Source organism: Bradyrhizobium sp. SZCCHNS2022, from assembly GCF_032377575.1.
Lineage (GTDB): Bacteria > Pseudomonadota > Alphaproteobacteria > Rhizobiales > Xanthobacteraceae > Bradyrhizobium > Bradyrhizobium aeschynomenes.
Genome location: NZ_JAUHHZ010000001.1, coordinates 227,468 through 683,824 on the forward strand (window position 1 = coordinate 227,468; position 456,357 = coordinate 683,824).

The window sequence follows — 456,357 nt, forward strand, 5'->3', positions numbered from 1 at the left end:
TCCTGGCGTCATCTTCGCCAACGTGTCGGCGGTCGGCGCCTCGGCGCTCGCGAACGAACTCATGCTGCTCGGGCCACGATATGCGGCGGGCGTTGTCGTGACGCAGGCCGTTCCCGCGGCGGCGGGCTATTCGAGCCTGGTGCTGGAGTACAAGGGGGCGCTGGCGAGGTATTTTCCCGGCGAGCCCGCGGACTACACCTCGCTCGAAGGATACATCGGGGCGAGCATCCTGGTTCAAGCCCTGAAAGCTGTCGGTCCGCAGGTCGACACCGAGCGGTTGATCGACACGCTCGAGTCGATGCGCAACATCGATCTCGGACTGGGAGCGCCGCTGAATTTTAGCCCTGCCGAACACCAGGCCTCCCACAAGATCTGGGGAACCGCACTCGACGAGTCCGGCTCCTATCAGGCGATCGAGCTGGAATGACGGCTCGTCCGGGAGTCCGTTACCGGGCGCAGCGCTCCGGTTGATGGAGCCGATGCGGCCGCGAGCGCGCGCTGCACGTCGTCGGCTCCGTCGTTACCAGCGCAGTGTCCGCCGCGGCGGGTAGGAGCGAAAGGCGGAGGCAATCCAGAGTTCTTGCTCAGCCCTGGATTGCCTCGCGTCGCTCGCAACGGCGCGAAGCTTGCGGTCCGCTGTCATCCGCGGCGCAGGCGATCCGACGCGATCTCGCATGAAGCTTCTGCGTCGTGCTCGACCGACGTTTTCAGGCACGAGGAGTCCTGGGACTGCTCGTCGGGCAAATCAGTTGTGCGACTTGTCCAATGGTCGGTCGCTCATGACCCTGGCAGCGGTCCAGAATGACATGCGCCGCAAAATTCATTTTCTGCGTGACATCAATGTGATTGCACGGGCCGCCCCGCCCGGCCCGCAGATTCTTCTTTCTCTTTTCCAGAATTCATGTCACTCCTCCACCCATCCCGCCTCAACGAGAGGGGCGTGCGCGCGGTCGTCACGAGACGCGAGGCGGGGAGGCGGTGGACGCGTCGGGTTGCAGCGTGGCTTTGGCTCGCGCGGACGAACAATCGCGATGCGGACGTCAAGCCGTGTGGTCCTGACCTCCCGATGCCGAGGTCAAGTCGACGGGTGATGCGAGAGCGTCGGCGTTGATGATGGGGGCAAGACAGCCGGTCCCCAGGGAGAGCACGGAGTAAGCGTTAAAACCATCGCGCAGGGGAGGCTGGGCTCATCCGGCTGCACCCGTGGTTCCTGCCCCGTGCTTTTTGTTCGCACGGGGGCCATGGGCGTCAGCCGACGCCCAGCCTTCCCTGCGCCCTCGATTATTGCGAGGGACGAATGTCAGTCATCGCTCGGACGCAATCGGCGCCGCGAGGACGATGAATCGTGTCCTGTGTTGTTTGAAGACGTGAAGAAGGCGCCTGCTCACGCTGCTGACGTTGCGCGGCTGCGGGGCCGTGATGCCGCCGCGTCCACTGCTGTCATCCCCGCGAAGGCGGGGATCCAGGACTCACCGCCTGTCGTGATCAACCGAGAGGTCACGGCGTACTGGATGCCCGCTTTCGCGGGCATGACGACGTGGGTTGTGGCGTGAGTCGTGAGGCGAACTCGGAGCGTGATGGTGGGAACGGCGCGGGCTACAGCGCGGCATGATCCGCAGGCGAGGCGGGCGCGCCTTTGCCCACCCTACAGCCGAGGCGAACGGCCTACTGCGTCACGCGCGACAGCGAGAATTCGCCGTTGCGGATGCGCTCGGGAAAACCCTCGACGAAGGTCGCGACCGCGTCCTCGCCATAGGTCGTCACGAGCTCGGCGAGCGCGGCGAACAGGCTGGCCTGGGCCAGGCAGTCGCCATCGACGCCGTCATGGCGCGCTTCCGCCCAGGCTTCGTTGAGATAGCTGAGCGCGGCCTGCTTCTGCTCATGGTCAGGCAGGACGTCGGGGAGGGCGCTGAATGTAACGGGGAAGCTCATTGAATTCAGTCTGGCGGGGCGCCGCGGCGCAAGGAAATCCGAACGCGGGCGCGCCGGACGAGTGAGGTTTACCACGCAGGGCGCGGACGCCTAGGCCAGTTCTTTAGGAAAGGTTAACAAGGTTAACGCAATCGGGGATAACTCGCCGCCTCAATTGGCGTAGCGCGCCGTGAGGTCGCGCGAGATCTTGGAGCCCTCGTCGATGTAGCGGCGGATCGCCACCATCGCGGCCGGCGTGCAGGTGCGGTAGGTCTGCTGGAAGCCGTTATAGCCGCGGTTGAAGCCGGCGATCATGCGGGCGCGGCGCTCGCCCGAGGGCGTCTCGGCATCGATCAGCGCCTGCATCTGGTTGCGCCATTTGGCGCCCTCGTTGCTGCCGCAGATGCCGCGGAGGTAATGCAGTGTGCCGAGGATCTCGGCGAGACGCTGCAGGTCGCCATCGAACGGCGCAGCCGCGTCCTGCGCCCGCGCGGGGGCGGCGGCACAGGCCAGCACGAGCATGAGGACGGCCAGGAGGCGAGTGGGGGTGATATGCACGGACGTCATATGCCTTTGCTGAGCGGCGGGCGCAAGGCGGCTACACCAGGGCCCGCGCGGCGGCGATGATGTCCGGCAGGCCGTCGGTCAGAGTGAGGCCGTCGAGCGCTTCGGGAACGCGCCACTGGGCGTCGTCGAGCTCCTCGTTCAGGCGGGCCTCGCCCGCCTGCCAGCGCGCGGCGAAGGGGAGGATCACGTAGTGGCCGCCGCCGCCTTTGCCGCCGCTGCTGGCCGGCAGCACCTCGCGCCAGCCGGCAAGGCCGAGGACGGCGATCGACAACCCGGTCTCCTCCATGACTTCGCGCGCGACCGCGGCGTGCAGGTCCTCGCCGAACTCGACCCGTCCGCCGGGCAGAGTGTAGACGCCCTTGGCCGGCGCGCGGGCGCGGCGCACCAGCAGGATCTTGCCGTCGCGAAAGATGGCGGCGCTGACGGCAAGTTGGGGATGACGGGGCGGAGTTTCGGTCGTCATGCGGGTGGCTCCAGCAGGGGTCTGCACTCTACCGTGAAGACCGCCGCGCTGGCAGTACGTCGCAACTCAATAGCTCGCCATGATGGCGTCGACGGCATCGACCTCATCGACTTCCGACACCGGTTCCGGATCGAACTCGATGTCGCCGTTGATGATGCCGCCGGCCTGCGAGACCAGCGGCTTGACCCAGCCGGCGGCCTGCTCGGCGAGCTTGGCCTTGGTGGCGTCCTGCTTGGCCTCGCGCATCGCGGTGCCGACCGCCAGCAGGATGTCGGTCATGGTCTTGGTCAGATGATCGAAGCGGTCGCGAATCGCCGGCTCGGCCTGCTCATAGGCCTCGATGACGAGATCGCGGGCCTTGAAATTGGTGTGCGTGAAATGTTCTGGATAGGTCAGCGGCGACCATGCCAGGAAGTCCTCGGCGCATTCCGGAATGTCGGGAATCATTTCGAGCAGCATGACTGCCTCGTTGAAATGATTCAGATAGTCGGTGGCGAGTCCGGTGCGCGGGTTGATGTTGGCGGCGCGCAGGATCGCGGCGCGCGCCGGATCAATAGCGCTGCCAGCCGGTCGTTGGGTCGTGCGATCGGAAGGCACGGAATGGGTCGCCGCTGCGGTCATCCGCTGCAGTGTTGGCAACCCAAGTTAAAAGGTGCTGAACACACGACGATTTGAGTGAGATTATGTGTGGACGCTTCGTGATCACTTCACCACCTGCGGCTCTCAGGCAGATCTTCGGCTATGAGGAGCAGCCGAACTTTCCGCCGCGCCACAATATTGCACCGACGCAGCCGATCCCCGTAATTTTTCTGGATCGGGAGATCAGGCATTTTCGCTTGATGCGCTGGGGCTTCATGCCCGCATGGGTGAAGGATCCCCGCAATTTTACGCTGCTGATCAATGCACGTTCGGAGACCGTACGCGAGAAGCCTGCGTTCAAGAATGCGATCCGGCGTCGCCGCGTGCTTGTGCCCGCTGATGGGTATTACGAATGGCAGGTGATCGACGGCCGCAAGCGGCCGTTCTTCATCCACCGCAGCGATCGTGCGCCGCTCGGTTTCGCAGCCCTCGCGGAGACCTGGATGGGACCGAACGGCGAGGAGGTCGATACGGTCGCGCTTCTCACGGCGGCTGCGAGCGGCGATCTCGCGACGCTGCATCACCGCGTTCCGGTGACGATCAGGCCGGATGATTTCTCGCTCTGGCTCGACTGCCGCAGCGATGATGCCGACGAGGTGATGCACCTGCTGGTGGGGCCCGAAGAGGGCGAGTTCGCCTGGTACGAGGTGTCGACGCGCGTCAATACGGTGGCCAATGACGATGAGCAATTGCTGCTGCCGATGACCGAGGAGATGCGTGCCGCGGAGGACGCGCAGCGCAAGCCGGCCAAGAAAGTTGCATCCCGCAAAGCTTCGACTTCGGTCGATGACGGGCAGGGGAGCTTGTTTTGAGGCGGTATGTCTCAACAGAGAAGATCGTCATCCCCGCGAAAGCGGGGATCCAGTACGCCGCGGCCTCTCGGGCTGAAACGACTGCCGGTGGAATACTGGGTCCCCGCATTCGCGAAGGACGACAGCAGGGACCATCAGGGCCAGACGGGGACGTCGCTTATTTGAAAATCCGCAGCGCCGCGTGCTGCAGCAGCATGATCGTCTTGGCGTCCTGGATGCGCTTGTCGCCGATCATCGCGAGCGCCTCGTCGATTCCGAGTTCCAGCACCTCGATCTCCTCGCCCTCATGCGCGAGCCCGCCGCCGGCGCTGACCCGCATCCCGGGCTCGTAGGCGGCGACGAAGAAGTGGATCTTCTCGGTGACGACGCCCGGGCTCATGAACGCCTCGAATACGAACGTCACGTCGTGCAGGCGGAAGCCGGTCTCCTCCTCGGCCTCCAGGCGGATGCGGTCCTCGGGCGAGGCATCGTCGAGCAGGCCGGCGGCGGCCTCGATGAGGAGGTCGTCATAGCCGTTGAGGAAGGCGGGATAGCGGAACTGCTTGACCAGGATGACGCTGCGCTGCGCGAGATTGTAGGGCAGGATCGCCGCGGCGTTGCCGCGCTCGAACACGTCGCGGCTCTGCATCTGCCAGGTGCCGTCGTCGCGCCGCCACTCGAATTTGGTCGTGGTCAGCGTGCCGTAATGATCGGAGAGCACGCGCCTCTCGTGCACGCGGATGCGATCGGAGATGCTCATGCTGGACCTCTATGTCATGCCGGGCGTCGGCGGGCGGCCGTCGAGCCATTTGGAAAACACGACGCTGTCCTGCACGGCGTAGTCGAGCGCCTGATAGAACGCCTGAACCTTGGTGTTGTCGCCGCGCACCATCAGCATCAGCTTGGCGATGCCGCGTGCGCGCAGCCAGTCCTCGGCGGCGGCCATGATGGCGCGGCCGAGGTCCTGGCCGCGATGATCGGGATCGACGCTGACGTAGTAGACCCAGCCGCGATGGCCGTCATGGCCGACCATCGCGGACGCCGCGATGGCGCCGGCGGCCCGTCCGACGAGCACGGTGGAATCATCGCCGCGGCGGGCGAGCGCGATGTCGGCGGCGGGATCGTTCCACGGCCGCGTCAGGCCGCAGCGCTGCCACAGCGCGATGATCGCGGGCACGTCGGCATCGGCGATGTCGGAGATCGCGAGAGCAGGGGCGGTATTCATGAGCGCGCCGAAATCCTAGAGCACCTTGCCAGGGTTCATGATCCCCAGCGGATCGAACTGCGCCTTGATCGCGCGCATCAGCGCAATCGCGGTCGGATCCTTGACGTCGGGCAGCTCGTCGCGCTTGAGCACGCCGATGCCGTGCTCGGCCGAGATCGAGCCGCCCATGCGCAGCACGATCTCGAACACGACCGCATTCACCTCGTGCCAGCGCGCCAGGTAGTCGGCCGTGTCGGCGCCGACCGGCTGGCTGACATTGTAGTGGATGTTGCCGTCGCCGAGATGCCCGAATGGCACCGGCCGCGCGCCGGGGACTTTCCTGACGACAGCTTCATTGGCCTCGGCGATGAACGCCGGCACCGCGGCAACCGGCACCGAGATGTCGTGCTTGATCGAGCCGCCCTCCGGCTTCTGCGCCCAGGAGATGTCCTCGCGCAGCTTCCAGAACGCCATGCGCTGGGAGAGATTCTCGGCGATCGCGGCGTCGTCGACGATGCCGATCTCGAGGCCCTGCTCCAGGATGCCCTCGAGCGTAGCGCGCGCATCGTCGCGCGAGGACGACAGCTCCATCAGCACGAACCACGGATGCTGGCCCGAGAGCGGCGCGCGGTTGCCTGCGACATGACGGATCGAGAAGTCGAGCGCGATATGGGCGATCAGCTCGAAGCTGGTCAGGCTGCCCGCCGCCTCGCGCTGCGCAATGGCCAGAAGCTGGAGCGCATCCTCCGGCGACTTCAGCCCGACGAACGCCGTCTCGATCGCGCGCGGCTTCGGAAACAGCTTCAGGCTCGCCGCGGTGATGATGCCGAGCGTGCCCTCGGCGCCGATGAAGAGATTGCGCAGATCGTAGCCGGTGTTGTCCTTCTTCAATTTGGACAGCGCATTGAGCACCCGCCCGTCGGCCAGCACCACCTCGACACCCAGCGCCATCTCGCGCGCGACGCCATAGGCCAGCGCGGCGGTGCCTCCGGCATTGGTCGAGAGATTGCCGCCAATGGTGCAGCTGCCCTCGGCGCCCAGCGACAGCGGAAACAGCCGGTCGACCTCGGCGGCCTTCTGCTGCGCCACCTGCAGCACGACGCCGGCCTCGGCGATCATCGTATTGGAGGCGGTGTCGACCTCGCGGATCTTGTCCATGCGCTTCAGCGATACCACGACCTCGCCATTGTGCGGCGTCTGGCCGCCGACGAGGCCTGTATTGCCGCCCTGCGGCACCAGCGCGATGCGATGCGCGCTGGCGAGCTTGCAGATCGCCGCGACCTCCGCGGTCGCGCCGGGACGCAGCACCAGCGGCGAGCGACCGTGGAACAGGTTGCGCTCCTCCGTGACATAGGGCGCGACATCGGCCTCGGCGGTCAGCGCCTGGCGCTCGCCGACGATGGCGGCGAATTGCGCGATCAGATCGGGTGGCAGCGGCGGAGAGGGAGGCTGGCTGATGTTCATGGTCGGTCGCTTCCAATGTTATCTCGGCGCGGCGGCGCGGCGCAGCCGGTCGTTGATGGCCTCGCCCAGTCCGTCGTTCGGGATCGGCATCACGGCGATGCTGCACGCACCCCTGGCATCGAGGCTGCGAAGATAGCCGAAAAGATGCATCGCTGCCTCTGCGGGATCGCCCGATGGCGACAGGTTGAGAACAGCGGCGGCCTGAGCGGCACCCGGCAGGGGCAGGGGACCGAAGGCGAGCAGCGCCTCGCCGGGCGCGACCTCCCTGGCATCGAGGCGAACGGCGGCGCGCGGCGCATAATGCGAGGCCAGCATGCCCGGCGCCAGTGGCTGCTCGGACGTGTCGGCCTCTGCCGGTGCCGGCCGCGTCAGGGGCCGGTCGAGCACGGTCTCGATCGCCTCGCTGGGGACGCCACCGGGCCGCAGCAGCGTCGGCTGCTCGAAGCAGCCGACGATCGTCGATTCGACGCCGACATCGACCGGTCCGCCGTCCAGGATCAGGTCGATGCGCCCCGTGAGATCGGCCGCCACATGGGCTGCGGTGGTCGGCGAGACGTGGCCGGAGATGTTGGCCGAGGGCGCCACCACGGCGCCGCCGAACGCGGCGAGCAGCGCCCGCGCGATCGGATGCGAGGGGATGCGAATCGCGACGGTGTCGAGGCCGGCAGTGGCGAGATCCGCGACGGTGCAGCCGGGCGCCTGCGGCACCACCAGGGTCAACGGTCCCGGCCAGAACGCTTCGGCCAGGCGCTCCGCCGTGGCATCGAACCGACCGATCCGCCGTGCGGCCGCGATGTCGGCGACATGGGCGATCAGCGGATTGAAGGCCGGCCGGCCCTTGGCCTGGTAGAGGCGGGCGATCGCGGCGGCATTCGCGGCATCGGCGCCGAGCCCGTACACGGTCTCGGTCGGGAACGCGACCAGGCCGCCACGCGCGAACGTCGCCGCGGCTTGCGTGATTCCTGCCGCGTCGGCGGGCAGGATCCTGGTCTCGATCGCGTTGGTGTCTGGCACGGGCATCACTGGTACGGGACGGCGGCGGCTTCCGCGCTCGCCTATAGCCGGCAGGGACGCTCGAATGAAGCGCGCAAATCAATCACCGGGCTGCGTTCACGCCATGGCCACCCGGCAAAGCCTCATGACCTCAAGCAGTTAACCCATCCTCCGACGACGCGCGATTTCATTGCGATTTCCTGCGTGCTGCGCCTTGCGGAGACGGAGACCCAACGCTATAAGCCGGCTTCCCAAGTCGGAGCGTGGCTCAGCCCGGTAGAGCACTGCGTTCGGGACGCAGGGGTCGCAGGTTCGAATCCTGCCGCTCCGACCATCAAAATGTGCACTTTACGATGACCCGACATCGTAACCCCCCGAAGAATAGCCACACTCGGACAAACGGCAGCTATAGAGCGGCCCACTCCCGGGAATCTGTGTAATGTAGGGAGGATCGACCGGGGGGGCTTATGGACGTCGATAAGTTCTTTAAGGCAGCTGTTGACCTTTATTCGGCATGGCCCGGGCTGTTTCAGTATAGCATCCCGTTTCTGGTCACTGGCTATCTGGGGTTTCTTTGGTCTGGCTACGGCGTGGGCAAGTGGGCGCAGCAGGGCGAAGCCACAGCCCTCAGGGCACAGAACGAATCTCTCCGGACGATCAACGAAGTCGTAAAAGAGAAGATGGGCGTTCTTGAAGAACGCCCGAAGCTTGCAAGCGAACAGGCCGAGACGGCGAAAAAGGAAGCGGAAGAACTTAAGGCTCAGGCAGAGAAGTTAGACCGTCAGCTCAAAGCAGACGTGATTGACGCAAGCGAGGCCTATAGCAAGGCTTACGTCGAGTTACATGATCTGATCTCCAGCTTAAACGTGAAGGCATCCTCAGTGTCCCAAGCAAACACTGCGATATCGACGACACTCGGAGCACCTTGGGATCGTGGGTACAAATACAATCTGGATCTCAACAAACGGTTTCTGGAACTTGACGCTAACAGAGCCGCGAATTCCTAAGCTGCGGCTTTCTCATTCGGGACTTCGTCATCGGACGTTTGTGCGCATCTTTTTTCCTTTCGACGTGATGTTCTCGACCGCCTCTGACTGATGGTCAGCGTGATGGTGCCCGTAGGTGCGCTCCAGCACCTCCGTCGTCATGCCGAGATAGCCTGAGGCGACCCAGATATCCGTGCCTCGCTGCATCAGCCAGGTGGCCGCGGTGTGCCGCAGCGTGTGAGGCGTAACCGGCCCGGCCGTCAGGTCGATCTTCGACAACGTCACGACGGTCCGGAACGCCTTCTTGACCGACGCGACCGGCTTGCCATTCCACTCGACGAAGTGCTGCTTCGCGATACCAAGCCGATCCCAGCGCCTGAGGTGAGCAAGCATGCAGAAGGCCGCCAGCTCGGGCTTCTCGCGCCACATGTGGGGGAAGCCTGTGACGGCGCTGACCTTGCGAAGGATCGGCGTGTCTGGAAACCTGCAGAACACGTTGAGAACGATGCAGCTCGGTTGCTGGAAGGAGCTGGAGGTCCACCACATCGTATGGCTCGACGGCGAGCTGCTCGCCAATCGGATGGCAGGCGAGGTCTGCGAGTTACTCGACAAGTCGACGCGCCGTCTCGCCGGCAGCTGGTCCGATGTGACGGCGGAGTTTGCCATCCAGGCGATAGACCTCGCCTCCCACAAACTGACCATCCCCACCTTCTCCCATCGGGGAATGCTTGAGAAGATCAGGGCGATCAGAAGGGCTGAGACCGATGCTGCTATCCGGGCTTCCGGACTGGAGTGCTGATATTCATCAGCCCACAGTTCCATTCCGCTTTCTGGAAGGTCAACTTCAGGTCCGCCTTGTTGGGGATTAACTGCGATTTAAACGGTTGGCGAGGCGTCAGCGATCTCCGGATCGACCAGAGGTGGGTATCGCACTTACTACGTTCAGCACAGCGTGGTGATCCTGCTCTGGCGCGCGGACCAGAACTAGAATGCGAAACGGCCGGCCGCGCGAAGAACATCCCATACGGCTTCGGCGGATTGTCTGCTCACTTCGGTGGATTGTCTGATGGAGGCGCCCGCTTCCACCACCCGCCAAGCAGTTCGATCGGCGAGAAGCGCGATTAAGACGGCGTGGTTGAGCTTGTGGCCACCGCGCGAGGAGCGGAACGCGCCCAGCAACGGCAGGCCAATGAGCGCCAAATCACCAATTGCATCGACCAGTTTGCGGCGGGCAGGTTCATCTGCGAACCGCAGGCCTTCTGGGTTGAGTACTCTGTCCTCATCGAAGACGACCGTATTCGCAAAAGAGGCGCCAAGGGCAAAACCAGCACTCCAGAGCCGTGCGGTGTCCGACATAAAGCCAAAGACGCGGGCGCGGGATATCTCCCGGCGAAATACTTTGGCGTTCAGATCGAGGGCATGGTACTGCGGACCAATTAACGGATGGTCGAAGTCGATTCCAATCTCCAACATGAAGCCGTGCGGATATGGACGGAGTTCTGCGACTGAGTCGCCCATCGCGACTTGAACCGGCTTCAAGACCTGAATGTAGCGCCGCTCCGCGGACTGACTGACCACGCCGGCTTGGTCGATGGCGGCGACGAATGGCGCCACGCTCCCGTCCATGATTGGCACTTCCGGCCCGTCTAACTCGATCGTGGCATTATCGATGTCCATCCCCCTCAGTGCGGCAAGCACGTGCTCGACCCCGGAGACAAGCGCCCCGTGCCGGTCGCCAAGGACAGTTGCAAATTCGGTAGCAATCACGGCCTCTGCCGTTGCAGCCAGTTCGCGATCGCCTCCATCAAGACCAGTGCGAACAAAAACATAGCCTGCATCCACCGGAGCAGGTCCGAGGGTAAGTGTGATCGGGGCACCGGAATGAAAACCGATACCAGTCACCGTAGCTTGTGATTGCAAGGTCGTCTGCCGATGACTTGCAATTCTGCGGTTGACCCGGGTGGTGCCCCGCCCGACCAGGTTTTCGCCACTCTCACGCAATCGATCAAGCGTGAACTCGGCAAAATCCTTCGCTGTCACAAGTGAGCGGAAATCGACCGTCGCTCCGTCGAATTGCGCGCCCTTGATGTATGCGCCGTCGAAGCGAGCACCGGTCAAGTTGGCGCCCGTGAAGTCATACCCCCGCAAGTCCGCATCGGTGAAATCGACGTTCACCCAATCGCCATATCGCAGCTCTTTTTGAGGATTTAATCCCGCCATTTCAACAAGGTGGTTGAATCGAGAACTACGCGCCTTGCTGAGAACGCGGAGCCGCTCGGAAACTGTACTGCCAACGCGTTTCGCGGTTTCCGGACCGGGAGTTTCAGCCGTCATGATTCCTTCACCACCGCAAGTGTTTGTTCGCCCAGAACCCCCTCTACTCCGTCTAGAGCTTGAATCTTGAGCAGTTGTTGCATCACCTTCAGGCTATTGAAGTCGGTTCCTTCGACCAGCTGTGACGGCATTTGAATGATATCGCAGTCAATCACCCGGGCGGTCATCCTGGCGCAGATCTGGTTGCCGACTTGAAATCCGGAAAAGATGCAATCAGCGGCATCATCCGACGGCCGCCGCCGCCCTCGCAGGAACGGGTCATTTGAGTTCATTGAACGAATGATCCACCACGGCGCAATGCCATCAGCAGCTCCGCTGAAATTCCCGCCTTCCGGGGCGCACTTGACCTCGCGAGCAGTCACGATGGCATCTGAGCCATCGTGCTCGATGATCAGGTCGGCTCTCTTCAATCCGATCATAACGACTTCGCTGAATCCCTCGATCAGCATCGGCCATCCGTCCTCCGCGAACCATATATCTAGATTTGCGTGTAGCTCGCCAGCCGCGGAACCGTTTGGACCAAGTCGAAAATCCGCAAAGCGCCGATCCAGGTGAGTTCTCGTCTCGCTGGCCTTGAGCGCGATGCTGGCGGGGCGGCCTTTGTGTCTCTTGAATCGATCAATGAAGGCATCGGCGGTATCTTTTCGGGAGGCGCCCGCCCCGTCCTTGTCGAACCATTCCGCCCAGTCGGTATCGAAGCCAAATGCCTTGGCGATCCGCTCCTGGTTGGCCTTGTCCATCTTGTCATTCGCCAAGTTGGAAACGAGCGTGTTGCGGCTTACGCCGATCGTCTTGGCGATTGCATTCAGACTGGTCAACCCATCACAATGCGCCTCCGATGCCCACCCCTGCAAGAGCGACATCTTTCGGGCCAGTTCGAAGATTTCCTGCGTTCCCATTGCACAAGACCAATGTCATCGATGGTCGCCGCAATTGATTATATCCGAAAGCACCATCGTCGCATCAACAGCCGGACAACAGATCTTCGACAGCGACAGGGCACCCGAACAACGACCGCTAGGCGGTCTCTGACGCCGATTGATGGGGCTTGTACCGGTAGAATGTTGATTACACACTAGTTTTTTTGCTTAGATTGCTGGGTCATCGTTCTCTGAGGATCAGATCGATGACACGGAAAATTCTCTTCGCTTTCATGTTGAAAACCCTCCTGGCGCTCGTGACGCACGTTTGTGCCGGGTTGATCGAAGCCGTCCTCGGGAACACGGCACCGGACGTCCCAGGCGCTGTCTGCGGCGTTGCCGCCGTGATCCTCGCATGCATGCTGATCGAAGGTGTCGCGTTCTGGGGCGGCAAGCCTCCCCCTCAATGACGCACGTAATCGGCCGACGCCCAGGCGCCCGTGCTGGTGTGCAATGATTGTCCGGCTGATCGGACGGCCGACGCTATCGCTGGATCAGGCCGTCGCGGAGGCATTCGGCAGCGGAGCTGCCGGTCGATCGCCGGCGCATGACCGGCGTGGGATCGTTCAGCGCTGTTGCCCGAGTTCGGACGTGATCCAGTCGGCAAAGGCGCGCACGGCCGTGCGTTGGTGATCGTTGCGCGGAAACACCAGGCGGTGGCCGACATAGCGGATGTCGATGGAGCGCCCTGCGAGCGGCGCGATCAGCCGTCCCGACGCCAGCTCGCGCTCGGCCAGCAATGTGGATTCGAGCGCGACGCCGAGGCCCTCGGCCGCCGTCGCGAGCGCAAGGAAGCTGCGGTCGAAGCGCATGCCGTGGAGTGCGGGGGATTCGAGGCCGTTGGCGGCGAACCATTGATGCCACTGGATCTGCTTGACGTCGGAGCGGATCAGCGTGTGGTCAAGAAGATCCGCCGGGCGCTTGATCGTCGCCGCCAGCGCGGGCGTGCACAGCGGCGTGACCGTCTCCTCGGCCAGCGGAACGATCTCGACGCCCTCCGCATGAGGCTGGCCATAGACGATGTCGATGTCGAAATCGTCGTTCTTGAACCGCGCGTAGTCGGTGTTGGCCGACAGTCGCACCTCCAGTTTCGGATGTGCGGCGAGAAACTGAGCGAGCCTTGGCGTCAGCCATTGCGCGGCAAAGCTCGGCGCCGAATGGACGCGCACCAGCTGGGGACCGCGCGCCGCGACCTCCTCCAATCCTCTGCGCAGCTGGTCGAACGCCGCGCCGGCATGGCGCATCAGGTTCTCGCCGGCCGGCGTGAGATGAACGGCGCGCGCGGTGCGCTCGAACAGCACGGTGCGCAAGGTGGCTTCCAACTTGCGGATGGCGTGGCTGACGGCAGATGGCGTCAGGTGAAGCTCATTTGCTGCGTCGCGAAAGGATCCCGTGCGAGCGGCCGCCTCGAACGCCTTGATTGATGAGATCGGGATCTTGGACAGCATCGCATAAGTGAACCAGATTCACCAATCCATGACAACTGCGCGTTTGTCGCCACCGCAGGCCGCGGCCATGGTGACGCCCACGACAACGAGAATTTCGGGAGGACCAGCATGCTGCTCAGCGGCAAGACAGCGATCATTTCGGGCGCAGCGTCGAAGCGCGGCATCGGGCTTGCGACCGCCCGCCGGTTCGCAGCCGAGGGCGCGAAGGTCGCCATCCTCGACATCGACGCCGCAGCCGCCGCCGAGGCTGCAGCCTCGCTCGGCGACGGTCACATCGGGCTCGGCTGCAACGTCGCCGACAAGGCCTCATGCAACGACGCGGTGGCGCAGGTGATCCGTCAGTTCGGCGTCATCGACATCCTGATCAACAATGCCGGCATCACCCAGCCCGTGAAGTTCCTGGAGATCTCGCCCGCGGATTGGGATCGCATCCAGGACGTCAATCTGAAGGGCGTGCTGTTCCTGTCGCAGGCGGTGATCCCGCACATGCGCGCGCGCAAGCACGGCTCGATCGCCTGCATGTCCTCGGTCTCTGCGCAGCGCGGCGGCGGCATCTTCGGTGGCCCGCATTATTCGGCTGCCAAGGCCGGCGTGCTCGGCCTCGCCAAGGCGATGGCACGCGAGTTCGGCATCGACGGCATCCGCGTCAATTGCGTGACGCCGGGCCTGATCGGCACCGATATCACCGCTGGCAAGCTGACCGACGAGATGAAGGCCAAGATCCTCGAGGGCATTCCGCTCAACCGCCTCGGCACCGCCGAGGACGTTGCCGGCATCTACACGTTTCTCGCGTCCGATCTGTCCGCCTATGTCACGGGCGCGGTGATCGACGTGAACGGCGGCATGCTGATCCACTAACAAGGTCTCAAGAGATGGACACCGTAGCGACTCGGCTCGCCAACGCGCCGACATTGGCGCAACGCGCCTATAACATCCGCCGTCATGCGCTCCGCATGGGCGAGGTGCAGGGCCAGGGCTACATCGCCCAGGCGCTCGACATCTCCGACGTGCTGGCGGCGGCCTATTTCCACGCCATGCGCTACCGGCCCGAGGATCCGGCTTGGGAGGAGCGCGACCGATTCCTGCTGTCGAACGGCCACTACGCGATCGCGCTGTACGCCGCGCTGATCGAGGCCGGAATCGTTCCCGAGGCCGAGCTGGAAACCTATGGCAGCGACGACAGCCGGCTGCCGATGTCGGGCATGGCGTCCTACACGCCGGGCATGGAGATGTCCGGCGGCTCGCTCGGCCTTGGCCTGAGCATCGCCGTCGGCATGGGGCTCGGCCTGAAGCGCAAGAAGTCCAGCTCGCGCGTCTACACGCTGTTCTCCGACGGCGAGCTGGACGAAGGCTCGGTGTGGGAGGCGATCTCGTCGGCCAGCCACTACAAGCTCGACAACCTCATCGGCATCGTCGACGTCAACAATCAGCAGGCGGATGGCCCCTCGACCCAGGTGATGGGCTTCGAGCCGTTGGTGGACCGGCTGCAAGCCTTCGGCTGGTTCGTGCAGCGCGTCGACGGCAACGACCTCGACGCCGTGGTCGCCGCCTTCGATACCGCCAAGACTCATCCGGAGCCGAGGCCGCGCATGATCGTGGCCGACACGCTGATGGGCAAGGGGGTGCCCTTCCTGGAGCAGCGCGAGAAGAACCACTTCATTCGCGTCGAGCCGCATGAGTGGCAGCTCGCGATTGCCGCACTCGACGCCGGGAGGCCGTGATGAAATCGACGAGACCCGCACCCGATCTGAGCAAGCCGCGCCTGACGACCTCGGCGATGATCGCCTCGATCGCCTCCGAGGGGCAGCGCACCAAGCCGGCGCCGTTCGGCCATGCGCTGGTGGAACTGGCGCGCAGTCGGCCCGAGGTGGTCGGCATGACCGCCGATCTCGGCAAATACACCGACCTGCACATCTTCGCGAAGGAGTTTCCCGACCGCACCTACCAGATGGGCATGGCCGAGCAGCTGCTGTTCGGCGCCGCGTCCGGCATGGCGGCCGAAGGCTTCATGCCGTTCACCACGACCTATGCCGTGTTCGCCTCGCGCCGCGCCTACGACTTCATCCACCAGACCATCGCCGAGGAAGATCGCAACGTGAAGATCGCCTGCGCGCTGCCTGGACTGACGTCAGGCTACGGCCCGAGCCATCAGGCGGCCGAGGATCTGGCGCTGATGCGGGCGATGCCGAACATGACGGTGATCGATCCGTGCGATGCGTATGAGATCGAGCAGGTCGTGCCGGCGATGGCCGCCCATCAGGGCCCTGTCTACATGCGGCTGCTGCGCGGCCAGGTGCCGCTGGTGCTCGACGAGTACGACTACAAATTCGAGCTCGGCAAGGCCAAGCTGCTGCGCGACGGCCGCGACGTGCTGATCATCTCCTCCGGGCTCATGACGATGCGCGCGCTGGAGGCGGCCAAGGCGCTGTCCGATGATCGCGTCGACGTCGCCGTGCTGCACGTGCCGACGATCAAGCCGCTCGATGCCGAGACCATCGCGGGCGAAGCCGGCCGCCCCGGCCGTCTGGTCGTGGTCGCCGAGAACCATACGGTGATCGGCGGATTGGGGGAGGCCGTCGCCGGGGTGCTGATGCGCGCAGGCGTGCACGTGCCGTTCCGGCAGATCGGCCTGCCCGACGAATTCCTCGACGCCGGCGCGCTGCCGACGCTGCACGATCGCTACGGCATCTCGCTGTCGGAAGTCGTCAGGCGGGTGAAGGGCTGGCTCAAATAGCAGGCGGCCACGGGCGTTGAGACAGCGGCGTGCGGATGCGCCGGACCAGAACAACAATTTCATACCGGAGGGACTGGAATGCGCAAGGGAACGACGCGTCGGCGATTCATGGCAGGAGCGATGGTGGGGGCTGTGGTGCTGCCTTTCACCGCGCGCTTCGCAAGGGCAGCCGAGTTCACGATGAAGCTCGCGACCGGACAGGATCCGTCGCATCCGGTCAACAAGCGTGCGCAGCAGGCGGCCGATCGCATCAAGGAGGCGAGCGGCGGCCGGCTGGAGATCAATCTTTATCCGGCCAATCAGCTCGGTTCCGACACAGATCTGATCTCCCAGGTGCGGGTCGGCGCGGTCGATGCGATCAACATCGCGAGCTCGGTGCTGGCCACCCGCGTGCCGCTCGCCGGCATCGTCAACACCGGCTTCGCCTTCACGTCCTACGACCAAGTCTGGAAGGCGATGGATGGCAGCCTCGGTGATCACATCCGCAAGGACATCGAGAAGACCGGCGCGATCGCTCTGTCGAAGCCCTGGGACAACGGCTTCCGCCAGGTCACCTCGTCGACCCGCGAGATCAGGACGCCGGACGATCTCAAGAGCTTCAAGATCCGCGTGCCGGCGGCGCCGATCCTGACCAGCCTGTTCCAGGCGCTCGGCGCCGGACCGACCCCGATCAATTTCAACGAGGTCTACACGTCGCTGCAGACCAAGGTGGTCGAGGGCCAGGAAAACCCGCTGCCGATCATCGCCACCGCCAAGCTCTACGAGGTTCAGAAGTACTGCTCGCTGACCAGCCACGTCTGGGACGCCTATTGGATCCTCGGCAACCGTGCCGCCTTCGGCAAGCTGCCGTCCGACCTGCAGACGCTGGTCACGCAGGAGTTCAGCAGGGCGGCGGATGACGAGCGCGCCGACATTGCCGCGCTCAGCCAGAGTCTGCGCGCCGATCTCGCCGCCAAGGGCTTCACCTTCGTCGATGTCGACAAGGAGGCGTTCCGCGCTGCGCTCGGCAAAAGCAGCTTCTACAAGGATTGGCGCGGCAAGTTCGGCGAGGAGGCCTGGAAGATCCTGCAGTCGAATGTGGGAGAGCTCGGATGAACAGCGTCGACGCGTCTCTGGCAGCATCCACGAAGCACGGCATCGTTGACGGTCTCGAACGGGCCCTCACGAAGCTGATCGAGATTCCAGCGATTGTCGCCCTGGTCGCGGAAGTCGGAATCCTCTTCACCGGTGTGACGGCACGTTTCGCCTTCAACCGGCCGCTGACCTGGGCCGATGAGCTCGCGTCGATCACCTTCCTCTGGCTCGCGATGCTGGGCGCGGTGCTCGCGCTCAGCCGCGGCGAGCACATGCGGATGACCGCGCTGGTCGACCGCGTCGCACCGCGCACGCGCGCGGTGCTGGAGAGCGCTGCGCTGATGGCGCCCGTTCTGTTCCTGGCGATCCTGCTGCATCCGGCCATCGACTATGCGAGTGGTCAGGCCTTTGCGGAGACGCCGGCGCTCGGCCTCCCTGACAGCATGCGGGCCGGCGCGGTGCCCGTCGGCATCGGCCTCATGCTCGTCACCGCCTTGTTGCGCATGGCGCGCCATGGCTCGCGTGACATCGCGATCACACTGGTGATCCTGGCGGCCACCGCGCTCGTGCTGTGGGCCTCAGCCCCGGCGCTCAAGGCGCTCGGCAACTGGAATCTCATCGTCTTCTTTGCGATCCTGCTCGGCGCGGCCGTGCTCGCCGGGGTGCCGATCGCCTTCTGCTTCGGCCTCGCCACCGTGGCCTATCTGCTCACGGTCACCACGGCCCCGCTCGAAGTCGTCACTAGCCGCATCGACGAGGGCGTCTCATCCCTCGTTCTGCTCGCGATTCCCTTGTTCATTCTGCTCGGCCATCTCATCGTGATGACCGGCATGGCGGCTGCGATGGTCGGTTTCCTGGCGTCGCTGGTTGGCCATGTCAGGGGTGGCCTGTCCTACGTGCTGCTCGGCGCCATCCTGCTGGTCTCCGGCATCTCGGGCGCCAAGACGGCCGACATGGCGGCGGTCGCGCCGGTGCTGTTTCCGGACATGAAGCGCCGCGGCATTCACGACGGCGAGCTGGTGTCGCTGCTCGCCGCCTCCGGTGCGATGGCGGAAACCATTCCCCCCTCGATCGTGCTGATCATCATCGGCTCCGTCGCCGGCGTCTCGATTTCGGCCTTGTTCACCGGCGGCATCCTGCCGGGCCTGGTGCTGGCCGCCGCGCTGGCCGTGGTCGCCAAGCGTCGCATGGTCGAGCCAGAAGGCGTGATCCGGCCGCGGCCGACCTGGCCCAGCATTCGTTCGGCGCTGATCACGGCGCTGCCCGCGCTGATGCTGCCGGTGCTGATCCGCACCGCGGTCACCGAGGGCGTCGCGACCGCGACCGAGGTCTCGACCATCGGTATCGCCTACACGATCCTGGTGGGACTGCTCGTCTATCGCCGTTTCGACTGGCGCAAGCTCTATCCGGCGCTGGTGCATACGGCGGCGTTGTCGGGCTCGATCCTCTTCATCATCGGCGCCGCCACCGCGATGGCCTGGGCGTTGACGCAGTCCAACTTCTCGCATGCGCTCGCGGCGATGATGGTTTCGGTGCCCGGCGGCAAATACGGCTTCCTGCTGATCTCGATCGGCGTGTTCATCCTGCTCGGCAGCATCCTCGAAGGTCTGCCCGCGATGGTGCTGTTCGGCCCGCTGTTGTTCCCGGCGGCCAAGCTGCTCGGCGTTCACGAGGTGCACTACGCGATGGTCATCATCCTCGCCATGGGCATCGGCCTGTTCGCGCCGCCGTTCGGCCTCGGCTACTACGCCGCATGCTCGATCGGGCAGATTGATCCGAATGCCGGGCTGGCGCGGATCTGGCCCTATCTCGGCGCGCTCGTGGTCGGCCTTCTGCTCGTCGCCTTCGTCCCGTGGCTGTCGATCGGATTCCTCTGAGGCATCGGAAAGCAAGTGAACAGCCGTCGCGGCGGCGCCTTCAGGTACGAAATCCTGCCGTTTCGACCATTTCCTGCGTGACAACCCACGCATTTCCGATGTCACCTTGCGCTGCTGCGCGGCCTCAGTGCGGCGCGAAGAGACGAGGTGCTGCCGGAATGAATGCGAGATCTTCACGCAACTCGCCGCGCGCGGGACGCAGCGGGACGGCATGGCGTCATGACAATATCGGCAGGATGCTCAACAACGCGGTGCGCCGGTTCGAATCCCGCGTGCTCGAGCTGATGGTGGCGAGCGGCCACGGCGAGACGCGGATCGCCCATGTCAGCCTCACGCGCAATCTCGACGTCGAGGGCACGCGGCTGACCGAGCTCGCCCGCCGCGCCTCGGTGAGCAAGCAGGCGATGGGCGAACTGGTCGATCAATGCGTCGAGCTCGGGCTGGTTGCGCGCGAGGCCGATCCGCACGACGGGCGAGCGCGCATCGTTCGCTTCACGCCGGCCGGCCTGCAATGGCTCGAGGCCTTCGGCGATGCAGTCGATATGGCCGAGGCCGAGATGCGCAAGGAGCTTGGCAAGGCCGCCATGGACGTGGTCCTGCAGGCGCTCTCGGCCTATGGCGCCCGCTTCGACACGCTGGGCGAGGAGAGATAGTCAGGTTGCTTGACTATCTGGCTGGAGGCCGTAGCATGCCCCCGTCGCGAGGGGAGAAGCGCCGTGATCGAACGTCTGACCGCCTCCGTCCTGATCGTGGGCGGCGGGCCTTGTGGGCTGATGCTGGCCAACGAGCTCGGTCGGCGCGGCGTGTCCGCGGTCCTGATCGACGAGAAGCCGGGCACGGCTTTCAATCCCCAGGCCAACGCCACCCAGGCGCGCACGATGGAGCACTACCGGCGGCTCGGTTTTGCCGACGAGATCCGGCGTGCCGGCCTGCCGGCTGACTATCCGACCGACATCGCCTATTTCACCCGCTATGCCGCTCACGAGCTGGCGCGCTTTCAATTGCCGTCGGCAGCGCGCGCGGTCGAGCTGGTGAAGGGGATGTCCGGCTCGTGGAGCGCGGCCGAGCTGCCGCATCGGGTGTCGCAGAAATTCGTCGAGGCGATCCTGCGCCGGCACGCGGAGCAGCTCTCCGGCATTCAGCTGCATTACGGTCACCGGTTGATCGGCTACACCGCCGATGATGATGGCGTCGCGGCCGACGTCGAACGCCTCAGCGATGGCGCGTGCTTCAAGATCGGCGCGGCCTTTCTGGTGGGCGCCGACGGTCCGCGCTCCCTGGTGCGCCAGTCGCTCGGCATCTCCTATGGCGGGACGACCGGCGTGCAGCGCGATTTCATGGGCGGCCGCATGCTTGCGGTCTACCTCCGCTCGACGGAGTTCTACCAGCGCATGCCGCATGCGCAGGCGTGGATGTATGTCTGCTTCAACCGCGACCGTCGCGCCTTCATGGCTGCGGTGAATGGGCGCGACGAGTTCGCCTTCCACACCCAGCTGCGGCCCGGCGAGGATGAGAGCGCCATCACTGCCGATGATGCGAAGGCGGCGTTCCAGCGCGCATGTGGCGCGCACGTTCCCTGCGAGGTGCTGTCGCATCTGACCTGGACGGCGGGGCATGCGCTCGTCGCCGAGCGCATGCAGAGCGGCCGCGTCTTCCTCGGTGGCGACGCGGCGCATCTGTTCACGCCGACCGGCGGGCTCGGCTACAACACCGCGATCGAAGACGCCGTCAATCTCGGCTGGAAGCTCGCGAGCGTGGTCAAAGGAATGAGCCCGGTGGCGCTGCTCGACAGCTATGCGGCCGAACGCCGCCCGGTGGCGCTGCGCAACACCGACCATGCACGGCGCTTCGCGGATTCGCTTGGGCTGTTCGCGGCTGTGCCGGAGATCGAGGACGCAACCGAAGCAGGCGCCGAGGCGCGGCGCGTTGCAGGCGCCTATCTCGGTCAGCATGCGCGGGCCGAGTTCAACATTCCCGGTGTCACCTTCGGTGGCCGCTATGACGGCTCGCCGATCATCGTCTCCGACGGCACCCATCCGCCGCCGGATGCCGCCAATGTCTACGTGCCGAGTGCGTGTCCTGGCGGTCGCGCGCCGCATGCCTGGCTGGAGCAGGGCGTCTCGCTGTATGACCGCTTCGGCTTCGAATGGACGCTGCTGAGATTTGACGGCAGCGGCGTCGATGAGGACGAGTTGCGCGGCGCGGTGAAGCCAGTGCGCGCCGATGTGAAGGTGATGACCTTGCCTCGCGCGTTGCGCGATCTCTATGAGGCCGACATCGCGCTGATCCGTCCGGATCAGGTCGTGGCCTGGCGCGGCAGCGCATCGCAGGCCGGGACACTGCCACGGGTGATGGCGCGGGCTGCGGGGCACGGCGCCGGCAACTGAGCTCATCGCACGCGCATCGGACATTCGGGCGAGTCGTCAACTTTGCCGACATTGCCGGCCTATGATCCGGCTGATAGCGTCGCGTCGTCCAGGGATGAGCGAAACGAAGGTACGATGACGGAAACGGAGAAGGCCGAGCAGGTCGTGGCGGCGCTGAAATCGGCGGAAGCGAGCGCGCCGGAGGCCGCGTTGCAGACGCTGAACGGTCTGATGGGGCTGGTGCGCAGCCCGAGCGCCGAGCAGCCGCTCGAGGTGGAGGAGGCGCGCGCGGCGGCCTTCATGTCGATCTGCGAGGTCGGCAAGGCGCTGCACCGCAAGCAGCCGACCGAGGCGCTGTGGCCGGCGGCGGTATCGGCCACGGAGCGCTGGCTGACGCTCGTGAAATGAGTTTGGCGTGACGAGAGCTTCGACGCTCACCTGGCGCGCGATGACGCCCGGCGACCTCGCCGCGGTGGATGCCATCGCGCTCCGCCTGCACCCGTCCTATCCCGAGGATCGCGAGGTTTTCGCCGAGCGCATGCGCCTCCATCCGGGCGGATGCGGCGTGCTCGCTGCGCAAGGCGACGAGATCGCCGGCTATGTGGTCAGCCACCCCTGGCATCTCGGGGAGCCGCCGGCGCTGAACGTCGTTCTCGGCCAGCTGCCTTCGCCGGCCACGACCTACTACATCCATGATCTCGCTTTGCTGCCGCAGGCGCGCGGCACCGGCGCGGCCGGTCGCATCGTCGCCCAGCTGAGGTTGCACGCGCGTGAGCTCGGCCTGCCGTCGTTGACGCTGGTCGCCGTCAACGGCTCGGTTCCGTTCTGGGAGAAGCAGGGCTTTGCGATCGCACCCGGCGATGGCGATGTGAGCAGCTATGGCGGCGACGCCAGGCTGATGATCTGCAGCGTCGGCTGACCGGCGCATGAAAACGGCCCGGTGATCGACCGGGCCGTCTCAATCTGCATCAGCGCTCATCAGCCTCGTATCAATTTCGGCCTCGTATCATTCCGGCATCGACACTGGACGCCGCAATATGTCGCGCCGCCGGCTGAAGCGGTTGGCGTGCAGCATCCAGCCGCTGACGGGCTTGCCGTCGCGGTGACGTCCACCGCTTTCCGCCCCCAGCCACGCCGCGATGGCGCCGAGCAGCAGCGCGGTCGCCACCGAGAAGGCAAGGATCGTCGTGCTCGCACGCGAGCGGGACAACGCGCTCTTGGCATTTGCGATCGTCGTATCGACGCGGCGTTCGGCGTCGGGTCCTGCAAGCCCGGTCGTTACGCCGACCAGCTGCACCAGGTAGTTGCGGTCGTCGGTGCTGACGCCGCTGTGGCTCGATGCCGTCAGCAGGATACGGCCGGCCTCGCTGCGTGCCGGCGCCAGCTCGGGGCTCGGCGCCCGCTTGGCTGCGCGGAAGAGGTGATCCAGCTCATAGCTCAGCACTGACGGCTCGTTGGCGATCTGTGGTGCGCTGACGGGATTTGGCCTGCTCGCCGCGGACGCGACCATGGCGGCCAGCACCGTGCCGAGCACGACGGCAAGCGCCCATGCGGCGATGCCGTGCAGGCCATCGCGCTTCTCGGTCTCGTCGCTCTCCGCCAGACCGTAGGCCGCACGAACGCGCCCGGCGACATAGCCGCCGCAGCCGAAGCTGACGAGAGCCTGCAACACGAGATAGAGCCCCGACAGCAGCCACAGCGCCACGGACGCGTCCCGCCAGGTCGGCGCCGTGGAGCTGACGCCGAGCCCGACCGTCATCGCGAAGCTGATCAGGATCGATGACACCGCCGCGGCGGTGAGGGCTCCTGCAATGACCGGCGTCCATTGCAGGGTCCAGCCGTCTGCGGCCACGCGCCCGATGGGTGACGTGGCGACCGGCGCAGTTTCCATGCTCATGTCGTCCTCTCAGCGCAGGCCGAAGAACGACAGGATGGCCATGATGACCACGATCAGGCCTACCAGATAAATCAGTCCGTCCATGGTTGTCCTCCTCAATGCGAGATCCGTTGCCGTATAAGCGACGGCGAGGCTCAACGTTCCGCTCGCCGGACGGCAGCGGAGGAGGAGACGGCGTACGGCATCTGGTTGCCGCCCGATGACGTGGAAATCGAATCCGACCGAACTCATTCTGCGACGCAGCAGAGGACGCCGGGTCGGCCTTTGCCGGCTGATGCGGCGGCGCAACGGCCGCCGCGATCCATGTCAGTCAACCCAGGCGCTCATCGAGGCCCGGTTGGGCAATCGACCTGCGCTCAATAGCGCGGAGCATAGCGTTGACGTGCATAGGCGTAGGCCGGGTTGATGCCGCAGCCGGCGTCGGTGCCGGAGGCTGCGGCCTGACACTGCCGATATGTGGAGAATTGGCAATTGCCGGGATAGCCCCACATCCTGCCCTGCAGGCAGAAGCGATCCTGTGCCGCGGACGCCGGCGAGATCGCCGCGAGCCCTGCGAGAACGGCTGAGGCGGAAAGCGAAGCAAACAGAAGGCGGCGCATGCATTATCCTTGTGTTGAAGGTGACGTTGCAACGCGGGGCTGCACGGGCCCGTTCCTCACGGGCCACATTAACTGTTGGTGTCGCCGTCGCAGCGTCGCGTTCATGGCTCCCGCCGGATTGTGTGCTCGGACCGCTCGACGCCCGGCGCGCGCCCGCCAAGAGCGAGCTGACAACCGTCGGCCAACGCGAAGCCGGAACATTCCGCGACGGCTTCGGTTCATCACCCGACAACGGCGGATGCTTTCCATGTTTCGACGATCCAGGAAGTCGGATGACGCTCGTCCGGGGGCGGTCAGTGTTTTCGGCAGCAGCCGCGGGCCGGGCACGGGCGGCATGCTGGCGCTGCTCGGGCTGGCGTTTCTGATCCAATATGTCGATCAGCGTCCGGAGCCGGCATCCCGAGGGCGGACGAACGAGCTGTCCGACGACGGTCGCGGCAGGCTCGCCGCGTCACCCTCCGAGATCCCGCCGCGGGGCTGGAAGGATGTGCTGTATCGCGTCTATCAGAACGTCACCGATCACAGGATCGTGGCGCTCGCCGCAGGCATGACGTTCTATACGCTGCTGGCGATCTTTCCGGCGCTCGCTGCGCTGGTCGCGGTCTACGGCCTGTTCTCGGATCCCGCGAAGATCACCGGACATCTGGAGCAATTGCAGGGCATGTTGCCCGGCGGCGCCATTGAGATCGCGCGCGATCAGCTGACCCGCGTGTCGGCCAAAGGCAGCCAGGCGCTGGGTGTCACCTTTCTCGTCAGTCTTGCGATCTCGCTCTGGAGTGCGAATGCGGCGATGAAGTCGCTGTTCGATACGCTCAACGTCGTCTATCGCGAGGAGGACACGCGCGGCTTCATCAAGCTGAACGCCATCTCGCTGCTGTTCACCGGCGGCGCGATCCTGTTTGCGCTGCTCGCCATCGGAGCCGTCGTGGTGCTCCCGGTGCTGCTGAAATATCTCGGCATGTCCGAGGCCGCCGATCTGGTGCTGCAGATCGGCCGCTGGCCTGCGATCTTCATCTGCGTCTCGCTCGGGCTCGCGCTGATCTACCGCTATGGACCGGATCGCGAGGAGCCGAGATGGCGCTGGATCAGCTGGGGCAGTGCGCTCGCGGCGGCGCTCTGGCTCGCGGGCTCGGCGCTGTTCTCATGGTACGCGGCCAATTTCGGCAGCTTCAACGCCACGTACGGCTCGCTCGGCGCCGCCATCGGCTTCATGACCTGGATCTGGATCTCGGCGATCGTGGTTCTGATCGGCGCCGAGCTCGACGCCGAGCTCGAGCACCAGACCATGCGCGACACGACGACGGGACGCGAGCGGCCGCTCGGGACCCGCGGCGCCACCATGGCCGATACGGTCGGCCAGGCCCGCTGAGCCGCGAAGATGCTGCGATGGCGGAGAAGTTGCTGCCCGGCGACCGGCTGGACGAGGCCGGCGGAGCGATTCGGCGTTTCGCGCCCCCCGATCCGGGAGGCGTTGCTGCAGCTCGGCCGAAAAGCTTCGTGCGCTCGCTGGCACGGCTGTTCGAGATGTTCCACGAGCAGCTCGCCGCGACGCGGCTGCACGATCACGTGCTGGCGCAGGGCGAGCGCTTCTCCGACATGGTGCTGGGGCAGTCGTCAGGTCGACAGCGACGGTGCGGCTTGCGCGGCCGCGTGCTCGATCGCCGCGGCTGCATCGAGCACGAGGTCCTCGCGGAAACGCGGCCCGACGATCTGCACGCCGATCGGAATGCCCTCATGCACCCCGGTCGGCACGCTGATCGAGGGCAGCCCGAGAAACGCGGTCGCGAACAGGAAGATGTGCGAACGATACAGACGATCGACGCTGGCGTCGCTCTCGAGGTCGACGCCGTAAGGCAGCGCCGTCTCCATCGCCACCGGGCACAGCACCAGCGGATGCTCCTGCATGAAGATCTGCCAGCGCCGCAGATAGGTGGCGCGTACCGATGACAGCCTGATCAGGCCGGCGACGTCGAGCTCGGGCGTGCGGTTCGTCATCAGCGCGAAGGCGCGCCGCGCCAGCGCGTCGCCATGCTGCTCGACCTGGGCGGCGAGCGTCACGCGCGACTCGCCCTGCGCGAAATCGTTCCAGGCGCCGGCGGCGGCCGCGACATCGGGCGGATCGCGCCAGGTCACCTCGTAGCCCGCCTGATGCAGAATCGCCGCGGCCTTGCGCACGGCGGCCTCGACCTCCGGTGCGATGCCGACGCCGGCCGGATCGAGGCACACCGCGACGCCGGGATGATCGAGGCGCGGCCCCTCCAGCGGCATCGCGACATGCCAGGGATCGCGCGGGTCGGGCGCAGACATCGCCGCCAGCGCCAGCCTCGCGTCCTCGACGTTGCGCGTGATCGCGCCCTGCACCGAGATCAGCTGCAACGACAATTGCCGCTCGCCCGGCGCGGTGCCGTTGAAGGCCGGCACGCGGCCGAACGAGGGACGCAGACCGACGGTGCCGGTGCAATAAGCAGGATAGCGGATCGAGCCGCCGCCATCATTGCCATGCGCGATCGCGCACATGCCGGTGGCCGCGGCCACCGCGGCGCCGCCGCTCGATCCGCCCGGCGTGCGATCAGGCCGCCACGGATTGAGCGTGCGCCCATGCAGGTCGTTGTCGGTGAACCAGCGCATCGAGAACGCCGGCGTGTTGGTGCGGCCGATGATGACGGCGCCGGCGCGGCGCAGATTGGCGACCACCGGCGCGTCGTGCTTGGCGATGTTGTCCTTGAACGCGACGACGCCGTTGGTGGTCGGCAACCCCTTCTGGTCGACATTGACCTTGGTCGTCACCGGCACGCCATGCAGCGGCCCGAGCGCCGAGCCTGCGGCCACCATGCGGTCGGCGAGATCGGCGGCTGCGAGCGCGTCTTCCGCCTGCACCGACACCACGGCGTTGAGATCCGGATTGACCGCCGCGATCCGATCGAGGCTGGCCATCACCGCGTCACGGCTCGAGATCTGTTTGTTGCGGATGGCGGTGGCGAGTTGCGTGGCCGACCAGCGCCACAGCGGCGTATCCATGAAGCAAGCCTCTATGATCGGGAGGGTGATGGCGATGGGGCGATGCCTCGTGCGGGCCGCTTTGGCCGTTGCGCGGGTCCGGCGTCCATCGCCGTCCCTTGCGTGGCCGCAGTCAACATCGCCGGCCGCGTGCCGGCAATGCGGAGGATGTTTTCGCGGCGGGGCACGGGTCGTGGCACATGATTCATGATCATTAGGACCAGGAATTTCATGTCAAGGGCGCGAAGGGGACTGGCATCGGGCTTCCACCCGGAGCGGCGGCAGGTCCCGCGCAGCGGAACCGTCCGAGAACTTCCTTGAACCGTTTGTTGCTCGCGGCGTTGACGGTCCGCTCGTTGTCCGAGCGGGTTCCGGGGAACCCGGGGTGGATTTGTCGTGTTCCTTTATTGGCTGTCGCAACGACCCGCCGGGCGAAGGGTCGCCGCTGCGCCGCCGGCGATCACCGATCGCCGTTCGTCTCATTGATGATGTCGGAGCGTTCAAAATGACGGAGGAGTTTGTCGACGGCAGCCGGAAAGACGAGCCTCCGCCACGGACGCGGATCTCCACCGGGAGCGAAGGTCTCGACGACATCCTCGGCGGCGGCTTGGACGCCAATCGCCTGTATCTCTACGAGGGGCGGCCTGGGACCGGAAAGACGACGGTCGCGCTGCAGTTCCTGCTCAAGGGCAGGCGTCTCGGCGAGCGGGTGCTCTACATCACGCTATCGGAGACCCAGCGCGAATTGGAGGTGGTCGCCGAGCGGCACGGCTGGTCGCTCGCCGGCGTCGACGTGTTCGAGCTGGTGCCGCCGGAGACGACGCTCGATCCGGAGCGGGAGCTCACGGTGTTCCATCCGGCTGAGGTCGAGCTCAGCGAGACCACCGGCCTGATGTTCAAGGAGGTCGAGCGCGTCGATCCCGCCCGGGTCGTCATCGACAGCCTCTCCGAGCTGCGGCTCTTGGCGCAGAGTCCGCTGCGCTACCGTCGTCAGGTGCTCGCGCTGAAGCACTTCTTCGCCAAGCGCAACTGCACGGTCATCCTGCTCGACGATCTGTCGTCGTCGCAGGATGATCTGCAGCTGCACTCGGTCGCGCATGGCGTCGTGATGCTGGAGCAGCTGGCGATCGAATATGGCGCCGAGCGCCGCCGGCTGCGCGTGATCAAGATGCGCGGCATTGCGTTTCGCGGCGGCTTTCATGATTTCACGATTGCCGAAGGAGGTCTGAGGATCTTTCCCCGGCTCGTCGCCGCGGAGCATCATCGCTCGTTCCTCGGCGAAGTCGTGTCCAGCGGCAACGCCGAGCTGGACCAGCTGCTGGGCGGAGGGCTCGAGCGCGGCACCAACGCGCTGCTCATCGGCTCCGCTGGCGTCGGCAAATCGTCGGTTGCGCTGACCTACGCGATCGCGGCGGCCGATCGCGGCGAGCACGCGGTGTTCTTCGCGTTCGACGAGGGCCGGGGCACCGTGGAGGCGCGGGCGCAAACGCTCGGCCTGCCGCTGGAAAGACACATGGCGTCCGGGCTGATCAGGTTCCAGCAGATTGATCCCGCCGAGCTCTCGCCCGGTGAGTTCGGCGCCAACGTCCGGCGCAGCGTCGAGCACGACCATGCCCGCGTCATCGTCATCGACAGTCTCAACGGCTACCTCCATGCGATGCCGGACGAGCGTTTTCTCATCCTGCAGATGCATGAACTTCTGAGCTATCTCGGCCAGCAGGGCGTGCTGACCATCCTGGTGCTCGCGCAACATGGTCTGGTGGGACCGATGGAAACACCGCTGGACATCAGCTATCTCAGCGATGCCGTGCTGATGCTGCGCTACTTCGAGGCGGCAGGGACCGTCCGCCGCGCGCTGTCGGTCGTCAAGAAGCGGAGCGGACACCACGAGCATACGATCCGCGAGTTTCGCCTGGGTGGAAGCGGCATCACGCTCGGGCCCCCGCTCACGGCGTTCAGCGGCGTGTTCTCGGGCAATCCGCGTTTCACCGGCGACGTCATCCCTGACATGGACGTCCGCGATGAGCGCTGATCGGGATCAGCACGTGCTCGTCTTCGCACCGATCGGACGGGACGGTCCGGCCTCCGCGGAGCTGCTTCGCAATGCCCGGATCGACGCCCGCGTCTGTACCTCGCTGGCCGAGCTGGTGAGCGAGCTGAACACCGGCGTGGGCGCCGTCGTCGTTTCCGAGGAGGGCTTCTTTGCCAAGGACACCGGCCCGCTGATGCAATGGGTCGAGCGGCAGCCTGCCTGGTCCGATTTGCCCTTCATCGTCCTGACCAGCCACCGGGAGCAGCCCGCCGTCGCCGCGTGGCGGCGCAATCTCGTGCGCGCGCTGCGCAACGTGTCATTGCTGGAGCGGCCGATCCAGCCGATCACGCTGACCAGCGCGGTGCAATCGGCGATGCGGGCGCGGCGGCGCCAATACGAGATCCGCGCGCTGATCCAGGCCCGCGAGCAGGCGGCGCAGGAGCTGGAGCGGCTGGTGGTGGAGCGGACGCGCGCGCTCGCCGAGTCCAACGAGCATCTGCGCATCGAGATGGCCGAGCGCGCCCGCGTCGAGGAGACGCTGCGCCAGGCGCAGAAGATCGAGGCGATCGGCCGGCTGACCGGCGGCGTCGCGCACGACTTCAACAATCTGCTGATGGTGATCTCGGGCGGTCTCGACATGCTGGACCGCCAGGCCGATCCGGAGCGGCGTCGCCGCCTGATGGACGGCATGATCCAGGCCGCCCAGCGCGGCGCCAGCCTGACGCGACAGCTGCTCGCGTTCTCGCGCCGCCAGGAGTTGACGCCCGAGCCGGTCGACATCGCGCGCCAGATCGGCGGCATGCGCGAGCTGCTCGATCGCAGCCTGCGCGGCGACGTCCACGTGCAGTTCGAATTTCCCGAGACGCTCTGGCCCGTCGAGGTCGACCCCGGCGAGCTCGAACTGGTGGTGCTCAATCTCGCCGTCAATGCGCGCGACGCGATGCCGAGCGGCGGCACGATCATGGTGCGGGCTGAGAATCTGTCGAACTGGAGGGACGACGAGCTCGCGGGTGACTATGTCCGCCTGTCGGTGATCGACGCCGGGACCGGAATGACGGACGAGGTCCGCCTGCGCGTCTTCGAGCCCTTCTTCACCACCAAGGACGTCGGCAAGGGCTCGGGCCTCGGGCTCGCCCAGGTCTACGGCTTCGTCAAGCAGTCGCGCGGCACCGTCTCGATCGACTCCGAGCTGGGCCGGGGCACCACGATCGCCTTGTACCTGCCGCGATCCGCGCACGCCGCGTCCGGGCATCAGCAGCATCTGATCGATCTGCATCGGCCGCGCCCCCGTCATCGCGACGAGGGCCGCGTTCTTCTCGTCGAGGACGACGAGGAGGTCGCTGCGCTGGTGAGCGAGATGCTCCGTCAGCTCGGCTTCGAGGTCACCCGCGCCGCCAGCGCGGCGGCGGCGCTCGGCGCACTGGCCGACGGACGGGCGGTCGACCTCGTGTTCTCCGACGTGATGATGCCGGGCGGCATGAACGGCGTCGAGCTTGCGCGCGAGATCCAGCGCCGGCGCGGCGACATGCCCATTCTCCTGACCAGCGGCTATTCGGGAGCGGCCGTGCATGCGGCCAGGGAAGCGGGCGTGCGGATCCTGCCGAAGCCCTATCGGATCGACGAGCTGGCGGCGGCGATCGATGCGGCCAAGGCAGAAGGCATGTGGTCGCGGGCGCGCAGCTCCTGAGCGGTGGCCGGTCGTCCGACGTTCCGGCCCGCAGGCTCGACAGCCGTGGCTTAGCGTCAGCCGCGCTCGATCAGCACCGACACGGTGACTTGTCCCACCCGGCCGTCATTGGATCTGACCTCCAGGCTGACATTGGTCGTCGAAGGCTCCAGCCGGTCGCGTGCGATCGCAAGCGCGGCGTCCGCCGTCTCAAGAAGCACGGTCTCGACGTCGTCGAAATCGACGCCTTCGAGGTCGGTGCCCTCCGCAGGCACTTCACCGGGATGTTGGATGTAGAAGAGCATCTCATCCGTCCCGGTCATGGGATTGTCCTGGGCGCGAATCGTCGATCTGATGAAGATACGCGGGATCGAACTCTCCGGCAGCGACGACCTTATCAACGTCGATCAGCTTCACAAGGTTCTTACGGATATCGAGCACGCGTTGACTGCGGAATTCCTGCAGCACGCGGTTGACATGCACGGTGCTCAGGCCGAGCGCCTCGGCGAGCTCCGATTGGGTAATCGGAAACCGATAGGCGTTGTCGTCGACGAGCCCGACCTCGGCCAGGCGTTGCCGGAGCTCTGCGAGCAGATGCGCCATGCGGGCCGACGCCGAGCGAACGCCGAGATTGAGGATCCACTGCCGGAACACGGCGGCGTCGATCATGGTCTCGCGCCACAGGGCGCGCGCGACAGCCGGATGGGCGTCGATCAGTCTGGACAGATCGGCGTGGTCGATGAAGGCCAACGTCGCCGCGGAGATCGTGACGATGTCATGGTCCATGGTCTTGAGCAGCAGGCTTTGCAGATCGGGAATGTCGCCGGGAATGTGGAACGACAGGATCTGGCGCTTGCCGGTCTCGGTGACCTTGGCGCGATAGGCGAAGCCGGTGACGATCATGCAGCACGCCTGCGGACGATCACCCTCCCAGGCAATCTGGGTTTCCGGCTCGACCGCCTTCAACTCCACGGGAAGGGCCTTGATCGCCGCGATGTCGTGTTCGCTCAGCTCGGTTGCGCTCCGCAGCCTGCGGATCAGCTTGACCATATGATGCATCGGGGGCTCGCGATGGCGAAGGTCAAGACCATCGGCTTGAGGCAAGGTCTGTGGGACCGGAGAGCGAGGTGCCAAGCTTCGCTGCGCAGGCAGAGGGAGCACGATCATCTCTCGGCCACCGGCACCTTCCGAAAGTTGGGCTGGGGGTTATTGATAACGGTCGACCGTCGGATTGGTTCCCTTCCTCCTCCGATTTATCCAGTCGTGTTCCATCGCGGGCTGCGGCAGGACGTCGCCATCCTTTCGGGTTGAACCGGCGGGCACTTCCTCGCATTCTCGGCGCGATGAGCGTGATGAGGTGGCGCGCATGGAACGCTACATTCGCAACGAAAACATCCGTCATTTTCGTCAGCTGCTCGAGGCGGAGACCGACGAGCAAAAACGCAGGATCATCCGGCAGCTCCTGGCGGACGAAGAGGCCCGGCATTGTCCGCCCGATCCCAAGCCGCCGACCTCCTAGCGGATGCGCGCGCTCAACGGCCGGGTTCCATCCAGTTCAGAGTCCCGCAGGCGGTGCAGTTGAACATGCGGGCCGATTCTCCCGTCCGGGGATTCAGGATGCTCCGAATCGCGCTCGCGCGGTGACCGCAACTGCGGCAGGGCGGCAGGTCGTTATGACCGCCGCGCAAAGAGCTGTTGTTGTCGGACACGTCGGACATCACCTCCCGAAACTCACGAGATCAATCGGCGGATCACTCCGGAAATACAATTGGGGGACAATACGGAGCTGACGGCGGCGAGGCGTTTGCGTCAGAGGAGCGGCTCGGCACCATCCGCTTCCAGTCCGCGGCGAGCGCCTCGTTCCCGGGCGTCCGGCCTTGGGCCGTTGGCCTGGTCTCGCCCGGCCCCGACTCCGGCCAGCTCGCAGTAAAAAAGCTGCGCTCCGATGTCGACTGGCTGCTCATCGGCTCGTCCTCGGGGAAACAGGAGAAGCCGGCATGACGCTCCCCCGAATAGTCTCGCAGTCGGAATGGACCGAAGCGCATCGCGCCCACCTCGCCAGCGAAAAGGCCTTCATGCGGCAGCGCGACGCCCTGGCCGAAGCCCGGCGGAACCTGCCTTGGGTCAAGGTCGAGAAAGACTATGTCTTCCAGACGCCGAACGGGCCGGCGCGCCTGGGCGACCTGTTTCAGGGACGCAGCCAGCTGATCATCTACCATTTCATGATGGCGCCGGGCGATCCGCACCGCTGTCCCGGCTGCTCCTTCCTGTGCGACCATATCGACGGTGCCAACCAGCATCTGCGACAGCACGACGTCAGCCTTGTCGTGGTGTCGCGCGCGCCCCTCGCGGACATCGCGCCGTTCAAAGCGCGCATGGGCTGGGCTTTCGACTGGGTGTCGTCCGAAGGCAGCGATTTCAATGCTGACTACAAGGTCTCGTTCTCGGACGAGCAGATCGCGGCAGGCACGGCCGTGTACAATTTCGCGCCGCTGCGCGGCAGCTCGCGCGAGCTGCCCGGCCTGACCGTGTTCTACAAGGACGCCGCCGGCGACATCTTCTGCACCTTCCAGGTTCGCTCCCGCGGCGGCGATCCGCTGATCGGCGCCTATCACTATCTCGACCTTACGCCAAAGGGCCGCAACGAGACCGGACGCGGCAATCTGTCCGACTGGGTGCGCCTGCACGACGAATACGAAGGGGGGAGCCGCCAAGGCTGCCATTGCGGCCCGTAGCGCAGGCGGAATCAGCGCGGCATGGGTAGGTCAGCTCGTCCTGTTCTGATATTGCACTCTCCACTCGGGTGACGGTGCACTCAGCTTCTGCCGCTCGTTCCTGGCGCGGAGAGTTGAGGCACTATCCCCGTCGAGCACAATCACGCGTATCGCCCTGAGAAATACCTGATCAACGCAGCGATCGCGTGACGCACGATCTCGCAACGCAGCCCTGAGTTTTTCACCGCAGCGCACTTGATTTGCCGCAATGGCGGCAACTGCGTTCGATGGAACATTCGACTCAACAGAAAGGAGTTGAGTCATGTGGCTCACCAAGGACGACTTCCGCATCAAGGCGGACAATTTCGATCTTACGAACGGCTCGAACATTCTTCGCATCATTTGCGGATTGTTTCTGTTTCCTCACGTCGCGGGAAAGTTTGCTGGCGGCGCGGTGTCGGCCGCGACTGCGGGCTTCTTCGCCAAGGCAGGCTTTCATCCGCCGGAGGCCTGGGTTTTGATCGCTGCCGCCGCGGAATCCGCCGCCGGAATAGCGTTGGTCCTCGGCATCTGCACGCGCTTCGCCGCACTCGGCGCCACCGCGCTGCTGCTGTTTGCAGTCTACGCGCTGCAGGTCGTGAAAGGCTTTGGCTGGACCTGGAACACCGGCGGCTACGAGTATCCCGTGTTCTGGGCGATCACCTCGCTCGTCGTCGCCATCGAGGCGTGGAAGACGCATCTGCGGCAAGCCAAGCCGAGCGCGCGGGCCCTGCCGGCAAGCGCTGCGGCCTGATCCTAAGACCGTGATGAGGACATGAGAGCCGCCCACGGGCGGCTTTCGCGCGCCTGGCCTCACATCTCGGCCGGGCTCGGTGTCTCCACGCAGTTCGTCAGCCGGGCCGGCGTGCCCACGGCCGTGCAGCCGGCCGGCACATCGGATGTGACGACCGCTCCTGCGCCGATCTTGGCGAAGTCGCCGATCGCGACATCGCCGAGCACCGTCGCACCTGATGACAGCAGCACGCCGCGGCCGATCCGCGGGCCGCGCCCGGGCAGTGCATCGTGACGCCCGATGGTGACGTTCTGCAGGATGGTGACGCCGTCGCCGATGGTGCTGAACGCGCCGATGACGATGCCGGTGGCGTGATCGAGAAACACCGCCGTCCCGATCTGCGCCGAAGGATGGATGCTCACCTGCAGCGACGTCGACGCCTCGGCCTGGAGCAGCAAGGCGAGGTCGGGCTGCGCGTTGGTCCAGAGCCAGTGCGAGACACGAAACGCCTGCATCGCGATGTAGCCCTTGTAGTTCAGCAGCGGCGGCAGCAGCGACGTGGTTGCCGGATCGCGGGCCGCGATGGCGCGCAGATCAAGGCCGGCCGCCTCGACGAGATCGGGGGACGCGCGCTGGGCCCGGCGCGCGATGGCAGCGAGCTGCGTGCGCTCGCCCGGGGTCCTGCCAAGGCGGGTGCCGATCTGGTGCGCCACGACACTGCCGAGGTCCGGATGATCTTGGATCGCGGCCGCCGCGGCGCGGCCAAATATCGGATCGCTCACCAGGCCCAGCCGGGCCTCGTCCTGGATGGACTGCCAGAGGGCGTCCCGCGCTGAGTGCGTTTCGGTCATGGTCGACTGCTCGCTTGCCGGAGGAGGCGGGCAACATAGCCCGACCCGGGCGCCGTCGAAACCGGGATCTGCCGGCATCTCTTTCTTGCCGGCTGGCGGCCGTCGGCGCCGCGTCCTGTTAGTTGCCGGCTGACGGCCGGAAGCTTGGCAAAGGGGGCAGGCCGGGCTAGCATCGCCGCGTCGAGAGAGGCACCGCGAGGAACGGACCGAAAAAACAGAGACCGGGATCAGGGGGAGGCGTTGATCAATTGGTCGGAGGAGTTTCCTTTTCTGAAGGACCCGGATCTTCCGCCGGAGTACAAACGGATTCTGCTGGACAAAGCGCTGGAAGAACGAGCTCAGCTCGCGCTGCTACCCGAGAAGCGCGCGGAAAGACAGACCTCGGATCGGATCGAACGCCTCAAGTTCTGGCACAACACGCCATTGGTCGTGACGCTCGTCGGGACGATCACGATCATGGTCAATGGCCTCGTCGGCTACTTCCAAAGCCAGCAGACGACGGTCAATTCGATCGCGATCAAGCAACTCGAATCGACGCTGGAGGAGGCACAGAAGCGTTCGGATGCCGAGCGCGAGCGTCAATTGGCCAAGCTCAAGAACGACCTTCAGGAGGGCGCGGCTGCCGCGGACGCCACACGCAAGGCGACCAAGGAGGAGCGCGACTTCGCCTACAAGGTCATCGAGAAGGAGCTGGCGAAGAGTGACGATACGCGAGCGCGCGCGGCGGTTCTGTTGTTCCTGGTTCGCGCGGGCGTCCTCAACAGCCTGAACCGCGGCGAGCTGGAACGAATGGCGCTCGCCGATCTGGAGGGGACGAAGTCGCCCAGCGAGGCGGTGATCCCTCCGACCCTGGGGCGTCGCGACGTCGAGCTGCCGCACTACAATCTTCAGCCGCCTCCGCCCAGTCCCGGCCAGACCCAATCGGCGAGCAGGCTCCTGACCCTGGCGGTCAGCGAGATCAACAGGAACGTCGAAGAGACGACATCGGCCGACCGGATTGCCGACTATTGGCGGGCCGTGAACCTGGACCCCATGCAGATGGGGCAGGCGCCGTGGAGTGCGGCATTCATCTCGTGGCTGATCCTCAAGGTGGACAGTCCGGTGAAGATCACGCCGTCTGCGGTCAACGCCCAGATCTGGAACGATGCCCTGCGCAAGAAGCTCACATTCCTGCCGGGCGAGAAGCCGGCGCTGCCCGGCGATATCGCCGTCTTCCTCCGGGTGAGGGCGGGCTCGGAACTGAGCGATGCGCGCGCCGGAAAGTCCGTATTCGCGCCGGGGCAGAGCGGCGTGATCTATTCCGTCGACGGGAGCACGTTCACCTCGATCGAAGGCAACAGCGCGGATGCAGTCAGGCTGGTCACGCATGGCATGACCGAGCAGAACCTGCTGGGCTTCATCCGCCTGGCTGATGCCGTCCCATGATGCGGCTTCTCGCTGCTGGCCGAAGCTCAGCCGTCATTCGGCGTTCCGGGCGAGGGTGCGGCGAGCGATCACCCGATGCCATCGTCCGATGCAGGTGACGTCGATCCTGCTCGTCATCGTCCTGCCCTTGCATGGGCGGTGCTGAAATTATTCGACAGCCTTCGAACGATGCAGGTCAGGCTGGGCGTCGGGCTGGTCCTGTCGAGATACGACAACCCGCGGCTGTTCTGGCTGTTGGTCGCGCTGCAATCCCTGGCAATCGGCGTTCTGCTCGCCGTGCTCTACGCAGCCTATGTCGTGCTCCCAAACCAGATCGCGAGCTAGCGCGTGGCGAACCGTTGTGGGCGCATGATCGTCTGGCTTTTCGTCAGATGATGCATATGTGCACCGGCGCGTACGTCGCGCGGCAGCATCACTCTTGGCGGGGGACATCGTGCATGGTCGTCAATAGTGAGATTGGTGAGATATTCAAGAGGGCGGCCGCCTGGCTGCCGCCCCTATCCTATCTGATAGCTGTGACGATGCTTGCCGGATTGGTCGCCGGCTCGATGGCTCTCGATCCGGGACTTGCATTCATCTCCTGGTATTGGGCGCTCGCGATAGCCGGCTGCCTGTTGGGAATTTTCGGAGCTCTTCGCATTGCTCTCGGCCTTGGAGCCCCGCGCTGGATCGGCGCGGTCCTCGCGCTGCCCTGCCATCTCTGGCTCGTCAACGTGGTCAAGCTGATCGGTGATCAGCCGCTGTCCTCCATGGAGAGGATCGTGTTCGGCCTGGCGGCCCAATTGGCCTTCCTCGCGGCAGCGGCCGGCGCGCTCAGGCTGGTCGAATGGTTGTCGAAGCCGAGGTTCATCTTTCGCGTCGGATACTTGTTTCTGGCCGTCTTTGCGGTGCTCGCCTGCGTGGACACGGCGGTCAGCGCCGCCGGTTGGACTTTTGCAAGGACGCCGTACTGGCTGATGCCGTTTCAGGCCGTGCGCGCTGCAGCCACGCTGGTTGCGTGTGGCGCATTCATCGGCGCTGCCTTGGTGCTGTCGTTACGGCCAGGCGGAGAGCCGTGGACCGGCGTCGTACTCAGCCTGATCGTCGCACATATGCTCTACGATGCAATGAGGCTGACTTTTGTTCTCGAGGTCCACGAACGTGTCGTGTCATTGTGGGGCCCGGCGACCATGCTGGTGGCCGCTATTGCAGTGTGGCGGATCGGGACGGTCCTGCACGCGGGAGCTGTCGCGCGGGGGCCGGCCTCCGTGCATAGGACCGCGGTTTGACGCGGCCCTCGCTCTGGCCTGCGGGAGCTCGGCTCGTCCCGTCTGACGTCTCCCGCGCCGGTCAAGTTTGAGATTTCGTTTTAGACGAATTATATGCGCCGTTGTCATCCTGACGACCGCCAAGAAAAGAGGACGGGCTCAACGCCCGTCCTCAATTTGCTGGGACAGGGTGTTGTCTCTATCCGTGAGCCAGCAGCAGAAGCCAGTAGCCGACGGCCATCACTAGGTGGGCGGAGATCAACGTAATGCAGGCGTAGGTCATCATTGGGGTGCCCTTTCCTGAGCGCACCGGGCGGAAAAATGTTCCGGCGAGCAATGCAAACCGTATATGTGCATCGGTTCCACGGGCAGGTCGGGATAAATCCCTTTGTTTGACAAAGGCTTGCGGAGGTTTTTGATGGCTAGGCGGACGGAATACCCACCTCACCCTTTGGGACGGCTGGTCGCAGCTCAGCGACACAACGCTCTCCGGGATCCCATAGATCCCAAGCTTCCACACAACGTGCGCAACTACCTTGCGGACGTCAAGGGTAAGCTCACACGTATCGACGTTGCTAATATCGCGGCCTGCATTGCGGAAAGCGGAGCAACCAAAATTCGGCGTGTCACGATTTCGAAAGAGGATGTCGAGAGCGTTGAATTGAAGAAGTACGAGGGGGATGATGAAACGTTGTATTGGATACTTCGTGGATCTCTCATTTCACACGAAGATGCAGCTGAGTTGCTCAACAATCAAAGCCTGAGGGTTGGCAGCGAGAACGTCGCAGGCATAAACTCGCATCTCATAACAGGAGACGTAAGGCAGCGATATGCTGCAGCTGAGTTCGGTCCGCTAGCATGTGCGGCGCTCAGCATTAGAAAAAGCTGGACAACTTGGGTCGACGTTGTTTCGGCAGGACCCGGAGGATTTGGTCGCGATGAATTGCAGCTTCAGATATTAAGGGCGCCGAAGGTCCTAGATCCAGAAGATGCGCAGTTCAACAGCCTTGCCGTAGATATTAAACGGGATTGGAAGCGACGAAAATCTGAAACAAGCGACAATCCAACCGTCGCTATAAAGTCGATAAGTGTAACTACGAAACCTGACTCGGATGAACGGCCGATATTGGACGTAAAGTTTGTTCGATCGTTCTACCGGTTCAATTGCGCGGCGAAGGGGCCGGGCGGACTGCGCTTCAGGTGGGAGCAGTTGATTTCACAGGATGATCCCAAAAATGTTCTGACGCACCTAACATCAGGTGTCGGAGTCGTTGTCAACGTTGTATGCGCTAGAGACAATTCCATCGTAATCGGCCAGAGGCAAAACGTAAGTTTCCGTCGCGATGAATTCGACGTGGCTGTCGTCGAAGGCATTCGTCCAACGGCAAATGTGAATAGGCTTGGGCGTATCGACTTATTTGCAGTCGTCAGGCGCGCCTTAGACGAAGAACTTGGTTTGAAGTATTCGCAAGTTGCAATCGGTCGTGATTCCGAGTCCCTGATCAAGGATCTTCGCGTGGTCGGCTTCGGCGTAGATTTGCGGTACTATCAGTATAATTTTCTCTGTAACGTTGTGCTTGATACGGAATTTTCTGATGTCGCCGCGATGTGGACCCATGCAGTGGATCGAAGGGAGAATAAGAAACTGTATCACTGGCCGGCCGACCTCGAAGAGGTGATCCAGAAAATAAGAGTAAGTGATATTTGGAGCGCAGGAATGGCTTGCTTGATGCGCACGTCCGACTATTGGCATGCCGCAGATGAATAGACCGGATCGTGGAGTATTCAGGCTAGGCGATGATCCCCCTCCGGTGCGCTCCGGACCTGCGGGGCGCGCACCCTTCTTTTCCTGCCTCACAAAAGATTCTTCTTTCGCTTTTCCAGAAAGTATGCTCTATTGCACGCATCCTGCTTCGCCACGAGGGGCGTATCGCGATCGTCACGACACGTGAGGCGGGGAGGCGATGGCCGCGGGCTTGCCGTCGCGCACCTGGTGCGCGGACGAGCGGTGAGCTTGCGGACGCAAAGTCGTGTGGTCCTGGCGCCGCGACGCTGGCGCTAAGCTTTCGGGCGATCCCGAGGGCGACGGTGGCTAAGGAGCCGTACACCGGGGAGAGCACGATATAAGCGTGAAGACCATCGCGCAGGGAATGCCGGAGTTCGGCTGAACCTGTGGTGACTGCCGCCTGCTTTTTTTGCTGCAGGCGGGCCATGGGTTGCGGCCAGCGCCCGGCATTCCCTGCGCCCTCGTGCTCTGCGAGGGTCCGTCGATCTCAACAGCCCGGGCGCGTCGGCGTCGCGGATCGCGCCGATGTGCGCCAGTCCGTCATGAGTCGGTCCGCCGCCCTGTCATCCCGCCGCCGAGTGGCCGATTGCCCAGCGCCCCGATGCTCGCGCCCCGCCGGAATTTGATCTACACGGGGGCATTCACGATGGATCATCCATGATCGTCTCACGCGCACCGGCGCGAAAGACAAATCCGGAGTTGCATATGTCCGCCAGCCCTGCCGATCCTCTCAATCTCACCGCCCAGACGACCGAGATCCTGACCTCGCTCGGTGTCGCGCCGGAGCGCCTGCGCGGCGGGACGCGCGCCGCCCGCTCGCCGGTGACCGGCGAGGTGCTGGCGCATGTGCATGACGACACCAGGGCGGACGCGACGGCCGTGATCGCGCGGGCGCATGCCGCGTTCCTGCAGTGGCGGCTGCTGCCGGCGCCGAAGCGCGGCGAGCTGGTACGGCTGCTCGGCGAGGAGCTGCGCGCCAACAAGGCGGCGCTCGGCCGGCTGGTCTCGATCGAGGCCGGCAAGATCGTTTCCGAGGGGCTCGGCGAGGTCCAGGAGATGATCGACATCTGCGACTTCGCCGTCGGCCTGTCGCGCCAGCTCTATGGCCTGACCATCGCCACCGAGCGCGCCGAGCACCGCATGATGGAGACATGGCATCCCCTCGGCGTGACCGGCGTCATCTCGGCCTTCAACTTTCCCGTCGCGGTGTGGGCCTGGAACGCGGCGATCGCGCTGGTGTGCGGCAACAGCGTCGTCTGGAAGCCCTCGGAGAAGACGCCGCTGACGGCGCTGGCGACCGACGCGCTGCTGGCGCGTGCGCTGGCCCGCTTTCGCCGTGACGGCGGCGACGCGCCGGATGGTCTGACCGGCCTGCTGCTCGGCGGCCGCGCCGTCGGCGAGATGCTGGTCGACGACGTCAGGGTGCCGCTGGTGTCGGCGACCGGATCGACCGCGATGGGACGCGTGGTCGGCGCCTGTCTTGCCGGCCGCTTTGCCCGCGCCCTTCTCGAGCTCGGCGGCAACAATGCCGCGATCGTCGCGCCCTCGGCCGATCTCGATCTCACCTTGCGCGCCGTGGCCTTTGCCGCGATGGGCACCGCCGGCCAGCGCTGCACAAGCCTGCGCCGCCTGTTCGTCCATGCGGATGTGTATGAGCATCTGGTGCCGCGCCTGAAGCAGGCCTATGCCTCGGTCGCGATCGGCAATCCGCTGCAGCAGGGCACCTTGATCGGTCCGCTGATCGATCGCGGCGCCTATGACACCATGCAGGACGCCTTGAGCGCGGCGCGGGATCACGGCGGTCGCGTGTTCGGCGGCGAGCGCGTCGCGGTCGGCGGTTTTGAAGGCGCTTTTTACGTGCGGCCGGCCCTGGTCGAGATCGCCACCCAGAGCGGCCCGGTCGAGCGCGAGACCTTTGCGCCGATCCTCTACGTGATGCCCTATCGCGACCTCGATGCGGCGATCGAGCTGCACAACGCCGTGCCGCAGGGGTTGTCGTCGTCGATCTTCACCAACGATCTGCGCGAGGCCGAATTGTTCGTGTCCTCGCGCGGCTCCGATTGCGGCATCGCCAATGTCAACATCGGTCCCTCGGGCGCCGAGATCGGCGGCGCGTTCGGCGGCGAAAAGGAGACCGGCGGCGGCCGCGAGTCGGGATCGGATTCATGGAAGGCCTATATGCGCCGCGCCACCAACACGGTGAACTACGGCCGCAGCCTGCCGCTGGCGCAGGGCGTCAAGTTCGACATCGGGTGATCGGCATGAGGCCTCCTGTCGTCGGCGGAACTGATCGGCCGATTCGTGCGTTGCGCGCTGACAAGGAGGACCATCATGGCGACGACGAAGAAGGCCGCGGCGAAGACATCGGCGCGTGGACGCAAGCAGGATCGTGCCCGCGTCGCGGGCGGTCAGGACTACGAAGTCGGCTACGAAGCCAGGAAGAGCGGCCGCTCGGCGTCGGCCGTGAAGAAGGCGGTCAAGAAGGTGGGCAACAGCCGCAAGAAGGTCGAGCGCAAGCTTTCGCGTTCGTGACGTCAATTCTTCTGCGGCCGCTCCGGCGGCCGCAGCGATCCCCTGGTCCAGCCGAGCGCCCTCGGCGAATGCAGCGGATCGGGACCGTCGCAGACCGGACAGATCAGCTCGTGCCGCTCGCCCTTGCCTTCGCGCACCACGAGGGCCCGGCCGCAGGTCGGGCATGGTTTACGCAGCAGCCATGGGGCGGAATGCTTTGGCATCACGACGTCTCCCGGTCGATGCCGCAGGCTAGGACATCTTCGGGTAGAGGCGGAATCACTTATCTGAATCTTGGCAATTCTTCCGCTTCGCCTTCGCCAGAACATTCAGGGCAGGTGTCGCCGATCGCGCCCAGCACCTCCTCGATCGCTGCAACCGCTTCCGAACGGCTGACACCGCGCGGCGGATCGTCGCGCGCGATGCGGACGGCCGCTGCCTGCGCCTGCGGATCGCCGCGATCCAGCATCCAGCCGTGCGGCTCGCACGCGACGATCGCTCCGGCCTCCAGCAGCGTGGCGGTCGCCCAGCGCTCGAGGCGCTGGCTGGCGGAGCGGCATGTGACGGCGGTGGGCATCGGCTTCTCTCCAGCAGGGAGAATCCATCAGTCCGTCCGGCGTTTCCAGGCCCGGCCCGCAGGGCAGGGATTCCAGAATGGAGGGGCTGGCTGCTGGCGGAATGTTCGGCGGTCCGGCTTGAGATCGCCGCGTGCCGAGGCCATCCTTGGCGGAATTTTTGGCGAAGTTTGATGAAACGGGTGCAGACAGGGATGCAGATCAAGGCCAACGAGGATGTGCTGCTCATCATCGATGTGCAGAACGACTTTTGTCCCGGCGGCGCGCTGGCGGTGGCCGACGGCGATGCCGTGGTCCCCGTGATCAACCGGCTGAGCGGGCTGTTCGATCACGTCGTGCTGACGCAGGACTGGCATCCGGCGGGACACAGTTCGTTCGCCTCCAGCCATCCGGGCAAGGCGCCGTTCGAGAGCATCACGATGCCCTACGGGCCGCAGACCTTGTGGCCGGACCACTGCATCCAGGGCACGCCGGGCGCGGCGCTTCATCCGGGCCTTGCGACCGACAAGGCGCAGATGATCATCCGCAAGGGCTTTCGCTCCGCGATCGATTCCTATTCGGCATTCTTCGAGAACGACAAGACCACGCCGACCGGACTTGCCGGATATCTGCGCGAGCGCGGCTTGAAGCGGGTTTTTCTCGTCGGTCTCGCGACCGATTTCTGCGTGCACTATTCGGCCGTCGACGCGCGCCGGCTCGGTTTCGCGGCGGTGGTCGTCGACAATGCCTGCCGCGGCATCGATCTCGGCGGCTCGATGGCGGCCGCCAAGGCTGAAGGTGCCGAGGCGGGGGTGATCAGGATCGCCGAGCTGGCGTGAGGCGGCGCGGCTACGCGGCCGCGCCGATGTTCGGCTCGGCGATGGCGCCGGCGACGCGGACTCGGACGCGCAGCGCGTTGCCGGGGAGGTAGGCGATCGGCATGTCCTCGACGTCGACCGTCTTGAGCGTATCGGCTGCGGCGCCGGCCTGCACGGCCCGCGCCTCGGCGATGCCGCGGGCGGCCGCGATGGCCTCGTCGCGGGTCATGTCGCGGAACACCTGGTCGGCCTCGCCGGAGACCTGGGCGATGGCGGCGCCGACCGCGTTGGCGCAGTCGCCATGGTCGACGCGGACGATCTCGGAAATGCCGGCAAGCCGCTCCGGCACCAGGAAGGCGCCGCCGCCGACCGCGAGCAGCGGCACGTCGCCGGCCTCGGTCTTCATGCGGTCGATGTCGCCCTCGAGCTTGCGGTGGGCATCGGCGAGCGCGGCCTCGATCAGGGCTTTCGGCAGATGCGCGACGCGCGCGCGATCGCCGATGTCGATCAGCCCCGCTGCGACGGCGATGTCGGTTGCGGTGAGCTGCTGACCGCCGAACACCAGCGCGTCGGAGGTCAGCCGGTATCCGACGCTGACCGGCCCGACGCGGACCGGGTTCTCGTCGACGTGGCTGCCGCCGCCGAGGCCGATCGAGAGCAGGTCGGGCATGCGGAACAGGGTGCGCACGCCGCCGACCTCGACCACGGCGTTGGCCTCGCGCGGAAAGCCGTGGCGCAGCTGGCCGATGTCGCTGGTGGTGCCGCCGACGTCGACGACCATGGCGTCGTCGAGGCCCGAGAGATACGCGGCGCCGCGCATCGAATTGGTGGCGCCGGAGGCGAAGCTCATGACCGGAAACGCGGTCGCGATCTCCGCCTGCATCACGGTGCCGTCGTTCTGCGTCAGGAACAGCGGCGCATCGATGCCCGAATCCGCGATCGCCTTGCGGAAGGCGGCGACGGTCGTGACCGCGAGGTCGTGGAGCGCGGCGTTGAGCAGCGCGGCATTCTCGCGCTCCAACAGGCCGATCCGTCCGAGGTCGTGCGAGAGCGTGACGGCAACGTCGGGGCAGATCTCGGCAAAGATCTCCCGCGCGGTGTTTTCGTGGGTCGGATCGAGCGGCGAGAACGACGAGGCGACCGCGACCGAGCGCAGCCCCTTGGCCTTGATCGCGCGCGCGGCGGCCTTCAGGCCGTCGGTGTCGAGCGGCATGAAGGGACGACCGTCATAATCATGGCCGCCCTCCAGCATGAACGTCTCGCCGCTGACGAGATCGGCCAGATCCGCCGGCCAGTCGCAGAACGGCGGCAGCGAGGCGGAAGCGGGCATGCCGATCCTGATGGCGCCGATCTTGTGCAGATGTCGCCGCTGCACCACCGCATTGATGAAATGCGTGGTGCCGATCACGACCGCATCGACCGGCACGGCCGCTGCGGGATCTTCGCGCAGCGCCTTCAGCGCCGCCAGAATGCCGGAAGTGACGTCGGCGGTGGTGGCGGCCTTGACGGAGTGGACGACCTTGTCGTCGGCAATCAAGACCGCGTCGGTGTTGGTGCCACCGACGTCAATACCAATCCGCTTCATTCACTAGGCTCCAGAGGTCGCAAACAGCGACCGGAAATCGAGGTCGTAACCAAAGGCGCGGGGGCCGACGAAATCGAGGCCGCGCGGGCTGGTCAGCACCGCGGGGGCGGGCAGGGCGATCACCGTCACCCGCTGGCCGTAGCGCACGGTCTCGGTGCCAATGCCGTGGCCATTGACGCTGTCGAGCACGCAGATCAGGTCGGGCGACATCGCGATCGCCTGATCATCGCGCCAGGCCACGATCCACTCGTTCTGGAACGACAGCTTGAGCTGCGTGCCGCGATCAGCGTCGCTGCCCTCGATGACGGCAGAGCCGCGGAGGAAGCCTTCGGTGGTGCGGCGCTCGACGTCGACGATCTTGCCGGAGAACAGCCGCTGGCCGCCCTCGCAGTCGAGGATCGCCGCGATCGGATCCCCGTGGTTCTTGTTGGCGGCGTTGACGGCGCGGCCGATCGCGATCGCCTTGGTCGTGGTGAAATGGATGCCCCAGTCCTTGACCTCGCGCCCCGTGCGCGGCGCCTTGCTGGTCGAGGCGATCGAGCCCATCTCGACGCAGATCTTGCGGCTGGCGCGCTCCATCCATTTCCACGAGGGCACCTTGGTCACCACCGCCTCGATGCCGCGCGGATCGTACAAGGTGCAGGGATAAGGCTTGAGGTCGCCGATCGCCACCGAGGTCATCTGCGCCTCGGGAAAGGCGCGGCCCATGCAGTCGGCGTCGACGACGGGAATGCCGAGATGCGCGGCCGCCATCAGCGCCTGCATGCCATTGCCGCCGCCGATCTCGACCGACATCACGGCGCGGAACGTGATGCCGTTGACCTCCTCCTGCATGCGCACGGCGCGCGCGATGCTGCGGCTGTCGGCGAGCCGCTCCTGGCCGACCAGAGGTGCGCCCATGTTGGATACCACGGCGACCCAGTCGTCGTCGCCGAGATCGAGCGGCGACATCAGCTGCACGCGATGCCCCTCGGCATAGAGGCGGCGCAGATTGAGCAGGCCGAGATAGGGACTGCCGCCGCCGCCGGTGCCGAGAATCCAGGCGCCGACCGCCAGCGCCTCGATGTCGTCGAGGCTGATCGTCTTCATCTCGACCGCGCTCACGACACCAGCTCCTCGACCACGCGCGCGGCCGCTGCGATCGACAGGATCACGGGACCCGGATAATGCCGACGCACGCGGGCCTTGTTGGCGCTGGAGTAGCTCATGCAGTCGAGCACGACGAGATCGGGCTGCCTGGCCGCCATCTCGCGCGCCGCGGCGTCGACGGTGGCGTCATCAGAGCCGGGCTGCAGCGTGACGCCAACAACTTCGACGCCCTCGCGCTGCCACTTCCCGGCGATAAGCGCGGTCTGCTCCGGCAGCGGCGAGAACACGCCGAGGCGCCCCTTCGGCAGCACGGCCTCGACCATCTTGTGCAGCACGGCCGAGGGCAGTACGACGAGTCCTTCGGGCGCGAGGTTCGGGAACTTGCCGGTGCAGGCGAGCATGACGACGTCGATGCCCTCCTGGCGAAACTTTGCGAGCTGCGCGTTGGCGCGGGTCTCGACGGCCTTCTTGCTGAGACGGACATTGTCGCCGTTCGGCAGCAAGGTGAACAGCGCATCCGCGCCATCGATCGGCGGAATCAAATCGATCTCGGCGCGGCTCATGCCGTCGAGCGCGCCGCGCAGCTCGATTGTCATCCCTGGCGACAACACCGCCGCGATCTCGGCCTCCATTGCCGGGCGCGGGCTTTGGCCGATGACGACGATGCCCATGCGCCGCTGGGTGAGGTGGGCGGGAGACGGGGATGAAAGCATGACGTTCAAAATATCAATCCTCGAGAATGACGAGATCGGCCGGCCGCCAGCCGAGCGCAACGGCCTGGCCTGGCGTATGGAGGGGACCGGCTCCGGAATTCGGCTGCTGCGCCAGCACGCGCTGGCCGCCGTCGAGAACGACGCGGTAGAGCACGGCACCACCGAGAAAGTTGCTGCTCTCGACCGTCCCTTGCGCCGACAGGCTCTTGGCGTCGGCCTGATCGGCAGGGGACACTGTGATCTTCTCCGGCCGCAGCGCGACCGACAGAACGTCGCCATCGACTGGAGTGACCGAGCGAGGCAGCGGCAGCACGAGACCATTGCCGACGGTGATCCCAGGGCCGCCGTCCACGGTCACGCGCTGGCCGCGAAAAATATTGGTGTCGCCGATGAAGTCGGCGACAAAGCACGTCCGCGGCTGATCGTAGATCTCGACCGGTGTGCCGATCTGCTCGACGCGACCGGCATTCATCACCGCGATGCGATCCGACATCGCCAGCGCCTCTTCCTGGTCGTGGGTGACGAACACCAGCGTCACGCCCAGGTTCTTCTGCAACTGCTTCAGCTCGAACTGCATCTGCTGGCGCAGCTTCTTGTCGAGTGCGCCGAGCGGTTCGTCGCACAGCAGGACGCGCGGCGAGATCACGATGGCGCGCGCGAGCGCGACGCGCTGCTGCTGGCCGCCGGAGAGCTGTGCCGGCCTGCGATCCTCCATGCCCGACAATTCGACCATCGCCAGCGCCGCCTTCACCTTGGCGGCGATGGTCTCCTTATCGACCTTGCGCATGCGCAAGCCGAAGGCGACGTTCTCGGCCACCGTCCGGTGCGGAAACAGCGCGTAGTTCTGGAACACCATCGCCATGTCGCGCTTGTGCGCGGGCACATGGGTGATGTCGGCGCCGTCGAGGCGGATCTCGCCGGTGCTCGGGCTGTCGAAGCCCGCGATCATGCGCAGAGTCGTGGTCTTGCCGCAGCCGGACGGGCCGAGCAGCGAGAAGAACTCGCCCGGCCTTATGTCCATGGCGACCGCGTCGACGGCGCGAACGCCGCCGTCATAGATCTTGCTGACCGAGGCGATCTCGATGGCCGCGCTCATGCGCGGAAGATCCGGTTCACCCGGCTGTCGATCTCGTCCTTCTGCGCGTTGTACCACTTCCAGTCGACCTGGATCAGCTTGCTGACCTTCTCGGGCGTCGTCAGCAGCTTGGCATCGTACTTGGCGTCGAGCTTCACCTTCTTGTTGGCGGGCGAGTACCAGACAGTTTCGGCCAGGCGCTTCTGCACCTCGGGGCGCAGCATGTAGTTCACATACGCGTTGGCAAGCTCCTTCATTTTGCTGCCGGGCGTGATCGTGAGCACCTGCTCGAGCGACAGTACGCCCTCGCTCGGCGTGATGAAGTCGATCGGCTGGTTCTGTCCGTCATAGCGGTAGATGCCGGAGTCGTGGATGACGCCGAGTCCGACCTCACCGGACAGGAACAGCTTTTCCATCGCGCCGGTGAAGTCGACGAGCTTGATCGGCTTCAGCTTCTCGAGCGCCGCATAGGCCGCATCGAGATCGGCCTGCCCCTTGCCGTAGAGCGTGCCGCACATCATCAGGAAGGCCTGTCCCAGGCTGTTGACCGGGATCACGTAGCCGCCGCGAACGCCATTGTACTTCGCGTCCCACAGCTCCTTCCAGGACGTGATGCCGGCATAGCCCTTGTCGGTGCGCATGCCCAGGCCGATGGCGCTGGTGAAGATGCAGACGCCGACGATCTTGTCGCTGACGGCGTAGGGGTAGACGTCGGCGATGTTCGGCACCAGCTTGGGATCGACCTTCGGCTCGACGAGGCCCATCTCGACCGCCGCCCACTGCTCATTGGAGTTGGTGTGCAGCACGTCGTAGATCGGCGCCGAGCGCGAGCTCGCCTGCAGCTTGGGCAGGAACGGAAACGCGGTGTCGGTCTTAAGCTTGCACTTGAACTCGCTCTCGAAGGCGGGGCCGATCTCGGCCTTCATGACGTCGCCCCATTTGCCGCCCCAGCCGGTGATGTTCAGCACCGGCTCCTCGGCGTGCGCGACGTACGGGGCCGCGATGACGCCGGCACCAAGCGCAGCAGCCGATGTCAACAGGCGCCGGCGGCTCAGGGGGAAGCGACGCGATGATGCGGTCATGTCCAGGGTCTCCCTTAGAGTTTGACGTAGGAGCGCAGACCCACGGTGCGGTCGAGCGCGATGACGACGATGAAGGCGAGCAGGATGGAGACGACCGAGGCGGCGCCGATAGTGCCGTCGAGATCGAACTTGAGGTAGTTGAACAGCGTGACCGGCAAGGTTTCGCCGCCCGGCGCGACCAGGAACAGCGACACCGGGAATTGGTCGAACGAGACGATGAAGGCAAAGATTCCGCCCGCCATCACGCCGGGTTTGACCAGCGGCAAGGTCACCTCGAAGAAGGTCCGGGTTGGACTGGCGCCGAGGTTCTGCGCGGCCTCCTCGAGCCGCACGTCGAAATTATGCAGCACCGCGAGCGTGGTTCGAACCACGTATGGGATCGTCACCAGCGTGTGACCTGCCACGAGCCCCCACGTTGGCCGGCCCACATCGAGCAGGACATAGGACTGGAACAGCGCAAGACCGGTGAGGATCGCAGGCAGCATCAGGGGCGACAGCATGGTCGCCACGATCAGCCGAGAGCCCGGCAGGTTGCCGCGGGCGATCGCCAGCGCGGCCGATGCGCCGAGCACGGTGGCTGCGACCGTGGTCATGGCCGCGACTTCGATGCTGAACAGCAGCGCGTGCATGAAGTCGCGCGAGGCGAAGAATTTCTCGAACCAGCGCAAGGAGACGCCGACCGGCGGAAACTGGATGAAGGGCGTCGGATTCAGCGCGAACACGATCACGATCGCGATCGGTGCGAGCAGGAAGATGAGGATGGCGGCGTTGGCGGCAAGGTAGAGCCTGCGCCCCCACCGGAGCGGCGGCGTCCTGCTGTGACGGGCAGATGCGGCGGCCGCCAGTTCAACCGGCGCAGCAAGCGGCGGCTGCGATCCTCGAGCAGGGCTCGTCATCGGCGCCCTCATTGCAGCTCACGCTGGCCCGAAACGAGGCCGAGCACGTGGTTATAGGCGATGACGAGCGAGAGCGAGATCACGAGCAGCACCATGCCGAGCGCAGCCGCGAAGCCGACATTGAAGTTCGCCGAGATCTGCTGATAGATCAGGATCGGCAGCGTCATGATCTGGAAGCCGCCGAGCAGGATCGGCGTGACATAGGCGCTGATCGCAAGTGCGAAGACGAGCAGCGAGCCGGCGAGGATGCCGGGCAGGCTGAGCGGGAGGGTCACCTCGATGAACGCGCGCCATGGGCTGGCGCCGAGATTCTCCGCCGCCTGCTCCAGCCGTTCATCGATCCGGCCGATCACGCCGGTCAGGGTCAGCACCATGAACGGCACGTAGATGTGGACGAGGCCGATGACGATGCCGGTCTCGTTGTACATCAGTTGCAAGGGCGTATCGATCAAGCCAAGCGAGGTCAGGATCTGGTTGATGACGCCCTTGTCGGACAACAGCGTCATCCAGGCAAAGGTGCGCACGACAATGCCCGTCAGCATCGGCGCCAGCACGGCCATCAGGAGCAGCGCATGGCCGGTGCGGCTCTTGATCCGCGCCATCCAATGCGCCAGCGGATAGCCGATCACGAGCGCGACCAGCGTGGTCCAGAGGCCGATGCGGAGCGTGGTCCAGATCACCTCGAAATAATAGCTGTCGTGGCCCATGCGGGCGTAGTGCTTGGTTGTGAAGCCGACATTCGGCATCACCACGGGATTTCCCGTCAGCACGCTCATGACCGCCATCAGCCCGATCGGCAGGAAGAAGAACAGCGCGAACAGCAGCGCGCTCGGCAGGATCAACAGCGCAAGGCTGTTGACGCGCGGCGCGCTGGTCGTCGGCATCAGGAGGCCAGCCCGGCCAACTGCTCGATGGTCTGGCCCAGCGGATCGCCGGTCATGCGCCGCAGCTTCGAGGCCATTGCGTTAAGCTCGCGGCGGACATTGGCGCGCTCGATCTCGGTCGTGGCCTGCACCGAATACGACACGGCGATGCCGATCAGTTCGCCGCTCTCGCCGCTCGACAGCGCAAAGCCCTGCGAGCCGACGCCTTCTATCGCTTCGTCGGCAGCATCCGAGATACCCGTGCGCCGGATCTCGTTGAGGCGCGCCATCAGCTCGTTGAAGTTCTGCGGCGAGTTGGCCGGGACCTTGGGATAGTCGAGCGGCACGCGCGCGCGAATCTCCTGGTCCGACAGGCGCGCCAGCATCGCGCGGCCGTTGGAGGTGACGATCGCCGGCGTGCGCTGGCCCGGCGGGTTGACGACGCGCAACGGGTTGGAGCCGGGGACGATGCGCAGCACGACCTGCTGATAGCCGTCGAGCACCGCGATGTAGCCGGTATGACCGGTGCGCGCGCAGACGTCGCGCAGTTCGCGCTCGGCAACGGCGAGCAGGTCGTCATGGGCGCGGTGCAGACGGCCAAGTTCGAAGGTCAGCAGGCCCGGCCGATAGCGGCGGCTGTGCGGGTCCTGCTCGAGCAGGCCGCAATCGCGCAGCGAGCGGAGCAGGCGGGAGGTCGAGCTCTTCGGCTTGCCGGTGAGGACTTGCACGTCGGCAAATGAAAGGTCGGGCCGCGAGGTCGAAAAGCAGCGCAGGATGTCGATGGCGTTGGTCAGGGCGCTCATGATGATACCGTTTGTTCCATTTTTCGGAACGTAGTCCCGAATTCTAGAAGCGGCAAGGCGTCTGCCGCAAGGCGAAATTAGGTGCAGAAGGCTGCCCGGATGCGCGTCAGGGTGGTGGTCTTGGCGCCAGCGCCGGTAGCATCGTCGGCCTCAATGCGGCGTGGCCGACCGGATGCGGCTGACGGCAGCATCCACATCGGTCCAGGCGGCCTCGTCCGGCGCGAACTGCCCGCGGAGATAGGTGACGAGCTCGGCGAGCTGCGCGTCGCTCAGATGGTCCTTGAAAGCCGGCATGTAGCCGAGGTCGGAGAAGGCCGGCTTCATGATGCCGTGCAGGATCACCTGGATCAGGTTGTCGGGCGTCGCGCTGTGCAGATTGCTGTTGAGCGCCAGTGACGGCCGGCTGCCGAACAGCGGCAGGCCACCGACCTCGTGACAGACTGCGCAGGCGCCGAGATAGAGCCGCGCGGCCGGGGACGACGCTGAAGTGACCTTGGTCCGTGTTTCCAACTCCGTGGCGATCGCTTCCAACTTCGCCGGCTCGGGTGCCGTCTGCTGAAACGACGCAAGATAGGTCGCCATCGCCCGGATATCCGCATCGGGCAGGGTGGCGAGATCCTTGACGATCGGCGCCATCGGTCCAGCGGCTACGCCATGGAAGCGCGACTGTCCCGAACGGAGATACGTGTAGAGTTCATCCTCGGTCCACGGGATCGGCGCGGTGGAGAGCGACGTCAGCGCCGGCGCCTCCCAGCCATCGGCAAAGCCGCCGGCGAGATAGGCGTTGCGCTGCTCGGCGCCGAGCGCGTTGCGCGGCGAGTGGCAGGCGCTGCAATGGCCGAGGCTTTCGACCAGATAGAAGCCGCGATTCCACTGCTCTGATCTGGTCGGATCGGGCTTGAAGGTTTCAGTGCTGTGAAACAGCGCATTCCATCCGGCCACCAGCGGCCGCAGGTTGAACGGAAAGCGCAGCTGATTATCTGGCGCTTGCTGCCGCACGGGCTGCTGCGCCATCAGATAGGCGTACAACGCCTGCAAGTCGGCGTCACTGGTGCGCGCGAAATGTGTGTAGGGAAACGCCGGATAGAGCTGCCGGCCGTCGCGATGCACGCCCTCGCGCATCGCGCGCTCGAAGGCGGGGTAGGACCAGGCGCCGATGCCGGTCTCGACATCCGGCGTGATGTTGGTGCTGAAGATCGTGCCGAACGGCGTGTCCAGCGCGCGGCCGCCGGCATTGATCAAGCCGCCATCTGAGGTGTGGCAGACCGCGCAATTGCCGAGCGCCGCGAGCGCCTCGCCGCGCGCGATGGTCGCTGCGGAATAGACCGACGGATCGGGACGGGCGATCGGCGCGATGGCCCGCCACGGCAGCACGGCGGCCGTGACGCCGATCGCCGCGGCACAGGCCGCAACCGCGCTGGCAATGACGCCGCTCCGTTTGGCGAAGGGCTTCAGCCAAGTGGGCGCAGGCTTGTTCGGAGCAGGCAGCGGCTGCGGCATGGCGGGCTCGAGCTGTTCGCCGCGCAGGCCTCGGAGAATGCGCTCCGGCGTGAAGGGCGGCTCGCGGAAGCGCACGCCGGTGGCGTCATAGATCGCGTTGGCGATCGCCGCGGCGCTGGGCACGGAGGCGGACTCGCCGACGCCGAGCGGCGGCTGATCCGGCCGCGGCAGCATCAGAACGTCGATCTCAGGCACGTCGGGAAAGGTGATGATCGGGTAGGCGCCCCATTCCCGCGCTGCCACCTTGCCGCGCGCGAACGGAATCTCCTCCATCAGCGCCCGACTGGTGGATTGGATGACGTTGCCTTCGATCTGGTGCCGCACGCCGTCCGGATTGATCATCAGGCCGGAGTCCTGACCGGCGATCACGCGGGTGACGCTGACGTCGCCGGTCGTCGTATTCACCGCGACGTCGGCGATCCATGCCGACCATGCCGCGCCATAACCGGGAAACTTGCTGTGCACGTAGAGCGCGTAGGCAAAGCCGCGGCCGTGCACGACGCCATTGTCGGGCGTCTTCTCATCCCGCACCGGACGCGGCGTCCAGCCGGCGCGCTCGGCGACGGCGTTCACAAGATCACGCGCGCGCTCGTCCTTGAGATAGCGCAGCCGGTATTCGATCGGATCGACCTCCGCCTCGGCGGCGAGCTCGTCGATATAGGACTCGTGCGCGAAGGTGTTGGGCAGCGCCGAGACGCCGCGGATCCAGGAGGCGCGGACGATCGGCGGCATGTCATGCGCCGTGATGCGCATGTGATCGTAGTCGTAGGGCGGGATCGCGGTGCGGTCGCCCATCTCGAATATGGCGGGCTCCGGCGCGATGCGGCCGGTGAGCAGCAGCGCCAAGGTCGGCGCGCCGTTCGACGGGTAGCGCGTGGCGAACTCATAGGCCGCGACCGAGCCGTCGGCATCGAGGCCGCCATTGATGTCCATCAGCTGCGCGGTGCCCTTCGGCTCCCACAGATGCTCCTGCTCGCGCGTCAGCTGCACGCGTACCGGACGGCCGACCGCGCGTGACAGCAGCAGCGCGTCGGCGGTGACGTCGTCGGCACAGTTGCGGCCGTAGCAGCCGGCGGCTTCAAGCCGGATCAGCTCGATCTCAGGCTCGGGGCAGTCGATCAGCTTGGCGAGATCGCTACGCAGGATGTGCGGGTTCTGCGTGCCGGAATAGACGCGGATCTGCCCATCCTGATAATCGGCGACCGCGCAGGACGGCCCGATCGAACCGTGCATCTGATAGGGCCAGAGATACGTCCGCCGCATCGGCTTGGCGGCATGCGCCATGGCGGTATCGACGTCGCCCTTGTCGAGCAGCCGGCGCGGCTCGGACGGATTGGCGCGCAGCGCGTTCTCGACATCGTCGAGATCGCGCAAGGTCGGCACGGGCTTCCATTTGATATCGAGGCGCTCGGCGGCGAGGATTGCGTTCTCCTCGCGCTCGGCGACGACGCCGATGAAGTCGCCGATCACGACGACGTCCACCAGGCCAGGGATATCCCGCACGGAATTCTTGTCGACCCCGATCAGACTGGTGCCGATGAACGGGCCGGCATCGACGCCGGCATAAGGTGGCCGCACGACACGGCCGTGCAGCATGCCGGGGACGCGGACGTCGTGCACATAAGTCAGCTCGCCGGTTGCCTTCGCCGGCAGGTCGACGCGCGGCACCGAACGGCCGACGACCTGATAGTTGTCCACGGATTTGACGGTGACATCGTCAGCGAGCTCGAGGCGGACGATGTCATCACCGATCAGCTCGCCATAGCTGAGCACGCGATTGTTGGGACCACGGACAAGCCCGTCCTCAATGATCAGTTCGTTTTCGGCAAGTCCGAGCTGCGTCGCGGCGCGCGCCAACAGGAAGGCGCGCGCCTGCGCGGCCGCTTTGCGCAGCGGCACCGCGGTAATCTGGATCGTCTCGCTGGCGATGGTCGCGCCCTGGTTCGGCACGACGGCGGTGTCGCCCAGCACGACCACGACGCGCACGAAAGAGACGTCGAGCTCTTCTGCGACGATCTGTCCCAGGGCGGTGCGGATGCCGGTGCCGAGATCGACATGGCCGTTGAACGCAGCGACCTCGCCGGCCGCGGTGATTCTGATGAAGGTTTCGAACGGGCCGTCGGCGACGCGGCGCTCGACGGTCAGCATGCCGCGCGGATCATCGGCCGTGGGAGTGGCGCGCTCAGTCATCAGTCCTGCGCCTCGAGCGTGTGTCCGGCGGCGCGCATCGCGGCGCGGAGAATTTCGACATGGGCGCCGCAGCGGCAGAGATTGTAGCGCAGCGCCTGCTTGATGTCGTCGAGCGACGGATCGGGCTTGATGGCGAGCAGCGCCTTGGTCGTCATGATCATGCCATTGAGACAATAGCCGCATTGCGCAGCCTGCTCGACGATGAAGGCCTGTTGCACAGGATCAGGCGCTTCGCGCGAGCCGAGCCCTTCCAGTGTGGTGACGGTGCGGCCGCCACAGCCCTCGATGGGGATCACGCAGGCGCGTGCGGCGCGGCCGTCGATCAAGACGGTGCAGGCGCCGCACTCGCCGAGGCCGCAGCCGTATTTCGGGCCATTCAGAGCCAGATCGTTGCGCAGCACGTGGAGCAGGGGCGTGCCGGGGGCGGCGGCGACGTCATGCGTCAGTCCGTTCACGGTCAGCCGAATCGGTGCTGGCGTCATGCCCTTCTGTCGTCCGCTGTGATATCGTTAACGAGAACGCAATCGCGATCGCTGGGAGCCTATCGTTTGTGTACTAACATGCAAGTACCGCGTTTCGCATTGCAGCGTGTGCACGATTTGTCGTCATTGTGCAGGGCAAACTGATCGATTATCCGGCAAACCTGCTTTTCGGGCGCAGTGGCGCTTGACAGTCGGCGGACGGGCGCGACATCATTCGTATACGAACGAATTGCCGCGGCGGACGGTGATCATTGCCGCCACCGCTTCAAGATGGGCTTCTCTGCATGGTAACTGAGACGGCGAGCGACGCTGCAGGGGACAAGATCCGCTGCGATGCCTGCCCGGTGATGTGCTACATCAAGCCGGGCGCGGCCGGCGCCTGCGATCGCTACGCCAATCAGGACGGCGTGCTGGTGCGGGTCGATCCGCATGTCCTGCTGGAGCGGACGGTGTCGCATGGCGGCAAGCTGGTGCCGTTCCAGGCCAGCGGCGACTGGGACGGCAAGATCGTGCATCAGCCGGAGCTGTTTGTCACCGCGATCGGCGCAGGCACCACCTATCCCGACTACAAGCCAGCGCCCTTCATCGTTTCGTCGCAGATCGAAGGTGTCGACATGGTCACCGTCGTGACCGAGGGCATCTTCAGCTATTGCGGCGTCAAGGTGAAGATCGACACCGACCGCTATCTCGGGCCGGAAGCCGCAACCGTGCGTGTCGACGGCGAGGCTGTGGGGCACGTCACGACCAGCGAATACGGCTCGCAGATGCTGTCGCTCGGCGGCGTGCATCATCTCACCGGCGGCTCGAAGAAGGAGGGGCGCGTCACCTGCGACGCGCTGATGGATCTCAGCAACCGCAAGGCCGTCGAGCTTGTGATCGACGGCGGCGCCAGCGTGATCGTACAGGCCGGGCAACCGCCGATCGTCAACGGCGTCAAGGAAGAGCGCATGCGCGTCGGCTGCGGCTCGGCGACGATCGGCATGTTCGCCAAACAGTGGCAGGGCAAGGTCGACGAGGTCGTCGTGGTCGACGACCACATCACCGGCGTGCTGTCGGAGCACCAGGCCGGCAAGCTGTTGGATATTCCGTCGACCGGCATCAAGATGAAGGGGCGGCGCTCGACCCCGGGCCGCTATTTCCAGGTCGCGCAGCCCGGCACCGGCTGGGGTGGCACGGATATCTCCGATCCGCTTGCGATCCTCGGTCCGTTCGATCCGAAGACGGCAAAGCCCGGAACGACGCTCCTGATGGTGTCGACGACCGGTGAGCATGCGGGCTACTACGTGCTCGACGAGAGTCTGACGCCGATCCAGCGCGAGATGCCGCCGGAGCTGCAGTTCTCGGTCGAACGCATCCAGGAGAATTGCGAGCCGGCGCTGTGCACCGTGCTGTTCATGGCCGGTGCCGGTGGTTCGTTGCGCGCCGGTGTCACGGACAATCCGGTACGTCTGACCCGCTCGGTGAAGGATGCGCTGACGCGCGTCACCTCGGGTGGCGCGCCGGTCTATGTCTGGCCGGGCGGCGGCATCACCTACATGGTCGACGTGACGCAGATGCCGGCGGGCGCGTTCGGCTACGTGCCGACGCCGGCGCTGGTGGCGCCGATCGAGTTCACGATGAAGCTGTCCGACTATGAGGCGCTCGGCGGCCACATGGACTATGTGCAGCCGCTCGCCTCCCTCAAGGAGGTCGGCAAGGATATCCGTCAGTGGCCGGGGCAGGGCGCATGAGCCGGCAGCCACAGATTGCCCTGTTGCCGGACCGGCGGCTGCATCTGCAGGATGGGCCGATCGATCTGATCATCGGCGCCGATGGTGCGGAGGGCGACATCCGCGCCGCCTATCGCGCTGCTGCGGAGCGCTTCACGGGCTTGCTCGATGAACTTTGTTCGGAACTGTCTGAGCTGCGCAAGGCCGCCGATCTTTGTCGCCCTCTGAATGGCGTCGTCGCCCGTCGCATGCATGCGGCGGTGGCGCCGTTCGCGGCCAAGATGTTCATCACGCCGATGGCTGCCGTCGCGGGATCCGTGGCGGAGGAAGTCCTTGGCGCCATGCTGAGTGCGGCGAAGCTGACGCGCGCCCATGTCAACAATGGCGGCGATATCGCGCTGCATCTGCTGGATGCCGCGACGTTCAGCGTCGGGCTGATGGATCGGCCGGACAGCGCCGGAACCCTGCGCCGGATGACGCTGCGCGCGGATGATGGAATCGGTGGCGTCGCCACGTCGGGCCGGCATGGCCGCAGCTTCTCGCTCGGCATCGCCGATGCTGTGACCGTGTTGGCGAGGACCGCCGCGCCGGCCGACGCCGCTGCAACCGTGATCGGCAATTCGGTCGATCTGCCCGGACATCCCGCCGTGGTCCGCCGTCCGGCCTGCGAGCTTCAGCCGGACAGCGATCTCGGTCATCGTCTCGTCACATGCGAGGTCGGAGAGCTGGGCGATGGCGATGTTGCGAGGGCGCTGGCGGCGGGTGAGCGGTGCGCGCAGGCTTTGCTCTCGGATGGCTTGATCGAAGCCGCCGTGCTGCAGCTCCGCGGGACCATCCGCGTCGTCGGCGCGCGTCCGGTCGAGGTCGTCCGGCCGTCCTGGTTGCGGGCTGCGGCTGCGTGAGGTTTGATCTATGATGGGCTGGAACATGAGGGACTGCCGACGATGAGCGCCGTCATCAGAAAGATCGTGACCGTGGTCGAGGAAGTCCATCAGGAGATGGGCAAGACCATCTCGCCGCCGACGCGCCGCGCCGCGGCGGTCGCCGTGATCGAAAACCCGTTCGCCGGCCGCTATGTCGAGGATCTCTCGCCGCTGATCGCGATCGGCGAGGAGCTCGGCGAGATGCTGGCCAAGCGCGCGGTGGCCGCGCTCGGCATCGAGGGACCTGCGGCGCACAGCTATGGCAAGGCCGCGGCCGTCGGCAGCGATGGCGAGCTAGAGCATGCGGCCGCCATCCTGCATCCGAAGATGGGCGCGCCGGTGCGCAAGGTGCTCGGCAAGGGCGCGGCGCTGATCCCGTCGTCGAAGAAGCGCGGCGGCGTCGGCTGCACGCTCGACATCCCGCTCGGGCACAAGGACGCCGCCTTCGTGCGCAGCCATTTCGACGGCATGGAGGTGCAGATCAACGATGCGCCGCGCGCTGGCGAGATCATGGTCGCGCTCGCCGTCACCGACAGCGGTCGTCCGCTGCCGCGTGTCGGCGGGCTTGCGGTCGCCGAGATCAAGGGCGACGACGGACTGCGATAACTCAAGTCAACAGTTGGAGGCTGAAGGGATGCGACGGAGAACGATGCTTGCGGCAGGCCTGGGCCTTGCCGTCGTGGGACTGACGGGCGCGGCGCGCGCCGAGGACGTCATCAAGATCGGCGAGATCAACAGCTATTCGCTGCTGCCGGCGTTCACCGAGCCCTATCGCAAGGGCTGGCAGCTCGCGGTCGAGGAGGTCAATGCGGCTGGCGGTATCAACGGCAAGAAGCTCGTCGTCGTCTCCAAGGACGACAGCGGCAAGCCGGCCGACGCGCAGACCGCGGCCAACGAGCTGGTGTCGAGCGAGAACGTCGCGATGCTCGCCGGCACCTTCCTGTCGAACATCGGCCTTGCCGTCAGCGACTTCGCCAACCAGAAGAAGGTGTTCTTCCTGGCGGCCGAGCCGCTGACAGACGCTATCACCTGGTCGAAGGGCAACAAGTATACCTTCCGCCTGCGTCCGTCGAACTACATGCAGGCCGCGATGCTGGTCGAGGAAGCCGCCAAGCTTCCCGCGAAGCGCTGGGCCACGATCGCGCCGAACTACGAATATGGCCAGTCGGCCGTTGCCGTGTTCAAGAAGCTCTTGTCGGAGAAGCGCCCCGACATCCAGTGGGTCGACGAGCAGTGGCCGCCGCAGGGCAAGATCGACGCGGGCCCGGTCGTGCAGGCCGTCGCCGCCGCCAACCCGGAGGCGATTCTCAACGTCACCTTCGGCGCCGACCTCGTGAAGCTGGTCCGCGAGGGCAACACCCGCGGCCTGTTCAAGGACCGCAAGGTGGTCAGCTTCCTGACCGGCGAGCCGGAATATCTCGATCCGTTGAAGGAGGAGACGCCGGAAGGCTGGATCGTCACCGGCTATCCCTGGTACTCGATCAAGACGCCCGAGCATGACGCGTTCCTCAAGGCCTACCAGGCCAAGTACAACGACTATCCGCGCCTCGGCTCGATCGTCGGCTACCAGACCATCAAGTCGGCGGCCGCCATTCTCGCCAAGGCCGGCTCGACCGATGCCGACAAGCTGATCGCGGCGGCCGAGGGCCTCTCGGTGCCGTCCCCGTTCGGCGAGATCACCTTCCGCAAGAACGACCACCAGTCGACGCTCGGCGCCTTCGTCGGCAAGACCGCGCTGAAGGACGGCAAGGGCATCATGGTCGACACCGTCTATCGCAAGGGCGCGGACTATCTCCCGAGCGACGCCGAAGTCGCCAAGCTCCGTCCGAAGGACTGAGCCAAGCCTGGTCCATGCCTTCCTGCCTCCTCCGCCCGCGGAGGAGAGCGGGCGGGGTGAGGGGTTTTGACGCCTGATCTACAGGTTCAGGCCGAGAACCCTCACCCCACGCTTGCGGCTCTTCACGCAAGCTCCCACGCGGCTCACCCGATACAGACGATCTCCCTCACGCGGACCGCCCATGGCCTTCTATTTCGTCCAGTTCCTGACCGGCCTTGCCAGCGCGGCCTCGCTGTTCCTGGTGGCATCGGGACTGTCGATCATCTTCGGCGTCACCCGCATCGTGAATTTCGCCCATGGCGCGTTCTACATGCTCGGCGCCTACGTGGCCTTCTCGCTGACGGAGCGGCTGTCCGGCCCGCTCGGCTTCTGGGGCGGCATCGTCGTCGCGGCGCTTGCGGTCGCGGTCATCGGCGTGCTGGTCGAAATCGTGCTGCTGCGCCGGATCTATCATGCACCGGAGCTGTTCCAGCTGCTCGGCACATTCGGCCTGACCCTGATGGTCGAGGATCTCGTCGTGCTGATCTGGGGGCCGGACGACCTGGTCGGCCGCCGCGCGCCGGGCTTCAAGGGCGCGGTGAATTTCTTCGGCCAGAACATTCCGAGCTACGACCTGTTCCTGATCGTGCTCGGCCCCGTCGTGCTCGGTGCGCTCTGGCTGTTATTCCAGCGCACGCGCTGGGGCATCCTCGTGCGCGCGGCGACGCAGGACCGCGACATGGTCGCGGCGCTCGGCGTCAATCAGAAATGGCTGTTCACCTCGGTGTTCGCGGTCGGCGTCTTCCTCGCCGCGCTCGGCGGCGCGCTGCAGATCCCGCGCGATGCGGTCCATCACGCGATGGACCTGCGCATCATCGTCGAGGTGTTCGTCGTCGTCGTGATCGGCGGCCTCGGGAGCATCCTCGGCGCCTTCGTCGCCGCCGTGCTGGTGTCCGAGCTCAACGCGTTCGGCATCCTGATCTTCCCGACGATCTCGCTGATCCTGGTGTTCCTGGTGATGGCGGTGGTGCTTGTCGTGCGGCCCTGGGGCCTATTCGGCAAGAAGGAGGCGCCGGCGCGCCGGACGCCGGGCCTCACCGTCATTCCCTGGCGTCCGCTGAGCTCGGTCGAGCGGCTTGCGTCCCTGGTTGCGTTGGCGTTTGCCGCGATGCTGCCCTTCATCGCCGGCAACTACGCGCTGACCGTCGGCGCCGAGATCGCGATCTTCGTGATCTTCGCGGCGTCGCTGCATTTCCTGATGGCGGTCGGCGGCCTCGCCTCGTTCGGCCACGCCGCCTATTTCGGCCTGGGCGCCTACGGCGTCGCCTTCCTCGCCAAGATGGCGGGACTGCCGATGATCGCCTGCCTCCTGCTGGGGCCGCTGCTCGGCGCGCTTGGCGCTGCCGTGTTCGGCGCCTTCGCCGTGCAGCTCTCCGGCGTGTACTTCGCGATGCTGACGCTGGCCTTTGCCCAGATCGTCTGGTCGATCGCCTTCCAATGGGTGGCAGTGACTGGCGGCGACAATGGCATCCTCGGCCTGTGGCCGGAGAAATGGGCGGCCTCGCCGTCGCATTTCTACTGGCTCGCGCTCGGCGTCTCCGCATTCGTCGTCAGCGTGCTGCGCCTCATCACCTTCTCGCCGTTCGGCTACGCCCTGCGCGGCATGCGCGACTCGCCGCTACGCAGTGAATCCATCGGCATCAACGGCAAGCGGATCCAGTGGACGGCCTTCATCATCGCCGGCACCACGGCCGGTATCGGCGGCGCGCTGTTCGCGTATCTGAAGGGCAGCGTCTTCCCGGACAACATGGGCATCTCGCTGTCGGTCGATGCGCTGGTCATGGTGCTGCTCGGCGGTGTCGAGACGGTCCCTGGGGCGATCTTCGGCGCCATCGTCTACAAGGCGCTCAACATCTGGCTGGTCAGCCAGACCGATTGGTCCAAGCTCGTGCTCGGCATCTTCATCGTGCTGATCGTCGTCGTCTTCCCCAAGGGCATCGTCGGCGTGGTCGAGAGCGTCATGCACCGTCGGCGCGCGGCGACGCCCAAGCCGAGCGCGCTCGCAGCCAAGATGGAGAGCGCGCAATGAGCCTCGGCGTGTCCCTGCTCGCGGTCGAAGGGCTGTCGAAATCCTATGGCGGCATTCATGCCGTGCGCAACGTCTCGTTCACGTTGCAGGCGGGCGAGATTCTGGCACTGATCGGCCCCAACGGCGCGGGCAAGAGCACCTGCTTCGACATGCTCAACGGCCAGAACGTGCCGGACAGCGGCCGCATCACCGTCATGGGGCAGGAGACCACCGGTCGCAAGCCGCGCGAGGTCTGGCGGCTCGGCGTGGGGCGCACCTTCCAGATCACCGCGACCTATCCGACCATGACGGTGCGCGAGAACATCCAGGTTGCGTTGGTGTCGCATCATCATCGCCTGTTCGATTTCTGGAGTCCGATGATCGGAATCGAACGCGGCGAGGCCGATCGTCTGCTCGATCTTGTCGGCATGGCCGGCTATGCCGAGCGGCCCTGCGGCGAGCTTGCTTATGGCGATCTCAAGCGGCTGGAGCTGGCGATCGCGCTGGCCAATCAGCCCAAGCTGTTGCTGATGGACGAACCCACTGCCGGCATGGCCCCGCGCGAGCGCGTCGAGCTGATGCGGCTGACGGCGAAAATCGCGCGCGAGCAGTCGATCGGCGTGCTATTCACCGAACACGACATGGACGTCGTGTTCGAGCATGCCGATCGCATCCTCGTGCTCAATCGCGGCAGCCTGATCGCGCAGGGCTCGCCGGCCGAGGTGCGCGCCAACCGCGAGGTGCAGGCGATCTATCTCGGCGAAGGCCTGCTGTACGATGCCCGGCATCGCGAGGGAGCCTCGGCATGAAGCTGTCCGTTGCCAATCTGAACAGCCATTACGGCCCCGCGCACATCCTGTTCGACATCGGCCTGGAGGTCGGCGAGGGCGAGGTGGTGGCCTTGCTTGGCCGCAACGGTGCCGGCAAGTCGACGACCTTCCGCTCGATCGTCGGCCTCGTCGCCTTGCGCGAGGGGCAGATCATGTTCGAAGGCAAGGACATCTCGACCGCGCCGACGCATGAGATCGTCCGTGCCGGTCTCGGCTACGTGCCGGAAGAGCGGCGCATCTTCACCGATCTGACCGTCGAGGAGAATCTCGAAGTCGGCCGGCAGAAGCCACGGGCCGGTGCGCCGCAATGGACGCGCGAGAAGCTGTACAAGCTGTTTCCCAATCTCGGGGAGATGAAGAGCCGTCCGGGCGGCCGCATGAGCGGCGGCGAGCAGCAGATGCTGACCATCGCTCGCACCCTGATGGGCAATCCGTCGCTGGTGCTGCTCGACGAGCCCTCGGAAGGCCTGTCGCCGAAGATCGTCGAGCAGATGGTCGACGCCATCCTGACGATGAAGAAGGAAGGCGTGTCGCTGGTGGTGTCCGAGCAGAACCTGCATTTTGCAAAACTGATCTCGGATCGGGCCTACATCATTGAACGCGGCCGCATCTGCTTCGCCGGCACCATGGCGGAGCTGGATGCGCGGCCGGATATCCGCGACGCGCATCTGTCGATCTGAGGCGAGGATTAGATGGCAAAGACGGCCGCGCTGAAGCGATCGACGAAGGCGACCAAGGCTGCGCCGAAGCCGGCGGCGAAAGCTGCCGTGAAGTCCGCGGCCAAGCCGGCGAAGTCGACCTACGTGCTCGACGACCAGATCGGCTTCATCCTGCGCCAGGTGTGGCAGCGTCACACCATGATCTTCGCCCGCGACATCGGCAGCAATCTGACGCCGACGCAGTGGGCCGCGCTGTCGAAGCTGGTCGAGACCGGGCCGTGCTCGCAGAACCAGCTCGGCCGTCTGACGGCGATGGACGTCGCGACGATCAAGGGCGTGATCGACCGGTTGACCGCGCGCGGCCTGACCGAGACCAGCTCTGATCCGCAGGATGGCCGTCGGCTGCTGGTCAGCCTGACCCGGGCGGGTCAGCAGCTCGCGGAGAAAACCGCGCCGCTGGCGCTCGCGATTTCAAAGGAAACGCTGGCGCCGCTGGATGCAAAAGAGCGCGAGACGTTGCTGTCGCTGTTGAGCCGGCTGCGGTAGTCCAAGACGCAGATCTCGTAGGTTGGGCAAAGCGAAGCGTGCCCACCATTCTCACCACGTCCGCATCTACCAACGGTGGACACGCGCCGCCTGACGGCGCCGCTTTGCCCACCTTACGGTTTAAATTTCGCCGTCGTCCCGGCCTTGAGCCGGGACCCAGAGCCACAGGATATAGTTTGGGGCAGACGCGTCGTTCACATCGCGCCCACCACGACCGCCGCGGAGTATGGATCCCGGCTCAAGGCCGGGACGACACCCCTCGTGTCGAGCGAGCTGGGCACACTTCCCGCTACGCCCGCAATGACGGCGGAGCGATAGTCGACCTACTTCGCCACGATCTCCGGGATCTTCGTCGCCGGCGGCGTGTTGCGGCTGCGCTGGGTGCGGACGATGCCGTCGATGATGGTCATGCCGATGCCCGGGAGGTCGCCGAGCTGGACGCTGTCGAGCAGGGTGTTGGCGGGCGAGTGCTGCGCCTTGTCCATGATGACGAAGTCGGCGGAGCGGCCGACCTCGATCAGGCCGCAATCGAGCTCGCGCATGCGCGCGGTGTTGCCGGTGGCGAAGCAGAACGCGATCTCGGCCGGGATGTCGCCGAGCGACGACAGCAGCGACACCATGCGCAGGATGCCGAGCGGTTGCACGCCGGAGCCGGCGGGCGCGTCGGTGCCGAGGATGACGCGGTTGAGCTCGTTCATCTCTCGCGCGGTGCGCAAGGTGAACAGTGCCGAGCGCTCATTGCCGTTATGCACCAGCTCGAGGCCAGCCTTGCAGCCCTCACAGATGCAGCGGATCTGATCGTCGGGCAAAGCGGTGTGGCCGCCATTGATGTGCCCGATCACGTCGGTGCCGGCTTCGAGAACGACGTCCTTGTCGATCAGTCCGGAGCCGGGGATCGACGGACCGCCGGTGTGGATCGTGCTCTGGATGCCATATTTGCGCGCCCAGCCGACCATCTTGCGCGCGGTCGGACCGTCCTTGACGCCGCCGAGACCGACCTCGCCGAGCAGCTTGACGCCGGCCGCGGCGAGCTCCTTGAAGTCGTCCTCGACCATCTCGCATTCGATCACCGGCGCGCCGGCATGCACCTTCACGCCGCCGGGGCGGAGGGTCCAGAACGCGCGCTGCGCGAAGATCGCCATCGCCTTCAGGCCGACGACGTCGCGCGGGCGGCCGGGCATGTGCACCTCACCGGCCGAGATCATGGTGGTGACGCCACCATGCAGGTAGGAATCGATCCAGTTGCTCTGGTTCTGCCGCGGCGTCCAGTCGCCGGCGACGGGATGGACGTGGCTGTCGATCAGGCCCGGCGCGACGGTGGTGCCATGGGCATCAACGATGGTGGTCGCGCCCGAGGTGTCGACGTCCTTGTAGCGGCCGATCGCGGTGATCTTGCCGTTCTCGGCGACGATGGTGTCGGCATCCAGGATCGGCCGTTCCAGCGCGCCCGACAGCATCAGGCCGATGTTGCGGATGACCAGCTTGCTGGGGCCGGTCGCTTGCGGCGCGTCATGGGCCATCGGGATGTCCTTCTCTCTCGAAGCAATTTACGGCAGTTTGCGCCTGCACGCGGCGCAGCATCAAGCCGGTTTTGGTCATTCGTACACGAATGAATGGGGCCGGCAAGCGGCCGGCTTGCACGAAGATTCGGCGCGGATTGCACAGTTCGACCGCGCCACACCCCCGTCATTCCGGGGCAAGGCCGAGAGGCCTTGAACCCGGAATCCCGATATCGTCTTGCGGTCTTTTCCGACGATCGCGAGATTCCGGGTGCAATCGGGGTTGGGCCGGGGCCTCTATCGTAGCGTCGGGATGTAGAACGCCTGGCGGAAATAGGAGCGGAACACCTCCATGGCCGGGGTGAACTCGATGTTTCGCCGCCAGGCGAGGCCGACATCCATCGCCGGCACGGGATCGCTGAGCACGATGGTCTCGATCCGCCGGCCTTCCAGCGACCACGGCCGCAGCACCATGTCGGAGAGGATGGCGACGCCCTGGCCGTTGGCGACCATCGAACGTACCGCCTCCACCGAGGACGTCCGCAGCACGACGTTCGGTTGGAATGCGGTCTTGTTCCAGTATTTGAGCGAGGTGTGCGCGGCCTCGTCGACCGTCAGCATGATGTAGGGCTCGTCGGCAACGTCCCGCAACGACACGGATTCGCGCTGCAGCAGCCGGTGTTTCGATGGCACCCAGAGCCGCCGTCGCGAGCCGATCAGCGTCTCCATGGTGAGATCGGGATTCTGTACGTTCGACGTCAGCAGCACCGCGATGTCGTAGCGGTTCGACAGCAGCCCTTCCTCGATCGCCTCGCGCGTGAGCTCGAACAGCTGGATGTTGAGTCGCGGATAGTGCCGCTTCAGCCGCTCGAGATGGTTGGGAAGGAAATAGCCGATCACGGTGTAGGTCGCCGCGAGCGTCAGGCTGCCTTCGACGTCGCCGGCGGGCACGCGCAGCGAGGTCGCTTCCTCGACCTTGTTGAGAATGTCGTAGGCGTGAAACAGGAATTGCCGGCCGATCGGCGTCAACTCCATGCCCTGCGGCGAGCGGTTGAACAGTTCGGCGCCGACGATCTCCTCGAGCTCCTTGATCGAGGTGGTGATCGCCGATTGCGAGATCGACAGCGCCGAAGCGGCCTGGGTGATCTGGCCCTGCTCGGCGGTGGCGACGAAATAGCGGATCTGGCGCAGGCTGATGGCCACCCAATTCTCCATTCAAAGATCGGAATATGGAGCCATCTTCTATCTTAAAAAGCAAATCGAATATTCCTTGGGCACCGTGCACCGCAAACAGGCGGCATGATTCAGCCAATTTTACCAGCTATTTGACCGGATGCAGCGCGCAAAGCGTGTTCAAAGGGCAATCTAAAAAAGAGAAAATGAGTTTCCAACAATAATAATTTTCAATGGGACTGTGTGCCCCTAACGTCCTGTTCCGCCGCCCCGCCGCCCATCTCGCGCGAAAGGGCGGCGCCAGGTGAGGGGAGCTTCCGTGCCGCTGAAGACTGTCGATATCAATTGCGATCTAGGCGAAGCGTTCGGCTCCTGGCGGCTGAGCGACGCCGAGGACGCCAAGCTGATGGAGCTGATCAGCTCGGCGAACATCGCCGCCGGCTTCCACGCCGGCGACCCCAATCTGATGGACACCACGGTGCGGCTCGCCACCCAGCACGGCGTCGGCATCGGCGCGCATCCCGGCTATCGCGACCTCCAGGGCTTCGGCCGCCGCCGCATCGACGGCTCGGCCGACGAACTGATCAACGACATCGTCTACCAGGTCGGCGCCATCAGGGAATTCGCCCGCCGCCACGGCGGTACCTTGCAGCACGTCAAGCCGCATGGCGCGCTCTACATGGAGCTCGCCGCCAACGAGCAGCTGTCGCGCTCCTTCATCAAGCTGATGCGCACGGTGGCGCCGAACTCCTTCGTGTTCTGCATGGACGTTTCGGTGACCTACCGCGTCGCCGTCGAGGCGGGGCAGCCCGTCATCCGCGAGTTCTACGCCGACCGCGACTACGACCGCTCCGGCTCGATCGTGTTCACCCGCCACGGCAAGAGGCTCGATCCGCAGGGCGTTGCCGACAAGGTGCTGCGGGCATGCCAGACCGGCAAGGTCCGCACCATCGAGGGCGACGACATCGACATCGAATTCGAGTCGATCTGCTTCCATTCGGATACGCCCGGCGCCTACGAGATCGCCAGCGCGATGCGCCAGACGCTGATTGCCAACGGCATCCGCATCGCGCCGCCGTCCGACATCGTTCCCCAGAAACCGCAAAGCGAAGCCTGACCCATGAGCACTGAGATCAAGTCCCCGCTGCCCGGCGTGTTCTATCGCAAGCCCTCGCCGGAGAGCGCGCCGTTCAAGAACGACGGCGATACGGTCGCTGCCGACGATGTCATCGGCCTCGTTGAAGTGATGAAGTCGTTCCACGAGGTCAAGGCCGGCGTTGCCGGCAGTAACATTCGCTTCTCTGTCGATGACGCGGATGCGGTTATGGCTGGTCAGGTGATCGCTGAGGTCGAGGCATGACCCTGCGCTCGGTCCTGATCGCCAACCGGGGCGAGATCGCTGTGCGGATCATCCGCGCGGCGAAGGCGCTGGGCCTGCGCACCGTGCTCGCGCACAGCATCGCGGACAAGGAGTCGCTGGCGGCGCAGCTCGCCGACGAGACGGTCGAGATCGGGCCGCCGGCGGCGAAGAAATCCTATCTGAACATCGAGGCCGTGGTGAACGCGGCCAAGGCGTCCAAGGTCGACGCCGTGCATCCCGGCTACGGCTTCCTCGCCGAGAATGCCGAGTTCGCCGACGCCGTGGCCGCGGCCGGCATCGTCTTCGTCGGCCCGAGCGCTGAGGCGATCCGGCTGCTCGGCGACAAGGTGATGGCGCGTCAGGTCGCGGCGCTCGCCGGCGTGCCGACCGTGCCGGGCTCGGACGGCCGCGTCACCGATCTCGATGAGGCCATCGCGATCGCGGCGCGGATCGGCTTTCCCGTGATGATCAAGGCGGCGGCCGGCGGCGGCGGGCGCGGCATCCGCATCGTCGGCGATGCGGAGGAGTTCGCCCGGCAGTTTCCACAGGCCTCCAGTGAAGCCGCGGCGGCATTCGGTGACGGCGGGCTGTACATCGAGAAGGTGATCGAGCGCGCGCGCCATGTCGAGGTGCAGATCCTCGGTGACGGCGACAACGTCGTGCATTGCTATGAGCGCGAATGCTCGCTGCAGCGGCGGCGTCAGAAGGTCTGGGAGGAGGCGCCTGCGGTGGGGCTGCCGGACGACGTCCGCCAGCGGCTCTGCGCCAGCGCCGTCGCGCTCGGCCGCGCCGTCGGCTACAGCGGCGCCGGCACGGTCGAATATCTCTACGATGATGCGACGAACGAATTCTACTTCATCGAGGTCAACACCCGCATCCAGGTCGAGCATCCCGTCACCGAGATGATCACCGGCATCGACCTGGTGCAGGAGATGCTGAAGATTGCCGGCGGCGCCAAGCTCTCGGTGACGCAGGACGACGTGCGCATCCAGGGCCACGCGATCGAGTGCCGGATCAATGCCGAGGATCCGCACAAAGGCTTCATGCCCGCGCCCGGCACGATCGAACGGCTTGCCGTGCCCGACGGCGAGGGCATCCGCTTCGATACCTTGCTGTTCGAAGGCTATGCGGTGCCGCCGTTCTACGACTCGCTGCTCGGCAAGCTGATCGTGCGGGGCGAGACCCGCGCCGACTGCCTGGCCCGGTTGCGCGAGGCGCTCGATTGTCTCGTGATCACTGGCATCCCCACGACCATTCCGCTGCATGCCGCGCTCGCGCGCGATGCCAGCGTGGCCGACGGACGCACCCATACCCGCTTTCTCGAGCCATGGCTCGAAACCGATTTCGCGCAGCTGGCCCGCGCCAGGGAGGACGCCTGATGACCACCCGCTACTCGTTCGGGGGTGACGAGCATCTCTTCGTCGAATGCGACGAGGCGATGTCCCTCGATGCCTTCTTCAAGAGCCTGTCGATGACCAATGCGATCCGCGACGCCGGCATCAAGGGCGTCACGGAGATCTGCCCGGCCAATGCCTCGTTCCAGATCAAGTTCGATCCCGATGTGATCAAGCCGAACGACATCCTGAAGGAGGTGCAGGGCATCGAGAGCGCGGCGGCGAAGACCGAGCCGGTCATCAAGACCCGCATCATCGAGATCCCGGTGTTCTATCAGGACCCCTGGACGCACGAGACCTTGATGCGCTTCCGCGAGCGGCACCAGGACCCGACCGCGACCGACCTCGAATATGCCGCGCGCGTCAACGGCCTCGCCGATGTCGATGCCTTCATCAAGGCGCATAGCGGCTCGCCCTGGTTCGTCTCGATGGTCGGCTTCGTCGCCGGCCTGCCGTTCATGTACCAGATGGTCGAGCGGGGCAAGCAGCTCCAGGTGCCGAAATATCTGCGCCCGCGCACCGACACGCCGAAGCTGACGATCGGCCATGGCGGCTGCTTCTCCTGCATCTACTCGGTGCGTGGCGCCGGCGGCTACCAGATGTTCGGCATCACGCCGATGCCGATCTTCGATCCCGAGCAGAGCATCTCATACCTGCGCGACTTCATGGTGTTCTTCCGCCCCGGCGACATCGTCAAGTTCAAGCCGATCCAGCAGGACGAATACGATCACGCGCTGGGCGAGGTCGCGTCCGGCCGCTTCGCGCCCATCATTCGCGACGTCACCTTCGACTTCCGCGATTTCCAGAAGGACATGACCGGCTACAACGCCAAGCTTCAGGGAGCGCTGGCATGACCATCAAGGTGCTTCATCCGGGTCTGTCGACCACCGTGCAGGACCTCGGCCGCCCCGGCTATTTCCATCTCGGCATTCCCGTCGGCGGCGCGATGGATCGGCTCGCGCTGCGCGCGGCAAACATGCTCGTCGGCAATGACGAGGGCGCAGCCTGTCTGGAAGCCGTCTTCATCGGCCCGCAGCTGGAGTTCACCGCGCCTGCGCGCATCGCCGTCACCGGGGCCGAGATGCCGATCAAGCTCGACGGCGTGGAACAGCCGGGCTGGACCGCGCTGGAGGTGAAGGCGGGGCAGGTGCTCAGCTTCGACTATCTCAAGAGCGGTGCGCGCATCATCATCGCAGTCTCAGGCGGCATCGACGTGCCGCTCGCGCTCGGCAGCCGCTCGACCTATCCGATCGGTGCGCTCGGCGGCTTCAAGGGCCGGCCGATTGCGGCCGGCGATGAGCTGCCGGTCGGTGTTGCCAGCAGCGGCAAGGCAGGCGCGAGCGTGCCCGAGGCGCTGCGGCGCAAGCCCGGCCATCCGGCCGAGCTGCGCGTGCTGCCGGGTCTCTATTGGCATCGCATCCTGCCGGAGTCGCAGCAGAGCTTCTTCGCCGATCAGTGGAAGGTCGCGCCCGAGGCCGACCGCATGGGCTATCGCTTCCGCGGCGGCCAGGCGCTGAAATTCGTCGAGCGCGAGCAGCCGTTCGGGGCCGGCTCCGATCCCTCCAACATCGTCGACAGCTGCTATCCCTATGGCTCGATCCAGGTGCCCGGCGGCAAGGAGCCGATCATCCTGCATCGCGATGCCGTCTCCGGCGGCGGCTACTTCATGGTCGGCACGGTGATCTCGGCCGACATGGACCTGATCGGCCAATTGCAGCCGAACATGCCGACGCGCTTCGTCGAGATCGACATGGATGGCGCGCTCGCGGCGCGCGCCGATCGCAAAGCTCTTCTGCAGAAGATCCGGGCGGCATTGGCCTGACCGCACTTCGGTGCGGCGGGCTTGTGCCGGGTTTCAAGACTGAATGACAAAGGGGTAGTTCAATGAAGAGTTTGGTTCGTGTTCTCCTGGCGTCCTCGGCGCTGGTGCTGTCGGCCGGCGCCCATGCTGCCGACTGGTATCCCTACGACGCCTCCAAGATCGAGCCGCCGTTCGCGGCCGACGGCAAGCCGTGGGATGTCAAATATGTCCCGCTGGAGAAGGCCTCCAAGCCGTGGAAGCTGTGTGTCTCGTTCCCGCACATGAAGGACGCCTATTGGCTCGGCGTCGACTATGGCGTCGCGGAGGAGGCGAAGCGCCTGGGCGTCAAGATGAACCTGGTCGAGGCCGGCGGCTACACCGAGCTCAACAAGCAGATCTCGCAGATCGAGGACTGCGTCGCGTCGGGCACTGATGCGGTCATCATCGGCGCGATCTCGGCCGATGGCCTCAACAAGGTGATCGGGGAGATCGCCAAGAAGAAGATCCCGGTGATCGACCTCGTCAACGGCATCTCGTCGCCGGATATTTCGGCCAAGTCGCTGGTGTCGTTCTACACGATGGGCGCGGAGACCGGCAGCTATCTCGCCAAGAAGCATCCGGCCGGCACGCCCGAGGTCGTGGTCGGCTGGTTCCCGGGCCCGGCCGGCGCCGGCTGGGTCGAGGCGGCCAACAAGGGCTTCATGGACGCGGTGAAGGGCTCGGCGATCAAGGTGCTGGAGCCGAAATATGGCGACACCGGCAAGGAGGTGCAGGCCAAGCTGGTCGAGGACGCGCTGCAGGCCGCGCCGAACATCCGCTACGTCGCCGGTACGGCCGTCACCGCCGAAGCGGCGCAGGGCCTGATCCGCGAGCGCGGGCTGAAGGGCAAGGTCGACCTGCTCGCCTTCTACATGACGCCCGGCGTCTACGAAGGCATCAAGCGCGGCCTGATCATGGCGGCGCCCGCAGACTCCATGGTCATCCAGGGCCGCATCGCGGTCGACCAGGCCGTGCGCATCCTCGAAGGCAAGGACTACGTCAAGCACGTCGGTCCGAAGATCTTCGTGGTCGACTCCGCCAATATCGGCAAGGTGCCGCCGGCGAACATCCTTCCCCCGGACGGCTTCAAACCCGTCTTCAACTAAGCGGGGGGCAGGTGCGGCTCTGCCTCTGTTCCCTGACGGGGGCAGGGCCGCATCGCAAGGGGGCCGATGATGAGTAGCCTAGCTGCACCGCTGGTCGAGATGACCGGGATCACCAAGGAGTTTCCCGGCGTCAAGGCGCTCAGCGGCGTCCATCTCAAGGTCGAGCGCGGCGAGGTGCATGTGCTGTTCGGCGAGAACGGCGCCGGCAAGTCGACCTTGATCTCGATTCTCTCCGGTGTATTCCGGCCCACGACCGGCTCGATCAGCATCGCTGGGCGTGAGGTGAGCTTTCATTCGGTGCACGACGCGGCCAAGGCCGGCATCGGCACCGTGTTCCAGGAATTCTCGCTGGTGCCCACCTTGCCGGTGTTCGAGAATCTCTATCTCGGCCGCGAGCTGATGCGCGGGCCGCTGACGGATCGCCGCGCCATGCTGGCCGGCGCGCGCAAACTGTTTGCCGAGCTCGATTTCGACATCGAGGTGACGCGTCCCGCGTCCAGCCTGTCGCGCGCGCAGCAGCAGATGGTGGAGATCGCCAAGGCGTTCCTGTCGAATGCCCGCGTGCTGATCCTCGACGAGCCCACGGCCTCGCTCACCGAGCGCGAGACCGAGCGCCTGTTCGGCTTCATTGGCAAGGCGGCCGCCTCCGGCGTCGGCATCATCTATATTTCGCACCGGATCCAGGAATTCCAAGAGATCGCCGACCGCATCTCGATCCTGCGCGACGGCCGCTTGATCGCGACCGTCCCGGCGCGCGGCACCTCGGAACGCGAGCTGATCGAGCTGATGACGGGGCGCGCGGTCGATCAGGTCTATCCGAAGATCGCCCATCGTACCGATGGCGCCGTGGTCATGACGCTGGAGGGCATCCGCACCGCGGGCGTCCATGGCGCAAGCCTTGAGGTGCGTGCCGGCGAGGTGCTCGGCTGCGCCGGTCTCGTCGGCAGCGGCAAATCGCGGATCTGGCGCGCGGCGATCGGATTGCAGCCATTGCAGGCCGGCAAGGTGACCCTGAAGGGCCGCGACGTCACCGGCGCCTCGACGCGCGCGCTGCTCAAGGACGGCGTGTTCTTCCTGCCGTCGGACCGCAAGAGCGAGGGCCTGCAGATGACCGCGAGCGCCCGCGGCAACATCGAGCTCAGCCTGCTCGACCGCAACGACGTTGCGGGTCCGCTCGGCTTCGTGGGGCCGCGCCGCAGCCGCGCGCTGACGGATGCGATCGGCAACAAGGTCGGCATCGCCAAGGGGGCGATGGATCGCGCGGTGTCGAAACTGTCTGGCGGCAACCAGCAGAAGGTGCTGTTCGGCAAGGGGTTTGGCGACAACCGCGACGTCTACATCTTCGACGAGCCGACGGTCGGCGTCGACATGGGCACGCGCATGGCGCTGTACCAGCTGATCAAGGACATCGCGGAGGCCGGCAAGGCCGTGGTCGTGATCTCCTCCGACCTCCCGGAGGTGATGAACCTGTCACATCGCTTGCTGGTGTTCGCCAAGGGCCGCATCGCGGCCGAGCTCTCCGGCGACGCGATCGCGGAAGAGAACGTCTTGAAACATTTCTTTGCCGAAACGGAGAGCGCGGCGTGAGCATGCCAACGACGACAATTGCCGAGGACACGGCCGCGCCGCGCCGCGCCAATGCGGTGCTCACGGGCCTGCGCGCGCTGTTCCTGCGCGTCGGTGTGCTGCCGTTCTTCCTGGTCGCCACCCTGATCGCGTTCTCGCTGGTGTCCAAGGAATTCCTGGCGCTGCAGAACCTCACCAACGTCGCGCGGCAGTCGGTCTACCTGATCCTGGTCTCGCTCGGTCAGATGCTGGCGCTGGTCACCGGCGGCTTCGACCTCTCGGTCGGCACGGCCATCGCGCTGACATCTGTGGTCTCGGCGCTCGCGATGGTGACGCTGTCGCATATGCTACCGCCGGACATGCTGTGGCTGGTGATCGTGCTCGGCTGCTGCGCCGGGCTTGCGGCGGCGCTCGTCATCGGCAGCATCAACGGGCTTGGAATTGCCCTGTTCGGCGTCTCGCCCTTCATCATGACGCTGGGCGTGCAGTCGGTCGGCGCCGGCATCGCGCTGTTCCTGACCGGCGGCGTGCCGGTGTCCGGCGTGCCCTATGAGTTCGGCGACGTCCTCGGCTTCGGCCGCGTGTTCGACATTCCGGTCCCCGTGCTGGTCGCCGTGGTGGCGGCCAGCACGATCTGGCTGGTGATGAACCGCACTCGTCTCGGCAAGCACATCCAAGCGGTCGGCGGCAACGCCAAGGCGGCCCGGCTGTCGGGCGTCAACACCACGAAGGTGCTGTTCATCGCCTATGCGCTATGCGCGCTGCTGGCTTCCGTCGCGGGCCTGCTGCTGACCGCCCGCGTCGGCTCCGGTGAGACCAATCTCGGCGGCACCATCGCGCTGGAGTCGATCGCGGCCTGCGTCATCGCCGGCGTGTCGCTGCATGGCGGCATCGGCCGGGTCGAGAACGTCGTGCTCGGTGGCTTCTTCATCGTGCTCTTGCAGAACGGCATGAACATCGCGCAGATCGGTTCCTACATGCAGATGGTGCTGCTTGGCTCGCTGCTGGTGCTCGCCGTCATCCTCGATCAGGTCCGATACCGGCTGCTCGTGGGGGAGCGGTGATCGCAGGCCTCTGGACGTTGGCGGCGCAATCCGGCATCACCTCGTGCGCTTTTGCGACCTGGGCGGTGACCGATGAGCGACGACCTTCACACGATCAGCGCAGGCGGCATCACTGCGACGATCAAGGCGGATGGTGCCGAGCTGTGCTCGCTGAAGACGGCCAATGATCTGGAGTTGCTCTGGCAAGCAGGCGCTGCGTGGCCGCGTCATGCGCCCTGGCTGTTTCCGATCGTCGGCCGGCTCAAGAATGACCAGCTCCACCACGGCGGCCGAACCTATCCGATGACGCAGCATGGCTTTGCGCGTGACCTGCGCTTCACGTGGTTGGAGCGTGGCGCGGAGGCCTGCATACTGCAACTGACCGACGACCAGACGACGCAAGCGCGCTATCCCTTCGCCTTCCGCCTGACGTTGAGCTACCGGATCACCGCCGATGCGCTCGACATGGTGGTCGAGATCGCGAACCCCGGCGCGGAGGTGCTGCCGGCCTCGTTCGGCGCACATCCCGCCTTCAACTGGCCGTTGCTCCCGGGCGAGCCGAAAGACAGCTATCGCCTGGTCTTTGCCGAACCCGAGCCGGCACCGATCCGGCGCCTGACCGGTGGCTTGCTGTGCGAGCGGCCGGAGCGCTCGCCGATCGAAGGGCGCGTGCTGTCGTTGAACGAACGCCTTTTCGAGAACGATGCCGTGATCCTGGATCAGCCCTTGAGCCGCTCGGTTCGCCTGGTCGGGAGCAGGGGACCGGCCCTCGACATCAGCTGGGACGGTTTCCGCGAGCTCGGCATTTGGTCGAAGCCGGGCGGCGCGCCGTTCCTGTGCATCGAGCCTTGGCGCGGATTTGCGAGCCCGCTCGATTTTGATGCGGAGTTCATGGCCAAGCCTGGCATTATGCATATCGCAACGGGAGCAGCTGAGACGCTGCGTTGCCGCATCGAGATCCAATCATCCGATTAGTATGACTTATGTGGCAAGCGCCCGTTTGCGTGCACAGCGGTAACCGTGACTCGCAGTTTAAGGCCTGGAAAAGGCGACGCCGCGACCTACATCAGAGACGGCGGCGGAACTTTGGATATGATGCGTCGAACGACCGGCGGTTGTTGGGCTTTTTTCTCCTAACCGATAACGGGCGATCAACGAACATCACGGTGCGGGTCAAAGCGCTGAGCGCTTGCGGCGGTCGACGTTGCAATCCGTGTCGCCAGGGGATCTCGCAGCAGGGGCGCGCAATTGAGGTTGCGCGGGAAGACGGGAGGACGGGATGGTCTTGAGAGCGTTCATCGGCATGGTCACTTGCGCCGTGTTGCTCACGGGAACGGAATCCATCGCAGGTACATATCAGCCGGGTGACTTCCTCCGGCTCGACTTGTCGAAGGCCGTCTTGTCGCCGGAGCCACTTGGACCCGAGGCGCATTTCGAGCCCGTTCCTATCGAGGCTCGGACCGACCGGCCAACTGTCGCGTCCCGGCTGCCGGTGGATTCGGATATCACCGCGATCGTCCCGCATGCCAACGTCGCCCGCCGGCCTCAGGCCGCACGGACGGCGGAGCGGCCGCGCGGCGCGGCCCGCAACCGACTCGCGCAGCGGCGCGGCAATCCGCTGGATGCGCAGGCGATGGACACGCGGATTCAGACCTGGCCTTGCCGGCCGGGAAACGGCGGAATCTGCGGCTGGCGTTGAGCCGGATGCTGGTCCTCCAAGACGGAACCAATCTCCCGATATCTTGATTGAGGTCGGATGCCGGCCCGCTTGAACTGCCAAGCGCCGCGCAGGCAAGCTGAGCCGATCCCGCCAAGGTCTTGATGTTCCGAGGCTGCCGCCAGCATCCGCTCGGCCGCCGGTTGGCGCGTCTCCAGGAGAAGTCATGAACGTCATTGAAACGCAGGGTATCCGTCTGCCGAAGCTTGGCCTTGGCACGTTTCGCATGCAGGGTACGGTATGCCGCGAGGCCGTCGAGAGCGCGCTCGCGCTCGGTTATCGTCACATCGACACCGCCGAGATGTACGCCAACGAGGATGCGATCGGCGCCGCGCTCGCCGCGGCGTCGGTGGCGCGGGAGGAATTGCATGTCACGACAAAGGTCTGGCCGGAAAATCTCGCGCCGGACTCGATCCGCCGCGCGTTCGACACCAGCTTGAAGAAGCTCAGGCTGGACTTCGTCGATCTCTATCTCATCCATTGGCCGGCCAAGGGAATGAATCTTCCGGCCGCGCTGGACACGCTGCTGAAGCTGAAGGAGGAGGGCCGCACCCGTGCCATCGGCGTCGCCAACTTCACGGTCGCGCAGCTGAAGCAGGCCGTCGAGGACATCCAGGCGCCGATCGCCTGCAATCAGGTCGAGTATCACGTGATGCTCGACCAATCGAAGCTGATGACCTACATGGCCAGCCGGTCGATTCCCCTTGTTGCCTATTGTCCGCTGGCGCAGGGGAGGGCCGCCGCCGACGAGACGCTGGCGTCGATCGGGAAAAAGCACGGCGCGAGCGCCGCGCAGGTCGCCCTGAAGTGGCTGCTCGACCAGGACGGTGTCGCGGCCATCCCGAAGGCCGGCCGCAAGGAAAGCCAGCAGGCCAATTGGGATGCGATGAAAGTTCAGCTGGACGACGAGGACCGCAAGACGATCGCGGCTCTCCCGAAGGACAAGCGCTTCGTCAACCCGGGCTTCGCGCCGGAGTGGGATCGCTGACGATTCGTTTCTGAACTATATGCAGAAAAATGGCCCCTCTCGGGGCCATTTCCTTGTCTGCGCAGCAGATCAGTAGCGCTTGATGATGACCGTGCGATCGTGATGGCGGTGATGCGGCCGGACATAGCGAGGGCCGTAGGCGCGATGGATGCGGTATTCGGCACGCGAGCGGTCCCAGCCGTGATGGTGGTGGCCGCCACGCTTGATGATCACCGTCTCGGCGTTGGCGATCGACGGCGCCGCCAGCGCGATGACCGAGAGCGAAGCGAGCGCGAGAGCGATTTTCTTCATGTTGTCCTCCAGGATGAATTGCGCGAGGTCAACTTGAAGTGTGACAGAACGTTCCGCAGGAACTTCGGGGAAGTTGCTGAATGCGTGTTCAGATTTCGTGTTCGTCGCGCGGCGAGCTGCAGCTGCTGCAGGTGTCTCAGTCACACCTGTTGAGCGTCGGCGTCGGCTTGCCATTGGCGACGAAGCGCCCGTCACGAATGGTGTAGCTGTCATCCTCGCCGCGATTGAAGACGGAGCGGATGCTGCCATCGGCCGTCCGGGTGATTCCGTTCTCACGCGTTTGGCGCGCTTTGGGCAGCACGATCGAGAGTACCAGCGTCTGGTCCGCCTCGACGCGCGCATTCGCGACCTGGTTGACGTCGGATGGATCATGGTCGCGACGGTAGATCAGACGATCATCCGGCGTGACTTCGTAGGAGATGATGGCGCCGCGGCCCTTCACCGGTGGTGCGCTGCAATCGGCCGCCCAGGTCCCGATTAGGCCCCAGGCTCGAGCGACGTCGACGGTCTCATCGGCTGACGCGACAGAGCCGAGTGAAGATGCGCAGAGGATGATCGCCAGGAGAGGGCGGCAGATAGGGGGCATGCGGTCTCGCAGAGCTGACTGCCTCGCCATCTTAATGCACTGCGTCAACGGCGCAACGACGGACCTGCGCGCGATCGTTGGCACAAAGTCTCATTCTTTTAGAACCGGCCTTGCTGGGCCACAGGCCGAGGCGCATGCTTCCTGCAACTACAAACGAGCTTGGGGAGGCTGAACATGTCTGCGCTTTCACGCCGCAAATTCCTTTTGACGTCCGGAGCGGCCGCAATGGCCGCGATGTCGGGTCCGGCTCGTGCCGCGATGGGGCCCACCGACAAGTTCGACCTGGTGATCAAGGGCGGCGACCTCGTCGATCCTAGCCAGTCGCTGCGCGGCAAGCGGGACGTCGGGATCCGCTGGGGCGTCGTCGAAGCGGTCGAACCCGAGATCCCTGCCGAGCGAGGCCTGCGGTCGATCGATGCCGCCGGCCGGCTGGTGATGCCGGGGCTCATCGACCTCCACAGCCATGTCTACCCCTACGGTTCGGCGATCGGCATTCCGCCGGACGAACTGGTGCAATTCCAGGGCACGACCACGGTCGTCTCGGCTGGCGACGCCGGCGTGAACAACATCGCCGCGCTGCGCCGCTTCATCGCCGCCCAGTCGCGCGCACGCATCTACGCCTTCATCCATATCGCCAACAACGGCCTGTCGGCGTTCCCGGTCGCCGAGCTCTACAACATCGACAATGCGCAGGTGGACGCCTGCGCCATGGCGCTGGCCGAGAACCCGGACTTCCTGCTCGGGGTCAAGGTTCGGATGTCCGAGAACGTGATCTTCAAGCACGGGCTCGAGCCTTTGAAGCGCGCCATCAAGGCCTGTGAGCTATGCGGCTGGCCGGCGCGGATGATGGTGCATATCGGGGGCGTCGAGACCGCCGAGCTGATGTCCCAGATCCTGGACCTGTTGCGGCCCGGCGATGTCCTGACCCATGCCTATTCCGGCGCGCCGAACCTCGGGGGCGCCTTCACCAACATCGTCCAGGACGGCAAGCTCCTGCCGGCGGCGCTCGCCGCCAAGCAGCGCGGCGTGCTGTTCGATGTCGGTCATGGCGGCGGCAGCTTCGACTTCACGGTGGCCGAGGTGGCGATCCCCGGCGGCTGCGGGCCGGACGTCATCTCCTCGGACATCCATGTGTTCTCGGGCAATTCACCGGGCATGCCGTTCCTGCCCAACGTCATGGGCAAATTCCTGGCGATGGGATTCTCCCTGGAGCAGGTGGTGAGCATGGCAACCTCGGCGCCGGCCAAGATCATCAGCCGGACGCCCAAGCTCGGCACCTTGCAGGTGGGTGCGCCGGCCGATATCGCGATCATGGATCTGGTCGAAGGGCCCGTCAGCTTCCTGGACACGCGAGGCAACAAGCGCGAGGGCAAGCTTCAGCTGAAGCCGGCGCAGACCGTGATCAACGGTGTGCCATTCGGCCGGCCCTATCAGTCGCCGTTCTCGGTGCGATGAAACATCGGCGCGATCATTCGGTCGCGCTGCTTCGCTCCACATTAGCCGAACGCTTGGGCACGCCGAACTCGTCGCGGCAGACCTCCGCGAGGACGGCGATGCCCTCCCGGATCTCCTGATGCGAGGGGCTGGCAAAGCACAGCCTCACGCGGCTTCGCGCATGAGCGGCGTCGGTCGACCATTCCGGTCCCGGATTGATCGACACGCCGCGCTTGAGTGCGGCCTGCGAGAGCTTCATCGCGTCGACCTGGTCCGGCAGCTTGACCCAGAGAAAGATACCGCCCTTCGGCGGCTCGAACTCGGCGGCCGTTCCAAACTCGGCATTGAGCGCGTCGATCAGGGTGTCCAGCTTGGCGCGCAGCCCGCGCACCAGTTGCGGCACGTGGCTCGCGAAATGCGGCTTGCAGTATTCCGCCAGCACCATCTGCTCGAGGGCGCCCGAGCCGGCGTCGGTCTTGAGCGCCAGCAGCACCGACATGATCTCCCAGGGCGCGACCAGAAAGCCGACGCGCAGGGCAGGTGCGACCGATTTCGAGAATGAGCCGAGGTGGATGACGCCGCCATGGTCGGACATGCCATGGATCGCGCGCGGCCGTTTGCCCTCCCAGATCAAGTCGGCATAACAGTCGTCCTCGAACACCGGCACGCCATAGGCGCGCGACAGCCACAACAGCTCGGCGCGGCGGTTCTCCGGCATGATGGTGCCGGTCGGGTTCTGCACCGTGGGAATGGTATAGATGTATTTCGGCCGGATGCCGCGATCCTTCAAATCGGCCAGCACGGTGGCCAGCACGTCCGTTCGCATGCCGTCCCGGTCGAGCGGGATGCCGATGACCTTCACACCGAGCCGCGCCAGCCGCGTCAGCGTGCCCTGGTAATTGTCCTGCTCGACCAGCACGGTGTCGCCGCGCGTGAGCAGCGCCTGGTTGACCAGGTCGAGCCCCTGCAACGAGCCGGACAGGATCATGATGTCGTCCGCCCGCGCCGACAGGCCGGCGTCGCGCGCCAGCTTGGCGGCCAGGAAGTCCCGCAATGGCCGATAGCCCTGCGGTCCATGGGCGAGGCCGTAGGTCGCCAGGGAACGGCCTTCGCGGGCCAGCACGGCGTCAGCCGCGGCGCGCAAGTCTTCGACCGGCACGGCGTCAGCGTCATTGTTGCCGCCGACGAAGCTGTATCTTGCAAGTCCGGTCCAGCGCGCGGCCGGCGGCGGCAGGCCGGGGCCGAGGAGCGGTGCAAAATCGAATGCGGCCATGAGGCACGCCTCCCTTGTTCTCAATTTGCCGCGACTTTAAACAGATACCAGGGCGCTTGTCCCCACGGGACAGGTCCTTTTCCGGGGAAGGCCGACTTTCGAGCCGCGGTTCCGCTGCTCTGGCGCGCGCCCGCGATCCCGGCTAAAGCACCCCGGAAAAGCAGCGAGACTTGTAATGGCCGACTCGATCCAGGAAGTTCTGTACGCCTTCGCCAAGGGCGAGATGGTCGTCGTGACCGACGATGACGATCGCGAAGGGGAAGGCGATCTGATCGTGGCGGCCTCGCTGTGCACGCCCGACAAGATGGCGTTCATCATCCGTCACACTTCGGGCATCGTCTGCGCCCCGATCACGGCTGAGGACGCACGGCGGTTGCGTCTCGATCCGATGGTCGCTCACAACGACTCCAATCATACCACGGCCTTCACCGTCTCGATCGACTACAAGCCGGATGGTGGCACAGGCATCTCCGCCGAGGAGCGCGCCTCCTGCTGCCGTGCGCTCGCCAATCCGAATGCCGGCGCCGCTGATTTCGCGCGCCCCGGCCATATCTTCCCGCTGATCGCGCGTGACGGCGGTGTGCTGCTGCGCTCGGGCCATACCGAGGCGGCGGTCGATCTCTGCAAGCTCTCCGGGCTGCCGCCGGTCGGCGTCATCTCGGAGTTGATGAACGACGACGGCACCGTGATGAAGGGCGAGCAGGTCGTCCGCTTCGCCGCCGCCCACAATCTCAAGCACGTCACGATTGCCGACCTGATCTCCTACCGGCAGGCGCGCGAGAAGCTGATCGAGCGGGTGTCGACCTTCACGACCGAAAGCCCGATCGGGCCGCTGCAGGGCTACGCCTACCGTTCGCCGTTCGATCCGATCACTCATGCGGCGTTCGTCTACAACGGCATCGGCGACGGCAAGAACGTGCTGACGCGCCTGCACAAGCCCAACATCGTGAAGGATCTGATTGCGGGTCCGCAGCGTATTCAAGCGGTGCTGCAGCACTTCAAGCAGGCCGGCCGTGGCGTGCTGATCTATCTGCGTGACGGCGCGGCCGGCGTTCCGGTCGAGCCGGTCACGGAGCCGCATACCGCAGAGGCCGATCGCCACCGTCAGTGGCGCGAGGTCGGTGTCGGTGCGCAGATTCTGCGCGATCTCGGCGTGACGTCGATCCGGAACCTGACCTCGTCGGCCCATGACTACAAGGGCCTGTCGGGGTTCGGCATCGAGATCGTCGCCAATGAGCGGCTTGAAGGCTGAACTTCCAGGATTTAACCTCCAGACGGCTGCGACCCGTGCGCAGCGAGACGCGAAAGGACCATTCATGAGCGCGCGCCCTCAGGCAAAGGACAAGCCGGCCCAGTCGAGCTTCCAGTGGGACGATCCCTTCCTGCTGGACGAGCAATTGACCGAGGACGAGCGCATGGTGCGTGACACCGCGCGCGCCTATGCCCAGGACAAGCTGCTGCCGCGCGTGACCAAGGCCTATCTCGAGGAGAAGACCGACCGCGAGATCTTCAACGAGATGGGCGAGCTCGGCCTGATCGGCATCACGCTGCCGGAAGAATATGGCTGCGCCAATGCGAGCTACGTCGCCTACGGCCTCGTGGCGCGCGAGATCGAGCGCGTCGATTCCGGCTACCGCTCGATGAACTCGGTGCAGTCGTCGCTGGTGATGTATCCGATCTACGCCTATGGCGACGAGAACCAGCGCAAGAAATATCTCCCGAAGCTCGCCAGCGGCGAATGGGTCGGCTGCTTCGGCCTGACCGAGCCGGACGCCGGCTCCGATCCGGCCGGCATGAAGACGCGCGCGGAAAAGGTGGCCGACGGCTATCGGCTGACCGGCAGCAAGATGTGGATCTCGAACGCGCCGATCGCCGACGTGTTCGTGGTGTGGGCCAAGTCGGCCGCGCATGACAACCAGATCCGCGGCTTCATCCTCGAGAAGGGCATGAAGGGCCTGTCGGCGCCGAAGATCGGTGGCAAGCTGTCCTTGCGCGCCTCGATCACCGGCGAGGTCGTGATGGACGGCGTGGTGGTGCCGGAAGACGCGCTGCTGCCCAACGTGTCGGGCCTCAAGGGCCCGTTCGGCTGCCTCAACCGCGCCCGCTACGGCATCTCCTGGGGCGTGCTCGGCGCCGCCGAGGACTGCATGCAGCGCGCCCGCCAGTACACGCTGGACCGCAAGCAGTTCGGCCGTCCGCTCGCCGCCACCCAGCTGGTGCAGAAGAAGCTCGCCGACATGGAGACCGAGATCGCGCTCGGCCTGCAGGGCTCGCTTCGCGTCGGCCGGCTGATGGACGAGGGCAAGATGGCCCCCGAGATGATCTCGATCGTCAAGCGCAACAATTGCGGCAAGGCGCTCGACATCGCCCGCGTTGCCCGCGACATGCACGGCGGCAACGGCATCCAGATCGAGTATCACGTGATGCGCCACGTCTCCAACCTCGAGACGGTCAACACCTATGAGGGGACGCACGACGTCCACGCCCTGATCCTCGGCCGGGCGATCACGGGTATTCAGGCGTTCTTCTAAGGGCGCTACGCGACGCGCGTCGCCTCCGCCCGCGAGATGGGCGGTCGCCATCGCGCTCACCACTGTCATCGGCCGCGAAGGCGGACGATCCAGTAATCGCCGGCTCATCGAGACTCATGACCGTCTCGGAGTACTGGATACCCCGCTTTCGCGGGGTATGACGGCGGAGAGTGGGGTGACTGTGTGCCCCATGCAGGAAGGCACGCCATGGCCGACAATGACGACATCCCGTTCAACCGCAGCTTCCCGCTCGTCGCTGGACAAGTGGACGAGGTGCGGCCAGGCATTCGCCGCGTTCTCTGCAACAATCCGAGTCCCTTCACCTTCACCGGCACCGTCAGCTACATCGTCGGCCGCGGCAACGTCGCGATCATCGATCCCGGCCCGGATAACGAGGCGCATGCGCAGGCGCTGCTGGATGCCGTCCGCGGGGAGACGGTGACCCATATCATCGTCACGCATACGCATCGTGACCACTCGCCGAACACCGGACGTTTGAAGGCTGCGACTGGCGCCACGGTCTATGCCGAGGGTCCGCACCGCGCCTCGCGGCCGCGCTATGAGAGCGAGAAGCACAGTCCGGAATCCGGCGTCGACCGCGACTTCGCGCCGGATGTCGCGATCGCCGACGGCGACGTGATCGAAGGGCAGGGGTGGCAGCTCGAGGCGGTGGCGACGCCCGGGCATACAGCCAATCATCTCGCTTTCGCCTGGAGCGAGCGCAGCACGACCTTCGTCGGCGATCACGTGATGGGCTGGGCCACGTCGATCGTGGCGCCGCCCGATGGCTCGATGGTTGACTACATGGCCTCGCTGGAGCGGCTCGCGGGCCGGCCGGAGGATCTCTATTTCTCGGGCCATGGCCCCGAGATTCCCGAAGGCCCGCGCTACACCCGCTTCCTGCTGCGCCACCGCCAGGCCCGTGAAGCCTCGATCCTGCATCGCCTCGCCAAGGGCGAAGCGGACATCCCGACCATGGTGCGCGCGATCTATATCGGCATCGATCCCCGCCTCACCACCGCGGCCGGCTATTCCGTGCTGGCCCATCTGGAAGACCTTGTGGCTCGCGGCATCGTGGCGACCGAGGGCGATCCGGTCATTGGTGGGACTTATCGGCTGGCGTAGCGAAAGGCGAATAGGGAGTAGCGAAGAGGGGAGCGAGCACAGGCCTGAGCGACTTCATTCCGTATTCGCTACTCCCAATTCGCCATTCGCCCGTTTCACTTCTTCACCGTCTTCGCATTTCCCTTCGCCGCCACCGGCGGCGGCGTGACCTTCTTCACCGGCTTCTGCGCCTCGGCCTCACCGGCGTTGGACAGATCCTCCAGCAGTTTCGTCACGCGTGATGCGTTGCTGCCGAGATCGGAATCGAAATAGCGCGAGGCGGAGCGCACATCGATCCGGGAGTCCTCGCCGTCGGGCTTGACGCGGATCGAGATGTCCTCGCGGAAGCCCATGATCGGCGTGCGTGCGACCGCCTCGATGCGGCCCTCGCGGCGCGGCGGCTGCGGCGCGCGTTCGTCGACGATGAACCATTTGCGCCGGTTGATCAGCTTCAGCGCGACCGCATAGGCGCGGTCGGGCGGAAGCTCGATCTGCACCGGCTCGATGTCCGGGTAGATCGTCCGCTGTTGCTCCCACGAATACAGACCGGCGTAGACGGCAGTGTTGGTGCCGTCGCCGTTGCGCAACGGCGCCAGCGCCTCGAAGCGCGGCGGGTCGACGGGATCCGTGGTGATGTCGTAGATCTTCGGCAGCTTGCGGTATTGAAGCGCGAGATAAGCGGGGTAGGCCAGCACGACCGCATCGATCATGAAGGCAAGCAGGACGCGGCTCATGCCACGGCTGCCGTTGCGCCAGATCGCGACGAAGGCGGCGAGGCCGAGCAGGATCGACAGCACGGCGAGGCCGAGCGCGCCGAAGAAGGTTGCCAGCGCCGGCTTCATCTCCAGGAAGTCGAAGCGCAGGATCAGGATCGAGACGACCACGGCGACGACGGAGAACACCGCGAGATTGCGGGTCCAGGTCGCGAGGCTGGAGGTCGGCTCCGACAGATAGGGGGCGTGGAACCTGCGGGCCATCGGGTCGGGAGCTGCCGGGGTTGAGCCATCATGGTCGATGGCCGTCGCCATCTGAGAGACCATGGGGATGACGCAAATTCAAGGACTTTGCCAGCACCCTTGAGGTTCACGAGATCGACGGGACAGCCCTGGAGCGAGGCAACGATCGCAGGGGCTTTCGGTCCAGACAGAAGCGGCCCCACCATCGCCGGAGGGGCCGCTCTGATTCGAAGCTCAGCTAGGCGCGTCAGGCCGCGGCGTTGGGGAAGCGATATGCCTTGAACTGCTCGCGCAGCGCGGTCTTGAGGATCTTGCCTGTCGCGGTGTGCGGGATGCCGTCGACGAAAGCGACGTCATCGGGCATCCACCATTTGGCGATCTTGCCTTCCATGAATTTCAGGATGTCCTCGCGGGTTGCCGTCTGGCCCTGCTTGAGCTGGACGATCAGCAGCGGACGCTCGTCCCATTTCGGATGATAGACGCCGATCACGGCGGCCTCCGCCACGGCGGGGTGGCCGACTGCGAGGTTCTCGAGGTCGATCGAGGAGATCCACTCGCCGCCGGACTTGATGACGTCCTTGGAGCGGTCGGTGATGCGCATGAAGCCATGCTCGTCGACGGTGGCGACGTCGCCGGTGTCGAAGAAGCCTTCCTCGTCGAGGATGTTGCTGTCGACTTTGTAGTAGGCCTTGGACACCGCTGGGCCCGACACCTTGAGCCGGCCGAAGGTCTTGCCGTCCCACGGCAGCTCGGCGCCGGCATCGTCGGTGATCTTCATCTCGACGCCGAACGGCGGGAAGCCCTGGGTCTGCAGCACGTCGAGCTTCGCGTCACCCTCGGCAGTGAGGAACGGCGGCTTCAGGGTGGCGAGCGTGCCGATCGGGCTCATCTCGGTCATGCCCCAGGCGTGACGCACGCCAATGCCCATGTCGAGGAAGGACTGGATCATCGAGCGCGGCATCGCCGAGCCGCCGCACACCACCATCTTCAGATGCGGCAGCGTCAGCTTATGCGCCTGCATGTGCTGCAGCAGCATCAGCCACACCGTCGGCACGCCGGCGGTGTAGGTCACCTTCTCGGTGTCGAGCAGCTCGTAGACCGAGGCGCCGTCGAGCTTGGGGCCGGGCATCACCAGCTTGGTGCCCATCGAAGGCGCGGAGAACGCGATGCCCCAGCTGTTGGCATGGAACAGCGGAACCACCGGAAGCATTGTATCGCCGGCCGACGTGCCCAGCGAATCGCGGGAGTTGGCCATCAACGCGTGGAGCACGTTGGACCGATGCGAATACAGCACGCCCTTGGGATCGCCCGTGGTGCCGGACGTGTAGCACATCGCCGCCGCGGTGTTCTCGTCGAAGGTGCTCCATTTGAAGTCGCCATCGGCCTCGCCGATCCACGATTCGTAGGCAACCGCGTTCTTCAGCGTCGTCTGCGGCATATGCGCGGCATCGGTCAGCACCACGTAGCGCTCGACGCTCGGCAGCTTGTCGGCGAGCTTTTCCAACAACGGCACGAAGGTCAGATCGGTGATGACGATGCGGTCCTGGGCGTGGTTGACGATCCAGGCGATCTGCTCCGGAAACAGGCGCGGATTGACCGTGTGACAGATCGCACCGATTCCCATAATGCCGTACCAGACCTCGAGATGACGAGCGGTATTCCAGGCAATGGTGGCGACGCGGTCGCCCAGCTTGATGCCGTCGCGCGTCAGCTTCTGTGAAACCTTGAGAGCGCGGTCGTGGATTTGCCGATAGGTGGTGCGAACGATGGGGCCTTCGACCGAGCGGGTCACGACCTCCTGGGAGCCGTGGATTGTCGCCGCATGCTCGATGATCCGGTGACAAAGCAGGGGCCAGTCTTGCATCAAACCAAGCATCAGGTCGTTCCTCCGGTGGTATTCGCTTTAGGGCAGCGAGGGTCTTTTGGTCTGTTCCATGAATTTTAGCGCGCGCCGCAGCGCGCGCAAATGGGCTTGTAGGGGCAACGTCGTCGCGGCCAGGGCGATGGTTAGCGCCACGGCCACGGCGGTTGCATTGAGCTGCCTCATGGCCGCTGCGCCGGCGGCCGCACGGTCCGGGGCGGCTAACCCGTCACACCATCGCGCCCCGGCAGCGGCCCCAGCGCAAAGGGAGCATCCGCTCGCGGCTGTGCCGCTGCCACGGCCACGTCCCGAATCGGCACCGCAGCCCGCCTCCCGCGAGCAGACCAAGGACGCCGCCCGGGAGGAGGGGACCGAGGGAGGCAAGGAGGGTGCAAAGGAGGCCAAGGCACCGCCCGCGCCGCAGCCGTCCGCCTGCCGAATCGCGCTGACCGAGGAGATCGCGATGGCGCCCTCGATACCGGCGATCAAGGGGCCGGGCGCCTGCGGCGGCGACGACCTGGTGCGGCTGGAGGCGGTGGTGCTGCCGGACAAGCGGCGGGTGGCGGTGACGCCGGCGGCGGTGATGCGCTGCACGATGGCGTCTACGGTCGCCAACTGGGTCCGCAACGATGTTGCCCCGCTGGTCGTGCGCCTCGGCAGCCCGATCGCCGCGCTGGATAATTTCGATTCGTATCAATGCCGAGGCCGCAACAACGTTGCCGGAGCGCAGATGTCTGAGCATGGGCGGGCCAACGCGCTCGACGTGCGCGGCTTCAAGCTCGCGGACGGCCGCATGATCGAACTCACCGACCGCACCCAGCCGCGCGATCTGCGGGAGGCAGTGCTGCATTCGGTCTGCACGCATTTCTCGACCGTGCTGGGCCCGGACTCGGACTGGTATCATGAGGACCACATCCACCTCGATCTCGCGGAGCGCCGCAGCAATTATCGCATCTGCCAGTGGGACGTGCTCGATCCCTTGCCGAAGATCGCCCCGCTGATGCCGGCCGTCCGGCCCGACGACGCGCCGCCGCGCGAGACGGCGGAGGCCGAGCAGGAGGAGGCCAAGGAAGGTGCCAAGCAGGAAGCAAAGGGCGAGAAGGCCGCCGGTCGCGCTGGGTCGCGGGGCGCTGCGGAGCCGGACGCACGGAAGGCGGCACCGTCGGAGCCATCATCCGGCGATGCCGCGGCGGCAGAGGCCGAGGATCCCGAGCCCGCGATGCCGCCTCCCGCTCCGCAGCCTGCCCCTGCAAAGGGCGCCAAGAAGAAGCACAAGAGCAAGTCCTGATGGCGAGCGACGCGGCCGCTGCCGATTCGCCGCCTCCGCTCCGCCGCTCAACGGCCGAGGCGGTGAAACCGATGGGCTGACACCTCGATCGTGCCAAAACAAAAGAGCGCCGGTTGCCCGACGCTCTCAAAGAGGCTGCTAAACGCGTTTCTCGGCTTTTGATCCCGTGTCCGCCAGACGGCGCTTACTGCATCGCCGCGTAGGTGCCGCCGCCCTGCAGGGCCATCTGCGGCTTGTACGGCGAATCGCCCTTCTTCGGATCCAGCACGACGACGATGGTGCCGACCTTGACCCGGTTGTAGAGGTCGATGGCGTCCTCATTGGTCAGGCGGATGCAGCCCGAGGAGATCGAAGCGCCGATATATTCAGGCTGGTTGGTGCCGTGGATGCGGAACAGCGTATCCTTGCCGTTGGCATAGAGGTACATCGCCCGCGAGCCCATCGGATTGTCCGGGCCTGCCGCGACGAAGGTCGGCACGCCAAGCCGCTCGATCTCGCTCTTGGTCGGATGCCAAGCCGGCCACTCGGTCATGGCGCCCACCTTGGCGATGCCCGACCAGGCCATGGCCTCTTCGCCGACGGTGATGCCGTAGCGGATCGCCTTGCCGCCCTCCAGCACGTAGAACAGGTAATGGCTGTCGGAATCGACGACGATGGAGCCCGGCGCTTCCTTGCGGTGGTAGTCGACGATCGCGCGCCGATAGGGCTCCGCCACCGGGGTGTTGGTATAGCGGACCTTCGCCAGAAGATCCTTGTCCTTCGGCTTGAAGGCCTGGGTATTGGTCGCCTCATAGGTCGTGGCCTGCATGCAGCCCGACAGCATCAGGCCGGCGGCCAGGAGTCCGAGTTTCACCTTCAGCGACATGTCACCAATTCCAATTGACAGCTGACGTTGCAATGGCACGGCCGCGCCACTGCAGCGCGATTCCACATGTCCCATTATCGTCAAAATCGTTCTCAATTCCAGCCGATACACGCACAAGTCACGCTGCAGCGCCGCGATTGTTGCCTTTTTGCCGCAAAGTTGCGGGCACTCATCCACAGCTGTGCTCCGCAGGGCACGGTGGCCCCGATGTCGGGCGGTCGCTGGTTCCGCCTTGAAAAGCCGATGGACCCCGTCACCAAGCTGCGTCACAAGGCGGCAGCGCCCCGCCGCTAAATCCCCCGAAAACCACGTTCTGCGATTCGGAGCTTTTCATGTTCTCGGTGTTTGTCCCGTCCGACGCAGCGCTGAAGAAGGCTGAGATCACCGATCCCTCGGCCCTACCCGACAACGCGGTCTGGGTCGACCTGGTCAATCCGAGCAATGCCGAGGACCGGGCCGTCGAGAAACTCGCGGGGATCGCGGTGCCGACGCGCGAAGACATGCAGGAGATCGAGATCTCCAGCCGCCTCTACATCGAGAACGGCGCCCGCTACATGACGGCGACGCTGATGTGTCACTCCGACACCGACATGCCCAGGACCACGGCCGTCACCTTCATCCTGGCCGGCCATCGGCTGGTGACGGTGCGTTACGACCAGCCGCGGCCGTTCGCGGTGGTCGAGGCCAAGCTCGCTCGCAATTGCGCGCCCGGGATCACTGGCGAGATGGTCCTGATGGAGCTGCTCGACGCCGTCATCGATCGTTGCGCCGACATTCTCGAAAAGGTCGGCGCTGATATCGACCAGGTCAGTCACGAAATCTTCGAGCCGAACAATGAGCGGCACGGCCACGCCAAGCAGTACTCGCAGATCCTGATCGCGATCGGCCGCAAGGGCGATCTGACCTCGAAGGTGCGCGAGAGCCTGGTGTCGATCGGTCGTCTCGTCACCTTCCTGTCGGCCGTGGTCGAAGGCGTGAAATGGTCGAAGGACATGCGCGAGCAGCTCAAGACCATGCAGCGCGACGTCGCCTCGCTGACCGACCACGCCTCCTACCTCGCCAGCAAGATCACCTTCGTGCTCGACGCGATGCTCGGCGTCGTCAATCTCGAGCAGAACAACATCATCAAGCTGTTCTCGGTCATGGCTGTGGTGCTGATGCCGCCGACCCTGATCGCATCGATCTACGGCATGAACTTCAAGATGATGCCGGAGCTCGAATGGGCTCACGGCTATCCGATGGCGCTCGGGCTGATGCTGATCTGCGCGATCGTGCCGTACTGGATCTTCAAATGGAAGAAGTGGCTCTAAGCCGGCTTCCGGCAAGAGCCGAATCCCGCGCGACAGAGGCCTGCGCGGAGATCGCGCGAGCAAAGACAAGAGAGGAGATGGGATCATGATGCGTAGCAGCTCGTCATGATCCGGCCCCGCGCGGGATCGACGATTCCTATGGGGCCGCAGGCATTTTGCGCATGCGCAGGATGGCCTTCACATCGCGCTCCGCGCCACGTCTCGGCCGCACTCGTGCCTCGTTATTAGCTGCGAGGGGCGGCGTGTTCGCTCAGTGGATGCCCTCGCCGGTATGTCGCTATGCACTTCAAGCGACACAAAATGCAGGGCGTGCGCCATGATAGGAAATACTTGTTAGGCCGGCTGCAACACGGCTGCAAAGCCGCCTCAATTGCTCAGGTAAAATTTGACGGGAACCCTGAACGTTTGATCGAAACTTCTCTGCGATAAATCAGCTCGTGAGCATGACCAACAATGAACGCTTCGGCGCGTGGCATGCAAGGCAGAGCTGAAGGGGCGCGCGCATCGCGCCCAGGGCCAAGAGGCGGCAATGGTTGAGAAACGCATAACGGCATCGAACAACGTGGTCGAGCTCGCCAGCTACCAGCGCGGCCGTGCCGACATCGTCGTGGCCCATGCGCTGTCGCCCCGCACCTGCCGCTACTGCGGTGCCGATCTCGACGATGACGAGCGCGAGGACGACTGCTCGAGCGCCCTGAATGTCGAAACCGACCGCTTGCGCTGGCGGGCCGCCCAGATCTTGCGCGGCTTGGTGTGCGAGGGCTGAACGACCGTTCTTCGTCCGATCGCTCCCGGCCGACGCCTTGTACTCATGTCTGCCGACGCCGACCCATCAACAGCGCCCCCTTCGGAGGGCGCTTTTGTTTGTGCGGGTGGGTTGGCGCAGCGATCTTTGCGAGTGGCGTTAATCGCGCATTGGCGCACCGGGCCGGGAATCGCCGGGACACGGCAAGTCGCCATGAACCAAGTCCCACTCGGCATCGCGCTGCCGTGAGTCGACGGCAATCAGACGTGCTGGCCGCCGTTGATGTGGATCTCGGCGCCGTTCACGTAGGAGCTGGTCTCGGTGCACAGCACGTAGATGATCTTGGCGACCTCGTCGGGGGTGCCGAGCCGCTGCATCGGGATCTGCTCCTGGACGATCTTCTCGGTGCCCGGCGACAGGATCGAGGTGTCGATCTCGCCGGGGGCGATCGAGTTGACGCGCACGCCGACGCGGCCGAAATCCGACGCCATCTCGCGTGTCAGCGCGGCCAGCGCGGCCTTTGACGTCGCATAGGCGGCGCCGGCGAACGGATGCACGCGCGAGCCGGCGATCGAGGTGACGTTGACGACGGAGCCCTTGGCCGCCTTCAGCTCGTTGATCAGGCCGCGCGCCATCATGATGGGTGCGAAGAAGTTGACGCGGAAGACGTGATTCCAGGTGTCGAGGTCGGTATCGACGGTGCCGAGCCGCGCGCCGCCCGATCCCTTCGGTGAGATCGCGGCGTTGTTGACCAGCGCGTGCAGCTCGCCGCCGTCGATGCGCTGCTTGATCTCGGCGATCGCGCGCAGGGTGTCCTGCGGATCGGACAGGTCGACCTGAACGTGGTCCTCGGGGCCGGCGCCCCACGGGCATTCCTCGGGGAATGGGTGCCGCGAACAGGTGAGGACGCGCCAGCCGGCGGACGAGAAGCGGATCACCGTCGCGTGGCCGATGCCGCGGCTGGCGCCGGTCAGCAGCATCGTGCGCCGCGGCTGGTTGGAGGAGGTCGGCATGAACTGGGTCTCTCACGATCCCTTGAGGGATCAACTTACCACAATGGTTGCATGAGCGGTGCGCGATTCGTGCGCACCGATGTCGAACGTGACGTTTGACGCGTGATCGATGAGTCCGGACGGACCCTGAAGGTTGCTACGGATACATCCGCACCTTGGCCCAGGGCTGGCCGGCCGCATCGCGCCGGAATTCGATGCGATCGTGCAGCCGGAACGGCCGATCGTGCCAGAACTCCATCCGGACGGGCGCAATGCGCCAGCCGCTCCATCCCGGCGGGCGCGGCACCTCGCCGATGATGTATTGCGCGGCGACCTTGGCGATCGCCTGCTCGAAGGCGAAGCGGCTCTCCAGCGGCTGCGACTGCTTGCTGGCCCAGGCGCCGAGCTGCGCCTGCTTCGGCCGCGTCGCGAAATAGGCGTCGGCCTCCTCGTTCGTCACCGGGATCACGAGGCCGCGGATGCGCACCTGCCGGCGCAGCGACTTCCAGTGAAACAGCAGCGCAGCCTTCGGATTGGCGGCAAGCTCCTGGCCCTTCTGGCTGGCCTTGTGACTGTAGAAGACGAAGCCGTCCTCGTCATAGCCCTTCATCAGCACCATGCGGACGTCCGGCAACCCGTCCGCATCGACGGTCGACAGCGCCATCGCATTCGGATCGTTCGGCTCGCTCTTGTTGGCTTCCGCAAACCACTCGGCAAACAGCGCAAACGGCTCGCTGGCCTGGGTAAAATCGGCCGATGTACCGGATGTTAAGGTTGTCTGGTGTTTGATGCTGGTGGGGTCGGTCATGTGTATGGGGAGTCCGAGTTTTGCGTTCACCCGCGGCCAAGCGCGTGCAAGTCCAGTGTGGTCCGTGCCTATATAGGGCATCGGTCCGGCTTGGCCTATCCGCGATAGGTCATGCCGGCACCGCTTTGACACTCATTCTAATCGGTCTGTCGGGCGGCGGCTGCAGCCTCTCGCGTCCCGAAACGGCGTTCGCCAAGATGGAGGATGCGGAGATCACCGGCACGATCAGCCCGCCGCCCGAGCGCGAGCCCACCGAGGCCGATCTCGCCTTCGCCCGCAACGCCGCCTCCGACGTGCTGACCAAGGGCACCAAGGATTCCAGCCAGCCCTGGCAGAATCCGCAGACCGGCGCCCGCGGCTCGGTGACGCCGATCGCCAAGTCCTACACCGCCGAAAACGGCCGCACCTGCCGGGATTTCCTGGCAAGCTACGTCAACGGCAAGACCGAGCGCTGGCTGCAGGGCTCGGCCTGCCGGATCGAGCGCGGCCGATGGGACATCCAGACGCTCAAACCCTGGCAGCAAAGCTAGCGGGATCGCGCCGGAACCCGTTGCAAAAATACAACGGACTCCCCAGATGAAATGCAAAGCGGGCGGGGAGCCCATAGGTTAGTATCTGACTTTCTGTAAGGAGACGTGACGGATGCGCGACCCCTATGAGGTCTTGGGGGTGCCGCGAAGCGCCAGCGCTGCGGCCATCAAGAGCGCCTATCGCAAGCTCGCCAAGAAGCATCATCCCGACAGCAACAAGGATGACCCGAAGGCATCGGCACGATTCGCCGAGATCAATTCGGCCAACGAGATCCTGGGCGATGAGGACAAGCGCAAGCAGTTCGATCGCGGGGAGATCGACGCCGAGGGCAAGCCGCGCTTCCAGGGCTTTCCTGGCGGCGGTGCCGGCCGCGGCGGTCCGGGCGGCGGCTTCGAGAATTACACCTTTCGCAGCGGCGGCGGGCCGGGCGGCGGTTTCGGCGGCGCCGGCTTCGAGGACATTCTGAACAGCATGTTCGGTGGCGCGGCGCGAGGCTCGCGCGGCGGTGGTAGCCCGTTCGAGTTCGATACCGGCGGCGTCGGTGTCGATCTCGACCTCAAGGTGGCGATGTCGGTGACGCTCGAGGAGTCCGTCAAGGGCGGCGAGAAGCGCGTGCGCCTGCCTTCGGGCAAGGAGCTCAACGTCAAGGTCCCGCCCGGCGTGACCGCGGGCCAGCAGATCCGCCTGAAGGGGCAGGGCGAGAGCGCGCCGGGACACCGGCCGGGCGATCTCCTGATCACCATCCAGATCGCGCCGCATCCGTTCTTCAAGGTCGAGGGCAGCGATGTCAGGCTCGATTTGCCGATCACGCTGTACGAGGCGGTGCTCGGCGCCAAGGTCCGCGCGCCGACGCTCGGCAGCGCGGTCGAGCTGTCGATCCCGAAGAACACGTCCAGCGGCCGCACCTTCCGGCTGAAGGGCAAGGGCCTGCCCAAGGGCGACGGCTCGGCGGGCGATCTGTTCGTCACCACGCGAATCGTGCTGCCGGACGGCAACGACGCCGAGCTCGAGGCGCTGATGACCAAATGGCGCGATAAGCATCCCTACAATCCGCGCAGCAATCTTTCGTAACGTAATGCCGCTCCAAACCTCTCCCGCCCTCTGCAGGGAGAGGTTTGATTGCGCAGCAATCCGGGTGAGGGGCGTGGCGCATCGGCGGCCCCGGATCGCCGTCTATCGCACGGCCGGGCTGCGCGGATGCGTCCGCGGGCCGAATGTCAAAAGTGAGAAGAGAAAAAAGTGCGGCCTCGAAAGGGGGACCAGCGCGGTACAAAACCCCGATCGAGGCCGCTTCCGTGTCGATCGGCGGATCGAACACTCCTCATTTTTTCGTGAAGTTTTGGTGCGATATTGAGACGCGCCGGTGCCCTGATTCCAGATTTTCGGTGACGGAATTGCGGCGTCGACCTTGGCGTGTCGTCGATCCGCGGCATCTGGTTGCCGTCATGCCCTGGCCCGGCCTTTCGAGCGGTCGTGCAAACGCCTCTGATCGCATCGGGAATCGCGGAGCGGCCGGCGCGGGGCGGCTTTCGGCTGCGCTCCGCCGCTAGCCGCCCACGCGTTCGGACTGGTCATAAACAAGGCGTGCAACCTGAGTGAGACGCGTCCGGTCGCTGCTGCCGCTGACGACGTAGCTGACGCCGCGCTCCGCCCATGCCAGTGCCGATGTATTGCCTTCCGCGACGTAGCGCATCTGGGCCGCCTCGATGCCGGCCTTGGTCGCGTAGACCGTGAAGCGCTCGCCGGACGCGCTCTCATACATCAGGAACGAGGCCGGGCCGGTCGGCCCCGGCAGCAGCCGGCCGCCCACCAGCTTCAGCCCGGTGGCTTCCAGCTCGGGCGCCTGCACGGTGCGGCCGCACCGCCGCGTCAGCCATTGCTGCAGATGCGCCTTCTCCTCGCCGGGAACCTCGACCGGGTGGCGCACTTCGACGACATAGAGCCGGTGCGCATCGAGCGCCTCGCCGGTCAGGTTCTGCAGCAGCGACGGCGAGGATGCCGCGCCATGCGCGACCCAGCCGGTGGCACCGCCGACCGCGAAGGCGGCAACGCTCGCCGCGATCGCGCCAATGATCCAGCGTCGCGGCCGGCGATCCAGTTGGTCGAGATCGAGGCGCGGCGGCACCGGCTCGTTGACGACGGAATCGTAACGGGCATGCAGCGCCTCGGCCATGCTGCGCCAGGACTCGACCCGTTCGGCCTCGGCCGGATGCGTGGCGAGCCACCTCTCGACATCGCCACGGCGCTCGGCCGGCAGCTCGTTGTCGACATAGGCGTGCAGCTCGTCTTCGGTGACGGGAATGGTCGGGTCGGTCATCATCTGGATCTCGTTGCAGTCGCGCGGCCGCGCCGACGCGCGACCCCGGCGGCCTTGAGCAGGCGAACGCGGCAGCGCGGTTTTTGTGCGGTCAATTGCAGGGTCATTTCACTCTCCGCAGCGTCGGTCGTTCGCCTTCGATCACGGCCCGGACATGGGCGCGGGCGCGGGCCAGGCGCGACATCACGGTGCCGATCGGCACGGCCTGGATATCGGCGACCTCGCGGTAGCTCATGCCTTCGAGCACCACGAGCAGCAGCACGGCGCGCTGCTCCTCGACCAGCGTTGCGAGCGCCCGCTCGATGTCGCGGCCCTCGGCCTCGGTGCCGCTGGCGTCGGGATTGTCGTCCAGCAGCGGCATGAAATGCGGCCGCCGCGCCAGCGAGCGCCGGCGGTTCTTGTTCAGATTGGTCAGGATCGTGTACAGCCAGCTCCTGATGTCGCCGCCGAGGAACAGCCGCTCGGAGCGCAACGCCCGAACCAGCGTGTCCTGGACCAGATCGTCCGCCGCATCCATGTCGCGGGCCAAGGCGCGGGCATAGCGGCGCAATGCCGGGATCATGGCCTCGACGCTTTGGCGGAACGCGCTCATGGGGTGCCCTGCGGCAGTTGGACATTCTGACAGGAGCGCGGGCCGCAACCGCGCCTTGCACAGACCATAACCCCGTGATGACAGGCCTATTCCGCCGGCCGGAGACACCGCCTGGAGTTTGCCACAGAGCGGGCGGAATGGGGCTGTACCGGGCCAGACCGGTGGTGTACGTCCAGTCCTTAATAATCAGTTCGATGGGAAGCCGCATGGCGCAGATTTCAGGTTTGATGCAGGGCAAGCGCGGGGTCGTCCTCGGCGTGGCCAACAACCGCTCGATCGCCTGGGGCATCGCCAAGGCCGCGCGCGCGGCTGGCGCCGAGATCGCGCTGACCTATCAGGGCGACGCGCTGAAGAAGCGGGTGGAGCCCTTGGCCGCCGAGCTCGGCGGCCTCGTGCTCGGCCATTGCGACGTGACGGATCCCGCCACCGTCGACGCCGTGTTCGACGTGCTCAAGGAGAAGTGGGGCAAGATCGATTTCGTCGTGCACGCCATCGCCTTTTCCGACAAGGATCAGCTCGACGGTCGCTACATCGAGACCACGCAGGACAATTTCTCCAAGAGCATGCTGATCAGCTGCTACTCGCTGACCGCGATCGCACAGCGCGCCGAGAAGCTGATGACCGACGGCGGTTCGATCATCACGCTGACCTATTACGGCGCCGAGAAGTGGATGCCGCACTACAACGTGATGGGCGTCGCCAAGGCCGCGCTGGAGGCGAGCGTGCGCTACCTCGCCGCCGATCTCGGCGAGAAGAACATCCGCGTCAACGCCATCTCGGCCGGCCCGATCAAGACGCTGGCGGCCTCCGGCATCGGCGATTTCCGCTATATCCTGAAGTGGAACGAGTACAACGCGCCGCTGCGCCGGACCGTCACCATCGACGAGGTCGGCGACAGCGCGCTGTATCTGCTGTCCGACCTGTCGCGCGGCGTCACCGGCGAGGTGCATCACGTCGATTCCGGCTATCACGTCGTCGGCATGAAGCGGCCGGAAGCGCCCGACATCTCGCTCAGCAACTCCGTCGGCGCCAAGGAATAGACGTAGCGCTCGCAATGCCCCGGCCCACGATCTACTACATCCGCCACGGCGAGACGGAATGGAATGCGCTCGGCCGGCTGCAGGGTACGCAGGACATCCCGCTCAACGCGCTCGGGCGCGTCCAGGCAGTCCAGGCCGGCAATCTGCTGGCCGAGCTGGTCGCCCGCAATGGCCATGACGCGGCGCGTCTGCCCTATGTCGCCAGCCCGCTCAGCCGCGCCCGCGCGACCATGGAGCTGGTGCGCGGGACCTTGAAGCTGCCGGTCGAGGACTACGCGCTCGATGCGCGGCTGCGCGAGATCGGCTACGGCAAGTGGGAAGGCGCGACCCTGCCGGAAATGCAAGCCGCCGACCCCGCATTTTATGCCAGGCGGCTGACCGAGAAGTGGACGCTGGCGCCGGAAGGCGGCGAGACCTATGCCGATGTCGAGCGCCGGGTTCGCGACTGGTATGATGGCCTCTCCGGCGATATCGTCGCGGTGGCGCATGGCGGTACGGCGCGTGCGCTGATGGTCGCACTCGGCTTCGCCACGCCGAACCGGGCCGTCGACCTGCCGATCCAGCAGGGCGCAGTGTATGTGTTCGGCGAGAATGGCTTCGAGAAGTTTAGTTGATTTGCTCCGTCATTCCGGGGCGCCCCGTGAGAGGCGAACCCGGAATCTCGAGATTCCGGGTCTGGTCCTTCGGACCATCCCGGAATGACGGTTTCCCCGATTGGTAGATCAGATCATGTCCTTCAACACCTTCGGCCACATGTTTCGCGTCACCACCTTCGGCGAGAGCCATGGCGTGGCCATCGGCTGCGTGGTCGACGGCTGTCCGCCACGCATCCCGCTGACGGCGGAGGAGATCCAGGTCGATCTCGATCGCCGCCGGCCCGGCCAGTCGCGCTTCACCACGCAGCGGCAGGAGCCCGACCAGGTGAAGATCCTGTCCGGCGTCATGGCCGATCCGGACACCGGCGCGCAGGTCACCACGGGCACGCCGATCGCGCTGCTGATCGAGAACACCGACCAGCGCTCGAAGGACTATTCCGAGATCAAGGACAAGTTCCGGCCGGGCCACGCCGACTTCACCTATGAGGCGAAATACGGCCTGCGCGACTATCGCGGCGGCGGCCGCTCGTCGGCGCGCGAGACCGCGACGCGGGTCGCGGCCGGCGCCGTGGCGCGCAAGATCCTGCGCGACGTGAAGGTGCGCGGCGCGCTGGTGCAGATGGGTCCGCACAAGATCGATCGCGCCAATTGGGATTGGGACGAGGTCGCGCGCAATCCGTTCTTCTGTCCCGACAAGGACAAGGCGGCGTTCTTCGAAAGCTATCTCGACGGCATCCGCAAGTCCGGCTCGTCGATCGGCGCGGTGCTCGAGATCGTGGCCGAGGGCGTGCCGGCGGGCCTTGGTGCGCCGCTCTACGGCAAGCTCGACGCCGACCTCGCCGCGGCGATGATGAGCATCAACGCCGTCAAGGGTGTCGAGATCGGGGCCGGCTTCGGCGCGGCCGAGCTGACCGGCGAGGAGAATGCCGACGAGATGCGCTCGGCCAATGACGGCACGCGCTTTCTCTCCAACAATGCCGGCGGCATCCTCGGCGGCATCGCCACGGGACAGCCGATCGTGCTGCGCTTCGCCGTCAAGCCGACCTCGTCGATCCTCACCCCGCGCCAGACCGTGGATCGCTCAGGCCACGAGACGGAGATCCTGACCAAGGGCCGCCACGACCCCTGCGTCGGCATCCGCGCCGTCCCGGTCGGCGAGGCGATGATGGCCTGCGTGCTCGCCGACCACCTGCTGCGCCATCGCGGCCAGGTGGGGTAGCCGTTCGACGTCGCGGCTGTTTGCTGTTGTCATGCGGCTCGCCTAATGTCGGCTATGGACAGCTCCAGGCTGCAGGACATCAGGGACTGGCTGGTCGACGGCGCGCGCTCCGCGGCGACGCCGAGCGAGATGATGGCCGAATGCGGCGTGCGACTGGTGGACCTCGGCATCCCGCTATGGCGTGTCGGCGTGTTCGTCCGCACCCTTCACCCTGACATCGCCGGCCGCAGCTTCATCTGGCGGCAGGGGGCTGAGGTCGAGATGGGCACGGTCGCTTTCGGGTTCGAGAGCAGCCCGGTCTATCGGGACAGTCCGCTCGCGCGCGTGTTCGAGCAGGGGGCAGAGTTCAGGGCCGATCCGCGAGCACCCGAGGCGGAGCGTTTTCCGATCCTGATGGACCTGCGCGCCGAAGGCGTCACTGACTATCTCAGCCTGCCTCTGACCTTCATCGATCGGGCAGTCCACGCCGCAAGCTGGACGACCAAGAGTCCTGATGGTTTCACCGAGGAGCAGCTGAGCGCGATCCGGTCGCTGGCGCCGGCTCTGGCGCGCTACACCGAGATCATCACGCTGCGGCGGACCGCCTCGATGCTGCTCGATACCTATGTGGGCAACAGCGCGGGCGAGCGCATCCTCGGCGGCCAGATCCGCCGCGGCCATACCGATACGCTGGATGCCGCGATCTGGCTGTCAGACCTGCGCGGCTTCACGCCGTTATCCGATCGGCTGCCGGCCGAGGATGTCGTGGAGATCCTCAACCACTATTTCGACTGCCAGGTGGAGCCGATCCGCGAGCAGGGCGGCGAGGTGCTCAAGTTCATGGGCGACGGCCTGCTTGCCGTGTTTCCGTTTCGCCAGCGTGGCGGCGATCCCAGCGAGGTCTGCGCCCGCGTGCTGGCAGCAGCGCGCGCGTCGCGCGCCCGTGTCGATGCTCTGGAATACGCGGCGGGTGGCTGTGAGGAACGCTTCCGCTTCGGCGTCGCGCTGCATGTCGGCCGGCTGCTCTACGGCAATATCGGCGGCGGCAACCGGCTCGACTTCACCTGCATCGGTCCTGCCGTCAATTTGGCGGCACGGCTGGAGAAGATTGCAGCAAAGCTGAAGCGGACAGTGGTTGCTTCCGAGGCCTTTGCCGGCGCCTGTCCGGAGCCGATAGCCGATCTCTGGACCGATCTCGGCGAATTCCCGATCGCCGGCCTCTCGACCGAGCAGCGCGTGTTCGGGCTGCGCGACGAAAGCAATTAGATCATGATGCGTTTCGGCGGAAACGCATCATGATCCAATCTCTTCGTTCGAGCATGATCTTTTCGGAAAACCGGATTCCACTTTTCCGGATCATGCTCTGGTTCACCGCTCACTCCTCCGGCTCGGTGGTGAACAGCAGCGGGTATCCCTTGGCGCGGCCGGCGTCGGTCGCGCGGGTCGCCTTGGTCTCGGCGACGTCCCGCGTGAACACGGCCACCACGCACACCCCGAGCTTATGGGCCGTGATCATGACCTTGTAGGCCTGGTCCTCGGTCATGCGGAATTCAGCCTTCAGGATCATCACGACGAAGTCACGCGGCGTGAAGTCGTCGTTGACCAGGATGACCTTGTAGAGCCGGGGACGCTCGACCTTGGTGCGGACCTTCGTCTTCGGCTTGGTGACGGCGTCGTTCATGTGAGCAGCACGCCTGTGTTCCTGATGCGGCGGACACGCCACAATACAGCCTCTCGTCACTCCGGGAAACCACGGGCTGCTCGCTTTTGGTCGAAGGGCGCACGTGGCGTCGGACCGGCGGGCCCGCAAGTGATCCCCCGGGACTAACCGGAATGTGAATGGATGCGCGCGTTCCCGCTTTGCTGTGTGCGCATTGCGTGTCACCATCATCTGACGCGATTGGAGGGCAGCATATGCGCTGGTGGATCTCGATCGGGATGGCGTGTATGGCGGGCGCCCTGGCCGGCGGCGACGTCGCCACCGTCGCGGCGGCGCCGGGCGCGAAGTCGGCGCAGCAGCTGAGCGAAAAGGAGGCATCCGTCGACGTCGAGCTGATCCTCGCGGTCGACGTCTCCTACTCGATGGACCTCGACGAGCTCGCGATCCAGCGCGAAGGCTATGCCCAGGCGCTCAGCTCGCGGGAGTTCTTGCAGGCGCTGAAGAACGGGCTGCATGGCCGCATCGCCGTCACCTACTTCGAATGGGCCGCATCGAGCGATCAGAAGATGATCATCCCCTGGCGGCTGATCGATGGACCGGAGACTGCCGACGCCGTCGCCGCCGAGATCATGAAGACGCCGATCCGGCGGGCCTCGCGCACCTCGATCTCGGGCGCGATCTACTTCGCGATGCCGCTGTTCGACGACAACCCGTACCGCGGCCTGCGCCGCGTCATCGACATCTCCGGCGACGGGCCGAACAACAACGGCTCGCCGGTTGCGATGGCGCGCGACGAGGCGGTCAACAAGGGCATCACGATCAACGGCCTGCCGATCATGGTCAAGGAGCCGTCCTACTCGACGATGGATATCGAGAACCTCGATCTCTACTACAGGGATTGCGTCACCGGCGGCCGCGGCTCGTTCGTCGTCACCATCAAGAGCCGCGATGAGTTCAAGGACGCCATCCGCACCAAGCTGCTGATGGAGGTCGCCGGACGCGCACCTCAGCCGCGCTTCGTGCCCGTCGCCGACGATACCGGCAAGGAGCCGCGGGTGTCCTGCATGATCGGCGAGAAGATCTGGCAGGATCGCTGGGGGCGGTGACGCCGCAGCGCCTTCCGGAGGCTCTGTTGCGCCCGGCCTGCATCTGCACACCCTACGGACGTACGTCGGATGCAAGGGTCGGTAACCCGATCCCGTGTGGAAAACCCGGGCGCGTCATTGATCCGATGAATCTGTGACATCGCTGCAACATGTGGCGGGAAAACCAGGAGTTGCGCAGCGCTGAAACTCCCTTTGCCACCGTGCCGCCGCGATTGGGCCGCGACCATGAAGCGGTTGAGGCGGAGGCGCACAGAACATGCGTATCATCGACCGGACAGAACGTCGCGAACGGCAGGACGCACGCAACTCCATCATTCAGGTCGGGACCTCGGGGCTCTCCCGTCAGCTCCTGAGAGTGACCCTCGTTTGTGCCGCGGCAGCTTCGCTCGCCGCCTGCGCACAATCCTCAGCAGTCCGGCAGGCGCGCTGGACGTCGCCGACAAAGCAGGCCGGCGCCGAATTCCGGCCGCAGGTACAGCGCGCCGAGACAGCGTCGCAATCGGTGGTTCGCGTGCGCCATGCCGAGCCGAGCCTGCCGCCGGCCCACTCAACCTCGTCAGGTCTCGCCAGCTACTACTCGGAAGGTCAGAAGACCGCCAGCGGCGAGCGCTTCAATCCCTCGGAGTTGACGGCCGCACATCGCAGCCTGCCATTCGGCACCCGCCTGCAGGTGACCAACGTCAAGACCGGCCGCTCCGTGGTGGTGCGCGTCAACGATCGCGGGCCGTTCGTCCAGGGACGGGTGGTCGACGTGTCCTACTCCGCCGCCCAGGCGCTCGGCATGATCAATACGGGTGTGGCGCCGGTGAAGGTCAGCGTGGTGAGGTAGGCCTCGCAGGTGTTGGTCTACGCGGTGAGAACAGAAAAGAGCTGAGGGTTGGCGATCACGTTGGCTGATGGATGGCTCAGCTCTGGCGATGAACCGGGGTCGCCGTCACAAGCGGCGCTGCGCTCCCTCTCCCCGTTCTTCACGGGGAGAGGGCTGGGGTGAGGGGCAGCCGCACGGGTGGTCTGAGTCTGCGCACCTAGCAGTCGCGAAGCTCGGAATTCGATCTAATATGTGCGGATACTGTTGAGCAGGATTCGGGCCTACGACGAAGACTTCCCGTGCCGCTGCCTCTCACCCCGACCATCTCCCCGTGAAGAACGGGGAGAGGGGGCGCACCGTTCGTGCCGAGTAAGCTTTGCGTGTCAACTAATAGTTAGCTTGGGCTCACCGCACCAGCTTCGCCACGAGCTCCACGTGCGGCGTATGTCTGAACTGGTCGACGGGCACCACGGTTTCCAGCTTATAGCCGCCGTCGATCAGCATGCGGATGTCGCGCGCGAACGTGGTCACGTTGCAGGACACCGCGACGATCTCCGGCACCTTGCTCGCCGCGAGCTGCCTCGCCTGGGCCTGTGCGCCCTGGCGTGGCGGGTCGAACACGACGGCGTCAATGTCGCGCAGCTCCGGCGGCATCAGCGGGCGGCGGAACAGGTCGCGCGCCTCGGCCTTGATCGGCTTGAGGCCCGGCGTGCCCGCCGCCTTCTGCAGAGCCGCAATGGAGCCGGCATCATTGTCCATCGCGGTGACGCGCCCTCGCGCCGCCAGCCGCAGCGCGAATGGGCCGACGCCGCAGAACAGGTCGGCGACATGCTTGGCCTTGCCGACGCGCTCCAGGACCAGCTGCGCCAGCGTCTCCTCGCCTTGGACCGTCGCCTGCAGGAACGAGCCGGGCGGCAGCGTCACCTGCGCCGTGCCCATCGCCACAACAGGCGCATTGCGCATCAGCACCAGCTCGCCATGGCGCGTCAGCCGCGCCAGCCGGTGTTTCTCAGCGACCAGCGACAGCGCCGCGACCCGCGGCGGCGGCAGCGGGCCGGAGCCGCGGATGTCGATGTCGAGCCCGTTGCGGGTTGCCGTGGCCTGGATGTCGAGCGGCTTGCCTGTCGGCTTTAGCGCCTCCGCGAGCGCCCACGCCGCTTCGAGCGCGCCATCGAGCGCGGGATCGAGGATCGGGCAGCGGTCGATCGGGACGATCTCGTGGCTGTTCGCCGCCGAGAAGCCAACGCGAAGAATGTCGTGCGTGCCCATTCGCGCGTGAAACGTCGCGCGCCGCCGGCCGGCCCCGTGCGCGTCGACGAGATCGGCGACATCGCAATCGACCTTGGCGGCGCGTAGCGTTTCGACGACGATGTGACGTTTCCATTGCCGATAGGGCTCCGGCGCCCAGTGCTGAATGGCGCAGCCGCCGCAGACGCCGAAATGCGTGCAGAATGGCACGATCCGCTCCGCGCTCTCCGTCTCCACCGAGAGCAGCTTGCGGCGATCCGGGTGGCCGGGAACGGCAGCCGCCTCCACGGTTTCACCAGCCAGCGTGTAGGGCACGTACAGCGCCTCGCCCGAGGACAGCGACACGCCGTCGCCGCGATGGCCGACATGGTCGATGACGAGACGCTCAACCATGGCGGCGCGCTCCCAGGAAGAATTCGGCGTTGCCGTCGCCGCCCTTGATCGATGACGGGAAGATCTCGATGTCGCTGCAGCCGAGCGAGGCGGCGAAGGCGGCGACATCCTCGCACACGGCTTGATGGACGGCCGCATCCTTGATGATGCCGCCCTTGCCGTGTTTCCCCTGCGCCTCGAATTGCGGCTTGATCAGCGCCAGCAGGCTCATCGGCGAGGCCGCCAGCGTCAGCGCCACCGGCAGCACCGCCTTGAGCGAGATGAAGCTGCAATCGATCACGACCACGTCCGGACGCTGCGGCAGCCGTTTGCCCTCGTAGCTGCGGATGTCGGTCTGCTCCATCGAGACGATCCTCGGATGGCTGCGCAGCGACGGGTGCAACTGGTCGCGGCCGACATCGACCGCGAACACGACCGCCGCGCCGTTCGCCAGCAACACCTCGGAGAAGCCGCCTGTGGAGGCGCCGACATCGAGGCACACATGGTCTTCCACCTCGACGCCATAATGCTCCAGCGCCGCGGCCAGCTTGACCCCGCCGCGCGACACCCAGGGATGCGCCGGCTCGGCCTGCAGCACGGCATCGATCGGAATGGTCTCGGACGCCTTCACCACCTGCTTGTCATTGGCAAACACCAGCCCCGCCTCGATCGCCGCCTGCGCCCGCGCACGGCTCTCGAACAGGCCGCGTTCGACCAGGAGGACATCAGCGCGTTTGCGGGCAGGGGGCATGGGCGTGGTGATCAGTGGTTATGAGTTGTGGAGGTCGCGCATCAAAATCAGTGTCGTCCCGGGCAAGCATCAGCGCGCAACGCGCGATGATGCGCCGACCCGGGACCCATAACCACAGGGCGACGTTTGGAGGAAGGTGGTCACTCCGCGCCTGCCCAACACGACGTCCTGCGGTTATGGGTCCCGGCGTTCGCCGGGACGACGTGAAGCGATATCTTGCCTCAATACGAGATCCGTAGGGTGGGCAAAGGCGCGTGCACCGCTCTCTCCGCAAGCTCGTATCGCAATCGACGCGCCGTGCCCACCATCTTGATCTCGGCCGCGGAGATACGGTGGGCACGCGTCGTCTTCGGCGCCGCTTTGCGCACCCTACGATTCGGCGCCCAGCCGCTTGGCCGCCAGCTTCACGCATTCCTCGAACGCCGACAAATCATGCCACACATCCACCGGCCGCTCGCGCGGCAGCACAAGCGGGGCGCCGTACGCGTCGAGCGCGTGGATCATCATCAGATTGTCGGGCAGGCCGAAATCCTCGACCGTCAGTCCCTCCGCATCGACCAGCCATCCATTCTGCTCGCGCACCGACGTGAACCGCCGGGCGCGGTCGGCATAGACAGCCGGATCGTTGCAATAGCCGAAGCACAGCTTGCCTGATCCGGCCATGTAGCCGAGCTCATAGACCGTGCCGGCATCGGCGCCGGGGCCGCGGAACGGCGTGAGATTGGCGATGATGGCATCGGCGTCGTCCATCATCGCCTCGTTGCCATGGAAGATCTGGCGCGAGGCGTCGGACGAGGCGAGATCGACGGTGTTATCGAGAGGATAGAAGCCGATCAGGCCGTGGCGGTCGCAGATCGCGACCTTCTGCCGGCCGATCTCCAGGGCGTCCGGCAGGAACACGTCGGGACCTGCCAGATAGATCTTCATGGCTCACCGATGATGGCACTCAAGCCCGCCTCAGGCGAGCTTGACGGCCTCGGTCGCGTAGTCCTTGCCGAGCGCCTCGAACACCTTGCGGACGATGCCCTTGGCGTCGAGGCCGGCGCGGGCGTACATCGCCGCCGGTGTGTCGTGGTCCTGGAACTCGTCCGGCAGCACCATGGTGCGCATCTTCAGGCCCCCGTCCAGCATGCCCTGGTCGGACAGATACTGCATGACGTGCGAGCCGAAGCCGCCGATCGAGCCTTCCTCGATGGTGATCAGGATGTCGTGCTCGCGGGCGAGCTTCAGCACCAGCTCCTCGTCGAGCGGCTTCATGAAGCGCGCATCGGCGATCGAGGCGGAGAGGCCGTGCGCGGCGAGCTCGTCGGCCGCCTTCTCGCACTCGGCAAGCCGGGTGCCGAACGACAGCAGCGCCACCTGCTTGCCCTGGCGGATCATGCGGCCCTTGCCGATGTCAAGGGGAACGCCGACCTCGGGCATCTCCACGCCGCGACCCTCGCCGCGCGGATAGCGCACCGAGCTCGGCCGGTCGTTGATCGCGACCTGGGTCGCCACCATGTGCACCAGCTCGGCCTCGTCGGAGGCCGCCATGATCACCATGTTCGGCAGGCAGCCGAGATAGGCGTTGTCGAACGAGCCGGCGTGAGTGGCGCCGTCGGCGCCGACCAGGCCGGCGCGATCGATCGCGAAGCGCACCGGCAGGCTCTGGATGCAGACGTCATGGACGATCTGGTCGTAGCCGCGCTGCAGGAAGGTCGAGTAGATCGCGCAGAACGGCTTATAGCCCTCGGCCGCGAGACCGGCGGCGAAGGTCACCGCGTGCTGCTCGGCGATGCCGACGTCGAAGGTGCGCTTCGGGAAGGCCTTGGCGAAGATGTCGATGCCGGTGCCGGAGGGCATGGCTGCGGTGATGCCGACGACCTTGTCGTCCTTCTCTGCTTCCTTGACGAGGCTCTGGCCGAACACGTTCTGATAGGCTGGCGCGTTCGGCTTGGCCTTGGCCTGGGTGCCGGTGGCGATGTCGAACTTGGCCACCGCGTGATATTTGTCGGCCGCGGCTTCCGCCGGCGAGTAGCCCTTGCCCTTCTGGGTCACGACGTGGACCAGGATCGGGCCGGTCTCCATGTCGCGGACGTTCTTCAGGACCGGCAACAGATGGTCGAGGTTATGACCGTCGATCGGGCCGACATAATAGAAGCCGAGCTCCTCGAACAGCGTGCCGCCGTCCATCATGAAGCCGCGGGAATATTCCTCGACGCGGCTGGCGCGGTTGGCGATCACCTTCGGCAGATGCTGACCGAGCTGCTTCGCTGCATCGCGCAGCGTGCGGTAGGTCTTGCCCGAGTACAGGCGCGACAGATAGGCCGACATCGCGCCGACCGGCGGCGCGATCGACATGTCGTTGTCGTTGAGGATCACGATCAGCCGCGAGTTCATCGCGCCGGCGTTGTTCATGGCCTCATAGGCCATGCCGGCGGACATCGCGCCGTCGCCGATCACGGCGATCACGTTGTTCTTCCCGCCCGAGAGGTCGCGGGCCACCGCCATGCCGAGGCCGGCGGAGATCGAGGTCGAGGAATGGGCGGCGCCGAACGGATCGTAGTCGCTCTCGGCGCGCTTGGTGAAGCCGGAGAGGCCGCCGCCGGTGCGCAGCGTGCGGATGCGGTCGCGGCGCCCGGTCAGGATCTTGTGCGGATAGGCCTGGTGGCCGACGTCCCAGATCAGGCGATCACGCGGGGTGTCGAACACATAATGGATGGCGGTGGTCAGCTCGACCACGCCGAGACCGGCGCCGAAATGACCTCCGGTCACGGAGACCGCATCGATGGTCTCCTGGCGCAGTTCGTCGGCGACCTGCCGGACCTGCTCGACCTTCAGCCGGCGCAGATCTTCCGGAGTCTTGATGGTGTCGAGAAGCGGCGTCTTACTAAATGTGGTCACGGTGACATTCCAATTTTGCAGGTCGGGTTCAAGGGCCGACGTCTGAGAGGTTCATCGTAACGGGCGGCGAAACCTGAAGCCTTGAAGGTCACATCCGCGCGGATCGAAGCCGCAGACCGGAGCCTAGCCGGGTTTTGGATCGATCTATGTGATGTAAGTCACTCTTGGTGGCCTTGCCGTCCTCGTTTGTCGCCCAAGATCGCCAAGTCGTTCAGCCAAGTCAGTTTTACCAGCTTTTGCAAGCGCTTAAGTTCCATCCTTTGAGGAGAATGGGCACTTCCAAAAACCCGCAGTTCCGAGAAGCTTTACACCAAAGCGCGTCTTAAAGCCAACCCGGCGCAAGATGGCAAGCCCGCAAAGGGTACCTGCACGTCAGATCTCAACCTCGGCGGCGCACCGGAGGTTCCATGGAGCTGCTCAAATCGACGGCAGCCGCGGCTCCGCAATAGACCGGAGAGACCAGCTCCGTCCAGGCTTTTTCCCGCGATGCAGAATCGGTTGCGGTCGCGATGGCGAGCGCTGCTGCGGGCTGAGCCATGCGTTCGCGTAAGGGGATCGGCCCGCACACGATCATGAAGAAGTCATAGGCATGCGGCCTTTCGTTGGCCATCACGAACTGGAAGTGAACGCGAAAGAACTGCCAGCGAAACGTGCTGTAACGATCGGGCCGGATGATCTCGCGGAAGCGCACCGGCACGATCGTGGGATTGCGTCTGGTGTCGCCGACCTCGACGCCGTGCGCGGTGATCGGATCGAACTGGAAGAAATTCATCACGTCCTTGCGCGCCTGGCAGTCGATCCAGTCGACTGAAGGCTCGATCGCCAGCCGGCGCAAATGATTGCGGAAATCGGCGGCCGCCCGATGAAAGCCGATGATGGGAAAATTGCCGCCGAGCGTCAGCAGCAGCAGTCGCGGACCGTGACGGCCGAGCGCGGGATCGAGCTTCAAGGCGCGCGCCAGGATTTCCGCGGCGAGGAACGAGCCCGAGCTGTGGCCGACGATGACGATCTCATCGGCTTCGCTGCGAGCTGCGACCTCGGTCAGGTAGCGTGCGAACCGGTCGATGCGCGCGTCCCATTCGGGACGTTGGCGGTGGGCGAACTGCCAGGTCCAGATCGTGTCGCACAGTAAATAAAGGACGTAAGTCTGGTTTTCGAATGTCCGCAGCGCAGCCCAGAGCAGGGCTGCGAACGTCACGGCGCCTGCGAGCCGGCCCAGAAGAACGGGGGCGCCGATCGCGTCGAGGCCGCTGCTGACGCCGAAGCCGATCGCAGCACAGGCGGTCGCCTCCAGCAGCAGGATGATGTGCGGCCACGTGATGAAGGTGGCAAAGCGCCAGTTGGCTTTCCAGAACCGCGCGATGGTGCCGTGCGCCACGAGCCGCAGATAGATCCAAACCGCCTGCAGCACGATCCGCCAGATCGGTGCGGCCAGATCGCTCTGAATGAAATCCTCGAAACGGAGGAAGTCGTAGTTTGTTCGGGTGGTCCAGCCGGGGCCGCTGATGTCGCCGGTGCTGGTCTCGATCGACCACGACGTGATCTCGTCATCCGTGCGGCTGTGAGGACGGCTGATCGTGGTTGCGAGCTGGTACAGTCGGCCGAACTTGCGCAGCTCGGTGCGGAACATGCGATAGTATTGCGCAAGGCCCCGCGGATCGTAGCCCTGCACGTAGATCACATGACGGGTCTGCACGCGCACGAGGGTGTTGGGCCTCCGAAAAAATCTTCGAGAAACAGCGTTAATGGATCGAGCCGGCGTGACCGCGAAAGCCGGTTGTAACGGTCAGGAGTTCTCCTGATCCGGGGCTATAGCAGCCCGGCAGGAGCGCCAAGGACCTCTTTGCCCCAATTTCGGCCGATATGCACGATTGGGAGGCGGCACACCCCGCGGTCAATCCGCGCAGGCGGGCTCGAAAATTTTTTTCGAGCCGGTGGTCCGGAGAGCAGGAGCGCCGTCTGAACCCTGAGGCGGAATGCGAGCGCCGGGCTCCAGGGGCTCCGGCAGCTTCCGCTACTGTACGTCGAGCGGCACGGTTCCGGTCGCGCGGCCGCTGGCGTCGGTGGTGATCTTCTCGACCCGGGCCTCGGCCTGCCGCAGCAGCTCCTCGCAGCGCCGCTTCAGCGCCTCGCCGCGCTCATAGATCGCCACCGATTCCTCGAGCGGCACCTTGCCGTCCTCGAGCCGCTTCACGATCGATTCCAGCTCCTCGATCGCGCGCTCGAACGACAGCTTCTTGACGTCGGTTACGGTGTTGTCCGCCATACGGGTTCCCTGCAGATCACTCAACTCCGGGGCCGTGCTTTTACACGTCGGTCGTGCCCCTGTCAGGCCCTGCCGGGGTGAACCGGTCGGAAACTGGGGATTACGCCCCGGTCAGCGCCGCGACGTGGGTCGAGACGGATTCCTTAAGGCCTTGAAGATCATAGCCGCCTTCCAAGACGGAGACGACGCGGCCGCCGGCGGTCTTCTCGGCGAGTTCCATCAGCTTGCGGGTGACCCATCCGAAGTCCTCCGCCCGGAGGTTCAGCGACGCCAGAGGGTCGCGATAATGGGCGTCGAAACCGGCCGAGATGATCACCAGCTCCGGGCTGAACTTGGTCAGCTGCGGCAGGATCAGGTTCTCGAAGGCGGAGCGAAACTCCAGGCTGCCGTCCTCGGAAGCCAACGGCGCGTTGACGATGGTGTCGTGCTCACCGCGCTCGCCACGGGCTCCCGTGCCCGGGAACAGCGGCATCTGGTGGGTCGAGCAGTACATCACGCTCTTGTCTGCCCAGAAGATGTCCTGGGTGCCGTTGCCGTGGTGGACGTCGAAATCGATGATGGCGGCACGCTCGATGCCGAAGGTGCGCTGGGCGTAGCGGGCGGCGATGGCGACGTTGTCGAAGAAGCAGAAGCCCATCGGCTTGGCGATCTCGGCGTGGTGGCCGGGCGGGCGCACCGCGACGAAGGCGTTCTTGTGCCGCCCCGACATCACGGATTCGGTGGCGGCGACCGCGCCGCCGACGCCGCGCATGACCGCTTCCCAGGTGCCGGGCGACATCGAGGTGTCGCCGTCGAGATAGATGATGCCGGATGTCGGCGCCATCTGGCGCAGCTCGGTGACGTAATGCTCGTTGTGGCACAGCAAGGCGAGCTCGATGTCGGCCTCCGGCGCCTCGTCGCGGTCGAGCAGGGCGAAGCGCTCCTCGGTCAGGGCCTCCTCGACGGCGCGCAGGCGGTCGGCCCGCTCCGGGTGGCCGGACGGCGTGGCATGATCGAGGCAGGCTTCATGAGAGAGATACAGCGTCGACATCAGGGCTCTGCCACTCGCGCGTTGCGGGAGCGCCCAATCTATGCGCTGAACACGGGCTCGAAAAGAGCCCTGACGGGGATATGGCCGGGTTTCCCGCCGCGCCGGCTGAGCGTCACTGGGCCTTGTTGACGATGCGGTCGCGCGGTGGCGGCGCCAGCGGGCTGTTGGCCTTGAGATAGGCGAACAGCGCCTCGTCGTCATAGGAGCCGACGATCGGATCGCGGCCGCTCTTGAACGCGGTGAAGCCGTCGCCGCCGAGCGCGAGATAGTTGTTGAGGGTGACGCGATAGGACGCGGCGGGATCGATGATCTTGCCGTTCAGCGTCATGGTTGCCGCATCGATGCGTGCCCCGGCCGGCTGCTTGGCGTCGAACGCATAGCTGAAGCCGCGGGAGATCTGCAGGATGCGCGGCCGCGCCGGATCCAGCCATTGCTGCTCCAGCGCGGCCTTGATCTCGGCGCCCGTCAACGTGACCGTCATCAGCTGGTTGCGGAACGGCTGGCTGGCGAACACGTCGGCAAAGGTCACCGCGCCGTCGTCGCGCCGCACCAGATCGGTGCGGATGCCGCCGGGATTCGTCAACGCAATGACTGCGCCGCCCTTGGCTGCGGCCGATGTGGCCGCGAGCTGGGCATCGGCGATGACGTTGCCGAGCACACTCTCGCCGGATGCGTTCGGCAGGCGGGACAGCACCTGCGTGATCGCGCCCGCAGGACGGTCGGCGATCGGCGCAGCGAGCTTTTCGTAAGCTTCGATCAGCGCCGTCTGCGCCGGATCCTGCGGCAGCGTGGTGTCGACGACGATGTTGGTCGCGACGGCTTGGGTCACATCGCGCGTCGTGCGGTCGAGCTTGACGTCGATGGCCGTCACCAGCGTGCCGAACTTGTCGCCCGACGTGACGAGCCGCTTGTCGATCGTGCAGACATAGGCCTGATGGGTGTGGCCGGAGATGACGATGTCGACGGCGCTGTCGAGGTCCTTGACGATGTCGACGATCGGACCGGACAAGCCCGGGCATTCGTTCATGCCGCCGGACGGCCAGCCGCCTTCGTGGATCAGCACGACGATCGCCTGCACGCCCTTGGCCTTGAGCTCCGGGATCAGCGCGTTGATGCTCTCGGCCTCGTTGCGGAAATCGAGGCCGGCCGCGCTCGCCGGCGAAATGATGCCGGACGTCGCCTTCAAGGTCAGACCGATGAAGGCGACGGGGATGTCCTCGAAGGTGCGGATCTCGTAGGCCGGAAACACCGTCTTGTCGGTGCCCGCAAGAAACGTCGACGCGGCGAGATAGTGAAACTTGGCTCCGGTGAACGGCTTCGGTCCGCGGCAGCCGTCGGTCGGATGACAGCCGCCATTCTGCATCCGCAGCAGCTCGTCCTTGCCCTCGTCGAACTCGTGATTGCCGACGGCGGAGAGAGCCAAGCCCATCTGCGACATCGACTCGATGGTCGGCTCGTCGTGGAACATCGCCGACAGGAACGGGCTGGCGCCGATGAGGTCGCCGGCGGCGACGAAGATGGTGTTCGGCTGGCCGTCCGACAGCAGCTTGACCAGGCTCGCCATCTGCGCTGCGCCGCCGGCCGGCACCACGCTGCTCTTGGTCGGATCGGCGGGATCGGCGACGCGGATGCCGGAGGCGGGCGGCTTCAGATTGCCATGAAAGTCGTTGATGGCGAGGATGCGCAGCGACACCGGCTCGTCCTCGGCGGAGGCAGGCAGAGCGGCCAGGCTGCCGGCAGCGGCGCTGGCCAGCAGGGCGGCGAAGGCGAGACGGTGGAGCAGGCTCATGACGGGTCACGTGTGATGCGGGCGGCGCGGCGCGATTGCCTCGACGCGGTCGCAATGACATAAAAAGGTTTCATAACAACAATACATCGGGAGTCCGGAATGAAAAGAATGATGCTGCTGTCCGCCGCGCTGTCGCTCGTGGCCGGCTCCGCTGCAGCGCAATCACTGCCGGATTTCATGAAGCAGATGATCGCCGCGTGGAATAAGCCGACCGAGCCGTTCAAGGTGATCGACAACATCTACTATGTCGGCACCAACGGGCTCGCCTCCTACCTGATCACGACGCCGCAGGGGCACATCCTGATCGACACCGTGATGCCGGAATCGACCGCGCAGATCGAGTCCAGCATCGGCAAGCTTGGCTTCAAGGTGGCCGACATCAAATACATCATCAACACCCACGCCCATATCGACCACACCGGCGGGCTGGCACAGATCAAGCAGGAGACCGGCGCGCAGATGGTGGCGGGCGCCAAGGACGTGCCGCTGCTGGAAGGCGGCTTCTATCCGGGCCGCGAGGATGAGAAGCATCTCAACTTTCCGCCGGTCAAGGTCGACCGCGCGGTGCGCGAGGGCGATACGGTCGTGCTCGGCGGCGTCACCCTGACCGCGCATGAGACGCCGGGCCATTCGCCGGGCTGCACCAGCTGGACGACCGACGTGAAGGACGGCGATGCAACGCGCAGCCTGATCTTCTTCTGCAGCGCCACCGTGGCGCTGAACCAGCTGGTGGGACGGCCGACCTATCCGGGGATCGTCGACGACTACAAGAAGACCTATGCCTGGGCGAAAACCGTGCATCCCGACATCATGCTCGCGCCGCATCCGGAGATGTATGGCATGGCCGACAAGCGCGCAAAGATCGCGGCGGGCGAGCCTAGTCCGTTCGTCAAGCCGGGCGAGTTCAATGCCTATCTCGACAGGCTGGAGACGCAGTTCAACGAGGGCCTCGCCAAGCAGACGGCCGCGCTGCAGTCCGGCAAGTAGCCGTCACCGGGCGGACAGCCGGTTCAGCGCGAAGCCGGAGACGTCGACGCGCGGCGGGGCGCCCATCGCCATCGCCGCGAGCGCCTCGCCGACCGCCGGCGAATGCTTGAAGCCGTGGCCGGAGCAGGCCGAGGCGTAGATGACATTGTCATCGGCCGGATCGCGGTCGATGATGAAGCGTCCGCCGGGCGCATTGGTGTAGAGGCAGACCTCGCTGCGCAGGCATGCGGGCCCGAGATCCGGCACGAACGGCCGGACATAGGTCTCGTAGGTCGCGACGATTTCATCCGGCGTGACCTCGCGCGACACGCGATCCGGATCGGTCTCGCCGGTCATCACCTCGTTGGCGATCTTCACGCCTTTGCCGGGCGAGCCGAGCCAGGGAAAGCCGTAGATGTCGGACGCGGCGCGCTCGCGGCCGCTGACGTCCCAGATGAAGACCGGCGCATCGGGGCCGAAGCGCTCCGGGTTGGACAGGATCTCGAACCAGTACAGCACCTGACGCGTCACGTTCACCCGCCGCTGCAGCGGCGCGATCAGCTCGGTGATCCACGGCCCGGTGGTGACGATCAGCGTCGTCGCCGAGGCGCTGGCGCCGTCATCCATGGTCACTGTGAGCGCGCTGCCGACGCGGCGGAACGCGGTCACGCGCCGGCCCGTGAGCAGCTCGGCGCCATGGCGCGCGGCGACGGCGAGCTCGGTGCGCACGCAGTCCTCGACCAGGAGATAGCCGCCCTCGCGATCGAGAAAGGCGCGGTCGCTCGCCGCAGTGGCGAACGCCGGATAGTCCGCGCGCAGCCGCTCCGGCGACAGCGTTTCGCCGTCGACGCCATGCAGCCGCGCCGCCGTCTCGATGTTGGCGAAGAACTGCGCGCTCGTGACACCGTGCACCTCACCGCCATGCTGGCTCGGGATGAACAGGCAGCCGCATTGTTCGAACAGGCGCGCGCCGGTCTCGCGTTCGAGCTCGCGCCAGATGTCGTGCGAGCGCTGCGCCAGCGGCGTGTAGTCGACGCCTTCGCCGATCGCCGCGCGGGTGATGCGGGTCTCGCCATGGGTCGAGCCGAACCGGTGCGGCGGCTGGAAGCGGTCGATGCCGAGCACGCGCTGTCCGGCCTTGGCCAGATGCAGCAGCGCGGCGCTGCCGACCGCGCCGCAGCCGATCACGATGACATCAAACTGCGCCATGCGGATGCGAAGACCCCAGCGTCACTTTTTCTTCTTGCGCGACAGGAATGCCTTGAAGGCGCCGATCGCCTCGTCCGAGGTCATGCGCTCGGCGAACAGATAGGCCTCCTGGTCGATGCGGCGGGTCAGCTCGTCCGGCGGGGTGCGGATCAGCTTGCGCCCGATCGCAACCGCCTCCGCCGGCAGCCGGCAGATGTCGCGCGCCACCTTGTGCGCCTCGACCTCGGTATGCCCCGGCGCCACCACCGTGTTGACGAAGCCGGCGATCTGCGCCTCCGCCGCCGTCATGGTGCGCCCCATCACCAGCATCGCGAATGCGCGCTGGTAGCCCATGGTCTGCGGCATCAGCAGGCTCGAGGCGCCCTCCGGCACCAGGCCGAGATGGATGAAGGGCGTCGAGAACGTCGCCGTGGTCGAGGCCAGCACATAGTCGCAGTGGAACAGCATCGTCGTGCCGATGCCGATCGCGACGCCGTCGACCGCGGCGATGATCGGCTTGACGTTGTGCGCCAGCGAATACAGGAACTTGGTCGCCGCCGAGGTGCGCACGGCGTCGCTGCCGGCGCTGCCGGCGCTGCCGGCGTGCAGAAAGTCTTCCAGATCATTGCCGGCCGTGAACACGCCGGAGCCGCCGGTGATGATGATGCAGCGCACCAGCGGATTGTTCTGCGCGGTGTCGATCGCATCGCTCATGCCGAGATACATCGCCTGCGTGATCGCGTTCTTCTTCTCCGGACGCCGCAGCTTGATCGTCCGCGTCTCGCCTTCGTCGGTGACGATCAGATGGTCGGTCATGGGCCCCTCATGCGTCTGTCCCGGCGGCCGCGATGCCGCCGGTGATCATCGAGTCGATGCTGTCGCCCGAGCCTACATCATCCGCCGACCGCGCCAAAGGCTGAAGCGGCGCGGGCGGCAAGGTGGCGTGTGGCTGGCAATGGCCGCACGTCGTGGTTTATGATTGGTTTGCGACCGCAACGCGGCTAAATGTGTGCGCAGGTCGAGCTGCGGTCCCCCTGGAAGGCTGATCCCATGACACGAGCGGTTTCCGTGCTGCTGTCGCTGCTGCTGTGCAGCGCCTTCACCGGCGCTGCGCGGGCCGGCGCCATCGATCGCGCGCTGCTGTCGCTGTTCTGTGCGCCCAAGGCGATTGCCGGCGCGACCTGCAAGGACGCGAAATCCTATCCCAACTTCAGGGGTGACCGCTGCGACGTCAAGCTCAGCGAGAAGCGCCAGCAGGGCCGCTTCGTGGATCCCGGCAAGCCGCTGCTGATCGTGAGCTATGGCAGCGAGTGCGAGCCGCACGCGACCGACTGGGGCGGCTCGGTGCTGTTCGAGCAGACCGGTCGCGGCTATGTCTTCCGTGGCTATCAGCCCGGCATGCAGGTGGACGAATGCATGATCGCCGGTCAGGCGGGCGGGCTCGACGTGCTGGTCTGCCTGACCGGGCATATGGGGCAGGGCTTTCTGGAGACCGCGGTGGCGCGGGTCGGCTTCAAGGGCCGCGCGCGCATCGAGATGTCCTACGACTTTCTGCTCACGGCTTCGGATTCCACCGGCGCCTACACGTCCAACGTCGTCACCTGCTCGGAGCAGTTCAAATATTTCGGACTGTCGAAGCTCGCCGCCGGCCCGCGCCCCGGCACCGTCGTCGCGCAGGCGGATTATGCCGACCGCGATACGATCACCAAGGCCTGTGCCAAGGGCTTTCCGATTCCGAAGGATGCTCAGGACTATGAGATCGCGCCGGGCGAGGCCTTCGTTCCCAACCCCTACGTCAAGAGCGGCAGCGTCCTCATCGACATCTTCCGCCGAACCGTGACGTTGCGCTGAGCGCTGCGCTCAGCGCGCCCCGTCCGTGCGCGGTGGCGCGGCGGGCGTGCGCGGCGCGCCCGTCGGCGCCTGCCGCACCACCTCGCGCCGCAGCGCCTGCTCGAGCACCGCGAGCCGCGTCGCCATGCGCGTCAGCTCGTCATGCATCGAGGTCTGGACGCCCTGCACGGCGTGCTGCACCTCGCGCAGCGCGTCGCGCTGCGTCTCCGCCTTGAGCACCCTGAACTCGGCTTCCATCGTGGTGAGGCGCTGATTCAACGCCCGGATCGCCTCGGCGATCTCCTTCTGGCCGTCCTGCAGCGCGCGCACGTGATCGACCAGCCGCAGATGATCGGTCAGCTCCTCGACCGTCTTGCCGATGTTGCTGCGGCCCCACATGCTACTTCACCGACCGCAGCAGCGTCCGGATCGTCGCCAGATGGTCTTCGGGCGAACCGAGCCGGGACGAGATGGCGCTCATCAGGTCCTTGCGCAGCTCCGACAGCTCGTCCTCGGGCACAATCCGCTCGGCCGGCTCGTCATGCGGCATCCGCCGCGGCTCGACCTCGAGAGGGCGGGGCTCGAGTTGGCGCGGCTCGACGTCGAAATAGGGCGGCCGTTCGTAGACCGGGATGTGCGGCGCCTGGCGCGATGAGGTGACGCGCGCCAGACCGGGAAACCGCGGTGGCGGCGTCCGCGCGGGGTGTTCGATCTGATCGATCAGCGCAGCCAGCGCGACGTCCATGTTGCTGTCGTCGGGTTCGTCGTCGACAAAATGGTAGGACGGCCTCCGCACTGTCGCCCCATTTGCGGGCGAGGATGACGTGAGTGACGATGCGTGGTCGCGGAGTCGCTCGATGACCCGGCGGACTCGCTCGCCGAGACCTGGCTTCTCCCTGGCCGGTGTTCGCATCAACATGTCACTCTCCAGCGGAACAGCTTAGGCGAGCAGGGAAAACCTTAGCAAGAGGCAGTTGTTGAGCTGCCAACAGGATGTCGTGCCGGTCACATGGATTCCGGCCGGTTCCTTGCGAGATCGTCTCGCCGCCTTCCCCTCTCAGTGCGACTCACCGTGCATAAGACAAGGATCGTAGACGCAGAGCCGCGCCTGTTCCTCGGCAGACGGTAAGGAACAACCATGGAAGCGGGCCGTTCCGACATTGCCTTCCCCAGGAATATCGAGGTCCCCATGTATCACCACGTCAAGAAGCTGATGTTCACCGTTCGTGTCGACGAGCCCGATCCGCGTTTCGGCAACATGCTGCTGGAGCAGTTCGGCGGCGCCAATGGCGAGCTTGCTGCCGCCATGCAGTACTCCATCCAGGGCCTCAATTGCGAGGACCCCGATCGCAAGGATCTGTTGATGGACATCGGCACCGAGGAGCTGAGCCATCTCGAGGTGGTCGGCACGCTCGCCCGCATGCATCTCAAGCCCGCCAAGTTCGACCGCGAGGCCGCCGAGGCCGATCCGCTGATCGCGATCGCCGGCGGCGGCGGCGTCAACCTGTTCAACTCGCAGGGTAATCCGTGGACCGCCGATTATCTCAAGATCACTGGCGAGCTCGATGTCGACCTGCGCAGCAACATCGCGGCCGAAGCCCGCGCCAAGATCGTCTATGAGCGGCTGATCAACTTCACCGATGATGCCGGCACCAAGGACGCGCTGCAGTTCCTGATGACGCGCGAGATCACCCACATGAAGGCGTTCGCGCTGGCGCTGGAGAGCATGAACAAGCCGGCCTTCAGCATCGGCCGCATCGCGCCGACGCCTGGCCTGGTCGACCAGTTCTTCAACGATTCCACCGGCGCCGGCGACCATGGCGAGATCGACACCCGCGGCCCCTGGAACGAGGGCGGCGACTGGGTCTTCACCGAATCGCCGGCGATCCAGGCCGGCGAGAACGGCGCGTCCAGCGCGATCGTCACCGAGAGTTCACCGCCGGTCGATGAGGCCGGCCTCGGCGAGCTCCTGATCGAGGAACTGCGCGACATTCTCCATGCCGAGAAGCAGCTCACCAAGGCGCTGCCGAAGATGGCCGAGGCCGCACGCTTCGACCAGCTGCGCGAGTTGTTCGAGCAGCACCTGGTCGAGACCGAGGCGCAGATCGAGCGCATCAACGAATGCTTCGAGCTGCTCGGCAAGACACCGCGGGCAAAGCCCTGCAAGGGCATGATGGGCCTGGTCGAGGAAGGCCAGGAGATCATCGCGCAAGGCGAGGACAAGGAGGATGCCGCCGCCGATCTCGCGCTGATCGGCGCCGCGCAGCGCGTCGAGCACTACGAGATGTCCGGCTACACGACAGCTCGCAACCTCGCCTCGCAGCTCCGCCACAGCGCAGTGGTCGCGCTGCTCTCGAAGTCGCTGGCCGAGGAGGAGAACGCCGACCAGCTCCTCAACCAGGTCGCGCGCTCCTTGATGTCGGTCGCCAAGATGCCGGCGGCGATCGAGCAGGCGTGAGGGGGCGTAATCGTAGGGCGGATGAGCGCAGCGTCATCCGCCGTCGTCCCAACCAAGACGGCGGGTTACGACATCGGCTAACTGAATAACCGCCCTACGAGTCTGAACTCTCTCTCAATCGTCATTCCGGGGCATTCGCGCGCAAACGGCGCAGCCGTTTGAAGCAGCGCGAATGAGCCCGGAATCCATAACCACAGGCCTCGGTGCGAAGCGAGCACTCGCCACATCCCGCTCGCGCCTCATTACCATCGTGAGTAGGGATTCCGGGCTCGCCCTGCGGGCGCCCCGGAATGACGATGGAGGAGCGATGGCAACAGCGAAGCCAATATGGGCCGCCATCTCACTCCGTATAGCTGCGCCACCGCTCCGCGCGCCGGACATGCACCGGCGTCAGACAGCGTCGTGCACGGTTGATCTGCGCATCGGTCGCGCCGCGGCTGCGCGCATACATTTCGGCGACCTCGGCCGTGTACTTCTCGACGTAGTAGCGGACATCCGAGCACGACATCCGCGTCTCCGCACCCGGCTCGCCCGCCGCTTGTAGTTGCGATCCCATCGTCAGGAACAGCAGCCCCGCAGCCATCACGCCCCGCAACATCGACATCCTCCCCCTGATCGCGTTGCCTGCTAACAGCGGTGAATCGTGCTGGCGGCGCAAATTAACAATCGCCTGACCGCAAAGTCTGACGGGCAGTGTTGCTTGGCGGCGTCACCGCAGTGTCACGCGCGGCTATCGCACCGCAATGGTTCCGTGCGGGAACCATGAGCCAAGCGATTATGCATCCAGTTCGCGACGGCCTCAGACGGTCACGCTCTGGCTCGACGCGCCGGTGCTGCCGCTCGTGACGTTTCCGGAGGCGCCTTGCGCATTGTAGCTTGGCGCGCCTTTGCCGCTGCTGTCCGATGCGGCCGCCGTCCTGGTGACCTCGCTCGAACCGTCGGCGTAGGTGATGGTCGTCGTGGTGACGCCGTCGAGCGTGATCGACACCTCGCTGACCACGGTCTTGCTCGAGGACGAGCCGCCGCTGCCGGAGGAGCTTGCAGACGTGCTGTCCGCCGAGTTCGCGGAGGACGTCACGGAGGTGGATTGAGCAGCCGTGGTGGTCTGGGAGGCGGCCGTGGTAACGGAGCTGATCGACATGGATGTCTCGCATCTCGGGAACGGGCTCGCGCGGATGCGCGACCCGTTTCTTCAACGCAGACGTCCTTCGGAGCTGGCGCGACGAGTTGTGTCCGGATATGTCCTGGCAGCGCTGCTGCTCTGAAGCCGAGCTGGGGCCGGGGAAAGAAGCGTGCGCCTGCGCCGGCCGTTTATCGCTCGCCGATCATGACTTGCCGAGAATCTTCTCCGCCGCGGTCACGATGCTGACCGAGGGATGCTCGGCGCAATAGGTGCCGAACTTCTTGGCGTTGGCGACGAACTCCTCGGTGTCGAACAGCGCTTCGTCCTGGTCGCCCTTATACCAGCCGTCCAGCCAGATCAGCACCATCTTGATGGTGTCGTCGCCGCTTTCGACGAACTGCTTGCAGCTCATGGTCGAGAGGTCGAGAACGACGGCCGACGCCGGAGCCGGCGACAGCATGAAGGCAGCGGCAACCAGCGGGGCAATGAGCGATTTCATGGATCGTCTCCAAACGGGTGATGAAAAACAATGAACTATGCAGGGCGTTACCAATTCCTTCGCAGACCGACGTGAATCAGACGGCCGCATGCGGAGGAGGAGTGCGGCCAGCACTGGCTGGAGCGCGTCGTGAAGTCAAGGGATGGAGGCCGGCGTGCGACGATCCGACGTGCCCGTCGGGCAAATCACGGTTATCCGAAGCCGGCATGTCAAGGTGTTCTGAAAAACATAAATTGCTTGGCCGCACCCCCAAATCAGCTTTATGGTCCGCGCATCCCGTTGCACGGTAGGGGACGGTTCGCGGTCGTCACGGACGTTGGTAGCGGGATGCGGTGGACGCGGGCGGTCGCAGTGCTTCTTGCATGGACGAACGGCTTCTCGCGGACGGTGAAGGCGCGTGGTCCTGATACTCCGACGCTAGTATCAACCCGGCGCTGATGCCTGACGGTGTCGCGCTGGACATGGTGGCCAGAAAGCCGGCGCACCAGGGAGAGCGCGCTATAGCCCGTTAAAACCATCGCGCGGGGAAGGCCGGGTCTGTCCGGCTGGACCTGTGGTGACTGCCGCCTGCTTTTTTTCTGCAGGCGGGCCACGGGCCTCAGCCGAGGCCCGGCCTTCCTCGCGCCCTCCATTGGAGAGGGCGGGACTTGAAGAGCAGAGCTCGGGCGCGGAATGCGTCGCGAGAGCGCGGATGCTCATCTGATCGCGACGGGCTGCTTGGTGGTGTGGATCGTGATTTTGCCGTTTGCGTCGTTGCGAGCGCAGCGAAGCAATCCAGGGCGGAGCGAAGACTCTGGATTGCTCCGCTGCGCTCGCAATGACGGAATGTGGGGTAGGACGCGCGCCACAAACTCTTCCGTCGTCCCGGCCTTGAGCCGGGACCCATAACCCCAGGGAGGAGTGCGGGGCACGGTGGTGGACCGATCTTACCCAGCCACGATGGCCGGTGGCTATGGGTCCCGGCTCAAGGCCGGGACGACACCGAGTGTGGGGCGGGAGCCCTCACGCCACCAGCACCGCCTCGGCGCCGAGCACCGCGTCGGCGCCGTCGGTGACGGTCTTTTCCAGCGACGGCGCCTGCACCGCGAAGGTCTCGGCGAAGAAGCGGGCGAGCGCCACGTGACGGGCGCCGTCGGTCTCGTTCTCGCTGCGCGCGGCCAGCGCCTCGTTGGCCAGCATGCAGCCGCCGAGCGCGGAGCCGAACAGGCGCAGATATGGCGTGGCGCCGGCGAGCGCGTCGTTCGGCGCGGTACCGAGCTTTTCCAGGAGCCAGCGGCTGGAGCGATCGAGCGCGCCCAGCGCGTCGCGCAGCTTCGTGCCGGTGGTGCCGAACGCCGGATCGTTCGAGGCCTCGACGCGGCGGACGATGTCGGTGAGCTCGTCGAGCAGCTTGAACACCGAGGCGCCGCCATTGGCGCCGAGCTTGCGGGTGACGAGGTCGATCGCCTGGATGCCGTTGGTGCCCTCGTAGATCGCGGTGATGCGCGCGTCCCGATAATGCTGCGCAGCGCCGGTCTCCTCGATGAAGCCCATGCCGCCATGGATCTGCACGCCGAGATAGGCGACCTCGTTGCCGATGTCGGTGGAGAACGCCTTGGCGATCGGCGTCAGCAGCGCGCCGCGCGCGGCGGCCTCGCTGCGCACCGCAGGATCCTTGGCGCGCACGGACACGTCGAGCGCCACGGCCGTTGCGTAGCAGATCGAGCGCGCCGCGGCGGTGAGAACGCGCATCTGCATCAGCATGCGCTTGACGTCGGGATGGGCGATGATCGCGTCCGATCCGGTCGCCTTGCTGCCGACGGCGCGGCCCTGCTTGCGCTCCTGCGCGTAGGCGAGCGCCTGCTGATAGGCGCGATCGGCGACGCCGACGCCTTCCAGGCCGACGCCGAGCCGGGCCTGGTTCATCATCGTGAACATGCAGCGCATGCCGGCATTCTCTTCGCCGATCAGATAGCCGATGGCGCCGCCATTATCGCCCATCGTCATGGTGCAGGTCGGCGAGGCGTGCATGCCGAGCTTGTGCTCGACGCCGGTGGCGTAGATGTCGTTGCGGGCGCCGAGCGAGCCGTCGGCGTTGACGAGGAATTTCGGAATGAGAAACAGGGAAATGCCCTTGGTGCCGGCCGGCGCATCCGGCAGCCGCGCGAGCACGAAATGCACGATGTTGTCGGTCATGTCGTGCTCACCATAGGTGATGAAGATCTTGCTGCCGCTGATGCGGTAGCTGCCGTCACCGGCGCGCTCGGCGCGGGTGCGGAGCGCACCGACGTCGGAGCCGGCCTGCGGCTCGGTGAGCTGCATCGTGCCGGTCCATTCGCCGGAGATCAGCTTGCCGAGATAGATGTCCTTCAGCTCCTCGCTGCCATGGGCGTCGAGCGCCTCGATGGCCGACAAGGTCAGCAGCGGGCACAGGCCGAAGGCGACGTTCGACGCGCTCCAGATCTCGGTGCAGGCGGCGTTGATCGCAAGCGGCAGGCCCTGGCCGCCATGCGCCTCGGGGCCGGACACTGCGTTCCAGCCGGCCTCGGTCCAGCGCTTGTAGGCATCGGGCCAGCCCGGCGCGGTGGTGACTTGTCTGTCCGCGAGCTTGACGCCGTTCCTGTCGCCGATCTTGTTGAGCGGCGCGAGCACGTCGGTGGCGAATTTGCCGGCTTCCTCGAGCACGGCGGCGGTAATGTCGGGATCGAAATCGCCGTAATGGCCGGCCTCGACCGCCGCCTTCAGCCCGGCGCCATGGTTGAGGGCGAGCAGCATGTCGTTGAGCGGGGCGCGATAGGTCATGGCGTGTCCTCGGGGGCTTGGAAAGTCTGCCGGTTTGGCCGCCGTCATCCCATGAAACCGGCCGGGTCTCAACTTTTTCGCGCCGTTTCGCGGCACGCCGCCGCGGCGGCCCCGGCCGGGTGGGATAAGGGCTTGCCAGAATTGACGAATTGGTCGCGATGGCGGATCACTCGGCCGGCCTGCAAATTTCCTGCGGCGCGGCGGTTGAAATGGACCGGCGCGCTCTGTAGACCACGGTCGCCGATCCGGAATCGCCTGGCGCCCGCGCGCCCGAGCAGTCCGGCCGATCTGATGGGGCGTAGCCAAGCGGTAAGGCAGCGGATTTTGATTCCGCCATTCGGAGGTTCGATCCCTCCCGCCCCAGCCAGGTTTCTCCCGTCTCGTTACATGAGCCGCATGCGTTCGGGCGCATTTGGAAATCCGCCATCCCCCGCATCTGCAAATTTTGGATCGTCACGAGTGGTCGTCGCGCGTGTCGCTACGCGCGGCGGCCCGTCCGCGCCGGAACCGGGAGCGTGGACCGGGCGGATAGGCCCGTGCGAGCCGGTTGTGCTCGATCCGGTGCTGCATCATGTCTCTGCGGGTTTGACGCTCATCCTGGCTGAGGACGAGATCCGAGCGCGGCATGGTCGAGCACAGCAGAACAAAGCCGGCTTCGATGTCCTCGGGATACACGGTGAGCGCGCCGGAGCGATCGACGTCGCCCGCCAGAAGGCGCGCGGCGCAGGCGATGCACCAGCCCTGCTCGCAGATGTAGGGACTCTCGATGCCGGCATCGATCATGGCGTAGAGCAGATACTCGTCGGCCGTCGCGTCGAAGCTGAAAATGCCATCCGGCCGTGTGAGCCGGACGCGAAACCGCTTGGCGCCGCCTGCATCGGTCTTGGCCGGGAGCTCCGTCATCGTTCACCACCGGCTGTCGGGCAGCGCGATGTCGCCGATGCGGCCGGTCGCGTAGCAATGCGCCGCCGCGACGATGCGTATGGCAATCGCCAGCTCGCTCTCATCGCGCGGCGCGTAGATGATCAGGCTCTGCGGCGGCACGGCGCCCGCCATGTAGCGCGCGAAGGGATGCACCGTTCCCCAGCCCTTCGCCGCGATCTTCTGCGCCCATTCCGGCCGCAGGGTCAGATGCAGCGATGCGTCGGGGCGCACGATCAGCCAGACCGGGGCGAACACGAAAGCTTCCGGCTGGCCCATCGCGTGCGCGTCGTCGAGCGCGAAGGCGTGGCCCGCGGCATTCAGGGGCGCGGGGACCTCGTCGACGCCGGCCAGGGTACGCGCGGAGGAGCCAAGCTGCGCGGCGAAACTGGAAGGCGCGCCGTCGTCGAGCTGGTGGCATGGCCAGGTCGGCGCCAATCGCGGGCCGTCGCCGCGACGCGCCGCGAGGCGGCGCAGTCCAGGGGCCATCGCCCAGACCGGGGGAATCCGGCGCAACCTTGGCCTAGCCGAAACTGTCATAGTGAACCTGCGTGATCGGAACGTCGGCACTGCGCAGCAGCGACTTGACGGCGTTCACCATGACCGGCGGTCCGGCGACGTAGAACTCGGCCGCGGCCGGCTCGGCGATCGTCGATGTGATGGCGGCGGTGACGAAGCCGGACGCATGCGGCCAGCCCGCCGGCGCGATTTCAGCGACGGGCAGATAGCGCGCCTGCGGAATCCGAGCGACCGCCGCCGCCAGCATGTCGCCAGCGGCGAGATCGGCCGGCGTGCGTGCGCCGTAGAGGACATCCACGGGCGCTTCGAAATCGAGCCGCGCCGCGGCTGCCTCGCGCAGCATCGCGAGGATCGGCGCGACACCGGTGCCGCCGGCCACGAACACCTTGGGGCCCGGCTCGCGCCGCAGGGTGCAGGCGCCGAACGGCGCCTCGATGGTCAGGCGCGCGCCGGGCGCCAGTGCCGCGAGCGCGTTGCTGCCACGGCCGCCATCGTAGCGCTTGGCGATGAACTGCAGCAGCCTGCTGCCCGGCAGATTGCTCATCGAATAGCAGCGCCGCAGGCCGACGCCGAGATGCAGGATTGCATACTGGCCTGGCCGGAAGGCGATCGGCTCGGCCGTCTCGAAGCTGAACTGGCGAATTTCCGGCGCGAGATCCTCGACGGCGAGCAGGATCGCCTGTTGCTCGATGCATCGCGGCGCGGGCGCCGACCAGTCGCCCGGGCCGCGCGCAACGATGATATCCGAGATCGCGCGGGACTGGCAGGCGAGGATCCGGTTGCGCCGCGCGTCGCGCGGATTGACGGCCGGCGCGCCGGGAAACATCAACTCGACCTCGCCGTCGACGAGCGTCAGCTTGCACGCGCCGCAACTGCCCCAGCCGCATTCGTAAGCGAGCGAAACGCCCCCACGTCGCGCCGCCTGCAGGATGGAGTCATGATCGGCGGCGTCGATCGCGACACCGTCGGGCTCGATGCGGAGTTGCCGGGTCATGAATGCCATCCTTTCCGGCTTGGCGGTCGGCGCCACACGCCGACCGCGCCTGCCAACTACAAGCCGCACTCCGCGATCAGCCGCGCCTGGGCGGTCATGGTCCGTTCGAGGATCGCCCGCGCGTTGTCGGCGCCGGGCGCGGCAGACATGGCCTCGCTAAGGCCGCGCGCGGCGCGCTCGCCGAGCGGCATCCATTTGGCGACCCAGTCCCGCAGCAGAGCCGCATGCTCAGGCACCTTGCCGGTCGCGTAGCTTACCAGGGCCTTGGTGGTCTCGACCGCATAGGCTTCGTCGTAGCTGCGGAAGTCGTCGTGCAGCAGCGCCAGCAGGTCATCGTCATTCGCGCGCGCCAGCTCGGCGATCTCGCGATTGAAGATGTGATCGAAGATCGGCCGCAGCACCAGATTGCGGGAGACGAAGGCCTCGCCCCAATCATAGGCGATCAGCTGCTTCTCGATCAGCTCGCGCAGGCCTTGCCAGTGCGGCGCCTGCGTCCAGGTCGCCCGCGCCGTGTCGCTGTCGGCGAGCTCGGGTCGGCCGGTGTCGAGCGCGAGCGCCTTGGCGAGATAGGCCTGGCGCTGCACCCGGCGCATCTCGTTGCCCATCTGGAAGTAGAAGGTGTTGGTGACGAAGGCCGATGGCGCCATCTGCGCGACATAGGCTGCGCTCATCTGCATCGCATGTCCGGGGAAACGCACCGGCAGATAGGCCTGGCCGAGGAAGTCGAGCCACGGCGCCGGCAGCTTGCGGGAGCTGTCCTGGCGTTCGAACTCGTCGATCAGATTGTCGCAATAGACCTCGCGGTCCTTCTGATCGGTGACGTAGCGCCGGTAGGTGTAGGTGAGGGGATCGCGATAGCCCTCCCAATCATCGAGGTTGAGCTTCGAGCCCTCGCGGTTCCTGAGATAGAACTGGTTGACCGGCCAGTTTTCCGACAACTCGAACGGTGCTGGCGCGCGGCGGAAATGACTGTGGAATTTGTAGGTGACGGCCTCGTATTCCGACGGCAGCCGGCGTTCGGTCCACAAGCTCCAGGTCTTCTTCTGCTTGCGCGCAGCCGGCTTCGCGGTCATTGCGGTCATGACGTGTCCTCCCGAGATTTATGCTGTGTGGATGGTCCAGACCCACGCGTCGTCCATCGATTCCAGCCGGCCGCCGAACGACACCAGACTCGGCTCGATTTCGGCGAGCCGGAACGGCCGTCCCAGCGCCGCCTGCATGCTCTTCTGCGTCAGGCGGAAATTCCGGTCGGCCTGGATGCGGACGTAGCCGCCGCGGTCCTCGATGACGATCTCGACGTCCGGATTGTCCTGCTCGCTCGCCGCGATCACGGCGTCGATGATGTCCTCGTCGACGCCGCGGATGACGGGGCCGACCAGTTTCGGTGCTGCTGTCGTGGTCATGAGCTGTGTCCTATGCATCCTGTTCGGTCTTGTGGCGCAGGCGGCGCAGCCGGCCGTCACGGGGCACGCCGACGAGAATGGCTTCACCGTCCTTCTTCACCTCATAGCGGAAGAGGCGGCAGTCGCGCGGGTTGAGGCCGCGGCCGTCGTCCATGCTGAACTCCCACTCATGGGCCGAGCAGGTGATGGTGCCGGCTTCGAAATCGACCTTGCCGTCGGCCAGCAGGATCTCCTGATGCGGGCACATGCCCTGGAAGCAGCGCAGCTCGCCGCCCGGCAGGTGCACCACGATCACCTCCTCGCCGTCGACCTCGACGCCGATGAAGTCGCCCTCCCACAGGTCGTCCAAGGTGGCGACCTGCCTCCATGTCACGCCGGCATCGTCAGACATAGGCCACCTCGATCCAATCCATCGGCTGGATGCCGGATTGCGCAACCGTCATCGACGAGGGCAGCTCGCGGCCGTTGTAGTAGACGCATTTCGCTGCGTTCTTCTCGGCGACGCGCAATCCAACGGCGTGCTGCGCGACCTTGTCGGCCACGATGCTCATGTCGTCGCCGTCGTCGACCGGGATAAGCAGGACGACGAAGTCGCCACGGAAATTGGCTTGGAGCGGGAACAGGGCCACGCTTGCCTCCCATATTGGCTGTTTGTCTTGATTGTTGGTTTGTCTGTGGTCGTGTCGATCAGCTGCGCCGCTCGCGAGCGGCGCCTCTTGCCATGCCGGCCGCGCGTGGCGGCCGGGCTCACTCTGCCGCGAGGCGCGACGCGCCATTCCAGGCGTAGGCCTGGGCGTCGTTGCCGGCGACATCGGGCGTGATGCCCATGTATTGCAGCGCGCCTTCCAGCGTCGGCGGCTGGATGTGGCCGGCCAGGAAGCGGTCGACGATCGAGAGATGGGTGTCGTAGCGCTCGGGCTGGCTCTTCCACACCCACTCGCAGACCTCACAGCAGAAGTTCAGCTTGCGGCCGTTATGCGTGGTGATGCGCGGCGCCTTGCCGATGCTCGGGCTGCAGATCGGGATGTGGCAGCAGTTGCAGACGATCGGCAAGGTCGCCGGATAGGTCTTCTCGATCTGACCGGTCCGTACGTTGTCGCCGATCACGTCCCACAGCTTGCCGAAGCGGTCGTTCCAGCCGGGATATTTCTGCTCCAGCCAATCGCGCTCGGCGGCGGACACGCCGGCGTCCGGATTCCACCACACCGTCGGCCGCCAGAACCAGACGCCCATGTGATAGGCGTGATGGACCCAGTCGAGCTCCGGCAGGAAGTGCTCCTCCCAGTACCACGGCACGTTCATGCCGAGGTCCTTGAACTGGTCCATGAACTGCCGGCAGATCCAGTCCTGCATGAACTCCTTGAACGACATCGTCCGGCTTTCCAGCGGCGTGTAGTAGTCCATGGAGATGCCGGTCAGCAGCGCGAACAGCTTCCAGGATCGCCAGAACATCTGGTCGACCATCTTCTGCGCCTCGGCCTTCCTGCCGTTGTTGATCATGATCTTCAAGGTCGGCTCGCCCTGCTGCGAATGCCGCGCCTCGTCGGTCTGGATCGAGGAGATCAGCGCGCCGAACTCGATGTCGCCGACATGCAGCGCGTCTGAGGCCATGCCGAGGAACTGCAGGTTGGTGAAGCCGGTCTCGAAGGTGAAGGTCAGCTGGATCGCCGTCGACACCGCGTCATTGGCGGTGAACATGTCGTCGAACAGGCTGCGCGCCGCGATCACGCCCCATTCGTTGGTGTGCATCGCCTTGTGCGCCCAGTCGAACTGCGGGTCCTTTCCGAGCAGGCAATAGGGGAAGTAGATCTGTGCCTGGCCGTGGCGGCACTCGTCGAGCGTCCCGAACGCCGCCATGTTGCGCCAGGCGGCGGCGCGGCCGAACCGCGCCATGCGCGCCTCGCCGATCGAGGCGAAATATTCCGGAACCGGGATCGCGCCGTAATGCGCCTTGATCGCCGACTTCCAGCCGGCGTCGAGATTGTCGTACAGATTGGAGCGCGCGATCGTCGAGCGGATCGAGTAGATGCCGTCGTCCTTGCCGGCCTGGTTGTGAACGTATTCGCGATAGGTCAGCTTGTAGGGCTCGTCCCAGCCCCACCATTGCTCGCCATGGATACCGAAGCTCTTCGAGAGCTCCTCCGGGAAGACCTCGTCCTCGCTGACATAAGAAAAGGCCCAGTTCATGTCGCGGGCCGTGTCGTAGTAATCCCGCCGCTGCAGCTTCGGCATCGTTGCTCCTCCCGAGCTTGATGGTCGCGTTCGTTCTTCGTCGTTGCGGCCGCTGCGTCGCCCTTGAACGGGCGAACTTGGTGCGGCTCCTGTCGGGCGTACGATCTCTTTCTTGGGACTGATCGGTCGTCGCTCGATGTTATGTGACCGAGTGTAGAATGCGTTCTTTGGTTTTTCTTTAGGTTGGTCTGGGCATGCAGATCGACAGCGCACAAGCTGTGAATGCAAGAGCAGGCGAACCGCAGCCGTGCTGCGATTCATTCACGAGATGTTGCGATGCGAGATGAGGGATTGGTGGTGTCGATGCTCGACGCAGTCGCATCGATCAGACGCGTCGACCTGTTCGAGCGAGCAGCGCGGGACGCGCCATAAGCCGACTGTGGAGGAGGCGAGGAGGCCAGCGCTGCGTTCGGACGATCAGCGGCTGCGGCCGACCACGCGCAGCTTCAGTCCATCGAGCGCGTCGGTGATCGCGATCTGGCACGCCAGACGGCTCTCCGGTCGCACGTCCGTGGCCCCGAACTCGAGGACGTCCGCCTCCATCTCGCCGGCCGGGCCGACACGATCGATCCAGGCCGCATCGACGTGGCAATGGCAGGTGGCGCAGATGCAGGAGCCGCCGCATTCGCCGATGATGCCATCGACACTGTTGCGCTTCGCCGCCTGCATGGCGCTTTCGTCGCGCCCGGCATCCACCGTCCGCACGGTGCCGTCGGGCTCTATGAAGGTGATCCTGGGCATGAGTGGTTGCGGGTCCTAATTGAACTGCCGGCCGCCATCGACGATCAAGGTCTGTCCGGTGATGAAGGCCGCGGCGGGCGAGGCGAAGAACAGTGCGCCGCCGACCATGTCGTCGACATCGGCTGCGCGTTTCAGCGCGCCGCGCGAGACGCCGTATTCGGCGGCATTCTCCATCAGGCCGAGGCTGGCCTCGGTGAGCGTGAAGCCGGGTGCGATGACGTTGACGGTGATTTTGTCGTCGCCGAGCTCGCGCGCCAGCGCGCGGGTCATCGCGATCACAGCGCCTTTCGACGACACGTAGTGCAGCCACATCGGCGAGCCGCTCATCACCGTCGCCGACGACACGTTGACGATCGCGCCGCCGCCGGCGCGCCGCATCAAGGGTGCGGCCACCTTGCTCATCATCCACGCGCCCTTGACGTTGACGCGCATGACGCGGTCCCACTCGGCGTCGGGGATCGCCTCGAAGCCGCGGCGCTCCAGCCCGGCATAGATCGCGGCATTGTTGACGAGAACGTCGACCCCGCCCATGCGCGCGGCGGCGAAGTGCGCCAGCGCGGCGGTCGACGGTTCGCTCGCGACGTCGACCTCGGCGGCATGTGCTTTGCCGCCGCGGTCGCGGATCAGCCGCGCGGTCTCCTCGACCCCGCCGAGACGAATGTCGGCCGTGACGACCTCGGCGCCTGCGGCGGCGAAGGCCAGGGCGAAGCCGCGGCCGAGCCCGCCGGCGGCGCCAGTGACGATGACGCGCTTGCCATCCAGCCGGATCGTGCTCATGCGGACACCTCGATGTGCAGCAGATCGGTCATGTCAGCGGATGCCATGCCCTCGGCGATCAGCGCCTGGGCCATGGCGGTGCCGGCGTCGGTCAGCATCGACGGCAGCACGAAACTCTCGAGCATCGCAAGCGTCTGTTTCGGCGGCGTGTCGAACCAGCCGCCGATCGTCGTGACGCCGTGGCCGGTGAAGCGCCACAGCTTGTCGGCATCTTTCATCAGCGCATCCTCTTGCGAGATCGCCTGTTTGCGGGTGTCATGACCGTCGATGATCGCCAGGATGGTCTCGACTTGAAGGCCGGGGATCGCCAGCCGCCCGAACGCTTCCGCCGCAATCTTGACGCCTTCGATTTCGTGAGCGCGTTGCAGCTCAGGAAATTTCGGATTGGGTCCAACGGCGGCGGCGAGTTGCTCCGGCGGGAACTTCTTCCAGCCAACGTCGTGCATCAGGATCGCGGGCAGCACCACGGACGCGTCAGCCTCGGGATGGATCCGCAGCAGCGCCTGGCCGAGCCGATAGGAAATCAGGGTGTGCCCGTCGTTCGAGCGCACGTCCAGCCAGGGCCGCGCTTCCAGCCAGATCGGCAGATCCTGGTCGCGCAGAAAATGCGTCATCGCAGCTCCGCGTCATAGGTGAGATAGATGGTCTTGTATTCGAGATAGTCCTCGACCCCGTAGCGGCCCTTCTCGCGGCCGATGCCGCTTTGCTTGACGCCGCCGAACGGCGCGCGCTGGCTGGAGCGCTGGATGTCATTGACCCAGACCGAGCCGGCGTCGAGGCGTTCGGCCAATGTGAGGCCGGTCGCGAGGTTGCGCGAGAACACGAAGGCGGCGAGGCCATAGACCGTGGCATTCGCCAGCCGCAGCGCCTCCTTGCGATCGTCGAAGGGAGCGACACCGAGCACGGGCCCGAAGGTTTCCTCGGTCATCACGAGAGAGGTCGGATCGGCATCCGCGATGACCGTCGGCGGCAGGAACCAGCCCTTGTCGTAGAGGCCGCCCGTCAGCCTTGCGCCGCCGGTCAGCAGCCTTGCCCCGCGCGAGCGCGCATCAGCAATCTGCCGCTCGCTGTTGCGATAGATCTTCTCGTTGACGAGGGGGCCGAGCGCGCAGGTCGAGGTCAGGCCGTTGCCGACGTCGAGCTGCAGAACCTTGTCGGTGAGTGCATCGAGGAATCTCGCATAGGCGGCCCGCTCGACATAGACGCGATTGACGCGGTAGCAGAACTGCCCGGAATTGGCGAAGGCGTGACGCGCGATCGCCGCTGCCGCCGCACCGATATCGGCGTCGGCGCAGACGATGGCCGGACATTGGCCACCGAGTTCGAGCGTGACGCGCTTCATCGTGCCTGCGGCCGCTGCGGCAATCGCTTTGCCGGCCCGCGTGCCGCCGGTGAAGGCGATCTTGCGCGGCGTCGGGTGCTCGATCATCTGCATCCCGATGTCGGGGCCGCGGCCGGTCACGACGTTGAAGCAGCCGTCGGGATACCCCGCCATCTTGAACAGCTCGGCGAGCCGCAAGGTCGACAGCGGCGTATCCTCGGCGGGCTTGGCGACCACCGTGCAGCCGGCCATCAGCGCCGCGCCGAGCTTGAAGCAGAGCAGGGTCACCGGATAGTTGAACGGTGTGATCGCGATCACCACGCCGACCGGCTCGCGGGTGACGATGATCTTCTCGCCGGCAACGCCCGTCAGCGGCATCTCGGCGTGCAGGCGCAGGCCTTCCTCGGCATAGACCTCGAGCAATTCCGCCGAGCGCTGGATTTCGGTGATGGCGCCCGCCAGCGGACGGCCGAGCTCGCGGGTCACGAGACGGCCGAGCGGCTCGGCGTTCTCGCGCATCAGCCGCGCGGCGGCCTTCTGCAGCCGCGCGCGCTCCGCGACCGGCGTGGCCTTCCAGGCCTGGAACGCCGTCTCGGCGGAGCGGATCGCGGCGTCCACGTCGGCGCGGCCGGCATCCGGAACGCTGTCGATGGTCTCGCCAGTGGCCGGATCGAGCACGTCGAAGGTTGCGCCGCCCTGGGCTGCTACCCCGCGGCCGTCGATGAACATGTCCATCTCAGCGGCCCCGGGGTCAGATCAGGTCGAGCATCAGCGCGACCCGGGTCTTGGTCAGCGCCTCCTCGGCCATCTGTCGTCCGACGTCGGTTTCGAGCAGAGCGAGTTGCGTCGTCAGGCGGGCGGCATATTGATGCGGCGTCATCTTGAACCAGTCGCAGGCGACCGCGACGCCGGTGGTGGTGAAGCGCCACAGCTTGTCGGCGTCGCGCACGATCCGGTCGTTGAGCGAGCGCGGGTAGGGACGCGTGTCGTGTCCGTCGATGATCTCGGCGACCGCGACGATGACCGGCTCCGGCCAGTCGGCCTGCTCCAGCACCTCGCGCGACATGCGGACGCCTTCGCTCTCATGCAGGAAGCGTACGTCGGACTGCATCATGTTGGGGCCGAAACCCTTCTCGATGATGTCGGTCATGTCGATCGAGTACCAGCCGATGTCGTGCAGGATGATCGCAAGCGAGACGATGTCCTCGTCCGCGTCCGGATAGTGCGCCAGCAGCTTGCGCGCAAAAGCGTATGATAACGGAATGTGCACGTCGTTCTTGCGAGCGCGCATGTACGGCTCGCTGATGCGCCACACCTGATCATAGCGGCTGCCGATTTCGGGCCTGTCGAGCATTGCAATGCCAATCTTGCGGGGAAGGCCGGCGTCGCCGGCCTTCCGTGTTTCGGGGGTCAGGAGAGAACGGTGACTTCGCCGGTCGAGCCGTTGACGCGCAGCATCTGGCCGTTCTTGATCGAGGAGCTGGCGCGCCCCGTGCCGGTGACCGCGGGCAGGCCATATTCGCGGCAAACAATCGCGGCGTGAGACATCATGCCGCCGATGTCGGTGACGATCGCGTTGATCTTGCCGAAGATCGGCGCCCAGCTCGGCGCAGTCACAGGCGCGACCAGGATCTCGCCCTGCTGGATCTGACCGAGTTCGTCGGCCGAGCGCACGACGCGGGCGCGCCCCTCGACGATGCCGGGCGAGGCCGCCATGCCGGACAGCTTGGTGGTGTTCGCGGCGCCGTCGAGCCAGCGGCCGATGCTTTCCGTGGTGATGCCCCAGAGCATGATCGTGAACGGCTCGGTGATGACATCGGGCGGATTGTTGAGCGCGGGCTGCGGCGGCGTCGTCGCGAGCGCCGCGAGGATTGTCTTGCGCCGCTCGATCTCCGGCGGCCAGTAGGTCGGGCCGATTGCCGGCGCGCCGACCGCCCAGCCATTGCCATAGTCGAACAGGGCGTCGCGGACCTCCTGCCGGTTGAGATAGAACAGGTCGTCGGCGTCCTTCCAGAAGCCGGCATCGCGGAAGATCGCGCCGAGCTCGCGCATCTTGCGCCAGAACACGCTCATCGACCAATGTTCGATGTAGAAATTGTGGTTCTCGACATAGGGGAACACGGTGCGGGCGAGCCCGAGCTTGCCCTCGAAGGCGGCGCGCGCGTCGGCATCGAGCATCTCGGCGTATTCGGAGGTGATGCGGTCGCGCTCGCGCGCGATGGCTTGCGTCGGCCGGTCGATCTCCTCGCCACGCTGGACGCGGACGACGTAGTCCCTGATGTAGCCGAGCGGAATGTCGAGATGCTCGATCCAGTATTTGTCGGTCGAGTAGAAGCCGTTGCCCGAGGTGAAGTTGAACCAGGGGTCCTGCGCCTCCTTCCAGGCCTTGAGCCATTCCGCGCCGTTCGGCGCACGACCAACAGCGGCGAGTGCCTCGTCGACCGTGCCACTCTTCAGCGCCTCGGTGACGCCGAGCTTGACTGCGAGCTTGGCGAGCTTCTTCAGCTCGTCATCGGGGCGGAACAGGTCGACCTCGACGCCCTGGACCATCTTGGCGATGGCCTGGTCCGGAATGGTCGGGAATTGCCCCTTCATGAAGCTGAAGAAGTCGAGATAGGCGGCGTAGCCGAGATTCAGGAACTCGAAATGATACTGCCAGGTCTTGTACAGCAGCTGGATCGCGCGATCATAGGTCTCGGTCAGCGCATAGGTGTTGTCGAGGCCGACGCCGCCGGTGATCCAGTCGAGCGGGACGGCGTCGGGTAGCGGCTCGAAGCTGAGCGCCTCGAGGTCGGCGATGTTGGCGCGGACCTTCTTGTCCCAGTTGGCGAGCAGGCGATCCCAATTCTGGAAGTAGTAGCCGGCGCGCTCCATGAAATGCGGCACGCGGCCGCCGATCAGCTCGGGTGCGACCGCGACCGGACTCATGTAGCAATAGCCGTTGTGGATGCGGTATTCGACGCCGTTGGCCGGCGGGATCAGATAGTGCCGCGTGTTGTATTGGCCGAGGCACTTCACGGCGAACTCGACGGTGACGGCATCGAACGGTTTGAACGGGCTCGGCCAGTGCTGTGAATCGCAGAACCAGAACTTGCCGTCCTCCTTGTCGCGCAGGCTGTTCTGGAACTGCAGATAATAGGGATAGAGCTTCTCCCAGCCCTCGGCGCCGGCGGGCGTCTTCAGGTCATAGGGACTCGGAAATTTCGCGTGCGCCGTCATGATCGTTTCCCCTCGTTGTCTCTATCGCGTTGTCGTGATGCTCAGCGCTTGGCCTGGACTGGAGCGAGCAGTGTCCCCAGCACGCCGGCAATGCCGGTCTCGTAGACCGCCGTCGTCTGCTTCTTCTTCTGACTCCAGACCGTCTCGGGCCGACTCTGCAGCGCGACCAGATTTTCGTCCTCCGGCAGATCGGCGTCGATGGCCCACTCGACGTCCTGCGGGCAGCCCATGCTGCGCTCGAGCGACTTGGCGAGCCGGGCGACGGCAAGCACCTGGGCATTGGTCAGAGAGGGCAGGGTGCGTCGCTCCGGTGCGATGACACGCTCGACGGTGCGCCGCGCCGCGCGATCGGCGACCAGCTCGAAATCCTTCTCGGAGATGCGCTGCTTGATCACCTGCAGCAGCACCTTCTCGACCACGAAATTGTCCGGCGTGATCTCGCCGGAGACCACGGGCTCGCCGAGTCCAAAGGCGGAATCGATCACGATCTTGGTGCGGTCTCCGTTGATCGGATCGAGCGTCATCGCCACGCCGGCCGCGGAGGCATTGACCATCTTCTGAACGCCGACCGACATCAGCACGCCGATCTGGCCGAGCCCGTTCTCGGCGCGGTAGGAGATGGCGCGGGCATTGAACAGGCTGGCCCAGCACGCCTTGACCTTCTCGACCACGGCGTCCTCGCCGACCACCCAGAGATAGGTGTCCTGCTGGCCGGCGAAGCTGGCATCGGGCAGATCCTCGGCCGTCGCCGAGGAGCGCACCGCGACCGGCAGTTGGCCGTCGGGCGACATCCGGCGATAGGCCTCGCGGATCGCCTGCTCGACCACGCCTGGCATCGGCTGGGCGACGATCGCGTCGCGGATCTCGTGCGACAGTTTCTCCTCGTCGTCGACATCGTCGAGCACGATCCGCGACAGGCGCTCGCTGATCGTCGCCTCGAGCCCGTTGCTGTGGAGATGCAGGGCATAGGCGTCGGTCGCGACCGCAAAGCCCGCGGGCACGCGCACCCCTTGCGCGATCATGCGCGCGAGGCTGGCGCATTTGCCGCCGATGCGCGGGAAGTCGGCTTCGCGCGCGGCTTCGAACGGCACGATGAAGGATGCGGCTGCTTTGGCGCCCATGCGTCTGGTCCCCACCTTGTGATCCGGATCTGCTCCGGACTTGTTATTGCTTGCGACACGCGTCCGAGCGACGGACGCGCCGTATCATGCGACGTCCCATTCGATCCGAAGTGCCGTCGGCACGCGAAACGAGATGTTGTGAACGAAGTCGATGGTCTGGTCCGTGGCCAATCGCAGGCTCGGAAGACGACGTGTCAGCTCGCCCAGGGCAATGGCGAACTCGATGCGGGCGAGCTGCTGGCCGACGCAGGTGTGGATGCCGTAGCCGAACGCCAGATGGCTCCGCGCGTCGGAACGCCGGACGTCGAAGCGGGTCGGCGCCGAGAACACGCTTTCGTCGCGGTTGGCGGAGCCGATCAGCAGCAGGATGTTGGAGTCCTTCGGCACCGGCACGCCGCCGATCTCAGCGTCCTTCAGCGCGCGCCGGCGCCAGGCCACGATAGACGGGCTGAAGCGCAGCGTCTCTTCGACGGCGTTTGCAATGAGCTTCGGCTCGGCGATGATGGCTTCCCAGTTCTCACGCCGTTGCAGCAGCTCGCGCATGCCGTTGGCCATCAGGGTCGTCGTGGTCTCGTGGCCGGCGAACAGCGCGCTGTAGAGCACGCCGGCGATCTCCTCGTCGCTGATCTCGGCGCCGTCCTTCTGCAGCCGCACCAGGTCGCCCGGTAGATCGTCGGTCGGATCGTCGTGGCGCTGGCGCACCAGATCGCGGCAGTAGTTCCAGTATTCCACCATGTTGCGAGCGTGCTCGATCTGCTCGTCGTCGCTGAGATCGCCCCAGGTCAGGAGAGCGCGGCTCACCGCCCAGGACTTCACGCGCGGCACGTCCATGTTGGGAATGCCGACCAGCTTGAACAGCACCAGGGCCGGCACGTCATAGGCGAACTCGCGAAAGAAGTCGGCATGGCCGCGCCCGGCGAAGGCGTCGATCGTCTGGTTGACGATGGCCTTGATCTCCGGCTCGATCGCCCTGAATCGACGCGGTCCGAAGCAGCCCTGGACCAGCTTGCGGATGCGGGTGTGATCGGGCGGCACGCGGGCGGACAGGCCGGAATAGGCGGTGAAGCCGCCCTCGCGCATGATGCGCTTGCCTTCCTCGCACATCGGGCGCAGCGGCGCCTGGGCGTTCTCCGACGAGAAGGTACGCCAGTCGTCGAACACCGCCTTGATGTCAGCGTGACGCGCAACGACGTAGTATTTCAGCTCGTCAGAGAAGAAGACCGGCGCCTCGGCGCGTGCCCATTCGTAGAACGGGAACGGATCGCGCATCTCGAACGGATCGAAGTCCTTTGCGGCGTCGTGATAGGGGCATCGCGCCAGCTGAGCAGCCGAACCTGGCATGTCGTCCTCCCATTCGCCGCCCTCGACGGCGGCTCTGTTATGGGCTCACTCTAAGCGGCGGCCTTTGGGTTTTCTTTAGTCGATAACCCTATGACAATTTGAGATAAATCGTCAATTTGCGGGCGGCGGCTGCGGCGCCGTATGGCTCGGCTGGCGAAGGCCGGGCCCGGTCGGTGCGTGCGGGGCTCAAGCCGTCAGCTTGCGGTGCAGCTCCTGAAGCGAGGCGCTCTTCGGCCGGTTGTCGAAATGCTTGAGCGAGTCGAGGTAGAGCTTGAATTGGCGGTCGATCGCCTCGCGTCGTCCTTGCGCCTTGAACACCTGCATCGCCTCGGCATGCGCCATTTCGCACAATGGGTCGATCGCGAGCGCCTTCTGGCAATGCGCGAGCGCGGCCGAGTAGTCGCTGCGTTCGAGATGGATCCGCGCCGCGTCGCGCTGCACCTTGAAGAACATGTCGCGCAGCCAATAGCGCTTGCTCCAGCACCAGTCGCGCTCGCCATCATCGGCATATTCGACCGGAATGTCCTCGAACAGGTCTCCGGTGTAGAGACGATCTGCCGCCTGCAGGCAGATCAGCGCCTCGTCGCTGGCGCCGGCCTTGATGTGTCCCTGCGACTGCCGGCACAGCTGCTCGAAGGTCGAAATGTCGAGCCAGCTGCGCTCCGGCGGCACCAGCACGTAGCGCGAGCCCTCGCGCCGGACGTAGTTGCGGCCGCCGTCGCGTCCCTCCGACTGGCCGAGCGCCAGCCGAAGATAGCGCACGGTGTGATACAGGCGGTTGCGCGCCGCCTCGATGTCGTCGGCGTTGGGCCAGAGCAGATCGGCGAGCTCGTCGGTGCTGGCGCCGTGGCCGCCCTTCTGCAGCAGATAGGCGAACAGCGTCTTGGTCTTGCGGGTGGCGCCGCCCGGCGGGTCCCAGTTCACCTGGCTGCCGTCATTGCGATAGATCCGCAGACGGCCGAAGCAGCGAATCTTCCAGCGGTCGCGGCTGTCGAGGTGAACCGCGCCAGGCTCCTCTGCCGATCGGCGCAACAGCCACATCGGGTCGGCGCCTTCGGCGGCGTGCAACGCGGCCGCCGACGTTCCGATCCGCAGCTCCGGCGCGATCGCGCCAAGCCAGAAATCGACTTGCTCGCGCAGCGCGCCGCGTGTCTGCAGCCGCGACGGGAGCCAATGTGGGTTGCTGACCAGTCCGGCGCTGGTGAGGATCTGCGGATGGCCGCGGAGAGCGACGAGCAGCTGCTCGTCGATCAGCAGCCGGCGGTTGTAGAGCGAGGCGATCGAGAGCACAGACTGTCGGGTGAGCACCTCCGCAAGCGCCGGCCAGCCCTCGAAATTGGCGGTCGCGGAGTTGGTCTCGAGGCCCCAGCTCATGTCAACGACGAGCACGGCGGGGCCGTGATCACGGGTTGGCGACACCCACGTCTCGATCTGGGCTGCGACGTCACGGAACGAGATCGGGACCCGAAGCAGCGCCATGTCGACGAAGCTCTTGCCCTCGACGGATCGGATCTTGCTGACGCGCCTCGCAAGCCGCTCGGCGATCGTGATCGCTTTTGCGTCCGCCGCAATCACGAAGATCCGCGAGGGGCGTGCAACGGTGACGTAGTGCTTGAAGAAGTCCGCGAAAAGCAGTCTTTGTTGCGTCGCAAAATGGGCGAGGTTGACACAACTATTCTCAGCCATCGGTACCCACCCGCAACAACCCCTATCGGAGGCGGCAGACTGGAGCCAGTCTAAGAGTGGCCGTTGGAAACATGCAAGGCCCTGTTTCGCAAGTACTGGTCACGAGCTTCAAGTGGTTCTCTCTGTGGTTTTCGAGCGCACCTGCAACCAGACTGTGATGGGCGGCAGGCTGTCGATCGGCTTCTTTGATTTTGCTCTGGTTTCTTCTGCCTTCGATCGCATGCGCGTCGTCGCAAATGGGCTCGGCGCGACGCGAACGAGTCCTTTGCGCTACGCGACCGGAGACTCGCTTCCACAAGGCTTGACGCTAGAACGAGCCGGGGACACCGTCCCGAACTGGAGGAGCCCCTCGGGACCCGCTCAATTGCTACGCCCCGCCTGAAACGCTCTGCAATCGAGCGCGAGCGAACGCGATGTACCAGTCGAGGCAGCTGGGATTGGCCATCGCGTCGCGGTTGATGACCTTGTCGAGCGGCTGTCCGAGCAGAAGCTTCTTGATCGGGAGCTCCTGCTTCTTGCCGGACAGCGTGCGTGGGATCTCGGCCACTGCAAAGATCTCATCAGGCACGAAGCGTCGCGACAGGCCGGCTTCGACCGCCATGTTGATCTTCCGCTTCATCTCCGCGTCGAGCGCGACGCCATCGCGCAGCACCACGAACAGCGGCATGTAGCTGTCGCGGCCGAGATATTCGAGATCGACCACCAGCGAATCCAGGACCTCCGGCAGCGCCTCGATGGCCGAGTACAATTCGCTCGTCCCCATGCGCAAGCCGTGGCGGTTGATGGTGGCGTCGCTGCGGCCATAGATGATGCAGGAGCCGTCCGGATCGACCTTGAGCCAGTCGCCGTGCCGCCAGACCGGCGCGCCGTCGCGGGTCTTGAACGTGTCGAAGTAGCTTGAGAGATAGCGCGCATTCCCGGCGTCGTTCCAGAACCGGAGCGGCATCGAGGGCATCGGCTCGGTGCAGACGAGCTCTCCGAGCTCGCCGATCACGGGCTCGCCCTGGTCGTTGAACGCCTCGACGGCCGCGCCGAGCGCGCGGCACTGCATCGTTCCTGGCACCTGCGGTAATTCGCGATTGCCGCAGATGAAGGCGCCGGCGAAGTCGGTGCCGCCCGAAATGTTGGACCACCACATCTGCGCCTGGGCGCGGCTGCCATTGACCTTTGCGAGCTCGGCGAACCGCTGGTCGAACCAGGCTTGCGTATCCGCGCTCAGCGGCGAGCCGGTGGAGCCGAGACAGCGAAGATGCGACAGATCGCCCGCATCGGCCAAATCGATATCCGCCTTCACACAACTCGCGAAGAATGCCGCGCCGGCGCCGAAGAACGTTGAGCGGGAGTTCGCGACGAACCGCCACAGCGTGGTCCAGTCCGGCTTGTCCTTCGGCCCCGCCGGACTGCCGTTGAAGATGCAGCAGGTGGTGCCGTTCAGGAGCGCGCCGACCTGGTTGTTCCACATGATCCAGCCGGTCGAGCTGTACCAGTGATAGCGCTCGCCGAACGAATTGGGCTGGTAGGAGCAGCCGATGTCGTTGTGCAGCCCGAGCAGGGCCAGCGTGACGATGATGATCCCGCCATGACCATGCACGATCGGCTTCGGCAGCCCGGTGGTGCCGCTCGAATAGACGATCCAGAGCGGATGATCGAAGGGGAACCATTCCGGCTCGAAGGTGTCGATGGCTGGGCCGGTTCTTGCCAGGATATGAGCCAGACGGACGTCCCCGCGAACCGGCGTGCCGCCGTCGTCACTGTGCAGGATGACGTGGCCGACCGTCGGCAACGACCGGCGCAACTCCTCGACGACATCGCGCCGATCGTGCCGGCGCCCCGCATAAGTGACGGCATCGCAGGCGATCAGCACCTTCGGTTCGATCTGCTTGAAGCGGTCGACCACGGCGGGGGCGGCCATGTCGGGCGCGCAGACGCTCCAGATCGCGCCGATGCTGGCCGCCGCGAGAAACGCGATCATGGCTTCCGGAATATTGGGCAGATAGGCGGCGACCCTGTCGCCGGGCGCGACGCCTTGCTCGCGCAGATGCAGCGCCAGCGCGGCTGCCTTTCGCCGCAGCTCCGGCCAGGATGTTTCCCTGAGCTTCCCATCCTCGTCACTGCTGATGACCGCGGGCAAGCCCGCGGCCTCGGCCGCTTCGACATGGCGAAGCACCTGCCGTGCGTAGTTGACCGAAGCGCCTGGAAACCAGAGGGCTCCCGGCATCGTGCGCTTGGCCAGCACGGAGGAAAACGCGGTCGGCGACTGCAGGTCGAAATAGTCCCAGATGCTCCGCCAGAAGCCGCCGAGATCGCGGGTGGACCATTGCCGCATCTCCTCGAAGGTCTCGAAGTGGAGGCCACGATTGTCCCTCAGCCATTGCCGATAGAGAGCCATTTGCGGGACGTAGGGAGCTGTCATCATTCATTCCGGCTTGTTTGCATCGTACGGAGACGCCAAGAGGCGCTCATGAAGAGGCGCTCATTTCGCCTTCTGCTTCCGCTTCTTGTAGAGCGCGTTGAAGCCTCCGGCCATGAAGGTCACGAACCGCTCGCGGACCGCCACGAAATCGTCGGACTTGCACAGGCCGCCGGACAGCCGGTCGATGCGGCCCGTCCGTGACAGGATCAGCGAGTAGGCGCCGGAGGTGAACTGGAAGCTCCAGAACAAATCCTCGGGTGCGGCGTCGGGCAACGCCTTCTGGAGCAGGCCGATGAGACGCAGCACCATCGGATCGAGATAGGCGTCCATCATTTCCACACCGTAGCCCGGCGCGTTGGCGACCTGCGCGAAGATGCGGCCGAAGTGTCGCCAGTTGTCCTCTTCGTTGACGTAGACGTCGAACGCGCCGTCGTAATAGGCGCGCAGCGCGCCTTCCACGGTCGGACGATCTCCGACCTTGGCCTCGTAGGCATCCAGCCCGGCCGTGCGCACCGTGACGGCGTATTCCATACGGCGTTCGAACACGGCATCGAACAACGCTCTCTTGCCATCAAAGTAGTAATGGATCAGCGCGGGATGGATGCCCATCCTGTCGGCCACATCCTTGATCGTCACGCCATAATAGCCGAGCTGCGCGAACAGCTCCTCGCTGGTGTCGAGGATGAGCTTCACCGTCGTCGCGCGCTGTTCCGCCCGTGTTCGGCGCCCCTCGGGCTTCGGCTGTGCGGCCATGCTCTCCCTGATCCCTGATCGGCGCACGCGACGCCATTGCTGTCTCGACGATGCGGGGGCGGGCGCGCCCGGTCAAGCGGGACTTCGGCGTTCCAACAATTTCATTTAGTGCTAAATGAATGAACTTGACCGGAGGTCGGCCGGACTGTAGGTCTGCAGGCGTGACGGAAGTGATCCCCGAGCAGGTGGGCAGCCCGAGCTGCCGCCCTCGGCGCGCGCTGACGTCATCAACAATCGGCTGGCGATCGATCGGCCGCTCACGGGAGGACACATGACACGGCTCAAGTCGACGGGGGCTGCCCTGCTGATGCTCGGCGTGGCCCTTTCAGCCCCGGCGCTCGCAGAAAAGAAATACGACGTCGGCGCCACGGATACCGAGATCAAGATCGGTCAGACCAATCCCACGAGCGGACCGGCGTCCACCTTCGGCGCGATCGGCAGGGCGGAGGCGGCCTATATCCGGATGATCAACGAGCAGGGCGGTGTCAACGGACGCAAGATCAACCTGATTCAATATGACGACGCCTATAGCCCGCCGAAGACGGTCGAGCAGGTGCGCAAGCTGGTCGAAAGCGACGAGGTGCTCACCACGTTCCAGATCATCGGCACGCCGCCGAATGCCGCGGTGCAGAAATATCTCAACAGCAAGGGCGTGCCGCAGCTGCTGGCCGGAAGCGGCGCGTCCCGCTTCACCGATCCCAAGAATTTCCCGTGGACCATCTCCGCCAACCCGAACTACCAGTCGGAGGCGCATATCTACGCGAAATACATTCTCGAGAACTTTCCGAACGCCAAGATCGGCATCCTCTATCAGAACGACGATTTGGGCAAAGATTACGTCAAGGGGCTGAAGGATGGGCTCGGCGCCAAGGCCGGCATGATCGTCAAGGAGCTGTCCTACGAAGTGTCCGACCCGACCGTCGATTCGCAGCTGGTGACGCTCAAGGCCTCGGGTGCCGACCTGTTCTACAATATGTCGACGCCCAAATTCGCAGCGCAATCGATCAGGAAGGCCGCCGAGCTCGGCTGGAAGCCTGTGCACATCCTCGAGGTCAACGCGACGGGTGTCGGTCAGGTGCTGGTCCCAGCCGGCCTGGAGAATGCCAAGGACATCATCTCCGTTGCCTACGGCAAGGATCCGCTGGATCCGCAATGGGCCGACGACGATGGCATGAAGCGCTACAAGGCGTTCATGGCGAAATATGCGCCGGGCGAGGACGCCAACAGTGGTTACGCGACCTACGGCTATTCGACGGCGGCGCTGCTCGTCCAGATCCTCAAGCAATGCGGCGACGAGCTGACGCGGGCCAACATCATGAAGCAGGCCACCAACATCAAGGGCTTCGTGCCGGATCTGGGGTTGCCGGGGATGTCGATCACGACGACGTCCGATGATTACCGCATCAACAAGCAATTCCAGATGATGAAGTTCGACGGTCAGCGCTGGATCATTTCGGGGCCGATCCTGACGGACGACTTCAAGGCGGACTAAGTCATCGCCTGGCCCCGACCTCAGCCGGGTGCCGCTTGCGGGCCCGACGTCGGCGGTCTCGGGCCGGCGTCCACCCAAAGAACTCTCTCCATCGGAGCGCCGTGCATGACCAGTGAAGCCGTTCGCCGCCGTCGGGGCTTCGACCCCGCGGCGCTCGCTGCGATCGGTCCGGCGCTTGCCGAGTTCGTCGATCGCGGCGAGCTCGCAGGCATCGTGTCGCTGACGTCGCGGGGCGGCGAGGTCGTTCACGCTGAGACCATCGGCTGGCGCGATGTCGAGACCAAGAGCCCGATGCGCCCGGACACGCTGTTCCGGATCGCGTCGATGACCAAGCCGATCACCTCGGTGGCGGCGATGATGCTGGTCGAGGAGGGCAGGATCGGCTTGGCGGACCCGATCTCGCGCTGGATTCCGGAGCTCGCCGATGTCAGGGTGCTGCGCAATCCCGCCGGCCCGCTCGACGACACCGTACCCGCCGACCGCGCGATCACGATCGAGGATCTGCTGACGCATCGCGCAGGGATTGCCTACGCGTTCTTTTCGGAAGGCCCACTCAAGCTCGCCTACGAGCGCGCGCTCGGCGATCCCGCCATGAACCGGTCGACGCCCGACCAATGGCTCGCCGCGCTCGGTACGCTGCCGCTGGCGCATCAGCCCGGCGACCGATTCCACTATGGTCATTCGACCGACGTGCTCGGTTTCCTGATCGGCCGGGTCGAAGGCAAGCCGTTCCGGGAGGTGCTGCGAGAGCGCATCTTCGCCCCGCTCGGCATGGTCGATACCGATTTCTGGTTGCCGCATGCCAAGCGCGATCGTCTCGCAAGCCTGTACAGCTATGAGGAGGCGACAAGCCGGCTCGCGAAGATCGAGCCGGTGATGTACGACGCGCCGCCCGCCTACACGCCTGGCGGTGGCGGCTTGATCTCGTCCGCGCCCGACTATCATCGGTTCGCGTGCATGCTGCTCGGAGGAGGGAAGCTGAACGGCGTCAGGTTGCTGCGGCGTGAAACCGTCGAGCTGATGCGGACCAACCGTCTGACCCCGTCGCAGCGGAAGGTCCCATTCGCCGGCATGCCGCTGTGGCAGGCCTGCGGGTTCGGGCTCGGGGTTGCGATTGCCGAGACGCCGGTCGGCAATCCCTATGCCTGCGGCGCGCCGGGATCGATGACCTGGCCGGGCATCTTCGGCACGTGGTGGCAGGTCGATCCCGTCAACGATCTGATCATGATCTATCTGATTCAGCATCAGGTGCCGGTTTCGGCCGGAGTAGCGGCCACGATCGCCACCGGGCGCGGCGCTGCCGGGCGCCGGGCTCTGCCCATTTTTCAGAGTGGAACCTATGCGGCGCTGTCCGATATGGCGGAACACACGATATGACCTTGCCGCGGATGCGAGTGGTGGAAAGGAGGTTGTCCACGATGTGGACGCCGACATTCCGCGTAATGAAACGTTCGAGCAGCGCGAGCTTCTGCCTCGCATGCCGGAACTGCAACATGCCTTCGTGACATCCTTGAGCTTGTATTCCGCCCGTTATTCTGCTCAGTGCCTTTTCAATTGCGCGATCATGCGCATCGATCGATCGACTGAAGTCGACAGCCAGTGAGGAAACAAAATATGCGCAAGTTAACTTTGGCCATTGCCCTGATCGTTCCGATGCTCGGTCATGCCGCGCAGGCCGAGGACGCCATCAAGATCGGCTATATCGATCCGCTGTCCGGCGGTGGTGCCAGCGTGGGCGAGGGGGGCCTGAAGACTTTCCAATATCTGGCCGACGAGCTCAACGCCAAGGGCGGCATTCTCGGCCGCAAGGTCGAGATCGTGCCGTACGACAACAAGACCAATCCGCAGGAGAGCCTGGTCCAGGCCCAGAAGGCGATCGATGCCGGCGTTCGCTACATCACGCAAGGCAACGGTTCATCCGTCGGGCTCGCCCTGGAGGACTTCGTCAACAAGCACAACACCCGCAATCCGGGCAAGGAAGTGCTTTATTTCAACTATGCCGCCGTCGATCCGAGCATGACCAACGAGAAGTGCAGCTATTGGCATTTCCGCTGGGATGCCAGCTCGGACATCAAGATGGAGGCGCTGACCAACTACATCAAGGACATCCCGTCCATCAAGAAGGTGTACCTGATCAACCAGGACTATTCGTTCGGCCAGTCCGTCCGCAGCGACGCGCGCAAGATGCTGGCGGCGAAGCGCGCCGATGTGCAGATCGTCGGCGACGAGCTGCATCCGCTGCTGAAGATCACGGACTTCTCGCCCTATATCGCCAAGATCAAGGCCTCCGGCGCCGACAGCGTCATCACCGGCAATTGGGGCCAGGACATCGCGCTGCTGCTCAAGGCCGCGGCTGACGCCGGCCTGAAGGTCAATTGGTACACGTATTACGCGGGCGGCGCCGGCGGTCCGACCGCGATCAAGCAGACCGGCCTGGATCATCAGGTCTTCCAGCTGACCGAAGGATTCGCCAACTCCGGCAACCAATCGGCGATGGACTACGAGAAGGCGTTCCGCGCCAAGGTCAACATGTCGCTGTGGTATCCGCGCGCGGTCAACGAGATGCGCATGTTCAAGGCGGCGGCCGAGAAGGCCAACTCCGTCGACCCGGTGAAGGTCGCCGCGGCGCTCGAGGATCTCAAGTTCGAGGTCCTGGACGGCGGCACCGGCCTCATGCGCAAGGATGATCACCAGTTCTTCCAGCCGATCTACATCTCCTCCTTCGGCAAGCTTGCGGCGAACGAGCCGTTCGACGAGGAGAACACCGGCTGGGGATGGCATCTGGTCTCCAAGGTCGATACGCCCCAGGCCATGGTGTCGACAACCTGCAAGATGACGCGGCCGTAATCACCGCACCGGCCTCCCGCACGGCCCCACCGTGCGGGAGGCCTCGCGCCGATCTGACCCGGACTGAGCGGCCAGGGCATCGAAGCCCGACATTCGCGAGTGCGCCGTGCTTGAACTCATCGTCATCTCCACCCTCAACGGCGTGCTGTTCGGCATGCTGCTGTTCCTGCTGTCGAGCGGATTGACCGTCATCTTCAGCATGATGGGGGTGCTCAATTTCGCCCATGCCAGCTTCTACATGCTGGGCGCCTTTTTCGGCTTCCAGCTCACCAAATGGCTGGGCTTCTGGCCGGCGCTGCTGCTGGCGCCGCTCCTGGTGGGAGCGATCGGCATGGCCGTCGAACGTTACGGGCTGCGCAATACGCACAAGCATGGTCATGTCGCCGAGCTGCTGCTGACCTTCGGCCTCGCATTCGCGATCGAGGAAATCGTCTCGATGATTTGGGGCAAGACGCCGCTGGACTATCGCGTCCCGGCGCTGCTGGATTTTCCCGCGTTCACGATCTTCTCGACCAACTATCCGGCCTACAAGCTGTTCATGCTGGCGGTGTCGGTCACGATCTTCGTGGTGCTGCTGGTCGTGCTCAAGCGCACCCGCGTCGGCCTGATCGTACAGGCGGCGCTGACACATCCTCACATGGTGGGCCATCTCGGCCACAATGTCGGACGCGTGTTCATGGTGGTGCTCGGGGTCGGCAGCGCGCTGGCCGGCCTCGCCGGCGTGATCGCCGGACCTGCCTTGGTGACGCAGTCCGACATGGCCGCGGCGCTCGGGCCGATCCTGTTCGTGGTCATCGTGTTCGGCGGCCTCGGCTCGCTGCCGGGCGCCTTCATTGCCTCGCTGGTGATCGGCCTGGTGCAGACCTTCGCCGTCGCCTTGAACGGCTCGCTGGCAAGCGCTTTCGGTCCGCTCGATCCCTCCGCCGGACCATCGGTGCTCACCGACATCTGGAACGTCACGATCGCACAGGTCGCACCGATCGTGCCCTACCTGCTGCTGGTGCTGGTGCTGATCGTGCGCCCCGTGGGCCTGATGGGGACGCGTGAATCATGACCGCAGCAGTCACCTCGGCCTCGCCCATGTCGGCGAAGCCGGCCGGCTCCCACCTCCGCTTCTACGCCATCTGGCTGATCGGCATTGCCGTGCTGATCATTCTTCCGCAGCTGTTCAGCTCCGGCGGATCGCTGACCTCGTTCAGCCTGATCGGGATCGCGATCGTCTTCGCGCTCTCCTACAACATCCTGCTCGGCCAGACCGGGCTGCTGTCGTTCGGCCATGCGGTTCACTACGGCCTCGGCGGCTTTGCCGCCTGCCACATGATGAACGCGGTGGTCGCGCATGGCTGGCCGGTTCCGCTGCCGTTCATTCCGCTGTTCGGCGGGCTGGGCGGGCTCGCCTTCGCCATTCTCCTCGGCTGGGTGATGACCAAGCGGGCCGGCACGGTGTTCGCGATGATCTCGCTTGGGATCGGCGAGCTCGTCGCATCGTCGTCGCTGATCCTGCGCTCGGTGTTCGGCGGCGAAGCCGGCATCACCACCGACCGCACGGCCTTGCCGCGCATGTTCGGCTGGACCTTCGGGCCGCAGCTGCAGGTCTATTACCTGATCGCGTTCTGGCTGGTGCTGTCGGCGATCGCGATGTACGCGCTGACCCGGACGCCCTTGGGCCGGATCAGCAACGCCGTTCGCGACAATCCCGAGCGCGTCCAGTTCATCGGCTACGATCCTCATGTCGTCCGCTATCTCGCTTACTGCTTTGCTGGCTTCTTCGCCGGCGTCGCGGGGGGTCTCGCGGCGATCAGCTTCGAGATCGCCAATTCCGCCTATCTCGGCGCGATCCAGTCGGGGCTCGTGCTGTTTTCGACCTTCATCGGCGGGACGGCCTATTTCTTCGGCCCGATCCTCGGCGCCATCCTGGTGACCTATCTCCAGCTCGGGCTGACGAGCCTCACCAGCGTCTGGCAACTGTATTTCGGTATCATCTTCATCGGGATCGTCATGTTCTCGCCCGGCGGCATCGCCGGCCTGTTGATGATGCACCGGCCGCTGATCCGCGCCGGGACACTCGGAATGGTGATCCCGTCCTATCTCCTGGCGGTCGTGCCGACCGCGGCGCTCGCCTGCGGCGTCATCCTGACCATTGAGACGGTCGCGCGCTATTCCGGCGGCGACGCGATCAACCTGTTCGGCGTGGCGTTCAATCCGCAATCTCCGGTGACGTGGGCTGTCGCCGCGGTCGAGGTAGTGGGTGGATTCCTCGTCGCACGCTTGACTTGGCGACGGATCGCCGAAGCCTGGGACAGGGCCGCCACCGTGGCGCGAGACCGGGGGTATCTGGCATGACAGCAGCCATCGAAGTCCGCGGCGTCGAAAAGCGCTTCGGCAATGTCAGCGTGATCCGTGACCTCAATCTCAGCGTTGCCAAGGGCGAGCGACACGCCATCATCGGTCCGAACGGTGCCGGCAAGTCCACGACGTTCAACCTGATCAGCGGCCACATCCGGCCGAGCTCGGGCGAGGTGCGATTGAACGGCGCGGTCATCTCCGGCCTGCAGCCGTTCGAGATCAACCGCCGCGGCCTGTCACGCTCGTTCCAGGTGACCAACGTATTCTCCCGCATGACGGTGTGGGAGAACGTTCGGTGTGCCGTGCTGTGGGCGACCGGGCATCGCTACGCCTTCTGGAAGAACGTCGACAGCCTGCCGGAGGTGTGTCAGCGGACCGCGGAGATCCTCGACGACATCCATCTCACCCACCGGCGTGACGTTCCCGCGGGGCTGTTGACCTATGCCGAGCAGCGCGAGCTCGAGATCGGCGTGACCATCGCGAGCGGCGCGACCGTCGTCATGCTCGACGAGCCGACCGCCGGAATGAGCAACGCGGAAACCGAGCGCGCCGTGGCCTTGATCCGGCGGCTCACCGAGGGGCGGACCTTGGTGATCGTGGAGCACGACATGAGCGTCGTGTTCGGCCTTGCCGATCGCATCTCGGTGCTGGTCTATGGCCACATCATCGCGTCGGGAACGCCCGAGGAGATCCGGCGCGACCCGAAGGTGAGGGAAGCCTATCTCGGCGAGGAGACCCACTGATGCTCGAAGTCAGGAACCTCCACGCCTATTACGGCAAGAGCCACATCCTCCAGGGCGTCGATCTCGACGTCGCCGCGGGCGAAGTCGTCAGCCTGCTCGGCCGCAACGGCGTCGGACGCTCGACCACCGTCAAGGCGATCATGGGCGAGGTCAGTCCGCAGGGGACGATCCGCTTCAAGGGCAGGGACATTGCCGGCCTGCCGAGCTACAAGATTGCGCGGCTCGGGCTCGGCTACGTGCCCGAGCATCGCGACATCTTTCCGAGCCTGACCGTGCGTCAGAATCTCGTGCTCGGCATCAAGGATATCAGGCGGCCGGGCAAGTGGCGCCTGCAGGACATGCTGGACATGTTTCCCAATCTCGCCGCGCGCGCCGATACGCCGGCCGGCGTGCTATCGGGCGGTGAGAAGCAGATGCTGACCACCTGCCGGACGCTGATGGGCGACCCTGATCTGATCATGATCGACGAGCCGACCGAAGGTCTGGCGCCGCTGATCGTGCAGCAGGTCGGCGACCTGATCGCGCGGATCGCGGAGGCCGGCGTCGCGATTCTGCTCGTCGAGCAGAAGCTCTCGATTGCGATGCGCATCTCCAAGCGCGTCTACGTCATGGGTCACGGCCGCGTCGTGTTCGAGGGAACACCGGACCAGCTCAAGGCCAACACCGCGGTGCGCCAGGAATGGCTCGAAGTCTGACCGTCGCGGAATTTGGGGACGGTCACCCGCCACCGAAGTTTCATCCAGCAGCATTTTGAGTCCGAGTAGGTCTCGCAGTGAGACCGAAATTTGGACCACCCATGACGAGAGTTTTGCGCTTCTGATCACGGTGGCGGGCTGGTTGCGCCAGCGCGTCATGCAGCAGAATAGGCGGATTGTTGCCGATCGCGCGTCGCAGTGCGCGATGCCGCGTCCGGAATTCCGCCCGACTTCGACCACGCGATGCCCGACGTGCGGGAGGGGAAGCGGTCGGGCAAGCCACATTTCATGCGCTACCTTAAAGCGATTCCAGCGGCGTCGCCGTCGAATTCGATTGATGCATCACGGCATGATCAGCATGATACCGGCTCTCGATTTGTCTTGAGCGACGAAGTCCTTGTCGTTTTGACAGCTGCCGGACTCGTCATTGGTGCGCAGAGTGGGATGAGCGTCGAGCGCTGGTCGTGCGCGCGCTTTCGCTCGTCTGCTGGTTTCCGGATTGTCGGATTTCGATCGTGGTCGATCCATCCCGCCCAGCGTCCCGGATACAGGTGACTGCGATGCCGAGATTCGATGCAAATGTCTGGCGCTGCTGGGTGCCGGGCGCGGTGGGTGGTGAAGCAAGGTAGGTTCGAGCGCAATGCGGCTGTGGGTTCAGGTTCACACGTGGACGTCGCTGATCAGCATGATCTTTCTGCTGATGCTGTGTCTGACGGGACTTCCGCTGATCTTCCATGACGAGATCAGCCACTATCTCGAGGACGAGATTTCCGCGCCCGCGATGCCGCCAGGAACTCCCGTTCTGCCGCTCGATCGCCTGATCGCCTCTGCCAGGCAGCAATTGCCCGAGCAGTACGTCATGTTCGTGGCCGTGAAGGAAACCGAGCCGCTCGTCGTCGTCGCGATGTCGCCGACTGCCATCCCGGTGCCGGGCCAGTTTCATCGGCTGACCGTCGATACCCGCACTGGTGTCGTCCTCGGCGAGGAGCCGCCGCGGCAGGACGTCATGGACATCATCCTGCGCATCCACAGGGACATGTTCACGGGCCTGCCCGGTGAGCTCTTTCTCGGTCTGATGGGATTGGTGTTCGCGGCGTCCATCGTCTCGGGCGTCGTGGTCTATTGGCCGTTCATGCGGCGTCTGCAATTTGGAACGGTACGGGATCGCTCGACACGCCTCAAATGGCTCGACATGCACAATCTGCTCGGGATCGTCACGGTGAGCTGGACGCTTGCAGTCGGCGTGACCGGCACCATCAACACGCTCGCGGTGCCGTTGTTCGATCTCTGGCGGGCTCAGACCATGCCGGCGCTGCTCGCTCCCTATCAGGGCAAACCGCTTGCCGAGGCCGCATCCGTCGAGGCCGCGGTCGACGCGGTCCGCACGGCGTTCCCTGACCGGCTGGTGGCGTCCGTGACCATGCCGACGACCGCACGGTTCGGCAGCCCGCAGCATGTGATCGTCTGGACAAAGGGCAGGACGCCATTCACGGCGCGCATGTTCACGCCCGTGATGGTCGACGCGCGGGACAGCACCAAGATGGTGGCGCCGCAGCTGGCTTGGTATCTGCGCGCGCTTCAGGTGTCGCGGCCGCTGCATTTTGGCGACTATGGCGGACTGCCGCTGAAGATCATCTGGGCGCTGCTCGACGTGATCACCATCATCGTGCTGTGCAGCGGTCTCTATCTCTGGGCTGCCAAGCGATGGGGCAGCAAGCGCCGGCTCGCGAGCGTCGTTGCCGCGCCGGTGACGGTGTCGCCATGAGCTCGTCCGCATCGACCTCAGCGCCGTCGGCCCGCGTGGCGCAGCTGTCGACATGGCAGGTGTTTCGCGCGCCGTTGCTGGTCGGCATCGTCGCCGCAGCCGGCCTGATCTTCGGCTTGTTCGGCGACGGCTTGTGGGACGGCCTGTGCTGGCTCGGACTATCGGTTCCGATCCTGCTGTCGCTGATCTACAGCGCAGGATGGAATTTCGGCTCTCAACCAGGCTCTCAGGACGTGCAGGTCGACGCGTAGAAAACGCCCTGCCGACTGGTCCCATTCCGACACCGTGATGCCGACGAGGCCCAGATGGCGTCAGCCTGACCTCGCTCGAGACGCTCGCTGTCGCGCGGCCGCTGCATTCAGCCCGCAGTCTACCGACGCACGAGCGACGCAGAGCTGATCCCGGCTCTTGAAACAATCGGACACAAAGAGGCGCGCCGGCGGTTGCGCATCTGAATCAGATGCGGCAGAGTTGCGGCGATTTCGCAGATTTATTGAATCAAAGAGATGCACTGATTAGTAAAGGCGCGCCCGCATCGCCGGCGCCGACGTGGGACCGACGTCCTCGTCTCACTCGTGACGCTTGAGGCGTGCCGTTTTTCTCCAGGGCGAGTGCGTAGCTCACAGTGAAGTGCGAGAGTCGCGCGCTTCTTTGGAAGCCTTCGAAAAAGCGGCGCGCAAAAAATCCTGCTGCAACGACAAGCCCTTGAATCGTGATTGTTGACGAAGCTGCCGCTCGTTAGACGAGTTCTACGTGCAGCGACGCCATCCTCGAATACCTGTGTGTTAGGAGCGCCGACGGACCAAGTTGGAACTTGGAATGATCGGGGTGTCAGAATGATTTGTCGCGTGAAGGATAGAGACGTCGGGTTTACGATTTCATTGGGTCTTGTGAGCTCGTTGGCGCTCACGCTGAATGTCTGGGGCGTCCAACAGGCGTTCGCGCAGACCAAGCTTCCCGACGTGACGGTCGATGCGCCCAAGCCGAAGGCGCGGCAGACCGTTCAAAGAACCCAGGCGACATCGACGCGGAACGCGCAGCGCAGGGTGGCAACGCGAAATCTCCCCCCCAGGGCTCCCGTTCCCTATGTGACGCCGTCGACAGGCACGATCGGCGCGCCGCCGTCACCCTATGCCGGCGGCCAGGTTGCGAGCGGCGGGGGGCTCGGGCTGCTCGGCAATCGCGGCGTGATGGACACGCCCTTCAACCAGACCAGTTTCACGTCGCAACTGATCCAGAACCAGCAGGCCCGCACCATCCGCGACGTGCTGATCAATGATCCCTCGGTGCGCACGGTCCAGGCCGCCGGCGGCGGTGCCGACAGTCTTTTCATCCGGGGCTTCCAGTACGACAGCGGCGACTACTCTCTGAACGGCCTCGCGGGCATCGCGCCCTATTACTCGACGGGGGCAAACTTCATCGAACGCGTGGAGCTGCTGAAAGGACCGGCTGCTCTGCTCAATGGCATGACAGTGGGCGGCACCGGTGCATCGAGCGCTGGCGCCGTGGGCGGCAGTGTAAACCTCGTCACAAAGCACGCACTGGATACGGACATCACCCAATTGACCACGACCTACGTATCCAGGTCGCAGTTCGGTGAGCAGATTGACGTCGGCCGCCGCTTCGGCGAGCGTAAGGAATGGGGTGTACGCTTCAACGGCGGCTACTCGAAGGGGGACACGCCTTGGAACCGGCAGACCGATGAACTGGGCAACGCCAATCTGGCAGTTGACTATCACGGCGAGAACGTCCGAATCGATGCCGATGTCGGCTATCAGGCCGACAACCTGCGGCCGCCCCTGCGATTCTTCGGTCTGGACACGTCAAGCACGACCAAGATAACGAGCATTCCGGCGCCCCCGGCTGCGGGCACCAACTTTCAGGTCCCCTGGGCCTATTACGTGCCGACGGACTTCTATTCGACGGTCAAGGGCGAGGTCGATCTGAACGACAAGCTCACCGCCTACGCGTCGTTCGGCTACCACGACAGCAACATCAACTATCGCTATCCGTCGCCCAATCTCATTGACAACGCGGGCAACATCGCAGTGCCGCTTCCCGGAACAGCCAGCGAGAGGTTCGAAACGCTGGCCGGCGACGCGGGGATCCGCGCCACGATGGACACGGGTCCGGTCAACCATGCCGTCAACGTCGGTTACTCGATCACCGATCGGACCTATGGTCAGCATCTCACGACCGTGAAAGCGGGCGCTGCCCCGCTGCAATGGAATCTGTACACCGAGCCGACCAACGTCGGTCTGCCGGACTTCCCCCGGCTGTTCGCCGACCAGATCATTGGCGCCAATCTCTGGAGCGTCGGTGTATCAGATACGATGTCGATCCTCAACAAACGTGTCCAGCTCACGGTCGGCGTCCGCAGGCAGACCGCGGGCACCGAGGTAACCAACCTGATATCTTCGAGCGGAAGTCGTCCGTTCTCGGACACCTCCGTCTGGACACCCGCCTATGCCCTGGTGGTAAAGCCGGTCGAGCACGTCTCGCTCTATGCCAACTACATCGAGGGCCTGCAGACGCCGGTCGTCGTCCCAACCGGTTACACGAACTCCGGCACGGTGTTCGCGCCCGGTCAGACCAAGCAGGTCGAGACCGGCGTCAAGATCGATTTTGGTCGCATCACAACCACACTGAGCGCCTTCGACATTTCCAAACCCAGCGTGATTACGACGGGAACGTCTGGTTCACTGACGCAGGTGATGAATGGCGTTCAGCGCAACACCGGCGCTGAATTCAACGTCTTCGGCGAGGTGACGCCAGCGTTTCGGCTACTCGGAGGTCTCGCCTATATCCATGGTGTGCAGGAGAAGACATCGGGGGGCCTCACTGACGGCAAGCGTGCAGTCGGCGTGCCTGAACTCACGGTCAACCTGGGCGCCGAATGGGATACACCGTTCGTGCGGGATCTTACCTTGACGGGCCGCGTCGTTTACACCGGCGAGCAATATGTCGATACGTACAACAAGCTCGTGCTGCCAGACTGGACGCGTTTTGATCTGGGGGCCCGCTATACCTTCACGTCGCCCTGGAACGGAAAGCCCATTGTGGTGCGGGCCAGCGTCGAGAACGTATTCAACAAGGCCTATTGGGCGTCCGCCTATAGCAGCGTGATCACTCTGGGCGCGCCGCGCACCTATCTGGTCTCAACGACGTTCAATTTCTGAGCGGCGGGACGACTCCCGACGAAAGGGCCGTCGCATAGAAGTTGTGCGGCGGCCTTCCGTCTCCCATCGTCTGCATCAGTCTTCGCGCGTCAGGCTTCGCATATCGATGCATACTTGGGACGGGCGATCGGAGAATAGTCGCATTTCATCGAATGCACCCTGATGTTGAAACGTTTGCCGTAGGTCACCTTGGAGAGATTAAAAACTTCGATCAGCGGTATCACTTTGACTGTCATTCGCAACTGCATTACTCGTAGTTCAGAAACGTAGCTTGTTAGTTGGGAGTAGCCGGACATGATGGTCTTCGACAGAGACGACGTCACCTTCACGGTCGTCATCAATCACGAAGAGCAATATTCGATCTGGCCGACGTTCAAGGAGGTCCCGAACGGGTGGACAGCCGTCGGCGTGACCGGAAGCAAGAAGGAGTGCCTGGACCATATCGAGCAGGTGTGGACCGACATGCGGCCGCTTTCGCTTCGCAATTTCATGGAAGAGAGCTCGCACGCGGTGTCCGACACTTGACGCAGTGGAGATCGGCCACGATGCGGCTCATCTGTTTGCCCTACGCGGGAGGCAGCGCCATGATCTACGCGCGCTGGAAGCGACGTCTTCCCTCATGGATCGATGTGGTCCCTTTGGAACTGCCCGGGCGCGGTGTGCGGATGGACGAGCGCTTGCACACGGACCCGTCTGCGCTGGCCGATCAACTCGCGGCTGAGCTGAACGAAAAGCCGTTCGATGGGCCCTATGCCCTGTTCGGCCACAGTCTCGGCGGCCTGATTGCCTTCGAGATGGCGCACAGGCTGCTCGCGCTCGGCGCACCCGCGCCTCAAATGTTGTTCGTGTCCGGAACGGAGGCGCCGACGATGCGGGATGGCCATCGGTGGCGGGAGCCGTTGAATGACGATGCCCTGCGAGACGAGCTTCTGAGGCTGAAGGGCACGCCGACGGAGGCGCTCGAAGACATGGAGATCATGCGCAGCGCCTTGCCGATTCTGCGCGCCGATTTCCTGATGTGCGGCAACTATGTCGACCGGCGTCGTCAGGCGTTGCCCTGTCCGATTCATGCCTTTGGCGGGGAGCTGGATGAAACGGATCTCGAGGCGTTGAAGGCGTGGCGTCACGAGACCTCGGCCGCGTTTGGGCTCGACATGTTGCCGGGAGACCATTTCTTCATCCACTCGCAGCAGGCGGCGCTCTTGAGCCGCGTCACGATATTGCTGGCTCGCCAGATGGAGCCGCAGCTTGCCGTCACCTGCGCGGGGCCGTGATCCCTGCGCACTGAGTGCAAAACCCGCCGGGAATCGGCGGGGGTCGACGATCCGACGCCGAACTCGAGAGAATAGGGAGACATCATGTTCAAGATGCAACCTAAAATAGATTCAGAGTCTCTGCCGTTCCTTCTGCGGGCGGGGCGCGAGCGGCAGCCGCTGTCGGAAGCAGTCAGCGAGGTGCGTGAGATGATCGAGCGTCAGCTCTACGGCTGCGGCGGCATTCTGTTTCGCGATTTTCAGCTCGATGGCGCCGAGGCTTTCAGGAGCTTTGCCGCCAGCTTCGGGCATCCGCTGCTCGCCTACGAGTTCGGCTCGACCCCGCGATCGCAGGTCAGCTCGGGCGTCTACACGTCGACCGAATACCCGCCGCACCAGAGCATCCCGCTGCACAACGAGCAGGCTTATACGCGCGATTGGCCGATGAAGATCTGGTTCTATTGCCAGCAGCCCGCTCAGCAGGGCGGCGAAACGCCGATCGCCGACAGCAGGCTCATTCACCGCGACATGCCCGCGGCCATACGCAATCGGTTTGCCGAGAAGGGCGTGATGTACGTCCGCAACTATGGCGCCGGTCTCGACGTCGACTGGCGGCAGGTGTTCGGCACCGACTCGAAGACAGAGGTCGAAGCCTATTGTGCGGCTCATTCGATCGTCTGCGAGTGGAAGGAGGACGACGAGCTGCGCACGCGCCAGGTCTGCCAGGGCACCGCCGTGCACCCCGTCACCGGCGATGTCGTATGGTTCAACCAGGCGCACCTGTTCCATGTCTCCAGCCTCGCACCGGATGTGCGCGAAAGCCTGCTCGACATCGTCGGCGACCCCCTGGAGCTGCCGCGCAACGCCTTCTATGGCGACGGCTCGCCGATCGACGATGAGACGCTGACCACGGTGCGAGGCGTGCTCGATCGCCACAAGATCGTCTTCCCCTGGCAGGCGGGCGACGTCGTGATGCTCGACAACATGCTGACGGCGCACGCGCGGGAGCCGTTCAAGGGTCCCCGCCGGGTGATCGTCGCGATGGCGCAAGCCCATGGACTGCATTGAGCCGGCGCCCGCCGACTCTCTCGAGCGAACGCCACGCTGCCATCGGACATCAGGAACATGCGGACAAGAACTCTCGTCGAACGACTGCGCGAACATGCCACCCTGCGGGCTGATCATGCAGCGTTGCGCTTCATCGAAGGCGACGAGGTCGTCGAGGAGCTGACGTTCTCTCACCTGGATCGGCGCATTCGCGCGCTCGCCGCTCATCTCCAGCAGCTGTCCGGCAGTGGCGAACGTGCCGTGATCCTTCTCCCGAACGGTCCGGAATATGCCGTCGCATTCTACGCGTGTCTCTACGCCGGCGTGATCGCCGTGCCCGCTTATCCGCCGGAGACGGGCAAGAAGCGCTATACCGACCGGCTCGCCGGCATTCTGAGCGATGCGACGCCCCGTTTCATTCTCACACTGGCCAGCTTGCGTGATGCCGTCGAGGCGTCTCTTGGCAAAACCGGCGTGCATGTCCTGCCAGTGGACGCGGTGCCGGTCGATGCTGCCGAGACGTGGCGTGAGCCGGACCTCAGGCGCGACGGGATCTCCTTTCTTCAATATACGTCGGGCTCGACGTCCCAGCCGAAGGGCGTCTGCGTCACCCACGAAAACCTCGTTGCGAACGAGATTGCGATGGAGGCCGCGCTCGGCGGCACGAGCGACGACGTGTTCGTCAGCTGGCTGCCGCTCTATCACGACATGGGACTGATGGGCGGCCTGCTGAATCCGCTCTTCACGGGCTTTACTGCCGTACTGATGTCGCCGCGCAATTTTCTCGAGCAGCCGCGACGCTGGCTCGATGCGATCGATCGCCAGGGTGGCACATGCAGCGGTGGGCCGGACTTTGCGTTCGCGCTATGCGCGGATCGGGTGTCCGACGAAGCCCTTGCTCGGCTGGATCTCAGCCGCTGGCGGTTCGCGTTCTCCGGCTCCGAATTCGTTCGACGTGCAACGGTTGACCGCTTCGTGCGGAGGTTCCGGCCGGCGGGCTTCGATGCTCGCGCGCTGAAGCCGTGCTACGGCCTCGCCGAGGCAACCTTGCTCGTGACCGCCGGCGATCGCGCAAGCCATCCCGTCTGTCATACGCTCGATCCGACTGCGCTCGCCAGCGGGCGCGCCGAAGATGCCGCCGAGGGGGCGGACCTCATGGCGTGCGGCACCGTCGCGGACGGCCATGCGGTGCGCATCATGAGGCCCGATGCGTCGTCCGAGGCCGATGCCGACGAGATCGGCGAGATCTGGGTCTCAGGTCCGAGCGTTGCGCGAGGCTACTGGAACAATCCCGGGGCGACCCAGCAGACATTCGTGGAGCGGGACGGTGCGCGCTGGCTCCGGACGGGAGACCTCGGTTTCCTCCGCACCGGCGCGCTGGTCGTGACCGGCCGGCTGAAGGATCTGCTGATCGTACGTGGTCAGAACATCTATCCGTTCGACCTGGAGCAGGCGGTCGAAACCGAGGTGACCTCGGTGCGGAAAGGCCGTGTGGCCGCATTTCCCGTCGAGATCGACGGCATCGAGGGCATCGGCATTGCCGCAGAGTTCAGCCGGGCAGTGCTCCGACGGACGCCCTCCGATGTTCTGATCAAGGCCATCGGCGATGCGGTCATGGCTCAGACACAGGAGCATCCTGCCGTCATCGTGCTGCTGAATCCGCAGGGCATGCCGCTGACGACCAGCGGCAAGCTGCAGCGCTCGGCCTGCCGCGCCGGCTGGATGCAGGGGGATCTCGACAGCTTCATGGTGTTCGAGCGGAGACACGCGGCATCGCAGTCGCCACACGATTCGGACCTCATGACGGCGACCGAGCGCAATCTCGCGCGGATCTGGCAGGACGTCCTCGATGTCGCGCAGGTCGGCCGCGACGACGATTTCTTCATGCTCGGCGGCAACTCGATCGCGGCCGCGCAAATCGCGGGGATCGTTCGCGACCGGCTCCATGTCGATCTCGATCTGCGCAGCTTCCTCGATGCGCCGACGCTCCGTGCTCTGGCGGAGCACGTGGATGCAGCCGGTGACGTTGGCGGAGCGTTGGCGCCGCTGCGGCCCGTGGCACCTGACATGCGGCGGCAACTCTCGTCGGTACAGGAACGGCTATGGTTCCTCTGGAACATGGACCCGGCCAGTACAGCCTACACGGTCGCCTGTGCCGTCAGGTTCGAAGGACCGCTTGATCATCGGCTGCTCGTGCGGGCGCTGACCGAGATCGTCGCGCGCCATGAGCCGCTGCGTACCACCTTTGTGGCGCAGGACGGCCGTCCAATGCAGGTGATCCACGGCGCGCAGGAGCTTCTTGTCGCGGTCGACGATCTCAGCCGCTGCTCTCCGGGCGATCGTGAGAGGCGCGCTGCGGCTCGCAGACGCGATGAGCTAGCCAAGCCGTTCGACCTCGTCAACGGGCCACTGCTGCGCGCCGTGCTGATTCAGCTCGCCGACGACCGGCACGAGCTGCTGCTCTCGGCCCACCACATCGTGGCCGACGGTCTCTCACTCGACGTGCTGCTGACCGAAATTTCGGCGCTCTATGACGGGCTCCGGCGTGGAGCCGCGACGTTGCGTCCGCCATCAGCCATTCAATATGCCGATTATGCGGCATGGCAGCGGGGCTGGCTCGCCAGCCCGGAGGCGAACCGGCAGCTCGCTTATTGGCGTCGTCGGCTCGGCGACACCCATCCCCCGCTCGCGCTGCCGTTCGATCGGCCGCGACCGTCGCTGCAGAGCTATCGCGGCGACACCGTTCATGCCGAGATCGCACCCGAGCTGGCACAGAAGCTGCGATCCCTCGCGCGTCAGCAGCGCGTCAGCATGTTCATGCTGCTGCTCGCGGCCTACCAGCTGCTGCTGTTTCGCTATTCGGGTCAGTCGGATCTTCGGATCGGCGTCCCCGTTGCCGGGCGCCGGCATGCCGAGCTCGCCTCTCTGATCGGTTGCTTCGTCAATACACTGGTGCTGCGTGCCGACATCGCGGCCGACATGAGCTTCGCGGCGTTGTTGGAGTCGACCCGTGAGGAGGTCATCTCTGCGCTTGCGCACCAGGATCTCCCGTTCGACCGCCTGGTCGATACGCTCAAGCCGGAACGCTCGGGCAGCCAGAATCCACTCTTTCAGGTCAAGTTCAACTACATGACGCAGCCGCGCGGCTTCACCGCCCACGGCCTGCGCGCCGACACCCGCATCATGGATCTGGCCGGCTCGCATTTCGACCTGGCGCTCGACGTTGTCGATGGTCCCGATGGGATGGCGGCCAGCCTCAACTACGCGACGGATCTGTTCGAGCGGGCGACGGTCGCGCGGATGGCGACGCAGCTCGTCGATTTCCTGCAGCAGATCGCCAATGGAGCGGGCCGGTCGATCGCAGACTTCGTCGTCGCGCCTGATGCTCGCGAAGTGATCGCGAGCGAGACACGAGATTTTGCCTCGACCTGCATCCTCGACATGATCGGTGGCGCCTCTGCCGGCCGAGGCGATCGCGTTGCGCTCCGCCAGGGCGCGGTCGAAATCAGTGTCGCCGAGCTCGCGCAGTGGTCTGACTCGATTGCGCAGCGGCTGGCTGCGAACGGCGTCGGACCCGATGTTCCGGTGGCCCTGTGGATCGAGCGGTCACCGGCCTTCGTCGCAGCCATGCTCGGTGTGTTGAAGGCGGGCGGCGCCTACGTGCCGCTCGATCCGGCCTGGCCGGTCGCGCGCGTGCAGCGCATTCTTCGCGACGGAGGCATCACCCGGCTGGTGGCGACCGCCGATCGTCTGGCCGTCGCCAGAGGGCTGGACTGCGTCGTGCTCGACGCAGCACGGCGCGGCGATGACCCGTCCGAGGTCTTCGTTCCGTCTCGTGTCCACCCGGCACAGAGCGCCTACATCATCTACACGTCCGGCTCGACGGGAACGCCCAAGGGGGTTGCCGTCTCTCACGGCTCGCTCGCGAACTATGTGCAGGCGCTGCTGTCGCGCCTGCGGCCCGACGTGAATGCGGGCATGGCGATGGTCTCCACCGTCGCCGCCGACCTCGGCCACACGGTGCTGTTCGGCGCGCTGGCGAGCGGCGCGACCTTGAACCTTCTGCCTGCCGATGCGGCGTTCGATGCCGACGCGTTTGCGCAGGCCATGCGCGAGGGAGAGGTCGGCATCCTGAAGATCGTCCCGAGCCACCTCCGCGGTCTGCTGCAGGCGCGGAGGTCTGCCGACCTGCTGCCGCGTGACGTACTGATTCTCGGCGGCGAGGCGTGTGATCGGCGCCTGATCCAGGACGTCCGGCGGCTGCGCCCGCAATGCCGGATCATCAATCACTACGGGCCGACCGAGACGACGGTTGGCATCGCGACCTACGACTGCACGGACGACATTGCCGGCGACGCCGTCCCGGTCGGTCTGCCGCTGGCAAATCTGCAGGCCTACGTGCTCGACGATGCGTTGAACGCGGTGCCGCGTGGTGTCGCGGGCGAGCTCCACGTCGGTGGCGCGGGCGTCGCGCGAGGCTATCGCGGTGCGACGGCTCAGACGGCTGAGCGCTTCATCCCCGATCCGTTCGGCCCGCCCGGCGCGCGCCTCTATCGCACCGGCGACGTCGTGCGTTGTGACGAGGCCGGACGCATCGTTTTTCTTGGCCGGCGCGACGATCAGCTCAAGCTGCGCGGCTATCGCATCGAGCCTTCCGAGATCACGCGTGCGGTGATGTCGCTGGGCAGCGTCGCCGATGCCGTGGTTGTGGCGCGCGTGGTCGATGCAGAGCAGGGGCGCCTGGAGCTGGTGGCCTATTGCGTGGCTGCGGCCGGTGCGGTGCTGCAGCCCGACGGAATGCGGCAGGAGCTTTCGGCGCTGCTGCCCGACTATATGGTTCCGTCGCGCATCGTCGTGCTCGATCGTCTACCGCTGACGGCCAACGGCAAGCTCGACCGTGCTGCGCTGCCCCAGCCGGATGGGGAGATCGTCATCGCCTATGCCGCTCCCGTCGGGGAGGTCGAGGAGTCGATCGCTGCGGTGTGGCAGGAGGTGCTCGGCCGCGATCGGATAGGTCGCAACGACAATTTCTTCGAGCTTGGCGGCGATTCCATTCTCAGCCTGCAAATCATCGCGCGGTTGCGCAAGCGCGGCGTGAAGCTGACGCCGAAGCAGATGTTTTCGCAGCAGACGATAGCGGCGCTGGCCGGCGTGGTTGCGACCACCTCCGCGCCGACGGCGTCGCCGGCAGCAGCACGCAGCGCCGTGAACGCCGGCGCGGCGGAGCTGCTGCCGATCCAATTGCGGTTCTTTGCAGAGGTGATCCCGAGCCGCGATCACTTCAACCAGGCCGTGCTGCTGATCCCGCAGCATCGCGTCGCGTGGAACTTGCTTCAAGCTGCGCTCGCTGCGGTCGTGAAGCATCACGAAGCGCTCCGGACGGCCTATCGCCGGACGGGTGAGGGTTGGCAGGCCTTGCCGACGGAAGGCCCTGCGGCGGCGGATCTGCTCTGGATCCGCAGCGGCGTCCGTCACGATGAGATCGGCGCGACCGCATCGGCGGCACAGGCGAGCCTTTCGCTCGCATCGGGGATGCTGCTGCGCGCCGTCGGCTTCGACCTGATCGACGGCAGTCAGCGCGTGCTGATTGCCATCCATCATCTGGCCGTCGACGGCGTGTCCTGGCGTATCCTTCTCGAGGATCTGACGCAGTCCTACACGCAGCTCGCGAACGGTGCTCCGGCGGTGGCGTTGCCGAAGGGCGAGGCGCCGTCGTCCTGGGCGCAACGGCTGCGCGAGCACGCGACCTGCGAGCGGCTGGCGGCAGAGATGCCGTTCTGGCTCGCGGCGGGCCCGGGCGGTGAGCTGCCGTGCGACGAGGACCACGGCAGCATCGATGTCGAAGCCGACGCGGACGAGGTCACGCTCAACCTCGATGCCGAGCTGACCGTGCAATTGCTCGAGGCCGCGCCTGCAGCCTACCGGACTCGGATCAACGATCTGCTGCTTGCAGCGTTGTCGCGCGCCGTCTGGCGCTGGTGCGGACGCGAGGACATCGTGATCGAGCTCGAAGGGCACGGACGCGAGGATATTTTTGCCGACGCCGACCTTACCCGTACGGTGGGATGGCTCACGAGCGCATTCCCGTTCCGTCTGCCGGGCGGGGCCGATGCGGATCGTGTGTTGATCGCGCGGACGAAGGAAGCCCTGCGCGCTGTCCCTGATCACGGTCTCGGCTACGGCGTGCTGCGCTATCTCGGCGCGCCTGCACAACGCGACGCGCTGGCGGAGCTGGGCAGCCCGCGGATCGTCTTCAACTATCTCGGCCGCTTCGATGCATCGCTCGGCGATGAGGCTTCGTACCGGCTTGCACCTGAGTCACCGGGCTCGATGCGCGCGGCTGATACGCCGCTGCGGGCGTGGCTCACCATCATCGGTGAGGTGCGAGACGGTCAACTTCGCCTGGCCTTTCGCTACGGCCGGCGGCGCTATCGCCGTTCGACCGTCGAGCGGCTTGCGGACCTCTACGGGACCGCGTTGCGCGGTCTGGTCGATCATTGCCTGCGCGGTGCAGGCTGTCTCACTCCGTCGGACGTCCCGCTGTCCGGACTCGATCAACAGACGCTCGATCGCGTTTGCGTATCGGTCGACGTCCGCAACGTTGAAGACATCTATCCGTTGTCCCCGATGCAGGAGGGCCTGCTGTTTCACGCCCTCCGCGACGGCAAGAACGACGCATATGTCAATCAGCTCGCAGTCGAGCTGCGCGGCGTGACGCCGTCGCAGCTGCGTGCGGCGTGGTCGGCGGCCAGTGCGCAGCATGCGACATTGCGTACGGGATTTGCATGGCAGCACCTGTCGGAGGCCGCTCAGCAGATCGTGTATCGGCGGCTCGATCTGCCGATCGTGGAGGAGGATTGGCGAGGGCGCACGGCGGATTCGCCTGCGGGCAGCGATCTCGATGCCGCGCTGGCCGAAGCAGGGCAGCGGGAGCGTGCGCTTGGCTTCGATGTCAGCCGGCCGCCGCTGCAGCGGCTGCGCCTCATCCGGCTCGACGATGACAGACTATGGCTGATCTGGACGCACCATCACATCGTGCTCGACGGTTGGAGCTCGGCGCGGCTGCTCGCGGACGTGCTGCAGCGTGCCAACGGATCGGAGCCCGCTGTCCCGCATGGCAGGTATCGCGACTACATCGCGTGGCTCCGGACGCAGGACCGCGGTGCAGCGTTCGAATTCTGGCGCCAGGCGTTGAGCGACGCCGGCGAGCCGACGCTGCTTGCTGATGCGCTGCGCGGAAGAGGGCTGATTGCGCCGGGGGACGGTCATGGGCGGCTCACGCTGTCGCTGGACCGCGACCTCGCTGCGCGTCTCAGGCGGTTCGCCACGCAGCAGCGGGTGACGATGAACACCCTGCTTCAGGCCGCCTGGGTACAACTGCTGCGGCACACATGTGGGCAGAGCACGGTCTGCTTCGGCGCCACTGTGGCCGGTCGTCCGGCGGAGCTGGCAGGCGCCGAGGACATCATCGGCCTGTTCATCAATACGCTGCCGTTGATCGACGGGCCGCACCCGCAGGCCTCCGTCGGTGATTGGCTGCGTGCGCTGCAGGCAAAGAACGTCGCCGCCCGCGATTATGAGTGGCTGCCGTTGCACGAGATCCAGCGCCTCGCCGCGCATGGCGGGCGGCAGCTGTTCGACAGCATCATGGTGTTCGAGAACTATCCGATCGACCGGTCACTGGTGAATGGCAGCCAGACTGGACCGCAGGTAGGGCGCGTCGAGCATGTGACGCCGACGAACTATGCGGTCGCCGTCGGCGTATTCGATGGGGCCGACGGTCTGCGGCTCGACTTCAACTTCGATCGTGCGCAGTTGGACGAAAGCGCGATCGGGCGCGTGAGCTCTGCCATGCGAGACTGGCTGGTGCAGATCTCCGCCGATGCTGCCCGTCCCTCCGGTGCGCTTCATGCGCTCGGGAGCGATGCGCTTGACCGCATCATGCGATGGAGCAGAGGCACCATCGGTGAGGTCCGATCCGCACCGTCGTTGAACCTTGTCGCACAGATCGAGGCGCGTACCGCTGAAACGCCTGACGCGATAGCGATTGTCAGCGGTATCAGCCAGATGAGCTACGGCGAGCTGAATGCACGCGCCAATCGGATGGCGCGGCGTCTCAGGGCGCGCGGCATCGGCCCCGATGTGGTCGTCGGTCTGGCACTCGAGCGCGGCGTCACGATGATGGTGGCCTTGCTTGCGGTGCTCAAGGCTGGCGGTGCCTATCTCCCGCTCGACCCGGATTATCCGTCCGATCGGCTCGGCCTCATGCTGTGCGACAGCGGCGCAAAGCTGCTGCTGACGCAGACGTCGTTGCACGATCGGTTCGCGCCGGCACTTGCCGGGAGTGAGGCCGAGGCCTGGCTGCTCGACGAGACCGCGGGAGAGGATGCCGGCGATGCGAGCAATCTCGGCCTCGCCCCTCATCCAGAGAGCCTCGCTTACCTGATCTACACCTCGGGATCGACCGGCACGCCCAAGGGCGTCATGGTGCGCCACGGCGCGGTGACCGGCTTCCTTGCGACGATGGCCGAGCAGCCGGGCATTGTGCGCGATGATCGCGTGCTCGGCCTGACCTCGCTGTCGTTCGACATCGCGGTGCTGGAGCTGTGGCTGCCGTTGACGCATGGCGCGAAGATCGTGCTGGTCGACCAGGCCGCGGCGCGCGACCCGGCAGCGCTGAAGGCGGTTGTGGCTCGGCACGGCGTGACGATGATCCAGGCGACACCGTCGAGCTGGCGGATGTTGCTTGACCACCAGGAGGACGAGAGGTGGCTGCCCGAGGGTTGCCGCGTGCTGAGCGGTGGCGAGGCGATGGCACCGGATCTCGCACGACGGTTGACGGCGCTGAGCCGCGATGTCTGGAATCTCTATGGACCCACCGAGACGACGGTATGGTCGACGCGCCACCGGCTCGATGCATCGGATCCGATGCCGTTGCTCGGTCGTCCGATCGGCAATACGACGCTCTACGTGCTCGACGCCGATCTCAATCTCGCGCCGGTCGGCGTCGCGGGAGAGCTGTTCATCGGCGGCGAAGGGCTTGCGCGTGGCTATTGGAATCGCGGCGCGCTGAGCGCGGAGCGCTTCATCCCGGATCCACTTGGCGCCGCTGGCGCTAGGCTGTATCGGACCGGTGATCTGGTGCGATGGCGTGACGATGGTCTGCTCGACTATGTCGGCCGCGTCGATCATCAGGTGAAGATCAGGGGCCACCGGATCGAGCTCGGCGAGATCGAAGCGCGGCTGCGGGAACAAACCGGCGTGCGCGACAGCGTCGTCGTGGCGCGGCAGATCGGGGGAAGCCCACAGCTCGTGGCCTATGTCGGCGGCGGGAATGCGCTCGATGGCGCGGGTCTGCGCGCCAGGCTCAGGTCGATGCTGCCGGACTACATGGTGCCGACCTGGGTGATGGTGCTGCCGCAGCTGCCGCTGACCCCGAACGGCAAGATCGACCGCCGCAGGCTGCCGCCGCCTTCGCAGGGCGAAACCGACGGTCGGGATCACGCGGCGCCAGCTGGCGAGATCGAGACGGCGTTGGCACGCATCTGGACCGAGCTGCTCGGCGTCGAGCGTATCGGTCGCAACGACGGCTTCTTCGAGCTCGGCGGTCACTCGCTCTTGGCGGTGCGGTTGATGAGCCGCGTCTCCGATGAGTTCGGCGTCTCGGTACCGCTGTCCAGTCTGTTCGCTCATTCCGAGTTGGCGGACTTCGCCCGCGTCGTCTCGATCCGCCTGATCGAGGAGCAATTCGAGGAGCGTGAGCTCCAGGAGCTGATCGGGGCCGAGATGTGATGAAGAAACAATCAGCTAAGCCGCGCCTTCCCGATCTCGATTCGGACACCTTGCAGCGCCTGGCGCTTGCGGCGAGAGAGCGCGGTCGCGGCGGCCGCGCGGCCAACGCGATCCCGATCGTCGATCGCAGGGGCAAGCTGCCGCTGTCGTTCGCGCAGCAGCAACTCTGGATGCTGACTCAGCTCGACGGGGCGAGCACGAACTATCACCTCGACGCCGTGCTGCGACTGCGGGGGCGGCTCGACGTCGCGGCGTGGCGCCGCAGCCTTGATCATCTGCTCGCGCGGCACGAGGCACTGCGGACAATATTCTCCGCGGAGGACGGTGAGCCGCAGGTGAGAGTGCTGCCGCCCGACACCGAGTTGCCACTGGCGATGCACGACCTGAGCGATCGGCCCGATCGCGAGGCGCGGATGCGCGAGTTGCTCGATGAAACCAGGCGCGCGCCGTTCGAGCTGGCCACGGGGCCGCTCGTCCGCAGCGCCCTGATCCGGCTTGGTGAGCAGGAGCATGTCGTGCTGCTCAGCCTGCATCACATCGTCTCCGACGGATGGTCGATGGGCGTGATCGTGCGCGAGCTGTCTGCGCTGTATGGCGCGTTCGCTACCGGGCAACGCGATCCGTTGCCGCAGCTCGACATCCAATACCCGGACTATGCTGCCTGGCAGCGCCAAACGCTGACGCCCGCGCGGCTGGCCCGCCAGCTCGATCATTGGAAGGCTGCGCTCGCCGGAGCGCCACCGCTGCTGACATTGCCCACCGATCGCCCGCGGCCGGCGACGAGATCCATCGCCGGCGCTGCGGTGCAGGTCGAGATCGATGCCGAGCTGTCGACCGCCATCAGGCAGATGGCCCACACGCTCGGCGCGACACCGTTCGTAGTCGTGCTGTCGGCCTGGGCGATCGTGTTGTCGCGGCTCGCAGGCCAGAAGGATCTCGTGATCGGTACGCCGACGGCAAACCGGACTCGAGCCCAGGTGGAAGGGGTGGTCGGGTTCTTCGCCACCATGCTGCCGCTGCGGCTCGACCTCTCCGAGACGCCGAGCGTCGCGGAGCTGGTCGAACGGGTCAAGAACGCGGCTCTTGCGGCGCAGGATCATCAGGAGCTGCCATTCGAGCACATCGTCGAAGCGCTCCGGCCGCCGCGCAATCCGGCCCACACGCCGATCTTTCAGGTCGTGTTCGCGTGGCAGGGCGACGAGATCGGTCAGCTTGCGCTACCCGGCATCGATGTCGAGCGCCTGGCGGTCGAGCAGCGGGAGATCAAGTTTGATCTCGAGCTCGATCTCAGCGAGAGCGCCGGTTGCATCTCCGGCAAGCTGAACTACGCGACAGCTCTGTTCGATGCAGACACCGTGCTGCGCTATCGCGGCTATCTGCTGGCTGCGCTGCGTGCCATGGTAATCGATGTCGGCCAACCGGTGCATCGCATCGACCTGCTCGCCACCGAGGAGCGATTGCTGCTTCTCGACGGCTGGAACGAGACCGACGCGTTCAGTCCGCCCAGCCGCTGCATCCAGGAGCTGGTGGCCGACCAGGCCCGTCGCTGTCCGTCCGCCGTCGCGTTGGTTCGTGCAGATGAACGCGTGACCTACGGCGAATTGGAGACGCGGGCCAGTCGGCTCGCTCATTATCTCGTTGCGCGGGGGGCCGGGCCGGATCGTCTGGTGGCGATCTGCCAGCAGCGCGGCATCGATGCGATCATCAGCATCCTTGCAGTGCTCAAGGCAGGCGCGGCCTATCTGCCGCTCGATCCGATTTATCCCCCACAGCGGCTGCGTGAGATCGTTGTCGACGCACAGCCGGCGCTGCTGATCTGTGACGACGCCGGCGCCGACGTGCTCGGCGACGTGGCGTGCTCCGTCGTCGATGTCAGGCGCGATGCTGCGGCATGGCGGGAACTGCCGGACGTGACGCCGGATGTCGCCGATCTCCGCCTGACACCACGTCATCTGGCCTACGTCATCTACACGTCCGGCTCCACCGGTAAGCCGAAGGGCGTGATGATCGAGCACCGTGGATTGGTGAATCTGGCCTTGGCGCAGATCGCCTTGTTCGAAACCACCGAGCGCAGTCGTATCGTGCAGTTTGCGTCCCTGAGCTTCGATGCCAGCGTATGGGACATCGTGATGGCGCTGTGCTCAGGGGCCGAGCTGCATCTGCTCGGAGACGATGAGCATCGCGACGCGTCCGCGCTCCTGGAGTACCTCGCAGCGCACCGCATCACCCACGCGACACTGCCGCCGGCGCTACTGCAAGGACGGGCGGATCTGGCGCGCCTCGCCGAGCTCGAGGTTCTCGTGCTGGCTGGCGAGCTGCCGCGTACGGAGCTGATCGCCTCGTTGCCGCAGGGCATCACCGTCTTCAACGCCTATGGGCCGACCGAGGCAACGGTCTGCGCCACGGCCTGGCGGCGCCCCGCCGGCTTCGCCGACAACATCGTTCCGATCGGCCGTCCGATTGCCAATGCGCGAATCTATCTGCTCGACGATGAGGGGCTGCCGGTGCCGCGCGGTGCGGTCGGTGAGATCTGGATCGGCGGGGCGGGGACGGCGCGCGGATATCTGAACCGTATCGACCTCACGGCCGCGCGTTTTGCAGCCGATCCATTCAGCCCGAAGTCGGATGGCAGGATGTATCGGACCGGTGATCTCGGTCGCTATCTCCCGAGCGGCGACATCGAGTTCCTGGGCCGCAACGATCATCAGGTGAAGATCCGCGGGTTCCGAGTCGAGCTTGGGGAGATCGAGGTCCGCTTGAGCGCATTGGCGGGGGTCAGGGATTCTGCCGTCCTGGCCCAGCGCAATGCCCTCGGCGACACCATGCTCGTTGCCTATGCCGTGCCGGCGGACGACGTGGGCGACGCCGTCGACTGGAGCGCGCAACTGCGGGCTCAGCTGCAGGCCAGTCTGCCCGACTATATGGTGCCATCGGCCATCGTGCGTCTCGAAGCGCTTCCGCTGACGCCGAATGGCAAGGTCGACCGGCATGCACTTCCGGCTCCGGATCACGACGCCTTCTCGCGCCGTGCCTACGATCCGCCGCAGGGCGAGATCGAGCTGATGCTCGCCGCGATCTGGGGCGAGCTCCTGGCGGTCGATCGCGTCGGACGTGACGACCATTTCTTCGAGCTCGGCGGCCATTCGCTGTTGATCGTTCGCATGCTGGACCGCCTGAAACGCCGCGGCTTTGCCGTGGATGCGCGAACCGTGTTCGTGAAGCCCGTGCTTCGCGCGCTCGCCGCCGCCCTTCATCGTGGCGACGAGATCGTCGTTCCCGCCAACCGGATCACGGCAGATACGACGGCGATCACGCCGGAACTGTTGCCGTTGATCGTGCTGAGCCAGCCGGAGATCGACCGCGTCGTCGGTCTGGTGCCGGGGGGCATTGCCAACATTCAGGACATCTACGCGCTGTCGCCGTTGCAGGAAGGCATCCTGTTTCATCATCTGCTGGCAACCGAGGGCGATCCTTACGTGCTCGCTGCGCAGATGGCGTTTCCCGACCGCGGCCTGCTCGACCGCTATCTTGCAGCCGTTCAGCAGGTGATCGCGCGTCACGACGTGCTCCGCACATCGATCGTCTGGAATGGCCTGTCCGTTCCGGCGCAGGTGGTATGGCGACGCGCAAGTCTCGACGTCACGGAGCTCATGCTCGAGGCTGGCGCACCGGCGGATCTGCAACTTGCTGGACGGTTCGACGCGCGATCGCGCCGGCTCGATCTCGGCAAAGCGCCGCTGTTGCGCTTCATCGTCGCACGCGACCCCGGAAAGGATCGCGTGCTGCTCCAGGTCATGCTGCATCATTTGATCGGCGATCACTCGACCTTACAGGCGATTCATCAGGAGGTGGAGGCCATTCTGGCGGGCCGCGGCCATCTCCTGGCGGCTCCGGTGCCGTTTCGCAATCTCGTGGCGCTTGCTCGCGACGCCGCCGGGCAGGACGCGCAGCAGCGCTTCTTCCGTGGCATGCTCGCCGACGTCGACGCGCCGACAGCACCGTTCGGATTGATGGAGGTGCGGAGCGAGGGAGGAGGCGTGCATGAGGCGAAGCTGGCGATCCCGGCCGTCCTCGATACGCGACTTCGGGTGCAGGCACGACGTGCCGGCGTCAGTCTCGCCAGCCTCTGTCACCTCGCCTGGGCTCAGGTGCTGGCGCGGAGCAGCGGTCGGGAGAAGGTCGTGTTCGGCACCGTGCTGTTCGGCCGCATGCAGGGTGGTGCTGCGATGGATCGCAGCCTCGGCCTGTTCATCAATACGCTGCCTCTGCGCGTTGATCTCGACGACGCCTCCGTCGAGCAGAGCGCGCGTGCGACGCATGTGCGGCTGGCCGAGTTGATGACTCATGAGCATGCGTCATTGGCAATGGCGCAGCGCTGCAGCGGTGTTGCTGCGCCAACGCCATTGTTCTCCGCGATCCTGAATTACCGACATAGTCGCAAGGAGAATAACCACGCTGAATCGGCGCTCGACAGTCCGCTTCGGGAGATCGAGTGGCTCGGCGCAGAGGAGCGCACGAACTATCCGTTGATGCTTGCAGTGGACGACGACGGCGATGCGCTGCGTCTGACGGCCCAGGTCATCTCCCCGGTCGTGCCGGACCGGGTCTGCGCGATGATGCAACAGGCTCTCGATCAGCTGGCATCGGCGCTGGAGACGGCTCCGCACCTGCCTGTGCGCCAGCTCGGTGTCGTTCCAGACGAGGATCGTGCGCTGCTGCTCGATGGATGGAATGCGACCGCGAGAGTTTGGGACAGGGGGTGTCTGCAGCGGCAGTTCGAAGCGCAGGCGGCGCGTGCGCCTGATGCGATCGCAATTGTGCATGGGGACGAGACGATCAGCTATGGCGAGCTGAACGCGCGGGCAAACCGGCTGGCGCGGCGGCTCATGCTGCAGGGCATCGGGCCGGACGTCGTGGTCGGGCTGGCGCTGGAGCGCGGCGTGCCGATGATGGTGGCACTGCTCGCGGTGCTGAAGGCGGGCGGGGCCTACCTGCCGCTCGATCCGGACTATCCGGCCGAGCGTCTGGCGCACATGCTGGGCGACAGCGGGGCCAGGCTGCTGCTGACGCAGGCCACGTTGCAGGAGCGTTTTGCTCCGGTTCTGGAAGGCAGCGGTGCCGAGGCCTGGCTGCTCGATGCAGCGGTGGGAGAAGGCAGCGGCGACGCCGCCAATCTCGACATCGCCATCGATCCGGAGAACCTCGTTTACGTGATCTACACCTCCGGCTCGACCGGTCTGCCCAAGGGCGTGATGGTGCGCCATGGCGCGGTGGCGAACTTCCTGGCGACCATGGCCGAGCGGCCGGGCATCGCACGCGAGGACCGCGTGCTCGGGCTGACCTCGCTGTCGTTCGACATCGCGGTGCTGGAGCTGTGGCTGCCGCTGACGCATGGCGCGCAAATCGTGCTGGCGGATCGCGCGACGGCGCATGATCCGGCGGCGCTGAAGGCGGTCGTCGTCAGGCACGGCGTGACGATGATCCAGGCGACGCCGTCGAGCTGGCGGATGCTGCTGGATCATGACGGCGCCGGCACGTGGCTGGGGGAGGGCTGCCGGGTGCTGAGCGGCGGCGAGGCCCTGGCACCGGATCTGGCGCGGCGCCTGACGGCGCTGGGCGGCGAGGTCTGGAACCTGTACGGGCCGACGGAGACCACGGTGTGGTCGGCGCGGCACCGGCTCGATGCGGCCGATCCGTCGCCGATGATCGGTGCTCCGATCGGCAACACCACGCTGTACGTGCTGGATGGCGATCTCAATCTGGCGCCGGTCGGGGTGGCCGGAGAGCTGTTCATCGGCGGCGAGGGGCTGGCCCGCGGCTATTGGAATCGTGCGGCGCTCAGCGCCGAGCGCTTCATCCCCGATCCGTTCGGATCGGCGGGGCAGCGGCTGTACCGCACCGGGGACCTCGCGCGCTGGCGCGGCGATGGCGTGCTGGAGCATGTGGGCCGGGCGGATCATCAGGTGAAGATCCGGGGCCATCGCATCGAGCTCGGCGAGATCGAGGCGCGGCTGCGGGCCGAGCCCGGCGTGCGCGACAGCGTCGTGGTGGCGCAGGAGCTCGGCGGCAGCCGGCAGCTGGTCGGCTATGTCAGCGGCGATGATGCGCTCGACGGCGCGGGCCTGCGTGCGGCGCTCGGCGCGGTGCTGCCGGACTACATGGTGCCGTCACGGGTCATGGTGCTGCCGCAACTGCCGCTGACGCCCAACGGCAAGATCGATCGCAAGGCGCTGCCGCAGCCGGATGCGCGTCCTGCGGATGCGCAACGCGTCGCGCCGCGCAATCCGACCGAGGCCGCGCTCGCGACCATCTGGGCCGAGCTGCTGCAGCACGACGAGGTCGGCGTTACCGACAATTTCTTCGAGCTCGGCGGCGATTCGCTGGTTGCCGTGCAACTCGTCGGCCGCATCAAGCGTGATCTGGCTCGTGATCTGCCGCTGAAGCGGCTGTTCCAGCTGACGACGATTGAGACCATGGCGTCCGCGCTCGCCGCGGACCCGCTCGTGAACACGCGCAGCGATGACATTGCCGCGATGTTCGATGCGCTGAATGAAGTCGAGTTCGCCCATGAATGATCAGTCAGGACTTCAGAATCAGCAGCTCAGCGAGATCTCGCAGCGGTTGGCCCGGCTCGACGCGACGAAGCAGCGCGCATTCCTGGCGCAACTCGCCGCAAGGGGGATCGAGCTGTCGATCCTGCCGATCGCTCGTCAAAATTTGCAGCGCGCGCCGCTATCGTTCGCGCAGGCGCGGCTCTGGTTCCTCTGGCGCATGGATCGGGACAGCCCCGCCTACAACATGCCGCTGGCGATCCGCTTGCGCGGGCGCCTCGACATCAGCGCAGTGCAGCGCGCGCTCGACGAACTGGTCGTTCGTCACAGCGCGCTCCGTACGGTGTTTCGTCAGGAAGGGAATCAGCCCGAGCAGATCGTATGTCCGCCGCAGCCGGTCGCGCTGCAGCGCTTCGAGGTTGGCGGTGACGATCGGGAGCAGCAGGCGCGCAGGCTGTTGCGGGACCAAGCGGCGTTGCCGTTCGATCTCGAGACGGGGCCATTGCTACGCGCGGGACTGCTGGCGACCGGTGAGCAGGATCATATCCTTGCCGTAACGCTGCACCACATCGTCGCCGACGGTTGGTCGCTGCAGATCCTGAGTGAGGAGTTCTGGCAACTCTATCAGGCGGCGATCGGAGGCGAGTGCGTGCCGCTGCCCGCGCCCGAGATCGATTACGCCGACTTCGCCAGCTGGCAACAGCTGCAGATGAGCGCCGTGGAGGGCGAGAGGCAGCTGAGCTATTGGACCTCCCGCCTCCAGGACACCGCGGCGCTGCAGCTGCCGTTCGATCGCCCCCGCGCGGCGCAAGCGGATCAGTCCGGCGAGGGTCTGCGCCTTACACTCCGTGCCACGCTTGCCGATCGCCTGCGCGAGCTGGCGCGGCGCCACGAGACGACGCCGTTCGTGGTTCTGCTCGCAGCCCTGAAGCTGGTCCTGTACCGCTACAGCGGCCAGCCCGACATCAGCATCGGTATCCCGATTGCCAACCGCCATCGTTCGGATACGCAGCGGCTCATAGGCCTGCTGGTCAACACGCAGGTGTTGCGCACCCGGATCGATAGTCGGGCCACGATGGCCGACGTCATCGGTGAGCTCCGTAGCGCCGCGCGCGAAGCACAGGAGCACCAGGAGCTTCCGTTTGAACGGCTGCTCGAAGTGTTGCAGCCGCAGCGCAGCCTTAGTCAGAATCCGCTGTTCCAGGTGCTCTACAATCATCAGCGCCGGCGGGAGCTGACGGGGATGTCCGGCAGCGCCGAGCTGCAGATCGAGGCGATCGCGCCCGATGTCGAGACCGTCAAATTCGATCTTGCCGTCGACAGCGAGGAAACGCCGTCGGGAGAGATCTCGGTATTGTTCTCCTTTGCCACCGCGCTGTTCGACCGTTCGACCATCGAGCGGATGGCGGCGCATTGGCTTGCCATTCTCGAGATCATGGTTGCGGATCCGACGCGCGTCGTCGCATCGATCGGCCTGTTGTCCGCGCAGCAGCGCGATGATGTCAGGCGATGGAACGAGCACGCCCGCACCGTGACGCCGTTCGTGCCCGTGCATCACAGGGTCTCCCAGCACGCCCAGGCGACGCCGGACGCGCCGGCGCTGGTCTACGGTCAGGAGACGATCAGCTATCAGGCGCTCGACCAGCGGGCCGATGCGATCGCCATGCATCTCCGCGGACTGGGCATTCGTTCCGGCGAGCTCGTCGGCATTTCGATGCGGCGATCGCCCGAGCTGGTGGCCGCATGTCTCGCGGTGCTCAAGGCCGGCGCGGCCTATCTGCCACTCGATCCGGATCATCCGCCGGCGCGGCAGTCCGCAATGATATTGGACGCCGGTGCGCGTGTCGTGCTGGTCGACGCCGCCGGTGTGGTCCCTTTTCCGCCGATGCCCGGCGTCCGCGTCAGCGATCTCGGCGCAATCTCGGACCGAACGGCGCCGCCGGATTCCGCAATCGAGGTCCATCCGGACAGTCTCGCTTACGTGATCTATACGTCGGGTTCGACAGGTCTGCCGAAGGGCGTCGCCGTCGCCCACGGGCCGTTCGCCATGCATTGCGAGGCCACGGCAGAGCTCTACGAGATGAGCGCGCGGTCGCGCGAGCTGCACTTTCTCTCGTTCACGTTCGACGGCGCGCACGAACGGTTGTGGACGGCGTTGAGCTGTGGCGCTGCGCTGGTCATGCGCGACGCCGATCTCTGGTCGGCCGAGCAGACGCTCGCAGTGATGCGTGCCGAGCAGGTCACGAACGCGGGTTTTCCGCCCGCTTATCTGCAGCAGCTCGCGGATTTTGCGGCGTGGCGGGGCGATCCACCGCCGGTGTCGCTGTATTCGTTCGGTGGCGAGGCGATGCCGAAATCCGGCTTCGACAAGATCAGGCGCGCGCTGCGGCCGCGCAAGCTGATCAATGGCTATGGCCCGACCGAGACGGTGGTCACGCCGCTGGTCTGGAAGGTCGATGCCGATGCCGAGATCGATTGCGCCTATGCGCCCATCGGCAGGCCGGTCGGCCGACGCTCGGCCTATCTTCTCGACGGCGATCTCAACATCGTTCCCGTCGGGGTCTCGGCCGAGCTGTACATCGGAGGCGAGGGGCTCGCGACCGGATATTGGAAACGACCGGCGCTGACGGCGGAGCGCTTCATTCCCGATCCGTTCGGTGAGCCGGGGGCTCGGCTGTATCGCACCGGCGATCTTGCGCGCTGGCGTGCCGACGGCGTGATCGAGTATGTCGGCCGATCCGACCACCAGCTCAAGATCCGTGGCTTCCGCATCGAGCCGGGGGAGGTCGAAGCACGGCTGGCGCGACAGGTGGGTGTCCGGTCGGCCGTCGTCGTTGCTCGCGCAATTGCTGGACGGCAGCAGCTCGTCGGCTATGTCTGCGGCGAGAGCGATCTCGATGAAGCCAGCTTGCGGGCAGCTCTGCTGGAGGAGTTGCCGGACTACATGGTTCCGGCGCGGATCATTTCGCTGCCGCGGATGCCGCTGACCACGCATGGCAAGATCGATCGCGATGCGCTGCCGCTTCCCGAGCAGCCTGCCGGCGAAGCTGCCTACGTCGCGCCGCAGACCGCGGCGGAAATCACGCTGTCGGAAATCTGGGGTGAGCTGCTTGGGCACCAGCGCATCGGACTGGCCGACAATTTCTTCGAGCTCGGCGGCGATTCGATCATTTCGCTGCAGGTGGTCGGGCGCGCGCGTCAGCGTGGACTGTTGATCGAGCCACGCGACCTGTTCCGGCATCAGACGCTCCGGGAGCTCGCGAGCGCCGCGCGCCGCGAGCAGGTGGCGGAGGTGCTGACCGAGGATCTCGCTGGTCCCGTGCCGCTGTTGCCGATCCAACGCAGCTTCTTTGCACAGGACGCAGGTGAGCGGCACCATTGGAACCAGGCCGTGCTGCTCAGGCCGAGAGCGCGGCTGGACTGGCCCGCAATGGCTCGGGCGATTGCCGCGGTCTGGTCGCATCATGATGGGCTGCGAATGCAATTCGCAGAGGCCAATGGCGAATGGCGTGCCGGCTATTGCGAGGCGTCACCATCATCCGATCTGCTCTGGACGCGCACCGTCGCGGATGTCGCAGGGATCGAGGCGCTTGCGGCGATGGCGCAAGCAAGCCTGTCCCTGCAGGGGCCGTTGCTGCGCGTCGTCGGGATGGACGTTGCGGACGGCAGCCAGCGACTTCTGATCGTCGTGCATCATCTCGTCGTCGACGGCGTGTCCTGGCGTCTTCTGCTGGAAGATCTCGCCTCGGCATATCGACAGGCCGCGCAGGGGGCTGCGGCGATCGTATTGCCACCGAAGACTCAATCGGTGGCGTCATGGGCTCGGCGTCTCGAAGCCCACGCGGCGTCCGCGGAGCTCGCCGGCGAACTTGAATACTGGCGGACGCGAACCGTCGCGGGTGATCTTCCTTGTGACGAGCGTCCCGACGACGTCGACCGGGTGGCGGATGGCGAGGACGTCATCCTGGCTTTCGACGCGGATCTGACAGCGAAGCTGTTGAGGGAGGCGCCCGCGGCCTATCGGACCCAGGTCAACGACCTGCTGCTCGCGGCCTTGGCCCGCGCAGTGGGACAGTGGGGCGGCGTGGAGGACGTCCTCGTCGAGCTGGAAGGGCATGGCCGCGAGGACATCTTCGAAGGTGTCGATCTGTCACGGACCATCGGCTGGTTCACGACGGCCTTTCCCGTCCGTCTGTCGCAATGTGCGAGCGATGACGCAGCCTTGATCAGGTCGATCAAGGAGGAGCTGCGCGCCATTCCATCGCGCGGATTGGGCTACGGACTATTGAGGCATTGCGGCAGCGAGGCGCAGCGCGAGGCGTTGGCGGGGGCAGCGGAGCCGCGCATCACCTTCAACTATCTCGGCCAGTTCGACGCCAGCCTCGGCGCCGACAACGCGTTCGCGCTGGCGCCGGAGAGTGCCGGACCGTCGCGAAGCGCCAGCGCGCCGCTCGGACGCTGGCTCAGCATCAATGGCCAGGTGCTGGATCGCGAGCTGCGGCTGACCTTCAGCTTCGGTCGCAAGCGGTATTGCCGCGCCACGATCGAGCGTCTCGCGGCCTGCTATTCGGATGCGCTGCGCCAGCTCGTCGCGCATTGCACCAGCGGCGTCCACGGCGTCACGCCATCGGACGTCCCGCTGTCGCGGCTGAGCCAGCCGGAGATCGACATGCTCGGAGCTGCGCGCGACTGGCGCGAGGTCGAGGACATCTATCCGCTATCGCCGATGCAGCAGGGCATGCTGTTCCACGCGTTGCGCGATGCCGAGAGCCAAAGCTATGTCAGCCAGATCGCCGTCGACATCAGCGGCCTGGACGTCGAACGGTTGCGCGGGGCTTGGCAGGCGGTGACCGCACGACATGCCGTGTTGCGCACCGCCTTCGTCTGGCGGGAATTGTCGGGCGCACCGCAGCAGGTGGTGCATCGGCACGTCGCAGTTCCCTTCGTCGAGGAGGATTGGGGCGATCGCGTCGGGACGATGGATCCGGCGGCCCGTGACGCGGCGCTCGCCGATGCCGCACGGGCCGAACGGCAGCTCGGCTTCGATCTGTCACGGCCGCTGCTGCAGCGGGTTCGGCTGATCGATCTCGGGGGCGGCGTTCATCGCCTGATCTGGACTCATCATCACATTCTGCTCGATGGCTGGAGCGCCGCGCAGCTGATCGCCGAGATCATGCAGCATGTTCGCGGCCGATTGCCGGGCGCAGCGCCCGGCCGGTATCGTGACTACATCGGATGGCTGCTGCGACAGGATCGTGAGGCTTCCGGTGCTTTCTGGTCGGATCTGCTGTCGCGGCTCGATGAACCGAGCCTGCTCGCCGATGCGCTGGGCGGACCGGCGGAGCCGGCGACGGGTCATCTGTCGACTGACCTCGTCATCGACGCCGCGCGGACCGAGCGGCTACAGGCCGTGGCCCGCCGCGAACGGGTGACGTTGAACACCGTGCTGCAGGGCGCCTGGGCTCAGCTGTTGCGGCGACTGACCGGCCAGCGGGCCGTCTGTTTCGGCGCCACGATGTCGGGCCGGCCGCCCGAGATCGCGGGGGTGCAGGAGATCGTGGGCCTGTTCATCAACACCGTGCCGGTGCTCGACGACACCAGCCCTCAGACGATGATCGGCGATTGGCTGCGCGGTCTGCAGGATTGCAACGTCGATCTGCGCGAGCATGGCTGGATGCCGCTCTACGACATCCAGCGCCTCGCCGGCCGCTCCGGCCGGGCGCTGTTCGATACCATCTTCGTGTTCGAGAACTATCCGGTCGATGACGTCCTGCGAGATCAGGCGGGTGATGGTCCGCGCGCGAGCCGCGCAGAGCAGATATCGATTACGAATTATGCGCTGACAATCGCGGTCTTCGTCAGTGACTCCGGCATTCGGCTGGGCTTCCGTCATGACCTCAGCCGGTTTGACGAGGCTCAGATTGCGCGCCTTCAGACCGCGTTCGCTACGCTGCTCGACCGTATTGCCGACGGGACGCACCGGCCGCTTGCCGAACTGCACGGACTGGATGAAGCCACGCTGCAGCGGGTGCATGGCTGGAGCGCTGGGGCTGCGACTCCGACGACCAGAGAGGAACTGATCGATGTCGTAACCCGGATCGAGCGGCAGGTCGCCGACACTCCGCATGCGATCGCCTTGATCTATGCGGGCGAGCAGATCAGCTACGCCGAGCTGAATGCGCGTGCGAACCGCTTGGCGCGACAGATTAAGGCGCGCGGTGTCCGTCGCGATGCTCCCGTCGCGCTCGCCTTCGAGCGCAGCGTCGAGATGATCGTAGCCGTGCTCGCGGTGCTGAAGGCAGGGGCGGGCTATCTGCCGCTCGATCCCGATTATCCGCAGCAACGTCTCGCCGCGATGCTGCGCGACAGCGGCGCAAGACTGGTGCTGATGCAGGCGCAACTGAACGACCGGCTGGCGGCGATCGCCGCCGACGCTGGTCTGATCGTGGTCGATGTCGCCATTGATGACGGCGGCCCGCACGACCGCGACGGCTCCGACCTCGGCGTTTCATCGCATCCCGACGGTCTCGCCTATGTGATCTATACGTCCGGCTCGACCGGCGTGCCGAAGGGCGTCGGCTGCACGCGGGGGGCACTGTCGGCGCGGCTGGCTTGGATGCAGGCGGAGTATCGGCTCGCGCCAAGCGAGACCTTGCTGCAGAAGACGCCCTTCAGCTTCGACGTCGCTGTCTGGGAGATGTTGTGGCCGCTGATCGTGGGCGCACGGCTCGCGATCGCGCCTCCCGGGGCCCATCGCGAGCCCAAGCGGCTGGTCGAAGCCGTGGTGGCTCACGATGTCACCACCTTGCACTTCGTCCCGCAGATGCTGGCGCAATTCGTCGCAGAGCCGGACGTCGCGCGATGCGCGAGCCTGAAGCGTCTGTTCTCCGGCGGCGAAGCGCTGCCGGTCCAGCTGATGCAGCAGGTCCATGCAGCCTTCCCCACGATTCGCTTCGACAACCGCTACGGACCGACCGAAACGCTGATCAATGCCAGCTTCTGGAATTGCCGCGCGTTCAGCGGGACAACTGCGCCGATCGGACACCCGATCCCGGGAACGGTGCTGCGAATTCTGGATGCCGACCTCAACCCCGTCGAGGAGGGAACGACCGGCGAGCTCTATATCGGCGGCGTCGGGCTGGCGCGCGGCTATCTCGGTCGCGCCGGGCTGACGGCCGAGCGTTTCATCGTCGACCCGTTCGGACCGCCCGGTGCACGGCTCTACCGCAGCGGAGATCTGGCGCGGTGGCGCCATGATGGCAGCATCGACTATGTCGGGCGGGCCGATCATCAGGTGAAGGTGCGCGGCTTCCGCATCGAGCTCGGCGAGATCGAGGCGCGGCTGCTGGAGCAGCCGATGGTCGGCTCTGCGGCGGTCGTCGCACGCGAGTTTGGCGCCGGACGGCAACTCGTCGGCTATGTCAGCGGAGATGCACGGCTCGATGGCCTCGCGCTGCGCAACGCGCTGTCGGCCGAGTTGCCGGACTACATGGTGCCGGCGTGGATCGTCGTGCTCGATCGTCTGCCGTTGATGGTGAACGGCAAGGTGGATCGCCATGCGCTGCCTGCGCCCGATTCTACCGATGCGACCGTCCGGGTTGCGCCGCGGACGCCGAACGAACGCGTGCTGGCATCGATCTGGGCGGATCTGCTGCGTCAGCCCGGTGTCGGGATCACTGACAACTTCTTCGAGCTCGGCGGCGATTCCATCATCTCGCTGCAACTCGTCAGCCGGGCGCGCCGTGCCGGGCTGGTGATCGAGCCACGGGACGTCTTCAAGCATCAGACGTTGGAAGCGCTGGCACGAGAGGCCCGTACGGAGCTGGCGCCCGCAATTCGTGCGGAGCAGGGCCTGGTCGGAGGGCCGCAGCCTTTGCTGCCGATCCAGCTCAGATTCTTCGAGCAGGAGCTGGCGGCGCCGGATCATTGGAACCAGGCGCTGCTGCTGCGGCCGCAGCAGCGGCTCGACTGGGGTGTGACGCGCCGTGCGGTTGCCGCTGTGGTGACTCACCACGATGCGCTACGACTGCGCTTCGAGCGGGTCGACGGTGTCTGGCGGGCAGAGCATGCATCGTCCGCCGCTCGCGGCGACCTCTTTCGAGACTGCGAGGTGGCAGATGCCGCGGCGGTCACGGCGCTCGCTGCCGAGATGCAGGCCAGCCTGTCGCTCGCGCATGGTCCGCTGGTCCGTGTGGCCGGGATGGAACTGCCGGGAGGCGAGCAACGACTCCTGATTGTGATCCATCATCTCGTCGTCGACGGCGTGTCATGGCGGGTGCTGATCGAGGATCTCGCGGCAGCCTATGAGCAGCTCGCACGCGGCGCCAAGACGGTGACGTTGCCGCCGAAGACCCACGCCTTCGCACAATGGGGGGCCGCGCTGCATGCCTATGCATCGTCGGACGCGCTTGCCGCGGAGCTGGACTATTGGTCGCAGATCCGGCAGGCGCACCATCTTGCTTGCGACGAGGATCATTCCGAGCGGGATACGATCGCCGACGCACAGGAAGTGCAGCGCGAGATCGATGCGGAATTGACGTCGCAGCTGCTCGGGCCGGCGCACGGAGCGTACCGAACCCAGGTGAATGATGTCCTGCTCTCCGCGCTGGCGCGTGCGCTATGGCACTGGTCCGGTCGCGAGGACGTCGTGATCGAGCTCGAAGGCCATGGCCGCGAGGAGATCGGCTCCGGGCTCGATCTGTCGCGCACCGTCGGCTGGTTCACCTCCGCCTTTCCGGTCCAGCTCGCAGCCGGCGGGCTGCAGGCCGCTTCGTTGATCAAGACGACCAAGGAGATGCTGCGGTCGATTCCGCATCGAGGTCTCGGCTATGGCATCCTGCGCTATCTCGGCTCCGACGCTCAGCGCGCCACGCTTGCCTCGGTCGATACGCCGCATATCGGCTTCAACTATCTCGGCCAGGTTGACGACAGGACCGGCGAGGCTGGGCTGTTCGCGCTCGCCCTGGAGAGCGCGGGCCCGTCACGCGCTGCCTCCAGCCCGTTGCGGCATCGCCTCACCATCAATGCGCGGGTCCAAGGCGGGCGACTGCAGCTGTCGTTCGGCTTCAGCCGGAAGCGCTACCGGACGGCAACGGTCGAACGCCTCGCCGACTGCTTTGAATCCGCGCTCCAGGAGCTGATCGCTCATTGCTCGAGCGATGCCCATGGGCTGACGCCGTCGGACGTTCCGCTGTCGAAGCTGACGCAGGCCGAGCTCGACGCGCTCCGACTGGATTGGCGCGAGGTCGAGGACATCTACCCGCTGTCGCCGATGCAGCAGGGCATGCTGTTCCACGCCCTGCACGATGACGGCACGGGTGTGTACGTCAACCAGCTCACGGCGGAGATCCGCGGTCTCGATTCCGAGAAGCTGCGGGCCGCCTGGCAGACCGTCAGCGATCGTCACGCCGTGCTGCGCACCGGCTTTCTCTGGCGCGAATTGTCGGGACCGCCGCAGCAGGTGGTCTACCGGCGCGCGGAGGTACGCGTCGTCGAGGAGGATTGGCGCACGCATGCAGCCGACCTTGCGCCAGCGGCGCTGGACGACGCGCTGACGGGGGTGGCCCAGCGTGATCGCGCGGCAGGTTTCGATCTCGCGCGCCCGCCGTTGCAGCGTCTGACGCTGGTCCGGCTCGACGACGAGCGCCATTGGCTGATCTGGACTCATCATCACATCCTGATGGATGGCTGGAGCTCGGCCCGGTTCATGGCCGAGGTGATGCAGCTGCTGGAGCATGGCTCCCTGCCGGCACAGCGGCCGCGCTACCGCGACTACATCGCCTGGCTCGGGGCCAGGGATCACCGTGCGGCTGCCGATTTCTGGCGCACAGCCCTGGCCGAGCTCGAAGAGCCAAGTCTGCTCGCACCCGCCAACGCTAACGAGGCCATGGACCACGGCTCGCTGACGACGGTCGTGGATCGTGGTCTCAGCGAGCGGCTTCAGCAATTCGCCACGCGCGAGCGGATCACGCTGAACACGCTCGTTCAAGCCGCATGGGCGAAGCTGCTGCGCCGCCAGACCGGCCAGGACACAGTGTGCTTCGGTGTAACGGTTTCAGATCGGCCTGCCGATCTCGTCGGCGCCGAGGACATGGTCGGCCTGTTCATCAACACGCTGCCTATGATCGACCGCGAGCATCCTCAGCAGAGTGTCGGCGACTGGCTGCGCGATTTGCAGGACCTCAACCTGGCTCTGCGGGAGCATGGCTGGATGCCGCTCGCTGATATTCAGCGCTTGGCCGGACGTGCCGGACATCCGCTGTTTGACAGCATTCTGGTGTTCGAGAACTATCCGGTCGACCAGGCATTGAAGACGAACCGCGGGCAGCTCCGCGCCAGCCGCACGCGGATTTTGGAGACCAGCAACTATCCGTTGTTCGTCAGCGTCGGTCTCGACGGCGAGCTTCGGCTCGTGTTCAACTTCCAGCGCCGGCATTTCGAAGAGCGCCAGATCGGCCGGCTTCAGACGGCATTCGTGGCGCTGCTCGCGTCGATCAGCGGCGATGCCGCCAACGCGGTCGGCCGGATCGCTGGTGACGATCCCGAAGATCTCGCGATGCTGGCGCGCGTCAACGACACGGTCACGACAAAGCAATCTGCCGGGGTCGTTGCTCAATGCGAAGCGCAGGCGGCGCGTGCGCCTGATGCGATCGCAATTGTGCATGGGGACGAGACGATCAGCTATGGCGAGCTGAACGCGCGGGCAAACCGGCTGGCGCGGCGGCTCATGCTGCAGGGCATCGGGCCGGACGTCGTGGTCGGGCTGGCGCTGGAGCGCGGCGTGCCGATGATGGTGGCACTGCTCGCGGTGCTGAAGGCGGGCGGGGCCTACCTGCCGCTCGATCCGGACTATCCGGCCGAGCGTCTGGCGCACATGCTGGGCGACAGCGGGGCCAGGCTGCTGCTGACGCAGGCCACGTTGCAGGAGCGTTTTGCTCCGGTTCTGGAAGGCAGCGGTGCCGAGGCCTGGCTGCTCGATGCAGCGGTGGGAGAAGGCAGCGGCGACGCCGCCAATCTCGACATCGCCATCGATCCGGAGAACCTCGTTTACGTGATCTACACCTCCGGCTCGACCGGTCTGCCCAAGGGCGTGATGGTGCGCCATGGCGCGGTGGCGAACTTCCTGGCGACCATGGCCGAGCGGCCGGGCATCGCACGCGAGGACCGCGTGCTCGGGCTGACCTCGCTGTCGTTCGACATCGCGGTGCTGGAGCTGTGGCTGCCGCTGACGCATGGCGCGCAAATCGTGCTGGCGGATCGCGCGACGGCGCATGATCCGGCGGCGCTGAAGGCGGTCGTCGTCAGGCACGGCGTGACGATGATCCAGGCGACGCCGTCGAGCTGGCGGATGCTGCTGGATCATGACGGCGCCGGCACGTGGCTGGGGGAGGGCTGCCGGGTGCTGAGCGGCGGCGAGGCCCTGGCACCGGATCTGGCGCGGCGCCTGACGGCGCTGGGCGGCGAGGTCTGGAACCTGTACGGGCCGACGGAGACCACGGTGTGGTCGGCGCGGCACCGGCTCGATGCGGCCGATCCGTCGCCGATGATCGGTGCTCCGATCGGCAACACCACGCTGTACGTGCTGGATGGCGATCTCAATCTGGCGCCGGTCGGGGTGGCCGGAGAGCTGTTCATCGGCGGCGAGGGGCTGGCCCGCGGCTATTGGAATCGTGCGGCGCTCAGCGCCGAGCGCTTCATCCCCGATCCGTTCGGATCGGCGGGGCAGCGGCTGTACCGCACCGGGGACCTCGCGCGCTGGCGCGGCGATGGCGTGCTGGAGCATGTGGGCCGGGCGGATCATCAGGTGAAGATCCGGGGCCATCGCATCGAGCTCGGCGAGATCGAGGCGCGGCTGCGGGCCGAGCCCGGCGTGCGCGACAGCGTCGTGGTGGCGCAGGAGCTCGGCGGCAGCCGGCAGCTGGTCGGCTATGTCAGCGGCGATGATGCGCTCGACGGCGCGGGCCTGCGTGCGGCGCTCGGCGCGGTGCTGCCGGACTACATGGTGCCGTCACGGGTCATGGTGCTGCCGCAACTGCCGCTGACGCCCAACGGCAAGATCGATCGCAAGGCGCTGCCGCAGCCGGATGCGCGTCCTGCGGATGCGCAACGCGTCGCGCCGCGCAATCCGACCGAGGCCGCGCTCGCGACCATCTGGGCCGAGCTGCTGCAGCACGACGAGGTCGGCGTCACCGACAATTTCTTCGAGCTCGGCGGCGATTCCATCATCTCGCTGCAGATCGTCGGTCGCGCACGGCGGGCCGGTCTTGCGCTGGAGCCAAGGGACGTCTTCAGGCACCAGACGATCGAGCAGCTCGCGCCGCTCTGTCGCGCGATCTCCGATGCGCAGCGGATGCCCGTCGTGGCGCGGGGGACGCTGTCGGGCCTGACCGATCAGGAGCTGGCGCAGCTCGGTCTCGATTGGGACCGCATCGAGGACATCTATCCGCTGTCGCCGATGCAGCAGGGCATGCTGTTCCACAGCCTGCGCGATGCCGGCAGCGGCGTCTACGTCAATCAGATCAGCGTCGAGATCCGCGGGCTGAACGTCGAGCGCCTGCGCGCGGCATGGCAGGATGCATCCGCGCGTCATCCCATGCTGCGGACGGGATTCCTCTGGCGCGAGTTGTCCGGATCCCCGCTGCAGGCCGTCTATCGTCAGGCGATCGTGCCGTTCGAGATCGAAGACTGGCGCGGCCAAATGATCGACGAGACCCGGCTCGCGGCGGCGCTGGCCGGTGAGCGTGATGCGGAGTTCGATCTGGCGCAGCCGCCGCTGCAGCGCGTGCGCCTGCTGCGCGTGGACGACGATTGTCATCGCCTGATCTGGACCTATCACCACATCCTGATGGATGGCTGGAGCTCGGCGCGCTTCATCGGCGAGATCTTGCAGCTCTATGCCGGCCGCACGCTTGCGCCCGGCACGCCGCAGTACCGCGACTACGTTGCCTGGCTCGTTGCCCAGGACGCCATGGCGGCCGAGCGCTTCTGGCGCGAACAGCTCGCCGGCTTCGATCAGCCGACGCAACTGGCCGATGCGTTCGGCGCTCGCCGCTACGACGCGCATGGGCATCGACGCTGCTACACGCGGCTCGACGAGGGCGCGACGGCGGACCTGAAGGCGTTCGCCCGCCGCGAGCGCATCACCTTGAACACGCTGATCCAGGGCGTCTGGACGCTGCTGCTGCAGCGCTTCACCGGCCAGCACACCGTGACCTTTGGCGCGACGGTGGCCGGCCGTCCGGCTGGCCTCGACGGCGCCGAGCAGATGATCGGCCTGTTCATCAACACGCTGCCGATGATCGAGACGCCGTCGCCCGCCTGCGCCGTCGGCGATTGGCTGCGCGCGATCCAGAACCGCACCGCCGCGGTCCGCAACTACGAGCAGACGCCGCTTTACGACATCCAGGGCTGGGCCGGTCGCGCCGGCGAGGCGATGTTCGACAGCATCATCGTGTTCGAGAACTACCCGATCGAGCGTGGCCTGCTGCAGGGTGACGGCTCGCTCCAGTTCAGCGGCCTCCGCAATGTCGACGTCACCAATTATCCGATGGACCTGTCGGTGCTGGTCGAGGACACGCTCCAGGTCGAATTCACATACATGCCAAGCCATTTCGCGCCCGACCAGGCCGAGCAGATCAGGGACCAGTTCGAACATCTGCTCGCGGCGCTGACCCGGGATGCGACGGCGCTGATCGGGGCGATCGATGCGGCGACCGATCATGACACGGCGCGCGCGCGTGCCTGCAACGCTCATGCTGTGCCTGTCGGAACGGAGCCGCTCGTGCACGAGGTCATCAGCGGGCATGCGATGCGCAATCCGGAGCGGATCGCACTCGAGATCGGCGGCGCCAGCCTGTCCTATGGCGCGCTGGAGCGCCGCGCCAACCGTCTCGCGCATCATCTGATCGGGCAGGGGCTCAGGCCCGATCAGCGCGTCGGGATCGTGGTGGCGCGCACGCAGGCAACGATGATCGCGCTGCTGGCCGTGATGAAGGCGGGCGGCGCCTATGTGCCGCTCGATCCCGAGCTTCCGCCGGAGCGGATCGCCTACGTGATGAACGATAGCGGCGCGACTTTCATGCTGTCCGGCACGCGTGATGCTCTCATGCCCGCGTCTGTCCGGCACATCGATCTGGCCCGATTCGATTTCGAGACGGGACCGGATCATCCGCCGCAGCTGCGCCTCCACCCCGGAAATCTCGCTTATGTGATCTACACGTCCGGCTCGACCGGACGGCCGAAGGGCGTCGCCGTTGCGCACGGCCCTTTGGCGATGCATTGCCGCGCCACCGCCGCGCTCTATGAGATCGACCCGCAATCGAGCGAATTGCATTTCCTGTCGCTCGCATTCGACGGCGCCCATGAACGCTGGCTCACGGTGCTCTCGCAGGGGGCGCGACTCGTGATGCGCGATGCCGAGCTGTGGACGCCCGAGCAGACGGTCGAGATGCTGCGCGCCCGGAGCATCACCCATATCGGCCTGCCGCCGGCCTATCTGCAGCAGGTGGCCGATTGGGTGGAGCAGACCGGTCATCCGCCGCCCGTGAGGCTGTACTCGTTCGGCGGCGAGGCGATGCCCAAGGCCGGCTTCGACAAGGTGAAGCGGATGCTCAAGCCGCAGATCCTGATCAACGGCTACGGCCCGACCGAGACCGTGGTTACGCCGCTGGTCTGGAAGGTCGACGGCAACGCAGACTGCGACAAGGCCTACGCGCCGATCGGTGTCCCCGTCGGCAGCCGCACCGCCCACATCCTCGATGGTCAGCTCGACATCGTCCCGGCCGGCGCTGCGGGAGAGCTCTATATCGGCGGTCTTGGCCTTGCGCGCGGATACCACGCCAAGCCCGGCATGACCGCGGAGCGGTTCGTTCCGGATCCCTTCGCCGCCGATCCCGGCGCGCGTCTCTATCGCACCGGCGACCTCGCCCGGTGGGATGCGGATGGCAGGATCGAATATCTCGGGCGCAGCGACGATCAGGTCAAGGTCAGCGGCTTCCGGATCGAGCTCGGCGAGATCCAGTCGGCATTGCTGTCGGAGCCCGATGTCGCACAAGCGGCCGTGCTCGCCGTGCCCAGTGCCGGCGGCAGCCAGCTCGTCGCCTATGTCGCGCCGAGTGGGGGCCGCGACGCGGCCGGCCGCTCGGCCGAGCAATTGTCGGAGAGTCTTGCGGCCGCGCTGCGTCGAACGCTGCCTGCCTACATGGTGCCGGCAAGAATCATCGTACTCGAGCGTCTGCCCACGCTGTCCAGCGGCAAGGTCGACCGCCGGGCGCTGCCGGCGCCCGATGTCGCGGCTGCGCGCGCATTCATCGCGCCGGAGAGCCCGGCGGAGATCGCGATGGCCCGATTGTGGTCCGAGATTCTCGGCACTCCGCAGGTCGGCGTCACCGATAATTTCTTCGAGCTCGGCGGCAACTCGATCCTGAGCTTGAAGGTGATCGCACGGCTCCGGCGCGAGCCGATCATCGGCAGCGAGATCAAGCTGCGTGATCTCCTGCAGAAGCCGACGATCCGCGCCTTGCTCGGCGAGTCGGACAGCAAGCCAAGGCGAGTGTCGGCCCTGCTGCCGCTCAACGCGCCGGTGTCCGGCAAAGAGCCCGTGTTCTGCTTCCATGGCGGCTTCGGCACGGTGTTCGACTATGCGCCGCTGGCGCGCCGCCTCGAGGGGCGGCGTCAAGTGATCGGTCTGCAATGCAGGACGTTGATCGCGCCGTCCTTTTCCGATTCATCGCTGGCGGCGATGGCCGCTGTTTACGCCGATGAGATCGTGCAGGCGCAGGGACGCGGGCCGTATTATCTGATCGGATGGTCGCTGGGCGGCCTGGTCGCATGCCTCGCCGCAGCAGAACTGGAGCGTCGCGGCGAGGTCGTCGCGCGTCTGGCGCTGGTCGACAGCTTCGTTCCTGATCCGTGCGCAAATGAGAGGCCAGGGGCCGAGCGGCATTGGACCGACGACCTGCTGGGATTGCTGTCCATCGCCATCCCAGGGGGAGAACTCGCGGCGGTCCGATCTCGCGCCGCCATCATCCGCGCCGCGGGCGAGCCTGCGACGGATGACGCAATGCGGCGCCTGCTTGCGGACGTGATCGGCGCGGCGCCCTTGCAGCCAAGGGATCATCTGCTCGGGGTCGACGACATCATCGGCGCGTTCACGGTCGGACGCCACCTCGGACAGCTGGCGCAGACCGCCGACTGGCCGACCGAGCTCAAGGCGACACCTGGATGCTGGTGGACCTCAGGGCGGCTGCGACAGCGCGATTGGCTGACTGCACGGTTCGGGGGCGCGACGGATCTCGGCGTCGTCGGTGACGACCACTTCTCGATCCTGAGCAACGAGACCTTCGTCGCCGCAATCTCCAAGTGGCTGCAATCGCGCGACGCGGCGCAGACGATGCCGGCGCTGCAATCCGAACCGGCCGAATGAGGTGATCATGAGCCTTCATCCAGATATCGCGGCGCTGCTCGAGATGATCCAGTTGGGGACCGAGACCGGCGCGCGGGTTCCGTTCCCGCAACTCACGCCGGCGCAGGCGCGCGCCGATTTCGAGGCCTCGTCGCCGCTGCTCGACCTCGATCCTCCCGCGCTTGCGTTCGAGAGGCAGCTCACGCTGCCGACGCGCGATGGTGCGCAGATCGCTGCACGCCTCTATGCAGGACAAATGCCCAACTGCGCTGCGCCGCTGCCGGTGCTGCTCTACATGCATGGCGGCGGCTTCGTCGTCGGCAGTCTCGACTCGCATCAGCCGCTATGCCGTGGCCTTGCGAGCGACAGCGGCGCGGCCGTGCTGTCGATCGGCTACCGGCTCGCGCCGGAGCATCGCTTTCCGACTGCGTTCGAGGATTGCGTGGATGCTCTCGCCTGGATCGGGCGCGAGGGGCCAGCCGCTGGTCTCGACCCCCGCCGCGTCGCCGTCGGCGGCGACAGTGCCGGCGGCACGCTGGCGGCAGCGCTGGCGATCGCAGCTCGCGACGATCGAGCCTTGCCGCAACCGCTCCTCCAGGTGCTGGCCTATCCGGGCCTCAGCCCGGAGCAGATATCGCAGTCCTACGCGGACTACGGCTCGGGCTATTTGCTCGAGCGCGACACTGTGGACTGGTTCTTCAACCACTATCTGCGCGACGAGTCCGATCGCCGGGATTGGCGGTTTGCGCCGCTGGCGGCGCCCGACCTGTCCGGCGTCGCACCGGCGCTGATGCTGCTGCCCGAGTTCGACCCGCTGATCGCGGAGGGACGCGACTACGCCGAACGGCTGCGCGCGGCCGGCGTCGCCGTCGACCTCAAGGTCTATCCCGGCATGATTCACGAGTTCCTGCGCATGGGCAACGTCGTGCCGGATGCGCTGCGTGCGCGCGCCGAGATCGGTGCCACGCTTGCCGAACTGTTTGCCCAGCAAGCCGGAGACTGTCACCGATGATCACGTCGTCGAATCCCGGGAAGCTCCATATCGGAGGCCTGCTGCGGCCCTATTGGAAGCTGGTTCTCTGCGGCATCCTGCTCGGCCTCGTCGGCGGTGCCAGCGTCGCCGGCCTGCTCGCCGTGGTGAACAAGGGCCTCTACGCCGGCTCCGGTGATGTCGGCAGCCTGATCGCCTCGTTTGCCGGGCTCTGCGTCCTGATCGTGATCGGGTCGGTCGGCTCGGACATCAGCGCCAATGCCGTCGGACAGAAGATCGTCGCCTCGCTGCGCAAGTCGTTGGCCGCCAAGATCCTGATGGCGCCGATCGACCAGCTGGAATCCTACCGCGCGCACCGGCTCATCCCCGTGTTGACGAAGGACGTCGATGCGATCAGCGACTTTGCCTTCTTCTTTCCGGCGTTTCTGGTTTCCGGTGTCGTCGTCGCCGGCTGCCTGGTCTATCTGGCCATGCTGTCGTGGCCGTTGTTCCTCGTGACGGCGGCGCTGATCGCGCTCGGATCGTTCGCCCACTTCCGGGCGAGACAGCGCGGCATGTCCGGCTTCAACCTGGCCCGCCAATATGAAGACGATCTGCAGAAGCACTATCGGACGATCGCCGAAGGCGCCAAGGAGCTGCGGCTCCACCGGCCGCGCCGGCACCATGTGCATGTCGACCTGATCCAGCGCACCGTCGACAGGATCAGCGACGTGCAGATCGGCGCGATCAATCTGCTGGTCACCGCCCGTGCGCTCGGAACGGTGATGCTGTTCATGGTGATCGGGACCGCGCTCGTGCTGCGGCCGCTGCTATGGCCGGACAGTCCGCCATCGGTGTCCAGCGGCTTCGTCCTGGTGCTGCTGTTCATGCGCGGTCCGATCGATCAGCTCATCGGCATGCTGCCGTCGCTCGGTCGCGCACAGGTCGCGATGCGCCGGATTTCCGATCTCTCCGAGCGGTTTGCAACGGCAGAGCAGGATCTGCTCGAACATCCCGCCGACGCGATGACGGATCGGATCGAATCGATCGAGCTGCGCGGCGTCTCCTATTCTTTTCAGGCCGCCGCCAACGAGACACCCTTTGTGCTCGGTCCGGTCGATCTGCGCATCCGGCGCGGCGAGATCGTCTTCATCGTCGGCGACAACGGCAGCGGCAAGACGACGCTGATCAAGCTGCTGCTCGGCCTCTACGTGCCGGATCAGGGACAGCTGCTGCGCGACGGCGTACCGGTGATCGGCGCAACACGCGACGACTACCGGCAGCTCTTCACCACCGTGTTTGCGGACTATTACCTGTTCGACACGCTGTTGCGTCACGATGATCAGGCTCCCGAAGGCGCGCAGCGCTACCTCGATCGGCTCGAGCTTGCCCACAAGGTCTCGGTCGAAGACGGCATGTTCTCGACCACGGACCTGTCGACCGGCCAGCGCAAGCGCCTCGCTTTGATCAACGCCTGGATCGAAGGCCGCCCCGTTCTGGTGTTCGACGAATGGGCCGCCGATCAGGATCCGGCATTCCGGCAGGTCTTCTATACCGAGCTGCTCGCCGACCTGAAGCGGCTGGGCAAGACGATCATCGTGATCTCGCATGACGACCGCTACTTCCACTGCGCGGACCGGCTCGTGCGGCTGCGCAATGGACAACTCCAGGAGGACCGGCCGACGCAACAGCGCCGGCACGCACGGCCGAGGCGATCGCCGGCGTCACGACTGCAAGACGAGGGCGCATCGCAGGAACCATCGAGAGCGTGAGCCGCAGCTTTGTAACTAATCTAGTTCGACAGTGTGACGGGCCCGCTTGTGTTCGAGGCGGCGGCAAATTTACATCCTGAGCGGGCGCCGACCGTGGCGAATTTCGCACAAGGGCAATGAAGGGGAGAGGCGCATGGACGCGAGCACGGGCTTCGACGCAAGACGTGAGGCCTTCAAGGCCGGCAGCGAGACTGCGATGTCCGTCGTTCGCGACGACGGAGCAGTGCGGGTCCTGGTCGATGGTGCGGTGCTGCTGTCGCTTCAATTCGATGAGCGTCGGGCGGCGCTGGTCGCATCGGACAGGGCCGGCGATCCGCAGCGGATGGTGCGTGCGTTGTCGGCCGCGGCCGAAGCGCTGTTCGCCTGGCATCCGTCACTCGACAGGCTCTTCCTCGCGACCGGCGACTGGCCGGCGGCCGAATCGGCGCTGGCGCGCGAGGGTCTCGCGGTGACCATCAATGGCGCGCCGGTGCTGCTGCCCGAACTGGTGATGCAGCGGCGCGACAATTGGTTGACCGATGCCGCGCGGCCGGCGTTTCCACTGTCTTATGCCATGACTGACGGCAGGCGGCATCCGCGACGGCCGTCGAAGCCGGCCGGCCGTGTCTATTCCCGTTTCATTCCATGGCTGTCGGAGACCGTCAGCTTTCGAGTCGTCGATGTCGAGCGGGATCTGTCGCTCGTCCACCGCTGGCTCAACGATCCGCGCGTGGATGCGTTCTGGAACGAGGCCGGTGACCTAGACAAGCACCGCGACTATCTCTCCAGGATCCTGGCGGATCCGCACATGCTGCCGATGATCGGCTGCTTCGGTGATCGTCCGTTTGGCTATTTCGAGCTGTATTGGGCCAAGGAGAACCGCATCGCGCCGTTCTACGACGCCGCCGACTACGACCGCGGCTGGCATGTGATCGTCGGCGAGGACGAGTTTCGTGGCCGCGACTTCATCACCGCGTGGCTGCCGTCGCTGATGCACTACATGTTCCTCGACGATGAGCGCACGATGCGCATCGTCGGCGAGCCCGCGGCAGCCCACGTCCAGCAGTTGCGCAATCTCGATCGCGCCGGCTTCGCCCGGATCAAGAATTTCGACTTCCCGCACAAGCGAGCAACCTTGGTCATGTTGCTTCGCGAACGCTTCTTTGGCGACCGGCTGTGGCAGCCGGCGGCCAAGGACGCGACGCCAGAGACCCAACGCTGACGGAGCATCACCTCATGTCGTATCAAATCGCCCCGGACTATGATGTCGTCGGTGTCGGCTTCGGGCCATCGAACCTGGCGCTGGCGATCGCACTCGACGATTGCAGGAGACAACAGCGCGTGAGTTGCCGCTCGCTGTTCGTGGAGCGTCAGCCAAGCTTCAAATGGCACGGCGGCATGCTGCTCCCGGGCAGCAACATGCAGATTTCCTTCCTGAAGGATCTCGTGTCGCTGCGTGATCCGACCAGCCCATTCACCTTCATCAACTATCTGCACAAGTCGGGGCGGCTGCTCGATTTCACCAACTGCAAGACGTTCTATCCGAGCCGCATCGAGTTCAACGACTATCTGTGCTGGGTCGCCGACCAGTTCAGCGCGATGGTCGACTATGGCGAGACGGTCGTGGCCGTCGAGCCGGTCATGGCCGGTCAGTCGGTGGTCGCGCTTCGGGTGGTGACGCAGACGGGGACTGGCGAGACCCGGTCGCGCATTGCGCGGAATCTCGTGGTCGCCGTCGGCGGCGTTCCGCACGTCCCAGCCGTGCTCGAGCCGATCGCCGGAGACCGGCGGGTGGTGCACACCAGCGGCTATCTTGGATCGCCGCTGATCACCGAATTGCACGGCCAGGCGCCTCGCGTCGCAGTGATAGGCGGTGGCCAGAGCGCCGCAGAGGTCACCCTCGATCTGAGCGAGCGGTTTCCCGATGCGCATATCGATCTGGTGTTCCGAGGGCACGCGCTCAAGCCGTCCGACAGCAGCCCATTCGTTAACGAGATCTTCAATCCGGAGTACACGGACTATTTCCATTCGCGCGAGGACGCGCAGCGCGCATCGATTATTCGCAGCTTCCGCAATACCAATTACGCGGTGGTCGATCCCGATCTGCTCGATCAGCTCTATCGGATGAGCTATCAGCAGCGCGTCGCCGGCGAGAGAAAGCTCGTCTTGCATCCGCGGAGCGAGATCGTCGGCGCGGGGGTCACGCGCGACGGCATCACGATCGAGCTGCACAATAAGGACGAGGATGTTCGGAGCCGCGCGAGCTACGACGCCGTGGTCATCGCCACCGGCTATGAGCGATCACCGGTGCCGGCCTTTCTCGATCCGATCAGCCGCTACATCGAGGCCGGCGCGCTGGATCGGGACTACCGGCTGCAGACCGCTCCGGGCTTTCGTCCGCAGGTCTACCTGCAGGGCTGCTCGGAGACCTCGCATGGCCTGAGCGACACGCTGCTGTCGGTGCTGCCGATGCGGGCCCAGGAGATCACGGCGTCGCTGGTGGCGACGGCGGCCAGGCCGAACGGTCAGGAGCATGACCCGCATCGGGAGGAACGTGTGTACTCATGAGCACGTCCTCCCGCGGTCGGAAAGCTGAGTCGTGAGGAGCCTTCATGACGGTCGTGGCGCTCGTCGCATGTCACGGCCGGATGAACATCGGTGGTCGTCGTGATTGCGAATTTGGGAAAGCCGGCATCCAGGACCGGTCGGCAGGCACGGCGAAGTTCGGGAATGAGATATGGCTGAGCCGCATTTGCCTGAGCGGGTCGTGAATTTATTGATATCGTCTGATTATGCGCGGCTCGTCGGTCGAACCCTGTCGGAGCGGTTCGACTACATTGTCGACATCGCGTCGCTGCATACGCGCGACGAACTGCTGCGGCGTCTGGAGCTCGATCGCATTTTGGTGCGGCAGGTCGAGAAGTGGCTCGGCTTCCACGGACGGCGCCTGCGCCGTCCGACCGAGAGCATCGATATCGCGATGTGCGGATTGGAGTTCCGCAAGCGGCGCATCCGGCGCTCGCGCCTCGGCGCCCGGCGGCGTCGGCTGGATCCGAAGGCCACTCCGAAGGAGCCGGGCTGACGATCGGTTCGGCGGCCATCCCGCAGCCGAAGTCCCTGAGATGGGCCGTGACGGGTGCTGCCCTCGGCCGTCCGAAGTTTCGGACGGTCGCCGCCGGCCGTTTCCGAAACTTCGGACGGCGCGCCGCGCAACGCCTGTCGCCGCTCCCCACAATGGTTTGCAAATGGTAGCAAACTGAAGCACATGCGCCGTCACCGGGCCGCGCCGATCCCCTGGCACGAATGCTGCTTAATGAGCCGCCAAACGAGCGCCAGCTCCAGAACAATCGAGGGGACGTCCGGACGCCAGCCCAAAGCCGCCCTTGATTTTAGACACGCCGAGCAGACGATTACGCTTGAGCGTTCGCGTGCGTGCCTGACCGGCGTGCATGCTCGTGGAGGGGGGCTTCGGTCCGGGATGCCCGCAGACGTGCTTGAAGGACACTGCGTCGACCCACCGCCGGCTGAGACGAGACGTAGACCGAGTAAGACCAGGGAGAGAACATCTGATGTCTGCAACCACTGCGGCGGCCACGGCCCCGAACAAGCCATTCTACCGGGTCCTCTACGTGCAGGTCCTGGTCGCGATCGTGCTCGGCGTCATCGTCGGCTGGGTATGGCCGGAGGTCGGCAAGAACGAGTGGATCAAGGCGCTCGGTGACGGCTTCGTCAAGCTGATCAAGATGGTGATCGCGCCGGTGATCTTCTGCACCGTCGTGTCCGGCATCGCGCATGTCTCCGAGGTCAAGAAGGTCGGCCGCGTGGCCGTCAAGGCGCTGATCTATTTCGAGATCGTCTCGACCTTCGCGCTCGCGCTGGGTCTGATCGTCGGCAATTTCATCCAGCCGGGGGCAGGGTTCCAGGGCCAGAGCAACGCCGCCCTCGTCGCCAATTACGCCAAGCAGGCGAGCGAGATGAAGTCGATCGACTTCGTGCTCCATATCATCCCCGACACGGTGGTGGGCGCGTTCGCGCAAGGCGAGATCCTGCAGGTGCTGCTGTTCTCGATCCTGTTCGGCATCGCCCTGATGAGCCTCGGTGAACGGGGCCACACGATGCGCGCCTTCATCGACGATGCGGCACACGCGATCTTCGGCGTCATCGCGATCGTGGTCAAGTTCGCCCCGATCGGCGCGTTCGGCGCGATGGCCTTCACCATCGGGCGCTATGGCCCGCAGGCGCTCGGCAATCTTGCCGGCCTGATCGCGACCTTCTATCTCACGGCGCTCGCTTTCGTCATCATCGTGCTCGGCATCATCGCCCGCATTGCCGGCTTCTCGATCTTCAAGTTCCTGAAATACATCAAGGACGAGCTGCTGATCGTGCTCGGCACCTCGTCGTCCGAGAGCGCGCTGCCGCAGATGATGGAGAAGCTCGAGCGTCTCGGCTGCTCCAAGCCTGTCGTCGGCCTCGTGGTTCCGACCGGCTACTCCTTCAACCTCGATGGCACCAACATCTACATGACCCTGGCGACGCTGTTCATCGCCCAGGCCATGAACGTGCACCTCTCCTTCGGAGAGCAGATCACGATCCTTCTCGTGGCCATGCTGACCTCGAAGGGCGCTTCGGGCATCACCGGCGCCGGCTTCATCACCCTGGCCGGTACGCTCGCGGCCGTCCGGCCGGAGCTCGTTCCGGGCATGGCGATCGTGCTCGGCATCGACAAGTTCATGAGCGAGTGCCGCGCCCTCACCAACCTGTGCGGCAACGGCGTCGCCTGCGTGATCGTCGCCTGGTGGGAGGGCGAGCTCGACCGCGACAAGCTGCGTGCCGCGCTCGACAAGGATATCGATCCTTCGGACGTCGAAATCGCCGTCACGACGGGCTGAGACCAAGGCCGCACGGCGTTGCCGGCGCCGTCGGCGACCCGAACAAACGCCCCCGTGCGCGCGTCGCCGCTGCTCTCGCAAGGCGACGCGTCCCGTACGAGGGCCGGCTGAAACCTGCCGGCTCTCGTCGGGCGCGAGACCGGCGAACGGGCGGGTGATGCCCAATCGTGATGCCGCCATCCTCAAATGATCTGCTAAAAAAGCACCGGACGCGGCGCTGACGGCGTGACACCGGCGGCGTCACGGTCTTGCTTGGGGAGATTTGATAATGGCCGTCGCGCAGTCCGGAGTTCCGCGTGTCGTGATTGTCGGCGGCGGCGCCGGCGGCCTGGAGCTGGCGACGCGGCTCGGCGACAAATACGGCCGTAAGGGCAAGCTCGAGGTCACCCTGGTCGAGCGCAACCGCACCCACGTCTGGAAGCCGAAGCTGCACGAGATCGCGGCCGGCAGCATGGACATCTCGGCGCACGAGGTCGACTATCTCGCGCAGGCCTATTGGCACGGCTTCCATTATCGCATCGGCGACATGATCGGGCTCGATCGCGACCGGCGCGAGGTGCTGGTCGCGCCCTATCTCGATGCGGAGGGGCGTGAGGTCACGCCGCGGCGAACCATTCCCTATGACGTGCTCGTCATCGCCATCGGCAGCCAGAACAATGATTTCGGCACGCCCGGCGTGGTCGACCACGCGATCAAGCTGGAGTCGCAGCGCGATGCCCGGCGCTTCCACGAGCGCATGGTCAACGCTTGCATCCGCGCCCATTCGCAGTCGACGCCGATCGCGCCGCATCAGCTGAAGGTCGCGATCATCGGCGCCGGGGCAACCGGGGTCGAGCTGGCCGCCGAACTGCATCGGACGACGCGCGAGGTGGTGGCCTATGGTCTCGACCAGGTCGACGCCGAGAAGGACATCAGGATCACGCTGATCGAAGCCGCGGACCGGGTGCTCCCGGCCTTGCCGGAGCGGGTCTCGCGCGAGACCGAGAAGCTGCTCGCGCGGCTCGGCGTCGAGGTCCTGGTGGGCGCCAAGGTCGCGGAGGTCGGGGCCGACAGGGTCAGCCTCTCGGACGGTCGCATCATCCCGGCCGAACTGATCGTCTGGGCCGCCGGCGTCAAGGCGCCGGACTTCCTCAAGGACATCGCGGGCCTCGAAACCAACCGCATCAACCAACTCGTCGTCAGGCAGACCCTGCAGACCACGCGCGACGAGCGCATCTTTGCGATCGGCGACTGCTCGGCTTGCGCCTGGGGGACGCGCGGCAACGTGCCGCCGCGTGCGCAGGCGGCGCATCAGCAGGCCTCGCATCTCTACAAGCAGATTCCGCGCTTCATCAGGGGCGAGCGGCTGGCGGACTACCGCTATCACGACTTCGGCTCGCTGGTGTCGCTCGGCGAATTCAGCACGGTCGGCTCGATGATGGGCGCGCTGGTCGGCGGCAATCTCGTGTTCGAAGGGCTGTTCGCGCGGATGATGTATCTGGCGCTGTACAAGATGCACGAATACGCCCTGCACGGCCTCGCCAAGGTGACCCTGGACACGCTGGCGCGTCTGATCACCCGCCGCACCGAGCCGCATGTGAAGCTGCATTGATGCGCGCAAGCTCGGCGGCCGGCGTCCGCTTCGGCCCTGCCGCCGGTATCGGACGCCATCGCTCTGCGTTGCGGACGTGCGGAGGCCGGATTTTGTGTCGCCTATTCCGGCGCAAGACCTTAGAGTTACTGGCGAAATGCGGGCGCGTTCGTCGCGGCCCGCCGCGCCTCGATCTTGCCCGGCTCAGGAGATGACGGACTTCCCCATTCGGATCGGCCTCGATGGACATTCCGACGTCGCCGCGGCGGTTCCGGGGCGCGCGGGCTGGCTCGTTCGCGGATGTCTGGCGGTTGCGCTGGTCGGCGCCGCGGCCTGGCTCGGCTACGCCATCGCCTTCTCCCATGGGCTGGATCAACGGCACGCCGCGGCCCAGCAGCGGCTGGCGGTCGAGGCCGCGCAGCTCGACGGCTATCTCTCACGCTTCGAATATCTGCCGTCGCTGCTGGAGACCTCGGCGGACGTCTACCGGCTGCTCGGCACGCCCGATGATCGCGCGCTGCAGCAGAGCGTCAGCCTGTATCTGAAGTCGATCAATCTGCTGGCGGGCGCCGACAATCTCTACGTCCTGACCGTCGCGGGCGACGCGATCGCCGCCGCCGATTTCGACCAGCCGGGCACGCCGGTCGGCATCAACCTGTCCTACCGACCGTATATGCGCCAGGCGCTGGCGACAGGCCGCGGCGCGTTCTTCGGCATCGGCATCACCAGCGCGCGCGCCGGCTACTATCTGTCCTATGCGGTCAAGCGCGAAGGACGCACGATCGGCGTCGCCGTGGTCAAGGTCAATCTCGACGCCTTCGAGCGCGAGTGGCGCAACCGCGGCAGCGACATGGTTCTGGTCGATGCCCGCGGTGTGACCATCCTCGCCTCGCGCGACGAATGGCGCCTGCGGCCGCTGACGCCGCTCTCGGTCGATGCGCTGGAGGAGATCGCGACGTCGAAGCCCTATGGCAGCTCGAATCTCGCGCCGCTCGGCTGGACCTTCATGGACAGGACCGATCGTGGCGGCGGTCAGGTCGCGACCGAGGGCGGCGCGGTCTACAGCGTCGACGAGCGTCCACTCAGCGGGCGGCAATGGCAGCTGCTGCTGCTCGACGACGAGGCGCCGATCCGGCGTACGGCCTTCATCATCGGCACGCTGTCGGGGCTCGCCAGCATCGTCGCGCTGCTCGCGTTCGGCCTGTTGGCGCAGCGGCGGCGGGAGATCCGGCAACGGCTGGCGAGCCAGGCCGCGCTTCAGGCCGCCAATGACCGCCTCGAGATCCGCGTGCAGGAGCGCACCGCCGAGCTGCGCGCCACGCAGGACGAGCTCGTCCATGCCGGCAAGCTCGCCGTGCTCGGCCAGATGTCCGCCGGCATGGTGCACGAGATCAACCAGCCGCTAGCGGCGCTGCAGACCGCGTCCGACAACGCCGTGCAGTTCGTCGACCGCGGCATGATCGCCGAGGCCCGCGGCAATCTCGTCCGTATCGGCGAGCTGGTCCGCCGGCTGGCGCGTCTGACCGGCCAGCTGCGCGTGTTCGCCTACAAATCGAATGCGCCGCTCGATGCCGTCTCGGTCGAGCAGGCGCTGGCCGAAACGCTCAAGATCCTCGGTGCGCGGGTGAAGGACGGCGGCGTCGAGGTGACCATCGATCTCGCGCCGGGGCTTCTCGTCCGGGTCGATCAGATCCGGCTCGAGCAATTGCTCTGCAACATCCTCGCCAATGCGCTGGACGCCGTCGAGGGCGCGGCGCAGAAGTCGATCGCGATCCGCGCCGTGCACGAGGACGGCCACTGCCGCATGGCCATCGGCAACAGCGGCCCGCCGATCGCGGCCGACGTTCTCAAGCGCATGTTCGAGCCGTTCGTGACGACCAAGCCGGCCGGCAAGGGCCTCGGCCTTGGTCTCGTCATCGCCAACCATATCGCGCGGTCGTTCGGCGGCGAGCTGCGGGCGCGGAATCTCGAGCCGTCCGGCGCCGAGTTCGTGCTGCTGCTCCCGCTGGCCGAGGTCACGAGGTCCCCCCATGAGCCCTGAGCAACCGGTCGGCGTGATCTATGTCGAGGACGACGAGGATGTGCGCATCGGCGCCGTCCAGGCGCTGCAGCTCGCCGGCTTGCCGGTGACGCCGTTCGGCTCGGTGGAAGCCGCGAGCGCGACCGTCCGCGCCGACATGCCGTTCGTGGTGGTCTCGGACGTGCAGCTGCGCGGCAAGAGCGGCACCGCATGGCTGTCCGAGCTGCACCGGCTCGATCCGGACCTGCCCGTCATTCTGGTCACCGGCCATGGCGACATCTCGATGGCCGTGGACGCCATGCGCAACGGCGCCTATGACTTCATCGAGAAGCCATGCTCCTCCGAGCAGCTCGTCGCGGTCGTGCGCCGCGCGCTCGACAAGCGGCGGCTCACGCTGGAGGTCCGCACGCTGCGCTCCGCACTGGCCGACCGCCAAGGTAGCCAGGGCATCGAGGCCAGCCTGCTCGGGCGCTCGCCGCAGATCCAGGAGGTGCGCCGCCTCGTCGCCAATCTCGCGTCCACCAATGTCGACGTCACGATCTATGGCGAGACCGGCACCGGCAAGGACGTCGTCGCGCGCTGCCTGCACAATCACAGCGCCCGCCGCGGCGGCAACTACGTCGCGGTGAATTGCGGCGGCCTGCCGGAATCGCTCGTCGAGAGCGAGTTGTTCGGCCACGAGGCCGGCGCTTTCACCGGCGCGACCAAGCAGCGGATCGGCAAGATCGAATACGCCCATGGCGGCACGCTGTTCCTCGACGAGATCGAGAGCATGCCGGCGAGCGTCCAGGTCAAGCTGCTGCGGGCGCTGCAGGACCGCTCGATCGAGCGCGTCGGCTCCAACAAGCCGGTCGCGGTCGATTGCCGCGTGGTCGCCGCCAGCAAGGCCAATCTCTACGAGCTCAGCGAGAGCAAGCAGTTCCGCGCCGATCTGTACTACCGCCTCGGCGTGGCCTTTATCGAGCTTCCGCCGTTGCGCGAGCGGCGCGAGGACATTCCGGTCCTGTTCGAGCACTTCACGCTGGAGGCCGCCAAGCGCTTCGAGCGCGACGCGCCGATCGTGGACGACCAGACCATGTCGCTGCTGCTGAGCTATTCATGGCCGGGCAATGTGCGTGAGCTGCGCAACGTCGCCGACCGCTTCGTGCTCGGCGTGCTCGATCGCAAGGTGCTCGACCGGTCGGGGGGCGCTACCTCCGAGCTGTCGCTGCCGCGCCAGCTGGAGAACATCGAGCGCTCGATCATCGAGGACGCGCTGCGCCGCAAGCTCGGCGATGTCCAGGCAACGGCGGCGATGCTCAGCATCCCGAAGCAGACGCTGTACGACAAGATCAAGCGGCTGGCGATCAATGTCGACGGCATCCGCGAGCGGCATTGATCCGCGACCATCGGTCACGCGCATGCGTCGCGCGTCCTAACCTGGATTAGAACGACGCCGCTTCAGAGCCGTTGTAGAGCAGCGGCGCGGCGCATTGGGAACGGCCGCTACACGGCATCATTGCCGCGAGGTCACTTCCGAACAGGAGACCTTTGGACGCGACGACGCGCCGACAGCAGGAGCAGTGGGGCGCCGATGTTCGCGCCGAGCCGCTTCCGGGAACCGAACCGGTGCTGCCGGAAGGGCTGACGCGTGAACGGCGCGATCCGCTCAATCGCAACACCGGCCGCCGCGACACCACATAGGACCGCGGCGGCCGTTCAACTTATTTCGCCGCGATCACCATGATCTCGACCGTGTATTGCGGCGCGGCGAGCCCGGCCTCGACCGTGGCGCGGGCCGGCGTATTGCCGGCCGACACCCAGCCGTCCCACACCGCGTTCATCTCGCCGAAGGTCTTGATGTCGGTGAGGTAGATCGTGGCCGATAGCAGCTTGGTCTTGTCGGTGCCGGCCTTGGCGAGATGGCCGTCGATGATGGAGAGGATCTCCTCGGTCTGCTTGGTGACGCTCTCGCCGGCGGTCTTCTGCGCGACCACGCCCGCCAGATAGACGGTATTGCCGTGCACGACGACCTGGCTCATGCGCGGGCCGACTTCGAAACGCTGGATGGACATCGAGAGAACTCCTCAAAAGGTCAAATCGGGGCCTTTCCCTAGCGCGTGCAGCGCGGCAGCGCCAGTCGGCTGAGGCAGCGCAGGGATCGCAAATGAGCCTGTCCCCAGCCCACCCGTACGAAGCCTCGGCCGGCAATGGGCCGTCCGTCCTGTGAGACGCCCGCTTCAGGCCAGGACGCGGCTGAAGGACGAGTTGCAATTCGCGGCGCATCATCCGCCCTCCGGCGCAATCCCTCTCCTCATGGCGAGCGGCGCCGCTCGCGACGCGTCTCGAACCATGCAGCTCACAGCCGGCGTGACGTCGTGCGCAATTGCCGCGCCACGCGATCAGACACACGACCTTGCGTTGCCAAGGTGCGTACAGCACACGGGCAGCGGCATCTGCCGGTGATGGGCTTCACCGCGTTGCACAGCAGCCCTGCCCATGGGGCAGGCACGCATGGGGCGTTTTCCGCGCTTGCACCGATATTTGAGACATGAAACATTCTCGGCGAGGTTGGTCTTATGACAAGGCGGAGGGGCGTGATGCGGAAACGGTTAATGCTGGCGCTGGCGGCGATGACGTTGGCGACGAGTGCAGGGTCCAGCTTTGCTCAGCAGACGATCCGCGTCGGCTGGACCATTCCGGCGGAGGAATCCAAGTACTGGATGATGAAGCGCCCGAGCGAATTTCCGGATCTCGGCAAGACCTACAACATCGAATGGACCCAGTTCCAGGGCACGGCACCGATGACCCAGGCGCTGGCTGCCGGCGCGCTCGACTGCGCGACCCAGGCGCCGCTGTCGCTGTCGAACGGGGTCGTCGGCGGCGGGCTCAAGGCCTACATCGTCGCCCAGCACGTCTATGAGAAGCCGGGTGGCTTCTCGGTCTATTGGGCGGTCAAGGACGACTCGCCGATCAAGACCATTGCCGACCTCAAGGGCAAGACGGTCGGCATCTCCGTGATCGGCGGCGGCACGCAGGGGCCGTTCAACATGCTGTTGAAGCAGGCCGGGCTCGATCCGGCCAAGGATATCAAGCTGGTCGAGGTCGGCTTCGCCGTGTCGGAGGACGCGCTGCGCCAGGGCCGCGTCGATGCCGTCAACATGAACCAGCCGTTCGCTGCGCGCGCGGAGGCCAAGGGCGGCACCCGCAAGCTGTTCTCGCTGTCGGAGGCGATGCCGAACATCGTCCACATCCTGGAGGCCTGCCGCGCCGATTTCGTCGACAAGAATCCGGAGCTGGTGAAAGCCTATGTCCGCGACATCACCGCCGGCATGAAGAAGGCGCTGGCGAACCGCGACGAGACGCTGAAGGTCGTGTCCGAGGTGATGAAGGCGCCGGTCGCTGTGATCGATACCTATCTGCTTAAGGACAATGATTTCGGCCGTGATCCCGTGGCCGCGCCGAACTTCCCGGCGATCCAGAAGATGCTCGACATCTATGCCGAGACCGGCATGCTGCCGAAGCTCGACGTCGCCCAGTTCAAGCATCCGACGATCGTCGCGCCGATCCAGTAGGGCGCCACGCGGAGCACGAGTTCGATGAAGAAGCTGCGCTCGCGCGTGACGGTGGAGGGGCTCGATCGCGCCCCGCACCGCGCCTTCATGCGCGCGATGGGGCTGGATGATGCCGACATCGCCAAGCCGATGATCGGCGTCGTCAGCCAGAAGGGCGAGCAGACGCCCTGCAACATGACGCACGACTTCCAGGTCGACGCGGCCAAGACGGGAATCTCCGAGGCCGGCGGCACGCCGCGCGAGTTCGCGACCGTCTCGGTCTCCGACGGCATCAGCATGAACCATGAGGGAATGAAGTTCTCTCTGTTCTCGCGCGAGCTGATCGCCGACTCGATCGAGGCCGTGGTCCACGGCCTCGCTTATGACGCGCTGATCGGCTTCGGCGGCTGCGACAAGACCTTGCCCGGCGTCATGATGGGCATGGTTCGCTGCAACGTGCCCTCCATCTTCATCTATGGCGGCAGCGCGCTTCCGGGCAAGTTCGAGGGGCGAACGCTCACGGTGCTCGACTCGTATGAAGCGGTCGGCAGCTACATGACCGGGGAGATCGACGAGCAGACATTGCGCGGCATCGAGCTGTCTTGCCTGCCGACGATCGGCGCCTGCGCCGGACAGTTCACCGCCAACACCATGGGCATGCTGTCGGAGGCGATGGGCCTGTCAATGCCCAACGTCTCGATGATCCCCGGCGTCTATGCCGAGCGCGCTCATGTCGCGCGGCAGGCCGGGCGGCTGATCATGCAGATGCTGGCGAAGGGCGGTCCGCTGCCGCGCGACATCGTCACGCGAAAGGCGCTGGAGAACGGCGCCGCCATCGTCGCGGCCACCGGCGGCTCGACCAATGCCGCGCTGCATCTGCCGGCCATCGCCAACGAGGCCGGCATCCGCTTCACGCTGGACGATGTCGGCGCGGTGTTTTCGCGGACACCGCTGATCGGCAATCTCAGGCCGGGCGGCAAGTACACTGCCAAGGACGTCTACGACATCGGCGGTGCGGCCGTGGTGATCCGCGCGCTGATCGAGAGCGGGCACATCGACGGCTCCTGCATAACGGTCACGGGCCGCACGCTCGCCGAGGAATATGGCTCGGCCAACGCGCCTGACGGCGAGATCGTCTTTCATCCGGACAAGCCGATGATGGCGGATGGCGGCGTCGCCGTGCTCAAGGGCAACCTCGCGCCCGATGGCGCCGTGATCAAGGTCGCCGGGCTGAAGAGCCTGGTGTTCGAAGGCCGCGCGCGGGTGTTCGAGGACGAGGAGGCCTGCGTCGCCGCCGTGCGCGCGCGCAACTATCAGGCCGGCGAGGTGCTGATCATCCGCAACGAGGGCCCGGTGGGCGGCCCCGGCATGCGCGAGATGCTCGGCGTCACCGCGCTGATCTACGGCCAGGGCATGGGCGAGAAGGTCGCCCTGATCACGGACGGCCGCTTCTCCGGCGCCACCCGTGGCATGTGCATCGGCTATGTGTCCCCGGAGGCTTTCGTCGGTGGTCCGCTCGCGCTGGTGAAGGACGGTGATCCGATCCGTATCGATGCGAAAGCGCGCACGCTCGACCTTCTGCTCGATGATAACGAACTCGCTTCGCGCCATGAGGCCTGGACGCAACGGCCGCCGCGGCACCGCGCGGGAGCGCTGGCCAAATACGCCAAGCTGGTCGGACAGGCGCCGCTCGGAGCGGTCACGCATGAGGGACCTGCCGAATGGCCGTGGTTCGATCAGGAGCAGCAATGAGCGGCGATGGGGCGACGATTGGCAGGCTTCTTGCTAATCTCTCAGCACCCCGTCATTTCGCAGGGTAGACATATGGGAATCCCGACTGTCGCGACGAACAATCCTGCTAGTTGGTTTACTCCGTCATGCCCGGGACAAGCCCGGCCATGACGACGTGGAGAGAGACCAGCATAAAACTGCAATCGTCTATGGTCGAAGGCGAATATCTGCGGCATTCCGTCATGCCTGATCATTTGGAGCCCTTCCGCGTGCTGCATCGGAAAGAGAAGCCGACATGGGCGTGACCCCGATCCGACCTGGCCAGCTCGCGGGCGTCCCGCTCGGCCGCCGTGCGGCCACACCGATCATCGAGATCGATCACGTCTCGCAGGTGTTCAAGACGTCGTCGCGCCGCGACCATACCGCGCTGTCGGATATTTCGCTGACGGTGGGCGAGGGGGCCTTCGTCTCGATTCTCGGTCCCTCCGGCTGCGGCAAGTCGACCTTGCTCTACATCGTCGGCGGCTTCGTGAGCCCCACCAGCGGCACGGCGAAGATGAAGGGCAAGCCGATCACCGGTCCCGGCACCGATCGCGGCCCGGTGTTCCAGGAGTTCGCGTTGTTTCCCTGGAAGAGCGTGCTCGGCAACGTGATGTATGGCCCGCTGCAGCAGGGCATGAAGCCAGCGAAGGCCGCGGCCCTCGCGCGAACATTGCTCGCCATGGTGGGCCTCACCGGCTTCGAGAAATTCTATCCCAAGGAGCTTTCCGGCGGCATGAAGCAGCGCGTCGCCCTGGCGCGCACGCTCGCCTACGGCCCCGAGGTGCTGCTGATGGACGAGCCGTTCGGCGCGCTCGACGCGCACACGCGCACCCGGCTGCAGAACGACCTGCTCGACATTTGGGAGCGCGACCGCAAGACCGTGCTGTTCGTCACCCACTCGGTCGAGGAGGCGGTGTTCCTGTCCGACAAGGTCGTGATGATGTCGCGCTCGCCGGGGCGCATCCGCGAGGTCATCGACATCGACCTGCCGCGGCCGCGCCGCCGCGAGGAGCTGCTGCTCGACCCGCGCTATCAGAAATACATCGTCGAGATCGAGCGCATGTTCGACGCGTCAGGCGACAACGAGCTGCCGTCATGAACGGGCTCTGGAAGCCGCTCGCGCCGGTGCTGGCCTGCTGCGGCCTGCTGCTCGCCTGGCAGCTCGCCTCGCTGGGGCTGAAGAACGACAGCTTCCCGACTGCGCTGGACTCGCTGCGCGCGATTCCGCCGATCCTCACCGACAAGGAATCGCTGATCAACATCCTGGCCTCGCTGCGGCGGATGGCGATCGGCTTCGCACTGGCGCTTTCGTTCGCGATTCCGCTGGGACTGTTGATGGGCCGCAGCCGGACGACGGCGGCGTTCTTCAATCCGCTGCTGATGCTGATCTACCCGGTGCCGAAGGCGGCCTTGATGCCGATCATCATGCTGTGGCTCGGCGTCGGCGACGTCTCCAAGACGCTGGTGATCTTCCTCGGCGTCAGCCTGCCGGTGATCTATCACAGCTTCGAAGGCGCCAAGGCCGTCGAGGAGAAGATGCTGTGGTCGGGCGCGGCGATGGGACTGTCGCCGCCCGAGCGTCTGCTGCGCATCGTGCTTCCCGCGGCGTTGCCGGAGATTCTCACCGGCTGCCGTACCGGGCTGGTGCTGGCGCTGATCACGATGGTGACGAGCGAGATGATCGCGCGGCAGTCCGGCGCCGGCAACATCCTGTTCAACGCGCTCGACATGGGCCAGTACGACACCGTGTTTGCGATGATCATCATCATCGGCGCCATGGGCATCTGCCTCGATGCGGCGTTCGAGATTGTCAGGCGCTGGCTGGTGCGCTGGTCCGAGCCGCAGTTCGACATGCCCTTGAGCTTCTCATGACGCGCACCTCCAACGATATCCTGCTGGGCGCCGCGCCGATCGTGCTTGTCCTGCTGCTGTGGCAGGGGCTGGTCTCGTTCGGCTATGCGCCGCCGACCCTGCTGCCGCCGCCGGGACAGGTGTTCCTGCGCATGGGCCAGCAGCTTTCGAGCGTCACCTTTCAGCAGGACATCGCCGCGACCTTGTTCCGGCTGTTCGCGGGCTTTGCCATCGCCGTCGTGCTCGGCGTATCCCTCGGCATTGCCGCAGCCGTGAGCCCGCCCATCAACGCCGCCGTCAAGCCGATCGTGCGCGTGCTGGCGCCGTTGCCCAAGGTCGCGCTCTATCCCGCCTTCCTGCTGCTGCTCGGCTTCGGCCACGAATCCAAGATCATGCTGGTGGCGGCCGACGCGCTGTTTCCGATCCTGCTGTCGACCTATTACGGTGCCACCACGGTCGAGCAGAAGCTGATCTGGTCCGCGCTCGCCGCCGGCACGCCGCCGCGGGACGTGCTGTGGAAGGTGGTGCTGCCGGCGGCGATGCCCTCGATCCTCACCGGCTGCCGCATCGGCCTCGTGATCTCCTGCATCGTGGTGTTCCTGGCCGAGATGATCACCTCGACCGACGGGCTCGGCCATGTGCTGGTCACGGCCGCGCGCACCTTCCAGGCGGTCGACATGTTCGTGCCGCTGATCACGATCTCGCTGCTAGGCCTCATTCTCAACGCCCTGCTGCAGGGCCTGCGCGCCTATCTGCTGCGCGGCTTCCCCTCAGTCTGATAAACACAACGAACGATCATCGGGAGAACGACCATGCTGGCGGATCGCATCGAGGCGAAATGGATCGACGCATTCTGCGAGATCTTCGAGCGCTGCGCGGTGAAGGCGGGCGACACCGCCGCCATTCTGTCGGAAACGCAGTCGCGTCCGCTCAACGTCCATATCGCGGAGCTGGCGCTGCTGCGCATGGGCGCGCGGCCGTTCCATGTGGTGGTGCCGACGCCGCGCAACCGTCATCCGGTCCCGGTGCGCTCGACCGGCGCGTCGGAGGCGATCGGCAAGCTCGGCCCCGTCGTGACGGCGCTCCAGCAGGCCGGCTTCGTCGTCGACTGCACCATCGAAGGCCTGATGCACGCGGTGGAGACGCCCGACATCCTCAAAGCCGGCGCGCGCATTCTCGTGATCTCCAACGAGCACCCGGAGGCGCTGGAGCGCATGCGCCCTGATGCGGCGCTGGAGAAGCGCGTGCGTGCCGCCGCCAAGATGCTGCGCGGCACCAAGCGGATGCGCGTGACGTCGAAGGCGGGGACTGATCTCGACGTCATCATGGAGGGCGCCTCGACGGTCGGCGTCTGGGGCTGGACCGATCGTCCCGGCACGCTCGCGCACTGGCCGGGCGGCATCGTCGTCAGTTTCCCCAAGAGCGGCTCGGTCAACGGCACCATCGTGATGGCGCCCGGCGACATCAACCTCACCTTCAAGCGCTATCTGAGCTCGCCCGTCACGATGACCATGCGCGACGACTACATCACGGATCTGGCAGGCGAGGGCGCCGACGCCGCGATGATGCGCGCCTATCTCGCGTCATGGGGCGACCGCGAGGCCTATGCGGTCTCGCATGTCGGCTGGGGCATGAACCCTGGCGCGCGCTACGAGGCACTGACCATGTACGACCAGCGCGACACCAACGGCACCGAACTGCGCGCCGTCCCCGGCAACTTCCTGTTCTCCACCGGCGCCAACGAATTCGCCGGCCGCTACACGGCAGGGCATTTTGATTTGCCGATGATGGGCACCACGATCGAGCTGGATGGGGTGGCCGTGATCAAGGACGGCGTGCTGCAGGACGTGTTCGGGTAGAGGCCTGCGCATTTGCTGGCGAGCTGCTGCCGCGACGGTAGTGCGCTTCCCTCCCGCGAGGGGGGAGGTGAGCGCACCTTCATCATGGTGGCGGGCTGGCCCAAATGACAAGCGCCGAGACAGAAATCATTTGTCTTCCGTAAATAGGAATTGTCTTGCTATTTTTCGGAAAACATGGTTCTCTCTCGCCATCCCGCCTCACTGCGGAGGGGCGTTGCGCGCGATCGTCACGACACGCGAGGCGGGGAGCGATGGCCGCGAGAGATCGCAGCGTCCTCTCACGAGGGCGCGGACGAACGATCGATTGCGGACGCGAAGTCGCAGCGTCCTGACACCCCGAAGCTGGTGTCACCCGGGCAAGGCGCAAGCCTTGTCGCGGCATGGTGGCCAACAAGCCCGGCGCACCAGGGAGACTGCGTATAAGCGTGAAGACCATCGCGCAGGGAATGCCGGCGTGTTTCGGCTTTGCCTGTGGTACCTGCCGCCTGCATTCTTTTCCGCAGGCGGGCCATGGGTGAGGTCGTCACCCGGCATTCCCTGCGCCCTCTGCATGCTCGCGAGGGCCGAGCTGATAGCAGACCTCGGGCGCGTTGCGCTGCGAGAAGGCGATCTCATGCAGGCCGCTGTTTGAACCGTAAATGCCTCTGCACCCACCCTGTCGTCTCGGACAAGCCGTGACGCGCAATGCGCGGCGCCGATCCGGGATCCATACTCCGCGGCAGATGTGAAGGGCACAAAAGCCAATGACCAGCCTGCCTCAATCCGCTCCCTGGGGGTATGGGTCCCGGCTCAAGGCCGGGACGACGGCGGAGTGTGTCGATGCAAGCCACGACGACAAGACAAGAGCGGCGTGCGAAGCTGCACTAGGGTAGGCAAAGGCGCTGCCGTGCTGCGTCTCGGATTTCAGCTGGTGATGGCGCCGTGCCCACCATGCATCCGCGGATGCCGAGCGCGATGGTGGGCACGGCGCGAGAGAGCTCAGCTTACGATCTGCAGCGTGCCAAGCGCCTTTGCCCACCCTACAGACCGGTATGCGCGATCCTCAATCCACCACCGGCGGACGGGCCAGCTTGAAATGCCTGAGCATCTCGACCAATGCACCGAGCCGCTGCTCGCGATAGGCGGCAACGTCCATCCCCGAATAGTCGAGAAACCCCGCGCCGGTGCGCAGGCCGATGCGGCCTTCGGCCATGTTCTTCTCGATCACCTCGGGCGCGCGGTAGCGGTCGCTGCCGAGCGCGCCTTCGAGATAGCGGCTGGCGTAGTACAAGATGTCGCCGCCACCCCAGTCGATGAATTCGAGCAGGCCGAGCACGGCGTAGCGGAAGCCGAAGCCGTAGCGGATCGCCTTGTCGATTTCCTCGGCGCTGGCGACGCCTTCGCCGACCATCCGCGCCGCCTCGTTCATCGCGAGCGCCTGGATGCGCGGCACGATGAAGCCCGGCGTCGCCGCGCACACCACCGGCACCTTGCCGATGCCTTCCAGCAGCGCCTTCAGCCGCGCCGTGATCTCGGGATCGGTGGCCTTGCCCGGAGAGATCTCGACCAGCGGGATCAGATAGGCGGGATTGAGCCAGTGCGCGTTGAGGAAGCGCTCAGGCTTCTCGATTGCGCCGGAGAGATCATCGACCAGGATCGTCGATGTGGTCGAGGCGATGATGACGTCCGACGCCACGGCGCGCGAGGCCGCAGCCAACACCTCGCGCTTGAGGTCGACGATCTCCGGCACGCCTTCAAAGACGAGCGTCGTCTGCGCCAGCACATCGCTGCTCGCGCTGGCTGGTGCGACGGTGACTTTGGCCATCAGCTTGTCAGCATCGGCAGCCTGCAGCATCCCGAGCCGCGCCAATGTCGCGAACGTCGCGCTGATCTCGCCGAGCGCCTCGCGCTCCAGCTTGGCGAACTCCTCGGCCGAGCGCGGCTTGATGTCGATCATCGTGACGGGATGGCCGGCATAGGCGAACGCAACGGCGATGCCGCGGCCCATGCGGCCGGCGCCGAGACATGCGATGTGACCGCGCGCGTTCATGCCACGAACCCGTCGCGCAGCAGCGCCTGCAGCGCGGCCCGATCGAGCCCCCCGAAGCCGAGGCTCGCCAGCGTGCGGCCCGTCGCCATGAAATCCTCGCCGCAGATCGCGCCCCCGATCGCCAGGAACGCGCGGGCGAGCGGCGTGGGCGTGCCGGTCAGCTCCGCCGCGGAGATCAGCAATGAGAGTCCGAGTCGAAGATCCTCGCGCATGTAGCGATGCTGCGTCAGCACCAGCCGCTCGCGCCAATCGCCGGAGTCGGTGAGCCGGTCATGCGAGCCGCGGCCGTACATCCAGATCTCGCCCTCCTTGGCGTAGTGATGCGCCAGCGGAAAATGCGGCGCGCCATAGCCGAGCGCCTCGCGCACCGCGATCCGCTCCGCGTCGAGCGCATCGGTGACGCGGCGGATCGAGGGCTGCGTGCCTTCCTTGTGGATGTCCCAGCGCTCGAAATGCTCGATCGGACCGGCATTCATCACGATCAGCGGCGGATGGATGATGCAGCCGGCATTCATCAGCGCGCCGGACAGCGCATCGCCGCACGGCTCGATCACGCCGGGGAAGGCGCGGCCAATGACGGCAAGCGCATGCTCCGCCGTCTTCAGCGGAAACACGCCGACTGGCAGGCGCTTGGCGCGAATGGTGATCGCGACTTCGAACGGACCGTGCTTGCGCGTCAGCCAGGGCAGGGTACCGGTCTCGGCATAGCTGACCTGGGCCTTGTTGCCGGCGTCACGCGCGGCCGCCGCGAAGATCATCGTGCCGAACGTCGCCGGCGGCAGGAATACGACCTGTCCATCGGCGAGATGCGGCGCGAGCTGTTTCGCGATGTCGCCTTGCGCGAACGCCGGCGCCGGACACAGGATCAGCTCGGCGCCCCGGACGGCCTCGCCGATATCGGTCGTGACCAGCGCAAGCTTCGCTTCATGCCGGCCGCTGACGTCCTTGACGATGATGGTCGAGCCCGCCGCTCTGTGCTGCGCCACGGCGTCCGCATCACGGCGCCAGAACCGGACCTCGTGGCCTGCAAGGGCGAAATCACCCGCGGCCGCGAACGAGCCATTGCCGCCGCCGAGCACTGCTATTTTCAAGAGCACATCTCCCTATCGGTCATCCGGCCTCTGGCGCAGCAGATGGTGCTGCACCTTGCCGAGCGCGGTGCGCGGCAGATCGTCGACGAAGACGATGTCGCGCGGCACCTTGTAGCGCGCGAGCTGCGCCTGCAGATGCGCGCGCAACGTCTCCGCGTCCAGCGCGCAGTCCTTGCGCTTGACGACGAAGGCCACCGGCACCTCGTCCCAGCGCGGATCGGGCCGGCCGATCACGCCGCAATCCATGACGTCGGGATGCTCGCCGAGCACGCGCTCGATCTCGGCGGGATAGACATTCTCGCCGCCCGAGATGATCATGTTGTTCTTGCGCTCGAGCACGAAGAAGTACCCGTCCGCATCGCGCTGTGCGATGTCGCCGGTGCGGTACCAGCCGTCGTGAATTGCCTGCTGCGTGGCTTTGGCGTTGCCCCAATATTCGAAGAACAAATTGGGCCCGCGCACCGCGATCTCGCCCGCCTTGCCGGCCGGGAGTTCATCGCCATCCTTGTCGATGATCCTGGCCTCGCAGCACAGCCCCGGCAGGCCCGTGGAGCCGACACGGGAGAGGTCACCGCCCAGCCTCGTATAGACCGCGATCGGACAGGTCTCGGTCGAGCCATAGACCTGCAACACCGGCACGCCGCGCGCGGTGATGCGATCGATCAGCGCCGGCGGCACGATGCTCGATCCGGTCGAGACGGCCTTGAGCGAGGAGAGGTCCGCAGCCGCCCAGTCGGGGTGCTCGGTGACGGCCTGGATGGTTGCCGGCACCAGCACCGTCAATGTCGGCCGCTCGTGGACGATCGCCGCGAGCGTGGTATCCGGCGTGAAGCGCGCATGCAAAGTGACCGTGGCGCCGTGATGCAGCGCCGGCGTGGTCTGGATGTTGAGGCCGCCGACATGGAACAGCGGCAGCACCGTCAGCACGTGATCGTCAGAGGTGAGGCCGTGCATGTGCTGGCTCATCACCCCGTTCCACAGCAGCGCCTCCTGCCGCAGCACCGCGCCCTTCGGCCGTCCCGTCGTGCCGGAGGTGTAGACGATCAAGAGCGGGCAGGAGAAATCGATATGCGGGTTGCGGTCATCGCCGCGGCCGCGAGCGAGCAGATCGTCGATCGGAAGTCCGTTCGCAGGCGTGAAGTCGATGCCGATGGGCACCGTTTCCGGGTGCTGCTCCGCCAGCGCCGGCAGCACCGGCGCAAAGGCCTGCTCCAGCACCAGCACCTTGGCGGCGGCGTCCGACAGGATGAAGACCTGCTCGGCCACTGCGAGCCGCCAGTTCAGCGGCACCATGATCGCGCCGAGCCGCGCGCAGGCATAGAGCAGGACCAGATAGTCCGGCCGGTTCAGGCTGAGGATCGCGACACGGTCGCCGCGCCCGACGCCGAACTCGGATTTCAGCGCCCGCGCCATCGACGCGATGCGCGTGCTGAAATCGGCGTAGGTCAGCGTCGCGCCTTCGAAGCGGATCGCCGGCTTGTCCGGCGTGAACGCGGCGTTGCGCTCGATCAGGCTGCAGAGGTCCACGCTCTATTCGTCCGTCTCGCCGGGTTCGTACAGCGCCTCGCGGCCGATGCGATCCAGGCAAAGCTCGGCCGTCCAGGGCAGCATCAGCGAGCCGCAGCGGCTGTCGCGATAGATGCGCTCCAGCGGCAAGGTCTTCAGCATCGACTGCCCGCCGCAGGTGCGGATCGCGAGCGCGGCGAGCTCGTTGGCACCTTCCATGACCGAGTATTGCGCCGCGTAGGCGCGCAGCACCTGCTCCTTGGTCGGATTGGCGCGCGCCTCGGTCACGGCCTGGAACCAGATGCCCTTGATCTGCTCCAGCTTGATCTGCATCTGTGCCACCGCGATCTGCTTGGTGGGGTACATCCGCCGCTTGACCGGCGGCATGCCCGGCACCTCGCCGCGCAGATATTTGACGGTGAAGTCGTAGGCGGCCTGCGCCAGGCCCATATAGGTGGGCGACAAGGTCATGAACATGTGTGGCCAGCGCATCGCCGCCTGGAAGTAGACGCCGCGCGGCATCAGCGCCGCATCCTCGTCTACGAACACGTCCTTGAACAGCAGCGTGCGCGAGACCGTGCCGCGCATGCCCAGCGGATCCCAGTCGCCGACCACAGAGACCCCTTTGGTCTGCGCGGGGATGGCGAGATAGAGCGTGTTGCGGCGAGACGCCTTCTCGCCTTCGCTGACCTCGGTGCAAAGCACGCCGTAATAATCAGCATGTCCGGCCAGCGAGGCGAAGATCTTCTTGCCGCTGACCAGCCAGCCGCCGTCGACCGGCTTTGCCTCGGTGCCGAACGCGACGCCGCCCGCAGCCGCCGCGCCGCCCTCCGAGAATGGCTGCGAATAGATCGCGCCGTTCTCGACGATGCGCTTGTAGTGGATCGCGCGCCGCCGCTCGTGCTCGGCGCGGACGCCGTCCTCCATGTCGAGATCGTCGGCGAGCGGCCCCGACCACAGCGTCGAGCAGACGTGCATGTTCCAGGTGAGCGCCGTGGCGCCGCAATAGCGGCCGATCTCGGCCGCCGCAAGCGCGTAGGTCTGATAGCCGGCGCCGAGACCGCCCAACGTCTTGGGTACGGAGATGCCGAGCAGGCCGGCGCGATGCAGATCCTTGTAGTTCTCGGTCGGAAAGCTCGCCTCGCGATCCCACGTCGCGGCACGTCCCGCCAGCACGCTCTGGCCGAGTTGCCGGGCGCGGGTGATGATATCAGCCTGTTCGGCGGTGAGCCGGTAGGCGGCCGGATCGAACATCGGCGCGTCGAGCGCTTCGCCGGAGGTCGTCGCCGTCTTCTGCACCTGGATGGTCATCGTGCCTCCGCAGTTGTCGTGGCGTGTGATTTCAGAAAGGAGTCGAGCGCAGCGTTGAATTCGCCGGGACGTTCGAGATTGACGAGATGACCGGCACCTTGAAGCTCGACATACTCAGCGCCTGGAATGAAGCTCGCCATCTTCTCCATCATCGGCGCCGGCGCATTGCGATCCCTGGAGCCCGAGAGCACCAGCGTCGGCACCTTGATCTCCTTGAGCGCCTGCCGCCGGTCGAAGCCGAGCAGCGCCAGCATGCTGGCGCGGTAGCTCGCCTCGGGAACGCCGGCCATGCAGGATGTCGCAAGGTCGAGACCGGCGGGGTCGGCATCATCGCCGACCAGCTCTTTCACGAGATCCGGTGCCAGCGACGCCATCGTGGCGCCGCGATCGAGTGGCCCGAGGCGCGCCTCGATGAAGGACTTCTGCCAGTCGCCATCAGCCTTGCCGAACGCCGGGCTGGTCTGTGCCAACACCACAGCGCTCGCGGCGTGCGGATGCGTGATCAGCCATTCCTGGGTGATCATGCCGCCGATGGAATGGCCGACCAGGATTGGCTGCCGCGCATCGATCTGGTTCAGGAAGTTCTGAAGCGCGGCCGCGAGAGTGGTGATGCTCACCGTGTCGAGTCTGGCGGACTGCCCGTAGCCCGGCATGTCCCACGCCACTGCGCGGAAACGCTCGCCGAAATGCGCAAGCTGACCGCGCCAGGCGCGCGCCGCGCCGCCGATGCCGTGCAGGAACACCAGAGTCTGCCGATCAGGCGCTCCCGCTGCCTCGTAGCCGAAGCGGCCGTCCTTCGTGGTCAGGATTTGCGACGGGGACACGCAGACCTCCGAGATGGCGCCCAAGGCCGCAACGCTGCTTGCTCCAGGCCTTCGAACGCTAGCCGCGTCGACAAGAGTGTCAAGTCGCTTCGGCCGTGTTGTTGCAAAAATTTGAAGTTTAAAATAATCTGCGAGCTGCGATCGTATGGCAAAAGAAGAGGAGACGCGCGCATGTCCGGACTGCCCGCAGCAGCACATGCGATGGTGACGGGCGGTGGTCGCGGCATCGGACGCGAAATCGCGCGCGCTTTGAAGTCCGCCGGCGCAACCGTGACGATCGTCGGGCGCAGCCGCGCAACGCTCGATGAAGCAATCGCGTCCGGCTGTGCCGACCACGCCGCCGTCGCCGACGTCGCCGATCAGTCGGCGCTGACGGCGGCGGTGACGGCTGCCGCCGAGCGACAGCCGATCACGATCCTGGTTGCCAACGCGGGAAGCGCGGAGTCCGCGCCGTTCCTGAAGTCCGACGCCGCGCTGTTCCGTCGCATGATGGACATCAACTTCATGGGCGTCGTGCACGCCGTGCAGGCCGTTCTGCCGGCGATGAGGGGGGCGCCTTACGGCCGAATTGTTGCGGTCGCATCGACGGCCGGCCTCAAGGGCTACCCCTATGTCAGTGCGTATACGGCCGCGAAGCATGCTGTCGTCGGCCTGACGCGCTCGCTTGCTTTGGAGATGGCCGCGACGGGCGTGACCGTGAATGCCGTGTGTCCCGGTTTCACCGACACCGATCTCGTTGCCGATAGCGTCGACAACATCATGAAAAAGACCGGTCGCAGCCGCGAGCAGGCGATCGCCGAGCTGGCCAAACACAATCCGCAGGGACGGCTGATCAGGCCGCAGGAGGTCGCCGATACCGTGTTGTGGCTGTGCGGGACAGGCGCCGGCGCCATCACGGGGCAGGCGATCGCAGTGGCGGGTGGCGAAGTCTAGGCCGCGTCGTCCAATCAGAACAATCGAACGAAGGGAGTTCACATGTCCAAGCCCGCCAATCCCGTCACCGTGCCGTTGGCCGACTACAAGCCGAGCCATTTCCTGCTGACGGTCGAGGATCGCGTCGCGACGGTGACGCTGAACCGGCCGGAGCGAAAGAACCCGCTGACCTTCGAGAGCTATCGCGAGTTGACCGACTTCTTCCGCGCCTGCGCCTTCGACGACGACGTCAAGGCCATCGTCGTGACCGGCGCGGGCGGCAATTTCTCGTCCGGTGGCGACGTGTTCGAAATTATTGGGCCGCTGGTGAAGATGGACACCAAGGGGCTCACCGCCTTCACCCGCATGACCGGTGACCTCGTCAAGGCGATGCGCGCCTGTCCGCAGCCGATCGTTGCTGCTGTCGAGGGGATCTGCGCGGGTGCCGGCGCGATCGTTGCGATGGCCTCCGATATCCGGCTGGCTGCGACAGGCGCCAAGGTCGCCTTCCTGTTCAACAAGGTGGGTCTTGCCGGCTGCGACATGGGCGCATGTGCGATCCTGCCGCGCATCATTGGCCAGTCGCGTGCTTCCGAGCTGCTCTACACCGGTCGCTTCATGAGCGCAGACGAGGGTGAGCGATGGGGCTTCTTCAGCCGCATCGTCGCGCCAATGGATGTGCTGGCGCAGGCCGTGGCGCTGGCAACCGAGATTGCGAATGGTCCAACCTTCGCCAACACCATGACCAAGCGCATGCTGGCGATGGAATGGGCGATGTCGGTCGAGGAGGCGATCGAGGCTGAGGCAGTTGCCCAGGCCTTGTGCATGACGACCGAGGATTTCAACCGCGCGTTCGAAGCCTTTGCTGCCAAGCAGAAGCCGGTCTTCCAAGGCAATTGACGAATGCAAGGAACCGAAGGGGCTTGCCAGGAGATATTTTAGGTCTAAAATAATTTCCGTTGGCTCGGCTCTCCAGTGGAGGCGCTCATGAAGATCGCGATCATCGGCGGCGGACCTGCCGGTCTCTATGCGGCGATATTGCTCAAGAAGCAGCGGCCCAAGGCCGACATCGCGGTCTACGAGCGCAACCGCGCCGACGACACGTTCGGCTTCGGCGTGGTGTTTTCCGACGCCACGCTCGACAATTTCGAAAAGCACGACCTGCCGAGCTACCAGCGCATCACCCAGGAGTTCGCCTACTGGGATGACATCGCCGTGCACTTCCGCGGCACCGTGCACCGCGTCGGTGGCAATGGCTTCTGCGGCTGCTCGCGCCGGACGCTGCTGCGAATCCTGCAGGAGCGCGCGAGAGAGCTGGGCGTGACCCTGCAGTTCGAGGTCGATCTCGAGGACGAGTCGCAGTTTGCTGATGCCGACCTGCTGATTCTGTCGGACGGCATCAACAGCCGCTTCCGCCAGAAATACGTTGATCACTTCAAGCCTGAAGTGGACCTGCGCGCCAACAAATTCGCGTGGATGGGCTCGACCAAGCCGCTCGATGCTTTCACCTTCATCTTCCAGGAGACGGAGTGGGGCCCGTTCATCGCCCATGCCTATCAGTATGAGGCGGGACACTCGACCTGGATCTTCGAGACCGATCCGGAGACGTTCGAGAAGGCCGGTCTGACCGGGCTCGACGAGCGGCAGTCGGCCGACCGCATGAAGGAGATCTTCGGCTGGTTCCTCGGCGATCATCCGCTGCTGATCAACCGCTCGATGTGGCGCAATTTCCCGATGATCCGCAACAAGCGCTGGGTCAAGGACAACATGGTGCTGCTCGGCGACGCCAAGTCGACAGCGCATTTCTCGATCGGCTCGGGCACCAAGCTCGCGATGGAGGATGCGATTGCGCTGGCCGAGGCCATGCAGCGTGCGCCAAGCATTCCGGCGGCGTTGGATCTGTACGAGCACGGCCGGCGCGAAGAGGTCGAGAAGACGCAGCATGCGGCCGACGTGTCGCTGGTCTGGTTCGAGCATGTCGACCGCTTCTGGGATTTCGATCCCGTACAGTTCGCGTTCGGCGTGATGACCCGCTCGAAGGCGATCACCTACGACAATCTCACGCTGCGCGCGCCGGACTTCGTCGCCGAGGTCAACAAGGCGTTCGCACGCCAGGTGCGCGCCAAGGGCTTCGACGTCGATGTCGACAAGCCGGTCGCGCCGATGTTCCAGCCGCTCAAGCTGCGCGAGATGACGCTTTCCAACCGCGCGGTGCTGTCGCCGATGTGCATGTACTCGGCCGAGGAGGGCGTGCCCGGCGATTTTCATCTCGTTCATTACGGCTCGCGCGCGATCGGCGGTGCGGGCCTGCTGTTCACCGAAATGACCTGCGTCAGCCGCGATGCGCGTATCACGCCCGGCTGTGCCGGTTTGTGGAACGACGCGCAGGAGGCCTCCTGGAAACGCATCGTCGATTTCGTTCACGCCAACTCGCAGGCGAAGTTCGCATTGCAGCTCGGTCATGCCGGCCGCAAAGGCGCGACCAAGCTGATGTGGGACGGCATGGACCGTCCGCTGGAGCAGGGCGGCTGGGACATCGTTTCGGCATCGCCGCTGCCGTACTTCCCCGACAGCCAGGTGCCGCGCGAGCTCGATCGGGCTGCGATGAATGCGATCAAGGCGGATTTCGTCGCGGCAGCGGAGCGCGGCCACGCTTGCGGCTTCGACATGCTCGAGCTGCACTGCGCCCATGGATATCTGCTGGCGAGCTTCATCTCGCCGCTGACCAACAAGCGCACAGACGAGTACGGCGGCACGCTGGAGAACCGGCTGCGCTTTCCGCTGGGAGTGTTCACCGCGATGCGCGCGGCGTGGCCGGCGCACAAGCCGATGTCGGTGCGCATCTCCGCGACCGACTGGGCCGAGGGCGGCATCACCGGCGACGACGCGGTGCTGATCGCCCGCGCATTCGGCGAAGCGGGCGTCGATCTCGTCGACGTCTCGACGGGGCAGACCGTGCGCGAGGCGAGGCCGATCTACGGCCGCATGTTCCAGACGCCGTTCTCCGACCAGGTCCGCAACGAGGCTCATGTCGCGACCATGTGCGTCGGCAACATTACCAGCGCCGACCAGCTCAACACCATCCTCGCTGCCGGCCGCGCCGATCTCGTCGCGCTCGGTCGCCCGCATCTGGTTGATCCCGCCTTCACCATGAAGGCGGCCGCCTGGTATGGCGCCGACATGTTCTGTCCGCCGCAATATCTGCCGGGCAAAGAGCAGATCTTCCGCAACAGCGTGCGGGAGCGGCAGGACTTTGAGGAGCTGAAGATTAAGGCTAAACCGAAAACGCGGGCGGAGCTGAAGGCCGAGGCGGCGAAGCCGCTTGCGGCGGAGTAAGCCGCTGTGCGACGCTGCCGCCCAGTGCGACCAATGTCAGCGGAGTAGGGGCGATGAAGGCGATCATCGTGGGCGGCGGTATCGGTGGATTGACCACGGCTCTGATGCTGCGGGCGCGCGGCATCGATTGCGAGGTGTTCGAGCAGGCGGAGGCGATCCGCGAACTCGGCGTCGGCATCAACACGCTGCCGCACGCGATCCGCGAGCTCGCCCAGCTCGGGCTGCTCGACCGGCTCGATGAGGTCGCCATCCGCACCTATGAGCTGTTCTATCTGACACGGCGTGGGCAGGAGGTCTGGCACGAGACCCGCGGCGTCGACGCCGGCCATGACGTGCCGCAATTCTCGATCCACCGCGGCCGGCTGCAGAGCGTGATCCATCAGGCCGTGATGCAGCGGCTCGGGCCGGAGAAGGTCCACACCGGCTGCCGGCTCGGCTCCTTCACCCAGGACGAGGGCGGGGTGACCGCCTATTTCTTCGACCGCTCCGGGTCCCATGTTCACACCGTCCGAGGCGACGTGCTGATCGGTGCCGACGGCATCCATTCCAAGGTCCGGCAGACGCTGTTCCCGAACGAGGGCGCGCCGTGCTGGAATGGCCTGATGCTGTGGCGTGGCGCCACCGATTGGCCGGTGTTCCTGACCGGGCAGTCGATGATCATCGCCGGCGGCCTCAACGCCAAGGCGGTGATCTATCCGATCGCCGAGGGCTCGAGCCCCGCAACGCGGCTCACCAACTGGGCGGTACTGGTACGCATCGGCGATGCCAACTCGACGCCACCGCGGCGCGAGGACTGGTCGCGGCTGGGCAAGGCCGACGAGCTGATGCCGCATGTCAACGGCTTCTCCATTCCTCAGGTCGACTTCGCGGCCATGGTGCGGGCGACGCCGGAGTTCTGGGAATATCCCTGCTGCGACCGCGATCCGCTGCCGTACTGGTCGAGCGGGCGTGTCACCTTGCTGGGCGATGCCGCGCATCCGATGTACCCGGTCGGCTCCAACGGCGCCTCGCAGGCGATCCTCGACGCCCGCGCGCTCGCCGATGCCCTGGCCCGCTCGGAGCATCCGCGCCAGGCGCTGATGGCCTATGAGCAGAAGCGGCTGCCGATGACCGCCGAGATCGTGGCGTCGAACCGCCGTGGCGGTCCGGAAGGCGTGATCGATGCGGTCGAGCAGCTCGCGCCGCAGGGGTTCACCGACATCAACACCATCCTGAACTACGAGGCCCGCGAGGGCATCGTGCGGGGGTATGCGAGCAGGGCGGGCTTTGCTGCGCGGATGGTGACGCGGCAGGCGTCGTAACCTCGGCTTGAAAGCACACCGTTCGTGGGGCTGCGCCTCACCCCAGCCCTCTCCCCGTAAGAACGGGGAGAAGGAGCGCACCGTTTGCGGCGCGATAGTCTGCAATCAAACTCGCAGTCGCCTCACGCCCCCGGAGGGGGCGGGAGGAAGTGGATGTTGTGCTCGGCGGCGAGCTTGACGACGTCGTCGGGGTTCTGCTCGCGCATGTTGTGGATGGCCCAGAACAGCTCGTAGAGGCGCCGCGTCGGCGATACCCAGAACAAGGTCTTCGCGGTCTGCTGCGACTTGTTGAAGATACCGTGCGGCTTGCCCATCGGCAGCCGCACCGTGTCGCCGGCGGTGGCGTATTCCTCGGCGCCGTCGAGGAAGAAGTCGAGCCGGCCTTCGAGGATGTAGAGATACTCGTCCTGGTCGGGATGGATGTGCGGCGGCACGAAGGTTCCGACCGGGAACGTCGCGTGCCAGGAGAAGCTGTGCTCGGTGCGGTTCTTCGGGACGTAGACCTGGCCGAGGATGTTCCAGGAGATGCCCTGGATGCCCTCATTGGCCCGGGTGATGCCGGCGATTTCCGGATGGCTCATATTGGTTTCGCTCCCTGTCGTTACTTGGCCGCGCAATCCTTGGCATAGCGGTCGGCGTAGTTCTCGAACACCTTCTGCACGATCTCGGTCTGGAACTTGCCGTCGGGCCGCTTGGCGACCTTGGTCAGGTAGAAGTCCTGGATCGGATAGCCGTTGGTGTTGAACTTGAAGTTGCCGCGCAGCGAGGCAAAATCGGCCTTCTTCAGCGCCGCGGCCACCTTGTCCTTATCAGCGAGATCGCCGCCCACGGCCTTCACGGCGCTGTCGATCAGCAGCGCGGCGTCATAGGCCTGCATGGCATAGGTCCCGGGCACGCTGTTGTAGGCGGCCTCATAGCCGGCGACGAACTTCTTGCTCTGAGCGTTGTCGAAGTTGGGGGCCCAATTTGCGCCGCCGAACATGCCGACGGCCGCATCCTGCTGCGCCGGCAGCGTGGATTCGTCGACCGTGAAGGCGGAGAGCACCGGAACCGTGTCGGCGAGACCGGCCTGCTTGAACTGCTTGACGAGGTTCACGCCCATGCCACCCGGCATGAAGGTGAACACGGCGTCGGGCTTCTGCGAGGAGATCTTGGACAGCTCCGGCTGGAAGTCGAGTGTGTTCAGCGGAACGTAGGATTCCTCGACGATCTCGCCCTTGTAGTCGAGCTTGAAGCCGGCGACGGAATCGCGTCCGGCCTGGTAGTTCGGAACCAGCAGATACATCTTCTTGTAGCCGCGGTCCTGCGCGACCTTGCCGAGAACGGCATGCACCTGGTCGTTCTGATACGACGTCACATAGAAATAGGGGCTGCACTCCTTGCCGGCATAGCTGGACGGGCCGGCATTCGGGCTGATCAGGAAGGTCTTGTTCTCGGTGATCGGGCGGTGGATCGCCTGCAGCATGTTGGAGAAGATCGGGCCGACGACGAAGTCGACCTTGTCGCGCTCGAGCAGGCCCTTGGCCTTGGTGATCGCGGCGTCCGGCTTGAGCTCGTCGTCGGCGACGACGACCTCGACGTCCTTGCCGCCCATCTTGCCGCCGAGATCCTTGATCGCGAGGTTGAAGCCGTCGCGGACCTGCCCGCCAAGCGCGGCTGCAGGGCCGGACAGGGTGACGATGACGCCGATCTTGATCTTGTCGGCGGCCAGCGCCGGCTGCACCAGCATGCACGCCACGACGCCGAGACCGGCCAGCTTCGAACTCACTTTCATGACAATCCCCCGGGATGCGGAAATTCAGGCTTCTGTTTTTGCACCTGACCTAACGATGGATCAGACCGCAGCTTGGTCGCAAGCCTAGTCTGATGATGCCCTCAGCCGCAAGCGAACTGCTCGCGGAAACGGCAGTTTCGGCATGCATGCAAGCGCCGCGCCAATTGCTTGAAGGTTAAAGGAATTGCGGAAGCGCGCTTCGCCGCAGCTGCGGTACGTTTTTCCTTGCTCCCGGAACGTCCGGAAGGTCAAACTCACGGGCCCGCCCGCCGGGGCTGAACGTGCGCATGTGATTCCATCATGACTCTTGATTCCGAGACCAAGGCCGTCGAGTTGCCCGAGGACCATGCCGATGAGTTGCGGCTGTGGCTGCGGCTTCTGACCTGCACGACGCTGATCGAGGGCGAGATCCGCAGCCGGCTGCGCGAGCGCTTTGATGTGACGCTGCCGAGGTTCGACCTCATGGCGCAGCTGGACAAGGCGCCGGACGGAATGACCTTGTCTGACGTCTCCAAGCGCATGATGGTCTCGAACGGCAATGTCACCGGATTGGTCGAACGCCTGGTCGAATCCGGCCATCTGGATCGCCGCACCTCGGATACCGACCGTCGCGTCCAGGTCATCCGGTTGACCAAGCTCGGGCGTGCCGAATTCCGCAAGATGGCCGCCGAGCACGAGACCTGGATCGCCGACATCTTCGGCGATCTCACGGAGAAGGACGTCCGCGAGCTGATGCGCCTGCTCGCCAAGACCAAGGGATCGGCGCAGAAGGCCGTGCAGCGCCGGCAGGAGTGAGGCCGGAGGGGGCGGTGCCGCCGCCGTGTGCGGCAACCGCTCAAACATTTTGCGGGCAGTGCACAATGTTCGACTCTCTTCCGCTCTTGCGCCGAGATGTTTTAAGTCTAAAATGTTTAGGACTGAAACGTGCCGGGCGTTCTTCCCCTTAGACAGGAGCGTGTGATGGCCACTGCCGCCAAGGTTCAGCCCGAAAGCGCCGGCGCGCAGGCGCATAGCGCCCATCTCGACACCTTTGCCCAGGACAATCTGCCGCCGCGTGAGCTGTGGCCCGACTTCGTGTTCAGCAGGCCCGAATTCCGTTATCCGCCACGGCTGAACTGCGTCACGCACTTTCTCGACCGCTGGATCGAGGAGGGGCGGGGCGATACGCCCTGCATCATCAGCACCGAGGTCAGCTACACGTATCGTGAGCTGCAGGTGTTGGTGAACAAGATCGCCAACGTGCTGGTCGGCAAGCTCGGCCTCGTGCCCGGCGGCCGCGTGCTGCTGCGCTCGGCCAACAACCCGATGATGGTCGCGACCTATCTTGCCGCGATCAAGGCCGGCGGCATCGTGGTGGCGACCATGCCGCTGCTGCGCGCCAAGGAATTGTCCTATCCGATCCAGAAGGCGCAGATCGCGCTGGCGCTGTGCGACGGCAAGCTGGCCGACGAGATGGAAAAGACCCGCGCGGTTGCGCCCGCGCTCAAGCAGATCGTGTATTGGGGCAATGGACGGCCCGACTCGCTGGAGGCGTTGATCGCCGATGCCAGTCCTGAGTTCACCGCGGTCGACACCGCGTCCGACGATCTCTGCCTGATCGCCTTCACGTCGGGCACCACAGGCGATCCCAAGGGCACGATGCACTTCCACCGCGACATGCTCGCGGTGTGCGACGGCTACGCCCGGAACGTGCTCCGCGCCAGCCAAGGCGACCGCTTCATCGGCACCGCACCGCTCGCCTTCACCTTCGGATTCGGCGGCGTGCTGTTCCCGATGCATATTGGTGCGTCCTATGTCGTGCTGGAGAAGACGACGCCAGACGATCTGCTGGCCGCGATCGAGCGGTACAAGGCCACGATCTGCTTCACCGCGCCGACCGCTTATCGCGCGATGCTGGGCAAGCTCGAGGGTCGCGACATCTCCTCGCTGCGCAAATGCGTCTCCGCTGGCGAGACCTTGCCGAAACCGACCTTCGATGCCTGGCTCAAGGCGACCGGGCTGAAGCTGATGGACGGCATCGGCTCGACCGAGATGCTTCACATCTTCATCAGCGCCGTCGAGGACGAGATCCGTCCCGGCGCCACCGGCAAGCCGGTGCCGGGCTACGAGGCCAAGATCGTCGACGACGAGGGGCGCGACGTGCCGCCGGGCACGATGGGAAGGCTCGCGGTGCGCGGTCCGACCGGCTGCCGCTATCTCGCCGACGAGCGCCAGCGCAAATATGTCCAGAACGGCTGGAACGTGACGGGCGATACCTATGTGATGGATGAGGACGGCTACTTCTGGTACCAGTCCCGCTCCGACGACATGATCGTGTCGTCGGGCTACAACATCGCTGGCACCGACGTCGAGGCGTCGCTGCTGACTCATCCGGCCGTCGCCGAATGCGGCGTGGTTGGGGCTCCCGACGAAGCCCGCGGCATGGTCGTGAAGGCCTATGTCGTGCTGGCGCCCGGAGCGGAGGGCACGCCGGCGCTCGTGACTGAGCTGCAGGAGCATGTCAAACGCGAGATCGCACCGTACAAATACCCGCGCGCGATCGAGTTCGTCACGCAGCTGCCCAAGACCGAGACCGGCAAGCTGAAGCGGTTCGCCTTGCGGCAGATCGCGCAGGCGTCGGCCGCCGCTTCGGGCCCGGCCGCGTAGCAGAGACAAGGAGAGACGTTCGTGAGCACGACCAAAGCGCCGACGCTCGCCGTGGTGAAGCAGGATGATGCGAGCCTGCGCGTGCTGCAGCCGAGCGGCTGGCCGATGCCGAAGGGCTATGCCAACGGCATCAGCGCGGAAGGACGCATCGTCGTCACCGGCGGTGTCATCGGCTGGGACGAGCAGGAGAAGCTCGCCGACGGCTTCGTCGCCCAGGTCCGGCAGGCGCTGCAGAACATTGCCGCGATCCTGGCAGAAGGGAATGCGCGTCCAGAGCACCTGGTGCGGCTGACTTGGTATGTCGTCGACATGGACGAGTATCTCGGCAATCTGAGGGAGCTCGGGAAGATCTATCGCGAGATCTTCGGCAGCCACTATCCGGCCATGGCGCTGGTGCAGGTCGTCAGGCTGGTGGAGAAGACGGCACGGGTGGAGATCGAGGCCACCGCGGTGGTGCCGCGCTGAGCGCGCGTGCTGCCGGCAGCGGCCGGTCTTTGATAGGTCGAATTTGGCACGTGACATCGCGTTCTCGCGGCTGGTCGGCCCGAGCTTTGCTCGTCAATCACCCCCTGGAAAAGCCGAGGGTGCAGGGAAGGCCGGGTGTCCACCACACCCGCGGCCCCCGTGCAACAGAGAATGCACGGGGCAGGAACCACAGGTGGGCCGAACATGCCGGCCTTCCCTGCGCGGCGTTTGACGGCTTATACGTGGTCTCCCTGGTGCGCCGGGCGTTTTGGCCACCATCGGTCGGAGCATTCGTCTCTCTCGACCTTGATACCAGCGTCGGGGTATCAGGACATCACGACTTCACCGTACGCGCTACATCACTCGTCTGCGCAACAAGCGCATGATGCAACAAGCGTCCACCGCGGCCTGCCCCACGTATCGTGACGACGCGTACGCCCCTTTTCGCCGGAGCAGGTTGGGCGCAAGCATCGCCGTGATTTGCCCGACGGCACAAGGGTAGCGCGCTGCGACATGGTAACGCGACGGGCAGTCACACAGCACGTCACGGATGGCGAGCGGCTCATTCGTGGATCGAACAAATATGGTCGCCCGATGACGTGTCTGCCGAACGACCGACGCGAGATCGCCATGTCGCAGACAACAACCTGTTCGAGCGTGGCGGCGCAGTGGCGGTTGAGAGCAGGGGGCTGAGTTGGACTGGAAACTCTTCGTAACGACGGCGTTTGCAGCTGCCATCGGAGCGGTGGCCGGCGCGTTGGCCTTGGCGAGCGCCGGTGGTGGCGGCATCGAGCATCAGGCCGACGCCAAGATGCTGGAGATCGGCGTCGCCATTCTGCGCGAGCCGGCGCGCGTGGATGATGATCCGATGCGGTCGTGGGCGCTGAAGGTGGTGGAGAAAAAGTCGGGCGTGAGCTTTACGGACCAGCAGCGCGCTGTCCTGCTGAAGCGGGCGGCGGGAGGACGATAGCTCAGGGGACGGTTCGTAGGGTGGCAAAGGCGCGCCCGTAATGCAGTTGTTGGTCACCGCTATATGATCGCGCCGTGCCCACCGTTCTTCGTCGATGGGCTGTCGGTGGGCACGCCCTCACGCGGCTTGCGCCGCGCGATGTCTTTGCCCACCCTATGTTCGATGCACATGAGGCGCAGCATCTGTGTCTGCATATGCGACGGTCGAACGACAAAAAAAGCTGTCGTCCCGGCGAACGCCGGGACCCATACCCCCAGGGAGCAGTTTGAGGCACGCTGGCGGTTGGCTTCGTGCCCTTCACGTCCGCCGCGGAGTATGGGTCCCGGATCGGCGCCGCGCCGCGCTGATGCGCGGCACGGCTTGTCCGGGACGACAGCGATGGGTGGGGCTCGCATATCGAGCCGCAACTCCTAATATCGCGCAGGCCAAACGCTGGGACTCATAACATGGAATCTTACTTCGACCCGCCGGTCTCTCCGAGATGAAGCAATCAGCTGCGTCGCGCAAGCCTACTGATACGTGGAGGTCTACTGATAGGCCGACACGATATCGCTCACCGCGCGCTCCAGCTGCTGCGCCGTGGCACACGGGCGCACCACGTTGCAGAACGTCTGGTAGCGCGGCATTTCGGAGTCGCCCCAGCCCCAGGTGACGCGGCCCTCCGGATTGAGCCAGACCACGCGCTTGGCGCGTTCGGAGATGGCTTTGAGGATATCCGCGCGCGGGTCGAGCTTGTTGCTGCGGGCATCACCCAGCACGATCACGGTGGTCTGCGGCGTCACCGAGGCCATGAACTGCTTCTCGAAATCGACCAGCGACGAGCCGTAGTCGGACGAGCCGAAGCCGACCTTATGCATGATCTCGGCCATGGCCTCCTCGGCGGACTTCTGCTCGAGGATTTCGCTGACCTCGATCAGATGACCGGAGAAGGCGAACGAGCGAACGTCGCTGACGACGTCGTGCAGGCTGTGGATCAGCAGCAGGAAGAAGTCCGAGACGCGGGCGACCGAGCCGGAGACATCGCACAGGGCCACAATCTTCGGGCGGTCGCGATGTCGCCGTTTCCAGGCGGTGAGGAAGGGGACGCTGCCCCAGGCGGCGTTGCGGCGGAGGGTGCGGCGGACGTCGAGATGGCCGCGGCGCTGGCGCTTGCGGGGCTTGCTGTAGCGCTCGCGCAGCCGTCGGGCGATCTGCCGGATCAGCGCGCGCATCGCCGCGACCTGGCGCGGCTCGATCCGCGACAGCTGCGCGTTGCGCAGGATCTCGTGGCGGAGGTTCTCGGTCTCCTCGCGGCCGTACAGCGCGAGCGCCTGCGCGACCGCGTCGCGCACGGTGTCGCGCAAGGCCTCGAGGCCGGCCTGCAACCGCTCGGCGAGCGCCGGGTTGGTTTCGGTCAGTGCGTCCAGATCGTCGCGCAGCCGCTGGATGCCCATCGTCTCCAGCATGCGGCTGGAGTACAGGCCGCGCTGGGTGAAGTAGCGGATCTCGGACAGGCCGACGGCGCTGGAGGCGTTGGCGATCGCGGCCGAGATGTCGGCGGTGTTCTGCGCGAGCAGCATCTGGGCGAGGGGGCCGAGCTCCATATTCGCATCGTCACCGGCGGGTTGTCCGGGTGGCGAAGCCGCCTGGGCCTCGTTCGACGCCGTCTCCTGCTGCGTCTCGTCATTCGCCTCGGCCTGCGCCGGATCGACATGGGCGAAGAACAGATCGAAGCAGGCGCCCAGCGCCTTCTTCTCGTCCTCGCTCTTGGCGAGCGTCAGCAGCATCGTGTCGCGCAGCACCGTGCGATCGGCGACCCCGACGCTCGCCACCGCGCGCATCGCGTCGATGCTCTCGGCCGGCGAGACGTGGACGCCGGCGCCGCGCGCCGCCCGGAAGAACCGATGCAGGTTCTCCTGCATGGCGCCTACCCGAAGATGTTCTGGCGCTGCGCCTTGGCGACGAAGGTCGTCACCTGCGGCAGCGCCACCTCGATGTCGGACTCGTACTTCAGCAGCACGTTGAGCGTGTCCTTGACCACCTCGTGGCCGAGCTCGGCGGCCTGCAGCAGCACCAGCACCCGGGCCCAATCGATGGTCTCGCTGACGGAGGGCTGCTTCTTCAGGTCCAGCGTCCGGATGTCATGGATGAAGGCCACGAGCTGGCGCCGCAGGGTCTGCGAGATGCCGGGCACCCGGCTCTCGACGATGCGCTCCTCCAGTCTCTGCTCGGGGAAGCCGATATGCAGATGCAGGCAGCGCCTCTTCAAGGCGTCGCCGAGATTGCGCTCGGAGTTGGAGGTCAGGATCACGGTCGGCGGCTTGGCGGCGGCGATGCTGCCGAGCTCGGGGATGGTGACCTGGAAGTCGGAGAGGATCTCCAGCAGCAGCGATTCGAACTCTGCGTCCGACTTGTCGATCTCGTCGATCAAGAGCACGCAGCCCTCGGGCTCGAGCAGGGCCTGCAGCAGCGGCCGCGGCTCGACGAATTCCTTGGAGAAGAACACGTCGCCGAAATCATGCAACTGGCCGAGCGCCGCGTGCAGGGTCTGCGCGCCGCCGAGCACCTCGCCGAGCTTGTCCTTCAGGATCTGGGTGTAGAGAAGCTGCTTGGCGTATTTCCACTCGTACAGCGCCTTGGCCTCGTCGAGGCCCTCATAGCATTGCAGCCGGATCATCTTCAGGCCGCGCCAGGCGGCGATCGCCTTGGCAAGCTCGGTCTTGCCGACGCCGGCGGGACCCTCGACCAGGATCGGCTTGTCGATGGCCTGCGACAGATAGACGGCGGTCGCGATCTGGCGGCTGGCGATATAGCCCTGCGCGGCGAGGCCGGCTTCGACGGCCGTGATCGAGGCGACGGCTGAGGAGGGGGCCGGGGAATCAGCCACTGAGAAAGCTCCGTTTCCTGGTATCAGGACCCCGGCGCCGAATTGATCGGCGTTCCCGGTCCCTGGACGTTGGCGCCAGGGGAAAACCCTGACTTTTCCTCGCATTGTGTTATGTCCTGGCTACGCGCAGAGGGCGGCCCTGTCCAGTGCGCGCGTGGGTGTCTCGGCCGCATGGCTGCCGGTCGCCAGCGGACCAGCCGAGAACTTTCTCCCGAAAATCACGCCGAGCGGAATATGAACCGATCCATCCTGCATCTCCTGGTCCTCCTGGTCCTTGTGGTCGGAGGCGGCTGGATCATCGGCGCCTCCAACATGCCCGGGGCCTGGTACGGCTCGCTCAACAAGCCCTGGTTCACGCCGCCCGGCTGGCTGTTTCCGATCGCCTGGACGGTGATCTACATCCTGGTCGCGGTGGCCGGCTGGCGCACCTATGAGCGGGTCGAGAGCGGCGCCGTGATGCAGGTGTGGTGGGGCCAGCTGGTGCTGAACTTCGCCTGGTCGCCGGTGTTCTTCACCGCGCATCTGATGTGGGTCGCGTTCGCGATCATCGTCAGCATGTTCGTACTGATCGTGACGTTCATCGTGATGCAGTGGCGCGCGGACCGCACCGCCGCTCTGCTGTTCGTGCCGTACGCGTGCTGGGTCGCGTTCGCGTCGGTGCTGAATTTTTCGGTGAACGTGCTGAATTGAGATGGGGCGGCTGATGGAAGCTCGCTGTCAGACGCAGACGCCCGTGCGCTCCCTCTCCCCGTCCTTACGGGGAGAGGGGTGGGGTGAGGGGCGACCGCACGGGAAGTGTCTGCGTCGAGACCTCTACTCCCTCACCCGGATTACTTCTTTTCTTGCAAGCAATGCGGGGCTGTCGCGACGAACGATCGTGCCCGTTAGTTACTCCGTCATGCCCGGGCTTGTCCCGGGCATCCACGTGGTTCCCAGCTTGCCGAACGACGTGGATGGCCGGGACAAGCCCGGCCATGACGGCGCGGAGGCAGGCAGGCGCAAAACCCCGACCGTCGAACGCCATAGCGCTGCCGCTGGGCCTCAGAGGTTGCGTCCAGTGTGTCGATCGGACGTTGCGTCGCGCGGCTCGGAGGCGCGGGTCTGCCCATGAACCTCAAGCAGCTCGAATATTTCGTCCAGGTCGCCGAGCTCGGCTCGTTCAGCAAGGCGGCCAGCGTGCTCGACGTGGCGCAGCCGGCGCTGTCGCGGCAGGTGCGGGCGCTGGAGTCCGAACTGAAACAGCAGCTGTTCGCGCGCAATGGCCGCGGCGTCGAGCTCACGGAGGCCGGCAAGCGGCTGCTCGACCACAGCGTCGGCGTGCTGCAGCTGGTGGCGCATGCGCGCGAGGATCTCGGCGCCAGCCGTGACGCGCCGGTCGGCCGCGTCACCATCGGCCTGCCGCCGAGCATCGCGCGGCAGTTGACCCTGCCGCTGATCGATCGCTTCCGCAAAGAGTATCCGGCGGCGCGGCTCGCGATCGTCGAGGGCCTGTCGACGCATGTCGTCGAATGGATCACCTCGGGCCGCATCGATGTCGGCATGGTCTACAATCCGGACGCCCAGGCCGGCATCGAGATCACGCCGGTGCTGCAGGAGCCGCTGGCGCTGGTCAGTCACGCGCCGAAGGGCAAGCGCCGCGTCACCGCGCCGCTGCCGATGGCCGAGCTGTCGCGCTACAGCCTGATCATGCCGGAGCGCGTGCACGCGATGCGGCGGCTGTTGGAGACGCAGGCGGCGCTCGCCGGCGTCAAGCTCGACATCGCCTGGGAGGTGTCGAGCGTGCCCTCGATCATCGACCTCGTCTGCGCCGGCTATGGCCACGCCGTGCTGACACCGAGCGGCGTCGCCGCTTCGGGGCGGGCGGGGGAGCTTGCCATCCGGCCGCTGACCGAGCCCGCGCCGACCAGCGTGCTGTGCTTCGTCACCTCGGCGCACAAGCGGCCGACGCCGCTGGCGCAGCAGACGATGAAGCTGGCGACAGCACTGATCAAGAAGCTACCGCGGTAGACGGCGCTGCGCTACGCAACGGTGCTACTCTTCCCTGCAGGCAGGGCTATGGCATTTCAGACACGCAGCCGTACCGGCGAACGATCCTGCCAACTTTATACTCCGTCATGCCCGGGCTCGTCCCGGGCATCCACGTCGCTCCCAGCATGCCGTACGACGTGGATGGCCGGGACAAGCCCGGCCATGACGGCGTAGAGACAGGCGAGTGCAAAACTGCGATTGTCGAACGCGAGAGCACTGCCCCGCAGGCGGAGCGGGAATCCGGGGGCATCGACGTCATCCACAGCCAAGCCGGAAGCTGTTCAGACCCATTCTAAAATCAGCATGGCTCATCTGATATCTTATGCCATTTCGGAATAGCTGATAGATACCGCCCGGCGCTGGCGCGGGCGGTCGCCCTCGGTCACATAACCGGTCAAGCCGCCGAAGCTGCAGGACTCGATCGCTGTGGGAACGTGCCCCTGCGGACCTCGGTCAACGCGCCAGAACAGCACCCCAAGGAAGCAGAAGCGATGCCTACGACCGCCCGTGTCGACGTCCAGGCCTTTCTCGACGATCACCCGTTCTCCGCCTTCCAGTGGCTGATCTTTGCGCTCGGCTTCACCATCGTGCTGCTCGACGGCTTCGACACCGCGGCGATCGGCTTCATCGCGCCGTCGCTGCTCAAGGAGTGGGGCATCGAGAAATCGGCGCTCGGACCGGTGCTGAGCGCGGCGCTGTTCGGCCTGGCCGCGGGCGCGCTGCTCGCCGGTCCAGTGGCCGATCGTCTCGGCCGCAAGCTGGTGCTGGTCGGCTCGGTCCTGATCTTCGGCGTCGCCTGTCTTGCCTCGGCCTTCGCAACCAACCTGACCGAGCTCACGGTGCTGCGCTTCGTCACCGGGCTCGGCCTCGGCGCGGCCATGCCGAATGCCGTGACCTTGCTCAGCGAGTACTGCCCAAGCCGGCTGCGCGCCACCATGACCAATCTGATGTTCTGCGGCTTCCCGCTGGGCGCGGCGTGTGGCGGCTTCCTCGCGGCCTGGATGATCCCGCAATGGGGCTGGCGCAGCGTGCTGGTGCTCGGCGGCGTCACGCCGCTGGTGCTGACCGTGCTGCTGATCGCGATCCTGCCGGAATCCGTGCACTATCTGCTGTCGCGCGGCGCCAGCGTCGAGCGCGTGCGCAAGGTGATGCGCAAGATCTCGGCCAAGGCCGCCGAAGTCGGCCAGTTCGTGATGCTGGAGCCGGAGCATGCCGAGACCACGCGCCGCGTCAACGCCACCGGCATCGGCATGGTGCTGTCGCCGGTGCTGCGGGTCGGCTCGCTGATGCTGTGGGTCACCTATTTCATGGGGCTGGTGATCTTCTACTCGCTGATCAACTGGATGCCGATCCTGTTCAAGGATGTCGGATTGAACCCGCAGACCGCGACGCTCATTTCGGCGCTGTTCCCGCTCGGCGGCGTCGGCGCGGTGTTCTTCGGGTTCCTCATGGACCGCTTCAACGCCAACCGCATCGTCGCGATCGGCTATGCGCTGACGGCGGTGACGATCTTCCTGATCGGGCAGGCGGCCGGCAATATGGGCTTCCTCGTGGTGATCGTGTTCGCAGCCGGCGTGGTCATGAACACGGCGCAGTCGTCGCTGCCGGCGCTGGCGGCGTCGTTCTATCCGACCCAGGGCCGCGCCACCGGCGTCGCCTGGATGATGGGCATCGGCCGTTTCGGCGGTATTGCCGGCTCCTTCCTGGTCGCCGAATTGACGGCGCGGCACCTGACCTTCAGCGAGATTTTCACCGTGATCGCAGTTCCCGGCTTGATCGCGGCGCTCGCCCTTGTGGTAAAGCAGGCGGTCGGACCGGGCGGCCGCGCCAGCGGCAAGGATGTCGGCACCCCCGTGGTCGCGCATTGAGCGGCGCCGGACGAATGAAAAGCTTGAGGGAGAGACTGACGTGATCATCGACGTGCACGGCCATTACACGACGGCTCCGAAGGCGCTGGAAGAGTGGCGCAACCGGCAGATCGCGGGCATCAAGGATCCGTCCGTGATGCCGAAGGTCTCCGAGCTCAAGATCAGCGACGACGAGCTGCGCGAGAGCATCGAGAGCAACCAGCTCAAGAAGATGAAGGAGCGCGGCAGCGACCTCACCGTGTTCTCGCCGCGCGCGAGCTTCATGGCCCACCACATCGGCGATTTCCAGGTGTCGTCGACCTGGGCCGGCATCTGCAACGAACTGTGCTACCGCGTCAGCCAGCTGTTCCCGGACAATTTCATCGGCGTCGCGATGCTGCCGCAGTCGCCGGGCGTGGATCCTGCGACCTGCATTCCCGAGCTCGAGAAGTGCATCAAGGAGTACGGCTTCGTCGGCATCAATCTGAACCCGGACCCGTCCGGCGGCCACTGGACCTCGCCGCCGCTGTCGGACCGTCACTGGTATCCGATCTACGAGAAGATGGTCGAGTTGGACATCCCCGCGATGATCCACGTCTCGACCAGCTGCAACGCCTGCTTCCACACCACGGGCGCGCACTACCTCAACGCCGACACCACGGCGTTCATGCAGTGCCTGACGTCGGACCTGTTCAAGGACTTCCCGACCTTGAAGTTCCTGATCCCGCATGGCGGCGGCGCGGTGCCGTATCATTGGGGCCGGTTCCGCGGCCTCGCCCAAGAGATGAAGAAGCCGCTGTTGAAGGATCACCTGCTCAACAACATCTTCTTCGACACCTGCGTGTATCACCAGCCGGGCATCGACCTTTTGACCGGCGTGATCCCGATCGACAACATCCTGTTCGCGTCGGAGATGATCGGCGCCGTCCGCGGCATCGATCCGGAGACCGGCTTCTACTACGACGACACCAAGCGCTATATCGAGGCCGCCAAGCTGACGCCCGAGCAGCGTCACCAGATCTACGAAGGCAACGCCCGGCGTGTGTTCCCGCGTCTCGACGCCGCGTTGAAGGCCAAGGGCAAGTAATCTAAAGCGAGCCATGAGCACCCCCATGAACAATCTCGGCATCGTCAAGACGAAGATCACTCGCGCCGACAAGGCGGCGGTGGAGAAGCTGTCCAAGTTCGGCGTCGCCACCATCCACGAGGCGATGGGCCGCGTCGGCCTGATGCAGTGCTACATGCGTCCGATCTATCCGACCGCGAAGATGTGCGGCACCGCCGTCACCGTGCTGCTGCAGCCCGGCGACAACTGGATGCTGCACGTCGCGGCCGAGCAGATCCAGCCCGGCGACGTCGTCGTCGCCGCCTGCACGGTCGAGAACACCGACGGTTTCTTCGGCGATCTGCTGGCCACCAGCTTCCGCGCCCGCGGCGCGCAGGGCCTCGTGATCGACGGCGGCGTGCGTGACGTCGCCGATCTCACGGAGATGCAGTTCCCGGTGTTCTCGCGGGCGATCAGCGCCCGCGGCACGGTCAAGGCGACGCTCGGCTCGGTCAACATCCCGATCGTCTGCGCCGGTGCCGCCGTCAATCCGGGTGACGTGATCGTCGCCGATGTCGACGGCATCGTCGTGGTGCCGGCCGCCGTCGCGCATCAGGCGGCGGACGCCGCTGCGGCGCGCGAGGCCAACGAGGCCGACAAGCGCGAGAAGCTGGCATCGGGCGTGCTCGGCCTCGACATGTACAAGATGCGCGAGCCCTTGGCGAAGGCCGGGCTCAAATACATCGACTGAGGCGAAATGACCGCGGCGTCGAACCAGTGGCACGTCGGGCTGATCGGCTACGGCGAGGTTGGCAAGATCCTCGCCGAGGATCTGCGCAAGGACGGCGTGCGCGTCTCGGCCTATGATGTAAAGCTGTCGGACAGCCGTGGCGACGCGATGCGCAGCCATGCCGACGGCATCGGCGTGACGCTGACCGCGTCGCACGCCGAACTGGCGGCGCAAGCCGACTTCATCGTCTCGGCCGTGACCGCCAGCCAGGACGTGGCGGTCGCGGAAGCCTGCGCGCCGGCGATCAAGCCGGGCGCCTGGTTCCTCGATTTCAACTCGGCCTCGCCCGGCGCCAAGCAGCGCGCGGCCGCGCTGATCGACGGCGCCGGCGGGCGCTATGTCGAAGGCGCGGTCATGACCTCGGTGCCGCCCTATCGCATCAAGGTGCCGCTGCTGCTTGGCGGCGCCGGGGCGCGCGAGCTGGCGCCGCTGCTCAACGATCTCGGCTTTGCCGCCAAGCCCGCCAGCGACAAGCTTGGCGTCGCCTCGGCGACCAAGATGTGCCGCAGCATCATGATCAAGGGCCTCGAGGCCATGGTGATCGAGAGCTTCACCACCGCGCGGGCCTATGGCGTGGAGGACGCGGTGCTGGCCTCGCTAAAGGAGACCTTTCCTGGCATCGACTGGGAGAAGCAGGGCGCCTATTTCTTTCAACGCGTGATCGAGCATGGCCGCCGCCGCGCCGAAGAGGTGAGGGAGGTCGCCGAGACCGTCCGCGACATCGGGCTGACGCCATGGTCGGCGGAGGGCACCGCAGAGCGCCAGGCCTGGGTCGCCGATCTCGCCGATGACGGCCTGTTCGGCACCCGCGGCACGAAAGACTTCGCGCGCAGCCCGGACTGGCGCACCGAGGCCGATCGCATTCTCAACAAGATCAAATCCAAGGAGTAGGGAACCTCATGAAGTTCCAGAAGACCCCGGGATGGCTCGACTGGTACGACGGCCCGTCGAAGCCGCGCTTCAAGGTGCCGGCCGGCAGCGTCGATGCGCATTGCCACGTGTTCGGCCCTGGCGCCGAATTCCCCTACGCGCCCGAGCGGAAATATACCCCTTGCGACGCCTCCAAGCATCAGCTCTACGCGCTACGTGATCATCTCGGCTTTGCCCGTAACGTCGTCGTGCAGGCGACCTGCCACGGCGCCGACAATCGCGCCATGGTCGATGCGCTCGTGCATTCGAACGGCAAGGCCCGCGGCGTCGCCACCGTGAAGCGCAGCGTCACCGATGGCGAGCTGCAGGCGATGCACGATGCCGGCGTCCGCGGCGTCCGCTTCAACTTCGTCAAGCGCCTGGTCGACTTCACGCCCAAGGACGAGCTCGTCGAGATTGCCAACCGCATCAACAAGCTCGGCTGGCATGTCGTGATCTATTTCGAGGCCGTCGACCTGCCGGAGCTGTGGGACTTCTTCACCTCGCTGCCGACCACCGTCGTCGTCGACCACATGGGCCGGCCCGACGTGACCAAGCCGGTCGATGGTCCGGAGTTCGAGCTGTTCGTGAAGTTCATGCGCGAGCACAGCAACGTCTGGTCCAAGGTGAGCTGCCCGGAGCGGCTCTCGGTCAAGGGGCCGCCGGCGCTGAACGGCGAGCAGAACGCCTATCGCGACGTGGTGCCGTTTGCGAAGCGCATCGTCGAGACGTTCCCGGATCGCGTGCTGTGGGGCACCGACTGGCCGCATCCGAACCTCAAGGACCACATGCCCGACGATGGCCTGCTGGTCGATTTCATTCCCCATATCGCCGTCACCACGGAGCTGCAAAAGAAGCTCCTGGTCGACAATCCGATGCGGCTGTACTGGCCCGAAGAATCCTAAGAGGAGGCAAGCGATGTCGCTCGACAAACCCTATACCGACGTTCCCGGTACGACCATCTTCGACGCAGACATGTCGCGGATGGGCTATCACCTCAACCAGTTCTGCATGTCCTTGATGAAGGCGGAGAACCGCGCCCGCTTCAAGGCCAATGAGCGCGCTTATCTCGACGAATGGCCGATGAGCGAGGAGCAGAAGCAGGCCGTGCTCGACCGCGACCTCAACCGCTGCATTTCGCTCGGCGGCAACATCTACTTCCTGGCCAAGATCGGCGCGACCGACGGCAAGAGCTTTCAGCAGATGGCCGGCAGCATGACCGGCATGACCGAAGACCAGTATCGCGAGATGATGATCAAGGGCGGCCGCTCGCCTGAGGGCAACCGCTACACCGGGGAGAAGAAGTAAATGGCAAAAATCTCCGCAAGCGTTTTCACCTCGCACGTTCCGGCGATCGGCGCCGCCCTCGACCTCGGCAAGACCGGCGAGGACTATTGGAAGCCGGTGTTCGCCGGTTACGACTTCGCCAAGCAGTGGGAGAAGGAGCAGAAGCCTGATGTCGTGTTCCTGGTCTTCAACGACCACGCGACCGCCTTCAGCCTGGACATGATTCCCACGTTCGCGATCGGCACTGCGGCCGAATATCAGCCGGCCGACGAGGGCTGGGGCCCGCGGCCCGTCCCGAAGGTGATCGGACATCCGAAGCTCGCCGCGCATATCGCGCAGTCGGTGATCCAGGATGATTTCGATCTCACCATCGTCAACAAGATGGACGTCGACCACGGCCTCACCGTGCCGCTCAGCCTGATCTTCGGTCAGGTCGATGCTTGGCCGTGCCCGGTGATCCCGTTCGCCGTCAACGTCGTGCAATATCCGGTGCCGTCGGGCCGCCGTTGCTTCATGCTGGGCAAGGCGATCCGCAAGGCGATCGAGAGCTATGACGAGCCGCTCAACGTGCAGATCTGGGGCACCGGCGGCATGAGCCACCAGCTGCAGGGGCCGCGCGCCGGCCTGATCAATCGCGAATGGGACAACGCCTTCCTGGACAAGCTGATCAACGATCCCGAAGGCCTGTCCAAGGTGCCGCATATCGACTACGTCCGCGAGGCCGGTAGCGAGGGCATCGAGCTCGTGATGTGGCTGATCGCGCGCGGCGCCATGAGCGACGTCAACGAGACCAAGAAGGGCAACGCGCCGACCGTGCGTCACCGCTTCTACCATGTGCCGGCCAGCAACACCGCCGTCGGCCATGTCATTCTGGAGAACAACTAAATGGCCAACACGATCAAGGTCGCGCTTGCCGGCGCCGGCGCCTTCGGCATCAAGCATCTCGACGGCATCAAGAACATCGACGGCGTCGAGGTGGTGTCGCTGGTCGGCCGCCGCTTCGACCAGACCAAGGAAGTCGCCGACAAATACGGCATCAAGCACGTCTCGACCGAGCTCGCCGACAGCCTCAAGCTGCCGGAGGTCGATGCCGTCATTCTCTGCACCCCGACGCAGATGCATGCGGCGCAGGCGATCGACTGCCTCAAGGCCGGCAAGCATGTCCAGGTCGAGATCCCGCTCGCCGACTCCTTGAAGGATGCGCAGCAGGTGGTCGAGCTGCAGAAGGAGACCAAGCTGGTCGCGATGTGCGGCCACACCCGCCGCTTCAATCCCAGTCATCAGTTCGTGCACAAGAAGATCAAGGCTGGCGAGTTCCACATCCAGCAGATGGACGTGCAGACCTACTTCTTCCGCCGCACCAACATGAACGCGCTCGGCCAGCCGCGCAGCTGGACCGACCATCTGCTGTGGCACCACGCCGCGCACACCGTCGACCTGTTCGCCTATCAGGCCGGCTCGCCGATCGTGAAGGCCAATGCGATCCAGGGCCCGATCCATCCGACGCTCGGCATCGCCATGGACATGTCGATCCAGCTCAAGGCCGCCAATGGCGCGATCTGCACCTTGTCGCTGTCGTTCAACAATGACGGCCCGCTCGGCACCTTCTTCCGTTACATCGGCGACACCGGCACCTACATCGCCCGCTACGACGATCTGGTGAACGGCAAGGAAGAGAAGATCGACGTCTCCAAGGTCGACGTCTCCATGAACGGCATCGAGCTGCAGGACCGCGAGTTCTTCGCCGCCATCCGCGAGGGCCGCGAGCCGAACGCTTCCGTCGCCCAGGTGCTGCCCTGCTACCAGGTGCTGCACGACCTCGACGAACAGCTCGCCAAGGGCTGATATTCATCCTCCTCGCGCGCATTGCGCGCGGGGAGGGTTTCTGCGGTGGCGCAGACCTACGGCGCCTTGGACGGTTTCAGCTTCGGCAGCGTCACGACGATCTTCTGCTTGCCGTCGACGATCTCGGCCAGGAAGCTCTCACGGTCGATGTCGCCGTTCTGGTCCCAGCTTGCCTCCATCAGCATGCCCGGCGCCTTGTCCGGGGTCAGCGTCAGGCCCTTCATGGCGGCTCCGAAGGCGTGGCCGTCGAACTTGCCGATCATCTCCGTCACGTATTTGACGAGATAGACGGCGGTGTAACCTTTGATGCCGTTGTGGTCGGGCCAGTAGCGGTAGCGCTCGTTGAACTTCTTCGCGAAGGCCTGGATGGCAGGGACGGGCGCATCCGCGCTCAGGCCGACATGGCCACGCACGCCGTTGGCGGCGGGGCCCGCCAGTTCGACCACCTTCTGGCTGAGCAGCGTGGTTTCGCCGAACAGCGGCACGGTCAACCCCTGACGTTTGGCCTCGATCAGGAAGCGCGCGCTCTCCTCCTCGTTGGTGTAGACGAAGATGGCGTCTGCCTTCACATTCTTCAGCTTGATCACGTCGGAGCCGAAATCGACCTGGCCCTGCTCGGTCGAAATGTCGGACACCACCTCGATGCCGCGCGCCTTCATCTCCTTGACGAAGCTGTCGCGGCCGCCTTTGCCGAAATCGTTGTTGACCCAGACGACTGCGACCGACTTCACCTTGAGCTGGTCGTGCAGATAGTTCGCGATCTTCGGCATGCTGAACTGCTGGCCGAAGGCGGTGCGGAAGATCCAGGGATTGCCTTGGGTAGTGATGTCGGCGGCCTCGGCGCCGACGATCTGCGGCACCTCGGCCTGCTGCGTCAGCGCCATGTTGACCTTGACCGAGCCTGAATAGATCGGACCCAGCACAACGTAGGGCTCGCGGTCGAGCACCTTCTGCACCTGGGCGCGCGACACGCCGGGATTGCTCTGGGTGTCCAGATGCTCGGTTGCGATCTTGCGGCCGAGAATGCCGCCGGCATTGTTGATCTCGTCGATGGCCAGGGCGACGCCATCACGCCAGTTCGTGCCCGACACGGCTCCCGGACCGGACAATTCGACGACATCGGGAATATAGACCGTGTTCTCTGCCTGGGCCAAACCCGCCCACAGCGACATGGCGGCCGCCAAACCGCTCAATCTTCCTAGATGCCTCATGACGTTCTCCCGATTGTTTTTGCTTATGATGATGAACCTGCCGGGACCTGTGCAAGGCCCAGCAGCCGCGACGGCGTGCGCCATAGTAGCCGGTGCTGATCGTCTGGATCCGGAAAGATCTCGGCAATCCCCGCTAGCAGCGGTCCGTAGTCGAGACGCTCGGGCGCGCGCAGGAAGGGCCAGTCGGAGCCCCAGACGCAGCGGTCAAGGGTGAACGCCTCGACCAGCGCGGCGATGAACGGCCATGTGTCCGCGTAGGGATAGGGCTGGCGCGCGAATTTATAGTAGCCGGACAGCTTCACATGCGCGTCGCGATCGCGGCCGAGCGCGAGCAGCGCCTGGAAGGAGGGGCGTTGCAGGCCATGCTCCACGGCCGGGCGGCCGCAATGATCGAACACGAGACGGACCTTCGACCGCTCGATGAGGGGCAGCAGGTCGAGCAACTGATCTTGCTCGACCTGGACCTGCAGAAACAGGTCGAGGTCGGCGATCTCGTCGAGCAGCGGCGCGGCGTCGCGGTAGTAGTCGGTGCCATGAAACGGCACGTTGAAGGCGATCCCGATGACGCCTGCGGCCTTCAATCGCTCGAGTTCCTTTGTCCCGACATCCTTCTCGACGACTGCGACGCCCTTGAACCTGCCGTCTCCGATCCTGAGCGTATCGAGCAGGATGCGGCTGTCGGAGCCGTAGCCGGAATTGGTCGCGACGATCAGCGCGTGCCGGACGTCGAAGACGTCGAGCACGCGAATGAGATGCGCGGCGGGCGCGATCTCCTGGCCAGCCGGACGGTAGGGTGTGTCCGGTGCGTAAGGAAAGCGCGCGGGATCGATGGCATGAATGTGGCAATCGATGCTGGGGCCTATCGGGAGTGCCATGGTCGAACCGCGCCTCACCGACGTTCAGAACGTCGCCTGGATGGCCTTGATCAGTTCGGGCGTCACATCCGGCAGCACCCCGAACCAAGCCTGGAAGGCGAGGCGGGCCTGGTTGAGCAGCAGGCCGAGCCCGTTCACCGTCGTGCACCCGCGCACGCGCGCGTCCGCCAGGAAGGGCGTCTCGAGCGGGGTATAGATCAGGTCCGCGACGAGCGTCGTCGCGGACAGCCGCCCCAGGTCGATCTCCAAGGTGGGCTTTCCGATCATGCCGCGATCGGTGCTGTTGATGAGCAGGGCGACGTCGGCGACCGCCGCCGAACGATCGTCCCACGGCACCGTGCTGATGGTCGACCCGAACTCGGCCGCGATGGCCTGCGCCTTCTCAGCCGTGCGGTTGCTGATGCGGATATCGCGGGCGCCGTTCTCCAGCAGCGCCACAACCACCGCGCGTGCCGCGCCGCCGGCACCGAGCAGCAGGATCGGGCCCTCGTCGGCCCGCCAGCCCGGCCTGGCGTCGCGCAGGCTCTGCACGAAGCCGTTGCCGTCATTGTTGAAGCCGCTGAGCGTGCCATCGTCCTCGACGACGATCGTATTGACGGCGCCGATGCGCCGCGCCGTGTCGTTGACCCGGTGCAGTAGCGGCATCGCCGTCTGCTTGTGCGGCATGGTGACGTTGCATCCACGGAAACCGAGTGCCACCAGGCCCGCAAGTGCATCCTTGAGCCGCTCCGGCTGCACCGCCAGCGGAACGTAGGCGCCGCGCAGGCCATGCGCGTTCAGCCAGAAATTGTGGATCGTGGGGGAGCGCGAGTGCGCGACGGGCATGCCGACGACGCCAGCCAATCCGAATCCGTTCGCTTGCGACATGCTGCGCCAAGGCCTCCCGTCTGGATGTCGGCCTGTTCCGGCCGATGATGAAGTCGTCTTATGGGCAATGATCCAGCCAGGCAATTGAAACATTCCGTCACAGTGTCCTTCGCAATGCACGCATCGTTTCATGGTGTGGACTGGATGCAGCATCGCGATACCCTGCCTCTGGGCAAAGCGGCAGCTGGTTTCTATGATCGCGAACCACAGTCGCGCCGAGGCTACAGGCCGCGTCCGACCGGCTACGAGGGATCTCGATTGACCATTCAGTCTCCGCTCTCCATCGCGACCGAAAGCTTCACCGACGCCGCTGCTGCAGTGGCGCGGCTCGAGGAGATTTATGAGCGCAACACTGCCTTCCTGCGCTCTCATTTCGAGGCCTATGCCAACGGCGTCGTGCCGGCGAGCCGCATCCGCGCGACCTATCCGTTCGTGCGCCTCACCACGGCGAGCCACGCCCGGCTGGACTCGCGTCTCGCCTACGGCTTCGTTGCGGGGCCGGGCGTGCACGAGACCAGCGTGACGCGCCCGGATCTGTTCCGATCCTATCTGACCGAGCAGATCCGCCTCCTGATCGAGAACCACGGCGTGCCGGTCGAGATCGGCGAGTCCGCCGAGCCGATCCCGGTGCATTTCGCCTATCGCCGCGACATCAACATCGAGACGTCGCTGCCGCATCACGAGAGCCCGCTGGTGACGCGCTCGCTGCGCGACGTCTTCGATGCCCCTGATCTCGCGACCATGGACGACGCCATCGCCGACGGCACGCTCGAGCTGAAGCCCGGCATGCCCGAGCCGCTGTCGCTGTTCCGCGCCGCGCGCGTCGACTACTCGCTGCGCCGGCTCTATCACTACACCGGGACCGATCCCGACCACTTCCAGAACTTCGTGATCTTCACGAACTACCAGTTCTATGTCGACGCCTTCGCGGATTGGGGCCGTCAGCAGCTGGCGGCCGGGCTGGGCGACGCCGAAGCTTTTGTCGAGCCGGGCAACGTCATCACACGCAATGCCCGTTCTGGCGGCGGCACCACCGGCGCGGCGCCGGCGCGTACGCCGCAGATGCCGGCGCTGCATCTCGTTGAGCCCGGGCACCAGGGCATCACGCTGATCAACATCGGCACTGGGCCGTCGAACGCCCGCAACGTCACCGATCACATCGCGGTGCTGCGGCCGCATGCCTGGCTGATGGTCGGCCATTGCGCGGGCCTGCGCAACACCCAGCGGCTCGGCGACTATGTGCTCGCACATGGCTATGTCCGCGAGGACCATGTGCTCGACCAGGAGCTGCCGCCCTGGGTGCCGATCCCGGCGCTGGCCGAGGTGCAGGTCGCGCTCGAAGAGGCGGTCGAGGCCGTGACCGGCTATTCCGGCTTCGAGCTGAAGCGGGTGATGCGCACCGGCACGGTCGCGAGCGTCGACAACCGCAATTGGGAGATTTCCGGCCCCGCCGTGATCCGCCGGCTGTCGCAGTCGCGGGCCGTCGCGCTCGACATGGAGTCGGCAGCCATCGCCGCCAATGGCTATCGCTTCCGGGTGCCCTACGGCACCTTGCTCTGCGTCTCGGACAAGCCGCTGCATGGCGAGATCAAGCTCGCCGGCATGGCCAGCGACTTCTACCGGCAGCGCGTCGGTCAGCACCTGCAGATCGGCCTCAAGGCGCTCGAGTTGTTGAAGCACCAGGAATCCGAGCGGCTGCATTCGCGCAAGCTGCGCAGCTTTGCCGAGGTCGCGTTTCAGTAGGGGCTTGGACTCGACCAAGACAGCGAACAAGAAGACCAACAAGAAAAAGGGAGAGAGACAATGCGAATCGGGCCGACACTCTTGACGGTCGTCATGCTCGTGTCCGGACAGGCTGCGAGTGCCGACACGATGAAGGTCACATTGCTCGGAACGGGAACGCCGACGCCGCGCGTGAACAGCTTCAGCGCGTCGACACTGATCGAGGCCGGTCCTGAAAAGCTGCTGTTCGACTTTGGCCGCGGCTCGACGATCAGGCTGTTTCAGAAACGGGTCGCGCTCGGGTCCATCACGGCACACTTCATCACCCATCTGCATTCCGATCATCTTGTCGGGCTGCCGGACATGTGGCTGAGCGGCTGGATCGGAACGCCTTGGGCGTCGCGCAAATCTCCCATGATCGTCTTCGGTCCCAAGGGGACGGTGGCGATGACCGAGAATCTGACCAAGGCGTTTGCCGAGGACATCCGGATTCGCGAGGACGACGAACATCTCCCTCCGGAGGGGGTCGCTTTCGCGGCCAAGGATATCGAGCCGGGACAGGTCTACGACAAGAACGGCGTCAAGGTGACGGCAATCGAGGTCAATCACGGCGAGAAGATCAAGCCATCCTTCGGCTACATGATCGAGTATGAGGGCAAGAAGGTGGTGCTCTCCGGCGATACCAAATACGACGAGCGGATTGCCAATGCGGCGAAAGGCGCCGATCTCCTCGTTCACGAGGTTGCCGTAATCGAGCCGGAGCTGTCGAAGAGCTATCCGTCCTATCGCGAAATTGAAGCGCACCACTCCTCGCCCGAGGAGGCGGGCAAGATCTTCTCGATGGCCGGCCCCAAGCTTGCCGTCTACTCGCACATCGTCTTCGCGACGTTGAAGCCCGTGCAGGACATTCCCGAGGACATGCTGATCGCGCGGACGAGGACGACGTATCGCGGCCCGTTGGTGGTCGGTCACGACCTCGATTCGTTTACGATCGGAGACGACGTGCAGGGGGCGGATGCCAAGAATCAGCCGATCCAACCGCTGCGGTCTGACCAGTAGGCTGGCGTCAATAAGCTGAGGGCAACTCCGGTGCGGCTGGTTCTTCCACAGCCGCCGGAGCGCGGGGCGGGCGTCGTGTGCCGATGTCAGCGCGCCCAGCGCTGGTCGAAGGCCTGACGTGCCTGCTCGACCTCGGGCATCTTGGCAATGGTCCAGGCATAGAGCGCGCGGAACGGCGGCTGGAGGGTGCGGCCGAGCGGCGTGATCTCGTATTGCACGGCGATCGGTGACCCCGCGATCACCTCGCGCGCGACCAGGCCATTGCGCTCGAGCCGGCGCAGGCATTGCGTCAGCGCCTTCTGCGTCACGCCTTCGAGCTGCTTCTTGATCGCGTTGAAGCGCAGTGGGCCGGCATCGAGCACCGCCAGCACCATCATCGACCATTTGTCGGCGATCTGGTCGATCAGCACCCGGCTCGGGCATTCCGACGAGAAGTGCTGCGGCCTGCAGCGGAGCGGGGCGGTCTCGGACGTCGACGCAACAGTCACGATGGGGGTTTCCTCGGGTATACCTGAGCGACTTCGGGTGCCTGATTGACTCCAGGTTTACGAAGTATACTGGAGCGGTTCCGAACGCAATGGAGCCTTCTGAATGTCCGATCTCGATACCAGCGTGCTGTTTCGTCCGTTTCGCCTGAAGTCGCTGGAGCTGAAGAACCGCATCGTCATGGCGCCGATGACGCGCAACGCCGCGCCGAACGGCATTCCCGGCGAGGCCAACGCCGCCTATTACCGCCGCCGCGCCGAAGGCGGCGTGGGGCTGATCCTGACCGAGGGCACGGTGATCAACCGTCCGGCCTCGCGCAACGAGCCCAACATTCCCTTCTTCCACGGCGAGGCCGCGCTGGCCGGCTGGCAGAAGGTGGCGAGCGCCGTGCATGCCGCGGGCGGCCGCATCGCGCCGCAGATCTGGCACACCGGCTCGACCAAGGGCATGAGCCGCTGGGAGCCGGACGCGCCGGTCGAGAGCCCGTCGGGCCTGGTCGCGCCGGGCAAGCCGCGCGGCAACACGATGACCGAGACCGACATTGCCGACACCGTCGCGGCGTTCGCGCAGGCTGCCGCTGACGCCAAGCGCACCGGCTTCGACACGGTCGAGGTTCACGGCGCGCATGGCTATCTGGTCGATGAGTTCTTCTGGTCCGGCACCAACAAGCGCGAGGACCGCTATGGCGGGCCGACCATCAAGGAGCGTTCGCGCTTCGCCGGCGAGATCGTCGCCGCGATCCGCAAGGCTGTCGGTCCGGACTTCCCGATCATCCTGCGCGTCAGCCAGTGGAAGCAGCAGGACTACGCGACGCGCCTCGCCGAGACGCCGGCGCTGATGGGCGACTGGCTGCAGCCGCTGGTCGATGCCGGCGTCGACATCCTGCATTGCTCGCAGCGCCGTTTCTGGGAGCCGGAATTCCCGGAGGTCGACGGCGAGAAGGGGCTCAACTTCGCCGGCTGGGCGAAGAAGATCACGGGCGCGGCGACCATCAGCGTCGGCTCGGTCGGCCTGTCCGACGAGTTCTTCTCGGCGTTCGCCGGCAAGCCGTCGAGCTCGGCCGATCTCGATGCGCTGCTCGAGCGCATGGCGAAGGACGAGTTCGACCTGATCGCCGTCGGCCGCGCGCTGATCAGCGATGCCGAGTGGGTCGCCAAGATCAAGGCCGGCGACAAGGCCGGACTCAAGGGCTTCAACGCGGCGGATCTCGGCGCGCTGGTGTGAGCTGTTTCGCGGCTTGCGCACTGCGTCTATTCGCGTCCTCCTCCCGTAGCGTGGGTCGTCTGGGTTATTAGTTGAGCGCAAACAGGAGCCACGGAGTCGGTGCACCCTCTCCCCTTGTGGGAGAGGGTGCCGGAGATGCGAAGCATCGGAGGCGGGTGAGGGGTCTCTCTCCGCACGGGAGCTCGCGGAGAGAGACCCCTCACCCGGCTCGCATTCGCTGCGCTCATGCGATCCACCCTCTCCCACAAGGGGAGAGGGTGCACCGTCTTCGCGGCGCGATATTTTCCCCACACCCTATAAGCCGGTTTGTGCGTGGCGTTACTTACCCCCATTGTCCGTATGAGGATGCCCTGTCCTTTTGATCAATGCACCGTCAGCTCCAGGTACAGCGGGCTGCGGAACGTGGACGACGGCATCCAGGGCAGTTGCTCCTGGGTGCGGCGATACTCGGGCACGACCTTGTGGAATTCGTCGAACGCGATCTTGATCGCCATGCGCGCGATCGCCGATCCCAGACAGGCGTGGACGCCGCCGCCGAAGCCGAGGTGGCCGCGCGGCTTGCGGGTGATGTCGTAGACATCGGGATTGGGAAACTGCCGCTCGTCGCGGTTGGCGGAGCCGTAGGCGAGGCAGACGAAGTCGCCCTCGCGCATCGTCTGGCCATGCAGCGTGAGATCCTTCTGCAGGCAGCGGCGGAAGCGCTGAGCCGAGGTGTTGAAGCGCAGCGACTCCTCGACCGCATCCGCCAGCAGATCGGGATTGACGACGACGGCGCTGCGCGCGTCGGGATGGTCGGCGAGATTGTACGCCAGCATGCTCATGAAGCCGCCGAGCGACTCGATGCCGGCCATGATCAGGGTGGTCGTCGTCAGCAGCACCTCGCGCTCGTCGAGCTTGTCGCCGTCGATCTCGGCCATGCTGAAATGCGAGATCAGATCGTTCTGCGGCCGCGCGCGGCGCTCGGCGATGACTGATGCCGCATAGTCCTGCATCCAGTTGTAGGCGGCGATGTGCTGCGGGCCCTTGGCGCGGCTGACCGGATCGCTCTGCACCATCAGCACGGCCTTGTCGCGCACCGTCTGCTCGTCGCCGAGCGGCAGGCCGAGCGCCGCGAACAGCACACGCACGGTGAACTTCGAGGAGAATGCCTCGATGAAGTCGAAGCGCTCCTGGCCGCGCAGCGCCTCGGCGCTGGCGCGGGCGATGTCGCGGATCGGACCCGACAGGCTCTCCAGGTTGCGCTTCATGAAGGCGTGCTGCACGAGACCGCGCAGCCGGTCGTGACGCGGCGGATCGGTGGTGCCGAGCGTCGCCCCGGCGCGGTTCGGCAGCTCGGTCATCAGGTTGCCCTTGGCCGAGGAATAGGTCTGCCAGTTGGTGCCGGCCGCCGCGACATCCGCATAGCGCGACAGGATCCAGACCTGCGCCTGCGGGCTCCAGAAGCAGGGATGCTCGTCGCGCAAGGTCTTGTAGAACGGGAACGGGTCGGCATCGACCGCCGGTGAATACGGGTCGAACGTGAACATCTGTCGGGCCTCCTCTCCATTGAGTGTGGTCGTTGTTGTTCTTTTCGCGATCCTAATCGCGCTCCGGCCGCGGCGTAAGACACGAACGCCGGTCAAGACTTGTACTTTTCCGACATTCCGGCTTAGCTGCCGCGCATGCCACGCTTTCGCACCAAGCCGTCGATTCCCGCCTTCGCACTGTACGGCGAAGCCTTCGCCGCGCAGCCGGACATGCTGCACATCGAGCCGATCCAGGTGCGCAGCAGACTGTATCGCTGGGAGATCGAGGCGCACACGCATCAGGGCCTGCACCAGATCCTCTGGGTCGCCGCCGGCCCTGCCGAGATCGCCTTGGACGAACGCCGCGAGCGCTGCACCGGCCCGGTCGCCGTCATCATCCCGCCCGGTGTGGTTCACGCCTTCCGCTTCTCGCGCGACACCGACGGCTTCGTGCTCACCTTCAATCCGCGCGCGGTGGTGGAAGGCGACGTGCCGGCCACCGGCGAGGCGCTGCGCGATTTGTTTGCAACGCCGCAAATCCTGCATCTCGAGCCGCAGGCGGTGGCCACCGGCCGGATCGCCGCGCTTTTCGTCGATCTCGCCGATGAGTTCGCTGCCGCCGATTCCGCAGCATCGCCGGTGCCGCATTGGCTCGGACGCTCGATCGTGTGGCGGCTGGCGCAACAGAGCGCGCGGCAATCGCAGGGCGCGCGACGCGGCAGCGGGCACGCCGCGCTGTTCACGCGCTTCATCGTGCTGGTCGAGGCGCATCACCGCGATCACTGGTCGGTGGCGCGCTATGCCGACGAGCTCGGCATGACGCCGGAGCGGCTGAACCGGCTGACGCGGGCGGAGACCGGACAGTCTGCGCTCGATATCGTGCATGCGCGGCTCGCCCGCGAGGCCTGCCGCCGGCTCACCTATATTGCCGCGCCGGTGTCGAAGCTGGCGTTCGAGCTCGGCTTCAGGGACCCGGCCTATTTCTGCCGCTTCTTCAAGCGCCATACGGGGGCGAGCCCGCGCGACTATCGCCGTGCGATGGGCGTTGGCGACGAGGTCGCCGGCCGCCGCGGCTGATCCGCCGGGAGCAGGGTACCGCCAAACTGTTCCAGCGTGATGTCGGAAAAGTGCAAGAGAATGCAGCGTCCATCCAAGTGACGCCGCGCATTCCTTGGTAGAATCCGCGACTGACAAGCAAACCCAAAAAGCCTGTTGTCGCGAATCCGGGAGAAGATGCCCATGAAAGTCCAAGTCTGCATCATCGGCGGCGGTCCGTCCGGCCTGATGCTGTCGCAGCTCCTGCATCTGCAGGGCATCGATACGATCATCCTGGAAAAGTCGAGCCGCGACTACGTGCTGTCGCGCATCCGCGCCGGCGTGCTCGAGCACGGCTTCGCCGAGCTGATGCGCGAGGCGCAGTGCGGCGAGCGGATGGACCGCGAGGGCGAAATCCACCACGGCTTCTACATCGCCCATGACGGCAAGCTCGACCGCGTCGACCTGCACAAATATTCCGGCGGCAACTCGGTGATGGTGTATGGCCAGACCGAGCTGACCCGCGATCTCTACGAGGCGCGGGACAAGCTCGGCGGCAAGGTCGTGCACAACGCGCAGGACGTCACCCCGCACGACATCGCCTCCGACAAGCCTTACGTCACCTATCGCAGCGGCGACGAGATCATCCGCGTCGACTGCGACTACATCATCGGCGCCGACGGTTTTCACGGCGTCAGTCGCAAGTCGATCCCGCAGGACAAGATCAAGGAATATGAGCGGGTCTATCCGTTCGGCTGGCTCGGCGTGCTCTCGCGCACCAAGCCGGTGTCGCCGGAATTGATCTACGCCAAGCATGAGCGCGGCTTCGCGCTGTGCTCGCTGCGCTCGCAGGTGCTGAGCCGCTATTACGTTCAGGTCCCGCTGACCGACAAGGTCGAGGATTGGAGCGACGACGCGTTCTGGGAGGAGCTGAAGCGCCGCCTGCCTGAGGAGATCGCAGCCAAGCTCATCACCGGCCCGTCGATCGAGAAAAGCATCGCGCCGCTGCGCAGCTTCGTCGCCGAGCCGATGCGCTACGGCCGGCTGTTCCTCGCCGGCGATGCCGCCCACATCGTGCCGCCGACCGGCGCGCGCGGGCTGAACTCGGCAGCGTCCGACATCTACTATCTCTATCATGCGCTGCTCGATCACTACAAAAAGGGTGACGACACCGGCATCGACGGCTACTCGCAGCGGGCGCTGGCGCGCATCTGGAAGGCGCAGCGCTTCTCCTGGTGGATGACGACCCTGCTGCACCGCTTCCCCGATCGGCTGCCCTATGAGGACAAGCTGCAGGACACCGAGTTCGAATATCTGTTCTCGTCCGAGGCCGCGCAGCGGTCGCTGGCGGAGAACTATGTCGGGCTGCCGTTCTAGGAGCTTGCGCGGTTTGTAGTCTGTAGGGTGGGCAAAGGCGCGCCAAAGCTGCGAGTTGTTTGCTCCGCTTGATGGCGCGCCGTGCCCACCGTTCTCTCCGAGTGCGCCGATGCACGGTGGGCACACGACCGCCCTGCGGGCGTCCGCTTTGCCTACCCTACGCAATCGCGCGTCAACGGCCACCGCTGTCGTCCCGGCCTTGAGCCGGGACCCATACCCCCAGGGAGCGGTTTGAGGCAGGCTGGCGATTGGCTTTGTGCTCATCACGACCGCCGCGGCGTATGGGTCCCGGATCGGCGCCGCGTCGCGCGTTGCGCGTCGCGGCTTGTCCGGGACGACGGCGGTGGATTTACGGTTCAAATAGCCAATTAATAGAGACATGGCCTCTCGTTCTCGCGGCACCTGATGCCCGAGGCCTGCCATCAGTTCGCCCCTCGCAAATATGAGAGGGCGCAGGGAATGCCGGGTGACGGCCTCACCCATGGCCCGCCTGCGAGAAAAATGCAGGCGGCAGGTACCACAGGTGCAGCCGAGCATCCGGCATTCCCTGCGCGGTGTCTTCACGCTTATACGCAGTCGCCCTGGTGCGCCGGGCTTGTTGGCCACCATGCCGCGACAATGCTTGCGCATTGCGCAGGCGACACCAGCATCGGGGTGTCAGGCCGCTGCGACTTCGCGTCCGCGACAGATCGTTCGTCCGCGCCTTCGTTGCCGAAAACGCTGCGATCTCCCGCGGCCACCGCATCCCCGCCTCGCGTGTCGTGACGATCGCGCGCAACGCCCCTCTCGTTGAGGCGGGATGGCGGGAGATAAGCATATCTTCCGATAAAGCGAAAGCAAAATCTTCTGGAAAGCGGAAATTTCTGATGGCCGCCTGATGTCCTGAATTGGCCGGAGCAGCGGGTGAGCCGTGCGCGGAGCAGGGCGGGTTTGACAAAACCCGGCGCGCCGCTTCTATTGATCGTCCAAGTTGACAGGAGGCTGCCATGCATCTTCGTCACCTGATCGTCGTGTCCGCGGTCGTACTCGTCTCGGCGCTTGCCGCGCCCGCGACGGCGCACGACTTCTACGCCACCGACATCGATCGTCCCGGTGGCGATTACCGCAGCTTCGACACGTTCGACGACGCCCAGGCCTGCCGGCAGACCTGCACCCGCGAGATGCCGCGGTGTCGCGCCTGGACCTACGTCAAGGCGCCGGCGTTCTGGCACGGGCTGCAGCGGCCGCCGGCGCGCTGTTGGCTCAAGCGCGTGGTGCCGCGGGCGCGGGCCAATCCTTGCTGCATTTCCGGAATTTCCGGGGGCCAGCGGATCGATTAGGGGCGCCTCGCAGCCGTTCCATCCATGCTGAGCCAGGCGGCCGGGGAGCGCCGCACCTCAGAAATGAGTTGCGCACCTCAAAAATCGCGCTAAGTTCCTCAACCCGAAGGGGAGGAGCATGAACGCACCGCTGACATTGCGGGACATTGCGCGGCAGGCGGGCGTCAGCCTCGCCACGGTCGATCGCGTCCTGCACAACCGGCCGGGCGTCCGCCCGGACACGGTGCGGCGGGTCAGGGACGCCATGGCGCGCAGCGCGTTTCAGCCGCATGCGGCCGCCTCCGAACTCGCGCGTGCCCGTTCCAGGCGCTTCGCGTTCGTGATGCCCGCGGGCGCCAACCTGTTCATGCAGCAGATCGAGGCGCATCTCGGCGAGTTGGCGAACTGGATGGCGGCGCGCCGCCTGACCGTCGATGTCGTCACCACGGATGTGTTTGATTCATCGGTGCTGGCCGCCAAGCTCGAAGATCTCGTCGGCCGCGTCGATGGCGTGGCCGTGGTCGCGCTCGACCATCCGAACGTGCGTGCCGCCATCAACGATCTCGTCGAATCCGGCGCCAAGGTGGTGACCCTGGTGTCGGACGTGCCGTCGTCGCGGCGGCATCATTATGTCGGCGTCGACAACATCGCGGCCGGGCGGACCGCCGCTGGGCTGGTCGGGCGCTTCATCGGCGGCCGGTCCGGGCGCGTGGCGATCGTCGCCGGCTCGCAGGGGCTGCGCGACCATGCCGAGCGGATCTTCGGCTTCACGCAGGTGATGACGTCCGAGTACCGGCAACTCCAAGTTTTGCCCGTGGCTGAGGGCCATGATGTGGACGACCGCTCGGAACACCTCATGCGCAAGCTGCTGGCCGAGTCCAGCGATATCGTCGGTCTCTACAACGTCGGAGCCGGCACCGCGGGCGTGGCCAAGGCGCTGACCGAGTCCGGTCGCGCCGACGACGTCGTGTTCGTCGGCCACGACGTCACGGCGGTGACGCGCAAGCTGCTGCTGAATGGCGTGATGGACGCCGTCATCTCGCAGAATCCGGGACACGAGGCCCGCTCGGCGGTGCGCGTGCTGCTGGCGCTGGCGCGCGGCGAGCCGCTCCTGAGCGAGCAGGAAGCAATCCGCATCGACATCGTGATGCGGGACAATCTGCCGTGAGCCGGACGGCCGCGGCGCACGCGGCCGGACTGATCACGGAATGCGGACGAGGACGGCCCCGGTTCGAGGCGACGCAAGATCGCCGCATTCCAGGGGGCGCGTGGGAGGAGTGAACAGTGTTTCTCGGACTGGATGTCGGCACATCCGGCGTGAAGGCCGTGCTGGAGGACGAGGCGGGCGTGCTGGTCGCGACCGCGTCGCGTCCGCTGGCGCTGTCGCATCCGCAGCCGCTGTGGTCCGAGCAGGATCCCGATCACTGGGTCGAGGCGGTCATCTGCGCGGTCGACGATCTCGCTTGCACCCATCCGCGCGAGACGGCCGCGGTGCGCGGCATCGGCCTGTCCGGCCAGATGCATGGGGCGACCTTGCTCGGCCGCGACGGCCGGCCGCTGCGCCCCGCCATCCTCTGGAACGACGGCCGCTCGCAGGCCGAGTGCGCCGAGCTCGAACGGCGCTGCCCCGAGCTGCATGCGATCGCCGGCAATCTCGCGATGCCCGGCTTCACCGCGCCGAAGCTCGTCTGGGTCGCGAAGCACGAGCCTGAGATCTTTGCTCAGGTGGCCAAGGTGCTGCTGCCGAAGGCTTATGTGCGCTACCGCCTGTCCGGCGAGATGGCCGAGGACATGTCAGATGCGGCCGGCACCCTGTGGCTCGACGTCGGGGCGCGGCGCTGGTCGGAGACGCTGCTCACGGCGACGGGCCTCGGTCTCGATCACATGCCGCGGCTGGTCGAGGGAAATGAGCCGAGCGCCGTGCTGTCGCGCGAGCTGGCGCAGCGCTGGGGCATGGGCGCCGATGTCGTGATCGCGGGCGGCGCCGGCGACAATGCGGCGAGCGCGATCGGGCTCGGCGCGATCACGCCAGGGGACGCCTTCCTGTCGCTGGGCACATCGGGCGTGCTGTTCCGCGTCACCGATCGGTTCGCGCCGGCACCGGAAGCGGCCGTGCATGCGTTCTGCCATGCGCTCGGCGGACTCTGGCATCAGATGGGCGTGATGCTGTCGGCCGCCGCGTCGCTGTCGTGGCTGGCGCGCATTCTCGGTGCGCCGGAATCTGCGCTGCTGGCGCCGCTCGGTGCGAGCGTCGATCGTCCGAGTCCGGTGCAGTTCCTGCCCTACCTCGATGGCGAGCGCACGCCGCACAATGATGCGCACGCCGCCGGCGCCCTGGTCGGCCTGCGTAGCGCTGCGTCACGCGACGATCTCGTACAGGCGGTGCTGGAGGGCGTCGCCTACGCCTCCCGCGACATGCTCGCCGCGCTCGGCCGCAGCGATCGTGAGATCACCGCGCTCGATCTCGTCGGCGGCGGCTCGCGCTCGCTGCTGTGGGCGCAGATCATGGCCGACGTGCTCGGCGTCACCGTGCATCGCGTCGAGGAAGGCGAGGTCGGCGCCGCCATCGGCGCTTCCAGGCTCGGCCGTCTCGCCGCGACCGGCGCGGCGCCGGCCGATGTCTGCCGCAAGCCGCAGCGGCTGCAGAGCTTCGAACCCCGCGCCACGCAGCGCGCCGCCTACGACGACGCCTATGCGCGTTGGCGCAAGCTCTATCCTGCTCTCAAGGAGTGCATCTCGTGAACGTCCAGGCTCCCTTCTTCCAGACCGGCGCGACCGTCACCTATGGCGGTCCGGAGTCACGCAGCCCGCTGTCGTTCCGCTGGTACGACAAGGATCGTGTCATCCGGGGCAAGCGCATGGAGGACCATCTGCGCTTCGCCGTCTGCTACTGGCATTCGCTCTGCTGGCCGGGCAGCGATCCGTTCGGCGGCGAGACGTTCCTGCGGCCGTGGCAGCACGGCGACGATGCACTCGCCATGGCGCGCGCCAAGGCCGATGTCGCGTTCGAATTGTTCCGCCTGCTCGACGTGCCGTTCTTCACCTTCCACGACGTCGACGCGGCGCCGGAGGGCGCGACGCTGAAGGAATCGGTCGCCAACCTCAACGCCATCGGCGACCTGTTCGCGCAGAAGATGGAGCAGGCCAAGGTCCGCCTGTTGTGGGGCACGGCCAATCTGTTCTCGCATCGCCGCTACATGGCGGGCGCCGCGACCAATCCCGATCCCGACGTGTTCACCTACGCGGCGGGCCAGGTGCGCGCCGCGCTCGAGGTGACGCATCGGCTGGGCGGCGCCAACTACGTGCTGTGGGGCGGCCGCGAGGGCTATGAGACCCTGCTCAACACCGACATGAAGCGCGAGCTCGATCAGCTCGGGCGCTTCGTCTCGATGGTCGTCGAGCACAAGCACAAGATCGGCTTCAAGGGCCCACTCTTGATCGAGCCGAAGCCGAAGGAGCCGACCAAGCATCAATATGATTTCGACGTCGCGACCTGCTACGGCTTCCTGAAGCGCTACGACCTGCTCGACGACGTGAAGCTCAACATCGAGCAGAACCACGCGATTCTGGCCGGCCATTCGTTCCAGCACGAGATCGCGCTGGCGCAGGCGCTCGGCGTGTTCGGCTCCCTCGACATCAACCGTGGCGACGATCTGCTGGGCTGGGACACCGACCAGTTCGCGATGAACGTGCCGGAGCTGGCGCTGGTGTTTCATGACATGCTCAAGGCCGGCGGCTTCACCACGGGCGGCCTGAACTTCGATGCCAAGATCCGCCGGCAGTCGATCGATCCGGACGATCTCCTGCACGCCCATGTCGGCTCGATGGACGCCTGCGCGCGGGCGCTGATTGCCGCGGATGAGATGCTCACCGACAGCGCGCTGACCGCGCCGCTCGCTCAACGCTATGCCGGCTGGGACGGCGAGGAGGGGCAGGCGATCCTCGCCGGCCGCCGCTCGCTCGCCGAGCTCGCCGACCGCGCCGTCAGTACCGGCCTCGATCCGCAGCCGCGCTCCGGCCGGCAGGAATATCTCGAAAGCGTGGTGAACCGTTATGTCTGACCACAGCCTGGATACGTCGACGAGCCAGACCGGAACAATCGCCATGGCCGCAGCCGCGCCGGTGCTCGAACTGAAGGGCCTCGGCAAGCAGTTCGGCGCGATCCGCGCGCTGCACGGCGTCGATCTCACCATTCGTCCCGGCGAGGTCGTCGGTTTGATGGGCGACAACGGCGCCGGCAAGTCGACGCTGGTGCGCATCATCGCGGGCAATTTTCCGCCGAGCCAGGGCACGATTCATTTCGGCGGCCGCGAGGTGCATTTCCATCGCCCGATGGACTCGCGCAGCGTCGGCATCGAGGTCGTCTATCAGGACCTCGCGCTCGCCAACAATCTCACCGCCGCCGCCAACGTGTTTCTCGGCCGCGAGCTGAAGCGCAATTTCGGACCTCTCGTGCTGCTCGACCACAAGGGCATGGAGGCGCGTGCGCTGGAATTGTTTCGCGAGCTGCGCTCGGAGACGCGGCCGCACGATCTCGTCAAGGACATGTCGGGCGGCCAGCGCCAGGCGGTGGCGATCGCACGCACGCGGCTGTCCAACGCCAAGCTGGTGATGATGGACGAGCCGACCGCAGCGATCTCGGTGCGCCAGGTCGAGCAGGTGCTGAGCCTGATTCATCGGCTCAAGGAGCAGGGCATCGCCGTGATCCTGATCTCGCACCGCATGCCCGACATCTTCGCGGTGTGCGATCGCGTCGTGGTGATGCGGCGCGGCGAGAAGAAAGCCGACAAGCCGGTCGCCGACACCAGCCCCGAGGAAGTCACCGCGCTGATCACCGGCGCCAAGGAGGCGGCGTGATGTCCGTTCCATCCGAAACCAGCACCGCCAACACCGATGTGACCTTCACCAATGTCGGCTCGGCGCGCTGGTGGCACCGCGGCGTGTTCGCCTCGCAGACCGCCTATGTCACCTTGGCGCTGATCGCGCTCATCGTCATCATGAGCTTCGCGAGCCCGTACTTCCTGACCCAGGGCAATCTGCAGAACGTCGCGAAGAACTTCTCGTTCATCGCGATCGCCACGCTCGGCATCACCTTCGTGATCATCACCGGCGGCATCGATCTCTCGGTGGGATCGCTGATGTGCTTCGCGGCGATGATCACTTCGATGGTGATGACGTCACTGTCGACGCCTGGGATGCCGCTATCGTCGCTGTTCGTGCATCTGGCCGCCGACGGCAAGACGGTGGTCGCCAACGTGCCGGGGCTGATCCTGATCGTCTCGGTGCTCGCCGGGCTCGCGGTCTCGCTGGTGGTGGGTCTCATCAACGGCGCCTGCGTCGCGCTGCTCGGGCTGTCGCCGTTCGTGACCACGCTCGGCATGCTCTCGATCGTGCGTGGGCTCGGCTACGTCGTCTCCAACGGCAAGGGCAGCTTCCCCGGCGGTCCCGATGCCGACTACTTCTATGCGCTGACGCAAGGCGACGTGTACGGCGTGCCGGCCCCGTTCATCTATCTGATCCTGCTGGCGCTGGTGATGGCGCTGGTGCTGCATCACACGACGTTCGGCCGCCACGTCTTCGCGATCGGCGGCAACGAGAAGGCGGCGGAGCTGACCGGCGTCTCGGTGCCGCGCGTCAAGATCGAGGTCTATGTGGTCGGCGCGCTCGCCGCGGGCCTGCAGGGCATCATCATCTCCGGCTGGCTGGGCTCCGCGCCCGCCAACATGGCGACGTCCTACGAGCTCAACGTGATCGCGGCGGCCGTGATCGGCGGCGCCAATCTGGCCGGCGGCATCGGCGGCCCGCTCGGCGCCATCGTCGGCTGCGTGCTGCTCGAAGTGATCCGCAATGGCCTCGTGCTGGCGCAGGTCAACTCCTACTGGCAGCAGACCTTGGTCGGCGTGATCATCATCGCCGCGGTGCTGGTCGATCGAATCCGCGCGCGACTGTTGTGACGAGATACTGGCCGGGATGTGACTGTTCAGTCTATCCGCGCCCGGCACAGACAATCATCACGGATAGACATGGAGGAGGGAAGCCATGAAGAAGTTGCTGTATGCGGTCGCATCGCTCGCGATCCTGATGGGGCCGGCCCAGGCCGAGACCAAATATCGCTTCGCCATCGTGCCGAAGGCGATGAACAACCCGTTCTTCGACGTCGCGCGCGACGGCTGCCTGAAGCGCGCCAAGGAGCTCGGCAATGTCGAGTGCATCTACAAGGGCCCGGTCGAGCACGAGCCGGCGACGCAGGCGCAGATCATCCAGGACTTCATCACTCAGAAGGTCGACGGCCTCGCCATCTCGGTGGCCGACGTCGCGGCGATGACCAAGTCGATCGACGCGGCGACCGCCGCCGGCATCCCCGTCATCACCTTCGACGCCGACGCGCCGGGCTCCAAGCGCCTCGCTTATATCGGCACCAACAACAAGGACTTTGGCCTCGCGCTCGGCAAGCAGCTGCGCGAGCTCCGGCCTGACGGCGGCAAATATGCCGTGGTCTCCGGCGGTCCGGGCGCCAAGAATCTCGCCGAGCGCGTCGACGGCGTGCGTGAGGCGCTGAAGGGCTCGAAGTGGACGGAAGTCGCGGGCTCGCCGACCTTCTGCAACGACGATCCGGCGCTCGCCGTGCAGCAGATGGCCGACCTGCGCACCGCGACCCCCGACCTCGGCGCCATCGTGCCGATCGGCGGCTGGCCGATGTTCGCGCCCGAGGGCTACAAGGCCTTCGTCAACAAGAACAAGAAGGACATCGACGCCGGCAAGCTGACGCTCGTCGTCGCCGACACCTTGAAGATGCAGCTCGAGCTGCTGCGCGACGGCTATTCCAACGCGCTGACCGGCCAGCGGCCGTTCGAGATGGGCGAGAAGTCGATGGACACGCTGCTCGCGATCAAGAAGGGCGAGAAGGTGCCGGACGTGATCTACACCGGCCTCGATCTCGTGACCAAGGACAACGTCGCGAAGCTTCTGAACTGATCGCAGTTCCTCCCGGGGAAAACCTGGCGGTCCGGCAACCGGCTTCGGCCGGCGGCCGGGCCGCCCTTTTTGTTGGGCGGGAGTGCTGGGGCGGCTGCGGGGCGCGACCTTCCCGCGAGGTGTCACGTCGCCGCGGTGTGACGTCGCCGTTTGTTCAACTCTGCTGTCATGCCCGCGAAGGCGGGCATCCAGTACGCCGCCGCCTCTCGATTTATGATGACCGCCGCAGCGTACTGGATCATCCGCCTGCGATGATGATGACGGCGGAGGTTGGGCCGGCTGCTCCCACCCAATTGACAAAGGCATGATATCTGACCTAAGTCAGATATCATGCTCGACCCCATTGCCCGCGTCCGCCGCTTCAACCGCGCCGTCACCTCGGAGGTCGGCGCGCTCGATACCTCGTTTCTCGGCCGCGGCCGGCCGCTCGGCGCGGCGCGCGTGCTCAATGCGATCGGCCACGGCCGCAGCGATTTGGCGGAGCTGCGCGACTACCTCGCGCTCGATTCCGGCCTGATGAGCCGGCTGCTGCGCAGCCTCGAGGAGGAGGGGCTGGTCACGACGAAACCGCATCCCGACGACGCACGCCGCCGCATCGCCAAGCTCACCGCCGCCGGCCGCCGCGAGTTCGAGGCCTATGAGACGCTCTCCAACGCGCAGGCCCAGGCCATGCTGGCGCGGTCGAGCCAGCGCGAGGCGCTGCTGGCCGCGATGGACATGGTGGGGGCTGCGCTCGGCCGCGATCGCATCGCCATCGAGGAGGTCGATCCGCGCGGTGAACCGGCCCGCTATTGTCTGCACGAATATTATGCCGAGCTGTCACGCCGCTTCGCGCGCGGCTACGACGTGGCGCTGTCGCGCGATCCCGACGCATTGGACATGATGGCCCCACGCGGCGCGTTCTTCGTCGCGCTGTCCGATGGCCTGCCGCTCGGCTGCGTCGGGCTGAAGGGTAGCGTCCGCGATGTCGCCGAGATCAAACGGCTCTGGGTCGCCCCCGCCGCCCGCGGCCTCGGCCTCGGCCGCCGCCTGATGGATGCGGCCGAGAACGCCGCGCGAAGGCTGTCGATCACGACGCTGCGGCTCGACACCAACAGCGCGTTGGCCGAGGCCCAGCAGCTCTATCGCAAGACCGGCTGGACCGAGATCGAGCGCTTCAACGACGATCCGTATCCGGATCTGTTTTTCGAGAAGCAGCTCTGACCTGGCTGCGGTCGGTTCTGCGGTCACGCTGTCCTTGTCACGTTGTCCTGGCCACGCTGTCCTGCGCCCGTCCGAAATGAACGAGGCGGCCCCAGGGGCGACGGACCTCTCCCGGCGATTCGGCGTTAGTCCTAGCCGTTCCGTGAATGGTTGCTGCACGGGCGGCGAATCATGGCGGGCGAATGGCGTTCCATCGCCGTGCGATGGAATTCGACATAATTGCCATGCTTCGGGCTTTGCAGCGCTGCTGGGATTTCGCCTCACTTCACCCCAAGACGTGTTCGAGCTTATAAATTGGTCTGCGCCGACCGCGCAGGGGCGGATGAACAGCATGAATCGGGATACGGCATGGTGAGACGATCCACGGGAGCTCGGTCCATCGCAACGCGGCAGCGCCTGGGAGCAGGCTTGATGGCCGTTGCGGCCGTAGCGGCGCTGAGCCTGTCCGCAACCGGCGCCATCGCCCGGCAGGCGCGCCCCGCGCCCGTGACCGAAGCCACGGCGCCGCGGGCGCATGGTGATCCGATCATGGCGATCGTGTCGATCAAGGCGCAGAAGGTCACGTTCTACGACGCGGAGGGCTGGATCTGGCGGGCGCCGGTGTCCACCGGGGTCGCCGGCCGCGAGACGCCGGCCGGCGTGTTCGCCGTGCTGGAGAAGGACAAGGACCACCGCTCGACGCTGTATGACGATGCCTGGATGCCGAACATGCAGCGCATCACCTGGAACGGCGTCGCGCTGCATGGCGGGCCGCTGCCCGGCTATGCCGCCTCGCATGGCTGCGTCCGCATGCCCTACGGCTTCGCCGAGAAACTGTTCGACAGGACCTATATCGGCATGCGGGTGATCATTGCGCCCGGCGACGTCGCGCCGGTCGACTTCTCGCATCCGGCCTTGTTCGCACCGACTGCCGAGGCGCTCACGGGAGCCCCCTCGCGAGCGGCCGCGCTCGGCCGCGAGGCCGAGGACGCCGCCAGGATCGCCGACGAGGCCAAGGCGGCTGCCGCCGCGGCCGACCGCGATGCGAAGTCGCTGAAGGCCTCCTTGCGCAAGCTGGAGCAGGCCAAGGCGCGCAGCGAGGCCGAGTTGAAATTCGCCGACAAGAAATTGGCCGCCGCCAAGACCGATCAGGCCAAGGCGCAAGCCGAGGACGCGCAGCAGAAGGCCGCGACCAAGGCCGCCGACGCGGCGGCGCAGTTCGAGGCCGCCAAATCGGACTCCGTTGCCAAGCTCGCTGTGGCCGCGACGACGAAGGACGCGGCCAAGGCGGCCGCTGCGAAGAAGACCGAAACCGGCAAGGCGGCCGAGGAGGCCAAGCTCGCGACCGAGCCGGTATCGGTCTACATCAGCCGCTCGACGCAGATGCTCTACGTCAGGCGGAACACGCACAAGCCGGCGCGCGACGGCGGCGGCGAGGTCTTCGATACCTCGCTGGAGTCGCCGGTCACGATCCGCGATCCCGACCGGCCGATCGGAACCCATATCTTCACGGCGGTGGCGCAGAACGGCGCGGGGTTGCGCTGGACGGCGGTGACGATCGACGACGGCGACGACGCCAAGGACGCGCTCGATCGCATCACCATTCCGAAGGACGTGCTGGCCCGGATCGCCCCCACCGCGGTGGCGCGCTCCTCGATCATCGTCTCGGACGAGCCGCTGTCGAGCGAGACCAACTACCGCACCGAATTTGTCGCCGTCTTGAGCAATCAGCCGCAAGGCGGCTTCGTCACGCGCCGGCCCACCGCCAACGTTGATGTCATTGCCAGCGGCGATGAATATGATGATGGGTTCGGCAATTTCTTCCAGCGCAGCTGGGACGGCCAGCCCGTGGCGCCGCAGCGCCGGCGCGGGGGGCCTCCGGCCTACTACCGGCCGGTGCAGCCGAGCTGGTGGTAGCGACGGGGGCAATCGTTGGACCGCGCGACAGGCGCGCGGTCGGGTCGTTCGATCAGGACGGCGCTCAGTTCCGGCCCGCCGGCACCACGCCCGGCCATTGCATCATGAACGGCTGAACCTGTTGCGGCTGGGTCTCGGCCGTGCGCGCAACGCGCCGGACGCGATGCTTGTGCATGCGGCTGATCGAGCTCGTCGCCTCGCGAGCCGTCTCGATGCGGGCGACCTGCTGACGGATTTCGCTCGTGCTGGTCCGGAGCTGCTCGATGCCCATCTCGCTGGTCGCCGCGGCTGCGCGCAATCCGCTCAGCTCGGTCGAGGTGTCCTCCTGCGCGGCGCGCAGGCGGATGGCCTGCCGCTTCAGCAGCGCGAGATCCTGCTCGATCTTGTCGGCCGTGTCGCGGCGCCGCGCCTCGGTCTCGTCGGCTGCGGTGCGCAGCGTCGCGAGTCCGGTCTCGGTGCTGGTGAGGCTGGCGCGCAGCTGGATCAGCTCGCCGGACGCATCGTTCTGGCGGTCGCGCAGCCGGGCGGTTTCCGCCTTGAGCTGGGTGAGCTCGGACGTCAACGCGGCGACGCGGGTCTCCAGCGACGGCGATCCGTTGCCTGCCAACGAGAAGCTGTTGGCCCCGCCGCCGCTCCACCAGATCACGCCGGCGCTGGCTGCGAGCGCCAGGCTCATGATGATACGTAGAGAGGCCGTGCCGCTCTTCGGCGGGACGTCCGGCGTCTTGGGGGATTTGTGCATCGACAGGTCTCCGGGATTCGGTTGAGACCATTATGACCATATTAAGGTTGCCAATGTTCTAAGCGCGCCGTGCTCCCTCGCGATTTGAAGCACGTAGATTTGCGGGGGGCGCGCATATGGCGTCGTTGCGCAACTACAAAGACACGCGCATCGCAGGTGCCGTGGGCGCAGGTCGCACCCGAAAGTTGTGCCGCGTTCATGTGGCCGAGAATGAGCGGGTCCCACTGCACGATCATGACGCGGACGGACCACGGAGGCTCTCACACGGCGAGGGTCCGGAAAATACCTCGCGCGCCGTCCCGATCATGCGTTACATCTCGACCATGTCCGACACTCCGACCACCACGGCAACGCCTGCTTTCGATGAACTCGCCGAAGCGATCCGGCATCGCCGATCGGTCTATGGCCATATCAGCGGGCTGCGCATGGACCGCTTCGCCCCAGGCGAGGCCTGGTCGACCTTGCCCTATCGCGAGGTGTTCGTCGGCGACAGCGACACCGGCGTGATCCATGGCGGCGTCGTCACCGCGATGCTCGACGAGAGCTGCGGCATGGCGGTGCAGCTCGCGCTCGACGGCAGCCGGGCGATCGCCACGCTCGACCTGCGCATCGACTATCAGAAACCGGCGGCGCCGGGCGTCGACATCCAGGCGCATGCGGTGTGCTACCGCGTCACCCGCTCGATCGCCTTCGTGCGTGCCACAGCCTTTCAGGAGGAGGAGAGCGATCCGGTTGCGACCGCGACGGCCTGCTTCATGATCGGCGCCAACCGCACCAACATGCTGACCGATCGCCCGGCCTTCACCGGGGCACCGCCGCCGCTCGAAGCCCCCGACGATGCCACTGGGCTGTTTGCCGCCAGTCCGTTCGCGCGCTGTCTCGGCATTCGGCTCGGCGAGAACGACACCCTGGTGATGCCGTTCTCCCGGCAGATCATCGGCAATCCCGTGCTTCCCGCCATTCATGGCGGAATGACCGGTGCGTTTATGGAGACGGCTGCGATCGTCACCGTCATGCGCGAACTCGGCGTGTCCCCGCCGAAGCCGATCGGCCTCACCATCAACTACCTGCGTTCGGGCCGTGCGCTCGACAGCATCGCCTCGGCCTCGATCGTCAAGCAGGGCCGACGCGTCGTCGCGTTCGAGGCCCGGGCCTGGCAGGACGATGCCGCCAAGCCGATCGCCACCGCCTTCGGTCATTTCATGCTGCGGAAGGCGCCCGGGCAGGAGCAGGACTGAGCCGGGGCAGCGGCGCGATCATGGCTTGCGCAGGATCTTGTCGATGGCCTTTCCCTTCGCCAGCTCATCGATCAGCTTGTCGAGGTAACGGATCTCCCGCATCGTCGGCTCCTCGATCTCCTCGACGCGGACGCCGCAGATCGTGCCCTTGATCAGGGACCGCGCGGGATTCATCGCGGGCGCCTGCGCGAAGAAGGTCTCGACATCGGTCTGTCGTTGCAGCTGGGCCTCGAGCGCCTTCTGGTCGTAGCCCGTCAACCAGCCGATGATCTGGTCGACCTCCGCTTTGCTGCGTCCCTTCTTCTCGGCCTTGGCGACATAGAGCGGATACACGCTTGCGAAGCTCATCGTGTAGATGCGGTGTTTCGCCATGACAGCTCCTCTCCGAGATTCATATCATGGAGCAGCTCCGTTCGTGCACGTCATCCTGCGCCGGGCGGATAGACAGGACGAGGAGCGGCCGGGACGCGCGTCGTCGCGCAAACCGCACGCAGCGGCTCCCCGTCAGGATCGGTCGTGCTGCCGCTCGAGCGAGTCCAACGCCCAGCGCAATTGCCGGTCGGTGGCGCGCAGCCGAAGCTCGTCCGAGGCCAGCGCGGCCAGCGCGAGCAGCGTCTTTTCCTGCTCGGCATCGAGCCTGCGCGGTTCATAGTCGATGACGCACAGCGCCCCGATGGCGAAGCCGTCGGGATCGGTGACCGGCACGCCAGCGTAGAAGCGGAAATGCGGTGCGCCGGCGACGGCGGGGTTGGTGTCGAACGGGGCCTTGCGAGCCAGGTCGCTCACGGCGAACACACCCTTCTGCAGAATGGTGTGGTTGCAGAACGACCAGCTGCGCGGCGTCTCGATCATGTCCAGCCCGACGCGCGATTTGAACCATTGCCGGTCGTTGGTCAGCAGCGTCAACAGCGCGACCGGCGTCTTGAGATTGCGGCTCGCGAGCCAGGTCAGGCGGTCGAAGGCGTCCTCCGGCGCGGTGTCGACCAGGCCCGAGCGCTTCAGCGCTGCGAGACGCCGGCCTTCATTGGATGCGAGCGGGAACAGCGCGCCGTCCACCACGATGTCACGCGGCGCCTCCTTGTCCTGCAGCACGCCTTGCAGCGCAGCCGCCAATCGGTCGGGCGAGGTTACGGTCACCCGACGCAAGGCGGCGAGTTCGCCGCTCGCGATCACTTCCGGGCTCGCCGAAGCGAACACGGCGATCGAGCCGAACGCGGGATTCATGTCGATGTGCTTCAGGAATGCCAGCCGGTCGGCAGGAGCGTCCTCGAGGTCGACGATCACCGCGGCCGGCAGCCGTGCGCCGATGACGAAGGCCGCGGTGTTCGCATCCTCGTGGATCGCGACAGTGCATTCCGGCATCGCCGCCAGCATCGCTTCATAGGCCGCTCGGCGGGCCGGCGAGCACACGACGACGACGAGCGCGGAGTCCAGCACCGGGGCAGGCTTGGTGCGGGCGATCAGCGCTTCGACCTCGGTGCGGTAGACGCGGCGATGTCCGCCCGGCGTTTTCCACGAGGTCAGCGTGCCGCCCTCGATCAGCAATTGCGCTGTGCGCACTGAAATCCCCAGCAGCTTTGCTGCCTCGGATGTCGTCAGAACGTCCTTATCCATGGACCGCACCGTACCGGCTAGCCGCATCGTTTGCAGCCCCCGCTGAACGGCCCGCAGCCCCGCCCAGATCGCCGCATCGGCTGTTTCGGTTCAAGCGCATGTGCGTCCTCCCGATCACAAAGCAATTATATTTAGTGATATTGATATATTTGATTGAATTGATAATTCAATCCTCGCGGCACGGCATCGCGATACCGGAGTTCGATGCTGTCCACCCGCCAATGCACGCTTTGGCTGTGTTGAGTTCACTTCAGACGGAGAGGGAATAGAGGATGGCGAACAGGACCCGCGAAGCCGATCCGCAGCGGATCGCCACGGCAAGGCCTGACGAGAATTCAGGCCGATACGATTTCATCGTCTGCGGCGCCGGATCGTCGGGGTCCGTCGTGGCCGCACGGCTGGCCGACGATCCGGCCGTTCGCGTTCTGCTGCTCGAGGCCGGTGGCAGCGATGACGTTCCTGAAGTCATGACACCGGGGCAGTGGCCGCTGAATCTCGGCTCCGCCCGCGATTGGAACTTCAAGGCCGAGCCCAATCCGCAGCTGAACGGGCGGGCGATTCCGCTCAACATGGGCAAGGTGCTGGGTGGCGGCTCGAGCATCAACGTCATGGTGTGGGCGCGCGGCCATCGCAACGATTGGGAGCGTTTTGCCGCCGAGGCGCAGGATCCGGCGTGGGGCTACGAATCCGTGCTCCAGATCTATCGCCGCATCGAAAACTGGCAGGGCCCTCCCGATCCGCGCCGTCGCGGCACCGGTGGGCCTGTGCATGTGGGACCCGCGGCGAATCCGCAGCCGATCGCACTGACGATGATCGAGGCCGCGCAATCCCTCGGTCTGCCGGCGTTCGACAGTCCGAACGGCGCCATGATGGAGGGCAGAGGTGGGGCCGCCATCAACGACCTGATCATCAAGGACGGGCGCCGCTCGTCGATCTACCGGTCCTATGTGCACCCGCGTCTCGGGCAACCCAACCTCACGGTCCTGACGGAGACGATGGTCACGCGGCTGATCTTCGACGGCCGTTCCGTCGTCGGCGTGGAAGCGATGAAGGACTCGAAGCGGTGTTTGTTCATGGCCGATCGCGAGGTCGTGCTCTCGCTCGGCGCCATTCACACGCCGAAGGTTCTGATGCAATCCGGCATCGGTCCGGAGGACGAACTTCGGCCCCATGGCATTCCGGTGATCCAGCATCTGCCGGGCGTCGGCCGCAATCACCAGGACCACATCGCGTTCGCCTGCGTGTTCGAATATCGCGAGCCGCAGGGAGTCGGTCACGGCGGTTCGGAAGCCACGCTGTACTGGAAGAGCGATTCAGCCCTCGCTTGCCCCGACATGTTCCACTGTCAGGTCGAGTTTCCGGTGGTCAGCGCGGAGATCATGGGACCTGACGTTCCGGAGCATGGCTGGACGATGTTCGCAGGGCTTGCGCATCCGAAGAGCCGCGGCACGCTGCACCTGTCCGGACCGGCTCCGGACGATCCCATCCGGATCGAAGCGAACACGCTGTCGCATCCGGATGACCTCGCCGCGGCCTACGCCAACATCGAGCTGTGCCGCGCCTTGGGCGGCGACCCGGCCTTCAACAGGCTCGTGAAGCGCGAAGCCCTTCCCGGCAAACGTGACGCGGCCGCGCTGGAAAGCTTCGTGCGCAACGCCGCGGTCACGTACTGGCATCAGTCGTGCACGGCCAAGATGGGGCATGACGCGATGTCGGTGGTCGACGGCAGGCTGAAGGTCTACGGCGTCGACAGGCTGCGCATCGCCGATGCGTCGATCATGCCGGAGATCACCAGCGGCAACACGATGGCGCCGTGCGTCGTCATCGGCGAGCGCGCCGCAGACATCATCAAGGCGGCGCATGGCCTGAGTTAGTTCGGCAGACGGGCCCGTCGTGCCCCGGCGGGCCCGTCTGATCGCAATTTCATTCGCTCCGGGGCGGTAGGTGGCAGGCTCACCTCAGATCGCGGCCGGCAATTGTGAAGAGACGTTTTGATGACAAACGAGTTGATCCTGCTCGGCCTCCATGTCCGGCTCTGGCTCGACCTGCGCGTTGCACTCTATCTGCGTCGGCGCGCAGCGATGCTCCGGGCGCGCGACCGCGTGCCGTCGCGTGAAGAGCTTCGCCTCCTCGACGGGGGGAAAGTGCCGCTGTCCTCCGGCGCGCCAAGGCGGCTGGTGCTGGTTCTGATATGATTGCGAGCCTCGTTGTCGATGCGCTGCAGCGCCGGGCTAGCCCGGCGCGAACATCGGAAACGACACGCCGAGCGCCCACGCCAGGATCAGGCCGAGGCCGATGCCCGCGGCGGTGGGCGAACCGGACCTGCGGCCGACGCAGCCGCCGATCAGTCCGAACACGATGAAGAACAGCACGATGACGGGGATGATGATCAGCAGGAAGAACAGCCTGCGCAGATCGAGCGCGACCGCGCCGCCGAGCGAGGCCAGGAAGGCGGTTCTGATCCAGAGCGTACGCCACAGCGCGGCGTGGCCGCCCTGGTTGGCGATGCTGTCGGCGAGCATGGCAGGGATGGCGCCGACGGCGATGGCGGCGATGATCGGAAGCCGGGCGGGGATCGGCATGAAGGACGCGACATAGCGGTCGAGCGCGCCGCCGAATACGAGGATGCCATAGGCGGCGAGCGCGAGCGCAGCGAACCACGCCACGCGACCGAAGCGAACGCCGTACCAGCGCAGCAGCGCCAGCGACAGCGTGCCATACACGAACAGATGCACGGCGAGATAGTCCGCGACCAGCACCGGCAGGAAGCGTGTATTGACCAAGCGCAGCACCAGCGGCGTCAGCACTGCCGGAACCAGCGTGGCGATGGCCAGGCTGCGCGACGCCATCGGAGGCGGCTGCGCATCGCCGTTCGGCAGCAGCTCGGCGAGAGGCCACGCCAGCAGGACGATGCCGGCGAGCAGCAGCGCGATCGCGCCGCCCGTGGCGGCGACCGGGCCGGTGCTGGCGCGGCCGAACACCTGATCGAGCCAGTCGCGCGCCTCGCGCAGCGCCGTCGTCGAATACAGCACGCTGACATGCTCGACGTCGGGGGCGACGACGGCACGGCGCCGGTTGCCCGCGGCGGGATCACCCACGGTATCGCCTTCATGCGCGGCGGGATCGGCGAGCTGCAGGTTGCGCAATGCGTTGCGGCGGAGCGCGCCCTCCCATTCGCCGGTGATGACCAGCAAATTGCGCGGCGCGCTGGCCGTGACCGCCTCGGAGAACATCGAGATCGCCACCGTGGCCGAGATGCGCGGGTCGGCGATCGCCTGGCGCACGATGATGTCGGATGCCATCGAATGCCCGAGCAGCGCGACGCGGCCGTCGGCGCCCGGCAATGCCAAGGCGGTGTCGGTGACGCGGCCGATCTCGGCCATCAGCTTGCGCGTGGTGCCGTCGACGCGAGTGACGTCTCCGGACATCGGCGTCGGATTGCGGCCATGGCCTTCGAAGTCGAACGACACGGCGAGATAGCCGGCATGCGCCAAGGTCAGCGCATAGGCCTCCATGAACTGGCGCGACCCGGCGAAGCCGTGCGCGATCACGACCACCGGCGATGCGGTTGCCCCTTCGCGCCGGTAGACGGTGATCGGTGTCGTGCCGGCCTGGAACTGAGTGATGGTCACGCCGTCACGCGCGGCTTCGAGTCGCCATACCCCGGCGATGCAAAGGGCAAGCCCGGATAGCGCGGCCGCCAGCAATGCGACGTTCCGCATGCCGATGGCGTTTCGTCCGTGCCCCGCGCCGTGCATGATCTGCTCCGTTTCCCAGAATCTAGCGCATGGATCTGCGCCGTGACAGCGCCGGGGGCCGGTGACGGCAGCCAGCGCGGGCATGGCCGCCATCGAACGAAAATTGCGCCGCTTCGTTGACAAGCCCGCGGGAGCGATATTCGTTGAGCGCTGAGAGGAGTGCCCATGACACCGGACGTGATCTGCCTGATGGCCTCGAGCGTCGATGGCCGGACCTGGCCGAGCCGCTGGCGGCCGAAGGGCTCGGGCGACCTGTTCGAGCAGGTCCACGAGCAGCTCGGCGGCGATGCCTGGCTGATCGGCCGCGTCACCGGCCAGGAATTTGCCAAGGGCACAACCTATCCTGCGACGACCACCGAACGCTTCCCGCGCGAGAACTGGATCGCGAGGCGCGAGGCCAAGGCCTATGGCGTGGTGCTCGATGGCCAGGGCAAGATCTGCTGGGGGCGTTCCGACATCGGCGGCGATCCGATCGTCGTCGTGCTCACGGAAGCCGTATCGGATGCCCATCTCGCAGGTCTGCGCAGCGAGGGCGTCTCCTACATCTTCGCCGGCGAGACCTCGCTCGATCTGCCGCGCGTCCTCGACATCCTCTCGCGCGAGCTCGGCGTCAAGCGTCTGCTGCTCGAAGGGGGCGGCCATGTCAACGGCGCGTTCCTGCGCGCCGGGTTGGTCGACGAGCTCAATCTCGTGCTGTGTCCGGCCGTGGACGGTGCGAAGGGCTCGCCAATGGTGTTCGATTCCACGGAGGCCGAGTCCGACCAGCGCGCGCCCGTGACGGCGATGACGCTCGAAAGCACGACGGCACTGGAAGGCGGAGCGCTGTGGTTGCGCTACAAGATCACCAACTCCGCCGCCGTGCCGGCGCAGGCCAGCCATGGCTGAGAGACGCGATCACGTCATCATCGTCGGCGCCGGCGCCGCGGGACTGATGGCCGCGCGCGAGCTGTCGCGCGCCGGCCGCCGGGTGACGCTGCTGGAAGCGCGCGAGCGCTGCGGCGGCCGGATTCATCCGCTCAGCGAAGACGCGTTCGGATACAGGGCGGAGGCCGGCGCCGAGTTCATTCACGGTGACGCACCGGTCACCTATCGGCTGCTGGCCGAGGCCGGGCTCTCGGCGCAGCCGATCGAGGGTGCGCGCTGGCATGTCGCGAACGGAAGGTTCTCGCGCGGCGACCCTGCGGATGCGCAGATGGACCGGCTGCACGAGGTGCTGGCCAGGCTCGATGAAGACCTCACCGTCACCACGCTGCTCGCGCGTCATTTCGCGGGTCCCGAGTTTGCGGCGCTGCGCGATTCCGTGCTTGGGATGGTGCAGGGCTATGATGCCGCCGATCCCGATCGCGCCAGCGTGCTGGCGCTGCGCGAGGAGTGGATGGGCGGCGATCGCGGCGCGCAGACTCGCATCGTCGGGGGCTACGGCGCGCTGCTGGATCATCTCGTCGCCGAGTGCCGCGCGCGCGATGTGGTGTTTGCGTTCCAGTCGATCGTGACGGCGATCGAGAGCGCGGATGGTGGAGCGCTCGTCCGCTGTGCTGATGGCCAGACCTATCGCGGCGACGTCGTCATTCTCACCGTGCCGCTGCCGCTGTTATCGTCCATCACGCTGCCCGCGGCGATGCGCGCGCAGCTGGCGGCCTGCGCCGATATCGGCTTCGGCAATGTGATCAAGCTGCTGCTGCGCTTCGAGCGGCGCTGGTGGACGGCGATGCCGGCGCACGACCTGTCGGACATTCTGTTCGTGCTGTCGGACGCAGACGTGCCGGTGTGGTGGACGCAGCACCCGAGCGATCACGCCGTGCTGACCGGCTGGCGCGCCGGTCCGCCCACCCGTGCCTTCGAGGCGCTCGACCAGGCCGCGTTGATCGAAGCCGGACTCGTGGCGCTTGCCGATATTTTCGCGAAGCCCGTGACCGTTCTCAGGCAGGAACTGGCGGCAGCGCATGTCACCGATTGGAGCAAGGATCCGTTTGCCCGCGGCGCCTATTCCTACGCGACGCTCGCGACGCGTCAGGCGCAGGACGTGCTCGCGTCCTGGGACGGCGGCCCGGTGCTGATCTCCGGTGAGGCGTTGTATCAGGGACGGGACATGGGCACGGTCGAGGCAGCGCTGGCGAGTGGCCTGGCGACGGCGCGTCGCATCGTTGCGCGATGATTGCGTGACGTTGCGATCGCCGGACGGCCGCTTTATCGTTCGCGGATCACGGCACGAAAGGATCGTCATGCTCGACCACGTCGGTTTTCCCGTTTCCGATTTCGCGCGCGCCAAGGCGTTCTACGCCGCCGCGCTGGCGCCGCTCGGCTATGTGCTCATGATGGAGATCACCAACGAACAGACCGGAGGTCATGGCGAGCACGCCGGCTTCGGTGAGGGCCGGCCGGATTTCTGGATCGGCACCGGCGGGACGGCTGCGACCTCGACCCATGTCGCCTTCCACGCCAAGGATCGCGCGACGGTCGACGCGTTCTACCAGGCGGCGATCGCGGCGGGTGGAATTGACAACGGTGCGCCGGGACTGCGGCCGCACTATCACGCGACCTATTACGGCGCCTTCGTGCGCGATCCCGACGGCAACAATGTCGAGGCGGTCTGCCACGCGCCGGAGTGAGGCGCCCCCTGACTAGACCGTCACCGGCATGTGCTCGGCTGCGGCGGCGAGGCTCGGCGCCACCACGATCTCGAGCTGCTGGCGCAGCCAGCGATGCAGCGGGTCCTCGTGATGGCGCAGATGCCAGACCATGTACATCGGCATCGGCGGGCAGGGGACGGGCACTGGTGCAATGCTGAGGCCGCGCAGCATGTAGGCGCGCAGCAGGCTCGGCAGGGTCGCGATCATGCGGCTTCCGCGCAGGAACGGACCGATGCCGCCGAACCCCGGCACCTGCGCGGCGAAGCGCCTGACGAGGCCGCGCTCGGCCAGGACCTCGTCGATGTCGAGCCGCCGGCGCGGCTCGTAGACCACCGTCACATGTTCGCTGGCGAGATAGTCTTCAAGCGACTGTGGCGGCTCACGCTGGCCGGCGTCGTAGAACACCCGGTAGCTGTCCTCGAACAGCCGCTTCTGCAGAATGTCGCTGCCCTCGGGCGGGCGCGGCGTGATGATCAGCTGGCAGTGCTCCTCGCGCAGCATTTCCGGCGTCGGCGCGCCCGAAGGGATCACGCGCAGGCTGAGGCCGGGGGCTTGCGCCCGCGCATAGCGGAGCAGGGAGGGGAGCAGCAGGTCGCGTTGCAGGTCGTTGGCGGCGATCGTCACCTGCGCGGAGATCTTGGCCGGCTCGAACGCAGCGGCGTGCGAGAAGCTCCGGAGGTCGTCGAGCAGGGCACGGGCGCGGAGCGCGAGCAACTGCGCATGCGCCGTCGGCACGATGCCGCGGCCGGATTTGACGAACAGCGGATCGCCGGTGATGGCCCGCAATTTGTCGAGCAGATGGCTGACGGCCGACTGCGTCACGCCGAGCCGGTGCGCGGCGCGCGTCACCGAGCCCTCCTCGGTTACGGCGAGCAGCAGCTGCAGCAGATGGCCGTCGAGGTCCAAATGATCGAATTGGCTCATGGATCAGATCGGGCGGGCGGCCTTTATCGGCGGTGTCTTCGGGCGATACTGGCGGGCATGGAACGCGCCGCGTTTGATCCAGATCAAATGCGGCCGGTCAGAACGCTTTCAGGGGAGGTTACAATGTCCGCCACATCGGCCCGGCAGCCCGTGCCCGGCACCACCATCTTCGACGGCGAGCAGGCCCGCAAGGGCTATGCGCTCAACAAGATGTGCTACTCGTTCAACGACGCCGCCAACCGCAAGGCCTTCGTCGCCGACGAGGACGGCTATTGCGCGAAGTACGGCCTCAATGCGCAGCAGCGCGCGGCGATCAAGAACCGCAACGTGCTCGAGCTGATCGAGGCCGGCGGCAACGCCTATTACCTCGCCAAGTTCGCCGGCATCTTCGGGCTCGACATGCAGGACATCGGTGCGCAGCAGACCGGGCTGACCAAGGACCAGTTCAAGGCCAAGCTTCTGGCGGCGAGGGGGTAACCATCATGGCGAAGATCGTAGGCGCAATCACCACCTCCCACGTCCCGGCCATCGGCGGCGCCATCGCCAAGGGGCTGCAGCAGGATCCGTATTGGAAGCCGTTCTTCGACGGTTTTCCGCATGTGCGCGAATGGCTCGCCAAGGTGAAGCCCGACGTGGTCGTGCTGGTCTACAACGACCACGGCCTCAACTTCTTCCTCGACAAGATGCCGACCTTCGCGATCGGCGCGGCTGATGCCTACAGCAATGCCGACGAAGGCTGGGGCATCCCGCAGACCGCGCCGTTCAAGGGCGACAGCGAATTGTCCTGGCACCTGATCGAGCATCTGGTGAAGGAGGATTTCGATCTCGTGACCTGTCAGGAGATGACGGTCGATCACGCCTTCACCCTGCCGATGGCGCTGTGCTGGCCCGACCAGAAATGGCCGGTGCGCGTCGTGCCGGTAGTGGTCAATACCGTGCAGGCGCCGCTGCCCTCGGCTGCGCGGTGCTACAAGCTCGGCCAGGCGCTGGCGCGGGCGATTCAGGCCTGGCCGAAGGACGAGCGCGTCGTGGTGATGGGCACCGGCGGCCTGTCGCATCAGCTCGACGGCGAGCGGGCCGGCTTCATCAACAAGGACTTCGACGAGAAGTTCATGGCCAGCATGGTCGATGATCCCGCCTGGGCCACCAAGTACTCGACCACCGAGCTGGTCGAGCTGTCGGGCACGCAGGGCGTCGAGCTGCTGAACTGGATGGTCGCGCGCGGCACCCTGCCGGAGAAGGTCCGCAAGGAGCATTCCAACTACCACATCCCGATCTCCAATACGGCGACGGGGTTGATGGTGCTGGAGCCGGTGTAGCGGCGGCGTGTTGATCGGAGTGCGATGACTGACATCTGCTCCGACAACGACCATCACGCGGTATGGGTCCCGGCTCAAGGCCGGGACGACAGCGGTGGATTGGGTCCGGTCTCGTGCCACATCACAAGGGATCGCGGATGGGTTTGGCACGGACCGTGCCCAATCCCGGCGGTGTGGCACGATTGCGCCACATCACCGGTGTCGTCCCGGCGAACGCCGGGACCCATACCGCGGATGCTATCGAGGGACGTTGCTGTTAGTTGCCTGCTTTGATTGATGCCACCCGTGCGGCTGCCCCTCACCCCGACCCTCTCCCCGTGAAGAACGGGGAGAGGGAGGGCACCTTTCGTGGGGAGCGACAAGCGCGCCTCGACGCGCAGTCCTCAAGCCTCCGCCTCCCGCGCCTTCGCGCCTGACTTCAGCTTGGTCATGAACGCCTTGAACGCCGGGCCGAAGTCGGCGAACAGCGGCTCGCCGCGGTGGTTGAGCATCACGCCGCCGAGCAGTTTGAGACCGGTGACGAAGGCCTTGCTCTCATTGTGGTCGAACAAGCCGCGGCGCTGGACGCGGGCGACGATCTCGTTGAGATCGTCGTGGCTGGTGAAGGTGAAGTCGTAGCTCGGACCGACGGCGCCGTCGCGGCGCGGGTCGATGTCGGTCACCTCGATGGCGTAGGCGTGGGGCATGTCGATGCTCCTTTCAGTGTCTGAGTGTCAGGTCGCGGCGTCGTCGTCGCCCTCAATCTCGGCGATGGCGCGGGTGAGGATGCTGCTGACGCGCTTCGACTCCTCGTCGCTCCAGCCGCGCCGGTGCATCTTGAGCGCCATCTTCAGCGTCTGAACCGCTTGCATCACCTGTTCAGACGGACGCATGCCACCCATCGAACGAGCCAGGATGCGCAGGCGGCTGAGCAGGCCGTCGATGGCCGCAGCGTCATCCTTGAGAGCCTGGCGGCCAGCCTCGGTGATCGCGAACAGCTTCTTGCCGCCCTCGGCCGAAGCGGCTTCGATCTGGCCCATGTCCTCGAGCAGGCTGAGGATCGGGTAGACCGAGCCGGGGCTCGGCGAATAGGCGCCGCCGACGAGCTCTTCGACCGCCTTGATCAGCTCATAGCCATGGCGTGGCTTCTCGCCGATCAACCACAGCAGCAGGCTGCGCAGGTCACCGGGACCGAAGACACGGCCGCCGCCGCCACGCCCGAATTCCTCGCGGCCGCCGCGGCGACCACGTTCGAACAGGCCTGGTCCGCGCGGACCGAAGCCGCCGCCGCGCCCGCCCATGCGGATCTCGTCGGAAGCCTCGTCGAAGCCGTGATGCCCATGGTGACGTCCACGATGGCCCCAGCCGCGCTCCTGGCGGTCGTCATCGCAGCGCGAGCGGTCGAATGTCCAACGATGATGTCTCATACGATATGATCTCCGTTTCGTACGAACGATATATCGTTTCACTGCATCGTTTGTCAATGATGATCGATGTAACTCCCTGACTCAGCCATCAACATCCTGATCTTACTAGATTTTCAAGGCACGGCCGGCGCCTCTCCACCATGTGCCGCCACCTGGTGGGCTGTGCCTCGATGGGCGATCAGCGCATAAGCGACGGGAACCACAAACAGCGTGAACAGGGTGCCGATGGCGAGCCCGGTGGCGATGACGAGGCCCATGTTGAAGCGCGACACCGCGCCGGCGCCGCTCGCGGTGATCAGCGGGATGACGCCGAGCACCATCGCCGCCGTCGTCATCAGGATCGGCCGCAGGCGGACGGTGGCGGCCTCGATGATCGCCTCGGTGCGGTCCTTGCCGTGCTCGCGCAGCTCGTTGGCGACCTCGACCATCAGGATGCCGTGCTTGCTGACGAGGCCCATCAGCGTGACGAGGCCGACCTGGGTGTAGATGTTGATGCTGGCGCCGCCGATGCCGAGGCTGATGAAGAGCAGCGCGCCGGCCAGCGACATCGGCACCGAGACCAGGATGATGATCGGATCGACGAAGCTGTTGAACAAGGCGGCGAGCGCCAGGAAGATGATGATCAGCGCGAACACGAAGGTGGTGACGAAACCGCCGGACTCCTTCTCCAGCTGCCGCGACGCGCCGCCATAATCGATCGAATAGCCCGACGGCAGCGAGGTCGCGATCTCCTTCAACGCGGCAAGCGCATCGCCCATCGCCACGCCGGGCATCGCCACGCCGGAGATCGTCGCGGCGTTGATCTGCTGGAAGTGGTTGAGCGACTCGGGGATCGTCTTGTGCTCGAGCCGGGCCACCGTCGAGAGCGGCACCATGGCGTTGCCGCTGGTGCGGATCGAGTAGTCGAGCAGCTGGTTGTCGGTCAGGCGGTCGTTCTGCCGGACCTGCGGGATCACCTTGTAGGAGCGTCCCTCCAGGCTGAAATAATCCAGATAGTTGCCGCCCAGCATCGTCGCCAGCGCGCCGCCGAGATCGCTCATCTTGAGGCCGAGATCGCCGGCCTTGTCACGATCGAACACGACGGTCGTCTGCGGCTTGTCGATCTTCAGGTCGGTGTCGAGGAAGATGAACTTGCCGCTCGCCAGGGCCTTGTTCATGAATTCGCGCGACACGTCGTTGAGCTCGGAGAACGATCCGGTGGTGCCGATCACGAACTGGATCGGCAGGCCGTTGCTGCCCGGCAGCGGTGCGGGCTGGAACGCGACCGAGCGGGCGCCGGCGATGCCGTTCAGCATCTGCTGGAATTCCGGCTGCAGGGTCTTGGTCGTCGCCTTGCGCTGATCCCAGGGCTTCAGGACCCAGCCGCCGATCGCCTGCGTCGGGGTGTCGATCTGGAACACGGTGCGGGTCTCCGGACGCTGCGCAATCAGGCCGAACAGCTGCTGGCCGTAGAACTCGCGCTGCTCGAGCGTGGCCGAAGGCGCCGAGTTGGTCAGCGACAGCACGATGCCCTGGTCCTCGTCCGGCGCGAGCTCGCTGGTCGAACTGACATAGAGCCAGGGGATCATGGCCAGCAGCAGGAGCGCGAACACGACGACCACCGGTTTGGTCGTGAACACGCTTTCGAGCGAGCGGCGGTAACCGCGCGCGAGCCGCTCGAGCACGTGGTCGATGGCGCGGACCAGCCGCGCTTCCAGCGTCGTCGACTCGCGCTCGGTCCGGCGCAGCAGCCAGGCGCAGTTCATCGGCGACAAGGTGAGTGCGATCACCGCCGAGACCGTGACGGCGCCGGCCAGGGTGAAGGCGAACTCGGTGAACAGCGCGCCGGTCAGGCCACCCTGGAAGCCGACGGGCACATAGACCGCGATCAGCACCACGGTCATCGCGATGATCGGGCTCGCCAGCGCCCGCGCCGACTGGATCGCGGCCTCGACCGGCGAGACGCCCTCGTCGATCAGGCGATGGACCGCCTCGACGACGATGATGGCGTCGTCGACGACGAGGCCGATCGCGAGCACCAGCGCCAGCAGGGTCAGCAGGTTGATCGAGAAGCCCATCAGCAGCATCAGGCCGAAGGTGCCGATCAGCGACAGCGGGATCGCGATCACCGGGATCAGCACCGAGCGCCACGACCCCAGGAACATGAATACGACGACGATCACGATGCCGATGGCCTCGACAAGCGTATGGATCACCTCGTCGATCGACGAGTTCACGAAGTCGGTCGAGTCGTACAGGATCTCGCTGCTGATGCCGTTCGGCAGCTGGCGTTGGAGCTCCGGATAGACGGCCTTCACGCCGTTGATGACGTCGAGCAGATTGGCGGTCGGCGCCACCTGGATGCCGACATAGACCGCGGTGCGGCCGTTGAACCGCGTCGCGCTGTCGTAGTCGTCGTTGCCGAGCGTGACGTTCGCGACATCGCGCAAGCGGATGATGGCGCCGTTGACCTGCTTGACGACGAGGTTGCGGTATTGCTCCAGCGAGTGGAGATTGGTGGCCGCCGCGAGGTCGACCTGCACCAGCCGGCCCTTCGTCGTTCCGAGCCCGGAGATGTAGTCGTTGCCCGACAGCGCCGTCGAGACGTCGGTCGCTGTCAGGCCGTAGGCGGCGAGCTTGTCGGGATCGAGCCAGGCGCGCAGCGCGAATTTCTTGGCGCCGAGCAGCTCTGCCGTCTGCACGCCGGACACGGCCTGCAGCTTCGGCTGCACCACGCGCGTGAGATAATCGGTGATCTGGTTCGGCGCCAGAACCTCGCTGGCGAAGCCGATATACATCGAATCAATGGTCTGGCCGACCTTCAGGGTCAGGGTCGGCTGCTGCGTGCCGGTCGGCAGCTGGTTCAGCACCGAGTTCACCTTGGCGTTGATCTCGGTCATCGCCTTGCCGGAATCATAGTTGAGCCGCAGGTTCACCGTGATCGTGCTGCTGCCGGTGACGCTGGTCGAGGTCATGTAGTCGATGCCGTTGGCCTGGGCGATCGCGTTCTCCAGCGGCGTCGTGATGAAGCCGGCGATGATGTCGCTGTCGGCGCCGGCATAAGCCGTGCTCACCGTGACGATCGCGTTCTGCGTGCGCGGATATTGCAGAATGGCGAGCGTCGTCATCGAGCGCAGGCCGAGCACGAGGATCAGCGCGCTGACCACGAGCGCCAGCACCGGCCGGCGGATGAAGATGTCTGTGAATCGCATGGATGATGGCTCAGGGCTGGACGGGTCTATTGATCGACGACATCAGGCGCGGCTTCGGCGACCGGCACGTGCGAATTGTCGACCTTGACCGGGCTGCCGTTGCGCAGCTTGATCTGCCCCGCGATCACCACCGTCTCGCCCGGCTTGACGCCGTCGGTGATCGCGATCCGGTCGCCCTTTGCCGGCTTGCTCTTGACGAACATCTGCCGCGCCTTGCCCTGACCGTCCTTGAGATCGTCGACGACGTAGACGAGGTCGCCATAGGGATTGCTGACAACGGCCGTGAGCGGAACGTTGACGAGCTGCTCGGGCTTGCCGATGGCGATCTCGACCTTGGCGAACATGCCCGGCAGCAGCCGCGCGGACTCGTTGTGCAGGGTAGCGCGGACCTGAACGTTGCGGCTCGAGGAATCGACCTTGGCGTTGATCGCCGAGATCTGACCGGTGAAGCGTTCGCCGGGGAAGGCATCGACGACGACGTCGACGTTCTGGCCGATGCGGATGTCAGCGAGCGATTGCTGCGGCAGATAGAAGTCGACGAAGATCGGATCGAGACTCTGCAAGGTTACGATGGACGTGCCCGCACTGAGGAACTGGCCGAGATCGACGGCGCGGATGCCGAGCCGGCCGGCGAAGGGGGCCTTCAACGTCTTCTGCTCGACGATCGCCTTCTGCTGCGCCACCAGGGCCTGCGCGTTCTTCAGATTGGCGCGGTCGGTGTCGAGGGTGGCCTGGCTCACCGCATTGAACTTGATCTGCTCCTCGTCGCGCTTGACGACGATGCCGTAGTTCTCCGCCGTTGCCTGCAGCGACTGCAGCTTGGCGACGTCATCGGTGGCAACGAGCTGCAGCAATTGCTGGCCCGCTTCGACCGTGTCGCCGGAGTTGAACTGGATGCTCTGAACGATGCCTGCGGCCTGCAGCGCCAGATCGGCGCCGTTGACGGCGCGCAGCGAGCCGATCGCGGTGAGGCCGGTGCGCCACGGCGCGCTCTGCGCGACCACTGTCGAGACCGTCTGCGGTGGGTTCGCCATGGCGCCAATGGCCTTGGCGATCATGACGCCCTTGAAGGTTTGAAAGCCGTAGAGGCCGCCGAACAGAACGGCCATCGCGGCCAGCATGATCGTCATGCGCTTCTTCATTACATTGCTTCCTGGGTCGTGCGATTGGGGCCGGCGAAATAGCCGGGATTGGCACGCGGCAGCGCCGCCGGGGTCTCGTCCTGGCGATTCCACCAGCCGCCGCCGAGCGCCTGGAACAAGGCCGCGGTGTCGGTGAAGCGCGTGGCTTGCGACTTGATGCGGGAGACGCGCGCGTTGAGATAGGATTGCTGCGCCGTGATGACGTTGGCGTAGGGCACGGCTCCGCTCTTGAACTGCTCGATCGCCATGGCGAGGCTGTCGGCGGTGGCCTTCTCGGCGGCGGCCTGGGCCCTCAAGGCCTCGGCGTCGTACTGGATGGCGCGCAGCGAGTCGGAGACGTTCTGGAACGCAGTGATGACCGTGCTCTTGTAGAGCGACAGGTCCTGCTCGAATGTCGCGACATTCGCCTCCTTGGTGTGATAGAGCGCGCCGCCGTCGATCAGCTTCTGGCTGACGCTGGAGGCTGCGTCCCACACGATCGTCGTCGGCGAGAACAGCCGTTCCGATCCGCTCGCGCCGTAGCTGCCTGACAAGGTCAGCTGCGGCAGCAGATTGGCAATGCCGACGCCGACCGTTGCGGTGGCCTGGTGCAAGGTCGCCTCGGCTTGCCTTATGTCCGGACGCTGACGAACGAGCGAGGAGGGCAGCGACACCGGCAGCTTGCGCGGCAGCTTCAGCTCCGCCAACGTCACGTGCTCGCCGCGGTCCTGGTTCGGCAGCCGGCCGAGATAGGCCATCAGCTGATTGCGCTGCTGCGCCAGTTGCTTCTGCAGCGGCGCCAAGGTGGCCTTGGCCTGCGCCAGGGTCGCCTCCTGGGACAGCACGTCGGACTTGGAGATGGCGCCGACATCGAACTGACGCTGGATGCGGCCGAGCTGATCGGTTTCGGCCTTGATGATCTCTTCCGTCGCCGCGATCTGGTCGCGCAGCGAGGCGTCGGTGATCGCAGCCGTGACGACATTGGCGGTCAGCGCCAGATTGGTCGCCTCCATCTTGAACGCCTGATAGTCGGCCTGCGCCTGCAGCGCCTCGACCTGGCGTCGTGTGCCGCCCCACAGATCGAGCGCATAGCTGACGCTCACCGAGGCACCGTAGAGCGTGTAGAGCGAGGTTTGGCCGGGCCACTGTCCCTGCTGCGTGCTGGACGCCTGCGTGCGCTCGGCCGATCCGCTCGCGCTGACTTGCGGAAACAGCGCGCCTTGTTGTGAGAGCGCATTCTCGCGTGCGGCGCGCAGCGCGAACTGAGCCGCCTCGACGTCCGGGTGGTTGCGAATCGCCTCCTCGACGAAGGCGTTGATCTGCCGGGAATGAAACAGCGCCCACCATGTGCCGGGCAGGTCGTTTCCGGGAGCGAAGCTCTGCGCATTGCCGCCGGGCGTGGTGGCGCTCGCCGTTGCTGCGAGGCGCCGCTCGGCGACGTAGCCGGTCGCGGCCGGCGCATCGGGCGACATGAAGTCGGGCCCCATGGCGCAGGATGCAAGCAGCACACTACAGCCGACGACGCCGAGCGGCGCAGAAGCTGCGCCACGTCTCAGGATAGGCCCCCGCAAGACCTGAAACATCCGGACATGATTCTTCATAAAACTAAACCGTTTCGTTCTTCTTGAGGGAACATGCGGCGCGTGTCAGGCTTGAGTCAAGTCACGTTGATGATAGGGAGAAGCATGGTCACATCTTCTTCGCATGCAGCGCCATCACCTGCAGTCGCAGGCTCTGCGCGCACGGAGCGCAAGCACGCGCAGATTCTCGCGAGCGCGCGGACGCTGTTCATGGCGGGCGGCTTCGACACCACCAGCGTGGATGCGATCGCGCGCCATGCCGGCGTGTCGAAGGCGACGGTCTACGGTCATTTCGCCGACAAGGACGCGCTGCTGCTCGCTTTGGTCGAGGCGGATTGCCGAAGCATGGGTGAGCAGCTGTGGATCCGGGACGGGCGGCCCATCGATCTCGAGCGCGACCTGCGCCAGATCGCACGCCGCTTCCTGGCGATGTTTCTCGACGGCCGGGGGCTGGCGATGCACCGGCTCGTGATGTCCTGCGCCTCGCGTTATCCGGCGATTGCCGAAGCGTTCATGACAGCGGGGCCGGACCGCTGCGAGGTGGAGGTCGCGGCGTTTCTACGCGCGGCGGAGGCGCAGGGGCTGATCGATGTCCCCAATGCCAGGCTCGCCGCCACGCAATTCCTCACCTTGATCCAGGGCCGGCTGCCGCTGACATGGGCGCTGTCCATGAAGGCACCGAGCGCGGCCGTGTACCGCGCCCAGATCGAGGGCGGAATCAAGGTGTTCATCGCGGCCTATGGACGGACAGGAGCGGGACCAAAGCGGCGGACGGGCGCCGTCTCGACCTCCGCCGCGCGGCGTCCGCTTGGAACGGCCGCCAGACGGCCGTGATCAGGAGATCGCGGATGACGCGACGGCCGGCTTGGCCGATGCGTCTCTTGTCCGCTTCGGCCGCCGAAGCCGGCGCTGCGTCCAGATCAGCACGCCGGTGACCAGCAGCGTGAGCAGCACGACCGAGATCAGCACGTTGGCGGCACTGCCGATCAGCGACCAATTGCCTTCGTGCAGCAGCCGCACCCAGTTGCGCGGCAGCGCAGAGAGACCGTCCGCGGTGACGGCGTAGGCGCGCAACTCGTCGCCCTCGATGATCCGCGCCAACATCCGCCCGCCGCGATTGCCGATCATGTTGACGGTGGCGAGGTCATGATCCTTGGCGACGATGCTGACCGCCTCCGGCAGGGTGATCCGCTTGGTCGCCGCCGACGGCGTGCTGAAGAAGCTGTTGCTGGGATCGAGCAGGAGCCCGGTCAGCGGGCTCAGCAGGATCAGCGGCAGCGTGAACCACGCCGCGCCCTTGTGCCAGCCGGAGAGCGTGTTGCGCAGCCGCGGCAGCCCCATCAGGATGCCGATGATCATGATGACGATCATGCCGATGGTGGAGACCGTCGTGAGGCCCTCGATCCCGATCAGGTGCTCATGGGTCATGCGGGCCCACTGAAACACGCTTCCCGTGACGGGCTTGTCTGCCACCGCACCCGTGGTCATGTCGAGCTCGGTGCCGGGCCGACCCTGCAGGGTCAGATGCTGTGTCGCCGGATTGAGGGAGATGCCGCGCGCCTTGCCTTCAGGATCATATTGCTTGATCAGCGCGACGACGCGCGCCGGATCGACACTTCCGGGCTTCACCGCCGCGACCTGGGCGATCGGCTCGAAGGAGAGAATCAGGCCGGTGACGATGATCACGAGCAGCGGCAGCGCGAAGGCCAGGCTGATCCAGCGGTGAAGTTTGAGCAGCAGCTGTTTGTTCATGATCGTCTCCGAATGACCGTCCGGCACATGGCGTGATGCGTCGGGACTGTTGTCCCCGGGCGTTCGCTCATCGACCATGTCCGATCGTTTCTCGCTGAGCGGCGGTGCAATCTGCATCCACCGCTTCGCCGCTACTTATTAGCTGAGCGTGCCGGTCGAACGAAGAACAGAACTATTAATTTTAGGTCATGCGCCATTTGACCGGCATCAATGCGGCGAGAGCAGCGTCGTGCCTGCGCCGATGATTTCAATTTGCAACAATTGCCGTCTCGTCGCCATCGAGCGTCTGCTTCAAGCGCGTCGTATCCAGCGCGTTCTCCCACCTCGCGATCACGATGGTCGCCACTGCGTTGCCGATCAGGTTGGTCGGCGTCAGCCCCTGCGACATCAGGCGATGAATGCCGAGCACCAGCGCGACGCTGGCGACGGGGATGGTGCCGGTGGCCGCGAGCGTTGCGGCCAGCACGACGAAGGCGGCGCCGGCGATGCCCGCTGCACCTTTGGACGTCACCAGCAGAATCAGCAGCAGCCCGATCTGATGGCCGATGTCCAACTGGGTGTTGGTGGCCTGCGCCAGGAAGACCGCGGCAGTGGCGAGGTAGAGGCAGGTGCCGTCGAGATTGAATGAATAGCCGGTCGGGATCACCAGCCCGACGATGCTGCGCTCACAGCCTGCGGCCTCCATCTTGGCCAGCATCCGCGGCAAGACCGTCTCGGACGAGGTGGTCGCGATGCAGACCAGCACTTCGTCGCGGAGGTAGCGGATCAGCTTCCAGAGGCTGAACCCGGTGAAGGCGGCGATGGGACCGAGCACCCCGGCGATGAAGATCAGGCAGGTCAGATAGAAGCTGCCGAGCAGCAGGCCGAGCTTCGCCAGTGAACCGATGCCGAACTTGCCGACGGTAAACGCAATGGCGCCGAAGGCGCCGAGCGGCGCTGCCCACATCACGATCCTGACCACGCCGAAGATCATCTGTCCGGCGACCTCGATCACGTCGGTCGCCGGCTTGGCGCGATCACCGAGCCAGATCAAAGCAAAGCCTGACATGACCGAGATGAACAGCACCTGCAGGATGTTGCCTTCCGCGAACGCGCCGACGAAGGTTTGCGGGATGATGTTGAGCAGGAACGGCACCAGGCCGACGGCCGCGGTCTGCTTGACGTAGGGCTCGATGACCGCGGAGTTGATCGTGGCCGGGTCGATGTTCATCCCGGCGCCGGGCTGGAAGAGATTGACTGCGGCGAGCCCGATGATCAGCGCGAGCGTCGTGATCACCTCGAAATAGACCAGCGCCTTGATCGCGACGCGGCCCACCTTGGCCATGTCCGCCATGTGGGCGATGCCGTTCACCACCGTGCAGAAGATGATCGGCGCGATCAGCATCCGGATCGCCTTGATGAAGGCATCGCCGAGCGGCTGCATCTGCGCGCCGAGATCCGGCTTCACCGCGCCGAGCAGGATGCCCGCAGCCATCGCGATCATGACCTGGACCCACAACTCCTTCCACCAGGCGCGGCGGCTGCCTGCTTTGCTGTCGGCGGCGAGGGTCGTGGCAGTCATGATCGGTCCTGTCGATGAGGGGCTTGAAGCTGGAGCCGGTTGTGACTCAGCTCCTGGGCTCGAACTTGAACAGCCGTTCGGGATTGCTGACAAGCAGCTTTCGCTGAACGGCGGCGTCCGGGGCGTACAGCGGGATCAGATCGACCAGATCACCGTCATTGGGCATGATCTTGACGTTCGGGTGCGGCCAGTCGGTGCCCCAGATGACGCGATCCGGCGCGTTGTCGATCAGCTTCCGGGCGAACGGCACGGCGTCGTGGAACGGTGCACCGGCGGAAGCGCGCTCCGGACCGGTGATCTTGACCCAGCACCTGTCGTCGCCGGCCTGCAGGTCGAGCAGCGCCTTGAACTCCGCGTCGTCGATGCCTTTCGCGGCGCTGATCGTACCCATGTGGTCGATCACATACGTCACCGGCAGCGCCTTCAGGATCGGCACGAACTCCTGGATCGTGCCGGCCTCGAGGTAGATGTCGACATGCCAGCCGATCGCCGCGACACGGTCGACCAGCGTGCGAAACACCTTCATGTCACCAACCCCGCCGAGCCGGCGCAGGAAGGCAAACCGACAGGCGCAGATGCCGGCCTTGCCGAGCGCTGCAAGGTCGGCCTCCGACATCGCCGCATTGATGTTGGCGACGCCCTTGTAATTGCCGTTGCTCTGCGCAATCGCGTCGGTGACGACGCGATTGTCGGTGCCGTGGACCGTAGCATTGACGATGACCGCGCGCTCGACCCCAATCTTCGCATGCAGCGCTCGGAACATCTCCAGCGACGCATCGGGCGGGGTGTAGGGACGGGTCGGCGAGAACGGGTAGGTCGATGCCGGCCCGAAGATGTGGGTGTGGGTGTCGACGCTGCCCGGCGGCGCCTTGAAGCTCGGGGTCTTGGTGGCAGGATCGGGGCCCGCAATGGTGGGGATCTTGGCCTCCTCGGCAGCAAGTGGCGCGGGGACCGTGCCGAGCACGGTGGCCGTACCCAGTCCGGCCATGGTGGCCAGCAGATCTCGTCGCAACATCGCAGTGTCCTTCCCTAGAAATCATCGACGTCACGGGCAGACGTCGCCTGCCGCCGGTCGCTTTCGTGTTCGCTATCTTCACGCCGCCGCGCCCGATCCGGCGCCTTAGGGTGTCGGTGTTTGCAGCGGCCGATCACGTTGATCCGATCCGTTCCAGGCGCGAAGATCTGGCAGCCTTCGGAATATGACAAGAAGCATTGGGCGAACGGTCAGTTCTCTTGGTTGGACAATGCTCTGTAGCCAGATCGGCAAGGCGGCGGGCACGGCGGTTCGAGGTGCATTGCAGCGCATGCGCGCGAGCGCAGGCGGCGCTTCGACCAATCTGCTGGAACGGGCTTCCATCGCGCAGCGCCGCTGGATTGTTCGCACGGCGGAAAGGCAAGTTGCATCAACGCTATGGTGTGCGTTCTGGTCATGCGCCGGCAGCCTGAAGCGGCGTTGTGGGGACCGCACGCGCAATGCTATGCGATCACAAAGGCCGTCGTGCCGGTGCTGTGCGGCGGCCAAACCAACGGCAACATCGGGCAAAGGAAACACCATGGTCGACGCGCTCATCATCGACGCTTGCAGGACCCCGCGCGGCATCGGCAAGGCGGGCAAGGGCGCGCTCGCCGGGCTGCATCCCCAGCACCTCGGCGCCACCGTGCTGCGCGCGCTGGCCGACCGGACCGGCATCAACACCGCCGATGTCGACGACATCATCTGGGGCTGCTCGTCGCAGCGCGGCCCCCAGAGCGGCGACCTCGGCCGCATGTCGGCACTCGATGCCGGCTACGACATCCGCGCCTCCGGCGTCACGCTCGACCGCTTCTGCGGCTCCGGCATCACCAGCGTCAACATCGCAGCAAGCTCGATCATGGCGGGACAAGAGGATCTCGTCATCGCCGGCGGCTGCGAGATGATGTCGATGGAGGGCCGGCGCGGCGAGGGGCCGCTGATGATGGATGCCGGCAATCTGCATCTGCGCGCGCTGCATCCGCAGTCGCATCAGGGCGTCTGCGCCGATGCCATTGCCACCATGGAAGGCATCACCCGCGCCGACGTCGACGCTCTCGGGCTGGAGAGCCAGAAGCGTGCGGCCGCGGCGATCCAGGCCGGGCATTTCAACAAGAGCCTGGTGCCGGTCCATCGCGACGACGGCAGCCTGGCGCTCGACCACGAGGAGTATCCACGGCCGCAGACCACCGCCGAGGCGCTGGCCGGGCTGAAGCCGGCGTTCCCGGCGGTCGCCGATTATGCGCTCGACGACAAGGGCACCACCTATCGGGGTCTGATCCTGCAGCGCTATCCCGGCCTCGAGATCGAGTTCATGCACCACGCCGGCAATTCCTCCGGCGTGGTCGATGGCTCGGCTGCGATCCTCCTGGCATCGCCATCCTACGCCAGGGCGCACGGCCTCAAGCCCCGCGCGCGCGTCGTGGCGATGGCCAATATGGGCGATGATCCGACGCTGATGCTGAACGCGCCGGTGCCGGCGACCCGCAAGGTGCTGGCCAAGGCCGGGCTCACGCTGGACGACATCGACCTGTTTGAGATCAACGAGGCGTTCGCGGTCGTGGCCGAGAAGTACATCCGTGACCTCAAGCTCGATCGCGCCAAGGTCAATGTGAACGGCGGCTCGATCGCGCTGGGGCATCCGATCGGCGCCACCGGTTCGATCCTGATCGGCACCTTGCTGGACGAATTGGAGCGGCGTGATCTCAAGCGCGGCCTGGTCACGATGTGCGCGGCCGGCGGCATGGCCCCGGCGATCATCATCGAGCGGGTGTGAGGCGGCTGGTCTCATCTGCATGATCTCATCTTGCAGTCCGTGCGCCCGCTGCGACCGCTCCGCAGCGGGCGCTGACGTTTTGGAGTTTGCGACTTTCGCCGCTGGGCGCCGTTGTTGTTTCGCTCCTCCCGGGCGGGCCGTGGCGGTTCCACTTTCCGGACCGGTCAACCACGTTTCGACTGGAAAGGAATTCGCGCTTGTTCCGCTAGTTGCGACAGGTTATTGCCACCGAGAGGCCTCATCTTAGAAGAAACGGCTCTCGTGCTCTCGACCCTGTCGCATATCATCGATCGCAAGGCCTCGAACCGGCTGGTCACGCGGCTGCGGGCACTGCTGCGCAGCAACGAGTTCTACCTGATACCGCTGGCGCTGGTGATCGGCGTCATGACGGGCGGAATCGTGACGGTGATGAGCCTGATCGCGCAGCTCGCCCATATGATCATCTACGGCATCCCGATCGACGTTCGGCTCAGCGCGAACGCCTGGGTCAACCCGGTGATTGCGCTGATCGCTCCGGCTCTCGGCGGCCTCGCGCTCGGCCTCATGGAGTGGCTGCGACGGCGCTGGAAGATCGCGCCTGCCGTCGACCCCGTCGAAGCCAATGCGCTGCGCGGCGGGCGGCTGTCGATGCGCGACAGCATCGTGGTGAGCGGCCAGACCCTGGTCTCCAACGGGTCCGGCGCCTCGGTGGGACTGGAGGCCGGCTATACCCAGATCGGCGCCGGTGTCGCCTCGCTGCTCGGACAGTATCTCACGCTTCGCCGCAACGATCTCCGCCTGATCCTCGGCTGCGGTGCGGCCGCGGCGATCGCGGCCGCGTTCGGCGCGCCGATCACCGGGGCGTTCTACGCCTGCGAGCTGATCGTCGGCGTCTACTCGGTCGGCAGCGCTGCTCCCATCCTGGCCGCCTCGCTGGCCGGCGCGCTGACCTCGCAGTACCTTGCAGGCGCGCCGTACTCGCTCGAGATTCAGAAGGTCGGTGCCGTCGGCTTCGAGCAATACATCGCGCTGTTCGTGCTGGCGCTGGTCGTCGCCGGCATCGGCATCATGGTGATGCGCGCCTCGCCCGCGGTGGAGCGGCTGTTCGTCCGCATTCCGGTCTGGCTGCGCCCGGTGATCGGCGGGGTGTGCGTCGGCGCCATGGCCATCGTGACGCCGCAGGTTCTGGCGGCCGGGCACGGTGCGATGCTGCTCGACCTGCACCGCGAGATGGCGCTTGGCATGATCGCCACCATCATCGTGCTGAAGCTCGCCGCCTGCCTGATCTCGCTGGCCTCGGGCTTCCGCGGCGGCCTGTTCTTCGCATCGCTGTTCATCGGCAGCCTGCTCGGCAAGCTGTTCGCGGGTCTGCTTGCGCTCGCAGGACACGGGCTCGCGCTCGATCCCATGGTGGCGATGCTGACGGGCATGGCCACGCTGGGGGTGGCCATCGTCGGCGGGCCGCTGACGATGTCGTTCCTGGTGCTGGAGATGACCCGCAGCGTCGACGTCACGGCCGTGGTGCTCGCCGCCTGCATCGTGACCTCGGTGTGCGTCCGCGTGCTGTTCGGGCACTCGTTCTCGACCTGGCGCCTGCATCTGCGCGGCGAGACCATCCGCAGCGCCAACGATGTCGGCTGGCTGCGCAATCTCACCGTCGAGCGTCTGATGCGCTCCGACGTCGCCAAGGTGCCGACCACGACGAGCATCGCCGCCTGCCGTCGCGAGTTCGCGCTGGGGACGCGCCAGGCGGTGGTGGTGGTGAACAACAGCGACGATTATTGCGGGCTGGTGTCGCTGCCCGATCTGTTCTCCGGCGAATTGGACTCCATCGCCGACGAGATCCAGGTGGTCGAGCTGGCGAAATATTTCGAGGTCGCGCTGTTGCCCGAAATGAACGTCAAGACGGCGATGAAGATCTTCGACGATTCCGGCGCCGAGGTGCTGGCGGTCCTGGAGTCGGAGAACAGCCGCAAAGTGATCGGCTTCCTGACCGAGTCGTTCGCGCGCCGCCGCTATGTCGAGGAGATCGACCAGGCGACGCGCGGCGTGCTCGGCGCGCTGTCGTGATCGCGTCACATCGCCGCGACACGTGATCTCCGGGCCGGGACCAGGGTAGGCTGCCGGCGGCTTGCGACGCGCGAGGACGGCATGATGAGACGGATGATTGCGGCCATGTTCGGCACGGTGCTCGCGAGCGCGGCTGCCGCCGAGCCTGCTGTGCTCAAGGGCAGGGACGCGTTTGGCAGCTGGCAGAGCGACACGCCCGGCACCATCAGGCTGATCCGTCCCGAGGACCTGCCCAAGCCCGGTGCGACAGCCTCGGCCGCCAACGTCTCGCGTGTGGTGCAGCGGCCGGCCTCGGCTGTGCCCCGGGTGTCCGACGGCTTCAAGATCGCCCTGTTCGCCGAAGGGCTGAGCGGGCCGCGCATCATCCGCACCGCGCCGAACGGCGACATCTTCGTCGCCGAGACCCGGGCAGGGCGTGTCCGCGTGCTGCGTCCCAGCGAGGACGGCAGCAAGGTGGTTGCGAGCGAGATCTTCGCCGACCGGCTCGGCCATCCCTTCGGCATCGCCTTCTATCCAAGTCGCGATCCGCAATGGGTCTATGTCGCCAGCACCGAGCGCGTCATGCGCTTTCCCTATCGTGCCGGCGACATGAAGGCGTCCGGTTCGTTGCAGGTGGTCGTCCCCGATTTGCCCGCCGGCTACGGCCATTCCACGCGCGATATCGTGTTCACCCGGGACGACAAGCGCATGCTGGTCTCGGTCGGCTCCGCCGGCAATGTCGGCGAAAATCTGGGCGAGCCGGCCGGCGGGCTGGCCGCCTGGATCAAGGCGCATCCGCTGGGCGCGGCCTGGGGCGGGGAGAGCGACCGCGCCGGCGTGCTGGCCTTCGATCCCGACGGCAAGAACCGGAGCCTGTTCGCGACCGGTATCCGCAACTGCGTCGGCCTCGCCATCCAGCCGGCGACGGGTGTGCCGTGGTGCTCGACCAATGAGCGCGACGGGCTTGGCGACGATCTCGTGCCGGACTATGTCACGCGCGTGAACGAGGGCAGCTTCTTTGGCTGGCCATGGTACTACATGGGCGACAACTCCGACCCCCGTCATGCCGGGGAGCGCCCGGACCTCAAGGGCAAGATCACGGTCCCCGACGTGCTGCTGCAGCCCCATTCGGCTTCGCTCGGGCTGACCTTCTATGACGGCACGCTGTTCCCGCCGGAGTATCGCGGTGACGCCTTTGCGGCCGAGCACGGCTCCTGGAACCGCTCGAAGCGCACCGGCTACAAGGTCATCCGCGTCCGGCTGAAGGACGGCGTGCCCACCGGCGAATACGAGGACTTCGTCACCGGCTTCGTCGTCAACGACCGCGAGGTCTGGGGCCGGCCGGTCGGCGTCACCGTCGCGCGCGACGGCAGCCTGCTGATCTCCGAGGATGGCAACGGCACGATCTGGCGCGTCAGCCGCTGAGCTTCCGGCGCAGGAACCTCCGCAGCCAAGAGTGGTTGGGAGCGGGGTTGAACGCCGGATGACCGCATGAACATCTTCGATCCGAAAGGACCGATCGCCGCCGCCCAGCAGACGATCCTGATCGACTCCGTCATCATCATGCTGGCGATCATCGTCCCGACCTCGATCGCCGTCCTCGCCTTCGCCTACTGGTTCCGCAGTTCCAACGGCAAGGCGCGCTACCGGCCCGACTTCGCCTATTCCGGCGCGGCCGAGCTCGTGGTGTGGTCGATCCCGGCGCTCACCGTGATCCTGCTCGGCGGCGTCGCCTGGATCGGCTCGCACGATCTCGATCCGGGCAAGCCGGTCGAAGGCACCGGGCTGCCTATCCGCATCCAGGCGGTCTCGCTCGACTGGAAGTGGTTGTTCATCTATCCCGACCAGCGCATCGCGACCGTCAACAGTCTCACGGTGCCGATCGGCGCGCCGCTGCGCTTCGAGCTCACCTCGGGCAGCGTCATGACCGCGTTCTTCATCCCGCAGCTCGGCGGCATGATCTACACCATGAACGGCATGGTGACGCGGCTCAACCTGCGTGGCGATCATGTCGGCACCTACAGGGGCCTCGCCTCGCATTTCAGCGGCGACGGCTTTCCCGACATGATGTTCGACACTCACGTCGTGTCGCAGCCCGACTTCTCCAACTGGGCCGCGAATACGGCCAAGACCGACCAAGTGCTGGACGAGGCGAGCTACACGCAGCTCGCGGTGCAATCCGTGGAGAAGACACCGAGGACGTACCGGCTCGCCGACCCCGGGCTGTTCGGCAAGATCGCCAGCCAGAAGATTCCGCCGGCGCCGGGACCGCAGCTCAGCGAGAACAAGTCGCGACCGGAAGGCGCAGCCTCTCATGCCCGCTGATCTGTTTGCAGCCGGAGTGCTCCGATGTCGGTGACCACCGTCGCGCAGGCGACTGCCTATGCCGATCCGCATCATCTGCGCGCCACCGAACATCCGGGGCCGGCGCCGAAGCGGATCGTGACCGGATTCGGCTTCTGGATCTTCCTGCTGTCCGACATCGTGATGTTCTCGTGCTTCTTCGCGAGCTTCGCGGTGCTGTCGGACGCGACGGCCGGCGGCCCAGGCGGTGCCGAGCTGTTCGATATCGGGAACGTCGCGATCGAGACCGGCTTGCTGCTGCTGTCGAGCTTCACCTGCGGCATGGCGAGCATCGCCGCCGACCGGCACAACCGGCTCTGGTTCCAGGTCGCGATGGCTGTCACCGGGCTGCTCGGCGCCGGCTTCCTGCTGCTGGAAGTGCGCGAGTTCGTGGAGCTGGTCGGACGCGGCGACGGACCGAGCCGCAGCGCCTTCCTCTCGGCGTTCTTCACCCTGGTCGGCTGCCATGGCCTGCACGTGGCCGCCGGCATTCTCTGGCTGCTGACCATGATGGCCCAGGTCGTGGCCAAGGGCTTTCGCGCCGACATCGAGCGCCGGATCCTGTGCTTTGCACTGTTCTGGCATGCGCTCGACATCATCTGGGTCGCGGTGTTCTCCGTGGTCTATCTGCTCGGGAGTGCGACATGACCGATCACGCCCAGGAATTCGACGATCGCGGCGATCTCGCGCCGGGCGAGCAGCAGCACGGCGATCTGCGCTCGCGCATCCTGTTCTACCTCGCCGGTCTCGGGCTTGCGGTGCTGCTGACGGCGACCTCGTTCTTCATCGCCGGGACCAACCTCGTCTGGCAGCCCTCGATCCCGGTGGCGCTGATCGTGCTGGCGATCGCGCAGATGGGCGTGCACCTCGTGTTCTTCCTGCACATCACGACAGGGCCGGACAACACCAACAACGTGCTGGCGCTCGCCTTCGGACTGCTGATCGTCCTGCTCGTCGTCGGCGGCTCGCTGTGGATCATGGCGAACCTCAACCACAACATGATGCCGATGGATCAGCTGATGCAGATGCAGCACTGACATCCTGCCGTTCTCCGGCCGTCGTGGTGAGGGCAGGGTAACTCGAAGTCTGTCCTGAGCCCCTGGATCGCTTCGCTTGCGCTCGCGATGACGGAGGCTGTCGAGCTCGGTGCCCGCCACGGCCGTCATTGCCAGCGCAGCGAAGCAATCCAGCGGCCGTACGAACGGTTCGGATTGCGCTGGCGCCAGCGCGTCTTCATCACTTTTTCGCCGCGCGGCAATTGAAGGCGCGGCGGAAGCCGGCGGCGCGGGCGTCGTCCTCGGAGCAGAACCAGCGGTCGGGCTCGGTGGTCGCGGGATAGCTCGGGCAGCCCTGCAGATGATAGATGCCGATGTTGCCGGTGACGCGGGCGCGTACCGCGAACTTGCCCTTGATGGTGCAGCCGGGCGGCGCGCTCGGCGCATCCGGGAACAGCACGGCGCGGATCTCGCGGTCGCGGTCGGCGCGGCAGGCCGAGCCGAGCAGGGCACCGTCCTTCTTGTCGGTGCGGAACTCGGCCGGTGCGACGAAGCAGCCTTTCCAGAGGCCGCGCAACGCCTCCCTGGCCGCCGTGACATCGTCCTTGGCGCGATATTTCGTGCCCGGGTCGGCGCTCACGGCATAGCCCGAGCGCGCGACCTGCTGGTTCAGGCTGACCTTGTCGCCGTCGATGGTGCACAGCCCGACCTTGCGGGTCTTCAGCGGCTTGTCCGGACCGAGATCGTCGCAGCGCACCGAGCGTCCGCCAATCAGCTTGCCGAGCTGCTCGCGCGCCTCGACGCCGCAGCTCCAGGGGTCGGCGCGGTCGTCGATGCACAGCTGATCGACCTCGGGTGCATCGATGCCGTCCAGTCGATACACGACGTCGCCGAGCTGGATCGTGTCACCGCTGCGCACCGTGGCGCTCGCAGCCAGCGCAGCCCCGGTCATGCCGGCCCCGATGACGATGGCTCCGCACAACGACAATAGCCGGTCTCGCAGCCGCATGGTTCCTCCCGCAATCACAATCATGAAATATCCGATTGAAGTCCTATCACATCGAGCATGAGTCTCGCCAAGGGCCGCCGGGTTCGGCACGAATGCCCCGTCTTGCACTGGAGCGGCCAGCTACCCATCTGACGTTACGAAGGAATTACATCATGCTGGATTTCACCTCCGATGTCGCCGGCGACGCCCTGTCGCCGGCGCAAGCGTCTTCTGCCGTCCCCGTCGATGACCGGGTGCTGCTCGACGCCTACTCCAACGCCGTCATCGACGTCACCGAGCGCGTCGGCCCCGCCGTCGTGCGCGTCGAGACCGGCCCCAAAGCAGGCTCCCGTGCCGAGCGCGGCGGCCTCGGCTCCGGCATCGTGATCTCGCCGGATGGACTGGTGCTGACCAACAGCCATGTCGTCGGCGCCTCCAAGGCCATCCGGCTGCGCGATGCCGAGGGGATCGTCACCGATGCGCAGGTGCTGGGCGTCGATCCGGACACGGATCTCGCGCTGCTGCGCGCCAACCATGCGCGCGATCTGCGCTACGCGTCGCTCGGCAATTCGAAGAGCCTGCGGCGCGGGCAGCTCGTGGTCGCGATCGGCAATCCGCTGGGCTTCGAGTCGACCGTCACGGCCGGCGTCGTCTCCGCGCTGGGCCGCTCGATCCGCTCGGTGTCGGGCCGGATGATCGAGGACGTCATCCAGACCGATGCCGCGCTCAACCCCGGCAATTCCGGTGGCGCGCTGGTGTCGTCGGCCGCCGAGGTGATCGGCATCAACACCGCCATCATCCAGGGCGCGCAGGGCATCTGCTTCGCGGTCGCCAGCAACACCGCGCAGTTCGTGCTGTCGGAGATCATCCGCCACGGCTATGTCCGCCGCGCCTATATCGGCGTGTCCGGCCAGACCGCGCCGGTGCCGCGGCGTCATGCCGTGCTCGCCGGCGTCGAGAACAAGATGGGCGCGCTCTTGATGCAGATCGAGCCGGACGGGCCGGCGGCACGCGCCGGCCTGTTGCCGGGCGACGTCGTGATCAAGCTCGACGGCGTCGACATCAACGGCGTCGACGATCTGATCCGCGTCCTCGACCGCGATCGCATCGGCCGCACGGTGGCGATGGACGTGCTGCGGCTGGGCAGACTGCGCGGCATCGACATCCATCCGGTGGAGCGCAAGCCGGCGGCGCGGCAGGCATCGTGATCGTCTTGGGACGCTGAGCTCAACCCGCAAACACCGCCGTCGTCCCCGCGAAAGCGGGGACCCATACCCCCAGAGAGCGGTTTGAGGCAGTCTGGTCATTGGCTTTTTGCCCAACACATCTGCTGCGGAGTATGGGTCCCGGATCGGCGCCGTGACGCGCTGGCGCGACGCGGCTTGTCCGGGACGACGGCGGTGGTTTTGGCGGCGATACGGGTCAAGCGGCGATGAGCATGGCATCTCGTTCTCGCGGCTGATGACGCCCGAGTTGTTCGCTTCGTTCGTCCCTCACAAACATGCAGAGGGCGCAGGGAATGCCGGGTGACAGCCTCACCCATGGCCCGCCTGCGAAAAAAATGCAGGCGGCAGGTACCACAGGCAAAGCCGAAACGCGCCGGCATTCCCTGCGCGATGGTCTTCACGCTTATACGCAGTCTCCCTGGTGCGCCGGCTTGTTGGCCACCATGCCGCGACAAGGCTTGCGCATTGCGCGGGTGATACCAGCTTCGGGGTATCAGGACGCTGCGACTTCACGTCCGCGATCGATCGTTCGTCCGCGCCCTCGTCAAGAAGACGCTGCGATCTCTCGCGGCCACCGCATCCCCGCCTCGCGTGTCGTGACGATCGCGCGCTACGCCCCTTCTGCTCGAGGCGGGATGCGCGGAGATGATCATGATTTCCGAAAAATAGCAAGTAGATTATTTTTATCGGAATTTGATGCGGGTTGACGGAGAGGCCGACCATGTGAGGGGAGGCCTGCTTTGCTGGTCCATTTGCTTGCCGCCGGGACGCTGCACGACGATGGCAATATCTCTCCTCCGTCATTCCGGGGCGTGCGTAGCACGAGCCCGGAATCCATCTCTCCGCTTGGTCCGTGGCCCAATGATTCCGGGCTCGCCCTGCGGGCGCCCCGGAATGACACCGTTGCTGTCGCGCCGGACCCGGCTCAATCCAGAAATCACGGATGAACGCACCGTCTCATCTTTGACTGACGGCGATGCATCTCGGTGATCGTTGCATGCAATGGCGGCCCAATAAATGGGCTGAGTTTCGCGTTGAACGAGCCTGCTCAGCAAGCGGGCAACGTCGAAGATCTGATCAACCTATTGAATGAGTTCGTACTTCGCGATCGCCGTCGTCGTCTGCCCAATTGTACACAATGGCATAGCGCTTGCTTCGTCTCCTGCGACGCATTCTCGCGGGGAGGCACGCGGCGACAATGGCGAACCCAGCTGCATCGGCAACCGCAACGATCACGGCCGAGCCGGAGCCGATCACGCTCGATCTGTCCAAGACCGCGCTCGTCATCATCGACATGCAGCGCGACTTCATGGAGCCGGGCGGCTTCGGCGAGACGTTGGGCAACGACGTCTCGCAACTCGCCCGCGCGGTCGAGCCGATCGCCAGTGTGCTGGCGGCGGCCCGCAAGACCGGGATGCTGGTGATCCATACGCGCGAAGGCCACGAGCCTGATCTCTCCGACGCGCCGCCGGCGAAGGTCGAGCGCGGCGCACCGTCGTTGCGCATCGGCGATCCCGGGCCGATGGGCCGCATCCTCATCCGCGGCGAGGCCGGGCACGACATCATTCCCGCGCTCTATCCCACGGACGGCGAGGTGGTGATCGACAAGCCGGGCAAGGGCGCATTCTACGCCACCGAGATGGGCGAGGTCCTGAAGCAGCACGGCATCGAAAACCTGCTGGTGTGCGGCGTCACCACCGAGGTCTGCGTCAACACGACCGTGCGCGAGGCGAATGACCGCGGCTACCGCTGCGTCGTCATCTCCGATGGCTGCGCATCCTACTTCCCGGAATTCCACGAGATGGGCCTGAAGATGATCAAGGCCCAGGGCGGCATCTTCGGCTGGGTCGCGGACTCCGCCGCGGTGCTGAAGGCCATGGTCTGAGAGACGACCGGAAAGATCTGAGACAGATGAGTTCGATCATGTAGTCGCTGACGGCAAACAGGGGAGCAAGGCGATGAGCGGAAGCGGGACGGCAAGCTCGGTCAAGGCGGATTTCAAGCCGGTGCTCTGGACACCCGGAGACTGGAACGCGTTCTTCGGTTTCGGCACCAACATCCTCGTCAACATGCTCGTCCTCACCGGGCTCCTGCGCTTCGTGCTGAAGATGCCGGACAGCCTGGTATTCGGCCGCATCCTGCCGGCGCTCGGCCTGATGATGTGCCTGTCGACTCTCTACTACGCGTTCCTCGCATATCGGCTGGCGCAGAAGACCGGACGGACCGACGTCTGCGCGCTGCCCTCCGGCGTCAGCGTGCCGCACATGTTCATCGTCACCTTCGTGATCATGCTGCCGATCACGCTCAAGACCGGCGATCCCTTGAAAGGCTGGTCGGCCGGCCTCGTCTGGGTGTTCTTCCAGAGCTTCATCCTGATGATCGGCGGCTTCATCGCGCCCTACATCCGCAAGATCACGCCGCGCGCCGCGCTGCTCGGCACGCTCGCCGGCGTGTCCGTCACCTTCATCTCGATGCGGCCGGCGCTGGAGATGTACATGACGCCGCAGATCGGGCTGGTGTGCTTTGCGATCATTCTCGTCAGCTGGTTCGGCGGCGTGAAATATCCGAAGGGATTGCCGGCTGGTCTGGTCGCGATCGCGGTCGGCATGATCATCGCCTGGGGCTCCAATTTGTTCGGCCTCGGGCTCGGCGGTCTCAGCGTCAAGGGCGTCGGCGATGCCTTTGCGAGCTTCGGCTTCTCGGTGCCGCTGCCGGCGTTCGGCGCGGTGTTCTCAGGATTCGAATATCTGGGGATCATCCTGGTCACCGCGATCCCGTTCGGCATCTACGACCTCGTCGAGGCCATGGACAATGTCGAGAGCGCGGAGGCCGCGGGCGACGAATATCCGACCACGCGGGTGCTGACGGCCGACGGCGTCGTCAGCCTGATCGGCTGCCTGATGGGCAATCCGTTCATCAACGCGGTCTATATCGGCCATCCCGGCTGGAAGGCGATGGGCGGCCGCATCGGCTACTCCGCGGCGACCGGCCTGATGGTGATCGTGCTGTCCTGGCTCGGCATCATCTCGGTGCTGCTGGCCTTGGTGCCGGTGGTCGCGATCTCGCCGATCCTGCTCTACATCGGCATGCTGATCGGGGCGCAGGCGTTCCAGACCACGCCGGTCAAGCACGCTCCGGCGATCGTGCTCGCCTTCACGCCGCATCTGGCCGCCTGGGCCAAGCTGCAGATCGACACCATGCTGGCCTCGACGGTCACCGCGGCGCAGAGCGTCGGCGGCCTTGCGGCCGACAAGGTCGATGCGGTGAAGACCGCGGCGATCGCGGCGCTGCCGCAGCAGGGCGTGCTGTATCACGGGCTCGAGGTGATGGGCGGCGGCTCGATCCTCGCCGGTCTCGTGCTCGGCGCTATCGGCGTGTTCGTGATCGAGCGCGACTTCACCAAGGCGGCGGCGTTCGCGCTGGCCGGCGCGGTGATGACCTATTTCGGCTTCATGCACGGCGAGGCGGTCGGCATCGGCGGCGGCTTCGGCGTGACGCCGGCTGTGGCGCTGGCCTATGTCGTGGTGGCCGGCGGGCTGTTCTGGCTCGGACGGCTCGGCATGTCCGAGAGCTACGTGCCGCATGCCGACATGCACGCGGCGCCGGCGGAGTAGGTGCTGGAACGATACGACCTGTGCCGGCTAGGCTCCGTCATTCCGGGGCGATCGTGCATGCGCAGGCGCGCAGCGGCTGCGCATGGACGATCGAACCCGGAATCTCGATATGGCGGAGAACCGCTGCCATGACCAGCGCAAGACAAGCTCGAGATTCCGGGTTCAAGGCCTGCCGGCCTTGCCCCGGAATGACGTCGTGGTGATGCAGACGCCGACACCAACAGAGACCAACGTCTGCAGGCGACCCCTGTATTTCCAAGGTCACGCCGGTGGACGATCGAGATAGTAGTGCAGCAGCGCCTGGCCCGGCTCCGACAGCCACTCGGCCGCGCCCGTCACGTAGCCCTCGAGCAAGCCGCTGGTGCCGACCAGATAGGTGATCGGCATCGCCGGAGTGGCGAAGATCGAGGCCTCGGCATTGACCGGATTGGTCGCCTGCGCATGCGGGTCGGCGAAGGAGAAGCGGGGCATCGCGATCGCCTCCGCATAGCGGCGGATCGTCCTGATGTCGCGGCGGTCGGTGCAGATGGTCCAGACATCGAGCGCCGGCAGGCGCATGCGCTCTAGCGCGGCCAGCGTCGGCAGATCGGTCTTGCAGGCCGCGCACCAAGTGGCCCAGAGATTGATCAGCGTGACGTGGCCGGGCTTCGGCGCGAGCGTGACGTCCTTGCCGCTCATCTCCTGAAGCTTCAGCGGGGGCAGTGGATTGCGCGGCCGTTCGACGATGAACTGGCTGCGGCCGCTGCGAAACATCGGCGGGCTCGGATCATCGGCAGCCGCACGGACAGCCGGAGACGATCCGAGGAGGGTGGTCGCAGCTCCCAGCAGAGCTGCGCGGCGCGTGAGCGCGCTCGCAGACGCAGGGCTAGCCATGGACATAGGCCCAGCCCTTGCGCTGCAGCTCGACGACGCGGCCGATGCCGAACGGCACCAGCCTGGCGCCGTCGATCAGCTGGATCGTCAGGTTTTCCCGGCTCTCCGCGATCGATTTCGACGATGCGCACATGCTGAACACGACGGTCGGAATCATCTGGCGCACCGTGGCGAGCGGCTCCTTGAGCGGGGATTTGTCAGCGCGAAATACGTCAATGCCAAGGCCGTTGGCGACCACCTCGATCGGCGGCACAGCCTGTCCCTTGCCGGTGAAATACCGCGACAGATTGCCCGAATAGCTGATCGCGTGGCCCATCACATGCGGGTCGTTGCGATCGATCAGAATGACGATGCCGGCGCGAGGCTGGGCGACGGCCGGCACGGCGGGGGCTGGAGCGCCGAGGGCCGTCGCGCCAGCGAGGAAGCCGCGGCGCGACACCGGTGCAACAGGTTCGCTCATGGCCTTCCTCCGTGTCGCGAGCGAGTGACGGCCCTGACCTAGCCGGGGCCGTCGGTTGTCGGCTTAGCCGCGCGGCGCGATCGGCGCCTTGCCGTTGCGGCCCCACAGCACGAACAGCGACAGCGCCAGCAGCACGATGTTCAGCGGCGTCACCGCGGCCTCGCCGCGCGAGAGATGGAAGGCGAGGGCGAACACCTGCAGGGTGGCGCAGCCGAGGGCGGCCAGCACGGTCAGGCGCGGCATGATGCGGGTCAGCGACGGCAGCAGGATGCCGAGGCCGCCGGCCAGATCGATCAGGCCGATGATGCGGACGAAGGTCGCGGAATGATCGCCGGTCCACGGCATCATCTGCGACAGCTCCGGGATTGGCGTGAACAGCTTTGTCACGCCGGCGAAGGCGAACAGGGCGAAGAGCAGGGCCTGGGCGGTCCACAGGCCGATGCGCAGCGCCAGGGAGGGCTGGAGCGGAAGGTCGTTGGTTGTCGTCGCGGACATCAGGGGTCTCCGAGATTGAATCCTGACGCTCACATTGATGATTTCATCCGGATTGATCATTATGCTTGCCGTTGAAGCATTGTTTCCTCTGGGTTGATGATGGATACGCTCGTCAGTATTCGGGTATTCTGCCAGGTCGCCGAGCTCAAGAGCTTCGCGGCCGCGGCCGACCGCCTGAGCCTGTCGCCGGCGATGGCCTCCAAGCACGTGATGCAATTGGAGCAGCGGCTGTCGACGCGGCTGCTCAACCGCACCAGCCGGCGGGTCGGCCTCACCGAGGCCGGCCAGGTCTATTTCGATCAGGTGCGTCCGATGCTCGATCAGCTCGACGAGGCCGAGGCCGTCGTCAGCAAGGCCACGGTGATCCCGCGCGGCACCTTGAAGGTCAGCGCGCCGGTGTGGTTCGCCAATCCGCTGTTTGCCGGCACGCTCGCGGCCTACCGCGCGCGCTACCCGGACGTCGTGATCGATCTCGATCTCAGCGGTCGGCTGGTGAACCTGGTCGAGGAGGGGTTCGATCTCGCGCTGCGCGTCTCGGCGACACCCGGAGATGGACTGATCGCCCGGCCGCTGGCTCCGGTGCTGATGCAGCTCGTGGCGTCGCCGCGTTATCTCGCCGCGGCAGGGCGGCCGAAATCGGTGGCCGATCTCAACGGCCACGCGATGCTGAAATATGCGCTGTATCCGCTGCGGACGGTCACCGTGTCCGGTCCCGAGGGCGAGGTGGCGCTGACGTTCAAGGACGTGCTGATCAGCGGCAACGAGACCCTGCTGCATCATGCCGCCGTCGCCGGGATGGGCATGGCGGTGCTGCCGCGCTGGCTGATGGCGGACGATCTCGCGAGCGGCCGGCTCGAACCGGTGCTGCCGGACGCGATGACCATCAAGGCGCCGCTGATGGCCGTCTACCCCAGCCGCAAATATCTCTCTGCGAAAGTGCGCACCTTCATCGACTTCATCGCCGCCGATCCCCTGATGAAGCAGGCCTCGGAGGGACCGCCGCCGGTGATCGACGCGACGGCGGCGGGCGGGAGGAAGAGGCGGAACGTGGGGGCGTGAGGAGAGGGAGGATGTTTGTCCGGGTGATCCGAGCTGATGACTGCCCCTGCCATAGGAGTTGTCGCCGCGTAACCGGTGCGCTCCCTCTCCCCGTTCTTACGGGGAGAGGGTCGGGGTGAGGGCAGCCGCACGGGCGGTGCAGATTCTGAGATCTGTTCCAGACGGAACATATACTAGGTAGTACTTTCGCTAGCAGCGCGGAGTCGACGTGCCCGTCCGATGGGCCGCATTCTGAGCTACTTATGTGCCATGCCCCTCACCCGGATTGCTGCGCAATCCGACCTCTCCCCGCAAAGGGCGGGGAGAGGTTGAAGCGCCCGCGCTGATAGCGGCTTCTGCTCAGAAGCACTAGCTCAAGGCCTTACGGCCGGGGCGTCCATCGTCATGCCCCGCGCGCGCGACATCAGATACAGCTCCAGCGCGATCATGTCGGGCGCGTCGAAGTCGAAGGCCTGCGCGCGCACGCCGGTCATGCAGCCGCGCAGGCGGCGTTGCAGCGAGCCCATGCCTTGCCACTCCAGGCGGTAGATCGGATAGCCGGTCGGTTGCCCCTGGGTGATGGAAGATCCCGCGAGATGCTTGTCCCAATTGTCGTCGTGGCAATTGGCGCAGGCGAGGTTGAGCTGGCCCTGGCGCTGAACGAACAGGTCGCGGCCGCGCGCGACGAACGGCGACAGCCGCGGATCGTCCCCGGCCTTGATCGGCATGCCGCGCGACTGCCTGGCGATCAGCGCCGTCAGCGCGAGCAGTTCGCGGCTCTCAGGCGCAAAGGCCGCCGCCTCCTGATGCTGCCTGCGGCAGAGATTGACGCGCTGGCCGAGATCGACCGGCGCGGTGCTGGCGGCATTGAAGGCGGGATACCGGGCCGCCACGCCCTTCATGCTGACGTCGACCGCGCCATGGCAATCGCTGCAGGATTTGCTGGCGGCGCCGGCGCTGGTCGTCCACAGCGTCTCCCCGTCGAGCACCGACAGCATCGCGGGATTGGTGGTGTCGTCGTCCTGCATCGCCTTGGTCTCCGGCGACATGAAGTCATAGCCGGAGCGGCGGTCAGCGGTCGCGATCTCGCCGGCCAGCGCGGGCAGCGCTGCGCCGAGCAGAGCCACAGCGAGGAGGGCGCGCGGCCTCATTCGACCGTGATCACTGCCGACGCGGTGGCGACGAAGCCGTTGTCGCCGATCCACTCGAAGTCGAACTTGCCGCTCTCGCTCGCGGTGGTGAAGAACGACAGGAACGGGTTGGCGGCGATGGCCGGATAGAGATCGGCGCGGAAGATTTCGGCGCCGTTGAACCTGCAGGTGAAGCTGGTGATGATGTCGCGCGGCACGACCTCGCCGGCGGCGGTGTGACGATAGCCGGGCTCCATGACGTGGCTCATCAAGGTCTTGATCTCGATGACCGCGCCGCGCCTGGCCTTGGGCGGCACGTTGACGAGGGCTGTGGGCATCACGGCATCTCCTCGGTGCAGGCGGCGAGCGTGACGATGACGTCGACGGTCGCCGACCAGAACGAGCCGTCGGAGAGTTTTGCGATCGCGACCACCTTCTGCGTGTCGGCGAGCCGGATCCGGGCCGTGACCTGGGCGCGGCCGGCGCTCGGCGCGAGGAAAAAGTTCGCGACGTTCGGCTGCGGGTTCTTCTCGTTGAAGACGTGGATGCTCTTCACGAAGCTGTCGGGCGTCATCGGATGATCGACGCTGACCGTCATCGGCACGGTGTTGCCGTTCTCGACCAGCGGCGGGATGTCGAGCCGGACTTTTCCGACGGTCACCTTGGCTTCGCCGACGAGGTTGCGGATCGCGGACGACAGCATCGCCGGCGTGGCCTGCGCGGGGCGAACGGTGACGAGCGGCAGCGCGCCCGCGACAGCGGCGGTTCTGGCCAGTTGCAGCAGATGGCGGCGAGACAGGGAAAGCGGGGCGATCATGCTGTCCATATGGGCTCACTCGCGCAGGGTCGCGAGATAGGCGACGATGTCTTCGATCTGCTCCGCTGACAGGATCGGCTTGTCGCGCCAGGCGGAGCCGACGCGCGTCAGGCCGTCGGCGCGGTAGTAGGACGGCATGATCGTATCCGGATTGAGCCTGGAGGCATCGACCAGCCGCAACCGCAGCTGCGCGGGCGCGGAACGGCTGCCCGCGCCCGTGAGGCTCGGCGCCAGATCGCCCTGGAAGCGTGCCTCCGGAAACGGACCGGAATGACAGAGGATGCAGGTCGAGCTGCGCGCGAGCACCAGCGCGCGGCCGCGCGTGGAATCGCCGGGCAGGCCGGTGAGCGAGTCCGGGATGCCGTCGCCGACGATCGTCGTGGATTTCAGCGCCTGCGCAGCGGCGGTCGCGGGCAGGGCGGCGAGGATCAACAGGACGAGCCGGCTAGCCAAAGGCATCATGGGTCAAGGCCTCGAACCAACTCGTTGCCTCCTCGGCCTCCGATGCGCGCGTCGCGCGCGGCGCGTCGATGGGGCTGCTGTGCCCGCCCTCGACTTCGGCGAACAGGTCGCCCTTGGGCTGATACAGGCCCGACAGCGAGAACGCGTAGTCCGGCGCGACCAGGCTGTAGCAGATGCCCGTCAGCGGCGGCCGCTCGACCTGTCGTCCCATCAGGTCGCGCGCGATCACCGCCGCGCACGTCTTGCCCTGCGCCTGCGCGGCGCCGGCCGATTTCGGAATGCCGCCGCCGAGGCAGGCATCGCCGATCACGTGGACATCGGCCAGCAGCTTCGAGGCGAAGGTTGCCGCGTCGATTGGGCACCAGCCGGTGCGGTCGGCCGCGCCGGCGAGCGAGGCGATGCGGCCGGCCTTCTGCGGCGGGATGATGTTGGCGACGTCGGGCGTGTAATTGCCGAACTCGGTGATGACGGTGCGGCTCGCCACGTCGACGCCGGTGACGCGGCCGCCCTGCGAGAGCGGAATGCGCTCGATCATGCCCGGGTAGAGATCCTTCCATGCCTGCTCGAACAGCCTCTGCTGCGAGAAGCCGTCCTTGGCGTCGAGGATCAGCACCTTCGACTTCGGCTTGGTCGCCATCAGATGGTGCGCGATCAGGCTGGCGCGCTCGTAGGGCGCCGGTGGGCAGCGCGAGGGATTGGCGGGGACGGCGATCGCCACGGTGCCGCCGTCCGGCATCGCCGCGATCTGCCGGCGCAGCAGCAGGGTCTGCTCGCCGGCCTTGTAGGCGTGCGGCATCGCCATCGACGCGGCTTCGTCATAGCCCTGCAGCGCCGTGACGTCGATGTCGATGCCCGGCGCCAGCACCAGGCGGTCATAGGCGATGGTGGCGCCGTCGGCGAGCGTGACCTTGTGCGCCGGCGCATCGATCGCCGTGGCCGCCTGCAGCACGACGCGGACGCCCTCGGCGGCGATCCTGTCGTAGCCGAACTGCTGCGCATGGATGTCGCGCAGGCCGGCGATCACCTCATTGCTCAGGGGGCACGAGGTGAATGTCCTGTTGGCCTCGACGAGCGTGACATCGAGCCTGGCATCGGCCGCGTGCAATGCGCGGGCACAGCTCGCGCCGCCAAAACCGCCGCCGATCACGACGACGCGGGCCGCGGCTTGCGCGCGCAGCACGGCAGGGGCGGCGATCATCGCGACGCTTGCCGCGATCAGGCCGCCGACCTCTCTGCGCGTGCGCGATCGGGTGAACGTCATGGGTTCAGACTAGCACGGCGGCGGCCATTGCTGCGAACGGCCGCCGCCGCGTCTCTCATGCGAAGGTGATGTTCTGGTCGCGCAGCGGCACCGAGTGGATGCGCTTGCCGGTGGCGGCGAAGAACGCGTTCAGCACGGCAGGCGCGGCGACGCCGATGGTCGGCTCGCCGACACCGCCCCAGAAGCCGCCGCTCGGGATCATGATCGCTTCCACCTTCGGCATCTCGGCGATGCGCATCGAGTTGTAGCTGTCGAAATTGGTCTGCTCGATCCGGCCGTCCTTCACCGTACAGCCGCCATAGAACAGCGCCGACAGGCCATAGACGAACGAGCCTGCGATCTGCCTCTCGACCTGTGCGGGGTTGACGACGTAGCCCGGATCGGTCGAGGCGACGATGCGATGGATCTTGATCTTGCTGCCGTCGATCACCGAGATCTCGGCCGCGCCGGCGACGTAGCTGCCATAGCCGTGCAGCTGCGCCAGCCCGCGATAGACGCCTTCCGGCGCCGGCGTGCCCCAGCCGATCTTCTCGGCCACGGCGTTGAGCACCGCGAGATGCTTCGGGGTCTTGCTCATCAGCTTGCGGCGGAATTCCAGCGGGTCCTGGCCGACGGCGTTGGCGAGCTCATCCATGAAGCATTCGAGATAGATCGCGTTCTGGTTCACGTTGACGCCGCGCCAGAAGCCCGGATTGATGTGCGGGTTGCGCATCGAGTGTTCGATCAGCAAATTCGGCACGGAATAGCCGATCGTCGCCTCGCCCGAGGGCGCCAGCCCCTGGAAGGTCGCGGGGTCCTTGCCGTTGACCAGCGCGTCGGGGCGCAGGCTGAACAGGATCGACTGGCCGGAGATGCGCATGTGCAGCGCGGTCAGGTTGTTGTCGGCGTCGAAGCCGCCGGTCAGCTTGCACTGCGTGATCGGGTGATAGCGGCCATGCGTCATGTCCTCCTCGCGCGACCAGATCAGCTTGACCGGCGTGCCCGGCATTTCCTTCGCGATCTTCACCGCCTGGCGGACGTAATCGGTCTGGCCGCGCCGGCCAAAGCCGCCGCCGAGGATCAGCTTGTGCACCTCGCATTTGTCGGCCGGCAGGCCCGACGCCTCCAGCACCGCCGCGAACGCCGCCTCGCCGTTCTGCGTGCCGCACCACACCTCGCAACGCTCGGGCGTGTAGAGCGCGGTCGCGTTCATCGGCTCCATCGTGGCGTGGTTCTGATAGGGATAGTTGTAGGTAGCCTCGACCTTCTTCACCGCGCTCGCCAGCGCCGCCTTGGCGTCGCCATTCTCGTTGCCGACGAAGGCCGGACCGGAGTCCAGGCCCTCGGCCAGCCATTTGCCGATCGACTCCGACGAGACTTTTGCATTCGGACCTTCGTCCCACACGATCGGCAGCGCATCGAGCGCGGTCTTGGCGTGCCACCAGGTGTCGGCGACCACGGCGACCGCGGTGCCGTCGATCGCGATCACCTTCTTGACGCCCTTCATGCCGGCGATCTTGGCCTCGTCATAGCTCTTGAGCTTGCCGCCGGTGACCGGGCAGTCCTTGATCGCGGCGTTGAGCATGTTCGGCAGCTTGATGTCGGCGCCATAGATCATCGCGCCCGTGACCTTGTCGGCGGTGTCGAGCCGCTTCACGCCCTTGCCGATCAGGGTCCAGTCCTTCGGATCCTTCAGCTTGACGTCGGCAGGCGGCGTGAGCTTCGCAGCGGCCTCCGCGACCTTGCCGTAGGTGGTGGTCTTGCCCGAGGCCTTGTGGGTAATGACGCTGTTGGCGGCGGTGCATTCGGCGACCGGCACCTTCCACGCGTCGGCGGCGGCCTGGATCAGCATCATGCGCGCGGCGGCGCCGCCCTTGCGGACATAGTCCTGCGACGAGCGGATGCCGCGGCTGCCGCCGGTGGAGAAATCGCCCCACACACGCTTGCGCGCGACGTTCTGGCCGGGCGTCGGATATTCGGTCGTGACCTTGCTCCAGTCGCAGGCGAGTTCTTCCGCGACGAGCTGGGCGAGACCGGTCAGCGAGCCCTGGCCCATCTCGGAGCGGGCGATGCGGATCACCACGGTGTCATCAGGCCGTATCACGACCCAGGCGTTGACCTCGGGCGAGCCATCGGCGGCGCGAACCACCTGCGGGCCGCCGAAGGGGATGTCGAGCCCGAGCGCGAGGCCGCCGCCGAGCGCGGCGGTGCCGATGACGAAGGAGCGGCGGTTGAGGCGCGGCGTCACGTGCTGGTTCATGCCGGCCTCCTCAGGCGTTCGCCGCGGCGTGGATCGCCTCGCGCACCTGCGCGAAGGTTCCACAGCGGCAGATGTTGGTGATGGCGTCGTTGATGTCCTGGTCGCTTGGCTTCGGATTGTCCTTGAGCAGCGCCGCGACGGCCATGATCATCCCGCTCTGGCAGTAGCCGCATTGCGGAACGTCGTTCTCGAGCCAGGCCTGCTGCACCTTGTGCAGGCCATTGTCCGCCGCGAGGCCCTCGATGGTGGTGATCTGCTTGCCGACCGCCTCGGAGACGGTGACGCCGCAGGAGCGCACGGCGCTGCCGTCGAGATGCACGGTGCAGGCGCCGCATTGTGCGATGCCGCAGCCATATTTGGTGCCGGTCAGCCCGGCGTTCTCGCGGATCGCCCACAGCAGCGGCGTGTCGGGCTCGACGTCGAGATCAAAAACTTTGCCGTTAATCGTCAGGTTTGCCATCGCAGATCCCTTTCGTTCAACTCGCCAGTTGAACTGAGGGGCGCACTGTGGCGCGAAGGTTGGAATCCTTCAAATCAAGAATATGCGTTTGCGGCGCGGAAGATTTGTGATGGGACGGGGTTGGAGTTTGCTCGAACTCATCAGCCCCGCGGCGGCGCCACCGCCAGCCGCAGGAAACTCATCACGCTGCCGAGCGCGGCGAAGCCGGCGCCGAGCGCCAAAGCGAGGGTTGCCCCCTCGCGTCCGGCGAGGCTGAAGCACAGCGCCGCCAGCGCCGCGCCGGTGGTCTGGCCGGTCAGCCGCGCCGTCGCGACGATGCCGCTGGCGCCGCCGCTGCGATGGGGCGGGGCGCTTGACATGATGGCCTTCATATTCGGTGCCTGGAAGAAGCCGAAGCCGATGCCGCAGATCAGCATCCGCCAGACGATGTTCGGAATGCTCGGGTTCTCCGGCAGCGTGGCGAGCAGCGCCATGCCGGTTCCGAGCATCACGAGGCCGATGCCGCCGAGCAGGCCGGCGGGAAAGCGATCGGACAGCCGCCCGGCGATCGGGGCCATGATCGTGACGGCGAGCGGCCAGGGCGTCATGAAGAAACCGGTCTCGACCTGCGAGCGCTGCAATATGTCCTCGAAGTAGAACGGCAGCGACACGAAGCCGAGGCCTTGGACTGCAAACGAGCACACCGCCGTCGCCGCCGACAGTGCGAACACGCCGCGGCGGAACAGGTCGATCGGCAGCATCGGCGCGGGATGATCAGCCTGCCGCCGCGCGAGGATGATGCCGAGCACCAGCGCGCCGACCAGTTCGGCCACGACCATGGCCGGTGTCGCGCCATGCGCGGCGCTGCCGATGCCGGTGATGAAGAGACCGAGGCACAGCGCGGCGAGGCCGGCGCCGAGGAAGTCGAAGGCGTGCTCGGCGCGCGGCGTCTTCGGCAGCATCTTCAGGCCGATGGCGATTGCGATCAGGCCGAACGGCAGGTTGATCGCGAACAGCCACGGCCAGGAGCCGAGCGAGAGAATGGCCGAGGCGATCGTCGGCCCGAAGGTGAAGGAGATGCCGACCACCAGCGCATTGTGGCCGAGCCCGCGCCCGAGCATCTTGCCGGGATAGACATAGCGCACCAGCGCGGTGTTGACGCTCATGATGCCGCTGGCGCCGAGCCCCTGCAATGCGCGGGCGATCACCAATGTCGGCAGCGACCAGGCCAGCGCGCAGCCGACCGAGGCCAGTGTGAACAGCAAGAGGCCGCCGAGATAGATGCGCTGGTGGCCGACGATCTCGCCGAGCGCCCCGAGCGGCAGCAGGGTGGCGACGAGAGCGATCTGATAGATGTTGACGACCCAGACCACCTCGGCCGGCGAGACGTGGAGATCATTGGAGATCGACGGCAGCGCGATGTTGGCGATGGCGACGTCGAGCGAGGCCATCGACAGCGCGGTGAAGATCGCCGCGATCGCCCAGGGCCGTTGGCTGGCTGGCAGGCCATCGGCGCCGTCGCCGGCGAGCTTCGAAGCGTGGTGGCGGTTGGACATGGGGACCTTTTGGGCCTTTGGTGAGCGCGTCTCGGATGAGCATGTACACGGGGGCGGGTGAGAGCCCCAGCCGTCGCTGGCGCATGGCCGTATGCGTCAGGCTGCAACGCGAGATGGCCCATGCAGAAGGAGCTAACCCCGTCTTGCTCCGTCATTCCGGGGCATTCGCGCGCAAAACGGCGCAGCCGTTTTGAAGCAGCGCGAATGAGCCTGGAATCCATAACCACGGACGGAGGTGGGGCGCGAGACGCCCACCACCAGCCTGCCTCACACGATGTCCTGAGGGTATGGGTTCCGGGCTCGTGCTGCGCTTGCGGCCGACTGCGTCGGCCTCAAGCTCCGCGCGCCCCGGAACGACGCGGGGGAGAGTGCGGTCCGCGTGCTCATGGCCTCGCCGGCGGCATCGTCACGGTGCTGACGCGGACATCTATTTCGACTATCTTCCGATGCAAACTGGCCATCAAGGCAGAACAAGGCAGGGAGCCCACGAGGAGATCAATGAGCACAGTCAAAGACGCTCTGGCGCAGAAGAGTGGCGCCCTCATCCATGTTCGGTCCCGCGACATGGTCGTCGAAGCCTTGCGCCAGATGCGCGACCATCGGGTCCGGTCGGTGCTGGTCATCGACGACGACGTGCTGGTCGGTATCGTCACCCAGGGTGACTGCGCCATCAAGGTGCTGCTGCCTGGGCTCGATGCGAAGGAGACGCCGGTCGGCCAGGTGATGACGGCCAACCCGGTGACAGTCAGACCGGACCACCGGCTCGACAGCTGCATGGCGATGATGTCCCAGCGCGGCTTTCGCCATCTGCCGGTGCTGAACGCGGGCAGGGTGGTTGGCGTGATCTCGATCGGAGACGTCGTCAAGAACATCATCCGGGATCTGGAGCACAACGTCGACGACCTGATGGGCTACATCATGAAGGACGGCCCAGGGGGCTGACAGGCGACCGGTGTCCGCTGATGACCACAGCGGATTCTGGTGGGGCAACAACGAGTGTCCTTGCGCAGACGTCCCGCTTCAGAGGTCGAAGACCGTAGGCGGATGCGATGCGTCGCACGGCGTCGGCCGATCCTGCTCGCCTTCAATCAAGCCCGGCGCGGAAACCAGCACAGAGCGTTCGGACGACGTTGCGAGCCATTTGCTCGCTCGGAAGATTGGCTGCAGCCGCAGCTGCGACGTGAGCGGGATGAACGAAAACAGTGACTGCATCTCGTACGACGCCGGCTGCAGCATCAACATCGTCGACCTTTATTTCACCGCGTCTTTTCGCGTCAGCAAGAATGCGGGCGATGAGCGACGTCATGGCCCGAGAATAGGCCGCGATGATCTCCGGCCTCTCCTCCACGATGCGACGGTACAGCCCGTAGACTTCCGGATCGGCAGCGAAGCGCTCGCGCTTGCGTGCGTGCAGCGCAAGCACGATGCCTTCTATCCGCTCTGCGAAAGGTCCTTCAGCCTCCGCGAAGCGAGTAGCCATTTCTTCCTCATCACGCATGGCCTCGATGACCAGGGCATCGAAGAGGTCAGCTTTGGAGCGGAAGTGACGATAGATCGTCGTGTGTGACGTGCCCATGGCTCGGGCGACATCGACAACGTTGGTCTTGGCTTCGCCATGACGTCGCACCTGGTCACGTGCGGCATCGAGGATCTGCGCCCGAAACGAATTTTCGTCGTCAGGGGAAGGGGTTGTGGGGTTGGAAGCCTTCGATTTCATGGTCATTTCACAATAGCGATGCGTGCCTGAATACGCAAACGAACAAAATATGAAATATGTTCGTTGACTTTTGAACGGGCGGCCATCAAGGTTGGACATCAACCGAAGAGGTCCGTCATGATTGCTTCCGCTTCATCGCCCCGCCCTCCGCGCCTCGCGCTTGTCACTGGTGGCTCAGGCTATGTCGGAAGTCGCCTGATCGCGCGTCTTCTCAGCGAGTCTTGGCAGGTGCGCGCGCTCGCCCGCAGCGCCGACAGCGAGGCGAAGGTGAAGAGCCTCGGAGCGAGTCCCGTCCCCGGCGAACTCAACGACGAACAATCGCTGCGACAGGCGATGGATGGGTGCGAGGTCGTGTTCCACGTCGCCGCGCATTTCAAGCTTTGGGGGCAGCCGAAGGTCTTCGATGCGGTCAACGTCGAAGGGACGCGCTCGGTCGTCAACGCTGCAGCTGCGACGACCAGCGTGCGCCGCGTGGTCGCAGTGAGCGCTGCGGCCGTTGTCATGGGTGATCCCAAACCCATGTTCGATGTCGACGAGAGCCTCCCTCTGCAGACGCGCGCGTTCTCGCCTTATGGATCATCGAAGGCCGAAGGTGAGCGCGCCTTGCTTGCCGCCAACGGCGCGAGGCCAGGTCTGGAGACAGTCGCACTGCGGCCACCGTTCATTTGGGGCGGCGAGATGCCGACCCTTGATCACATGGTGCAGACGGTCCATGCCGGCCGATGGCAGTGGGTCTCCGGCGGCGAACAGGCCATGTCGAGCTGTCATGTCGACAATCTGTGTCATGCGCTGCTTCTCGCCGCAGACGCGGGTCGGGGCGGCCACGCCTATTTCGTCGCGGATGCCGAGCGGAGCACTTTGAAAAGCTTCATTTCATCACTGCTTGCCACGCGCGAGGTGACTGCACCGGACAAGGCGATCTCGTTCAGGATGGCCTGGATCGCCGCTGGCATCATGGGCGCCGCGTGGCGTGGACTGCGCATGAAGGGCGAGCCGCCGATTACGCGGCAAATGTTACGCCTTATCGGCCAGCCGTTCACAATCAGCATCCGAAAGGCTCAAGCCGAGTTGGGCTACACGCCGCAGATCACGATGCACGAAGGGCTGTCCGCGATGCGGAAGACCCAGCCAAAGTTCGCTGGTGCGTATGCCCCACAGGTCGAACGCCGCGCGAGCGTTGCCTCGTGACGACCTTATCAGGCCGTCTCGGTGCCTGCTTGTCGGAAGTCCCGTCGCCTTCGCGCGAGCGTGCTGCCGCCGCGCGCGTCTGCACGGACTAACACCTACGATCAAGGACCGCCAAAATTGCCTGACCAGGCGGGACGTCAGCTGCGCCTGATCTAACCGAACGTCCGAGTCGCCGTGTCGAGCTAAGCGCCGACCGGGCGCGCCAATCGCTCGATCGTCTGGTTATGCCGCGTCAGCAGCTCGCACGCATGACCGATCTGCCGCTCGCGCAGCGCCTGCAGGATCAGGCGGTGATCGCCGTTGCTGCGCGGGCGCCAGCCGGCGGTGCGGGCCATGGTGAGCACGAGGCGCGAATTGGCGAGACGCAGTCCGTCGAGGCTCGCGAGCAGGCGCGGCATCGCGCAGGGCGCAACCAGCGCGCGGTGGAAGGCGCGGTTGGCGGTCTCGAATTCCTGGATGGTCTCGGCGTTGTCGCCCTCGATCAGCGCGAGTTCGATCGCGGCGAGATGCGCCGGCGTGTAGCGCGGCGCGGCATTGCGCAGCGCCACCACTTCGAGCGCGACGCGCATCTCGACGATCTCCTTGGTGGACTTCGCATCGAGCGGCGCCACCCGCACGCCGCGCCGGGGCGCTGCGACCACGAGATAGAGCGCCTCGAGCTGCCGGAACGCCTCCCGCACCGGCACGTGGCTGGAGTTGAACTCGCGCGCGATGTGGTCCTGGCGCAGCGGCGCGTCCGGGAGCAGGGCGCCGCTGACGATGCGTTCGGTGATCGCTTCGGCGATGCGATGCGCCGTGGTGACGTTTTCGTCCTGCATGATGATAGATTATCTATCGAAAAACCTGATGCGGGGGAAGCTTCGGTATCCTACGGTCTGAGCTGGACGACTTTCATAGATAATATCTATGAAAATCTATAATTTGGAGTATGAACATGGCCGAGGTGAGCCGCTCGTCGTCGCAGCAGATCGAGCATGGCGACGCTGTGCGTCATGATTGGACGAGGGACGAGGCCGAGGCGCTGTACGGCCTGCCGTTTCCGGACCTGATGTTTCTCGCCCAGTCCACGCATCGCCGGCATTTCGATCCGACCCGGCTGGAGACGGCGAGCCTGCTCAGCATCAAGACCGGCGGCTGCCCGGAGGATTGCGGCTACTGCTCGCAGAGCGCGCATTACGACACCGGGCTGAAGGCGACCAGGCTGATGGACCATGATGCCGTCGTGGCGACCGCGCGGCGCGCGAAGGCCGCCGGTGCGGAGCGCTTCTGCATGGCAGCGGCCTGGCGCAGCCCGAAGGACCGTGATCTCGACCAGGTCTGCGACATGGTCAGCGCGGTGAAGGGGTTGGGCATGGAGACCTGCGTGACCCTGGGCATGCTGACGCCGCCGCAGGCGCAGCGGCTCAAGCAGGCCGGGCTCGACTACTACAACCACAATGTCGATACCTCGCCCGAGTACTACGACCGCATCATCACCACGCGCACCCTGCAGGACCGCATCGACACGCTGGCACATGTGCGCGAGGCCGGCATCAAAACGTGCTGCGGCGGCATCATCGGCATGGGCGAGGAGGTCGACGACCGGCTCGGCATGCTGGTGCTGCTCGCCAATCTCGCCGCGCATCCGGACAGCCTGCCGATCAACGTGTGGAACGAGGTCAAGGGCGTGCCGGTCAACGACACGGCGGCGCGGCCCGACGGAATCGCGCTGGTGCGGCTGATCGCGGTGGCGCGGATCATGATGCCACGGAGCGTGGTGCGCCTGTCCGCCGGCCGGCAGTATATGAGCGACGAGCTGCAGACCCTGTGCCTGCTGGCCGGCGCCAACTCGATCTTCATCGGCGACGTGCTGCTGACCACGGCCAATCCGCAGGCCGCACGCGACGCGGATCTGCTCGCGCGGCTCGGCATGACATCGTCCTTGTCGGCGCGCGCCGGCACCAGGGGCGAGGGCCACGCCGCCGACGTTTCGCCCGCGGCCTGATCCGAACATCTCATCAGCATCACGACGCGCGCGGCTTGCCGCGTGGTGCCGATCCTTGCCGTCGACCGACCGAGGGGCGCAGCGATGACCATGCCTTCGAACAGATTGGCGATCTATGCCGACGGTCTCCAGGCGCTCGCAGCCGATGACCGGCTGCGACGGCTCGTGCCCAGGTCGGGTCTGGATTTCTCCTCCAACGACTATCTTGGCCTCGCGCAGTCGCCGCGTATCAAGCGCGCGGTCGCCGCGGCCATGGAGGCGGGCACGCCGGTCGGCGCCGGCGGCTCACGGCTGCTGCGCGGCAATTGCGCGGAGCACGAACGGCTCGAGGTGGAGGCGGCGCGGTTCTTCGGCGCCGACGGCGCACTGTTCTTCGGCTCTGGCTACGTCGCCAATTTCGCCGTGCTCACGACGTTGCCGCAACGTGACGATCTGCTTCTGCTCGATGCGCTCGTCCACGCCAGCACCCACGAGGGCGCACGTGCCGGCCGCGCCGAGATCTGTCAGTTCGCCCACAACGATGCGCAGGCCGCCGAGGATGCGATCATGATCTGGCGCCGGGACGGCGGCGTCGGCCGGCCCTGGATCGTCGTCGAAAGCCTCTACAGCATGGATGGCGACATCGCGCCCTTGGACGATCTGATCGCGGTGGCTGAACGGCACGACGCCTTCCTGTTGATCGACGAGGCGCATGCGACCGGCGTGCTCGGTCCGCAGGGGCGGGGCCTTGCCGCCCGGTTCGAAGGCCGCGACGACACGGTCATCGTGCACACCTGCGGCAAGGCGCTGGGCGCCGCGGGCGCGCTGGTCACGGCGCATCGCGTGCTGCGCGAGACGCTGGTCAACCGCTGCCGTCCCTTCATCTTTGCCACGGCGCCGTCGCCGCTGATGGCTGTGGCCGTCTTGGAGGCGCTGGCGATTCTGCTGGACGAGCCGGAGCGGCAGCAGAGGCTGGCGCAACTGGTGGCGTTCGCGCATCGCGAGATCGCCGCGCGCTTCGGCCGGACCTGGTCGTCCTCTCAGATCATCCCCTACATCGTCGGCGACAATGCGCGCGCGATGGTTCTTGCCGCCGGCCTGCAGCAGCGCGGCTTCGACATCCGCGGCATCCGGCCGCCCACCGTGCCCGCCGGGACCGCGCGTCTCAGGCTGTCACTGACCTTGAACGTCGACGAGGCCGCGATCGCGGCGCTGCTCGACGCGCTGGTCGAGCTCGAAGGAGAGCAGCGATGGCGCAGCGCATCGTAGTCACGGGCACCGACACCGGCATCGGCAAGACCGTGTTCGCGGCCGGCCTGACGGCGCTGCTCGGCGCCCGCTATTGGAAGCCTGTGCAGGCTGGCCTTGCCGAGGCGACGGACTCGCGCCGTGTCCAGCAGCTCGCCGGGCTCGCCGACGACCGTGTGATCCCCGAACGCTACCGATTGGCCACGCCCGCCTCGCCGCATCTGGCGGCGCGCCTCGACGGGATCAGCATCGATCCGCTCCGCCTCGATCCGCCCGACTCGGGCGACGTGCCGATCGTGATCGAAGGCGCCGGCGGCGTCATGGTGCCGCTCGACGGCGACACGCTGTATCTCGACGTCTTCGCCCGCTGGCGGTGCCCGGTGGTGCTGTGTGCACGCACCAGCCTCGGCACCATCAACCATTCGCTGCTGTCATTGGCGGCGCTGCGCAGCCGCGGCATCGACATGCTCGGCGTGGCCTTCATCGGCGACGCCAATCCCGACGGCGAGGCGACGATCTGCCGTCTCGGCGCGGTCAAGCGTCTCGGCCGCCTGCCCTGGCTCGCGCCGCTCACCGGCTCCTCGCTGCAGCAGGCCTTCAGAGACGAATTTCGGCGGATGGACTTCGAGCGATGACAGGCGCGGCTTCACCGATCTGGCATCCATTCACCCAGCATGCGCTGCAGCCGCAGATGACGCCGATCGTGCGCGGCGAGGGCGCCTATCTCCATGCGGCCGACGGCCGGCGCATCATCGACGCCATCGCCTCGTGGTGGGTGGTCACGCATGGTCATTGTTGTCAGCATATCGTGCGCGCGATCCAGGCGCAGGCCGAACGGCTGGATCAGGTGATCTTCGCCGGGCACACCCACGAGCCGGCCGAGCAGGTCGCCGCAGGCCTGCTGGAGCTTGCGCCAGCCGGCCTGGCGCACGTGTTCTTCTCCGACTCCGGGGCCACCAGCGTCGAGGTCGCGCTGAAGATGGCGCTCGGCTATTTCAGGAACATCGGCGCGCCGCGCACGCGCCTCGTGGTGATGCAGCATTCCTATCACGGCGACACCATCGGCGCGATGTCGGTCGGCGCGCGCGGCGTGTTCAACGCCGCCTATGAGCCGCTGCTGTTCGACGTGGCGGTCGTGCCGTTTCCGGCTCAGGGCCGCGAGCAGGCGACGCTCGATGCGCTGGCCGCGATCTGCGCGCGGGATCGTCCGGCAGCCTTCATCGTCGAGCCGCTGGTGCTCGGCGCCGGGGGCATGCTGATGTACCCGCCCGCCGTGCTGCGCGAGATGCATCGGATCTGCCGTGCGTTCGGCGTGCTGTTCATCGCCGACGAGGTGATGACCGGCTGGGGCCGCACCGGGACGCCGTTCGCCTGCGCGCAGGCGGACATCGCGCCCGACATCGCCTGCTACGCGAAGGGGCTCACCGGCGGCACGCTGCCGCTCGCGGTGACGCTCTGCAACGACGCCATCTTCGAGGCGCATCTCGCGGCCGATCGCGCACGAACCTTCTTCCATTCCAGCTCGTACACCGCCAATCCGATCGCGTGCGCGGCGGCATCAGCCAATCTCGAGCTGTGGCGCCAGCCCGAGACGCCGGCGCGGGTCGCCGCGGTCGTGGCAGCGCAGCAGCGTTGCCTGGCGCGCTTCCGCTACGATGAGCGTTTCTCCGATCTCCGGCAGTGCGGCACCATCACGGCGCTCGATCTCCATGCCGATGAGCCCGGCTATCTCGCGGAGGTCGGGCCGAAGCTCCAGGCGTTCTTCCGCGACAGCGACGTGCTGCTGCGGCCGCTCGGGCACACGATCTACGTGATGCCGCCATATTGCGTCACGCCGGATGATCTCGACACGATCTATTCGGCGATCGACGCGGCCGTCGATCACGTGCTCTGAGGAGTCGTTCCGCCGGGCGCAATTTGCGCTTCACGAGTCCCCGCATTAGCATCGTACGAACGAAGTTCGTTGCGGGGAGGAGGCAGTCATGAACGCACCGGCCGGCGGTGGCAGCGCCAAGGAGACCAAGGAGGCCAGCCTGGCCGTCAGTGCGGCGCAGCAGGCGACGCTGGAGACGCTGCCGTTCGACGACACCGCCGATTTCGACGATGCCGCGCGCGGCTTTCTCGGCACCATCGACCAGGCCAAGGTCACGACGGCGCAGGGGCGCAGCGTCTGGAGCCTCGAACCCTACGGCTTCCTCGACGCCGAGGATGCGCCGCCGACCGTCAATCCCAGTCTGTGGCGGCAGGCGAAGCTGAACATGCATCACGGCCTGTTCGAGGTCGTCCCCGGCGTCTACCAGGTGCGCGGGCTCGACATCGCCAACATGACCTTGATCGAGGGCCGCACCGGCGTCATCGTGGTGGACACGCTGACCTCGATCGAGGGCGCGCGCGCTGCGCTCGATCTCTACTATCAGCATCGCGGCACGAGGCCGGTCATGGCCGTGATGTTCACGCATACCCACACCGATCATTGGGGCGGCGCCCGCGGGGTGGTGGATGAGGACGCCGTGACCAGCGGCCGCGTGCCGCTGATCGCGCCCAACCTGTTCATCGAGCACGCCGTGTCCGAGAACATCATCGCGGGTCCCGCGATGCTGCGCCGGGCGCAGTATCAGTTTGGGCCGCTGCTCGCGAAAGGTCCCAGGGGGCATGTCGATTGCGGGCTTGGCAAGACGATGGCGGCGGGCGGCGTGGCGTTGCTGCGGCCAAATGATCTGATCATGGCGACCGGCGACACCAGGACCATCGATGGCGTCAGCTTCGAATTCCAGATGGCGCCGAACAGCGAGGCGCCGGCGGAGATGCATTTCTTCGTGCCGCGCTACAAGCTGTTGAACCTCGCCGAGAACTGCACGCACAACTTCCACAATCTGCTGCCGTTTCGTGGCGCCGACGTGCGCGACGCGCTGGCGTGGTCGAAATATCTCGGCGAGGCCCTGCAATTATGGGGCGGCAAGGTCGAGGTGATGTGCGGCCAGCATCACTGGCCGGTCTGGGGCGCCAGCCGCATCGACGGCATGATCCGCGAGCAGCGCGATCTCTACAAGTTCGCGCATGACCAGACCCTGCGGCTGATGAATCACGGCCTGACGGCAAATGAAATCGCCGAGCAGATCGCGCTGCCGAAAAGCCTTGAAGGCGCGTGGCACGCGCGCGGCTATTACGGCCACATCCGCCACAATGTGAAGGCGATCTATCAGAAATATCTCGGCTGGTACGACGCCAACCCGGTCAATCTCGATCCGCTGCCGCCGGTCGAAGCCGGCAGAAAGTACGTCGCCTATATGGGCGGCGCGGAGCCTCTGCTTGCACGGGCGCGCGAGGACTTCGCGAAGGGCGAGTTCCGTTTCGTGGCGCAGGTCGTCTCTCATCTCGTGTTCGCCGAGCCCGACAACGCCGAGGCCCGTGCGCTGCTCGCCGATACGCTGGAGCAGCTCGGCTATGCCGCCGAAAGCGCGACCTGGCGCAACGCCTATCTGTTCGGTGCGCAGGAGCTCCGTCACGGCATGCCGGAGGTGCCGGCACGTCCGGGCATGCCGCGCGAGACCTTGGCCGCGTTGCGCACCGAGCAATTATGGGATGTGCTCGGCGTGCGCCTGAACGGACCCAAGGCCGAGGGCAAGCACATCGTCCTGAACTGGACCTTCACTGACACCGGCGAGCGCTTCACGCTCACCTTGCAGAACTGCGCGCTGACCTATGCCGTGGGGGTGCAGGCTTCCACGGCCGACGCCGGCTTCACCCTGGCGCGCGCCACGCTTGACGAGATCATCGCCAAGGCGACGACCTTTCCGGAAGCCGTCGCTGCCGGCAAGATCAGCTTCGTGGGCAATCCGATGCGGCTCGCCGAACTGATGTCGCTGATGGACGAGTTTCCGCGGATGTTCGAGATCGTCGAGCCGAAGCGCGCGAAGGTGACTTGAGAAAGACGGAGGAGGTCGGCCCGTCCGGTCACCGACCTCCGTGATGCGTCGATCATTCCGCGCTGCTGACCAGCCGGATGCGCGGCTCGGCGCGCTCGATCAGACGGCGGTAGGCCGCGAGATAATCAAGCGCCATGCGCCGCGCGGTGAAGCGCTGCTCGAACCGCTCGCGCACGCCGGCGCGGCTGAGATCGCGGAGGCGGCCCACGGCGGCGACGGCGCTGAGCTCGTCCTCGACGACGAAGCCGGTGACGCCGTCGTCGATCACCTCGGGAACCGAGCCGCGGTTGTAGGCGATGACCGGCGTGCCGCAGGCCATCGATTCGATCATCACCAGGCCGAATGGCTCGGGCCAGTCGATCGGCAGCAACAGCCCGAGCGCGCCGGACAGGAACTCCGGTTTCTCGTGGTCGCCGATCTCGCCGATATACTCGACCAGCGGGTTGCCCCGGATCAGCGGAGAGATCAGCTGATCGAAATAATCCTGGTCGGCGCGATCCACCTTGGCGGCGATCTTGAGCTGGATGCCACAGCGCATCGCGATGTTGATGGCGCGGTCGACGCCCTTCTCCGGCGCGATGCGGCCGAGCACCGCAAGATAGCTCGGCGTCACCGGCCGGGGCATCAGCAGCTGCTCGGGCAATCCATGCAGAACGGTGCGCACCCAGTTGGCATTCGGCACCGGGCGGCGCTGCGAGTCGGAGATCGAGATGACGGGAACATCCTTGAATATGGAGAACACCGGCTGATGTTCCGGCAGATCGAGCCTGCCATGCAGCGTGGTCAGGAACGGGGTCGGTTGCCGGTGGAACAGCGAGAACGGGTAGTAGTCGAGATGGAAGTGCAGGATGTCGAATTCTTCATCGTCGCATTTCTGGCGGACGCTCTCCAGCATCACCATGTGCAGCGCGTTCGGGTCTCTGACGGATCCGTCCAGGCGCAGCGCCTTCGGCCATGTCGGAGAGAGCTTCGCCGAGGTTTGCGAATCGCCGCTGGCGAACAGCGTGACGTCGTGACCGAGGGCCACGAGCTCCTCGGTCAACCAATGAACGACCCGCTCAGTGCCGCCGTAGAGCTTCGGAGGCACGGCCTCCGTCAATGGAGCAACCTGCGCAATGCGCATCTCACCGTCTCCTGTTCGTGATCATGGATGAAGCCCCCAATCGGCACCGGCACTGCCGCAGCGGGAACGTGGTCGCAGTGGTGAAGTTCCGGTGCTGCGATCACTCTTTCTTCGACACAACGTGTTCCCACGCGTCTCATTGATGCCCGCATCGTCTTCGAACCCGTTCGGCACGCGATCATGCAGATGCAGCAGGGCGGCTGTGCCGATGCTCCGGGGAACCGAAGAAACTAGGCCCCGTTCATCTCGCCGCAGCGGGTGTGTTGCGAACAGTCGTACGGGACAGACATGGATCAGCTATCAGGCTACGCGCACCGGCCCTTCCCCTTCGTGATGCGCTATCTGCGCAAACGTCAGGCAGCTCACATCGTCATTCTGACATCGGTCGCCGGTGCCGTTGCCTGTTCGGTAGGCACGCAATATGGCGTGAAGTTCCTCGTCGATAGCCTCTCCGCGGGCGTGCGCGGCAGCAGCAGCGTGTGGTCGGCCTTTGCATTGCTGATCGCCTTGATCGCCACGGACAATATTCTGTGGCGCGTCGCGAGCTGGATCGCGAGCTTCACCTTCGTGGGCGTGACCGGCGACCTTCGTCGCGACATCTTCCGTCATCTCACGGGACATTCTCCCAGCTACTTCGGCGATCGCCTGCCGGGCATGTTGTCGAGCCGCATCACGGCGACGTCGAATGCCGTGTTCACGGTTGAGAACATGTTCGTCTGGAACGTGCTGCCGCCATGTCTCGCGACGGTGGCGGCGATCTGCCTGATTGGAACCGTCAGCGGTCCCATGGCCATTGGCCTGCTGTTCATTGCGGCCATGATGGTCATGGCGATGTTCCGGCTTGCCGCTGCTGGCAAGCCGCTGCATGATGATTTCGCCGACAAGGCGGCGATGGTCGATGGCGAGATGGTCGACGTGATCTCGAACATGCCGCTGGTGCGCGCGTTCTGCGGTCTGCGCCACGAGCATGATCGGTTCGATGCGACCGTCGACAAGGAGCTGGAGGCGCGCGGGCGCAGCCTTCGCTACCTCGAGAAGCTGCGCATCCTGCACGCGACGGTGACGATCGTGCTGACGGTGGCGCTGATGGCGTGGGCGATCTCGCTGTGGCAGAGGGGCGGAGCGACGACAGGGGATGTCGTTCTGGTCTGCACGCTCGGCCTGTGCATCCTCAATGCGACGCGTGATCTGGCCGTGGCGTTGGTCGACGTGACCCAGCACGTCGCGCGCATGAGCGAGGCCATCGCAACCCTGTTGCAGCCGCACGAGCTGCGCGATCACCCCGAGGCCGAGCCGCTGGTCAAGAGCGGCGCGGCCATCGCCTTTCACGACATCACCTTCCATTATCCCGGCGGGCACAAGCTGTTCGAGAACTTCTCGCTGCGCCTGCAACCGGGCCAGCGCGTCGGCCTTGTCGGGCAATCCGGCGGCGGCAAGTCGAGCCTGTTCACGCTGTTGCAGCGGTTCCACGATCCGCAAGCCGGCCGGATCACGATCGACGGCCAGGACATCGCCAAGGTCACGCAGCAGAGCCTGCGCGAGGCGATCTCGGTGGTGCCGCAGGACATCTCGCTGTTCCATCGCTCGATTCTGGAGAACATCCGCTACGGCCGGCCGAGCGCGACCGATGACGAGGTGCTTCGGGCGGCCATCGCGGCGCGCTGCGACTTCGTCGACACGCTGCCCGAGGGATTGCAGACCATGGTCGGCGATCGCGGCGTCAAGCTGTCCGGCGGCCAGCGCCAGCGCATCGCGATCGCGCGCGCGTTCCTCAAGGATGCGCCGATCCTGCTGCTCGACGAGGCGACCGCGGCGCTCGACAGCGAGTCCGAGGAGGCGATCCGCGAAGCGCTGAGCCGTCTGATGCGCGGCCGCACCGTGATCGCGATCGCGCATCGCCTCGCGACCTTGCGCAATTTTGATCGCGTCGTGGTGCTCAAATCAGGCACGATCATCGAGGATGGCGCGCCCGACCGGCTCATGCAGAGCGAGGGTCCGTATCGGGAACTGGTCACTCAGGAGATCGACCGGCTCGCCAAGTTCGCCGCCTGACCGTTCGCGGCGCCGCGCTTCAACATCGCACGAGGTCAACATGTCGGCCGAGCTCGCAAGCACACGTACATCGATGGCCGGTCTGGACGAGCCGGCGGAGCAGCCGTTCTACATTCCGATGACGGGACCCGCGGCACGTCCGCGGCGCTCGCTCAAGCACGACGACACCTTCATCGTGCTCGACGGCCATGGCGACATCGGCGCGTCGGCGGGCGGGCCGGACGGACTGTTCAATGCCGATACGCGCTATCTCGCTCGGCTCGAGCTGACGCTCGACGAAGTGCAGCCGCTGCTGCTCGGATCGAGCCTGCGCGATGACAATTCGGCGCTGACGATCGATCTGACCAACCCGGACATCTACGAGCAGGGCCGATTGGTGCTGCCGAAGGACATGCTGCACATCGTGCGCACCATCTTCCTGTGGCGCGGCACGGCCTATCAGCGCATCGGCCTGCAGAACCACGGCGATCGCCGCGCCAGCTTCGATCTCAAGCTGAGCTTTGACAATGACTTCGCCGATCTGTTCGAGGTGCGCGGAACCGTGCGGGCGCGGCGCGGCAGCGGCTCGGGCCGCCTGATGGGACCGTCGGACGTGATGCTCGACTATCGCGGGCTCGACGGCGCGATCCGCACGACGGCGCTGCATTTCGATCCGCGTCCGTCCCGGCTCACGATCGATGTCGCAACCTATCACTTCGAGCTCGACCCGCAGCAATCGACGTCGCTGTTCATTGCCGTGACATGTAACGCCAGCACCGGTGAGCCGCCGGGCCGTTTCTTCCGCAGCCTGCTCGCTCATCGCCGCGAGATGCGCCGGTGCACGCAGGGGGCGACCAGCATCGAGACGTCGAACGACATCCTCAACGAGGTGTTGTGCCAGGCCGCGGCTGATCTCAACATCCTGATGACGGATACGCCGGAGGGACGATATCCCTATGCCGGCATTCCCTGGTACTCGACGACGTTCGGGCGCGACGGGCTGATCACGGCGATGCAGATGCTGTGGGTCGATCCGCGCATCGCCCGCGGCGTGCTGCGGCGGCTCGCGCGCCATCAGGCGAAGCGGACCGACCCGCTTGCCGATGCCGAGCCCGGCAAGATCCTGCACGAGATGCGCGGCGGCGAGATGGCGGCGCTGCGCGAGGTGCCGTTCGCCTGCTACTACGGCAGCGTCGATTCGACGCCGCTGTTCGTGCTGCTCGCGGGCCTCTACATCGAGCGTACCGGCGACATCGACACGTTGCGGGAGCTGTGGCCGGCGATCGAGCAGGCGCTGAAATGGATCGACGGACCGGGCGATCCCGATCGCGACGGCTTCGTCGAATATCAGCGTGCGTCCGAGCAGGGGCTCGCCAATCAAGGCTGGAAGGATTCCTACGATGCGGTGTTCCATGCCGACGGCCGCCTTGCCGAAGGCTACATCGCGCTCGCGGAGGTGCAGGGCTACGTTTTCGCCGGCAAGCAGCTGGCCGCGCGCTGCGCGCGCCGGCTCGGCAAAGCCGACATGGCGGACCGGCTCCAGGCCGAGGCTGCGCTGCTCGCCGAGCGCTTCGAGGATGCCTTCTGGTGCGAGGAGCTCAACACCTATGCGCTCGCGCTCGACGGCACCAAGCAGCCGTGCCGGGTGCGCACCTCCAATGCCGGGCAGCTGCTGTTCAGCGGCATGGTGCGCGAGGATCGCGCCCGTAAGCTGGCCGCCGATCTGCTGCGGCCGCATTTCTTCTCCGGCTGGGGCATCCGCACCGTGGCCTGCGGTGAGGCGCGCTACAATCCGATGTCCTATCACGACGGCTCGATCTGGCCGCACGACAATGCGCTGATCGCGCTCGGCCTGGCGCGCTATGGCCTCAAGCATGCCGTCGAGCAGGTGTTCCGCGGCCTGTTCGAAGCGGCCTCCTACATGGATCTGCGCCGGCTGCCCGAGCTGTTCTGCGGCTTCCGGCGCGAGAAGCACCGTGGTCCCACGCTCTATCCGGTGGCCTGCGCGCCGCAGGCCTGGGCCAGCGCGACGCCGTTCACCCTGCTCGAAGCAGCCCTCGGGCTCGAATTCGACGCGGAGCGCGGCCAGATCCGTCTGCGCAATCCGCGCCTGCCTGCGTTCCTGGACTGGGTGGTGCTGCGCGATCTCAGGCTCGGCGGTTCGGCGATCGACCTGCGCATCCGCCGCCATGGCGAGGATGTCTCCATGGAGGTGCTGCGGCGGCGCGGCCAGATCCAGGTCTCGCTGGTGCTGGCGCAATGACGGGGCTGAAACGGAATTGGCGCGGCGGCGCCGTCGGTTTCGCCGTGCTGTGGCTGCTGCTGGGGTGCGCCACGAATGGCCATGCACAGGTGCCGACGGCGCCCGCCAAGGATGCGGCTGTGCCTGCCAAGGAGCCGGCACCGCCGCCTTCGGTAACCATTCTCGGCGCCCGCGATGCGCATGGCGTGCTGGGCCGTGACGTGCGCAGCTCGAACGGCGAGGACATGGGCCACATCGTCGACGTCATCGTCGATCTCACCGGCACCGTGCGTGCCGCCGTGATCGATTTCGGCGGCTTTCTCGGCGTCGGCAGCCGCAAGATCGTGGTCGACTGGACCGCGCTCGATTTCAAGCACATCGCCGAGAAGAGCGACCGGGTGACCCTCGACCTCACCAAGGAGCAGGTCAAGGCCGCACCTGAATACAAGGAGGACAAGCCTGTCGTCGTGCTTGGCGCAGCCGGCAAGCTGTCCCCCTGGGATTTCGATCATTGAGTTGATGTGTGTGAGTCCGCTCTGCGCCCGTGCAGCGGATCATGGCGGGGAGTTTGTGTCCCGCCAGCCTCATGAGTTGAGACGTGAAACCATGCCGATTGCACGGCCGTCCAGATCACCTGACCGGGAGCCCGGGTCCGACCGCGCGGCGGAAGATGGCGCGCGTCGTGAGGCCGTGCAGGATCATGGCCGGACGATGGCGAGACCCGTGCCCTCCCGGCAGAGCCTGCGCGGGCTCGACTGGTTCATCTTCTTCCTGGCCGACGTGCAGACCGGCTTCGGGCCGTTCATCGCAGTGTACCTCACGACGCAGAAATGGACGCAGGCCCAGATCGGTCTGGTGCTGTCGATCGGCGGCATCGTCGGACTGATCGGGCAGATGCCAGGCGGCGCGATCATCGATGCGGCCAGGTCGGAACGGCGGGTGGCCGGGCTCGCCGTCGCCGCCATCGGCTGCAGTGCGCTGGCCTACGCCGTATGGCCGATTTTTCCCGTGGTCGCGGGCGCCGCAACCTTGCATGCGGCGGCGAGCTGCGTGCTGGGCCCGGCCATCGCCGCCATCAGTCTCGGGCTGGTCGGTCCGCGCGGCATGGCGGAGCGACTGGGGCGCAACGCGCGCTTCGCGTCGCTCGGCAGTGGCGTGGCGGCGGCCGTCATGGGGACCTGCGGCTATCTCATCTCCAGCCGCGCGGTTTTCCTCGTGACGTTCATTCTCGCCTTTCCCACGCTGATCGCGTTGTCGCGCATCCGCGAGCGTGAGATCGACATTGCGCGCGCCCATGGCCATGCCCTCCGGGAGGACAGCGAGGGGGCGCGGCTGTCGGGTCTGCTCGGCCTGCTGCGCCAGCGTGCATTGCTGGTATTTGCGCTCGGCGTGTTCCTGCTGCAGCTTGCCAATGCGGCGATGCTGCCGCTGATGGCGGGCGTGGTGACGACGAAGTCGAGCGAATGGGCGCCGATGCTGATCGCCTTCTGCATCGTCGTGCCGCAGGCCATCGTGGCGCTGACCTCGCCATCGGTCGGCGCGGTGGCGCAGCAATGGGGCAGGCGGCCGCTGCTGATGCTGGGGTTTGCTGCGCTCACCGTTCGTGGTGCGCTGTTCGCGGTGGTTCACGACCCCTACGTGCTCGTCGCCGTGCAGATCTTCGACGGGGTCACGGCCGCCGTCTTCGCCGTGATGATTCCATTGACGGTGGCCGACGTTGCCTTCGGCAGCGGCCACTTCAATCTGGCTCAGGGGATCGTCGGCACGGCGACCGGGATCGGCGCCTCACTGTCGACCGTCATGGCGGGCTTCGCCAGCGACAGATTCGGCAGCGCCACCGCCTTCATGGGGTTGTCGGGCGTGGCGCTCGCCGGTCTCTTGCTCATCGCGCTGCTGATGCCGGAGACGGGGCAGCGCGAGGTCAGGGCGTGATGCGGGTGGGACGCCTCAGGCGTCCATGCTGCGCAGGCGCTGGCGGTTGCGGAGCACGATCTGGCGCGCGCCCGAGAAGCCGAGAACGCCCTGGCTGTGCAGCTGCGACAGCGCGCGGGAGACGGTCTCGAGGGTGAGGCCGAGATAGTCGCCGATGTCGCGGCGGCACATCGGCAGCGCCATCATGCCGGCCACGGCAAGGCGGCGGTCCATCTCGAGCAGGAAGGTCGCGACACGCTCCATCGCGGTCTTGCGGCCCAGCAGCAGCATGTGGTCCTCGGCATGGCGGAGGTCGTGAGCCGTCATGGTCCAGAGCTTGCGGGCGACCGCGACGTCGGTGCCGGCGGCCTGTTCGAGGCTGCGGCGCTTCACCAGGCGCACGGTGGTGTCGATGATGGCTTCAGCGGCGAGGCGGTGGGCGGAGCCGAATTCGAGGCCGAACACGTCGCCGGGAAGATGGAAGGCGCCGATCTGGCGGCGGCCATCGGACAACAGCTTGTAGCTGCGCACGGCGCCGGAAATCACCTGATAGACATACTCGGCCGGCTCGTCCTCGCCATAGATCTCCTCATCTTTCTTGTAGGAGAACTCGCTGGCGATCAGCCCGGCATGACCGGTGATCTCGGCAAACGGATTGGCGGCGGGAGAGGGGACAGCAGGCGAGGGGACGGTGTGGGTGGCGTTGGTGCTGACGACCGAATTGGCAATCGACTGATTGAGCATGACCATCTCCTTGCGGCGGATGGCGATGTGGTACACGGCGGCTCCCGTTAAGGACATTTGGGCCGTTATCTTAAGGGGGTTCCCCTACGTAGATCTACGTAATGGGGCGCTCAGGAGGCGCGCTGGGCGGTAGCCGAATGGTCGTTGGCGATCGCCTTGCGAATCCGCTTCACCAGATTGTCGTCCAGCAGCGGCTTGAGCAGAAAGTCCTGGATCCCGACCGCGGCGGCGCGGGCCGCCAGCCGATCGTCGTAATGGCCGGTGATCAGCACCACCGGAGCCGTCGCGCCCTGCTTGCGCAACCGTTCCGCGAGTTCGACCCCGTTGAGCTCGGGCATCTTGTAATCGACGACGAAGCAGTCGACCAAAGCGTGATCCGAGGCCTTCAGCAGCGCGGTGCCGCTGCGAAAAGTGCGCACATCGAAGCCGTCGGCTTCCAGCAGGAAGCGCAGCGAGCCGAGCACGTCGGCATCGTCGTCGGCTACGTAGACCGTGGGTTTCATGTGAGCCGACATCGCACGTGCCGCGAGAATGTGATGTTGAACCGAGGCGCAACATAACACTCGATTCTGTCAAGGCAGCTTGATCTAGCTCAATCCTTCAGCGCGCCCGCGCGCATCGCAAGACGCACCAGCTCGGAGAGGCTGTTCGCTCCCATCTTGGTCATCACGTTGGCCCTGTAGACCTCGATGGTGCGCGGGCTGATGTCGTATTCGCGGGCGATCAGCTTGTTAGAGAGTCCGGCCATCAAGCCGTCCATCACCTGGCGCTCCCTCGGGCTCAGGCTGGCGATGCGACCGAGAATGTCCTGCGTGACCGATTCGTTCTTCGCCGCCGGCTCGGCCTGCTGGATCGCCGTCTCGATCATGGCGACGAGGCGCTCGTCCTCGAACGGCTTCTCGAGGAAGTCGACCGCGCCGAGCTTCATGGCTTCGACCGCGAGCGGCACGTCGCCATGTCCGGTCATCACCAGAATCGGAAAACTGCTGCCGGCAGCCTTCATGCGCTTGAGCAGCTCGATGCCGTCGATGCCGGGCATCCGCACGTCCGAGACGACGCAGCCGAAGGCGAGCGTCGGTAGCCGGTCGAGGAAGCTTTGCGCATTCTCGAACAGCGTGACCTTGAATCCGGAGGAATCGAGCAGGAAGTTCAGTGAGTCCCGCATCGCCTCGTCGTCGTCGATCACATAGACCTTGGCCTGTTCAGCCATCATGCTCAACCTTGGTTGGGGCGGCCGGCAGGGTGAAGCGGAATGTCGCCCCGCCTGCCTCGTTGTTCTCGGCCCACATGCGCCCGCCATGGGCCTCGATGATGGAGCGGCTGATCGAGAGCCCAACTCCCATTCCGGTATCCTTGGTGGTGAAGAAGGTCTTGAAGAGGTTGGGCATGACGTCGTCGTGGAATCCCGTTCCGGTATCGGACACGGCAACCTCGATCAAGTCGTCGCTGACCCTGTGATTGGTCGCGGCGAGCTCGCGCCGGGGCGCATGCGACATCGCCTCCAGCGCATTGCGGAACAGGTTCACCAGCACCTGCTGGATCTGGACCCGGTCGGCCAGCACGAGGTCGGCGTCCGGATTGAGCTGGAACCGCAACTGCACGTTCTGCTCACGGGCGCCGGCAAGGCCCAGCGCGCCAGCCTCCTCGATCAGCTTGGACAGGCTCTCGACCCGCTTTTCCGATTCGCCCCGTGAGACGAAATCGCGCAGCCGGCGGATGATCTGACCGGCGCGAATCGCCTGCTCGGCGGCACGGTCCATCGCGCTCTCGATCTTGCCGGTGTTCGGATCGCTGCTGCCGGCGAGCAGCCGGCGCGAGCCCTTCATGTAGTTGCTGATGGCGGCGAGCGGCTGGTTCAGCTCGTGAGCCAGGGCCGAAGCCATCTCGCCCATGGCGCTGAGGCGCGAGACATGGACCAGCTCCGACTGCAATTCGCGTAAGCGCGCCTGGGTCTGCTGGTGCTCGGTGAGATCATGGGCGAAGCCGGTGAAATAGGGCTTGCCGCCGGACTGCATCTCGCCGATCGACAGATGCATGGGAAACGTCGAGCCGTCGCGGCGGCGTCCGGTGACGATCCGGCCGATGCCGATGATGTGCCGCTCGCGGCTGGCATGATAGCGGAGCAGGTAGCCGGCGTGGCGCGATCGGTCGGGCTCGGGCATCAGCTCGCTGACGTCGAGGCCGACCGCCTCTTCCTCGGTGAAGCCGAACATCCGCTCGGCCGCGGCGCTGAAGAACTGGATGGTGCCGCTGCCGTCGATCACGATCATCGCGTCGGGCACGGTGTCCAGGATCGAGCGGAAGTGCTGCTCGCGCAGGCGCAGCGCCTCTTCCAGTCGCTTCTCCTGGTCGATGTCGAGGGCGATGCCGCGCAGGTGCCGCGGCTGGCCATCCTCATCCGGGACCACGCCGGCGAGCACGCGGATCCAGTGTCCGCCGCCCGGCACCTTGAACGACATGTCGAACCCGGAGCCCTGGTGGCGGGCATGCTCGATCGCGGCTTCGACCGGGGCACGGTCCTCGCTGGCCAGCAGCGACAGGAACGAGCCATAGGTGACCGGCTGGTCGGCCGCGATTCCGAACAGCTTCCGCGTGGTCACGGACCAGTAGAATTCACCCGAGGCGAGGTCGAGATCCCATGCGCCGAAGCCCAGCGAGTGGGAGTCTTCGGGGCGGATGGATGCGTCGGGAAAGGGTTGGGTGACGCCGCGCACTTGGAAGCTTTCGATCGATTCGCCGTTATGGCCAGAAGCAGAGTTGTCAGGAGCAGAGCTGCCGTGAGCAGCCCGGAGAAGACCGGGAAGCCCTACGGTATTCTATACCAGATTGCGCTATTGCAACCCGGGCCGACGTAACTTTGGTTCGCCAATTCAAGGCTTTCTCCGATGTTGGGCGGGTTCCATCGGTTTCTTGCCGTCCGGGTTCCGCTGCGGCACTTTGATCTAGCTCATCACGGTAGGTGATTTCACCTCTAAGAGCTGCATGGAAGCATTGTTTGGAGAGACGGATGACGTTCGCGACTGTCATGGTGAGCCTTGCGCTCAACCAGCCCAATGAGGCCCGTCTCCAGGTCGCGGGCGATCTCGCGGCCCGGTTCGACGCCGGCATCATCGGCGTTGCGGCCGCGGAATTCACGCCTCCGCTCTATTTCACCACCGGCGAGCAGGCCCAGGAGCTGGTCGAGCAGGGCGAGGGCGCCCTGCAGAACAGGCTGGCCGAGCTCGAGCAGCAGTTTCGCTCGGTCGTCGGCGAGCGGGCCGCTTCGCTGAGCTGGCGCAGCGCGCTGGATTTTCCCGCCCGCTACGTCCTGGCCCAGGCGCGCGCGGCCGATATTCTCGTCACCGGGAGCGCGCCTCCCGGCATGTCCGATGCGTTTGCGATCGCCAGTCCCAAGGATCTGGTGATGGAGGCCGGACGGCCGCTGCTCGTCGTTCCCGACAATGTCGGCTGGCTCGATCTCGGGACCGTGCTGGTGGCCTGGAAGGAGACGCCGGAGGCGCGCCGGGCGGTCATGGACGCGCTGCCACTGCTCGCCAAGGCGAGCGACGTGGTCGTGGTCGAGATCCTTGAGAACAGCTCGGACTATGATGCCTGCGAGGCGCGCCTCGGCGACGTGGTCGCCTGGCTCGGCCATCACAAGATCACCGCCTCGGCCCGCGTCGAGGAGCCGGGGACGGCGCGCAACGTGGCCGCCAAGCTCGACGCCGTGGCCGCCGATCTCACCGCCGGGCTGGTCGTCGCCGGCGCCTATGGCCATTCCCGATTCCGCGAGCTCGTGCTCGGCGGCGTCACCGAGCATCTCGTCACGCGCACCGAGCGCTGCGTGCTGCTGTCGCACTGAATTTCAACCGCTCCATCCGAGAACAGGATTGCCGCCTTGTACAAATTTCTCGAGGACACCGCCGGCAGCTACATGACGCGCACGATCACGACCGTGACCCGCGAGACGACGATTCGCGAGCTCGGCGACATGTTCGACCGCGACGATTTCAACACCTACCCCGTCGTCGAGAACGACGAGGTCATCGGCATCGTCACCAAGTTCGACGTGCTGAAATGCTTTGCGTTCACGCCCAACCAGATGCTGCCGCGCTACAGCGACCTGATGAACAGGACGGTCGCCGACGTGATGACGTCCGAGTTCATCTACGTCAGGCCGGACACCAAGCTGACGCGCGTGCTGCAGCTGATGGTCGAGCATCGCATCCGCAGCCTTCCCGTGACCGACGGCGACAACCGTCTGGTCGGCATCATCGCCCGCGAGGACATCGTGCGGGCGCTCGCGGCCGCGGCCAAGGACTGACGGCGGGCGCCTCGATCCGGAACTGATACGGAAGTCTAAGATCACATCGTCCCGTACGCATCCTCTGCGTGCGGGACGATGTGCTTTGCTTGCACGTCGCCGCGCTTGGTCGTGCAACACCCGGCTCTTTAACGGCGAACGGATCGCAAGGTTGATTTCGATCAATTCCACGTGTGAGCGATTGTGGTTGCTGGGCTCGTGTTCTTTCAGCGAGATTCCGCATGAGCGCGTCCTCATCCACAAAATCCATGACCATCGGCGAAAGTGGCTTATCGCTCATTTTCGCCGTCACCGCCTTCTTGTGCGTCTTCGCTGCGGCGAAGGCACTGGATACGGCCTTCGCGTTCCACGCCTCGCTCGCGGCTGCCGCCAGCGCGGCGTCCGTCTTCTTCATCCTCAACCGCTACTTCGAGCGCGGCGAGCTGCCGCCGCAGGAGATCAATGGCCGGCCGAACTACAATCTCGGCCCGGTCAAGTTCTCGTCGTTCATGGCCATGTTCTGGGGCATCGCCGGCTTCGCCGTCGGTCTCATCATCGCCTCGCAGCTGGCCTGGCCGGCGCTGAACTTCGATCTGCCCTGGACCAGTTTCGGCCGTCTGCGGCCGCTGCACACCTCGGCGGTGATCTTCGCCTTCGGCGGCAACGTGCTGCTGGCGACGTCGTTCTACGTCGTGCAGCGGACCTGCCGCGTCCGCCTCGCGGGTGACCTCGCGCCGTGGTTCGTGGTGGTCGGCTACAACTTCTTCATCCTGATCGCAGGCACCGGCTATCTGCTCGGCGTCACCGAGGGCAAGGAATACGCCGAGCCCGAATGGTACTCCGATCTGTGGCTGACGATCGTCTGGGTGGTCTACCTGCTCGTGTTCTTGGTGACGATCATCAAGCGCAAGGAGCCGCACATCTTCGTGGCGAACTGGTTCTACCTGGCCTTCATCGTCACGATCGCCGTGCTGCATCTCGGCAACAACCCGGCGCTCCCGGTGTCGGTGTTCGGCTCGAAGTCCTACATCGCCTGGGGCGGCGTGCAGGATGCGATGTTCCAGTGGTGGTACGGCCACAACGCGGTCGGCTTCTTCCTGACCGCCGGCTTCCTCGCCATCATGTACTACTTCATCCCGAAGCGGGCGGAGCGGCCGGTCTATTCCTACCGGCTGTCGATCATCCACTTCTGGGCGCTGATCTTCCTCTACATCTGGGCCGGCCCGCACCACCTGCACTACACCGCGCTGCCGGACTGGACGCAGACTCTCGGCATGACCTTCTCGATCATGCTGTGGATGCCGTCCTGGGGCGGCATGATCAACGGCCTGATGACGCTGTCGGGAGCTTGGGACAAGCTGCGGACCGACCCGGTGCTGCGCATGCTGGTCGTCTCGGTCGCCTTCTACGGCATGTCGACCTTCGAAGGTCCGATGATGTCGATCAAGGTGGTCAACTCGCTCAGCCACTACACCGACTGGACCATCGGTCACGTGCATTCCGGTGCGCTCGGCTGGGTCGGCTTCGTGTCCTTCGGCGCGCTGTACTGCCTGGTGCCGTGGATCTGGAACCGCAAGGGTCTCTACAGCCTCAAGCTCGTGAACTGGCACTTCTGGACGGCCACGCTCGGCATCGTGCTCTACATCTCGGCGATGTGGGTCTCGGGCATCCTGCAGGGTCTGATGTGGCGGTCCTACACGGCGCTCGGCTTCCTCGAATACTCCTTCATCGAGACCGTCGAGGCGATGCACCCCTTCTACATCATCCGTGCCGCTGGCGGCGCGCTGTTCCTGATCGGCTCACTCATCATGGCCTACAATCTCTGGATGACGGTCCGTGTCGGTGAGGAAGAAGTTCAGTCGCCCGTCGCTCTTCAGCCGGCGGAGTGAGGTATCCAACCATGTCATTCTGGCAACGACACCAAGTCTTCGAGAAGAACTCGATCATCCTGGTCATCGGCATCCTGCTGGTGATCGCGATCGGCGGCCTCGTCGAGATCACTCCGCTCTTCTACCTGAAGAGCACGATCGAGGCGGTCGACGGCGTGCGTCCTTACACGCCGCTCGAGCTGGCCGGCCGCAACATCTATGTCCGCGAGGGCTGCTATCTCTGCCACTCGCAGATGGTGCGTCCGCTGCGTGACGAAGTGGAGCGCTACGGCCACTTCTCGCTCGCCGCGGAGAGCATGTACGACCATCCGTTCCAGTGGGGCTCGAAGCGCACGGGACCCGACCTCGCCCGCGTCGGCAACAAGTATTCCGACGATTGGCACGTCACCCATCTGGCCAACCCGCGCGCCATCGTGCCGCAGTCGATCATGCCCGGCTATCCTTTCCTGAAGGAGAACGAGCTCGACGCGAACAACGTCGCGGACCATCTGAAGACGCTGCGCGCGGTCGGTGTGCCCTACACCGACGACCAGATCGCCAACGCCGCCGCCGATCTCAAGGCGCAGGTCGATCCGGACGGTGCCGGCGCGGAGGCGCTCACCAAGCGCTATCCGAAGGCGGTGGTGCGCAACTTCGACGGCAAGGCGGGCGCGCCGACGGAAATGGATGCGCTGGTCGCGTATCTGCAGATGCTCGGCACGCTGGTGGACTTCAAGATCTACAACGAAAAAGCCAATCTGCGCTGAGATCGAGAGGCGAGCATCATGAAGCCCATCATTGCAGTCGAAAACATCGCGTCGTCACTCGTGACGACGCTGTGGACCCCGATCTTCGTCGCGATCTTCATCGCGATCGTCACCTACGCCCTCTGGCCTCGCAACAAGGCCGCTTTCGACGAGGCGGCGAGCATGCCGTTGCGCGAGGAGTAATTCAACATGGCTGACCATACCGAAGTCGACAGCGTCTCCGGCACCGCCACGACGGGCCATGCCTGGGACGGCATCAAGGAGCTCAACACCCCGCTGCCGCGGTGGTGGGTGATCACCTTCTACATCACCATCGTCTGGGCGATCGGCTACTGGATCGTGTATCCGGCCTGGCCGACCATCTCCAGCAACACGGCTGGCCTGTTCGGCTACTCGTCCCGCGCGGACGTGGCGGTCGAGCTCGCCAACCTCGAGAAGATCCGCGGCGCCAAGATGGCGGCGCTCGCCACCGCCTCGCTCGCCGACATCGAGAAGGATCCGGCGATGCTGGGTCTGGCCCGCGCCAAGGGCAAGACGGTGTTCGGCGACAACTGCGCCGCGTGCCATGGCACGGGTGCGGCGGGCGCCAAGGGCTTCCCGAACCTGAACGACGACGACTGGCTGTGGGGCGGCTCGCTGGAGCAGATCCAGCAGACCCTGCTGTACGGCATCCGCTCGGGTCACCCGAAGACCCGCGAGGGCCAGATGCTCGCCTTCGGCAAGGACGGTGTCCTGAAGCCGGCCGAGATCGTGACGGTCGCCAACTACGTCCGCGAGCTGGCGGGGCTTTCGACCCGGCCGGGCTATGACGCCAAGGCCGGCGCCAAGATCTTCGCCGAGAATTGCGCGGCATGCCATGGCGACAACGCCAAGGGGAATCCGGAGCTCGGCGCGCCGAACCTCACGGACAAGATCTGGCTGTACGGCTCGGACGAGGCGACCCTGATCGAGACCATCACCAATGGCCGCGCCGGTGTCATGCCGGCCTGGGAGGGCCGTCTCGACCCGACCACGATCAAGGCGATGGCGGTCTATGTCCACTCGCTGGGCGGAGGAAAGTAACGGAAATCCAACGGAACTTTCCCTTCAATTGAGCTGGATCAACTGAGCGGCCGGAGGTGGGCATACCTTCGGCCGCAACTGCGAGAAGACCCCCCAGCGATGAACCAGACGGTAAAACCCGACGACCTGAAGCGTGACGAGGTGCAGGCGGTGGACGATTACGGTCCGCTGTATGCCGCGCACAAAAAGGTCTATCCGCAGAGCGTCTCGGGCACCTTCCGCCGGATCAAGTGGGGCCTGATGGGCTTCTGCCTCGGCGTCTATTACTTCCTGCCGTTCGTGCGCTGGAATCGCGGCCTTGGCGCGCCCGACCAGGCGGTGCTGATCGACTTTCCGAACCATCGATTTTACTTCTTCTTCATCGAGCTTTGGCCGCAGGAGGTCTACTACTTTACCGGCCTGCTGATCATCGCCGCCATCGGCCTGTTCCTGATGAATGCGATCGGCGGCCGCATCTGGTGCGGCTATCTCTGCCCGCAGACGGTGTGGACCGACCTGTTCTACGCGGTGGAACGCCTGATCGAGGGCGACCGCCGCGAGCGCATGAAGAAGGATGCCTCCAGCGACCCGATGAAGCTGGAGCGGATCTCCGAGCTCGTGCTCAAGCATTCGATCTGGCTGATGATCGCGTGGTGGACCGGTGGCGCCTGGGTGCTGTATTTCAGCGATGCGCCGACCCTGGTGAAGGAGCTCGTCACCTTCCAAGGGCCGATGCTGGCCTATGTCTGGATCGCGATCCTCACTGCCACGACCTACACGCTCGCCGGCTTCATGCGCGAGCAGGTCTGCGTCTACATGTGCCCGTGGCCGCGCATCCAGGCGGCGCTGACCGATGAATGGGCACTCAACGTCACCTATCGCTATGACCGTGGCGAGAGCCGCATGTCGGTCAAGAAGGCCGCCGAGTTGCGCGCGCTGGGCCAGCAGGCCGGCGATTGCATCGACTGCAAGCAATGCGTCGCGGTGTGCCCGACCGGCATCGACATCCGCGACGGCGCGCAGATGGACTGCATCCAGTGCGGCCTCTGCATCGACGCCTGCGACACGGTCATGACCAAGATCGGCCGGCCGACGCGGCTGATCGGCTATGACAACGACATCAACATCCACCGCCGGCAGGAAGGCAAGGCGCCGATCTACAAGCTCGTGCGCGCGCGCACGGTCGCTTACGCCGCGATCATCGCGGTGGTCGGCGGTGCCATGGTCTACAAGCTCGCGACCCGTTCGCTGCTCGACGTCAACGTGCTGCACGATCGCAACCCGATCGCGATCAAGCTGTCCGATGGTTCGATCCGCAACGCCTATACGGTGCGCGTCCTCAACAAGCACGGCTTCGACCGCGTCATCGCCATCGACATCGAGGGACCGGTGAATTCGACCGTCCACGTCGTCGGCGCCGACTCCGTCACGCCCGACCGTCCGATGATCGTGATCGGCCGCGACCAGACCGAGGAGCTGCGGCTCCTGGTGACCGCGCCGGAGGAGAGCAATCCGGAGAAGTCGATTCCGGTGAAGTTCCACATCACCGATATCGGCCTCGGCGTCGTCGCCTCCGCCACCGACAATTTCGTCAGCCCTTAAGACAGTCCGAGGAGCCCGTCCATGGCCAGCCGTTCCGACAGATCCACACCGCTGACCGGACGCATGGTGCTCGCAATGCTGGTCGCCTTCTTCGGCATCGTGATCGGCGTCAACGTCGTCATGATGAAGCTGGCGATCTCGACCTTGCCGGGCACCGAGGTGGACAGCGCCTACAGCGCCAGCCTCGGCTACGAAAAGGAGATCGCGGCGGCGCGCGCCCAGGACGCCCGGCGTTGGCAGGTCGAAGCACATATCGAGCGCGGCGCCGGCGGCGCGGCGGTCGTGCAGGTCAATGCGCGCGACGCGAGCGGCAATCCCGTGTCGGGCCTGACCTTCCAGGGCCGGCTGGAGCGGCCCGCCGACAAGCGCGCCGATCAGGAGGTCGCGCTCGCCGAGGTCGGCATCGGCATCTATCGCGGCACGGCGGAGGCGATCGCGCCCGGCCAGTGGGATCTGGTGCTGGAAGGCGATTCCAGCGGCCGCCGTCTGTTCATGTCGAAGAACCGCGTGCTGCTGAACTGAAGGACTCCCGATCATGCATGTGACGCGTGACTTCTCTCATTACGTCAAGGATCTCGGCGCCGGCCTGAAGCACATCGACCTCGCGGTCGAAGGCGTCAGTTGCGCCGGCTGCATGGCCAAGATCGAGCGCGGCCTCTCGGCGCTGCCCGACGTGACCTTGGCGCGCGTCAATCTCACCGATCGCCGCGTCGCGCTGGAATGGAAGCAGGGCACGCTCGATCCGGCCAAGTTCATCGATCGCCTCGCCGAGCTCGGCTACAAGGCTTATCCGTTCGAGAAGGCGAGCGCGGAAGCAACCGAGGCCGAGGAGTCGCGCTTCCTGCTGCGTTGCCTCGGCGTCGCGGCCTTTGCGACCATGAACGTGATGATGCTGTCGATCCCGGTGTGGTCCGGCAACGTCAGCGACATGCTGCCGGAGCAACGCGACTTCTTCCACTGGCTGTCGGCGCTCATCGCCCTGCCGGCGGCCGCCTATGCCGGCCAGCCGTTCTTCCGCTCGGCTTGGCGCGCCTTGAAGACCGGCAACGTCAACATGGACGTACCGATCTGCATCGGCGTGATCCTGGCGCTGGGAATGTCCATCGTCGAGACCTTCCATCACGCCGAGCACGCTTATTTCGACGCTGCGATCATGCTGCTGACCTTCCTGCTGGTCGGCCGCTATCTCGACCAGAACATGCGGCGGCGGACGCGCGCCGTCGCCGGCAATCTCGCCGCGCTGAAGGCCGAGACCGCGACCAAGTTCGTCGGCGCGGATGAAATCTCCGAGGTGCCGGTCGCCGCCGTGCGTGCCGGCGACTTGGTGCTGCTGCGCCCCGGCGAGCGCTGCGCCGTCGACGGCGTCGTGGTCGAGGGCCGCTCCGAGATCGACCAGAGCCTGATCACCGGCGAGACGCTGTATGTGCCGGCGGAGCAGGGCACGGCCGTCTATGCCGGCTCGCTCAACATCTCCGGCACCTTGCGCGTTCGCGTGTCGGCCGCGGCCGAGGGCACCTTGCTCGCCGAGATCACGCGCCTGCTCGACACCGCGCTGCAGGCCCGCTCGCGCTACATGCGCCTTGCCGACCGCGCCTCGCGGCTCTATGCGCCGGTGGTGCATGCGACCGCTGCGCTCACCGTGCTCGGCTGGGTGCTCGCGGGCGCGAGCTGGCACGATGCGATCGTCACCGGCATTGCGGTGCTGATCATCACCTGTCCCTGCGCGCTCGGCCTTGCGATCCCTACCGTTCAGACCGTTGCGTCGGGCGCAATGTTCAAGTCCGGCGTGCTGCTCAATGCGGGCGATGCGATCGAGCGCCTCGCCGAGGCCGAGCACGTCATCTTCGACAAGACCGGCACCTTGACCCTGCCGGAGCTCGAGGTCGTCAACGCCGCCGACATTCCGGCCGACGTCTTCTCCGTGGCCGGCCAGCTTGCGCTGTCGAGCCATCATCCGGTCGCGGCCGCGGTCGCTCAGGCGGCAAAGTCGAGGTCGCCCCTGATGGGCGCCGTCGAAGAGCCGGGGCAGGGCGTCCGCGCCGTCGTGGACGGCGTTGAGATCAGACTCGGCCGTCCCTCGTTTTGCGGAGCCGAAGCGCTGGTGGAGCAGAGCGGCAGCGCCGATCCCGAAGCCTCCGTCGTCGCCTTCCGCCGCGGCACCGAGACATACCTGTTCTCGGTGCGCCAGGGCCTGCGTCCCGATGCGGCGAAGATCGTTGCCGGCCTGCAGCGCCGCGGCATCAAGGTCGAGATCCTCTCCGGCGATCGCGAGGCCGCCGTGGCTGCGGCGGCCAAGGCGCTCGGCATCAGCGAATGGCGCGCCGGCGTGACGCCGGCCGACAAGATCGCCCGCATCGAGGAGCTGAAGCGCGCAGGCGTCAAGGTGATGATGGTCGGCGACGGCATGAATGATGCGCCGTCGCTCGCCGCCGCGCACGTCTCGATGTCGCCGATCTCGGCCGCGCATCTCAGCCAGGCCACCGCCGATCTCGTTTTTCTCGGCCGTCCCCTGGCGCCGGTACTGGCCGCGGTCGACTACGCGCGCAAGGCGTTGCATCTGATGCGGCAGAATCTGTGGCTCGCGGTGCTCTACAATGTCCTCGCGGTGCCCTTGGCGATCAGCGGCGTCGTCACCCCCCTGATCGCCGCCGCGGCGATGTCCGGTTCGTCGATCATCGTCATGCTGAACGCGTTGCGCGCCCGCAAGGTTGCCGGGGAGGCCCCCTCATGGAAGTGATGATCATTCTCGTTCCGCTTGCGCTTGCGCTCGGCCTTGCCGGCCTGGTCGGCTTTCTCTGGTCGCTGAAGAGCGGCCAGTATGAGGACCTCGAAGGCGCAGCCTGGCGGGCGATCGCCGACGACGACGAGCCCCCGCCGGCTCAGCCTGCGCCGGCGCCGAGCCGGTCCTGAGCGTTCGGCGGCGTCAGTCGGAACGCCAGCCATCCCGCCACTGCCAGCGCGGCGCCGATGCCCGCCACGCAGGCCGTCCAGCCGAACCGATCGAACAACTGGCCGAGCACGGCCGTCCCGACGATGCCGCCGGCGAAATAGCTGGCGAGATAGATCCCGCTGGCGACGCCTCGATCATGCACGGCCGTTTGACCCACGAAGCCGGTGGCCACCGCCTGCGCGAAGAAGGTGCCGGCGCCGACCAGAACCATGCCGGCAAGCACCGCGGCGAGCTGTGACGACAGCATCAGGACGAGGCCGAGCGCTGCGGTGGCGAGAGACCCCCAGATTGCGAGCCGCGTGCCGGTCCGCGCTGCGATCCGGCCCGCCAGCAGCGTGGTGCCGATCGACGGCAGGAACACGACATAGACCAGCCCGATCTCCATCATGCCCAGCGAGAGCGGCGGCCGCACCAGCACGAAGTTGACGAAGGTGAAGGCTCCGATGAAGGCGAACAGGACGCAGAAGCCGAGGCCGAAAGCCGCGCGCATGCGGCGGTTGCGCCAGTGGTCGAGGATTGCGGCGCTTCGCAGCGGCATCCTGCCTGCCATCATCATCTCGCCGCGTCGCATCGTGGCGCCGACCAGCACGGCGCCGCCGAGATTGAGCGCCGCGAAGACGTAGAAGGTCGGCTCGAGACCGAGCTTGCTGGTGAGGCTGGCCGAGAGCAGCCGGCCCACCAGATTGCTCGCGACGTTTCCCGTGATATAGGCCGCGAAGGCACCGCCGGCCTCGCCGTCGCTGCATTGCTCGCCGAGATAGGCCAAGGTGAGCGCGAAGGCCGAGGCCATGCAAAGGCCCTGCAGGATCCGCAAGCCGGCGAAGATCGAGAGGTCCGGCGCGCTCGCGAGCAGCGCGGTGAAGATGGCGAGCAGGCCGAGGCTGCAGACGATGCCGGTCCGGCGGTCGATCAGCGGGCTGAGCAGCCCGGTCGCCAGGCTCGAGATCGCCATGCCCAGCGTGCAGGCATTGACCGCGAGGCCCATCGCGGCGGGACTGACCTGGTAGTGCTTGATCAGCGCCGGCAGCATCGCCTGGGCCGCGAAGAGATCGACGAGGCTGAAGAAGGCGATGAAGCCGATCACGGCAGAGCGCCACGCCGCCGCCCTTGCATGGGTGCCGTCCGTGCGTGGCACGGCCTCTGCCGAAAGGTCCGTCATGTCATCTCTCGCAATTCGTCACGGGAAGCGCCGACGCATCCGGATCGCGCGCTCGTCCGGCGGCGATCCGTACGCGACAGGCGGACGCGGTGCTTACATGTTGTGATCGTGCGGATCCTTGCGGACGTCGCCGACATAGAGGATGACGGTCTCCTTGCCGTCGTTCTTCCACCAATGCGAGGTGCCGAACACCTCCGGCCTGATGTCGCCGGCCTTGTGCAGGATCGGCTCGGCACAGTTGCTGGCATATTCGATGATCTCGCCCTGCTGGACGAAGATCAGGGCTGGGCGGTCGTCGTGGCTGTGCCACGGCACGATGCCGCCGGGGGCGATGGTGAGCTTGCGGAAGCGCAGCTCGCGATCCTTGATGGCCGCCGGCTGCTTGGCGAGGTCGATCGCGCCGAGCGTGACGTCGGTGACGCCAACGGCCTTGACGTCCACCATCTCGCGCGCGCCGGCCTTGACCTTGTCCGCCGGGCATTCGCCGGCATGAGCGACGGACGTCGCCAACAAAGTCGCTGCAATGGTCAGGGCGGCGAAGGCCGCGCTGCTGCGGCTGATGCGTTGAGCTGCGATCTGCATGGACATGTCATGTCTCCTCTGTTGAAGCCGCGGCCCGCGTCGAGCAGGCCTCGCGACGCGCCACCATCGACGCGCGGCGCCCGCTGCGGAAATGCATCCTGCCTCTGGAAGCGATAGGTTCTCGCTATCGATAGGCGGGCGCTATGCTCGCGATTGGACAACGGCATTTCTCAAGCCGGCGAGGCCGCGCTTGTAATGCGAACGCCCGACCCACGGGCGACAGCATTCATCAGGAGGAGATATCCATGGCCCGCTTGTCCAGGACCTTCATCGCCGCGGCCGTCGTCGCGGTCTCTGCCACGGCGGCGATGGCTCAAGGCGGCTTCGATCTCATGCCCGGCATGGCCTATGTCTACAGCGCCGGCAAGACCAGCACGATGGCGATGGCCGCGGGCGATGCCAATCATCGCGCCATGATGCGCCACGCCACCAAGGTGCCGAACAACACCGTCTTCTTCATGAGCAACGGACAGCTCTATTCCACGTCCGGCACGCTCGACCCGACCGGGAATTTCTACCGGCCCTGAGCGTCGATGGAGCGGCAGGCCGCCCTTGTGGGCGGCTTGCCCGCGAACCTATCATGCCGATCTCCCGATGTGCCGGAGCAGCTCATGACCGCGCTTTCACCCGCAGATGCCGAACGGCTCAGGCAGGCCTTCCTGCAGTGCAGGGAGATGCAGGGCACCTTGCGCCAGCAGCTCGAGGCCTATGCTGCGGCGGGCCGCGAGATCTTCCCGGCCTATGCCTCGGCGGTGGATCGCCTGGTCGCCCGGCTCGACGAGAATGGGGGTGGTGAGAATGCGCCGCGGCCGGGAGAGCCGATGCCGCCGTTCGTCCTGCCCGATGAGGCCGGCCGGCTGGTCAGCCTGGCATCGTGCATCGCCAGGGGGCCGGTCGCGGTGATGTTCTTCCGCGGCCATTGGTGTCCCTATTGCCGGCTCAACGTCCGCGCCGTGATCAAGGCGCAGGATCGCATCGCGGCGGCGGGCGGCGCCGTCGTCGCGATCATGCCGGAGCTGCAGGCCTTCACGCAGCAGTTCAAGACGGACTCGGGAGCCACCTTTCCGGTGCTGACGGATCTCGACAATGGCTATGCGTTGTCCCTGAATCTCGCAATCTGGCTCGGCCGCGAGATCCAGGATCTGCTGGCGCACCAGGACATGGCGAGCTTCCATGGCAATGATGGTTGGGTCCTGCCGATCCCGGCGGCCTTCGTCGTCGGCCGCGACGGTCTCGTGACAGCGCGCTTCGTCGATCCCGATTTCCGCAAGCGCATGGAGATCGACGATCTCGTCGCGGCGCTGCGCGAGGCAGCCGGCTGATCCGGCCGCGTTGACATTTCACGCCTCGACCTCACGATCGAGCCATTCCCGCCAATTCCTGCCGCGCAGCATGCGCATGACGGCCGAGGCCACTGCGGTGCGCTCACGCCCCGCGACGCCATAGAGATGCACGGTGCGGCGGGCATCGAGCCCATCGACGCTGGCCCGATGCAGCGTCGGCGGCAGCGCGGTGGTCTGCGGGACGACACCGATGCCGACGCCGGCTTCGACGAGCGCGATCAGGTCGCGCTCGGAGTGAATGTCGTGGCTCCGGTCGAGATCGATGCCGCGATCCCGCATCAGCGTGCGCAACCTGTCGGAGTGTTCGCAATAGCAGCGGGACAGGAAGGCCTCGCCGCCGAGTTCGTCGATGCCGATCCTGTCCTGAGCGGCGAGCCGGTGACGCTCGCTCGTGACGAGTGCGAAGTCCTCGGTGAACAGCGGCCAGACGTCGAGCCGGTCCCAGGTCTCGTCGATCTCCGAGGCGATGCCGAGCTCCGCTTCCCCGCTCTTCAGATGGTCGGCGATCGTCCGGCTGCTCCCGCGCAGAAACCTGAGCTCGAGCTTGTTGAACTGGCGTTGCAACTGATCGAGCAGCGGCAGCAGCAAGGCGAGGTCGATCGAATCCGCCAGCGCGATCCTGAGCGTTCCGAGCTCTCCGCTCTTGAACGACGACGCCAGCGTCCGTGCGCCGACAGCCGCCTCGTAGCACTGCTTGAGCAGCGGTTGCATGCGCTGGCCCAGCTCCGTCAGCTGTGCGGCGGGCCGCTCTCGCCGAAACAGATCACCGCCGAGCTCCGCTTCCAGCTGCTTGATCGCCCGCGTCAGCGAGGGCTGCGTCACGTTGCATTCCTCGGCCGCGCGCGTGAAGTGCAGCAGCCGGGCAACGGCAAGAAAATACCGAACTTGATGCATTTCCATTGAGGTGCTCCGTTCGACCCGGCGCCGTCCCGAGTGCATAACCTGACAGACCACGTCCTGGCATCACCGAATGCGATAGCAGGACCCTATCGTGTGGCGAGTCAAACGGCATTTCCGTTCATTGCGTCGAACCGGCAGATTACCGCCACATTGAACAATCTTCGACGCGGATGAAGGAACAGCCATGGTTGCAGATACGATGAGAGCCGAGCCTTCGTTACTTCGGATGTCCGGAAAGGTGGCGGTGATCACGGGCTCCACCAGCGGCATCGGCCTCGGCATCGCACGGGCGCTCGCCGGCGCGGGGGCACACGTGGTGCTGAACGGGTTCGGCCTGCCGGACGAGATCGATCGGATCAGGTCGGACATCGCGGCCGAGTTCGGTGTCCGGACATTCCATGCGGCGGCCGACATGATGCAGCCCGCGGCCATCGAGCAGATGATCGATGACGTCTTGCAGCAGTTCGGCCGCATCGACGTGCTGGTCAACAATGCCGGTATTCAGCACGTCGCGCCGCTCGAGGCGTTTCCGGTCGACAAGTGGAATGCCATCGTCGCGATCAACCTGTCGTCGGCCTTTCATACGATCCGGCTGGCGCTGCCTGCGATGCGGCGGAACGGTTTCGGTCGCATCATCAACGTCGCCTCGGCGCACGGGCTGGTCGCCTCGCCGTTCAAGGCGGCCTATGTCGCAGCCAAGCACGGCATCATCGGCCTGACCAAGGTCGCAGCGCTGGAGGCGGCCGAAGGCGGCATCACCTGCAACGCGATCTGTCCGGGCTATGTCTATACGCCGCTGGTCGAGGCGCAGATCGACGGGCAGGCGAGGGCGCACGGCATCTCCCGCGATCAGGTCATCCGCGACGTCCTGCTGGCGCAGCAGCCCAACAAGCGTTTTGCGACGGTGGAGGAGATCGGCGCGCTCAGCGTGTTCTTGGCGAGTGAGGCCGCAGCATCGATCACCGGTATCGCCCTGCCGGTCGACGGTGGCTGGACGGCGCATTGACGCCGCAGCGTAACAACCACGCGGACGTTGCGAAGCACAACAAGACATCGCGCAGGCAGGAGGCGAGACATGACCGAGACCAACGACACCATGCGGACGACGACCGATCGCAGCGGATTGCCCGGCCAGGTGGTTCTCGTCCTGCAGGGCGGCGGGGCCCTCGGATCCTATCAGGCCGGCGTCTACCAGGCGCTGCACGAAGCCGGTCTCGAGCCGGACTGGGTGATCGGAACATCGATCGGTGCCATCAACGCCGCCCTGATCGCCGGCAGTCCGGTGCAGGAGCGCATGGCGCGCTTGCGGGAGTTCTGGAAGCGAATGCACCGCAAGCCGGCCTGGACGGTGCGGACGGCGTTTCCGGATTTCAACGAGCGCTTGTCCTACTGGACCACGGTGACGCACGGAATTTCCGGCTTCTTCCGTCCCAACGCACTGGCGCATGCCGGCGAGGCCTATCCGCTGGGGGCCGAGCACGCCGGCTACTACTCGACGACGCCGCTGCGCGAGACGCTGCAGGAGCTGGTCGACTTCGATTTGTTGAACGAAGGCGGGCTTCGCCTCACGGTCGGGGCCGCGCATGTCCGGAGCAGCCGGATGCGCTATTTCGATAGCCGCGACGGCACGCTCGATGTACGCCACATCCTCGCGTCCGGCGCGCTGCCTCCTGCCTTTCCCGCCGTTCGCATCGATGGCGAGCTGTATTGGGACGGCGGCATTCTGTCGAACACGCCGACAGAGGTCGTCTTCGACGACAATCCGCGCAAGGACTCGCTGATCTTCGCCGTGCACCTGTGGAATCCCGAGGGAGCCGAGCCGACTACGATGGCCGAGGTGTTCAATCGCCACAAGGACGTGCAGTATTCGAGCCGGATTGCCAGCCACATCGCGCGGCAGCAGCAGACGCACCGGTTGCGCCACGTCATCAACCAATTGGCCGCGCGCCTGCCGGAGTCGGCGCGCAACGATCCGGCGGTGCGCGATCTCGCCAGCTATGGCTGTCAGACACGGATGCACGTCGTCCGGCTTCTGGCGCCGCAGCTCGACCGCGAGGGTCATACCAAGGACATCGATTTCACCGAGCGCGGCATCACCGCGCGTTGGGATGCGGGCTATCAGCACACTCGGTCGGTGCTGAATCGGATGCCCTGGTCAGGCGAGTTCGACCCGCTGTCCGGCGTCGTGCTGCACGATCCCTTGGTCACGACGGCGGCCGCTGCGGAGTAGCAGTGCACGGTCTTCTGATGTTTGTTAGGATGCAATCCTGCGGTGGTCCGGCATGAGGATACCGTTCACTCGATTCTCTTTAAGGGATTAGTCGTAGTTCCTTCTTAATCATTAGGGCGCGGCGGCGTTGCCGCGAGCCGTATTTCCTGACCGTGCGAGACGTCGCCGGAGGGCCGTTGCGCAGCCGCGCTGTCGGCCGCGCCTGCGCATGTGAGCAGCCGGAAAGCGGCATTGATTGGGAATGGCCAATGTCTGAACGCGCGCTGTTGCACAATGAATCCGTCAGACCGGAGACCGGAGCGGTCAGTCTCAAATGGAAAATCCTCGCCGGCAATCTGTTGACCGGCTTCTTCGCCATGGCCTTTGCCTGCGTGCTCGCCTGGAGCGGGTGGGGTGATCTGCGCAAGCGCGAGCAGGCGGCGCGGGTTCTCGATGCCTTCGAGCTGGTGCTGAAGGTCAACGCCCAGATCCCGCTCGAGCGCAGCCAGTGGAATCTGCTCGCCGCGGCCGGGTCCGCATCGGCGGATGACATCGCCAAGCTGGACAAGGCGATTGCAAGCACCGACGCGGCGCTGGCGCAGGCCAAGACTGCGGCGCAACTCGCAGGATTGACGACGAGCAACATCGATGCCGCCGAGCAGACGCTGCGTGGCGTCAGATCCGCAGCACGCAGCGCCGCGCCGCTGCCGGCGGCCCAGCGTCCGGCCAACATTCAGGCGGCGACAACCGACGGCCTCGGTCGAGCTGCCGAATCGCTCAATGCCGCGATCGACGAGACTGCGATCGAGCTGGCACGGGACGGTGGCGAGGTCGAGAATCTGCTGCCGTCAGCGCAACTGGCGCAGCTCTCGCAGTCGATGCGCACCATCAATGGCGCCCGCTCCGCGGTGCTGCGCTTCTTCATTCAGAACACCGGCTGGACGCCCGCGCGCCTCGGCGAGGTGACCGAGCAGAGCGGCCAGGTAACCCTGCTGTGGCAGCAGATCGAGCTCGCAGCCCGCAGCGTTCGCAACACGCCGGAAGTGTCCGCCGCGCTCGAGCATGTCCGCTCGACCCTGATGGGCGAGGGCGAACGCCGCTACCGCCAGCTCGTCACGGCCGGCCGCGACGGCCAGCCGTCGCCGATCACGGCCGAGGAGTGGGGCCGCTGGACCACGCCGATGCTGAACAACGTCATCGTGCTGCGCGACGCGGCGCTCAAATCGGCGCATCAGGCGATCGACCAGGCGATCGGTGCGGCGCGGATGCGTCTGTTCCTCGCACTCGGCATCCTTTTGCTGGTCGCGATCGTTTCGGTGGCGGTGGTCATCGGCGTCGTACGCGGCGTCATCGGCCCGCTGGTTGGTCTGACCGGAGTGACCCTGCGCCTCGCCAATGGCGAGCTGAGCGCCGACATTCCGAACGACACCCGCAAGGACGAGATCGGCGCGATGGCGCGCGCGCTGAAGATCTTCAAGGATGCCCTGATCGCCAAGAAGGAGTCCGACGAGGCGGCGCAACGTGACGCGCAGGCGCAGATCGATCGTGCCCGCCGGCTGGATACGCTGACGCGCAATTTCGAAGCCACCATCGCCGACATCGTCAACACCGTATCGTCGGCAGCCTCCGGCCTCGAAACCTCGGCGGATACGCTGACCGATACGGCTAATCGCTCGAAGGAGCTGAGCACCGTGGTGGCGGCTGCTTCGGAGGAAGCCTCCGCCAACGTTCAGTCGGTGGCCTCCGCGACCGAGGAGCTGTCCTCCTCGGTGCACGAGATCAGCCGCCAGGTGCAGGCCTCGGCCCGCATGGCCGGCGATGCCGTGCAGCAGGTGCGTCAGACCAACGGCCGGGTCGCCGACCTGTCGCAGGCGGCGGCGCGCATCGGCGACGTCGTCGAGCTCATCAACAGCATCGCCGGGCAGACCAATCTGCTGGCGCTGAATGCCACCATCGAGGCGGCGCGCGCCGGTGATGCCGGACGCGGCTTCGCCGTGGTCGCGACCGAGGTGAAGGCGCTGGCCGAGCAGACCGCCAAGGCCACCGACGAAATCTCGCAGCAGATCTCCGGTGTCCAGGCGGCGACGCAGGAGTCGGTGAATGCGATCCAGGCGATCAGCTCGACGATCGAGCGGCTTGCCGAGATCGCCGCGGCCATTGCGGCCGCGGTCGAGGAGCAGGGCGCCGCGACGCAGGAAATCTCCCGCAACGTCCAGCAGGCCGCGCACGGCACCCAGCAGGTCTCCTCCAACATCACCGACGTGCAGCGTGGCGCGGCGCAGACCGGCTCGGCGTCCGCCGAGGTGCTGTCATCGGCCAAATCGCTCGCCGGCGATTCCAATCGCCTCAAGCGCGAGGTCGGAAACTTCCTTGAAGCGGTGCGCGCGGCCTGAGCTCAGCCTCCAGGCGCCAAAGGAAAAAGCCCGGACGTCGTCCGGGCTTTTTGTTGTTTGACCGTAGCCCGGATGGGCGCAGCGATATCCGGGGTCTCACGAGATGTGGAGATGAACCCGGATGTCGCTGCGCTCATCCGGGCTACGCACGACGCGCTACGACGTGAGCATTTTCCGATACAGTGCGTTGTAGCAGGCGGCCGACAGGTCCCAGCTGAACGAGCGCCCCATCGCCGACAGCCGCATCGCGTTCAGTTTCTCCGTGCTGGTGAATGCCGAGAACGCGCGCTTGACGCCGCCGAGGAACGACTCGGCGGATGGCTTCTGGAACAGGAAGCCGGTCTCGCCGTCGGTGATGGTCTCGGCGAGGCCACCGGTCTGGTGCCCGATCGGCAGCGAGCCGAAGCGCTGGGCGTACATCTGGCTGAGGCCGCACGGCTCGAAGCGCGACGGCATCAGGGTGAAGTCGCTACCGGCAAAGATGCGTCGCGCCTGGGCGTCGTTGAAGCCGATCGCGACCCCGATCGCATCGGGACGGCGGCGGTGCGCCTCCATCAGCGCGCGCTCGATCGCCGGCTCGCCAGTGCCGGTCACCACGATCTGGCCACCGGCGCCGACGATTTCATCGGCGGCCTCCAGCACCAGATCAATGCCCTTTTGATGCACGAGCCGCGCGACGATGCCGAACATCGGGCCGCGCGAGACCGCGAGCCCGAATTGCTTTCGGACGTAGTCCGCGTTGGCCTTCTTGCCCTCCCAGTCGCCGGCGGCGAAGGGCTGCGCCAGCTGCTGGCAGTAGCGGGGATCCCAGCTCTCGTCGATGCCGTTGAGGATGCCGGTGAGCTCATGCGCGTTGGAGCGCTGGCGGAGCAGCCCTTCCAGGCCGCAGCCGAGTTCCGACGTCGTGATCTCCTGGGCGTAGGTCGAGCTGACCGTGGTCAGATGCGACGCATAGATCAGGCCGCCCTTCAGGAACGAGAGCTTGTCGTAGAACTCCAGCCCGTCGATGTGGAACGACGATTCCGGTGCGCCGATCCGGCGCAGCGACTCGCGCGGAAACAGGCCCTGATAAGCGAGGTTGTGGATGGTGAGGATCGACGGCACGTCGACCCCGCGCCATGCCAGATAGGCCGGCACCAGCGCCGCCTGCCAGTCGTTGGCATGGACCAGATCGGCTGCCCAGTTCGTGTCCAGGGTGCCCGCCGCGAGCTCGGCCGCCGCCGCGGCGAGCCGGCCGAAGCGGATATCGTTGTCCGGCCAGTCCTTCCCGCTCTCGTCGCCGTAGGGGTTGCCCGGCCGGTCGTACAGCTCGTCGCAGAGCAGGACGTAGACCGGCAGGCCGTCGCGCGTCGATGATCGTCCCAGCGCGCAGCCCGGCATCTCCGCCAGCGGCGCGCATTGGCCGACGATCTCGATGTAAGTGAGTTGCTCGATCACGTCCCGGTAGCCGGGCAACATGATCCTGACGTCGGTGTGTGAGCGCAGTGCCCGGGGAAGTGCTGCCGAAACGGCAGCCAGTCCGCCCACCCGGACGAAATCGTCCATTTCGGTCGTAACGAACAGAACCCGCAAGAGATGTCCTCGATCAAGCCCCATGTTCGTCCTATGCAAGAAAGGGTCCAAATTCAGCCATTAAACAAAAGCGTTGCGCATCGCGGCGAAAGGCCAAACGCTTTCGACATCGAATGGTTCGATCTAGACTCGCAGCCTGCCGCGTCCGATGGCTTACGCTTCGTGAATCAGCGAAGACGAAGCGGGCCCGCCGGCTTCGGCACGCGGTAAAATAGAGAACTCCACCAGGGAGCTGCGCTTGTGAGTCTAGTTGGGAACGATGAGAGCCGTTTGACAGGATGCTTCGACGGCCTGCGCGTGCTGGATTTTTCGACCACCATTGCCGGCCCGCATTGTGCACGCATGCTTGCAGATATGGGGGCTGACGTGATCAAGATCGAGTCAGCCGAAGGTGAAACCATGCGCACCCGGCCGCCGATGCGGCATGGCTGCTCCACCGCTTTCGGTCAGCTCAACGTCGGCAAGAAGAGCGTCGTGCTCGATCTCAAGTCGCGGGATGGCGTCGAGGCCGTGCGTCGGCTGGTCGCAGCCGCCGATATCCTGGTCGAGAATTTTCGACCGGGCGTGATGCAGCGGCTCGGGCTGGACTACGCCGCGCTCAGCGCGCTCAACCCACGGCTGATCTACTGCTCGATCTCGGGCTACGGCCAGACCGGCCCGTCGGCGGAACTGCCGGCCTATGCGCCGGTGATCCATGCCGCCTCTGGCTACGACATGGCGCACCTCGCCTATCAGCCGGGGCGCGAGAGGCCCGACTATTGCGGCATCTATCATGCCGATGTCGTGACCGGGACCTACGCCTTCGGCGCCGTCGCCTCGGCGTTGTATCAGCGCGAGCGCACCGGGCGCGGCCAGCATGTCGACTGCTCGATGCTGGAATCGATGCTCAGCCTGACCTTGAACGAGATCCAATGGTCGCAATTTGCGGTCGCACAGCCGTCGCGGCCGACCTTCGGTCCGGCGGCATGCCGCGACGGCTATGTGATGATCGCCATCGCCAGCGAGAAGACGTTCCAGAACCTGATGACCGTGATCGGCCATCCCGAATGGGTCGATGATGCCAGGTTTGCGAAATATTCCGATCGGCGGACAAACTGGGGCGCGCTGATGGATGGCGTCGAAGCCTGGTCGGGCCGGCTCAGCGTCGCGGAATGCCTGGAGGCCTTGAACGCGGGGGGCGTACCGAGTTCGGCCTATCGCAGCGTCGCCGAGGCGTTGGCCGATCCGCAGATCGCGCATCGCGGCGCGCTGGCCGATGTCGCGGATGCCGCCGGCAGCTTCAGGGTCGTCAACCTCCCGTTCCGGATGTCCGAGGCGAAGGTCGCGGCGGGCCCGCGCGCCGCGAGCCTCGGCGAGCATACCGCAGAAGTCCTTGCGGAGGCGTGCGCCAGCGACCGCGGCAAACGCTGAGGCAAAAGGCTGCAGGGCAGCCATGATCGCGCGCGAGGCGGGCGGCCTTGCCGCTCCACGCGTTTCCGGCCAATGTCCTGGCATTGCAGGAACAGTCCGGACCAGCCGGACGCGCATGCCGGGAGGAGATGCCGCGACGCCGTTGCCGCGTGCAGCCGTCGCTCGCCCGTCATTGCAGCGTCCGGTCCCGCCGCCGACCGGACCACGGGAGTGAGAGCATGAAGAGCTTCAAGGTCACCGATTTCAACACGCCGCTGACCGAGGTCGACGAGCCGACGCCGCAGCCGTTCGGCAAGCAGGTGCTGATCAGGGTCAAGGCCGCCGGCGTCTGCCACAGCGATCTGCACATCTGGGAAGGCGGCTATGATCTCGGCCATGGTCGCAAGCCGCTCTCTTTGAAGGATCGCGGCGTCTCGCTGCCGCGGACGATGGGGCATGAGAGCGCCGGCGAGATCGTCGCGTTCGGCCCTGACGTGACCGAAGCGGAGAAGGGCGGGTTGAAGGTCGGCGACATCGCACTGGTCTACCCCTGGATCGGCTGCGGCAAATGTGCGACGTGCCTCGCCGGCGACGAGAACATGTGCCTGAAGCCGGCCTCGCTCGGCGTCTATTGCGACGGCGGCTATGCCGACCACATGACCGTGCCGCATCCGCGCCACCTGATCGATCTCAAGGGCCTGGATCCGGTGACGACCGCGCCCTACGCCTGCTCGGGCGTCACCACCTATAGCGCGCTGAAGAAGGTCGAGAAGGATTTCGACACGCCGATCGTGATCTTCGGGGCCGGCGGCCTCGGGCTGATGGCGCTGTCGCTGCTCAAGGCCATGGGCGGCAAGGGGGCGATCGTCGTCGACATCGATCCGCGCAAGCGCGAGGCGGCGCTCGCGGCCGGCGCTCTGGCGGCGGTCGACGGCAAGGCGCCGGACGCGCTGGAGCAGCTGAACAATGCGGCCGGCGAGCCGATCCGCGCCGTCATCGACCTGGTCGGCAATGCTGCCACCGCGCAGCTCGGCTTCGATTGCCTGACCAAAGGCGGCAAGCTCGTCATGGTCGGCCTGTTCGGCGGCGGCGCGCCCTGGGCCTTGCCGCTCATTCCGATCAAGGCGGTCACCATCCAGGGTAGCTATGTCGGCAATCTCCGTGAGACCAAGGAGCTGCTCGACCTCGTCCGCGCCAAGAACATCGCCCCGATCCCGGTGACGCCGATGCCGTTGTCCAAGGCGAACGATGCCCTGCACGATCTGCAGAAGGGTCAGTTGGTCGGCCGTGCCGTGCTGACGCCGTAGCCGTCGCTCTCACATCCGTCGTTGCGAGGAGCGAAGCGACGAGGCAATCCAGGGTCTCAACCTGGGCCCCGGATTGCTTCGCTTCGCTCGCAATGACGGCCGTAACTCCCTCGGATCGTGAACGAAACCCATGCCCTCCACCAATTCACTTCACATCGCAGTTCTCCCCGGCGACGGCATCGGACCGGAGGTCATGGCGCCGGCGCTCGAGGTGCTGCGGAAGGTCGAGGCGAAGGCCGGACTTTCGTTGCGCTTCACCGAGGCCCAGGCCGGCGCGGGCAACTATCTCGCGACCGGCGTCTCGATCGCCGAGTCCACAATCAAGCTGTGCGAGGGGGCCGACGCCATTCTGCTCGGCGCCTGCGGGCTGCCGTCGGTGCGCTATCCCGACAACACCGAGATCGCGCCGCAGATCGAGCTGCGCTTCCATTTCGACCTTTATGCCGGCGTGCGGCCAGCGCGGCTGATCCCGGGCGTGCCGAGCCCGATCGTCGGCGCCGCCGAGCGCGGCATCGACTTCGTGGTGATCCGCGAGTCCACCGAAGGCCTGTTCGCCTCGATGGGCAAAGGTGTGGTGACACATGAGGAGGCGCGCGAGACCCTCGTGATCACCCGCAAGACCTCCGAGCGGCTGTTCAACTTCTCCTTCAAGCTTGCCGCCCGCCGCAAGGCGCGCGGCCGCTCCGGGACTTTAGCCTGCGTCGACAAGGCCAACGTCTTCAAGGCCTTCGCCTACTTCCGCAAGATCTTTGACGAGGTCGCTCAACTTCATCCAGACGTGAAGACCGACCGGCTCTACATCGATGCCTGCGCGCTCATGCTGGTGAAACGTCCCTGGGATTTCGACGTGCTGGTCACCGAGAACATGTTCGGCGACATCCTGTCCGATCTCGCCGCCGGTCTCGTCGGCGGCATGGGCATGGCACCGTCGGCCGACATCGGCGACCGCCACGCGGTGTTTCAACCCTGCCACGGCACCGCGCCCGACATCATGGGGCAGGGCAAGGCCAACCCGACCGCGATGATCCTGTCGGCGGCAATGATGCTCGACTGGCTGGCCGATACCCACGGGATCGAGGGCGCGGCCGACGCCGCGCAGCGGATCGAGCAGGCCGTCGACAAGGTCTATGCGTCCGGCCTCAAGCCGTTCGAGTTCGGCGGCCGCGCCGGAACGGTCGATGTGACCCGGGCGGTGCTGGAGGCGCTGTAGCGCATGATCCGGAAAAGTGGAAACCGGTTTTCCGACAAGATCATGCTCAGACAAAGAGATAAGATCGTGATGCGTTTCCGCCGAAACGCATCACGATCTAGCGTCCCTTGAAGGCCGGCTTGCGCTTGTCCATGAAGGCGCGGCGGCCTTCGCGGAAGTCGTCCGAGTCCATGCAGGCGTCGCCGATCCGCCTGATCGCGGCCATGTCGCGGCGGCTCTCGTCCTTCAGCACTTCGGCGATGGTGATCTTGGCGGCCTGGACCGCCAGTGGCGCATTGCCGGCGATCGTGCGGGCAATGTCGAGCGTGGCCGGCAGCAGGTCGTCGGTGCCTATCATCCGGTCGACGAGGCCGATCCGCAGCGCCTCCCGGGCATCGATCCGCATGCCCGTATAGAGCAGCAGCCGGGCCTGGGACGGACCGACCAGCGAGACCAGATTGCGCAGGCCGTCATAGCCATAGGCGATGCCGAGCTTCGCGGCGGGAATGCCGAACTGGCTGTCCTCGGACGCAAACCGCATATCGGTCAGCATCGCGATCTGCAGGCCGCCTCCGAGGCAGAAGCCGCGGATGCAGGCGATGGTCGGCTTCGGATAGTCTGCGAGCAGCGCCCGCTGCGCGGTGCTCTTCCGGGCATAGGCCTCCGAGGCCTCGGCGTTGTGACGGCTCTGCTCGAACTGGCTGATGTCGGCGCCGGAGACGAACGCCCTGTCGCCCGCACCGGTCAGCACCACGACGCGGATGTCGGGATCGTCGCGCAGCGCGACCAGGGCCTGGCCGAGCCCCTCCCACATCTCCAGCGACATCGCGTTGCGCTTGTCGGGGTTGTTGAAGGTGACGATCCCGATGCGGTCATCGACGGTCAGCAGGATCTTGCCGTCGGCGAAGGAGGTGGGTGAGTCAGACGTTGCGGGCATGGACATCCGGAGGCGGCGGGGCAGGTCGCCCGCATCGTTCATCGCATCCGGTCGGCCGTCAACGCAGGATCTGAGCCGAGAGCCGCGCCAGGCGAAACCCCGGCATGCCGCCACTTCCTATGACGGCAGAGTAGGCAGGATAGGCAGATGAGAGTGACGAAATCTCAGGCCGCGCAGCCATCGCTGGGCGGACGAGAGCAGCCGGACAGCCGGCCGCGCCGATCGATCGGCCCAAGGGCCGAAGCTGGTCCGAAGCCGTGAACTCGCCCGAGTTGGCTGACGCGCCTGGCGCCCCCAAGTTGCGCCCTCGAGCGAAGATGGCCCATACCCATCACGAGGTGGCCTGTCAGACGGCCTATTCCTCGTTCGCAGCGATCGACTCCATCAGGGACACCAGCTGACGTTGCACCGTCTGGTCCTTGATCTTGCTGTAGGCGCGCAGCAACCGCAGGCTGAAAGCGCTGTCCAGGAACAGCAGGCTCTCGACTTCCCGGGCCTTGTTGTCGCCGTCGTAGAAGAACGTCACGGGCACGTCGAGCGCGGTGGCGATCTGCTGCAGACGCGCAGCGCCGACGCGGTTGACGCCCTTCTCGTACTTCTGGACCTGCTGGAAGCTCACGCCGAGCTTTTCGCCGAGCTCCGCCTGGGAGATCTTCTGCTCCACACGCCGCAGGCGAATGCGCTTGCCAAGCTCGATGTCGGGCTTGCCGGCGCTGCGCTGCTTCATCTTCTTTGCCGCTGATTTGTTCATACTGATTTTACCGTCCTTCCGTCGGAAATCCCCCGAATAGATGGGTCAGGGGTTCACCCATATATACTGTTTTAAGTTGCTGGGGATGAATGAATTCGTCTTTAAACCACGGGTATTTGCCAGGGTTAAAAGCCTCCACCAGCCAGTCGATCATGTGGCGCACCCTAGGGATGCGTCCGGTGGTGGCGTGGTATGACAGCCAGATATCGTAGGACCACTTCAGATCAATCTCTAGTGGTATTATTTTCCCGCCCAGAGCGCTCGCATAGGTTGGGAATACGCCGATCCCGGCGCCGTGGGCCACGGCCCAATAATTGGCGCTGGAGACATTGGTGGTCATCGCGATCAGGTCGCGCTGCTCATAGCCGGGAAAGATCGTGGCGAAGGCGGCATTGGCCGCGGCCTCGTCGGCCACCTGCAGAACCAGGCGATGCTTCACCAGCTCCTCGATCGACCTGGGCACCCCATAGGCTTCGAGATACTTCTCGCTCGCAAAGCACATCAGGTGCATGCGGCCGAGCCGGACCAGCTTGACGTCGAGCGCCGCCGGCCGCGACAGATGGATGGCGACGTCCGCCTCGTGGCGCGACACGTCGGCTGATCGCATGGCGCAGTACAGGTCGACCATCACGTTGGGGAAGCTCTGCTGGAACTCGACGAGCCGCGGCGCCAGCCAGAACGTCCCGAGGCCTTCCGTGACGGCGACGCGGACCTCGCCGGACGCTGCGCTGGCCAGGCCATCGCCGGCGCGCAACAGTTCGAACGAGGCTGCTTCCATGCGCTCGACTGCCGACACGACCAGCGCACCTTCGTCGGTCAGGCGAGCGCCATGAACGTCGCGCGTGAACAGCGTCGCGCCGATCTGTCGCTCGAAATCATCGATGCGCCGGCGCACGGCATTGATCGAGAGTGTCAGTCGCTCCGCCGCCGAGCGGAAGCTGCCGGCCCTGACGACCTCGAGAAAGATGCGTGCCGCATCCCAGTCGGTGAGATTGGCCAGCGCTGATTTGCTGGCGGCCGGCTTGGCTGGGGCGGCACGGCCGGCGGGGCGGGCGGCAGCCTTGCCGAGCGCCGAGCCGGGTACGGCGACGTCGTCACCACGCTCGCGGACCGGATCGCCGCTCGCGCCCGGCGCAGCCGAGGGCTCGCCCTGCACAGCGGGCGCCAAGGTCGCCTGGGGAGCAGATACCTCCTGGCGTTCCTTCTGAGGAACGCCCCGTTCCGCCGCAACGCGCATACAAGCTTTCTCCGCCTGCTAGAGTGATTCCGCTAAACTACGGGACATGGCGCATTCCGTGCCATGCATTGATTGAGACATCGAGACGTTGACGTTCGATATGAGTCCTTCGGCTTCCATCCTTCGCAGCACGGTCTTACCGTCCGCAGGCGTGCGGAGGTACGCACGTTGTATGCCAAGGACACGCTTAGCGCGAGTCGAAACGAACATCGATGGTTTTTGCTTCGACTGCAATGAAATGGTATTCGAAGATGACCATAGGTCATGCTATCTTGATGAACGGATGGTGGCGCTGACTCATCGAATACCGATGTTCGATCACGCGTCCTCGCACGTATCGTGCCGGGACGTCGGCGGGCTGACCACAGCTTCGGGCGCGGGGGCGCCAGTGGAGCACGGAAAGCGCGCAGGAGGGCAACAGATGACGTATTGGAAAGCCATCCGCGAGTCGGGACTTGCTCGGCTCCCTCTCGTCGCACGCTAGAACGGAACGACGCCCGTGGCCAATTCAGACGACCAAATGCTTGCAGTGCTCGCGTCCTTGGAGCAGTGCCGTGCGACGCTTGTTGCGACCGGCAATCGCGAATCGGCGCAGTTGATTTCGGTCGCCATCCTCGACCTGCGTATGAAGCTGAACCGCCTGAGCGAGGACGACCTGAAGTCGCTCTGCGATGAGATGGTCCAGTCCGACAATCCCGACAAGCTGCGTGACCCGAAGCTTCAGCCGGGCCAGCGTCGCCAACCCCTGCTTCGAGTCGTTAAATAGCACGGTTCGCTATGTGCACAAAGGTGCATTTAGCGCATTTGTGATATGTCGTGATGACGATGAGACGCGCGCGCTCCGGGCGGCGCGCCTTGCCCGGAATGCCGATGCCGGCTGCATCGGGAAGGGTTGATGAGCTGTCATCAACCGATTCTCAGGGCCGGCAATCTCGGCGTCGGGAGCCTCGCGAGCCTCTCGCGAATCTAGAGACAGATATCTGGCGCGGGAAGGGGCGGCCGCCTGCGGCCGCAACTTCGGCACCTCTGTTGCGTATTCCCCGTATCGGCGGCATGAAGCGTCGTGCCCCCGGCGTCAGGACGCCGCTGACGGGGCGTATCGCGGGATTAGCATGATCCAGAACGTATCGATTCCGGCGGCGTTCATCGCTGGCCTGGTCAGTTTCCTGTCGCCCTGCGTGCTGCCGCTGGTTCCGCCCTACCTGGTGTATCTCACCGGTGCCACGATCGAGCATATCGAGAGCGAGGAGCCGCCGTCGGCGTCACGTCGCGCGGTGATGATCTCGGCGGCGCTGTTCGTGCTCGGCTTCTCCACCGTGTTCGTGATGCTCGGCGCCAGCGCCTCTCTGATCGGCGGCTTCATCCGCGCCTGGTCGGAGCAGCTCTCGATCCTCGCCGGCATCGTCATCATCGTGATGGGCCTGCACTTCCTCGGCCTGACGCGGATCGCGTTCCTGATGCGCGAGGGGCGGCTGCCGATTCCGAAGCCGGTCGGCCTGTGGGGCGCCTATGTCATGGGGCTTGCCTTCGCGTTCGGCTGGACGCCGTGCATCGGTCCGATCCTGGCCGCGATCCTGTCGATTGCCGCCGCGGAGACGACGGTCGCCAAGGGTGCCGGGCTGCTGGCGGTCTACTCCGCAGGGCTCGGCATTCCCTTCCTGGTCGCGGCCTTCATGATCGAGCAGTTCTCGGCGCTGTTCATGCGGATGCGCGGCCATCTCGTCAACGTCGAGCGCGCCATGGGCGTGCTGATGGTCGCAACCGGCATCGGCTTTCTGACCGGCGCGGTGTCGACCTTCAGCATCTGGCTGCTCGAGACGTTCCCGGCGCTGCAGAGGTTCGGCTGAGGCTTCAATCGTCCAGCTTGCAACTGATCGTGTAGACCACGCCCGGCGGCAGGAAGTCGACGGTGGCCTCGCCGCCGAGCTGATCGCGCGCGCTGCGCTCGATCAGGCGCGAGCCGAAGCCGCGCTGGATCGGCGCCGAGACGACGGGGCCGCCGGTCTCCCGCCACACCAGCCGCAGGCGGCCGGGCAGCTTCTTGGCCGCGTCCGGCTGATTGAATTCCCAGGACAGATCGACCGTGCCGGTGTCGTTCGACAACGCGCCATATTTGGCGGCGTTGGTCGCGATCTCGTGCACGATCATCGACAGCACGACGGCGAGCCGCGGCGACAGCGCGACCTTCGGGCCGGAGATCCGGATGCGCTCGGGGGTGTTCAGCCGGTACGGCTTGAGCACGCGGCCGATCACGTCCTCCAGCTCGGAACCCTGCCATTTCTCCTTGCTCAGGAGATTGTGCGCCTCGGCGAGCGCGCCGAGCCGGCCCTCGAACTTCTCGCGCTCATGGCGGCTGGCGCTGCGGAAGGTCTGAACTGCAATGGCCTGCAGGATCGCCAGCGTGTTCTTGACGCGATGGTTGAGCTCCTCGATCAGCAGGTCGTGCAGCATCTCGGCGCGTGCGATCGTCGTCGCCATCCGCACCGCGAAGGCCAGCCCGATCGCCAGCATGATGCCGCCGAGCAGGCTGGTGATCGCGAGGTTGCGCCACAGCGGCGCGACCAGCGAGGTCTCGCTGATGCCGGCGCCGATGATCCAGCCGGTGAGGGACGAATGGGTGAAGCTCGACAGCAGCGGCTGACCTTCGAGCGAGACGCTCGACAGCGTCGCCTCGTGCTCGCTCATCATGCGATCCATGACCGAGGACGTGGCCTGCTTGCCGAATGTCTCGGCCAGATTGGGCACGCGTGCGAACACGGTGGCCTTGCGGTCGAGCAGCGACAGCGTCCAGTCCGCGTTCGGGCGCTGCTTGTCCAGAATGGTCTGGAACATCGCGATCGGCGGGCTGAAGGAGATGTCGTAGACGACCTCGCCGTTGCGAAACACCGGCACCTCGACCGTCACGATCAGGCTCTTCTTCACCACACCGTAGAAGAGGTCCGAATATTGCGGCTGCCGGGTCTCGAACACACGCCCGGTGATCTCGCGATTGCTACGCAACGGCAGGTGAGCCGTATCCGTCGTGGCGGATGAGAACAGCTGGTGACCCTCGCGATCGGCAACGACGATCGTGCCGTCCTTGCCGTATTGCTCGAGAAAGCCCATCGCGATCGGGCGGAAGCGCTCGAAATCGCCGGCGGTCAGGGCGTCGGTGAGCGCCAGGACCTGGACGCCGCCGGTCATGCGCTGCATCTCGGCATCGAGCGTCAGGCGGATGCTGCGCACCGTTTCGAGCACGCGCTGCCGCGCGTCCCTGCGGTCCTGCATGTAGTTGTGAAACACGATCCCGCTCGCAAACAGGATGAGCGGCAGTGTGGTCCCCGCGACCAGAAGAGCAAGCCGGACCGGCAGTGTCAGCTTCGGCACGGATGCTCCGTGGATGGCGTTCTCGACCGTCGCGCCGCGCCGGGACGCATGGCAGGTGAATGGGCGCGGCGGTGATCGTGTGCGGCGAGCGGTTATCGGGCTGCAAGGGCGATAACCGCAATCGTCTTGCGGTTGTGGCCGTTCACATCCCTGTCAGCATAGGAGCGCGGCCTGCGCTCGCCAAGTTCAATGCGCCGTGATTTTTTGGTTCCGTCAGCGGCTTTCGCGCCACAGCGATGCCGCTACAGATTGCTCTCGGTGATCGCCGCATACACCATCGTGCGCAACTCGCGCCGGATCGGATAGGCGCTCGACGGCAGCACCTGGGTCATGAAGATCGTGATCAGCTCCTCGGCCGGATCGATCCAGAATGCGGTGGACGCTGCGCCGCCCCAGGCATACTCGCCGGCGCTGCCCGCAATCAGCGTCTTGGCCGGATCCATCGTCACGGAGAAGCCGAGGCCGAAGCCGATGCCGTTATAGGCGGCTTCCGCGAACATCGATCGCGACAGCGCCGGCAAGTCGACGCCGCCGGGAAGATGGTTCGATGCCATCAGCTTCAGCGTCTTCGGCCCGAGCAGCCGGACGCCGCCGAGCTCGCCGCCATTGATCAGGGCACGGCAGAAGGTCAGATAGTCCGCCGTGGTCGCGCACAGGCCGCCGCCGCCGGAGATGAAATCGGGCGGGCTGAGGAACGAGCTGGTTGTCGGATCGTCCTGCAGGGTCAGGCCGCCCTTGCGATCGGCGGCGTGGAACGACAGCGTCCCGGCGGGATCGGCCGAGTAGCATGCGGCGAGCCGATGGGCCTTGGCGGCGGGTACGTGGAAGTCGGTGTCGGCCATCCCCAGCGGGTCGAAGATGCGCTCCTTCAGGAAATGCTCGAACGGCTTGTCGGCGATCTTGCCGACCAGATAGCCGACCACGTCGGTCGAGACCGAGTAGTTCCAGGCTTCCCCCGGCGAGAACTCCAATGGAATTTTCGCCAGATCGTCGATCATCGACTGCAGCGTGCCGGCCTTCTCGACCGCGCCGATCTTGGCGTCGCGATAGGCGGCGTCCACATTCGAGCGCTGCTGGAAGCCGTAGGTCAGACCGGAGGTGTGGCGCAGCAGGTCGACGATCAGCATCGGCCGCGCCGGCGGCCGGCTGATGAAGGCCGGTGCCGTGCCGGCGACGAACACGCCGAGATTCTTCCATTCGGGGATATATTTGGCGACCGGCTCGTCGAGTGCGACCTTGCCTTCCTCGACCAGCATCATGAAGGCAACCGATGTGATCGGCTTCGTCATCGAGTAGATGCGGTAGATCGTGTCGTCCGTGACCGGCACCTTGCGCTCGACATCGGCATAGCCGAGCGAGCTGTTGTGCACGATCTTGCCGCGGCGATAGACCATCAGCTGGGTGCCGGGGAAGCGGCCGGCATCGACATAGCGCTGCTTCAGATGAGCATCGATGCGATCGAGTGCGGCTTTCGACATGCCGACGGTGTCGGGCGAGGCGGGGGTCGGGGCGAGCATCGGGCATCTCCGCTGTCGTTGGATTTTCGTGGCCTCGCGCGTGAGGGCTGCGCAGGGCGGCAGACACGGGTGATAGCGGAAAATCGCCCCGCTTCCAATGGCAGGGCCCGGCGGCCTCGTGTAGCCTTGGCCGCCGGGAGGATTGCCAATGACTCAATTCAACGAGGCCGAGCTCACCGAGGCCGTCGTCGCAAGCTTCGCGCAGACGCCGGATGCGCGCACGAAATTCCTGCTTCAGGAATTGGTGAAGTCGCTGCACGATTATGTGCGGCGCACGAATCTCAGCTTCGACGAATGGGCCGCGGCGATCGACTTTCTCACCCGCACCGGCCAGACCTGCACTCCGAGCCGGCAGGAGTTCATCCTGTTGTCCGACGTGCTCGGGGTCTCGATGCTGGTCGATGCCATCAACCATCGTGACAGGGCAGGGGCCACGGAGACAACCGTGCTCGGCCCGTTCTATGTCGGCGAGCACAAGGTCACGCCCCACGGCACCGATATTTCCTCCGACCTCAAGGGTGAGAAGATGTTCGTGCAGGCGCGGGTGACGGATCTGTCGGGCGCGCCGCTGCCGGGCGCTACGGTCGACGTCTGGCACGCCGACGACGAGGGCTTCTACGATTCGCAGCGGCCGTCTTACGCGTCGGACGGGCCATCGTCGCGCGCGCGTTTCATTGCCGATGCCGACGGCCGCTTCTTCTTCCGCACCATTCTGCCCTGCAGCTATCCGATTCCGACCGACGGTCCGGTGGGGCAGATGATCGTGAGCACCGGGCGCCATCCGATGCGCCCGGCCCATGTGCACTTCCTGGTCGACGCCGAAGGCTACGAGCCGCTGATCACCCATGTGTTCATCGGCGGCGACGCCTATCTCGACAGCGACGTCGTGTTCGGCGTGAAGGACGAGCTGATCGCCAAGGTCGATCAGCGCACCGATCCTGTGATGCCGGACGGCAAGCTCGCGGCGGCGCCGTGGCACCTGATGAGCTACGAATTCCGCATGAAGCCGGGCGCGGGGACAGCCCCGAGGCCGATGCTGGCGAAGCCCATCGACGCTGCGGCAGAATAGGACAGCGGACGTCGCCCACTTCTTGTGCAACGCACAGGAAGTGGGCGAATCGCAAATTTTGCGTGCGGCCATTCGGCATTTCGGCTCGTGAGCATTTTTATCATCCTATTGATTATTCGAAGATTCTTGTTCCGGCGGTCCTTGGCATGAAGCTTGAATAGATGGTTCCGACGCCATCGATGCCGTCTGCGCAAACCCCATCCGACATCTGACGCTGCCCCTTCCGAGGCTTCCCTCGGAGCGCGCCCCCGTGCGCGATCGACCGGCGTCTGGCGGACGGCCTTTCAACCCATCGAGCGCTCTTCAGACAAAGGACGACAGTACTCATGACGAAGACTGCCAATTCCGCTCGCCGCAACGGCCTCAGCCGCCGTCAGCTTCTCAAGGCCGGCGCCGGCACGGCCGCGCTGCTTGCGGCCGCGAAGTTGAACCTGCCGGGCGGAGCGTTCGCACAAGGCGCAGGGCCGGAAGTCACCAGTGCCAAGCTCGGCTTCATCGCGCTCAGCGATGCCGGCCCGCTGTTCGTCGCCAAGGACAAGGGTCTCTTCGCCAAATATGGCATGCCGGATGTCGACGTGCAGAAGCAGGCGTCGTGGGGCACGACGCGCGACAATCTCGTGCTCGGCTCCGAAGGCAACGGCATCGACGGCGCGCATATCCTCACGCCCATGCCTTACCTGATCTCCTCCGGCAAGGTGACGCAGAACAACCAGCCGACGCCGATGTACATCCTGGCGCGGCTCAATCTCGATGCGCAGTGCATCTCCGTGGCCAAAGAATATGCCGATCTGAAGCTCAGCCTCGACACCGCGCCGTTCAAGGCGGCGCTGGAGAAGAAGAAGGCCTCCGGCAAGTCCGTGAAGGCCGCGATGACCTTCCCCGGCGGCACTCACGATCTGTGGATCCGTTACTGGCTCGCCGCCGGCGGCATCGATCCCGACAAGGACATCGAGACCATCGTGGTGCCGCCGCCGCAGATGGTGGCCAACATGAAGGTCGGCACCATGGATTGCTTCTGCGTCGGCGAGCCCTGGAATGCGCAGCTCGTCAACCAGGGCATCGGCTACACGGCTGTGACGACCGGCGAAATCTGGAACAAGCATCCCGAGAAGTCCTTCGCGATGCGCGCCGCCTTCGTCGACAAATATCCGAAGGCTGCGAAGGCGCTGACCATGGCGGTCATGGAAGCGCAGCAGTGGTGCGACAAGATGGAAAACAAGCAGGAGCTTGCGACCATCATGGCCAAGCGGCAGTGGATGAACTGCCCGGTCGAGGACGTCGCCGGACGCACCGCCGGCAAGTTCGACTACGGCACCGGCAAGGTGGTCGAGAACTCGCCGCACATCATGAAGTACTGGCGCGACTTCGCCTCCTATCCGTTCCAGAGCCACGACCTCTGGTTCATCACCGAGGACATCCGCTGGGGCAAGTATGAGGCCGGCTTCGATGCCAAGTCCCTGATCGCCAAGGTCAACCGCGAAGATATCTGGCGCGAGGCGGCCAAGGAGATGAACGTTCCGGCTGCGGAGATCCCGACCTCCAAGTCGCGCGGCAAGGAGACATTCTTCGACGGCAAGGTGTTCGATCCCGAAGATCCCGCCGCCTATCTCAAGTCGCTGTCGATCAAGCGCGTCGACGCCTGATCAGGATCTTCAGCCGCGCGCGTGAAGCGCGCGGCTCCTCTCATTGCACGGAGAAAGGCTTCCGATGTCCATGCCAGCGTTGACCAATGATAGCGCTCCGAAGATCGTGCCGACCGCGTCACCATCAACATCCGCATCAGTCGTGACGATGACGCCGAAGCAGCCGCCGCGCGCCGAGCGCTACGTGAAGATGGCCCGTGAGGTCGCGGTACGCGTGGTGCCGCCGCTGATCGTGCTCGCTCTGTTCATCCTGGTCTGGGAGCTGCTGTGCCGCCGCGCCGGCTCGGCGCTGCCGCCGCCGTCGCGCGTCTTCGCCGACACGCGCGAGCTGATCTTCGATCCGTTCTTCGATCATGGCGGCATCGACAAGGGCCTGTTCTGGCATCTCGAGGCCAGCCTTCGCCGCGTCGCAATCGGCTATGCCATTGCCGCCGTCGTCGGCGTCGCGCTGGGCACGCTGATCGGCCAGTCGGTCTGGGCGATGCGCGGTCTCGATCCGATCTTCCAGGTGCTGCGCACGATCCCGCCGCTCGCCTGGTTGCCGCTGTCGCTCGCCGCGTTCCGCGACGGCCAGCCCTCGGCGATCTTCGTCATCTTCATCACCTCGGTGTGGCCGATCATCATCAACACCGCGGTCGGCATCCGCAACATCCCGCAGGACTACCGCAACGTCGCCGCGGTGGTGCAGCTCAATCCGCTGGAGTTCTTCGCCAAGATCATGATCCCGGCGGCCGCGCCCTACATCTTCACCGGCCTTCGCATCGGCATCGGCCTGTCCTGGCTCGCCATCGTCGCAGCCGAGATGCTGATCGGCGGTGTCGGCATCGGCTTCTTCATCTGGGATGCGTGGAATTCCTCGCATATCAGCGAGATCATCCTGGCGCTGTTCTATGTCGGCATCATCGGCTTCGTGCTCGACCGCCTGATCGCGGTGGTCGGCAAGGTCGTCACCCGCGGCACCGCGACGAACTGAGAGGGACTTGGATCATGGCCTATCTGAAGCTCGACCACGTCGACAAGACCTTCACTCGCGGCAATGCGACCACAGAGGTGCTGAAGGACATCAACCTCTCGATCGAGAAGGGCGAGTATGTCTCGATCATCGGCCATTCCGGCTGCGGCAAGTCGACGATGCTCAACATCGTCGCCGGCCTCACCACGGCCACGACCGGCGGCGTGCTGCTGGAGGAGCGCGAGGTCAACTCGCCGGGACCCGACCGCGCCGTGGTGTTCCAGAACCACAGCCTGCTGCCCTGGCTCACGGTCTATGAGAACGTGCGTCTCGGCGTCGACAAGGTGTTCAGCAGGTCCAAGACCCGCGCCGAGCGCGACGCCTGGACCTTGCACAATCTCAACCTGGTGCAGATGGCTCACGCCAAGGACAAGCGCCCGAGCGAGATCTCCGGCGGCATGAAGCAGCGCGTCGGCATTGCGCGCGCGCTGGCCATGGAGCCGAAGGTGCTGCTGCTCGACGAGCCGTTCGGCGCGCTGGATGCGCTGACCCGCGCGCATCTGCAGGACTCGGTGATGGCGCTGCATCAGAAGCTCGGCAACACCATCCTGATGATCACCCACGACGTCGACGAAGCCGTGCTGCTGTCGGACCGCATCGTGATGATGACCAACGGCCCGAGCGCGCATATCGGCGAGGTGCTGGAGGTCGCACTGCCGCGTCCGCGCAAGCGGCTCGAGCTCGCGACCAACCCGACCTACGTGAAGTGCCGGCAGCGCGTGCTCGAATTCCTCTACGAACGGCACCGCTTCGTCGAGGCGGCCTGACAGAATCGAAGGCGGAGAGCGGATCGAACCGCTCTCCGCCTCCGGCGACTAACGGGTTCTCGTTTCATCAAAAGGATTTCCCATGACGCCGTCACAGATCGCCCTGGTTCAGGAGAGTTTCGCCAAGGTCGCGCCGATTTCCGACCAGGCCGCCGTGATCTTCTACGATCGCCTGTTCGAGGTCGCGCCGCAGGTGCGGCAGATGTTTCCCGATGATCTCACCGAACAGCGCAAGAAGCTGATGGCCACGCTGGCTGTGGTTGTGAATGGGTTGTCCAACTTGCCTGCGATCCTGCCGGCTGCGAGCGCACTGGCCAAGCGCCATGTGGACTATGGTGCCAAGCCCGAGCACTATCCGGTGGTCGGCTCCGCCCTGTTGTGGACGCTTGAGAAGGGGCTGGGCGCAGCTTGGACTCCCGAGGTCGCCGCGGCATGGACCGCTGCCTACGGCACGCTGTCGAGCTACATGATTGCCGAAGCCCACGGCAAGGCGCAGGCGGCGGAGTAGAGGCGTTGAGTGAACCGCTCGTCATCGTCGGCAACGGCATGGCCGCAGCAAAGCTGGTCGAGGAGCTGTCGCAGACGGCGCTCGGCCGCTACGCCATCGCCGTCATCGGCGAGGAGCCGCGGCTCGCCTACAACCGTGTGCTGCTGTCATCGGTGCTGGCCGGCGAGGCGGCGTCGCACGAGATCGAGCTCAAGCCGGCCACCTGGTGGCGCGAGCGCGGCGTGACCTTGAAATACGGCGCGCGGGTCACCGGCATCGATGTCGGCCGCCGCGAGCTTCAGATCGAGAACGACGAGAACGTGGCGTTCTCGCGCCTGGTCCTGGCCACCGGCTCGCTGCCGTTGCGGCTCCCTGTGCCGGGGGCCGATCTGCGCGGCGTGCACACGTTCCGCGACAGCCGCGACACCGACGTGCTGCTGGCGCTCGCGGCGCGGAAGACGCGCGTCGTGGTCGTCGGCGGCGGACTGCTCGGGCTGGAAGCGGCCTACGGTCTGGCGCGCGCCGGCGCCAGGGTCACGTTGCTGCATCTGATGGACCGGCTGATGGAGCGGCAGCTCGATGCGCCGGCCGCCGCGCTGCTCAAGGCGCTGGTGGCGCGCAAGGGCATCGAGGTGCTGCTCAATGCCAGCACCGCGGCCATTCATGGCGACGGCTGCGTCGAGGGTGTCGAGCTGGCCGATGGCCGCCGGATCGCCGCCGACGCCGTGATCTTCGCCGCCGGCATCAAGCCCAATGTCGCGCTCGCCAAGGAGGCGGGGCTTGCCGTCAACCGCGGCATCGTGGTCGACGACGCCATGCAGACATCGGCGCCCGGCATCTTCGCGCTCGGCGAATGCGCCGAGCATCGCGGCACCTGCTATGGGCTGGTCGAACCGGCTTACGAGCAGGCGCGGGTTCTGGCGCGCCATCTGGCCGGGCGCAAGGCGGCCTATGGCGGCAGCGTCGTGTCGACCAACCTGAAAGTGTCGGGCGTCTCGGTGTTCTCGGCCGGCGATTTCATCGGAGCCGAGGGCAGCGAGCAGATCGTGCTCAACGATGTGAGGCGCGGCATCTACAAGAAGCTCGTCATCGCGCAGGGGCGCCTCACTGGCGCCGTGCTGATCGGCGAGACACAGGACGCCTTGTGGTACCGCGACCTGATCCGCAATCGCGAGCCGATCGCGTCGATCCGGACGGCGATGATGTTCGGCCGCGTGGGGACGCGGCCGAAGGCTGCGTGAGGGGGGCTCGCACGACGATGACCACTGTCGATCCCAAGCTGCGCACGGTGCGCACGGCCTGTCCCTATTGTGGTGTCGGCTGCGGCGTGCTGGCCACGCCCGACGGCAACGGCGGTGCCGCCGTTTCCGGTGATCCCGTGCATCCGGCCAATCTCGGCCGGCTCTGCTCCAAGGGCTCGGCGCTCGGCGAGACGCTCGGGCTGGACAACCGCCTGCTGCATCCGATGATCCGCTGCAAGGGCGGCATGGAGCGCGTCGCCTGGAGCGATGCGCTCGACCACGTCGCGAGCCGCATGAAGCACATCGTCGCCCGCGACGGCGAGGATGCGGTGGCGTTCTATCTCTCGGGCCAGATGCTGACCGAGGACTATTACGTCGCCAACAAGCTGATGAAGGGCTTTCTCGGCTCGGCCAATGTCGACACCAATTCGCGGCTGTGCATGGCCTCCTCGGTCGCCGGCCACCGCCGCGGCTTCGGCGCCGACACCGTGCCCGGCACCTATGAAGATCTCGACCAGGCCGATCTCTTGGTGTTCGTCGGCAGCAATGCCGCGTGGTGCCACCCGGTGCTGTACCAGCGCATGCTGGCGAACAAGCAGGGACGGGGCGCCAAATTCGTGGTCGTCGACCCGCGCCGCACCGACACGGCTGAGGAAGCGGACCTGTTCCTGGGGCTCAAGCCGGGCACCGACGCGGCGCTGTTCTCCGGCCTGCTGGTGCATCTCGCCGACGCCGGCGCGCTCGATCGCGACTACATCGCGCGCCACACGCTGGGCTTCGACGACGCGCTTGCGCGCGCCCGCAGCCTCGCCGGCAGCGCCAGCGCCACCGCGCTCGCCACCGGCCTGTCGGAGGCCGACGTCGCCGCTTTCTTCAAGCTGTTCCGCGATACGTCGAAGGTCGTCACGCTGTATTCGCAGGGTGTCAACCAGTCGGCGCAAGGCACCGACAAGGTCAACGCGATCCTCAACTGCCACTTTGCCACCGCGCGCATCGGCAAGCCGGGCATGGGGCCGTTCTCGCTGACGGGCCAGCCGAATGCGATGGGCGGGCGCGAGGTCGGCGGTCTCGCCAATCAGCTCGCCGCCCACATGGGTTTCACGCCGCCGGACACGGATCGTGTCCGACGCTTCTGGAAGGCGCCCAACATCGCCACCCATGAAGGGCTGAAGGCGGTCGCGATGTTCGAGGCGATCGCGCGCGGCCAGATCAAGGCGCTGTGGGTGATCGGCACCAATCCCGCGGTGTCGCTTCCGGATGCCGATCTGGTGCGTGCTGCGCTGAAGAAGCTCGAGCTGTTCGTCGTCTCCGAGAACGTCCGCTCCAACGACACCGTGGATGTCGGCGCCCATGTGCTGCTGCCGGCGCAGGCGTGGGGCGAGAAGTCGGGCACCGTCACCAATTCCGAGCGCCGCATCTCGCGCCAGCGCGCGTTTCTTCCACCGGCCGGCGAGGCCATGCCGGACTGGTGGATCCTCAGCGAGGTCGGCAAGCGGCTCGGCTTCGCCTCCGCCTTCAACTACAATTCCGCGGCCGACGTGTTTCGCGAGCATGCGGCGCTGTCGGCGTTCGAGAACGACGGCAGCCGCGATTTCGACATCGGCGCGCTGGCGACGCTGTCGAACGACGAATATGACATGATGGCCCCGGTGCAGTGGCCCGCGCCTGCGGGCAGGCCGCCGTCGCCGCGCTTCTTCGCCGACGGCGCCTTCTACACCAACGACCGCAAGGCGCGCTTCGTCGCGCCCGAGGTCCCGGCGCTGCGCGGCGAGACCACGGCCGCGCGTCCCATGCGTCTCAACACCGGGCGCATCCGCGACCAGTGGCACACGATGACGCGCACGGGCCTCAGCCCGCGTCTGGGGGCGCATCTGCCGGAGCCGTTCGTCGAGGTGCATCCGGACGACGCGCTGCGCTACGGCCTGATGCATGACGGCTTTGCCAAGGTCACCACCGAGCACGGCCAGTGCATCCTCAAGGTCGTCGTCAGCGAGCGCCAGCAGCGCGGCATGCTGTTCGCGCCGATCCACTGGAATGCGACCAACGCCTCGCATGGCCGCGTCGGCGCGCTGGTCGCCTCGCACACCGATCCGTTCTCCGGCCAGCCCGAGGCCAAGGCGACGCCGGCCGCGATCAGCCCCTACGAGTATGTATTCCGCGGTTTCATCCTTGCACGCCACGAGATCGCGCTACCGTCCAATCTGTGGTGGGTGCGCGCCACGGTGCCGGGTGGCTTCGGCTATCTGTTCGCCGACAATGGCGACCTTTCGCGCTGGCCGGCCTGGCTGAAGGCGCATGCCACCGAGGACGTCGCCGACTACATGGATGTCGGCGGCGGCGTCTATCGCGCGGCGTCCTTCACCGAGGATCGCATCGCGACGTGCCTGTTCGTCGGCCCCGGCCACGACGCCGGCGACTGGAACGTCGTCAAGACGATGTTCGCCGCCGATCGTCTCGACGACGAGCAGCGCCGCATGCTGTTGTCCGGCCGCGCGCCGGATGGCACCGGTGGCGGCCCGATCGTCTGCGCCTGCTTCGGCGTCGGCCGCGACACCATCTGCGAGGCGATCGCGGCCGGTGCGCGCACGCCCGCCGCGATCGGTGCGCAGCTCAAGGCCGGCACCAATTGCGGCTCGTGCATTCCGGAGATGAAGCGGCTGATCGCGCAGATGCCGGCGCAGGCGGCTGATGCAGTGAAAGTGGCGAGCTAGCCAATTCCACCGTCATTCCGGGGCGAGGCCGCAGGCCTCGAACCCGCAATCTCGATGTGTTGAGCGGTAATTGGCGCAAACCAATCTCGGGATTCCGGGTTCGACGCTGGCGCGTCGCCCCGGAATGACGTTGCTGGTTGACTACGCGCTGGGCGAGCCAATCGACGCCACCTCCGCTATCCTCTATGCTCTCCCAAATGAAGCACAAGACATTCGGAACCGGCGGCGCGAGTGTGTCCGTGATCGGGCAGGGCACCTGGTATCTCGACCACGCCGACCGCAAACGGGCCATCACCACGTTGCAGCGCGGCCTGGACCGCGGCATGAGCCACATTGACACTGCCGAGATGTATGGCGATGCCGAGCTGGTCATCGCCGAGGCGATTGCCGGCCGCCGCGACGAGGTGTTTCTGGTGTCGAAGGTGCTGCCCAGCAACGCCTCGCGCAAGGGCACGATCACCGCCTGCGAACGCTCGCTGAAGCGCCTCAAGACGGACCGGCTCGACTGCTATCTGCTGCATTGGCCGGGCTCCTATCCGCTGGAGGAGACCGTCGCCGCGTTCGAGGAGCTCAAGGCCGCCGGCAAGATCGCGTCCTGGGGCGTCAGCAATTTCGACGTCGACGATCTCGACGAGCTGCTTGACGTCGCGGGCGAGGGCAAGATCGCCTGCAATCAGGTGCTGTACCACCTGCAGGAGCGTGCCATCGAGCACGCGGTCATCCCGTGGTGCGGCCAGCACGGCGTCGCCGTGGTCGCCTACTCGCCGTTCGGCCACGATGACTTCCCGGAGCCGCGCAGTCCTGGCGGCGAAGTCTTGCAGCGCATCGTCCAGCAGCACAAGGCGACGCCGCGCCAGATCGCGCTCGCGTTCCTGACCCGCGCGTCATCTCTGCTCGCGATCCCCAAGGCGTCGCGTCTCGAACATGCCGAGGAGAACGCCGCCGCCGGCGACATCGCGCTCACCGCGGCCGAGATTGCCGCCATCGATCGCGCCTTCCCGCGCGGTCCGAAGCCGCGCGGCCTGCCCATGCTGTAGTGCAGCATCACGGAGTATTACGGATATTTGCTACCGGCGCGTGAGCAACGCATAAGTGCTGCCCGCTTTCGACGGGTTGTCGGCGAGCCGTGATTGGCGTTTTGTCGCCACTCACCGATTCGTTTTGCATTCCAATTCCGAGTTCGACCGTGACCCCGCCCCCCAGCGCGGCTGCCGCCGCGCGGCTCGACGACGTGCCGACGACGCTGCAGGACAAGCCGAAGCGCAAGCGCGCGCCCGCGCGCGCCGACCGGCCATTCCGCGGCATCGCGCTCATCCTGCTGTCGACCGTGTTCCTCGGCACCTCGGACGTCACGGCGAAATATCTCTCCAAGACCTTGCCCTCGATCGAGATCACCTGGATCCGCTTCGTCATCTTCTCGCTCATCATGGTGCCAGCGATGATTCCGGGCTCGCCGCTGTTTGCGATGCGCACGGAGCAGCTCAAGTTCCAGCTGCTGCGCGGCATCGCGCTGCTCGGTTCGTCACTGATGTTCATCACCGGTTTACGCTACCTGCCGATCGCCGAGGCCTCGGCGACGGGCTTCGTCGCGCCGCTGTTCGTCACCGCGCTGTCGATCGTCTTCCTGAGCGAGAAGGTCGGCCTGCGCCGCTGGATCGCCACCGCCGTCGGCCTGTGCGGGGTGCTGATCATCCTCCGGCCCGGCACCGGTGCATTCCATCTCGCCGCGTTGTTCCCCATCGTCTCGGCCTTCGCCTGGGCCTGCACGTTGATCATGACGCGCATGATGAGCGGGCGCGAGCACGCGATCACCATCATGACCTATTCGTCGATCGCGGGCGTCTGCGTGCTCTCGATGATGGTGCCGTTCGTGTGGGTCACGCCGTCCTGGCAGGACATCGCCTTCGGCGTGCTGGTCGGCGTCGCCTCGACCATGGGGCAGTGGATCGTCGTGCTCGCCTTCCGCTATGCAGATGCCTCGGTGCTGGCGCCGTTCTCCTACACCCAGCTGCTGTGGGTCAGCATCCTCGGCTTCCTGGTATTCGGCGAGCTGCCGGACGTCTGGACCATCGTCGGCGCCGCCTTCATCGTCTCCAGCGGCCTTTACACCGCCCATCGCGAGCGTGTCCGCCGCTCGCAACTGCTGCAGGTCGCCGGCGAAAGCTCGCCGAATCCCTGAGCGGCGCTCGGTCGCTCGGCCTCCTCCCCGAAATGAGACTGTGCGGCTTGGAGCCTGCGCCCGCCGATGCTACGGGTGCGCTGAGCAACAAGAACAACAGGGGAGCACGCAGCCATGATCAATCTCACGCCCGAATCCGTCCTGCCGGACGACGGCGCCAGCGGAACGCTGGTCGGCCGCATCTGGCGACCTGACGTCGATGGCCCGGCGGTGGTGGCCGTGCGCGACGACGGCGTGTTCGACGTGACCTCGGCTTTCCCCACCGTCAGCGCCCTCTGCGAGCAGGATGATCCGGCCGCGGCGCTGCGAGCGATGAAGGGCGAGCGCATCGGCGATCTCGCCGCCATCCTCGCCAACACCTCGCCCGATCGCCGCGATCCCGCCAAGCCATGGCTGCTGGCGCCGGTCGATCTGCAGGTGCTGAAGGCCGCCGGCGTCACCTTCGCGATCTCGATGCTGGAGCGCGTGATCGAGGAGCGCGCGCGCGGCAACCCGGCCTCGGCCGAGGCGATCCGCAAGGAGGTGGTGCGGCTGGTCGGCGACGACTTCTCCAAGCTCAAGCCGGGCTCGGACCAGGCGATGCACCTCAAGCAGGTGCTGATCGAGCAGAATGCCTGGAGCCAGTATCTCGAGGTCGGCATCGGTCCCGACGCCGAGGTCTTCACCAAGGCGCCGACCTTGTCGTCGGTCGGCACCGGCATGGATGCCGGGCTGCATCCGAAATCGACCTGGAACAATCCGGAGCCGGAGGTCGTGCTGGTGGTCTCGAGCCGCGGCGCCATCGTCGGCGCCACGCTCGGCAACGACGTCAATCTGCGCGACTTCGAGGGCCGCTCGGCGCTGCTGCTCTCCAAGGCCAAGGACAACAACGCCTCCTGCGCCATCGGCCCGCTGCTGCGCCTGTTCGACAAGAGCTTCACGCTGGATGATGTGCGCAAGATGGACGTCGCGCTTAACGTGACCGGCAGCGATGGCTTCGTGCTCGACGGCCATTCCTCGATCAGCAAGATCAGCCGCGATCCGACCGATCTGGTTTCTCAGACCATCGGCGCCGTGCATCAATATCCCGACGGCTTCGCGCTGTTCCTCGGCACGATGTTCGCACCGGTGAAGGACCGCGATGCGCCGGGGCAGGGCTTCACCCACAAGCGCGACGACATCGTCACGATTTCAGCGCCCCAGCTCGGCCGCCTCGTCAACCGCATGCGCAACAGCGACGAATGCGAGCCGTGGACGTTCGGCGTCGGCGCGCTGATGCGCAGTTTGGCCAGGCGCAAACTGATCTGAGGCACGCGGCCTCCACACCCCCCGCTGTCATTCCGGGGCGCGCGAAAGCGCGAGCCCGGAATCCATACGCCGCAGCGCGCGTGAGGAATAGCCTAGGACGTCTCATAGCACTCAGTCGTCATCGCCCGGCTTGACCGGGCGATCCAGTACGCCGCGGCCTGAATGGGTCCACCGAGAGGCCGCGGCGTACTGGATCCCCGCTTTCGCGGGGATGACCGCGGTGGTCTGGGAGCCTTCTGAACCCAAATCCATGCCGTGCGGCGGTCCTCGACGGCAGGGGCGGCCTCACACGTGCCCCGACGCCATCTGCCCGGCAGCGCGGCGGGGGCGCTCCTGCAATGACGCCTGATCGCCGAGCGCGCGCTCGCGGACCAGCGACAGCGCGTGATCGCGCTCGGCGGCCGTGCTGCGGCGCGGCTCGGCGGGACGGCGCAGGCCGAGATCGTCCTCGATCGGATCCTTCGGCACCAGCGACAGCGCGCGCTCGAACGGATCGACCGAGGCGTCGCGCGGGCTCTTGCCGCTGTCGCGGCTGGGCTCCGGCTCCGCCGGCCGCCGCGCCACCAGCGTCTTGATGCGTCCGATCAGGCCTGACGGCGCTTCCGGCGGGGCCGGGTCGAACGGATCGGCGTAGAACGTCGCGCCGGCCTTTTCCACCATGCCGGCGAGCGCGCTCACCATGCGCGGCGAGCCGCAGGCATAGACCACGTCGGAGGCGGTCAGCGTCGGCATATGCGGCTCGATGCGCCCGGTGCGGATCGAGGCGTGATTGATCGGGCCTTCCTCCACGGTCGGAATGATCGTGACGTTCGGCAGTCGCGCCAACTGCGCCAGGATCGGCGTCATGTAGAGCTGCGGCAGCTTCTTGGCGCCGGCGATGATGACCATCGGCCGGCTCCGCTGCTCGCGTAGCGCCATGGCCGCGATCGCCCAGATCGGCGCAAAGCCGGTGCCGCTGCCGACGAGGATCAGCCGGCCGGTCCCGCCGGGGCGCAGGAACGCATGACCATACGGCCCCTGGATGCGCAGCCGATGCCCGGGACGGATGCCGCTGCCGAGCGCCGTCGTCACACGTCCGCCGCGCACGCGCTTGATGTTGAGATGGATGACGCGGCCGCCGATGCGGCCGTCGAACGACGCCGTCGGACTGTAGGCGCGCGCCGGATAGCCGTTGAAGGTGAACTTGAAGTACTGCCCCGGCAGATAGCTGATGCTTTTCTCGGGCGCGATCATCAGCTCCATGATGTCGGGCGCCACCTCGCGCAGGCCGACGAGCCGCGCCTTGCTGATGTCGATCTCCGGCACGTCCTCCATCTCGACGTCGAGATCTGACACCACGCGGGCCTGGCACGCGTAGATCATGCCCTGCGTATGCGTCTCGCCGCAGACCGTCTGGCCCTTGGAGACGTGGACCATGCAGGTGCCGCAGGTGCCGGCGCGGCAGTCGAACGGAATCTCGACGCCGTTGGCGAGCGCCCCATCGAGCAGCACGTCACCCGCGCGGACGCGGAACTGGCGGCCTTTGACGGTGACGGTCCTGAAGTTCGACATGATCAACTCCTCGATCGAATACGCGATGACTGTGTTGGGGCTTGTGCCGCGCGATCACGCCTTGCCGGGTGAGACGCGGATCAGGTTCTTGTTGGTCGTGCTCTCGAACCGGCTCGACCAGTAGTTCGACGCCATCACCGGCCGCTTCAGCCAGCTCACCTTCGGCGAGCGCAGCACCAGGAACCAGAAGAAGAACGGCGTCGTGACGAGATGCGAGACCAGCGGAAACCAGTCCGGCAGCAGCGAGGCCGGGCCCGGCAGGCGGTACCAATAATAGGTGCTGATCGCAGTCGCCGCGAAGATGCGATGCATCCGGGTGCGGGTGGCGGGCTTGTAGCGCAGCAGGTGCTCGCCGATCCGGAACAGGATGTAGCTGATGATGGCCGCACCGAACGGCCAGACATAGGCCGTGATGATCTCGGCGCTGCCGACCTGCTGCGGCGGATAGTCCGGCACCTGGAACCAGCCCCACACGAAGCCCGGAAAGCTGCCGGTCAGGAAGCTGCCGAGAAACTGCTGGACCTTCGTCGGCACGCCCGCGGTCGGCGTGAGCTCCGGCGTCGAGTCGGGGCAGGGATTGCTGCAGGCCTCGCAGATGTTGCAGCGGGCGTTCTTGAAGGTCAGCGCCGGATTGGTGCCGTAGAGCCGCTCCACGGGGTGGATCGGGCACAGCGAGGTGCACCAGCCCGAGCGCATCTCGAACACCGAGCCCATCGCGAACGCCATGAACGCAGCCGACAGCAGCATGACCGCCGTCAGCGGGCCGTCGACATTGAGTCCGATGCGTCGCATCGGCACCACGATGAAGAGAAGCGTCACGCTGATCACCGCGAGCGTCGCCGCGCCCCATTCCGGCATCCGGATGTTCTGCGAGATCCCCATCTTGTTCGGCAGCAGATGGAAGGTCGCCATCGGGCAGATGTTGCGCCACAGCCCGGGCGAGATCGTCACCAGCGCCGGCGCGACCGGAATCAGCAGATTCCACATCAAGGCGATGCCGAGCGCGGGAAAGAACAGCAAGAGATTCACCAGCAGAACGCCGACGACCAGCATCACCGTCTGCATCGTCAGCCAGAACCGCCGCTCGCCGCGCCCCGTGCTGCGGCTGCCGGGCTGCGCGGCCGGCTGATATCGGGCGGGAGCCACGTTCACGGCCACATGGGTGAGCGGCCGGGTCTGTCGTTGGTACGAAGCATAATCGTGTTGAGCCGAACGTTGAGCGCTGTTGTTTCGCATTGCTTTCCAGGACGCTGGTTTCTCTGTACGGGCGCGCTGGTGTGACGACGTCGGGCCGGACGTGTTGGTCCGCCGTGCCTGTTAGTTCGCGTCATCAGCGCATGCTGTGCCGCAGAATCTGACGGCGAGATGTGGCGCTTTTTGACGGCCAATATGGACGTGTCTGGGCCATGCTGCGGTAGGCATGCGGCCGTTTGATCTGGATCAAACCGAGGAACATCAAGGATTTGATTGGAAGCGGGAGATGTTTTCCCGAGGCGTTTGATCTGGATCAATGACGGCCTTGGCCGTGACAGATCGCAGGCGCGATCAAGGCTTCGCTCGCGCTGAGAGGGGTGGGGGAGGGGCAGCCGCGCGCACCAGCCCAGCGGAGAGTCTCCCCTGATCCTGATTGCATCTGCCGATGCAATCAGGCCTCTCCCCGCACGCTGGGAGAGGCCGGCGGTGCGCGTGGCGACCCGACGGGCAAATCAGATTGCCTGCGCAAATCCTGTCCAGCCCCCGGATGAAAAATAAACCGCTTGGCGACTTCGTGAAATCAGCATTATGCTCCCGCTCATTCCGTTGCGTCGGAGGGGACGTATCGCGGTCGTCATGGACGTCGGCAGCGGAATGCGATGGGCGTGTGTCGTTGCAGCGTGATCAGTCGCGCGGACGAACAATGATGCACGCACGGTCAAGTCGCGCGGTCCTGATATCCCGACGCTGATATCAAGCGGGTGACGATGCCTCAGCGTGTCGCGCTCGTGATGGTGGCCAGAAAGCCCGGCGCACCAGGGAGAACGCGAAGCAGCCGTCAAAACCATCGCGCGGGGAAGGCCGGGCGTTCTCGGCCAGACCTGTGGTACCTGCCGCCTGCATTCTTTTTCGCAGGCGGGCCACGGGCGCGGCCAGCGCCCGGCCTTCCCTGCGCCCTTCACTTCCAAAAGGGCGATGAGATCAGCATGACCCGGGCGAAGTGCGTCGCGGGATCGCGAACACATGTGATGAAGACGCGTGTGGAAATCCCGAGCTCGTGTGGCGACTCAGATGCTTGTGGCAATTCCGTCGACACGACAATGGTCGTCATTCCGGGACGCGACGCGCAGCGTCGCGGGCCCGGAATCCATACGCACGATCGTGGTTATGGATTCCGGGCTCGCGCTCCGCGCGCCCCGGAATGACGGAGGAAAGGTATGGGCTCGCGCCCGCATCCTCAATGCAACAGGCGACACATCGCTCGCGGGAGCCGAGCCGCCTCGGTCCCCACCGCTGTCGTCCCGGACAAGCCCGGCAACGCAAAGCGTTGTCGGGCGCCGATCCGGGACCCATACCCCCTGGGAGGAGTTTGTGGCTGGATGGTCATTGGCCTTTTCGCGCCTCACAACCGCCGCGGAGTATGGGTCCCGGCGTTCGCCGGGACGACGGCGGTGGGCGAGGAGCCGGCGTGCGTCACACCGGCAGTGCAATCGAGTACTTCACCTGGCTCAGCGCAAAGCTCGACTCGATCGAGGCGATGCCGTCGAGCCGCGTCAGCTTCGTCTTCAGGAACGCCTCATACGACGACAGATCCGCCGCGACCACGCGCAGCAGGTAGTCGCGGTTGCCCGTCATCAGATAGCACTCGAGCACCTCGGGCCAGGCGGAGATGGCCTTTTCGAACCGCTTGAGGTCCTCCTCCTTCTGCCGCGCCAGCTTGATCGAGATGAAGACCGAGACGTGCAGCCCGAGCGCCTTCTGGTCGACGGTGGCGAGATAGCGGGTGATGACGCCGCGCTCCTCCAGCAGCTTGACACGGCGGTGGCAGGGCGAGACCGAGAGGCCGACCTTGTCGGCGAGCTCCTGCATGGTGATGCGGCCGTCGGCCTGGAGGTGGCCGAGGATCTTGCGGTCGATGGCGTCGAGGTCGGGCATTGGGATAGGGTCCCGGAAAGGGTCGGTACGGTGGGAAATTATCCCAATAATAGCCCGCTGTGCGCGAAAATTTGAGAATTATGGCCACTCGGGGAGGATTAGAGTCGACGAATCCACCGAACGCCCCTGGGAGCCGCGCGCCATGGCCAAGCCATCCGCATTGACGCCATCCGCATCGTCAGATCGTCTCGACATCCTGAACGCGCTGACCCGCAAGGCGCTGTGGCTGTCGTCCTGGACCATCCACCACGCCAACCACATCCGGCCGAACGTCGACGGCCTCAAGGTCGGCGGCCACCAGGCGTCCTCGGCCTCGCTCGCGACCATCATGTCGGCACTGTACTTCTCGGTGCTGCGCCCCGAGGACCGCGTCGCGGTCAAGCCGCATGCGAGCCCGGTGTTCCACGCCATCCAATATCTGTTCGGCCGCCAGACCAGGGAGAAGCTGGAGAATTTTCGCGGCTTCAAGGGCGCACAGTCCTATCCGTCGCGCACCAAGGATGTCGACGATGTCGACTTCTCGACCGGCTCGGTCGGCCTCGGCGTGGCGCAGACGCTGTTCTCCTCGCTCGTGCAGGACTACGTCAAGGCGCATGGCTGGATGAAGGACCGCCGCGAGGGCCGCATGATCGCGCTGGTCGGCGATGCCGAGATGGACGAGGGCAACATCTTCGAGGCCTTGGCGGAAGGCTGGAAGCACGGCCTGCGCAATACCTGGTGGATCGTCGACTACAACCGCCAGAGCCTCGATGCCGTCGTGCGCGAAGGCCTGTGGAAGAAGTTCGAGACCATGTTCCGCAATTTCGGCTGGGACGTGGTGATCGTGAAATACGGCCGGCTGATGCGCGAGGCGTTCGCCGAGCCCGGCGGCGAGTCGCTCAGGCGCTGGATCGACAACTGCCCCAACGCGCTGTACGCGGCGCTGTGCTTCCAGGGTGGCGCGGCCTTCCGCAAGCACATCCAGGACGAGATCGGCGACCAGGGCGACGTCACGCGGCTGCTCGACAAGCGCAGCGACGACGAGCTGCTGGCGCTGATGTCCAATCTCGGCGGCCACGACATGGCGAGCATGCTGGAGGCCTTCGAGTCGATCGATCACGATCGTCCGGTCTGCTTCATCGCCTACACCATCAAGGGCGTCGGCCTGCCGTTCCAGGGCCACAAGGACAATCACGCCGGCCTGATGACGGTGGCGCAGATGGAGAAATGGCGAGCGCAGCAGAACATCCGCCCGGGCCATGAGTGGGACAAGTTCGAGGGCCTGACGCAGGACGCGGCGACCTTGGAGGCGTTCCTCAAATCCGTGCCCTTCAACCGCGACGGCCGCCGGCTCGACGATGCCGTGTTCGACGTGCCGGAGCGGCTGACCTTCACCGCGGCGGCGCAGATGTCGACGCAGCAGGGTTTTGGCCTGATCCTCAACGATCTCGCCCGCAGCGACAGCGCGATGGCCTCGCGCATCGTGACGTCGTCGCCGGACGTCACCGTCTCGACCAATCTCGGCGCCTGGGTCAACCGCCGCGGCCTGTTCGCGCATGCCGAGAAGGCCGACCTGTTCCGCAGCGAGAAGATTCCGTCGACCTTCAACTGGGCGGCGTCGCCGAAGGGCCAGCACATCGAGCTCGGCATCGCCGAGATGAATCTGTTCATCATGGCCTCCGCGCTCGGCCTGTCGCATTCCATCAACGGCGCGCGGCTGCTGCCGATCGTCACGCTGTACGATCCCTTCATCGAACGCGGCCTCGATGCGCTGAACTACGCCTGCTATCAGGATGCCCGTTTCATGGTGGTCGCGACACCGTCGGGCGTCACGCTCGCGCCGGAGGGCGGCGCGCACCAGTCGATCGCGACGCCGCTGATCGGCATGGCGCAGGACGGCTTGTCGTCGTTCGAGCCGGCTTTCGTCGACGAACTTGCCGCGATCATGAAATGGGGCTTTGCCCATATGCAGCGTGAGCCGGGCGAGGGCGGTTCGGTGTACCTGCGGCTGTCGACCCGCCCGGTCGACCAGCCGCAGCGCATCATGACGCCGGAGATGGAAGCCGACATCGCCGCCGGCGCCTATTGGCTGCGCAAGCCGGGGCCGAACGCGGAGGTGATCATCGCGTATACGGGGACGGTCGCGCCGGAAGCAATCGAGGCCACCGGGCTGATCGGCGAATCCCGCCGCGATGTCGGCCTGCTCGCGATCACCTCGGCCGACCGCCTGCACGCCGGCTGGACCGCCGCGCGCAGCCTGCGGCGGCATCGCCGTGGCGTGCAGCATCTCAGCCATATCGAGCAGTTGCTGGCGCCGCTGCCGCGCGATTGCGGCATCGTCACCGTTATCGATGGCCATCCGGCGACGCTTGGCTGGCTCGGCTCGGTGCGCGGCCATCGCGTCGAGGCGCTGGGGGTGGAGAAGTTCGGCCAGACCGGCACGATCGACGATCTCTATCGCCACAATGGCATGGACGCGAACGCGATCATCGACGCCGCCGAGAGCCTGACGGGCGCGCCGGTCCGGCATCGCAAGATGGCGGTGTGAGGGCGGGCCGAAAGCGAGGACGCCGCCCCCTCACCTGGGTGAAGGAGACGGCGTCGCAACTTGGATCAAATGTCTACGTGCTGAAAGACTACGCAATAAGAACTGGCGAAAGTATCGGTTCTGAAATCGTGTCCGGCGTCCTTTCGAGATGCCGTCATATCTATGACGAGGAGATTAGCCACGGCGATCGGACGGCGATGTGAAGCAGTTCACATCTCGGAAATGAATCTTCGAGCTGGAAATTCTGCCATCCGGAATGATGGCCGGCCGGAGGCGAAACAGGGGAGCCGCGCTTGCTGCGGCGCAAAATGGAGCGGCGACGAAACGCAGGCGCCTCGGCTTGCGCCGGTCGCGGCCTTGCTCCTATATCCGCGGGACGCAACCCCGGTCCCCGCATGTGGCGGGTTCATCCCGCGGATCGCGCGTGCCAGGATGCCGGTCCGCGCGCAGCCGCTCCCCCATATGCTTCCACCTGAAGAGGTTTTCCGATGGTCAATCGCCTGCAATTCTACATCGACGGCGCCTGGGTCGATCCGGTCGTCAAGAAGTCCACCCCGGTCGTCAATCCGGCGACCGAAGAGGCGATGTACGAGGTTGCGCTGGGCTCCAAGGCCGATGTCGACAAGGCGGTGGCCGCCGCCAAGCGCGCCTTCGAGACCTTCTCGCAGACCTCGCGCGAGGAGCGCGTCGCACTGCTCGAGAAGATCATCACGATCTACAAGGGCCGCATGAAGGAGATCGGCGCCGCCGTCTCCGACGAGATGGGCGCACCGCTGCCGATGGCGGAGAAGCTGCAGGCCGGCGCCGGCCTCGGCCACCTGATGTCGACGCTCGACGTGCTGAAGAAGTACGAGTTCGAGGAGACCTTGCCGTCGTCCGTGGTGGTGCGCGAGCCGGTCGGCGTCGTCGGCATGATCACGCCGTGGAATTGGCCGCTCAACCAGATCGCCTGCAAGGTCGCCCCCGCGCTCGCCGCCGGCTGCACCATGATCCTGAAGCCGTCGGAGTTCACCCCGACCTCGGCGCTGATCTTCGCCGAGATCCTGCACGAAGCCGGCGTGCCGAAGGGCGTGTTCAACCTGATCAACGGCTTGGGGCCGGAGGTCGGCGCTGCGATGAGCGAGCATCCCGACATCGACATGATCTCGTTCACCGGCTCGACCCGCGCCGGCATCGACGTCGCCAAGCGCGCCGCGCCGACTGTCAAGCGCGTCAGCCAGGAGCTCGGCGGCAAGTCGCCGAACGTGATCCTCGAAGGCTCCGACCTGAACAAGGCGGTCATCGGCGGCGTCATGCACATGTTCAACAACTCCGGCCAGTCCTGCAACGCGCCGTCGCGCATGATCGTGCCGGCTGCGCGGATGAAGGAAGTGGCCGCGATCGCCAAGGGCGTCGCCGACAAGACCAAGGCCGGCGATCCGCGCGGCGAGGGCACCACCATCGGCCCGGTCGTCAATCGCGGCCAGTGGGACAAGATCCAGGCGCTGATCAACAAGGGCATCGAAGAGGGCGCGACCCTCGTCGCCGGCGGCCCGGGCCTGCCCGAGGGCGTCAACAAGGGCTTCTATGTGCGTCCGACGATCTTCGCCGACGTCAAGCCCGAGATGACCATCTCGCGCGAGGAGATCTTCGGGCCGGTGCTCGTCATCATCGGCGCGCAGGACGAAGCCGAGGCGGTGAAGATCGCCAACGACACGCCCTATGGTCTCGCCGGCTACGTCACCGCGCCGACGATCGAGAAGGCCCGCGAGGTCGGCCGCAAGATCCGCGCCGGCAACGTCAACCTGCAAGGCGTCCCGAACGACCGCACCGCGCCGTTCGGCGGCTACAAGCAGTCCGGCAACGGCCGCGAATGGGGCCGGTTCGGTCTCGAGGAGTATCTCGAGGTCAAGGCCGTCGCGGGCTACAACGCGGCTTGAGTTGGCTGCTACAAATACAATGTCGTCCCGGCGAACGCCGGGACCCATAACCACCGGCCGACGCTTTGATGCAGAGCGTCGGCCACACGGGCTCAAGCAGGCATCACGCGGTATGGATCCCGGATCGCGTTCGCTTCGCTCACTTGTCCGGGACGACGTGTGGTCAGCCGCCCAGCGCGCCCTGCGTATTCACGTAGAGCGCGTAGATCGACTGGCTGGCAGCCATGAACAGGCGGTTGCGCTTGAGGCCGCCGAAACAGACATTGGCGCACCGCTCGGGCAGGGCGATGCGTCCGATCGGCGCGCCGTCCGGCGCGAACACCATGACGCCGTCGAGCTCGGGCGAGCCCATGCCCCAGCCGCACCAGAGATTGCCGTCGACGTCGCAGCGCATGCCGTCCGGCGTGCCCGGCCCGGCATCGATGTGGACGCGCTTGTTGGACAACTTCGTCCCATCGGCGGAGACGTCATAAGCGAGGATCCTGCGCGTCGGTTGCCCACGCGATTCGACGACGTAGAGGATGGATTCATCGGGCGAGAAGCACAGCCCATTCGGCCCCAGCACGCCCTCGGCGACGATGCTCGCTTGGCCGGTGGCACCGTCGATCCGGTACACGTGGGTGTCGATCTCCGGCTCGGCCTTGTAGCCCTCGTAATTGCCGAGCAGCCCGAAGCTCGGGTCGGTGAACCAGATCGAGCCGTCGGATTTCACCACGACGTCGTTCGGCGAATTCAGCCGCTTGCCGTCGAACGAGTCCATCAGCACGGTGATGGAGCCATCATATTCGGTGCGGGTGACACGTCGGCCGCCGTGCTCGCAGGTGACGAGCCGGCCCTGGCGATCCCGGGTGTTGCCGTTGGCAAAGCTCGACGGCTTCCGGAACACCGAGACGGCGCCGGTCTCCTCCTCCCATTTGAGGATCCGCTGATTGGGGATGTCGCTGCAGAGCAGATAGCGCCCGTCGCCGAACCACACCGGTCCCTCGGCCCAGCGCAGGCCCGTCGCCAGACGTTCCACGGCCGACAGCTTGAGCCAGTACTTCTCGAAGCGCGGATCCAGCGCCTGGATCGCCGGATCGGGATAGAAAGTGGCAGGGCGCCAGCCCTGCGCGTGAGCGTTTCCGTCGGACATTTGGCTGGTCCCGTTATTGTGCCCTGGCGATCTCTGCTATCATCGGCTTGTCACGACCGCAAACCTGCGGACCCAACACGAGGGATGAAATGCCACGTATCTTGATGACCGGTGCGAGCGGAGGAATCGGCACGTCTTTGCGGAAGCTGCTGCCGCCGATCTATCCGGACCTGTTGCTCAGCGACCTCCGGGCGCCAGCCGATCTCTCCAGCCAAGAGACCTTCAAGGCGGCCGATCTTGCCGACCTCGCTCAGGTCGAGGCGCTGTGCGAAGGCGTCGACGGCATCATCCATTTCGGCGGCTATTCGGTCGAAGGCCCGTGGAACGACATCCTGCAGGCCAACATCATCGGCGGCTACAACCTGTTCGAGGCGGCGCGCCGCAAGGGTGTGAAGCGCGTGGTTTTCGCGTCGTCGAACCATGCCGTCGGCTTTTATCCGCGCCACCGCAAGATCGACAACGACGTGCAGCCGCGCCCCGACGGCCGCTACGGCGTCAGCAAGGTGTTCGGCGAGGCGGTGGGCTCGCTCTATGCCGACAAGCACGGGCTGAAGGTCACGTGCCTGCGCATCGGCAATTTCGGCGAGAAGCCACTCGACAAGCGGAGGCTGTCGATCTGGCTGAAGCCCGAGGATCTCGTCCAGCTCTGCCGCATCGGCCTTGAGCATCCGGACATCCATTTCGAGGTGCTGTACGGCGCCTCGCTCAACGAACGTGCCTGGTGGGACAACCAGCGCGCCTATGATCTCGGTTATCGCCCGACCGGCCGCGCCGAGGATTTCCGCGAGCACGCCATGGCCGAGCAGGCCAAGCTGCCCGCCGATCCGATCGGGGACTATTTCCAGGGCGGCGCGTTCTGCACCACGGAGTTCGATGGTGACACCAGCCGGATCATCGATTGGGGTTAGTTTGAGGTCGTCATTCCGGGGCGCGTCCGCAGGACGCGAATCCGGAATCTCGTTGTGAGAGCGTAAGACAATGTCTGGATTCCGGGTTCGCGCTTCGCGCGCCCCGGAATGACGTAGAGAATGAAAGAGAAGACCATGACCGATGGCCTGCGCAAGGGACTGACCGCTTACGGCGATGCCGGATTCTCGCTGTTCCTTCGCAAAGCTTTCATCAAGGCGGCGGGCTATTCCGACGACGCGCTCGACCGCCCCATCGTCGGCATCACCAACACCTACAGCGACTACAACCCCTGCCACGGCAACGTGCCGCAGATCCTGGAAGCCGTGAAGCGCGGCGTCATGCTGTCGGGCGCGATGCCGTTCGTGTTTCCGACCATCTCGATCGCCGAGAGCTTTGCGCATCCGACCTCGATGTATCTGCGCAATTTGATGGCGATGGAAACCGAGGAGATGATCCGCGCGCAGCCGATGGATGCGGTCGTCGTGATCGGCGGCTGTGACAAGACGCTGCCGGCGCAGATCATGGCCGCGGTGTCGGCGGATCTGCCGACCGTCGTCATTCCCGTGGGACCTATGGTGGTCGGACATCACAAAGGCGAGGTGCTCGGCGCCTGCACCGACTGCCGCCGTCTGTGGGCCAAGTATCGCGCTGGCGAGATGGACGACAGCGAGATCGAGGCGGTCAATGGCCGGCTCGCGCCGTCGGTCGGCACCTGCATGGTGATGGGCACGGCTTCCACGATGGCCTGCATCACCGAGGCGCTCGGCCTGTCCTTGCCGATGAGCGCGACGATCCCGGCGCCGCATGCCGAACGCTTCCGCTCGGCCGAAGCCAGCGGCCGGGTCGCGGCCGAAATGGCCAAGGCGAAGGGGCCGCGGCCCAGCGAGTTGCTGACGCCGTCTGCCTTCAAGAATGCGCAGGTGGTGCTGCAGGCGATCGGTGGCTCGACCAACGGCCTCGTGCATCTCGCCGCGATCGCTGGCCGCACCCCGCACAAGATCGATCTCGACGCCTTCGACCGCATCGGCCGCGAGGTGCCGGTGCTGGTCGACCTCAAGCCGTCCGGCGATCACTACATGGAGCACTTCCACCACGCCGGCGGCGTGCCGAAGCTGATGCAGCAGCTCGGCGATCTCATCGATCTGGACTGCCGCTCGATCACCGGTCAGTCGCTGCGCGACATCGTCGCTGCGGCGGAGGATGTGCCTGGGCAAGATGTGATCCGCTCGCGCGCCGACGCGATCAAGCCGGAAGGCGGCCTTGCAGTGCTGCGCGGCAATCTTGCTCCGCGCGGCGCCGTCATCAAGCATTCGGCCGCGAGTCCCAAGCTGCTGCAGCACACCGGGCGCGCTGTGGTGTTCGAGTCGGTCGAGGACATGACCTTGCGGGTCGATGATCCCGATCTCGACGTCTCGGCTGACGACGTGCTGGTGCTGCGCAACGCCGGGCCGAAGGGCGCGCCGGGGATGCCGGAGGCGGGCTATCTGCCGATCCCGAAAAAGCTCGCACGGGGCGGTACCAAGGACATGGTGCGGATCTCGGACGCGCGCATGAGCGGCACCGCGTTTGGTACGATCGTGCTGCACATCACGCCGGAGTCTGCCGTCGGCGGTCCCCTGGCGCTGGTCCGGACCGGTGACATGATCCGTCTCGACGTTGCCAAGCGGAGCATCGATCTGCTGGTCGACGACGCCGAGCTCGACCGGCGCCGCGCTGCACTGACGGCTGCCGCGACGCCCGACTGGGCGGAGCGCGGCTATGCGCATCTGTTTCATGAAACGATTCTGCAGGCCGATGACGGCTGCGATTTCGACTTCATGCGGCGGAAAGGGAAGGGGCAAGGGAAGGGGTGAGCGCAGTCCTACTTTCCTTTGCTGGTGAACCGCTTCACGGCGGCGCGGAATTCATCCGTGTGCATGCAATTGATGATCGCATCGCGCTCCGCGGCCAACTGGTCCTCGACCGAGCTGGTCGGCGCCCGATGGATCAACGCCTTGGTGGCGGCGATGCCGGCCGGCACGTTCTGCGCCAGCCGCTGCGCCAGCGCGTCCGTGGCTGCGGCGAGCTCGGACCCGGGGACGACCTTGGCGACCAGGCCCCACTCATGGGCTTGCGCGGCCGTGAAACTGTCCTCGGCCAGAAAGATCTGCAGCGCGCGCCGGACACCGGCGGTGGCGACGACCCCGACGGTGCCGCCGCCATCGGGCGAAACGCCGAGCTTGGCGTAGGCCGGCGTGAAGCGGGCCTCTTCGGCTGCGATGCAAAGGTCGGCGGCGAAGGCAAGCGACATCCCGGCGCCCGCAGCAGATCCGTGAACGCTGGCGAGTACGATCTTGGGCATGCGCCGCAGGCTGGCGATGAAGGCGTGATAGTGATGCAGCAGTTCGCTGACCACGGGTGTGATCGTATCGGCTTCGGCCGCGGCGCCGATCGTCTGCAGGTCACCGCCGGCGCAGAAGGCACGCCCTTCGCCCTTCAAAACAAGCACCCCGATGCTCGGATCCGCCTCGACTTGCGCCGCGAGCTGCTGCAGGCGCTGCGCAATGGCGAGGTTGATGGCGTTGAACGCGGCCGGACGGTCGAGCGTGATGGTCGCGATCGGGCCCTCGATGCTCAGGCGGGCAGGTTCCGCTTCTGCGTCCGACATTCAATCCTCCCTCGTATGGTTGTTGCCGCATTTAAAGCGCACAGCGGGCCGGTGACAATGCCGGGGAAGTCTGCGACAACCCGGCACGGCTGGCATGACGGGAGGTAAACCCGCAGCAGACAAGGCGTGCAAACACGGGATACGGACAGAATGGGGCAGGACGCAGTGACCAAGGGACCGGTTGTGATCGTAGGCGCGGGGCATGCGGGCTTTCAGCTCGCGACCTCGCTGCGTCAGGCAGGCTTTGCCGATCCCATCCATTTGATCAATGACGAGCCGCATCTGCCGTACCAGCGTCCGCCGCTGTCGAAGGCGTATCTCAAGGGCACCGGTGGTCCCGAGACGCTGATGTTCCGGCCGCAGAAGTTCTATGCCGACCAGGCCATCGACCTCGTCTACGACCGTGTCGTCTCGGTTCAGCGCGACCAGCGCAGGGTCCTGCTCGCCTCCGGCAGGACGCTCGACTACGGGCACCTCGTGCTCGCCACCGGTGCGCGCAACCGGCTGCTCGACATTCCCAACGCCAATTTCCCCGCTGTGCGCTATCTGCGTATTCTCGACGACAGTGAAGCGCTCAGAAGCTTGCTCGGCGATGCCAAGCGTGTCGTCGTCATCGGCGCCGGCTTCATCGGCCTCGAATTCGCGGCGACCGCGCGTATCAAGGGCCTCGAGGTCGACGTGCTCGAACTCGGCGCGCGGGTGATGGCGCGGGCCGTCACGGCGGAAATCTCCGACTACTTCCAGAAGCAGCATGCCGATGCCGGCGTGCGCATTCATTTGGGTGTGCAGTCCACCAGCATCGAAGCCGATGGCAACAAGGTCACCGGCGTCAGCCTCAGCGACGGCCGGCATATCCCGGCTGATCTCGTCGTAGTCGGCGTCGGCGTGCTGCCGAATGTCGAGCTCGCCGCGGACGCCGGACTGCAGGTCGCCGCGGGCATCGTGGTCGACGAGTACCTCCTGACCAGCGATCCGCACATCTCGGCCATCGGCGACTGCGCGCTGTTTACCAGTCAGCGCTTCGGTGGCACCTTGCGGCTCGAGTCGGTGCAGAACGCCACCGATCACGCCCGCTGCGTTGCCGCGCGGCTGACGGGCGACGTCAAGCCGTATGACGGCCAGCCGTGGTTCTGGAGCGACCAGGCCAACGACAAGCTGCAGATCGCGGGGCTCACCACGGGCTATGATCAGGTCGTGCTGCGCGGGGATCCGGCGCAAAAGGCATTCTCCGCATTCTGTTACAAGGAGGGCCGGCTGGTCGGCATCGAATCCGTCAACCGCGCCGGTGACCACATGTTCGGCCGCAAGCTGCTGGCTGCGGGCGGCACGATCGATGCGGCCAAGGCTGCTGATCCCGGCTTCGACCTGAAGAGCGCTCTCGCCTAGAGGGTCGCGCGGACCTCCTCCGCCGTGGGCATCGAGGGGCCGGCGCCCATCCGCTGCACGGAGATGGACGCCGCAACGTTGGCGTAGGCGATCGCATCCGCGATCGCAGCGCCCTGCGAGAGCCGCGCCGCCAGCGCGCCGACGAAGCAGTCGCCGGCGCCGGTGGTGTCGACCGCCTTCACCGCGCGGCCTTCGACCAGCCTGCCGTCGCCGCGACACACGGCGATCGCGCCGCGCGGGCCGAGCGTGACGCAGACCGTCTGGTCTCGGCGAGGTATCAGCGCCTTCACGGCTTCCGTCACCTGCTGCGGAGAGGGCGCGTCGCCTAGATCGACACCAGCCAGGAAGCCGAGCTCCGTCTCGTTGAGCACGAGCACGTCGACCAGCGCGAAAAGCGCGCCGTCGAATGCGCTGGCTGGGGCCGGGTTGAGGATCGTGGTGGCGCCCGCTGCCTTGGCACGCTGGAAGAACGAGGCGATCGTGGCTTGCGGGATCTCGAACTGGCTCACCGCCACGTCGCCCGCTGTCAATTCCACCTGAGCCACATCGTCTGCCGAGACCTCCGCGTTCGCGCCGGGAATCACGACGATCGTGTTGTCGGCATTCGCCAGCGTGATGATCGCCGTGCCGGTCGATGCGCTCGCGCTGTCCTTCACCGCCGAGAGATCGATGCCCTGGCCGGCGAGAAACGCCCGCAGCTGCTCGCCGAAGGCGTCACGACCGAGCCGGCCGATCAGCGCTGTCGGCGTACCGAGCTTGGCTGCTGACACCGCCTGGTTGGCGCCCTTGCCGCCGGGGAAGTACATCACAGACTGTCCCGCAACGGTCTCGCCGATGCGGGGATGGCGCTCGGCCGTTGCCACGACATCCATGTTGATGCTGCCGGCTACGACCACGCGCCCCATCGGTGTTCTCCCTGATCAGCCGCTAGACGCGGGCCTCGAATTCCTGCCTGACAAGCTCGATGTCGGCGAGCGTCGGCAGGCCGGCTTCGTTGCCGAGCTTCTGGATCTTGAACGTCGAGGCCGCGCGGGCGAACTCGAAATGCTCCTTCCAGCCCTTCGCCGGGTTGGCGAGATACGAATACACATAGGCGCCATGGAACACGTCGCCGGCGCCATTGGTGTCGATGACGCGCTCGCGCGGGATCGGATAGGCGGGCAGCGTGTGCACCGCGCCGAGCTCGTCGTACCAGAGCAGGCCTTTCTCGCCCTGGGTGACGCCGCCAATGCGGCAGCCGCGGCCCTTGAGGTAGTCGAGCATATTCTCCGGCGTGAGGTCCATCTGCTCGCACAGTCGCTCGGCGACGATGGCGACGTCGATATATTCGAGCAGCTCATGCGTGTTGGTGCGCAGGCCGCCGCCGTCGAGGGATGTGAGGATGCCGGCCTCGCGGCACAGCTTGGCGTAATGCAGGGCGGCGTCGGGCTGATGGCCGTCGACGTGGAGCGCCCGGCAATTGCCGAGATTGAGCAGCGGGAACGGGTGAATGTGGGCATCGTCGCGGCAGCGCACGATGGCGCGCTTGCCGTCCTTCGGCATGATGAAGGACAGCGAGGAGGCGTTCACCTTCCGTGGATGTACGGAGATGCCGTACTTCGCGGTCATGTCCTGGAACATCCGCCCGAGCCAGTCATTCGCAATCGTGGCGATCAGGTCCGGCACGATGCCCAGCTTGGCGCAGCAAAATGCCGCAGTCACCGCATTGCCGCCGAACGACACGGCGTAGTCGGAGGCGACGTGCTTCTCGTCTCCGGTCGGCATATGGTCGGTGATGAACGTAACGTCGATGTAGGTCTGTCCGATGAAAAGGGCCTGCATGGGCATTTCTGTCTCACTAAGGGGTGATCGCGGCCCCGGCGCCGCAGATTAGCAAGCGGTTAAGGCGGATCAACGCTGAAATTCTTCGTCAAATCGTCACCATGGTGGTTGAGATCGGCCCCTTGCAACCGGAGGCCCCCTGCCACCGGCGCACGGGTCGCGCTATGGTTGCCGGCCTGCAGGAGCAGATTCGGGAGTGGAAGATGACGGTCTATGCGGGTCCGGTGTTCGAGATGGCAACCAATCAGTTCAACGTGATTGCCGACCATCTTGGCATCCCAGCCGACGAGCGCGACCGGCTGCTGCTTCCCAAGCGCGCGATCACCGTCTCGTGTCCGATCCACAAGGACGACGGCACCATTGCCGTCTATGAGGGGTATCGCGTCCAGCATCTCCTGACCATGGGGCCGACCAAGGGCGGTACCCGCTTTGCGCCGACCGTCGACATCGGCGAGGTTGCGGCACTCGCGATCTGGATGAGCTGGAAATGCGCGCTGGTCGGTCTGCCCTATGGCGGTGCCAAGGGCGGCGTCAATGTCGACCTGTCCAAGCTGTCGAAGCGTGAGCTCGAATCCCTGTCCCGCCGCTACATGCAGGAGATGATCCCGTTCGTCGGCCCGCACACCGACGTGATGGCGCCGGATATGGGCACCAACGAGCAGGTGATGGCGTGGTTCATGGATACGTACTCCATGTATCAGGGCCAGACCGTGACCGAGATCGTCACCGGCAAGCCGGTATTCTCCGGCGGCACGCTCGGCCGCCGCGAGGCGACGGGGCGCGGTGTCGCCCACGTCTCGCGCCGGGTGATGGACGTGCTCGGCATCGATCCCGCCAAGTCGAGCGTGGTGGTGCAGGGCTTCGGCAATGTCGGCTCCTATGCCGCGCTCGGCTTCCACCAGATGGGCATGAAGGTCATTGCGGTGAGCGATCATACCGGTGCGCTCCACGACCCGCGCGGCCTCGATATCCCCCAGCTGATGGCGCATGCGAGCAAGCACGGCAGCATCGCCGGCTTCTCCACCGAGCTCGCGTTCGACCCGAAGGAGATCCTGACGCTGGCCTGCGACATCCTGGTGCCGGCGGCTGTGGAGCGCGTGATCGACGCCAAGGTGGCGGCGAACCTGAAATGCCGCGTCATTGCCGAGGCCGCGAACGGCCCGACCACGCCGGATGCCGATCTGGTGCTCGACCAGCGCCGCAAGGAGATCTTTCTCATTCCAGATATCCTCTGCAATTCCGGCGGCGTCATCGTCAGCTACTTCGAATGGGTGCAGGATCTGCAGCAGCTGTTCTGGGAGGAGGAGGAGGTGATGCGGCGCGAGTACCAGATCCTCGACCGCGCCTTCGAGAAGATGGTGAACCGGGCCAAGGCCGACGGCGTCCCGCACCGGACTGCGGCGATGGCGATCGGCGTCGAGAAGGTGCGCAACGCCAAGAACACGCGAGGGCTGTTTCCGTGATCACCGGTCTCGACCACGTCGTCATCCTGCTCGAGGACATCAAGGCCGGCAGCGTCGCGTTCGAGACGCTGCTGGCGCGCAAGCCGTCCTGGCACAATTCGGGCGAGGGCGCCGACCGCGTCCTGTTCACGCTCGACAATATGAGCCTGGAGCTGATGGCGCCGGCGGGACAGAGCCCCGCCGCCGATCGCATCCGCAACGTCATCAAGATCTGGGGCGAGGGCCTCGCCAGCATCTGCTTCGCCACCAACGACATCGGCAAGATGCATCGGCGGCTGGAGCGCGTGGCGCTGAAGCCGGACCCGATTGCCGAGGTCGACAACACCGACCGCGTCTCGGGTCAGACGCTGCACTGGAAGCGCACCCGCGCGATGACGGATCTGACGCGTGGCGTGCGCATGTTCTTCCTGGAACTCAGCCAGCCGCGGCCGCCGTCGGAGAAGACCGCGGACTCCGCGGTGCTCGGCCTCGACCACATCGTGGTCTCGACCGAGGACCCCGAGCGTGCCGCCGCGCTCTATGGCGCGCGGCTCGGCCTGGACATGGCGCTCGACCGCAGCCATCAGGAATGGGGCCAGCTGATGTTCTTCCGCTGCGGCGACCTGATCGTCGAGGTGGTGAAGCGGCCGGTCGCCGGCAACGACAAGGCGAACGACAAGCTGTGGGGCCTGAGCTGGCGCGTCGCCGACATCGAAGCGACCCGCGCCAGACTGCTTGCCGCCGGGCTGCAGGTCTCCGAGCCGAGGGCGGGCCGCAAGCCGGGTACGCGGGTGATGAGCCTCTATAGCGGCGCCTGCGGCATTCACACGCTGATCCTGGAGAAGACGCCGCGCGCGGCGGAGTGAGGCGGTTAGGTTCGGCGTATGAGGCTGCTCGTACCCCGCGCTGCGCACCAAATCGAAGCCTGCCCCTGTCCTCAGGCCGCACACTTTGACCCTCACCCAGAGGAGCCCGCCGAAGGCGGGCGTCTCGAAGGGCGAGGCTGAGGGCCTCATGGTTCGAGACGCGCCTGCGGCGTTCCTCACTATGAGGGTGGAAATCGCAGTGTGCCTTTCCAGTGCGTGCATGGCTGTTGTTTCTGGCGATACACGGCCGCCCGGGCGAACGATCCTGTTCATTTGTTGCTCCGTCATGCCCGGGCTCGTCCCGCCTGCGCGGCCGAAGCCGCTTCGGCGCGGCGAAGGCCCGGGCATCCACGTCGTTCTCAGCGTGCCGGACGACGTGGATGGCCGGGACGAGCCCGGCCATGACGGCGTGGAGCGAGACGAGCGCATAACGGCCTCCCAGCGCGCGTGAGAAGGATGCCCATTGCGAAGTCGGCTGCATCCCAGGGCGGCGGCAAGTGATATAGATTGACGCAGTTCTCGGAGCCGTTCTCGCCAATGATGTCGCTGTCTGATCCCGCTGCCGCTGTGCTTCCGCGCCGCGTGTTCATGCTCGGCGCGACCGGGACGATCGGCCGTGCCACGGTGCGCGCGCTGGTCGCGCGCGGGCACGAGGTGGTTTGCTTCGTGCGTCCGCACAATGACACGATGGCGATCCCCGCCGCGACCGTCAGGATCGGTGACGTCACCGATCCTGTCTCGCTGGCGCGCGACGGCTTTCGCGGTGAGCGCTTCGATGCGATTATGTCCTGCATGGCCTCGCGGACCGGCGTGCCGCGGGATGCCCAGGCAATCGACTATCAGGCTCATGTGAACGCGCTGACTGCAGCAGGTCAGGCCGGTGTCACGCAGTTCGTGCTGCTGTCCGCCATCTGCGTGCAGAAGCCGCTGCTCGCGTTTCAGCAGGCCAAGCTGGCCTTCGAGGCGCAGCTGATGGCGGCAGGCCCGACCTATTCGATCGTCCGCCCCACCGCGTTCTTCAAGTCGCTGTCGGGGCAGGTCGCGCGTGTCAAGCAGGGCCGTCCCTATCTCGTGTTCGGCGACGGCCGCCTGACTGCGTGCAAGCCGGTCAGTGACGCCGATCTCGGCGACTATCTCGCCGGCTGTCTCGATGACGAGAGCCGCTGGAACAAGGTTCTGCCGATCGGCGGCCCCGGACCTGCGATCACGCCGCTCGATCAGGCCGAGTACTTGTTTGAGCTGCTCGGGCGCAAGCCGCACATCCGCCGCGTGCCGGTGGCGCTGCTCGACGTCATCATCGGCGGGCTCGATGTGACCAAGCGGGTGCTGCCGTCGCTTGCCGACAAGGCGGAGTTGGCGCGCATCGGCCGCTACTACGCGACCGAGTCGATGCTGGTGCTGAACCCCACCACCGGCCGCTACGACGCCGATGCCACGCCGTCGACCGGATCGGAGACGCTGTTCGACTATTACGCCAAGCTGATCCGCGGCGGGGCCGAGGCGGAGCGCGGCGATCACGCCGTGTTTTGAAGTCTCCGTCGAAGTGATGGTCATCCATCTCTCCGGTCGTCATGGCCGGGCTTGACCCGGCCATCCATTACTCTTCGCAAGAAGATGGATGCCCGGGTCAAGCCCGGGCATGACGAGCAACTGATTGAATTGCCGTCGCATGGTCTCCCTTGAGGCACCGTCATTGCGAGGAGCGCAGCGACGAAGCAATCCAGCGTCGCGAGCGCGGCCCTGGATTGCTTCGCTTCGCTCGCAATGACGGCGGTGAGGCATGGAATCTCTATCTCGCGGCGCGTTTCGCGTCCGAGCCTTGCTTTTCGTCCTGCCCCCTCCTGAGAAGAGGGCACGGGGAATGCCGGGCGCTGGCCGCACCCATGGCCCGCCTGCGGAAAAAATGCAGGCAGCAGGAACCACAGGTTCAGCCGAGAACACCCGGCATTCCCCGCGCGATGGTCTAACGGCTGCTTCGCGATCTCCCCGGTGCGCCGGGCTTTCTGGCCACCGTATCGCGACAATGCGCTTGCGCGCATTGCGCTGGACACCAGCTTCGGGGTGTCAGGACCACGCGACTTGACCGTGCGCATCGATGCTGTCGTCCGGGTGGAAATCCACGCCGCAGCACCAACACGCCCACCGCATCCCGCCTCGACGTTCGTGACGACCGCGAAGCGTCCCTCTTGTGAGACGGGATCGGGATATACAATCATAATTTCTGGAAAAAAGAAAGTAGTTTTTTGCAGCTGGACGGACTGGAGGGGTGATGTCCTTGAGCTGGTTCCTGAACAATCTGTTTTGGCGCACGTCGAATGGCCCAACACGGCGGTGCAGGTGAGGGATCGTGTTCTGCAATTCGCCGCAGCGAAGTTCTTAGAGAGTTCGTCATTCCGGGGCATTCGCGCGCAAAATGGCGTAGCCATTTTGGAACAGCGCGAATGAGCCCGGAATCCATAGCCACGGAGCGATGTCGTCAGGCGAGCTGGCAACTCCGTGCATGCCTCACACGGCATCCTGTGGTTATGGATTCCGGGCTCGCGCTGCACGCGCCCCGGAATGACGCCGATCCGAATGGCTGGCGATATCGGCTCGGGACCGAGCGCATTCGGGGAGCTACTGCGATCTTCCTTACCCCTCGACCACACACGGCACGCTCGCAAACCCCCGAAACCGCACTCGCCCGCCACGCACCGGCTCGCCCGCGAGCTGATAGTTCGGAAACCGGCTGACAAACCGCGCGATCGCCACCGCGCCCTCCAGCCGTGCCAACGCCATCCCCGCGCATTGGTGCGCGCCGGTGGCGAAGGCGAGGTGGCGGTTGGCGGGGCGGGTGATGTCGAAGCGCTCGGGATCGTCGAACTGGGCGGGGTCGCGATTGGCGGCGCCGATGCACAGGGTGATGGACGTGCCTGCTTCCAGGCCAACGCCGCCGAGTTCGACCGGCTCGGTCGTCATGCGGTTGCCGAGCTGGTTGGAGCTTTCATAGCGCAGGATCTCCTCGACGGCGGTGCGGATCAAAGCGGGGGTCTCGATCAGCTTCCTGCGCTCGGCCGGATGCTGGCACAGCAGCACCAGGCCGTTGCCGATGAGATTGGTCGTGGTCTCGTGTCCTGCATTGAGCAGGAAGATGCAGTTGTGCAGCAGCTCCTTCGCGCTCAGCCGCTCGCCGTCGGCCTCGCCCTGGATCAGCCGCGTCAGCACGTCGCGCTCGGGATTGCCGGGAGCCGCGCGCCGGCGGGCCACCAGGGTTTCCAGATAGGCCAGCATGTCGCCGACGGCCTGGTTGCCGCGGGCAAACTGCTCCGGCGTCAACACCGGCTCCAGGGCGCCGAGGATGGCGAGCGACCAGTCGCGCAAGGGTCCGCGTTCCTCATGCGGCACGCCGAGCAGATTGCCGATCACCTCGATGGGGATCGCCGCAGCGAAATCCTCGATCAGCTCGAAGTGCTCCTTCTCGGCGATCCGGTCCAGCAGCCCGTCGACCAGCGTGATCAGCGCCGGCTCCATCTCGGCGATGGCGCGCGGCGACAGCGCACCCATGATCAGGCGGCGCACGCGCGTATGCGCCGGCGGATCGTTGAAGACGAGGCTCGTGGTGTGGTGCTCGTACAGCAGTGAGTCGCCGTATTTCGGCGCGAACTCGCGCGTCTTGTCCGACGAGAACGTCTTCGTCACCTTGTAGGCGGTGACGAGGTCGTCATAACGGGTGAGAAAGTAGGAGCCGCTGCGCATCCGCTTGACCGGGGCGTGCTGGCGCAGCGCGCGATAGGTCGGGTAGGGGTCGGCGTAGAACTCCGGCGTCAGGCTCTCGAGGTCGAAGCTGGCGGCGAGCGCCGTGTCGTCGGTCATCCCTGGTCCTCCCGGCCGATTCTGGTTTGTTGCTGCGACCGTCGCACGGCCGGGCGCGGAAGAACATCCGCCGGGCGGTGTGAGCCCGCATCTCCACCACCGGGACGTGCCGCAGATCCGCCTTGTTGTAGAGGTATAAAATTGCCTTCGGCGCTGTCGTTTTCTCTCCTGCAATTTCAGGGACTTGACCGCCGAACCCTGCTGCGACGCGGCATATTTCTTGACATCAATCAAGTGAGTATTTACTCACGGGCGATGTCCAGTTTGCGCATGACAAGCGATCTCCGAAGGCAGCTGATCCTCGGTGCAGCCAAGCGCTGCTTCGCACGTCATGGCTATGCGGGCACCACCACCAAGAGCGTCGCGGCGGCGGCGGCCATCTCGGAAGCGTTGCTGTTCAAGCATTTCCCGTCGAAGGCCGCGCTCTATGCCGAGATCCTCACCGAGCAATGCGAGGCCGATCCGGATTTCGAGCTGCTGCTCGGACAGGAACCTTCCACCGCCACACTGGTCAGGATGATGGCCGGGATGGTCCGGCATTTTCTCAGCATCGCTGACGGCCCCAACGACGAGGAAGAGCAGCGGTTGCGGCTGATGGCGTCGAGCCATCTCGACGATGGCGAGTTTGCGCGGCTGCTTTATGTGAAGATCGATGATCTGATCGGCGCCAAATTCGTTAACTCCCTGGAAAGCGCCGTCGCGGCTGGTGATGCCTTGCCATCAGCGGCGGCGCCCCGCGACCTGTTCTGGTTTGCGCATCACACCGTATTGATGGCGGCCTTGACCCGGCTTCCCTCGACCCCGTGTCTGGCTTATGGAACCGCTGAAAGCCTGGAGCGCCAGCTCAGCGAGTTCATCCTGCGCGGCATCGGAGTGACCGACGCCGCCATTGCGTACCATCTCGATCACGAATTGTCGCAACCTCCGGCCCGGCCGGCGACGGCAGAAAGTGCATGACATGAACATTGCGACGGAACCCAAGCTCTCAGGCAAGCCGATCGACGACAAGCCGCGCAAGCGCACCCGCCCGGTGCTGTGGTTCGTGATCGTCGGCACTCTGCTCGCGGCGCTGGTCGGCGGCTTCGTGTGGTTCAACATGTTCCGCGACAAGATGATCGCGCAGTTCTTCGCCAACATGAAGCCGCCGCCGCTCAACGTCACCGCCGCCACGGCGTCGACGGAGACCGTGCCGAACCTGTTGACCGCCGTCGGCGACCTCGCCGCCGTGCACCAGGTCAACGTCACCTCGGACGCCTCCGGCCGCATCACCGAGATCATGTTCATGCCGGGCACGACGGTGAAGCAGGGCACGCCGCTGGTGCAGCTCTACGACGCGCCGGAGCAGGGCGATCTCGCCAACTACAAGGCCCAGGTCACGGTGGCGCAGCTCTCGCTGGATCGCGCTAAGCAGCTCGCCTCGCGCCAGTTCGGCCCGCAGGCGACGGTGGACCAGGCCCAGGCCGCCTACGACCAGGCCCAGGCGGGCGTCGCCAAGACCGAGGCGCTGATCGCGCAGAAGCTGGTGCGCGCGCCGTTCGACGGCGATCTCGGCGTCCGCAAGGTCGAGGTCGGCCAGTATCTGTCGGCCGGCACGCAGATCGTGTCGCTCACCGATTTGTCTCAGCTCTGGGTCAACTTCACGGTGACCGAGAAGGACAGTGGCCAACTCAAGGTCGGGCAGACCGTGCGCATCGGCGTCGATGCCTATCCGGGCAAGACCTTCGAGGGCAAGATCACCACCATCGAGCCGCAGATCGCGACCGACACGCGCAACATCCGCGTGCAGGCGACGATCGCCAATCCCGAGCACATCCTCAAGCCCGGCATGTTCGCCACCACCACCGTGGTGCTGCCGGACAAGCCACCGGTGCTGACGGTGCCGGAGACCGCGGTCGACTACACGCTGTATGGCGACTCCGTGTTCGTCATCAACGAGAAGAAGGCCGACGACGGCAAGGTCACGCTGACGGCCGACCGCACCTATGTGCAGACCGGCGACCGCATCAACGGCCGGGCGGTGATCCTGAAGGGCCTGAAGGAGGGCGACCGCGTCGTCGCCGTCGGCCAGCTCAAGATCCAGTCGGGCGCCACGGTTGCGATCTCGACCGATCCGCCGCCGCCGGTGCCGGCGAAGCCGCCGCGCTACTGAGCGAACCTCTGAGCCAATGCCGGGCCGCCGCGCGCAGGCGGCCCGTTCGGTCCTCACCTGACGTCTGCTGACGGGATAGCCGCGATGCGTTTCACCGATATCTTCATCAAGCGCCCGGTTCTGGCGCTCGTGGTCAGCATGCTCATCCTGCTGCTCGGCCTGCGCGCCGCGTTCGAGCTGCCGATCCGGCAATATCCGAAACTGTCGAACACGGTCGTGAACGTCACGACCGTCTATCCCGGCGCATCCGCCGACCTGATCCAGGGCTTCATCACCACGCCGCTGGAGCAGGCGGTCGCCTCGGCCGAAGGCGTCGACTACATCACCTCGTCCTCGGTGCAGGGCACCAGCACCATCCAGGTGTTCGTGAAGCTCAACTTCGATCCGAACCAGGCGCTCACCGAGGTCCTCGCCAAGGTGAACTCGGTCCGTTACCTGATCCCGAAGGAATCCAACGACCCGATCGTCACCAAGACCACGGGCCAGACGACCTCGGTGATGTATCTCGGCTTCTCCAGCGAGGAGCTGTCGGGCTCGGCCATCTCCGACTATCTGACGCGCGTGGTGCAGCCGGTGTTGTCGACCGTCGACGGCGTCGCCGCGGCCAACATCCTCGGCGGCCAGACCTTCGCGATGCGCATCTGGCTCAACCCGGAGAAGATGGCCGGCCGCAACGTCTCGCCGACCGATGTCGCGCAGGCGATCGCCGCCAACAACTTCCAGTCCGCCGCCGGCCAGTCCAAGGGCTACTTCATCGTCTCCAACGTCACCACCAATACCGGCCTGACCGACGTCAACCAGTTCAAGCGGATGATCGTCAAGGCCAAGGACGGCGGCTTCGTCCGCATGGAGGACATCGCCACCGTCGAGCTCGCGGCGCAGAGCACCGACGCCAGCGTCGCCTTCAACGGCGAGCGCGCGATCTTCATCGGCGTCGACGCCACGCCGCAGGGCAACCCGCTCAACATCGTCAAGGGCGTGCGCGCGCTGTTCCCCGACCTCGAGCGCAATCTGCCGCCGTCGATGAAGATGAAGGTGGCCTACGACTCCACCAAGTTCATCCAATCCTCGATCGACGAGGTCGAGCACACGCTCGGCGAAGCGGTGCTGATCGTCATCGTCGTCATCTTCCTGTTCCTGGCATCGCTGCGCTCGGTCATCATCCCCGTGGTGACGATCCCGCTGTCCCTGATCGGCGTCTGCACGCTGATGCTGGCGCTCGGCTTTTCCATCAACCTGCTGACGCTGCTCGCCATGGTGCTCGCGATCGGCCTCGTCGTCGACGATGCGATCGTGGTGGTGGAGAACATCCATCGCCATCTGGAGGAGGGCAAGACACCCGTCCAGGCGGCACTGCAGGGCGCGCGCGAGATCGTCGGCCCGGTCATTTCGATGACGATCACGCTCGCCGCCGTGTACGCGCCGATCGGCTTCCTCGGCGGCCTCACCGGCTCGCTGTTCCGCGAATTCGCCTTCACGCTCGCGGGCTCGGTCATCGTGTCCGGCGTCATCGCGCTGACGCTGTCGCCGATGATGTGCTCGGTGCTGCTGAAGAGCGCCGATGAGGGCCGCTTCGCGCGGCTCGTCAACCGCGTGTTCGGTTCGATGACCAACTGGTACGGCCGCCAACTCGACCGCTCGCTCGACTACCGTCCGGTGACCGGCCTGTTCGCGCTGACGATCCTCGGCCTGGTCGGCTTCCTCTATATGCACACCGCCAAGGAACTGGCGCCGGAGGAGGATCAGGGAATCGTGTTCTCGATCACCAAGGCGCCGAAATACGCCAACATCGACTACATCAATTTCTACACCGACAAGGTCGACAAGGCGTTCGCGAAGTTTCCCGAGACCGACCTGCGTTTCATCCTGAACGGCATCCAGGGGCCGCAAGGCGGCTTTGCCGGCATGCTGCTGAAGCCGTGGGACGAGCGCACGCGCTCCTCGATCAAGCTGAAGCCGCTGGTGCAGGCGGAGCTCTCCAAGATCGAGGGCATCAATGCCTTCGCCTTCAACTTGCCGGCGCTGCCGGGCGGCCCCGGCGGTCTGCCGGTGCAGATGGTGATCAGCTCGACCAGCGGTTTCCGGGCCGTCTATGAGCAGATGGCCAAGCTCAAGGACGCCGCGCGCAAGAGCGGCATCTTCATCGTCTCCGACAGCGACCTCGACTTCAACCAGCCGGTGGTGAAGGTCTGGATCAACCGCAGCAAGGCCAGCGATCTCGGCATCACCATGCAGTCGATCGGCAACACGCTCGCCGTGCTGCTCGGCGGCAACTACATCAACCGCTTCAACCTCGAGGGCCGTTCCTACCAGGTGATCCCGCAGGTGCCGCGCGACAAGCGTCTGTCGCCGGAATCGCTGTCCGGCTACTACGTCGCGAGCGCGGCCGGCCAGCAGGTGCCGCTGTCGACGGTGGTCAACATCGAGACCGCCACCGACCCGAACTCGCTGACGCATTTCAACCAGCTCAACTCGGCGACCTTCTCGGCGGTGCCGATGCCGGGCGTCACGGTCGGCCAGGCGGTCGACTTCCTGGAGAAACAGGCCAAGAACCTGCCGTCGGGCTTCAGCCACGACTATCTCGCCGACGCCCGCCAATATGTGCAGGAAGGCAATCAGCTCGCCATCACCTTCGGCTTCGCGCTGATCATCATCTTCCTCGTGCTCGCGGCGCAGTTCGAGAGCCTGCGAGATCCGCTGGTCATCATGATCAGCGTGCCCATGGCGATCGTCGGCGCGCTGATCCCGCTGTTCTTCGGTCTCGCGACCATGAACATCTACACCCAGGTCGGCCTCCTGACCCTGGTCGGACTGATCACCAAGCACGGCATCCTGATGGTGGAGTTCGCCAACGAGCTGCAGCTGAACGAAGGGATGGATCGCCGCAGGGCGATCGAAACCTCGGCGCGCATCCGTCTCAGGCCGATCCTGATGACGACGGCGGCGATGGTCACCGGCCTGATTCCGCTGCTGACCGCCTCGGGCGCCGGCGCCGCCAGCCGCTTCTCGATCGGCCTCGTCGTCGTCGCCGGCATGTCGATCGGCACGCTGTTCACGCTGTTCGTGCTGCCGGCGGTCTACACCGTCATCGCCACCGACCACCAGGCCGCCGCCAAGTCGCAGCGCGCCAAGGAGATCGCCCAGTTCGATGCCGAGCCGGATCACGCGGTGAAGGCGGCGTAAGCGGACGCTCGTCCAGCACGTCAACGGCGGCTGCCCTGGCAGCCGCCTTTTTGTTTTTGGCAGTCTCTCAACATCCTCGCTGTCGTCCCGGCGAACGCCGGGACCCATAGCCACAGGCCGTGGTGTGGGGCAGGCGCGGAGTGACCTTCTCGCCCAACAATGACCGACGGTGGCTATGGGTCCCGGCCCGGAGGCCGGGACGACGGCGGAGGGTGAAGCGCCGGCGTTGCCTTACTCCTCCTGCTGCGGATCGAGCGCGTCGCGCAGGCCGTCGCCGAGCAGGTTGAGCGAGAGCACGACCAGGAAGATCGCAAGGCCCGGCCAGATCGCCATCCAGGGCGCGTTGGTGAGGAAGCGCTGGGCGGTGTTGAGCATGCTGCCCCAGGACGGCGCCGGCGGCTGCTGGCCCAGCCCCAGGAACGACAGCGCGGCCTCGGCGATGATGGCGGCGGCGACCGACAGGGTCGCCTGCACCAGCAGCGCCGGCATGATGTTGGGCAGGATGTGCCGGACGGCGATCTGCAGGTCGGTGTCGCCGACGCTGCGCGCGGCCTCGACATATTCCTCGACCTTGACGCTCAGCACCTCGCCGCGGGTGAGCCGGACGAAGATCGGCGTCGCCGAGATGCCGATCGCGATCATCGCGTTGCCGAGGCTCGGCCCCAGGAATGCAGCCAGCGCGATCGCCAGGATCAGGAACGGGCAGGCCAGCATCGCATCGGTGATGCGGCTGATCAGGGCATCGATGAAGCCGCCGCGATAGCCCGCGAGCATGCCGATCGGCACGCCGATCGCCAGCGCGATGACGACGGAGATCGCGCCGGCCATCAGCGAGGCACGCGCGCCATAGATGACGCGGGCCAGCACGTCGCGGCCGAGATCGTCGGTGCCGAACCAATGCGCCGCCGAGGGCGCTTTCCGCACCAGCGCCCAGCTGGTCTTGATCGGATCGTAGGGCGCCACCAGCGGCGCTGATACCGCGAGCAGGATGAAGGCCGTGATCAGGCCGAGCCCGACCATGGCTCCCCGGCGCTTGACCAGGCGGCGCCAGGTGCGCTGGATCGGCCGCTCGAGCGGGGCAAGGGTGCGGATGCCCGGTGCTGACAGCGTGGTCTCGGCCATGTCAGCTCCTCAAGCGCGGATTGACGAGGACATAGGCGAGGTCGGCGATCAAATTGAGCATGATGTAGACGGTGGCGGTGACGAGCACGACGCCCTGCACGACGGCGTAGTCGCGGTTGAACACGGCGTCGACGATCAGCTTGCCGAAGCCGGGAATCGAGAAGATCTGTTCCGTCAACACCGCACCTGACAACAGCGTGCCGAGTTCGAGCGCGCCGAGCGTGATCACCGGCGTCAGCGCGTTGCGCAGCGCGTGGCGCAGGATGACCTGGCGCTCGGAGATGCCCTTGGCGCGCGCGGTGCGGATGTAGTCGCTGCTCAAGACCTGCAGCATGGCGCTGCGGGTATGGCGCATCAGGATCGCGGCGATGGCGTTGCCGAGCACGAAGGCCGGCATGATGGTGGCGGCGATGCTGGCGCGCCAGTCCTCGGCCAGTGAGACGTAGCCGGAGGCCGGCAGCCAGCCGAGCTGGATCGAGAACACGAAGATCAGCATGATGCCGAGCCAGAAGTTCGGCGTCGAGATGCCCCAGAGCGCGAACAGATTGGCGGCGTAGTCCCATCCTGTGCCGCGCTTCACCGCGGAGATGATGCCGGCGGGAATGCCGATCAGGAACGCGATCACGATCGCCATGGATGCGAGCTGCAACGTCACCGGCAGCTTCTGCAGGATGAGATCGCGCACCGGCATCTTGATGCGGAGCGACTCGCCGAAATCGCCCGAGAGCACGCCCTTGATCCAGTAGCCGTACTGGACGGGCAGGGGCTGATCGAGGCGATACTGCTTGCGGATCTGCTCGATCACGGCAGGATCGCGCTCCTCGCCGGCCATCACGAGCGCGGGATCGCCGGGCAGCAGCTGCTGCAGCGAGAAGATCAGGATCGAGACGAAGATCAAGGTCGGGATGATCTGGGCGAGGCGGCGGGCGAGGAAGGTCAGCATGGGATCTGCCTCGCTTGCTGCCACCTCGCTCCCCGTGCGGTAGGATTATCGCGGGTGATGAGCGGAGTTTTGCGCCCGCCTGTCTCCGCGTCGTCATGGCCGGGCCTGTCCCGGCCATTCACGTCGTTCGGCATGCTGGGAACGACGTGGATGCCCGGGACAAGCCCGGGCATGACGGAGGACCGAGTGCTCGCCTCTCTCGCCAATTTGGCGCTCACTTCAGCTTCAGTCCGACCACGCGCACCAGGCCATCCGGCATCTGCTTGTAGCCCTCCAGCTTCTTGGTATGCGCGATCAGGATGCGGCGGTGGTAGAGGTAGAGGATCGGCTCTTCCTCGATCTCGAGCTTGGCGAGCTTCTCGTACAGCGCCTTGCGCTGCGCCATGTCGGTGATGAGTCGGGCGTCGTCGAGCGCCTTGTCGGCCTCCGCATTCTCCCAGACGCTGTAGTTCTGCGGCGCGTTCTTCTTCATGAACAAGTAGCTGTTGCCGTCGGGATCGATGCGCCCACTCCACGACAGCATGAAGGCCTGATAGTCGCCGGCCTCGGCCTGCTTCAGCGAGGTCGCGAACTCCGTCACCCGGATCTTCATGTCGAAGCCGGCCTCGGCGGCCATCGACTGCACGACCTGGGCGACCGCCTCGGTCTCGGCGCCCTTCGACACCAGGAAGTCGACCGCGACCGGCGGCGTGACGCCGGCCTCCTTCAACAGCGCCTTCGCCTTCTCGACGTCGCGGGCGCGGATCGGGAAGGCCTTCTGATAGTAGGGATGCGAGGGATTGACCCACTGGTTGCCCGGCATGAACTCGCCGTTGAACACCACCTGGTTCAGCGCCTCGCGATCGATCGAGAGGTCTAGTGCCTGCCGCACCTTCGCGGACTGGCTCAGCGGACCCTTGGCCTTGTCCTTGCCGATGTTCAGCGTGATGCCCTGATAGCCGAGCTCGATCGCGGTCGACAGCGCGAGCTTGGAATCGGCGCGTACGTCCTTGATGTCGGTCGCGAGCACGCGCTCGATCAGGTCGAGCCCGCCGGACTTCAGATTGGCCAGCCGCACCGTGGCGTCGACGATCGGCTGGTAGACGATCTTGTCGATGAAGACGTTGTCCTTGTTCCAGTAGTCGGCGAATTTCTCGAACACGATGCGGTCCTGCTGGACGCGCTCGACGAATTTGTAGGGACCGGCGCAGACCGGACGCAGGCCGAACTTGTCGCCGGCCTCCTTGGCGGCCTTCGGCGACACCATCATGCCGGCACGGTCGGTGAGCTGCGCGATCAGCGGCGAGAACGGTGCCTTCAGGACGAGCTTGATGGTCAGGGGATCGACGACGTCGACGTGATCGACCGACGCGAGCTCCGGCTTGCGGAACGAGCCGGGGAAGGTGAGATGGCGATCGATCGAGAATTTCGCGGCCTCGGCATCGAACGGCTCGCCGTCGTGAAACTTCACGCCCGGCCGCAGCTTGATCGTGACCTCCTTGCCGTCGGCGGAGGTCTCGTGCGACAGCGCCAGTTGCGGCACGATGTTGAGCTTGTCGTCGATGTCGAACAGCTTGTCGCAGGTTGCGGCGAAGACGATGCGGCCGACATAGGTGCGGGCCATGGTCGGATCGAGCACGTCGGGGTCCTCGGCTAAGCCGATGCGCAACGTGGTTTGCGCCTGAGCAGTGGCCGCGCAAGAGGCCATGAGAACAGCCGCGAGAGCGGCCAAGCACCAGTTCTTTCTCAGCATACGAAGTCCCCTACGAAATGCAGCCAGTGTCGTTGCACCATCCATACCAACCCCGGTCAGAGGCGGTCCTTCCGGAACTCAAGTCGGGTTCGCGAGCGCCGCCGCGATGCCGGCATCGATCGTCGCGCGATCAGTGACGCCGGCCGGGTTCTCGCGCGTCGGCATGAACTGCCGGAACACGGCCCAATGCCTGCGGCTCACGTTCTCCAGGCGTTCCAACTCAGCCAGTGGATCGGGATGATCATCGACACGCAGATCGAGCTCCGACCATTCGTCCTTGCCGTGCACGAGCAGTGCGGCCGACTGCTTGCCGCGCTTGTCGCCGCCGGCGGCTTCGCCGGCCTTCATCGCCGCGATCAGGCGCTGGGCGAAGGGTAGAGTACTGTGGGCGAGAAACGCGTTTGCCGTTTCGTTCAGCACCTGCGGGCCGGCCAGCATGTTGCCGGCGATCGAAAACCCCTGGCCTTCGAGATGGCCGCACCAGTCGATGCAGTCGCGGCCGGTATGGGCGGCGATCTGGCCGTTGAGATCCAGGATGTGGACCTGCCGGCTCTCGCGGCCGGGATCGGCCGCGATCAACGATTGCACAATCTCGCGCGGATGGCGGCCGTCCCGCAGCAGCGTCGCGCCGTCGATGCCGTAGTACGGATTGACCAGCGCCTGCGTGGCGATGCCGCCGCGGCCGGCGACGATGAACGGCACGCGTGCGCCGACGGCGAAGAAGCGGGTGGCGACAGCGATGCCGATCCGGCCGGTGGTGTCGTCCTTGGCAATGATCGACCAGGTCATCGTCGGCCCTCAGCGTCCCGCGGCGTAGCCCTGCATGCCCCTAGGATTGGCGGCGGCGCGGCGGCGGCGGCCGACGCGCGAGGCGGCGGTGAGACGACCTTCCGACCAGTCAGGGCCGACCTCGACGACATGGCCGCGGCGACGCAACTCTTCGACGGTCGCCTTCGGCACGCGGCCCTCGACCACCAGCACGCCGGGGCGCGCGGTGCGCGGCCAGAACGAAATCGGGAAATGCTCGGAGTGCCAAGCGGGCGCGTCGATCGATTCCTGCAGGTTCATGCCGGCATGGACGTGGCGCAGGAAGAACTGCGTGTTCCACTGGTCCTGCTGGTCGCCGCCGGGCGAGCCCCAGGCGACGTAGGGCTCGCCGTCGCGCAGCGCCATGGTCGGCGACAAGGTCGTGCGCGGCCGCTTGCCCGGCACCAGCGCCGCCGGATGATTTTCTTCCAGCCAGAACATCTGCGCGCGCGTGCCGAGGCAGAAGCCGAGTTCGGGGATGACGGGCGAGGATTGCAGCCAGCCGCCGGAGGGCGTCGCCGAGATCATGTTGCCGTCGCGGTCGATGATGTCGAAATGCACGGTGTCGCCGCGCACCTCGCCGAAGCGGCCGACGGTCGGCTCGCCCGAGCCCATCGCGCCGACGGCCTCGCGATTGCCTTGCGCCTCGCGCAGCTTCACCTCGGCGCCGTAGCCGTCGAGCTTGCCGGGGCGCAGCTCCAGCGAGGCCTTGTCGGTGATCAGCTTGCGCCGCTCGTCGTTGTAGGCATCCGACAGCAGCGTCTCGATCGGGATGTCGGCGAAGTTCGGATCGCCGTAGAACGCCTCGCGATCGGCGAACGCCAGCTTCGCAGCTTCGATCTGCCAATGGATGAAATCGGGTCCGGTCGGATCGAGGCCGTCGAGCGCAAAGCCCTTGAGCAGCGCGAGCTGCTGCAACAGCACCGGGCCCTGGCTCCAGACGCCGGCCTTGCACACGGTGTAGCGGCCGTACTGATAGGTCAGCGGCGCCTCGATGGTCGGCTGCCAGCGCGCCATGTCGTCGGCCGTCAGCACGCCCTTGTGGCGGGATCCCGAGACGTCCATGACCTCCTGAGTCCGGCAGAAGCGGTCGATCGCTTCGGCGACGAAGCCCTGCGACCACGCCTTGCGCGCGCGCTCGATCTGCGCATCGCGATTCTCCCCGGCGCTCTCGGCTTCGCTGAGGATGCGCGCATAGGTCTCGGCCAGCTTGGGATTGGTGAACAGCGTGCCCGGACGCGGCACCTCGCCGTTCGGCAGATAGAGCGCGGCCGAAGTCGGCCAATGCGTCTTGAACAACTGTTCGACGGTCTGGATCGTTGCCGAGACGCGCTCGACCAGTGGATAGCCGTCGCGGGCGTAGGAAATCGCCGGCTCCAGCACGTCGCGCAGCCGCATCGTGCCGTAGTCGCGCAGCAGCATCATCCAGGAGTCGAAGGTGCCGGGAACGCAGGCCGCGAGCAGTCCGGTGCCGGGCACCATGTCGAGCCCTTCGCGCTTGTAGTGCGCGATGGTGGCGCCAGCCGGTGCAGGTCCCTGGCCACAGATCACCTCGGTGCGCCCGCGCTTCACGTCGTGCAGGATGATCGGCACGTCGCCGCCGGGGCCGTTGAGATGCGGCTCGACCACCTGCAAGGTGAAGGCGGCCGCGACACCGGCGTCGAAGGCGTTGCCGCCGCGCTCCAGCATCGCCATGCCGACGGCGGTGGCGAGCCAGTGCGTGGAGGTGACGACGCCGAAGGTGCCGTCGATCTCCGGGCGGGTCGTGAAGGGATCGGGATTGATGAAGCTCATGGCGCCCTTTGATCTGTGTAGTTAGTGGTAGTCATTGCGAGCGATAGCGAAAATCCAGGGCCCAGGATGACGCCCCTGGATTGCTTCCGCCTTCGCCCGATGGGCTTCGGCGGACACGTCGTCGCTTTGCTCCTCGCAATGACGACTTCATTCAGAGTTCGCTTCACGCAACCGATGCGGTCGAAACGGCCGTCGCTGCCGGCTGGTTCACTGCATGGCAGGCGACGCCGCCGATCAGCTCCGGCGACTTCTGCCGGCACAGATCGAACGCGAGCGGACAACGCGGATTGAACGTGCAGCCGGACGGCGGATTGATCGGGTTGGGGATCTCGCCCTTCACCGGGATGCGCTGGCGGCCGGACATCGACAGATCCGGCACCGCGCCGAGCAGCATCTTGGTATAGGGCATGCGCGGATCGTTGAAGAGCTGGCGCCCTTCCGCGATTTCGACGATGCGGCCGAGATACATCACGCCGATGCGGCTCGCCATGTGGCGGACGACCGCGAGATTGTGGCTGATGAACAGGTAGGTGAGACCGAACTTGTCCTGCAGATCGCGCATCAGATTGAGGATCTGCGCCTGCACGGAGACGTCGAGCGCCGAGGTCGGCTCGTCGCAGACGATGAACTCGGCCTCCGAGGCGAGCGCACGCGCGATCGCGATGCGCTGGCGCTGGCCGCCGGAGAATTCGTGCGGAAACTTCTGGCCGTCGTCGGGATGCAGGCCGACCAGGGTCAGCAGCTCGCCGACGCGATCCTTGATCTGGCGTTCGCCCTCGATGACGTTGAAGGCGCGGATCGGCTCGGCGATGATGGAATCGACGCGGAAGCGCGGGTTGAGGCTGGCGTAGGGATCCTGAAACACCATCTGGATGCGCCGGCGCAGCTTGCGCCGGACCTGCGCCTGACGCGCCTCGCTCATCGACACGCCGTCGATGATGACCTCGCCGGAGGTCGGCGCCAGCAGCCCGACCACCATGCGCGCCACCGTGGTCTTGCCGGAGCCGGACTCGCCGACCAGCGCGAACGTCTCACCCTTCCGGATGCCGAAGCTGACGCCGTCAACCGCCTTCAAAAACTCCTGCGGCTGGCGCTCGATGACGCGGTTGAGCCAGGGCTTCGAGACATCGAACACCCGGCGGAGATCCTTGACCTCGACGAAATCGCTCATGCCGCGGTCTCCGTCGCGCGATCATACAGATGGCAGGCGACCGCCTGGGTACCCTGGCGCAGCGGCTCTGGCCGGTCGATGCGGCAGCGGTCGAAGGCGGCGTTGCAGCGCGGATTGAACGAGCAGCCCGGTGGGATCGCCGACAGCCGCGGCATCGAGCCCGGGATTTGCACCAGGCGCTTGTCCTCGCCGGCGAGCGTCGGGATCGCGCCCATCAGGCCCTTTGCGTAGGGATGCAGCGGGTTCTTGATCACCTCCTGCACCGGGCCGATCTCGGCGACTCGGCCGGCATACATTACGGCGACGCGGTCGCAGGTCTCGGCGATCACGCCCATGTCGTGGGTCACCAGCATCACGGCGGTGCCGTGATCGCGGCCGAGCCGCTTGATCAGCGAGATGATCTGCGCCTGCACGGAGACGTCGAGCGCGGTGGTCGGCTCGTCGGCGATGATCAGCTCCGGCTCGGCGCAGAGCGCGAGCGCGATCACGACGCGCTGGCGCATGCCGCCGGAGAATTCGTGTGGATAGCCGTCGATGCGCTTCTCGGGCGCGGGGATGCCGACCTCGGCAAGCAGGTCGATGGCGCGCTTGCGCGCCTGCTGGTCGGTGAGATTGGTGTGGGTCTTGATGGTCTCGATGATCTGGTCGCCGACGCGGTACAGCGGATTGAGCGAGGTCAGCGGGTCCTGGAAGATCATCCCGATGCGCTTGCCGCGCACCTTGCGCATCTCCTCCGGCGGGAGGTTGTCGATGCGCAGGCCGGACAGCAGGATCTCGCCGCCGGAAATGCGGCCGGGGCGGTCGATCAGGCCGATCACGGCCAAGCCGGTGACCGACTTGCCGGCGCCGGATTCGCCGACGACGCCGAGCACCTCGCCCTTGGCGATGTCGTAGGAGACGCCGTCGATCGCGCGCAGGGTGCCGCGCCTGGTCTCGAACTCGACCTGCAGATTGCGCACGGACAGAACGGGGGCGGTCATGAGGTTGAGACCTTCATACGCAGGAGCAGGGTCATCGCAGTTTCGGGTTGAGCGCGTCGCGCAGCCAGTCGCCGAGCAGGTTGATCGCGAGGATCAGTCCCGCGAGCGCGATGCCGGGGAAGGCGACGATCCACCATTCGCCGGCGAACAGATAATTGTTGCCGATCCGGATCAGGGTTCCGAGCGAGGGCATCGTCTCCGGCATGCCTGAACCGAGGAACGACAAGGTGGCCTCGGTGATGATGGCGAGCGCCAGATTGATGGTGGCGATGACCAGCACCGGACCCGTCGTGTTGGGCAGCACGTGGCGCAGCATGATCACGGGCGCGGGCAGGCCGATTAGTTGCGCGGCGGCGACATAGTCCTTGTTCTTCTCGACCATCACGGAGCTGCGCACCGTGCGCGCATATTGCACCCAGAAGGAGAGGCCAATGGCCAGCACCAGAACGATCAGCATGCTCAGCCAGTCCAGGCGATTGCCGGAGACCGACTTGGCGATGCCGTTGACCAGAAGCGCGATCAGGATCGGCGGGAAGGTGAGCTGGACGTCGGCGATACGCATGATCACGGTATCGACGCGGCCGCCGAAATAGCCGGCGATCAGGCCGAGCGCGATGCCGAGGGCACCGGAGAACAGCACGCCGAGGATGCCGACGATCAGCGAGATGCGCAGGCCGTAGAGGATGGCCGAGAGCACGTCGCGGCCCTGCTCGTCGGTGCCGAGCAGGAACGGGCTCTGGCCGTCGGCGGTCCACAGCGGCGAGATCCGCGAGTTCAACAGCTGCAACTGCGCCGGATCGAACGGGTTCTGCGGCGACAGCAGCGGCGCGAAGATCGCGAGCAGGAAGAACAGCAGCGTGATGACGGCCGCGACCACCGTGAGCTTGGAGCGGCGGAACGAATAGAACAGGTCGCTGGCGAGCGCGCGCTTGAGCCAGCCATCGGGGGCTGCGCGTGGCGCCTCGACGGGAGCGGGGTGGGGGACGGCGGCGTCGCTCATGATCAGGCCGGACGGCTGATGGTCGTGCGCAGGCGCGGATCGACCACGGTGTAGAGGATATCAACCACGAGATTGATGGTGACGAAGATCAGCGACACCATCATCAGGTAGGCCGCCATGATCGGGATGTCGACGTTCTGCACGGCCTGCACGAACAGCAGACCCATGCCCGGCCATTGGAACACCTGCTCGGTGATGATCGAGAACGCGATGACGGAGCCGAACTGCAGGCCGACCACGGTGATGACCGGAACCAGCGTGTTGCGCAGGGCGTGGCCGAAATGGATGGCGCGGGTGGTGAGGCCGCGGGCGCGGGCGAAGCGGATGTAGTCGGTGCGCAGCACCTCGAGCATCTCGGCGCGGACGAGGCGCATGATCAGGGTCATCTGGAACAGGCCGAGCGTGATCGAGGGCATGATCAGCGCCTTCCAGCCGGACAGGGTGAACAGGCCTGATGACCACCAGCCGAGCTTCACGACGTCGCCGCGGCCGAACGAGGGCAGCCAGCCCAGCGTGACCGAGAACAAATAGATCAGCAGGATGCCGATCAGGAACGTCGGCAGGGAGATGCCGATCAGGGACACCATCTGGAACAGCTTGGCCATCAGGGAGTCGCGGCGCAGCGCGGAGAACACGCCCATCAGGATGCCGAAGAACAGCGACAGGATGGTCGCGCAGATCGCAAGCTCCAGCGTCGCGGGCATCCGCTCCTTGAGCAGATCCGAGACCGGCTGCCGGAACTGGTAGGACACGCCGAACTTGAACTGGGCCGCATTGTAGAGATAGCGGCCGAACTGCACGATGAAAGGATCGTCCAGACCCAGGGATTCGCGGATGCTGGCACGCTCCGCGGCCGAGGCATCGATGGCGACCAGCTGGTTCACCGGATCGCCGGCGAAGCGGAACATGGCGAACGAGATGATTCCGACGGCGATCATCACGCCGATGGCCTGGATCGCTCGGCGAAGCGCGAAGGCGAGCATCTGATCCCTTCTGGACTTGAAAGACGCGGCGGCGGGTAGCACCTGCCGCTGGAAATGAAAAGTCCCGAAAAGCAGTTCTGCTTTCCGGGACTCGTGGTCGTCTGGCGAACTACTCGGTCTTGGTGGCGAGGAACAGCAGCACGGCGTTGTCGGCGCGCAGCGGGATCTTCACCTTCTTCGACACGCCCCAGGCCACGGCCTGCTGATGCAGCGGAATGTAGCCGTAGTCCTTGATGCCGATCTCGAAGGCCTGCTTGATCATCTGGTTGCGCTTGGCGGTGTCGGTCTCGACCAGGACCTTGTCGGTGAGCGCGTCCAGCTCCTTGTTGCAATAGTTGCCGAGATTGGCTTCACCGCGGGTCGGATCCTTCGGGTCCTCGCGGCAGCCCATGATGTCGTGCAGCACGTTGTGCGGGTCCATCGAGGACGGCGTCCAGCCGAGCAGGAAGAACGAGGTGTTGTAGCCGCCGGGCTTCAGCACCTTGGCGAAATACTGCGCCTTCGGCTGGGCGTTCAGGTTCACCTTGACGCCGATGCGGGCGAGCATGCCGACCACGGCCTGGCAGATCGCCGCGTCGTTGACGTAGCGATCGTTCGGGCAGTCCATTCCGACCTCGAAGCCATCCGGATAGCCAGCCTCGGTCAAGAGCTTCTTGGCTGCGTCCGGATCGAATTTGGGCCGTGTGAACTCCTTCGACAGCGGGAACAGCTCCGGCGCGATCATCAATGCCGACGGCGTCGACAGGCCGCGCATGACGCGCGTCTTGATCAGCTCGACGTCAACAGCCTTGTAGAAGGCCTCGCGGACGCGGACGTCCTTGAACGGGTTCTTGCCCTTGACGCTGGAGTAGAGCAACTCGTCGCGGTTCTGGTCCATGCCAAGGAAGATCGTGCGCAGCTCCGGTCCCTTCAGGACCTGTGCGTTCGGGCTGGAATCGACGCGGCCGATGTCCTGCACGGGAACCGGCTCGATGATGTCGACCTCTCCGGACAGCAGCGCCGCGACGCGCGTGGCGTCGGAGGAGATGGTGGTGAACACGATCTCCTTCAGATTATGCTCGGGCTTGCCCCACCAGTTCGGATTGACCTTGAACACGGTCTTCACGCCGGGCTGATGGCTCTCGATGATGAAGGGGCCGGTGCCGTTCTCGTGCAGCGCGGCGTAGCTCGGCGTGGTTGCCGACACCGGCGTCGGCGCGACGGAGTTGTTCTCCTCGCACCACTTCTTGCTCATGATGTACCACGTGTCCCACTGCGAGATCAGGATGGGATTGGGCGCATCGAGCTTCACGTCGACCGTATAGTCGTCGACCTTGATGAATTTTGCGTCTGGCGGGACGTTGGAGAGGAAGTTCGAGCCGGTGGCGCGGACGCGCTCGGCGGAGAAGATCACGTCGTCAGCGGTGAAGGGTTCGCCATTGTGGAACTTGACGCCCTTGCGCAGATGGAAGCGCCAGCGAGTTGGCTCGGGCGTCTCCCAGCTTTCAGCCAGCGCGGGGATGATCTTGAGATCCTTGTCGCGCGCGGTCAGTCCTTCATAGATGTGGGCATGGTGCGCAATCGTGGTCGATTCCTTGAAGGTGTAGGGATCGAGCGACTTCAGGGTGCCCTGGTTGGCATAGCGCAGGGTCTGGGCCGAGGCCGGCAGCCCGGCAAGGCCGACGAATGCGACGGCCGCCGCGATGAGCAGGGATTTGCGTCCCGACATATGTTCAAATTCTCCGCGTTTGACGCTTGTTTTCTCGGCAGGCGCGATTTGATCCGGCCGGCCTTGCTTCGAAGTTCGTGATGTCAGAGGCGCCTCTTGCACGAACTTCAAGAAGCAACAGGACGCCGAGCGATGTGCTTGCAAGTCTGATGCCGCGCCGGAATGACTGATCCCGAAGCCTTGTACCGAAGCCTTGGCCGTTCGAAGGCTTCGGCTTGGCGGTGCGCTGGAGGACCCGCGGCACGTCGATCTGACGATGTTGCCAGAATTCGGCGGCGGCACACAAGTGCAGTTTGTTTAAGCCTAAACGATATGGTTAGTCCCCGAGCCCTGGATGTGCAGCGCACGCGGGACTCGACCGTCGCATTCGGCCGCCCCGGGCTGGGATTGACCATGTCCCGGGAATTGCGCACCTGCAGCAACGCGCCGCTTGCTAGAGAGGGCGGCAAGCGGTGATACTGTGCCGCTCTCCGCCGAGAGTCCCGGAGGGCGTCCCATGTGAGCGGGATCCTGCTGGAGGCGGCGGCGAATGGTTCGAACAGCGCGGAGCGGACATGAAAGTCAACATCGAGATCGATTGCACACCGCTCGAGGCACGGCAGTTTTTCGGACTTCCCGACGTCGGCCCGATGCAGGCCGCGGTGATGGACCGGCTTCAGCATCAGATGACCAGCAATATCGACAAGCTGACCCCTGAAGCGATCATGCAGAGCTGGTTCACCTTCGATCCGCGCCTGGCCGAGCGGTTTCAGGACCTGATGCTGACCATGACCGGCCTGGGCGGCAGCCGCTCGAGCGACAAGAAATCGGCCTGATCACGGCCGATCGATTTCGCTGCGCGGAACCAACGGAACAGCGAGACGCCTGCACGTCCGGCCTGGAGCCTGCTCCAGACCGAGGCCCGCGACCGGCCAGCAAAGGCCGGCGCAGCAGCTTCAGGGAGGACGCATGACCGATCCGGCTGGGATGCCGCCGCTGCAGTTTGCGATGACCAATGGCATTCGCATGGGGTACTACGAGGCCGGTCCCGCAACCGACCGGCCGCCCATGATCCTCTGCCACGGCTGGCCGGAATTGGCGTTCTCGTGGCGGCATCAGATCAAGGCGCTCGCGGAGGCCGGGATCCGCGTCATCGCGCCGGACCAGCGCGGCTACGGGGCCACCGACCGGCCGGAGCCGGTCGAGGCCTATGATCTCGAGCATCTCACCGGCGACCTCGTCGGTCTGCTGGATCATCTCGGAATCGACAAGGCGATCTTCGTCGGCCATGACTGGGGCGGGTTCGTCGTCTGGCAGATGCCGCTGCGTCATCTCGACCGTGTCGCCGGCGTGGTCGGCATCAACACGCCGCATCTGCCGCGTGCGCCCGCCGATCCGATCGCGATCATGCGCAAGCGCTTCGGCGACACGATGTACATCGTGCAGTTCCAGGACCCCGCGCGCGAGCCCGATCGGATCTTCGGTTCGCGGGTGGAGCAGACCTTCGACGCCTTCATGCGCAAGCCGCTGCCGCGCAACGATGCGCCGTCGACCGAGCCGCCGGCCGGTGGAATCGCTGCATCGCCCTCGCTCAACCTGGCGTTCCCGCAGATGATCGCGGCCTATGACGCCGCCAAGGACGTGCGGCAGCCGATTCTCTCGGACGAGGAGAAGCGCGTGTTCGTCGAGACATTCTCGCGCACCGGCTTCACCGGCGGGATCAATTGGTATCGCAACATGACCCGCAACTGGCAGCGCTCGGAAGGGCTCGACCATACGGTGCGGGTGCCGTCGCTGATGATCATGGCGGAGAACGATGCCGTGCTGCCGCCCTCGGCCGCCGACGGCATGGAGAAGCTGGTACCTGATCTGGAAAAGCACCTCGTCCGCGACAGCGGCCATTGGACCCAGCAGGAGCAGCCGGCCGAGGTCAGCGCCAAGCTGATCGAATGGCGCCGGCGGCGGTTCGGATAGGGCGGGGCGGTTCTGCCGGGGGCGCCTGAACTGCAGGCCCGTCGTGGACGTAGCGACAGCGGCGCCCCAGCAACAGGTGTCGTCCCGGACAAGCCTGCCGACGCAACGCGTCGGCGGGCGCAGATCCGGGATCCATATCCACCGCCCCTGATCGTGAAAGCGGGCTGGTGCCACAGCGCGTCGCAACCACGAAGGTCGGTGGTTATGGGTCCCGGCGTTCGCCGGGACGACACCTTATTTCCGCGCGACAGCGATGGCTCTGAGCTGCCGTCCTAAGCCGCCTGCGCGTTCGCACCATGCGCGTGCTCCGCGATGGCAGCGATGATCACAGGCCAGGTCGGGATGGGGATGGCGTGGCCCATGCGCTCGATCATCACCAGCTTGGCGTTCGGGATCGATTCCGCGGTATCCGTACCGGCTGCGTGATGCACCAGCGGGTCGCGCTTGCCGTGGATGACGAGCGTCGGCGCCGTGACCAGATGCAGCCGCGGCTTGCGGCTGCCGGAGGCGAGGATGGCGCGCAGCTGGCGGCCGACGCCGGCGGGGTTGAGGCCGCGGGCGAAGCAGCGTTCGGCGAGCGCCGCGTCGCGGGCCTCGTCTTCGGGGAAGGAGCCGGCGCGCAGCGCTTTCCAGGTCTTCTGGAAGCGCTTGATGTACTCGTCCCTGGTCTTGGGCGGCGGCGCCATCAGCAGCATCGCAACCTCACGGGTCGGCGGGGGAAGGCGCGGGTTCCCGGTCGTCGACATGATCGAGGTCAATGACCGCACGCGATGGGGAAAGCTGATCGCGATCTCCTGGGCGATCATGCCGCCCATCGAGGCGCCGACGAGATGCGCCGACTTGATGTCGAGCGCGTCCATCAGCCCGACCGTGTCGTTGGCCATGTCCAGGATCTTGTAGGGCGCGGAGACCGGAATGTGGAAGAAGCGCAGCTTGAGCAGCTCGAACGGCGACAGCCGGCGGCCGCCATGCAGCTTGCTCGACTGGCCGATGTCGCGATTGTCGAAGCGGATGACGCGGAAGCCGCGGGCCGCGAGCTGTTCGCAGAACTCGTCGTCCCAGATGATCATCTGCGCGCCCAGGCCCATGATCAGCAGCAGAGGGGGCGCGCCGGGATCACCGAAGATCTCGTAGCAGATGTCGATACCGTTGGCGCGGACGGTCTGCGGCGGCTGATGAGCAATGGCAGTCACGGTGTTCCCTCGTTCAAGGCCAACGGATCCTCTATGGCATGGTTCCGTTGACCGAGAGAAGCGGCCCCATGATCCTCCCGCACCGCAGCGAGATCGTGCTATGATAGGTTGTGTTTGAGTCTTGTGTTGGTCTGAAGGAGCGTGCCGATGGCGAACAAATCCGGCGACCCGATCGCATTCTGGCAGCAGATGGTCGGGGAGATGCAGAAGAGCTTCACGGCCTTCACCCGGCTGCGCCCGATGGGCGCGGCGACCAGCTCCTCCGATGATCCCGCAACTTCTGGAAACGGACAGAAGCCCATGGCCGATCTGATGGAAAACTATTTCGCCGGCATGAACGTGCCGAGCCGTGGCCAGCTCACGGCGTTGAGCGAACGGCTGACCTCGATCGAGAGCGAACTGGCGGAGACGCGGGCGCTGCTGAAGGAGCTGCTGGCCGCGACGAAGGCGCGCCCAGCAGAAAAGCCCGCTGCGGACCTGGTTCCCCAGCTGAACGATATCAAGGGCTTGCTCGACGTGCTTGTTGCGGCGTCCAAGGTCCCGCCGCCCGCCCCCCCGACGCCGGTGGACGTCACCCCTGAACTCCACGAGATCAAGGCTTTGCTGGGCGAGCTTGTTGCCGCATCCAAGGCCCCTCGGCCGGAAGTGAAACCACCCGTCGATCCCACGCCCCAGTTGAGCGAGATCAAGGCGCTGCTCGACCAATTTCTGAAGGGTGCGCAGACGCGGGAACCTGCAGCCACGGCCTCGATCGAGGCGGGGTTGCGCGAGATCCGGTCCGCGCTCGATGTGCTGGTCAAGCAGACCCAGCATGCGGTCGAGGTCGCGTCTGAGGTAGCCGAGGTTCCTCCTGCGACCGAGGCTCCAGCGTCGGCCGAAGCCGCCTCCAGAGCCGCCGGGCCGGTCCGCCCTGGCAAGTCGCGCAACAAGAAGCACGGCGGCGGCTGAGCCGCATTCCCGATCCTCCCGCAATGGTGCATTGCAACATAACTGTTGCGGTGCACCATTTTTGTGATATGGTTGAGTTACTCCGGTTTTCTTAGGGACGGAGCGAGAGCCATAGCTCAGACGAGGATGGAGACGACCATGACCACCGAGACCAATACCGTGTTCGATACCGTCAAGGATGCCTTTGCGCCGGTGACGGACGCGTTCAAGAACCTGCAGACCATGGAAGTGCCGGAATCCGCGCGGGAGTTCGTCAAGAAGACCGCGTCGACCGCCAAGGAGCGCGCTGCGGAGGCCCTCGCAGGCTCCGAGAAGGTGACCTCGGCGATCGAGACCGCCGTGTTCGACGGCGTGACCGAGGCCGGCAAGATCAGCCGCAACATCCAGCAGGCGCTGTACCAGGACACCGAGGCGTTCTTCGACGGCCTGGACAAGCTCGCGTCCGCCAAGTCGATCAGCGAAGCCGTTCAGATCCAGGGTGAGCTGGCCCGTGCCCGCGGCGAGGCCCTGGTGGCCCGTGCGAAGTCGACCAGCGAGTATGTCGGCAAGCTCGTCACCGAGGGTGCCAAGGTCGCCCAGGAGAACATGGCCAAGGCCTACAACAAGACCGCCTGATCGCGTCAACAGCGTCAGTCGATCGACCTTCAAGGCCCGCATCGCGCGGGCCTTTTCTTTTGTGATCGGGCGAAACCGGATAAAGCGGGGATCATGCCCCAGTCGCTGTCCCGCATCGTCAGCCAGCTCAAGAGCGAGCCCTCGCGCACGGGGTCGCTGATCATCACGGTGTTCGGAGACGCCATCGTGCCGCGCGGTGGCAGCGTCTGGCTGGGGAGCTTGCTCGCCTTCTTCGAGGGACTCGCGATCGACGGCAGCGTCGTCCGCACGGCGATGTCGCGGCTGACCGCGGAGGGCTGGTTCGAGCGCACCAAGAGCGGCCGCAACAGCTTCTATCGCCTGACCCGGCGCGGCGAGCAGACCTTTGCCGGCGCCACCCGGCACATCTACGATTCGCCGCCGGCCGAATGGAACGGCAGCTTCGAGCTGGTACTGACCGGCAGCGCCGATGACCGCGAGCAAGCCCGGACCGCGTTGCGCGACGCCGGCTTCGGCAGCCCGCTGCCCGGCGTGTTCGTGGCGCCCTCGAGCATTGCCGTGCCCGATGCCGTGGAGGGCGCGATCCGCCTGCAGGCCTCCGCGGGCTCCGACATGGCGCGGCGGCTGGTCGCCGAGAGCTGGGCGCTGGAGCGGACGGCCGAGGCCTATCGCAAGTTCAGCGCGTCGTTCGCGCCGCTCAAGGCCAGCATCGAACGCGGCGAGGCGCTGACCGACGGCCAGGCCTTCACCGCCCGGATCCTGCTGATCCACCACTATCGGCGCGTCGTGCTGCGCGATCCACTGCTGCCGGCCGAGCTGTTGCCCGGGAACTGGCCGGGGCGGCAGGCGAGGGCGCTGTGCGGTGAGATCTATCGATTGCTGCTGACCGGTGCCGAGCGCTGGCTCGACGCGCATGCGACCAACGAGGACGGGCCGCTGCCGGTGGCGGATGCGGCGCTGATGCGGCGGTTCACCGACGAGGATGAGGCGCGCTGATATATTACGGAATTCGATTGCATCACTCGAATTTTGTAATATGTTGGCGGCAACCAAGTCCTGGGAGGACGCCGCCGCATGTACACGCAGGCGCTTAATTCGCCCGAGGAGGGCAGCCACGCCGAGGACGCCGTGCGCGCCCAACGGTTTCAGGCGCGCATCGATGCCGAGGAGCGCATCGAGCCGAACGACTGGATGCCAGCGGCCTACCGCAAGACGCTGGTCCGACAGATTTCCCAGCACGCCCATTCCGAAATCGTCGGCATGCTGCCCGAGGGCAACTGGATCACGCGCGCGCCGAGCCTGCGCCGCAAGGCGGCGCTGCTCGCCAAGGTCCAGGACGAATGCGGCCACGGGCTCTACCTCTACGCCGCCGCCGAGACGCTCGGCGCCTCGCGCGAGGAGCTGGTCGACGCGATGCTGGCGGGCAAAGCGAAGTACTCCTCGATCTTCAACTACCCGACCCTGACCTGGGCTGACATCGGCGTGATCGGCTGGCTTGTCGACGGCGCCGCGATCATGAACCAGATTCCGCTGTGCCGCTGCTCCTACGGTCCGTATGCGCGCGCGATGATCCGCGTCTGCAAGGAAGAATCGTTCCACCAGCGCCAGGGCTACGAGATCATGCTGACGCTCTGCCACGGTACGGCCGAGCAGAAGGCGATGGCGCAGGACGCGCTGAACCGCTGGTGGTGGCCGGTGCTGATGATGTTCGGCCCGCCCGATCAGGCAAGCCAGCACAGCGACACCTCGACCAAATGGAAGATCAAGCGCTTCTCGAATGACGAGCTGCGCCAGAAGTTCATCGATGCCACCGTCCCGCAGGCGCAGTATCTCGGCCTGACGATGCCCGATCCCGAGATGAAGCAGGACGAGCAGGGCCATTGGCGGCACGGCCCGATCGACTGGAACGAGTTCAAGCAGGTGCTCGCCGGCAACGGCCCATGCAACCGTGATCGGCTCGCGGCGCGTCGCAAGGCGCATGCCGACGGCGCCTGGGTGCGCGAGGCCGCGGCCGCCTATGCCGAGAAGCGCGCGCGGCGCCAGATGGCGCAGGCCGCCGAGTAGGACAGGGAGAGCGAAATGGCGACGCCGAACACGCCGTTGTGGGAGGTCTTCATCCGCAGCCGCAACGGGCTCGCGCACAAGCATTGCGGCTCGCTGCATGCGCCCGACGCCACCATGGCGCTGCAGGCCGCGCGCGACCTCTACACCCGCCGCGGAGAAGGCCTGTCGATCTGGGTGGTGCCGTCGAGCGCGATTACCGCCTCCGATCCCGCCGACAAGGCCATGATGTTCGAGCCGGCGGAATCGAAGATCTATCGTCACCCGACGTTCTATGAAGTGCCGGACGAAGTCGGGCATATGTAGGTGCAACTCCTCATGGTGAGGAGGCGCGTAGCGCCGTCTCGAACCATGAGGCCCGGTATCGCTTATGGCCCATCCTTCGAGACGCCCGCCTGCGGCGGGCTCCTCAGGATGAGGTCGAATGCGTGGCTTCAGAGGCGAAACGTCATGACCGCTCCCTCGATCACCGTCTCCGAAACGCCGCTGGTGCTGTACACCTTGCGTCGCGCCGATGATGCGCTGATCCTCGGCCATCGCCTGTCGGAATGGTGCGGCCATGCGCCGGTGCTCGAAGAGGACATGGCGCTGTCCAACATGGCGCTCGACCTGATCGGCCAGGCGCGCGAGCTCTACGGCTATGCGGCGAAGGTCGAGGGCCGCGGCCATGACGAGGACAAGCTCGCTTATCTCCGCGACGTCAGGCAGTACCGCAACCTGCTGCTGGTCGAGCGTCCCAACGGCGATTTCGCACACACGATGGTGCGGCAGCTGTTCTACGCGGCGTTCGCCGATCTGTATTGGCGCGGCATGATGGGCTCCACCGATGCGACGCTCGCGGCGATCGCGGCCAAGTCGGAGAAGGAATGCGCCTATCATCTACGCCATGCCAGCGAATGGGTGATCCGGCTCGGTGACGGCACCGACGAGAGCCACCGCCGTGCGCAGGCCGCGGTCGACGATCTCTGGGCGTATACCGGCGAGATGTTCAGCGTCGACGACTCCGAGCGTGGCCTGATCGATGCCGGCGTCGCGATCGATCCGACGATGCTGTTGCCGGAATGGCTGTCGATCGTCACGCACGTCGTGCGCGAGGCGTCGTTGGTGCTGCCTGAGAACGACTGGATGCAGCAGGGCGGCCGCGACGGGCGGCACAGCGAGCATCTCGGCCATCTCCTCAGCGAGCTGCAATACATGCAGCGCAGCTTCCCCGGTGCGACGTGGTAGTCGCCGACACCAGCCCGGCCGAGTTGCGCCAGCGTGCCTGGGACGCGGCGGCGTCGGTCGCCGATCCGGAAATCCCGGTGCTGACGATCGATGATCTCGGCGTGCTGCGCGAGGTCGAGGTGGTCGGCGACCGCGTCGAGGTCGCGATCACGCCGACCTATTCCGGCTGTCCGGCGATGAACATGATCGCACTGGAGATCGAGCTCGCGCTGGAGCGCGCCGGCTTTCGCGAGGCCAGCGTGCGCACCGTGCTGTCGCCGGCCTGGACCACCGACTGGATGAGCGAGGAAGGGCGCCGCAAGCTGCGCGATTACGGCATCGCGCCGCCGCAAGCCACGAGCGGCCGGCGGGCGCTGTTCGGCGTCGCCGAGGTCGCGTGTCCGCAATGCGGCTCGGTCGATACAGAGCAGTTGGCCGAGTTCGGCTCGACCTCGTGCAAGGCATTGTGGCGCTGCAAGTCGTGCCGCGAGCCGTTCGATTACTTCAAGTGCCACTGATGCAGCCACAGCCGTCATTGCGAGCGAAGCGAAGCAATCCAGTGCTGCGCACGCGGCTCTGGATTGCTTCGCTTCGCTCGCAATGACGCGGGGATAGAACCGATGTCGACAACGCCGCGCTTCCACCGTCTTGCTGTCCGTGACCTGCGCCGCGAGGCGCCTGATGCGGTGTCGCTGACGTTTGCGATTCCGAGCGAGCTGACAGCGGACTATCAGTTCGCACCGGGACAATATCTCACGCTGAAGACCACGCTCGGCGGCGAAGAGGTCCGCCGCTCCTATTCGATCTGTTCCGGCCCCGACGATAATGAGATTCGCATTGCCGTGAAGCGCGTCGATGGCGGCGCGTTCTCAAGCTTCGTCACCGACGAATTGAAGCGTGGCGACCAGATCGACGTCATGACGCCGACCGGACGTTTCGGCGTGGCGCTGCAGCCGGAGGCGGCGCGCACCCATGTCGGCTTCGCGGCGGGATCGGGCATCACGCCGATCCTGTCGATCGTCAAAGCTGTGCTGGCCCGCGAGCCCGACAGCCGCTTCTTCCTGTTCTACGGCAACCGCACCACCGCGGGCATGCTGTTCCGCGAGGAGTTGGAGGAGCTGAAAGATCGCTTCCTCCAGCGCTTCTCGGTGTTCCACGTCATCTCCGGCGAGGAGCAGGACCTGCCGATCCTGCACGGCCGCCTCGACGGCGAGAAGGTACGCATGCTGCTGCGCTCGCTGGTGCCGGCCGAGAGCGTCGACCACGTCTTCATCTGCGGCCCCACCGGGATGAGCGAGGACATCGAGGCCGCCTGCCGCGCGCTCGGCATCGCCGACGAGCGCGTCCATGTCGAGCGCTTCGTCTCCGGCGCCGGCGGCAGGCCGCGACCGAAGATGGTCGTTCCTGACACCGCGCCACCCAAGGCGATCGCCGCCCTGATCATCGACGGCAAGCGCCGCGAGGTCCCGGTCGCCGACGGCGAGGCTATCCTCGACGCCGCACTCCGTGCCGGCGTCGATTTGCCGTTCGCCTGCAAAGGCGGCATGTGCTCCACCTGCCGCGCCAAGCTGGTCGAGGGCAAGGCCGAGATGGAGCTGAACTACTCGCTCGAGCCGTGGGAATTGCAGGCTGGCTTCGTGCTGACGTGCCAGGCGAAGCCGGTGACGGAGCGGGTGGTGGTGGATTACGATCATATGTGAGGGGAAGGCCCGCCACTGCTACTCCTCACCCTGAGGAGCCCGCCGGAGGCGGGCGTCTCGAAGGGTGAGGCCCGGGCTGTGGCCTCAGGGTTCGAGACGCGCCTGCGGTGCTCCTCACCATGAGGGTATCGAGTTGTTCGTGCGGGTTAGTCGCTTTCATGGCTTTTCGGAGTCGCGCGCCTCCTCAAAAGTCGTTCTGCGTGCAGAGAGAGCCTGCAGCGCATCGAGATCGCCACGAATTAAAGCTTCCTTCTTGGCGCGGGTCCATTTCTTCAGGCGGCGCTCGTTCTCGATGGCATCCGTGATCCGCTCGAACCATTGCGAGTAGATCAGTTGGACTGGACGCCGTGTCAACGTGTAGCCGCCGAAGCTTCCGTCATTGTGCTGGGCCAGGCGCAGCTCCAGCGACGTGCGTGTGGTTCCGATGTAGAGACGGCCGTCGGCGCAGAGCAGGATGTAGAGATAGGCGCCTTCGGTCATGGTTTTTCCCTCGCTGCTTCTCCTCACCCTGAGGAGCCCGCCGGAGGCGGGCGTCTCGAAGGGCGAGGCCCAAGCTGTGGCCTCATGGTTCGAGACGCGCCTTGCGGCGCTCCTCACCATGAGGAGCTGCATTGCGCGGTCCGCGCAAGTCACGCCACCGGCCGCCGATCCTTGATCCGCTTCGCCTTGCCCGCCGAGCGCTCCAGTGTGTCCGGCGGCACGGCCTTCACCTTCGCTGTCACGCCGATGGTGTTCTTGATGTGGATCGAGATCCGCTCCGCGTGCTCGCTTAACCCCGTCTCGTCCCAATGCTCCGGCCGGGACTCCGCGTAGATCGTCAGCTCGTCCATGCGGCCTTCACGCGTGAGCTCGAGCATGAAATGGCCGCCGCACCATTCGGTGGTCAGCAGGATCTCCTCGATCTGCGACGGGAACAAATTGACGCCGCGCAGGATGATCATGTCGTCGGAGCGTCCCGTGACCTTCTCCATGCGGCGCATGCCCGGCCGGGCGGTGCCGGGCAATAGCCGCGTCAGGTCGCGGGTGCGATAGCGGATGATCGGGAAAGCCTCCTTAGTCAGGGACGTGAACACCAATTCGCCCATCTCGCCGTCGGGCAGCACCTTGCCGGTGTCGGGGTCGACGATCTCCGGGTAGAAATGGTCCTCCCAGATGTGCAGCCCGTCCTTGGTCTCCAGGCACTCCTGCGCGACGCCCGGACCGATCACCTCGGACAGGCCGTAGATGTCGGTGGCATCCATCGCGAACGCATCCTCGATCTCGGCGCGCATCGCGTTGGTCCAGGGCTCGGCGCCGAAGATGCCGATCTTCAGCGAGCTCTGCCGGGGATCGAGGCCTTGGCGCCTGAACTCGTCGAGGATGGCCAGCATGTAGCTCGGCGTCACCGTGATGATCTCGGGGCGGAAATCGTTGATCAGCTGCACCTGCCGCTCGGTCATGCCGCCGGAGATCGGCACCACGGTGCAGCCGAGCTGCTCGGCGCCGTAGTGGACGCCGAGGCCGCCGGTGAACAGGCCGTAGCCATACGCATTGTGGATGATCATGCCGCCGCGGCCGCCGGCGGCGCGGATCGAGCGGGCCATCACGGTCGACCAGGTCGCGATGTCGTTCTTGGTGTAGCCGACGACGATCGGCTTGCCGGTCGTGCCCGAGGAGGCGTGCACCCGGACCAGCTGCTCGCGCGGCACGGCGAACATGTTGAACGGGTAGTTGTCGCGCAGGTCGGTCTTCACCGTGAACGGAAACTTGGCGAGGTCGGCGAGCTCGCGGAAGTCCGAGGGATGCACGCCGGCGGCGTCGAACGCGCGGCGGTAATGGGCGACGTTGTCATAGGCGTGTTTGAGCGACCAGGCGAGGCGCCTGGTCTGCAGCGCCATGATCTCATCACGCGAGGCGCGCTCGGTGGCGTCCATCTCGGGCACGTAAGAGCCGGGTGATTGATGCTGCGTCATGGGTCAGGTCCTTCGGCGGATCAGCTTGCAGCTTCGGGCGTACCGGCCGGCACCAGCGTGCCGCCGATGCTGCGGGAATGGCCACGAAACTCGGCAATGACGGTCTCGCCTGCGGCGACGCGAACGTCGTAGATGCCGGAGCGCCCGCTGCGCGACACTTCGTGCGCACGGGCGGTCAGGACATCGCCGAGCTTGCCCGGCCGGATGAAGCTGATGCTGCCCTGGGCCGCCACGGTGCGGTCGTTGTGGGAGTTGCAGGCGAATGCGAAGGCGGAATCGGCCAAGGTGAAGATGAAGCCGCCATGGGCGATGCCATGGCCGTTGACCATGTGCGGCTGGATCGTCATCTGCAGGGTCGCGCGGCCCGGACCGATCTCGACGATCTGCATGCCCAGCCCCTGGCTGGCGCGATCGTCCTGCCACATCGCGTCCGCGCAGGCCCGGGCGAGGGCGTCGGGAGAGAGTTGCGCCGCTCCGCTCATGGGCGGGCCTCCGGCCGCGCAGCGGCCAGAATCGGCGCATGAGGATGCGCTGGTGAAACCACGGCGTTCTCTCCCGCTGATGCTTGTTGGAACAAGCATTCTGAACTAGTTAAGCGCGATATCGTGGCGAATATTCCGCGCGCGTCAAGCGAAAGCGATGCTTGCGCAGCCAGCGTGCCGCCGCCTCTTTTCCGCAACCAGAAGGACTGCCGCGCGTGCCGGAAACTGCTGATGTGGCCATCATGGCCGGTCTGGGGATTGGCCTCGTCTATGGCGTGGTCGGGCTGCTCAGCGGCTTCTGCATGATGAGCAGCCTGCGCGGCTGGTGGGCCGCCGGCGACGGCCGTCTGGTGCGAACTTACGCGCTGGCGATGGGCGTTGCGGTGATCGCCACGCAGCTGCTCGCGGCCAATGGCGCCGTCGATCTCGGCAAGTCGATCTACCTGCAGTCGACCTTCTCGCTGCCGTTGATGTTCGCCGGCGGTGTCCTGTTCGGCTACGGCATGGTGCTGGCGAATGGCTGCGGCTCGCGGGCGCTGGTACTGCTTGGCCGCGGCAATCTGCGCTCCTTCGTCGTGGTGATTGTGCTGGCGGTCGCGGCGGAGATGACGCTGAAGGGGCTGATCGCGCCGCTGCGCATCGCGCTGATGCAGACGTCCCAGACAACGGCAACGGCGACGTCGCTCCCCGCGCTGCTCTCGGTCGGTGGCCTGCACGGCGCGCCGGCGCGGCTGCTGCCGGCGCTCGCGCTCAGTTGCGCGCTGCTCGTCTTCGCCTTTGCGCATGCGCCGTTCCGGCGCGCGCCCGGCCAGATGCTCGCCGGTCTCATCGTCGGACTGCTGATCGCCGCGGGCTGGTTTGCAACCGGGTATCTTGGCGCCGACGATTTCAACCCGGTACCGGTGGCCTCGTTGACCTTCGTCGCACCGATTGCCGATGCCCTGCAATATGTGATGCTGTCGACCGGATCGACGGTGAGCTTCGGCATTGCCACCGTGGCCGGCGTGCTGGCCGGCAGCCTCGTGACCGCGCTGGTCACGCGCCGCTTCAAGCTCGAAGGCTTCCACTCGCCGCATCATATGCTGCGCTCGGCCGGCGGCGCCGCGCTGATGGGGATCGGCGGCGTCATGGCGCTGGGCTGCTCGGTCGGGCAGGGGCTCACGGGACTGTCGACCCTGGCGCTGCCATCGTTCGTAGCGATCGGCGGCATTTTCACCGGTACGGCGGCGGGATTGCGTGGGGCGCTGCGGGTGAGGCCGTTGAAGACCGAACCGCAGCCGGCGCATTAGTTCAACTCCGTCACCCCCACCGTCATTCCGGGGCAATCGTCGATGCGCGCGAGTGCATCGACGATTGAACCCGGAATCTCGAGAGGGCCGGACAAGAACGCAAGACAATCTCGGGATTCCGGGTTCAAGGCCTGTCGGCCTTGCCCCGGAATGACGGTGGGTGGGACGCGATCGAACGCTCACTCCGCCGCGCGCGTGACGATGCGGATTTCCGATGTCAGCGTCCGGTGCACCGGGCATTTGTCGGCGATCTCCATCAGCTTCTTGCGCTGCTCCTCGTCGAGTGCGCCGTCGAGATGGATCTCGCGCTCAAGCTGGTCGATCAGGCCGACCCTGGTCTCGCACTCCGCGCAGTCCTCCGCGTGGATCTTGCTGTGGCGGAGGGTCACGGTGATCCGGTCGAGCGGCAGGAGCTTGCGATCGGCATAGAGCCGCATCGTCATCGACGTGCAGGCGCCGAGCGCGGCGAGCAGCAGATCATAGGGGCCGGGGCCGGTGTCCTGGCCACCCACCGAGATCGGCTCGTCGGCCGTCAGTCGGTGCGGGCCGAGCGCGATGCTCTGCTGCAGCTTGCTGGAGCGGGTCTCGCGCACGACGACATCGCGTGGACCATCCGTGGCCGCGGGCGGGACGGCCGCGGGCGCGACGTAGCGGCTGGCCCAGCCCGCGATCACCTCGGCGATATAGGCGGCATCCAGTTTGTTGCTGATGAGATGGTCGGCATGGTCCAGCGAGATGAAGCTCTTCGGGTGCTTGGCGGCGACGAAGATGTGGGTCGCATTGTCGATGCCCACGGTGTCGTCGACGGGCGAATGCATCACCAGGAGCGCCTTGTGCAGATGTTTGACCTTGTCGAGCAGACGCTGCTCGGCAACGTCGTCGAGGAAGGAGCTGCTGATGCGGAACGGGCGGCCCGCGAGCGAGACCTCGGCCGAGCCGTTGCGGCGGATCGCCTCGAGACTGTCCTTGAACATGTCGGTGACATGGGCCGGATCGGACGGGGCGGCGATCGTCACGACGGCCTTCGCATCCGGCATGTCGCCGGCCGCAGCCAGCACCGCGGCGCCGCCGAGGCTGTGGCCGATCAGGATCGCCGGCGCCTGTTTTGTCTCGCGCAGATGATCGGCGGCGCGGACGAGGTCGGCGACGTTGGAGGAGAACGTCGTGTTGGCGAAGTCGCCCTCGCTGGAGCCGAGGCCGGTGAAGTCGAACCGCAGTACGGCGATGCCATACGCCGTCAGCGCCATCGCAATGCGCCGCGCCGCATGGGTGTCCTTGCCGCAGGAGAAGCAATGCGCGAACAGCGCATAGGCGCGCGGCGCGCCGTCGGGCATGTCGAGGGCCGCAGACAGTTTGTCGCCGCTTGCGCCTTGAAACTGGAAACGTTCGGTCGGCATGGTTGGTCTCCCATCGGTGCGTCCGCTCGCGGCGGAGACGCTGCGTCGTCTCACATTGTCGTATATCAGATCGGGCCTGCATGTGCCGGTGAGTGGAACCGATCAGCACCCTTCGTGCGGCCTCTGGATTGCGTCGCTTGCGCTCGCAATGACGGCCGTGGCGGGCAGCGGACGCTTCACAAACTCCGTCATCGCGAGCGCAAGCGAAGCGATCCAGGGGCTCAGCAATGACGCCAAGACATCAGCAACGACACCCTGCGCTGCATCAGCTACAGATACGATGACGCCATCTCGCGGCCTGCACGGCCCGAGCTTTGAGATCGTCGCGCCTCTCACGAGCGAGAGGGCGCAGGGAAGGTCGGGAGCCTGCCGCCCCCATGGCCCGCCTGCGGAAAAAATGCAGGCGGCAGGTACCACAGGTTCGGCTTAAGGACATCCCGGCCTTCCCTGCGCAATGGTTGGAACGGCTTATACGTGCTCTCTCCGGGGAACGGCTGTCTTGCCCCCGTCACCGCGATGCACGTCATTGCACCGCGATTTGACGCCAGCGCCGCGGCGTCAAGACCACACGATTTCGCCGTGCGCACCGGATCGTTCGTCCGCATGGATAACCACGCTGCGCCCCGTCGCGCCCACCGCATCCCGCGCTCCACGTCCGTGACGATCGCGATACGTCCCTCTGCAACGAGGCGGGATGACGGGGAGTAAATCACGATTTTCAGAAATCGTCAAGAGCAAATTTCGGCAGGGCTTGCGCGCGCCTGTCTCCGCATCGTCATGGCCGGGACGAGCCCGGGCATGACGGAGTAACTCACTGACGGGATCGTTCGTTGAGACAGCCCATTATCTCTCCATGCGATTGATCTGCGGTCTGACTGACCGACAATCTCGCACGCGAAGTATCACTCCCGCTGAGGGATCAGCTCGATGACCTGTTCGCCGTTCCGGATCGCCGTCGGCAGGTCCTGCGCGACGAGATCGGAAATCCATTGGACCAGCGCCGGCAGCGCTTCGTCCTTCGCCTGCCGGCGAAGCGGGGGCAGGTCGCGTTCGTGCGCGGTGCCGACCTTGATGTTGAGACGCTCATAGGGAATGTCGCCGTCCGGCGGCCGATAGCGCGCATCGAACAGACGCCGGCCGTGGCTGCGCACGAGATGGATGCGAATGCCGCCGAGATCCCTTGCGGTCAATGCGGCGAGGATGACGCTCGGCTTGAGCAGATACCCGTAGCCCTTGGGGATCTTGCCGGTCTCTGAGGTGAACTCCATGCTGGGTCTCTGGCACGTTTGGACATGACGATCAGATCGTCAGCCCGCTGGTCGTGATTGCGCCCTCTCCCCTTGCGGGAGAGGGCATGTAGGAAAGAGCGGCAGGCCCGGTTTGGTGAGGGGTATGTGTCCGCAAGCAAGGTATCCGTGGTGAGACACCCCTCACTCGACCGAGTGACTGGATAGGCCGGAGATGCCCTCTCCCACAAGGGGCCCACAAGGGGATAGGGCGCTGTATCGCGCAGCCGCGCTCGGATATTTGCAATGAACTCGGTCCCGGACGGTGAAGCCAAACGTGCCACGTTCTTTCGGCAGGATGATGGTGGGCACGACGCGTTTCGCGTCTTTGCCCACCCTACGGCTCCGTCAGTTCGGCGTTAGCGAAGGCCGTCACTCCGAATAGCGTTGCTCGGTCCAGGGATCGCCGCGGTTGTGATAGCCGCGCACCTCCCAATAGCCGGGCTTGTCGGCCTCGAGAAACTCGATCGCCTTCAGCCATTTCGCGCTCTTCCAGAAATACAGATGCGGCACCACGACGCGGACCGGGCCACCATGCTCCTGTGTCAGGGGCGCGCCGGACCAGCTGTGCGCGAGCAGCGCGTCCTCGGCGGCGAAATCCTCGAGCGTCAGGTTGGTGGTGTAGCCGTCATACGAATGCAGAACGACGAAATTGGCGGTGTCGCGCGGCCGGCAGGCGGCGAGCAGGTCGCGCGTCGCCAGCCCCTCCCATTGATTGTCGTAGCGCGACCAGGTCGTGACGCAATGGATGTCGGAGACGAACTGGCGCTGCTCCTGGGCGCGGAAGGCCGCGAAATCCCAGAACAGCGGATTTTCCACCGCACCATAGACATCGAGCCGCCAGCGCTCGGACGTGACCGTCGGCGTCAGGCCGAGATCGAGCACTGGCCAGTCGCGGGTCAGATGCTGGCCGGGCGGCAGGCGCTGGTCCTCCGGCCTGACGATGCGGCCGGTCAGGAATTTGCCCTCGCGCGCCCAGCGCTCCTTGCTGCGGGTCAGCTTGCTCTCGGGCGGCAGCCCGGACTCGTCGGCCATGTCAGCACCTCGTCAGGGTCGTGCGGTTCATTCACGCGGCTCTAGTCATGCCGGTGCATGGCGGATGCATGCTTGGTGTCGCGCATGGTCGCATAGATGAGCAGCGACAGGAAGATCACGCCGGTGAGATAATAATAGAACCAGGTCTCGTGCCCGATGCTCTTGAAGTAGAGTGCGATCGCCGGCGCGGTGCCGCCGAACAGCGACACGGTGATCGCGTAGGGCAGGCCGACGCCGAGCGCGCGGACGTTGGTCGGGAACAACTCGGCCTTCACGACCGCATTGATCGAGGTGTAGCCGGCGGTGAAGATCCAGGCGCCGCAGATCAGCAGGAAGGCTGTCAACGGCTCCTTGGTGCCCTTCAGTGCCGTCAGGATCGGGATCGTCGACAAGGTGCCGGCGATGCCGAAGAAGATCAAGAGCGGCTTGCGGCCGATGCGATCCGAGATCGCGCCGTACAGCGGCTGCAGCACGCAGGCGAACAGCAGCGAGCCGAAGATCACCATCGTGGTCTGGTCCTCGGTCAGGCCGACCGACAGCTTCACGAAAGTCTGCATGTAGGTCGTGAAGGTGTAGAACGCGGCGGTGCCACCGGCGGTGAGGCCGACGACGAGCAGGAGCTCGCGGGGATATTTGAATAGTGCGGCCATCGAGCCGGAGGGACCGGCTTTCTTCTTGGCCTCCACGAAAGCCTCGGTCTCGTGCAGGTTCCGCCGCATCACCGCGACAAAGATCGCAAGGCCCGCGCCGATGAAGAACGGGATCCGCCAGCCCCAGGCCTTCAGCTCGTCTGTGGTCAGAAACACCTTCTGGAGCAGCAGGAGCACGATGATCGCGGTGAGCTGGCCGCCGATCAGGGTCACGTATTGGAAGCTGGAATAGAAGCCGCGATGCCTGGCGTCGGCGACCTCCGAGAGATAGGTGGCGCTGGCGCCGTATTCGCCGCCGAGACTGAGGCCTTCGATGACGCGGGCGAGCGCCAGGATGATCGGCGCGGCGATGCCGATGGTGGCGTAGGTCGGCGTCACCGCGATGATCAGCGAGCCGAAGCACATGCAGAGCACGGAGACCGTCAGCGACAGCCTGCGGCCATATTGGTCGGCAAGGTAGCCGAACAGCCAGCCGCCGAGCGGGCGCATCAGGAAGGTCGCGGCGAACACCACGGCCGCGTTGAGCTGCTCGACGACGGGGTCCTTCGACGGGAAGAAAGCCGGCGCGAAGTACAAGGCGAATGCCGTGTAGGCGTAGAAGTCGTACCATTCGACCAGATTGCCGGCGGAGCCGATCAGGATGGCCTTGATGCGCCGCTCGACGTCGCTGAACGTCGTAGCGGGCTCTACGGCAGGCTCGATCGCCTGGTCTGTCATATCCGGTCTCCGGGCAAGCGTGGTTTGCGGCCCTTCTACGGCAGCCGCCCGAATTGCCAACAGCCGATAACGGACATGGGTCCCATGTTCAGCGCATGGAACTCGGCGCAAATCAAAGCAGACCTGCCGCCCCTGAGGGAGCCCGCCAGAAGACGGGCGTCTCGAACCAGGCCCCTGATCGGATCAGCTTTTCGGGGCGCGCGGATCGATCGGGGTCGAGCTGGCTATGCCGAGGATGTCCTCCAGCACCTTGGCGCCGGCGAGCAGCTTGGCGTCAGCGCGCGGCCGCGCGATCACCTGCAGCCCCACCGGAAGCCCCGATGCCGTGAAGCCGCAGGGCAGCGACAGGGCCGGGCAGCAGGCCAGCGTGATCGCATAGACGATGCCGAGCCACTGCACGTAGTTGTCGAATTTGTGCCCCGCGCATTCGGCGACGTAGCGGTTCTCGACCGGGAAGGGCGGCACGATCGTCGCCGGCGCCAGCAGCAGATCATAGGTCTCGAAGAATTTTACCGCGCGTGCGGTGATCGCCACGCGCTGCGCCTCCGCGCGCGCGATCTGCGCGACCGAGAGCTTCAGTCCTTCCTCGATGTTCCAGATCACCTCGGGCTTCAACTGCTCGCGCTTGGTGCGCAGCAGCTCCTGCTTGCTCATCGCGAAGTCGAGCGCGCGCAGCACATGGAAGCATTCATGCGCCTCGCTGAAATCCGGATGCGCCTCCTCGACGATGACGCCCAGCTCAGCGAAGCGCTGCGCCGCCTTGCGGGTCACTGCAATCACTTCGGGATCGACCGGCGTGATGCCGAGATCGGGCGAATAGGCGACGCGCACCGGCTTGTTGCCGGAGCGGGCCGCCGCCAGGAACGAGGTCGCGGGCGAGGGCAGCGAGATCGGGTCGGCGGCGTGCTCGCCGCTCATCGCGTCCAGCAGCAGCGCGAGGTCCTCGACATTGCGGGCCATCGGGCCCTGGACGCCGAGATTGCGATCGACGGCGACCGCCGGCGTATGCGCGACGCGGCCGAAGCTCGGGCGTAGGCCGACGATGCCGCAGAAGCTCGCGGGATTGCGCAGCGAGCCGCCCATGTCCGAGCCATGCGCCAGCCAGGCCATGCCGGTGGCCAGCGCCACCGCGGCGCCGCCGGAGGAGCCGGCGGCCGAGCGCGATGTGTCCCAGGGATTGAGCGTGGCCCCGAACACCTCGTTGAAGGTGTTGGCGCCGGCGCCGAACTCCGGCGTGTTCGACTTGGCGTAGATCACGCCGCCATTGGCTTCGAGATGCTCGACCATGAGATCGGAGCGTTCCGGAATCCGGTCCTTGAAGATCGGCGAGCCCTGCGTGGTGAGCACGCCCTGAACATCGGTGAGGTCCTTGATCGGGACCGGCAGGCCTGCGAGCAGACCGCGCGCACCGGCGGGCTTGCTCATCAGCGCCTTGGCATGATCGCGGGCGCGGTCGAAGCACAGCGTCGGCAGCGCATTGACCTTGCCGTCGACGGCTGAAATGCGCGCTTCCAGCGCATCGAGGCAATCGAGCGGCGTGACCTCGCCGGCCTTCAACTTGTCGACGACGGTGCAGGCGGTCTCGCGGATCAATCCCTGGTCGGCCAAAGTGCGGTTCTCCTGATGGCAAGCGTCCGGCGCGACGTTGTAGATCACGTTTGCGGCGACGTGGGAAGGTCGCGGCGATCAACCCCACCCTGCGCTGATGCCGCCATCGACGGTATAGATCACACCGGAGGTGTAGCCGGCGCGGTCGGACGCGAGGAACGCCATCAGGTCGGCGATCTCGCGCGGATACGCCGGGCGGCCGAGCGGGAGACCTTTCTGGAATTCCGTGTAGCGGCTCTCGTCGCCGAACTGCTGCCTCGCGCGGGTCTTCAGCAGGGTCACGTGGCGGTCGGTGCCGACAGGGCCGGGATTGATGCCGACGACTCGGATGTTGTCGGCAAGGCTCTTGGAGCCGAGCGCGCGGGTGAAGGCCATCAGCGCCGCATTGCCGGCGCTGCCGCAGATGTAGTTGGCGTCGAACTTCTCGCCAGCGGCGCCGATGTCGTTGATGATCACGCCCGATCCGCGCGCCTTCATCTGGGCGTAGACCAGCCGCGCCAGGTTGATGAAGCCGAACACCTTCAGATCCCAGGCATGCCTCCAGGTCGCCTCGTCGATCCTGTCGATCGGTCCGCCCGGAATGTCGCCGGCATTGTTGACGAGGATGTCGATGTCCGCGGCTTCCTGCGCGAGCCGCGTGACATCCTCGGACTTGCGCAGGTCGACCACATGCGCCGCCGCGTCGATCTGATGCTTCGACCGGAGCTGCTCCACCAGCGCCGACAGGCGGTCGGCGCTGCGCGCGGCGAGGCGGACGTGGCAGCCTTCCTCGGCAAAGGCCTCGGCCGCCGCGGCGCCGATGCCCTTGGAGGCGCCGGTGATGAGGACGCGCTTGCCGCGCAGATGAAGGTCCATGACAACTCTCGCTGGATGAAGAGGAGACCGGTTTGGCTTGTGCGATTGTCTTGCGCGTCAGCCATGCGGTCAATCTTGCACCGCAGCGTTGCGCTCGTCGGCCGTTTGGTCCATTCAGGCGATCGACAAATTCAGCCGGGCCAACCGGCGCAACCCGCAAGGATCCGCTCGATGAGCAAGAAGCCCTATCGTATCGCAGTCATTCCCGGTGACGGCATCGGCAAGGAGGTCATGCCCGAAGGGCTGCGCGTGATCGAGGCGGCCGCCAAGAAGCACGGCGTCGCGGTGCAGTTCGATCATTTCGACTTCTCGAGCTACGACTACTACGAGAAGCACGGCCAGATGATGCCGGACGACTGGAAGACGCAGATCGGCAGCCATGACGCGATCTATTTCGGCGCCGTCGGCTGGCCGGCCAAGATCGCCGACCACGTCTCGCTGTGGGGCTCGCTGATCAAGTTCCGCCGTGAGTTCGACCAGTATGTGAACCTGCGTCCCGTGCGCCTGATGCCCGGCGTGCCCAGTCCGCTGGCGGGCCGCAAGCCCGGCGACATCGATTTCTGGGTGGTGCGTGAAAACACCGAAGGCGAATACTCGTCCGTCGGCGGCCGCATGTTCCCGGACACCGATCGCGAGTTCGTCACCCAGCAGACGGTGATGACCCGCACCGGCGTCGACCGCATCCTGAAGTTCGCTTTCGAGCTGGCGCAATCCAGGCCGAAGAAGCATTTGACCTCGGCGACCAAGTCCAACGGCATCTCGATCACGATGCCGTATTGGGACGAGCGCGTCGAGGCGATGGCCAAGAACTATCCGGGCGTGAAGTGGGACAAGTACCACATCGACATCCTCACCGCGAACTTCGTGCTGCATCCGGACTGGTTCGACGTCGTCGTCGGCTCCAATCTGTTCGGCGACATCCTGTCGGACCTCGGCCCGGCCTGCACCGGCACCATCGGCATCGCGCCCTCGGGCAACATCAATCCCGAGCGCAATTTCCCGTCGGTGTTTGAGCCGGTGCACGGCTCCGCGCCCGATATCGCGGGGCAGGGGATCGCCAATCCGATCGGCATGATCTGGTCGGGCGCAATGATGCTGGAGCATCTCGGCGAGAAGACCGCGGCGCAGTCGATCGTCGGCGCGATCGAGCGTACGCTGGGCGAGCGGACGTTGCGGACGCGGGATCTTGGCGGCAATGCGGATACCGAGGCGTGCGGCAAGGCCGTTGCGGACATGGTGGATTAGTCGACGCTGTTTGTTGTCGCCCCGGCGAACGCCGGGGCCCATAACCACCGGCCGGTGTTGTGGCTGCCGGTATCTGCCACCGCGCGCCACTGATAAATCACGCGGTATGGGTCCCGGCGTTCGCCGGGACGACGCTGGTGCTTGGGGCGACAGCTCGCGCACCAACCGTCATTGCGAGGAGCCAACGGGTCCGCGCAACGCGAGGCCCGATGACAGGCTCCGCGACGAAGCAATCCAGAGTCGCGCACTCGGCCCTGGATTGCTTCGCTTCGCTCGCAATGACGGAGAAAGACCGTAGGGTGGCAAAGGCGCGGCTCTGCTGCATCTCCATACGAAGTCGCGGTGGCGCCGTGCCCACCGTCTTGCCGCGTGAACGCGGATGCGCAGTGGGCACTCGGCCGCCCTGCGGGCGGCTGCTTTGCCCACCCTACGCGTCGACAACTACTCCTTTGCCACCCTTCGGCAGTGCTCCCACGCGGCGTGGATCAAATTCTCGCTCGCTTCGGGCGTGCGAAACGCCGAATGCGCCGACAGCGTGACGTTGGGGATCGTCGTCAGCACGTGATCTCCCGGCAGGGGCTCGGTGTTGAACACGTCGAGGCCGGCGTGGCGGATCTGACCGCTGCGCAAGGCATCGATCATCGCGACCTCGTCGACGATGGCAGCGCGGGCGGTGTTGACGAAGATCACGCCCTTGCGCATTTGCGCGATGCGCTCGCGCGACAGGAAGCCGCGGGTCTCGTCGTTGAGCAGGAGATGCAGCGAGACGACGTGGCTCTCTTTGAGCAGCGTGCCGAGGTCGACGAAGTTCACTCCCGGATGGCTCTTCGGCGACCGGTTCCAGGCGATCACCGTCATGCCGCTGCCGGATGCGATGCGCGCGACCTCGGCGGCGATGCCGCCGAAGCCGATCAGGCCGAGCGTCTTGCCGGTGAGCTGCATGCCGTCGTCGCGCAGCCAGTTGCCGGCGCGCATCTCGCGGTCCATCTGCGCGATGCCGCGGGCCGACGCCCACATCAGCGCGATGGCGGCTTCCGCCACGGCGGTGTCGCCGTAGCCCTTGATGAGGTGCACCGTGATGCCGAGCTCGGCCAGCTCCTCCGGATTCATGTAGCTGCGCGCGCCGGTGCCGAGGAAGACGACGTGCTTGAGCCCCTTGCACTGCCGGGCGACATCAGTTGGCAACGCCGTGTGGTCGACGACGCCGATCTCGGCGCCGTCGAGAATGGCCGGCCAGTCTTCCGGCTTGATGTCCGGGTCGAGATGCACGCGCATCTCGGGATCGCCCGGCTTGCGCTGCCGCTTGAAGATCTCGGCCAGCGAGTCGTTGGCGTCGATGAAAACTCCGCGCACGGATACCTCCTGATGAGCTTCCACTGGACTACGACGCCACGCCGGCCAGCGACAGCACGGTGTGCAGCAGCACGTTCGCGCCTGCCGCGCAGTCGGATTGCGTCGCGTCCTCGAGCTCGTTGTGGCTGATGCCGTCCTTGCAGGGCACGAACACCATGGCCGCGGGCATGATGGTGTTGAGGTTGCAGGCGTCGTGGCCGGCGCCGGAGGTGATGCGGCGGTGCGCATAGCCGAGCGTGCCGGCGGCGCGCTCGACGGCGTCGACCAGCTTGGGATCGAAATGCGTCGGCGGCTTGCGCCAGACCTGGTCGATCGCGATCTCGACGCGGCGCTTCTTCGAAATCTCGCTTGCGGCCGCACGCAGGCTGGCATCGAGCGCCTCAAGGGTATCGGCATTGGCGCTTCGGCAATCGATGGTGAAGGCGATCTCGCCGGGAATGACGTTGCGCGAGGGATTGGCGATCACGGCTTCGCCGATGGTCGCCACCGCATTCGGTCCGAGCTTGAGCGCGATCTGCTCCAGGGTCAGCGCGAACTCCGACAGCGCCAGCAGCGCGTCGCGGCGCAGCGGCATCGGCGTCGATCCGGCATGGCTCTCGAAGCCCGTGACCTTGCCGTCATACCAGAACACGCCCTGGCCGTGATCGACCACGCCGATGGTCTTGTTCTCGGCCTCCAGGATCGGGCCCTGCTCGATATGCAGCTCGACGAACCCTGAGAATTTCTGCGTGCCGACCTTGGTCGCGCCGCGATAGCCGATGCCATCCAGCGCCTCGCCGACCGTGACGCCTTCCGCATCCTTGCGCGACAAGATGTCCTCGACGGTGAAGTCGCCGACATAAGCCGCGGACGCCATCATTGCCGGGGCGAAGCGCGAGCCTTCCTCGTTGGTCCAGTTGACGATGCACAGCGGCGCGTCGGTCTCGATGCCGGCATCGTTGAGCGTGCGGATCACCTCCAGCGCGCCGAGCGTGCCGAGGATGCCGTCGAACTTGCCGCCGGTCGGCTGGGTGTCGAGATGCGAGCCGAGGCCGACAGGGGGCTTCGACATGTCGTGCCCCTTGCGGAGCGCGAACATCGAGCCGAGCGCATCGATGTGAACCTCGAGCCCGGCGTCCTCGCAGGCCTTGCGGAACCAGTCGCGGACCTGCTTGTCCTCCTGGCTCAGGGTGAGCCGCCGCACGCCGCCCTTCGGCGTGCCGCCGAATTTGGCGGTCTCGTGGATGCTGTCCCAGAGGCGGGCGGAATCGATCTGCAGATTGGTGACGGCGCGGCTCATGCTTGAAATCCCTGTACTCCGGCATCCTGTCCATCGCGCGCCGCGACGGCGGCGTCAACCGATGCCGAGGGATGGCTGGCCGTCTGCGCCGTCCGGGCTGCGAGCTCGGCGACGCGCTCGATCGCGACCATCTCGGGCGAGGATAGCCAGCTCGCGGTGAAGGTCAGCGGCGGGATCCGCAAGTCCGTCTTGAGCTCCTGCAGCCGTCCGGTCGCAAGCTCATTGGCGACGATCGCCGCGGGAATAACGGCGACCCCGAGGCCCTCGATCGCCATGTGGATCACGGTCGCGAGCGAGGCGCTGGCATGCAGCCGCATCGGCGGCAGATGCGGCCGATTGAACAGCGAGCGCACGTTGTCATAGGGCTGGGTCTTGCGCGGGAAGGTGATGATCGGAAACCGCGCCATCTGCTCCGCGGTCACCACGCCGTCACCGAAGCCGAGAGCCGGGCTTGCGAGAAAGCTGATCGGATAGTCGCACAGCACGCGGCTGCGGATGCCCGACTCGGTCGGCGATCCCAGCGCGAAGGCGAGCTCGATCTCCTGCGCGAGCAGGCGCGCGTGCAGGTTCGGGGTGACATCGACCTCGATCTCAAGCGACAGGTTCGGATGGCTCTCGTTGACGCTCTTGATCAGCCGCGGCAGCCAGTCGTGCACGATGGTCTCGGCGACGCCGAGCCGGAGCACGCCACGCATCGCCGAGCGGTCGCCGACCTCGGCCAGCATCTCCGCGCGCAGGCCGATCAGCTTCTCCGCATAGACCAGCATCTGCCGGCCGCTCGCCGTGGGCGAGGCCACGCGATGGTCGCGGTTGAGCAGCTTGACGCCGAGCTCGCGCTCGAGCTGCGCAATACGCTGGGAGATGGCTGGCTGGGTGGTGTTGAGGCGCTGCGCCGCGCCCCGGAAGCTGCCGAGCTTCACCACCCAGAGGAACGTCTCGATGGAACGGAAATCCAACATCGTGCCCGCCTCGGATCAATTTGATTTATCGATCCTGATTAAAAATGAAGATTAGACTTTATAGCATGGCTGATATTCAGTGAGTTTGTCGAGATATTAGGCAAATGGCTCACATGACTGTTTCTGTGGCACTGCAGCAACCGGCCGCCGCGGCCGAGCTTCTCCCCAGCCATCAGGCGCGGCTGGACTATCGATCCGGCAAAGGCTGGAGCACGGCGGGCGTTGCCAACGGCTTCGTCCAGGGCAATTTGGCGATCTTGCCCGAGCAATATGCCGGCGCCTTCCACCGCTTCTGCCAGCTCAATCCCAAACCGTGTCCGATCATCGGCATGTCCGATCCTGGCAATCCGCATATCCCGGCGCTCGGCGCCGATCTCGACATCCGCACCGACGTGCCGCGTTATCGCGTCTGGCGCGACGGCGAGATGGTGGAGGAGCCGACCGATCTGATGACGCACTGGCGTGACGATCTCGTCACCTTCGTGCTCGGCTGCTCGTTCTCCTTCGAGGAGGCGCTGATGGCCGACGGTCTGCCGATCCGCCACATCGAGCAGGGCTGCCGCGTGCCGATGTACCGCACCAACATCGCCTGCACGCCGTCGGGGCCGTTCGCGGGTCCCATGGTGGTGTCGATGCGCCCGTTCAAGCCGGCGCAGGCGATTCGCGCGGTGCAGATCACGACGCGCTTTCCGGCCGTGCATGGCGCGCCGGTGCATCTCGGCCATCCCGATCAGATCGGCATCGCCGACATCAACAAGCCCGACTACGGCGATCCCGTGCCGGTCGCCGCCGACGAAATCCCGGTGTTCTGGGCCTGTGGCGTCACGCCGCAAGCGGTGATCGCGGCAGCCAGGCTGCCGTTCGCCATCACCCATGCGCCGGGGCTGATGCTGATCACCGATCTCAAGAACAAGGACCTCGCCGTCCTCTGAGCGTCGCCGGACCGCTCGGAGTTCTCTGCCTTCATCGCTCTCAGTCGTTTACCCCAGAGGATATCGCAATGACCATCACGCGCCGTAACGTCCTGCTTGGAGCCACCGCCGCCGCTGCGCTCGGCCCGATCGCCGCCCGCGCCCAGACCTCCGAAGTGAAGATCGGCATCATCTATCCGTTCTCGGGCGCCAGCGCCCAGATCGGCGTCGACGCGCAGCGCGCGTTCGAGACCGCCGCCGAGATCATCAACGGCAAATATGACTACGATCTGCCGCTTGCCCGTACCGAGGGCCTGCCGGGCCTCGGCGGCGCCAAGCTCAAGCTGGTGTTCGCCGACCACCAGGCCGACCCGCAGAAGGGCCGCGCCGAAGCCGAGCGCCTGATCACGCAGGAGAAGGTGGCCGCCGTCATCGGCTCCTATCAGAGCTCCGTCGCGGTCACCGCCAGCCAGACCTGCGAACGCTACCAGATCCCGTATCTGTCGGCCGACAACTCCTCGCCGAGCCTGCATCGCCGCGGCCTGAAGTATTATTTCCGCGCCGCGCCGCATGACGAGATGTTCTCGGCGGCGATGTTCGACTTCTTCGATGCGATGAAGAAGAAGGGCACCAAGATCGAGACCCTGGCGCTGTTCCACGAGGACACCATCTTCGGCACCGATTCCGGCAATGCCCAGCTCAAGCTCGCCAATGAGCGCGGCTACAAGGTCGTCGCCGACATCAAGTACCGCGCCAACTCGCCGTCGCTGTCGGCCGAGGTGCAGCAGCTCAAGGCCGCCAACGCCGACGTGCTGATGCCGTCGAGCTACACCACCGACGGCATCCTGCTGGTCAAGACCATGGCCGAGCTCGGCTACAAGCCGAACGCGATCGTGGCGCAGGACGCCGGCTTCTCCGAGAAGGCGCTGTACGACGCCGTCGGCGACAAGCTCGAAGGCGTGATCTCGCGCGGCTCGTTCTCGCTCGATCTCGCCGCCAAGCGGCCGATGGTCGGCAAGATCAACGACATGTTCAAGGCGAAGTCGGGCAAGGACCTGAACGACTTCTCCTCGCGTCAGTTCATGGGTCTGATTGTGATGGCCGACGCCATCAACCGCGCCAAGTCCGTCGACGGCGAGAAGATCCGCGACGCGTTGGCGGCGACCGACATGCCGGGCGCGCAGACCATCATGCCGTGGAAGCGCGTGAAGTTCGACGAGAGCGGCCAGAACAACGACGCCGATCCGGTGCTGCTGCAATATGTCGGCGGCAAGTTCGTCACCATCTTCCCGACCCAGGCGGCGGTCGCCGACGCCATCTGGCCGATGAAGTAATTATCTCGGATGTCGTCCCGGGCAAGCCGCGACGCGCGCCAGCGCGTGGCGGCGCCGACCCGGGACCCATACGCCGAGGCCGTGGTTGGACGATGATTGTCTGTCGTCGTGCCCCACAAGAACAGTCGTGGTTATGGGTCCCGGCTTTCGCCGGGACGACATCCCGTGTCACATCGAGAGTTGGGGGCAAAGCCTGTGACAGCAGAAACAATCATTCAAAGTCTGGCCAGCGGCCTGCTGATGGGCCTGCTCTACGGCCTGATCGCCGTGGGCCTGGCGCTCATCTTCGGCCTGATGGACGTCGTGAATTTCGCCCATGGCGAGTTCCTGATGATCGCGATGTACGCGACCTTCTTCCTGTTCGCGTTCTTCGCGCTCGATCCATTGCTGTCGGCGCCGCTGGTCGCCGCCGCTCTGTTCGTGTTCGGCGCGGTGGTCTACTTGCTGATCGTCAGATTTGCGGTCAGGGCCAAGGCCAATACCGGCATGGTGCAGATCTTCTCCACCTTCGGCCTGGCGGTGCTGATGCGCGGCGTCGCGCAGTACTTCTTCACGCCGGATTATCGCAGCATCCCGCACTCCTGGCTGGGCGGCAAGACGATCTCGATCGCCGGCATCTATCTGCCGCAGCCGCAGCTGATCGGCGCGCTGATCGCGATCGCGGCCTTTGCCGGGCTCTACTTCTTCATCCACCGCACCGATTTCGGCCGGGCGCTGGAGGCGACGCGTGAGGATGCCGGCGCGGTGGCGCTGGTCGGCATCGACAAGAACAAGGTGTTCGCGCTCGGCTGGGGCCTCGGTGCGGCACTGGTCGGTCTTGCCGGTGCCGTCATGGCGATCTTCTTCTACGTGTTTCCCGACGTCGGCGCCTCGTTCGCGACCATCGCCTATGTGACGGTGGCGCTCGGCGGCTTCGGCAGCGTGTTCGGGGCCTTTGCCGGCGGCATCGTGGTCGGCCTCGTCGAGGCCATCACCACGCTGATTTTGCCGCCGTCGCTGAAGACCGTCGGCATCTACGGCGTCTACCTCCTCGTTGTTTTCGTCCGCCCGCGCGGCCTGTTCGGATCGATCTGATGGACAAGGCATTCATTCAACGTCGCCGGCGCGACCTCGTTGTCGCCGCCTTCCTCACGGCCATCGCAGCCGTCGTGCCGATGTTCGTCAAGGACGTCTACGTCCAGAACATCATGGTGCTGACCCTGATGTATGGGGCGCTGTCGCAGAGCTGGAACATCCTGTCCGGCTATTGCGGACAGATCTCGCTCGGCCATGCGCTCTATTTCGGACTCGGAGCGTACACGACCGCGATCCTGTTCACCAAGTTCGGCGTACTGCCCTGGTTCGGCATGCTCTCCGGGGGCGTGCTGTCCGCCATCATCGCGATGGCGCTCGGCTATCCCTGCTTCCGGCTCGGCGGCCATTACTTCGTGATCGCCACCATCGTGATCGCCGAAATCACGCTGCTGCTGTTCCACAATTGGGACTGGGCCGGCGCTGCGCTCGGCATCGATATCCCGGTGCGGCGTGACTCCTGGGTGACGTTCCAGTTCACGCGCTCCAAGCTGCCATACTTCTATTTTGCCCTCGGGCTCGCCTGCGTCGCCTGGCTGGTGACCTGGTGGCTGGAGGACTCGAAGTGGGGCTATTGGTGGCGCGCGGTGAAGGACAATCCGGTCGCGGCCGAGAGCCTGGGCGTCGACGTGTTCAACTCCAAGATGGGTGCCGCAGCCGTGTCCGCGTTCCTGGTGGCGATCGGCGGCAGCTTCTATGCGCAGTTCGTCAGCTACATCGACCCCGAAAGCGTGATGGGATTCCAGTTCTCGCTGCTGATGGCGCTTCCGGCCGTGCTCGGCGGCATCGGCACCCTCTGGGGACCGCTGCTGGGCGCGGTGATCCTGATCCCGCTCACCGAGCTGACCCGCTCCTATATCGGCGGCTCCGGCCGCGGCGTCGATCTGATCGTCTATGGCGGCCTGATCATCGCGATCTCGCTGGCGCGGCCGCAGGGCCTGGTCAGCCTGTTCTCCCGCAAGCCCAAGCCGGCGGCGCAGCCGGTCCGAGAGGCGGTGGCGTCATGACGGCTCTGTTGGAAACGCGCAACATCACCCAGCGCTTCTCGGGCCTGACGGCCAACTCCGACGTCTCGATCAAGGTCGGGCGCGGCGAGATCGTCGGCCTGATCGGTCCGAACGGCGCCGGCAAGTCGACCTTGTTCAACCTGATCGCCGGCGCGTTCAAGCCGACCGAAGGCCAGATCATCTTCGACGGCGAGGACGTCACGGCGCTGCCGGCAGCCGAGCGCTGCCAGCGCGGCATCGGCCGCACCTTCCAGGTGGTGAAGAGCTTCGAGACCATGACGGTGATCGAGAACGTCATCGTCGGCTCCCTGGTGCGCACCACTCACATGCGCGATGCCAGGCGCAGGGCGCACGAGATGCTGGAGTTCTGCGGCCTCGGCGCTCGGGCCGACGTGCTGGCCAGCGATCTCGTGCCGTCGGAGAAGCGGCGGCTCGAAGTGGCGCGGGCGCTTGCGACCGAGCCGAAGCTGCTGCTGCTCGACGAGGTGCTGACGGGGCTTACGCCGGTCGAATCGCAGAAGGGCGTCGAGCTCGTCCGCCGCGTACGCGACACCGGCATCACGGTGCTGATGGTCGAGCACGTCATGGAGATCGTCATGCCGCTGGTCGACCGCGCCATCGTGCTCGATCTCGGCAAGGTGCTGATCGAAGGCAAGCCCACGGACGTCGTCCGTGATCCCAAAGTCATTTCCGCCTATCTGGGAGACCGCCATGCTGTCGGTGCGTGACGTCACCACCGCCTATCAGGGCCTCGTCGCCATCTCTAACGTGTCGATCGATGTCAACAAGGGCGAGATCGTCTGCGTCGCCGGCGCCAATGGCGCGGGCAAGTCGACCTTGCTGAAGTCGATCGCCGGCGCTGAGCGGCCGCGCGCCGGCTCCGTCACCTTCGATGGCAACCGCATCGACGGCATGGCCCAGCATCTGATCACGGCCAAGGGCATCGCCTACGTGCCGGAGAACCGGCGGCTGTTCCCGCGGCTCGCGGTGCGCGACAATCTGCGCCTCGGCAGCTACATGTTTCGCGGCGAGGCCAACCGCGAGGAGCCGCTCGACTTCGTCTTCAAGCTGTTCCCGCGGCTGTCCGAGCGGATGGATCAGCGCGCGGAGACGCTGTCGGGCGGCGAGCAGCAGATGCTGGCGATCGGCCGCGCACTGATGACCCGGCCGCGGCTGCTGATGCTCGACGAGCCGTCGCAGGGCATCATGCCGAAGCTGGTCGACGAGATCTTCCAGGCGGTGAAGAAAATCCGCGACGCCGGCATGACCGTGCTGATCGTCGAGCAGCGCATGGCCGAGTGTCTGGAGATTGCGGATAGGGCCTACATCCTGCAGACGGGACGCGTGCTGATGCAGGGCACCGCGTCGGAGATCAGCGGCAACAAGGATGTGCGGAAGGCGTATCTGGGATTGTAGTCGGGTAGGTGGGCAAAGCGACGCCGTCAGGCGCCGCGTGCCCACCGCCGGTGCTGGTGAGCGCGGCCGGTGGGCACGGGGCGCAAAACAGCAGTGCTGACGGCAATGATGTGGGCGCGCCTTTGCCCACCCTACGCGCCGAGCAAGCGGTGAGACAACAGCGCTGCCAGATACAGCGCCCTCGCCCCTTGTGGGAGAGGGCATGTGCGGCCCATCCGCGTACGCGGTTGGGTGAGGGGTCTCTTTCCGCGAGCGGCGCTCGTAGAGGCAGACCCCTCACCCAACCGAGTTTGCTGCTCTTTCCTACATGCCCTCTCCCACAAGGGGCGAGGGCGCATTCATGGGCACCGTGCTTGCGGTGCAGTGAAAGCGTCGCGATATGACGCGTGAGAGCTCTCGGCGCTGACTTACACCATCCCCTTACCCGCATCCGATCCCTGCCGGCGCTGGCGGGCCTGCAGCACCAGAATCACGGACAGCGCGGCGAAGATCACCACGAAGGACACCGCTGAGGTCAGCGTGCCCAGGGCGTAGATATCCGGCTTGGTCACCGTCGTCGTCAGGCCCTGCAGTTCCAGAGGCAAGGTGTTCACTGACCCAATCGCCTGGCTTGAACGGGCGAGCTCGTCCCAAGACAAGGTAAAGCCGAACAGGCCGATGCCGACCACCGAGGGCAGGATGATCGGCAGCACGACGTGGCGGAAGGTCTGCCAGGGCGTGGCGCCGAGGTCGCGGGCGGCTTCCTCGAGGCGGCCGTCGAAGCGGTTGAAGATCGCGAACATGATCAGGAGGCCGAATGGCAGCGTCCAGGTCAGGTGCGCCCCTAAGCCCGACGTGAACAGGCCCATCGCGGTGGTGTGGCCCTCGGCCAGCCAGCCGAGGCCGTAATCGGCGGCATGCTTGTTGATGAAGTCGTCGATCAGGCGGAACTCCAGCGCGATGCCGAGCGAGGTGATGATCGACGGCATGATCAGGCTGGCGATGGCGGTGTAGAACAGAATCGAGGCGCCGCGGAACGGCTTGCGGAACGCCATGCCTGCGGCGACCGACAGCACCACGGTGATCACCATCACGACGAGGCCGAGCGCCAGCGAGCGCTTGAAGGCGGCGCCGATGTCGACGATGCCGCCGCCGGAAAACACCTTACCGAACCAGGTCAGCGATACCCCGTTCATCGGGAAGGTGAGGCCGCCGTCGGGGCCCTGGAACGACAGGATGTAGATCGCGATCATCGGCCCGTACAGGAACAGCACATAGGCCGAGAAGAACGCTGCCAGGATGTAGAAAGAGCGGGGGCGCTTGTCTCCCATCTCTCAGAGCTCCTTGCGGACGTCGACGATCCGCGTCAGCGCGGAGATGATGATGATGGTGATGCCGAGCAGGATCACGGCATTCGCCGCGGCGGCCGGGAATTGCAGCGCCGAGAGGCGCGCCTCGATGATCTTGCCGGCGGAGGCGATCTGCTGGCCGCCCATCACGCCGATGGTGACGAAGTCGCCCATCACGATGGTGATGACGAAGATCGAGCCGATCACGATGCCGGGCTTCGACAGGGGAATGACGATGTTGACAAGCGTCTGCCAGCCCGACGCACCGGCGTCATAGGCGGCCTCGATCAGGCGCTTGTCGATGCGGATCATCGAATTGAAGATCGGCACGACCATGAAGAAGGTGAACAGGTGCACCAGCGCCAGCACCACGGAAAATTCCGAGAACAGCAGCCATTCGATCGGCTTGTTGATCACGCCTGCGCCGACGAGCCCCTGGTTGACAAGGCCGTTGCGGCCGAGCAGGGGGACCCAGGCGATCATGCGGATGACGTTGGAGGTCCAGAACGGGATCGTGCACAACAGCGACAGCACGATCTGCCAGGTCTTGCTGCGGACGTGAAAGGCGAGGAAGTAGGCGACCCAGAAACCGATCAGGAGCGTCAGGCCCCAGGTCAGCAGGCACAGCTTCAGCGTCTTCAGATAGGTCTTCAGGATCGTGCACAGCTCGGGCAGGTTGGCGACGCAACCCTCGAAGGTGTCCGTATAGCCGCGGAAGCTGAGCGCCGGAATCATCTCGTACTCATTGTAGTCCCAGACGCTGACGATGACGACGAGCACCAGCGGCAGCAGGAAGAACAGCGCGAACACCAGCATCATCGGGCCGGCTTGAAGCCAGGCGATCGAGCGCATGGCGAGCCTGCGCAAGCCGCTGTCCGCCGGAGCTATGGTGTCGGGCGAATTGTCGATCGTCACGGCCACGGGCGAAAACCTGTCGATGCGGATGCTGGGCGCTGGAAATGTCTGCCGCGCCCATGACAGCATGGGCGCGGCAGCATGGCTGATCAGATCAAGCTGCGATGAACTCGTTCCACTTGCGGACCATGTAGTCGTTCTCGTCCATGACCGCGTTCCAGCAGACCACGCCGCCCATGCGGTCGTCGTAGGAGCCGCCGTCGCGCACCGCGCCGGCCTTCTCCATCAAGGTGCCGTCCGGTGCCTTGATGTCGGCCTTGGCGGGCTTGCCTTCCATCCAGTAGCCCCACTCGTCCTCGGTCATGTTGGCCTTGGCGGTGGACAGCACGGCCGAGTAGTAGCCCTGGCGGTTGAGATAGGCGCCGGCCCAGCCGGACAGGTACCAGTTGACGAACTCATAGGCCCAGTCGAGCTTCGGGCTGCCGCCCACCGCCTTGGAGACGCAGAAGCCCGAGGCCCAGGAGCGGTAGCCTTCCTTCAGCGGCTGGAACACGCAGGGAATGCCCATCGAACGCACCTTGGTCACCGCCGGCGACCACATCGACTGGATCACGGTCTCGCCCGAGGCCATCAGGTTGACCGACTCGTTGAAGTCCTTCCAGAACGCGCGGAACTGACCGGCCTTCTTGGCCTCGGTCAGCACCTTCATGGTCAGGTCGATCTCGGCCTTGGTCATGTTACCCTTGTCGGCATATTTGTACTGGCCAGTCGCCTCGACGACGAGGGCGGCGTCCATGATGCCGATCGAGGGGATGTTGAGAATCGAGGCCTTGCCCTTGAACTCGGGGTTGAGCAGCTCGGCCCAGGACGAGATCGGACGCTTGATGAGGTCGGGACGAATGCCGAGCGTGTCGGCGTTGTAGACGGTCGGGATCAGCGTGACGTATTCGGTCGGCGTCGCCGAGAAGGTCTTGGAGTTCGGACCGTCGAGATACAGCACCTTCCAGGGCGCGGTGCCCTGGCCGCCGATCTTCTTGCCGTTCGGCAGCTCGCCCTTGGTGAACACGGGCGTGATGTTGTTGAACTCCTTGATCTTGCGCGCATCGAGCGGAAAGATGTTGCCCGACGGCACGAGCTTCTTCAGCGAGAAATATTCGGTGTCGAGCACGTCGAACGAGTTCGGCTGGGTGATGACGCGCTTGGTGACGTCATCGGTGGTCGCCGTGATGTATTCGATCTTGATGCCGGTGTCGGCGAGGCATTTCTTGGCGATCTCGTCGCCTTCGTTCACGGCAGTGCCGAGATAGCGCAGCACCTTCGGGTCGGCGGCGTGGACGTAGGGCGCGCTGAGCAGCGTGCCCGTGCCGGCGAGACCGGCGACTCCGGCCGCACCCTTGAGCAGCGAGCGGCGGCTGATAGGGGTCTTCTTCGATCGATCAGTCATGATCATCTCCTTGAGGAAAGAAAGAACGAGCAAACGAAATCAGGCGACCAGCTCCGCAGCGGGCGCGGCTGCGGCAGGGCGGGGCGTCAGAGCGTCGGCGTAGGCTGGATTCCAGGTGACGACGACGCGCTCGCCGATCACGTGCGTCTCGGCATCGAACTGGTCGTCGCTGAGCTGGGCCGAAATCTCGGGGCCGCCATCGGTCGCGACCGCCACCAGCACGTACGTGCCCTGATATTCGATCTTGCTGATCGTGCCCGGCACCGCCGGCCCGTCGATCGCCGCGTTCGGCGCCTTCAGCTGGATGCGGTCGACGCGCACCGCGAAGGTCTCGCCGTTCAGCGGGATGACGTTGTGGCCGCCGATGAAGCGGGCGGCGAACTCGGTGCGCGGATGGTTGAAGATCTCGCGCGGGCTGCCCTGCTGCTCGATGCGCCCGCCATTCATCAGCACGACGAGATCGGACAGCGCCATCGCCTCGTCCTGGCCGTGGGTGACGTGGATGAAGGTGAGGCCGAGCTCGCGCTGCAGCCGCTTCAGCTCGGCGCGCATGCGCAGGCGCAGGAATGGATCGAGCGCCGACAAGGGCTCGTCGAGCAGCAGAATCTGCGGCGAGGTGATCAGCGCGCGCGCCAGCGCCACGCGCTGCTGCTGGCCGCCGGACAGCTGCGCCGGCAGGCGGCCGGCATAGCTCTGCATGTCCACGAGTTCGAGCAGCTCGCACGCCCGCGCGTGGCGCTCGGGTTTCGAGACGCCCTTCATCTTCAGCGCGAAGGCGACGTTGTCGATCACGGAAAGATGCGGAAATAGCGCATAGGACTGGAACATCATCGCAGTGCCGCGGCCCGCTGGCGGCAGCTCGGTGACGTTCTTCGCGCCGACGATGATGTCGCCCGAGGTCGCGGACTCGTGTCCGGCGATCATGCGCAAGGTCGAGGTCTTGCCGCAGCCGGAAGGGCCGAGCAGGCAGCAATAGGACCCTGCGGGAATCCGCAGGTCGATTGCGTCGACGGCGGTGACGTGACCGTACATCTTCTTCACCTTCACCAGTTCCAAGCTCGCGCCCGCCGCCATCCGCCCTCCGTGTCTTCGATCGTTGCCGTCAGCCGGGCATGAGTGCTCGCACGCATGGTCGAACGCCCGGCTTCCGACCTGCGTGGTGTCTGCAACGGATATGCCAATGACCGGAAACCGGATTGCCGTGTGCATAAAGAGCGCGCGCTTCAGCCGAACCGTATGCAAGAGGCCGGCATGCGCCGTCTGCTCCGGCGGCCGCTTGGCTCGTGCCGGACGATTCTCCGAGAAAACAGCGGCAACCACGACGTTGTGGAGGCACGTTAGCCCGTCCCTGCCCGTGCACCAGGCGTGTGAAGCGGGCGCCGCTACAATCGATGGTGGAGACGCCGGTCGCGCGGCTGCGCGCAATTCGCCAGTGTCTGCCTATCGATCGAGCGGCCGCTGAGTGCCTGCGCAGCCAAGTTCTGCCTGAATATTAGGCATCAAAGCTTTGCGCTGACAAGACGGA

Annotated in this window: 391 protein-coding genes, 2 tRNA genes and 1 pseudogene (1 of these 394 running past the window's edge); 222 read left to right on the forward strand and 172 right to left on the reverse strand. The window is 65.8% G+C overall.

All coding sequences use genetic code 11. From position 1 onward, the window contains the following. Positions 1-427: the 3' end of an ABC transporter substrate-binding protein gene (locus tag QXZ94_RS01020; protein ID WP_409998724.1), read on the forward strand. The gene continues 1,175 nt to the left of window position 1, outside the view; 427 of the gene's 1,602 nt are visible here — the last part of the coding sequence; the start codon falls outside the window, past its left edge; it ends in the stop codon at positions 425-427. Between the two features lie 1,238 nt (positions 428-1,665). Here QXZ94_RS01020 and QXZ94_RS01025 read toward each other — a convergent pair. From QXZ94_RS01025 to QXZ94_RS01040, 4 genes are all read right to left on the reverse strand, one after another. After that, positions 1,666-1,932, reverse strand: a complete 267-nt coding sequence (locus tag QXZ94_RS01025) for a hypothetical protein (RefSeq protein ID WP_172133373.1) — start codon at positions 1,930-1,932, stop codon at positions 1,666-1,668. A 150-nt stretch (positions 1,933-2,082) separates the two neighbouring features. After that, a complete protein-coding gene (locus QXZ94_RS01030; RefSeq protein ID WP_315718841.1) occupies positions 2,083-2,478 on the reverse strand; it encodes a TIGR02301 family protein in 396 nt (131 codons plus the stop codon). A 31-nt stretch (positions 2,479-2,509) separates the two neighbouring features. Beyond that, positions 2,510-2,941 (reverse strand): NUDIX hydrolase, encoded by a 432-nt coding sequence (locus tag QXZ94_RS01035; RefSeq protein WP_315718842.1) that lies wholly within the window; start codon positions 2,939-2,941, stop codon positions 2,510-2,512. A gap of 66 nt (positions 2,942-3,007) precedes the next feature. Then, positions 3,008-3,538 carry a hypothetical protein gene (locus tag QXZ94_RS01040; RefSeq protein WP_172110776.1) on the reverse strand — a complete coding sequence of 177 codons (531 nt, stop codon included), beginning with the start codon at positions 3,536-3,538 and terminating at the stop codon, positions 3,008-3,010. Positions 3,539-3,624: 86 nt separating this feature from the next. Here QXZ94_RS01040 and QXZ94_RS01045 point away from each other — a divergent pair, with 86 nt between their 5' ends. Then, positions 3,625-4,392 carry an SOS response-associated peptidase gene (locus QXZ94_RS01045; RefSeq protein WP_315718843.1) on the forward strand — a complete coding sequence of 256 codons (768 nt, stop codon included), beginning with the start codon at positions 3,625-3,627 and terminating at the stop codon, positions 4,390-4,392. 157 nt (positions 4,393-4,549) lie between these two features. On the opposite strand, the gene QXZ94_RS01050 is transcribed toward QXZ94_RS01045, so the two are convergent. Genes QXZ94_RS01050 through QXZ94_RS01065 form a run of 4 tightly spaced genes read right to left on the reverse strand, consistent with a single transcriptional unit; the run spans position 4,550 to position 8,059 of the window. Beyond that, on the reverse strand, positions 4,550-5,131 hold the full coding sequence (locus QXZ94_RS01050) for an NUDIX domain-containing protein (RefSeq protein WP_315718844.1): 582 nt from the start codon (positions 5,129-5,131) through the stop codon (positions 4,550-4,552). Positions 5,132-5,140: 9 nt separating this feature from the next. Then, positions 5,141-5,596 (reverse strand): GNAT family acetyltransferase, encoded by a 456-nt coding sequence (locus QXZ94_RS01055; protein ID WP_315718845.1) that lies wholly within the window; start codon positions 5,594-5,596, stop codon positions 5,141-5,143. A gap of 15 nt (positions 5,597-5,611) precedes the next feature. Further along, positions 5,612-7,039 carry an FAD-binding oxidoreductase gene (locus QXZ94_RS01060; protein WP_315718846.1) on the reverse strand — a complete coding sequence of 476 codons (1,428 nt, stop codon included), beginning with the start codon at positions 7,037-7,039 and terminating at the stop codon, positions 5,612-5,614. 18 nt (positions 7,040-7,057) lie between these two features. Next, positions 7,058-8,059, reverse strand: coding sequence for an L-threonylcarbamoyladenylate synthase (locus QXZ94_RS01065; protein ID WP_315718847.1), 1,002 nt, complete (start codon positions 8,057-8,059; stop codon positions 7,058-7,060). A gap of 230 nt (positions 8,060-8,289) precedes the next feature. Between QXZ94_RS01065 and QXZ94_RS01070 the strand changes: the two genes are divergently transcribed. Both QXZ94_RS01070 and QXZ94_RS01075 read left to right on the forward strand, forming a co-directional pair. After that, positions 8,290-8,366: transfer RNA gene (locus QXZ94_RS01070), tRNA-Pro, on the forward strand. A 133-nt stretch (positions 8,367-8,499) separates the two neighbouring features. Continuing rightward, positions 8,500-9,039, forward strand: coding sequence for a hypothetical protein (locus QXZ94_RS01075; protein WP_315718848.1), 540 nt, complete (start codon positions 8,500-8,502; stop codon positions 9,037-9,039). A 27-nt stretch (positions 9,040-9,066) separates the two neighbouring features. Here the strand turns inward: QXZ94_RS01075 and QXZ94_RS01080 are convergent, their stop codons facing one another. Further along, positions 9,067-9,411: a tyrosine-type recombinase/integrase gene (locus QXZ94_RS01080; protein WP_315718849.1), complete on the reverse strand. Its 345-nt coding sequence runs from the start codon at positions 9,409-9,411 to the stop codon at positions 9,067-9,069. Here QXZ94_RS01080 and QXZ94_RS01085 point away from each other — a divergent pair. Next, positions 9,410-9,817: a hypothetical protein gene (locus QXZ94_RS01085; protein WP_315718850.1), complete on the forward strand. Its 408-nt coding sequence runs from the start codon at positions 9,410-9,412 to the stop codon at positions 9,815-9,817. The two genes, QXZ94_RS01080 and QXZ94_RS01085, sit on opposite strands and share 2 nt — an antisense overlap. A 185-nt stretch (positions 9,818-10,002) precedes the next feature. On the opposite strand, the gene lpxC is transcribed toward QXZ94_RS01085, so the two are convergent. The 3 genes and pseudogenes from lpxC to QXZ94_RS01100 form a co-directional block, all read right to left on the reverse strand. After that, positions 10,003-10,962 (reverse strand): UDP-3-O-acyl-N-acetylglucosamine deacetylase, encoded by a 960-nt coding sequence (gene lpxC / locus QXZ94_RS01090; protein WP_315726017.1) that lies wholly within the window; start codon positions 10,960-10,962, stop codon positions 10,003-10,005. Between the two features lie 129 nt (positions 10,963-11,091). Further along, a pseudogene (locus QXZ94_RS01095) lies at positions 11,092-11,352 on the reverse strand (pentapeptide repeat-containing protein); the annotation flags it as partial. After that, on the reverse strand, positions 11,349-12,251 hold the full coding sequence (locus tag QXZ94_RS01100; protein WP_315718851.1) for a hypothetical protein: 903 nt from the start codon (positions 12,249-12,251) through the stop codon (positions 11,349-11,351). The gene QXZ94_RS01100 and the pseudogene QXZ94_RS01095, both read right to left, overlap by 4 nt. Positions 12,252-12,478: 227 nt before the next feature. On the opposite strand from QXZ94_RS01100, the gene QXZ94_RS01105 reads away from it, so the two are divergent. After that, a complete protein-coding gene (locus QXZ94_RS01105; protein ID WP_315718852.1) occupies positions 12,479-12,682 on the forward strand; it encodes a hypothetical protein in 204 nt (67 codons plus the stop codon). Between the two features lie 156 nt (positions 12,683-12,838). Here the strand turns inward: QXZ94_RS01105 and QXZ94_RS01110 are convergent, their stop codons facing one another. Then, positions 12,839-13,720, reverse strand: a complete 882-nt coding sequence (locus tag QXZ94_RS01110; RefSeq protein ID WP_315718853.1) for a LysR substrate-binding domain-containing protein — start codon at positions 13,718-13,720, stop codon at positions 12,839-12,841. Positions 13,721-13,828: 108 nt separating this feature from the next. Between QXZ94_RS01110 and QXZ94_RS01115 the strand changes: the two genes are divergently transcribed. From QXZ94_RS01115 to QXZ94_RS01155, 9 genes are all read left to right on the forward strand, one after another. Next, positions 13,829-14,578 carry an SDR family NAD(P)-dependent oxidoreductase gene (locus QXZ94_RS01115; protein ID WP_315718854.1) on the forward strand — a complete coding sequence of 250 codons (750 nt, stop codon included), beginning with the start codon at positions 13,829-13,831 and terminating at the stop codon, positions 14,576-14,578. Between the two features lie 14 nt (positions 14,579-14,592). Then, complete coding sequence (locus QXZ94_RS01120) at positions 14,593-15,441, forward strand: transketolase (RefSeq protein ID WP_315718855.1); 849 nt, start codon at positions 14,593-14,595, stop codon at positions 15,439-15,441. Next, the gene (locus tag QXZ94_RS01125; RefSeq protein ID WP_315718856.1) at positions 15,441-16,454 is read left to right on the forward strand and encodes a transketolase family protein; all 1,014 of its coding nucleotides are present in this window, start codon (positions 15,441-15,443) and stop codon (positions 16,452-16,454) included. Before QXZ94_RS01120 ends, QXZ94_RS01125 begins: the two co-directional genes overlap by 1 nt. Positions 16,455-16,532: 78 nt before the next feature. Next, positions 16,533-17,549, forward strand: coding sequence for a TRAP transporter substrate-binding protein (locus tag QXZ94_RS01130; RefSeq protein WP_409998725.1), 1,017 nt, complete (start codon positions 16,533-16,535; stop codon positions 17,547-17,549). Continuing rightward, on the forward strand, positions 17,546-19,405 hold the full coding sequence (locus QXZ94_RS01135; protein ID WP_315718857.1) for a TRAP transporter large permease subunit: 1,860 nt from the start codon (positions 17,546-17,548) through the stop codon (positions 19,403-19,405). Before QXZ94_RS01130 ends, QXZ94_RS01135 begins: the two co-directional genes overlap by 4 nt. 158 nt (positions 19,406-19,563) lie before the next feature. After that, positions 19,564-20,058: a MarR family transcriptional regulator gene (locus tag QXZ94_RS01140; protein WP_315718858.1), complete on the forward strand. Its 495-nt coding sequence runs from the start codon at positions 19,564-19,566 to the stop codon at positions 20,056-20,058. 120 nt (positions 20,059-20,178) lie between these two features. Continuing rightward, positions 20,179-21,792 (forward strand): FAD-dependent oxidoreductase, encoded by a 1,614-nt coding sequence (locus QXZ94_RS01145; RefSeq protein ID WP_409998786.1) that lies wholly within the window; start codon positions 20,179-20,181, stop codon positions 21,790-21,792. Between the two features lie 114 nt (positions 21,793-21,906). Next, a complete protein-coding gene (locus QXZ94_RS01150; RefSeq protein WP_315718860.1) occupies positions 21,907-22,179 on the forward strand; it encodes a hypothetical protein in 273 nt (90 codons plus the stop codon). A gap of 40 nt (positions 22,180-22,219) precedes the next feature. Beyond that, positions 22,220-22,690, forward strand: coding sequence for a GNAT family N-acetyltransferase (locus QXZ94_RS01155; protein WP_315726021.1), 471 nt, complete (start codon positions 22,220-22,222; stop codon positions 22,688-22,690). An 87-nt stretch (positions 22,691-22,777) separates the two neighbouring features. On the opposite strand, the gene QXZ94_RS01160 is transcribed toward QXZ94_RS01155, so the two are convergent. From QXZ94_RS01160 to QXZ94_RS01170, 3 genes are all read right to left on the reverse strand, one after another. After that, positions 22,778-23,668 (reverse strand): hypothetical protein, encoded by an 891-nt coding sequence (locus QXZ94_RS01160; protein WP_315718861.1) that lies wholly within the window; start codon positions 23,666-23,668, stop codon positions 22,778-22,780. 9 nt (positions 23,669-23,677) lie between these two features. Further along, the gene (locus QXZ94_RS01165; protein WP_315718862.1) at positions 23,678-23,806 is read right to left on the reverse strand and encodes a hypothetical protein; all 129 of its coding nucleotides are present in this window, start codon (positions 23,804-23,806) and stop codon (positions 23,678-23,680) included. Between the two features lie 218 nt (positions 23,807-24,024). Next, complete coding sequence (locus tag QXZ94_RS01170) at positions 24,025-24,267, reverse strand: DUF3551 domain-containing protein (protein WP_172110741.1); 243 nt, start codon at positions 24,265-24,267, stop codon at positions 24,025-24,027. A 334-nt stretch (positions 24,268-24,601) separates the two neighbouring features. Between QXZ94_RS01170 and QXZ94_RS01175 the strand changes: the two genes are divergently transcribed. Then, a complete protein-coding gene (locus QXZ94_RS01175) occupies positions 24,602-25,636 on the forward strand; it encodes a YihY/virulence factor BrkB family protein (protein ID WP_315726023.1) in 1,035 nt (344 codons plus the stop codon). A gap of 245 nt (positions 25,637-25,881) precedes the next feature. On the opposite strand, the gene QXZ94_RS01180 is transcribed toward QXZ94_RS01175, so the two are convergent. Beyond that, the gene (locus QXZ94_RS01180) at positions 25,882-27,285 is read right to left on the reverse strand and encodes an amidase family protein (protein ID WP_315718863.1); all 1,404 of its coding nucleotides are present in this window, start codon (positions 27,283-27,285) and stop codon (positions 25,882-25,884) included. A 484-nt stretch (positions 27,286-27,769) separates the two neighbouring features. Between QXZ94_RS01180 and QXZ94_RS01185 the strand changes: the two genes are divergently transcribed. Next, positions 27,770-29,296, forward strand: coding sequence for an ATPase domain-containing protein (locus tag QXZ94_RS01185; protein WP_315718864.1), 1,527 nt, complete (start codon positions 27,770-27,772; stop codon positions 29,294-29,296). After that, positions 29,286-30,983, forward strand: coding sequence for a response regulator (locus QXZ94_RS01190; protein ID WP_315718865.1), 1,698 nt, complete (start codon positions 29,286-29,288; stop codon positions 30,981-30,983). The genes QXZ94_RS01185 and QXZ94_RS01190 overlap by 11 nt, the downstream gene beginning before the upstream one ends. Before the next feature lie 56 nt (positions 30,984-31,039). Here QXZ94_RS01190 and QXZ94_RS01195 read toward each other — a convergent pair whose 3' ends face one another. Then, positions 31,040-31,285: a DUF6894 family protein gene (locus QXZ94_RS01195; protein WP_315718866.1), complete on the reverse strand. Its 246-nt coding sequence runs from the start codon at positions 31,283-31,285 to the stop codon at positions 31,040-31,042. After that, complete coding sequence (locus tag QXZ94_RS01200; protein WP_315718867.1) at positions 31,269-32,021, reverse strand: Crp/Fnr family transcriptional regulator; 753 nt, start codon at positions 32,019-32,021, stop codon at positions 31,269-31,271. Before QXZ94_RS01200 ends, QXZ94_RS01195 begins: the two co-directional genes overlap by 17 nt. A 298-nt stretch (positions 32,022-32,319) precedes the next feature. On the opposite strand from QXZ94_RS01200, the gene QXZ94_RS01205 reads away from it, so the two are divergent. From QXZ94_RS01205 to QXZ94_RS01215, 3 genes are all read left to right on the forward strand, one after another. After that, complete coding sequence (locus tag QXZ94_RS01205) at positions 32,320-32,481, forward strand: hypothetical protein (protein WP_315726711.1); 162 nt, start codon at positions 32,320-32,322, stop codon at positions 32,479-32,481. Positions 32,482-32,959: 478 nt separating this feature from the next. Beyond that, positions 32,960-33,697, forward strand: a complete 738-nt coding sequence (locus QXZ94_RS01210; protein ID WP_315718868.1) for a thioredoxin family protein — start codon at positions 32,960-32,962, stop codon at positions 33,695-33,697. 301 nt (positions 33,698-33,998) lie between these two features. After that, complete coding sequence (locus QXZ94_RS01215) at positions 33,999-34,469, forward strand: DoxX family protein (RefSeq protein ID WP_315718869.1); 471 nt, start codon at positions 33,999-34,001, stop codon at positions 34,467-34,469. Between the two features lie 59 nt (positions 34,470-34,528). On the opposite strand, the gene QXZ94_RS01220 is transcribed toward QXZ94_RS01215, so the two are convergent. Then, a complete protein-coding gene (locus QXZ94_RS01220) occupies positions 34,529-35,299 on the reverse strand; it encodes a serine acetyltransferase (RefSeq protein WP_315718870.1) in 771 nt (256 codons plus the stop codon). 144 nt (positions 35,300-35,443) lie between these two features. Here QXZ94_RS01220 and QXZ94_RS01225 point away from each other — a divergent pair, with 144 nt between their 5' ends. The 6 genes from QXZ94_RS01225 to QXZ94_RS01250 all read left to right on the forward strand — a co-directional run bounded on the left by QXZ94_RS01225 (position 35,444) and on the right by QXZ94_RS01250 (position 42,289). Further along, positions 35,444-36,724, forward strand: a complete 1,281-nt coding sequence (locus QXZ94_RS01225; RefSeq protein ID WP_315718871.1) for a hypothetical protein — start codon at positions 35,444-35,446, stop codon at positions 36,722-36,724. 168 nt (positions 36,725-36,892) lie between these two features. After that, entirely contained in the window at positions 36,893-37,048 is a 156-nt protein-coding gene (locus QXZ94_RS01230) for a hypothetical protein (protein WP_315718872.1), read from the forward strand. A gap of 113 nt (positions 37,049-37,161) precedes the next feature. Then, positions 37,162-37,992 carry a hypothetical protein gene (locus tag QXZ94_RS01235; protein ID WP_315718873.1) on the forward strand — a complete coding sequence of 277 codons (831 nt, stop codon included), beginning with the start codon at positions 37,162-37,164 and terminating at the stop codon, positions 37,990-37,992. Positions 37,993-38,389: 397 nt separating this feature from the next. Next, positions 38,390-39,739: a hypothetical protein gene (locus QXZ94_RS01240; protein WP_315718874.1), complete on the forward strand. Its 1,350-nt coding sequence runs from the start codon at positions 38,390-38,392 to the stop codon at positions 39,737-39,739. Between the two features lie 723 nt (positions 39,740-40,462). Beyond that, entirely contained in the window at positions 40,463-42,013 is a 1,551-nt protein-coding gene (locus QXZ94_RS01245) for an aldehyde dehydrogenase family protein (protein ID WP_315718875.1), read from the forward strand. Between the two features lie 75 nt (positions 42,014-42,088). Continuing rightward, positions 42,089-42,289 (forward strand): DUF3606 domain-containing protein, encoded by a 201-nt coding sequence (locus QXZ94_RS01250; protein ID WP_172110721.1) that lies wholly within the window; start codon positions 42,089-42,091, stop codon positions 42,287-42,289. 2 nt (positions 42,290-42,291) lie between these two features. On the opposite strand, the gene QXZ94_RS01255 is transcribed toward QXZ94_RS01250, so the two are convergent. Both QXZ94_RS01255 and QXZ94_RS01260 read right to left on the reverse strand, forming a co-directional pair. After that, positions 42,292-42,492, reverse strand: a complete 201-nt coding sequence (locus tag QXZ94_RS01255; protein WP_172110720.1) for a zinc finger domain-containing protein — start codon at positions 42,490-42,492, stop codon at positions 42,292-42,294. Positions 42,493-42,551: 59 nt separating this feature from the next. Next, a complete protein-coding gene (locus QXZ94_RS01260; protein ID WP_315718876.1) occupies positions 42,552-42,845 on the reverse strand; it encodes a hypothetical protein in 294 nt (97 codons plus the stop codon). A gap of 171 nt (positions 42,846-43,016) precedes the next feature. Here QXZ94_RS01260 and pncA point away from each other — a divergent pair, with 171 nt between their 5' ends. Beyond that, positions 43,017-43,661 (forward strand): bifunctional nicotinamidase/pyrazinamidase, encoded by a 645-nt coding sequence (gene pncA, locus QXZ94_RS01265; RefSeq protein ID WP_315718877.1) that lies wholly within the window; start codon positions 43,017-43,019, stop codon positions 43,659-43,661. Between the two features lie 10 nt (positions 43,662-43,671). Here pncA and QXZ94_RS01270 read toward each other — a convergent pair whose 3' ends face one another. From QXZ94_RS01270 to QXZ94_RS01315, 10 genes are all read right to left on the reverse strand, one after another. Beyond that, entirely contained in the window at positions 43,672-45,225 is a 1,554-nt protein-coding gene (locus QXZ94_RS01270; RefSeq protein WP_315718878.1) for a hydantoinase/oxoprolinase family protein, read from the reverse strand. 3 nt (positions 45,226-45,228) lie between these two features. Continuing rightward, the gene (locus tag QXZ94_RS01275) at positions 45,229-46,329 is read right to left on the reverse strand and encodes a DUF917 domain-containing protein (protein ID WP_315718879.1); all 1,101 of its coding nucleotides are present in this window, start codon (positions 46,327-46,329) and stop codon (positions 45,229-45,231) included. Further along, positions 46,326-47,027 (reverse strand): AroM family protein, encoded by a 702-nt coding sequence (locus tag QXZ94_RS01280; protein ID WP_315718880.1) that lies wholly within the window; start codon positions 47,025-47,027, stop codon positions 46,326-46,328. The genes QXZ94_RS01275 and QXZ94_RS01280 overlap by 4 nt, the downstream gene beginning before the upstream one ends. A 13-nt stretch (positions 47,028-47,040) precedes the next feature. After that, positions 47,041-48,123 carry an ABC transporter ATP-binding protein gene (locus tag QXZ94_RS01285; RefSeq protein WP_315718881.1) on the reverse strand — a complete coding sequence of 361 codons (1,083 nt, stop codon included), beginning with the start codon at positions 48,121-48,123 and terminating at the stop codon, positions 47,041-47,043. Next, a complete protein-coding gene (locus tag QXZ94_RS01290; RefSeq protein WP_315718882.1) occupies positions 48,120-49,184 on the reverse strand; it encodes an extracellular solute-binding protein in 1,065 nt (354 codons plus the stop codon). The genes QXZ94_RS01285 and QXZ94_RS01290 overlap by 4 nt, the downstream gene beginning before the upstream one ends. A gap of 14 nt (positions 49,185-49,198) precedes the next feature. Continuing rightward, the gene (locus QXZ94_RS01295) at positions 49,199-50,080 is read right to left on the reverse strand and encodes an ABC transporter permease (protein WP_315718883.1); all 882 of its coding nucleotides are present in this window, start codon (positions 50,078-50,080) and stop codon (positions 49,199-49,201) included. 8 nt (positions 50,081-50,088) lie between these two features. Continuing rightward, on the reverse strand, positions 50,089-50,964 hold the full coding sequence (locus QXZ94_RS01300) for an ABC transporter permease (protein WP_315718884.1): 876 nt from the start codon (positions 50,962-50,964) through the stop codon (positions 50,089-50,091). Then, a complete protein-coding gene (locus QXZ94_RS01305; protein WP_315718885.1) occupies positions 50,964-51,746 on the reverse strand; it encodes an IclR family transcriptional regulator in 783 nt (260 codons plus the stop codon). The genes QXZ94_RS01300 and QXZ94_RS01305 overlap by 1 nt, the downstream gene beginning before the upstream one ends. A 150-nt stretch (positions 51,747-51,896) precedes the next feature. Next, on the reverse strand, positions 51,897-55,436 hold the full coding sequence (locus QXZ94_RS01310; RefSeq protein WP_315718886.1) for a molybdopterin cofactor-binding domain-containing protein: 3,540 nt from the start codon (positions 55,434-55,436) through the stop codon (positions 51,897-51,899). Beyond that, positions 55,436-55,918: a (2Fe-2S)-binding protein gene (locus tag QXZ94_RS01315; RefSeq protein ID WP_315718887.1), complete on the reverse strand. Its 483-nt coding sequence runs from the start codon at positions 55,916-55,918 to the stop codon at positions 55,436-55,438. The genes QXZ94_RS01310 and QXZ94_RS01315 overlap by 1 nt, the downstream gene beginning before the upstream one ends. Positions 55,919-56,202: 284 nt before the next feature. Here QXZ94_RS01315 and QXZ94_RS01320 point away from each other — a divergent pair, with 284 nt between their 5' ends. The 8 genes from QXZ94_RS01320 (at position 56,203) to QXZ94_RS01355 (ending at position 64,469) form a co-directional block, all read left to right on the forward strand. Beyond that, positions 56,203-57,648: a 6-hydroxynicotinate reductase gene (locus QXZ94_RS01320; protein WP_315718888.1), complete on the forward strand. Its 1,446-nt coding sequence runs from the start codon at positions 56,203-56,205 to the stop codon at positions 57,646-57,648. After that, positions 57,645-58,529 (forward strand): UPF0280 family protein, encoded by an 885-nt coding sequence (locus tag QXZ94_RS01325; protein ID WP_315718889.1) that lies wholly within the window; start codon positions 57,645-57,647, stop codon positions 58,527-58,529. The genes QXZ94_RS01320 and QXZ94_RS01325 overlap by 4 nt, the downstream gene beginning before the upstream one ends. A gap of 42 nt (positions 58,530-58,571) precedes the next feature. Continuing rightward, the gene (locus QXZ94_RS01330; RefSeq protein WP_172110706.1) at positions 58,572-59,156 is read left to right on the forward strand and encodes an amino acid synthesis family protein; all 585 of its coding nucleotides are present in this window, start codon (positions 58,572-58,574) and stop codon (positions 59,154-59,156) included. A gap of 28 nt (positions 59,157-59,184) precedes the next feature. Beyond that, on the forward strand, positions 59,185-60,387 hold the full coding sequence (locus QXZ94_RS01335) for an ABC transporter substrate-binding protein (RefSeq protein ID WP_315718890.1): 1,203 nt from the start codon (positions 59,185-59,187) through the stop codon (positions 60,385-60,387). 181 nt (positions 60,388-60,568) lie between these two features. Next, positions 60,569-62,455: an ABC transporter permease gene (locus QXZ94_RS01340; RefSeq protein WP_315718891.1), complete on the forward strand. Its 1,887-nt coding sequence runs from the start codon at positions 60,569-60,571 to the stop codon at positions 62,453-62,455. Next, a complete protein-coding gene (locus QXZ94_RS01345; RefSeq protein WP_315718892.1) occupies positions 62,452-63,243 on the forward strand; it encodes an ABC transporter ATP-binding protein in 792 nt (263 codons plus the stop codon). The genes QXZ94_RS01340 and QXZ94_RS01345 overlap by 4 nt, the downstream gene beginning before the upstream one ends. After that, positions 63,240-63,944: an ABC transporter ATP-binding protein gene (locus tag QXZ94_RS01350; protein WP_315718893.1), complete on the forward strand. Its 705-nt coding sequence runs from the start codon at positions 63,240-63,242 to the stop codon at positions 63,942-63,944. Before QXZ94_RS01345 ends, QXZ94_RS01350 begins: the two co-directional genes overlap by 4 nt. Before the next feature lie 12 nt (positions 63,945-63,956). Then, positions 63,957-64,469: a MarR family winged helix-turn-helix transcriptional regulator gene (locus QXZ94_RS01355; RefSeq protein ID WP_315718894.1), complete on the forward strand. Its 513-nt coding sequence runs from the start codon at positions 63,957-63,959 to the stop codon at positions 64,467-64,469. Positions 64,470-64,792: 323 nt separating this feature from the next. On the opposite strand, the gene QXZ94_RS01360 is transcribed toward QXZ94_RS01355, so the two are convergent. Both QXZ94_RS01360 and QXZ94_RS01365 read right to left on the reverse strand, forming a co-directional pair. After that, on the reverse strand, positions 64,793-65,989 hold the full coding sequence (locus QXZ94_RS01360; RefSeq protein WP_257165888.1) for an amidohydrolase family protein: 1,197 nt from the start codon (positions 65,987-65,989) through the stop codon (positions 64,793-64,795). Positions 65,990-66,265: 276 nt separating this feature from the next. After that, a complete protein-coding gene (locus QXZ94_RS01365; RefSeq protein WP_172180054.1) occupies positions 66,266-67,171 on the reverse strand; it encodes a LysR family transcriptional regulator in 906 nt (301 codons plus the stop codon). A gap of 289 nt (positions 67,172-67,460) precedes the next feature. Between QXZ94_RS01365 and QXZ94_RS01370 the strand changes: the two genes are divergently transcribed. The 11 genes from QXZ94_RS01370 to QXZ94_RS01420 all read left to right on the forward strand — a co-directional run bounded on the left by QXZ94_RS01370 (position 67,461) and on the right by QXZ94_RS01420 (position 78,155). After that, a complete protein-coding gene (locus QXZ94_RS01370; protein WP_315718895.1) occupies positions 67,461-68,258 on the forward strand; it encodes a 5-oxoprolinase subunit PxpA in 798 nt (265 codons plus the stop codon). A 3-nt stretch (positions 68,259-68,261) separates the two neighbouring features. Further along, the gene (locus tag QXZ94_RS01375; protein ID WP_315718896.1) at positions 68,262-68,501 is read left to right on the forward strand and encodes an acetyl-CoA carboxylase; all 240 of its coding nucleotides are present in this window, start codon (positions 68,262-68,264) and stop codon (positions 68,499-68,501) included. Then, positions 68,498-69,880, forward strand: a complete 1,383-nt coding sequence (locus tag QXZ94_RS01380) for an acetyl-CoA carboxylase biotin carboxylase subunit (RefSeq protein WP_315718897.1) — start codon at positions 68,498-68,500, stop codon at positions 69,878-69,880. Before QXZ94_RS01375 ends, QXZ94_RS01380 begins: the two co-directional genes overlap by 4 nt. Continuing rightward, positions 69,880-70,749, forward strand: a complete 870-nt coding sequence (locus QXZ94_RS01385) for an allophanate hydrolase subunit 1 (protein WP_315718898.1) — start codon at positions 69,880-69,882, stop codon at positions 70,747-70,749. The genes QXZ94_RS01380 and QXZ94_RS01385 overlap by 1 nt, the downstream gene beginning before the upstream one ends. Then, a complete protein-coding gene (locus tag QXZ94_RS01390) occupies positions 70,746-71,717 on the forward strand; it encodes a biotin-dependent carboxyltransferase family protein (protein ID WP_315718899.1) in 972 nt (323 codons plus the stop codon). The genes QXZ94_RS01385 and QXZ94_RS01390 overlap by 4 nt, the downstream gene beginning before the upstream one ends. A 62-nt stretch (positions 71,718-71,779) precedes the next feature. Next, positions 71,780-72,841 (forward strand): TMAO reductase system periplasmic protein TorT, encoded by a 1,062-nt coding sequence (gene torT, locus QXZ94_RS01395; RefSeq protein WP_315718900.1) that lies wholly within the window; start codon positions 71,780-71,782, stop codon positions 72,839-72,841. Positions 72,842-72,910: 69 nt separating this feature from the next. Next, positions 72,911-74,428, forward strand: coding sequence for a sugar ABC transporter ATP-binding protein (locus tag QXZ94_RS01400; protein WP_315718901.1), 1,518 nt, complete (start codon positions 72,911-72,913; stop codon positions 74,426-74,428). Continuing rightward, positions 74,425-75,471, forward strand: coding sequence for an ABC transporter permease (locus tag QXZ94_RS01405; RefSeq protein WP_315718902.1), 1,047 nt, complete (start codon positions 74,425-74,427; stop codon positions 75,469-75,471). The genes QXZ94_RS01400 and QXZ94_RS01405 overlap by 4 nt, the downstream gene beginning before the upstream one ends. A gap of 72 nt (positions 75,472-75,543) precedes the next feature. Continuing rightward, positions 75,544-76,425, forward strand: coding sequence for an aldose 1-epimerase family protein (locus QXZ94_RS01410; RefSeq protein WP_315718903.1), 882 nt, complete (start codon positions 75,544-75,546; stop codon positions 76,423-76,425). 304 nt (positions 76,426-76,729) lie between these two features. Next, positions 76,730-77,149 carry a hypothetical protein gene (locus QXZ94_RS01415; protein ID WP_315718904.1) on the forward strand — a complete coding sequence of 140 codons (420 nt, stop codon included), beginning with the start codon at positions 76,730-76,732 and terminating at the stop codon, positions 77,147-77,149. Positions 77,150-77,333: 184 nt separating this feature from the next. After that, positions 77,334-78,155: an aldo/keto reductase gene (locus tag QXZ94_RS01420; protein ID WP_315718905.1), complete on the forward strand. Its 822-nt coding sequence runs from the start codon at positions 77,334-77,336 to the stop codon at positions 78,153-78,155. 69 nt (positions 78,156-78,224) lie between these two features. Here the strand turns inward: QXZ94_RS01420 and QXZ94_RS01425 are convergent, their stop codons facing one another. Together QXZ94_RS01425 and QXZ94_RS01430 are read right to left on the reverse strand one after the other, a co-directional pair. Beyond that, a complete protein-coding gene (locus tag QXZ94_RS01425) occupies positions 78,225-78,446 on the reverse strand; it encodes a hypothetical protein (RefSeq protein WP_315718906.1) in 222 nt (73 codons plus the stop codon). A gap of 136 nt (positions 78,447-78,582) precedes the next feature. Further along, on the reverse strand, positions 78,583-79,032 hold the full coding sequence (locus QXZ94_RS01430; protein WP_315718907.1) for a hypothetical protein: 450 nt from the start codon (positions 79,030-79,032) through the stop codon (positions 78,583-78,585). Positions 79,033-79,206: 174 nt separating this feature from the next. Here QXZ94_RS01430 and QXZ94_RS01435 point away from each other — a divergent pair, with 174 nt between their 5' ends. Then, the gene (locus QXZ94_RS01435; RefSeq protein ID WP_315718908.1) at positions 79,207-80,487 is read left to right on the forward strand and encodes an amidohydrolase/deacetylase family metallohydrolase; all 1,281 of its coding nucleotides are present in this window, start codon (positions 79,207-79,209) and stop codon (positions 80,485-80,487) included. Positions 80,488-80,500: 13 nt separating this feature from the next. Here the strand turns inward: QXZ94_RS01435 and QXZ94_RS01440 are convergent, their stop codons facing one another. After that, positions 80,501-81,739: a PLP-dependent aminotransferase family protein gene (locus tag QXZ94_RS01440; protein WP_315718909.1), complete on the reverse strand. Its 1,239-nt coding sequence runs from the start codon at positions 81,737-81,739 to the stop codon at positions 80,501-80,503. 175 nt (positions 81,740-81,914) lie between these two features. On the opposite strand from QXZ94_RS01440, the gene ribB reads away from it, so the two are divergent. The 3 genes from ribB (at position 81,915) to QXZ94_RS01455 (ending at position 85,395) form a co-directional block, all read left to right on the forward strand. Next, positions 81,915-82,991, forward strand: coding sequence for a 3,4-dihydroxy-2-butanone-4-phosphate synthase (gene ribB, locus QXZ94_RS01445; protein ID WP_315718910.1), 1,077 nt, complete (start codon positions 81,915-81,917; stop codon positions 82,989-82,991). 64 nt (positions 82,992-83,055) lie between these two features. Beyond that, a complete protein-coding gene (locus QXZ94_RS01450; RefSeq protein WP_172110683.1) occupies positions 83,056-84,270 on the forward strand; it encodes an acyl-CoA dehydrogenase in 1,215 nt (404 codons plus the stop codon). Between the two features lie 207 nt (positions 84,271-84,477). Continuing rightward, positions 84,478-85,395 carry an MBL fold metallo-hydrolase gene (locus QXZ94_RS01455; RefSeq protein WP_315718911.1) on the forward strand — a complete coding sequence of 306 codons (918 nt, stop codon included), beginning with the start codon at positions 84,478-84,480 and terminating at the stop codon, positions 85,393-85,395. A 95-nt stretch (positions 85,396-85,490) separates the two neighbouring features. On the opposite strand, the gene QXZ94_RS01460 is transcribed toward QXZ94_RS01455, so the two are convergent. Next, positions 85,491-86,351 carry a DUF1499 domain-containing protein gene (locus QXZ94_RS01460; RefSeq protein WP_172110681.1) on the reverse strand — a complete coding sequence of 287 codons (861 nt, stop codon included), beginning with the start codon at positions 86,349-86,351 and terminating at the stop codon, positions 85,491-85,493. A gap of 226 nt (positions 86,352-86,577) precedes the next feature. Beyond that, entirely contained in the window at positions 86,578-88,206 is a 1,629-nt protein-coding gene (locus QXZ94_RS01465; protein ID WP_315718912.1) for a fatty-acid--CoA ligase, read from the reverse strand. A gap of 127 nt (positions 88,207-88,333) precedes the next feature. Here QXZ94_RS01465 and QXZ94_RS01470 point away from each other — a divergent pair, with 127 nt between their 5' ends. Next, a complete protein-coding gene (locus QXZ94_RS01470) occupies positions 88,334-89,479 on the forward strand; it encodes an extensin family protein (RefSeq protein WP_315718913.1) in 1,146 nt (381 codons plus the stop codon). A 184-nt stretch (positions 89,480-89,663) separates the two neighbouring features. Here the strand turns inward: QXZ94_RS01470 and QXZ94_RS01475 are convergent, their stop codons facing one another. Further along, positions 89,664-90,344, reverse strand: coding sequence for a L,D-transpeptidase (locus tag QXZ94_RS01475; protein WP_315718914.1), 681 nt, complete (start codon positions 90,342-90,344; stop codon positions 89,664-89,666). Between the two features lie 332 nt (positions 90,345-90,676). On the opposite strand from QXZ94_RS01475, the gene QXZ94_RS01480 reads away from it, so the two are divergent. Together QXZ94_RS01480 and QXZ94_RS01485 are read left to right on the forward strand one after the other, a co-directional pair. Continuing rightward, positions 90,677-91,654 (forward strand): magnesium transporter CorA family protein, encoded by a 978-nt coding sequence (locus QXZ94_RS01480; RefSeq protein ID WP_315718915.1) that lies wholly within the window; start codon positions 90,677-90,679, stop codon positions 91,652-91,654. Positions 91,655-92,183: 529 nt separating this feature from the next. Then, on the forward strand, positions 92,184-92,420 hold the full coding sequence (locus tag QXZ94_RS01485; protein WP_172110677.1) for a hypothetical protein: 237 nt from the start codon (positions 92,184-92,186) through the stop codon (positions 92,418-92,420). A 239-nt stretch (positions 92,421-92,659) separates the two neighbouring features. Here QXZ94_RS01485 and QXZ94_RS01490 read toward each other — a convergent pair whose 3' ends face one another. Continuing rightward, positions 92,660-93,412 carry an SDR family NAD(P)-dependent oxidoreductase gene (locus tag QXZ94_RS01490; protein ID WP_172110676.1) on the reverse strand — a complete coding sequence of 251 codons (753 nt, stop codon included), beginning with the start codon at positions 93,410-93,412 and terminating at the stop codon, positions 92,660-92,662. 136 nt (positions 93,413-93,548) lie between these two features. Further along, positions 93,549-94,199: a pyridoxamine 5'-phosphate oxidase gene (pdxH, locus tag QXZ94_RS01495; protein WP_315718916.1), complete on the reverse strand. Its 651-nt coding sequence runs from the start codon at positions 94,197-94,199 to the stop codon at positions 93,549-93,551. Between the two features lie 125 nt (positions 94,200-94,324). Here pdxH and QXZ94_RS01500 point away from each other — a divergent pair, with 125 nt between their 5' ends. After that, a complete protein-coding gene (locus tag QXZ94_RS01500) occupies positions 94,325-94,729 on the forward strand; it encodes an RT0821/Lpp0805 family surface protein (protein WP_315718917.1) in 405 nt (134 codons plus the stop codon). A gap of 112 nt (positions 94,730-94,841) precedes the next feature. Continuing rightward, on the forward strand, positions 94,842-95,801 hold the full coding sequence (locus tag QXZ94_RS01505; RefSeq protein WP_315718918.1) for a DnaJ C-terminal domain-containing protein: 960 nt from the start codon (positions 94,842-94,844) through the stop codon (positions 95,799-95,801). A 475-nt stretch (positions 95,802-96,276) separates the two neighbouring features. Here the strand turns inward: QXZ94_RS01505 and QXZ94_RS01510 are convergent, their stop codons facing one another. Next, positions 96,277-97,050 carry an anti-sigma factor family protein gene (locus tag QXZ94_RS01510; RefSeq protein WP_172133298.1) on the reverse strand — a complete coding sequence of 258 codons (774 nt, stop codon included), beginning with the start codon at positions 97,048-97,050 and terminating at the stop codon, positions 96,277-96,279. Positions 97,051-97,150: 100 nt separating this feature from the next. Beyond that, positions 97,151-97,639 carry a sigma-70 family RNA polymerase sigma factor gene (locus QXZ94_RS01515; protein ID WP_315718919.1) on the reverse strand — a complete coding sequence of 163 codons (489 nt, stop codon included), beginning with the start codon at positions 97,637-97,639 and terminating at the stop codon, positions 97,151-97,153. 206 nt (positions 97,640-97,845) lie between these two features. Here QXZ94_RS01515 and fabI point away from each other — a divergent pair, with 206 nt between their 5' ends. The 4 genes from fabI to QXZ94_RS01535 all read left to right on the forward strand — a co-directional run bounded on the left by fabI (position 97,846) and on the right by QXZ94_RS01535 (position 101,739). Beyond that, on the forward strand, positions 97,846-98,679 hold the full coding sequence (fabI, locus tag QXZ94_RS01520) for an enoyl-ACP reductase FabI (RefSeq protein ID WP_315718920.1): 834 nt from the start codon (positions 97,846-97,848) through the stop codon (positions 98,677-98,679). Positions 98,680-98,693: 14 nt separating this feature from the next. Then, a complete protein-coding gene (locus QXZ94_RS01525; protein ID WP_315718921.1) occupies positions 98,694-99,293 on the forward strand; it encodes a histidine phosphatase family protein in 600 nt (199 codons plus the stop codon). Positions 99,294-99,408: 115 nt separating this feature from the next. Beyond that, positions 99,409-100,494 (forward strand): chorismate synthase, encoded by a 1,086-nt coding sequence (gene aroC, locus QXZ94_RS01530; protein WP_315718922.1) that lies wholly within the window; start codon positions 99,409-99,411, stop codon positions 100,492-100,494. Positions 100,495-100,548: 54 nt separating this feature from the next. Next, complete coding sequence (locus QXZ94_RS01535) at positions 100,549-101,739, forward strand: adenylate/guanylate cyclase domain-containing protein (protein WP_315718923.1); 1,191 nt, start codon at positions 100,549-100,551, stop codon at positions 101,737-101,739. 109 nt (positions 101,740-101,848) lie between these two features. Here the strand turns inward: QXZ94_RS01535 and clpS are convergent, their stop codons facing one another. Continuing rightward, positions 101,849-102,154, reverse strand: a complete 306-nt coding sequence (gene clpS / locus QXZ94_RS01540) for an ATP-dependent Clp protease adapter ClpS (protein WP_315718924.1) — start codon at positions 102,152-102,154, stop codon at positions 101,849-101,851. A gap of 233 nt (positions 102,155-102,387) precedes the next feature. Here clpS and QXZ94_RS01545 point away from each other — a divergent pair, with 233 nt between their 5' ends. Further along, positions 102,388-103,239, forward strand: coding sequence for a DUF1194 domain-containing protein (locus tag QXZ94_RS01545; protein ID WP_315718925.1), 852 nt, complete (start codon positions 102,388-102,390; stop codon positions 103,237-103,239). Between the two features lie 256 nt (positions 103,240-103,495). Then, a complete protein-coding gene (locus tag QXZ94_RS01550; protein WP_315718926.1) occupies positions 103,496-104,068 on the forward strand; it encodes a septal ring lytic transglycosylase RlpA family protein in 573 nt (190 codons plus the stop codon). A gap of 384 nt (positions 104,069-104,452) precedes the next feature. Here the strand turns inward: QXZ94_RS01550 and QXZ94_RS01555 are convergent, their stop codons facing one another. The 8 genes from QXZ94_RS01555 to QXZ94_RS01590 all read right to left on the reverse strand — a co-directional run bounded on the left by QXZ94_RS01555 (position 104,453) and on the right by QXZ94_RS01590 (position 114,386). Beyond that, positions 104,453-105,688, reverse strand: a complete 1,236-nt coding sequence (locus tag QXZ94_RS01555) for a class I SAM-dependent RNA methyltransferase (RefSeq protein WP_315718927.1) — start codon at positions 105,686-105,688, stop codon at positions 104,453-104,455. Beyond that, positions 105,681-106,418 (reverse strand): TlyA family RNA methyltransferase, encoded by a 738-nt coding sequence (locus tag QXZ94_RS01560; RefSeq protein WP_315718928.1) that lies wholly within the window; start codon positions 106,416-106,418, stop codon positions 105,681-105,683. Before QXZ94_RS01560 ends, QXZ94_RS01555 begins: the two co-directional genes overlap by 8 nt. A gap of 369 nt (positions 106,419-106,787) precedes the next feature. Further along, the gene (locus QXZ94_RS01565; protein WP_315718929.1) at positions 106,788-107,345 is read right to left on the reverse strand and encodes a nucleoside 2-deoxyribosyltransferase; all 558 of its coding nucleotides are present in this window, start codon (positions 107,343-107,345) and stop codon (positions 106,788-106,790) included. Positions 107,346-107,375: 30 nt separating this feature from the next. Beyond that, positions 107,376-109,301: a 1-deoxy-D-xylulose-5-phosphate synthase gene (gene dxs, locus QXZ94_RS01570; RefSeq protein WP_315718930.1), complete on the reverse strand. Its 1,926-nt coding sequence runs from the start codon at positions 109,299-109,301 to the stop codon at positions 107,376-107,378. A gap of 379 nt (positions 109,302-109,680) precedes the next feature. Next, positions 109,681-111,003, reverse strand: coding sequence for a hypothetical protein (locus QXZ94_RS01575; RefSeq protein ID WP_315718931.1), 1,323 nt, complete (start codon positions 111,001-111,003; stop codon positions 109,681-109,683). Between the two features lie 312 nt (positions 111,004-111,315). Continuing rightward, positions 111,316-111,567: an exodeoxyribonuclease VII small subunit gene (locus QXZ94_RS01580; RefSeq protein ID WP_315718932.1), complete on the reverse strand. Its 252-nt coding sequence runs from the start codon at positions 111,565-111,567 to the stop codon at positions 111,316-111,318. A gap of 100 nt (positions 111,568-111,667) precedes the next feature. Further along, positions 111,668-112,597: a histone deacetylase family protein gene (locus QXZ94_RS01585; protein WP_315718933.1), complete on the reverse strand. Its 930-nt coding sequence runs from the start codon at positions 112,595-112,597 to the stop codon at positions 111,668-111,670. Between the two features lie 112 nt (positions 112,598-112,709). Continuing rightward, the gene (locus QXZ94_RS01590; protein ID WP_315718934.1) at positions 112,710-114,386 is read right to left on the reverse strand and encodes a bifunctional metallophosphatase/5'-nucleotidase; all 1,677 of its coding nucleotides are present in this window, start codon (positions 114,384-114,386) and stop codon (positions 112,710-112,712) included. Positions 114,387-114,485: 99 nt separating this feature from the next. On the opposite strand from QXZ94_RS01590, the gene bla reads away from it, so the two are divergent. After that, positions 114,486-115,373, forward strand: a complete 888-nt coding sequence (gene bla / locus QXZ94_RS01595; RefSeq protein ID WP_315718935.1) for a subclass B3 metallo-beta-lactamase — start codon at positions 114,486-114,488, stop codon at positions 115,371-115,373. A 3-nt stretch (positions 115,374-115,376) separates the two neighbouring features. Here the strand turns inward: bla and solA are convergent, their stop codons facing one another. Further along, positions 115,377-116,561, reverse strand: coding sequence for an N-methyl-L-tryptophan oxidase (gene solA / locus QXZ94_RS01600; protein ID WP_315718936.1), 1,185 nt, complete (start codon positions 116,559-116,561; stop codon positions 115,377-115,379). 21 nt (positions 116,562-116,582) lie between these two features. Then, complete coding sequence (locus QXZ94_RS01605) at positions 116,583-117,356, reverse strand: crotonase/enoyl-CoA hydratase family protein (RefSeq protein WP_315718937.1); 774 nt, start codon at positions 117,354-117,356, stop codon at positions 116,583-116,585. Positions 117,357-117,590: 234 nt separating this feature from the next. Between QXZ94_RS01605 and QXZ94_RS01610 the strand changes: the two genes are divergently transcribed. Next, positions 117,591-118,391 (forward strand): hypothetical protein, encoded by an 801-nt coding sequence (locus QXZ94_RS01610; protein WP_315718938.1) that lies wholly within the window; start codon positions 117,591-117,593, stop codon positions 118,389-118,391. A 9-nt stretch (positions 118,392-118,400) separates the two neighbouring features. On the opposite strand, the gene QXZ94_RS01615 is transcribed toward QXZ94_RS01610, so the two are convergent. Beyond that, a complete protein-coding gene (locus tag QXZ94_RS01615; RefSeq protein WP_315718939.1) occupies positions 118,401-118,769 on the reverse strand; it encodes a hypothetical protein in 369 nt (122 codons plus the stop codon). 1 nt (position 118,770) lies between these two features. Continuing rightward, the gene (locus QXZ94_RS01620) at positions 118,771-119,115 is read right to left on the reverse strand and encodes a hypothetical protein (RefSeq protein ID WP_246739128.1); all 345 of its coding nucleotides are present in this window, start codon (positions 119,113-119,115) and stop codon (positions 118,771-118,773) included. Positions 119,116-119,559: 444 nt separating this feature from the next. Between QXZ94_RS01620 and QXZ94_RS01625 the strand changes: the two genes are divergently transcribed. Next, positions 119,560-120,828 carry a DUF892 family protein gene (locus tag QXZ94_RS01625; protein WP_315726025.1) on the forward strand — a complete coding sequence of 423 codons (1,269 nt, stop codon included), beginning with the start codon at positions 119,560-119,562 and terminating at the stop codon, positions 120,826-120,828. A 340-nt stretch (positions 120,829-121,168) separates the two neighbouring features. Here QXZ94_RS01625 and QXZ94_RS01630 read toward each other — a convergent pair whose 3' ends face one another. From QXZ94_RS01630 to QXZ94_RS01645, 4 genes are all read right to left on the reverse strand, one after another. Continuing rightward, positions 121,169-121,426, reverse strand: coding sequence for a hypothetical protein (locus QXZ94_RS01630; protein ID WP_315718940.1), 258 nt, complete (start codon positions 121,424-121,426; stop codon positions 121,169-121,171). Positions 121,427-121,627: 201 nt separating this feature from the next. Further along, complete coding sequence (locus QXZ94_RS01635) at positions 121,628-121,969, reverse strand: hypothetical protein (RefSeq protein WP_315718941.1); 342 nt, start codon at positions 121,967-121,969, stop codon at positions 121,628-121,630. Between the two features lie 184 nt (positions 121,970-122,153). Continuing rightward, complete coding sequence (locus tag QXZ94_RS01640) at positions 122,154-122,450, reverse strand: HdeA/HdeB family chaperone (protein WP_315718942.1); 297 nt, start codon at positions 122,448-122,450, stop codon at positions 122,154-122,156. Between the two features lie 1,002 nt (positions 122,451-123,452). Further along, positions 123,453-125,231, reverse strand: a complete 1,779-nt coding sequence (locus QXZ94_RS01645) for an acyl-CoA dehydrogenase (protein WP_315718943.1) — start codon at positions 125,229-125,231, stop codon at positions 123,453-123,455. Positions 125,232-125,523: 292 nt separating this feature from the next. On the opposite strand from QXZ94_RS01645, the gene QXZ94_RS01650 reads away from it, so the two are divergent. Then, positions 125,524-125,598, forward strand: a tRNA-Gln gene (locus tag QXZ94_RS01650). 86 nt (positions 125,599-125,684) lie between these two features. Here the strand turns inward: QXZ94_RS01650 and QXZ94_RS01655 are convergent. The 19 genes from QXZ94_RS01655 to QXZ94_RS01745 all read right to left on the reverse strand — a co-directional run bounded on the left by QXZ94_RS01655 (position 125,685) and on the right by QXZ94_RS01745 (position 144,672). Further along, a complete protein-coding gene (locus tag QXZ94_RS01655) occupies positions 125,685-126,134 on the reverse strand; it encodes a 2Fe-2S iron-sulfur cluster binding domain-containing protein (protein WP_315718944.1) in 450 nt (149 codons plus the stop codon). A gap of 3 nt (positions 126,135-126,137) precedes the next feature. Further along, positions 126,138-126,590 (reverse strand): luciferase family protein, encoded by a 453-nt coding sequence (locus QXZ94_RS01660; protein ID WP_315718945.1) that lies wholly within the window; start codon positions 126,588-126,590, stop codon positions 126,138-126,140. 85 nt (positions 126,591-126,675) lie between these two features. Continuing rightward, a complete protein-coding gene (locus tag QXZ94_RS01665) occupies positions 126,676-127,665 on the reverse strand; it encodes a 2Fe-2S iron-sulfur cluster binding domain-containing protein (protein ID WP_315718946.1) in 990 nt (329 codons plus the stop codon). 56 nt (positions 127,666-127,721) lie between these two features. After that, on the reverse strand, positions 127,722-128,747 hold the full coding sequence (locus tag QXZ94_RS01670) for a toluene hydroxylase (RefSeq protein ID WP_315718947.1): 1,026 nt from the start codon (positions 128,745-128,747) through the stop codon (positions 127,722-127,724). An 18-nt stretch (positions 128,748-128,765) separates the two neighbouring features. Then, entirely contained in the window at positions 128,766-129,068 is a 303-nt protein-coding gene (locus QXZ94_RS01675; RefSeq protein ID WP_172110643.1) for an MmoB/DmpM family protein, read from the reverse strand. A 10-nt stretch (positions 129,069-129,078) separates the two neighbouring features. Beyond that, positions 129,079-129,459, reverse strand: coding sequence for a Rieske 2Fe-2S domain-containing protein (locus tag QXZ94_RS01680; RefSeq protein ID WP_172110642.1), 381 nt, complete (start codon positions 129,457-129,459; stop codon positions 129,079-129,081). After that, positions 129,452-129,697 carry a toluene-4-monooxygenase system B family protein gene (locus tag QXZ94_RS01685; RefSeq protein ID WP_315718948.1) on the reverse strand — a complete coding sequence of 82 codons (246 nt, stop codon included), beginning with the start codon at positions 129,695-129,697 and terminating at the stop codon, positions 129,452-129,454. Before QXZ94_RS01685 ends, QXZ94_RS01680 begins: the two co-directional genes overlap by 8 nt. A 118-nt stretch (positions 129,698-129,815) precedes the next feature. Continuing rightward, positions 129,816-131,300 (reverse strand): aromatic/alkene/methane monooxygenase hydroxylase/oxygenase subunit alpha, encoded by a 1,485-nt coding sequence (locus QXZ94_RS01690; RefSeq protein ID WP_315718949.1) that lies wholly within the window; start codon positions 131,298-131,300, stop codon positions 129,816-129,818. Positions 131,301-131,717: 417 nt separating this feature from the next. Next, entirely contained in the window at positions 131,718-132,041 is a 324-nt protein-coding gene (locus QXZ94_RS01695) for a 2Fe-2S iron-sulfur cluster-binding protein (RefSeq protein ID WP_315718950.1), read from the reverse strand. Between the two features lie 15 nt (positions 132,042-132,056). Continuing rightward, positions 132,057-132,818, reverse strand: coding sequence for an SDR family NAD(P)-dependent oxidoreductase (locus QXZ94_RS01700; RefSeq protein WP_315718951.1), 762 nt, complete (start codon positions 132,816-132,818; stop codon positions 132,057-132,059). Next, complete coding sequence (locus QXZ94_RS01705) at positions 132,815-133,432, reverse strand: HD domain-containing protein (RefSeq protein WP_315718952.1); 618 nt, start codon at positions 133,430-133,432, stop codon at positions 132,815-132,817. Before QXZ94_RS01705 ends, QXZ94_RS01700 begins: the two co-directional genes overlap by 4 nt. Continuing rightward, on the reverse strand, positions 133,429-134,874 hold the full coding sequence (locus tag QXZ94_RS01710) for an aldehyde dehydrogenase family protein (RefSeq protein ID WP_315718953.1): 1,446 nt from the start codon (positions 134,872-134,874) through the stop codon (positions 133,429-133,431). Before QXZ94_RS01710 ends, QXZ94_RS01705 begins: the two co-directional genes overlap by 4 nt. A 16-nt stretch (positions 134,875-134,890) precedes the next feature. Further along, complete coding sequence (locus QXZ94_RS01715) at positions 134,891-135,493, reverse strand: HD domain-containing protein (RefSeq protein ID WP_315718954.1); 603 nt, start codon at positions 135,491-135,493, stop codon at positions 134,891-134,893. A gap of 56 nt (positions 135,494-135,549) precedes the next feature. Next, the gene (locus tag QXZ94_RS01720) at positions 135,550-137,358 is read right to left on the reverse strand and encodes a PEP-utilizing enzyme (RefSeq protein WP_315718955.1); all 1,809 of its coding nucleotides are present in this window, start codon (positions 137,356-137,358) and stop codon (positions 135,550-135,552) included. A 41-nt stretch (positions 137,359-137,399) separates the two neighbouring features. Further along, positions 137,400-138,479: a PEP/pyruvate-binding domain-containing protein gene (locus QXZ94_RS01725; RefSeq protein ID WP_315718956.1), complete on the reverse strand. Its 1,080-nt coding sequence runs from the start codon at positions 138,477-138,479 to the stop codon at positions 137,400-137,402. 84 nt (positions 138,480-138,563) lie between these two features. Continuing rightward, positions 138,564-139,820, reverse strand: coding sequence for a cytochrome P450 (locus tag QXZ94_RS01730; protein WP_315718957.1), 1,257 nt, complete (start codon positions 139,818-139,820; stop codon positions 138,564-138,566). Between the two features lie 186 nt (positions 139,821-140,006). Continuing rightward, positions 140,007-141,506, reverse strand: coding sequence for a BTAD domain-containing putative transcriptional regulator (locus tag QXZ94_RS01735; protein ID WP_315718958.1), 1,500 nt, complete (start codon positions 141,504-141,506; stop codon positions 140,007-140,009). A 367-nt stretch (positions 141,507-141,873) separates the two neighbouring features. Beyond that, entirely contained in the window at positions 141,874-143,919 is a 2,046-nt protein-coding gene (locus tag QXZ94_RS01740) for an acetoacetate--CoA ligase (protein ID WP_315718959.1), read from the reverse strand. Between the two features lie 60 nt (positions 143,920-143,979). Further along, the gene (locus QXZ94_RS01745; protein WP_315718960.1) at positions 143,980-144,672 is read right to left on the reverse strand and encodes a TetR/AcrR family transcriptional regulator; all 693 of its coding nucleotides are present in this window, start codon (positions 144,670-144,672) and stop codon (positions 143,980-143,982) included. Positions 144,673-144,943: 271 nt separating this feature from the next. Between QXZ94_RS01745 and QXZ94_RS01750 the strand changes: the two genes are divergently transcribed. The 11 genes from QXZ94_RS01750 to QXZ94_RS01800 all read left to right on the forward strand — a co-directional run bounded on the left by QXZ94_RS01750 (position 144,944) and on the right by QXZ94_RS01800 (position 157,739). Beyond that, on the forward strand, positions 144,944-146,164 hold the full coding sequence (locus QXZ94_RS01750; RefSeq protein ID WP_315718961.1) for an ABC transporter substrate-binding protein: 1,221 nt from the start codon (positions 144,944-144,946) through the stop codon (positions 146,162-146,164). 105 nt (positions 146,165-146,269) lie between these two features. Further along, entirely contained in the window at positions 146,270-147,541 is a 1,272-nt protein-coding gene (locus tag QXZ94_RS01755) for a serine hydrolase domain-containing protein (RefSeq protein ID WP_315718962.1), read from the forward strand. Between the two features lie 43 nt (positions 147,542-147,584). Beyond that, the gene (locus tag QXZ94_RS01760) at positions 147,585-147,767 is read left to right on the forward strand and encodes a hypothetical protein (protein ID WP_315718963.1); all 183 of its coding nucleotides are present in this window, start codon (positions 147,585-147,587) and stop codon (positions 147,765-147,767) included. Between the two features lie 11 nt (positions 147,768-147,778). Next, the gene (locus QXZ94_RS01765; RefSeq protein ID WP_315718964.1) at positions 147,779-149,011 is read left to right on the forward strand and encodes a branched-chain amino acid ABC transporter substrate-binding protein; all 1,233 of its coding nucleotides are present in this window, start codon (positions 147,779-147,781) and stop codon (positions 149,009-149,011) included. A 106-nt stretch (positions 149,012-149,117) separates the two neighbouring features. Then, entirely contained in the window at positions 149,118-150,065 is a 948-nt protein-coding gene (locus QXZ94_RS01770) for a branched-chain amino acid ABC transporter permease (protein ID WP_315718965.1), read from the forward strand. Beyond that, on the forward strand, positions 150,062-151,354 hold the full coding sequence (locus tag QXZ94_RS01775; RefSeq protein ID WP_315718966.1) for a branched-chain amino acid ABC transporter permease: 1,293 nt from the start codon (positions 150,062-150,064) through the stop codon (positions 151,352-151,354). The genes QXZ94_RS01770 and QXZ94_RS01775 overlap by 4 nt, the downstream gene beginning before the upstream one ends. Next, positions 151,351-152,100, forward strand: a complete 750-nt coding sequence (locus QXZ94_RS01780) for an ABC transporter ATP-binding protein (protein ID WP_315718967.1) — start codon at positions 151,351-151,353, stop codon at positions 152,098-152,100. Before QXZ94_RS01775 ends, QXZ94_RS01780 begins: the two co-directional genes overlap by 4 nt. Beyond that, positions 152,100-152,795, forward strand: coding sequence for an ABC transporter ATP-binding protein (locus QXZ94_RS01785; protein ID WP_315718968.1), 696 nt, complete (start codon positions 152,100-152,102; stop codon positions 152,793-152,795). Before QXZ94_RS01780 ends, QXZ94_RS01785 begins: the two co-directional genes overlap by 1 nt. Positions 152,796-153,435: 640 nt before the next feature. Further along, positions 153,436-154,560, forward strand: a complete 1,125-nt coding sequence (locus tag QXZ94_RS01790; RefSeq protein WP_315718969.1) for a PepSY-associated TM helix domain-containing protein — start codon at positions 153,436-153,438, stop codon at positions 154,558-154,560. Then, positions 154,557-154,811 (forward strand): hypothetical protein, encoded by a 255-nt coding sequence (locus tag QXZ94_RS01795; protein WP_315718970.1) that lies wholly within the window; start codon positions 154,557-154,559, stop codon positions 154,809-154,811. The genes QXZ94_RS01790 and QXZ94_RS01795 overlap by 4 nt, the downstream gene beginning before the upstream one ends. 585 nt (positions 154,812-155,396) lie before the next feature. Then, entirely contained in the window at positions 155,397-157,739 is a 2,343-nt protein-coding gene (locus QXZ94_RS01800) for a TonB-dependent receptor (protein ID WP_315718971.1), read from the forward strand. 89 nt (positions 157,740-157,828) lie between these two features. Here QXZ94_RS01800 and QXZ94_RS01805 read toward each other — a convergent pair whose 3' ends face one another. Continuing rightward, complete coding sequence (locus QXZ94_RS01805; RefSeq protein WP_315718972.1) at positions 157,829-158,035, reverse strand: hypothetical protein; 207 nt, start codon at positions 158,033-158,035, stop codon at positions 157,829-157,831. Here QXZ94_RS01805 and QXZ94_RS01810 point away from each other — a divergent pair. The 17 genes from QXZ94_RS01810 to QXZ94_RS01890 all read left to right on the forward strand — a co-directional run bounded on the left by QXZ94_RS01810 (position 158,034) and on the right by QXZ94_RS01890 (position 205,667). After that, positions 158,034-158,264 (forward strand): MbtH family protein, encoded by a 231-nt coding sequence (locus QXZ94_RS01810; RefSeq protein WP_315718973.1) that lies wholly within the window; start codon positions 158,034-158,036, stop codon positions 158,262-158,264. The genes QXZ94_RS01805 and QXZ94_RS01810 overlap by 2 nt on opposite strands. Before the next feature lie 20 nt (positions 158,265-158,284). Continuing rightward, on the forward strand, positions 158,285-159,013 hold the full coding sequence (locus QXZ94_RS01815) for a thioesterase II family protein (RefSeq protein WP_315718974.1): 729 nt from the start codon (positions 158,285-158,287) through the stop codon (positions 159,011-159,013). Between the two features lie 84 nt (positions 159,014-159,097). Continuing rightward, the gene (locus QXZ94_RS01820; RefSeq protein ID WP_315718975.1) at positions 159,098-160,060 is read left to right on the forward strand and encodes a TauD/TfdA family dioxygenase; all 963 of its coding nucleotides are present in this window, start codon (positions 159,098-159,100) and stop codon (positions 160,058-160,060) included. A gap of 57 nt (positions 160,061-160,117) precedes the next feature. Continuing rightward, positions 160,118-169,831, forward strand: coding sequence for a non-ribosomal peptide synthetase (locus QXZ94_RS01825; RefSeq protein WP_315718976.1), 9,714 nt, complete (start codon positions 160,118-160,120; stop codon positions 169,829-169,831). Next, complete coding sequence (locus QXZ94_RS01830; protein WP_315718977.1) at positions 169,831-176,406, forward strand: non-ribosomal peptide synthetase; 6,576 nt, start codon at positions 169,831-169,833, stop codon at positions 176,404-176,406. The genes QXZ94_RS01825 and QXZ94_RS01830 overlap by 1 nt, the downstream gene beginning before the upstream one ends. Further along, positions 176,399-192,805 carry a non-ribosomal peptide synthase/polyketide synthase gene (locus tag QXZ94_RS01835; RefSeq protein WP_315718978.1) on the forward strand — a complete coding sequence of 5,469 codons (16,407 nt, stop codon included), beginning with the start codon at positions 176,399-176,401 and terminating at the stop codon, positions 192,803-192,805. Before QXZ94_RS01830 ends, QXZ94_RS01835 begins: the two co-directional genes overlap by 8 nt. Before the next feature lie 7 nt (positions 192,806-192,812). Continuing rightward, positions 192,813-193,796, forward strand: a complete 984-nt coding sequence (locus tag QXZ94_RS01840) for an alpha/beta hydrolase (protein ID WP_315718979.1) — start codon at positions 192,813-192,815, stop codon at positions 193,794-193,796. After that, positions 193,793-195,526, forward strand: a complete 1,734-nt coding sequence (locus QXZ94_RS01845) for a cyclic peptide export ABC transporter (RefSeq protein WP_315718980.1) — start codon at positions 193,793-193,795, stop codon at positions 195,524-195,526. The genes QXZ94_RS01840 and QXZ94_RS01845 overlap by 4 nt, the downstream gene beginning before the upstream one ends. A 133-nt stretch (positions 195,527-195,659) precedes the next feature. Further along, positions 195,660-196,727 (forward strand): GNAT family N-acetyltransferase, encoded by a 1,068-nt coding sequence (locus tag QXZ94_RS01850; protein ID WP_315718981.1) that lies wholly within the window; start codon positions 195,660-195,662, stop codon positions 196,725-196,727. A gap of 14 nt (positions 196,728-196,741) precedes the next feature. Then, on the forward strand, positions 196,742-198,073 hold the full coding sequence (locus tag QXZ94_RS01855) for a lysine N(6)-hydroxylase/L-ornithine N(5)-oxygenase family protein (protein ID WP_315718982.1): 1,332 nt from the start codon (positions 196,742-196,744) through the stop codon (positions 198,071-198,073). Positions 198,074-198,117: 44 nt separating this feature from the next. Next, on the forward strand, positions 198,118-198,276 hold the full coding sequence (locus QXZ94_RS01860; protein WP_315718983.1) for a hypothetical protein: 159 nt from the start codon (positions 198,118-198,120) through the stop codon (positions 198,274-198,276). After that, positions 198,273-198,587 (forward strand): hypothetical protein, encoded by a 315-nt coding sequence (locus QXZ94_RS01865; RefSeq protein WP_172180992.1) that lies wholly within the window; start codon positions 198,273-198,275, stop codon positions 198,585-198,587. Before QXZ94_RS01860 ends, QXZ94_RS01865 begins: the two co-directional genes overlap by 4 nt. Before the next feature lie 487 nt (positions 198,588-199,074). Beyond that, a complete protein-coding gene (locus QXZ94_RS01870; protein ID WP_315718984.1) occupies positions 199,075-200,394 on the forward strand; it encodes a dicarboxylate/amino acid:cation symporter in 1,320 nt (439 codons plus the stop codon). A gap of 268 nt (positions 200,395-200,662) precedes the next feature. Continuing rightward, positions 200,663-201,985 (forward strand): NAD(P)/FAD-dependent oxidoreductase, encoded by a 1,323-nt coding sequence (locus QXZ94_RS01875; RefSeq protein WP_315718985.1) that lies wholly within the window; start codon positions 200,663-200,665, stop codon positions 201,983-201,985. A 190-nt stretch (positions 201,986-202,175) separates the two neighbouring features. Further along, positions 202,176-204,005 (forward strand): ATP-binding protein, encoded by a 1,830-nt coding sequence (locus QXZ94_RS01880; RefSeq protein WP_315718986.1) that lies wholly within the window; start codon positions 202,176-202,178, stop codon positions 204,003-204,005. Continuing rightward, positions 203,995-205,362, forward strand: coding sequence for a sigma-54 dependent transcriptional regulator (locus QXZ94_RS01885; RefSeq protein ID WP_315718987.1), 1,368 nt, complete (start codon positions 203,995-203,997; stop codon positions 205,360-205,362). Before QXZ94_RS01880 ends, QXZ94_RS01885 begins: the two co-directional genes overlap by 11 nt. Positions 205,363-205,514: 152 nt before the next feature. Next, a complete protein-coding gene (locus tag QXZ94_RS01890; RefSeq protein ID WP_409998815.1) occupies positions 205,515-205,667 on the forward strand; it encodes a hypothetical protein in 153 nt (50 codons plus the stop codon). Between the two features lie 20 nt (positions 205,668-205,687). On the opposite strand, the gene QXZ94_RS01895 is transcribed toward QXZ94_RS01890, so the two are convergent. Next, entirely contained in the window at positions 205,688-206,038 is a 351-nt protein-coding gene (locus QXZ94_RS01895; protein WP_008965519.1) for a RidA family protein, read from the reverse strand. 525 nt (positions 206,039-206,563) lie between these two features. On the opposite strand from QXZ94_RS01895, the gene QXZ94_RS01900 reads away from it, so the two are divergent. The 6 genes from QXZ94_RS01900 (at position 206,564) to QXZ94_RS01925 (ending at position 213,000) form a co-directional block, all read left to right on the forward strand. Beyond that, the gene (locus QXZ94_RS01900) at positions 206,564-207,538 is read left to right on the forward strand and encodes an ABC transporter substrate-binding protein (protein WP_315718988.1); all 975 of its coding nucleotides are present in this window, start codon (positions 206,564-206,566) and stop codon (positions 207,536-207,538) included. Between the two features lie 24 nt (positions 207,539-207,562). Further along, positions 207,563-209,269 (forward strand): dihydroxy-acid dehydratase, encoded by a 1,707-nt coding sequence (ilvD, locus tag QXZ94_RS01905; protein WP_315718989.1) that lies wholly within the window; start codon positions 207,563-207,565, stop codon positions 209,267-209,269. Between the two features lie 274 nt (positions 209,270-209,543). Next, positions 209,544-210,389, forward strand: a complete 846-nt coding sequence (locus QXZ94_RS01910) for an ABC transporter ATP-binding protein (protein WP_315718990.1) — start codon at positions 209,544-209,546, stop codon at positions 210,387-210,389. Beyond that, positions 210,386-211,162: an ABC transporter permease gene (locus QXZ94_RS01915; RefSeq protein WP_172134052.1), complete on the forward strand. Its 777-nt coding sequence runs from the start codon at positions 210,386-210,388 to the stop codon at positions 211,160-211,162. Before QXZ94_RS01910 ends, QXZ94_RS01915 begins: the two co-directional genes overlap by 4 nt. Beyond that, on the forward strand, positions 211,159-211,920 hold the full coding sequence (locus QXZ94_RS01920) for an ABC transporter permease (RefSeq protein WP_315718991.1): 762 nt from the start codon (positions 211,159-211,161) through the stop codon (positions 211,918-211,920). The genes QXZ94_RS01915 and QXZ94_RS01920 overlap by 4 nt, the downstream gene beginning before the upstream one ends. A 33-nt stretch (positions 211,921-211,953) precedes the next feature. After that, positions 211,954-213,000 carry a peptidase M29 gene (locus QXZ94_RS01925; protein ID WP_315718992.1) on the forward strand — a complete coding sequence of 349 codons (1,047 nt, stop codon included), beginning with the start codon at positions 211,954-211,956 and terminating at the stop codon, positions 212,998-213,000. 1,042 nt (positions 213,001-214,042) lie between these two features. On the opposite strand, the gene QXZ94_RS01930 is transcribed toward QXZ94_RS01925, so the two are convergent. Genes QXZ94_RS01930 through QXZ94_RS01950 form a run of 5 tightly spaced genes read right to left on the reverse strand, consistent with a single transcriptional unit; the run spans position 214,043 to position 219,761 of the window. Beyond that, a complete protein-coding gene (locus QXZ94_RS01930; protein ID WP_315718993.1) occupies positions 214,043-215,029 on the reverse strand; it encodes a 3-hydroxybutyryl-CoA dehydrogenase in 987 nt (328 codons plus the stop codon). Next, positions 215,026-216,120, reverse strand: a complete 1,095-nt coding sequence (locus QXZ94_RS01935) for an NAD/NADP-dependent octopine/nopaline dehydrogenase family protein (RefSeq protein WP_315718994.1) — start codon at positions 216,118-216,120, stop codon at positions 215,026-215,028. Before QXZ94_RS01935 ends, QXZ94_RS01930 begins: the two co-directional genes overlap by 4 nt. Before the next feature lie 12 nt (positions 216,121-216,132). Beyond that, the gene (locus tag QXZ94_RS01940) at positions 216,133-217,647 is read right to left on the reverse strand and encodes a class I adenylate-forming enzyme family protein (RefSeq protein WP_315718995.1); all 1,515 of its coding nucleotides are present in this window, start codon (positions 217,645-217,647) and stop codon (positions 216,133-216,135) included. Between the two features lie 3 nt (positions 217,648-217,650). Then, positions 217,651-218,937: an acyl-CoA dehydrogenase family protein gene (locus tag QXZ94_RS01945; protein ID WP_315718996.1), complete on the reverse strand. Its 1,287-nt coding sequence runs from the start codon at positions 218,935-218,937 to the stop codon at positions 217,651-217,653. Next, on the reverse strand, positions 218,934-219,761 hold the full coding sequence (locus QXZ94_RS01950) for an alpha/beta hydrolase (protein ID WP_315718997.1): 828 nt from the start codon (positions 219,759-219,761) through the stop codon (positions 218,934-218,936). Before QXZ94_RS01950 ends, QXZ94_RS01945 begins: the two co-directional genes overlap by 4 nt. A gap of 171 nt (positions 219,762-219,932) precedes the next feature. On the opposite strand from QXZ94_RS01950, the gene QXZ94_RS01955 reads away from it, so the two are divergent. From QXZ94_RS01955 to QXZ94_RS01970, 4 genes are all read left to right on the forward strand, one after another. Then, positions 219,933-220,694, forward strand: a complete 762-nt coding sequence (locus QXZ94_RS01955; protein ID WP_315718998.1) for an SDR family oxidoreductase — start codon at positions 219,933-219,935, stop codon at positions 220,692-220,694. A 42-nt stretch (positions 220,695-220,736) separates the two neighbouring features. Continuing rightward, the gene (locus QXZ94_RS01960; protein ID WP_315718999.1) at positions 220,737-221,573 is read left to right on the forward strand and encodes an enoyl-CoA hydratase family protein; all 837 of its coding nucleotides are present in this window, start codon (positions 220,737-220,739) and stop codon (positions 221,571-221,573) included. Between the two features lie 87 nt (positions 221,574-221,660). After that, positions 221,661-224,009 carry a bifunctional salicylyl-CoA 5-hydroxylase/oxidoreductase gene (locus tag QXZ94_RS01965; protein ID WP_315719000.1) on the forward strand — a complete coding sequence of 783 codons (2,349 nt, stop codon included), beginning with the start codon at positions 221,661-221,663 and terminating at the stop codon, positions 224,007-224,009. A gap of 53 nt (positions 224,010-224,062) precedes the next feature. Then, positions 224,063-225,310, forward strand: a complete 1,248-nt coding sequence (locus tag QXZ94_RS01970) for a flavin-dependent oxidoreductase (protein WP_315719001.1) — start codon at positions 224,063-224,065, stop codon at positions 225,308-225,310. Positions 225,311-225,432: 122 nt separating this feature from the next. Here QXZ94_RS01970 and QXZ94_RS01975 read toward each other — a convergent pair whose 3' ends face one another. Together QXZ94_RS01975 and QXZ94_RS01980 are read right to left on the reverse strand one after the other, a co-directional pair. Further along, positions 225,433-225,891, reverse strand: a complete 459-nt coding sequence (locus QXZ94_RS01975) for a cupin domain-containing protein (RefSeq protein ID WP_172111799.1) — start codon at positions 225,889-225,891, stop codon at positions 225,433-225,435. A gap of 20 nt (positions 225,892-225,911) precedes the next feature. Then, positions 225,912-227,084, reverse strand: a complete 1,173-nt coding sequence (locus QXZ94_RS01980) for an ABC transporter substrate-binding protein (protein ID WP_315719002.1) — start codon at positions 227,082-227,084, stop codon at positions 225,912-225,914. 300 nt (positions 227,085-227,384) lie between these two features. Here QXZ94_RS01980 and QXZ94_RS01985 point away from each other — a divergent pair, with 300 nt between their 5' ends. The 4 genes from QXZ94_RS01985 (at position 227,385) to QXZ94_RS02000 (ending at position 231,165) form a co-directional block, all read left to right on the forward strand. After that, positions 227,385-227,879, forward strand: a complete 495-nt coding sequence (locus QXZ94_RS01985; RefSeq protein WP_172111801.1) for a MarR family winged helix-turn-helix transcriptional regulator — start codon at positions 227,385-227,387, stop codon at positions 227,877-227,879. A gap of 165 nt (positions 227,880-228,044) precedes the next feature. Then, positions 228,045-229,730, forward strand: a complete 1,686-nt coding sequence (locus QXZ94_RS01990; protein ID WP_315719003.1) for a benzoate-CoA ligase family protein — start codon at positions 228,045-228,047, stop codon at positions 229,728-229,730. Between the two features lie 21 nt (positions 229,731-229,751). Then, positions 229,752-230,195 carry a RidA family protein gene (locus tag QXZ94_RS01995; protein ID WP_315719004.1) on the forward strand — a complete coding sequence of 148 codons (444 nt, stop codon included), beginning with the start codon at positions 229,752-229,754 and terminating at the stop codon, positions 230,193-230,195. A gap of 694 nt (positions 230,196-230,889) precedes the next feature. After that, complete coding sequence (locus QXZ94_RS02000; protein WP_315719005.1) at positions 230,890-231,165, forward strand: hypothetical protein; 276 nt, start codon at positions 230,890-230,892, stop codon at positions 231,163-231,165. 527 nt (positions 231,166-231,692) lie between these two features. Here QXZ94_RS02000 and QXZ94_RS02005 read toward each other — a convergent pair. Both QXZ94_RS02005 and QXZ94_RS02010 read right to left on the reverse strand, forming a co-directional pair. Next, positions 231,693-233,066 carry a vWA domain-containing protein gene (locus QXZ94_RS02005; RefSeq protein ID WP_315719006.1) on the reverse strand — a complete coding sequence of 458 codons (1,374 nt, stop codon included), beginning with the start codon at positions 233,064-233,066 and terminating at the stop codon, positions 231,693-231,695. A 5-nt stretch (positions 233,067-233,071) separates the two neighbouring features. Then, on the reverse strand, positions 233,072-234,031 hold the full coding sequence (locus QXZ94_RS02010) for a MoxR family ATPase (RefSeq protein ID WP_315719007.1): 960 nt from the start codon (positions 234,029-234,031) through the stop codon (positions 233,072-233,074). 276 nt (positions 234,032-234,307) lie between these two features. On the opposite strand from QXZ94_RS02010, the gene QXZ94_RS02015 reads away from it, so the two are divergent. From QXZ94_RS02015 to QXZ94_RS02060, 10 genes are all read left to right on the forward strand, one after another. Further along, the gene (locus QXZ94_RS02015; RefSeq protein ID WP_315726028.1) at positions 234,308-234,721 is read left to right on the forward strand and encodes a TspO/MBR family protein; all 414 of its coding nucleotides are present in this window, start codon (positions 234,308-234,310) and stop codon (positions 234,719-234,721) included. A 417-nt stretch (positions 234,722-235,138) separates the two neighbouring features. Then, positions 235,139-236,038: a LysR substrate-binding domain-containing protein gene (locus tag QXZ94_RS02020; RefSeq protein WP_315719008.1), complete on the forward strand. Its 900-nt coding sequence runs from the start codon at positions 235,139-235,141 to the stop codon at positions 236,036-236,038. 512 nt (positions 236,039-236,550) lie between these two features. Further along, a complete protein-coding gene (locus tag QXZ94_RS02025; RefSeq protein WP_315719009.1) occupies positions 236,551-237,927 on the forward strand; it encodes an MFS transporter in 1,377 nt (458 codons plus the stop codon). 40 nt (positions 237,928-237,967) lie between these two features. Beyond that, positions 237,968-238,993, forward strand: coding sequence for an amidohydrolase family protein (locus tag QXZ94_RS02030; protein ID WP_315719010.1), 1,026 nt, complete (start codon positions 237,968-237,970; stop codon positions 238,991-238,993). Positions 238,994-239,006: 13 nt separating this feature from the next. Next, positions 239,007-239,702: a 4-carboxy-4-hydroxy-2-oxoadipate aldolase/oxaloacetate decarboxylase gene (gene ligK, locus QXZ94_RS02035; protein WP_011925385.1), complete on the forward strand. Its 696-nt coding sequence runs from the start codon at positions 239,007-239,009 to the stop codon at positions 239,700-239,702. A gap of 6 nt (positions 239,703-239,708) precedes the next feature. Next, entirely contained in the window at positions 239,709-240,632 is a 924-nt protein-coding gene (locus tag QXZ94_RS02040) for an NAD(P)-dependent oxidoreductase (RefSeq protein ID WP_315719011.1), read from the forward strand. Positions 240,633-240,640: 8 nt separating this feature from the next. Continuing rightward, the gene (locus QXZ94_RS02045) at positions 240,641-241,555 is read left to right on the forward strand and encodes an amidohydrolase family protein (RefSeq protein WP_315719012.1); all 915 of its coding nucleotides are present in this window, start codon (positions 240,641-240,643) and stop codon (positions 241,553-241,555) included. 13 nt (positions 241,556-241,568) lie between these two features. After that, a complete protein-coding gene (ligA, locus tag QXZ94_RS02050; RefSeq protein ID WP_315719013.1) occupies positions 241,569-241,958 on the forward strand; it encodes a protocatechuate 4,5-dioxygenase subunit alpha in 390 nt (129 codons plus the stop codon). Continuing rightward, the gene (locus QXZ94_RS02055) at positions 241,959-242,822 is read left to right on the forward strand and encodes a class III extradiol dioxygenase subunit beta (RefSeq protein ID WP_006609597.1); all 864 of its coding nucleotides are present in this window, start codon (positions 241,959-241,961) and stop codon (positions 242,820-242,822) included. Beyond that, positions 242,823-243,782, forward strand: coding sequence for a Gfo/Idh/MocA family oxidoreductase (locus tag QXZ94_RS02060; RefSeq protein ID WP_315719014.1), 960 nt, complete (start codon positions 242,823-242,825; stop codon positions 243,780-243,782). Between the two features lie 56 nt (positions 243,783-243,838). On the opposite strand, the gene QXZ94_RS02065 is transcribed toward QXZ94_RS02060, so the two are convergent. Genes QXZ94_RS02065 through QXZ94_RS02075 form a run of 3 tightly spaced genes read right to left on the reverse strand, consistent with a single transcriptional unit; the run spans position 243,839 to position 246,735 of the window. Next, positions 243,839-244,993, reverse strand: a complete 1,155-nt coding sequence (locus QXZ94_RS02065; protein ID WP_315719015.1) for an ABC transporter substrate-binding protein — start codon at positions 244,991-244,993, stop codon at positions 243,839-243,841. Positions 244,994-245,016: 23 nt separating this feature from the next. Beyond that, positions 245,017-245,868 (reverse strand): amidohydrolase family protein, encoded by an 852-nt coding sequence (locus tag QXZ94_RS02070; protein ID WP_315719016.1) that lies wholly within the window; start codon positions 245,866-245,868, stop codon positions 245,017-245,019. Positions 245,869-245,892: 24 nt separating this feature from the next. After that, positions 245,893-246,735 (reverse strand): shikimate dehydrogenase, encoded by an 843-nt coding sequence (locus QXZ94_RS02075; protein WP_315726030.1) that lies wholly within the window; start codon positions 246,733-246,735, stop codon positions 245,893-245,895. Positions 246,736-246,993: 258 nt separating this feature from the next. Between QXZ94_RS02075 and QXZ94_RS02080 the strand changes: the two genes are divergently transcribed. Next, positions 246,994-248,478, forward strand: coding sequence for an AMP nucleosidase (locus QXZ94_RS02080; protein WP_315719017.1), 1,485 nt, complete (start codon positions 246,994-246,996; stop codon positions 248,476-248,478). 60 nt (positions 248,479-248,538) lie between these two features. Continuing rightward, positions 248,539-249,516, forward strand: coding sequence for an MBL fold metallo-hydrolase (locus QXZ94_RS02085; RefSeq protein WP_315719018.1), 978 nt, complete (start codon positions 248,539-248,541; stop codon positions 249,514-249,516). 86 nt (positions 249,517-249,602) lie between these two features. On the opposite strand, the gene QXZ94_RS02090 is transcribed toward QXZ94_RS02085, so the two are convergent. Next, positions 249,603-249,926, reverse strand: a complete 324-nt coding sequence (locus QXZ94_RS02090; protein ID WP_315726032.1) for a helix-turn-helix domain-containing protein — start codon at positions 249,924-249,926, stop codon at positions 249,603-249,605. Between the two features lie 181 nt (positions 249,927-250,107). Here QXZ94_RS02090 and QXZ94_RS02095 point away from each other — a divergent pair, with 181 nt between their 5' ends. Continuing rightward, positions 250,108-251,226, forward strand: a complete 1,119-nt coding sequence (locus tag QXZ94_RS02095) for an NADH:flavin oxidoreductase (protein WP_315719019.1) — start codon at positions 250,108-250,110, stop codon at positions 251,224-251,226. A 362-nt stretch (positions 251,227-251,588) separates the two neighbouring features. On the opposite strand, the gene QXZ94_RS02100 is transcribed toward QXZ94_RS02095, so the two are convergent. Continuing rightward, the gene (locus QXZ94_RS02100) at positions 251,589-252,752 is read right to left on the reverse strand and encodes a cytochrome P450 (RefSeq protein ID WP_315719020.1); all 1,164 of its coding nucleotides are present in this window, start codon (positions 252,750-252,752) and stop codon (positions 251,589-251,591) included. Positions 252,753-252,887: 135 nt separating this feature from the next. Between QXZ94_RS02100 and QXZ94_RS02105 the strand changes: the two genes are divergently transcribed. The 11 genes from QXZ94_RS02105 (at position 252,888) to QXZ94_RS02155 (ending at position 266,515) form a co-directional block, all read left to right on the forward strand. Next, positions 252,888-253,808 (forward strand): helix-turn-helix domain-containing protein, encoded by a 921-nt coding sequence (locus tag QXZ94_RS02105; protein ID WP_315719021.1) that lies wholly within the window; start codon positions 252,888-252,890, stop codon positions 253,806-253,808. Positions 253,809-253,970: 162 nt separating this feature from the next. After that, positions 253,971-255,143 carry a 4-hydroxybenzoate 3-monooxygenase gene (gene pobA, locus QXZ94_RS02110; protein ID WP_315719022.1) on the forward strand — a complete coding sequence of 391 codons (1,173 nt, stop codon included), beginning with the start codon at positions 253,971-253,973 and terminating at the stop codon, positions 255,141-255,143. 986 nt (positions 255,144-256,129) lie between these two features. Continuing rightward, the gene (locus QXZ94_RS02115; RefSeq protein ID WP_315719023.1) at positions 256,130-256,462 is read left to right on the forward strand and encodes a PAN domain-containing protein; all 333 of its coding nucleotides are present in this window, start codon (positions 256,130-256,132) and stop codon (positions 256,460-256,462) included. Positions 256,463-256,580: 118 nt separating this feature from the next. After that, positions 256,581-257,609: a LacI family DNA-binding transcriptional regulator gene (locus tag QXZ94_RS02120; RefSeq protein WP_315719024.1), complete on the forward strand. Its 1,029-nt coding sequence runs from the start codon at positions 256,581-256,583 to the stop codon at positions 257,607-257,609. Between the two features lie 116 nt (positions 257,610-257,725). After that, entirely contained in the window at positions 257,726-259,183 is a 1,458-nt protein-coding gene (gene xylB, locus QXZ94_RS02125) for a xylulokinase (RefSeq protein WP_315719025.1), read from the forward strand. Then, positions 259,180-260,502: a xylose isomerase gene (gene xylA / locus QXZ94_RS02130; RefSeq protein ID WP_315719026.1), complete on the forward strand. Its 1,323-nt coding sequence runs from the start codon at positions 259,180-259,182 to the stop codon at positions 260,500-260,502. Before xylB ends, xylA begins: the two co-directional genes overlap by 4 nt. Positions 260,503-260,545: 43 nt before the next feature. Beyond that, positions 260,546-261,298 carry an ATP-binding cassette domain-containing protein gene (locus tag QXZ94_RS02135; protein ID WP_315726035.1) on the forward strand — a complete coding sequence of 251 codons (753 nt, stop codon included), beginning with the start codon at positions 260,546-260,548 and terminating at the stop codon, positions 261,296-261,298. Next, entirely contained in the window at positions 261,298-262,395 is a 1,098-nt protein-coding gene (locus QXZ94_RS02140) for an ABC transporter permease (protein WP_315719027.1), read from the forward strand. Before QXZ94_RS02135 ends, QXZ94_RS02140 begins: the two co-directional genes overlap by 1 nt. Positions 262,396-262,480: 85 nt before the next feature. Further along, positions 262,481-263,416: a sugar-binding protein gene (locus QXZ94_RS02145; protein WP_315719028.1), complete on the forward strand. Its 936-nt coding sequence runs from the start codon at positions 262,481-262,483 to the stop codon at positions 263,414-263,416. A 330-nt stretch (positions 263,417-263,746) separates the two neighbouring features. Continuing rightward, positions 263,747-264,619 carry a helix-turn-helix domain-containing GNAT family N-acetyltransferase gene (locus QXZ94_RS02150; RefSeq protein ID WP_315719029.1) on the forward strand — a complete coding sequence of 291 codons (873 nt, stop codon included), beginning with the start codon at positions 263,747-263,749 and terminating at the stop codon, positions 264,617-264,619. A gap of 348 nt (positions 264,620-264,967) precedes the next feature. After that, complete coding sequence (locus QXZ94_RS02155) at positions 264,968-266,515, forward strand: L,D-transpeptidase (RefSeq protein WP_315719030.1); 1,548 nt, start codon at positions 264,968-264,970, stop codon at positions 266,513-266,515. 64 nt (positions 266,516-266,579) lie between these two features. Here the strand turns inward: QXZ94_RS02155 and QXZ94_RS02160 are convergent, their stop codons facing one another. Next, positions 266,580-267,257 (reverse strand): hypothetical protein, encoded by a 678-nt coding sequence (locus QXZ94_RS02160; protein ID WP_315719031.1) that lies wholly within the window; start codon positions 267,255-267,257, stop codon positions 266,580-266,582. Between the two features lie 323 nt (positions 267,258-267,580). Between QXZ94_RS02160 and QXZ94_RS02165 the strand changes: the two genes are divergently transcribed. Beyond that, a complete protein-coding gene (locus QXZ94_RS02165; RefSeq protein WP_315719032.1) occupies positions 267,581-268,495 on the forward strand; it encodes a PaaI family thioesterase in 915 nt (304 codons plus the stop codon). Between the two features lie 18 nt (positions 268,496-268,513). On the opposite strand, the gene QXZ94_RS02170 is transcribed toward QXZ94_RS02165, so the two are convergent. Then, positions 268,514-268,867 (reverse strand): DUF2200 domain-containing protein, encoded by a 354-nt coding sequence (locus QXZ94_RS02170; RefSeq protein ID WP_315719033.1) that lies wholly within the window; start codon positions 268,865-268,867, stop codon positions 268,514-268,516. A 132-nt stretch (positions 268,868-268,999) separates the two neighbouring features. Beyond that, positions 269,000-270,109: an excisionase family DNA-binding protein gene (locus QXZ94_RS02175; protein WP_315719034.1), complete on the reverse strand. Its 1,110-nt coding sequence runs from the start codon at positions 270,107-270,109 to the stop codon at positions 269,000-269,002. Positions 270,110-270,381: 272 nt separating this feature from the next. Here QXZ94_RS02175 and QXZ94_RS02180 point away from each other — a divergent pair, with 272 nt between their 5' ends. Together QXZ94_RS02180 and QXZ94_RS02185 are read left to right on the forward strand one after the other, a co-directional pair. Continuing rightward, a complete protein-coding gene (locus QXZ94_RS02180) occupies positions 270,382-271,983 on the forward strand; it encodes a GMC family oxidoreductase (protein ID WP_315719035.1) in 1,602 nt (533 codons plus the stop codon). 120 nt (positions 271,984-272,103) lie between these two features. Further along, positions 272,104-272,304 carry a hypothetical protein gene (locus tag QXZ94_RS02185; protein WP_315719036.1) on the forward strand — a complete coding sequence of 67 codons (201 nt, stop codon included), beginning with the start codon at positions 272,104-272,106 and terminating at the stop codon, positions 272,302-272,304. A gap of 36 nt (positions 272,305-272,340) precedes the next feature. On the opposite strand, the gene QXZ94_RS02190 is transcribed toward QXZ94_RS02185, so the two are convergent. Further along, entirely contained in the window at positions 272,341-273,867 is a 1,527-nt protein-coding gene (locus QXZ94_RS02190) for a serine aminopeptidase domain-containing protein (RefSeq protein ID WP_409998726.1), read from the reverse strand. 165 nt (positions 273,868-274,032) lie between these two features. On the opposite strand from QXZ94_RS02190, the gene QXZ94_RS02195 reads away from it, so the two are divergent. From QXZ94_RS02195 to QXZ94_RS02205, 3 genes are all read left to right on the forward strand, one after another. Beyond that, entirely contained in the window at positions 274,033-274,752 is a 720-nt protein-coding gene (locus QXZ94_RS02195; RefSeq protein WP_315719038.1) for a RibD family protein, read from the forward strand. After that, positions 274,745-276,022: an NAD(P)/FAD-dependent oxidoreductase gene (locus QXZ94_RS02200; RefSeq protein WP_315719039.1), complete on the forward strand. Its 1,278-nt coding sequence runs from the start codon at positions 274,745-274,747 to the stop codon at positions 276,020-276,022. The genes QXZ94_RS02195 and QXZ94_RS02200 overlap by 8 nt, the downstream gene beginning before the upstream one ends. Before the next feature lie 67 nt (positions 276,023-276,089). Next, positions 276,090-276,476, forward strand: a complete 387-nt coding sequence (locus QXZ94_RS02205; protein WP_315719040.1) for a VOC family protein — start codon at positions 276,090-276,092, stop codon at positions 276,474-276,476. Between the two features lie 12 nt (positions 276,477-276,488). On the opposite strand, the gene QXZ94_RS02210 is transcribed toward QXZ94_RS02205, so the two are convergent. Then, the gene (locus tag QXZ94_RS02210) at positions 276,489-277,421 is read right to left on the reverse strand and encodes a LysR family transcriptional regulator (protein ID WP_172111847.1); all 933 of its coding nucleotides are present in this window, start codon (positions 277,419-277,421) and stop codon (positions 276,489-276,491) included. Between the two features lie 123 nt (positions 277,422-277,544). Here QXZ94_RS02210 and QXZ94_RS02215 point away from each other — a divergent pair, with 123 nt between their 5' ends. Both QXZ94_RS02215 and QXZ94_RS02220 read left to right on the forward strand, forming a co-directional pair. Then, positions 277,545-277,898 (forward strand): protocatechuate 4,5-dioxygenase subunit alpha, encoded by a 354-nt coding sequence (locus tag QXZ94_RS02215; RefSeq protein ID WP_315719041.1) that lies wholly within the window; start codon positions 277,545-277,547, stop codon positions 277,896-277,898. Between the two features lie 5 nt (positions 277,899-277,903). After that, positions 277,904-278,740, forward strand: a complete 837-nt coding sequence (locus tag QXZ94_RS02220) for a class III extradiol dioxygenase family protein (protein ID WP_315719042.1) — start codon at positions 277,904-277,906, stop codon at positions 278,738-278,740. Between the two features lie 383 nt (positions 278,741-279,123). Here QXZ94_RS02220 and QXZ94_RS02225 read toward each other — a convergent pair whose 3' ends face one another. The 5 genes from QXZ94_RS02225 to QXZ94_RS02245 all read right to left on the reverse strand — a co-directional run bounded on the left by QXZ94_RS02225 (position 279,124) and on the right by QXZ94_RS02245 (position 286,059). Continuing rightward, positions 279,124-279,426 (reverse strand): DUF3861 domain-containing protein, encoded by a 303-nt coding sequence (locus tag QXZ94_RS02225; RefSeq protein WP_315719043.1) that lies wholly within the window; start codon positions 279,424-279,426, stop codon positions 279,124-279,126. 27 nt (positions 279,427-279,453) lie between these two features. Next, a complete protein-coding gene (locus tag QXZ94_RS02230) occupies positions 279,454-280,146 on the reverse strand; it encodes a PadR family transcriptional regulator (RefSeq protein WP_315719044.1) in 693 nt (230 codons plus the stop codon). A 113-nt stretch (positions 280,147-280,259) separates the two neighbouring features. Further along, positions 280,260-283,337 (reverse strand): efflux RND transporter permease subunit, encoded by a 3,078-nt coding sequence (locus QXZ94_RS02235; RefSeq protein ID WP_315719045.1) that lies wholly within the window; start codon positions 283,335-283,337, stop codon positions 280,260-280,262. A 26-nt stretch (positions 283,338-283,363) separates the two neighbouring features. Continuing rightward, a complete protein-coding gene (locus QXZ94_RS02240; protein ID WP_315719046.1) occupies positions 283,364-284,479 on the reverse strand; it encodes an efflux RND transporter periplasmic adaptor subunit in 1,116 nt (371 codons plus the stop codon). Next, positions 284,479-286,059: an efflux transporter outer membrane subunit gene (locus tag QXZ94_RS02245; RefSeq protein ID WP_315719047.1), complete on the reverse strand. Its 1,581-nt coding sequence runs from the start codon at positions 286,057-286,059 to the stop codon at positions 284,479-284,481. The genes QXZ94_RS02240 and QXZ94_RS02245 overlap by 1 nt, the downstream gene beginning before the upstream one ends. Before the next feature lie 84 nt (positions 286,060-286,143). Here QXZ94_RS02245 and QXZ94_RS02250 point away from each other — a divergent pair, with 84 nt between their 5' ends. Continuing rightward, a complete protein-coding gene (locus QXZ94_RS02250) occupies positions 286,144-286,872 on the forward strand; it encodes a TetR/AcrR family transcriptional regulator (protein ID WP_315719048.1) in 729 nt (242 codons plus the stop codon). Here the strand turns inward: QXZ94_RS02250 and QXZ94_RS02255 are convergent, their stop codons facing one another. The 3 genes from QXZ94_RS02255 to QXZ94_RS02265 all read right to left on the reverse strand — a co-directional run bounded on the left by QXZ94_RS02255 (position 286,873) and on the right by QXZ94_RS02265 (position 290,366). Continuing rightward, the gene (locus QXZ94_RS02255; protein ID WP_315719049.1) at positions 286,873-287,790 is read right to left on the reverse strand and encodes a PepSY-associated TM helix domain-containing protein; all 918 of its coding nucleotides are present in this window, start codon (positions 287,788-287,790) and stop codon (positions 286,873-286,875) included. It abuts the gene before it with no gap. A gap of 247 nt (positions 287,791-288,037) precedes the next feature. Continuing rightward, complete coding sequence (gene dctA, locus QXZ94_RS02260; RefSeq protein ID WP_315719050.1) at positions 288,038-289,351, reverse strand: C4-dicarboxylate transporter DctA; 1,314 nt, start codon at positions 289,349-289,351, stop codon at positions 288,038-288,040. Positions 289,352-289,397: 46 nt separating this feature from the next. After that, positions 289,398-290,366: an amidohydrolase family protein gene (locus QXZ94_RS02265; protein ID WP_315719051.1), complete on the reverse strand. Its 969-nt coding sequence runs from the start codon at positions 290,364-290,366 to the stop codon at positions 289,398-289,400. Between the two features lie 538 nt (positions 290,367-290,904). On the opposite strand from QXZ94_RS02265, the gene QXZ94_RS02270 reads away from it, so the two are divergent. The 6 genes from QXZ94_RS02270 (at position 290,905) to cyoD (ending at position 297,545) form a co-directional block, all read left to right on the forward strand. After that, positions 290,905-292,137: an acetyl-CoA C-acetyltransferase gene (locus QXZ94_RS02270; RefSeq protein ID WP_315719052.1), complete on the forward strand. Its 1,233-nt coding sequence runs from the start codon at positions 290,905-290,907 to the stop codon at positions 292,135-292,137. Between the two features lie 261 nt (positions 292,138-292,398). Then, a complete protein-coding gene (locus QXZ94_RS02275) occupies positions 292,399-294,186 on the forward strand; it encodes a chloride channel protein (protein WP_172111877.1) in 1,788 nt (595 codons plus the stop codon). 84 nt (positions 294,187-294,270) lie between these two features. Beyond that, positions 294,271-295,590: a PQQ-dependent sugar dehydrogenase gene (locus tag QXZ94_RS02280; RefSeq protein WP_409998727.1), complete on the forward strand. Its 1,320-nt coding sequence runs from the start codon at positions 294,271-294,273 to the stop codon at positions 295,588-295,590. A 66-nt stretch (positions 295,591-295,656) separates the two neighbouring features. Then, complete coding sequence (locus QXZ94_RS02285) at positions 295,657-296,490, forward strand: cytochrome ubiquinol oxidase subunit II (RefSeq protein ID WP_315719054.1); 834 nt, start codon at positions 295,657-295,659, stop codon at positions 296,488-296,490. A 24-nt stretch (positions 296,491-296,514) separates the two neighbouring features. Further along, the gene (gene cyoC, locus QXZ94_RS02290; protein WP_315719055.1) at positions 296,515-297,156 is read left to right on the forward strand and encodes a cytochrome o ubiquinol oxidase subunit III; all 642 of its coding nucleotides are present in this window, start codon (positions 296,515-296,517) and stop codon (positions 297,154-297,156) included. Next, positions 297,153-297,545, forward strand: a complete 393-nt coding sequence (gene cyoD, locus QXZ94_RS02295; protein WP_315719056.1) for a cytochrome o ubiquinol oxidase subunit IV — start codon at positions 297,153-297,155, stop codon at positions 297,543-297,545. The genes cyoC and cyoD overlap by 4 nt, the downstream gene beginning before the upstream one ends. 199 nt (positions 297,546-297,744) lie before the next feature. On the opposite strand, the gene QXZ94_RS02300 is transcribed toward cyoD, so the two are convergent. Then, the gene (locus tag QXZ94_RS02300) at positions 297,745-298,512 is read right to left on the reverse strand and encodes a thermonuclease family protein (protein ID WP_315719057.1); all 768 of its coding nucleotides are present in this window, start codon (positions 298,510-298,512) and stop codon (positions 297,745-297,747) included. A 152-nt stretch (positions 298,513-298,664) separates the two neighbouring features. Between QXZ94_RS02300 and QXZ94_RS02305 the strand changes: the two genes are divergently transcribed. The 3 genes from QXZ94_RS02305 (at position 298,665) to QXZ94_RS02315 (ending at position 303,331) form a co-directional block, all read left to right on the forward strand. Continuing rightward, positions 298,665-299,699 (forward strand): S1C family serine protease, encoded by a 1,035-nt coding sequence (locus tag QXZ94_RS02305; RefSeq protein WP_315719058.1) that lies wholly within the window; start codon positions 298,665-298,667, stop codon positions 299,697-299,699. Positions 299,700-300,915: 1,216 nt separating this feature from the next. Then, positions 300,916-301,602, forward strand: a complete 687-nt coding sequence (locus QXZ94_RS02310) for an isochorismatase family cysteine hydrolase (protein WP_315719059.1) — start codon at positions 300,916-300,918, stop codon at positions 301,600-301,602. A gap of 73 nt (positions 301,603-301,675) precedes the next feature. Next, positions 301,676-303,331 carry a regulator gene (locus tag QXZ94_RS02315; protein ID WP_315719060.1) on the forward strand — a complete coding sequence of 552 codons (1,656 nt, stop codon included), beginning with the start codon at positions 301,676-301,678 and terminating at the stop codon, positions 303,329-303,331. A 261-nt stretch (positions 303,332-303,592) separates the two neighbouring features. Here the strand turns inward: QXZ94_RS02315 and QXZ94_RS02320 are convergent, their stop codons facing one another. The 3 genes from QXZ94_RS02320 to QXZ94_RS02330 form a co-directional block, all read right to left on the reverse strand. After that, positions 303,593-304,084, reverse strand: a complete 492-nt coding sequence (locus QXZ94_RS02320; RefSeq protein WP_172111886.1) for a TlpA family protein disulfide reductase — start codon at positions 304,082-304,084, stop codon at positions 303,593-303,595. Positions 304,085-304,196: 112 nt separating this feature from the next. After that, positions 304,197-304,664 carry a hypothetical protein gene (locus tag QXZ94_RS02325; protein ID WP_315719061.1) on the reverse strand — a complete coding sequence of 156 codons (468 nt, stop codon included), beginning with the start codon at positions 304,662-304,664 and terminating at the stop codon, positions 304,197-304,199. Between the two features lie 63 nt (positions 304,665-304,727). Then, entirely contained in the window at positions 304,728-305,159 is a 432-nt protein-coding gene (locus tag QXZ94_RS02330) for a DoxX family protein (RefSeq protein ID WP_315719062.1), read from the reverse strand. Between the two features lie 99 nt (positions 305,160-305,258). On the opposite strand from QXZ94_RS02330, the gene QXZ94_RS02335 reads away from it, so the two are divergent. After that, complete coding sequence (locus QXZ94_RS02335; protein WP_315719063.1) at positions 305,259-306,218, forward strand: LysR family transcriptional regulator; 960 nt, start codon at positions 305,259-305,261, stop codon at positions 306,216-306,218. A gap of 353 nt (positions 306,219-306,571) precedes the next feature. Here the strand turns inward: QXZ94_RS02335 and soxA are convergent, their stop codons facing one another. The 8 genes from soxA to QXZ94_RS02375 all read right to left on the reverse strand — a co-directional run bounded on the left by soxA (position 306,572) and on the right by QXZ94_RS02375 (position 314,101). Then, on the reverse strand, positions 306,572-307,348 hold the full coding sequence (soxA, locus tag QXZ94_RS02340; RefSeq protein ID WP_315719064.1) for a sulfur oxidation c-type cytochrome SoxA: 777 nt from the start codon (positions 307,346-307,348) through the stop codon (positions 306,572-306,574). After that, complete coding sequence (gene soxZ, locus QXZ94_RS02345; protein ID WP_315719065.1) at positions 307,345-307,665, reverse strand: thiosulfate oxidation carrier complex protein SoxZ; 321 nt, start codon at positions 307,663-307,665, stop codon at positions 307,345-307,347. Before soxZ ends, soxA begins: the two co-directional genes overlap by 4 nt. After that, positions 307,665-308,153 (reverse strand): SoxY-related AACIE arm protein, encoded by a 489-nt coding sequence (locus QXZ94_RS02350; RefSeq protein ID WP_315719066.1) that lies wholly within the window; start codon positions 308,151-308,153, stop codon positions 307,665-307,667. The genes soxZ and QXZ94_RS02350 overlap by 1 nt, the downstream gene beginning before the upstream one ends. 6 nt (positions 308,154-308,159) lie before the next feature. After that, positions 308,160-308,606, reverse strand: coding sequence for a sulfur oxidation c-type cytochrome SoxX (gene soxX / locus QXZ94_RS02355; protein WP_315719067.1), 447 nt, complete (start codon positions 308,604-308,606; stop codon positions 308,160-308,162). Further along, on the reverse strand, positions 308,590-309,867 hold the full coding sequence (locus QXZ94_RS02360) for an NAD(P)/FAD-dependent oxidoreductase (protein WP_315719068.1): 1,278 nt from the start codon (positions 309,865-309,867) through the stop codon (positions 308,590-308,592). The genes soxX and QXZ94_RS02360 overlap by 17 nt, the downstream gene beginning before the upstream one ends. A 55-nt stretch (positions 309,868-309,922) precedes the next feature. Further along, positions 309,923-312,106 carry a xanthine dehydrogenase family protein molybdopterin-binding subunit gene (locus tag QXZ94_RS02365; RefSeq protein WP_315719069.1) on the reverse strand — a complete coding sequence of 728 codons (2,184 nt, stop codon included), beginning with the start codon at positions 312,104-312,106 and terminating at the stop codon, positions 309,923-309,925. A gap of 10 nt (positions 312,107-312,116) precedes the next feature. Then, positions 312,117-312,566 carry a (2Fe-2S)-binding protein gene (locus QXZ94_RS02370; protein WP_315719070.1) on the reverse strand — a complete coding sequence of 150 codons (450 nt, stop codon included), beginning with the start codon at positions 312,564-312,566 and terminating at the stop codon, positions 312,117-312,119. Positions 312,567-312,706: 140 nt separating this feature from the next. Further along, positions 312,707-314,101 (reverse strand): MFS transporter, encoded by a 1,395-nt coding sequence (locus tag QXZ94_RS02375; RefSeq protein WP_315719071.1) that lies wholly within the window; start codon positions 314,099-314,101, stop codon positions 312,707-312,709. A gap of 498 nt (positions 314,102-314,599) precedes the next feature. Here QXZ94_RS02375 and QXZ94_RS02380 point away from each other — a divergent pair, with 498 nt between their 5' ends. After that, positions 314,600-315,043, forward strand: a complete 444-nt coding sequence (locus tag QXZ94_RS02380; protein WP_315719072.1) for a CBS domain-containing protein — start codon at positions 314,600-314,602, stop codon at positions 315,041-315,043. Between the two features lie 142 nt (positions 315,044-315,185). On the opposite strand, the gene QXZ94_RS02385 is transcribed toward QXZ94_RS02380, so the two are convergent. Further along, the gene (locus QXZ94_RS02385; RefSeq protein WP_315719073.1) at positions 315,186-315,917 is read right to left on the reverse strand and encodes a TetR/AcrR family transcriptional regulator; all 732 of its coding nucleotides are present in this window, start codon (positions 315,915-315,917) and stop codon (positions 315,186-315,188) included. Positions 315,918-315,935: 18 nt separating this feature from the next. Between QXZ94_RS02385 and QXZ94_RS02390 the strand changes: the two genes are divergently transcribed. Next, complete coding sequence (locus QXZ94_RS02390) at positions 315,936-317,006, forward strand: NAD-dependent epimerase/dehydratase family protein (protein ID WP_315719074.1); 1,071 nt, start codon at positions 315,936-315,938, stop codon at positions 317,004-317,006. A gap of 182 nt (positions 317,007-317,188) precedes the next feature. Here QXZ94_RS02390 and QXZ94_RS02395 read toward each other — a convergent pair whose 3' ends face one another. Further along, a complete protein-coding gene (locus tag QXZ94_RS02395) occupies positions 317,189-317,824 on the reverse strand; it encodes a GntR family transcriptional regulator (RefSeq protein ID WP_315719075.1) in 636 nt (211 codons plus the stop codon). 116 nt (positions 317,825-317,940) lie between these two features. On the opposite strand from QXZ94_RS02395, the gene bioB reads away from it, so the two are divergent. The 5 genes from bioB to QXZ94_RS02420 all read left to right on the forward strand — a co-directional run bounded on the left by bioB (position 317,941) and on the right by QXZ94_RS02420 (position 324,143). Continuing rightward, positions 317,941-318,990 (forward strand): biotin synthase BioB, encoded by a 1,050-nt coding sequence (gene bioB / locus QXZ94_RS02400; protein WP_315719076.1) that lies wholly within the window; start codon positions 317,941-317,943, stop codon positions 318,988-318,990. 90 nt (positions 318,991-319,080) lie between these two features. After that, positions 319,081-320,238 (forward strand): 8-amino-7-oxononanoate synthase, encoded by a 1,158-nt coding sequence (locus QXZ94_RS02405; protein WP_409998787.1) that lies wholly within the window; start codon positions 319,081-319,083, stop codon positions 320,236-320,238. Next, a complete protein-coding gene (gene bioD, locus QXZ94_RS02410; protein ID WP_315719078.1) occupies positions 320,220-320,852 on the forward strand; it encodes a dethiobiotin synthase in 633 nt (210 codons plus the stop codon). The genes QXZ94_RS02405 and bioD overlap by 19 nt, the downstream gene beginning before the upstream one ends. Beyond that, positions 320,849-322,111 (forward strand): adenosylmethionine--8-amino-7-oxononanoate transaminase, encoded by a 1,263-nt coding sequence (locus QXZ94_RS02415; RefSeq protein WP_315719079.1) that lies wholly within the window; start codon positions 320,849-320,851, stop codon positions 322,109-322,111. Before bioD ends, QXZ94_RS02415 begins: the two co-directional genes overlap by 4 nt. Before the next feature lie 88 nt (positions 322,112-322,199). Beyond that, positions 322,200-324,143 (forward strand): alkyl/aryl-sulfatase, encoded by a 1,944-nt coding sequence (locus QXZ94_RS02420; protein ID WP_315719080.1) that lies wholly within the window; start codon positions 322,200-322,202, stop codon positions 324,141-324,143. Between the two features lie 52 nt (positions 324,144-324,195). Here QXZ94_RS02420 and QXZ94_RS02425 read toward each other — a convergent pair whose 3' ends face one another. After that, positions 324,196-325,266, reverse strand: coding sequence for a glycosyltransferase family 4 protein (locus QXZ94_RS02425; protein ID WP_315719081.1), 1,071 nt, complete (start codon positions 325,264-325,266; stop codon positions 324,196-324,198). Positions 325,267-325,554: 288 nt separating this feature from the next. Here QXZ94_RS02425 and QXZ94_RS02430 point away from each other — a divergent pair, with 288 nt between their 5' ends. The 4 genes from QXZ94_RS02430 (at position 325,555) to QXZ94_RS02445 (ending at position 331,471) form a co-directional block, all read left to right on the forward strand. After that, on the forward strand, positions 325,555-327,318 hold the full coding sequence (locus QXZ94_RS02430) for an ABC transporter ATP-binding protein (protein ID WP_315719082.1): 1,764 nt from the start codon (positions 325,555-325,557) through the stop codon (positions 327,316-327,318). A gap of 40 nt (positions 327,319-327,358) precedes the next feature. Beyond that, positions 327,359-329,560, forward strand: coding sequence for an amylo-alpha-1,6-glucosidase (locus QXZ94_RS02435; RefSeq protein WP_315719083.1), 2,202 nt, complete (start codon positions 327,359-327,361; stop codon positions 329,558-329,560). Continuing rightward, on the forward strand, positions 329,557-330,054 hold the full coding sequence (locus tag QXZ94_RS02440) for a PRC-barrel domain-containing protein (RefSeq protein WP_315719084.1): 498 nt from the start codon (positions 329,557-329,559) through the stop codon (positions 330,052-330,054). Before QXZ94_RS02435 ends, QXZ94_RS02440 begins: the two co-directional genes overlap by 4 nt. A 91-nt stretch (positions 330,055-330,145) precedes the next feature. Next, a complete protein-coding gene (locus QXZ94_RS02445; protein ID WP_315719085.1) occupies positions 330,146-331,471 on the forward strand; it encodes an MFS transporter in 1,326 nt (441 codons plus the stop codon). 15 nt (positions 331,472-331,486) lie between these two features. Here QXZ94_RS02445 and QXZ94_RS02450 read toward each other — a convergent pair whose 3' ends face one another. From QXZ94_RS02450 to fixL, 4 genes are all read right to left on the reverse strand, one after another. Beyond that, positions 331,487-332,194: a helix-turn-helix domain-containing protein gene (locus QXZ94_RS02450; RefSeq protein WP_315726037.1), complete on the reverse strand. Its 708-nt coding sequence runs from the start codon at positions 332,192-332,194 to the stop codon at positions 331,487-331,489. Positions 332,195-332,304: 110 nt separating this feature from the next. Next, positions 332,305-332,709, reverse strand: coding sequence for a response regulator (locus tag QXZ94_RS02455; protein WP_172111912.1), 405 nt, complete (start codon positions 332,707-332,709; stop codon positions 332,305-332,307). A gap of 77 nt (positions 332,710-332,786) precedes the next feature. Further along, positions 332,787-333,404 carry a response regulator FixJ gene (gene fixJ / locus QXZ94_RS02460; protein ID WP_315726039.1) on the reverse strand — a complete coding sequence of 206 codons (618 nt, stop codon included), beginning with the start codon at positions 333,402-333,404 and terminating at the stop codon, positions 332,787-332,789. Beyond that, positions 333,397-334,872, reverse strand: a complete 1,476-nt coding sequence (gene fixL / locus QXZ94_RS02465) for a sensor protein FixL (protein WP_315726041.1) — start codon at positions 334,870-334,872, stop codon at positions 333,397-333,399. The genes fixJ and fixL overlap by 8 nt, the downstream gene beginning before the upstream one ends. 329 nt (positions 334,873-335,201) lie before the next feature. Here fixL and QXZ94_RS02470 point away from each other — a divergent pair, with 329 nt between their 5' ends. The 10 genes from QXZ94_RS02470 to ccoS all read left to right on the forward strand — a co-directional run bounded on the left by QXZ94_RS02470 (position 335,202) and on the right by ccoS (position 344,664). Further along, positions 335,202-336,035, forward strand: coding sequence for a universal stress protein (locus QXZ94_RS02470; protein WP_315719086.1), 834 nt, complete (start codon positions 335,202-335,204; stop codon positions 336,033-336,035). A gap of 36 nt (positions 336,036-336,071) precedes the next feature. Further along, entirely contained in the window at positions 336,072-336,497 is a 426-nt protein-coding gene (locus QXZ94_RS02475) for an HPP family protein (RefSeq protein WP_009027195.1), read from the forward strand. A gap of 221 nt (positions 336,498-336,718) precedes the next feature. Further along, on the forward strand, positions 336,719-338,365 hold the full coding sequence (gene ccoN / locus QXZ94_RS02480; protein ID WP_315719087.1) for a cytochrome-c oxidase, cbb3-type subunit I: 1,647 nt from the start codon (positions 336,719-336,721) through the stop codon (positions 338,363-338,365). Between the two features lie 11 nt (positions 338,366-338,376). After that, complete coding sequence (gene ccoO, locus QXZ94_RS02485) at positions 338,377-339,111, forward strand: cytochrome-c oxidase, cbb3-type subunit II (protein ID WP_172134115.1); 735 nt, start codon at positions 338,377-338,379, stop codon at positions 339,109-339,111. Between the two features lie 18 nt (positions 339,112-339,129). Beyond that, on the forward strand, positions 339,130-339,294 hold the full coding sequence (locus QXZ94_RS02490; protein WP_015668233.1) for a CcoQ/FixQ family Cbb3-type cytochrome c oxidase assembly chaperone: 165 nt from the start codon (positions 339,130-339,132) through the stop codon (positions 339,292-339,294). Between the two features lie 6 nt (positions 339,295-339,300). Beyond that, positions 339,301-340,173 carry a cytochrome-c oxidase, cbb3-type subunit III gene (gene ccoP / locus QXZ94_RS02495; protein WP_172111917.1) on the forward strand — a complete coding sequence of 291 codons (873 nt, stop codon included), beginning with the start codon at positions 339,301-339,303 and terminating at the stop codon, positions 340,171-340,173. Positions 340,174-340,272: 99 nt separating this feature from the next. Continuing rightward, positions 340,273-341,754 (forward strand): cytochrome c oxidase accessory protein CcoG, encoded by a 1,482-nt coding sequence (ccoG, locus tag QXZ94_RS02500; RefSeq protein WP_315719088.1) that lies wholly within the window; start codon positions 340,273-340,275, stop codon positions 341,752-341,754. A gap of 21 nt (positions 341,755-341,775) precedes the next feature. Then, a complete protein-coding gene (locus tag QXZ94_RS02505) occupies positions 341,776-342,276 on the forward strand; it encodes a FixH family protein (protein ID WP_172180798.1) in 501 nt (166 codons plus the stop codon). 13 nt (positions 342,277-342,289) lie between these two features. Beyond that, positions 342,290-344,491, forward strand: coding sequence for a cation-translocating P-type ATPase (locus QXZ94_RS02510; RefSeq protein WP_315719089.1), 2,202 nt, complete (start codon positions 342,290-342,292; stop codon positions 344,489-344,491). After that, positions 344,482-344,664, forward strand: coding sequence for a cbb3-type cytochrome oxidase assembly protein CcoS (gene ccoS, locus QXZ94_RS02515; RefSeq protein ID WP_315719090.1), 183 nt, complete (start codon positions 344,482-344,484; stop codon positions 344,662-344,664). Before QXZ94_RS02510 ends, ccoS begins: the two co-directional genes overlap by 10 nt. Here ccoS and QXZ94_RS02520 read toward each other — a convergent pair. Both QXZ94_RS02520 and QXZ94_RS02525 read right to left on the reverse strand, forming a co-directional pair. Beyond that, entirely contained in the window at positions 344,634-345,863 is a 1,230-nt protein-coding gene (locus tag QXZ94_RS02520; RefSeq protein ID WP_315719091.1) for an MFS transporter, read from the reverse strand. The two genes, ccoS and QXZ94_RS02520, sit on opposite strands and share 31 nt — an antisense overlap. Positions 345,864-345,956: 93 nt before the next feature. Further along, a complete protein-coding gene (locus QXZ94_RS02525; RefSeq protein ID WP_409998788.1) occupies positions 345,957-346,445 on the reverse strand; it encodes a cupin domain-containing protein in 489 nt (162 codons plus the stop codon). 245 nt (positions 346,446-346,690) lie between these two features. Here QXZ94_RS02525 and QXZ94_RS02530 point away from each other — a divergent pair, with 245 nt between their 5' ends. Together QXZ94_RS02530 and QXZ94_RS02535 are read left to right on the forward strand one after the other, a co-directional pair. Further along, the gene (locus tag QXZ94_RS02530) at positions 346,691-346,972 is read left to right on the forward strand and encodes a hypothetical protein (RefSeq protein ID WP_315719093.1); all 282 of its coding nucleotides are present in this window, start codon (positions 346,691-346,693) and stop codon (positions 346,970-346,972) included. A gap of 84 nt (positions 346,973-347,056) precedes the next feature. Then, entirely contained in the window at positions 347,057-347,767 is a 711-nt protein-coding gene (locus QXZ94_RS02535; RefSeq protein WP_315719094.1) for a peroxiredoxin-like family protein, read from the forward strand. An 18-nt stretch (positions 347,768-347,785) separates the two neighbouring features. Here the strand turns inward: QXZ94_RS02535 and QXZ94_RS02540 are convergent, their stop codons facing one another. Further along, the gene (locus QXZ94_RS02540; protein WP_315719095.1) at positions 347,786-348,688 is read right to left on the reverse strand and encodes a LysR family transcriptional regulator; all 903 of its coding nucleotides are present in this window, start codon (positions 348,686-348,688) and stop codon (positions 347,786-347,788) included. 184 nt (positions 348,689-348,872) lie between these two features. Here QXZ94_RS02540 and QXZ94_RS02545 point away from each other — a divergent pair, with 184 nt between their 5' ends. From QXZ94_RS02545 to QXZ94_RS02555, 3 genes are all read left to right on the forward strand, one after another. Then, on the forward strand, positions 348,873-349,694 hold the full coding sequence (locus QXZ94_RS02545) for a 3-hydroxybutyrate dehydrogenase (protein WP_315719096.1): 822 nt from the start codon (positions 348,873-348,875) through the stop codon (positions 349,692-349,694). 69 nt (positions 349,695-349,763) lie between these two features. Continuing rightward, on the forward strand, positions 349,764-350,918 hold the full coding sequence (locus tag QXZ94_RS02550) for a patatin-like phospholipase family protein (protein ID WP_315719097.1): 1,155 nt from the start codon (positions 349,764-349,766) through the stop codon (positions 350,916-350,918). A 248-nt stretch (positions 350,919-351,166) separates the two neighbouring features. Beyond that, positions 351,167-353,290, forward strand: coding sequence for a HAMP domain-containing methyl-accepting chemotaxis protein (locus tag QXZ94_RS02555; protein WP_315719098.1), 2,124 nt, complete (start codon positions 351,167-351,169; stop codon positions 353,288-353,290). Between the two features lie 156 nt (positions 353,291-353,446). Here QXZ94_RS02555 and glgA read toward each other — a convergent pair whose 3' ends face one another. Next, positions 353,447-354,862: a glycogen synthase GlgA gene (glgA, locus tag QXZ94_RS02560; RefSeq protein WP_315719099.1), complete on the reverse strand. Its 1,416-nt coding sequence runs from the start codon at positions 354,860-354,862 to the stop codon at positions 353,447-353,449. A 342-nt stretch (positions 354,863-355,204) separates the two neighbouring features. Here glgA and QXZ94_RS02565 point away from each other — a divergent pair, with 342 nt between their 5' ends. From QXZ94_RS02565 to QXZ94_RS02575, 3 genes are all read left to right on the forward strand, one after another. Further along, positions 355,205-356,272, forward strand: a complete 1,068-nt coding sequence (locus tag QXZ94_RS02565) for a CaiB/BaiF CoA transferase family protein (protein ID WP_409998789.1) — start codon at positions 355,205-355,207, stop codon at positions 356,270-356,272. Positions 356,273-356,490: 218 nt separating this feature from the next. Next, positions 356,491-357,558: an alcohol dehydrogenase gene (locus QXZ94_RS02570; RefSeq protein ID WP_315719100.1), complete on the forward strand. Its 1,068-nt coding sequence runs from the start codon at positions 356,491-356,493 to the stop codon at positions 357,556-357,558. Positions 357,559-357,688: 130 nt separating this feature from the next. Further along, positions 357,689-358,768, forward strand: coding sequence for an isocitrate/isopropylmalate dehydrogenase family protein (locus QXZ94_RS02575; RefSeq protein WP_315719101.1), 1,080 nt, complete (start codon positions 357,689-357,691; stop codon positions 358,766-358,768). 97 nt (positions 358,769-358,865) lie between these two features. Here the strand turns inward: QXZ94_RS02575 and QXZ94_RS02580 are convergent, their stop codons facing one another. The 3 genes from QXZ94_RS02580 to QXZ94_RS02590 all read right to left on the reverse strand — a co-directional run bounded on the left by QXZ94_RS02580 (position 358,866) and on the right by QXZ94_RS02590 (position 361,672). Next, on the reverse strand, positions 358,866-359,684 hold the full coding sequence (locus QXZ94_RS02580) for an enoyl-CoA hydratase (RefSeq protein ID WP_315719102.1): 819 nt from the start codon (positions 359,682-359,684) through the stop codon (positions 358,866-358,868). 355 nt (positions 359,685-360,039) lie between these two features. Further along, positions 360,040-360,435, reverse strand: coding sequence for a helix-turn-helix domain-containing protein (locus QXZ94_RS02585; protein WP_006611929.1), 396 nt, complete (start codon positions 360,433-360,435; stop codon positions 360,040-360,042). A 7-nt stretch (positions 360,436-360,442) separates the two neighbouring features. Further along, positions 360,443-361,672, reverse strand: a complete 1,230-nt coding sequence (locus tag QXZ94_RS02590; protein ID WP_315719103.1) for a LysR family transcriptional regulator — start codon at positions 361,670-361,672, stop codon at positions 360,443-360,445. A gap of 520 nt (positions 361,673-362,192) precedes the next feature. Here QXZ94_RS02590 and QXZ94_RS02595 point away from each other — a divergent pair. Both QXZ94_RS02595 and QXZ94_RS02600 read left to right on the forward strand, forming a co-directional pair. Further along, a complete protein-coding gene (locus QXZ94_RS02595) occupies positions 362,193-362,438 on the forward strand; it encodes a hypothetical protein (RefSeq protein WP_172112161.1) in 246 nt (81 codons plus the stop codon). 346 nt (positions 362,439-362,784) lie between these two features. Next, on the forward strand, positions 362,785-363,519 hold the full coding sequence (locus tag QXZ94_RS02600; protein WP_315719104.1) for a cytochrome c biogenesis CcdA family protein: 735 nt from the start codon (positions 362,785-362,787) through the stop codon (positions 363,517-363,519). Positions 363,520-363,523: 4 nt separating this feature from the next. Here the strand turns inward: QXZ94_RS02600 and QXZ94_RS02605 are convergent, their stop codons facing one another. Next, positions 363,524-365,038, reverse strand: a complete 1,515-nt coding sequence (locus QXZ94_RS02605; RefSeq protein WP_315719105.1) for a sensor histidine kinase — start codon at positions 365,036-365,038, stop codon at positions 363,524-363,526. Positions 365,039-365,280: 242 nt separating this feature from the next. Then, positions 365,281-366,555 carry a serine hydrolase domain-containing protein gene (locus tag QXZ94_RS02610; RefSeq protein ID WP_172111936.1) on the reverse strand — a complete coding sequence of 425 codons (1,275 nt, stop codon included), beginning with the start codon at positions 366,553-366,555 and terminating at the stop codon, positions 365,281-365,283. A gap of 148 nt (positions 366,556-366,703) precedes the next feature. Here QXZ94_RS02610 and QXZ94_RS02615 point away from each other — a divergent pair, with 148 nt between their 5' ends. From QXZ94_RS02615 to QXZ94_RS02660, 10 genes are all read left to right on the forward strand, one after another. Next, entirely contained in the window at positions 366,704-367,624 is a 921-nt protein-coding gene (locus QXZ94_RS02615) for an intradiol ring-cleavage dioxygenase (protein WP_315719106.1), read from the forward strand. A 326-nt stretch (positions 367,625-367,950) separates the two neighbouring features. After that, a complete protein-coding gene (locus tag QXZ94_RS02620; protein WP_315719107.1) occupies positions 367,951-369,267 on the forward strand; it encodes a CmpA/NrtA family ABC transporter substrate-binding protein in 1,317 nt (438 codons plus the stop codon). Between the two features lie 64 nt (positions 369,268-369,331). Then, the gene (ntrB, locus tag QXZ94_RS02625; protein WP_315719108.1) at positions 369,332-370,240 is read left to right on the forward strand and encodes a nitrate ABC transporter permease; all 909 of its coding nucleotides are present in this window, start codon (positions 369,332-369,334) and stop codon (positions 370,238-370,240) included. A gap of 11 nt (positions 370,241-370,251) precedes the next feature. Beyond that, positions 370,252-371,046, forward strand: coding sequence for an ABC transporter ATP-binding protein (locus QXZ94_RS02630; protein WP_315726045.1), 795 nt, complete (start codon positions 370,252-370,254; stop codon positions 371,044-371,046). A gap of 82 nt (positions 371,047-371,128) precedes the next feature. Next, positions 371,129-371,554: a globin family protein gene (locus QXZ94_RS02635; protein ID WP_315719109.1), complete on the forward strand. Its 426-nt coding sequence runs from the start codon at positions 371,129-371,131 to the stop codon at positions 371,552-371,554. A 5-nt stretch (positions 371,555-371,559) separates the two neighbouring features. Beyond that, entirely contained in the window at positions 371,560-372,774 is a 1,215-nt protein-coding gene (locus QXZ94_RS02640; RefSeq protein ID WP_315719110.1) for an NAD(P)/FAD-dependent oxidoreductase, read from the forward strand. Between the two features lie 17 nt (positions 372,775-372,791). After that, positions 372,792-375,485: a molybdopterin-dependent oxidoreductase gene (locus tag QXZ94_RS02645; protein ID WP_315719111.1), complete on the forward strand. Its 2,694-nt coding sequence runs from the start codon at positions 372,792-372,794 to the stop codon at positions 375,483-375,485. Positions 375,486-375,682: 197 nt separating this feature from the next. Further along, positions 375,683-376,522, forward strand: a complete 840-nt coding sequence (locus QXZ94_RS02650) for an aldo/keto reductase (RefSeq protein WP_315719112.1) — start codon at positions 375,683-375,685, stop codon at positions 376,520-376,522. A gap of 194 nt (positions 376,523-376,716) precedes the next feature. Further along, entirely contained in the window at positions 376,717-377,664 is a 948-nt protein-coding gene (locus tag QXZ94_RS02655) for a DMT family transporter (protein WP_315726047.1), read from the forward strand. A 114-nt stretch (positions 377,665-377,778) separates the two neighbouring features. Then, complete coding sequence (locus tag QXZ94_RS02660) at positions 377,779-378,951, forward strand: fumarylacetoacetate hydrolase family protein (RefSeq protein ID WP_315719113.1); 1,173 nt, start codon at positions 377,779-377,781, stop codon at positions 378,949-378,951. A 285-nt stretch (positions 378,952-379,236) separates the two neighbouring features. Here the strand turns inward: QXZ94_RS02660 and QXZ94_RS02665 are convergent, their stop codons facing one another. The 3 genes from QXZ94_RS02665 to QXZ94_RS02675 form a co-directional block, all read right to left on the reverse strand. Next, complete coding sequence (locus tag QXZ94_RS02665) at positions 379,237-380,502, reverse strand: 2Fe-2S iron-sulfur cluster-binding protein (RefSeq protein WP_315719114.1); 1,266 nt, start codon at positions 380,500-380,502, stop codon at positions 379,237-379,239. A gap of 54 nt (positions 380,503-380,556) precedes the next feature. Further along, positions 380,557-381,660 (reverse strand): ferredoxin, encoded by a 1,104-nt coding sequence (locus QXZ94_RS02670; protein ID WP_315719115.1) that lies wholly within the window; start codon positions 381,658-381,660, stop codon positions 380,557-380,559. A gap of 1,509 nt (positions 381,661-383,169) precedes the next feature. Continuing rightward, positions 383,170-383,631, reverse strand: coding sequence for an Lrp/AsnC family transcriptional regulator (locus tag QXZ94_RS02675; protein ID WP_006613390.1), 462 nt, complete (start codon positions 383,629-383,631; stop codon positions 383,170-383,172). 142 nt (positions 383,632-383,773) lie between these two features. Between QXZ94_RS02675 and QXZ94_RS02680 the strand changes: the two genes are divergently transcribed. Both QXZ94_RS02680 and QXZ94_RS02685 read left to right on the forward strand, forming a co-directional pair. After that, positions 383,774-386,158, forward strand: a complete 2,385-nt coding sequence (locus QXZ94_RS02680; RefSeq protein WP_315719116.1) for a transketolase — start codon at positions 383,774-383,776, stop codon at positions 386,156-386,158. Positions 386,159-386,646: 488 nt separating this feature from the next. Next, the gene (locus QXZ94_RS02685) at positions 386,647-388,077 is read left to right on the forward strand and encodes an aldehyde dehydrogenase family protein (protein WP_315719117.1); all 1,431 of its coding nucleotides are present in this window, start codon (positions 386,647-386,649) and stop codon (positions 388,075-388,077) included. A 163-nt stretch (positions 388,078-388,240) separates the two neighbouring features. On the opposite strand, the gene QXZ94_RS02690 is transcribed toward QXZ94_RS02685, so the two are convergent. After that, positions 388,241-389,209: an SMP-30/gluconolactonase/LRE family protein gene (locus QXZ94_RS02690; RefSeq protein WP_315719118.1), complete on the reverse strand. Its 969-nt coding sequence runs from the start codon at positions 389,207-389,209 to the stop codon at positions 388,241-388,243. An 89-nt stretch (positions 389,210-389,298) separates the two neighbouring features. On the opposite strand from QXZ94_RS02690, the gene QXZ94_RS02695 reads away from it, so the two are divergent. Together QXZ94_RS02695 and QXZ94_RS02700 are read left to right on the forward strand one after the other, a co-directional pair. Then, entirely contained in the window at positions 389,299-390,117 is an 819-nt protein-coding gene (locus QXZ94_RS02695) for an NAD(P)-dependent oxidoreductase (RefSeq protein ID WP_315719119.1), read from the forward strand. A gap of 135 nt (positions 390,118-390,252) precedes the next feature. Then, positions 390,253-391,971: an IlvD/Edd family dehydratase gene (locus QXZ94_RS02700; protein ID WP_315726049.1), complete on the forward strand. Its 1,719-nt coding sequence runs from the start codon at positions 390,253-390,255 to the stop codon at positions 391,969-391,971. 8 nt (positions 391,972-391,979) lie between these two features. Here QXZ94_RS02700 and QXZ94_RS02705 read toward each other — a convergent pair whose 3' ends face one another. After that, positions 391,980-392,765, reverse strand: coding sequence for an enoyl-CoA hydratase/isomerase family protein (locus QXZ94_RS02705; RefSeq protein WP_315719120.1), 786 nt, complete (start codon positions 392,763-392,765; stop codon positions 391,980-391,982). A gap of 150 nt (positions 392,766-392,915) precedes the next feature. Between QXZ94_RS02705 and QXZ94_RS02710 the strand changes: the two genes are divergently transcribed. Beyond that, positions 392,916-394,151, forward strand: coding sequence for an NAD(P)/FAD-dependent oxidoreductase (locus QXZ94_RS02710; RefSeq protein WP_315719121.1), 1,236 nt, complete (start codon positions 392,916-392,918; stop codon positions 394,149-394,151). Here QXZ94_RS02710 and QXZ94_RS02715 read toward each other — a convergent pair. Together QXZ94_RS02715 and QXZ94_RS02720 are read right to left on the reverse strand one after the other, a co-directional pair. Continuing rightward, positions 394,148-395,056, reverse strand: a complete 909-nt coding sequence (locus QXZ94_RS02715) for a ribokinase (protein WP_315719122.1) — start codon at positions 395,054-395,056, stop codon at positions 394,148-394,150. The genes QXZ94_RS02710 and QXZ94_RS02715 overlap by 4 nt on opposite strands. Before the next feature lie 22 nt (positions 395,057-395,078). Continuing rightward, positions 395,079-395,972 carry a sugar kinase gene (locus tag QXZ94_RS02720; RefSeq protein ID WP_315719123.1) on the reverse strand — a complete coding sequence of 298 codons (894 nt, stop codon included), beginning with the start codon at positions 395,970-395,972 and terminating at the stop codon, positions 395,079-395,081. A gap of 203 nt (positions 395,973-396,175) precedes the next feature. Between QXZ94_RS02720 and QXZ94_RS02725 the strand changes: the two genes are divergently transcribed. From QXZ94_RS02725 to QXZ94_RS02740, 4 genes are all read left to right on the forward strand, one after another. Continuing rightward, positions 396,176-397,435 (forward strand): Glu/Leu/Phe/Val dehydrogenase, encoded by a 1,260-nt coding sequence (locus tag QXZ94_RS02725; RefSeq protein ID WP_315719124.1) that lies wholly within the window; start codon positions 396,176-396,178, stop codon positions 397,433-397,435. Beyond that, complete coding sequence (locus QXZ94_RS02730; RefSeq protein WP_315719125.1) at positions 397,432-398,280, forward strand: VOC family protein; 849 nt, start codon at positions 397,432-397,434, stop codon at positions 398,278-398,280. The genes QXZ94_RS02725 and QXZ94_RS02730 overlap by 4 nt, the downstream gene beginning before the upstream one ends. 588 nt (positions 398,281-398,868) lie before the next feature. Further along, complete coding sequence (locus tag QXZ94_RS02735; RefSeq protein WP_315726051.1) at positions 398,869-399,810, forward strand: NAD(P)H-binding protein; 942 nt, start codon at positions 398,869-398,871, stop codon at positions 399,808-399,810. 549 nt (positions 399,811-400,359) lie between these two features. Beyond that, entirely contained in the window at positions 400,360-400,725 is a 366-nt protein-coding gene (locus QXZ94_RS02740) for a hypothetical protein (RefSeq protein WP_315719126.1), read from the forward strand. Positions 400,726-400,911: 186 nt separating this feature from the next. Here QXZ94_RS02740 and QXZ94_RS02745 read toward each other — a convergent pair whose 3' ends face one another. Next, on the reverse strand, positions 400,912-402,132 hold the full coding sequence (locus tag QXZ94_RS02745) for a cytochrome P450 (RefSeq protein ID WP_315719127.1): 1,221 nt from the start codon (positions 402,130-402,132) through the stop codon (positions 400,912-400,914). 270 nt (positions 402,133-402,402) lie between these two features. Here QXZ94_RS02745 and QXZ94_RS02750 point away from each other — a divergent pair, with 270 nt between their 5' ends. From QXZ94_RS02750 to QXZ94_RS02760, 3 genes are all read left to right on the forward strand, one after another. Beyond that, on the forward strand, positions 402,403-403,089 hold the full coding sequence (locus QXZ94_RS02750) for a helix-turn-helix domain-containing protein (RefSeq protein ID WP_315726055.1): 687 nt from the start codon (positions 402,403-402,405) through the stop codon (positions 403,087-403,089). A gap of 1 nt (position 403,090) precedes the next feature. Continuing rightward, positions 403,091-404,281 carry an efflux RND transporter periplasmic adaptor subunit gene (locus tag QXZ94_RS02755; RefSeq protein ID WP_315719128.1) on the forward strand — a complete coding sequence of 397 codons (1,191 nt, stop codon included), beginning with the start codon at positions 403,091-403,093 and terminating at the stop codon, positions 404,279-404,281. Between the two features lie 84 nt (positions 404,282-404,365). Further along, entirely contained in the window at positions 404,366-407,464 is a 3,099-nt protein-coding gene (locus tag QXZ94_RS02760) for a MexW/MexI family multidrug efflux RND transporter permease subunit (protein ID WP_315719129.1), read from the forward strand. 231 nt (positions 407,465-407,695) lie between these two features. Here QXZ94_RS02760 and QXZ94_RS02765 read toward each other — a convergent pair whose 3' ends face one another. From QXZ94_RS02765 to QXZ94_RS02810, 10 genes are all read right to left on the reverse strand, one after another. Continuing rightward, entirely contained in the window at positions 407,696-408,526 is an 831-nt protein-coding gene (locus QXZ94_RS02765; protein WP_409998790.1) for an ABC transporter permease, read from the reverse strand. A 61-nt stretch (positions 408,527-408,587) separates the two neighbouring features. Continuing rightward, positions 408,588-409,529, reverse strand: a complete 942-nt coding sequence (locus QXZ94_RS02770) for an ABC transporter permease (protein WP_315719131.1) — start codon at positions 409,527-409,529, stop codon at positions 408,588-408,590. A 214-nt stretch (positions 409,530-409,743) separates the two neighbouring features. Beyond that, positions 409,744-411,216, reverse strand: a complete 1,473-nt coding sequence (locus QXZ94_RS02775; RefSeq protein WP_315719132.1) for an ABC transporter substrate-binding protein — start codon at positions 411,214-411,216, stop codon at positions 409,744-409,746. 123 nt (positions 411,217-411,339) lie between these two features. After that, complete coding sequence (locus QXZ94_RS02780) at positions 411,340-412,050, reverse strand: DUF1028 domain-containing protein (protein WP_315719133.1); 711 nt, start codon at positions 412,048-412,050, stop codon at positions 411,340-411,342. 9 nt (positions 412,051-412,059) lie between these two features. After that, complete coding sequence (locus tag QXZ94_RS02785) at positions 412,060-413,862, reverse strand: gamma-glutamyltransferase family protein (protein WP_315719134.1); 1,803 nt, start codon at positions 413,860-413,862, stop codon at positions 412,060-412,062. Between the two features lie 163 nt (positions 413,863-414,025). Then, complete coding sequence (locus QXZ94_RS02790) at positions 414,026-415,033, reverse strand: oligopeptide/dipeptide ABC transporter ATP-binding protein (RefSeq protein WP_315719135.1); 1,008 nt, start codon at positions 415,031-415,033, stop codon at positions 414,026-414,028. Continuing rightward, positions 415,030-416,013: an ABC transporter ATP-binding protein gene (locus QXZ94_RS02795; RefSeq protein ID WP_315719136.1), complete on the reverse strand. Its 984-nt coding sequence runs from the start codon at positions 416,011-416,013 to the stop codon at positions 415,030-415,032. The genes QXZ94_RS02790 and QXZ94_RS02795 overlap by 4 nt, the downstream gene beginning before the upstream one ends. A gap of 31 nt (positions 416,014-416,044) precedes the next feature. Beyond that, positions 416,045-417,013, reverse strand: a complete 969-nt coding sequence (locus QXZ94_RS02800; protein ID WP_315719137.1) for an ABC transporter permease — start codon at positions 417,011-417,013, stop codon at positions 416,045-416,047. A 2-nt stretch (positions 417,014-417,015) separates the two neighbouring features. Beyond that, entirely contained in the window at positions 417,016-417,996 is a 981-nt protein-coding gene (locus tag QXZ94_RS02805) for an ABC transporter permease (RefSeq protein WP_315719138.1), read from the reverse strand. Between the two features lie 109 nt (positions 417,997-418,105). Beyond that, on the reverse strand, positions 418,106-419,704 hold the full coding sequence (locus QXZ94_RS02810) for an ABC transporter substrate-binding protein (protein ID WP_315719139.1): 1,599 nt from the start codon (positions 419,702-419,704) through the stop codon (positions 418,106-418,108). Positions 419,705-420,258: 554 nt separating this feature from the next. Between QXZ94_RS02810 and QXZ94_RS02815 the strand changes: the two genes are divergently transcribed. Together QXZ94_RS02815 and QXZ94_RS02820 are read left to right on the forward strand one after the other, a co-directional pair. After that, the gene (locus tag QXZ94_RS02815) at positions 420,259-420,519 is read left to right on the forward strand and encodes a DUF6489 family protein (RefSeq protein WP_172111972.1); all 261 of its coding nucleotides are present in this window, start codon (positions 420,259-420,261) and stop codon (positions 420,517-420,519) included. Between the two features lie 133 nt (positions 420,520-420,652). Continuing rightward, positions 420,653-421,657, forward strand: coding sequence for an alpha/beta hydrolase (locus QXZ94_RS02820; protein WP_315719140.1), 1,005 nt, complete (start codon positions 420,653-420,655; stop codon positions 421,655-421,657). A gap of 272 nt (positions 421,658-421,929) precedes the next feature. On the opposite strand, the gene QXZ94_RS02825 is transcribed toward QXZ94_RS02820, so the two are convergent. Beyond that, entirely contained in the window at positions 421,930-422,850 is a 921-nt protein-coding gene (locus tag QXZ94_RS02825; RefSeq protein WP_315719141.1) for an alpha/beta hydrolase, read from the reverse strand. A 147-nt stretch (positions 422,851-422,997) separates the two neighbouring features. Here QXZ94_RS02825 and QXZ94_RS02830 point away from each other — a divergent pair, with 147 nt between their 5' ends. The 8 genes from QXZ94_RS02830 (at position 422,998) to paaE (ending at position 429,359) form a co-directional block, all read left to right on the forward strand. Further along, positions 422,998-423,798, forward strand: a complete 801-nt coding sequence (locus QXZ94_RS02830; protein WP_315719142.1) for a hypothetical protein — start codon at positions 422,998-423,000, stop codon at positions 423,796-423,798. 138 nt (positions 423,799-423,936) lie between these two features. Next, entirely contained in the window at positions 423,937-424,413 is a 477-nt protein-coding gene (locus tag QXZ94_RS02835) for a phasin (protein ID WP_315719143.1), read from the forward strand. A 93-nt stretch (positions 424,414-424,506) separates the two neighbouring features. Beyond that, the gene (gene paaX / locus QXZ94_RS02840) at positions 424,507-425,388 is read left to right on the forward strand and encodes a phenylacetic acid degradation operon negative regulatory protein PaaX (RefSeq protein WP_315719144.1); all 882 of its coding nucleotides are present in this window, start codon (positions 424,507-424,509) and stop codon (positions 425,386-425,388) included. A 78-nt stretch (positions 425,389-425,466) separates the two neighbouring features. Continuing rightward, complete coding sequence (paaA, locus tag QXZ94_RS02845) at positions 425,467-426,456, forward strand: 1,2-phenylacetyl-CoA epoxidase subunit PaaA (protein WP_315719145.1); 990 nt, start codon at positions 425,467-425,469, stop codon at positions 426,454-426,456. A gap of 15 nt (positions 426,457-426,471) precedes the next feature. After that, positions 426,472-426,759, forward strand: a complete 288-nt coding sequence (gene paaB / locus QXZ94_RS02850; protein WP_315719146.1) for a 1,2-phenylacetyl-CoA epoxidase subunit PaaB — start codon at positions 426,472-426,474, stop codon at positions 426,757-426,759. 144 nt (positions 426,760-426,903) lie between these two features. Next, the gene (paaC, locus tag QXZ94_RS02855; protein ID WP_315719147.1) at positions 426,904-427,680 is read left to right on the forward strand and encodes a 1,2-phenylacetyl-CoA epoxidase subunit PaaC; all 777 of its coding nucleotides are present in this window, start codon (positions 426,904-426,906) and stop codon (positions 427,678-427,680) included. Further along, the gene (gene paaD / locus QXZ94_RS02860; protein ID WP_315719148.1) at positions 427,674-428,177 is read left to right on the forward strand and encodes a 1,2-phenylacetyl-CoA epoxidase subunit PaaD; all 504 of its coding nucleotides are present in this window, start codon (positions 427,674-427,676) and stop codon (positions 428,175-428,177) included. Before paaC ends, paaD begins: the two co-directional genes overlap by 7 nt. Positions 428,178-428,279: 102 nt before the next feature. Then, positions 428,280-429,359, forward strand: a complete 1,080-nt coding sequence (gene paaE, locus QXZ94_RS02865; protein WP_315719149.1) for a 1,2-phenylacetyl-CoA epoxidase subunit PaaE — start codon at positions 428,280-428,282, stop codon at positions 429,357-429,359. A gap of 156 nt (positions 429,360-429,515) precedes the next feature. On the opposite strand, the gene QXZ94_RS02870 is transcribed toward paaE, so the two are convergent. The 3 genes from QXZ94_RS02870 to paaI form a co-directional block, all read right to left on the reverse strand. Then, positions 429,516-429,839 carry a GIY-YIG nuclease family protein gene (locus QXZ94_RS02870; RefSeq protein WP_315719150.1) on the reverse strand — a complete coding sequence of 108 codons (324 nt, stop codon included), beginning with the start codon at positions 429,837-429,839 and terminating at the stop codon, positions 429,516-429,518. 149 nt (positions 429,840-429,988) lie between these two features. Then, positions 429,989-431,311 (reverse strand): phenylacetate--CoA ligase PaaK, encoded by a 1,323-nt coding sequence (paaK, locus tag QXZ94_RS02875; RefSeq protein ID WP_315719151.1) that lies wholly within the window; start codon positions 431,309-431,311, stop codon positions 429,989-429,991. 20 nt (positions 431,312-431,331) lie between these two features. Continuing rightward, a complete protein-coding gene (gene paaI, locus QXZ94_RS02880) occupies positions 431,332-431,793 on the reverse strand; it encodes a hydroxyphenylacetyl-CoA thioesterase PaaI (RefSeq protein WP_315719152.1) in 462 nt (153 codons plus the stop codon). A gap of 242 nt (positions 431,794-432,035) precedes the next feature. On the opposite strand from paaI, the gene QXZ94_RS02885 reads away from it, so the two are divergent. Continuing rightward, entirely contained in the window at positions 432,036-433,082 is a 1,047-nt protein-coding gene (locus QXZ94_RS02885) for a YeeE/YedE family protein (protein WP_315726057.1), read from the forward strand. Between the two features lie 179 nt (positions 433,083-433,261). Here QXZ94_RS02885 and QXZ94_RS02890 read toward each other — a convergent pair whose 3' ends face one another. The 6 genes from QXZ94_RS02890 to QXZ94_RS02915 all read right to left on the reverse strand — a co-directional run bounded on the left by QXZ94_RS02890 (position 433,262) and on the right by QXZ94_RS02915 (position 440,630). Further along, positions 433,262-434,479, reverse strand: a complete 1,218-nt coding sequence (locus tag QXZ94_RS02890; RefSeq protein WP_315719153.1) for a bifunctional alpha/beta hydrolase/OsmC family protein — start codon at positions 434,477-434,479, stop codon at positions 433,262-433,264. A gap of 902 nt (positions 434,480-435,381) precedes the next feature. Then, positions 435,382-435,747, reverse strand: a complete 366-nt coding sequence (locus QXZ94_RS02895) for a hypothetical protein (RefSeq protein WP_315719154.1) — start codon at positions 435,745-435,747, stop codon at positions 435,382-435,384. A 390-nt stretch (positions 435,748-436,137) separates the two neighbouring features. Next, complete coding sequence (locus QXZ94_RS02900; protein ID WP_315719155.1) at positions 436,138-436,800, reverse strand: sulfite oxidase-like oxidoreductase; 663 nt, start codon at positions 436,798-436,800, stop codon at positions 436,138-436,140. A gap of 41 nt (positions 436,801-436,841) precedes the next feature. Next, positions 436,842-438,167: an MFS transporter gene (locus QXZ94_RS02905; protein WP_315719156.1), complete on the reverse strand. Its 1,326-nt coding sequence runs from the start codon at positions 438,165-438,167 to the stop codon at positions 436,842-436,844. A gap of 183 nt (positions 438,168-438,350) precedes the next feature. Next, positions 438,351-439,775, reverse strand: coding sequence for an amidase (locus QXZ94_RS02910; RefSeq protein ID WP_315719157.1), 1,425 nt, complete (start codon positions 439,773-439,775; stop codon positions 438,351-438,353). A gap of 78 nt (positions 439,776-439,853) precedes the next feature. After that, entirely contained in the window at positions 439,854-440,630 is a 777-nt protein-coding gene (locus QXZ94_RS02915; protein ID WP_315719158.1) for an SDR family oxidoreductase, read from the reverse strand. 171 nt (positions 440,631-440,801) lie between these two features. On the opposite strand from QXZ94_RS02915, the gene QXZ94_RS02920 reads away from it, so the two are divergent. Beyond that, on the forward strand, positions 440,802-441,875 hold the full coding sequence (locus tag QXZ94_RS02920; RefSeq protein WP_172180724.1) for a tartrate dehydrogenase: 1,074 nt from the start codon (positions 440,802-440,804) through the stop codon (positions 441,873-441,875). 441 nt (positions 441,876-442,316) lie between these two features. On the opposite strand, the gene QXZ94_RS02925 is transcribed toward QXZ94_RS02920, so the two are convergent. The 3 genes from QXZ94_RS02925 to QXZ94_RS02935 are packed head-to-tail and all read right to left on the reverse strand — an operon-like array spanning position 442,317 to position 445,466. Then, the gene (locus QXZ94_RS02925) at positions 442,317-443,228 is read right to left on the reverse strand and encodes an NAD(P)-dependent oxidoreductase (RefSeq protein WP_315719159.1); all 912 of its coding nucleotides are present in this window, start codon (positions 443,226-443,228) and stop codon (positions 442,317-442,319) included. A gap of 28 nt (positions 443,229-443,256) precedes the next feature. Continuing rightward, complete coding sequence (locus tag QXZ94_RS02930) at positions 443,257-444,507, reverse strand: Zn-dependent hydrolase (protein ID WP_315719160.1); 1,251 nt, start codon at positions 444,505-444,507, stop codon at positions 443,257-443,259. After that, positions 444,504-445,466 carry a LysR family transcriptional regulator gene (locus QXZ94_RS02935; RefSeq protein WP_315719161.1) on the reverse strand — a complete coding sequence of 321 codons (963 nt, stop codon included), beginning with the start codon at positions 445,464-445,466 and terminating at the stop codon, positions 444,504-444,506. The genes QXZ94_RS02930 and QXZ94_RS02935 overlap by 4 nt, the downstream gene beginning before the upstream one ends. 113 nt (positions 445,467-445,579) lie before the next feature. Here QXZ94_RS02935 and QXZ94_RS02940 point away from each other — a divergent pair, with 113 nt between their 5' ends. From QXZ94_RS02940 to QXZ94_RS02965, 6 genes are all read left to right on the forward strand, one after another. Then, on the forward strand, positions 445,580-446,398 hold the full coding sequence (locus QXZ94_RS02940; RefSeq protein ID WP_315719162.1) for a putative hydro-lyase: 819 nt from the start codon (positions 445,580-445,582) through the stop codon (positions 446,396-446,398). A gap of 68 nt (positions 446,399-446,466) precedes the next feature. Next, the gene (locus QXZ94_RS02945) at positions 446,467-447,711 is read left to right on the forward strand and encodes an ABC transporter substrate-binding protein (RefSeq protein WP_315719163.1); all 1,245 of its coding nucleotides are present in this window, start codon (positions 446,467-446,469) and stop codon (positions 447,709-447,711) included. Positions 447,712-447,906: 195 nt separating this feature from the next. Then, positions 447,907-448,785 (forward strand): branched-chain amino acid ABC transporter permease, encoded by an 879-nt coding sequence (locus QXZ94_RS02950; protein WP_315719164.1) that lies wholly within the window; start codon positions 447,907-447,909, stop codon positions 448,783-448,785. Beyond that, positions 448,785-449,789, forward strand: a complete 1,005-nt coding sequence (locus QXZ94_RS02955) for a branched-chain amino acid ABC transporter permease (RefSeq protein WP_315719165.1) — start codon at positions 448,785-448,787, stop codon at positions 449,787-449,789. Before QXZ94_RS02950 ends, QXZ94_RS02955 begins: the two co-directional genes overlap by 1 nt. Continuing rightward, positions 449,786-450,517, forward strand: a complete 732-nt coding sequence (locus tag QXZ94_RS02960) for an ABC transporter ATP-binding protein (RefSeq protein ID WP_315719166.1) — start codon at positions 449,786-449,788, stop codon at positions 450,515-450,517. Before QXZ94_RS02955 ends, QXZ94_RS02960 begins: the two co-directional genes overlap by 4 nt. Beyond that, positions 450,501-451,205, forward strand: coding sequence for an ABC transporter ATP-binding protein (locus tag QXZ94_RS02965; protein WP_315719167.1), 705 nt, complete (start codon positions 450,501-450,503; stop codon positions 451,203-451,205). Before QXZ94_RS02960 ends, QXZ94_RS02965 begins: the two co-directional genes overlap by 17 nt. 407 nt (positions 451,206-451,612) lie before the next feature. Here the strand turns inward: QXZ94_RS02965 and QXZ94_RS02970 are convergent, their stop codons facing one another. The 4 genes from QXZ94_RS02970 to QXZ94_RS02985 form a co-directional block, all read right to left on the reverse strand. Continuing rightward, complete coding sequence (locus QXZ94_RS02970; RefSeq protein ID WP_315719168.1) at positions 451,613-452,515, reverse strand: ABC transporter permease; 903 nt, start codon at positions 452,513-452,515, stop codon at positions 451,613-451,615. Positions 452,516-452,518: 3 nt separating this feature from the next. After that, positions 452,519-453,454: an ABC transporter permease gene (locus QXZ94_RS02975; RefSeq protein ID WP_315719169.1), complete on the reverse strand. Its 936-nt coding sequence runs from the start codon at positions 453,452-453,454 to the stop codon at positions 452,519-452,521. Between the two features lie 88 nt (positions 453,455-453,542). After that, positions 453,543-454,832 carry a PotD/PotF family extracellular solute-binding protein gene (locus QXZ94_RS02980; RefSeq protein WP_172112003.1) on the reverse strand — a complete coding sequence of 430 codons (1,290 nt, stop codon included), beginning with the start codon at positions 454,830-454,832 and terminating at the stop codon, positions 453,543-453,545. Positions 454,833-454,871: 39 nt separating this feature from the next. Next, positions 454,872-455,906, reverse strand: a complete 1,035-nt coding sequence (locus QXZ94_RS02985; RefSeq protein ID WP_315719170.1) for an ABC transporter ATP-binding protein — start codon at positions 455,904-455,906, stop codon at positions 454,872-454,874. Positions 455,907-456,357: the final 451 nt, after the last annotated feature.

Excerpts from the sequence above, each read along its gene's own strand:
- QXZ94_RS02715 (WP_315719122.1), bottom strand. The coding sequence starts at position 395,056 with ATGGGGCGCGTGGTCGTAGCCGGCAGCATCAACATGGATGTCGTGGCA.
- QXZ94_RS01480 (WP_315718915.1), top strand. The coding sequence starts at position 90,677 with ATGTTCTCGGTGTTTGTCCCGTCCGACGCAGCGCTGAAGAAGGCTGAG.
- QXZ94_RS02470 (WP_315719086.1), top strand. The coding sequence starts at position 335,202 with ATGACGTTCGCGACTGTCATGGTGAGCCTTGCGCTCAACCAGCCCAAT.
- QXZ94_RS02785 (WP_315719134.1), bottom strand. The coding sequence starts at position 413,862 with ATGAGCTTCATCAATCCCGATCCCTTCACGACCCGCCCGGAGATCGAC.
- QXZ94_RS02190 (WP_409998726.1), bottom strand. The coding sequence starts at position 273,867 with ATGCACGGCGCGGGGCACGGACGAAACGCCATCGGCATGCGGAACGTC.
- QXZ94_RS02490 (WP_015668233.1), top strand. The coding sequence starts at position 339,130 with ATGAAGCCCATCATTGCAGTCGAAAACATCGCGTCGTCACTCGTGACG.
- QXZ94_RS02100 (WP_315719020.1), bottom strand. The coding sequence starts at position 252,752 with ATGTTCACGTTCGACCCGTATTCACCGGCGGTCGATGCCGACCCGTTC.
- QXZ94_RS01615 (WP_315718939.1), bottom strand. The coding sequence starts at position 118,769 with ATGTGGGGCCGCAGCAACATCGGCAAGACGGTCGAGGAGCTGACCGAT.
- bioD (WP_315719078.1), top strand. The coding sequence starts at position 320,220 with ATGGCGCAGCGCATCGTAGTCACGGGCACCGACACCGGCATCGGCAAG.
- QXZ94_RS01830 (WP_315718977.1), top strand. The coding sequence starts at position 169,831 with ATGAAGAAACAATCAGCTAAGCCGCGCCTTCCCGATCTCGATTCGGAC.
- QXZ94_RS01740 (WP_315718959.1), bottom strand. The coding sequence starts at position 143,919 with ATGACAGCTCCCTACGTCCCGCAAATGGCTCTCTATCGGCAATGGCTG.
- QXZ94_RS01655 (WP_315718944.1), bottom strand. The coding sequence starts at position 126,134 with ATGACGGAGCTCCCGGCCAAGACCGATGCAGGCGGCGCCAAGCGGTTT.
- QXZ94_RS02520 (WP_315719091.1), bottom strand. The coding sequence starts at position 345,863 with ATGACGGACCTTTCGGCAGAGGCCGTGCCACGCACGGACGGCACCCAT.
- QXZ94_RS02970 (WP_315719168.1), bottom strand. The coding sequence starts at position 452,515 with ATGGGAGACAAGCGCCCCCGCTCTTTCTACATCCTGGCAGCGTTCTTC.
- QXZ94_RS02210 (WP_172111847.1), bottom strand. The coding sequence starts at position 277,421 with ATGAGCCAATTCGATCATTTGGACCTCGACGGCCATCTGCTGCAGCTG.
- QXZ94_RS01260 (WP_315718876.1), bottom strand. The coding sequence starts at position 42,845 with ATGCCCACCGCCGTCACATGCCGCTCCGCCAGCCAGCGCCTCGAGCGC.
- QXZ94_RS01440 (WP_315718909.1), bottom strand. The coding sequence starts at position 81,739 with ATGGCCGCATTCGATTTTGCACCGCTCCTCGGCCCCGGCCTGCCGCCG.
- QXZ94_RS02565 (WP_409998789.1), top strand. The coding sequence starts at position 355,205 with ATGCTTGCAGATATGGGGGCTGACGTGATCAAGATCGAGTCAGCCGAA.
- QXZ94_RS02760 (WP_315719129.1), top strand. The coding sequence starts at position 404,366 with ATGCGTTTCACCGATATCTTCATCAAGCGCCCGGTTCTGGCGCTCGTG.
- QXZ94_RS02835 (WP_315719143.1), top strand. The coding sequence starts at position 423,937 with ATGACCACCGAGACCAATACCGTGTTCGATACCGTCAAGGATGCCTTT.
- pncA (WP_315718877.1), top strand. The coding sequence starts at position 43,017 with ATGAAACGGGTGCAGACAGGGATGCAGATCAAGGCCAACGAGGATGTG.
- QXZ94_RS01715 (WP_315718954.1), bottom strand. The coding sequence starts at position 135,493 with ATGCTCGACAGGCCCGAAATCGGCAGCCGCTATGATCAGGTGTGGCGC.
- QXZ94_RS01455 (WP_315718911.1), top strand. The coding sequence starts at position 84,478 with ATGGCCGACAATGACGACATCCCGTTCAACCGCAGCTTCCCGCTCGTC.
- pdxH (WP_315718916.1), bottom strand. The coding sequence starts at position 94,199 with ATGACCGACCCCACCAGCATCAAACACCAGACAACCTTAACATCCGGT.
- paaB (WP_315719146.1), top strand. The coding sequence starts at position 426,472 with ATGGCGACGCCGAACACGCCGTTGTGGGAGGTCTTCATCCGCAGCCGC.
- QXZ94_RS01560 (WP_315718928.1), bottom strand. The coding sequence starts at position 106,418 with ATGCCCCCTGCCCGCAAACGCGCTGATGTCCTCCTGGTCGAACGCGGC.
- QXZ94_RS02590 (WP_315719103.1), bottom strand. The coding sequence starts at position 361,672 with ATGCGCGTTGCGGCGGAACGGGGCGTTCCTCAGAAGGAACGCCAGGAG.
- QXZ94_RS01415 (WP_315718904.1), top strand. The coding sequence starts at position 76,730 with ATGGTCTTGAGAGCGTTCATCGGCATGGTCACTTGCGCCGTGTTGCTC.
- QXZ94_RS02955 (WP_315719165.1), top strand. The coding sequence starts at position 448,785 with ATGGACAAGGCATTCATTCAACGTCGCCGGCGCGACCTCGTTGTCGCC.
- QXZ94_RS01425 (WP_315718906.1), bottom strand. The coding sequence starts at position 78,446 with ATGAAGAAAATCGCTCTCGCGCTCGCTTCGCTCTCGGTCATCGCGCTG.
- QXZ94_RS02505 (WP_172180798.1), top strand. The coding sequence starts at position 341,776 with ATGGCCAGCCGTTCCGACAGATCCACACCGCTGACCGGACGCATGGTG.
- QXZ94_RS02330 (WP_315719062.1), bottom strand. The coding sequence starts at position 305,159 with ATGTCCGCGACGACAACCAACGACCTTCCGCTCCAGCCCTCCCTGGCG.
- QXZ94_RS01840 (WP_315718979.1), top strand. The coding sequence starts at position 192,813 with ATGAGCCTTCATCCAGATATCGCGGCGCTGCTCGAGATGATCCAGTTG.
- QXZ94_RS01105 (WP_315718852.1), top strand. The coding sequence starts at position 12,479 with ATGACACGGAAAATTCTCTTCGCTTTCATGTTGAAAACCCTCCTGGCG.
- QXZ94_RS02535 (WP_315719094.1), top strand. The coding sequence starts at position 347,057 with ATGACCGCGCTTTCACCCGCAGATGCCGAACGGCTCAGGCAGGCCTTC.
- QXZ94_RS01280 (WP_315718880.1), bottom strand. The coding sequence starts at position 47,027 with ATGCTTTCATCCCCGTCTCCCGCCCACCTCACCCAGCGGCGCATGGGC.
- QXZ94_RS02335 (WP_315719063.1), top strand. The coding sequence starts at position 305,259 with ATGGATACGCTCGTCAGTATTCGGGTATTCTGCCAGGTCGCCGAGCTC.
- aroC (WP_315718922.1), top strand. The coding sequence starts at position 99,409 with ATGTCCTTCAACACCTTCGGCCACATGTTTCGCGTCACCACCTTCGGC.
- QXZ94_RS01435 (WP_315718908.1), top strand. The coding sequence starts at position 79,207 with ATGTCTGCGCTTTCACGCCGCAAATTCCTTTTGACGTCCGGAGCGGCC.
- QXZ94_RS02085 (WP_315719018.1), top strand. The coding sequence starts at position 248,539 with ATGCGAATCGGGCCGACACTCTTGACGGTCGTCATGCTCGTGTCCGGA.
- QXZ94_RS01960 (WP_315718999.1), top strand. The coding sequence starts at position 220,737 with ATGTCCAAGCCCGCCAATCCCGTCACCGTGCCGTTGGCCGACTACAAG.
- QXZ94_RS01665 (WP_315718946.1), bottom strand. The coding sequence starts at position 127,665 with ATGACCCGGCAACTCCGCATCGAGCCCGACGGTGTCGCGATCGACGCC.
- QXZ94_RS01285 (WP_315718881.1), bottom strand. The coding sequence starts at position 48,123 with ATGAGCGCGGCCATCGAGATCGCCTCGGTCAGCAAGATCTATGACGGC.
- QXZ94_RS02060 (WP_315719014.1), top strand. The coding sequence starts at position 242,823 with ATGGCCAACACGATCAAGGTCGCGCTTGCCGGCGCCGGCGCCTTCGGC.
- QXZ94_RS02255 (WP_315719049.1), bottom strand. The coding sequence starts at position 287,790 with ATGAACAAACAGCTGCTGCTCAAACTTCACCGCTGGATCAGCCTGGCC.
- QXZ94_RS01220 (WP_315718870.1), bottom strand. The coding sequence starts at position 35,299 with ATGACCGAAACGCACTCAGCGCGGGACGCCCTCTGGCAGTCCATCCAG.
- QXZ94_RS01745 (WP_315718960.1), bottom strand. The coding sequence starts at position 144,672 with ATGGCCGCACAGCCGAAGCCCGAGGGGCGCCGAACACGGGCGGAACAG.
- solA (WP_315718936.1), bottom strand. The coding sequence starts at position 116,561 with ATGGCGCAGTTTGATGTCATCGTGATCGGCTGCGGCGCGGTCGGCAGC.
- QXZ94_RS01050 (WP_315718844.1), bottom strand. The coding sequence starts at position 5,131 with ATGAGCATCTCCGATCGCATCCGCGTGCACGAGAGGCGCGTGCTCTCC.
- QXZ94_RS01135 (WP_315718857.1), top strand. The coding sequence starts at position 17,546 with ATGAACAGCGTCGACGCGTCTCTGGCAGCATCCACGAAGCACGGCATC.
- QXZ94_RS02300 (WP_315719057.1), bottom strand. The coding sequence starts at position 298,512 with ATGCGGCTGCGAGACCGGCTATTGTCGTTGTGCGGAGCCATCGTCATC.
- QXZ94_RS01180 (WP_315718863.1), bottom strand. The coding sequence starts at position 27,285 with ATGGATACGCCGCTGTGGCGCTGGTCGGCCACGCAACTCGCCACCGCC.
- QXZ94_RS01505 (WP_315718918.1), top strand. The coding sequence starts at position 94,842 with ATGCGCGACCCCTATGAGGTCTTGGGGGTGCCGCGAAGCGCCAGCGCT.
- QXZ94_RS01825 (WP_315718976.1), top strand. The coding sequence starts at position 160,118 with ATGCGGACAAGAACTCTCGTCGAACGACTGCGCGAACATGCCACCCTG.
- QXZ94_RS01190 (WP_315718865.1), top strand. The coding sequence starts at position 29,286 with ATGAGCGCTGATCGGGATCAGCACGTGCTCGTCTTCGCACCGATCGGA.
- QXZ94_RS01245 (WP_315718875.1), top strand. The coding sequence starts at position 40,463 with ATGTCCGCCAGCCCTGCCGATCCTCTCAATCTCACCGCCCAGACGACC.
- QXZ94_RS01980 (WP_315719002.1), bottom strand. The coding sequence starts at position 227,084 with ATGAAAGTGAGTTCGAAGCTGGCCGGTCTCGGCGTCGTGGCGTGCATG.
- ccoS (WP_315719090.1), top strand. The coding sequence starts at position 344,482 with ATGGAAGTGATGATCATTCTCGTTCCGCTTGCGCTTGCGCTCGGCCTT.
- bioB (WP_315719076.1), top strand. The coding sequence starts at position 317,941 with ATGGCCGAGGTGAGCCGCTCGTCGTCGCAGCAGATCGAGCATGGCGAC.
- QXZ94_RS01295 (WP_315718883.1), bottom strand. The coding sequence starts at position 50,080 with ATGACGAGCCCTGCTCGAGGATCGCAGCCGCCGCTTGCTGCGCCGGTT.
- QXZ94_RS01590 (WP_315718934.1), bottom strand. The coding sequence starts at position 114,386 with ATGAGCCTGCTCCACCGTCTCGCCTTCGCCGCCCTGCTGGCCAGCGCC.
- QXZ94_RS02725 (WP_315719124.1), top strand. The coding sequence starts at position 396,176 with ATGACGGTCTATGCGGGTCCGGTGTTCGAGATGGCAACCAATCAGTTC.
- QXZ94_RS02315 (WP_315719060.1), top strand. The coding sequence starts at position 301,676 with ATGAGCGGAAGCGGGACGGCAAGCTCGGTCAAGGCGGATTTCAAGCCG.
- QXZ94_RS01290 (WP_315718882.1), bottom strand. The coding sequence starts at position 49,184 with ATGACCGCATCATCGCGTCGCTTCCCCCTGAGCCGCCGGCGCCTGTTG.
- QXZ94_RS01855 (WP_315718982.1), top strand. The coding sequence starts at position 196,742 with ATGTCGTATCAAATCGCCCCGGACTATGATGTCGTCGGTGTCGGCTTC.
- cyoC (WP_315719055.1), top strand. The coding sequence starts at position 296,515 with ATGTCGGTGACCACCGTCGCGCAGGCGACTGCCTATGCCGATCCGCAT.
- bla (WP_315718935.1), top strand. The coding sequence starts at position 114,486 with ATGAAAAGAATGATGCTGCTGTCCGCCGCGCTGTCGCTCGTGGCCGGC.
- QXZ94_RS02870 (WP_315719150.1), bottom strand. The coding sequence starts at position 429,839 with ATGACCGAAGGCGCCTATCTCTACATCCTGCTCTGCGCCGACGGCCGT.
- QXZ94_RS01110 (WP_315718853.1), bottom strand. The coding sequence starts at position 13,720 with ATGCTGTCCAAGATCCCGATCTCATCAATCAAGGCGTTCGAGGCGGCC.
- QXZ94_RS02575 (WP_315719101.1), top strand. The coding sequence starts at position 357,689 with ATGCCCTCCACCAATTCACTTCACATCGCAGTTCTCCCCGGCGACGGC.
- QXZ94_RS01515 (WP_315718919.1), bottom strand. The coding sequence starts at position 97,639 with ATGAGCGCGTTCCGCCAAAGCGTCGAGGCCATGATCCCGGCATTGCGC.
- QXZ94_RS02830 (WP_315719142.1), top strand. The coding sequence starts at position 422,998 with ATGGCGAACAAATCCGGCGACCCGATCGCATTCTGGCAGCAGATGGTC.
- QXZ94_RS02915 (WP_315719158.1), bottom strand. The coding sequence starts at position 440,630 with ATGGACCTTCATCTGCGCGGCAAGCGCGTCCTCATCACCGGCGCCTCC.
- paaC (WP_315719147.1), top strand. The coding sequence starts at position 426,904 with ATGACCGCTCCCTCGATCACCGTCTCCGAAACGCCGCTGGTGCTGTAC.
- paaE (WP_315719149.1), top strand. The coding sequence starts at position 428,280 with ATGTCGACAACGCCGCGCTTCCACCGTCTTGCTGTCCGTGACCTGCGC.
- QXZ94_RS02980 (WP_172112003.1), bottom strand. The coding sequence starts at position 454,832 with ATGACTGATCGATCGAAGAAGACCCCTATCAGCCGCCGCTCGCTGCTC.
- QXZ94_RS01140 (WP_315718858.1), top strand. The coding sequence starts at position 19,564 with ATGAATGCGAGATCTTCACGCAACTCGCCGCGCGCGGGACGCAGCGGG.
- QXZ94_RS02600 (WP_315719104.1), top strand. The coding sequence starts at position 362,785 with ATGATCCAGAACGTATCGATTCCGGCGGCGTTCATCGCTGGCCTGGTC.
- QXZ94_RS02045 (WP_315719012.1), top strand. The coding sequence starts at position 240,641 with ATGAAGTTCCAGAAGACCCCGGGATGGCTCGACTGGTACGACGGCCCG.
- QXZ94_RS02240 (WP_315719046.1), bottom strand. The coding sequence starts at position 284,479 with ATGAAGAAGCGCATGACGATCATGCTGGCCGCGATGGCCGTTCTGTTC.
- paaA (WP_315719145.1), top strand. The coding sequence starts at position 425,467 with ATGTACACGCAGGCGCTTAATTCGCCCGAGGAGGGCAGCCACGCCGAG.
- QXZ94_RS01380 (WP_315718897.1), top strand. The coding sequence starts at position 68,498 with ATGACCCTGCGCTCGGTCCTGATCGCCAACCGGGGCGAGATCGCTGTG.
- QXZ94_RS01525 (WP_315718921.1), top strand. The coding sequence starts at position 98,694 with ATGCCCCGGCCCACGATCTACTACATCCGCCACGGCGAGACGGAATGG.
- QXZ94_RS01465 (WP_315718912.1), bottom strand. The coding sequence starts at position 88,206 with ATGCTTGGTTTGATGCAAGACTGGCCCCTGCTTTGTCACCGGATCATC.
- QXZ94_RS01795 (WP_315718970.1), top strand. The coding sequence starts at position 154,557 with ATGAGCTCGTCCGCATCGACCTCAGCGCCGTCGGCCCGCGTGGCGCAG.
- QXZ94_RS02160 (WP_315719031.1), bottom strand. The coding sequence starts at position 267,257 with ATGCACAAATCCCCCAAGACGCCGGACGTCCCGCCGAAGAGCGGCACG.
- QXZ94_RS01075 (WP_315718848.1), top strand. The coding sequence starts at position 8,500 with ATGGACGTCGATAAGTTCTTTAAGGCAGCTGTTGACCTTTATTCGGCA.
- QXZ94_RS02920 (WP_172180724.1), top strand. The coding sequence starts at position 440,802 with ATGAGCAAGAAGCCCTATCGTATCGCAGTCATTCCCGGTGACGGCATC.
- QXZ94_RS01170 (WP_172110741.1), bottom strand. The coding sequence starts at position 24,267 with ATGCGCCGCCTTCTGTTTGCTTCGCTTTCCGCCTCAGCCGTTCTCGCA.
- QXZ94_RS01450 (WP_172110683.1), top strand. The coding sequence starts at position 83,056 with ATGAGCGCGCGCCCTCAGGCAAAGGACAAGCCGGCCCAGTCGAGCTTC.
- QXZ94_RS01300 (WP_315718884.1), bottom strand. The coding sequence starts at position 50,964 with ATGCCGACGACCAGCGCGCCGCGCGTCAACAGCCTTGCGCTGTTGATC.
- QXZ94_RS02585 (WP_006611929.1), bottom strand. The coding sequence starts at position 360,435 with ATGAACAAATCAGCGGCAAAGAAGATGAAGCAGCGCAGCGCCGGCAAG.
- QXZ94_RS02170 (WP_315719033.1), bottom strand. The coding sequence starts at position 268,867 with ATGGCGAAACACCGCATCTACACGATGAGCTTCGCAAGCGTGTATCCG.
- QXZ94_RS02755 (WP_315719128.1), top strand. The coding sequence starts at position 403,091 with ATGAACATTGCGACGGAACCCAAGCTCTCAGGCAAGCCGATCGACGAC.
- QXZ94_RS01255 (WP_172110720.1), bottom strand. The coding sequence starts at position 42,492 with ATGCCAAAGCATTCCGCCCCATGGCTGCTGCGTAAACCATGCCCGACC.
- QXZ94_RS02710 (WP_315719121.1), top strand. The coding sequence starts at position 392,916 with ATGGGGCAGGACGCAGTGACCAAGGGACCGGTTGTGATCGTAGGCGCG.
- QXZ94_RS01800 (WP_315718971.1), top strand. The coding sequence starts at position 155,397 with ATGATTTGTCGCGTGAAGGATAGAGACGTCGGGTTTACGATTTCATTG.
- QXZ94_RS02445 (WP_315719085.1), top strand. The coding sequence starts at position 330,146 with ATGCCGATTGCACGGCCGTCCAGATCACCTGACCGGGAGCCCGGGTCC.
- QXZ94_RS01850 (WP_315718981.1), top strand. The coding sequence starts at position 195,660 with ATGGACGCGAGCACGGGCTTCGACGCAAGACGTGAGGCCTTCAAGGCC.
- QXZ94_RS02145 (WP_315719028.1), top strand. The coding sequence starts at position 262,481 with ATGAAGAAGTTGCTGTATGCGGTCGCATCGCTCGCGATCCTGATGGGG.
- QXZ94_RS02645 (WP_315719111.1), top strand. The coding sequence starts at position 372,792 with ATGACCACTGTCGATCCCAAGCTGCGCACGGTGCGCACGGCCTGTCCC.
- QXZ94_RS02795 (WP_315719136.1), bottom strand. The coding sequence starts at position 416,013 with ATGACCGCCCCCGTTCTGTCCGTGCGCAATCTGCAGGTCGAGTTCGAG.
- QXZ94_RS02310 (WP_315719059.1), top strand. The coding sequence starts at position 300,916 with ATGGCGAACCCAGCTGCATCGGCAACCGCAACGATCACGGCCGAGCCG.
- QXZ94_RS02510 (WP_315719089.1), top strand. The coding sequence starts at position 342,290 with ATGCATGTGACGCGTGACTTCTCTCATTACGTCAAGGATCTCGGCGCC.
- QXZ94_RS02965 (WP_315719167.1), top strand. The coding sequence starts at position 450,501 with ATGCTGTCGGTGCGTGACGTCACCACCGCCTATCAGGGCCTCGTCGCC.
- QXZ94_RS02120 (WP_315719024.1), top strand. The coding sequence starts at position 256,581 with ATGAACGCACCGCTGACATTGCGGGACATTGCGCGGCAGGCGGGCGTC.
- torT (WP_315718900.1), top strand. The coding sequence starts at position 71,780 with ATGAAGAGTTTGGTTCGTGTTCTCCTGGCGTCCTCGGCGCTGGTGCTG.
- QXZ94_RS01060 (WP_315718846.1), bottom strand. The coding sequence starts at position 7,039 with ATGAACATCAGCCAGCCTCCCTCTCCGCCGCTGCCACCCGATCTGATC.
- QXZ94_RS01250 (WP_172110721.1), top strand. The coding sequence starts at position 42,089 with ATGGCGACGACGAAGAAGGCCGCGGCGAAGACATCGGCGCGTGGACGC.
- QXZ94_RS01235 (WP_315718873.1), top strand. The coding sequence starts at position 37,162 with ATGGTCGTCAATAGTGAGATTGGTGAGATATTCAAGAGGGCGGCCGCC.
- QXZ94_RS02675 (WP_006613390.1), bottom strand. The coding sequence starts at position 383,631 with ATGCCCGACCTCGACGCCATCGACCGCAAGATCCTCGGCCACCTCCAG.
- ccoG (WP_315719088.1), top strand. The coding sequence starts at position 340,273 with ATGAACCAGACGGTAAAACCCGACGACCTGAAGCGTGACGAGGTGCAG.
- QXZ94_RS01635 (WP_315718941.1), bottom strand. The coding sequence starts at position 121,969 with ATGTCGATCAGCTCCGTTACCACGGCCGCCTCCCAGACCACCACGGCT.
- QXZ94_RS02805 (WP_315719138.1), bottom strand. The coding sequence starts at position 417,996 with ATGCTCGCCTTCGCGCTTCGCCGAGCGATCCAGGCCATCGGCGTGATG.
- QXZ94_RS01345 (WP_315718892.1), top strand. The coding sequence starts at position 62,452 with ATGAGCCTCGGCGTGTCCCTGCTCGCGGTCGAAGGGCTGTCGAAATCC.
- QXZ94_RS02615 (WP_315719106.1), top strand. The coding sequence starts at position 366,704 with ATGACTCAATTCAACGAGGCCGAGCTCACCGAGGCCGTCGTCGCAAGC.
- QXZ94_RS02025 (WP_315719009.1), top strand. The coding sequence starts at position 236,551 with ATGCCTACGACCGCCCGTGTCGACGTCCAGGCCTTTCTCGACGATCAC.
- QXZ94_RS02530 (WP_315719093.1), top strand. The coding sequence starts at position 346,691 with ATGGCCCGCTTGTCCAGGACCTTCATCGCCGCGGCCGTCGTCGCGGTC.
- QXZ94_RS02690 (WP_315719118.1), bottom strand. The coding sequence starts at position 389,209 with ATGTCCGACGGAAACGCTCACGCGCAGGGCTGGCGCCCTGCCACTTTC.
- QXZ94_RS02885 (WP_315726057.1), top strand. The coding sequence starts at position 432,036 with ATGGCCGGTCTGGGGATTGGCCTCGTCTATGGCGTGGTCGGGCTGCTC.
- QXZ94_RS01475 (WP_315718914.1), bottom strand. The coding sequence starts at position 90,344 with ATGTCGCTGAAGGTGAAACTCGGACTCCTGGCCGCCGGCCTGATGCTG.
- QXZ94_RS01340 (WP_315718891.1), top strand. The coding sequence starts at position 60,569 with ATGGCCTTCTATTTCGTCCAGTTCCTGACCGGCCTTGCCAGCGCGGCC.
- QXZ94_RS02235 (WP_315719045.1), bottom strand. The coding sequence starts at position 283,337 with ATGCGATTCACAGACATCTTCATCCGCCGGCCGGTGCTGGCGCTCGTG.
- QXZ94_RS01735 (WP_315718958.1), bottom strand. The coding sequence starts at position 141,506 with ATGGCTGAGAATAGTTGTGTCAACCTCGCCCATTTTGCGACGCAACAA.
- QXZ94_RS01610 (WP_315718938.1), top strand. The coding sequence starts at position 117,591 with ATGACACGAGCGGTTTCCGTGCTGCTGTCGCTGCTGCTGTGCAGCGCC.
- QXZ94_RS02780 (WP_315719133.1), bottom strand. The coding sequence starts at position 412,050 with ATGACCTGGTCGATCATTGCCAAGGACGACACCACCGGCCGGATCGGC.
- soxZ (WP_315719065.1), bottom strand. The coding sequence starts at position 307,665 with ATGCCCACAGCCCTCGTCAACGTGCCGCCCAAGGCCAGGCGCGGCGCG.
- QXZ94_RS01485 (WP_172110677.1), top strand. The coding sequence starts at position 92,184 with ATGGTTGAGAAACGCATAACGGCATCGAACAACGTGGTCGAGCTCGCC.
- QXZ94_RS01755 (WP_315718962.1), top strand. The coding sequence starts at position 146,270 with ATGACCAGTGAAGCCGTTCGCCGCCGTCGGGGCTTCGACCCCGCGGCG.
- ribB (WP_315718910.1), top strand. The coding sequence starts at position 81,915 with ATGGCCGACTCGATCCAGGAAGTTCTGTACGCCTTCGCCAAGGGCGAG.
- QXZ94_RS01210 (WP_315718868.1), top strand. The coding sequence starts at position 32,960 with ATGACGCTCCCCCGAATAGTCTCGCAGTCGGAATGGACCGAAGCGCAT.
- QXZ94_RS02380 (WP_315719072.1), top strand. The coding sequence starts at position 314,600 with ATGAGCACAGTCAAAGACGCTCTGGCGCAGAAGAGTGGCGCCCTCATC.
- QXZ94_RS02985 (WP_315719170.1), bottom strand. The coding sequence starts at position 455,906 with ATGGCGGCGGGCGCGAGCTTGGAACTGGTGAAGGTGAAGAAGATGTAC.
- QXZ94_RS02070 (WP_315719016.1), bottom strand. The coding sequence starts at position 245,868 with ATGGCACTCCCGATAGGCCCCAGCATCGATTGCCACATTCATGCCATC.
- QXZ94_RS02265 (WP_315719051.1), bottom strand. The coding sequence starts at position 290,366 with ATGTTGCGACGAGATCTGCTGGCCACCATGGCCGGACTGGGTACGGCC.
- QXZ94_RS01775 (WP_315718966.1), top strand. The coding sequence starts at position 150,062 with ATGACCGCAGCAGTCACCTCGGCCTCGCCCATGTCGGCGAAGCCGGCC.
- QXZ94_RS02020 (WP_315719008.1), top strand. The coding sequence starts at position 235,139 with ATGAACCTCAAGCAGCTCGAATATTTCGTCCAGGTCGCCGAGCTCGGC.
- QXZ94_RS01915 (WP_172134052.1), top strand. The coding sequence starts at position 210,386 with ATGAACGGGCTCTGGAAGCCGCTCGCGCCGGTGCTGGCCTGCTGCGGC.
- QXZ94_RS01155 (WP_315726021.1), top strand. The coding sequence starts at position 22,220 with ATGACGCCCGGCGACCTCGCCGCGGTGGATGCCATCGCGCTCCGCCTG.
- QXZ94_RS02610 (WP_172111936.1), bottom strand. The coding sequence starts at position 366,555 with ATGCTCGCCCCGACCCCCGCCTCGCCCGACACCGTCGGCATGTCGAAA.
- QXZ94_RS02430 (WP_315719082.1), top strand. The coding sequence starts at position 325,555 with ATGGATCAGCTATCAGGCTACGCGCACCGGCCCTTCCCCTTCGTGATG.
- QXZ94_RS02635 (WP_315719109.1), top strand. The coding sequence starts at position 371,129 with ATGACGCCGTCACAGATCGCCCTGGTTCAGGAGAGTTTCGCCAAGGTC.
- ccoN (WP_315719087.1), top strand. The coding sequence starts at position 336,719 with ATGAGCGCGTCCTCATCCACAAAATCCATGACCATCGGCGAAAGTGGC.
- QXZ94_RS02285 (WP_315719054.1), top strand. The coding sequence starts at position 295,657 with ATGAACATCTTCGATCCGAAAGGACCGATCGCCGCCGCCCAGCAGACG.
- QXZ94_RS02935 (WP_315719161.1), bottom strand. The coding sequence starts at position 445,466 with ATGTTGGATTTCCGTTCCATCGAGACGTTCCTCTGGGTGGTGAAGCTC.
- QXZ94_RS01690 (WP_315718949.1), bottom strand. The coding sequence starts at position 131,300 with ATGCCGAAGCTGCAGCGGCGGGATTACTACGACACGGCCCGCGACATG.
- QXZ94_RS02370 (WP_315719070.1), bottom strand. The coding sequence starts at position 312,566 with ATGGCAAACCTGACGATTAACGGCAAAGTTTTTGATCTCGACGTCGAG.
- QXZ94_RS01490 (WP_172110676.1), bottom strand. The coding sequence starts at position 93,412 with ATGCCGACCTCCTCCAACCAGCCGCGGCGCACGATGCTGCTGACCGGC.
- QXZ94_RS01460 (WP_172110681.1), bottom strand. The coding sequence starts at position 86,351 with ATGGCCCGCAGGTTCCACGCCCCCTATCTGTCGGAGCCGACCTCCAGC.
- QXZ94_RS01970 (WP_315719001.1), top strand. The coding sequence starts at position 224,063 with ATGAAGGCGATCATCGTGGGCGGCGGTATCGGTGGATTGACCACGGCT.
- QXZ94_RS01730 (WP_315718957.1), bottom strand. The coding sequence starts at position 139,820 with ATGCCAGGTTCGGCTGCTCAGCTGGCGCGATGCCCCTATCACGACGCC.
- QXZ94_RS02140 (WP_315719027.1), top strand. The coding sequence starts at position 261,298 with ATGTCCGTTCCATCCGAAACCAGCACCGCCAACACCGATGTGACCTTC.
- QXZ94_RS01420 (WP_315718905.1), top strand. The coding sequence starts at position 77,334 with ATGAACGTCATTGAAACGCAGGGTATCCGTCTGCCGAAGCTTGGCCTT.
- QXZ94_RS02770 (WP_315719131.1), bottom strand. The coding sequence starts at position 409,529 with ATGCTGACCTTCCTCGCCCGCCGCCTCGCCCAGATCATCCCGACCTTG.
- QXZ94_RS01580 (WP_315718932.1), bottom strand. The coding sequence starts at position 111,567 with ATGGCGGACAACACCGTAACCGACGTCAAGAAGCTGTCGTTCGAGCGC.
- QXZ94_RS01605 (WP_315718937.1), bottom strand. The coding sequence starts at position 117,356 with ATGACCGACCATCTGATCGTCACCGACGAAGGCGAGACGCGGACGATC.
- QXZ94_RS01880 (WP_315718986.1), top strand. The coding sequence starts at position 202,176 with ATGACGGACTTCCCCATTCGGATCGGCCTCGATGGACATTCCGACGTC.
- QXZ94_RS02065 (WP_315719015.1), bottom strand. The coding sequence starts at position 244,993 with ATGAGGCATCTAGGAAGATTGAGCGGTTTGGCGGCCGCCATGTCGCTG.
- QXZ94_RS01955 (WP_315718998.1), top strand. The coding sequence starts at position 219,933 with ATGTCCGGACTGCCCGCAGCAGCACATGCGATGGTGACGGGCGGTGGT.
- QXZ94_RS01195 (WP_315718866.1), bottom strand. The coding sequence starts at position 31,285 with ATGACCGGGACGGATGAGATGCTCTTCTACATCCAACATCCCGGTGAA.
- QXZ94_RS01120 (WP_315718855.1), top strand. The coding sequence starts at position 14,593 with ATGGACACCGTAGCGACTCGGCTCGCCAACGCGCCGACATTGGCGCAA.
- QXZ94_RS02390 (WP_315719074.1), top strand. The coding sequence starts at position 315,936 with ATGATTGCTTCCGCTTCATCGCCCCGCCCTCCGCGCCTCGCGCTTGTC.
- QXZ94_RS02945 (WP_315719163.1), top strand. The coding sequence starts at position 446,467 with ATGACCATCACGCGCCGTAACGTCCTGCTTGGAGCCACCGCCGCCGCT.
- QXZ94_RS02175 (WP_315719034.1), bottom strand. The coding sequence starts at position 270,109 with ATGGATAAGGACGTTCTGACGACATCCGAGGCAGCAAAGCTGCTGGGG.
- QXZ94_RS01310 (WP_315718886.1), bottom strand. The coding sequence starts at position 55,436 with ATGACTGAGCGCGCCACTCCCACGGCCGATGATCCGCGCGGCATGCTG.
- QXZ94_RS02365 (WP_315719069.1), bottom strand. The coding sequence starts at position 312,106 with ATGAACCAGCACGTGACGCCGCGCCTCAACCGCCGCTCCTTCGTCATC.
- QXZ94_RS02415 (WP_315719079.1), top strand. The coding sequence starts at position 320,849 with ATGACAGGCGCGGCTTCACCGATCTGGCATCCATTCACCCAGCATGCG.
- soxA (WP_315719064.1), bottom strand. The coding sequence starts at position 307,348 with ATGAGGCCGCGCGCCCTCCTCGCTGTGGCTCTGCTCGGCGCAGCGCTG.
- QXZ94_RS02800 (WP_315719137.1), bottom strand. The coding sequence starts at position 417,013 with ATGAGCGACGCCGCCGTCCCCCACCCCGCTCCCGTCGAGGCGCCACGC.
- QXZ94_RS01035 (WP_315718842.1), bottom strand. The coding sequence starts at position 2,941 with ATGACGACCGAAACTCCGCCCCGTCATCCCCAACTTGCCGTCAGCGCC.
- QXZ94_RS02455 (WP_172111912.1), bottom strand. The coding sequence starts at position 332,709 with ATGTCGGCTCACATGAAACCCACGGTCTACGTAGCCGACGACGATGCC.
- QXZ94_RS01945 (WP_315718996.1), bottom strand. The coding sequence starts at position 218,937 with ATGACCATCCAGGTGCAGAAGACGGCGACGACCTCCGGCGAAGCGCTC.
- QXZ94_RS01185 (WP_315718864.1), top strand. The coding sequence starts at position 27,770 with ATGACGGAGGAGTTTGTCGACGGCAGCCGGAAAGACGAGCCTCCGCCA.
- QXZ94_RS02820 (WP_315719140.1), top strand. The coding sequence starts at position 420,653 with ATGACCGATCCGGCTGGGATGCCGCCGCTGCAGTTTGCGATGACCAAT.
- QXZ94_RS01270 (WP_315718878.1), bottom strand. The coding sequence starts at position 45,225 with ATGAAGCGGATTGGTATTGACGTCGGTGGCACCAACACCGACGCGGTC.
- QXZ94_RS02700 (WP_315726049.1), top strand. The coding sequence starts at position 390,253 with ATGACCGATGGCCTGCGCAAGGGACTGACCGCTTACGGCGATGCCGGA.
- ligK (WP_011925385.1), top strand. The coding sequence starts at position 239,007 with ATGAGCACCCCCATGAACAATCTCGGCATCGTCAAGACGAAGATCACT.
- QXZ94_RS02930 (WP_315719160.1), bottom strand. The coding sequence starts at position 444,507 with ATGAGCCGCGCCGTCACCAATCTGCAGATCGATTCCGCCCGCCTCTGG.
- QXZ94_RS02280 (WP_409998727.1), top strand. The coding sequence starts at position 294,271 with ATGAGACGGATGATTGCGGCCATGTTCGGCACGGTGCTCGCGAGCGCG.
- QXZ94_RS02815 (WP_172111972.1), top strand. The coding sequence starts at position 420,259 with ATGAAAGTCAACATCGAGATCGATTGCACACCGCTCGAGGCACGGCAG.
- ccoP (WP_172111917.1), top strand. The coding sequence starts at position 339,301 with ATGGCTGACCATACCGAAGTCGACAGCGTCTCCGGCACCGCCACGACG.
- QXZ94_RS02350 (WP_315719066.1), bottom strand. The coding sequence starts at position 308,153 with ATGGACAGCATGATCGCCCCGCTTTCCCTGTCTCGCCGCCATCTGCTG.
- QXZ94_RS01355 (WP_315718894.1), top strand. The coding sequence starts at position 63,957 with ATGGCAAAGACGGCCGCGCTGAAGCGATCGACGAAGGCGACCAAGGCT.
- QXZ94_RS02230 (WP_315719044.1), bottom strand. The coding sequence starts at position 280,146 with ATGAGACATCATCGTTGGACATTCGACCGCTCGCGCTGCGATGACGAC.
- QXZ94_RS01710 (WP_315718953.1), bottom strand. The coding sequence starts at position 134,874 with ATGGACATGTTCATCGACGGCCGCGGGGTAGCAGCCCAGGGCGGCGCA.
- QXZ94_RS02580 (WP_315719102.1), bottom strand. The coding sequence starts at position 359,684 with ATGCCCGCAACGTCTGACTCACCCACCTCCTTCGCCGACGGCAAGATC.
- QXZ94_RS01045 (WP_315718843.1), top strand. The coding sequence starts at position 3,625 with ATGTGTGGACGCTTCGTGATCACTTCACCACCTGCGGCTCTCAGGCAG.
- QXZ94_RS02650 (WP_315719112.1), top strand. The coding sequence starts at position 375,683 with ATGAAGCACAAGACATTCGGAACCGGCGGCGCGAGTGTGTCCGTGATC.
- QXZ94_RS01645 (WP_315718943.1), bottom strand. The coding sequence starts at position 125,231 with ATGACCTATCGCGCCCCGCTCAACGACATGCTGCTCGCCCTCAACCAT.
- QXZ94_RS01410 (WP_315718903.1), top strand. The coding sequence starts at position 75,544 with ATGAGCGACGACCTTCACACGATCAGCGCAGGCGGCATCACTGCGACG.
- QXZ94_RS02305 (WP_315719058.1), top strand. The coding sequence starts at position 298,665 with ATGCTGGATTTCACCTCCGATGTCGCCGGCGACGCCCTGTCGCCGGCG.
- QXZ94_RS02695 (WP_315719119.1), top strand. The coding sequence starts at position 389,299 with ATGCCACGTATCTTGATGACCGGTGCGAGCGGAGGAATCGGCACGTCT.
- QXZ94_RS01585 (WP_315718933.1), bottom strand. The coding sequence starts at position 112,597 with ATGTCGACGCTGTATCTCTCTCATGAAGCCTGCCTCGATCATGCCACG.
- QXZ94_RS02220 (WP_315719042.1), top strand. The coding sequence starts at position 277,904 with ATGGCGAAGATCGTAGGCGCAATCACCACCTCCCACGTCCCGGCCATC.
- QXZ94_RS01350 (WP_315718893.1), top strand. The coding sequence starts at position 63,240 with ATGAAGCTGTCCGTTGCCAATCTGAACAGCCATTACGGCCCCGCGCAC.
- QXZ94_RS01385 (WP_315718898.1), top strand. The coding sequence starts at position 69,880 with ATGACCACCCGCTACTCGTTCGGGGGTGACGAGCATCTCTTCGTCGAA.
- QXZ94_RS02405 (WP_409998787.1), top strand. The coding sequence starts at position 319,081 with ATGCCTTCGAACAGATTGGCGATCTATGCCGACGGTCTCCAGGCGCTC.
- QXZ94_RS02775 (WP_315719132.1), bottom strand. The coding sequence starts at position 411,216 with ATGGCCTCTTGCGCGGCCACTGCTCAGGCGCAAACCACGTTGCGCATC.
- paaX (WP_315719144.1), top strand. The coding sequence starts at position 424,507 with ATGCCCCAGTCGCTGTCCCGCATCGTCAGCCAGCTCAAGAGCGAGCCC.
- QXZ94_RS02595 (WP_172112161.1), top strand. The coding sequence starts at position 362,193 with ATGCTTGCAGTGCTCGCGTCCTTGGAGCAGTGCCGTGCGACGCTTGTT.
- pobA (WP_315719022.1), top strand. The coding sequence starts at position 253,971 with ATGAAAGTCCAAGTCTGCATCATCGGCGGCGGTCCGTCCGGCCTGATG.
- QXZ94_RS01620 (WP_246739128.1), bottom strand. The coding sequence starts at position 119,115 with ATGGACGTCGCGCTGGCTGCGCTGATCGATCAGATCGAACACCCCGCG.
- ntrB (WP_315719108.1), top strand. The coding sequence starts at position 369,332 with ATGTCCATGCCAGCGTTGACCAATGATAGCGCTCCGAAGATCGTGCCG.
- QXZ94_RS01360 (WP_257165888.1), bottom strand. The coding sequence starts at position 65,989 with ATGGCCCATGACGCGCCGCAAGCGACCGGCCCCAGCAAGCTGGTCATC.
- QXZ94_RS01860 (WP_315718983.1), top strand. The coding sequence starts at position 198,118 with ATGACGGTCGTGGCGCTCGTCGCATGTCACGGCCGGATGAACATCGGT.
- QXZ94_RS01750 (WP_315718961.1), top strand. The coding sequence starts at position 144,944 with ATGACACGGCTCAAGTCGACGGGGGCTGCCCTGCTGATGCTCGGCGTG.
- QXZ94_RS01430 (WP_315718907.1), bottom strand. The coding sequence starts at position 79,032 with ATGCCCCCTATCTGCCGCCCTCTCCTGGCGATCATCCTCTGCGCATCT.
- QXZ94_RS01640 (WP_315718942.1), bottom strand. The coding sequence starts at position 122,450 with ATGAAATCGCTCATTGCCCCGCTGGTTGCCGCTGCCTTCATGCTGTCG.
- QXZ94_RS01550 (WP_315718926.1), top strand. The coding sequence starts at position 103,496 with ATGCGTATCATCGACCGGACAGAACGTCGCGAACGGCAGGACGCACGC.
- QXZ94_RS02155 (WP_315719030.1), top strand. The coding sequence starts at position 264,968 with ATGGTGAGACGATCCACGGGAGCTCGGTCCATCGCAACGCGGCAGCGC.
- QXZ94_RS02225 (WP_315719043.1), bottom strand. The coding sequence starts at position 279,426 with ATGCCCCACGCCTACGCCATCGAGGTGACCGACATCGACCCGCGCCGC.
- QXZ94_RS01030 (WP_315718841.1), bottom strand. The coding sequence starts at position 2,478 with ATGACGTCCGTGCATATCACCCCCACTCGCCTCCTGGCCGTCCTCATG.
- QXZ94_RS01325 (WP_315718889.1), top strand. The coding sequence starts at position 57,645 with ATGAGCCGGCAGCCACAGATTGCCCTGTTGCCGGACCGGCGGCTGCAT.
- QXZ94_RS01920 (WP_315718991.1), top strand. The coding sequence starts at position 211,159 with ATGACGCGCACCTCCAACGATATCCTGCTGGGCGCCGCGCCGATCGTG.
- QXZ94_RS02890 (WP_315719153.1), bottom strand. The coding sequence starts at position 434,479 with ATGCCGACCGAACGTTTCCAGTTTCAAGGCGCAAGCGGCGACAAACTG.
- paaI (WP_315719152.1), bottom strand. The coding sequence starts at position 431,793 with ATGAGCGGAGCGGCGCAACTCTCTCCCGACGCCCTCGCCCGGGCCTGC.
- QXZ94_RS02215 (WP_315719041.1), top strand. The coding sequence starts at position 277,545 with ATGTCCGCCACATCGGCCCGGCAGCCCGTGCCCGGCACCACCATCTTC.
- QXZ94_RS01895 (WP_008965519.1), bottom strand. The coding sequence starts at position 206,038 with ATGTCCATCCAGCGTTTCGAAGTCGGCCCGCGCATGAGCCAGGTCGTC.
- QXZ94_RS02195 (WP_315719038.1), top strand. The coding sequence starts at position 274,033 with ATGACACCGGACGTGATCTGCCTGATGGCCTCGAGCGTCGATGGCCGG.
- QXZ94_RS02325 (WP_315719061.1), bottom strand. The coding sequence starts at position 304,664 with ATGAGCGAACCTGTTGCACCGGTGTCGCGCCGCGGCTTCCTCGCTGGC.
- QXZ94_RS01375 (WP_315718896.1), top strand. The coding sequence starts at position 68,262 with ATGAGCACTGAGATCAAGTCCCCGCTGCCCGGCGTGTTCTATCGCAAG.
- fabI (WP_315718920.1), top strand. The coding sequence starts at position 97,846 with ATGGCGCAGATTTCAGGTTTGATGCAGGGCAAGCGCGGGGTCGTCCTC.
- QXZ94_RS01215 (WP_315718869.1), top strand. The coding sequence starts at position 33,999 with ATGTGGCTCACCAAGGACGACTTCCGCATCAAGGCGGACAATTTCGAT.
- QXZ94_RS02900 (WP_315719155.1), bottom strand. The coding sequence starts at position 436,800 with ATGGCCGACGAGTCCGGGCTGCCGCCCGAGAGCAAGCTGACCCGCAGC.
- QXZ94_RS01125 (WP_315718856.1), top strand. The coding sequence starts at position 15,441 with ATGAAATCGACGAGACCCGCACCCGATCTGAGCAAGCCGCGCCTGACG.
- QXZ94_RS01985 (WP_172111801.1), top strand. The coding sequence starts at position 227,385 with ATGACTCTTGATTCCGAGACCAAGGCCGTCGAGTTGCCCGAGGACCAT.
- QXZ94_RS01545 (WP_315718925.1), top strand. The coding sequence starts at position 102,388 with ATGCGCTGGTGGATCTCGATCGGGATGGCGTGTATGGCGGGCGCCCTG.
- ligA (WP_315719013.1), top strand. The coding sequence starts at position 241,569 with ATGTCGCTCGACAAACCCTATACCGACGTTCCCGGTACGACCATCTTC.
- QXZ94_RS02095 (WP_315719019.1), top strand. The coding sequence starts at position 250,108 with ATGTCCGATCTCGATACCAGCGTGCTGTTTCGTCCGTTTCGCCTGAAG.
- QXZ94_RS01705 (WP_315718952.1), bottom strand. The coding sequence starts at position 133,432 with ATGACGCATTTTCTGCGCGACCAGGATCTGCCGATCTGGCTGGAAGCG.
- QXZ94_RS02680 (WP_315719116.1), top strand. The coding sequence starts at position 383,774 with ATGGCCAAGCCATCCGCATTGACGCCATCCGCATCGTCAGATCGTCTC.
- QXZ94_RS01670 (WP_315718947.1), bottom strand. The coding sequence starts at position 128,747 with ATGACCGCAATGACCGCGAAGCCGGCTGCGCGCAAGCAGAAGAAGACC.
- QXZ94_RS01100 (WP_315718851.1), bottom strand. The coding sequence starts at position 12,251 with ATGGGAACGCAGGAAATCTTCGAACTGGCCCGAAAGATGTCGCTCTTG.
- QXZ94_RS01900 (WP_315718988.1), top strand. The coding sequence starts at position 206,564 with ATGCGGAAACGGTTAATGCTGGCGCTGGCGGCGATGACGTTGGCGACG.
- QXZ94_RS02385 (WP_315719073.1), bottom strand. The coding sequence starts at position 315,917 with ATGTCCAACCTTGATGGCCGCCCGTTCAAAAGTCAACGAACATATTTC.
- QXZ94_RS01200 (WP_315718867.1), bottom strand. The coding sequence starts at position 32,021 with ATGCATCATATGGTCAAGCTGATCCGCAGGCTGCGGAGCGCAACCGAG.
- QXZ94_RS01230 (WP_315718872.1), top strand. The coding sequence starts at position 36,893 with ATGCAGGTCAGGCTGGGCGTCGGGCTGGTCCTGTCGAGATACGACAAC.
- QXZ94_RS01555 (WP_315718927.1), bottom strand. The coding sequence starts at position 105,688 with ATGGTTGAGCGTCTCGTCATCGACCATGTCGGCCATCGCGGCGACGGC.
- QXZ94_RS02905 (WP_315719156.1), bottom strand. The coding sequence starts at position 438,167 with ATGACAGACCAGGCGATCGAGCCTGCCGTAGAGCCCGCTACGACGTTC.
- QXZ94_RS01145 (WP_409998786.1), top strand. The coding sequence starts at position 20,179 with ATGCTGGCCAACGAGCTCGGTCGGCGCGGCGTGTCCGCGGTCCTGATC.
- QXZ94_RS02620 (WP_315719107.1), top strand. The coding sequence starts at position 367,951 with ATGACGAAGACTGCCAATTCCGCTCGCCGCAACGGCCTCAGCCGCCGT.
- QXZ94_RS02550 (WP_315719097.1), top strand. The coding sequence starts at position 349,764 with ATGACCGAGACCAACGACACCATGCGGACGACGACCGATCGCAGCGGA.
- QXZ94_RS01820 (WP_315718975.1), top strand. The coding sequence starts at position 159,098 with ATGTTCAAGATGCAACCTAAAATAGATTCAGAGTCTCTGCCGTTCCTT.
- soxX (WP_315719067.1), bottom strand. The coding sequence starts at position 308,606 with ATGATGCCTTTGGCTAGCCGGCTCGTCCTGTTGATCCTCGCCGCCCTG.
- QXZ94_RS02075 (WP_315726030.1), bottom strand. The coding sequence starts at position 246,735 with ATGTCGCAAGCGAACGGATTCGGATTGGCTGGCGTCGTCGGCATGCCC.
- QXZ94_RS02040 (WP_315719011.1), top strand. The coding sequence starts at position 239,709 with ATGACCGCGGCGTCGAACCAGTGGCACGTCGGGCTGATCGGCTACGGC.
- QXZ94_RS01625 (WP_315726025.1), top strand. The coding sequence starts at position 119,560 with ATGTATCACCACGTCAAGAAGCTGATGTTCACCGTTCGTGTCGACGAG.
- QXZ94_RS01720 (WP_315718955.1), bottom strand. The coding sequence starts at position 137,358 with ATGACGGCGCACGCGAAATTTCCGAGTCCCTATGACCTGAAGACGCCC.
- QXZ94_RS01390 (WP_315718899.1), top strand. The coding sequence starts at position 70,746 with ATGACCATCAAGGTGCTTCATCCGGGTCTGTCGACCACCGTGCAGGAC.
- QXZ94_RS02205 (WP_315719040.1), top strand. The coding sequence starts at position 276,090 with ATGCTCGACCACGTCGGTTTTCCCGTTTCCGATTTCGCGCGCGCCAAG.
- QXZ94_RS02420 (WP_315719080.1), top strand. The coding sequence starts at position 322,200 with ATGAACGCACCGGCCGGCGGTGGCAGCGCCAAGGAGACCAAGGAGGCC.
- ccoO (WP_172134115.1), top strand. The coding sequence starts at position 338,377 with ATGTCATTCTGGCAACGACACCAAGTCTTCGAGAAGAACTCGATCATC.
- QXZ94_RS01565 (WP_315718929.1), bottom strand. The coding sequence starts at position 107,345 with ATGAAGATCTATCTGGCAGGTCCCGACGTGTTCCTGCCGGACGCCCTG.
- QXZ94_RS01965 (WP_315719000.1), top strand. The coding sequence starts at position 221,661 with ATGAAGATCGCGATCATCGGCGGCGGACCTGCCGGTCTCTATGCGGCG.
- QXZ94_RS01835 (WP_315718978.1), top strand. The coding sequence starts at position 176,399 with ATGAATGATCAGTCAGGACTTCAGAATCAGCAGCTCAGCGAGATCTCG.
- QXZ94_RS02540 (WP_315719095.1), bottom strand. The coding sequence starts at position 348,688 with ATGGAAATGCATCAAGTTCGGTATTTTCTTGCCGTTGCCCGGCTGCTG.
- QXZ94_RS01330 (WP_172110706.1), top strand. The coding sequence starts at position 58,572 with ATGAGCGCCGTCATCAGAAAGATCGTGACCGTGGTCGAGGAAGTCCAT.
- QXZ94_RS02450 (WP_315726037.1), bottom strand. The coding sequence starts at position 332,194 with ATGCTCAATCAGTCGATTGCCAATTCGGTCGTCAGCACCAACGCCACC.
- QXZ94_RS02005 (WP_315719006.1), bottom strand. The coding sequence starts at position 233,066 with ATGCAGGAGAACCTGCATCGGTTCTTCCGGGCGGCGCGCGGCGCCGGC.
- QXZ94_RS02525 (WP_409998788.1), bottom strand. The coding sequence starts at position 346,445 with ATGCAGATCGCAGCTCAACGCATCAGCCGCAGCAGCGCGGCCTTCGCC.
- QXZ94_RS02270 (WP_315719052.1), top strand. The coding sequence starts at position 290,905 with ATGGTCGACGCGCTCATCATCGACGCTTGCAGGACCCCGCGCGGCATC.
- QXZ94_RS01765 (WP_315718964.1), top strand. The coding sequence starts at position 147,779 with ATGCGCAAGTTAACTTTGGCCATTGCCCTGATCGTTCCGATGCTCGGT.
- QXZ94_RS02735 (WP_315726051.1), top strand. The coding sequence starts at position 398,869 with ATGCTCGGCGCGACCGGGACGATCGGCCGTGCCACGGTGCGCGCGCTG.
- QXZ94_RS01115 (WP_315718854.1), top strand. The coding sequence starts at position 13,829 with ATGCTGCTCAGCGGCAAGACAGCGATCATTTCGGGCGCAGCGTCGAAG.
- QXZ94_RS02705 (WP_315719120.1), bottom strand. The coding sequence starts at position 392,765 with ATGTCGGACGCAGAAGCGGAACCTGCCCGCCTGAGCATCGAGGGCCCG.
- QXZ94_RS01240 (WP_315718874.1), top strand. The coding sequence starts at position 38,390 with ATGGCTAGGCGGACGGAATACCCACCTCACCCTTTGGGACGGCTGGTC.
- QXZ94_RS01680 (WP_172110642.1), bottom strand. The coding sequence starts at position 129,459 with ATGTCTGACGATGCCGGCGTGACATGGAGGCAGGTCGCCACCTTGGAC.
- QXZ94_RS02660 (WP_315719113.1), top strand. The coding sequence starts at position 377,779 with ATGATCAATCTCACGCCCGAATCCGTCCTGCCGGACGACGGCGCCAGC.
- QXZ94_RS02180 (WP_315719035.1), top strand. The coding sequence starts at position 270,382 with ATGGCGAACAGGACCCGCGAAGCCGATCCGCAGCGGATCGCCACGGCA.
- paaK (WP_315719151.1), bottom strand. The coding sequence starts at position 431,311 with ATGACGCAGCATCAATCACCCGGCTCTTACGTGCCCGAGATGGACGCC.
- QXZ94_RS02745 (WP_315719127.1), bottom strand. The coding sequence starts at position 402,132 with ATGACCGACGACACGGCGCTCGCCGCCAGCTTCGACCTCGAGAGCCTG.
- QXZ94_RS01990 (WP_315719003.1), top strand. The coding sequence starts at position 228,045 with ATGGCCACTGCCGCCAAGGTTCAGCCCGAAAGCGCCGGCGCGCAGGCG.
- QXZ94_RS02555 (WP_315719098.1), top strand. The coding sequence starts at position 351,167 with ATGTCTGAACGCGCGCTGTTGCACAATGAATCCGTCAGACCGGAGACC.
- QXZ94_RS01535 (WP_315718923.1), top strand. The coding sequence starts at position 100,549 with ATGGACAGCTCCAGGCTGCAGGACATCAGGGACTGGCTGGTCGACGGC.
- QXZ94_RS01065 (WP_315718847.1), bottom strand. The coding sequence starts at position 8,059 with ATGCCCGTGCCAGACACCAACGCGATCGAGACCAGGATCCTGCCCGCC.
- QXZ94_RS02810 (WP_315719139.1), bottom strand. The coding sequence starts at position 419,704 with ATGTCGGGACGCAAATCCCTGCTCATCGCGGCGGCCGTCGCATTCGTC.
- QXZ94_RS01725 (WP_315718956.1), bottom strand. The coding sequence starts at position 138,479 with ATGGGCGCCAAAGCAGCCGCATCCTTCATCGTGCCGTTCGAAGCCGCG.
- QXZ94_RS01975 (WP_172111799.1), bottom strand. The coding sequence starts at position 225,891 with ATGAGCCATCCGGAAATCGCCGGCATCACCCGGGCCAATGAGGGCATC.
- QXZ94_RS01400 (WP_315718901.1), top strand. The coding sequence starts at position 72,911 with ATGAGTAGCCTAGCTGCACCGCTGGTCGAGATGACCGGGATCACCAAG.
- QXZ94_RS01080 (WP_315718849.1), bottom strand. The coding sequence starts at position 9,411 with ATGCTTGCTCACCTCAGGCGCTGGGATCGGCTTGGTATCGCGAAGCAG.
- QXZ94_RS01695 (WP_315718950.1), bottom strand. The coding sequence starts at position 132,041 with ATGCCCAGGATCACCTTCATAGAGCCCGACGGCACCGTGCGGACGGTG.
- QXZ94_RS01630 (WP_315718940.1), bottom strand. The coding sequence starts at position 121,426 with ATGTTGCGGGGCGTGATGGCTGCGGGGCTGCTGTTCCTGACGATGGGA.
- QXZ94_RS01810 (WP_315718973.1), top strand. The coding sequence starts at position 158,034 with ATGATGGTCTTCGACAGAGACGACGTCACCTTCACGGTCGTCATCAAT.
- QXZ94_RS01790 (WP_315718969.1), top strand. The coding sequence starts at position 153,436 with ATGCGGCTGTGGGTTCAGGTTCACACGTGGACGTCGCTGATCAGCATG.
- dctA (WP_315719050.1), bottom strand. The coding sequence starts at position 289,351 with ATGACTGCCACGACCCTCGCCGCCGACAGCAAAGCAGGCAGCCGCCGC.
- QXZ94_RS02435 (WP_315719083.1), top strand. The coding sequence starts at position 327,359 with ATGTCGGCCGAGCTCGCAAGCACACGTACATCGATGGCCGGTCTGGAC.
- QXZ94_RS01930 (WP_315718993.1), bottom strand. The coding sequence starts at position 215,029 with ATGAACGCGCGCGGTCACATCGCATGTCTCGGCGCCGGCCGCATGGGC.
- QXZ94_RS02665 (WP_315719114.1), bottom strand. The coding sequence starts at position 380,502 with ATGTCGAACTTCAGGACCGTCACCGTCAAAGGCCGCCAGTTCCGCGTC.
- clpS (WP_315718924.1), bottom strand. The coding sequence starts at position 102,154 with ATGAACGACGCCGTCACCAAGCCGAAGACGAAGGTCCGCACCAAGGTC.
- QXZ94_RS02570 (WP_315719100.1), top strand. The coding sequence starts at position 356,491 with ATGAAGAGCTTCAAGGTCACCGATTTCAACACGCCGCTGACCGAGGTC.
- QXZ94_RS01175 (WP_315726023.1), top strand. The coding sequence starts at position 24,602 with ATGCTGGCGCTGCTCGGGCTGGCGTTTCTGATCCAATATGTCGATCAG.
- QXZ94_RS02135 (WP_315726035.1), top strand. The coding sequence starts at position 260,546 with ATGGCCGCAGCCGCGCCGGTGCTCGAACTGAAGGGCCTCGGCAAGCAG.
- QXZ94_RS01910 (WP_315718990.1), top strand. The coding sequence starts at position 209,544 with ATGGGCGTGACCCCGATCCGACCTGGCCAGCTCGCGGGCGTCCCGCTC.
- QXZ94_RS02320 (WP_172111886.1), bottom strand. The coding sequence starts at position 304,084 with ATGTTTCGCAGCGGCCGCAGCCAGTTCATCGTCGAACGGCCGCGCAAT.
- QXZ94_RS01780 (WP_315718967.1), top strand. The coding sequence starts at position 151,351 with ATGACAGCAGCCATCGAAGTCCGCGGCGTCGAAAAGCGCTTCGGCAAT.
- QXZ94_RS01055 (WP_315718845.1), bottom strand. The coding sequence starts at position 5,596 with ATGAATACCGCCCCTGCTCTCGCGATCTCCGACATCGCCGATGCCGAC.
- QXZ94_RS01085 (WP_315718850.1), top strand. The coding sequence starts at position 9,410 with ATGCAGAAGGCCGCCAGCTCGGGCTTCTCGCGCCACATGTGGGGGAAG.
- QXZ94_RS01925 (WP_315718992.1), top strand. The coding sequence starts at position 211,954 with ATGCTGGCGGATCGCATCGAGGCGAAATGGATCGACGCATTCTGCGAG.
- QXZ94_RS01025 (WP_172133373.1), bottom strand. The coding sequence starts at position 1,932 with ATGAGCTTCCCCGTTACATTCAGCGCCCTCCCCGACGTCCTGCCTGAC.
- QXZ94_RS02720 (WP_315719123.1), bottom strand. The coding sequence starts at position 395,972 with ATGCAGGCCCTTTTCATCGGACAGACCTACATCGACGTTACGTTCATC.
- QXZ94_RS02055 (WP_006609597.1), top strand. The coding sequence starts at position 241,959 with ATGGCAAAAATCTCCGCAAGCGTTTTCACCTCGCACGTTCCGGCGATC.
- QXZ94_RS02545 (WP_315719096.1), top strand. The coding sequence starts at position 348,873 with ATGGTTGCAGATACGATGAGAGCCGAGCCTTCGTTACTTCGGATGTCC.
- QXZ94_RS01305 (WP_315718885.1), bottom strand. The coding sequence starts at position 51,746 with ATGAGCGCCCTGACCAACGCCATCGACATCCTGCGCTGCTTTTCGACC.
- QXZ94_RS02200 (WP_315719039.1), top strand. The coding sequence starts at position 274,745 with ATGGCTGAGAGACGCGATCACGTCATCATCGTCGGCGCCGGCGCCGCG.
- QXZ94_RS01845 (WP_315718980.1), top strand. The coding sequence starts at position 193,793 with ATGATCACGTCGTCGAATCCCGGGAAGCTCCATATCGGAGGCCTGCTG.
- QXZ94_RS02685 (WP_315719117.1), top strand. The coding sequence starts at position 386,647 with ATGGTCAATCGCCTGCAATTCTACATCGACGGCGCCTGGGTCGATCCG.
- QXZ94_RS02395 (WP_315719075.1), bottom strand. The coding sequence starts at position 317,824 with ATGCAGGACGAAAACGTCACCACGGCGCATCGCATCGCCGAAGCGATC.
- QXZ94_RS02150 (WP_315719029.1), top strand. The coding sequence starts at position 263,747 with ATGCTCGACCCCATTGCCCGCGTCCGCCGCTTCAACCGCGCCGTCACC.
- QXZ94_RS02940 (WP_315719162.1), top strand. The coding sequence starts at position 445,580 with ATGACTGTTTCTGTGGCACTGCAGCAACCGGCCGCCGCGGCCGAGCTT.
- QXZ94_RS01470 (WP_315718913.1), top strand. The coding sequence starts at position 88,334 with ATGGTTAGCGCCACGGCCACGGCGGTTGCATTGAGCTGCCTCATGGCC.
- QXZ94_RS01885 (WP_315718987.1), top strand. The coding sequence starts at position 203,995 with ATGAGCCCTGAGCAACCGGTCGGCGTGATCTATGTCGAGGACGACGAG.
- QXZ94_RS02960 (WP_315719166.1), top strand. The coding sequence starts at position 449,786 with ATGACGGCTCTGTTGGAAACGCGCAACATCACCCAGCGCTTCTCGGGC.
- QXZ94_RS02440 (WP_315719084.1), top strand. The coding sequence starts at position 329,557 with ATGACGGGGCTGAAACGGAATTGGCGCGGCGGCGCCGTCGGTTTCGCC.
- QXZ94_RS02360 (WP_315719068.1), bottom strand. The coding sequence starts at position 309,867 with ATGACGTTCACCCGATCGCGCACGCGCAGAGAGGTCGGCGGCCTGATC.
- QXZ94_RS01875 (WP_315718985.1), top strand. The coding sequence starts at position 200,663 with ATGGCCGTCGCGCAGTCCGGAGTTCCGCGTGTCGTGATTGTCGGCGGC.
- QXZ94_RS02115 (WP_315719023.1), top strand. The coding sequence starts at position 256,130 with ATGCATCTTCGTCACCTGATCGTCGTGTCCGCGGTCGTACTCGTCTCG.
- QXZ94_RS01805 (WP_315718972.1), bottom strand. The coding sequence starts at position 158,035 with ATGTCCGGCTACTCCCAACTAACAAGCTACGTTTCTGAACTACGAGTA.
- QXZ94_RS01700 (WP_315718951.1), bottom strand. The coding sequence starts at position 132,818 with ATGAGCACGATCCGGCTGGATGGCAAGCGCGTCATCGTCACTGGCGCC.
- QXZ94_RS01675 (WP_172110643.1), bottom strand. The coding sequence starts at position 129,068 with ATGACCACGACAGCAGCACCGAAACTGGTCGGCCCCGTCATCCGCGGC.
- QXZ94_RS01870 (WP_315718984.1), top strand. The coding sequence starts at position 199,075 with ATGTCTGCAACCACTGCGGCGGCCACGGCCCCGAACAAGCCATTCTAC.
- QXZ94_RS02895 (WP_315719154.1), bottom strand. The coding sequence starts at position 435,747 with ATGGAGTTCACCTCAGAGACCGGCAAGATCCCCAAGGGCTACGGGTAT.
- cyoD (WP_315719056.1), top strand. The coding sequence starts at position 297,153 with ATGACCGATCACGCCCAGGAATTCGACGATCGCGGCGATCTCGCGCCG.
- QXZ94_RS02250 (WP_315719048.1), top strand. The coding sequence starts at position 286,144 with ATGGTCACATCTTCTTCGCATGCAGCGCCATCACCTGCAGTCGCAGGC.
- QXZ94_RS02750 (WP_315726055.1), top strand. The coding sequence starts at position 402,403 with ATGACAAGCGATCTCCGAAGGCAGCTGATCCTCGGTGCAGCCAAGCGC.
- ilvD (WP_315718989.1), top strand. The coding sequence starts at position 207,563 with ATGAAGAAGCTGCGCTCGCGCGTGACGGTGGAGGGGCTCGATCGCGCC.
- QXZ94_RS01315 (WP_315718887.1), bottom strand. The coding sequence starts at position 55,918 with ATGACGCCAGCACCGATTCGGCTGACCGTGAACGGACTGACGCATGAC.
- fixJ (WP_315726039.1), bottom strand. The coding sequence starts at position 333,404 with ATGGCTGAACAGGCCAAGGTCTATGTGATCGACGACGACGAGGCGATG.
- QXZ94_RS02245 (WP_315719047.1), bottom strand. The coding sequence starts at position 286,059 with ATGAAGAATCATGTCCGGATGTTTCAGGTCTTGCGGGGGCCTATCCTG.
- QXZ94_RS01785 (WP_315718968.1), top strand. The coding sequence starts at position 152,100 with ATGCTCGAAGTCAGGAACCTCCACGCCTATTACGGCAAGAGCCACATC.
- QXZ94_RS02105 (WP_315719021.1), top strand. The coding sequence starts at position 252,888 with ATGCCACGCTTTCGCACCAAGCCGTCGATTCCCGCCTTCGCACTGTAC.
- QXZ94_RS01130 (WP_409998725.1), top strand. The coding sequence starts at position 16,533 with ATGCGCAAGGGAACGACGCGTCGGCGATTCATGGCAGGAGCGATGGTG.
- QXZ94_RS02375 (WP_315719071.1), bottom strand. The coding sequence starts at position 314,101 with ATGTCCAACCGCCACCACGCTTCGAAGCTCGCCGGCGACGGCGCCGAT.
- QXZ94_RS01815 (WP_315718974.1), top strand. The coding sequence starts at position 158,285 with ATGCGGCTCATCTGTTTGCCCTACGCGGGAGGCAGCGCCATGATCTAC.
- QXZ94_RS02165 (WP_315719032.1), top strand. The coding sequence starts at position 267,581 with ATGTCCGACACTCCGACCACCACGGCAACGCCTGCTTTCGATGAACTC.
- QXZ94_RS02425 (WP_315719081.1), bottom strand. The coding sequence starts at position 325,266 with ATGCGCATTGCGCAGGTTGCTCCATTGACGGAGGCCGTGCCTCCGAAG.
- QXZ94_RS01320 (WP_315718888.1), top strand. The coding sequence starts at position 56,203 with ATGGTAACTGAGACGGCGAGCGACGCTGCAGGGGACAAGATCCGCTGC.
- QXZ94_RS01335 (WP_315718890.1), top strand. The coding sequence starts at position 59,185 with ATGCGACGGAGAACGATGCTTGCGGCAGGCCTGGGCCTTGCCGTCGTG.
- QXZ94_RS01160 (WP_315718861.1), bottom strand. The coding sequence starts at position 23,668 with ATGAGCATGGAAACTGCGCCGGTCGCCACGTCACCCATCGGGCGCGTG.
- QXZ94_RS02185 (WP_315719036.1), top strand. The coding sequence starts at position 272,104 with ATGACAAACGAGTTGATCCTGCTCGGCCTCCATGTCCGGCTCTGGCTC.
- QXZ94_RS01150 (WP_315718860.1), top strand. The coding sequence starts at position 21,907 with ATGACGGAAACGGAGAAGGCCGAGCAGGTCGTGGCGGCGCTGAAATCG.
- QXZ94_RS02790 (WP_315719135.1), bottom strand. The coding sequence starts at position 415,033 with ATGAGCGATTTCGTCGAGGTCAAGGATCTCCGCCGGGTGTTCGATGTC.
- QXZ94_RS01510 (WP_172133298.1), bottom strand. The coding sequence starts at position 97,050 with ATGATGACCGACCCGACCATTCCCGTCACCGAAGACGAGCTGCACGCC.